Origin of the sequence: Alistipes sp. An116, assembly GCF_002161005.1 — a bacterium.
In the GTDB taxonomy this organism is placed as follows: Bacteria; Bacteroidota; Bacteroidia; order Bacteroidales; family Rikenellaceae; genus Alistipes; species Alistipes megaguti.
In genome coordinates this window covers 1-330,402 of the sequence record NZ_NFLR01000001.1, presented here as the reverse complement: position 1 = coordinate 330,402, position 330,402 = coordinate 1, and the positions used below count along the sequence as shown (strand labels likewise).

253 protein-coding genes, 3 tRNA genes, 2 pseudogenes and 1 riboswitch are annotated in these 330,402 nt (G+C 59.4%); of the genes and pseudogenes, 132 read left to right on the top strand and 126 right to left on the bottom strand.

What is annotated here, in order from left to right; genetic code table 11:
* The 17 genes and pseudogenes from B5E60_RS01310 to B5E60_RS01230 all read right to left on the bottom strand — a co-directional run.
* A pseudogene (locus B5E60_RS01310) lies at positions 1-980 on the bottom strand (hypothetical protein); the annotation flags it as partial.
* A 2-nt stretch (positions 981-982) separates the two neighbouring features.
* Positions 983-1,540 carry a DUF3575 domain-containing protein gene (locus B5E60_RS01305; protein WP_087309096.1) on the bottom strand — a complete coding sequence of 186 codons (558 nt, stop codon included), beginning with the start codon at positions 1,538-1,540 and terminating at the stop codon, positions 983-985.
* Between the two features lie 21 nt (positions 1,541-1,561).
* On the bottom strand, positions 1,562-4,156 hold the full coding sequence (locus tag B5E60_RS01300; RefSeq protein ID WP_087309065.1) for a DUF4906 domain-containing protein: 2,595 nt from the start codon (positions 4,154-4,156) through the stop codon (positions 1,562-1,564).
* A gap of 77 nt (positions 4,157-4,233) precedes the next feature.
* Complete coding sequence (locus tag B5E60_RS01295) at positions 4,234-5,265, bottom strand: fimbrial protein (RefSeq protein ID WP_087309064.1); 1,032 nt, start codon at positions 5,263-5,265, stop codon at positions 4,234-4,236.
* A gap of 33 nt (positions 5,266-5,298) precedes the next feature.
* Positions 5,299-5,775, bottom strand: a complete 477-nt coding sequence (locus B5E60_RS01290) for a DUF1896 family protein (protein WP_087309063.1) — start codon at positions 5,773-5,775, stop codon at positions 5,299-5,301.
* Positions 5,776-5,787: 12 nt separating this feature from the next.
* On the bottom strand, positions 5,788-7,080 hold the full coding sequence (locus B5E60_RS01285; protein WP_087309062.1) for a DUF3945 domain-containing protein: 1,293 nt from the start codon (positions 7,078-7,080) through the stop codon (positions 5,788-5,790).
* Positions 7,081-7,206: 126 nt separating this feature from the next.
* Positions 7,207-9,219, bottom strand: a complete 2,013-nt coding sequence (gene mobC, locus B5E60_RS01280) for a conjugal transfer protein MobC (protein ID WP_087309061.1) — start codon at positions 9,217-9,219, stop codon at positions 7,207-7,209.
* Positions 9,220-9,371: 152 nt separating this feature from the next.
* The gene (locus B5E60_RS13675) at positions 9,372-9,692 is read right to left on the bottom strand and encodes a hypothetical protein (RefSeq protein ID WP_143260617.1); all 321 of its coding nucleotides are present in this window, start codon (positions 9,690-9,692) and stop codon (positions 9,372-9,374) included.
* Between the two features lie 380 nt (positions 9,693-10,072).
* Positions 10,073-10,687 carry a hypothetical protein gene (locus B5E60_RS01270; protein WP_087309059.1) on the bottom strand — a complete coding sequence of 205 codons (615 nt, stop codon included), beginning with the start codon at positions 10,685-10,687 and terminating at the stop codon, positions 10,073-10,075.
* 209 nt (positions 10,688-10,896) lie between these two features.
* Positions 10,897-11,151: a helix-turn-helix domain-containing protein gene (locus tag B5E60_RS01265; protein WP_239403152.1), complete on the bottom strand. Its 255-nt coding sequence runs from the start codon at positions 11,149-11,151 to the stop codon at positions 10,897-10,899.
* A 728-nt stretch (positions 11,152-11,879) separates the two neighbouring features.
* Complete coding sequence (locus B5E60_RS01260) at positions 11,880-12,890, bottom strand: glycosyl hydrolase family 18 protein (RefSeq protein WP_204246422.1); 1,011 nt, start codon at positions 12,888-12,890, stop codon at positions 11,880-11,882.
* A 106-nt stretch (positions 12,891-12,996) separates the two neighbouring features.
* Positions 12,997-14,592 carry a BT_3987 domain-containing protein gene (locus B5E60_RS01255; protein WP_087309058.1) on the bottom strand — a complete coding sequence of 532 codons (1,596 nt, stop codon included), beginning with the start codon at positions 14,590-14,592 and terminating at the stop codon, positions 12,997-12,999.
* 3 nt (positions 14,593-14,595) lie between these two features.
* Positions 14,596-15,954 (bottom strand): DUF1735 and LamG domain-containing protein, encoded by a 1,359-nt coding sequence (locus B5E60_RS01250; RefSeq protein WP_087309057.1) that lies wholly within the window; start codon positions 15,952-15,954, stop codon positions 14,596-14,598.
* A 7-nt stretch (positions 15,955-15,961) separates the two neighbouring features.
* On the bottom strand, positions 15,962-16,873 hold the full coding sequence (locus B5E60_RS01245) for a glycoside hydrolase family 18 (protein ID WP_087309056.1): 912 nt from the start codon (positions 16,871-16,873) through the stop codon (positions 15,962-15,964).
* A gap of 5 nt (positions 16,874-16,878) precedes the next feature.
* On the bottom strand, positions 16,879-18,453 hold the full coding sequence (locus B5E60_RS01240) for a SusD/RagB family nutrient-binding outer membrane lipoprotein (RefSeq protein ID WP_087309055.1): 1,575 nt from the start codon (positions 18,451-18,453) through the stop codon (positions 16,879-16,881).
* A gap of 12 nt (positions 18,454-18,465) precedes the next feature.
* The gene (locus B5E60_RS01235; protein ID WP_087309054.1) at positions 18,466-21,804 is read right to left on the bottom strand and encodes a TonB-dependent receptor; all 3,339 of its coding nucleotides are present in this window, start codon (positions 21,802-21,804) and stop codon (positions 18,466-18,468) included.
* 180 nt (positions 21,805-21,984) lie between these two features.
* Positions 21,985-22,950, bottom strand: a complete 966-nt coding sequence (locus B5E60_RS01230) for a FecR family protein (RefSeq protein WP_087309053.1) — start codon at positions 22,948-22,950, stop codon at positions 21,985-21,987.
* Between the two features lie 236 nt (positions 22,951-23,186).
* On the opposite strand from B5E60_RS01230, the gene B5E60_RS01225 reads away from it, so the two are divergent.
* Positions 23,187-23,768, top strand: coding sequence for an RNA polymerase sigma-70 factor (locus B5E60_RS01225; protein WP_087309052.1), 582 nt, complete (start codon positions 23,187-23,189; stop codon positions 23,766-23,768).
* An 8-nt stretch (positions 23,769-23,776) separates the two neighbouring features.
* On the opposite strand, the gene mobB is transcribed toward B5E60_RS01225, so the two are convergent.
* Positions 23,777-25,012, bottom strand: coding sequence for a conjugal transfer protein MobB (mobB, locus tag B5E60_RS01220; protein ID WP_087309051.1), 1,236 nt, complete (start codon positions 25,010-25,012; stop codon positions 23,777-23,779).
* Positions 24,997-25,407 carry a plasmid mobilization protein gene (locus B5E60_RS01215; RefSeq protein ID WP_087309093.1) on the bottom strand — a complete coding sequence of 137 codons (411 nt, stop codon included), beginning with the start codon at positions 25,405-25,407 and terminating at the stop codon, positions 24,997-24,999. The genes mobB and B5E60_RS01215 overlap by 16 nt, the downstream gene beginning before the upstream one ends.
* Before the next feature lie 685 nt (positions 25,408-26,092).
* Between B5E60_RS01215 and B5E60_RS01205 the strand changes: the two genes are divergently transcribed.
* The 23 genes from B5E60_RS01205 to traN all read left to right on the top strand — a co-directional run bounded on the left by B5E60_RS01205 (position 26,093) and on the right by traN (position 49,841).
* On the top strand, positions 26,093-26,245 hold the full coding sequence (locus B5E60_RS01205; RefSeq protein ID WP_087309049.1) for a helix-turn-helix domain-containing protein: 153 nt from the start codon (positions 26,093-26,095) through the stop codon (positions 26,243-26,245).
* 341 nt (positions 26,246-26,586) lie between these two features.
* Positions 26,587-27,693 (top strand): DUF3575 domain-containing protein, encoded by a 1,107-nt coding sequence (locus B5E60_RS01200; RefSeq protein ID WP_087309048.1) that lies wholly within the window; start codon positions 26,587-26,589, stop codon positions 27,691-27,693.
* A gap of 16 nt (positions 27,694-27,709) precedes the next feature.
* Entirely contained in the window at positions 27,710-28,597 is an 888-nt protein-coding gene (locus tag B5E60_RS01195; RefSeq protein ID WP_087309047.1) for a FimB/Mfa2 family fimbrial subunit, read from the top strand.
* Positions 28,598-28,617: 20 nt separating this feature from the next.
* A complete protein-coding gene (locus B5E60_RS01190; protein WP_087309046.1) occupies positions 28,618-29,508 on the top strand; it encodes a fimbrillin family protein in 891 nt (296 codons plus the stop codon).
* A 28-nt stretch (positions 29,509-29,536) separates the two neighbouring features.
* On the top strand, positions 29,537-31,129 hold the full coding sequence (locus tag B5E60_RS01185; RefSeq protein WP_087309045.1) for a fimbrillin family protein: 1,593 nt from the start codon (positions 29,537-29,539) through the stop codon (positions 31,127-31,129).
* 22 nt (positions 31,130-31,151) lie between these two features.
* Positions 31,152-32,939: a fimbrillin family protein gene (locus B5E60_RS01180; protein WP_087309044.1), complete on the top strand. Its 1,788-nt coding sequence runs from the start codon at positions 31,152-31,154 to the stop codon at positions 32,937-32,939.
* 733 nt (positions 32,940-33,672) lie between these two features.
* Positions 33,673-34,434, top strand: coding sequence for a ParA family protein (locus B5E60_RS01170; protein WP_087309042.1), 762 nt, complete (start codon positions 33,673-33,675; stop codon positions 34,432-34,434).
* A gap of 2 nt (positions 34,435-34,436) precedes the next feature.
* Positions 34,437-34,862 carry a DUF3408 domain-containing protein gene (locus tag B5E60_RS01165; RefSeq protein WP_087309041.1) on the top strand — a complete coding sequence of 142 codons (426 nt, stop codon included), beginning with the start codon at positions 34,437-34,439 and terminating at the stop codon, positions 34,860-34,862.
* Between the two features lie 2 nt (positions 34,863-34,864).
* A complete protein-coding gene (locus tag B5E60_RS01160) occupies positions 34,865-35,395 on the top strand; it encodes a DUF3408 domain-containing protein (RefSeq protein WP_087309040.1) in 531 nt (176 codons plus the stop codon).
* Positions 35,396-35,685: 290 nt separating this feature from the next.
* Positions 35,686-35,928: a hypothetical protein gene (locus B5E60_RS01155; protein ID WP_087309039.1), complete on the top strand. Its 243-nt coding sequence runs from the start codon at positions 35,686-35,688 to the stop codon at positions 35,926-35,928.
* Positions 35,929-36,088: 160 nt separating this feature from the next.
* Complete coding sequence (locus tag B5E60_RS01150; RefSeq protein WP_087309038.1) at positions 36,089-36,385, top strand: DUF4134 domain-containing protein; 297 nt, start codon at positions 36,089-36,091, stop codon at positions 36,383-36,385.
* 1 nt (position 36,386) lies between these two features.
* Positions 36,387-36,716 carry a DUF4133 domain-containing protein gene (locus B5E60_RS01145; RefSeq protein ID WP_087309037.1) on the top strand — a complete coding sequence of 110 codons (330 nt, stop codon included), beginning with the start codon at positions 36,387-36,389 and terminating at the stop codon, positions 36,714-36,716.
* A 4-nt stretch (positions 36,717-36,720) separates the two neighbouring features.
* Positions 36,721-39,120, top strand: a complete 2,400-nt coding sequence (locus B5E60_RS01140) for a TraG family conjugative transposon ATPase (protein ID WP_087309036.1) — start codon at positions 36,721-36,723, stop codon at positions 39,118-39,120.
* Between the two features lie 547 nt (positions 39,121-39,667).
* Entirely contained in the window at positions 39,668-41,491 is a 1,824-nt protein-coding gene (locus B5E60_RS01130) for a reverse transcriptase domain-containing protein (RefSeq protein ID WP_087309035.1), read from the top strand.
* 237 nt (positions 41,492-41,728) lie between these two features.
* A complete protein-coding gene (locus B5E60_RS01125; RefSeq protein ID WP_087309034.1) occupies positions 41,729-42,109 on the top strand; it encodes a hypothetical protein in 381 nt (126 codons plus the stop codon).
* The gene (locus B5E60_RS01120) at positions 42,106-42,558 is read left to right on the top strand and encodes a hypothetical protein (RefSeq protein WP_087309033.1); all 453 of its coding nucleotides are present in this window, start codon (positions 42,106-42,108) and stop codon (positions 42,556-42,558) included. Before B5E60_RS01125 ends, B5E60_RS01120 begins: the two co-directional genes overlap by 4 nt.
* Positions 42,555-43,616, top strand: a complete 1,062-nt coding sequence (locus tag B5E60_RS01115; protein ID WP_143260613.1) for a hypothetical protein — start codon at positions 42,555-42,557, stop codon at positions 43,614-43,616. The genes B5E60_RS01120 and B5E60_RS01115 overlap by 4 nt, the downstream gene beginning before the upstream one ends.
* Before the next feature lie 23 nt (positions 43,617-43,639).
* Positions 43,640-44,269, top strand: a complete 630-nt coding sequence (locus tag B5E60_RS01110) for a DUF4141 domain-containing protein (protein ID WP_087309031.1) — start codon at positions 43,640-43,642, stop codon at positions 44,267-44,269.
* Positions 44,270-44,271: 2 nt separating this feature from the next.
* The gene (traJ, locus tag B5E60_RS01105; RefSeq protein ID WP_087309030.1) at positions 44,272-45,327 is read left to right on the top strand and encodes a conjugative transposon protein TraJ; all 1,056 of its coding nucleotides are present in this window, start codon (positions 44,272-44,274) and stop codon (positions 45,325-45,327) included.
* Positions 45,328-45,442: 115 nt separating this feature from the next.
* Positions 45,443-46,522 (top strand): IS110 family transposase, encoded by a 1,080-nt coding sequence (locus tag B5E60_RS01100; protein ID WP_087309029.1) that lies wholly within the window; start codon positions 45,443-45,445, stop codon positions 46,520-46,522.
* A gap of 380 nt (positions 46,523-46,902) precedes the next feature.
* Positions 46,903-47,526 (top strand): conjugative transposon protein TraK, encoded by a 624-nt coding sequence (traK, locus tag B5E60_RS01095; RefSeq protein ID WP_087309028.1) that lies wholly within the window; start codon positions 46,903-46,905, stop codon positions 47,524-47,526.
* A gap of 210 nt (positions 47,527-47,736) precedes the next feature.
* Entirely contained in the window at positions 47,737-48,939 is a 1,203-nt protein-coding gene (traM, locus tag B5E60_RS01090; RefSeq protein ID WP_087309027.1) for a conjugative transposon protein TraM, read from the top strand.
* A gap of 11 nt (positions 48,940-48,950) precedes the next feature.
* A complete protein-coding gene (traN, locus tag B5E60_RS01085) occupies positions 48,951-49,841 on the top strand; it encodes a conjugative transposon protein TraN (RefSeq protein ID WP_087309026.1) in 891 nt (296 codons plus the stop codon).
* A 59-nt stretch (positions 49,842-49,900) separates the two neighbouring features.
* On the opposite strand, the gene B5E60_RS01080 is transcribed toward traN, so the two are convergent.
* The 9 genes from B5E60_RS01080 to B5E60_RS01040 form a co-directional block, all read right to left on the bottom strand.
* A complete protein-coding gene (locus B5E60_RS01080) occupies positions 49,901-50,218 on the bottom strand; it encodes a type II toxin-antitoxin system RelE/ParE family toxin (RefSeq protein WP_087309025.1) in 318 nt (105 codons plus the stop codon).
* Positions 50,211-50,456, bottom strand: coding sequence for a type II toxin-antitoxin system ParD family antitoxin (locus tag B5E60_RS01075; RefSeq protein WP_087309024.1), 246 nt, complete (start codon positions 50,454-50,456; stop codon positions 50,211-50,213). The genes B5E60_RS01080 and B5E60_RS01075 overlap by 8 nt, the downstream gene beginning before the upstream one ends.
* 69 nt (positions 50,457-50,525) lie before the next feature.
* On the bottom strand, positions 50,526-50,870 hold the full coding sequence (locus B5E60_RS13665; protein ID WP_143256497.1) for a hypothetical protein: 345 nt from the start codon (positions 50,868-50,870) through the stop codon (positions 50,526-50,528).
* A 5-nt stretch (positions 50,871-50,875) separates the two neighbouring features.
* On the bottom strand, positions 50,876-51,166 hold the full coding sequence (locus tag B5E60_RS01065; RefSeq protein ID WP_087309022.1) for a DUF4120 family protein: 291 nt from the start codon (positions 51,164-51,166) through the stop codon (positions 50,876-50,878).
* A gap of 11 nt (positions 51,167-51,177) precedes the next feature.
* Positions 51,178-51,786, bottom strand: coding sequence for a hypothetical protein (locus B5E60_RS01060; protein WP_087309021.1), 609 nt, complete (start codon positions 51,784-51,786; stop codon positions 51,178-51,180).
* A gap of 64 nt (positions 51,787-51,850) precedes the next feature.
* Positions 51,851-52,843, bottom strand: coding sequence for an ArdC family protein (locus tag B5E60_RS01055; protein ID WP_087309020.1), 993 nt, complete (start codon positions 52,841-52,843; stop codon positions 51,851-51,853).
* 20 nt (positions 52,844-52,863) lie between these two features.
* Positions 52,864-53,319 (bottom strand): hypothetical protein, encoded by a 456-nt coding sequence (locus B5E60_RS01050; RefSeq protein ID WP_239403149.1) that lies wholly within the window; start codon positions 53,317-53,319, stop codon positions 52,864-52,866.
* 57 nt (positions 53,320-53,376) lie between these two features.
* Positions 53,377-55,368, bottom strand: a complete 1,992-nt coding sequence (locus B5E60_RS01045) for a ParB/RepB/Spo0J family partition protein (protein WP_087309019.1) — start codon at positions 55,366-55,368, stop codon at positions 53,377-53,379.
* 336 nt (positions 55,369-55,704) lie between these two features.
* On the bottom strand, positions 55,705-57,840 hold the full coding sequence (locus tag B5E60_RS01040) for a hypothetical protein (RefSeq protein ID WP_087309018.1): 2,136 nt from the start codon (positions 57,838-57,840) through the stop codon (positions 55,705-55,707).
* 215 nt (positions 57,841-58,055) lie between these two features.
* Here B5E60_RS01040 and B5E60_RS13660 point away from each other — a divergent pair, with 215 nt between their 5' ends.
* Positions 58,056-58,430, top strand: coding sequence for a hypothetical protein (locus tag B5E60_RS13660; RefSeq protein WP_143260610.1), 375 nt, complete (start codon positions 58,056-58,058; stop codon positions 58,428-58,430).
* A 427-nt stretch (positions 58,431-58,857) separates the two neighbouring features.
* Here the strand turns inward: B5E60_RS13660 and B5E60_RS01035 are convergent, their stop codons facing one another.
* The 3 genes from B5E60_RS01035 to B5E60_RS01025 all read right to left on the bottom strand — a co-directional run bounded on the left by B5E60_RS01035 (position 58,858) and on the right by B5E60_RS01025 (position 59,975).
* Positions 58,858-59,079, bottom strand: a complete 222-nt coding sequence (locus tag B5E60_RS01035) for a hypothetical protein (RefSeq protein WP_087309017.1) — start codon at positions 59,077-59,079, stop codon at positions 58,858-58,860.
* A 224-nt stretch (positions 59,080-59,303) separates the two neighbouring features.
* Entirely contained in the window at positions 59,304-59,585 is a 282-nt protein-coding gene (locus tag B5E60_RS01030; protein WP_143260609.1) for a hypothetical protein, read from the bottom strand.
* Positions 59,586-59,678: 93 nt separating this feature from the next.
* Positions 59,679-59,975 (bottom strand): helix-turn-helix domain-containing protein, encoded by a 297-nt coding sequence (locus tag B5E60_RS01025; RefSeq protein ID WP_087263913.1) that lies wholly within the window; start codon positions 59,973-59,975, stop codon positions 59,679-59,681.
* Between the two features lie 665 nt (positions 59,976-60,640).
* Here B5E60_RS01025 and B5E60_RS01020 point away from each other — a divergent pair.
* Positions 60,641-62,374: a reverse transcriptase domain-containing protein gene (locus tag B5E60_RS01020; protein ID WP_087309015.1), complete on the top strand. Its 1,734-nt coding sequence runs from the start codon at positions 60,641-60,643 to the stop codon at positions 62,372-62,374.
* A 199-nt stretch (positions 62,375-62,573) separates the two neighbouring features.
* On the opposite strand, the gene B5E60_RS01015 is transcribed toward B5E60_RS01020, so the two are convergent.
* The 6 genes from B5E60_RS01015 to B5E60_RS00990 all read right to left on the bottom strand — a co-directional run bounded on the left by B5E60_RS01015 (position 62,574) and on the right by B5E60_RS00990 (position 69,310).
* Positions 62,574-63,344 carry a metallophosphoesterase gene (locus tag B5E60_RS01015; RefSeq protein ID WP_087309014.1) on the bottom strand — a complete coding sequence of 257 codons (771 nt, stop codon included), beginning with the start codon at positions 63,342-63,344 and terminating at the stop codon, positions 62,574-62,576.
* Entirely contained in the window at positions 63,341-64,117 is a 777-nt protein-coding gene (locus B5E60_RS01010) for a hypothetical protein (RefSeq protein ID WP_087309013.1), read from the bottom strand. The genes B5E60_RS01015 and B5E60_RS01010 overlap by 4 nt, the downstream gene beginning before the upstream one ends.
* Entirely contained in the window at positions 64,108-65,061 is a 954-nt protein-coding gene (locus B5E60_RS01005; RefSeq protein WP_143260607.1) for a hypothetical protein, read from the bottom strand. The genes B5E60_RS01010 and B5E60_RS01005 overlap by 10 nt, the downstream gene beginning before the upstream one ends.
* 646 nt (positions 65,062-65,707) lie before the next feature.
* Positions 65,708-66,883 carry a MalY/PatB family protein gene (locus B5E60_RS01000; protein WP_087309011.1) on the bottom strand — a complete coding sequence of 392 codons (1,176 nt, stop codon included), beginning with the start codon at positions 66,881-66,883 and terminating at the stop codon, positions 65,708-65,710.
* Positions 66,880-67,764 carry a DUF3737 family protein gene (locus B5E60_RS00995; RefSeq protein ID WP_087309010.1) on the bottom strand — a complete coding sequence of 295 codons (885 nt, stop codon included), beginning with the start codon at positions 67,762-67,764 and terminating at the stop codon, positions 66,880-66,882. Before B5E60_RS00995 ends, B5E60_RS01000 begins: the two co-directional genes overlap by 4 nt.
* Before the next feature lie 115 nt (positions 67,765-67,879).
* The gene (locus tag B5E60_RS00990; RefSeq protein WP_394336851.1) at positions 67,880-69,310 is read right to left on the bottom strand and encodes an MATE family efflux transporter; all 1,431 of its coding nucleotides are present in this window, start codon (positions 69,308-69,310) and stop codon (positions 67,880-67,882) included.
* A gap of 380 nt (positions 69,311-69,690) precedes the next feature.
* Between B5E60_RS00990 and B5E60_RS00985 the strand changes: the two genes are divergently transcribed.
* The 3 genes from B5E60_RS00985 (at position 69,691) to pncB (ending at position 72,884) form a co-directional block, all read left to right on the top strand.
* Positions 69,691-70,599: a helix-turn-helix domain-containing protein gene (locus B5E60_RS00985; protein WP_087309090.1), complete on the top strand. Its 909-nt coding sequence runs from the start codon at positions 69,691-69,693 to the stop codon at positions 70,597-70,599.
* A gap of 5 nt (positions 70,600-70,604) precedes the next feature.
* Positions 70,605-71,504: a helix-turn-helix domain-containing protein gene (locus B5E60_RS00980; protein ID WP_087309009.1), complete on the top strand. Its 900-nt coding sequence runs from the start codon at positions 70,605-70,607 to the stop codon at positions 71,502-71,504.
* A 174-nt stretch (positions 71,505-71,678) separates the two neighbouring features.
* Positions 71,679-72,884, top strand: a complete 1,206-nt coding sequence (pncB, locus tag B5E60_RS00975) for a nicotinate phosphoribosyltransferase (RefSeq protein ID WP_087309008.1) — start codon at positions 71,679-71,681, stop codon at positions 72,882-72,884.
* Positions 72,885-72,989: 105 nt separating this feature from the next.
* Here the strand turns inward: pncB and B5E60_RS00970 are convergent, their stop codons facing one another.
* The 4 genes from B5E60_RS00970 to B5E60_RS00955 all read right to left on the bottom strand — a co-directional run bounded on the left by B5E60_RS00970 (position 72,990) and on the right by B5E60_RS00955 (position 78,837).
* Positions 72,990-75,533 (bottom strand): FAD-dependent oxidoreductase, encoded by a 2,544-nt coding sequence (locus B5E60_RS00970; protein ID WP_087309007.1) that lies wholly within the window; start codon positions 75,531-75,533, stop codon positions 72,990-72,992.
* Complete coding sequence (locus B5E60_RS00965) at positions 75,530-75,943, bottom strand: MarR family winged helix-turn-helix transcriptional regulator (RefSeq protein WP_087309006.1); 414 nt, start codon at positions 75,941-75,943, stop codon at positions 75,530-75,532. The genes B5E60_RS00970 and B5E60_RS00965 overlap by 4 nt, the downstream gene beginning before the upstream one ends.
* 224 nt (positions 75,944-76,167) lie before the next feature.
* Positions 76,168-77,601 (bottom strand): Ig-like domain-containing protein, encoded by a 1,434-nt coding sequence (locus B5E60_RS00960; protein WP_087309005.1) that lies wholly within the window; start codon positions 77,599-77,601, stop codon positions 76,168-76,170.
* Between the two features lie 186 nt (positions 77,602-77,787).
* Positions 77,788-78,837 (bottom strand): LacI family DNA-binding transcriptional regulator, encoded by a 1,050-nt coding sequence (locus B5E60_RS00955; protein ID WP_087309004.1) that lies wholly within the window; start codon positions 78,835-78,837, stop codon positions 77,788-77,790.
* A 236-nt stretch (positions 78,838-79,073) separates the two neighbouring features.
* On the opposite strand from B5E60_RS00955, the gene B5E60_RS00950 reads away from it, so the two are divergent.
* The 11 genes from B5E60_RS00950 (at position 79,074) to B5E60_RS00900 (ending at position 101,505) form a co-directional block, all read left to right on the top strand.
* Positions 79,074-80,711, top strand: coding sequence for a sodium:solute symporter family protein (locus B5E60_RS00950; protein ID WP_087309003.1), 1,638 nt, complete (start codon positions 79,074-79,076; stop codon positions 80,709-80,711).
* 7 nt (positions 80,712-80,718) lie between these two features.
* The gene (locus tag B5E60_RS00945) at positions 80,719-83,007 is read left to right on the top strand and encodes an FAD-dependent oxidoreductase (protein ID WP_087309002.1); all 2,289 of its coding nucleotides are present in this window, start codon (positions 80,719-80,721) and stop codon (positions 83,005-83,007) included.
* Between the two features lie 32 nt (positions 83,008-83,039).
* Positions 83,040-86,114 (top strand): SusC/RagA family TonB-linked outer membrane protein, encoded by a 3,075-nt coding sequence (locus B5E60_RS00940; RefSeq protein ID WP_162611579.1) that lies wholly within the window; start codon positions 83,040-83,042, stop codon positions 86,112-86,114.
* An 18-nt stretch (positions 86,115-86,132) separates the two neighbouring features.
* Complete coding sequence (locus tag B5E60_RS00935) at positions 86,133-87,752, top strand: RagB/SusD family nutrient uptake outer membrane protein (RefSeq protein ID WP_087309089.1); 1,620 nt, start codon at positions 86,133-86,135, stop codon at positions 87,750-87,752.
* A gap of 150 nt (positions 87,753-87,902) precedes the next feature.
* Positions 87,903-90,749, top strand: coding sequence for a hypothetical protein (locus B5E60_RS00930; RefSeq protein ID WP_239403147.1), 2,847 nt, complete (start codon positions 87,903-87,905; stop codon positions 90,747-90,749).
* A gap of 6 nt (positions 90,750-90,755) precedes the next feature.
* The gene (locus B5E60_RS00925) at positions 90,756-92,177 is read left to right on the top strand and encodes a sialate O-acetylesterase (RefSeq protein WP_087309000.1); all 1,422 of its coding nucleotides are present in this window, start codon (positions 90,756-90,758) and stop codon (positions 92,175-92,177) included.
* Entirely contained in the window at positions 92,174-92,695 is a 522-nt protein-coding gene (locus B5E60_RS00920; protein ID WP_087308999.1) for a fasciclin domain-containing protein, read from the top strand. Before B5E60_RS00925 ends, B5E60_RS00920 begins: the two co-directional genes overlap by 4 nt.
* Positions 92,696-92,699: 4 nt before the next feature.
* Positions 92,700-95,156 (top strand): glycoside hydrolase family 2 TIM barrel-domain containing protein, encoded by a 2,457-nt coding sequence (locus B5E60_RS00915; RefSeq protein WP_087308998.1) that lies wholly within the window; start codon positions 92,700-92,702, stop codon positions 95,154-95,156.
* Positions 95,153-98,002 carry a hypothetical protein gene (locus B5E60_RS00910; protein WP_087308997.1) on the top strand — a complete coding sequence of 950 codons (2,850 nt, stop codon included), beginning with the start codon at positions 95,153-95,155 and terminating at the stop codon, positions 98,000-98,002. The genes B5E60_RS00915 and B5E60_RS00910 overlap by 4 nt, the downstream gene beginning before the upstream one ends.
* Positions 98,003-98,011: 9 nt before the next feature.
* Positions 98,012-99,550 (top strand): glycoside hydrolase family 16 protein, encoded by a 1,539-nt coding sequence (locus tag B5E60_RS00905; RefSeq protein WP_087308996.1) that lies wholly within the window; start codon positions 98,012-98,014, stop codon positions 99,548-99,550.
* 11 nt (positions 99,551-99,561) lie between these two features.
* Positions 99,562-101,505 carry a glycoside hydrolase family 97 protein gene (locus tag B5E60_RS00900; protein WP_087308995.1) on the top strand — a complete coding sequence of 648 codons (1,944 nt, stop codon included), beginning with the start codon at positions 99,562-99,564 and terminating at the stop codon, positions 101,503-101,505.
* Positions 101,506-101,565: 60 nt separating this feature from the next.
* On the opposite strand, the gene B5E60_RS00895 is transcribed toward B5E60_RS00900, so the two are convergent.
* From B5E60_RS00895 to B5E60_RS13655, 11 genes are all read right to left on the bottom strand, one after another.
* Positions 101,566-103,158 carry a beta-N-acetylhexosaminidase gene (locus B5E60_RS00895; RefSeq protein ID WP_239403145.1) on the bottom strand — a complete coding sequence of 531 codons (1,593 nt, stop codon included), beginning with the start codon at positions 103,156-103,158 and terminating at the stop codon, positions 101,566-101,568.
* Positions 103,159-103,161: 3 nt separating this feature from the next.
* Positions 103,162-105,123: an SGNH/GDSL hydrolase family protein gene (locus B5E60_RS00890; RefSeq protein WP_087308994.1), complete on the bottom strand. Its 1,962-nt coding sequence runs from the start codon at positions 105,121-105,123 to the stop codon at positions 103,162-103,164.
* A gap of 101 nt (positions 105,124-105,224) precedes the next feature.
* Positions 105,225-106,481, bottom strand: a complete 1,257-nt coding sequence (locus B5E60_RS00885) for an IPT/TIG domain-containing protein (protein WP_087308993.1) — start codon at positions 106,479-106,481, stop codon at positions 105,225-105,227.
* Between the two features lie 18 nt (positions 106,482-106,499).
* The gene (locus B5E60_RS00880; RefSeq protein ID WP_087308992.1) at positions 106,500-108,293 is read right to left on the bottom strand and encodes an IPT/TIG domain-containing protein; all 1,794 of its coding nucleotides are present in this window, start codon (positions 108,291-108,293) and stop codon (positions 106,500-106,502) included.
* 26 nt (positions 108,294-108,319) lie between these two features.
* A complete protein-coding gene (locus tag B5E60_RS00875; RefSeq protein WP_087308991.1) occupies positions 108,320-109,258 on the bottom strand; it encodes a phosphodiester glycosidase family protein in 939 nt (312 codons plus the stop codon).
* Between the two features lie 18 nt (positions 109,259-109,276).
* Positions 109,277-110,608, bottom strand: a complete 1,332-nt coding sequence (locus B5E60_RS00870) for a RagB/SusD family nutrient uptake outer membrane protein (protein ID WP_239403144.1) — start codon at positions 110,606-110,608, stop codon at positions 109,277-109,279.
* 5 nt (positions 110,609-110,613) lie between these two features.
* A complete protein-coding gene (locus tag B5E60_RS00865) occupies positions 110,614-113,916 on the bottom strand; it encodes a TonB-dependent receptor (RefSeq protein WP_239403143.1) in 3,303 nt (1,100 codons plus the stop codon).
* Between the two features lie 151 nt (positions 113,917-114,067).
* Entirely contained in the window at positions 114,068-115,057 is a 990-nt protein-coding gene (locus B5E60_RS00860) for a FecR family protein (RefSeq protein WP_162611577.1), read from the bottom strand.
* A gap of 131 nt (positions 115,058-115,188) precedes the next feature.
* Entirely contained in the window at positions 115,189-115,737 is a 549-nt protein-coding gene (locus B5E60_RS00855) for an RNA polymerase sigma-70 factor (RefSeq protein ID WP_087308989.1), read from the bottom strand.
* Between the two features lie 30 nt (positions 115,738-115,767).
* Positions 115,768-116,655 carry an endonuclease/exonuclease/phosphatase family protein gene (locus B5E60_RS00850; protein ID WP_087308988.1) on the bottom strand — a complete coding sequence of 296 codons (888 nt, stop codon included), beginning with the start codon at positions 116,653-116,655 and terminating at the stop codon, positions 115,768-115,770.
* Between the two features lie 11 nt (positions 116,656-116,666).
* Positions 116,667-116,900: a hypothetical protein gene (locus B5E60_RS13655; protein WP_143260604.1), complete on the bottom strand. Its 234-nt coding sequence runs from the start codon at positions 116,898-116,900 to the stop codon at positions 116,667-116,669.
* Positions 116,901-116,980: 80 nt separating this feature from the next.
* Between B5E60_RS13655 and B5E60_RS00845 the strand changes: the two genes are divergently transcribed.
* A complete protein-coding gene (locus B5E60_RS00845; protein WP_087308987.1) occupies positions 116,981-118,255 on the top strand; it encodes a porin in 1,275 nt (424 codons plus the stop codon).
* On the opposite strand, the gene B5E60_RS00840 is transcribed toward B5E60_RS00845, so the two are convergent.
* The 6 genes from B5E60_RS00840 to guaB form a co-directional block, all read right to left on the bottom strand.
* Entirely contained in the window at positions 118,250-118,744 is a 495-nt protein-coding gene (locus B5E60_RS00840) for a 3'-5' exonuclease (RefSeq protein WP_087308986.1), read from the bottom strand. The two genes, B5E60_RS00845 and B5E60_RS00840, sit on opposite strands and share 6 nt — an antisense overlap.
* A gap of 164 nt (positions 118,745-118,908) precedes the next feature.
* Positions 118,909-120,366, bottom strand: coding sequence for a hypothetical protein (locus B5E60_RS00835; RefSeq protein ID WP_087309084.1), 1,458 nt, complete (start codon positions 120,364-120,366; stop codon positions 118,909-118,911).
* 37 nt (positions 120,367-120,403) lie between these two features.
* Entirely contained in the window at positions 120,404-123,223 is a 2,820-nt protein-coding gene (locus tag B5E60_RS00830; protein WP_087308985.1) for a TonB-dependent receptor, read from the bottom strand.
* Positions 123,224-123,848: 625 nt separating this feature from the next.
* Positions 123,849-125,378: a glutamine-hydrolyzing GMP synthase gene (gene guaA / locus B5E60_RS00825; protein ID WP_087308984.1), complete on the bottom strand. Its 1,530-nt coding sequence runs from the start codon at positions 125,376-125,378 to the stop codon at positions 123,849-123,851.
* Positions 125,379-125,395: 17 nt separating this feature from the next.
* Complete coding sequence (locus tag B5E60_RS00820; RefSeq protein WP_087308983.1) at positions 125,396-125,728, bottom strand: DUF3795 domain-containing protein; 333 nt, start codon at positions 125,726-125,728, stop codon at positions 125,396-125,398.
* Positions 125,729-125,741: 13 nt separating this feature from the next.
* Positions 125,742-127,220, bottom strand: a complete 1,479-nt coding sequence (gene guaB, locus B5E60_RS00815) for an IMP dehydrogenase (RefSeq protein ID WP_087308982.1) — start codon at positions 127,218-127,220, stop codon at positions 125,742-125,744.
* 161 nt (positions 127,221-127,381) lie between these two features.
* Between guaB and B5E60_RS13650 the strand changes: the two genes are divergently transcribed.
* The gene (locus tag B5E60_RS13650; RefSeq protein WP_143260602.1) at positions 127,382-127,828 is read left to right on the top strand and encodes a hypothetical protein; all 447 of its coding nucleotides are present in this window, start codon (positions 127,382-127,384) and stop codon (positions 127,826-127,828) included.
* Here B5E60_RS13650 and panB read toward each other — a convergent pair.
* Positions 127,788-128,603 (bottom strand): 3-methyl-2-oxobutanoate hydroxymethyltransferase, encoded by an 816-nt coding sequence (gene panB, locus B5E60_RS00805; protein ID WP_087308980.1) that lies wholly within the window; start codon positions 128,601-128,603, stop codon positions 127,788-127,790. The two genes, B5E60_RS13650 and panB, sit on opposite strands and share 41 nt — an antisense overlap.
* Before the next feature lie 5 nt (positions 128,604-128,608).
* Complete coding sequence (locus tag B5E60_RS00800; RefSeq protein WP_087308979.1) at positions 128,609-129,175, bottom strand: RNA methyltransferase; 567 nt, start codon at positions 129,173-129,175, stop codon at positions 128,609-128,611.
* 87 nt (positions 129,176-129,262) lie between these two features.
* On the opposite strand from B5E60_RS00800, the gene B5E60_RS00795 reads away from it, so the two are divergent.
* Positions 129,263-130,411: a hypothetical protein gene (locus tag B5E60_RS00795; protein WP_087308978.1), complete on the top strand. Its 1,149-nt coding sequence runs from the start codon at positions 129,263-129,265 to the stop codon at positions 130,409-130,411.
* 55 nt (positions 130,412-130,466) lie between these two features.
* Positions 130,467-132,143 carry a glutamine--tRNA ligase/YqeY domain fusion protein gene (locus B5E60_RS00790; RefSeq protein ID WP_087308977.1) on the top strand — a complete coding sequence of 559 codons (1,677 nt, stop codon included), beginning with the start codon at positions 130,467-130,469 and terminating at the stop codon, positions 132,141-132,143.
* An 82-nt stretch (positions 132,144-132,225) separates the two neighbouring features.
* Here the strand turns inward: B5E60_RS00790 and B5E60_RS00785 are convergent, their stop codons facing one another.
* From B5E60_RS00785 to B5E60_RS13895, 6 genes are all read right to left on the bottom strand, one after another.
* Entirely contained in the window at positions 132,226-133,047 is an 822-nt protein-coding gene (locus tag B5E60_RS00785) for a hypothetical protein (protein WP_087308976.1), read from the bottom strand.
* A gap of 146 nt (positions 133,048-133,193) precedes the next feature.
* Positions 133,194-134,204 carry a glycosyltransferase family 2 protein gene (locus B5E60_RS00780; RefSeq protein ID WP_087308975.1) on the bottom strand — a complete coding sequence of 337 codons (1,011 nt, stop codon included), beginning with the start codon at positions 134,202-134,204 and terminating at the stop codon, positions 133,194-133,196.
* On the bottom strand, positions 134,191-135,108 hold the full coding sequence (locus B5E60_RS00775; RefSeq protein WP_087308974.1) for a lysophospholipid acyltransferase family protein: 918 nt from the start codon (positions 135,106-135,108) through the stop codon (positions 134,191-134,193). Before B5E60_RS00775 ends, B5E60_RS00780 begins: the two co-directional genes overlap by 14 nt.
* Before the next feature lie 16 nt (positions 135,109-135,124).
* Entirely contained in the window at positions 135,125-136,507 is a 1,383-nt protein-coding gene (locus B5E60_RS00770; RefSeq protein WP_087308973.1) for a TIGR00341 family protein, read from the bottom strand.
* A complete protein-coding gene (gene rsmI / locus B5E60_RS00765) occupies positions 136,500-137,267 on the bottom strand; it encodes a 16S rRNA (cytidine(1402)-2'-O)-methyltransferase (protein ID WP_087308972.1) in 768 nt (255 codons plus the stop codon). Before rsmI ends, B5E60_RS00770 begins: the two co-directional genes overlap by 8 nt.
* 4 nt (positions 137,268-137,271) lie before the next feature.
* A complete protein-coding gene (locus B5E60_RS13895; protein ID WP_087308971.1) occupies positions 137,272-139,167 on the bottom strand; it encodes a hypothetical protein in 1,896 nt (631 codons plus the stop codon).
* A 252-nt stretch (positions 139,168-139,419) separates the two neighbouring features.
* Between B5E60_RS13895 and ychF the strand changes: the two genes are divergently transcribed.
* From ychF to B5E60_RS00740, 4 genes are all read left to right on the top strand, one after another.
* On the top strand, positions 139,420-140,520 hold the full coding sequence (gene ychF / locus B5E60_RS00755; protein WP_087309083.1) for a redox-regulated ATPase YchF: 1,101 nt from the start codon (positions 139,420-139,422) through the stop codon (positions 140,518-140,520).
* Between the two features lie 234 nt (positions 140,521-140,754).
* Entirely contained in the window at positions 140,755-141,483 is a 729-nt protein-coding gene (locus B5E60_RS00750) for an SIMPL domain-containing protein (RefSeq protein WP_087309082.1), read from the top strand.
* 100 nt (positions 141,484-141,583) lie between these two features.
* Positions 141,584-143,119 (top strand): glutamate--tRNA ligase, encoded by a 1,536-nt coding sequence (gltX, locus tag B5E60_RS00745; RefSeq protein ID WP_087309081.1) that lies wholly within the window; start codon positions 141,584-141,586, stop codon positions 143,117-143,119.
* Positions 143,120-143,221: 102 nt separating this feature from the next.
* Positions 143,222-144,277, top strand: a complete 1,056-nt coding sequence (locus B5E60_RS00740; protein ID WP_087308970.1) for an aldose epimerase family protein — start codon at positions 143,222-143,224, stop codon at positions 144,275-144,277.
* A gap of 517 nt (positions 144,278-144,794) precedes the next feature.
* Here B5E60_RS00740 and B5E60_RS00730 read toward each other — a convergent pair.
* Complete coding sequence (locus B5E60_RS00730; RefSeq protein ID WP_087308969.1) at positions 144,795-145,511, bottom strand: SDR family NAD(P)-dependent oxidoreductase; 717 nt, start codon at positions 145,509-145,511, stop codon at positions 144,795-144,797.
* Between the two features lie 62 nt (positions 145,512-145,573).
* Positions 145,574-146,134 carry a Crp/Fnr family transcriptional regulator gene (locus B5E60_RS00725; protein ID WP_087308968.1) on the bottom strand — a complete coding sequence of 187 codons (561 nt, stop codon included), beginning with the start codon at positions 146,132-146,134 and terminating at the stop codon, positions 145,574-145,576.
* Positions 146,135-146,220: 86 nt separating this feature from the next.
* Between B5E60_RS00725 and B5E60_RS00720 the strand changes: the two genes are divergently transcribed.
* The gene (locus B5E60_RS00720) at positions 146,221-146,871 is read left to right on the top strand and encodes a hypothetical protein (protein ID WP_087308967.1); all 651 of its coding nucleotides are present in this window, start codon (positions 146,221-146,223) and stop codon (positions 146,869-146,871) included.
* Positions 146,872-146,943: 72 nt separating this feature from the next.
* On the opposite strand, the gene uxuA is transcribed toward B5E60_RS00720, so the two are convergent.
* The 8 genes from uxuA to B5E60_RS00680 form a co-directional block, all read right to left on the bottom strand.
* Positions 146,944-148,122, bottom strand: coding sequence for a mannonate dehydratase (gene uxuA / locus B5E60_RS00715; RefSeq protein WP_087308966.1), 1,179 nt, complete (start codon positions 148,120-148,122; stop codon positions 146,944-146,946).
* Between the two features lie 81 nt (positions 148,123-148,203).
* Positions 148,204-149,016: an SDR family oxidoreductase gene (locus B5E60_RS00710; RefSeq protein ID WP_087308965.1), complete on the bottom strand. Its 813-nt coding sequence runs from the start codon at positions 149,014-149,016 to the stop codon at positions 148,204-148,206.
* Between the two features lie 7 nt (positions 149,017-149,023).
* Positions 149,024-150,109, bottom strand: coding sequence for a LacI family DNA-binding transcriptional regulator (locus B5E60_RS00705; protein WP_087309080.1), 1,086 nt, complete (start codon positions 150,107-150,109; stop codon positions 149,024-149,026).
* 350 nt (positions 150,110-150,459) lie between these two features.
* On the bottom strand, positions 150,460-151,425 hold the full coding sequence (locus tag B5E60_RS00700; protein ID WP_087308964.1) for a diacylglycerol/lipid kinase family protein: 966 nt from the start codon (positions 151,423-151,425) through the stop codon (positions 150,460-150,462).
* Positions 151,426-151,432: 7 nt separating this feature from the next.
* A complete protein-coding gene (locus tag B5E60_RS00695; RefSeq protein ID WP_087308963.1) occupies positions 151,433-152,890 on the bottom strand; it encodes an aminoacyl-histidine dipeptidase in 1,458 nt (485 codons plus the stop codon).
* A gap of 12 nt (positions 152,891-152,902) precedes the next feature.
* Complete coding sequence (locus B5E60_RS00690) at positions 152,903-153,904, bottom strand: PhoH family protein (protein ID WP_087308962.1); 1,002 nt, start codon at positions 153,902-153,904, stop codon at positions 152,903-152,905.
* Positions 153,905-153,910: 6 nt separating this feature from the next.
* A complete protein-coding gene (locus B5E60_RS00685) occupies positions 153,911-154,513 on the bottom strand; it encodes an outer membrane beta-barrel protein (RefSeq protein WP_087308961.1) in 603 nt (200 codons plus the stop codon).
* Positions 154,514-154,515: 2 nt separating this feature from the next.
* On the bottom strand, positions 154,516-155,679 hold the full coding sequence (locus tag B5E60_RS00680; protein WP_087308960.1) for an MFS transporter: 1,164 nt from the start codon (positions 155,677-155,679) through the stop codon (positions 154,516-154,518).
* A gap of 322 nt (positions 155,680-156,001) precedes the next feature.
* Between B5E60_RS00680 and B5E60_RS00675 the strand changes: the two genes are divergently transcribed.
* Positions 156,002-158,116: a cation:proton antiporter gene (locus tag B5E60_RS00675; RefSeq protein ID WP_087308959.1), complete on the top strand. Its 2,115-nt coding sequence runs from the start codon at positions 156,002-156,004 to the stop codon at positions 158,114-158,116.
* 66 nt (positions 158,117-158,182) lie between these two features.
* Positions 158,183-159,487: a ribosome biogenesis GTPase Der gene (gene der, locus B5E60_RS00670; protein WP_087308958.1), complete on the top strand. Its 1,305-nt coding sequence runs from the start codon at positions 158,183-158,185 to the stop codon at positions 159,485-159,487.
* Positions 159,488-159,638: 151 nt separating this feature from the next.
* Here der and B5E60_RS00665 read toward each other — a convergent pair whose 3' ends face one another.
* The 5 genes from B5E60_RS00665 to B5E60_RS00645 form a co-directional block, all read right to left on the bottom strand.
* Positions 159,639-162,203, bottom strand: a complete 2,565-nt coding sequence (locus B5E60_RS00665) for a beta-N-acetylglucosaminidase domain-containing protein (RefSeq protein ID WP_087308957.1) — start codon at positions 162,201-162,203, stop codon at positions 159,639-159,641.
* A gap of 19 nt (positions 162,204-162,222) precedes the next feature.
* On the bottom strand, positions 162,223-163,377 hold the full coding sequence (locus B5E60_RS00660) for an acyltransferase family protein (RefSeq protein ID WP_087308956.1): 1,155 nt from the start codon (positions 163,375-163,377) through the stop codon (positions 162,223-162,225).
* 42 nt (positions 163,378-163,419) lie between these two features.
* Positions 163,420-164,907 (bottom strand): DEAD/DEAH box helicase, encoded by a 1,488-nt coding sequence (locus tag B5E60_RS00655; protein WP_087308955.1) that lies wholly within the window; start codon positions 164,905-164,907, stop codon positions 163,420-163,422.
* Between the two features lie 125 nt (positions 164,908-165,032).
* Entirely contained in the window at positions 165,033-166,382 is a 1,350-nt protein-coding gene (gene miaB, locus B5E60_RS00650; RefSeq protein WP_087309079.1) for a tRNA (N6-isopentenyl adenosine(37)-C2)-methylthiotransferase MiaB, read from the bottom strand.
* Between the two features lie 177 nt (positions 166,383-166,559).
* Positions 166,560-167,549 carry a YitT family protein gene (locus B5E60_RS00645; protein WP_087308954.1) on the bottom strand — a complete coding sequence of 330 codons (990 nt, stop codon included), beginning with the start codon at positions 167,547-167,549 and terminating at the stop codon, positions 166,560-166,562.
* Positions 167,550-167,682: 133 nt separating this feature from the next.
* Between B5E60_RS00645 and plsY the strand changes: the two genes are divergently transcribed.
* The 4 genes from plsY to B5E60_RS00625 all read left to right on the top strand — a co-directional run bounded on the left by plsY (position 167,683) and on the right by B5E60_RS00625 (position 172,117).
* The gene (plsY, locus tag B5E60_RS00640; RefSeq protein ID WP_239403140.1) at positions 167,683-168,414 is read left to right on the top strand and encodes a glycerol-3-phosphate 1-O-acyltransferase PlsY; all 732 of its coding nucleotides are present in this window, start codon (positions 167,683-167,685) and stop codon (positions 168,412-168,414) included.
* A 131-nt stretch (positions 168,415-168,545) separates the two neighbouring features.
* Positions 168,546-170,246 carry an AMP-binding protein gene (locus B5E60_RS00635; protein WP_087308953.1) on the top strand — a complete coding sequence of 567 codons (1,701 nt, stop codon included), beginning with the start codon at positions 168,546-168,548 and terminating at the stop codon, positions 170,244-170,246.
* Between the two features lie 67 nt (positions 170,247-170,313).
* The gene (locus B5E60_RS00630) at positions 170,314-171,384 is read left to right on the top strand and encodes a sensor histidine kinase (protein WP_087308952.1); all 1,071 of its coding nucleotides are present in this window, start codon (positions 170,314-170,316) and stop codon (positions 171,382-171,384) included.
* Positions 171,377-172,117 (top strand): LytR/AlgR family response regulator transcription factor, encoded by a 741-nt coding sequence (locus B5E60_RS00625; protein ID WP_087308951.1) that lies wholly within the window; start codon positions 171,377-171,379, stop codon positions 172,115-172,117. Before B5E60_RS00630 ends, B5E60_RS00625 begins: the two co-directional genes overlap by 8 nt.
* A gap of 108 nt (positions 172,118-172,225) precedes the next feature.
* Here the strand turns inward: B5E60_RS00625 and B5E60_RS00620 are convergent, their stop codons facing one another.
* Positions 172,226-172,675, bottom strand: coding sequence for a type I restriction enzyme HsdR N-terminal domain-containing protein (locus B5E60_RS00620; protein WP_087308950.1), 450 nt, complete (start codon positions 172,673-172,675; stop codon positions 172,226-172,228).
* 52 nt (positions 172,676-172,727) lie between these two features.
* Here B5E60_RS00620 and B5E60_RS00615 point away from each other — a divergent pair, with 52 nt between their 5' ends.
* From B5E60_RS00615 to B5E60_RS00575, 9 genes are all read left to right on the top strand, one after another.
* Positions 172,728-174,038: a glycoside hydrolase family 2 TIM barrel-domain containing protein gene (locus B5E60_RS00615; RefSeq protein WP_087308949.1), complete on the top strand. Its 1,311-nt coding sequence runs from the start codon at positions 172,728-172,730 to the stop codon at positions 174,036-174,038.
* A gap of 514 nt (positions 174,039-174,552) precedes the next feature.
* A tRNA-Lys gene (locus tag B5E60_RS00610) sits at positions 174,553-174,625 on the top strand.
* A 103-nt stretch (positions 174,626-174,728) separates the two neighbouring features.
* Positions 174,729-174,804: transfer RNA gene (locus B5E60_RS00605), tRNA-Lys, on the top strand.
* 174 nt (positions 174,805-174,978) lie between these two features.
* Positions 174,979-175,551 (top strand): RNA polymerase sigma-70 factor, encoded by a 573-nt coding sequence (locus tag B5E60_RS00600; protein ID WP_087308948.1) that lies wholly within the window; start codon positions 174,979-174,981, stop codon positions 175,549-175,551.
* Between the two features lie 40 nt (positions 175,552-175,591).
* On the top strand, positions 175,592-176,581 hold the full coding sequence (locus B5E60_RS00595) for a FecR family protein (RefSeq protein ID WP_087308947.1): 990 nt from the start codon (positions 175,592-175,594) through the stop codon (positions 176,579-176,581).
* A 213-nt stretch (positions 176,582-176,794) separates the two neighbouring features.
* On the top strand, positions 176,795-180,337 hold the full coding sequence (locus tag B5E60_RS00590; protein WP_087308946.1) for a TonB-dependent receptor: 3,543 nt from the start codon (positions 176,795-176,797) through the stop codon (positions 180,335-180,337).
* A 12-nt stretch (positions 180,338-180,349) separates the two neighbouring features.
* Entirely contained in the window at positions 180,350-182,212 is a 1,863-nt protein-coding gene (locus tag B5E60_RS00585; RefSeq protein ID WP_087308945.1) for a RagB/SusD family nutrient uptake outer membrane protein, read from the top strand.
* A 19-nt stretch (positions 182,213-182,231) separates the two neighbouring features.
* The gene (locus tag B5E60_RS00580; protein ID WP_087308944.1) at positions 182,232-183,227 is read left to right on the top strand and encodes an endonuclease/exonuclease/phosphatase family protein; all 996 of its coding nucleotides are present in this window, start codon (positions 182,232-182,234) and stop codon (positions 183,225-183,227) included.
* A gap of 2 nt (positions 183,228-183,229) precedes the next feature.
* The gene (locus B5E60_RS00575; protein ID WP_162611576.1) at positions 183,230-185,155 is read left to right on the top strand and encodes an outer membrane protein assembly factor BamB family protein; all 1,926 of its coding nucleotides are present in this window, start codon (positions 183,230-183,232) and stop codon (positions 185,153-185,155) included.
* Between the two features lie 67 nt (positions 185,156-185,222).
* Here B5E60_RS00575 and thrC read toward each other — a convergent pair whose 3' ends face one another.
* Entirely contained in the window at positions 185,223-186,515 is a 1,293-nt protein-coding gene (gene thrC, locus B5E60_RS00570) for a threonine synthase (protein WP_087308942.1), read from the bottom strand.
* Between the two features lie 13 nt (positions 186,516-186,528).
* Positions 186,529-187,458 carry a homoserine kinase gene (locus B5E60_RS00565; protein WP_087308941.1) on the bottom strand — a complete coding sequence of 310 codons (930 nt, stop codon included), beginning with the start codon at positions 187,456-187,458 and terminating at the stop codon, positions 186,529-186,531.
* Positions 187,459-188,447: 989 nt separating this feature from the next.
* Between B5E60_RS00565 and ilvD the strand changes: the two genes are divergently transcribed.
* The 7 genes from ilvD to B5E60_RS00525 all read left to right on the top strand — a co-directional run bounded on the left by ilvD (position 188,448) and on the right by B5E60_RS00525 (position 197,705).
* Positions 188,448-190,274, top strand: coding sequence for a dihydroxy-acid dehydratase (gene ilvD / locus B5E60_RS00555; protein ID WP_087309078.1), 1,827 nt, complete (start codon positions 188,448-188,450; stop codon positions 190,272-190,274).
* A 40-nt stretch (positions 190,275-190,314) separates the two neighbouring features.
* The gene (gene ilvB / locus B5E60_RS00550; protein WP_087308939.1) at positions 190,315-192,042 is read left to right on the top strand and encodes a biosynthetic-type acetolactate synthase large subunit; all 1,728 of its coding nucleotides are present in this window, start codon (positions 190,315-190,317) and stop codon (positions 192,040-192,042) included.
* Positions 192,043-192,055: 13 nt separating this feature from the next.
* The gene (gene ilvN, locus B5E60_RS00545; RefSeq protein WP_087308938.1) at positions 192,056-192,607 is read left to right on the top strand and encodes an acetolactate synthase small subunit; all 552 of its coding nucleotides are present in this window, start codon (positions 192,056-192,058) and stop codon (positions 192,605-192,607) included.
* A gap of 80 nt (positions 192,608-192,687) precedes the next feature.
* Positions 192,688-193,734, top strand: coding sequence for a ketol-acid reductoisomerase (ilvC, locus tag B5E60_RS00540; protein WP_087308937.1), 1,047 nt, complete (start codon positions 192,688-192,690; stop codon positions 193,732-193,734).
* 36 nt (positions 193,735-193,770) lie between these two features.
* Positions 193,771-195,447 carry an asparagine synthase B gene (asnB, locus tag B5E60_RS00535; protein ID WP_087308936.1) on the top strand — a complete coding sequence of 559 codons (1,677 nt, stop codon included), beginning with the start codon at positions 193,771-193,773 and terminating at the stop codon, positions 195,445-195,447.
* Between the two features lie 181 nt (positions 195,448-195,628).
* Positions 195,629-196,735: an ROK family protein gene (locus B5E60_RS00530; protein ID WP_087308935.1), complete on the top strand. Its 1,107-nt coding sequence runs from the start codon at positions 195,629-195,631 to the stop codon at positions 196,733-196,735.
* 4 nt (positions 196,736-196,739) lie between these two features.
* Entirely contained in the window at positions 196,740-197,705 is a 966-nt protein-coding gene (locus B5E60_RS00525; protein WP_087309077.1) for a type I phosphomannose isomerase catalytic subunit, read from the top strand.
* A gap of 261 nt (positions 197,706-197,966) precedes the next feature.
* Here B5E60_RS00525 and B5E60_RS00520 read toward each other — a convergent pair whose 3' ends face one another.
* The 5 genes from B5E60_RS00520 to B5E60_RS00500 are packed head-to-tail and all read right to left on the bottom strand — an operon-like array spanning position 197,967 to position 208,762.
* Positions 197,967-200,300: a PL29 family lyase N-terminal domain-containing protein gene (locus tag B5E60_RS00520; RefSeq protein ID WP_087308934.1), complete on the bottom strand. Its 2,334-nt coding sequence runs from the start codon at positions 200,298-200,300 to the stop codon at positions 197,967-197,969.
* Between the two features lie 20 nt (positions 200,301-200,320).
* Entirely contained in the window at positions 200,321-202,933 is a 2,613-nt protein-coding gene (locus tag B5E60_RS00515) for a DUF4955 domain-containing protein (protein ID WP_162611575.1), read from the bottom strand.
* A 13-nt stretch (positions 202,934-202,946) separates the two neighbouring features.
* Positions 202,947-204,485: a sulfatase family protein gene (locus tag B5E60_RS00510; RefSeq protein WP_162611574.1), complete on the bottom strand. Its 1,539-nt coding sequence runs from the start codon at positions 204,483-204,485 to the stop codon at positions 202,947-202,949.
* A 10-nt stretch (positions 204,486-204,495) separates the two neighbouring features.
* Positions 204,496-207,528: a chondroitinase family polysaccharide lyase gene (locus tag B5E60_RS00505; RefSeq protein ID WP_087308931.1), complete on the bottom strand. Its 3,033-nt coding sequence runs from the start codon at positions 207,526-207,528 to the stop codon at positions 204,496-204,498.
* A 19-nt stretch (positions 207,529-207,547) separates the two neighbouring features.
* Positions 207,548-208,762 carry a glycoside hydrolase family 88 protein gene (locus B5E60_RS00500; protein ID WP_087308930.1) on the bottom strand — a complete coding sequence of 405 codons (1,215 nt, stop codon included), beginning with the start codon at positions 208,760-208,762 and terminating at the stop codon, positions 207,548-207,550.
* A 242-nt stretch (positions 208,763-209,004) separates the two neighbouring features.
* Here B5E60_RS00500 and B5E60_RS00490 point away from each other — a divergent pair, with 242 nt between their 5' ends.
* The 8 genes from B5E60_RS00490 (at position 209,005) to nagB (ending at position 222,806) form a co-directional block, all read left to right on the top strand.
* Positions 209,005-211,956 (top strand): chondroitinase family polysaccharide lyase, encoded by a 2,952-nt coding sequence (locus B5E60_RS00490; protein ID WP_143260598.1) that lies wholly within the window; start codon positions 209,005-209,007, stop codon positions 211,954-211,956.
* 33 nt (positions 211,957-211,989) lie between these two features.
* Positions 211,990-215,145, top strand: a complete 3,156-nt coding sequence (locus tag B5E60_RS00485; protein ID WP_087308927.1) for a SusC/RagA family TonB-linked outer membrane protein — start codon at positions 211,990-211,992, stop codon at positions 215,143-215,145.
* A gap of 22 nt (positions 215,146-215,167) precedes the next feature.
* Positions 215,168-217,036, top strand: a complete 1,869-nt coding sequence (locus B5E60_RS00480) for a RagB/SusD family nutrient uptake outer membrane protein (RefSeq protein ID WP_087308926.1) — start codon at positions 215,168-215,170, stop codon at positions 217,034-217,036.
* Positions 217,037-217,059: 23 nt separating this feature from the next.
* On the top strand, positions 217,060-218,076 hold the full coding sequence (locus B5E60_RS00475; RefSeq protein ID WP_162611573.1) for a DUF5017 domain-containing protein: 1,017 nt from the start codon (positions 217,060-217,062) through the stop codon (positions 218,074-218,076).
* A gap of 161 nt (positions 218,077-218,237) precedes the next feature.
* Positions 218,238-219,335 carry a phosphotransferase enzyme family protein gene (locus B5E60_RS00470; RefSeq protein ID WP_087308924.1) on the top strand — a complete coding sequence of 366 codons (1,098 nt, stop codon included), beginning with the start codon at positions 218,238-218,240 and terminating at the stop codon, positions 219,333-219,335.
* Positions 219,336-219,354: 19 nt separating this feature from the next.
* Positions 219,355-220,002, top strand: a complete 648-nt coding sequence (locus B5E60_RS00465) for a carbohydrate-binding family 9-like protein (RefSeq protein ID WP_087309076.1) — start codon at positions 219,355-219,357, stop codon at positions 220,000-220,002.
* A gap of 29 nt (positions 220,003-220,031) precedes the next feature.
* On the top strand, positions 220,032-221,981 hold the full coding sequence (locus B5E60_RS00460) for a 6-phosphogluconolactonase (RefSeq protein WP_087308923.1): 1,950 nt from the start codon (positions 220,032-220,034) through the stop codon (positions 221,979-221,981).
* 24 nt (positions 221,982-222,005) lie between these two features.
* Positions 222,006-222,806: a glucosamine-6-phosphate deaminase gene (gene nagB, locus B5E60_RS00455; protein ID WP_087308922.1), complete on the top strand. Its 801-nt coding sequence runs from the start codon at positions 222,006-222,008 to the stop codon at positions 222,804-222,806.
* Between the two features lie 139 nt (positions 222,807-222,945).
* On the opposite strand, the gene B5E60_RS00450 is transcribed toward nagB, so the two are convergent.
* On the bottom strand, positions 222,946-224,052 hold the full coding sequence (locus B5E60_RS00450) for a DUF4465 domain-containing protein (RefSeq protein ID WP_162611572.1): 1,107 nt from the start codon (positions 224,050-224,052) through the stop codon (positions 222,946-222,948).
* Between the two features lie 165 nt (positions 224,053-224,217).
* A riboswitch (cobalamin riboswitch) is annotated at positions 224,218-224,418 on the bottom strand.
* Positions 224,419-224,465: 47 nt separating this feature from the next.
* Here B5E60_RS00450 and fabD point away from each other — a divergent pair.
* From fabD to B5E60_RS00435, 3 genes are all read left to right on the top strand, one after another.
* The gene (gene fabD, locus B5E60_RS00445) at positions 224,466-225,347 is read left to right on the top strand and encodes an ACP S-malonyltransferase (RefSeq protein ID WP_087308920.1); all 882 of its coding nucleotides are present in this window, start codon (positions 224,466-224,468) and stop codon (positions 225,345-225,347) included.
* A 171-nt stretch (positions 225,348-225,518) separates the two neighbouring features.
* Positions 225,519-226,751 carry an ROK family transcriptional regulator gene (locus B5E60_RS00440; protein ID WP_087308919.1) on the top strand — a complete coding sequence of 411 codons (1,233 nt, stop codon included), beginning with the start codon at positions 225,519-225,521 and terminating at the stop codon, positions 226,749-226,751.
* Positions 226,748-227,278: a GNAT family N-acetyltransferase gene (locus B5E60_RS00435; protein ID WP_087308918.1), complete on the top strand. Its 531-nt coding sequence runs from the start codon at positions 226,748-226,750 to the stop codon at positions 227,276-227,278. The genes B5E60_RS00440 and B5E60_RS00435 overlap by 4 nt, the downstream gene beginning before the upstream one ends.
* Before the next feature lie 189 nt (positions 227,279-227,467).
* Here B5E60_RS00435 and galK read toward each other — a convergent pair whose 3' ends face one another.
* Positions 227,468-228,598, bottom strand: a complete 1,131-nt coding sequence (galK, locus tag B5E60_RS00430; RefSeq protein WP_087309075.1) for a galactokinase — start codon at positions 228,596-228,598, stop codon at positions 227,468-227,470.
* Positions 228,599-228,849: 251 nt separating this feature from the next.
* On the opposite strand from galK, the gene B5E60_RS00425 reads away from it, so the two are divergent.
* Positions 228,850-229,614 carry a glycerophosphodiester phosphodiesterase family protein gene (locus B5E60_RS00425; RefSeq protein WP_087308917.1) on the top strand — a complete coding sequence of 255 codons (765 nt, stop codon included), beginning with the start codon at positions 228,850-228,852 and terminating at the stop codon, positions 229,612-229,614.
* 160 nt (positions 229,615-229,774) lie between these two features.
* On the opposite strand, the gene B5E60_RS00420 is transcribed toward B5E60_RS00425, so the two are convergent.
* Positions 229,775-230,569, bottom strand: coding sequence for a DeoR/GlpR family DNA-binding transcription regulator (locus B5E60_RS00420; protein ID WP_087308916.1), 795 nt, complete (start codon positions 230,567-230,569; stop codon positions 229,775-229,777).
* Between the two features lie 226 nt (positions 230,570-230,795).
* Between B5E60_RS00420 and pgtP the strand changes: the two genes are divergently transcribed.
* The 10 genes from pgtP (at position 230,796) to B5E60_RS00370 (ending at position 245,463) form a co-directional block, all read left to right on the top strand.
* Positions 230,796-232,184: a phosphoglycerate transporter protein PgtP gene (pgtP, locus tag B5E60_RS00415; RefSeq protein WP_087308915.1), complete on the top strand. Its 1,389-nt coding sequence runs from the start codon at positions 230,796-230,798 to the stop codon at positions 232,182-232,184.
* A gap of 255 nt (positions 232,185-232,439) precedes the next feature.
* Complete coding sequence (locus tag B5E60_RS00410; RefSeq protein WP_087308914.1) at positions 232,440-232,997, top strand: RNA polymerase sigma-70 factor; 558 nt, start codon at positions 232,440-232,442, stop codon at positions 232,995-232,997.
* 58 nt (positions 232,998-233,055) lie between these two features.
* Entirely contained in the window at positions 233,056-234,129 is a 1,074-nt protein-coding gene (locus tag B5E60_RS00405) for a FecR family protein (protein WP_087308913.1), read from the top strand.
* Between the two features lie 71 nt (positions 234,130-234,200).
* Positions 234,201-237,563, top strand: coding sequence for a SusC/RagA family TonB-linked outer membrane protein (locus B5E60_RS00400; RefSeq protein WP_239403136.1), 3,363 nt, complete (start codon positions 234,201-234,203; stop codon positions 237,561-237,563).
* A 26-nt stretch (positions 237,564-237,589) separates the two neighbouring features.
* Positions 237,590-239,041: a RagB/SusD family nutrient uptake outer membrane protein gene (locus B5E60_RS00395; protein WP_087308912.1), complete on the top strand. Its 1,452-nt coding sequence runs from the start codon at positions 237,590-237,592 to the stop codon at positions 239,039-239,041.
* Between the two features lie 9 nt (positions 239,042-239,050).
* Positions 239,051-239,809, top strand: a complete 759-nt coding sequence (locus tag B5E60_RS00390) for a DUF4843 domain-containing protein (protein ID WP_087308911.1) — start codon at positions 239,051-239,053, stop codon at positions 239,807-239,809.
* Between the two features lie 20 nt (positions 239,810-239,829).
* Positions 239,830-241,398: a PKD-like family lipoprotein gene (locus B5E60_RS00385; RefSeq protein WP_162611571.1), complete on the top strand. Its 1,569-nt coding sequence runs from the start codon at positions 239,830-239,832 to the stop codon at positions 241,396-241,398.
* Positions 241,399-241,415: 17 nt separating this feature from the next.
* Positions 241,416-242,570, top strand: coding sequence for a TlpA disulfide reductase family protein (locus B5E60_RS00380; protein ID WP_087308909.1), 1,155 nt, complete (start codon positions 241,416-241,418; stop codon positions 242,568-242,570).
* 6 nt (positions 242,571-242,576) lie between these two features.
* Entirely contained in the window at positions 242,577-243,935 is a 1,359-nt protein-coding gene (locus B5E60_RS00375) for a TlpA family protein disulfide reductase (protein WP_087308908.1), read from the top strand.
* Between the two features lie 52 nt (positions 243,936-243,987).
* Positions 243,988-245,463 (top strand): hypothetical protein, encoded by a 1,476-nt coding sequence (locus B5E60_RS00370; protein WP_087308907.1) that lies wholly within the window; start codon positions 243,988-243,990, stop codon positions 245,461-245,463.
* 69 nt (positions 245,464-245,532) lie between these two features.
* On the opposite strand, the gene B5E60_RS00365 is transcribed toward B5E60_RS00370, so the two are convergent.
* The 5 genes from B5E60_RS00365 to rpe all read right to left on the bottom strand — a co-directional run bounded on the left by B5E60_RS00365 (position 245,533) and on the right by rpe (position 251,810).
* Positions 245,533-246,162: a M48 family metallopeptidase gene (locus B5E60_RS00365; RefSeq protein WP_239403153.1), complete on the bottom strand. Its 630-nt coding sequence runs from the start codon at positions 246,160-246,162 to the stop codon at positions 245,533-245,535.
* Positions 246,159-247,886 (bottom strand): DUF4153 domain-containing protein, encoded by a 1,728-nt coding sequence (locus B5E60_RS00360; RefSeq protein ID WP_087308906.1) that lies wholly within the window; start codon positions 247,884-247,886, stop codon positions 246,159-246,161. The genes B5E60_RS00365 and B5E60_RS00360 overlap by 4 nt, the downstream gene beginning before the upstream one ends.
* A gap of 114 nt (positions 247,887-248,000) precedes the next feature.
* On the bottom strand, positions 248,001-248,732 hold the full coding sequence (rlmB, locus tag B5E60_RS00355; RefSeq protein ID WP_087308905.1) for a 23S rRNA (guanosine(2251)-2'-O)-methyltransferase RlmB: 732 nt from the start codon (positions 248,730-248,732) through the stop codon (positions 248,001-248,003).
* Positions 248,725-250,761, bottom strand: a complete 2,037-nt coding sequence (locus B5E60_RS00350; RefSeq protein ID WP_087308904.1) for an ABC-F family ATP-binding cassette domain-containing protein — start codon at positions 250,759-250,761, stop codon at positions 248,725-248,727. The genes rlmB and B5E60_RS00350 overlap by 8 nt, the downstream gene beginning before the upstream one ends.
* A 398-nt stretch (positions 250,762-251,159) precedes the next feature.
* A complete protein-coding gene (gene rpe, locus B5E60_RS00345; RefSeq protein WP_087308903.1) occupies positions 251,160-251,810 on the bottom strand; it encodes a ribulose-phosphate 3-epimerase in 651 nt (216 codons plus the stop codon).
* 110 nt (positions 251,811-251,920) lie between these two features.
* Between rpe and rmuC the strand changes: the two genes are divergently transcribed.
* Both rmuC and B5E60_RS00335 read left to right on the top strand, forming a co-directional pair.
* Entirely contained in the window at positions 251,921-253,390 is a 1,470-nt protein-coding gene (rmuC, locus tag B5E60_RS00340; protein ID WP_087308902.1) for a DNA recombination protein RmuC, read from the top strand.
* 141 nt (positions 253,391-253,531) lie between these two features.
* On the top strand, positions 253,532-256,156 hold the full coding sequence (locus B5E60_RS00335) for a glycoside hydrolase family 31 protein (protein ID WP_087308901.1): 2,625 nt from the start codon (positions 253,532-253,534) through the stop codon (positions 256,154-256,156).
* An 85-nt stretch (positions 256,157-256,241) separates the two neighbouring features.
* Here B5E60_RS00335 and B5E60_RS00330 read toward each other — a convergent pair whose 3' ends face one another.
* The 5 genes from B5E60_RS00330 to dnaG form a co-directional block, all read right to left on the bottom strand.
* Positions 256,242-256,808: a hypothetical protein gene (locus tag B5E60_RS00330; protein WP_087308900.1), complete on the bottom strand. Its 567-nt coding sequence runs from the start codon at positions 256,806-256,808 to the stop codon at positions 256,242-256,244.
* Positions 256,809-256,830: 22 nt separating this feature from the next.
* Positions 256,831-257,538 carry a tRNA (adenosine(37)-N6)-threonylcarbamoyltransferase complex dimerization subunit type 1 TsaB gene (tsaB, locus tag B5E60_RS00325; protein WP_087308899.1) on the bottom strand — a complete coding sequence of 236 codons (708 nt, stop codon included), beginning with the start codon at positions 257,536-257,538 and terminating at the stop codon, positions 256,831-256,833.
* A 151-nt stretch (positions 257,539-257,689) separates the two neighbouring features.
* Positions 257,690-258,484 carry a Cof-type HAD-IIB family hydrolase gene (locus tag B5E60_RS00320; protein WP_087308898.1) on the bottom strand — a complete coding sequence of 265 codons (795 nt, stop codon included), beginning with the start codon at positions 258,482-258,484 and terminating at the stop codon, positions 257,690-257,692.
* Complete coding sequence (gene smpB, locus B5E60_RS00315) at positions 258,481-258,945, bottom strand: SsrA-binding protein SmpB (protein WP_087308897.1); 465 nt, start codon at positions 258,943-258,945, stop codon at positions 258,481-258,483. Before smpB ends, B5E60_RS00320 begins: the two co-directional genes overlap by 4 nt.
* Before the next feature lie 170 nt (positions 258,946-259,115).
* Complete coding sequence (gene dnaG / locus B5E60_RS00310; RefSeq protein ID WP_087308896.1) at positions 259,116-261,098, bottom strand: DNA primase; 1,983 nt, start codon at positions 261,096-261,098, stop codon at positions 259,116-259,118.
* A gap of 179 nt (positions 261,099-261,277) precedes the next feature.
* Here dnaG and uvrB point away from each other — a divergent pair, with 179 nt between their 5' ends.
* Together uvrB and B5E60_RS00300 are read left to right on the top strand one after the other, a co-directional pair.
* Positions 261,278-263,341 (top strand): excinuclease ABC subunit UvrB, encoded by a 2,064-nt coding sequence (gene uvrB / locus B5E60_RS00305; protein ID WP_087308895.1) that lies wholly within the window; start codon positions 261,278-261,280, stop codon positions 263,339-263,341.
* 82 nt (positions 263,342-263,423) lie between these two features.
* Positions 263,424-263,762, top strand: coding sequence for a TIGR04076 family protein (locus B5E60_RS00300; protein WP_087308894.1), 339 nt, complete (start codon positions 263,424-263,426; stop codon positions 263,760-263,762).
* A gap of 18 nt (positions 263,763-263,780) precedes the next feature.
* Here the strand turns inward: B5E60_RS00300 and B5E60_RS00295 are convergent, their stop codons facing one another.
* The 6 genes from B5E60_RS00295 to B5E60_RS00270 form a co-directional block, all read right to left on the bottom strand.
* Entirely contained in the window at positions 263,781-264,272 is a 492-nt protein-coding gene (locus B5E60_RS00295) for a GtrA family protein (RefSeq protein WP_087308893.1), read from the bottom strand.
* Positions 264,272-265,327 carry a hypothetical protein gene (locus B5E60_RS00290; protein WP_239403134.1) on the bottom strand — a complete coding sequence of 352 codons (1,056 nt, stop codon included), beginning with the start codon at positions 265,325-265,327 and terminating at the stop codon, positions 264,272-264,274. Before B5E60_RS00290 ends, B5E60_RS00295 begins: the two co-directional genes overlap by 1 nt.
* Positions 265,324-266,286, bottom strand: coding sequence for a prolipoprotein diacylglyceryl transferase (lgt, locus tag B5E60_RS00285; protein ID WP_087308892.1), 963 nt, complete (start codon positions 266,284-266,286; stop codon positions 265,324-265,326). The genes B5E60_RS00290 and lgt overlap by 4 nt, the downstream gene beginning before the upstream one ends.
* A 94-nt stretch (positions 266,287-266,380) precedes the next feature.
* Positions 266,381-267,430, bottom strand: a complete 1,050-nt coding sequence (locus tag B5E60_RS00280) for a sensor histidine kinase (protein WP_087308891.1) — start codon at positions 267,428-267,430, stop codon at positions 266,381-266,383.
* A gap of 4 nt (positions 267,431-267,434) precedes the next feature.
* Positions 267,435-268,031, bottom strand: a complete 597-nt coding sequence (locus B5E60_RS00275; protein ID WP_087308890.1) for a riboflavin synthase — start codon at positions 268,029-268,031, stop codon at positions 267,435-267,437.
* Between the two features lie 4 nt (positions 268,032-268,035).
* A complete protein-coding gene (locus B5E60_RS00270; RefSeq protein ID WP_087308889.1) occupies positions 268,036-268,665 on the bottom strand; it encodes a hypothetical protein in 630 nt (209 codons plus the stop codon).
* A gap of 42 nt (positions 268,666-268,707) precedes the next feature.
* Here B5E60_RS00270 and B5E60_RS00265 point away from each other — a divergent pair.
* Positions 268,708-268,782: transfer RNA gene (locus B5E60_RS00265), tRNA-Arg, on the top strand.
* A gap of 346 nt (positions 268,783-269,128) precedes the next feature.
* Here B5E60_RS00265 and B5E60_RS00260 read toward each other — a convergent pair.
* Positions 269,129-270,790: a hypothetical protein gene (locus tag B5E60_RS00260; RefSeq protein WP_087308888.1), complete on the bottom strand. Its 1,662-nt coding sequence runs from the start codon at positions 270,788-270,790 to the stop codon at positions 269,129-269,131.
* Positions 270,790-271,341, bottom strand: coding sequence for an RNA polymerase sigma factor (locus B5E60_RS00255; RefSeq protein ID WP_087309071.1), 552 nt, complete (start codon positions 271,339-271,341; stop codon positions 270,790-270,792). Before B5E60_RS00255 ends, B5E60_RS00260 begins: the two co-directional genes overlap by 1 nt.
* A 137-nt stretch (positions 271,342-271,478) precedes the next feature.
* On the opposite strand from B5E60_RS00255, the gene B5E60_RS00250 reads away from it, so the two are divergent.
* The 4 genes from B5E60_RS00250 to B5E60_RS00235 all read left to right on the top strand — a co-directional run bounded on the left by B5E60_RS00250 (position 271,479) and on the right by B5E60_RS00235 (position 275,568).
* Positions 271,479-272,189, top strand: a complete 711-nt coding sequence (locus B5E60_RS00250; protein ID WP_087308887.1) for a NigD1/NigD2 family lipoprotein — start codon at positions 271,479-271,481, stop codon at positions 272,187-272,189.
* Positions 272,190-272,298: 109 nt separating this feature from the next.
* A complete protein-coding gene (ruvB, locus tag B5E60_RS00245) occupies positions 272,299-273,306 on the top strand; it encodes a Holliday junction branch migration DNA helicase RuvB (protein ID WP_087308886.1) in 1,008 nt (335 codons plus the stop codon).
* Positions 273,307-273,414: 108 nt separating this feature from the next.
* Positions 273,415-274,188 (top strand): hypothetical protein, encoded by a 774-nt coding sequence (locus B5E60_RS00240; RefSeq protein ID WP_087308885.1) that lies wholly within the window; start codon positions 273,415-273,417, stop codon positions 274,186-274,188.
* A gap of 99 nt (positions 274,189-274,287) precedes the next feature.
* Complete coding sequence (locus B5E60_RS00235; RefSeq protein WP_087309070.1) at positions 274,288-275,568, top strand: malic enzyme-like NAD(P)-binding protein; 1,281 nt, start codon at positions 274,288-274,290, stop codon at positions 275,566-275,568.
* 90 nt (positions 275,569-275,658) lie between these two features.
* Here B5E60_RS00235 and B5E60_RS00230 read toward each other — a convergent pair whose 3' ends face one another.
* Positions 275,659-277,179 carry a cytidylate kinase family protein gene (locus tag B5E60_RS00230; RefSeq protein WP_204246421.1) on the bottom strand — a complete coding sequence of 507 codons (1,521 nt, stop codon included), beginning with the start codon at positions 277,177-277,179 and terminating at the stop codon, positions 275,659-275,661.
* 129 nt (positions 277,180-277,308) lie between these two features.
* Between B5E60_RS00230 and B5E60_RS00225 the strand changes: the two genes are divergently transcribed.
* Positions 277,309-278,304 carry an AraC family transcriptional regulator gene (locus B5E60_RS00225; RefSeq protein WP_087308884.1) on the top strand — a complete coding sequence of 332 codons (996 nt, stop codon included), beginning with the start codon at positions 277,309-277,311 and terminating at the stop codon, positions 278,302-278,304.
* Positions 278,305-278,343: 39 nt separating this feature from the next.
* Here B5E60_RS00225 and aroB read toward each other — a convergent pair whose 3' ends face one another.
* A complete protein-coding gene (aroB, locus tag B5E60_RS00220; RefSeq protein WP_087308883.1) occupies positions 278,344-279,357 on the bottom strand; it encodes a 3-dehydroquinate synthase in 1,014 nt (337 codons plus the stop codon).
* Between the two features lie 81 nt (positions 279,358-279,438).
* Between aroB and typA the strand changes: the two genes are divergently transcribed.
* From typA to B5E60_RS00205, 3 genes are all read left to right on the top strand, one after another.
* Complete coding sequence (gene typA / locus B5E60_RS00215) at positions 279,439-281,238, top strand: translational GTPase TypA (protein ID WP_087308882.1); 1,800 nt, start codon at positions 279,439-279,441, stop codon at positions 281,236-281,238.
* Between the two features lie 58 nt (positions 281,239-281,296).
* Entirely contained in the window at positions 281,297-281,614 is a 318-nt protein-coding gene (locus B5E60_RS00210; RefSeq protein WP_087308881.1) for a hypothetical protein, read from the top strand.
* A gap of 206 nt (positions 281,615-281,820) precedes the next feature.
* Entirely contained in the window at positions 281,821-282,462 is a 642-nt protein-coding gene (locus B5E60_RS00205) for a DUF4377 domain-containing protein (protein ID WP_087308880.1), read from the top strand.
* Between the two features lie 70 nt (positions 282,463-282,532).
* Here B5E60_RS00205 and B5E60_RS00200 read toward each other — a convergent pair whose 3' ends face one another.
* Positions 282,533-282,898 carry a YbaN family protein gene (locus B5E60_RS00200; RefSeq protein WP_087308879.1) on the bottom strand — a complete coding sequence of 122 codons (366 nt, stop codon included), beginning with the start codon at positions 282,896-282,898 and terminating at the stop codon, positions 282,533-282,535.
* Between the two features lie 115 nt (positions 282,899-283,013).
* Between B5E60_RS00200 and rpiB the strand changes: the two genes are divergently transcribed.
* Entirely contained in the window at positions 283,014-283,475 is a 462-nt protein-coding gene (gene rpiB / locus B5E60_RS00195) for a ribose 5-phosphate isomerase B (RefSeq protein WP_087309069.1), read from the top strand.
* Positions 283,476-283,590: 115 nt separating this feature from the next.
* On the opposite strand, the gene ispE is transcribed toward rpiB, so the two are convergent.
* Positions 283,591-284,403, bottom strand: a complete 813-nt coding sequence (gene ispE / locus B5E60_RS00190; RefSeq protein ID WP_087308878.1) for a 4-(cytidine 5'-diphospho)-2-C-methyl-D-erythritol kinase — start codon at positions 284,401-284,403, stop codon at positions 283,591-283,593.
* Positions 284,404-284,508: 105 nt separating this feature from the next.
* Here ispE and B5E60_RS00185 point away from each other — a divergent pair, with 105 nt between their 5' ends.
* The 14 genes from B5E60_RS00185 (at position 284,509) to B5E60_RS00120 (ending at position 305,165) form a co-directional block, all read left to right on the top strand.
* Positions 284,509-285,474: a GSCFA domain-containing protein gene (locus B5E60_RS00185; RefSeq protein WP_087308877.1), complete on the top strand. Its 966-nt coding sequence runs from the start codon at positions 284,509-284,511 to the stop codon at positions 285,472-285,474.
* A gap of 25 nt (positions 285,475-285,499) precedes the next feature.
* Complete coding sequence (locus B5E60_RS00180; RefSeq protein WP_087308876.1) at positions 285,500-287,062, top strand: alkaline phosphatase family protein; 1,563 nt, start codon at positions 285,500-285,502, stop codon at positions 287,060-287,062.
* A gap of 49 nt (positions 287,063-287,111) precedes the next feature.
* Positions 287,112-287,591 carry a SufE family protein gene (locus B5E60_RS00175; RefSeq protein ID WP_087308875.1) on the top strand — a complete coding sequence of 160 codons (480 nt, stop codon included), beginning with the start codon at positions 287,112-287,114 and terminating at the stop codon, positions 287,589-287,591.
* A 103-nt stretch (positions 287,592-287,694) separates the two neighbouring features.
* Positions 287,695-288,015 (top strand): metal-sulfur cluster assembly factor, encoded by a 321-nt coding sequence (locus tag B5E60_RS00170; protein WP_087309068.1) that lies wholly within the window; start codon positions 287,695-287,697, stop codon positions 288,013-288,015.
* Between the two features lie 2 nt (positions 288,016-288,017).
* The gene (locus B5E60_RS00165; protein WP_087308874.1) at positions 288,018-288,992 is read left to right on the top strand and encodes a DUF2851 family protein; all 975 of its coding nucleotides are present in this window, start codon (positions 288,018-288,020) and stop codon (positions 288,990-288,992) included.
* A 65-nt stretch (positions 288,993-289,057) separates the two neighbouring features.
* Positions 289,058-290,041 (top strand): glycosyltransferase family 2 protein, encoded by a 984-nt coding sequence (locus B5E60_RS00160; protein ID WP_087308873.1) that lies wholly within the window; start codon positions 289,058-289,060, stop codon positions 290,039-290,041.
* 187 nt (positions 290,042-290,228) lie between these two features.
* On the top strand, positions 290,229-293,531 hold the full coding sequence (gene secA, locus B5E60_RS00155; RefSeq protein ID WP_087308872.1) for a preprotein translocase subunit SecA: 3,303 nt from the start codon (positions 290,229-290,231) through the stop codon (positions 293,529-293,531).
* 308 nt (positions 293,532-293,839) lie between these two features.
* Positions 293,840-294,289, top strand: a complete 450-nt coding sequence (locus tag B5E60_RS00150) for a deoxycytidylate deaminase (RefSeq protein ID WP_087308871.1) — start codon at positions 293,840-293,842, stop codon at positions 294,287-294,289.
* Positions 294,290-294,357: 68 nt separating this feature from the next.
* On the top strand, positions 294,358-295,098 hold the full coding sequence (locus B5E60_RS00145) for an SDR family NAD(P)-dependent oxidoreductase (RefSeq protein WP_087308870.1): 741 nt from the start codon (positions 294,358-294,360) through the stop codon (positions 295,096-295,098).
* Complete coding sequence (locus B5E60_RS00140) at positions 295,099-296,652, top strand: histidine kinase (protein ID WP_087308869.1); 1,554 nt, start codon at positions 295,099-295,101, stop codon at positions 296,650-296,652.
* A gap of 127 nt (positions 296,653-296,779) precedes the next feature.
* Positions 296,780-299,413 (top strand): zinc-dependent metalloprotease, encoded by a 2,634-nt coding sequence (locus B5E60_RS00135; RefSeq protein ID WP_087308868.1) that lies wholly within the window; start codon positions 296,780-296,782, stop codon positions 299,411-299,413.
* Positions 299,414-299,567: 154 nt separating this feature from the next.
* A complete protein-coding gene (locus tag B5E60_RS00130; RefSeq protein WP_087308867.1) occupies positions 299,568-302,957 on the top strand; it encodes a SusC/RagA family TonB-linked outer membrane protein in 3,390 nt (1,129 codons plus the stop codon).
* A 13-nt stretch (positions 302,958-302,970) separates the two neighbouring features.
* Positions 302,971-304,338 carry a RagB/SusD family nutrient uptake outer membrane protein gene (locus B5E60_RS00125; RefSeq protein ID WP_087308866.1) on the top strand — a complete coding sequence of 456 codons (1,368 nt, stop codon included), beginning with the start codon at positions 302,971-302,973 and terminating at the stop codon, positions 304,336-304,338.
* A 71-nt stretch (positions 304,339-304,409) separates the two neighbouring features.
* Entirely contained in the window at positions 304,410-305,165 is a 756-nt protein-coding gene (locus tag B5E60_RS00120) for a LytR/AlgR family response regulator transcription factor (RefSeq protein ID WP_087308865.1), read from the top strand.
* A 337-nt stretch (positions 305,166-305,502) separates the two neighbouring features.
* Here the strand turns inward: B5E60_RS00120 and B5E60_RS00115 are convergent, their stop codons facing one another.
* The 3 genes from B5E60_RS00115 to lpxK are packed head-to-tail and all read right to left on the bottom strand — an operon-like array spanning position 305,503 to position 307,886.
* On the bottom strand, positions 305,503-306,045 hold the full coding sequence (locus B5E60_RS00115; RefSeq protein WP_087308864.1) for a single-stranded DNA-binding protein: 543 nt from the start codon (positions 306,043-306,045) through the stop codon (positions 305,503-305,505).
* Positions 306,046-306,049: 4 nt separating this feature from the next.
* A complete protein-coding gene (locus B5E60_RS00110; protein WP_087309067.1) occupies positions 306,050-306,859 on the bottom strand; it encodes a purine-nucleoside phosphorylase in 810 nt (269 codons plus the stop codon).
* Positions 306,843-307,886: a tetraacyldisaccharide 4'-kinase gene (lpxK, locus tag B5E60_RS00105; protein WP_087308863.1), complete on the bottom strand. Its 1,044-nt coding sequence runs from the start codon at positions 307,884-307,886 to the stop codon at positions 306,843-306,845. Before lpxK ends, B5E60_RS00110 begins: the two co-directional genes overlap by 17 nt.
* A 241-nt stretch (positions 307,887-308,127) precedes the next feature.
* On the opposite strand from lpxK, the gene B5E60_RS00100 reads away from it, so the two are divergent.
* The 4 genes and pseudogenes from B5E60_RS00100 (at position 308,128) to rd (ending at position 311,527) form a co-directional block, all read left to right on the top strand.
* The gene (locus tag B5E60_RS00100) at positions 308,128-309,450 is read left to right on the top strand and encodes a peptidoglycan DD-metalloendopeptidase family protein (protein ID WP_087308862.1); all 1,323 of its coding nucleotides are present in this window, start codon (positions 308,128-308,130) and stop codon (positions 309,448-309,450) included.
* A 105-nt stretch (positions 309,451-309,555) separates the two neighbouring features.
* Positions 309,556-310,293 (top strand): annotated as a pseudogene (locus B5E60_RS00095) (IspD/TarI family cytidylyltransferase); the annotation flags it as partial.
* 334 nt (positions 310,294-310,627) lie between these two features.
* Entirely contained in the window at positions 310,628-311,302 is a 675-nt protein-coding gene (locus B5E60_RS00090) for a PH domain-containing protein (RefSeq protein WP_087308861.1), read from the top strand.
* Between the two features lie 60 nt (positions 311,303-311,362).
* Positions 311,363-311,527, top strand: coding sequence for a rubredoxin (gene rd, locus B5E60_RS00085; RefSeq protein WP_087308860.1), 165 nt, complete (start codon positions 311,363-311,365; stop codon positions 311,525-311,527).
* A 221-nt stretch (positions 311,528-311,748) separates the two neighbouring features.
* Here the strand turns inward: rd and B5E60_RS00080 are convergent, their stop codons facing one another.
* A complete protein-coding gene (locus tag B5E60_RS00080; protein WP_204246419.1) occupies positions 311,749-313,776 on the bottom strand; it encodes a dipeptidyl-peptidase 3 family protein in 2,028 nt (675 codons plus the stop codon).
* 148 nt (positions 313,777-313,924) lie between these two features.
* On the opposite strand from B5E60_RS00080, the gene panC reads away from it, so the two are divergent.
* From panC to B5E60_RS00060, 4 genes are all read left to right on the top strand, one after another.
* A complete protein-coding gene (panC, locus tag B5E60_RS00075) occupies positions 313,925-314,761 on the top strand; it encodes a pantoate--beta-alanine ligase (RefSeq protein ID WP_087308858.1) in 837 nt (278 codons plus the stop codon).
* Positions 314,761-315,120, top strand: coding sequence for an aspartate 1-decarboxylase (gene panD / locus B5E60_RS00070; protein WP_087308857.1), 360 nt, complete (start codon positions 314,761-314,763; stop codon positions 315,118-315,120). Before panC ends, panD begins: the two co-directional genes overlap by 1 nt.
* 118 nt (positions 315,121-315,238) lie before the next feature.
* The gene (locus B5E60_RS00065) at positions 315,239-315,751 is read left to right on the top strand and encodes a DUF456 domain-containing protein (protein ID WP_087308856.1); all 513 of its coding nucleotides are present in this window, start codon (positions 315,239-315,241) and stop codon (positions 315,749-315,751) included.
* Between the two features lie 10 nt (positions 315,752-315,761).
* Complete coding sequence (locus B5E60_RS00060; protein ID WP_204246418.1) at positions 315,762-318,662, top strand: M16 family metallopeptidase; 2,901 nt, start codon at positions 315,762-315,764, stop codon at positions 318,660-318,662.
* Between the two features lie 177 nt (positions 318,663-318,839).
* On the opposite strand, the gene ahcY is transcribed toward B5E60_RS00060, so the two are convergent.
* From ahcY to rsfS, 7 genes are all read right to left on the bottom strand, one after another.
* On the bottom strand, positions 318,840-320,249 hold the full coding sequence (gene ahcY / locus B5E60_RS00055) for an adenosylhomocysteinase (protein WP_087308855.1): 1,410 nt from the start codon (positions 320,247-320,249) through the stop codon (positions 318,840-318,842).
* A 152-nt stretch (positions 320,250-320,401) separates the two neighbouring features.
* Positions 320,402-320,818 (bottom strand): riboflavin kinase, encoded by a 417-nt coding sequence (locus B5E60_RS00050; RefSeq protein ID WP_087308854.1) that lies wholly within the window; start codon positions 320,816-320,818, stop codon positions 320,402-320,404.
* Complete coding sequence (locus B5E60_RS00045) at positions 320,818-321,924, bottom strand: AI-2E family transporter (RefSeq protein ID WP_087308853.1); 1,107 nt, start codon at positions 321,922-321,924, stop codon at positions 320,818-320,820. The genes B5E60_RS00050 and B5E60_RS00045 overlap by 1 nt, the downstream gene beginning before the upstream one ends.
* A gap of 4 nt (positions 321,925-321,928) precedes the next feature.
* Complete coding sequence (locus B5E60_RS00040) at positions 321,929-322,606, bottom strand: phosphatidylserine decarboxylase family protein (RefSeq protein ID WP_087308852.1); 678 nt, start codon at positions 322,604-322,606, stop codon at positions 321,929-321,931.
* Between the two features lie 19 nt (positions 322,607-322,625).
* Positions 322,626-323,474, bottom strand: a complete 849-nt coding sequence (locus tag B5E60_RS00035) for a phosphatidate cytidylyltransferase (protein WP_087308851.1) — start codon at positions 323,472-323,474, stop codon at positions 322,626-322,628.
* A gap of 36 nt (positions 323,475-323,510) precedes the next feature.
* Positions 323,511-325,664: an ATP-dependent zinc metalloprotease FtsH gene (ftsH, locus tag B5E60_RS00030; protein WP_087308850.1), complete on the bottom strand. Its 2,154-nt coding sequence runs from the start codon at positions 325,662-325,664 to the stop codon at positions 323,511-323,513.
* Between the two features lies 1 nt (position 325,665).
* Positions 325,666-326,016 carry a ribosome silencing factor gene (rsfS, locus tag B5E60_RS00025; RefSeq protein WP_087308849.1) on the bottom strand — a complete coding sequence of 117 codons (351 nt, stop codon included), beginning with the start codon at positions 326,014-326,016 and terminating at the stop codon, positions 325,666-325,668.
* Positions 326,017-326,192: 176 nt separating this feature from the next.
* On the opposite strand from rsfS, the gene B5E60_RS00020 reads away from it, so the two are divergent.
* A complete protein-coding gene (locus B5E60_RS00020) occupies positions 326,193-326,726 on the top strand; it encodes a hypothetical protein (protein ID WP_087308848.1) in 534 nt (177 codons plus the stop codon).
* 176 nt (positions 326,727-326,902) lie between these two features.
* Here B5E60_RS00020 and B5E60_RS00015 read toward each other — a convergent pair whose 3' ends face one another.
* Positions 326,903-327,805: a hydrogen peroxide-inducible genes activator gene (locus B5E60_RS00015; RefSeq protein WP_087308847.1), complete on the bottom strand. Its 903-nt coding sequence runs from the start codon at positions 327,803-327,805 to the stop codon at positions 326,903-326,905.
* Between the two features lie 146 nt (positions 327,806-327,951).
* On the opposite strand from B5E60_RS00015, the gene trpS reads away from it, so the two are divergent.
* On the top strand, positions 327,952-329,082 hold the full coding sequence (trpS, locus tag B5E60_RS00010; RefSeq protein ID WP_087308846.1) for a tryptophan--tRNA ligase: 1,131 nt from the start codon (positions 327,952-327,954) through the stop codon (positions 329,080-329,082).
* A 16-nt stretch (positions 329,083-329,098) separates the two neighbouring features.
* Positions 329,099-330,402, top strand: a 1,304-nt coding sequence (locus tag B5E60_RS00005; RefSeq protein WP_087308845.1) for a chloride channel protein, incomplete at its 3' end; no start/stop codon positions are given.

Here is a 330,402-nt window from a genome sequence, read left to right as displayed (position 1 = left end):
CCCTCCGGAGAGGAGGAGGCCGTGAGGGTGATCGTATCGACGTAGAACTCCTCCTGCTCGATGATCCGGCGCATCAGGCCAGAGATCTTCTCCAGCTCGCGGCCGTTGTCGCCCAGCGTATCCACCACCCGGGTGTCGCCCACAAAGAAGCGGATGTAGTTGCGGTCGCGGACCGTGACATACTTGTCGATCACGCGGATGCGGTAGCGCGGCATCGTATCGACAAAGGAGAGCATCGACGAGACCAGATAGGTCAGCGTATCCGAGGACGGTAGCCGGTAGGCGCTGTCATCCACGGCCTGCACCTTCCCCGTGAGCGTGATGAGCATCTTCTTCGAGGTCTCGTCCGTCGGGACCTCCTGCGAGTAGTAGCAAATGATCGTGCTGCGGTTCTCGACCAGCGAATCGAGCCGCGCATCCTCCGGGTAGGGAAACTTCACGAAGCGCTGGAAGGCCGCCTCCCGCCCCAGCGTATCCGGCCGGAAGCGCCGCACATAGGTCTCATACTGCCAATAGTCGCGCTCCTGCAACAGCGAGAAGCGGCCCCCGCGGATCACGAGATCCTCCAACGGAACGGTTCCGTCGGGTTTGTGCAGCAGGGGCGTGATGACCACGCTGCGGCTGCTGCCCAGCAGCTGCTTCGGAAGCGTAACCACAAAGTCGAGGTGCACACGCCCGTTGCGTTCGGGAACCGCGCGGACCTTCGCCACGACCGTCACCTGCTCGATATGCAGCGACATGACCCGTTCACCGTCGGGCAGCGTATCGACCGGAGCCAGAAAGAAGGGGTTACTGTCGCGCTGGAGCCGCACGACCTGCGGCCGGTAGTCTTGCTGCTGTGCCTGACGCTCCGCGCGGGTCAGTTGCGAGAGGTGCGCCGCGGCACGCTGACGCTCCAGGCGTGTGGCCACCGAGCAGCCCGTCGCGGCACACATCGCGGCGGCAAGCATGCCGCCCAGAATCATTCGTTGTGCTTTCATGGCTAAAACAGATAGGCGAACGACACCTCCAGGCGGGAAGGGGCCAGCGTCCAGCGTCGCGAGTGGTAGATATATTCGTCGTCCCAGTCCGAGACCGTAGGGTCACGTCGGGTGTCCTTCGTATGAAAGAGCCCGAGGCCACCTTCTACGGCCACACTCCACCGTTTGGAGAGCATCCACGAATAGCCGCAGGAGAGACCCGCGCCCCACGCACGTCCGTCGTAGCGCCGCGTGCGGCGGCCGACGAGGTAATTGACATGCGAGAGCTGCGCACCCACAAAGGGGCCGACCTGCGTCTCGTAGAACCAGTAGCGGGCGCCGAGCTGTGCCGCACGAAACGAGGTAGCAAGATTCTCCGTGCGCAGGGGGTTCCAGAACAACGCTCCCTCCAGCGACCAGCGGTCCGTCAGGGCCACCTCGGCGCCGAGGTTCAGCGTTGCCGTACAGGCCGCCAGCGCATTGGCACGCACGGCGAAGATCTGTGCCGCAGCCTTGTGGGGCGAACCCCACAAGGCCATAAGCAGCACCATTAGAATCGGTATGATACGTTTGGTTTTCATGAATTCGTCCATTTTATCCGTTTACTCCTTGACACAGCGGACTCCATGACCGTGTGTTTGAGAGTTTCCGGTGGCTATCTGTACGACACCGCTGTCAAGAACATCTACAGACTTGGCTGTTTGCGCTCCCGATGAGCTCGGGTCACTGGTCCACATCCGGGTCCATGAAGCCGGCACATAATACTGGAGAGTTCCCGACGAGTCCTCCAAATAGCCATTGAAGGGATAGAATGAGGTTGCCGTACCGTTATAATACATATACCATCCCCAGGAGGTAATACCCGACGCCTTCTTGAACACGGTCTTGTCCCATGCACTGGACGCAGGGACTTTCCACCCCGGAGGACAGGGATCGTAAATGGTCTTTTTTCCGGAAGGATAACCCCACAGATAGGGGCTGTAATCAACCAGCCAGGTAGAGAAATAAACCGGATTGCTGCCGGCAGGGTTCGGAGCAGAACCGATAAACGATGTCGGATGTTCCAGACTCCAGGCAATCGAATAGTCGCTCAGCGGATAATTCCCCGTATAGTGACTGTGGACCTCAAATTCATATCCCTGAAGATTCCATGTCGTGGCGGGTGTTTTATTATCGGACTTCCGGTTTTCTTTGGGGTAGATGAAAGGGTCTTTGCGTCCCCACTGGAAATAGAGGCCCTTGCTTACGACATCGGATGTCGCGGTAGACTCCGCACCGAGGTTGCGGTCCATGAAGACGGCTCCCGTCGAGTAGGTCTGGGCCGTATGGAACGGTTCATAATCCACAGCCCAGATATGCCACGACCAGATGCACCGATCCCGGTCGTCAAAGAGGCCGATGACGGCATTGCCATGAGTCGTACCGGTCGAAAAATAGATCCACCCATGATCATATATCGCATAGCGGACAACGCTCCCGAATCCTGTGCCGCTCTCCCAAATCACCCGGGCGGTCGTACCGTTAAGCGCAGAGGCGGTAATTCCCGTTGTAGATTTGCCATTGCCCTTTACACGGGCATTGAATGAATATCCCGTATTGAGTGCTCGCGCAATGTAGCAGTTGGCAGTCCCATTACCATCCAAAGGTGTGTGGCCATCTATTTGGAATCGGGCAAAAATAGAACCCCTATGGGTCGTCGGAACATAATGGTACTCGGCAGCTGACGAGAGGCGTTTCGTAAAAGCCGGATCGGAATACCAGCCAGCGAATTTGTATCCTGCCACAGCCGTAGCCCGAAGCATACACCCATCTCCGTCGCAAAGGACCAACAGGTTTTCCGAAGCACCCGTAAAAGGTTGTGAATACAACTCCCCGTCGGCCGTGACCAATCCTTTGCCGTTGCCATCGGGCATAGTCGTCGTACTGGTATAGACTCCAAGCATGTTGGCATAACGGTGCGTAAAGCGAAATATCTGCTGAAAATCATACTCGTCACGCACCGTAACGGTATAGGTCAGCCGATTGTTCGAAGCATCGTAAACTTGCGGAGCATAGTCGATTCCATAGTTATTGCTGCCATTGGGACGATACAATTGCAGCGTTTGAGAATCCCCAACCTGCTCCCGGTCGACGTAAAGTGCATCGGCATCACCCTCCTCTACCGCAACTTCGCATTCGAGAAGCAGATCGTTATTTGCTCCGTCCACCGTCACAATCAACTCTCTCTGGGAGTCCTGACAGCAATATCCGCCAAAACCCTCCTCTTCGATATCGTCGTGAACCGATACCGTATAGCTGTTCACCCTGGTATCCACCTCATTGTCCCCGAGTATCGTAATATGCAACGTATGGAATGTATTGGGGCGAACATCGAAATTCGTCGTATTGTTCTCGCCCAGATAGACGCGATAGGCCAATACCTTGCCGTTGCGCGTTGCGCGAATCATCAGGAACGTGGCGTATCGCGGCGCATGATCCGGATTTTTCTCCCGTTGATCGGAAATAGAGGGGACCTCGCCCTGCCGATTTTCAAGCATGTAACCGGTCAGCGTGCAGGTCGCAGCCTCCGCTTCGGAGAGTTCCGTCAACGGTCCTTTGGCATAATTCTCCGCTCGATCCGATGGAGAGCCGTCACTAAAGGGATGGGCCTGCTGCGGGAGGTTGCAAAATTGGACCGATTCAAGGTGAATATCCCGGACGGCAGACGCCACGGCTATATTGCAGGCAACCTTGGCCACCTGGCGTGTTACTTCAATCGACAAGCTCTGCGTTGTACCGGAACCTGTCGTGATGGAAAGTTCCTGGCATGTCGTCATCGGAAGCTCTTCGTATGAGCCTTGCCAGTGAATCGCATAATCTTCAAGCTGCGTTTCATCCAGCTCGCCCAGATCTTCACGGGCATTCGCAATAAGATATAGCATATAATCTCCGGGCGGACATTCGAAGCTAAACTGCCGGGAGACAAAATAGCGATGCAAAACCATAGCGCCCTTCTTGGCATACAGATAGAGATTGACATCGCGGATTGCCATCTCGTCCGTCGAACGGGTTAAACCGATCATCGCATCGGGGCGTACGGCTATTTCTACCGTAACGCTGCGAGGCGCAAAGTACTCTTCCGTCGAATCCTTGTGGCAACTGGTTAAAGTCACAAGGGTTGCTGTCAAAAAGAACAGCAGCTGCTGGATTCGTTTCATAACAGTCTGTGTTTGAAAAGTTAGAAAAAGGGTCCCGTCCGACCCCTCGGGGCAAGGCGGGACCCGCAACACTTGGATTAGGCGCCCAGATCAACCGACTGCGTGACGGGAGTCTCCCAGTCGGCAACCGTTACCGACACCTGGCAATCCTGCCCCACAAGGCCCGTTATATTGGCGGCAACCCGGTAGTAGCCGTTGCGGAGGATCTGACCCGCGGCCTTGCCCGTCAGCTCGACCGAATAGGTCACCTCCGAACGGTCATCGCTCGTCGAGCTGCTGCCGTCGCCATCGTAGGTCGCGTTGATCTCCAGCAGCACGCGGCTTCCGGCATCGAGCGTTCCCGTTTCATAGAGGTAGAAGAGGTTGTTGTACTTCGACGAGGCTGTCCCCGGGGTCTGGGTATGCGTGTAGGTCATGGCTCCCGTCGAGGGCTCGCCGGCCACGACAAGCGACTGCGAAGCGGCACGCGAGAGCTTCACCGAATTGATCGTGATCGAGCCGGGATACTTCTCCGAAAACTCCGGGGCGATCGTGGTCTGCAGTGCAATCTTTGCCACCGTGCGTTTCAGCGAGATGCCCACTTGCGTCGAGGTGTTCACCGCACCGACGGTTTTGGTCGTCGAGCCCGACATCACGAAGCCACCCGAGCGCAGCGCCTTGGTCGAGACATCCGCGAAGGTGCCGTTATAGTCTCCGGCCGACTTCTCCACGAGGGCCGTGAGTGCCGACCGAGTCTTGGCCGACGAAGCGTCGTAGTTCGCAACGGCATAGAACGAGCATTCGGTTCCGGCAGCCGACTTCGGGAGCGAGAAGGTCGCCGATTTCGAGGCGAGTTCCGAGACCGTGAAATCGCGGCGCAGGATCAGATCGCCCGAGGTGTTGAACGTAAAGACCGAGAGCGACGAGAGAGTCTTCTCCCACGCCTCGGCCGTGGCCGTGGCATCGAAGAAGGCGCGGGTCTGTGCATCATCCCCCGAAGAGAGAGTGATCGTTACCGAGGCGCCATCGGGGCGAGCCTCCGGAGCGGGGTTAATTATCTCGGTTTCCTTGTTGCACGAAGCAAACAGCGCAGCGGCGAGAGCCGCCATCGCAAAAATTCGGATTTTCATGGTTGTAAGATTTGGAAGGTGATTGAAAGATGGTTATTTGAAGTGTTTCGCAAGAGGTGCCGGGCGTTCAGGGCTCTGGTAGCCCGGCACACCGTTTTCGTCGATCCACCGGCGGATGTCCCGTCGAAGCCGCTCCTTGAGCAGCCGGAATTCGGGACGCTGGGCAAAGTCATCCCCCAGCGGCGTGCGCTCGAAGATCGGAGAACAGATCCTGGTCAGTTTCAGCGCCACCGCCTGACGCTGGCTTTGGGGAATAGCCGGGTAGTCGGTTTCGAGGATCAGATGGACCGTATCGTAGGGCGAGAAGAGTAGCCCGCGGAACAGGATCCGATCGGCAACACGGATCGCCTGGTCGACCGGAACACCGGCTTCAAGGCTTTGGCTGTAACCCTCGAATGCCAATCGGCTGCGCCGCTCGATCATCCGTCGGTAACGGGGCTGCGAAGGGTGCCGCTCCTCGAGAAACTGCCGGAGGCGCTCGCTGAACCACGTTTGATCGGGTCGTTCCATCGTCGTGCGACATTAGCGTTTCCGGCCCCGGCTCGGCGCTTCGGGCGTCGGTTCCTGTTTTTGGGGTTGCTTTTGTTCCTGTCCCTGCTGTTTTGACTGGGAGGCCTGCTGCTCCTGGCGGCGCAGGTTCGTGAAGTCGTAGTCCACACCGTTGGTCCGGGGATTGAGTCGGATAATACATGAGAGCGGCTTGCCGTTGCGCCCGAGAATCGGGCGGGCCTTCTCCTTCGAGCAGTCGAGACCTTCGGGACTCTTCACGGCGGCGAGCTGTCGCTCGTCAAGCTGCTTTGAAAGCGATTCGGGAATGTAGGGTTTGCTGTAACGGTAGTCCGTCATCCGGTATTCGCGCGTCAGGGCATCGAAGCCGACCTTCCCCGAATAGGTGATGTCGCCGTTGCGCATCGTGCACCCCTCGACCTGCACACGGCTTCCCGAGGCGAGGTTCTCCTGCTGGGCATCGGTCAGCCTCACTCCGTTGAAGAAGCGCAATTCGGGGACTTCGCGCCGGGGAACCGTCACGAAGCGGTTGGTCGCCGGGTTCAGCGTCACGTAGCACCACTCCTTTTCGCCCGTATGCGGGTTGGGCATCTCGTAGAGGCGGTCCGGAGTCTTCCCCGACAGCATCTGCTCCTTGTCGCTGGCCGTGAACATCATCCGGAACTCCTCGCGTTCAAACTCCGGGCGGGCCAGGGCGCTTTCGAGCCCGACCTGCACGTCACCGTTCTGGTCGCGGAAGGGACGCAAGGCAAACTCTCCGGCAACGGACAAGTCGCCGACCTTCAGACTGATGTTGTGGAGCTCCGTCGTGGGAAGGCCCAGCTTCATCGCCTCCAGCTCCTTCGGCGTAACGACGACGCCCATCTCCTTCAGCTCCTGCAGGTGCAGATCCTGCGTGTCGAACTTGACCCGTTCGAGCTGGTACGAGGTGACGCGGTGGTCGTTCAAGGCCTTCAATCCCTCCGGGTCCTTCGGGTTGTCGGCCAACCGCAGCAGCGACTGTGCTACCTCGCTGGCCTTGTCAGCCGCGACTTTCAGGAAATGGAACGGCTTGGCATTCTCCTGCGAGAGGAACCCCTTGATGAAGGCGCCCACGGCCGAGCTGTTCCGCAGGTCGAAGAAGGCCGGCTTGTTGGCCGTCAGTGGCGAGGTGGTGATGGCCTTGTACTGGCGGCCCTCCTGCTTGAGCTCCGAGACGGCCTCCACGGCGCCGTTCTGTTCGTTGTAGAGCAGCAGCGTCTCCTTGTAGGTAGGATCGGCCTGCTCCGGGGCCTGGTTGATCGGTTGATTCAGATTCTCTTCGGGCATAATGCAACTGTTTTAAGTGAAACAAAAGGTTGATGCCGCGAATATAAAGAGCTGAATGTCCGTCGCTTCCAATCGTCCTGCACAGGCCGTGCATGGCCGTCAGCCGTGGGTTTTCCGCACGGCGGTTTACTTCTTTTTCTTCGGCAGGAGCCCCGCAAGGTCGGGGTCATTCTCGATGCGGCGGATCTCCCGCTCGACGATTTGAACCACCTCCTCCTTGATGCGGTAGTAGTTCTCGCGGATGATCTCTTCCATGCGGTCCGTGCCCTCCTCGTCGAGGAACGAGGAGATCTGCGGGATGGGAACGAAGCGCCGCTCCTCGGCCTGGATTGCCGCACTGTCCAGCTCGATGCGGGCATGGAAAATCTTCTGAGGCAGGGGCTGGTCGACGTTGTCTGCCACCGAACCGACGAACATCCCCTGCGTGAGGTTCGAAATCTTCGACGGCGGAATCAGCGCGTCGAGCTGCGTGTTGGTCGAATGGGTGATGTTCTCGTTCGAGACGGACTGCGACTCGCGCAGCTGGACGATCTTGCCGAAGCGGTCGGAGAGCGTGCGGGCCGTGTCGCCCACCACCTGTCCCGAGAAGATGTTGCCCACGGTGTTGAAGATCACCTTCGCCTCCTTGTCGCCATAGTCCCGCTCCAACTGCGAGAAGTCCTGAAAGCCCAGGCAAACGGCCACGCGGTTCGAGCGGGCCGTGGCGATGAGGTTGTCCAGCCCCCGGAAGTAGATCGTCGGGAGCTCGTCGATGATGATTGAGGATTTCAGCCGCCCCTTCTTGTTGATTAACCGCACGATGCGCGAATTGTAGAGCCCCAGGGCCGCCGAATAGATATTCTGCCGGTCGGGATTGTTCCCCACGCAGAGGATCTTGGGCGAAGCCGGATTGTTGATGTCCAGCGAGAAGTCGTTGCCCGTCATCACCCAGTAGAGCTGCGGCGAGATCATCCGCGAGAGGGGAATCTTTGCCGAGGCAATCTGCCCCTGCAACTGGTCCTGCGCATTGCCCCGCCAGGCGTCCATGAAGGGCGAGAGGTAGTTTTCGAGTTCGGGATAGGAGGTCAGCACCGGGAAGATCTTCTCATAGGGCTGGTTCAGAAACTCCACGGCGTGTGGGAAGGTGCAGCAGCGGCCTCCGTCGTAGATCTTCAGGTACCAGATGATTGCCGCCAGCAGGATGATTGGCGAATCGACGAAGAAGTCGCCCTGCTTCTGGATCCATGTCTTGTTCAGGTTCAGCATGATGGTATAGGCCGACTCGTAGGCGTCCGAGATGTCGGTCATGAACTCCGGGGCGATCGGATTACAGCGATTCGAACGGCGGGGGTCGTCGAAGTTGATGACGCAGAAGTGCGGCCGCGTCGGGTAGGCATCCAGATGGCGCAGCAGGTGGTTGTAGGCCAGCAGCGACAGGTCGTCGAACTTGAAGTCGTAGATATACATCGCGAACCCCTTCTCGATCTGCTGGCGGATGTAGCTGTTCACCACGGCATAGGACTTGCCCGAGCCGGGGGTTCCCAGCACCATCGTCGCCCGGAAGGGGTTGATGACGTTAATCATCCCCGGCCGCCACTCGCCCCGGTAGTAGTAGCGGGTCGGAAGGTTGACCGAGTATTCGTTTTCGAGCAGACGCGCCTCCTGCTCGAAGCTCTCGTTGTCGTCGTTGAAGGGGTCGCGGGCGAGGGTTGTATGCAGCAGGCGGCGGACCCACACCCCGGCGGTCAGCAACGCAAGGTAGCCGCCCAGCAGGGTCAGCACATAACTCCAGAAGCGGACCTCCAGCCCCGCGGGAAGGCTCCGCAGCGGATCGTTGCCGAAGAGCAGGAAGAAACCGGTCAGCGCCAGGAGAAGGATTTGCCGCTTCGAGGGTTTCCCGTCCCGCACGCTGCGTGTGCCGTAGCACCCCAGCACCAGAAAGAAAAGGGCGCAGAATTTCGTGATGGATGACCAGGTGAAGATCCCGGTCGACTGTTGAAGGTTCCAGAAGATTCGGTCCACGACGGGAGCGGTCAGCGCGTGGTGTGCGAACCAGTCGTAACAGAACCAGTAACTGTTCAGACCCAGAAACACGATTCCAAGGGCCCGGGCAAACTGGACGATCTTCTCCAATGCCCGCAAATCATCCTCCTGCTGCATACTTGTCGGTTTAAGGGCGACAAGATAACGGAGGGAAAGACATACTGTTCATGCGGACCGCCTGGGGCCGCGGATGGCCGACTAGGAGGGTGCTTACTACCCTCTCCTACAAAAATCCCGGACGGTCGAACGACCACCCGGGAAGAAAAGGTTTACTTTTGGCTTAACTCAACCAGCGTGCCCCGCAGCGTATCAAGGAAGTGGGTCAAGCGGTTCTTGCGATTCAGGACGGCCCAGCGGCAGTTGTCCGGATTCTTGAAACTCGTATTGCAAAGCGCCTCAAACTCGCGCGTAATCTGCATGAAGGTGGCCGGAGAGTCGTCCTGCTGGCAGAAGAAGCCTACGGCCGACAAGGCGGCAATCACCTCCATCAAGTCGGAATTGGTGAAGCGTTTCGAGATTTTCAGCGGCGAGTGACGCCGTTGCGTGGCAATCTCCCGGATTCCCGGGTATTTCAGTTGGAGGTATATCATCTGCTTCTCGAAGTCCACCAAAGTGAGTGATGAACGGATTAACATGTATTGCAGAGAGGCCGAATCGTTGTAGTTTTCCAGCAGTTGAACCAAAGTCTCGCGAATCCGGGCCAACAGCTGCAACGAGTCCAGCCTTGAACACCCATCCTGTTTGGATATTTGTTGGATGCGTTCTGCAAAACAATTGTACGTGTGCTGAATATTTTGACGGGAATGGCACATCTCCTCAATCAGCATAATCAACTCGGGCCCACGGTCTTTTACCTCTTGTACCGGCATAACTACTTTGGTTTAGTTCTGAGGCAAAATTCAGTATTTCCAAAATAAAAAAGAATACATATGGACAGACATATGTATTCTTTTTATTTCTATCTTGCTGATTATGAACGATTATTTTCTTCATAATTCCGCAAGGCAAATCGAAGGGCGTCTGTAAATCGGGTTATGTGAATTTTTCGGTTCAAAACCCTTCGCTTAATATCTTGCGGATCACCCAATTTAACATTTAACATCTTCTCAAAAACAATAACGATTTGATTAAACGATGCCTCCGAGCCGTCCGCTAACACAATGGGATTGGGGCCCAAAAGATTGATTCCGCATAATAACTCGGCAAGACAGATTGCCGGATACTTTTTCGACCAATAGAGAGGTGAAGAAATGACGTCGTCACAGGAGACAAATTGTTCGGGATATTTGAAATTCCAGTATAAAATCTTGTTTTCTGCCTTAATTAACTGTTCTGCTTTAATAGCATAGGTCATCATATATTCGGGCATACCTGTTGCTTTCATCTGTTTACAGATAGCTTGCACCTCTATTTGTGTATAATTCAATATGCGAAGTGCATTTTTTTTATCTGCCCTATCGCATACCGACGCAACAACAAGCGCAAAATCCTGAAATATGTTTTCCAGTTGATCCCGTTCGGGAACGTTGTGCCGGGTTGTTTTCAATAATGTCTGAATAAATGGGGTTTTGATTAAAATATCCATATATGTTTCTTGACAGCATGTACATATGGCAATAACACAAACTACACCTGCTCATTTTTTCCTAATGAGCACATGTACACAAAGAGTTTACGACAGATTACGCCTGCCGAGTCAGAATACTTGCTGGAAATTTATACTAACCGAATGCGACAAAGGTAGCGATTATTTACTTACAGCCAAATCGCCGCGAAACTTTTTTGAATAGACTGTCACTTGGAATCTTGCGGGAAAGTTATTGGAGCAAAGAAATCACTGAGAGACAGGGCATAGAAGGTACAGAAACGTGCAATGGATTCCAGAGACGGAGATTTCTGCATACTTTCATAATCCCAAATTTTCAGATGCGTATTGTGAGCCAGAAATTCCTGGGTATGTCCATTTTGCTCACGAATTTCGCGCATCCGACGAGCAATGGCCTCTACCAGTATGGGATTTGTGCGTTTCAGACCTCTATTTTTTTGCAAAAGAAAAATTTTTTCAATCTTTTTAGTTCCCCTATAAAGGGGAAATCCAAGGATTTTATATCTTTGCAAAAAGGAATATGAAAATAAATGTTATCTTTGCATAAAAGAAAGTCGGCTTGTCCGATTAGATAATGGCATAATAGAGTAAACAACTCTATACCTTAATACAAACTTTGGGAGCCTCGCAAGAGGTTGTTTAATCTGGGTATAATAGTTGTCAGTCTCGGTTATGTCCTGCTCGTTATGAGCAGGGCTGGCTGGGGCGTAGGACGACTTCCAGATTAAGGTTCCCAAGGCCTGTATTAAGGAGTTGACACCGCGCCTCTTTTTTATAGATACCTTATCATAAAAAATAGCGCAAAGAAAAACGACCTGTTTGACAGCAACAGGTCGTTGGCGGCACCTACAGGTTATAGTTAACAATGAATAAATTACGCTTACATTGCGCAATGATCTGAAGGTGTCGCCATTTTAGAACACAATATGGGTCTAAATAAGAATAGGCCATGGTGTGATAAAATATTTTTTATTTTTACAACGTTCTTTCACCATAAGAAAAGTTGTCAGCAAAACCCATTAGCCGATACAATTTCCCGATTTCGGACAACAGAAGCTGACAACTTTTCTTTTTGATACAAAAACGGGTACTCTCCACAAGGAAGAATACCCGCGCCGAATTACTTGATTTCCCGATTTCGGACAACAGGAACAGATTCCCTCAAAAGAAATTATTGGGCATTCACTTCATCCATGGTGATCTCGTATCCGGTCGACACGAAAGTCCAATCCTGCGGACGGTTACCGTTCTCGCAAGTAACGGTCTCACCCCAGGCTGCATCGGCAATCGCATTGAATAACGGTAATTGATTCCTCTCGGAAAGCGTACGCAGATTGAAGTGCATGATCGCACCGTAACCGGCATTGGTCAGATTCGTGGTTTGTGACTTATAAGAAAGAATCAGAAGAGAATTAATCATATTACCCAAATTGATCGACAGCGGTGCATAACGCTCCTTGGTTACGCCGGAAATACCGATCGAAGTGTTGTAGCCGAAATCGGTATAGGCATAGTCGATTTGGGCACCGTCCGTCGCATCGATCTGCGAAGAGCCTACATTGCCATACTGGAATACGGTGATGAGCTTCCCGGGGATCAAAGCGCGCAGTTTGGTGATGATGTCGCCGAACGAACCGCTGATGAGCGGCGTCGAGTAGTTGGCATATTCGTCATCGAACCCGATACCGTCCAGACCGTATTTCTCCACGGCATGGGCCAGAATCTTGGCGAACTGCGTGGTCTGGGTATCGTTCATGTTGGCGACACCGATGCCCTGCCAGTCGCCCAGCACGGTCAGCACCACCTTGATGCCTTTGGCCTGCAACCCCTGAACATACGTTGCGGCGCCTCCGTTTTCGAGCAGGTTGGTCATCTTGTCGTTCAGGTAGAGCGTAGGCTCTTCTACACCATTCACCGTCCGTTTGTGAATGTTCGAAGCGAAAAATTCCACAATATCGGCATAAGCCGAACCGTCGGAAAGTACATAATCCCCGGCATTAAGCGGGTTCACATCGTTGGTTTCGACATAAATAGCGACCTTCGGGGTTTTGTCGCCATAGGCACGGGTTTTGGCCGCGGCTTGCTGCGCGTCATCCATTGCCGGTTCATCCGCCTGTTGGCAGGAGAACATCATACCGGCACCCACCACGAGGGCTGCCATCAGTTTCAAAGTCTTTTTCATAATGTAATTACGGTTAGTTTGTTAAAAAATAGGATTGATTGTGGCTCCGGTTAAAGAGCCGAAAGAGAGTGACGGAAGTCTTATCTGTTGTCCGGAAATTCGTTTATTACCAATCCTTTTTCCATTTTCCATAATTAAAAACGCCTCCTCCCAAGTTAGACAATTGGGTTTTGTCGAACGTATACATACACCCGTTCATCATATCATATAACATGCTTGTCGGGTCAAGCGCCAAAAGTGCCGCTGCCAAATTTATATCCCAAGACGTTTCATAGCCGTCTTGGAGGTTGGTTCTCAAATCCTCGAAAACCATAATATTGTTCGGCCGATATGAATTCATAATCCAAGGCATGAAGTTCATTAGTGCGTCACCATACGCCATGCCGTCTTCTGCTAAAACCCAAGCCAGATTAAGGCAGCCGAATTGGGACGGATCGAGTCCGGCAATCGGCTTTTGTGTATAGTCCGATACATAACTCTCGTCCGGATGCCACGGATCAAGCAATTGTGGGTCAGCGCCATTGCTATTGTAGCCCGACCAAGCATAGTCGATATAGTCACCGACGGCGATACCACCCGTCGCTTCCGTATCCCAGAATGTTTCGGTCGGCTCCTCGTAAACGGTCAGCGTCAACAACTTGTCCGAGCCGAGCGCTTCGCGCAGGGCCTTGATGAGTTTCGGGTAAGAAGTCGTGTTCACGGCCGGCATTCCCTCCTTGCCGTAACCGGCATTGCGGTCCCAAAGATTCACGCCATCCAGTTCAAACTGTTCGATAACGGTTTTCACCTGTGCCGTGAAGTCGGCGATTTGCCCGTCGGACATATTGCAGAATCCGAGCCCCGTCCCACCGCCTTCGATCGAGATGCAGACCTTGCGGCCGACCTCCTGCAACGGACGGATGTATTTCACGGCATGATCGAGTACGTAGGTCATGTCCGAGCCCAGATCGAGTTTCGCACGGCCTGTCACAGCGTCATACGTTACCGTCACAATTCGCAGATTGATGATATTGCCGATGGTTTTGTACCAAATGGGATTCATCATCATATCCGTCTTGGAAAGCAAATAGTCCTGAGCGATCAGCGGCTGGTATTCGCTCGTATTGACATAGAACACGAAGAAAAAGTCGCTGCCGTCGTGCAGTTCGTTGTCGCCGGGCTGGGGCTGGCGGATCGTAATGTCATAGTATAGGGTCTTGTTTTCATCCGGGGTATCCTGCGCTGCAACCGTAAGAGGCAAAAGATATTTGCCGGCCTCCAGTCCATCGGACGAGATACGGACCCGTTTGACGGCCGAGCGTTGGCCTTCGGCCGTCAAATCGAGAGTTTTGCCATCGGGAAAATCGTAATTCGTTTCCGGAAGCAGGGTGCGTTCAACCTCTTCGGCAGCATTGTAATCGTTAAGCAAAGAGGGATCAATCCAAACATCGAGCGAAAATCCTGTGGATGTCGGCTGTGTCTGCTGGAAATAGAAATCCCGCGTAACGAATCCACCGCCTTGGGTCAGCAGAATGTCCACTGTATTATCGGCAGAGGCATTGCTCCGCAACATGCCGTAGGTCGATTCGATAGCCTCCTTATCGGGCAGTTTACCGCCATTTTGCTCTACGGTATCCGTCTCGCAGGCCGTGAAGCCTGCAAGAACGGTCGCCGCAAGGAGCATCGCTCCTATCGTTCTGAATAGCTTGTAATTCGTTTTCATGGTTTACTCCTCCGTTTCGTTGATTTTCGGAATTTCGATGCCCGAAGGCCATACAATATCGGTTTCGGCCACGCCGTCGTTGCCATACATCGAGTAGTCCTTGACGGTGTTGCCTGCCCCCTCGTTGAACTTCCAGTAGCCCAGCAGTGTCGGGTTGTCGGCCGGGTTCTCGACATTGTACATGTTCTCCCAGATCTGCTCGGGCGTCCGTGCCACGGACCAGACGCGCGCCTCGGCAATCTTGCCGTTCAGCGGACGTTTCTCGTCGTAGGACTTACCGATAAAGAACTGGTAGGCGTCACCCAATTTGTTATAACCTGTGTCTTCAGTCTCATATTGCGGTTTTTCAGTCTCCGAAGCAGAGTTCCACAAGTCATACAAGGCACGCATTGCCAGATTGATCTGATTCTTCTTGCTCGGTGACGAGATACCGACACCGGTCTCCTCGCTCTGGATTTGGCCGTCGACATAGACGCGCACGGTCCGGGTCGTCTGGTCGTAGGTGCAGGCTACATGATACCAACGACCGGCTTCGAGGTTCTTCGTGGCGTCCTTGCCCGGGAACTTGCCGAACTGCGAGCCGCTGCCCGAGCCGTCGAACTGCAGCTGCTGCCGCTCGAAGTTCGTGTCGCCGATGCGCAGTAGCAGGTACTGCTCGACGCCCATCACCGAGGAGATGTTTACCGGCAGATCCTCCGAATCCTTCGTGGCAAACTCGTCGATATAGATCAGCGCCTCGTAGGTCATGGCCGTGAGGCCGTTCCACGCGCTGCTGTTGGCGCCGTACTTGTCCAAGGTCGGGAAGTTGATCCAGTTGCCCTCGCCGAGCTGTGCCGCCACGGTGATGGCCGAGGAGCGTTTTACCACGTACCAGGCCACGTCCGAGCCGCCCAATACGTCAATCGAGGCGCCGCTGATGCGCACCGGAACCAAATACGTCGCGTCGATCGGAAGGGCCCCGGTCTGCTCCTCGCCCTCGCCCATGAGCTCGTGGAGTTGCAGGGTGATGGCTTCGGAGGTCGTGCGCCCCGCGGGGATGGTCGCGGTTTCGGTCGAAAGCGTGTAGTATTTTGCGTCGAGCATCGGCCACTGCGTGCCGTAGCGGGCGTTGTAGTCCGCCACAAGCGACGGGTCGACCGCGAGCGAGACCTGCACGTCGCCATCGGCCGGATAGGCCAGCGCCGCCTGCAGCGTACAGTCGTAGGTCGCGCGATTGTTGCTGAACGTCGCAAGCTGCACGGGGCTCGTCTGCGAGACATTGAGGTAGACCACATTGTCGAACTTGTGGTCGTCGGCATCGTACCGCTCGCAGGCCGTCAGCGCCCCGAGCAGCACAAAAAGCGTTATGATAGATCGTTTCATGGCTCTCTTATTTGGAAGGGTTCAACGTCTGGATGGCCTCGCGGATCGTGCTGTAGTTCCGGTCGGCGTGGTAGTAGTCTCCGGCGATGTTGTAGGCCGCAAAGCCCGCCAGCGGGCCGTACTCCACCACGCAGCGTGCCATCAGCGCCACGGCGGCATACTCCGTGCGGTCGGCGTCCTGCAGCGGCGCGTCAATCTCGGCGGCCAGCAGCAGCCTATCGGCCGCAATGCCCGCATAGCCCGTGGCATTGAGCACCTGCAGCCGTACGTCGGTGGTGTTTTCGGCCTTTTCGGTATCGAGGACCACATAGTCGAGCTTCGCGCGGTCGGCGGCAGCCACCGACAGGGGGTTGCCCTCGAAGACGAGCAGCTGGCCCTCCGTCTTCGCGGCCGAGAGCGTCGCGACGAGCGTGGCCGTGGCTGCAGCGTCGAGCGGATCCGCGGTGAACGAATAGCCGTCCAGACCGTTCGCCGCGACGGAGGCAATCACGCCGTCGAGGTAGGCTTTGAGGGCCGCCTCGGTGGAAAATTCCGCCTTGCGCGCGGCGTAGTCCACCTGGTAGAGGACCCGCGTCCCCTTTTCGCGCATCACGGCCATGTCTTCGGCGTCATAGGCCGAGAAGTTGTCGGCGTTGGTGAGCGTCACGATGTCGAGCGAATCGGGCAGGCAGCGCATGAAGTCCTGCTCGCTCGCGGCCGGCGAGGGCGAATTGTGGAGCCGGGCATACGAAAGGTAGTGTTCCGATGCCTTGTAGGCCCGCAGCGCCGCCATGTAGTCGGCCCACAACGCCGGGTCCTGCTCCCACGGTTTGAGAACCGTGTTGTCGATGTTCTCCGTCTCGGTCCAGTCGCTGCACGAGGCCCCGAGCAGCAACACAACGACCGGAAGGATCAGTCGGTATATGCTTGTCTGTTTCATATCGGTCAGTTGTTATAGGGTTTGCAGTCCCACCATACGCGCGTACCCATCTGGTCGCCCGTGCGGTTGCCGTTCTTCTGTTCGGCATTGAGCGTCTGGATCGCCGCCTGCAGGTTCGTGTTGTTCTGCTGGTACTCCTCCACCGGGTAGGGAAGCCGCCGCGCACCCTGCGCCACGTCGACCCCGCCACCCGACTTGTCGGCCACCACAGGCAGCAGCCGCGGATAGCCCGTGCGGCGGTGTTCGGACCACGCCTCGACGCCCAGCGGGAAGATGGCGATCCACTTCTGCGTGATGATGCGCTCGAGGTTCGCCTCGAAGTTGTCAGCTCCCGGGGTCCAGGCAATTGTCACGGTGCTCTGCGCCGCGGTGCTGTACGAGCCCAGCGGGTCGGTGTAGGCCGCCGGGCGGCTCGTGGCATCGGCCACATAGGCGTCGGCACCGCTCGCGCCCCGCTCCTCGAACGAAAGGCGGATGGCCTGCTCGTAGAGCTCGCGGGCCGTCTCCTCCGAGCCCCAGCGCAGTTCGTATTCGGCGCGCAGGAACGTCGCCTCCGCGGCGTTGAACCACAGGTAGGGGGTCGTCGACTCGACAATCAGGTTCGAATACTTCGTCATGGCCGTCGACTTGCCCGCCACGTCGATGCCGATGCGGATGCCGACGTAGTTGCCCGCGTCGTTCGGCAGGAACATCTTCTCCACACGCGGGTCGTTGTAGCCCGTCATGTAGCAGAGGATGTCGGCACCCACGCGGTGGTCGCCCCAGTCGTTGTAGATGAGCGTCGTGCGGTTCTCCGCGGCATGCATCGCCGCGTTGTCGGCATTCGACGTGATGACGCCCCCGGCAATCGCTTCGGCGGCCTTCGTCTTTGCCAGCTCGGGCTTCACCTCCGTCAGGCGCATCGCCATGCGAAGCTTCAGCGAGTTGGCATACTTCAACCATTGCGCGATGTTGCCGGAGTAGACCCCGTCGTAGCGGCTCCACGCATCGGACGAGAGGGTTGTGTTGCGGCCCAGCGTCGCGATGGCCTCGTCCAGCTCCTCGAACATCTTCGTATAGACCGCCTCCTGCGAGTCATACTCCACGTAGACCGATTCGTTGCTTTCGAGCTTCGAGTAGGGAATCGGACCGTAGGAGTCCGTCACCCGCTGCATGATTGCCACGCGCAGCAGCCGCGCAAAGGCGATGGCCACCTCATCGTCCGTACCGCCGACAATCCCCTTGTAGGGGGTGTAGGTTTCGGTGATGACATTGGCGAAGGGCCACTTGCGCCAGTCGGCCGAGGGGTTGTAGGTCTCGAACTTCGTCTGCCACGTATCGACCGTGGCGCCGATATAGCCCGCGAACGGCCCGCCCGTCAGCGACTCGTTGAACTGGTACATGTGCTCCTCGACGGGAATCACCAGGCCCTGCAGCGTGCGGACCTTCGTACCCGTCTTGTAGTTCAGGGCCTCCATCTGCTCCTCGGTCACCTGGTTCGGGTTGCGGTTGATATCCTCGAAATCACCCGTACAGGAGGCCAGTGCCAGCAGTGCGGCCGCCAGAAGCAGCCGGCCCGTTGTTGTCGTTATCTTTTTCATGCCCGTAGTCGTTTAGAATTGGAATTTGACACTGAAGCCGAGGCTCCTGAGCGACGGCATCATGAAGTAGTCGATGCCCTGGTAGTTCAGCCCCGTCGAGGCCACGGCCTCGGGGTCGAACGGCGCCTTGCAGTAGATCATCCAGAGGTTGCGCCCCACGAACGAGACGGTCATCCGCATCCGGTCGCGGAACCACTTCGACGGCAGCGTGTAGCCCAGCGAGAGCTCCTGCAGCCGGAAGTTCGTCGCCGAATAGGTGTAGTACTGCGGCAGGCCCGACTGCGAACCGATGGCCTGGTACCACTTTTGCGCGTCGACCAGCTCGCGGCCGTTGATCAGAACGCCTCCGGCGTCGCGCGCCGCGGCCGAAGCCTCCGAAACGCCGTACAGGTCGAGGTTGGCCTGTGTGGCCGAGTAGCAGATGCCGCCGATGCGGGCCGTGAAGAGCAGGCCGAGATTCACGCCCTTCCACGAAAAGTCGTTGCGCCACGCCAGCGTATGGTCCGGGAAGACCGAACCCAGGTAGATGTCGTCCCCCTCGTCCGTCAGCAGCAGGTTGCCGCTCTTGTCCACCTCGATGTAGCCGTTGTCGTTGAAGCGCAGGTTCGACGTCGTATAGAGGTCGCCCAGCGTGCCGCCCTCCTTGAGGATGTACTTCGCCTTGCCAAGCCCCTTGATGTCGAGCTTCTCAAGATTCAGCGGTTCCCCCGTGATGGGGTTCACGGCATTGGCCGCCAGTTCGATAATCTCGTTGCGGTTCCACGAATAGGTGAAGTTCGTCGCCCAGCGGAAATCCCGCCACGTGTTGTCATACCCCGCCGAGAGCTCGACACCCGTATTGCGGACGTGGCCCGTCTGCAGGTAAATCGTCGTATAGGAGGACGAAGGCGGCAGCGAGGGGTCGAAGGTCTGGTTCTTCGTATCGGCCCGGTACCACGATGCCGAGAGGCTCAGGTGGCGCCACAGCCGCGCGTCCACGCCCACCTCGTAGGTGGTCGTGCGCTCGGGCTTCAGATCCCCGATCGGATAGTGCGTCTTGTCCTTCCAGACCCGGTTCGTGGCGTCGTACTCGTAGGTCGGGATCGTCAGGTAGCGAGGAAAGGGCATACCCACCGAGGCGATCGAGCCGCGGAGCTTCAGGTAGCTCAACGCTCCGCCCAGGTCCCAGAGCGAGGTGGGCACCCACGACAATCCGATCGACGGGTAGAAGAACGACGAGGAGGAGGAGCCGGCGATCTGCGAGGCCCAGTCGTTGCGCCCCGTGACGGTCAAATAGAGCATCTGCTTCCACCCCACCTCCACCGAGGCGAACAGGGACTGCGTCTGGTCGTGCCAGCCGGTCTTCTCGGCCCGCTTCTTCGTGTCGTCCAGATCGAAGACGTTGAAGACGTTCGGAAGGCCGTTCTCCTGGATCGGACCGCGGTACGAGAGCTCGTCGCTCTTGACGTTGTTGATCGAGGCGCCGATGTTGGCCTGCAGCGACCAGTCGTCGCCGAACGTCTTGTTGATGTTGGCCATCACGTCGGCATAGGTCTGCGAATCGTAGGTCCGCGCCTCGGTGTAGTGGCCGTTCCGGCCGCCGTCCGTAATGGTCGTGTTCGACGAGGCATAGAGCTTCTGCGTGTAGAGCGAGTTCATGTTGTCGATCCTTACGCGCCCCGTGACATTCAGCCACGGCAGGATGTCATACGAGGCCGAGAGCGAGAGCATGTAGCGCTTCTTGTCCGTATTGCGCAGGTTGCGGTAGGCGATCCAGTAAGGGTTCTGCATGCGCAGATCACCACCCTCCATGTCCGACGACCAGAACTGCTCCATGAGCTTCGTACCCTCGTTGTAGCGCTCGAAGCGGCGGTAGAGGTCGAAGTTCTCGCCCCGCGGGAAGAGGTAGGCCGAGACCAGCGGGTTCGAGTAGACACCCTGGTTGGTCATGTTCTGGTCCTGCTGGTAGATGTAGCTCGCCGAGGCGTCGATCCGCAGCTTGTCCTTCAGAAAAAAGCTGGTGTTGCGGAAGGTGAAGTTGTAGCGGTCGTATTCGTTGTTGGGAATGATCCCGTCGGAATTGACCGCCGCGGCCGAAAAGTAGGTCTGGTTGCGGTCCGTGCCGCCCGAGAGGGTGAAGGCGTTCGTGTAGACGTGTCCCGTCTCGAAAAAGTCATTGGGCGTGTAGCCGTAGCGGGCCGACGGGGCGAGTCGCTCGCCCCAGCTGTAGATGTTCGACCCGCTGCGCACGCCGTTCAGCCCCGTGCCGTAGCGGTTCTGGAATTCCGGCAGCACAAAGGGATTCAGGAACTCCGTGTTGCTCGTAAGGGTCACCTTCAGCGCTCCGGCCTCGCCCTTCTTCGTCGTGATCATCACGGCGCCGTTCGCCGCCTCCGAACCGTAGAGGGCCGCGGCCGCAGCACCCGTCAGCACCGAGATCGACTCGATGTCCTCAGGGTTGATGTCGGCAATGGCCTCCGTCGCGCCGCGCGAATCGAACTCCGTGCCGCCTCCGCCGCCGAAATTGTACATCGGGATACCGTCAATGACGTACAGCGCGTTCGACGACTGCGAGATGGACTTGTTACCGCGCAGGACGACCTTCGTGGCGCCGCCCACGCCCGACGACGAGGCATTGATCGTCACGCCAGCCACCTTGCCCGAGAGCGAATTCATGAAGTTGGCATCCTTGACCAGCGTGATGTCCGAGGCCGCAACCTGCTGCACGTTGTACGAAAGGGCCTTCTCCTGGCGCTTGATTCCGAGGGCCGTCACAACCACCTGCTCGATTTCGGACGAGGACTCCTGCAGGGTCACCTCGAACGACGTGCGCGAGCCGACCGGCACGGCGGCCGTCTCATAGCCCAGGTAGCTCACCTCGAGTGTCTGCGAGGCGGCCGGGGAGGGCACCTCCAGCGCAAAGCGCCCTTCCGTATCGGTCGAGACACCCACGGTCGTGCCCCGCACGATGACCGAGGCGCCGACGATAGGCTGCCCCGAGGCGTCGGTCACACGTCCCGTGACCGACACCGCACGGCTCTGCGGAGCGGCCGGACGGCGTGTCAGCAGGATATTGGTCCCTTCGACCGTGTAGACGATGTCCGTCCCGCGGAACATCTCGTCAAGGACTTTTTTCAGGGGTTCGTTTTCGGCATGCACCGTAACCAGAAGGCCGGTATTCACATCATCGTCAATGCCGAAAAGATAACGAGTCTGTCGTTCGATGGCGCTGATCACCTGTTCCATCTTCACCTTGTTTCCCCGAATTGTCACCCGCGCATTCTGTGCATGAACAGCGGATAGAGGGAATAGCAAGGCCGGAACGAACAAAAGAATAGACAGACGGATTTGCTGAATAATCTTTTTATTCATACATTTGTGAGTTAAGGTTCAAATAAAAATCGGTTAGTATTTTGATTGAACTGCGGCCTGCGGGTGGTGCAACACCTGCAGGCTTTTTTATGTCAATCAAAAAAGGCAGATCAGGTTCTATATAAATTTCATAGGCAGTTCGGTTTTGGCATTTGACATAAATGAATAAATTACGCTGTCTTATTTAATAATGATCTTATTTTCGAGATCGTTGTATTCATAGGTAAAATCCGACGAGCGCTGCAGGATGCGAAGGATGTGGTCTAAACCTTCCGATGTGCGGATTTTCAGCCGTTTGTATCTAACATCAGGCAATCTGGTTCTTTGAATTTCGATATCAACGTCGAAATACCTCCTTAATTTGTCAACGATCTGCTCAAAATTGTCGCCGCTGAACGAGATGATGCCGTCGGTCCAGAGATAATTGTCGCGACTCTCCAATTCGCTCAAATGAAGATGTCCGTTTTTCAGATTTACAATCGTATTGGGCTCCATCAGAATTTCCTCATCGTTTATTTTGTTCCGAACAGCGACACTGCCTTCAAACAATGCAGTCGAAAATTCCTGCGTATTCTTGTCTGCAATCACGTTGAAGTGCGTACCGAGTACCTCGACATCGCAGGCATAGGTTTCAACAATGAAAGGTTGCGATGCGTCGTGCGCGACCTCAAACATAGCTTCACCCTCCAGGCGGACGCGACGCTCTTTCCCGATGAAAAGCGCAGGATAGGAAATTTTACTTTTTGAGTTAAGTTCAACGGTAGTGCCATCATGCAACGTCAAACGGACATGTTGTCCGGCCGGAGATTCAATTGTGGTTGGATTCCCGACCATTTGTGTCAATTGGGACGTAAAGAATAGATAACATCCTCCAATAACAAGCAGCAGAGAAGCCGCAATTCCCACGGTTTGGCGAATCGTTCTTGAGTGGGTGATTCGGTACCAAAGATTGGTATCTGCTTCGGGAACGGAGTCCGGTTCAGTCATAATACTGATGATGAACTTTTCATGGACCTCATCCATGTATTTTTGGTGTTCCTCGGGATTGGCATCCAGCCAGGCTGCAATCCGGTCGGTCTCGTCGTTCGTGGTCTCACCGAGAAAAAACTTGAACAACAAAGTGTCTGATATTTCAATTTTATTCATAATACCGATTCTTTTGTATACTATTTTTGAGGCTCAAATTTATCCCCCCCCTCTATTATTAAATATCCACGAGCAGGGTAAATTCGTACCCTATCGCGCAAATAAATATTTTTATTAAATTATAGATTTTTCTTAATTTTATAATACACTGATTATTATATAAATATACAAAATTTTCACATGGTCGTTTTTTAATATTTTTTTCCTATCTTTGCTTTACAAGCAGAAGGTGGAGTATGCAGGATGTTGTATCGGAAAAATTGACGCAAGAATCATTCGAACAATCTTTTCATCGGTATGAAAAGAAATTGTGTCGAATCGCATACTCTTACCTGCGCGATCAAGATGCAGCACGAGACGCTGTGAACGAAATTTTTACAGCAGCGTGGCGCCATCGGGAGTATATCGAAATCAAAACATTCGAAGCATATTTATACCAGTCGGTAAAAAACGAGTGCTTGAAATATCGACGGAACAAGGAACTTAAAAAGGCAGTTTACGATAAGATTCTGACCAAGGAGCGTTGCGTGATGGACTACTATACGCGCACCATCGAATGTTGCAACCCGAACGAATTGTTTTGTGAGGAAATCATGGAGATATGCCGCAAACAAATTGCCCGTATGCCTGAGCTTCGGCGTCAAATCCTTACGGCAAACAAGTTCGAGGGAATGAGTTACAAGGAAATAGCGGATAGGAACGGAATCACGACAACACGCGTCGACAATGAATTGCGCAAGGCATTAAATACTTTACGGCTCTCTTTGAAAGATTACCTGACGATTCTTGCCATTTTATTTCTAAACATAAAGCATTAAAAAGAGCGTTACTTTCGTAACGCTCTTTTCTTTTTTCTTCTGTTAAGTTGCTGCTGCTGTTCTTCGTAGGCTTGCACATCCGCCAATTCCAGAATCGCGTCCAACGGATGGATAGACGGCCCCGGCCGGAAAGATTCTTTTGAGGATGGCCTCTCCTGCTCCGAGGATTCCTGGGAGACTCCCCTACCCTTTGCTTCAGCATGGAACAACTGTTCAAAGACGTTGGCCGAGAAATTCCGCCCCAGCAGGGAGCCGTTGGCTACGATTCCCTGCTCATGGTCGATAAAGGTCACGCCGTAGATTCGTCCCGCAGCATTGAGGCGGAACACCGCATCAACTCCCGTGTCGTGCAGCCGCTCGCAGAACTCCGCCCGGCTGGAACTCCGCGCCATGCTATCCGCAATCTTACCCCGCAACTCATCAAGTGTTCCGGGCTCCTTCAAGGCCGTTTTCGACCGCTCGTAGTAGCGTTGCAGAGCCTCATATCCGACATCTTTCCCAATCCGGCTCGACTTGAACGGCGTCCCGATGCCATAGCCGTCGTCGGTCAGCGCCCCGTAAATCATCCCGGCGTAATCACGTCCTTCGATGGTCCCGGTTCGCTCCTCGGCCGAGACATTGAAGGCTTCGAGCAGCGTCCGCCACTCGCCAAAAGAGGCGCAGCGGTAATGCCGCAGGCACGACCTTACGGTGGAGGAGACCTGCTGCTTGACATCGCCCTTCTGATAATCCACCTTGCGCAATTCCTCCCGGTCTTGCAGTTCCTGGCCTTTGATGCTCGGGTGTAGCCCGTATTTTCGCTCAAGGTCCCGCAGGATCGACATCGAACGATCATACTCGTGTGAGTCGGAAATCTTCCGGCCCGTCGAATCAACTCGTAATGAGACAATGTGCAGGTGTTCGCGTGCAATATCCCGATGTTTGAATACGATGTAGGGCTGCTCGCCGTAGCCCATCCGCTCCATGTATTCACGGGCGATCTCGCCCAGTTGCTCATCGGTCAGACGGTCCTCGGGCGAGGGGTTCAACGAGACATGGAAAACCGTGTTGGTCGTTCGCCGGTTGGCCTGCAGAAAGGGTTCGAAGCTGGCCATACACCGCTCGTGGCTCATGCGGCCTGCGCTATCGAACGGATCAAGCATCCGATTCCAGAAGAGCACCTCGGCCTGCCCGCGGTTAACCTTCTCCTCATTGTAGCGAATGGCTCCGCCGACGGTTGCTCCCGTTCTTATATTCGCAACCATCCTTCGGCTTGTTTGGTAAGATTCAAAATCTCTATACTCAACGCCTTCAGTTCGCGGGTATGCTGTTCCAACGCAGTGATCTGGCGGGGAATCGAGACATTGGAGAAGTGGCTGTTGATGGCCCGAACCACCTGATTATAGTTATTTCCGACGCGCTGAAACTGGAAGTATAGGTCATTGAGGCGTGTCAGAAACTCCACCTTTGAAGGATCGCGACGGAGGACTTCGAAACGCTCCGCAAAGAGTCGTTTGACGATGAACTGGCTGCGGTTGTGCTCCAATCCGGCGGCTGCAAGCATCTGCCGGAAGCGGATCTCCTGCTCCTCGTTGAGACGGAACGAGTATTTGTAACTCGGAGTTCGAGATTCGGGGTTGTGTTTTCGCTGACGGGTCATTCGATGGAAGATTTGGGGTTCGACTTGGGAGAACCTCACCCGCCTCGCAGAGCGAGCGTTTTTGTCGGACAAACCGCCGGTTGTCGGACAAAAACACAGCTCGCTCCCGTCAGGCGACGGGTACAGTTCCGGCATTCGCAGAGGACAATTCCTCTCTCGAAAAGGCATCTCCGAAACAAAAAAACACGGGCGGATTCTCCGCTGCAATATTACGAGGATCTTCAGGGATTAAAAAACGCTCTTGCCGGCCATGCGAGGCCTCCGAAGGACACCAGGAACCAACCTCCAAAAACTGCATTACCTTGCGGGCAAACGTCCAACAATCCATCCATGAAACTGCTATTGTATTTGTTCATTGATCCTGCTTTTCAGGATTTCGGGAACAGCTTCCGTCATTTGTTCCTTCACGATGAAATGCTTCCCTTTGTTCGTGCCGGACCTTATTCCTGAATTCACGAACTCGGGAGTTCGTGCGTGAACGCACTCTTGAACATACTTGTTAAATCGCGCCTTCCTGAAGAAACAAACTATGGAAAACACACCTGTAAGCATTGCCGTATGCAATCAAAAAGGCGGCGTCGGAAAGAACATTATGTTTTGAAAATCATATCAATACCTTGCATATTCTCACCGTTTGGGAGGAATCCTTCGTTTGTATGATCTTTTTCGGGAATCTTCTACTGTGATGCTCCGGCACCCCGGGCAGAACATCTCCGAAATCGCTGAGGCCGCGGGCTTCGTCTCGCCCAGCCATTTCACACGGATCTTCAAGGCTCGGGAGGGCGTTTCACCCTCCAACTGGCGCAAGACGCAGGGCGGAGAGAGCTCCCTTTCGTAACTCCGACCGGCCTCTGACGGCCTCGAATTTTTGCCTAAACAACAATTTTTCTTGCCTAAACAACAAAATCCGCGGCCGAGATTTTCCAGTTTCGTTTTTTCTGTTAATTTTGTTCTCGAACTCTTCGGTCCGAAGCCATGTTTCCCTTCAAGCAAAATCCCCTTGCTGTACGTTCGCCCTTCGGAAGCGAAAGGGTGACGTGCGTCCGGATCCGAATCTCCCCCCCCCACAAAAAAATCATAACTGACGCCTCCGCGTCAACTCCGCCATGCCCGAATCCCCTCGATCCGGGCCGGGGGTGTTTTGTCCCTGCAGCAACCCGAACAAATCTTTTGAAAACCATGAATAGATTGCTGACCCTATTGTTTGCGTTGGGCCTCCTCGCGGGTCCGACCTTCGGCCAGACGGCAGACAACCCCTCCGACCCTGCCCCGGCCGAGTATACCTTCCGCTTCGTGGCGGGCGACGACATGTTCTACATCCCGTGGAGCGGCAACGGCGAAGAGCTCGACCGCCTGTTGGCCTGCATCGCGCAGAACAAGGCCGCCATCACGGAGGGCTCGGTTCCCGTTCTGGTCGACGGCTACTGCACCTCGCAGCCCTCGGAGGCCGAAAACCTCGCCTTGGCCAAGACGCGTTCGAACCGCGTGAAGACGGAGATGATCCTGCGTGGCGGGCTCACCGAGGCCTGCTTCCGGACGCAGAACCATGCCGACAAAGGCAACTTCGTCACCGTGCGCCTCGTCATCCCCGCCACTCCGTCGGAGGCCGAGTTGGAGGCGCAGCGCCGGGCTGCCGAGCAGGCCGAAGCAGAGCGTCTGGAGGCTGCGAAGCGCGCCGAAGAAGAGCGCCTTGCTGCCGAACGAGCCGCCGAAGAGGCACACCGGGCCGCCAACCAAACCGAGACGGTCCCGCCCGTGTTGGAGGAGGCCCGAGCCGAAGAGCCCGAGAAGACCGAGTGCTGCGCCATGGGCCTCTCCCTGCGTGCCAACCTGCTGCGCTGGGCCACCCTGACACCCGATTTAGGACTTGAATGGCGCATCTGCCCGTCGTGGGGCATTGCCGTAAACGGCTCATGGACTTCTTGGACGTGGAGCGACAAGGACCGCCGCTATGCACTCTGGGAAGTGGCTCCGGAAGTGCGTTACTATATGGGCGAGAAGAAAGCCTGGTATCTGGGTGCTATGTTCAAGGCCGGACAGTTCAACTACAAGCTCTCCGAAACAGGCAAGCAGGGCGACCTGATGGGTGGCGGCATCACTGCCGGCTACCAGCTGCGGCTGAACAAGGCATTAGATCTTGATTTCAACCTCGGCTTGGGCTACCTGAATGCCGACTATGAGAAATATGAAGTCATCGACGGTGTGCGCGTGCGCCGTGGCAACGAGACAAAGGACTGGTGGGGCCCCATCAATGCCGGTGTGACATTGGTATGGAAGTTATTCTAACTCGGAGGAATCGAATATGAAAGCAAGACAATATATAAATATGATGGGAATGGCAGCCGCCGTGCTGCTCTCTTCCTGCGTGAAGGACACGCTTTATGACACGCCGCATCCCGACTACGGGAAGATTGCGGTGACAGCCGACTGGTCGGCCCGCGGTGAGGGCATCGACATACCTGCCACATGGACGGTCACCATGGGCGACTATACGGGTACGGAGACTTCCGCCACCCATACACCCGACCATCTGTTTGCTCCGGGCAACTACACCCTTGCGGTGTGGAACCCAGCTGAAGGAATCACGGTAAGCGGCACCACCGCCACCGTTGCCGCAGCCACGGGAAACCGGGCAGGCACGGATGCCTTTGTAAACAATACTCCGGGATGGTTCTTCACCTATACGGAACAGTTGAGCATCGAGAAAGACAAGGACTATCCGCTGACCGCCGCAATGAAGCAGCAGGTACGCGAGCTGACGCTTGTCGTCGAACCGACGGGTGATGCCGCCGGACGCATCACGGAGATTATTGCCCATCTGACGGGTGCAGCCGGAACACTCGACTTCGCAACCGATACCTACGGAGCCGCTTCGAGCGTCGTACTGCCCTTCACCAAGATAACCGAAGGTGATGATGCCGGCAAGTGGAAAGCCACGGTGCGGCTGCTGGGTGTGACCGGCACGGAACAGTTGCTGACGGGCGAAATCCGCTATGCTGACGGCAACCCGACCCCCACCACGTTGAAAAGCGACCTTACGGAAGCTCTCAAGGAGTTCAACACCGGAAAGGGCGAATCGCTGACCCTCGGCGGAACGCTGGTTGAGACTCCCGAAGGCATGGAAGTGGACGGAGCCGGAATTACCGGCTGGGAAGAAGTGAAAGGTGATGATGTAAATGCCGATTTGTAACTAATAAAATGACAGATATAATGAAGACAAGATTTTTTGCACTTGCGGCGCTCGCCCTCGCACTGGCAGCCTGCAATAACGACAACGAGATTCTGAACAATGACGGTCCCGTGGCCGCCCGGTTTATCGCCGACATCGCCCCTGCCACCCGTGCCAGCGGAACCACATGGACTGGCGGAGACCGCATCGGCGTCACCGACATCGGCAACGATACCCGGTACGGCAACGTGCCTTTCATCCTGAAGAACGGAACATTTGAGGCAGAAGAAAAGGTCATCTATATCGAAGATGTAAAGACCCATACTTTCCGCGCCTACTATCCGTACAACGCAGCGGGAGGCACCCTCGCAGCCACGACCGATGCCACGGCGCAGCAGAACCAGCCTGCCATCGACTTCCTCTTTGCTTCAGGAGCCACGGGAGACAAAAACAGCCCGGTGGTGAGCTTCACCGACAAAACCGACAAAGGCGGTGCAGACAACTCCTTCCACCACCGCATGAGCCAGATAACCCTTACCTTCGAGGCGGGCGACGGCGTGGATTTCAGTATGATCAAGCCTGAACGTTACACGCTGGACGGATTGATACTCACCGGTACGTTCAACACGGCCGACGGTATTGCCACCGCAGACGACGGGGCACAGGCCGAAACGCTGGCCATGGAGCTGGCAGACGGCAACCTCACGTCATCGGTCATCCTCTTCCCGCAGACAGCTGCATCTCTGCCATTGACTGTGAATTACAGAAGTCAGAATTATCGTGCCACGCTCACCGTGCCCGAAGGCGCACTGCAGGCGGGCAACAACTATACCTATACCGTCAAGGTACGCAACAAAAACCTTGAAGTCAGCGAAGCCACCATTGCAAAGTGGAACGATATAGACGGCGGAGAAGTGGGCGCTGACCTGTAAGACAATGAAGAATTAAGAATGAAGAATTATGAGACATAGATTATTTATCCCCGCAGCCACCGCGCTGCTGATAGCCCTCACCGCCTGCACACAGGACGAACTGGCGGAAGGCACGCTGCCCGAAGGTGAATATCCCGTAGTCATCCGTGCCACCGGACTGTCCGTAGAGGCAACGCCGCTGGCAACCCCATCAACCCGTGCCACCGTGGACGGCGACTGGCAGGGCGTACAGACCGTGGCACTCAAGATGGGCGACGCGGTAAAGGAATACACCGTGACGGCCACGGATGCCGACGGATACAAGAGTGCCACGCTCTCACGCGAGAACGACCCGCACTACTGGACCAGCCGCGACCCGATTACCGTATCGGCATGGTGGCCCCTCGACAAGGCAGACATCACACAGATGCCTGCCGTGAAGGTGGCGGCTGACCAAAGCAAGTTGGCAGACTTCCAGAACAGCGACTTTATCTCTGCTGAAAACCAGACGGTAAAATTTGACGACCCGACTCTTGAATTTACCCACCGCACGGCACGCGTGGCAATCGAACTGAAACCCGGTACGGGATTCACGAGCGTGGACGGTGCCACGGTGAGCCTCGTGAGCCTGTCCGCCGATAACGGCAACCCGACCGCCATCCAGACCTACCACGCAAGCGGCAACAGCTACGAGGCACTGACCGCCCCGCAGACCGTTGCGAAAGGCGAGCCGTTCATCCGCGTGGAACTTGGCGGCGGCAACTTCTACTTCCGCCCGCAGAACGACGTCGTGCTGGAGGCGGGCAGCCGCTATACCTACACCGTCAAGGTGAACGCCACCGGCCTGACGCTGGCAGGCTGTGAAATCGGCAAATGGGACGACGGCGGCGGCGAGAGCGGCGCAGCCGAGGATTTGGGCTACAACTACGACACCACCACCAAGACCTACACGGTCTATAACGCAGACGGCCTGCTGGCATGGGCGGAAGCCGCAAAGAGTGATCTCAGCTTCAACTGCACCCTGACTGCCGACATCGACCTGACGGGCAAGAAGTGGACACCGATAGGTAAAGGCACCACTTCTGAATCCGGTTACCAAGGCACCTTCGACGGACAGGGACACCGCATCACGGGGCTGGCCATCACTACGGACAATCCGCAGGGTGAGAGTGCTGCGTTGTTCGGCGGTATCGGCGGCAACGGCGAGGTGAAGAACCTGCAACTGGTGGATGTGGACTACGATGTGCGGCAAAACGGTGTGGCCGGTGGCATAGCGTGGAGCAACTTCGGCACCCTCACCGCCTGCTCCGTAACGGGAGATATTTCTGCAACAGGAGGATATGTCGGCGGCATTGCGTCTTCCAACTTCGGTAGCATTATTGGCTGTTGGTTCGATGGAAATTTAACGTCAGGCATTGGTAATGGCGGAATCGCTGCTCTCAACTATAGCACCATCACCGCCTGCTATTATGGTCAGAATGGGTATCCCGGAGTAGCAATTAACGATGGCACCGATGATACGCATCGAATAGACTCCGGCGACTCCTGGCAGCCAGCCGTCGATGGCATGAACGCCGCCCTCACCGGCAACGACTGGGCACTCGGTACCGACGGTCTGCCCGTACTGCAAAAGAAACAATAACAACCCCTAAACAACACGCATCATGAAACGAACAACCATTCATATATCCGCAGCCCTCGCCCTGCTGCTCGGCTTTGCCGCCTGCACGCAGGACGAAGCGGGCTTCCTGCCGGAAGGGGCGGAAGGCACACCCGTCGTCTTCACCGCCACGGGGCTGAACCCCGCCGCGACAGCCACCGCCGGTACCCGTGCCCCGGTGGACGGGAACTGGGAGGGCGTGCAGAGCGTGGCAGTCCTGATGGACGGCACGGTGAAGGCGTACGACGTGACGCCCTCCACCTCCGACAACACCGGCGCCACGCTGACCTCCACCGACCCGCACTACTGGACCAACCACGATAACATCACCGTCACGGCGTGGTGGCCCTACACCGCTGGCGAGACAACCCCGCCTGCCGTGAAGGTAGCTGCCGACCAAAGTGCCCGGAAAGACTTCGAGGGCAGCGACCTCATCGTAGCCGAGGAACAGACGGTGAGCTACGGCAACCCCACACTCCGCTTCACCCACGGCACGGCACGGGTCACCGTCGTTCTGACGGACTATACCGAGGAGCAGATGTTCGTGCGGCTGACAGGCCTCTCCACCGAGAATGGAAACCCGGCTGTAATCGCCCCGTATGACAAGGGCGGTGACACCTACACCGCCCTCGTCGCCCCGCAGACGGTGGCAACGGGCACAGCCTTCATCACCTGCAAATTCACCAATGGCAAGGTCTTCGTCTATAAGATGAAGAACGATACCGACTGGCAGGCGGGCAAGGAATATACCTACACCGTCTCCCTCGCCGCGGCATACCCCGGCTATACAGACGACGGCAACGGCAACTACACCGTGACCTCCGCCGAGGGTCTGAAGAACATCGCCGAATTAGTGAACGGAGGTAAGACCGACATTAACATTACCCTCGACAAAAACATTGACCTCACAGGCAAAGAGTGGACGCCGATAGGCACTGAAAGCCAATCTTACACCGGCACCTTCGACGGCGGCAACCATACCATCACGGGGCTGACCATCAATCAGTCGGCAACGAGTAACGTAGGGCTGTTCGCCTCCATCGCCGAAGGCGGCACGGTGAAGAACCTGACGCTGAAGGATGTGAATATAACAGCCGATTCCAATGCAGGTGCCATAGCGGGAGAGAATAGGGGTACCATTGAGAATTGCTCGGTATCGGGCAGCGTGACAAGTTCGTCAAATAATAGCTATGTAGGCGGCATAACAGGATGGAATTACAGAGGAACCATCACTGACTGCCACTCTTCCGCCACGGTGGAAGGCAAGGCCTATGTCGGCGGTATAGCAGGACAAAGCGATGCCACTATCACCGCCTGCTACTCCACGGGCAGCGTCACCGCGACAAAGAACAATACTACGGGTTATTCCTTTGCCGGAGGCGTGGTGGGATACAATAACGGAGCTGTCCTTATCGCCTGCTATGCTACAGGCTCTGTCTCCGGAGGAGGCGACTTTGTAGGCGGCGTGGTGGGAAGCAATGAGAATGGCACCCTCACCGCCTGCTATCACGCTACGGGCAAGGTCTCCGGAGCATCAGGAAGCACAGGCGGCGTGGTGGGGCGAAATCTCCAGAACATCGGTTTTACCACTATCGTCACCGCCTGCTACTGGGGAGACAACGGCCAGGAACAAGGCATCGGTTACAATCAGGCAGGTACCGGCGAAACCACGATGGTTACGGACGGCGACTGGCAGAATGCCGTTACACAGATGAACGCCGCCCTGCAAAGTGCAGGCTCAGAGTGGCAGTACGAACTCACCGGAGCATTGCCAACATTGAAGAAACAGTAAACTGTCGGGCGGGAAAAGTTCCGCCCGTAACGGAAGATAACTGAAGTATAACCCCAAAAGAAAAGAACTCCCATTCCGGGCGGGAGTATTGTGCCCGGTAACATCATACAGACACCGCAGCCCGCTACCGTAAGGTCAGTGGGCTGCATTTCTTACACCTGCGCACCCCAATAGCGGCAGTTGCTTTTTTCTGAAAAAACGATTACTTTTAGGTCGTAAAAGAGCACAAGGCAAGCAAGATGTAATTCGATGCGATTGTGAAGACGCCTAATCGGTGGACAACGTTTTGCAATCGCGTATCCTGCTGATAATCTTTCCGGTGTGGGCGAATGTTCATTTCCCCTACGGACAATTCCTCTTCTGAAAAAGCATCTCCGAAACGAAAAATCACGGGTGGATTCTCCGCTGCAATATTACGAGGATCTTCAGGGATTAAAAAGTGCGGTTGTCGGCCATGAGAGGCCTCCGGAGGACATCGGGAATCAACCCCCGAAAACTGCATTACCTTGCAGGCAAACGTCCAACAATCCATCCATGAAACTGCTATTGTATTTGTTCATTGATCCTGTTTTTCAGGATTGCGGGAACAGCTTCCGTCATCTGTTCCTTCGCGATGAGATGCTTCCCTTTGTTCGTGCCGGACCTTATTCCTGAATTCACGAACTCGGGAGTTCGTGCGTGAACGCACTCTTGAACAAACTTGTTAAATCGCGCCTTCCTGAAGAAACAAACTATGGAAAACACACCTGTAAGCATTGCCGTATGCAATCAAAAAGGCGGAGTCGGAAAATCAACCTTCACCGTTCTGCTTGCCAGTCATCTCCACTATACCTTGCAGCGGGACGTGCTGGTGGTCGACTGCGACTATCCCCAATGGTCGATCTACAATCAACGCTCCCGCGAGTTGGAGATCCTCAATTTGAGCGATTATTACAAACTGATGGTCGCCCGTCAGTTCAAGGGAACCGATCGGAAATTCTGGCCTATCGTCAGCAGCACGCCTTCCGATGCCCTTGAGAAGACGGCGCGACAACTGCAAAGCGATTATCATCCGCAGATTATCCTCTACGATTTGCCCGGAACAGTCAATACCGAAGGGGTGCTGCAGATCCTCTCCTCGCTGGAAGCCCTTTTCATCCCGATCAAGGCAGACAAGGTCGTGCTGGAGAGTTCGCTCTCCTTTGCCCGTAGTCTTTATAACGGCATGGTTTGTAATGACCATCTCCGTCTGCGCAGCCTTCACCTCTTTTGGACGATGGTCGATCGCCGCGAGCGAACCCCGCTCTATGAACGCTATGAGGCGATCATCCGTCAGCTTCATCTGCCTGTTCTGAAGACACAGATTCCCTACCGGTCAAAATTCAACAAGGAACTTTTGGCTGACGGCACGGGAATCGGACGTTCGACGCTGCTAGCTCCGGAACGGACCTTTGCCCGCGAAGCGCAGATCGAGAACCTTGCGGTCGAGATTCTTTCGATTCTTCAAATTTCATGAATATGGCCCGCAAGAACAAAGTGGAAGTCGACGAAGAGGCCATGCGCCGAATGATCGCGGGGTTGGTTCCGCAAACCGTGGATGTAGTGCAACCGGAGCAACCCCCGGATGAACCGCCTGCGGAAACCTCGCCACCCACCTCCGAAGAGCGCACTACGGGGCATTCAACCGAATCGCGCCGACGGAGGACCGCGGTCGTTCCCGAATTCGAGCCGACCTTCATGTCGCTGTTGGATATACATATTCGGGGAGCCCTCTATGTCAGTCTCGAGACGAAGCGCAAGATTCTCGAGGTCGTCAAAAAGATCGGAGGCGAGCGTATGACCGCCACCTCCTATGTTGAACAAATTCTGCGGCAGCATCTCGACCTCTACAAGGAGGAGATCAACCGCATCTACAAGGAACGAAGTACAAAAGATCTTTTATAGCCATGAACACATTTCATTTTTCAACCGATTGGGCAGCATCTCTGCTCATCCTTGCAAGTATCCTTCTTCTTATCCTGTGTTTCATTCTCTTCTTCGTTAGACGAAAACGGGAGAAGACCCAGCCGAAGGAAAATCCCGCGTCGGAATCAGTCGTTAGGGATCAGGAAGAAGACCAGGATCCCATCGAACAGAGCGAGAAGATTCCGGACGAGAAACCTGCTCAAAACATTCTCACCGAGAAGGTCGCCCAAGTGGAGGAGATAATACCTTTGCCTCCTGTCTCCATAAAACGAGGCGCTGTCAAACCCGATTTCCGGAAAACCTTTCTGCATCCTACACCCTTCCAACGACGAGGCAGTGTCTATCTCAGTATGGAGACCAAGCGACGGATTCACAGTGTCGTCCAACGGATTGGCGAAGGGAATCTGACCGTTACGGATTATGTCGAGAACATCATGAGACATCATCTTGATCTCTATCGGGACGAAATCAACCGCATCAATCGGACCCGGAATTTCAAGGATCTGGTGTAAGGATGGGCTTCCCGAGTTCCCTTTTCGAGCGAATTGCACGATGGCATTGGCCGTGGCTTCCGCAGCGGTGGCGAAAGTCCGCAGAATCCCGGGCCGACGGGCCGGGCAGCAAAGCCAATTCGGAGCTGACCGCCGAGCCCCGCCGTGGAGAAACACCGTTGCTGATAATCCCGAAACACTATGCGGTTACCGGCCATCTGCGGCCTCGGAAGGCCATCCCGGCACCTGCGGAATCAAAGCCCGAAGATGCTGCTACATTTGTTCCGCCCCCGGCCGAAAAGCCGGCTTCGATGCAGGGCTGGGGCGAGCTGGTTCTCCAGGGTCCGATCCGCGAGAACGGCGAGACGGAAGAGCCGCGGGAGCCGCGGCCGCCGCTGCGGCTCCCGTCCCTACAGAACAACGGCGAACTGCACGATCCGGAAGTTCAGGCGCTGCTCCGGAGCGCCGAAGCGGGCGAGCGCATCCTTGCGCCGGATGTTACAGAGAAGGAACGCCGCGAGATTGAGAATTTTGACCTGCGAAACTATGTCTGACCCTCAAAAAAACAGATGCACAATGAATTGGAATCGAAATTACGGCTAACACCCGGATGATTGGCTGCGGGAAGCAACTATTTGCTTCCGTCCCGGTCGCAGACTGCCTCAAAAGGCGGGCTGCGGCCTTTTTCACACCTATTACCAAACTGCAAAACCGATGAAAAAAAGCGCAATCTTCTTGATTCTGATGCTCCCCGCATCGCTTGCCTCCTTCGCACAGGGCAACGGCATGGCCGGAATCAGCGAGGCGACCAACATGGTCACCTCCTATTTCGACCCGCTCACCAAACTGATCTTCGCCGTGGCTGCCGTGCTGGGGCTGGTGGGCGGCGTCCGCGTCTACTCGAAGTTCAACAGCGGCGATCCCGACGCCTCGAAGTCCGCCACGGCGCTCTTCCTCTCGTGCGTCTTTCTGGTTATCGTCGGCACCGTCTTACGCTCCTTCTTCCTCTGATATGGCACAGTACACCATCCACAAGGGCGTCGATCGTCAGGTCGAGTTCCAGGGGCTGACCTCGCACTATCTGATCCTCTTTGTTGCCGGGCTGCTGGGCATCTTCCTGCTCTTTGTCATCCTCTACGCCGGAGGGGTTCCGCAGGGCATCTGCATCCTCTTCGCCGTCGCGGGCGGCAGTGGCCTCACCTGGGCGACCTTCTATCTGAACCGCCGCTTCGGACCCCACGGTCTGATGAAACTCCTCGCCCTGCGGCAGCATCCGCGCCGCATCATCCACCGCCGGAGTGTGCGCCGCCTGCTCGAACGTCGAACCTTACCCAAACGCTGATGCCATGCGAGGAACCCTGAAAACTTCGACCCTCGAGTCGAAATTCCCACTGCTGGCCGTCGAGGGCAACTGCATTCTCTCGAAGTTTGCCGACGTAACGGCCGCCTTCCGCGTGATGCTCCCGGAGCTCTTCACCCTGACGGCCGAGGAATACGAGGCGCTGCACGCCACCTGGGTCAAGGCGCTGAAGGTCCTCCCGGACCACACCGTCGTCCACAAGCAGGACCTCTTCATCGAGGAGCGTTACGAAACACCCGATCCCGAGGCCGAGCGCACGTTTCTCTCCCGGGCCTATGAACGCCACTTCAACGAACGTCCCTTTCTGCGCCACACCTGCCACCTCTTCATCACGAAAAGCACCCCCGAACGGCTGCGGCAGACGAGTGCCGCCTCCGTTCTGTGCCGGGGCTTTATCATCCCGCAGGAGATCCGCGACGGGGAGGCCGTGACCCGTTTTCTGGAGAGTGTCGCCCAGATGGAGCGCATCCTGAACGATTCGGGGCTGCTGCGGGTCGACCGCCTCACGGAGGCAGAGATCGTCGGCACGGATTCCGATACGGGGCTGCTGGCCCGTTACTTTGCACTCTCGGACGAGCGGCAGCCCGCGGTCAACGAGGACATCCGCCTCGATCCGGGCATGATGCGCATCGGCGACAAGTTGCTCTCGATGCATACGCTCTCCGATCTGGATCTCCTGCCGCAGAGCGTCGCGACGGACTTCCGCTACGAGCGTCTCTCGACCGACCGCTCGGAGTGCCGGCTCTCGTTCGCGGCCCCCGCGGGGCTGCTGCTCGGATGCTCGCACATCTACAACCAGTATCTCTTTCTGGACAACCACGACGAGACCCTCAAACGGCTCGAAGCCCGGGCCCGCAACATGAACTCGCTGGCGAACTATTCGCGCGGCAATGCCCTGAACAAGGAGTGGATCGACCTCTACCTGAACGAAGCCCATTCGCAGGGGCTACGCTCCGTAAGGTGCCACTGCAACGTCGTGGTCTGGGCCGAGAGCGAGGCGGAGCTCAAGCGGCTACGCAACGACGTAGGATCGCAGCTCGCCACGATGGGCTGCACGCCCCACCACAATACGGTGGACGTGCCGGTGCTCTTCTGGGCCGCCATCCCCGGCAACGAGGCCGACTTCCCCGCCGAGGAGAGTTTTCTGACCTTTCTCGAACAGGGGGCCTGCCTCTTCAACGGCGAAACGAACTACCGCTCGTCGCTCTCGCCCTTCGGCATCAAGATGGCCGACCGGCTCACGGGGATGCCGCTCCATCTGGACATCTCGGATCTTCCGATGAAGCGCGGCATCACCACCAACCGCAACAAGTTCATCCTGGGGCCCTCGGGAAGTGGGAAGTCCTTCTTCACGAACCACATGGTCCGCCAGTATTACGAACAGGGGGCGCATATCCTGCTCGTCGATACGGGAAACTCCTACGAGGGGCTCTGCTCGCTGATCCACCGCACGACGCGGGGAGGCGACGGCATCTACTTCACCTACACTGAACAGGAGCCCATCGCCTTCAACCCCTTCTACGTCGAGGACGGGGTCTACGACATCGAGAAGCGCGAGTCGATCAAGACCCTGCTGCTGACGCTCTGGAAGCGCGAATCCGAGGAGCCGACACGCGCGGAGGAGGTGGCCCTGTCGAACGCCGTGAACCTCTACCTCTCGAAGCTCAAGACGGACGATTCGATCCAGCCCTCGTTCAACACCTTCTACGAGTTTCTCACCTCAGACTACCGTCGGCTGCTGGAGCAGAAGCACGTCCGCGAGAAGGATTTCGACCTGGCGAATCTGCTCAACGTGCTGGAACCTTACTACCGGGGCGGCGAGTACGACTACCTGCTCAACTCCGACCGGCAGCTGGACCTGCTCTCGAAGCGCTTCATCGTCTTCGAGTTGGACAACATCTCCTCGAACCGCACGCTGCTTCCCGTGGTGACAATCATCATCATGGAGGTCTTCATCAACAAGATGCGGCGGCTGAAGGGCATCCGCAAGATGATCCTTATCGAAGAGTGCTGGAAGGCCCTCACCTCGGCCAACATGTCGACCTACATCCGCTACCTCTACAAGACGGTGCGCAAGTATTTCGGCGAGGCGGTCGTCGTTACGCAGGAGGTCGACGACATCATCTCCTCGCCGATCGTCAAGGAGTCGATCATCAACAATGCCGACTGCAAGATCCTCCTCGATCAGCGCAAGTACATGAACAAGTTCGACCAGATCCAGACGCTGCTCGGCCTTTCGGAGAAGGAGCGGGCGCAGATCCTCTCGATCAACCAGGCGAACGATCCCCGCCGCACCTACAAGGAGGTTTGGATCGGACTCGGAGGCGTGCAGTCGGCGGTCTACGCCACGGAGGTCTCGACCGAGGAGTATCTCGTGCGCCCGTAAGGGGATTTGACAAATGTCACTGTGGCAAGTGGCTGGGAGTGAGTTTATAAGCCCATTAACAACCGACTTATCTGAACGGGAAACCGGACAGGGAGTTGAGCATGTCGGTAAAGCCATAAGTCAGCCAACTATCAGGCTGCGACTGAATGGCAAGTTAAAAAGATAGATATAAGGATAAAGCCTGCATTGGTTGAACGATAGTCCGAGCAGTCGTATCCTTGGGCGGTGACGGAAGATAGTTATATACGTCACACTGCGGTACTACACCGATGACAGATAGCGGATGTAGCATAAACTGACCGCAGGGCAACTGCCATAAGCAGTAAAGGACGAAAGTCGTATCCGACAATCTATCGCGCCAAACAGTTGTCAAGTTCCTAAACGGGGATTGCCTAAACCGGAACGCCGCAAGGCTATTAGGTGTAGACCTATGAATATCCGGCATGGCAACGGAGCTTCCATAGTAGTCTGAGCAGGGTAACGCCCTGTACATGGCAAAGGGAAGCAGCTAATTAAGTTTAACAATTTAACGGAAAATGTGTGAGACATGAGAAATCCAGAGAATGTGTTAAACAGTCTGTCTAAACACAGCAAGGACTCAAGCTACAAGTTTGAGCGGCTGTACAGAGTGCTGTTTAATAAAGAAATGTTCTATGCTGCCTACCAGCGTATTTACAGCAAGGCGGGCAACATGACGGCAGGAGCCGATGGGCAAACCATCGAAGGAATGAGCATCGACCGCATTAAGCAACTGGTTGATAGCCTTAAAAATGAGACTTATCAGCCAGCTCCGTCCAAAAGGGCGTACATTCCGAAGAAAAACGGGAAAAAACGTCCGCTTGGCATCCCCTCATTCAACGACAAATTGGTGCAGGAAGTGGTTAGAATGATACTGGAAGCTATCTACGAGGGCAGTTTTGAGCATACCTCGCACGGGTTTCGGCCCGGGCGTAGTTGCCATACCGCACTTATCAGCATACAGAAGTCATTCACGGCCGTGAAATGGTTCATTGAGGGCGACATCAAAGGGTTCTACGACAACATCGACCATGATGTGTTGATAGGCATCCTGCGGGAACGCATCGCCGACGAGAGATTTCTACGGCTTATCCGCAAATTCCTGAACGCCGGTTACGTCGAAGATTGGGTATTTCACAGAACGTACAGCGGCATGCCGCAGGGCGGTATTGTCAGTCCAATACTGGCGAATATCTACCTCGACAAACTCGACAAGTACATCCGTGAGTATATCAACCGGTTCAACAAGGGGGAGATACGGAAAGGCAACGCTCAGTACAAGCTCTACGAGCAGCGGAGATACCGGCTGGCTAAGAAGCTGAAAAATGAGAAAGATGAAAAGGTAAGAGAACAGATGACCGCTGAAATCAAGCGGCTACGGGAAGAAAGGAACAAGTTTCCCGCGCGTAATGAAATGGACAGCAGTATCAAACGCATAAAATACGTTCGGTACGCAGATGACTTTCTGATTGGAATAATCGGTAGTCTGGAAGACTGCAAAACGGTAAAAGAGGACATTAAAAACTATTTGAAAGAGGCTCTTAAACTGGAACTGTCAGATGAAAAGACACTGATAACCAACGCACAGAAACCCGCCAAGTTCCTCGGATTCGACATTTTTATCCGTAGGAGCAATGATTTACGCAAGGATAAAAACGGCAGAACGGTCAGGGCGTTCGGACACGTTCCGGTCTTGTATCTGAATTTTGAAACGATGCGAAAGAAACTCTTTGACTACAAGGCCGCAAGAATAGCGGTCGTGAACGGCAAAGAGGTATGGAAATCCATCGTCAGAACGTACATGATCGATTTGGACGACCTGGAAATAGTCAGTCAGTTCAACGCCGAAATCCGGGGATTCTACAACTACTACTCGATAGCCAATAACAGCCCGGCCATCAACTCTTTCTATCACATCATGTCATACAGTATGTACAAGACTTTCGCAAGAAAGTACAAGTCGTCTGTTAAGCAAATCCTGACCAAGTATAAAAAGGGAGGGACGTTCAAAGTGGCATATGAGAACAAGAAGGGTAAAATGCTCTACCAAACATTCTATCACGAAGGCTTCCAACGCAAAAAAAATGCAGGGGCTACCTCATGCGACACTATCCCGCGGACAGTTACAATAACTGGTGGTCGTAACAGCCTGATGGAAAGGCTGAAACTCCAAGTCTGCGAATTATGCGGTGCTACGGATAAACTCGAAATGCACCACGTCCGCAAACTTAAAGATCTGACAGGTAAGTCCGATTGGGAGAAGAGAATGATCGCCCGGCGCCGGAAGACGCTGGCGGTCTGCTCAAAGTGTCATGCAAAGATAGACCCTGACCGAAGAATCAGACTGAATTAATTAGTGGAGAGCCGGATACAGGGAAACTTGTAAGTCCGGTTCGGGGGCGAGTGCCCGGAACCCTATCATAGAAATATGACAAGGCGCTGGGTACTTAGCCTACTGCTACACCACCGAGGAGCGGGAGAAGATGGAGGTGATGGCCCGGGCCGAGAAACTCGGCGGCGACATCCAGGCAGCCATCCGCGCACTGGCCCGCGAGCGGGAAGGCCAAAATCTCATTAAAAATTCCCAGCCATGAAACAGATCCTTTGGAGCTGCGTCGGGCTGCTGCTGGCGTTGCTGGCCCTGCTCGGCGGATTCCGGCTCTTCTACGATTTCGAATACCACAAGATCCGTCCTCTGTGCGGCGAATGGCGTTCGACACGGAATGACACCCGGCTCGAGATTGACCATCGGGACGATGGCTTCTGGATTCGCATCCATCACTACGACCCGCGGACCGGGCGTGAATCCTTTGAGATGCACCCGATGAAGTATGCCTCGTGCATCCATTACACAACCTATGGCGGTGCGCGTGTCGATCTCTTCCACACCCCTGGCTCCGACCTGTTGCTGGTCATTCCGGGAGATATTTTCAAACGCGATTTGTCTAACCTTCAAAACGACTTACCATGAGTAGTACCCCAAACATCACCCCCGCGGAGGCGCTCGCGACGCTGCGGGCCGAAATCCGACAGCGCACCCAGCTTGTGCGGCTCATTACCTCATTGCAGGAGGAGATTGCCTACGACCGCATCTGCGGATCGTGGCTCTCGACGGAGAACAACCTCTCGGCCTCGATCCGCCGCATCTGCACCCGGACCTACCGGATGCTGATCTTTGACAACACGCTCTGCTACCGGCGGCTGGTGCAGGATACCGTCATCACGGCCGAGCGACGCACGCTGCTCTTCGGCAGCCGCGACGATCCCCGCGACATGCACCCCATCGAACTCGACCCCGAGAGCGACACGCTGCTGCTGGGCTGCTACGGACGCTTTGTCGCGGAGGAGCGGGCCTGCCGGCGTGCGGAGCAGGAGAGCATTTCCGAGGAGTGTTTCACGGATCATGAACCCGAGGCATGAAGTGGCGTGAAGTATTCGAGGGGCTCTTTCGCCCCGCAGCCGGGGAGGAGTTCCAACAATGGGAGCCGACCCTTCAACGAACAAGGCAATTATTGGAGGCCCAGGACTTCCGGACACTGACCGATATGGTCCAGGAACATCGTCACTCGGAGCTGCTGACGCGGGGGATCGGGCTGGAGATGATGGCGCATCTTCCGCAAATTCTCACCTCGCCCGACGAGGCGGCCCGCCACGAGGTGCTGCAACTGATGGATACCCTGCGCAAGACACCCGCCATGAGGCACACGGGGCGGAAGCTGGCCAACCTGCCCGGGAACAGTTCCCATCCGATTCACGGCGTGCTGGCCCTGCACACGCTTCTCATGGATGCCTATCCCGAACGGCACCCCGAGAGCCGGATGCGGCAGCCGACAACCGGGGAGGTGCAGGCGGCCATGCGTCTTGTCGACCGCCTCTTCCGCACGGGGATTTTCCACGAACTATGCCGCATGACGGAGGCCCCGACCCAGATGCAGCCGCCCTTTTATGTGGCCCGGCTCTACGGCTGGGATGTCGACTGCGAGATTCTGCAGGCCATGCGGCACGAGCGGGATACGGCGACGCCCGGAGCCGATCCGCGGCGGATGCAGCAGCTCCGGGAGGAGATCTTCCGCACGGAGAACCACTTGGTCCGCGGTGCCGAGCGCACCATCGAGGGGATGACTGAGATGTCCGTTCCGCGGAGTTATGTCGAGCGCCTCGAAAGCGAACTGAATACGCTGGGCTGGCTGGCCCGCGCTCCGGAGCGCATCGACGATCTGCATACGAACCGGCAGTTTCTCGACAAATACGAGATCCATCCGGGTCTGCCCCCGGAGGCACAGCGTGCCGAGGCGGAGGCGGCATTCCGGGAGCTCGACGCACGGCTTGTCCGACTGACGGGCCGCGAAGCCCGGACGCACGAACTCGACCTCCGCGTCGCACAACCGGAGCGGGAGCCGGGGCGCACCTCCTTTCGCCGGGAGTACCCCGCAGTAATGCAGCCCGCCGAAGCGGCATCCCGCAAATTGAGACATTGAACCACCCTCAAAACGACCGAACCATGAAACCACGCATCATCCTGCTCTGCCTCGGGCTGCTCCTGACAGCCCGGGCCGCGCAGGCACAATGGGTCGTCACGGACCCTACGAATCTCGCACAGGGAATCATCAACTCCACCAAACAGATCGTTGAAGCAGCCCGCAACGGATCGACCCTCCTGCAAAGTTTTCAAGAGACCGTAAAGATTTACGAGCAAGGGAAGCGATATTACGACGCACTGAAGGCGGTCAACAACCTCGTCCGCTCGGCCCGCAAGGTCCAGCAGTGCATGCTGCTCGTCGGGGAGATCTCCGACATCTACGTCAACGGCTATCAGCGCATGGTGGTCGATGACAACTTCTCGACCGCGGAACTGGCGGCCATCGCCACGGGATATGCCCGGATCATCGAGGAGTCGGCCGGGGAGCTCAAGGAGCTGCAGGATATTGTCAACCCCACGGACATGTCGCTGACGGACAAGGACCGCATCGACGTGGTAGAACGGGTCTATGGCGTGCTGCGCCACCATCGGGATCTGGCCCGCTACTACACGCGCAAGAACATCTCCATCTCGCTGCTGCGCGGCGCCCGACGCAACGACCTCGACCGCGTGATGGCTCTTTACGGAACCGACGAACAACGATACTGGTAGCGATGGTACAGGCACTCTCCATTTCGGAGAACATCCACACGATTCTCCGCGTTCTCTACGACGACATGATGGTTCTCTGCTATCCGATGGCCAAAGTCGCCACGGCCATAGCCGGAATCGGGGCCCTGATCTACATTGCCTACCGCATCTGGCAGGCGATGGCCCGGGCCGAGCCCATTGACCTCTTTCCGCTGTTGCGACCTATGGCGATCGGCATCTGTATCATGTTTTTTCCGACCCTTGTGCTCGGGTCGCTCAACGGTATCCTCTCCCCGCTGGTGCAGGCCACCCACTCGCTGATGGTCGGCCAGACCTTCGATATGCAGGAGTGGCGGCAGGAGTGCGCACGCCTCGAACAGGAGAGCCGCGAACGGCTTCCGGCAGAGAGCTACTACACCGAGGATGAGGAGAAGGAGCGCGAGCTACAGGCTCTGGGCATCGACGAGCAGTCGCAGCAGGCCCTCGACCGGATGCAGAGCGAGCGGAAGTCGTGGAGCTTCAAGGGGATGATTCTGAAGGCCCTCACCGCGATCATGGAACTCTTCTTCGCCGCCGCGGGCGTGATCCTCGACGTGCTGCGGACCTTCTACCTGATTGTCCTCTCGCTGCTCGGGCCCATCGCCTTTGCCATCTCGATCTTCGACGGATTTCAAAACACCCTGGTGCAATGGTTTTCCAAGTACATCTCCATCTACCTGTGGCTCCCTATCTCGGACCTCTTCTCAGCCATCATCGCCCGGCTGCAAACCCTCTCACTGCAGCACGATGCCGAGATGATGGCGCAGGACTACAACTGGTATTTCGACATGTCGAACAGCGTCAACCTGATCTTCATCCTCGTGGCCATCTGCGGCTATCTCTGTATCCCCTCGATCGCCTCGTGGGTCGTGCAGGCCAACGGCTTCTCCTCCTACAACCGGACCATCTCGCGCGCCACGTCGCTCGTGAGCGGCGGTGCCGGCTGGATTACCGGGAAGGTCTGGGCCGGGACCAAAAGCACGGTAGGTAGCGTTGGAAAGGGGCTGGCAACCGCAGCTCGCCTGATCCTCAAAAAATAGTTCCTATGTTTACGATCCGAGTAGACCGCACCGATAGCGGATAGAAGAAAAAAGCTATCGAGATTTTGGTTAGATTAAAGCAGCCAAACCTTAACTAACTAAAATAGCGATAGCCATGAGAGGACAAAGAAACGAAATTAGTTTCAGAGGACAAAAGATTTATATAGGGATCGATGTCCATTTGAAGAGTTGGTCGGTTACGGTCTTGTCGGAGACCTCCGTGCTGAAGAAGTTTAGTCAGCATCCGAGTCCGGAAGCATTGCACGGATTTCTGGCGCGGAGTTATCCGGGAGCCGAATATCATTCGGTATACGAAGCCGGCTTCTGCGGGTTCTGGATACACGAACGGCTGACGGCATTAGGGATTGACAACATCGTGGTCAATCCGGGGGATGTTCCGACCAAGAGCAGTGAAAAGCTTCGTAAGAGTGACGCCGTGGATAGCAGCAAGCTGGCGCGGAGTTTACGAGCCAACGAACTGAAAGGCATTTACACGCCGGACAGCGCATCGTTGGAGATGCGTTCCTTGATAAGATTGAAGAACTCGATAACAAAAGACACGACGCGTCAGAAGAACCGGATCAAGTCCCAATTGCGGTATCTGGGCATTGGGATTCCACAAGAGTTCCTCGAACCGTTCTCCAACTGGTCAAAACGTTTTATTGCCTGGTTGAAGGAGGTTGAAACCCTCACACCGAGCGGGCGTCAGGCCCTCGACATTCAAATCCGGCATCTGGAGGAGCTACGCCGCCAGAAGTTGGAGATGACACGGGCTTTGCGGACATTGGCCAAGACGGACCGGTTTCGCGAACCGCTGCGGTTGATTATGACCGTTCCGGGGTTCGGACAGGCTACGGGAATGGCATTTCTTTCGGAGATATGCGACATTGCCCGTTTCCGCAATGCCGAACAACTGGCCGCCTATATCGGGATGATCCCGATGTGCCATTCCAGTGGAGAGAAAGATGGGACAGGAGACATTACCGTGCGAAGAAACGCCGTCATGCGCTGTAACCTGATAGAGGCCGCATGGGTGGCGGTACGTCAAGACCCTGCGATGAACCTGTTTTTTACTGAACAGTGCAAGCGAATGCCAAAGAGCAAGGCCATCGTAAAGGTCGCCCGCAAACTGGTCAACAGATTATACTTCGTACTCAAGCACCAGACTGATTATGTCAATAGTGTCATGTCATAGAGAAACCCTTCCGGTAAACGGATTTTCCCAGAGAGAATACTACATGATGTTTGCGGCGTTAACGTCCGCTTAAAATAGTTTGCTCCTCTGGCCTTTGTAAACTAATACAGGAACATGCGGCAGCGTGCTGACCGCTGTGGAAAGTCTGTTTACCGAAGGTTTTTTACGGGTTCTGAAATCTCGGCTTTCGAAAGGGCCAAAGGTGTTAAGCACGAAGTGTCTCCGCACCGGCTCGATCAGAGGCCGGCGGAGTCACTTGTGCCTTGACCTTTGGCCGGGAAGATCTTCAAGAAACGCAATATGTTGTTAATGAAATAAAAACAAATCTAACCAAAAACTTTGATCCAAATTTATTTGGATTGTAACTGGAAAATCGTATCATGGAATTCAAATCATTGCTGAACATCGAAACCTCCTTCCGGCAGCTGCGCCTCTACGCGCTCGTCTTCGCCGGAATTTGCGCCGTGGTGACCATCACGGCCGTCAGCCTCTCGTATGCCTTTGCCGAGCGGCAGCGCGAAAAGATCTACGTCCTCGACAACGGGCGCTCGCTCATGGTCGCCCTCTCACAGGACCTTGCCCAGAACCGTCCCGTCGAGGCCCGCGAGCATGTGCGGCGCTTCCACGAACTCTTCTTCTCGCTCTCGCCCGACAAGGCAGCCATCGAGTCGAACATGGAGCGGGCCCTGCAGATGGCCGACAAGAGTGCGCTCTCCTACTACAAGCTCCTGCAGGAGAAAGGTTTCTTCAACCGGCTGATTGCCGCCAACGTCTCGCAGATGGTCCATGTGGACAGCATCCGCTGCAACTTCGACCGCTATCCCTACGAAGCCACGACCTACGCCCGGCAGCGCATCATGCGCGAGAACACGATCACCGAGCGGTCGCTCATCACGACCTGTCGGCTGGTCAACGTCTCCCGCTCGGACAACAATCCGCAGGGGTTTCTGGTCGAGGATCTGATGATCGTTGAAAATAAGGACCTGCAGACCTATGACCGTTAAAGCACTTATCCAAAGCCATGTGCGCTGGCTGCGTCGGCGCATCCGGCGCTGGCACGACCGACTCTCGCCCCGAACCCGGCGGTGCATCCTCCTGGGGATGTTTCTGCTGCTGGTCGGGCTCTACGGGCTGCTGCTCTTCGGCCCTACACCGCGATTTGACTTCGGGAGGATGGCACCTCCCTCTTTGGAAAATCTGAAATTTCGATAACCATGGAAGAGAGACAAAAAAACACACCGACGCCCGACTCCACCGCGGCATTCGAGCGTCAGCGAAAAAGAAAAGTCATCCTGGTGGCCGCAGTCGGGAGTTGTCTGGTCATCGCGTTCATCTGGTTCCTCTTCAAACCCGCGCCCACGATCGGCGAAGGGCAGGCAGGGATCAACACCACGCTGCCCGACGACAAGGCCCCGAAGATCGAGGGCGACAAGCGCAAGGCCGCGGAGCGCGTGGCCAGCGAGGAGCAGTTCCGCAACCGGATGATGACCCTCGGGGACAACTCCTTCTCATTGCTCGATGAAGAGCTTCGCAACACGGAGCCGCGGTCTCCGGCCGAGGATCCCGTGCGCCGGGCAGCCGAGGCAAACCGCGCCATGCAGCAGCAGGCCCGGCAATTCTACGCCGTGCCGCCGCGCAATGCCGAGGTCGAAGAGCTCCGCGAGCAGGTGGCCTCCCTGCAGCAGCAACTCGACATCGAGCGGCAGCAGCCTGACCCGATGGAGGTGGCCGAGGAGCAGTACCGCCTCGCACAGCGCTACCTCGGAGGCGGGGCAGGGGTTTCAAGCGAGGCCGACGGCATGAAGTCCTCGGGACGTTTCAGCGTCATGCGTCCCACCCGCGAGGGCGACGTCCGGGCTTCGACCCTCAATCCGCGGATTGACTCCGCGCGGGAGCGCAACATCGGGTTTCTGACGGCTGCGGGCGTTCTGCCGGTAGATACAGCTCCGACTATCCGAGCCTGCGTCGCGCAGACACAGGTTGTGCGTGTGGGCTCGACAATCGCTCTCCGGCTGCTCGAACCGGTACGCATCAACGGCGAGGTGATCCCCCGCAATACGCCACTCTACGGCGCCGTCTCCGTAACGACCGACCGGCTGCGGGTGACGGTAACCTCCATCGAATACCGGGGACGCATCTTCCAGGTGCAGGCCGAGGCGTATGATCTCGACGGACAGCCGGGAATCAATGTTCCCAACTCCCGCGAACGGACAGCCCTGAAGGAGGCGCTGGCATCCGTGGGGCAGACGGCCGGGACGAGCGTGAACATTACCCACTCGGCAGGGCAGCAGGCCCTCGCCGAGTTGGCTCGGGGCGGGATTCAGGCATCTTCCCGTTACCTCTCCGAGAAGCTCCGTGAGGTGCGTATCACTCTCAAGGCCAACCACCAGATTCTGTTAATCTCCAAAGAAAACTAAACGACAGCACCATGAAACGAGACCTCATTTATCTGACCCTTCTGGCGGCTCTTTTTGCCGCAGCCAAAGTTATGGCCCAAAGCGACGGGACCCCGTCCCGGCAGGGGCTCACACCCCGCACCATCGAAGTGGGATTCACGAAGACCGTGCATATCCTCTTCCCGGCGCCCGTAACCTACATCGACATCGGCTCGATGGCCATCATCGCCGGGAAGGCCGACGGCGCGGAGAATGTCGTGCGGGTGAAGGCCGCCGTGCGCGACTTTGCGGAGGAGACCAACCTCACGGTAATTACCGAGGACGGCGGATTCTACACCTTCGATGCCCGGTATGCCGAGAACCCCTCCACGTCGACCATCGAGATTGTGGCCGCGGAGAGTCCGGCGGCACAGCCTGCATCAGCCTCGGAGCCGGCCCGTGCGGACGAGGGGCGCGTGTTGCTCCATAAGGTGGGGCGGGAACGTCCTGCCACGGTGAAGCGCGTGTTGAGCGACATATACCGCCAGAACCGCGCGGACGTAAAGGGAATCCACACCCGGAAATACGGCGTGGAGGTCGAGGTGCGGGGTATCTACGTCCATAACGACGTGATCTACCTCCATGTGCAGATCGCCAACAACACGAACATCTCCTTCGAGGTGGACTATCGCCGCTTTGTCATCGCGGACCGCAAGACGGCCAAACGCACGGCTCAACAGCAGCGCATCATCGAACCGCTGCGGGTCTGCAACGACCCTTCGATCGTGCGTGGGCACCAGCGCCAGCGCATCGTCTTCGCCCTTCCGAAACTGACACTCGAGGAGGACAAGATTCTCCTGCTGGAGATCGCCGAGAAGGACGGGGCCCGCCACCAATATCTCGAAATTTCGAGCAAAGAGCTGCTCGGAGCAAAGGCATTGTAAGGAATGAATTATGCCATAGACAGGAAAAAGCCACTTCTTTCGGAAGTGGCTTTTCTCAATTATTCGACAGCGGGTTCAATCAGTCGATTGTTTATATCCATTCGTTCGTGAAGGATTCGGACAATGAAAATGGATTGTTCGTCAATCACGCGATAAAAGAGGATATGTTTATGGATTTTGAATCCGCATAAACCGGCCTCAATATGATCGTACTTTTTACTTCCGGGCAGAAACGGCTCGTTAGCAATGCGGCGGCTCGCGGCAATCAGTTGCTCATAGTAGCTGTCGGCCTGCTGTTCGGACCACTTTTCCTCTGTATAGTTCCATATAGCGGTCAAATCCTCGACTGCCATATTGGAAAAGCGCACTTTACCCATTGCGACGTTTGGATTTCAGGGTTTTCAAGTGTTGCTCCGGATCAAAGTCCACGGCCTCCCCGCTTTTTTCTCCGGCACGAATGGCGGCTTTAAGCTCTACCAGGCGGCTTTCGTTCTCTTCCAATAAACGGAGCCCCGCCCGAATGACTTCACTGGCATTGTTATACCTTCCTTCCGCAATCTTGGCCCGGATAAACTCTTCGAAATATCCACCCAATGCTACCGATGTTGTCTTCATAATAGGGTTCTTTTCTGCAAAGTTACCAATATTTGGTAATATTACAAATTTTATCCGCCGATGCGAAACTCAATCCGGCTTCCAGCCCAGCGCCTTGAACGCTGCGACATAGGTCAGAGGCAGCTTCTCCCGGCGTTCCAGACGCTCCCGCACGCGCTGACGCAGGTGTGTGGCTTCATCTTTCACAGCACCGAGAAATTCGGGTGTAAGAGCATTTCGGCTGCTGAAACAAGCCAGAAAGACAACATCTCCGACCCGTTCTACAACTCCCATATTGTCCAGTCTCCGGCGTCCGTTTGGATCCGGATTCGCTACGAACCAACCGACATGTTCGTTTTCAAACACTACACTCTCTTCGGTCTGGACGACACAATCGTCCCGATCCGGAGCATAATTCCATACTTTTGTTTTCATGGTTTTCAAGTGTGAATGGACCACCCGTTTATCTTTTCCAGCGTATAGCAGCAGGAACGATCCGGCGAGCCATGATAGACCAGTCCGCCGACAACTCCGAGTGAGCCATCTGCATAGCGCTGCTTGAACAAGAACGAGTAGGGAGCAAAATCCCGATAGAGCTCTATTTCACTCGCCTGCCGAGCGTTTTGGCCCCACCGCTCAAGCCTGTCGAGGCACTCCTGCAAGGTGCAATCGCCAATACTCTCGGCATACCGGACGACCGCATCAAAATACTCCTGACACATGATTTTCATAGCGTGATCTGTTATCTGGTTCGACAATAAGTCATGGTTCCATAAGGTTTCCGTCGCTGGATCTCGACCAGCAGACCTCGTTGGACCAGCGAGGCGTAGATCTCCCGAACGAAGTGCACACACGGCGAATCGAACGAACAGCCCAGCGGTGCGCGAACAGTGTGCACCATCAGTTGCCGCACCAGCTCCTCGAGAACCTCATCCCGAAGGTGGTATTTCGAAGGATCCGAGGTACGGAAAGCCTCAAGAAATAGCCGCTCGGAATAGTGCTGCCGGTAGTAGGCCAACTCCTCCTCGACGGTAAAGTCATAGAGTCGGTCGTAACGGTCCGTCGTCTGATATTGAAACGAGGCTCCCTGTCGCAGAACTCTTTCGACAAGGGCGATATGCGGCTCCTCGACCGGGCCGGAGAGTTCCGTCGGGTGGCAGTAGAGGCAGGTCGTTCCCAATTGGAAGGAGGGACATCCCGGCGGATTCTCCCGGATCGTAAAGCCGGCACGCGAGAAGAGCGCGCGGATCTCCGTGTAGAACCGGTCATGCTGTTCGTGCGACATACGGCCGTCGTTATAGCCCGCCTCGATGCGGAAGTAGACATCATAGATTGGATGGATGGTTTTCATGGTTTGAAAAAGTTAAGCCGCAGCCCGAAGACTGCGGCATGGTTCAACAATCGGCAATAAAGATCTATGCAGCCGGAGCTTCGGTCTCCTCATCCGCGATTTCATCAGTCCCGGCCTCCAAATGGTCGAAGATCATCCGGGCGGCCCGATTGACATCGACCAGGATATCGAACAGATAGGCAGGTTCCCGGCGCAATTGCGTAAGCCACCCTTTGAGATAGGCGGCATTCTCCTCGCGGGGCGTCGTGGCAAAGCCAGCCATGGCGCCGCACAGCGCCGAGGTCAGCTCCGCAACCAGCTCTTCGCGGGCATACTGTTCGTCGCCAAAGCAGGTTCCCATCGTGCGGTTCAGACGCTCGGCATGGCCCGTGCTGTGAGCAATCTCGTGCAACAGGGTCCCGTAGAAGGCCTCGCCCTTCGGGAACTGCTCCTTGAGCGGGCAGACAACCCGATCGTGCAGGCGCGTGTAGTAGGCACGGTCGCCGTAACGGAGTTCGATCGGGCAGAGCCACGACTGCTGCTCGACCATCCGGTCAATCGGCTCGCAGACCATTCCGTCGGAGTAATCCTTCCGCTCGGCGCGGGCCGTCAGCGCCGCATAGCGGTCCGGTTGCTTCTCTTGCATATCTGTCTGGTCGAGGTTGAAGACCGAATAGTAGCGGATGATGGGAATGACCTCATACTGTTTGCGGGCCTCCTTCGAAAGCTGGCGATACTCCTCGAGGTCGATCTTGCGGCGGATCTCCTTGTGGCGGATACAGATTTTCCAGAAGTAGACCGGGAACGACAGGGAGCCCTTGAGGATATTCAGCCCCTCCTCCTTGGCCTGCCGGAAGGTCATGAAGATCGGTGTTTGGTAGCCGGCTATCCCCGAGAGGAAGAGCAGCATCAGGATATTCCCGGCCCGGTAGGGCGTGCCGCGCAAGTTGCGGGGAAGACCGTGCGCGAGGTCCGTGATCCACGGTTTCTGCCAGTCGGTTTCGAGGTGTTCGATACGCCGGATCATCAGCTCCGTCAGTCGGGGTGCTATGGCATCTATCAGATTATGGTTTTTCATGGCTGAAAGTTTTGAAAGGGTTATGATTCGGATCGGGTAGCGAGCCGCCATACTTCGATCTTTTCTTCGTTTGTCTTGGCATTCCACCAACGGCCGCAGGCTTCCCGGAATGCACGGTAGTCCTCTTTGGGATCGAAATCCTTTTGAGCAAGACCGGTCATTTTCTCCCGATCTTCTATCGTGGTTTCATTATCCCACCAGGGATTGATTGTCTCTTTCATCAGTTCGCTTTCTCGAATCTGATAGGTATGATCCTCACAGCCATCACACCACAGGTCGTCCCGGTCGTCATCAATCGAGCAAACCTGATCGGTATTGCCATCGACCCATGCTCGATAATAAACATGACGTGATCCGCACAACTCACATCGCCATGGATCAGAACTGTTTCCTGAAGTGACAGGCTGTATCATTACAGGATTCTGCTGTAAAATGCTGCGGTATCGTTTCCGCAATTTTTTGAGTATTCTGTTCATAGTTGCAGATATGAAAGACGGAGCAATCGTATGATTGCTCCGTCGGTTTAACTTGGATCAGGCGGCCAGCGATTCTGCCGTCTCGTTCGGGCCGAGCTCCGGATCGGCCGGTATAATCAGCGGCTCGGCAGGCGGTGCCGGAATCTCCGTGTCGGGCGTCGCCTCCGGCTCCTCGGGGAGTTCTTCGGGAATGGATTCTGCATCCAATTCCCGGGATTCGGCCAAAGCCCGGGCCTCCTCCTGCGCCTTCAGGTCGTCGATCTGCTCCTGCAGCTTCGTCCGGCGTCTCTCATAGGTGGCCAGGTACTTCTCCTGCAGGATCCGGCTTTGGGCCTCAAAATTCAAATCGGCAAACCGGCACATCAGGCGCGTGTCCACCTCCTCGTCCGTACAGTTGTAATCCCGGGCCGTCGTGCGGAAGAAGTCGAGCAGGAAGAGGCGGATCATTGCCGCCCGCTGCTCGGGTGTCAGTTGTCCGGCAGCCGCAAAGCGCTCCTCCTCGGTAACGCGCCACTGATTTTTGTGCTCGATGCCGCACTGTCGGAGCCGGTCGTCCGCCATGTGTCGGATCACGGCGTAGTAGAACATCTGGTGCTCCTCTTCGGTCAGCGGGCTACCCGAGACTTTCGATTCGCGGAACAGCGCTTTCATGTCGGCGGTGATATGCTCGTAGCAAAGCTGCCGGTTTCGGTGGTCCTGACGCAGCAGACTCTCCATCGGAGAGGCAGGAACCATCGTGACGTAAACCGTCCGTTCCCCTGCGGCATCCTCGACCGCAACTTCACGCTCCTCCTCCGGGACATCCTCATAACGAATCTCCACATCAAACATGCCGATGACGGCATATTTGCGGACACGCCCCTCCGTAACGTCAAATTCAAGTTGCCGGGTCTGCTCCGTAAATCGGGCCAACGCTGCTTCGTAGCGCTTCACCGCTTCCGCGTAGTTTTCTTCCGACGAGTAGCACTCCGCCTGCGGAGCTTCGGGCATCTCGGGGGCCGTATCGTAGTAATCGAGGTAGTAATCCAGCTCCTGAATCCGATAGCCCTCCTCTTCGAGATGTTCGATCACTGAATCGGGCGTATCGCCCACCGTGGCAAGGACCGTCCGCGGGTCCGCCTTCAGCAGTTGCAGGGCCTGCTGCACGAGGTATTCGTCGTTCTTGCGCATCATGCAGCTACGGTTCTGGCAGCCTGCACATCCGTCCGCACATTCATCCTTGAAAAGGATTTGGTTGGCCGTATTATGGTGACAGGAGTGACATTCGGTCTTGTCGAAGCGATAAGTATCCAGGCGGGTCATGTAGCGGTCGTAGAGCCGCCGGGCAATCTCCCGGATCCGGGCATTCTTCCACGACAGGCGGCAGCCGTCCGAGAAATGCTCCTCGTAGACCTCCTGCTGGACCGCCGCATCGTATTTCGCAATCTCGGTGGCGACGCCAACCGAAATCTCCTCCCGGTCGAGCTGCTCGGCGAGGGCGTCGATCAGATCACAGAGTTTCAAACGGGAGCGGATGTAGGCCTCGGATTTTCCGAACTTCCCGACCAGGCTCTCGATCGTATGACGGCCCGATTCCAGCGCCCGTTTGTAGGCTGCAGCCTCCTCACGGGGTGTCACGTCCTCACGCTGGAGGTTCTCCGTAATGGCGGCATCCTCGGCTTCGGCATCCGACAACTTCCTAACAAGGGCCGGAATGAATTTCAGCCCCGCCATCGCTGCGGCCCAATAGCGACGTTCGCCATAGACAATCTCGAAACCTTCATCTTTGGGCCGGACGCAGATCGGTTGCAGAACCCCAACCTGGCGGATGCTGTCGGCGAGTTCCTGCAAGGTCTCCGGCCGGAAATCCTTGCGGGGGTTGTAGGTACTGCTGACAATCTTGTTCAGATCCAACAACTCGACGGCCGGAGTCGGTTGCTGTTCCGCTGTCCCGGAATTGGAGGCAGCCTGCGGCAATTCCTGCACGTCGGGGTTCTGTTTTGAAGTGGCGGCTTTCGATACTTTGGCCCGGCTCTTCTTCGTTTTCGATTCTTCCTTGGAAGTCTGCATAACATCAAACAGTTTTTACCGTGTGTCTCACGTTTCTGGGACCATGCTATCCAAACGGACTGCATAGTCAATGAAATAATTATGTTATGAGGACTTATTCCCGACGCGGTCGGTTGCCTCGGGAAGAGACACAGTCATGCGGCGACGTCGGAGCGGCGAAAAATACCGCAGCCCCGGCGAGGATGATTTTTCGTCCGAGGACGGCGGGCCGCTCGCAGCCTTCCGCATGACTATCTTCCCCGACGGCAACCGGGAAGAAAGAAGTATATTATCTCAATTGATGAATTTCGTATTAACAATTTATATCATCTATCTTGATAAATATTAAGGCTCAACCTATTTAATCATATTTAGTTTTTCGAGAAAAATTCTATTCCTCTGACGTGCCCGCTCAAGTAAAGTTGAATATTTAATAACTTCTGTATATATACTGCCATTGGGACGACCGGAAAAACTTCGAACAATATCTGCTGGCTTAAACATATAATCCATCTGATATGCATTTTCAAAATGTCCATCTGCGAGTTGCACATCCATTGGTTCTATACTTTCACCAATCAAATAGCCATAAAATATAGACATATTAAACTTTTCTTTAGCATAATTCAGAATCAAACCAGCATATCTATTAATCTGATTTAAATATTTCGAAACATTGATACTCGGATCTTTGAACTCAATGATAATACACTTCCCTTCAGATGGGAATAATAAAATATCAGGGCGCAATGCTGTTCGATCTTCACCCAACGATGTCAAAAATTCGTCCTCTTTTCTTGTGAAATCATCTTCAAAAAAATTTTCACCATTGACTTGTACTTTTGACAGCACGCCTTCAGATATTCCATCAAAATAAATAAAATCTTCGTTTAATATCCATAGATCACTATCTATTGTGTCTTCAGAATGTCTAGGCATAAATAAATTATGAAACAAGTCTTCTCGATGTTTAGTAGGATTAGCTTGCTGAACATCAGTCTGTTTACTTAAAATTTTCTCGAATAAACTTAGGACCAACCCTCTACGTGCAATATATTGAGTCAGAACATTCTTATTACGTAATGGAATTATCTTAACCAGTTCTGTCGCTTTTTCTTTTAAGATGTCTTGATAATTAGATTTTGAGGGGTCTAATGTTTTTAGACTATCATACGATTTCTTTATCGAGATGTCAAGTAAAGCCCCCTTTCTAGATTCTACTTCATGTATTTTCTCTATAATTCGATCTTCACTATCATTTATATTTATTCCCGCGGCCTCTATCGTTTCATTCGTATAATGAAAAAGTTGCTTTATCTCCTCTAATTGACTTTCGGCTTCATTTTTCTTTGTTTGTATTTCGGGATACATTGAATCTATTTTTTTTGTAACAGATTCTTGAATATCATCGACAGTGATAAACTCCGGCTCAAACAAATCACTCTTGGCAGCATTAGCACGCGTTGGTATTTTTAACTCTCCTCTAACATTAGAATCTTGTTTGTCAATATATTCACTCGAAACAAGAAATAAATATTTACTTCCATTTAGAGTAGTATTGCTTGCCAAATTCTGCAAGGTTATGGGAGACTCATTAACTATTTCTCCTTTTGAGGTGAGTTTTAATGAATTTTGAGATAGAAATGCACCGGATATGCGAAATGACTCTATTGTAAATGTTTCAGTTCTATCCAGGCTTTCAAAAGACTTACCATCTGGAGATATTCTTTGATAATGCAATACTGCTGTATCTGTTTTATCTATTGGAGGTATGTCTGTTTTAGTAATAATCTCATTCTCTTTTTCCTGTCCATTGATTCTATACAATATTTGAATACGAGGGAAAGAATCTCTATGTCGACACAAATAGCTCAAATATTTTTTTATGATATTGTTTTTTAAGGATCTTGCTGTTAATACGTTATAGACATTACTATTTTCTAATAAACCGATGAAAGTCAACAAGGTTCCAATATCAGTTATATCTTCTGGAGATATTACTGTACATGATTTGTGATAAACCAATGCATTGTGCTTTTGCACATACTCTGGACTTTTCGATACAAAGAAATCACGCTGATAAAAGTCCCCATTTTCTTTATAACGACTTACAATATGGGTTTTATCAAAATAATGAACATATTGAATACGGCCAGATCCTAAATTGGAGAATCCTTTAGTAAAATCTTTGTATGTATTAAAACGTTTAAAATCCACATCATTAAATCCAATACCGTTATCTTGAATAGAAAGACTGCTAAATTCGGGAGAATTACTATCAATCGTTGCCTGTGCATCAATGATAATATTGATAAAACCATTAGCAAACTGAAATGTTCCATCCTTATCAACTCGACATTTTATAGCTTCAAAAGCATTCGTTAAAGCTTCATATATCGGCTGTAATGCTTCTCTGGATTTTCGAATATCCCGTAATACACCTTCAAACAGCAAATCAGATGTCGTAATATACGTATTATTCTGATATTTCATAATCTTAAGGTTCTTTTCTTTCGTATAAGACAAAGATATGAAATTATACCATTATTGCAATTACAATATTTTAGACATTTATCACATTTAATTAGGCGTAAGCGATAGATGAGAATTATAGTCTTAGCTGATTATTAATAAAAAACACACACCGTATTTAGCAGAGATATATTGACAATATATCTTATTTTTATATATTATAAAAAATAAATAATATGAAAAATATAAAAATAGGAAATTATTATGGATTTTTTAAGGGCTGTTCAGACAAATTAATATTAGGAAAGGTAGATGATTATGGGACCTTTGTCTTCTTTGACAATTATCCAGAACCTATTGATTACAACAATATTAAAAGGATAGAAGTTAATCAACTTAATTGTGAAAGTTTGGGATGGAGAAAGAATCCCACATCACCATTTTCATATATTATTGATGATAAATCACACCTAATTTTTAATCAAGGGAAAGCGATATTAGTATATACAGAAGAAGACAATATAAGATTAATAAATATCAAATATTTGGACGAGTTACAAGACATGTATCGATTAAAGTTGAATAGCGAATTACCCATCAAGCGAGAATAGAGCAGGGACTTCTGCTTTCAAAATAACAATATTCGAGAATTTAATACAAGATAGAAACAAAAGATATATTTAATTACATACCAAATCCGTTATAAGAGGGGATGTGGTTAAAACCTATTTAGACCAAATGGTTTTTCCACTTCCCATAGACGTAGATATTCCGCTCAAGATAAGGGGTCCGAATATCATACGAGATGACCCACAGACATAATGAGCGATCGCCCCGAAGACTGAATGTCAAATCACGGAAAGCTGCTTTCGGGAAACGGATGTCCTGCGTGTAGAATCGACCCTTGTAACCCGCAGGCGTCGCTTCACACAAATAGACACTAAAAGTACAAAACAACCAGCGGAGAATCCTCCGCCGGTTCTCAGGATACAGGCTCTCGACGTAAAAGCGATGGTAGTAAATCATCTCCTGCTGCTATCAACGTAAACGATACCTCCGGGCAAAATAGGCAACAACTCCCGGAATGTGCTTTTTGTAGTAGGGCTGATTCTCCCGGCACCACGTGGCGAGTTCCTGCTTTGTGGTAAAGGGACGATGCCAGCTGCGTCCCGACATAATACGATCCAACTCGGGAGCCAAGCGCTCGACAAAGTCTCCGACGGTCCAGCCTTCCCAGATGTGTTTCTGAAGGTCAATCATACCAAATCCATTTTAAGGTTTAACATATGGTTCATGGACCGGCTCCATTCAGAAAAGGAGGTGCCGGCCACGGGCCGATACACAGCGGCGGGACCAACCGGAGGCCCTTTTCGGACGATACAACCCCAACGGGTGGAGATCGTGCGAAAAGGGACTTCAAGGTGCAGGCACGCCGCTATCTTGGTCCGAGGTCGGCACTTGTGGATTTTTCTTCAGTTCCTCCGTCATCCGTTATGCTCGTTCCTTTCGATCACAATCCGGGGAGTACGCCGCAGCGCATTTTGCAGATTGCGCTGGTTGATCCGGTAACCGAGCATCAGCAGATCATAGGCGCTGTACAGGAATTGCCGCCGATAGATCTTGGGGCGGATCAGCCGTTTCTGGCGGTAACGGGTCAGCGTTTCGGGGCGAATGTCGAGGACTTCGCATGCCGCATCGGCCGTCAGGAATAACGGCTCGTCGCTTTGGCTGCATAGATATTCAAACAGCAGCAAACTTTTGCTCAAAAGAAAATTCGTTTTGATGAGACGTTCGAGCTGTTCGGAGGGGACAAGCCGATAGATCCGGGGACTTTGTTTGGTTTCCATGGGTAACAAGATTTATTGATTCAACGATTCGAGTTTTCCGCGGCGGCGCATCTTACGGATGAACTCCTGCACTTCGGAGAGCAGGTACATGCGCCGGGCCCCGATGTTGAAGCCGACGAGCAGCCCCTGTTCGCGGAAGCGGCGCACCTGGCGTTCGCTCTGGCGGAGCAACTGGCAGACCTCCGCAAAATCGAGGATCGGATCACCTTCGAGCTGACTCCGGTGATCCTTCATGAAGTGTACGATCTCGAGGATCTCTTCGACCGTCCGCAGAATGCGGGACAGGTCATCCGTGTGTTGATTTTCCATCTATGTCGGGTTTGGTTTCCACGGCAAAAATGGGACAATCCCTGAACTCGTTTATCAGTGTTTGAATCAATTATATGTTTTCTCAGATCCGAAATCCGGAGATTTCTTGTTCCCGGCAGACCATCAGATAGCAGGGGCAAAACCTCCATAACATGCCGGTATCGGCAAAAATCATCATTCTGGGATTGGAAATCACCACTTAACTTGCCGATAAAACAATAGCTTTTCAGGTTCGGTTTTTACTGCAAAGTTCGGCAAGGACACCATCTGAAGGCTCATGTTATTCAAAGAAAGTATGATGATCGGCATTGCTTCCAACATCATCGACAGTCACAAAATGCTTTGAGATACCAACTTGACACACATGGCCTTGACTAGGAACGATACCGCGAGTCGGACGCAGCCTGCGTCCTAGAGCAAAATAATAGAGAAGGAGGAGGAGATGACCCGATTCTATAACATCACACACTCTGCACGTAACGAAAGATTTGTAAAATGGAGATAAATTTCCTATTTTTGATATGCATCTGCTGAATGATTGATTTTTCGCTGTATTCTTACGGCGATTATGACAATGTCAGAACATTGTTCGTTCCCGGTTTTCGACTGTGTGCTTTCGATGTCGTTTGACACTTTAAGTAGAATATTCAGCAGATGCTGTTTTTATGCAAACAGAAATGCCAGACATCCAATCCACATTCCAAGCGGTTACAACTAAAAGAGAACTCGCCGAACGCTTGGGGAGTTCCCTCAAGATGCTCGCTTATTATTTATACAAGCTACCACCCGAACAACAATACAAAAAATACGACATTCCCAAGCGAGCCGGAGGGACGCGCGAGATATATGCTCCAATCTCCGGCATTAAACAAATTCAGAAACGTTTATCGCATATTTTGCAGAACTATCAGCCTGCCAAATTTTGTGTGCATGGTTATGTCAAAGAGAGGAGTATCAAAACCAATGCTTATATCCATCGAAGAAAGCGAATTGTCATCAATCTGGATTTAAAAGATTTCTTTCCCTCCATCAACTTCGGACGAGTCCGAGGTCTATTTAAAAGTGCTCCGTTCGGATTCAATGACGAGGTAGCCACGACTTTGGCGCAAATCTGCTGTCATGACGGGAAATTGCCGCAAGGAGCACCAACCTCGCCTGTCATCTCGAACTACATTTGCCGCAGACTGGATAATGAGCTGATTGCCTTTGCCCGCAAACACAAAATAAATTACAGCCGATATGCGGATGATATTACCTTCTCAACCAATCTACAGTTTCTTCCGACGGCCGTAGGTCATATCAAAGAGCATAAAATCGTCTTGTCCAACACATTGCAAAAGATCTTTCAGGACAATGGATTCACCATCAACGAGGAAAAGACAAGATATGCTCTGCGAACAAACAGACAGGAGGTTACCGGTCTGATTGTCAATGCCGGAATCAACGTTCCTCGAAAATATATCATGCGCATCCGGGCCATGTTGCATGCCTGGGAAAAGTATGGTCTTGAAGCGGCAGCGAAAGAGCACTTTGAGAAGTTCAACTACAAGCACAAACATCCCGATTACCCAGAAATAGCATTCAAGAACGAATTGACCGGCATGTTAAATTACGTCGGGCAAATGAAGGGAATAGGCAATCGGGTGTATATCGCACTCTACTACCGAATCAAGAGACTTGACTCGAATATCAAGCTATCGATTCCTGAATATATTCCCGCCCCGGAAGGTACTACTGTCGTGTTTTGTGAAGGCAAGACAGACCCTCTTCACCTGGAAACTGCACTATCCTGGTTCCATCAACAGGGAGAATTTTCCGATCTGGATCTACATTTCTTTAAATGGAGATCCGATTTGGATATCAACAATGACACCTTGCTGCAGATGTGCCAGACACGGCCACAAGCCAAAAGGGACAATCGAATCGAGATCTATCTGTTCGACAGAGATGTTCCTAGATATATTCAGAAAGCAGCTGAAAAAGATAAATCTTACAAACATTGGGAAGCAAATGTCTATTCAGCGCTCCTTCCTGTTCCGGAACACCGTGATTTCAACGAAATATGCATAGAACATTTTTATCCGGACGAAGATTTGTTGAAAGAAGACAAGGATGGACGCAGGTTATATACGACCAGAGAGTTTGATCCGGAATCGGGGTGTCATCTCAAACTTAAAGAGGTATATTATGCAGGCACGCGAGCTCAGTTAAGGTGCAAATACCCAAAGATTCTGGATAGCAATGTGAGAAAAACCGGATCCGATGAAAATATTGCCTTATCCAAAAATAATTTTGCAAAAAATATTTTCCACAAAACCGGATCTTTCAAAGAGGTCTCTTTCTCCTACTTCAAAGTCATTTTTGAGCTATTCGAGGAGATCATGGCGCAAGCAAAATAAAGGGACCTATAATCTCTTATGCAGATAACGAACAAGTTTTATCTCCATACGCCCTATTGACCACAGCCCTTCAAACGCAGGATGATATTACGCCACACGCTCCCCCGTGACACCGCCCACATCTCGTTAAACACGGTATTATGCGACACTAAACCGCAACGCATCCGAGGCATTACTCATTCTCTGTTCTGTCTGGTTTTCAACCAGTGATTTCAATATAGGCGCTTGTATTGAACGACGAATGCTCATTACCAAAAACATATCCCAATTGATTGCTGACACATCGTGTATTCCCTATTACTTTGTCTATGTTACGGTGAGAGTGTCCATAAATCCAGTACTCGATTGGGCTTGCGGCAATATAGTATCCCAATTCTACCGCAAATGCACCATTTAACGGACTACCCTTGAATTCCGGAGCCACCAATTCGAACGATGGGACATGATGGGTAGCGACAACAATGTGCTTTGCCTTACTTCGATTCACTTGCTGCTCCAGAAAACGGAAACACCGATCATGCTCTTCATTGAATCTGACCCAATCCAAAGGCTCACAAGCCCAACGTATCCGGCGAAAATCGCTAATGACGGATTCTGTTCGGAAGGCATCCTGCAATCCGATACGCCCCCACAACGTCGTTGCGATTAACTCCGTTTCATCGTTTAACGGGATTACGGAATTGTAACAACACAATATGTTCTCTCGTATTTGCAAAGACCATCCATCATAGAGTTTGCTAATATCAAACTGCTTGTAAAATTCATGATTCCCTGGGATAACGATTACTTGTCTGTAGTTTTCCGATGCCCAGTCCCAAAAAGGATGCCTCGAATAATTATCATCCCCAATATACCCGATGTCTCCGGCAAGCACAAGAATCTCTGCGGAAACAATCAATGGATGATGCTTGAGGAAATTGCTGTTTTCCTTGAATTCCAAATGGAGGTCGGAAGCGTATTGTATTTTCATGATAAAGCGAATATGCGTCTCATTTCCAGCAATACTTGCTCGATGAAGGCAGCATCTCTTTGTATGCTGGCCTGTAACGGTTGATTAGGCATCAATGATTCCATCTTCGTCACAAAGGCAACTGCGTCTCTCTTCATCTTTTCGGACAATTCTATCGGCTCTGCAATATAACCGCTTGCCATTAGCTTGAAAACATCGGACATATGTTTTCGGATATCACTGCCATGTGCAGGTGGTTCCTGTTCGGAAAGATTCAGGTATGCCTTCATCTTCAGACATATCAGACCTACCGTATCAACAACATGCAGTTCCTCTTCCATCGTACTGTGGGCCAATGCAAACTGATAAAACTCTTCATCCATCAGGATTGCAGACAGACTCGACACATCTTCACCGACAGGAATCGGGGTCAGATGACAACCAGCGGGAACAGTCAGCACTTCCGGCTGTTTGGACAGCAGTTCTATCTGATAAGGGAACTCTTCGTTCCGAGGTCTATAAAACCGAAACAATTCAGGCTCGGGCTCTTTCCCCTCACCTCGTTTTTTCTCTCTCTGTTCATAATCCCCATCATGGATAAAACTCCAAAATCGACGGCCAAATTCAGGTGTCATCCGTTCCACAACAAGAATCATGTCTATATCTTTCGTGGCTCGAGGTTTCATATCTGCATGACGCAGCATAATACTGCATGCCGTACCTCCTATAATCACATAGTTCTCCTGGAAATCTCCAAAATACTCCTTAAACTTATCCAGACCCCTTACTGCCATATTTCACGAATTATATTTTCCAATTCTTTTTCTACCCGCGGATCCTTGTCTTCGCGCAAAGACAAATACAACGACAATCTGTCGACATATCCCTGTTGCCCAATTTTCATTTCAGGGGAATATTTCCAGATTTCAATCTTATACTTGAAATCCGACGATTCCCACTCCGAGTAAGAATAATTTCCCGAAACATAATCCCGTTCCCAAATAGCTAATGTGGTCTGGTCGTCAGCATTCAGAAATGAGTAGTGTGACAAGGCGCTGACACCTCCGATGTAAAAAGAATCACCTCCTACCTCGTCCGAATAAACGATCTTTTTAACTGGCGACACAAAATAGGGCATAGCCTTATTCCATAGGTCCTTTCGCAACATGGAGGAATAGATCAATTTTGTCTTCCTGTCTTTTCGAGCCTGCAGCAATTGCTTTCTTTCCAATTCACCAACAGCTCGAGATACAGCCAAATAGTTATACGGAATACGAGATTGCAGCTCTTGCAAGGTAAATTCGCTCAGATCAGGATGAAGCAAATAATTTAACAAGACATATTGAGCTACGGGGGATAGTTGATGCTCCAGATCTTCTTTTTTCCGAATCCGTTCATTAATTAGCATACCGGGGAGAAACACATAACGGTCCGATACGACAAAATAAACCCCTTGCTCAATCAGTCGCTGTCTGATATAAAATGGCGCAGACTGCAAGATGAATACAACTGGAATGTCCAGAATCCGCTCAATCTGATTAGCAATGCGAGCATACCGCATCGGCGTGTATGTACGGGTCAAATCAGCATTTTCAACAAGGCACAACGGATGCTTATTGAATTCCGCACAATAAAACCGGAAACTCAATATTAGATCAAGACTTAACCCTTTCAGTTTATCCCGACCAATTTTATCAAGATTGACAGGAACACCTGCAATAGATATTGTTTTCAGCATTTCTCATCATTTTCCATAATATGCATCATTATCAACATAAGTAATAACGATGCAAATATAATGATAATAATCTAGTTTACAATTTATATATCAATATTTATTACTTGCATTATAAAGATTATTATTACAGATAACGACACAAACATCATTACCCAAAACTTGATGAGTAATACGATCTTTTAATGCTCGCCAACACAAAATAACCGTTAAGCCACGCTCGACTACTTCCGAATCCCCTACTGAACCGACAGAACAATCTCCAGGCAAATTACACAATCAGAGGTATCCGGGTGGACACAAACGACTACTCGTCGAACTAAATCTTTGATTTATTTATATTTACACGCAGTATACTACTTACAAAATTCGGCAAAAAAATCCGCAGGTTCGTTTCCAATTCGGTTGCAAAATCCGGGAATTTTTCGTAACTTTGTAACAACCAAGTGAATACAAGGGAAAACAGCGAAAATAGGTTGTGGCCTATTCGGTGTATCTAAAAATTTTTACAATCTTAACACGTTGACATATTGGCGATTACGATATGGGTTCAGTTATCGTTCTCTCCGCCAGGTCCGCGGATCGACCAGACAAAAAACGCTGCAAATCAGGTGATTTGCAGCGTTTTTTTCATATCTTCCGCCCCGGTTCACCGTCTACGACCGGTCGAACGGACAAACGCCGCGAAACGCTTCAGACCCTCGTCGAGTCGCGTCCGCGGGCAGGCGATGTTCCAGCGCATGAAACCCTCCCCTTCGGCTCCGTACATCGTTCCGGCATTCAGCCACAGCCCGGCCTCGTCGACCAACCGCCGTTCGAGCTCCTCCGATGCAAGTCCCAGCACCCGGCAATCCATCCAGACCAGATAGGTCCCTTCGAGCTCCGCAATCGGGAAGTCGGACAGCTGCTCCCGGCAGAAAGCCCGCATGTGCCGGTAATTCGCATGGAGATAGCCGACCAGTTCGTCGAGCCACTCCCCACCCTCGTTGTAGGCCGCACGCGTGGCAATGACCCCGAACGGATTGACGTCGCAAACCTCGTTGTCGTTGATGGCCCGGTCGATCCGTGCCCGCAGCCGGTCATCCGCACAGACGATGTTCGCAATCTGCAGCCCGGCGATATTGAACCCCTTGCTCGGAGAGACACACGTCACGCTGTGGCGCAGGAACTCCTCCGACATCGAGGCAAAAGGCGTATAGCGATGCCCCTCATAGACCAGTTCGCAATGGATCTCATCGGCGACGACCAGCACTCCGTGACGGATGCAGATCTCGCCCAGGCGCTGCAGTTCGTCGCGCCGCCAGACCCGCCCGACCGGATTGTGCGGATTGCACAACAGCATCACCTTCACCTGCGGATCGGCCGTCCTGCGCTCCAGATCCCCGAAATCCATCTCATAGGTATCGCCAACGGGCCGCAGCGGCGACGTGACCGTCTCGCAGCCGTTGTTGCGGATCGACGAGAAGAAGCAGTTGTAGACCGGCGTCTGCACCAGCACCTTGTCGCCCGGACGCGTCGCGGCCTTGATGATCGCCGAGAGGGCCGGCACCACCCCCGACGTGTAGATCATCCACCGGCGGTCGAACGTCCAGCCGTGACGCCGGGCGAACCACCCCGTAACGGCCTCGTAATAACTCTCCGGAACCCGCGTATAGCCGAAAATCCCGTGTTCGACCCGTCGCCGCAGCGCCTCGACAATCGCCGGAGCCGTCCGGAAATCCATATCGGCCACCCACATGGGCAGCACGTCGTCTCGGTCGGCACTGTCCCATTTATAGGAGTCGGTGCCGCGTCGCAAGACCGGCGTATCGAAATCGTATTTCATCGAAGGAGGGTTTTATCGGTGATCTCATACGTACCGCCGTTGCGCAGGCGGATCTCACAGTCGGCCGGAGGCAGGATGTTCCGGTCGATCGTCACCGAACCGATCGCGTCGGCCACGATCCGCCCCGACGTCGGGTTCTTGATGTTGGTGATCGCGCCGCGGATATCGGCCTGCAGCGTGCTGTACTCGAAGGCCCGGTCGCAATCCTCGCCGAACGTGCAGCTCTCCAGCACCAGATTCTCCGCATAGCAGAGCGGCTGCTCGCCCGTGATGTGGCAGTTCACCAGCCGCAGGTTCCGCGAGTGCCAGCCCAGGTACTCGCCGTTGAGCTCCGAGTCGTAGATCGTCACGTTCTCCACCTCCCAGAAGGCATCCTTGGTCGTGATCCGCGCGTGGTGGATCTCGGCGTCCTTCACATACTGGAAGACATACCGGCTGTCGCTCTCCAGCCCGTCGACGTAGATATCCCGGCTGAACATGAAGGGATAGGTCCCCTCGTGCAGCTTCAGGTTGCGGGCGCGGATGCCCCGGCAGCACCAGAAGACCTCGTCGGCATCGTTCATCGTGACGTTCTCAAGGTCGATCTCCTGCATTTCGCGGAACATCTTCGGGGCGTCGATCACCGTATCGGTCATCTTCAGATGGTCGGAATACCACAGCGCCGAACGCCCTCCGACGTCGAAATAGCAACGGTCGATCCGGAAGCCGTGCACGTGCCAGAAGGGGTAGTTGCCCTCGAAACGGCAATCGACCGCCTCGATGTTGCGGCACTCCTTGATGGCCGACTCCCCGGCCCGGACAATCACCTGCTCCAAGCGCAGGTCATGGGAACCGAACAGGGGTCGCTCGCCCCCGAACTCCCGATTTTTAATCACTTCCATATCTCTTGATTTGAATTTGTCGGTTTTTCGTCCTTGCTCCCGCAAAGTTACGGGAGATTGCGCCGAATCGCTGTAGACGAATTACGGATAATATAACCACGATTACTGAAGCCGCTCATCGCCGCTTGAGCCACCGTTTGCCCGCCAGCCGGACCAGGAAGATCACCCCCCGGAAACACAACTCGACACACATGGCGATCCACACGCCCTTGAGTCCCAGCGTCGGGGCCAGCCACGCCGCCAGCGAAAGCCGCACGGCCCAGATGCTGAAGAAGTTCATCAGACACGGCACCATCGTGTCGGCCGCCCCGACAAAGACGCCGTAGGCGACGATCGAGGCCGCAAACATCGGTTCGGCAAAGGCCTCGATGCGCAGGGCCATGACGCCCAGCTGGCGGATCTCCTCCACGGGCGTCATCAGACCGATGATCTGCGGGGCGAACAGATACATCAGCACACCCATCACCCCCATGATCCCCATGCCCGTCAGAACGGTGATCCGGGCAAAGCTGCGCGTGAGTTTCAGCCGTCCGGCCCCGATGCTCTGCCCGACGAGCGTGGTAGCCGCCTCGGCAATGCCGTAACCGGGCATGTAGCAGAGGCTCTCGGCCGTCACGGCAAACGAGTTGGCCGCAATGGAGAAGACCCCCAGCGGCGCCACGATGACCGTGGTCATGATCTGCGCGCCACAGATGACCGCATGCTCCATGCACATCGGGAAACCGATGCGGAAGGCCCGCTTCAACGTTTCGGGCCGCGGGCGGAAACTGCCCCGCTCGCCGCTCAGCCGCAGCGTCTCGGAGCGGGTCCACAGATAGCGGAGCAGCGCAGCCGCAGCCACCACCTCGGCGGCCGCCGTTCCCAATGCGGCGCCGCATACGCCCAGTCCGGCTCCCGGCACGGTCAGCGTCAGCCCCGCCAGGTCCCATTCGCGCGTGGGGAAGATCAGGAAGAAGTTGAAGACGACGTCCAGCGCACACATCGCCACCCCCATGATGCTCGGGATGTGCATGTTGCCGCTGCAACGCAGCATGCCGCCCGCCAGAAAGTTCATCTGCAGGGCCGGCAGGAAGAGCGAAAAGATGCAGAAATAGAGCGAGGCATCCCGCCGGATCGAGGGGTCGCCACCCAGCCACGCGGGCAGCGGCCCGCTGATGGCCGCACCGACGGCCGCCAGCAGCAGACTGAAGAGCAGCGTGGCCGTCATCGACTGCCGCACCACGGCACGGGCCCCCGCCAGATCGCCGGCCCCGATCCGATGGGCCACCTGCACGGAAAATCCCGACGTGACGGCCGCACACAACCCCCAGAACAACCATGTCGTGGTCGAGACCAGTCCGATCGAGGCCGAGGCCTCGGCCCCGAGATGCCCCACCATCGAGGCGTCGATATACTGCATGAAGATGGACGACAGCTGCGCAATGATGGCCGGGATGCTGAGCCGCACGGTCAACTGCAGGCGCTCCCTTAAGGTCATGGCCCGCCCCGTGCGAATCAGAATCAGCAGTTCATTGGTCCGTTTGGCCAGTCTCATCGTTCGTTCCATTTTCGATCCCTTATCATTGCGGCACCCCGGCAGGAACCGGCAGATCCCTGCCATCCTCCGGGCACTCCTCGGTAAACGGTTCGCCGGACGTTTTATTGCATCGCCGATCCGGTTCCCCGTGCAGGAGTCCGTTTGCGCGGGGCAAAGATCGCAATTTTTCGCCGGATCCGGTGTAGACGGATTACGGATTTATCACCCCTTTATGACCCCGATTACAGAACCGGCCGCCGGCCGGCCTCGCCGGAGAGTCGGCCCCCGGAAAGGGCAAATCCGTAACTCGGGTTATAAACCGCCGGCATGTTCCGTAAGAAAGGTTATCGGAATCCAGCCATTCCTGCGTATCTTTGCAGCAGTAAACAACAAGCAGGATGGAAACAACGATGGATTCCCGAACCGTCAATCTGGATACGGTCGATCAGTACAACCGCCTCTACGGGCTCGAAACCCTCAACCCGCTGGTCAGCGTCGTCGACCTGAACAAGGCCACCCGACGCGTCGAATACACCCGCTGGAACTACGGCATCTACGCCCTGTTCCTCAAACTGGAGAAGGCCTGCGACATCTGGTACGGCCGCCAGCCCTACGACTATCAGGAGGGTACCGTCGTCTGCTTTGCGCCGGGACAGTCGACCGAAATCATCACCACATCCCCCAAAACGCAGATCAACGCCTACGGCATCCTCTTCCATCCGGACCTGCTGGCCGGCACCGCACTCGGAAAGAACATCAAACGCTACTCGTTCTTCGACTACGAGGCCAACGAGGCGCTGCACCTCTCCGAAGAGGAGCGCAACGTCATTCTCGACTGCCTGAAGATCATCGGCACGGAGCTGCGCCACGACGTCGACCGCTACAGCCGCAGGCTGCTCGTCAACTACATCGAACTGCTGCTGAACTACTGCACGCGCTTCTACGAGCGGCAGTTCACCATGCGCACGAAGGCCAACAGCGACATTCAGATCCGCTTCGAGCGGCTGCTGGACGACTACTTCGAGGGCCACACGGCCGAACGCGAAGGGCTTCCGTCGGTGCGATTCTTTGCCGACAAGCTCTGCCTGTCGGCCAACTACTTCGGAGACATGCTCAAAAAGGAGACCGGACACACCCCCCAGGAGTACATCCAGGAGAAGATCATCGAGGTGGCCAAGGAGCGCATCGACAACACGCAGCAGACCGTGAGCCAGATCGCCTACTCGATCGGTTTCCAGTATCCGCAACACCTCTGCCGGCTCTTCAAGAAGCGCGTCGGATGCACGCCCAACGAGTACCGCACGCGAAAGACCGACTGAGCGCCATGAAGCCCTCGACGCTGGATATCAAAACCGTATGCGAATGCAACCGCAGTTTCAACTGCCAAACGCTGCATCCGCAGATCAGCGTGATCAACCTGCAGCACCCCGACCTGCAAGAGGATGCCGTGAAATTCGAATTCTACGCCATCCTCTTCATCGAAAAGTGCAACGACGGCTGCTGCGGCTGCGGCCGCCGGTCGGACGACTACACCTGCGCCACGATGGTCTTCCTCCAACCGGGCGAGATCTTCCGCATGAGCGAAGCCGGGGCGCTGCCCGACAAGGGGTGGCTGCTGGCCTTCGCTCCCGACCTGCTCCACCGCACCACCCTGAAGAATCACATCCGCAACTACACCTTCTTCTCCTACCGCAAGCAGGAGGCCCTGCACCTCTCGCAGCGGGAGGCAGCCACCGTCACCGATTGCATGGAACACGTCGTCGAGGAGCTGCGGCACGCCGTCGACACCCACAGCGCCACCATCCTCTCGCGGCTCATCGAACTGATGCTCGACTACTGCACGCGCTTCTACGAACGACAGTTCATCACGCGCGAAGCGAAGAACAAGGCCCTGATCGACCAACTCGAGGCGCTGATCGACCGATACCTCCTTTCCGGCGTTCGGTGCGGCTCCGAGGGGATCTCCCCGCAATACTGCGCCTCGAAACTGGGGCTTTCGGTCCCCTACCTCCAGGATCTGCTGAAATTCGAGACCGGCAAGAGCCTCGACGAATATTTCCAGTTGAAGCGGCTCGATGCGGCCAAAAGCCTGCTGCTCAGGGCCGAAAACTCCCCGGCCGCCGTCGCGCATCATCTGGGATACGCCAACGTACAGTATTTCAGTCTGTTGTTCAAGAAGATAACCGGTTTTTCGCCCAACGAATACCGCTTCTCGAGAAATTAGGAATTGCGGCAAGGCCGGCACGTCGGGCGGCCGGAAGAAGGGGATCGGAGCCGGCCGGGACCTCGGGATACGCCGAATTGTTCCGAAAAGCCGATTTCGGACGCTTTTGCTTGCAAACATCCCACTCTCTGATGTATTTTTGCCTACGCAACAAGACCAAACCCGACAACCAACATGGAGCGAATCATTTCTCACTTTACGGACGACGACCTCTACAAGTTCACGATGTGCTGTGCCGTCATCGACAACTTCCCCAGGGCACGCGTCCGCTACTCGTTCACCGACCGCGACGGCACGCGCTATCCCGCAGGCTTCGCCGAAGCGCTGCTCGAACAGATCGCCCTGCTCGAAACGCTGGTCATCACCGACGAGGAGATCGCCTTCATGAAGCGGAGCTGCCCCTATATCCCCCACTGGTTCTACAACTACCTGAAGGGCTATCGGTTCAACCGCCGCTGGGTCACCGCCAGCCAGGACGAGGAGGGACACCTCACGGTGGATTTCGAGGGGAGCTGGGCCGACACGATTCTGCTCGAGGTCAAGGTGCTGGCCATCATCTCGGAGCTCTACTACCGGATGACGGGGCAGACCGGGCATCTCGACTACGGGGACTTCTACCGCCGCAGCCGTCTCAAGGCCCGGCGGCTGCTCGAGGCGGGATGCATCTTCAGCGACCTCGGCACGCGCCGCCGGGCCTCGTTCGAGGCCGAGGATACGGCCGTGCGGGCGCTGAAGGACGAGGCGGCCGCGGAGAGCCATACGGGACGCTTCGTGGGAACGAGCAACGTCTACCTGGCCATGAAATACGGTCTGACCCCCATCGGAACGATGGCCCACGAATTCGTCTCGGCCATCGGCGGCATGTACGGCCCCCAGATGGCCAACCACATTGCCATGAACTCCTGGCGGCAGACCTTCCGCGGTGCGCTGGGAACCTATCTCTACGATACGTTCGGGTGGGAGATCTTCAGCCTCAACTTCTCGGAGGATTTCGCCAACCTCTTCAAGGGACTGCGCATCGACAGCGGCGACAACCGCGAGCAGCTGCAGAAAATCGTCGACAAATACCGCTCGCTGGGGATCGACCCGCGCACCAAACAGGTCATCTTCAGCAATGCGCTCGATACGGACCGCGCCATCGAGATACAGAGTTACGCCCGGGAGTGGTGTCAGCCGTCGTTCGGCATCGGCACGCACTTCACGAACGATTTCGAAGGCATCCGGCCGTTGAACATCGTCATCAAGCTCACGGCCGCCAGGATCACCGAGGCGTGGCCCTTCTACAACGACACCTGCAAGCTGAGCGAGGACGACGGCAAGCACACGGGAAAACCCGAGGTCATAGCCCGTTTCCAGGCAGCGCTGAACCGGAAGGCCTGAGCGGCACACCCCGCAGGCAGAAACGACAGGGGGCGGAATCGTCACCCGCAACGGAGTGGACGATTCCGCCCCCGGCCTTCCGGTCCGGGACTCGGACGCCCAGACTCAGATGAAGAGATTCAGGTTGGCCTCCCCGGTGCGATCGAGGTAAGAGGCGACGCCGCCCAACGTGACCTCGTCCAGCAGCTCTTCACGCCGTACGCCCATGACGTCCATCGACATCGTGCAGGCGATCATCTCCACGCCGCTGTCCAGCGCCTGACGCATCAGCTCCTCAAGGCTGGAGATCTTCTTGCGGCGCATGATGCCGCGCATCATCCGGCTACCAAGCCCCCACATATTGAGTTTCGAAAGGTGCAGCCGTCCGCTGTGCGACGGGAGCATCCAGCCGAACATGCGCCCCATCAGATCCTTCCGCACGGCCGGCTTGCGACGCTTCTTGATGACGTTGAGCCCCCAGAAGGTGAAGAACATCGTCACCCGCTTTCCCGTCGCCGCCGCTCCGTTGGCGATGACGAACGAGGCCAGCGCCCGGTCCAGATCATCGCTGAAGACGACGATCGTCTTGTTGTCGGCCGACGCTGCCTGCCGGGAGACCGATTCGGGCCGTGCACCGCAGCACGACGCTGCAGCCGGCACCGGCTTGCGGATCTGCGCCCGCACCTTGCCGCCGCAGGTGTCGAGTGAGAGCAGTTCGGCTCCGGTCATGCGGCACCACGAGGCCACGTCGCGTCCGAAGGCCTGGTCCGTGGCCGTAATGCGCAGCTGTCCGCCCGGCTTCAGGGCCTCGAAACTCCTCTTCAGCTGCAGGACCGGCCCCGGGCACATCAGCCCGCAGGCATCGACCTCCACCACGGCACTCTCCCCCTCCGGCGACACGGCCGCCGAATCGCCACAGCCCGCCGAGGCATCCGCACAGCCCGGCTGCGCCACACTCCGGCAATCGTGCACCGGGGCGCAGTCGCAACGACACTCCTCCCCGTCGCGGGGTTCGGGAACCGGGGCCGTCGCCGCACGCCACGTCGTGTAGCCGCCCGAAAGGTTGCGCACGTCGCGGAATCCGTGCTGGGTGAGGATGCGGCTGGCCAGGTAGCCCCGCAGTCCGACGGCACAGCTCACCACAACGGGACGCTCGCGCGGCAACTCGCCGAGGTGTTCGCGCAGTTCGTCGAGCGGGATGTTCACGAAGCCCGGGATCGAACCCATGGCAAACTCGTCGTGCGTGCGTACGTCGATGCGCAGCGTCTCGTCGCCCAGCGCGGCGACATCCCGCCACTGGATCACCCGCACACGCCCCGTGAGGATGTTTTCGGCCACATAGCCGGCCATGTTCACCGGATCCTTGGCCGAGGAGTAAGGCGGTGCATAGGCATGTTCGAGTTCCGTGAGGTCATGGATGGTACCCCCCGTGCGGATGATCTGCTCGAACATCTCGATGCGTTTGTCGGCGCCGTCGCAGCCGACAACCTGCGCCCCGAGCAGGCGCCCCGTCCCGGGGGCGAAGAGAATCTTGATCGACAGCGGCAGCGCATCGGGATAGTAGCCCGCATGCGAGGCGCCGTGGGTGAACGACTCGATGTACTCGATGCCGCAGGCCTTCAGCAGTTTGGCATTGGCGCCGGCCGCAGCCACCGTCAGGTCGAAGACCTTGGCCACCGACGTACCGATCGAACCCCCGTAGATGTGCGTGTTGCCCAGCACGATGTTGTCGGCCACGATACGGCCCTGCTTGTTGGCCGGTCCGGCCAGCGGGATGAGCGCCGGACGTCCCGTCACCAGATGCCGCACCTCGACGGCATCCCCCAGGGCGTAGATCGCCGGATCGGAGGTCTGCATGTACTCGTTGACCGCAATGCCGCGCCGCTCGCCGATCTCCAGCCCGGCCTCCCGGGCCAGTTGGGTTTCGGGGCGCACGCCGATGCTCAGAATCACCAGATCCGCCGTGATCTGCCGCCCGCTCTGCAGATGGACCGTCACCCGTTCATCGCCCCGCTCCTCGAAGCGCACCACCCCATCCTTCAGATAGAGACCGACCCCGCGGTCCGTCAGGTGGCGGTGGACCAGTGCGGCCATCGAGAAGTCGAGCGGCGCCATCACCTGATCGGCCATCTCCACCACGTCGACCCGAAGCCCCAGGTGGTGCAGGTTCTCGGCCATCTCCAGACCGATGAATCCGCCGCCCACGACCACGGCACGCCGCGGGTGCCGTGTGTCGACATACTGTTTGATGGCATCCGTGTCGGGAACGCTGCGCAGCGTGAAGATCCGCGGGCTGTCGATCCCCTCGATCGGCGGTCGCAACGGCTCGGCTCCGGGCGAGAGGACCAACCGGTCGTAGGTCTCCATGTAGGTTTCGCCCGTGGCCACACGGCGCACCGTCACCTCCCTGCGCGCACGGTCGATCGCCGTCACCTCCTGTTCGGTGCGGATATCGATGCGGAAGCGGTCGGTGAAACCCTTGACCGTCTGCACGAAGAGTTTCGACCGCTGGGCAATCGACCCGCCGATGTAATACGGCAGTCCGCAGTTGGCATACGAGACATATTTCCCCCGCTCGAAAAGGATCACCTCGGCCTGCTCGTCCAAGCGGCGCAGGCGGGCCGCCACGGTGGCCCCTCCGGCCACCCCTCCGACAATAAGAATCTTCATGGGTTCGTATGGTTGTGTGATTGATTTTCCGATTCGGGATCCTGCTCCGTCACCACGAAGGCCTTCAACTGCGCGAAGAGTTTGTCAAAACCCAGGAGGGTCTCGTGCTGCATCTGACGGATCTTCTCCGCCCCGAGCTCCGTGAGCGAGAAAAGCATCTGGCGACGATCCTGCGGACTGATCGTGCGGTGGAGATACCCCTTCCGTTCGACCGTCGTGATGACCTTCGAGACTCGCGGCCCCGAAAGCCCGACAAAATCACACAACGTTCCGGCCGTACGGGCCCCACCCTGCTTCAGGCAGCAGAGCAGCATCGCCTCGTTGATCGTAATGCCATGACGCTCGGCAAACGCCTTTTCAAATTGGTACAGCGCCTTGTAAATCTCCTTGATACGGCAAATTGGTTCCATCTTTTCGATCTTTTCGTCACAAAGATAAAATTATTTTCCATTAAAAACTATTTTTATTGGAAAATTATTATCGGACACGCGCCCCTCCGGAAAATAGAACAGGCGCTGATACCCTCCGTCCCCTTCAGGAGATAACGCTTCCGGAGCCGGCCGACATGATCCACAAAAAAGAGATTCCGAAACCTGATGGTCCCGGAATCTCTTTTTTCTTCCAGCAATTCAGATCAATCCTCCAACGAGGTCGTTTCCAAAGGCACATCCCGAATACAACGAACGCTGTATGCATTGCTCCGCTGATAGGGATTCACGATAACCTGACCGCTCATAAAGAGCATGCGGTTCGAATTATTGTAATTGTCACCCGCCTTGGCAGCCGAGGAATTCGCCCAATAAACACCCCGGGCATTCCCGTCCTTGGTGTCTGCTGTCGCCGTATTGTAAACCACATGACCTGACGACGGCAGATGCAGCACCGACTCCGCAAAGATCGTATTGGGATCATCCAAATTGTATTTGGTGTTGTATTTCATCGTCATGTTCAATATGGCTCCACCCATGGCAAGGAACTCATTCACCGTCGGGATCCGGTATCCTTCCGGACACGGATTGCTTGACTGCGTCTCATCGGCCAGCGAAGCATGCCACTCATAGTCAATGTATTTTCCGCCCCAAAGTCCCGTCTCCTGGGTTGATGTCTGCACGGCCCAGTCATTCGGAGCCGCATTGGTCGGAATAAATTGGTTGTGACCCGCATCGGCACGGTTGGGAACCCGTTCATTCATCCCGGCAATCCCATTCACCAAGACACCCGCCGTAGCACTCGTCCAGGCCGTCTTTTCGTGCCCGTCGGCCTTGCGCGACCACTGGAACAACGACCCGTAGGCCTCATAATCGTCCTTGGATTCGGCGACCTTGCGAGCTCCCAGATTACGATCCAGCCAGGTCTGCGTGGCTTTCGTCCCGTCCTCTAGGGTCACCTCGATATTCACCGGATAATAGATCAGTTTGTAATATTCATCCGCGCCGTCATAGTTGCGGTCCTTGACTCCGGCAACCGTTACCTGACACTCAGCCATCTGCTTGCTGCCGTCGTTGGCCTTGGCCGTAATCACGGCCCGCCCGTGACTTACCGGAGTAATAAGACCCTCCTGCGACACCCGAGCCACGGCTTCATCCGACGAAACCCATTCCAACGTCGGAATGGTCGCATCGGACGGCGTAATCGTTGCCGTAACGGCGAACGGTTCGTCCGTGACCAGAAAATCGTGCGACGTGGCACTCAGGACAATCGACGTGATCGGATTGTCGGCCAGGAACGGTGTAACGGTCACCTCAACCTCGGCCGTACGACGCATGTCACTCGTCTCGATACCGATCCGGGTAACACCTTCCGCCTTGGCCGTGATGAGACCCTCCGCACTCACCGTCGCCACCTCCGGCTCCGTATTGTACCACGTCACCTTCTTGTTGCCGCAGTCTTCGGGGGTAAAGAGAATCTGAAGCCGATAGGTTTTGGTCTCGGGCAGCGAGAGTTTCTCAATTCCGAAACTTACGCTCTCCACGTGGACGAAATAGGGCGGCGTATCCTCCTTTTCCATACAGGAGGAAAGGCCCAATGCCACCACCAATGCAGCAAAATAGCAGAGAATTCGTTTCATATCAGTAGGTTTAGGTTTGATTCCGCACGAAACAGCAGAGAAGATCTTGCTGAAACAAATATATTCGGAATAAACCTTTTTTGCCGATGGACAGGATCAATAAATTTTCGGGAACGGTTTCGGGAACGGTTTTATCGTCCGGAAACGTTCCCGAAAAAAGTCCCCTTCGATCAGAACTTCTTCCAGTCACTCAGACTCGAGCATCCGGGGATCACTCGATCCCCGCACATGAAGCAAACCCTCGAGGACGACAGTACGGTCTGCGGCCGAAGGATTTTCGATCTTTTCCAGCAGCATCCGCGCCGCCGTCTCGCCCATCTTGTCCAACGGCTGTGCCACGGAACTCAGCATCGGTTCGATCACCAGAGCCGACTGCGATTCCGTAAAGCCCATCACCGAAACCTGTTGCGGAATCTGAATGCCGCCATGCTTGAGAGCCTTCATGGCTCCGATGGCCAACGGATCGTTGAATCCGAACAAGGCGTCGGGGATCAAACCCTGCTCGATGCAACGGTTCATCACCCGAAGTCCTTCGTCTCGGGTAATCGATTCGCAGCGGATCACCAGCGAAGAATCTACCGGTAATCCGTGTTTGCGAAGGGCATCCGCATAACCCCGATAGCGCAGGGCCGAAAGATCAATCTCCGAGGGACCCTGAAAATGCATGATCCGCGGCATCGGCTGACCCATCTCCCGCCGGACATTCACCAGATGTTCCACCGCAAAGAACGACCACTTGTAATCGTCGATCACCACCTTCCCGGCCGAAACATCGGCGCTGGCCCGATTGAAAAAGACCAACGGGGTGCCATTGTCAATGAGTTCCTGATAATAGGCCGTATTCCGCCCCTTTTCCGTCACGGAGATCAGAATGCCTTCGACCATGCTCTCCTCGAGCAGTTGGAGATTCCGACGCTCGACCTCGGCCGATTCGTTGCACTGCGTGATAAGAACATGAAAGCCCTCCTGCTCAAAAACCTTCTGAATCTGAATGATAATCCGCGAAAAAAAGGAATTGACAAATTCCGGAACCACGACTCCTATGATTTTCGTACGGCGTTTGATCAGATTCTGCGCAAAGGGATTGGGGCGGTAATGCATCTTCTCGGCCATCTCCAGAACCGCCCGCTTCGTCTCGGGTTTGACATCGAAACGATCGGCCAACGCCCTCGATACGGTGGATTTGGAGATTCCCAGAGCCCGGGCTATATCCTTGATCGTGGTATTTTGCGCCATAATGAAAAATTTTAAGCAAGATACGCATTTTTACGCCAAAAATCAAATTCCGACCCCTTCCCTCCAGGGCTTTCCCCCCGAAAACAGTCCATGGGAGCGGTTGCATAAAATGGGAGCGTTCCCGAAAACGTTCCCGACGATTTTATTGCTCACGTACGACTTGCAATCCGTCCGAATGGAATATATTTGTTTAAGGATTGATCCGGAATCCCGCTCAAACAGAAACTATAACTTCTATGGGAACCTTAGACTATATAACCATTCTCCTCTTTGCCGCCGGAGTAATGCTGGCCGGCATATCGTTTTCTTCAACCGGCAAAAACATGAAGAGCTTCTTCGCCGGCGGCGGCAATGTCCCCTGGTGGATCAGCGGACTCTCGCTCTTCATGGGCTTCTTCTCGGCCGGCACGTTCGTCGTCTGGGGATCAATTGCCTATTCGCTCGGATGGGTCTCGGTAACCATTCAACTGACCATGGCCGTAGCCGGACTGGCCGTCGGGTATTTCATCGCCCCGCGATGGAACCGTACCGGCTGCCTGACCGCCGCCGAATACATCACCCGCCGCTTCGGTGTGACCACCCAGAAGATGTACACCTATCTGTTCCTCTTCATCTCACTCTTTACGACCGGGGCCTTTCTCTACCCCATCGCCAAAATCATCGAGGTGACGGCCGACATCCCGCTCAACACCAGCATTCTCCTTCTGGGAGCCTTCAGTATCCTCTACGTCGCAATCGGAGGCTTGAGAGCCGTCGTAGTCACCGATGTCCTGCAGTTTCTGATCCTCTTTGCGGCGGTCATCATCGTCATCCCGCTCTCCTTTCTCAAAATCGGCGGTGTCGAGCAGTTCTTTGACCGCCTGCCCGAAGGTTTCTTTCAGGTCGTCTCGGGTGAATATACCTGGGTATTCATCGTCGCCTTCATGTTCTACAACCTCTTCTTCCTCGGAGGAAACTGGGCCTACGTACAGCGATATACCAGCGTAAGTTCGCCCCGCAACGCCCGGAAAGTGGGCTATCTGTTCGGTGCGCTCTATCTGATCAGCCCCATCCTCTGGATGCTGCCGCCGATGATCTATCGCGTCTACAACCCTTCACTCGAAGGTCTCGAGGCCGAAAACGCCTATCTGCTCATGTGCAGGGAGGCTATGCCGTCGGGGCTGCTCGGATTGATGCTCGGAGGCATGATCTTCGCCACGGCCAGTTCGCTCAACGCCACGCTCAACATCTCGGCCGGAGTATTCACCAACGACATCTTCAGGCGGATCTACCCCTCAACCTCGGAAAAGGGACTGATGCGCGTGGCCCGCTGGTCGACCATCGGATTCGGACTGCTGGCCATTGTCGTGGCCCTGCTCATCCCGCTCATGGGCGGAATCGTCAACGTCGTGATCAGCGTCGCCGCACTCACGGGCGTACCGCTCTATCTGCCGCTTATCTGGACGCTCTTCTCCCGCAATCTCAATGGAAAGGTCATCCTGACGGTCACCATCTGGAGCCTCTGCATCAACGCCCTCTTCAAGTTCGTCACGCCGCTGGCCGGATTCTCGCTCGACCGCGCACAGGAGATGCTCGTCGGAGTGCTTGTCCCGGCTCTGATGCTCGCCGTCTACGAGATCTATCACCGCATGCGACGTCCCGGTGACCAAATCCCCATGATCGAGAAAAATCCCGACAACACGCTCCAGAATGCCGCTGAAACGGACAACCGATTCAGCGTCATGATCATCGGAATCGGAGCCTCTCTCTCCGGACTCTTCGTTACCGTACTCGGAGCTCTGGCCGACGAACATAAGATGATTCCCCTGGGAATGGGAATACTGCTGCTCGCCATCGGAATCGCAGCCTACGCATACAGCAAAAAGAAATCCTGACAACGATATGATCATCTCCAAATTCGAAAATTATCGGACCTTCCGCCAGGTCGCACTCCGCGCCGACTATGTCATCGCCGGAGGCGGCATGACCGGCGTATGCAGCGCCATCACAGCGGCGCGTGCCGGCGTGCGCGTCATCCTGGTCCAGGACCGTCCGGTCCTCGGCGGAAACGCATCGAGCGAGGTGCGCCTCTGGGTGCTGGGCGCCACCTCCCACATGGGCAACAACAATCGCTGGTCGCGTGAAGGAGGTGTTCTGGACGAAATCCTCGTCGAAAACACGTTCCGAAACAAGGAGGGGAATCCCGTCCTCTTCGACATGGTCCTCATGGACAAGGTCCTCGCCGAACCGAACATCACGCTGCTGCTCAATACGGTGGTCTATCGCGTCGAGAAAAGCGACCCTCGCACCGTAAGCCGGCTCATGGCCGTGAATCCGCAAAACGGCACCGAATACACGATCGAAGGGCGCCTGTTCGCCGACTGCACGGGCGACGGCACGCTGGGCTATCTGGCCGGCGCCTCGTTCCGCATGGGTGCCGAGGAGCGCGAAGAGTTCGGCGAAGGCTTCGCCCCCGACCGCAAGGAGTACGGCGAACTGCTCGGACACAGCATCCTCTTCTACATGAAGGACACGGGACATCCCGTCCGGTATACGGCTCCGGACGTCGCCATCAAGGACGCCGAGAAGCGAATCCCGAAGCTGCAAAACCCCAACTATTTCAACGTCGGACAGCAAGGATGCAAGTACTGGTGGCTGGAGTACGGCGGGCGGTTGGATACGGTCACCGACACCGAACAGATCAAATTCGAATTGTGGAGTGTTGTTTATGGAGTCTGGGACTACATCAAGAACTCGGGCAAATTCCCGCAGGCCGAGACTCTTACCCTCGAATGGGCCGGGCTCTTCCCGGGCAAGCGCGAAAGCCGCCGCTTCACGGGACTCTACACCATCACCCAGCGCGACATCATCGAACAGCATACGCATTACGACGCCGTGGCGTATGGCGGCTGGTCGATCGACCTGCACCCCTCGGACGGAGTCTACAGCTCCAGCAATGCCTGCAACCAATGGCACAGCAAGGGAGTCTACCAGATTCCCTATCGCTGCTACGTGACCCCGGATCTGGACAATCTCTTCATCGGCGGCCGGATCATGTCCTCGAGCCATGTGGCCAACGGTTCGACCCGCGTCATGTGCACGGCGGCACTCGGAGGCCAGGCCATCGGCATGGCCGCCGCTCTCTGCCTTGAAGAGCATTGCACGCCCACGGATCTGGCCCGTCCCGAGAAAATCGTCCGGCTGCAGACCGAACTGATCAAACGGGGACAGTTCATTCCCGGGCTCGATCTTTCGGACGGGCGGAATCTGCTCGACCGCGCCTCGCTTCATCCGTCGAGTGAGCTCCATCTGACCGAACTGCCTCACGACGGAAGCTGGTTCCGACTCGAATACCCCGCAGCAGAGCTTATTCCGGTCAACGGCTCCGTCCCGCGAATCAACCTCACCGTCAGGGCCGACGAAGCTACCGACCTGAGGATCGAACTGCGCAGCTCGCAGCGATGTGAGAACTATACGCCGGACCGGATCGATGCCGTCGTGACGCGAAGACTCTCAAAAGGGGAAAATATCCTCGACATCGACTTCGGCGTCACCTACGATTCGCCCCGATACGTCTTTGTCTGCTTCATGACCAACAAGCAGGTATCCCTTCCGCTGAGCGGACGTTACGTGTCGGGGTTGACCTCGGTCTTCAACCACATGAATCCGGCCGTTTCGAATTTCGGCCGGCAGACCCCGCCCGAAGGGATCGGTGTCGAAACGTTTGAATTCTGGTGCCCGAAACGGCGCCCCGAAGGAAAAAACCTTGCTCTGCGGTTCTCTCCGGCAATCGACGCATTCGGCGCCGAATTCCTGCGCAACAACTATTTCCGTCCCTACCTGGCCCCCAACGGATGGATAGCCGAATGCGAAGATCCGAATCCGGAATTACGGATCGACTGGAGCAGTCCCGTCACGATTTCGCGTATGCGGCTCTTCTTCGACACGGACGCCGATCACGCCATGGAGAATGTACAGATGGGTCACTACGACTCCGTCATGCCGGGCTGCATCCGCGACTACCGGCTGTCGGACGACCGGGGGAATGAACTGGCATTCGCGACCGGGAACCATCAGACAATCAATACGCTGACATTTAGCCCTGCAGTTGCGGTCCGCGGACTGAATCTCCGGATCTCTCGCCCGGACGGCAACATATGCCCCGCTCTGATGGGAATCATCATCGAATAAACCAAATTACCAACAAACCAACCTATGAACCTATGAAAAAAATCTACTCAACCCTGGTGATGCTCTTCCTGATCGTAGCATCCATGGCTCAAATCAGGGAGATCAAAGGTGTGGTACACGACGAAAACGACAAGCCCATGTCAGGAGTCACCGTGTACGTTCCTGAAACAGGCGCCGGAACGATCACTGGCAGCCAAGGTAACTACTCGATCAAGGTTCCCGGTCCCAAGGCAGAGATATCCTTCTCGTTCATGGGATATAAGACCCTGAAGCTCAAGGCTGGGGATCCGAAGGCCAAATTCGACATCATCAAACTATCGCCCGACAACCTGCTGTTCGACGAAGTGGTGGTCGTAGGTTACGGCACCCAGAAAAAGGTCAACCTGTTGGGATCGGCCGAAAATGTCTCGGTCAAGGACCTCGAAAACCGCCCGCTCACCTCGGCTTCGATGGCCCTGCAGGGAACCATTGCCGGTATCGATGTGGTGCAGAATTCGGGCCAACCCGGCGAAGACCAGGGCTCGATCCGCATCCGCGGCGTATCCTCGATCGAGAACGTCAACGAACCGCTCGTGCTGATCGACGGCGTCGAGGGCGACATCAACCTGGTCAATCCCAAGGATATCGAGTCCATGTCGGTGCTAAAAGACGCCTCGTCGGCTGCCATCTACGGCAACCGGGCCGCTGCCGGCGTCGTGCTGATCACCACCAAGTCGGGGCAGGGATCCGGAAAACTCAAGGTAACCTACAACGGCAGCTTCTCCCTGCAGGAGGCTACGGCTCTGCCCGAACCCGTCAAGGTACTCGAATATCTCGACCTGAAAGAGGAGATGTTTCTCTATAACGGCGAGATCAAGAATTTCGACAGCGACCGCGAAAAATACATCTCCGGAGAACGGGTCTCGGTCAACTACTACCTCCGGCATTTCCGAATCGCGCCAATGCACGATCACTATCTGAACATGTCGATGGGCGGCAAAAACTACAACGGCAGCATCTCGATCGGATACGGCAAACAGGACGGTGTCCTCAAGGGTACGGACAACGAAAAAATTTCCTTCCGGTCGAATACGAGCATGTACTCCAACAACCGGAAATTCTTCGCGACACTCAACCTTTCGGGATATCGCAAAGACATGACCTCGACAGCCATGGGCACCAATCAGACCATTCAGGATATTCACCGCGCCGGTCCGACCAGCATCTTCAAGGCCTACAACGGTCTCTACGGCTTTTACGGCCGCCACATGGGACAACTCGAAGCCGGTGGCCGCACGAAAAACATCTCGAACCAGTTGACGGCCAAAATCTCCGTCGGAATCGAGCCCGTCAAGGACCTCAAGATCCAGGGATCGTTCGCCACGGTCTACTTCAATTCGCGCAACGACCAGTTCGTGGCGCCGATCTACACCGTCGGGGATCTCTACGGCGATGTACAGAACAAGGTCGCCAGCTTCATCGAGATCAAGAACTCGACGACCCTCTCCACAACCACCGAACTCACGGCAACCTACAAAAAGCGGATCAAGCGCCATGACATCTCGGCCCTGATCGGTGCCTCGCAATACTGGTGGCGCAACGAATGGGAGATGGCCCGCCGCGACAACATGTCGTCGTTCACCCCCTCGTTGAACATGGGTGATCCGGCCACGCAGGTCAACGACAATGCTATCAACGAACGGGCCACCCGCTCGCTCTTCGCACGCATCGGATACTCCTTCGATGACCGATATCTCTTCGAAGTCAACGCCCGATATGACGGGTCCTCGCGCTTCTACAACAAGAAATGGGGCCTCTTCCCGTCGGTAGCCGCCGGATGGCGCATCTCCGAGGAGACCTTCTTCAAGGACACTGGTATCTCCAACTACATCGACAACCTGAAACTTCGGGTTTCGTGGGGTCGCCTCGGAAACGAATACATCTCGTCCAACTACACGGGATACCCCACGCTCTCGACCGACAGCTATTACGATTTCAACGGCACCCAGGTGGCCGGAGCCGCCATCACCTCGCTGTCGAACAAAGACACCTCGTGGGAGACCTCCGAACAGACCAACATCGGTATCGATATCGGGATCTGGAACCGCTTCTCGCTTACGGCCGACATCTTCTACAAGAAGACCACCGACATGCTGATGAAACTGCCCATCCCGCCTTCGCTGATCGGCAACGTCAACGGCGGCCCTTACCAGAATGCCGGAAGCATGGAGAACAAGGGTCTCGAACTGACGCTCAATTACCGCCAGACCTATCGCAACAAGATGTATTTCGACGCCACGTTCACGACCTCGTTCCTGCGCAACAAGGTGCTTGATCTGAGCGGGGTGAGTCCCGTCATCAATGCATCGCTCCCGATCGTGCACATGGAAGGTGCTCCCGTGGGATCCTTCTACGGCTATCGCATGGCCGGAGTCTACCAGTTCGACGACTTTTCGTGGCAGAACAACAGCGATCCCTCCGTTCCGCTCGAGGAGCGCGTCTACAAGCTCAAGGAGGATCGTCCCGTTCCGAGCGAAGGCAGCCCGCGCCCGGGCGATCTGAAATTCGCCGACCTCTCGGGTCCCGACGGTGTACCCGACGGCAAGATCGATCTCGATTACGACCGCGAGATCATCGGCGATCCATTCCCGGATGTCTCCATGTCGCTCAACCTGAACTGGGGCTGGAAAGGTATCGACTTCAACATGTTCTGGCAAACGGTTTTGGGACGAGACATGTACAATCAGGGGCCGATGGTCGTCCCGTTCTACAACGACAACGGAAACGTCTGGAAGGAGATGGTCGACAAACGCTGGACGGCCGACAACCCCACCAACAGCAACCCCCGTCTGAACTACGATTCGAAAACGGCGAACACCCGTTCGAGCTACTACATCTTCGACGCTTCGTTCCTTCGTCTGAAGAACATCGAACTGGGATACTCGCTGCCCGAACGATGGACGGCCAAACTCCACATGTCGAAAATCCGTATCTATGCCGGCATCCAGAACGCCTGGACGCTGACCAACTTCCCCGGATGGGATCCCGAACGTCCTTCGACCAACATCGCCTCGGAGGTCTACCCGCAGGTCCGCATCTACAATTTCGGTCTCAACATCGGTTTCTAACTCTAAATTCGGATCATGATGAAAACTTATCATAAAATAGCCATATTGATCGGTTCGGCACTGATGCTGGGCTCTTGTGCCGATTACCTGGTCCGCGAGCCTCAGGATGCGCTCGACCCGGCCACCTTCTTCTCCTCCCAGGAGAATGCCATCATTGCCGTGAACGGCATCTACAACGCCGCCCTCGAGCCGGTCAAGGGCCGTACCTATGCCATCGATTTCGATTGCATGACCGACAACATGTACAACTATTCGCGCAATCAGAATACCCAGGAGTTCGGCCAGGGAACCCAAGGTGCGTCAAGCACCTACGCCCTGAACATGTGGAGCCGCGGATATCGGGGCATCTCCCGGGCCAATACCCTGCTGGCCTGGCTCGACAACTGTTACGAACTGACCCAGCCGACCAACAACATCAAGGACCGGCTGCGTTGCGAAGCGCTCTTCCTGCGGGCCTATTTCTACGCCGAACTGATCGATCTGTTCGGCGACGTCCCGATGTACCTCGATCAGGTTGACCTGGCCGACAGCAAACCCCGAACACCCAAGGCTCAGGTCATCAAGCAGATTCTCGGCGATCTGGATGAGGCGGCCAAATACCTGCCCGTCACCTACCCCGCCGAGGACACGGGACGTGCAACCAAAGGCGCGGCTCTGGCGCTGAAAGGGAAAATCGAGCTCTACAACGGCATGTACAGCCAGGCTGCCAAGACGCTCAAGCAGGTGATCGAACTGAAAGACGAAAACGGGGCTCTCCGCTATGATCTTTATCCGCTCTATCGGGAGATGTTCCTGCCCGAATACGAGGACAACTGCGAGGTGATCTTCGACATTCAGTACATGAAAAACGCCTATTCGCAGGGATTGACCCATCAGATGTACACCTTTACCTACGAATGGAACTCCTACTGCCCGACCGTCTCGCTGGCAGAGAGCTACTATACCAAAAACGGATATCCCGTCACGTGGGACGAAGCAACGCAGCTCTACAAGAGCGACGACCCGGAATTCAACCCCACCTATCCCTACAACAACCGCGACCCGCGACTCGACCAGTCGATCATCATGCCCGGCACGGACAATGGCCGCGGTACGATTTTCAAACCCAACTCGGCAAACCATACGGGCATGAAGATCCGCAAATGGAACGACTACACCGAATCCGAAAAGAACAATTCGGAGCACAATATCATCCTGATCCGGTTTGCCGACGTGCTGCTCATGCGGGCCGAAGCCCTTGTGGAATCGGGATCGTTCGACGAGGCGGAGGTCCGCGCGCTGATCGACCGAGTCCGCCAGCGTCCTTCGGTGATGATGCCCAAGGTCGAGGATGCCGAAGGAACGGGACTCGATGCGGCGGCATTGCGTGAGATCATCCGGCATGAGCGTCGGGTGGAGTTCGCCTTCGAAGGAACGCGTCTGTCGGATATTCATCGCTGGAAAATCGGGCCCGAGGTGATGACCGACGCTTATGGATACACAGTCTCGAAGGCGGCTCTTGCCGTTCCGGAATACATTCCCTACAAAGTGGACACACGTTCGTTCAATCCCGATCGGGACTACCTGTGGCCCATTCCGCAGAACGAGATCAACACCAATCCCTACATCAACGCTGCGGACCAGAACCCCGGATATTAATCCCGCCCACAGCGACACCGAATGCGGGCAGGCTGCCGTCGATCCGACGACTGCCTGCCGCAATTCCGGAACGGCTCCGATCCGAAGAAAAATCCCGGAACCGGGACAAGTTGAGACTTTCGGTTGAATTTTTAACCTCAGAACTGCATGATGAAATCTTTCAAAGTCCAATACGGATCCTTCCTCGTTCTGTTTGCGTCGATATGCTGCCTGACGGGATGCAACTCCCCGATGCGGCTGTCCACGCCGACGGGCGAGGTTGAGATTACCCGCAAAGGTGTGATCGTCTTTCGCTCGGAAGGGGTGCGAAGTCTTTATACGCCGTCGTTCACCGTCATTCGGACCGATACGGATCCGGGACTGAAGATGCGTCCGGCCGGCATTCCGAACGTGCTCTACAATGCAGCCTCCTGGCATTCGGAGCAGGGCGATGCCCGGCAGGTCGTTCGGACCGACGACCAGATTGGAGACGGATTCGATGCCGAAATCCTCAACGGAGATGTCCAGGCCAGAACCTTTTCCATCTTCAACGTCGGAGAGCAGTGCATCCTCAAGCCCTCGGAAATAACGTCTGACGGCTCCCGGATTCGATTCTCCTATCCCGCTCAAAAGGATTTCGAACTCTCCGCCGAACTGAGCATCGACTCCGCTTCGGGCTATCCCCGTCTGCGCGGCTCGCTGCGGCCCGCCATCGACGGATACTATTCCGTCGGATTCACCGGGTATGAACCGCTCGATACGGCCCGGGTCGAGGAGCTCTGGCAACCGATGATCTGGCAGGAGCGCCGTTTCCCCGACCGCAGTTATGCCACACTGGCCTACCGTTGTCCGGTGCCGTCGGCTTTTGTCATGTCCGACGGCGCGAGCCGCGGTGTGGTAGCCGCTCCAACGGAATTTCCCTTTGATCCGCTGCCCGTCATGGAGAACAGCCGCTTCTGTGTCGCATTGCGCACGGCTGAAGGCAAAGCCTCGCCGATGCTCTTCGCTCCGGTCCCGGGCGGTGCGGAATCCCGCATGCAGGCCGGAGAAGAGTGGCATTTCGACGTCCTGCTCTTCGCCTCGCCGGGCAACACGACCGATGCGTTGCAGCACGTGGCCGAGAAAATCTACGGATTCCGCGATCTGCGCCACAACGACATCTCGACACTCAATGCCACCATAGACCGTATCATCGACTACACGACGAGCCGTTACAGCTGGTTCATCGACGAACAGAAGGGCTGCGCCTATTCGACCGATGTGCCGGGAGCCGTGAAGAACGTATCGGCGCTCAACCCGCTCGAAATCGCTCTGCTGAACGACAACCGCACCATCTACGAACGCCGTGCCCGCCCGATTCTGGAGTACATGCTCTCCCGGGAGAAATTCCTCTTCTCGGCCGACTCCACACAGCGGATTCAGTATCCGTCGCGACGGCTCAACGGACCTTGTGCTCCGATCTCGGAGTTGACGACCCTCTACGAGGTCTTTCAAGAGAAGGATCCGTTCCTCGTGCGGCTCGCCCGGCAGGAGTATGAAACGTCTCGCGTGCGAAATCTCGACGTGCGCGAAGAGGGGCGGACCTGGAAAAATGCCCTGCACCTCTTCCGGGCAACGCAGGACTCGACCTTCCTGCGGGAAGCCATGCGCGGAGCCGACGCCTACATTGCCGCCCGGATCGATTCACCGGCCACGGACTTCTCGGACCCCGCAGCCGGCGGGTTCTTCTTCTGGACGGGATTCGCGCCCAAATGGATCGACCTGCTGGAGTTGTACGAAACAACCGGAGAGGAGCGTTACCTGAAGGCAGCCCATCGCGGAGCCAGGCTCTATACTCAATATCTGTGGTTCTGTCCGCAGGTGCCCGACTCCTCGATTGTCGTCAACCCCGACGGCAAAGCCCCCTACTACTTCTACCTGAAACAAAAAGGGCATACTCAAATGGATGCCGCACGCGAAGAGGTTCCGGCCTGGCGGCTCTCCGAAATCGGTCTCTCGCCCGAATCGTCGGGCACCTGCACCGGACACCGGGCCATCTTCATGGCCAATCATGCCGCCTGGTTCCTCCGACTGGCCTGCTACACGGGAGACGACTTTCTGGCCACAATTGCCAAAAATGCCATTATCGGCCGCTATCGCAACTTCCCGGGATACCACATCAACACCGCCCGCACGACTGTCTACGAAAAGGAGGACTACCCGCTACAGGGGCACAAGGAGCTGAGTGTAAATTCGTTCCACTACAACCATATCATGCCGCACGTGACGCTGCTCTACGACTATCTGATCACCGACGCATGCTATCGGAGCCATGGTGCCATCCGTTTCCCCGACGAGTTCATCGAGACCTACGCCTATCTCCAAAGCAAATTCTACGGCCATCGTCCCGGAACCTTCTATGGTGAAAAAGCCTGGCTCTGGATGCCGTCGGGATTGGTTCAATGCTCCGACGTGGAACTCAATTACGTGGCGGCCCGCAGCGAAAAAGGGCTCTGTCTGGCCTTTTCGAACCAATGCGGCCGATCGGTCAGGGCCAGCGTCCGACTGAATCCCGCACGTCTGGAGTTCGATCGCCAAACCGAATGCAGGGTCCGGCTTCTGAGCCCCGACGGAGCGTGCGGGGAGTGGTCCGACGGGCAATTCACCGTCGAGGTGGCCCCCAATTCGTTGACTGCCGTTTGCATCGAGGGCGTACGTCCTCGTCCCGACATTCAGCTGCATCTGCTGTCGATTCCCGATGCCTGGCAGAAAGATTATGCGGTCTCCGACGACGGGCGCGTGCGTTGCATGCTGCTCAATACGGATGATCTCCAGTCCCGGGTCTATCTCTATTTCGATATCAGCGACACGCAATATGCAGCGGTCTCGGCCGAGGTAAACGGATCGAAAAAGCAGTCGACTCACTATCCCTATGAATTCACCTTCCCGACCGACGACCGGCGGATTGAGATCCGTGCCTCAGCCCGAAAAAAGGATGGATCCGTCATGCAGTGGGAGCCCCTCGTTCTTGAAAAATAGCAATTCATGAAAACCACGTTCCATATCCTGCTGTGTCTTTTGCTCCTCGGACCGAGTCCATTCCAGGCGCAAAACCTGACCACAGCCCCGTACCTGTGCGACAGCATGGTGCTGCAACGCGACATGCCGCTGCCGATCGAAGGCACGGCCCGCCCCGGAAGCCGGATCGAGATCACCTTCGCCGACCACCAGGTATCGACCGAAGCCGATACGTCGGGCCGATGGGTCGTGATGTTTCCGGCACTGAAAGCCTCGGCTCAGAACCGCACGATGGAGATTCGCTGCGACGATGAACAATTGGAGATCCGAAATGTCCTGGTCGGAGAGGTCTGGCTGGCCGGCGGGCAGTCGAACATGGCCTTCAAGGTCCGGGGCATGGAGTTCGACGAACGTCTCGATCTGATTCGCGACGCCGATTATCCGGAGATTCGATGCTACTACCGCGCCAATGTCGTCAGCGGCGGCAAGCGCCTCCACACGGCAGACCGCCTCTGGTCTGCCGCCCGCGGACGACGGATCTACGACTGGAGCGCCATTGCCTATCTCTTTGCCCGGGAACTGCACCGCCGCTTGGGAGTCCCGATCGGCATTGTCAACTGTTCGCACGGAGGCTCCACGGCCGAAGCCTGGATCAGCCCCGAGGCCTTTGCCGCAGATTCCGCTCTGAGGGCGGCAATCGGCAAGAACTACTCGGGAATCGGAGCTCTTTACAAGAATCCGTCGACGCTCTACGAAAAAATGCTGTGCTCGCTCCACGGACTCTCCCTGCGCGGCGTCATCTGGTATCAGGGAGAAAGCAACGGCTATTTCCCCGAACGTTACGCCAGACTCTTTTCGGGGCTCATCGCCGACTGGAGGCGTTTCTTCGACCGGGATGAACTGCCTTTCATCTTTGCCCAGCTTCCGGCCTATCGGCCCGCCTGGGACAAAAGCGGGGAACGCTGGGCTCAACTGCGGCAGGCCCAACTGGAGGTGGCACGAACAACCGCTCACACGGCTCTGGTCGTCACTTCCGACTGCGGCGATCCGGACAACATCCATCCCAAGAACAAGCGTCCCGTGGGCGATCGGTTCACGGCGGCGGCCCTGCACCTCGTTTACGGCGACAAGCGCCCCGGATGGTTGATGCCCGGAGACCCGGTCGTTGACGGCAACAGGATCCGGATTCCCGTCGAAGGAATACGCGGGGGACTCTCCCTGCGCGGAAGAGAGTCCCGGATCGAGGTCCGCACCGGAGGCGGGATCTGGTATCCGGCCGATCTGCGGATCCGCGGGAATTCACTGGAGATCGTCTCCGACAGGGCACCGACGCCGACCGCCGTGCGTTATGCCTGGGGCAATCTCAACTCGCTCGGCATCTATCATCGCAGTGGGCTTCCATTGCCTCCGTTCATCTTCCATCTGCAACCCAAAAACCTACAACCATGAGAATCTGCCTATTAATTCTGCTTGCCCTGCTGGGAGCCGTTCCTGCAACACAAGCCCAACAGAGCGGAGAACTGGGAGGCGAAGTTCTTCGTCAAATCTCCCAGGCCGACAACGGCAAATATGAACGATATGCCACGGAATACAAACGCATATATGCCATGTATGTCGGAGACGGAACCTTCGCCGATTACCTCACCGACCGTAAAAAATATACGGTCATTGTCCCCGACAACGTGGCCATCGAGGTCTACTATCGCTCCGAAGGATCCGTCAACGGAAATCCGCCCCGGCTGCGCAACACGATCAAATACAACATCCTCAAAGGACGGTTCCCGCTCGATTCATTCCGTGACGGACAAACACTCTACACGCTTTTTCCGAGCAATCCGGTAACCGCATCGGTCCGAAAGGGGAAAGTCTGGCTCGTCGACAAACAGGGAAACCGGGTCCGGCTCGACCAATCGTTCGAAGTCGGGAACATCATCGTCTACCCCGTCAAAACCATGCTCCGATACTGACACCATGAAACGACTGTTCGTCACACTGGCTCTCGGATCGTATCTGATCTCTCCGGCCTCCGAAATCCCGCTCGATCCGACCTGGGACTTTCGGACCGACCCTCTCAACCTCGGAGTCCGGGAGAGATGGTACGATCCGGACCAGAACCTCTGCGGATGGGACTCGATGGAAGTCCCCGGATGTTGGAATACCCGCCTCGAATATGCCGATTATACCGGCGCGGCCTGGTATGCCACGGAATTCATCCCGGACAAGATCCCAGCAAACCACGAAGCTCAGCTCGTTTTCGAGGGGGTCTACTCCGACACGGAGGTCTATTTGAACGGAGAACGTCTCGGCTGCCACGATTTCGGATTCACAACCTTCGGATTCGACATCACCCGGAGACTCGTCCCGGGAGCCAAAAACCGGATTACACTTCGGGTGGACAACAGTTTCAAACTCGGCGCTACCTGGAACTGGGGCGGCATCCGTCGTCCGGTACGTCTACGGGTCCTACCCCGCGAACGGGTCGACAGCATCCGGATCTCCGCTCTGCCCGATCTCTCCAGCGGATCGGCCGATGTGAAAATCAAGCTCCTGCTTTGCGGCGGGGACCCGCAACGGGTACGGATCTCCGTATCCGATCCGCAGGGCAAAATCGTGGCCCGACGAAACGTCCTCACTGCGGGACAACGTGAAGAACTCGTCGAATTCCGGCTCCGACACGCCCAACTGTGGAATTTCGACCATCCAAATCTCTACACCGTTACGGTCACCGACAAAAACGGTCGGATACTCAGCGAACGCTTCGGCATCCGCAAGATCGAAGTCGACGGATACCGGCTGTTGCTCAACGGTGAAAGTGTCCGCCTGAACGGAGCAAACTGGGTCCCCTACGATCCGTTCCACGGCAATGTTCTGCCGCCGGAGATCTACCGCCGCGACATTGACCGTATGAAGAGCTGCGGATGCAACATGGCAAGACTGAGCCACCTGGCCCTGCCCGAAGACGTGCTGGACTATCTCGATGAAAAGGGTATGCTGATCTTCGAGGAGATCCCGCTCTGGAACCGCAACCAGTACATCCGCACGGGACATCCCGTACCCATGCACTGGCTTTCGGAGCTCATCTCGCAACGCTACAACCATCCCTGCATCATCGGTTGGAGTGCCGGCAACGAGATCGGTCGGTTGAGCGACAATCCCGATATCGGAGGCTACCTTACGTCGGCCTTCCGCCACATCCGCTCGCTGGACTCGACGCGTCTGGCCGTCTACGTCACCCACACGGCGGCCAAGCAGTACGATGAACCGGTTCTGCTGTCGGATCTGATTCTCTTCAACCAATACGGAGCACACGGCGATCGCGCCGACGAGGTACACCGCCGCTATCCGGGCAAACCGATCTTCTACTCCGAATACGGAATCCATGCCAACAGTGAGGATCCCAACAACCGGATCGTCGACTATGCGGCACTAGTCGGCTCGATGCGGGGGCGCGAATACCTGATCGGGGCCTCGGTGTGGACCTTCAACGACTACAGGACCAACTATCGCGACAGCGGAACGGCAGCCACCGGCAACCGTCCCTGGGGTGTGGTCGATGTCTACGGCACGATAAAACGAGGGTATCGAGAGCTTCAACAACAGAACTCCCCGCTTGCCGGATTTTCGCTGGCGGATTCCGGCGTGAAGATCCAACCGCGCGGGAGACTCGATCTACCAGCCTTCCGGATGGAGGGGTATGCCGTGCGCATCTGTGCCCTGGGAGCTGACGGAGACACCTTGCGGCAGATTCAAAGACCGCTGCCCGTCATCTGCCCCGGTGACAAGCCATTCGAAATAAGACTGTCCCTCGAAACGGCGGATGCCTGCCGACTGATCGCTGAACTTCTCTCCCCGACGGGCTACGTCGTACACGACGACATCCGCAGTCTCACACCGCCTTCCGCACCGGTTATCAGTCGGGTGGAGAGCGGACAGGAGATCATCCGCGTGTGGTTCGACCGGAGCCCCTCGGCCCGCGAATGGTATGTACGTTATGGAACGGATTCACTGAGCGAACGAAGCCCGATGACCATCAACTCCTATGTCGAACTCCCCCAACTCGTCTACGGACAGGAGTATCGCATCCGCTTGTATGCCGTCAACAATGCAGGCGAGACACCCTCGGCCGAAGCGGTCCGTACACGCACCCGCGCCGCCGAAATCCCTCCCGTCCTGCGGCATTTGTCCCAGGATGGAGCATACATTCAGGTAGGATATGCCTGTGATTTCGGCGACTTCTGCTACGAATTCGAATACGGGCTCTCCCCCGAACGGCTCGATCGTCGGATCCTTACGACGGTGACCGGCGCCTGCCGCCTGCCGGTCGTCGAACCCGGAGCACAACACTTCCTGCGAATCCGCAAACGACTCCGTTATGGCTATGCCAGCGACTGGAGTCCCGTCTATTCCGTAAAAGAGATCCATCCATGAAAAAACTCCTTCACATTCTGTTAACCCCCGCACTGATACTCTGCGTCTCGAACGTTAACGGCTCGCCCCGACAGCCGCAGCAGATGACCATTGACCTGAACAAGACGGAAATCACGGTCTCGAACGGCAAGGCCAGCTTTCCGTTCCGTGGCGACTTCCGCCTGTTCCGCGCCGAGAAAGATCCCCGGATGGAGCTCCGGACACTGCCCGACTGCCGTTACTTCGCCCCCTCGTGGGTTGCCGAGAATCTTCCGCCCGAGAAGACGATCGCACGGATCAAACACAATCAAAGCATGGGCGGTGACGGTATCGACGATTCGGCAAACGGATCCGTGCAGGGGCGTACGTTCGACCTCTTCGCCGCAGCCCCCTCGATCGACCTCACCCCGTCGGAGGTCGTTCAACAGGGAGATACCATCCGTTTCATCTACCCGGAATCAATCTGGGGACGATTCGAATGCCGGCTCTTCGCGGTCGAGGGGTCAGCACCCTGCATGGAGTTTCGCTTCGCCCCCTCCCAAGCGGGCTACTATTCGGTGGGATATCTCGGGGCTCCGGCCTATGATCTTTCCCGGGTCGCCGCACTGTGGCAGCCGATGGTCTGGCAACGGCGCATCTTTCCGTCCCAGTCCTATATGACGCTGGCCTATACCTGTCCGATTCCCGCCACGCTTGTCCATGTCGGGAAGGCTACGGTCGGCGTTGCCGCCGATACCTCCGAAATGCCGTTCGAGCCGCTGCCCACTCGCGACAACAACCGCTTTGGAGTGGCTCTGCACAATCCGGACGGAAAAGCGCAGTCGATGCTCTTCGCTCCGGTTCTCGGGCACTGCGGTTCCAGAATGGAACCTGGAACAGTCTTCGATTTCCGAATGCGGCTCTGGGTCGAAGAGAACCCCCTGAACATCGCCTTCCAGACCATGGCCCGCAACCTCTACGACTTTCACGACTACCGCAGCAATACCATCTCGACGCTCAACAACACCATCGACAACATCATCGACTATACCCTAAGCCCGTACAGCAACTTCATCGACAGTCTGAAAGGTTGTTCCTATTCGACCGACGTACCGGGATCGACCAAAAACGTTAGTTCGCTCAACCCCTTGTCGGTAGCGTTGGTGGCTGACGACGAAGAGGTCTACCGCCGGAGAGCCTATCCGATTCTGGAATACATGCTCTCCCGCAAAAACACCCTCTTCTGCCTCGACACCACACAGAAGGTGCAGTCGCCGTCTCGCGAACTGAACGGTCCGTGCGCTCCGGTAAGCGAGCTGGCGGAACTTTTCCGGCTTTCGGGCGGGAAAAGTCCGTTCCTGCGCTATCTGGCCGAAGAGAAATACTACAAGCACAAGCCCGTCGAAAAACGCACTCCCGGAGCCGGCGGAAACTGGTATGATGCTCTGGAGATGTATCGCGCCACGGGCGAAAGCGCCTACCTCGATCATGCGAAAAGGCAGGCCGACAGCTACATTGAAAAGGTCATTCGCACGCAACCCGAAAAGTTCCAGAATGCCTTCTTCTGGAATCGCTATGCCCCGTATTACGTCAATCTGCTGGAACTCTACGAAGAGACCGGGGAACAGCGCTATCTCGATGCCGCACACGAGGGAGCCCGCGAATATGCCATGTTTGTATGGATGGTTCCAACCATCCCGCAGGATTCGATAACGGTGAACCGCGGCGGTCTGGCCCCCTGGTACTGGTATCTGAAGAGTCGCGGAATTCCGCAGCAACACTGTCCCGAAGAGCAGGTTCCGGCCTGGAGACTCTCCGAAATAGGCCTCGTCCCCGAGAGTTCGACCACCTGCATCGGCCACCGTGCCGTCTTCATGGCCCACCACGCCCCGTACATGTTGCGCATCGCCCGTTTGACCGGCGATTCGTTCCTGCATGACATTGCCCGCAGTGCCATTGTGGGCCGCTACGCCAACTTCCCGGGCTACCACATGAACACGGCTCGTACGACGGTCTATGAAAAGCCCGATTTCCCGCTGCACCCGCACGACAGCATGAGCGTCACGTCGTTCCATTACAACCACCCCTTCCCGCTGCTCTCCGTGCTGTACGACTATCTGGTCACCGATGCCGCCTATCGTTCGCGGGGAGCCATCAATTTCCCGGGCGACTACATTGAGGGATACGGCTATCTTCAGGCCAAATTCTACGGCAACCGTCCGGGGCGCTTCTACGACCGGGAAGAGGTCTGGCTCTGGATGCCGCGCCGTCTGCTCCGCACGTCCGATATCGAGCTGAACTACCTGGCAGCCCGCGCAGACGGTGAACTGATGATCGCCTTCACGAACCAATCCAAACGTCGGGTCGATTCGCAGATCCTTTTCAACAAAGAGCTGCTGCCGATGCTCTCCGGAAAAAAGATTCAGGCTGAGATCTGGTCCGAAAACCGAAAAAGCGGAGAAATGGCCGTCGTTGACGGGCAGGTCCGCATATCGGTCGCTCCGGAGGGCATCACGGCTCTCATCCTGCGCAATGTGCCGATCAAACCCCGCTTCCAGCAACTGTTCACCGAGCACGACCGGCAAGGTTGGCGACATGACTACGGCGAGGTGGACTTCGGTCGGGCCCGGGCCCAGATTCTCAACATGGGGCGCAATCTGAAAAGCTGCTACATCTATCTCCGGGACGACGACAGTTGCTTCCGCCACGTCTCGATGACCTACAGCATCGACGGTACCGCTCCGCAGGCACTGAACGACACCTCGTATCCCTACGAGTTTACCGTACCGCTGCCGGCCGATGCGCAACAGATCGTCGTCGAGCTTTCGGGCATCACTCCCGACGGCCGGCTTGTCCGCAGCCAACCCTTCAAACTCTCGAAAAACTGACATACGACCATGAAACTGAAAGTTCTGTTCCTGATTGCTACCCTGCATTTTACCGTATTGGCCTCCTGCGCCAGAGAGGCCTCCGATACGACGGCCGGGCCGGCTCCCGACAACCGCTCCGACGAGGGCACGACTATCGACCTGAGCGGTTACCGTCTGATCTTCGCCGATGAATTCGACGGCAAACGGATGAACTGGGATCTCTGGGCAGCCGACGATCCGAACAACATCAAACACGAAACCAGCCGGGGACCTGAAGCCGTGGAGGTCCGCGACGGTGAGTTGCGTCTGAACGTACGCAAGGTCAACCGCAGCGAAAAGGTCAAATGGATTGCCGGATACGTCTACCTGAAAGAACCGCTGGAGCATAACGTCTACATCGAATGCCGTTTTCGCTCGGGGCAATGCTCGGGCGTGAACAACGCCTTCTGGCTGGCCTGCAAAACACCGCCCAACACCACCTGGTGCAACAAGTATGAGGTCGATATCGTGGAGGCCCGCAAGGATGTCCGTTCGGGTCTCGGAAACGGCCATCTGGCCTATCACGACTGGAAGACCTATCCCTATGCTCTGGACAAGAACGGCAACAAGTGCGATATCGCCGCCGGAATCACCGTGAAACACAGTTTCGAGGATTATCACATCTGGGGACTCTGGTACGGCGAAAACGAAATGATCTATTACCTCGACGGTCAGGAGATGTGGCGCCGCCAGACCAGTTCGAGCTATCCCGACCAATATTATACGGGGGTCGGGAAGGCCCCGGTCTGGAATCCGCTTGAGGAACAGCGGGCCTACGGCAAGTATGGACAGGACGACTGGAACTACATGGCCGGATACAACGGGGATCTGATGCACATCATTCTGGCCAATATCCCCTGGGGATCGTCCTGGTCACCGCTCGTAGACGAAGAGGCCGACGGCACGTGGATGGCCGTGGACTACGTACGTATCTACAAGCCCGAAATGCTGCTTGATTCCACGCCGGACACCGATCTTGCGCAACCGACGGCCGAGGTGACGCTGGACCGAACCTACAGCCTGGCCGATGAGGACCGTATCTATTTCAGCACGGAGATTACCCGCAAGGCCGGAGAGGAGTTGACCCTCACGTTCGTTCAGGCGGACGGATCGCCCGTCGGAAAGGTTATCGTCGATACGGAAGGCTCCCTGCTGACCGGAATCACCAAACTCACCTCAAGCAAGGTGGCGGCATCGTTGGTTCAGGGCAAACAGCTCGTTCCCGAGAATGAAAAGATGCTGCTCGTATGCCGTATTACGGCCAAATCCGGACATGGAAAATTCGACAAGGATGCCATCAGTGTCTGGTGTACACCAATCGCTGAAGCCGATACGGCCCGTGAACCCTACTTTTATCCCAACTTCGACGAAAACGGCAGTACGTCGGCTACACAGGGTTGGTATATCAACCAAAAGGGATTTTCGGACGAAATCATCAGCCGGGTGCTCTTCTCCTCGACCCGTGGAGAGTTGTCCTCCTTCGGTAGATTTCGTTCCGGGCACAACTTCATTTGCGTAACACACTGATTTGCAAAAATATGAAATTCCGATTCCTGATCCCAGTTCTGCTGGTGCTTTTCCCGACCGCCTGTAGCCGGTCCCATTCGATGGTGTCCCCAAACGGCAGGATCGCTGCCGAAATCTTCACAACAAAAGAGGGATCCCTGGCCTATACCGTCTCCCGGGACGGACGGATACTTTGCGACACCTCGGCTCTGGGTGTTACCATCGACGGCAGACAGATCTTTTGCGACGTACGCCTCCGACTCACCGACAGCCGCGAACGCAACGAAACCTACCCAGTACGGGGTGCGCACGCCAAGGCCCGCGACCATGCCCGGGAGTATCGCTGGGAGGTAACCCACCATCCGACCGGCTACCGCTATACGCTTGAAACCAGGCTCTATGACGACGGCTTTGCCTATCGGTTCATTCTGCCGGGTCAGGGAGAGCGTCGTGTGGCGGGCGAAGCGGCCCAATGGAGACTGCCGCTCGACAGCCGGGTCTGGTTTGCGGAACGCAATTCAAACTGGAAACTGCTCACCTATGCCGGCGAATGGATCCAGGCGCCGGCCTCCGAACTGGCCACCATCTCCGAACAAGGCCCCGTACAGACCATGCCGCTGCTCTACCAGACCCGAGACAGTCTCTACCTGATGGTGACCGAGGCAGCACTCTACGAATACAGCGGAATGCGTCTGCAGGCCGACCCGGACGGGAGTCTCCATGCCGACTTCACGGAAAAAGGGGGATTCCTGCTCCACGATACCGTCATGACACCCTGGCGGGTTCTGATCGTTGCCGAGAACCTCAACCAGCTCGTCAACACGGACCTGATTACCAATCTCAATCCGGCCCCGAATCCGGACCTCTTTGCCGATACGTCGTGGATCCGTCCGGGGCGTTCGCTGTGGAGCTGGTGGAGCGGCATCGACGGACGTTACATGACGCTCGAAGGAGAGCGGGAGGTCATTAACCTCGCCGCCTCGATGGGATACGAATATTCCACGCTGGACGAAGGATGGGAAGAGCTGCCCGACAAATGGAATACACTCCGAAAGCTGGCCGACCATGCCGCCGAAAAAGGGGTGGGGCTCTTCATATGGCGGCACTGGAAACGACTCAACGATCCGGCGGACAATTATGCGGAACTGCAGCATTTTCTGGACAGTGTCGCCGGGTGCGGCATCCGGGGCGTGAAGATTGACTTCATGAATGGAGAAAGGCTACAACAGATCCGTTTCACGACGGCGGTACTCGAACAGGCGGCCCAAAGGCATCTGCTGGTCAACTTCCACGGTTGTCAGAAGCCCTCGGGAGAAAGCCGCACCTATCCCAACGAACTTACCCGGGAAGGCGTTCGCGGTCTGGAGCTCAATCGAATTACGGCAAACTATCTGGAACGCATGCGGGCTGCCGGGATTTCCGTCTCCGACAGAAAGACCCTTCCGGGCGATGAAAACCGCAACATCCCGGCCTCCCACAATGCAACACTCCCCTTCACACGGTGCGTAACGGGTCCGGCCGACTATACTCCGGTCGCCTTCTCCATGCCGGGAGACGTCCTCCCTGCCCAACAACTCGCATGTGCCTATCTGATCGGCTCTCCATTGATTACATTGGCCGAAAACCCATTCTATCTGTTGAAGGAGAAGCGGTTGCAGCCAGCGGTCGAGTTTCTGCGGGAGTTGCCGACATGCTGGGACGAAACCGTCGTACTGCCTCAGAGCCGCATCGGAGAGTTGGCCCTGATGGCCCGCCGTTCGGGGGCAACCTGGTATCTGGCAGCCGCTGCCGCCATAAATTTTCAAGGCAAGATCTCGCTTGATTTTCTGGGCCCGGGGCTCTGGAGAGCGACAATCCTCGAAGACGACGGCAAAAACGGATTCCTCCGTTCCGAGTGTACGCTAAAGGCCGACACACCCATTCCGGTCGCCCTTAAGTCCAATGCCGGATGTGTCATCCGTTTCGTCCGCCAATGACTTTCCGGGCTGCCGGTCTTTCGGGGCCGGCAGCCCAGTCATACGCGGCTCTTCGCCGGCCTACTCGATTCCCCGAAAAACATAATCCGCATACCGATATCCCAATTTCTCGTACAGAGCAATCAATACCGGCATCCGAGTCATAAAATCGGAATAGCATTTCCGTTCACAGGCCCACCCCACCTCGGCCAAAGCGGCCAAACGAGGCAGAATCATAAACTCCAAACACTCCATGTCGGGCATATATTCCGTCCAGACATTTCCCTGCACTCCAAGGACCTGCGACCGCTCTTCGGGGCGCAGGCGATCGAAAGGCTCCAGACGGTAGACCTGGCGCAACGGCACGTATCGCGTGTCATGGCACGGAGGTTCGTAACGAACGGGATCTGCCGTCTGACTGTAATCCAGATAACAATACTGTTTGGGAGAGAGGATGACGCGGCAGCCCCGTCGGATGGCTTCGTAGGCATGAGCCGGATCCCGCCATACCATAAGGGTCACCTCGGAGGAGAGTTCCCCTTCGAGCAATTCGTCCCAGCCGATGATCTCCCGTCCACGGGCCTGCAGCCACTGCTGGATGCGTCGTACGAAATAGCTTCGCAAAGCCGTCTCGTCGGCCAACCGTTCCGTCTGCATCCGACGCCGGCACTGCGGACAATCCTGCCATCGCGTAACCGGACATTCGTCGCCGCCGATATGAATCTGCCGGGATGGAAAAAGTGCCAGGATCTCACTCAGAACATGCTCGATAAAGGTGAAGGTCGTCTCCCGGCCCGCGCAATAAAGATCCTCGCTGACACCCCATCGGGTCCAGACCTCGTAGGGACCGCCCGTACACCCCAGCCACGGATAGGCTGCCAAAGCCCCCATTCCATGCCCCGGCATGTCAATTTCGGGAATCACCTCAATATGCCGCGCAGCCGCATAGGAGACAATCTCCCGCACTTCGTCCTGCGTATAGTAACCTCCATAGGGGATGTGGTCGAAACGCATCGTTTCCCCCTCCCGCATAACCCCCACAAGCGTTTCACGGCGCTGCGACCCGATCTCCGTCAGACGGGGATACCGGCGGATCTCGATACGCCACCCCTGATCATCGGTCAGATGCCAGTGGAAGCGGTTGAGTTTGTGCAGCGCCAGCAGATCAATGAACCGTTTGACCTCCTCAACCGGAAAGAAATGACGCGAAACATCCAACATGGCCCCCCGGTAGACCATATCGGGTTTATCGTGAATCTCCAGAGCAGGGATCGAGGCTCCGTGTTCGGCAATCAACTGCCGCAGACTTTGCAGCGCATAGAAAACTCCGCACGGCGTACCCCCGCTCAGCGTCATCCGGCCGGGAGCTATCTGCAAAAGGTACTCCTCGGCCTCGAGCGCCGAATCGAGTCTCAACACGATATCCGCCCCCCGCAGCTGCTCCGACCGTGCAATTCCATGGTCCAGCAGCGGAACGATATCGGCCATAAAAAGCCGAGCCTCGGATTCCAGGCCCTCCGCCGCATAGAGCCGGGTATGCGGCGTGATTCGGAAGGTTCCCCGCCGCTCGATGACCGACAAGGGTTTGGGAACGATTCCCGCCTCACACCAGACCGACGGAAACCACATGAAAAAAAGCAGCAACCCGACGGTTTTCAACATCTTACCATCCATCATTCAATCGCATTGGGCGGCATCGGCCAACCGGTCGATGTGGCAACATAGGGAATCAGCTGCAGGGCAATCTTGCGTTGGCCCGAACGGTTGGGATGGTCGTCCGACCTGGCGAATCTGCGCCAGAAGACGCTCACACCCACGCCGGAACTGACGGTCGGTGGGATGCGGACCTCGCGAAAAGTCGTTCGTCCCCAGATTGAACACCACGGCATCCGGATGCCACGGACTGCGCGAAAAATCCCAAAGCAGCGAATCAACCTCATCGTAAAGATGCATCATACGCCCCGTCATGGTACCCGCAACCGGCGAAAGACGACGTTTCTCTCCGTAGTTCCGAACCACACCACGCCCCGAACGGGTAACAAGCGTATAGTCCGCATCAAAAGAGCGGGCCGTCAGACAGGCGTAAGTCCGATCGCTGTTCCGGGTCTCGGCCCGGAAATGCTCATGGCGGTTCCGTCCTTCAACGCCGTAACCACAGGTGTACGAATCCCCGATGAACTCGATATGCCGGTTGCGGCGCAACGTATCAGGAAGCAGGGAATCCCCGGCTTCGGTGGCGAATTCGTGAATCGTGGTCCGACCTTCACGCCCCTCGGTGCGTTTTTGCAGCCAGAGACGGTGGATGCCCGGTCCAAGCCCCGAGGCCAGCAGAATCGACGAATCGCGGCCAAAGGTCGACAACACCCGCGATGAATCGTTGTCAATCCGCAGGTTGTAGTAGTTGCGACCGGTATCGGAGACCCGCATCCGAAGGCTGCTGCCCGTGAAACACAACGTCAGGTAGCTTCCCGTCCAGTCGAACGAAACACTCCCGTTGCCGCTACGCACCACCCTCCCCACATAGCGCACGGAAGGATCAGTCGCCGGCCATCTCCTCAATTCCCCGCCCGGACAATCCCCCGTTGGGGAGTTTACGGCCGCAGTTCCGATCCCGCAACGCGAAAGAATGGCTGTCAGCTGCGGAAGAAGTCTGTCGACGATCCGCTCGATTCCCAGATCGTTGGGGTGGGTTCCGTCGATGGTTCCCTCCCGGTCGACGCCCGTATCCAGCCCCGGATCGAGCAGCCAGATATTCCGATATCCCAGGGCCTGCAACCCGGCAAAGGCCTCACGGGCCGCACGCCGCTTGGCCGACTCGGCCGCATCGAGCGATGGATTGAACGGACGGTGTGTCCGGTAGAGCGTCTGCAGGAAGATGAGCGGAGCGTTCGGATGCGCACGTCGCAACGTATCGACGAAGGGGCGCAGCCGATGCCGGATCACCTCCGCCGACGGATTCGAAAAGCAGTCCAGCAGGAAGGCGTCGGCTCGGGTTTCGGCCAGGATTCGGGCATGGGTCGGGGTCATTGTCCCGTTGCCGCTGAGTCCCAGATTGCACAGATCAAGCCCCATGGCACGTGACAGACGGGCTACATAGGCCATTCCGGGACGGCTCGCGGCGATGCCATGCGTGATGCTCGAACCGTAGACCACTATCCGGTTGCCCGGCCATCCGTCGGCCGCCGATAGCCGCGAGCCACGGTCGACTCCGATCTGCAGCGACACGACCTCGCGAAACAACGGAAGATAGAGCAGGCATTCCAACGGTTCGGTGCCGGTCCGACGAACCAGGACCGACTCCGAAAGGGTCTCCGCAGCCGACGGTACGGCCGATCCGGCATAGACCCAGCGTCCCGAATCACGCACATAGAGGTCCAGACCGCTCTGCGCAATATCACTGGCATTGTGCAGCGGCTTGCGCGGCCGGCATTGCCAGCGCACGCCGATCGTCCGGCTGTCGGTCGTGAAGCCGACGGCCAGTCCCGCACCCTGGCTCAACAACTCCTTTTGTGCGGAAGTCAGGGTCGGATAGCGGCTCGTATCGACGCGATGGTAGGGTTGCTCCGTCGAGCAGCACTTGTGCAAAATACCCAGCGTCGAGGCCTCGACATAGTGCAGTTGGGCCCGGACCGTACCCATACAGCATAGGAAAAACAGAAGAGACAAATATTTCATGGCGCAGGAGAAAAAGTCGGGACCGGCTCCGATACGTTGGAGACCGGCCCCGACCGGATGAAATCCTATTTGACGGTGATCATGCGGATCAGACAGTTCGTCGCATCGGCCACATAAATCGTCTTGCCGTCAGCCGACGGAAGAATGCCGTACGGATTGTTGAAAGCGGCCTTCAGTCCCTCGCCGTCGAGGCAATCGGCCGAACCCGTGCCGGCAATGGTCTCGAGCGTACCCTTCGTGTAGTCGCCCGAAGCGTCGGGGGTCAGCATACGGATCGTATGATACGTACAGTCGGCCATATAGAGCACGCCGTTGGCATCGAGCCCCAGCGCAAAGATATTGCCGATATGAGCAGTCAGCGGATTGCCCGGCTCTCCGTCGTCGATTCCGCTGCCCGGATCCCCGTCCCCGGCAATGATCCGCTGTTCACCCTGCGGAGTCACCATCATGATCCGGCCGAAGTCCGTTCCGCCGACAAAGAAATTGCCTGCAGCATCCCGGCACATGCAGTTCGGCTTCAACTCGTCGAAGAGAATGAAATCCGAAGCCGCACCGTCGGGCGTGTAACGAATGATCTTCTGATGGTCGCGCGATGCCACGTAGACGTTTCCAGCCTCGTCACAAAGGCAGGCCATCGGGTTGTTGATACCCGAAGCAAAGGTCGTCAGTTTCAGATCGGGCGTAATCCGGATCACCCGGCCGTTGGCCTTGCTGGCCACGTAGTAATTGCCGTCGGCGTCGAATCCGCCGTGCCAGGGATTATCCAGTTCGGTGCTCGAGACCAGCGTCTCGACACTCATGCCCGGCGACAGACGGCGGATGGCCCGGTTACCGCGTTCGGTGAACCAGATGCTGCCGTCCGGAGCATAGGCCAGGCCGGTCGGGAACCAGGTCGTGGCACTGGTCCCGATACCGTCCACCGTACTCTTGTTACCCGTCATGCCCACGATCGTACTCACCAGGAAGGTTCTCGACGAGGCCTTCAGATAGGTGAATTTCAACCCTTCGATCTGCCGGTCGCCGACCTCCACCTTCACCGGATAGGCGCCCGGTGCATTCTCGGGCAGGATGATGCGCAACTCCCCGCTCGAGGCGTTCAGGATCCGGGCCTCAACCCCGTTGATCGTAACGCGGTTCTGCGAGATCTCGGCCCCGAAATTGGTTCCCTGAATGACGGCAACCTCACCGCTCATGCCGGTCGTCGGCTTGATGTTGATCAATCGGAGCTCTTCGATATGATGGGTCGGATCCTCCTGCCGGCAGGCCGAGCCCAATGCGGCCATACAGAGTACGGCACACGTAATTATGCTTTTTCGTATCATGGTTTCTCTCTTTTCGCATTATTCGACCGTTGCCCTCCGGACCAGGAAATTCCCCCAGTCGGAGATCCAAAGCATCTTGCCGTCCGATGCCACCAGCACGTCGTATGGCGTCTTGAGCAGGGCTTCGTTGCCGATTCCGTCCGTTGCTCCGCTCTTGCCGGCCGTACCGATGACCGTCTCGACCGTACCCCTGGCCACATCTCCCTCCGCATCGGGCGCAAGCCGTCGGATGGTATGGCTCTTCGAGTCGAGGATATAGACATTGCCCGTATCATCGACCGAAATACCCCACAACTCGGCCTGGAACCGGGCCGTCGTCGGCTCTCCGGGAGTACCGTCATCCGTTCCGGCCGTTCCGTTGCCGGCCACAACCTGCTGGCTGCCGTCCGGAGCTACGCGGACAATCGTACAGTCATTGAGCGCGACCAGCAGATTGCCTGCCGGATCGAAATCCGCGGCCAACGGACCTCCCGTAAAGGTCGCGAAGGTGCTCGACTGCGTATAGTCCGGCGCCGCATACTTCAGGACGGACTTCACGCCGCGATCCACCACATAGAGGTTGTCTCCGGCATCAAAACGAACGTCCAGGGGATCGCTCAACCCCGATATGGCGACCGAAACCGTATAGTCGGGCGTCACGCGGAGGATATTCCGCGCAGCCTTGTTGGCACAATAGAAGTCTCCGCGGGAGTTGAAGCTGCCCCGCCACGGCGCATTGACCGTCACGCCGTTCTGTCCCGAACGGACGATCGTCGTGGTCATCTCCGTCTGCAGATCGGTCCGACGAATGGCATTGTTGCCGCGGTCGATAATCCAGAGCGAGGTGCCGTCGGGCGAAAGCGCCAGTCCGTGAGGCATGTTGAAGCGGACCTCATCCGGAGCTCCGTCAACCAACGCCTTGTCAATATCCCGACCGGCCGTACCGAGCCACGTCGAAAGCGTATACTTGCCGAACAGGTAGGTAAACATCAGCCCTTCGACCGTCTTGCCGTCCACCGTCACGCGAATCGGATAGCTTCCCGCCGGATTCTCCGGAGCCTCCACCGTGAGGGTCGTCGTCGTAGCCCCCGTCACCACAGCCACCCGGCCGTTGATCTCCACGAGATTCTCCGAAAGCGTCTCCGAGAAGCATTCGCCAGTGATCGTCAGGACACTACCGGCATATCCGCGCTGCGGCGCAACCGACGCAAGCGACAGGGTCGGCTTGTGCACGTAGGTGAAGAGAAGCCCCTCGGTGCGTTTGTCTCCGAGGCTCACCGTAAACGGATAGGTGCCGGCGGGATTCTCCGGAAGAACCACCTGCAAGGTAGTCTCCGTAGCCTCGACCACCTCGGCCCGCGCACCGTTGATTTCGACGAGTATCTGCTCCGGATCGCTGCTGAAGCCCGTCCCGCGGATCAGCACCCGATCCCCGGCATAGGCCTTCGTCGGAAGCACCGATACCAGCGCCAACTCGGCAGGATCCGGTGCCGGCGCATAGGTGAACGACAGACCTTCGGCACTCAACCCATTCACCGTCACCCGCACGGAATAACTGCCCAGAGTGTTCTCGGGAAGCAGCACGGTCAAACGGGTCGACGTCGCCGCGGTGACCTCGGCCCGGGTCTGACCGATCATCACCGTGTTCCGATCGGCCTCCGGGCTGAAATGACTGCCCGAAATAATCGCCACATTACCCGCATACCCCGCTTTCGGAATAATCGACAACAACTCCGGCGCGGAGACTCCTCCGCTCACGTCCGAGTCGTCGCTGCAGCCGCCCGCCAGAAACAGTCCGGCAGCGCATATCAATATGTGAATCAGATTTTTCATGGTTTCAACAACTTTTAGTCGATTGATCAGGGTTCATCCACAACGGCCATCCAGGCATTGACCACCGCCCGTTCACTGCCGTCCGAGGGGCGGTTGTGAACCTCGAAAAGATCGGCATTGGGATGCCGGATCACCAGCTGCGACGAGCCGCCGCCGTCGAAATTCACCGCCCACCGGCAGCCCAGGCTCTGCATGAACTGCCCCAACTCTTCGTAGGTCATGCCGTAATAGCTCCACAACTGCTGACGGCCGTCGACCACCATCATGTAGACGACGTTCTGCTCCGTGTAGCCGATAACCGTCCGCGGATCGGTGCCCTCATAGTTCTGACCCGAAAGCACACCGTTGCGCAGCACGATCACTCCGCTGCCCGTCGCCTCCTTGAGCGTCGGGGCCAGGCTCCGGTATTCGACCGAATCGCGGATCAGCGCCTTGCCGTCGTTGGTCACGGCAAAGAAGCTCAGCGCCTGCTGCGGAAGCCGGTCCGTGTAGATGAACGTATCCTTGAGGATCTTGCCGTTGTGATGGATCGGACCGCGGATCTCCAACGTCGAGATATCCCAGAAATCGGCGTTGACCAAAGCGGCAATGCGATGTCCCGGCCGGTCGCAGTAGGAGGCGATCCCGCTCAACGTCTGTTTTTGGAAATTGCTCGTCACGTCGGCGTCGTAGGGCATGCCCACCTCGAGCGAGACGCCCGGCTGGTTCAGATCCACCCGCGTCAGATAGACGCGCATCACCTCGCCGTTCATCTTTTGAAGATGCAGATCGGTCTGCTCGACCCCCAGCCCCAACAGGAAGGTCGTATCCGCATAGATACGCGCCACAGCCGGACAATCCGACGCCAGACGACGCCCGATCTCCGTTACGGGACGATAATCCGTATCCTCGATCTCGTACTCTTTCGTACAGCTCCAGCCCGCCGCCAGCAGCAGCACACAGAGCGAATATTTCAGAAGATTCATGTTGCTACGTTTTTGAGGTTAATTCTGCCCGGCAGGCGCACTCGTCCAATAACTGTTCTGCGTCAGCAATCCGTTGAGCGAAATCTCCCGCGAGGGTATCGGAAAACGATTGTACTTGCGCTCGAGCGACAGCGTTGACTCGAAACGTCCCGTACGCACCAGATCGAACCAACGCTGGTTTTCGCCCAGAAACTCCAGCCGCCGCTCATTCAGCAGCGCCGTCAGATAAGACGAATCGTCGGCAGGCATCGCCAGAGCCGTCAAACCCCGCTTCTCACGCAGGTCATTCAAACGGTCAAGCCCCGCCTGACTCCGCCCGCTGGCCTCGGCACTGATCAGATACATCTCGCCCAGACGGACGATCGGCAGCGGATCGCTGTTCAATTCGCCCCCCGGATACTTGTTGATCACATTGTTGCTGCCCTGCTGAGCCACGGAGATCTCCCGACGCAGATCCTCCGGAAGATACATGTCAATGGCCTCCGTCGTCGGCATGTAGACGTAACTGCCCCCGTTCTCCGAAGAGCGCGAATAGTAGAACGCCCCGCTCAGATTGACCGAGGTCTCCTCGGTGAGGTTGCTGAACGTGAAGATCTCCTCCGTGTTGTCCATCCGACGGAAGATCTTGTCGAAACCGTCCAACGAAAAGTATCCGCTCGTAATGACCGATTCGGCCAGAATCCCCGCCTCGTCATTCTTGCCCTGAGCCAGCTTTACCCGGGCCATCAACGCCTGGGCCGCCTGACGCGACACCTCGTACCGCGAGGTAAAATCGGGCGCCAGATCAATGGCCGTCTGCAGATTCCGCTCGACAAAGGCCCAGCCGTCGGCTTCGCTCGAGGCCGCCACGTCTCCTGTCGCCGGAACCTCCAGAATCGGAATCTCGCCCCATCGGCTCACCAGATCAAAATAGAGCAGTCCCCGGAAAAACGACGCGATACCCAGCATCTCGTCACGACGATCCCCCTCGGGCATCTCGTTCAAGGCCAGGAGAAACTTGTTGACCTGATACAATGCCGTATAGTATCCGTCCCACTGACCGCTGATGAACCCGCTGTCGGGCGTCACCAGATCACGAATCAACTGCTGGGCCGATCCCGTACTTGAGGCTCCGGCCCGGATCAGATCGCCACCGCAGATATCAAAGGCCGCATACCCGTTGTTGGTCGGTTTGTACTGAACGATGTTGTAGAGCCCGACCAGCAACAATTCGCAATCCTTTTCGGTCAGATTGTCGCTCGAAACGGCGTTGTGCGGAAACTCGTCGAGCGTACAGCCCGTCAGCAGCACTCCGCTGCCGGCAAGCAGCACACTGCCGGCAAGGCCGATGATGATATGTTTGATTGTCATGGTTTTCAGAATTTAAGGTTTAATCCGACCGTAAAGGTCCGCGGTTGCGAGGGATAGAGGAAGTCATAGCCCAGCGTCGTGGCCGAAAGGCTGACGTTCACCTCGGGATCGAGCAACGGATAGGGCGTCAGGATGAAGAGGTTGTCCGCCTGCACGTAGAGCCGCAGGCTCTCCACGCCGATCCGGCTCATCCAACGCTTGGGCAGCGTATAACCGAGCGAAAGATTGCGGCAGCGAAGATAGGAGGCATCGTACAGAAAACGCGTATTGACGAACTTCGTGGAGTTCCACGTCTGGTTGTAGATCGCACGCGGAATGGTGTAGCTCGTCCCGGGACCCGTCCAACGCCCCTTAGCCTGCGATTCAAGCATCGTCCACTTGCCGTTGCCCATCCGGTAGCCTCCCGTCCAGAGTTCGTAGAGCTGGCTGCCGTAGGAGAAGGTGAAGAAGATGTTCAGGTCGAAGCCCTTCCAGGTGAAGGTATTGCTGAATCCGCCGGTGAATTTCGGATTGGGCGATCCGACAAACTGACGGTCGTTCGTCGTGTCGATCTCTCCGTCGCCGTTCACATCCTCGTAGATCACGTCTCCGGCCCGCACGCCCTGTGCATAGAGCTTCTCGGGCACTTCGTCATCGGACTGATAGATGCCCAATGCCTTGATCATGTAGAAGGCGCCCACCTCCTCGCCCACCTTCAGGGCGTGCATGCTGCTGGTGGTGATCACCTCGCTGTCATCGAGCAGCCGGGTCAGTTTGTTCCGGATGAATGACATGTTGAAATCCGAACGCCACACGAATCCGCCCTGCGAAGCCAGTGTCCCGCTGATGGCAAACTCCAGACCCTTGTTGCGCATCGATCCGATGTTGCAGGTATAGCTCGTAAAACCGGAAATAGCGGCTGTCGGTTTCGAATAGAGCAGGTTCTTCGTATCCTTGATGAAGGCATCAGCCGTGAATGTCAGCGCACCGTTGAAGAACGACACATCGACACCAACATCCGTCTGGTTGGCCTTCTCCCACTGCAGGTCGGGATTTCCCATGGCCGTCAGTGCCAAACCGTTGGACCCGTTGTAGTTGAACCCGCCACTGGCCAGCGCCTGATAGGCATAGGATCCGATACCCGCCTGGTTACCGGTCGATCCCCAGCTTGCTCGAAACTTCAGCCCGATATCGGAGGCCTTCCAGAACTTCTCTTCCGAAAGGTTCCACCCCACCGATACGGAGGGGAAATATCCGTACCGGTTGCCGGGTGCGAATTTCGACGATCCGTCGGCTCGCAAAGCCAGCGTAAGCAGATAGCGGTCGCCGTAATTCAGATTGGCTCGGGCGAAATACGATTGAAGCGCATAGGCGCTCATGCCCGTGGAGATACCCGAGAATTCGGCCGCCACGGAGTTCACGTCGAACGACGGCGACGGAAAACCGTTTCCGGTCTGCGAAGCCGTGGAGGTCTGATAGAGCTGATAGGAGTATCCGGCCATGGCATTCAGCTTCAGACGATCGGCAAACGTATGCGTATAGTTGACTACGCTCTCGGTAAGCAGATTGGTAAGCGTCCGCCGGCCGTCGGTCAACTGCCCGACGTTGCTCCCGTAGACATGTTTGTCCGTATAGTAGATGTGCTCCTCGGTGTAGGAGAAATCACCGCCGAACGAGGTCTTCCACGTAAGTCCCCTGGCAATGTTGAACTGCAGGTAGGCGTTGCCCAGCACCCGATAGTTGCGCACGTAGACATTCTCCTCCTTGATCGCCTGCAGCGGATTGTGGTTCAGCAGCGGATCGCCGTTGATGTTGTACTCGCCGTCGGGGCTGTAGGGCCCGTCCCACGGATACTGCTCCAGCGCACGCGGAATCAGACTCGTTCCGATGTTATAGCCCGTCGGCACGCGGTTGTTGTCGGTATAGCCCAGCGTGATGTTGGTCCCCAGATCGAGCCATTTGCGGACGTGGCCGTTGAGATTGGCCTTGAGATTGTACTTGGTCAGCTCGTTTTCTATGAAGACGCCTTCGTTCTGCTTGAAGTTGCCCGATACGTAATAGTTCAGCGCATCCGTACCGCCCGAAACCGAAGCCCCGACATCGTAGGTTTTGGCCGTGCGCAGAATCAGATCAAGCCACTTGACCTGCTGCTTGCCCGGAAAGGGATCGGTCATGCGGGCCACCGATTCGCCCGACTGCAGATTCCAGTTGTCGATGGCCTCGTTCATCACCTCCAGATAGAGATCCGCATCCGCCATGTCCAGCCGGTCCAGTCGCGGCAGATAGGAGAATGCCGTTGAGGCATTGACCGACACCCGGGCCTTGCCCTTATGGCCGCTCTTGGTCGTGATCAGGATGACGCCGTTGGTGGCACGCGAGCCATAGATGGCCGCCGAAGCCGCATCCTTGAGCACCTCGATCGACTCGATGTCGTTCGGGTTGAAGTCGGCCAGACCGTTCATCGACTGGGCGCCCCAGGCTCCCGTATCGCCCGACGAGTTGCTGATCGGAACCCCGTCGATCACGTAGAGCGGTTCGTTGCCCGCCGTCAACGATCCGATACCGCGGATGCTGACACGGTTCTGACTGCCCGGAACTCCCGATGACGAGGTGACCGTCACACCCGGAATCCGCCCCTGCAGCATCTCGTCAACACTCAGCACCTTGCGGGCACTGATCTCCTGCGGCTTGTAGGTCCCGATCGACGAAGAGACGTCGCGGCGCTGCAGCGTGCCGTATCCCACAACCACCACCTCGTCGACCATCTTGCTGTCCTCCGCAAGACGAACCTGAAGCTGCAGCCGCTTTCCGAGTTTGAACTCCTGGGATTCGTAGCCCAGGAATGAAATCTCCAATACGGAGCCTTCGGTGGCCGTCAGCCGGAACGATCCGTCCTGAGAGGTCGAGGTTCCGTTGGTCGTCCCCTTGATCAGCACCGTGGCTCCGATGATCGGGGTGCCCCGTTCGTCGGTGACCACCCCCTGGTAACGATAACTTCTGGCTGCGGGCCGCTTGACAATCAAAATCTGGGAACCGACGATCCGGTACGAAACGTCGAAACCCTTGAGAATGTAATCCAACGCTTCGGAGACCGACACCGGACCGATATCGGTCGGCACGATCCGGGTCAGATCCAGATGCGCCTCGTTATACGCCACTCCGAGTCCGCTCTGTTCCTCGATCTGGGCAAAGGCCTCTCTCAATGGCATGCTCTTCTCCGCAAATCGGATCCTGCCCCGTTCCTGAGCCAGCACTCCCTGGCCTAACAGACAGAGCGGCAGAATGATCCCGCACAGCAGGAGCATTTGCAGATTGCAAATTTTTTTCATACTTTCGTAATAAGGTTCGATAGAATTAGTTAATCGTGTTTATAGCTACGGTTGGTTCTGTCGTTCGGATCGGGATGTCGAGTTTGCGGCCGCATTCCGATCTTTTTGTTTCATAGGCGATTGAAGTTTGGGTGTTCGGTATACGGGGTTGTCAGTCCAGATATACGTTTTTCTTGTCGAAGCGGAAATGCAGACCCGGAATCAGTTGGGCAATGAGCCGGATCGCTTCGTCGGCCGTACACTCGGCCGGAATGCGCAGCGTCAGCAGATCCCGGTCGTAACGCTCCGACGAGAGGTAGATCGTGATGCCGTAACGCCGTTCGAGGGCGCGAATGATGGCATGAATTCCATCGCGCTGAAAGACCAGAGCGCCCTTCTCCCACGAAACGATCTCGTCGGCCGACACTTCGCGGCGCGAATAGACCCGGCTCTGCCGATCGTAACACAACTGTTCGCCCGGACGCAGCGTAAACTCCTCCGAACTACGGCCGCCGACCCGTACACACCCTTCACACAGAGTCACCTCCGTAAAGGAATCGTCGGCATAGGCGCTCACGTTGAAGACCGTACCCAGTACCTCGGTCCGCAAATCGGCCGTCCGGACAATGAACGGATGACGGGCATCGGAACGGACCCGGAAACTGGCCTCGCCACTGAGATGAACCTCGCGGGTCTGACCGCAAAACCGTTCGGGATAGATCAACACCGATCCCGCATTGAGCATCACCACCGTCGAATCGGGCAGCACGACCCGTTCTGTCCGACCGTAAGGAGTCACGCGCTCGACGAACTGCGGCATCTCGAACCGTTCCTCGAAACGGCTTCGATCATGTACCCGGACATAGACCGCAAGCAGGATCGCCAACGGCACCACGACGGCTGCAACAACCGCCACACGACGCCGCCAAAGAACCTTCTTCCGCGAAACTCCGGCATGGATGCGCCGCTCGACCACCTGCCACGACCGCTCACGGGCCTCAGGATCCGCATCAAGGGGCATCGAGTCCCATTGAGCCCGCAGCAACGACTCTTTCCGGTCGCGATCGATCGGATGCTCCAACCACTCGGCAAAACGACGGGTCACTTCGGGACGCTGACGTCGTTGAAAAAAGGCTTGAATGATCTGTTTGGCTCGGCTCATATTTCGGCTTCTTCTGACTATATGACACATCGGAACCCCGTTGCACCCAACAGATTTCCGACCTTTTTTCCTATTTTTCGGGATAGAGAAGGAGAAGCGGGGGGGGGCGACCGCCCGACTCATGCTTCGGTTCAACAAAGCAGGGCGTTGAAATTCCGAAGCATGATTCGAATCCGTTTCAGCGCCGCATTGAGATGGTTCTCAACCGTCTTTCCGGAGATCGACAGACGACGAGCGATCTCCTCGTTGCTGAGTCCTTCGACCCTGCTCATCCGATAAATCTGGCGGGGACGGTCGGGCAACTGATCGACCGTCAGGTCCACCAGCAACTGCTTTTCAAGAGCATAGTAGAGATCATCGGGAAGAACCGATCCGCTCAAATCGGCAGCCTGAGTCAACGAAACAAGGCGTCCCTGCCCCCGCAACGCATTGAGCGCCGCATTGCGCGCCGACCGATAGATATAGCCGTTCAACGACTGCACGTCGGGCAGTACGTCCCGATGGCACCACAACTTCACGAAGAGCTCCTGCGCCAGATCTTCTGCCGCCTCCCGATCGTGCAGAAATCCGTTCAGAAACTGCATCACCCGATCGAAATAGGTGTCGAACAGATGCCGGAAAGCCTCCTCGTCACCGTCGGCAATGCGCCGTTGCAGGTTATACGTCGATTCGTTTCTCATGGTGCGGAAAACGGGTCCCCGAAACGGAGACTAGTTGTTGAAAAGCACAAGGGTCGGTTTATGGTCGGAGGCTTCGCGGGTGAAGTCGTCGTCGAGGGTCTCGGCACCGATCAACCGGCGGGACATGGCCTCCGAACAATAGACATAGTCGATTCGTTTGCGGTTGCGGTTCTCGCTCGGGACAAACGCTCCGGGATGGAAATGCGCAACTGCATCGCACGGATAATAACGGCGGACAAGGCGGTGAACCCCATAGTCGGGCTGCGGACTGTAGCGGGTGCTGTCGACAGGCGACAACGAGTTGAAATCGCCCAGCATGACCCAATACGTTTCATCGGCAAAGCGCGGATTGAGCAGCGTTTCGTGCAGAATATGACGGATTTCGCGGACCCGCGTCGTATCGCCCAGATTGTCCGAGCGGCGCTTGTCCTTGTCCTGCAGCGAATAGCGCTGCGGCCAGAGATGGACCACCACGTAGTTGATGCCGCGGATCTTCACGTGAAGCGCTCCGTGCGAGAGCGAATCGCCGCCCAGCGGACGGATCAGCTCCGGTTCGAAACGCGAGGTCACCGCCACCGGATAGTTGTCCTGGAAGGCGCCGAGAGCCACATAGGGATGGCCCCACCGTGAAGAGAGTTCCTGAAGATGAGCGGGCAGGTACCGGGTGGAATCGTCGGTCGGCAACGACTGTTGTTCGGCATTCCAATGAGTGGCCGTCTCGCAAAAGGCCGCGACATCCACCTGCTGACGCTGCATCCACCCGACAAAACGATCATAATTGTCAAACTGATCATACCACATGCCGTCGGCGATGTTGTATTGCAACAGACGGCAGGGGGACTTCGGCGATTCGGAACATCCTCCGATCGAAAGACCCGTCAGAATCGCAGCTACGGCTGCACGGACAAGATACTTCATAAAGTTCGGTTTTACTGGTTTTTCACTTGCAGACTGACGATCCACCCCATAAGCCGAACCTTTTCGACAAAAATAGTGATTTTTTTCGCAGATGCAATCCTTTCCCCGCTATTTTTACACCATTGTAATCCGTTTCCGACGGAGATGTCGCCCCGGGATGACTCATCGCGAGGGGGGGGGCGAAAATCCAGTCTCCATGCGGAATTGTCGCGATATTTCAAATTCATTTCAGAATCCCGTTTCATCTTTGCAACAGGATTCCGGGACTCCGAAGAGCCAATCTCCCCTCCTCGGGCCCTCCCTGACAAACAGAAAAAACCGTCCGATGAAAAAACATTGCCTCCTGATCCTGCTGACCCTGCTGATCGCCGGATCCGCATTCGCCCGTGAATCCGGGAAACGACCCCTCAAAAATACCATCGAGATCCTGGCCGACTCCACCGGCGAACTCCTCGCCCGGCTGCGGAACATGCCCAATATCGAGGTGGGAAAGGGAATCACCTTCCGCCCCAAAAACGACCGCTTCGAAATGACGATGCGTTTCCGCATGCAAAACCTGCTGGCCCTCTCGTTCGACGACAACCTCTCGCTCTCCGAGACCGACGCCCGTGTCAAGCGGCTGCGGCTGCGTTTCGACGGTTTCATCTACTCGCCCAAACTCGTCTACTCCGTTCAGTTGGGATTCACCGCCTACGACGCCGAGGTGCTCCCGAACGGCAACATGAACATCGTCCGCGACGCCATCGTCTACTACGTTCCGAGCCCCAAATGGAACATCGGATTCGGGCAGACCAAGATCAAGGCCAACCGCGCCCGCATCAACTCGTCGAGCGCCCTGCAGTTCGTCGACCGCAGCATCGTCAACAGCCAGTTCCATCTCGACCGCGACTTCGGCCTCTTCGGCGAGTACAACCTCGACCGGCAGGAAGGGTTCGACCTGGGATTCAAGGGCTCGGTAACGCTCGGCGAGGGCCGCAACTGGGGCTCGACCGACAACGGAGGCCTGGCCTATACGGGGCGACTGGAGCTCTATCCGCTGGGCCACTTTGCCGCAAAGGGGGATGTCATGGAGGGTGATTTCGCCGGGGAGGAGCGGCCCCGTCTGCTCGTGGCCGGAGCCTGGTCGTTCAACCACAAGGCTTCGCGGCTGAGCGGACAGCGCGGCGGCTTCATGCCCGCGGGCCAGACCCGCAACATCGGTTCCTATTTCGTCGATCTGATCCTCAAGTACCGCGGATGGGCCTTCTACACCGACTTCATGGGCCGCACCTGCCCGCAGCCGACCTTCGGAACGACGGACCCCGCGGCATTCGTCTATACGGGGCAGGGCCTCAACGTCCAGACCAGCTACCTCTTCAACAAACGCTGGGAGATCGCCCTGCGCAACTCGACGCTCTTCCCCGACGGGGAGATTCACGCCTGGACCGGCTACCGCACCCACAACCAGACGACCTTCGGCGTCACGCGATACATCATCGGCCATTCGCTCAAGGTGCAGGCCGACCTCTCGTACAACTCCTACGACCGACTCGGGAATACGGTCGGTGCAGGGTTGCGCAACGGTTGGGAGCTGCGCTTCCAGGTCGAACTCGGCTTATAGGATCTTCAGAGCGATACGCGCACAGGCCTCGGCATCGGCCAGCGCATGGTGGTGGTGTTCGAGATCGAAGCCGCAGGCCGCCGAGACGGTGTGCAGCTGGTGGTTGGGAAGCTGCCGTCCGAAGACGCGCCGCGAAGCCCGGCACGTGCAGTAGAACCGATAGCCGGGATAGGGCATCCCGTAGAGATCAAAGACCGCCCGCAGGCACCCCTCGTCGAAGGGCGAATTGTGCGCCACGAGCGGAAGACCCTCGATACGCGGGGCGATGTCGCGCCACACCTCGTCGAAATCCGGCGCCGAATCGGTATCCGCACGCGTCAGCCCGTGGATGGCCGTCGTGAAGCGGCTGTAGTAGTTCGGGCGCGGATGGATCAGCCGATAGATGGTATCGGTGATCTCGCCGCCCCGCACGACGACCACACCCACCGAGCAGACACTCGTCCGCTGGCCGTTGGCCGTCTCGAAATCGATGGCTGCAAAATCCTGCATGGTCAGTTTGTTTCGTCCGGGCCCTCCCTCCGGAGGGTCTTTTGCTGTTTTTCGTCTGCAAAGATAGAAATTTCGGGGATTCGGCGGTCCGCACCCCGAAACAAAAAAGCCCCACCCTCGCGGGTGGGACCGGTGAAGTCAGAAGGTTCAGGTATAACGGAGAATCAATACTGCGCATTCTGCGGATCGAACTCGGTCCAGCCTTCGGTCCAGTTGTCCGTGGCGGAGAAGGCGCCGATGTAGCTGACCTTCTCGAAGCCCTCGCTGACCAGGGCGTCGGCGAACGAGGCCCCCGTCAGGAGCGGGCTGTCCAAGGCCGGACGGCAGTCGAAGCCCGAAGCGAGGCTGTTGGGCTGCGTGAGCTTCAGATCGGCGATGTTGTCGAAGGTGCGGTTGTTGAGCCCCTCGGTCCGGAAATAGGCGGCCGAGAAGGTGCCCTGATCCTCCGCAAACTTCTTGTTCGCATCGCTGGCCAGCTGTGTCATGGCGGCGAAGACGACGTTCGAAATCTTGAACTTGCCCTTGGTGGCGTCACCCTGCGTGTCGGAGCCCTTGTCGTTCTCGACGATCAGACCTACGGGGAAGCCCATCGCCACGGAGTTGAAGCACGAGAGATTCGAGTTGCGGCGAATCTGCATGGCGGCCTGGAACTGCCCCAGCTTCGAGCCGTTGTTGGGGTTCAGATTGCCGCCGTTGATGTAGTCGGAGGTGTTCGTGAAGGAGGCGTCCTGACCGATCGGGCCGACGAACGTCACATTCGAGAAGACGCACGACGTACGCGGCGTGGCGGAAGAACCGTCGGCGTTGTTGTCGCTCTCGAAGCCGTTCGACACCGAAGTGTCGGCCAGACGCGGATTGCGTACCCCGAGGCAGAACTGGACCTTGCCCGAGAAGCCGTTGTCCGTATCGAAATCGTCGTCCCAGCCGTGGTAGGCCACCAGGTGGTCGCAGTTGACCGCTCCGCCGAACCACTCGTAGGAGTCATCGTTCGAATAGGAGACCTGCACGTGGCTGACCTTCGTGCCCGAGCCGACCGATCCGAAGGTGATGCCGTTGATCTCCTCATCCTCGCGGTAGGGGTAACCGGCAAACTCGACTCGCACGTAGCACAGTTCACCCGAGCTGTCCGCGTTGTCCTGACCGCCGTGGTTGGCGCGCGGACCGCCCTCGATGGTCATCTCACCCATGTTGTTGACGGCCTTGCCCAGCAGGATCAGTCCGCCCCAGTCGCCCGGACGGCGCGATCCGGCCGGCTTGTCCGACGTGAAGACGATCGGCGACGACGCCGTACCCACGGCGTGCAGTTTGCCGCCGCGCTCGACGATCAGCGACGCCTTCGTGCCCGAAACGCCCTTGATCACCGTACCCGGCTCGATGGTCAGTTCGGCTCCCGACGGGATGTAGACCCATCCGCAGAGTTCGTAGGTACCCTTGGGAAGCGTATACTTGCCGACCGGAATGGTGAACTCCTGGTCGCCGTTGCCGATCTGCGTGCCGTCCTCGAAGAGGATGTCGCTCAACGTGCCGCCCGCCTGCGGGTCTGCGTTGCCGCCGTTGTCGTCGTTGCAACCCGCCGCTGCGAGTGCCAGGGCAGCCGTGGCTGCCAGAATTGCATGTTTCATCATACTTTTTGACTATGAAGTGTGAATTGATTTGTTGTCAGAAGCGGGCCGAAACACCCAGCATGAAGCCGCGCCCCGGACGATAGCGTTTGGTGGTCTGCTCGCGCGTCTGCGTGCGGCCCGACGCGTCGGTGAACTCCGGGAACTGGCAGAAGCGGATCTCCTCGTTCAAGAGGTCCCGGGCGCTGAACTTCAGCTCCCAGATCCGGCCCAGCCGTTTGCTGACGACCAGATCCAGCGCGTTGCGCGGCATCTCGTACATGTCGGGGATGTCGTTGTCGATCGAACCGCCCGACGAAAGGTCCGAACGTCCGATCCCGACGATGCGCTTGCCGATGCGGTTGTAGAGCACCCCGACCGAGAGCCCCAACCGTTCGGGCTGGTAGAAGAGGCCGCCGTTGACCAGGTAGGGCGACTGCCCCTGCATCGGGCGGTCGTGCTCCATCGAACCCTCGGCGAAGTTCACCTCGCTCTCGATGAGCGATGCGTTGAACGAGAGCGAAAAGTTCTTCAGCCCCAGGAAGGCCAGATCCTTGCGAATGTCGAGCTCCACGCCGTAGACGTTGGCCCGGTCGGCATTCTCGAAGGTATAGGTGTAGCTGCCGCCGGCATCGAGGATCGCCGTCTCGATCGGATTGCGGAAGTGCTTGTAGAAGAGCGACAGGGAGATCGTCTCGCCCGACGTCGGGTACCACTCGTAGCGCAGGTCGGCATTCTGCACGTAGGCCGCCGTCAGGTCGGGGTTGCCCATCACGCTGCTGAAGAGGTCGAAGTCGTAGTAGACCGACGACGACACCTCGCGGAATTCGGGCCGGTTGGTCGACATGCCGTAGGCGGCCCGCAGCTGGTGGCGGTCGGAGATGCGCCACGTGAGGTTGACCGACGGGAAGAGGTCGTCGTACGTGTAGGAGGTCACCTTCGTGCGCCACTCCGAAACGCGCGTATAGCTGGTCAGGTCCATGTCGCTGTGTTCGAAGCGGACCCCGGCGTAGAGGCTCACCGGCCCCAGCGGCAGTTGAAGAGCCGCATAGGCCGCCGTCAGCAGGTTCTCGCCCTTGTAGCTGTTGCGGTTGTCCGTATCGTCGTAGACATAGAGCCGGTCGAAGCCGTAGTTGCCATCCTGCAGGATCTCGTCGACCACGTCCCCGTAGGGGAAGTCCGCCGGGAGGTTCTGCACGTTGTAGCGGTAGTAGAAGGCCCGGGTGCGGTAGTTGCGCGTGCGGTACTCGCCGTAGAGACCCGCCCGGAGCATCGGAGCAAAGCGTTCTCCCTCCCGGAAGGTGTGTTCGTAGTTGACCGATGCCGAGGCGATGTGCTCGACCAGGGAGGTGAAGTCTCGCTGGATCTCGTTCTGGTCCAGACGCATCTCGCCGTAGTGTTCGTCGCCGTAGATGTCGTTCTGCAGCAGGTTGATGATGCGGCGGTCGGGAAGGTGGCGGTCGGCGTAGGAGTAGCCCACGTTCCAGTCAATGCGGTGGCCGTCGGGCGTATGGACACCGGCAATCTGGCCGTTGTAGGTCGTGCGGCTCGAGTGGTAGTACTCGGCCTTCTGCTGGTCGTAGTGCGAGGAGATGTTCTGCCAGCCGTCGCGGAACGTATACTTGTCCTGCCCGATCTGGTTGAAGAGGTTGCGCAGCGAATAGCGGCTGTGCGGACGCAGGTACGAGAGGTTGAACATCGCTCCGAGGTGCACGTCCGTACGGTACTGGTCGTCGGTGTATTTGTAGAGGTATTCGGGCGTATCCTCACGCTTGTTGTAGACGCCGTAGCGCGAGTTCTCCATGTCGTTGATCGTGCGCTGCACGTAGCTGTAGTTCACCGCGCCGTTCATCGCCAGGCGGCGCCCCCCGGAGAGGTCCCACGACCGCCCGAACGAGAACGAGAGCTTCTGATCGGGAACCGGCCGCCGCGTGCGCACCTGCCAGTCGTTGTTGAAGCCGTTGCGCGTCATGCGCGTCACAAAGTCGGCGTCCGAATTGTCGTAACGGCCGTCGATGCCCCCGGCGACCATGCGCCGCGAGCTGCCGAAGCCGAACAGCTCCGAAGCGAACCCCTTGTTATAGAGGAAGTCACGGAAGTGGGTCGCCGTATTGAGACCGATCGAATACTGAACCGCAAAGGCGTTGTCGTCGGGCTGGTCCTTGGTCTGGATCTTGATGAAGCCGCCCGTGAAATCGGCCGGAACCTCCGGCGAGGGGGATTTCAGAATCAGGATGTTCTCGATCTGCCCGGCGGGGATCACGTCGAACGAGAAGGCCCGCGAATCGGCCTCCGAACTCGGAACGGCCGCGTTGTTGACCCACACGTTGTTGTAGCGCTGCGAAAGCCCCCGGGCGATGATAAATTTGTCGTCGATGAGCGAGATGCCCGGAATGCGCCGCACGACCTCGCCAGCATCACTGTCCTGCGTGCGGGCAATCGTCTGGCTCGAAACGCCGCTGACAACCTGCAGCGAGTTCCGTACGTCGATATTGACGGCCGATTCGGTGTTCGACCGTCGCACGGCCGTGACGACCACCTCGCCGACCTGCTCCGAGGTCTCCGTAAGTTTCACTTCGAGGCGCGTATCCGCGCCGTCGCGCACCTCGACTCCCGTCAGGCGCGCCGTGGCGTAGGTCAGCATGCTTACCTCAATGGTATGGGTGCCGGCTTCGATGTTCCCCAGATGGAACGTACCGTCGACATCGGTGGCCGTGCCGCGCGTCGTCCCCGCCAGCAGCACCGTGGCACCCAGCACCGGCTCGCCGGTGGACGCGTCGGTCACCACGCCCGAGATGGAGCCCTGGGCAAGGATCGTCTCAATCGAAAGTAGAAGCAGCGCTGCCGTGGCAGCAAGGTTTCGTCGGATTCTGTTCATGCAGTCGTTTTCTCTCATTATCACGCTGCAAAACTACCCCACGGCTGTTTCAACACCGATACGCCCCTGTGACAACCCCGCGAACGATCCGTTGCAAAAACGTTACACCCCTGCCGACAGCGGCCCCGGCACAAAAAGAGAGCCGGACCCCCAACGGTTCCGGCTCCGGATTCTCGGATGAAGCCTCCGCACGATCAACGACAGAGGACGATGTAATTGCGCAGGCGGTTGATCAGAACGACAGTCCACATGAAGAGGGCCGCGAGACCGGCCGGCAGCGGGAGGCTCCAGGAGGCCGCGGGAGGCTGCGGAAGGCTGCGGAAGGCACACTGAAACTGTCCGGCGGAACCGGAACGGTAACCCCGAAAAGTTCCGGCCGCCCCTAAAACCCGGCTCTTAGCCGGGCTCTTAGTCGGGAGCGCAGAATCGGACTGGAAACCTGGGGAGTTCCGGCCGCCCCTAAAACCCGACTCTTAGTCGGGCTCTTAGTCAGGAGCGCAGAACCGGAACGGTAACCCCGAAAAGTTCCGGCCGCCCCTAAAACCCGGCTCTTAGCCGGGAGCGCAGAACCGGACCGGAAACCTGGGGAGTTCTGGCCGCCCCTAAAACCCGACTCTTAGTCGGGTTACTCCCACTCGATCGTTGCGGGCGGTTTCGAGGAGATGTCGTAGACTACGCGGTTGACCCCCTTGACCTTGTTGATGATCTCGTTCGAGACATCGGCCAGGAATTCGTAGGGAAGGTGAACCCAGTCGGCCGTCATGCCGTCGGTCGAGGTCACGGCCCGCAGCGCCACACAACTCTCATAGGTGCGCTCGTCGCCCATCACGCCAACGCTCTTCACCGGAAGCAGGATGGCTCCCGCCTGCCAAACCTTGTCGTAAAGTCCGGCAGCGCGCAGGGCGTCGATATAAATTTTGTCCACGTTCTGAAGAATCTCGACCTTCTCGGGGGTGATGTCACCCAGAATGCGGATGGCAAGGCCCGGTCCCGGGAAGGGATGGCGGCCGATCAGATGCTCGGAGATGCCCAGCGAACGGCCTACGCGGCGCACCTCGTCCTTGAACAACAGCCGCAGCGGCTCGACAATCCGCAGATTCATCTTCTCGGGCAGTCCGCCCACGTTGTGGTGCGACTTGATCGTGGCCGAAGGCCCGTTCACGGAGCACGACTCGATCACGTCGGGATAGATCGTCCCCTGAGCCAGCCAGCGGACATCCTTGATCTGCATGGCCTCCTCGTTGAAGACCTCCACGAAATCACGGCCGATGATCTTGCGCTTCTTCTCGGGATCGGTGACCCCGGCCAGATCGCCCAGGAACTTCGCTCCGGCCTTCACCCCCTTGACATTGAGCCCCATGTTCTCGTACGAGGCCAGCACCTCGTCGAACTCGTTCTTGCGCAGTAGCCCCGAATCGACGAAGATGCAGTAGAGGTTCTTCCCGATGGCCTTGTGCAGCAGCACGGCAGCCACCGACGAATCCACACCGCCCGACAGACCGAGCACGACCTTGTCGTTGCCCAGCTTCTCGCGCAGATCCCGAACGGTCGACTCGACGAAACTCTCCGAGGTCCACGACTGCGAGCAGCCGCAGATCCCCACGACGAAGTTCTTCAGGAGGTGCGTACCGTCGGTCGAGTGGTAAACCTCCGGGTGGAACTGGATGCCCCACGTCTGCTCGCCCTCGATGTGGAAGGCGGCTACGCGGACATCCTCCGTACTGGCGACGATCCTGTAGTTGTCGGGGACGCGCGTGATGGTATCGCCGTGCGACATCCACACCTGCGTCGGCGAGGGAAGACCCTGCATGAGGGCATCCGCCGGATCGCCCACCGTGAGCATCGCCCGGCCGTATTCGCGGCTCGGCGCCGGCTTGACCTCACCCCCGAAGGCGTGAGCCAGGAACTGCGCGCCGTAGCAGACGCCCAGCAGCGGCAGACGCCCCTTGATGGCCGAAAGATCGGGCGTCGGGGCCTGGGCATCGCGCACCGAATAGGGGCTGCCCGAGAGAATCACACCCCGCACCGATTCGTCCAGCGCCGGAATCTTGTTGAAGGGGTGAATCTCGCAATAGACGTTCAGCTCGCGCACACGCCGCGCAATGAGCTGCGTGTACTGCGATCCGAAGTCGAGAATCAATATTTTTTCCTGCATGATAGTAGGTTTATGCTCTATTTTTTCACCGGACGATTGAAGGAGCCTGCCAGACGCATCTCTTCGGCAAATGCCGAACTGCCCGCTTCTCGAATGCGTTCAATGCAGCCGCGACGGTCGGAACGAAAGAGGAAGCCGAAAACCTTGCCGATAAAAGCGTTGAATTTGCGGCACTCGTCCAAAGGCATCAACGTACAATCGGCGCAACTCTGCCATCCGTGTTCGAGGCAACAGGACCGAATCTCACACCACGCTGCCTTCTCATTGGCATGGCATCCCGGACAAACTCCCTTACCGAACTTGCGGCATCCTCCGCAAAAAAGACCGCAAGCCGCAACCTCTGGATTCATGGTCGTCCCGGATTTAGTGTTCGCTCGAGTAGTTGGGGGCCTCGCTCGTGATCGTCACGTCGTGCGGGTGGCTCTCGTGCATGCCCGAAGCCGTGATGCGGATGAACTGCGCCTTCTGCAGCGTCTGAATGTCCTTCGCACCGCAGTAGCCCATACCCGAACGCAGACCGCCGATCAGCTGATAGACCGTCTCGCTCAGCGAACCCTTGAACGGCACGCGGGCCACGATACCCTCCGGAACGAGTTTGCTGATGTTGCCCTCGCAACCCTTCTGGAAGTAGCGGTCGGCCGATCCGGCACGCATGGCGTCGATCGAACCCATGCCGCGGTAGGCCTTGAACTTACGGCCGTTGTAGATGATCGTGTCGCCCGGAGCCTCCTCCGTACCGGCGAACATCGAACCGATCATCACGCAGTCGCCGCCCGCAGCCAGCGCCTTGACGATGTCGCCCGAGTAGCGCAGACCGCCGTCGGCGATCACCGGAACGCCCGAACCCTTGGCGGCCGAGGCGGCGGCGTAGATGGCCGACAGCTGCGGAACACCCACGCCGGCGATGATACGCGTCGTGCAGATCGAACCCGGACCGATACCGACCTTGATACCGTCGGCACCGGCGTCGATCAGGAACCTGGCGGCCTCACCCGTGGCGATGTTGCCCACCACGACGTCCAGCGTCGGATAGGCCGCCTTGATCTCCTGGAGCGTGCGCACGATGTTGCGCGAGTGTCCGTGTGCGGAGTCGAGCACCACGGCATCGACATCCTCGGCCACGAGGGCTGCCACACGATCCATGGCGTCGTTGGTGATCCCCACGCCGGCAGCTACACGCAGACGTCCCTTCTCGTCCTTGCAGGCATTCGGGTGATCCTGCACCTTGGTGATATCCTTATACGTAATAAGCCCCACCAGATGGCCTTCGTTGTCGACCACGGGGAGCTTTTCGATCTTGTTATTCAGAAGCACCTCCGAGGCGTGGGCCAGATCGGTGCGGTGGGTGGTGATCAGGCGGTCGCCCGGGGTCATCACCTCCTCGATGCGGCGCGACATGTCGGGCTGGAAGCGAAGGTCCCGGTTGGTGACGATGCCGATCAGGCGGAACTCGCCGTCCACGACCGGAATACCGCCGATCTTGTTCTCCTTCATCAGATTCAGGGCGTCGCCCACGGTGTTGTCCTTCGAGATGGTGATCGGGTCGTAGATCATGCCGTTTTCGGCTCGCTTCACACGACGCACCTGAGCTGCCTGCTCGGCAATCGTCATGTTCTTGTGGATCACGCCGATACCACCTTCACGCGCCAGTGCAATGGCCAACGGAGCCTCGGTCACGGTATCCATCGCCGCAGAAACGATGGGGATGTTGAGCTTGATATTTCGCGAGAAACGGGTCTGGACATTGACCTCTCGCGGCAACACTTCCGAATAGGCGGGTACGAGCAGCACATCGTCGAACGTAAGTCCTTCGGGCTGAACCCTTTCATTGATAAAAGACATAATGAACGTGGATTTTTGTTGCTCGCAAAAGTAATCATTTTTTTCGAAACGGCCTAAAATCAGCCTCCCGAACGTCGACTTTTTATCAACATTTTATCAAGAAAGTTGGCCGGTACGCTTTTTTCCCCATTTTTGCCCCATAGCCGACAAACCCCGCAAGGATGAAAACACGCCATCTCTATCCGGCCCTCGCCCGGCTGCTTCTGGCCGCAGGCTGCGGAACCCGACCGTCGGGAAAGCCGGCCGACGCCTCCGGTCAATCCGCCACCGCCGTCTTCGAAGCATCGCCCGACCGCCGGCCCGCCCCCGGTCTCAAACTCGCCGACAGGCAGGAGTGCTCCGACGCGGCCTTGCGCATCGACTCCCTCACGACGCTCCGCTACAAGGGACCTTCGGACGAGGGCTTTGCCGCCGAATATGCCGGCGTCTTCGAGGTCGTGCGCATCCTCGCCATGGAGCGGGAGCATCCTGCCCGAGACCTGCCCCAACAAGAGAAAACGGGTGTCGTCGTTGGACGACACCCGTTTTCTCTTGCGGCCTCAGGCTCCAGGCCCCCGGCTCCCGGGATCAGTACTGCTCCTTCTCGTTGGGGAAGTCGCACGACTTGACGTCCTGCACATACCGCCCGACCGCCTCGGTCATCACCGTATGCAGATCGGCGTAGCGGCGCAGAAAACGCGGCGAGAAGCCCTTGTTGATGCCCAGCATGTCGTGAATCACCAGCACCTGGCCGTCGCAGCCCGGGCCGGCTCCGATCCCGATCGTCGGCGTCGGGATCTCGCGGGTGACCCGCGCGGCCAGCGCTGCCGGGATCTTCTCGAGCACGATGCCGAAGCAGCCCGCCTCGCTCAGCAGATGGGCGTCATGGAGCAGCTTCTCGGCCTCGGCCTCCTCCCTGGCCCGCACGGCGTAGGTGCCGAACTTGTGGATCGACTGCGGCGTCAGCCCCAGGTGCCCCATCACCGGAATGCCGGCCGAGAGGATGCGCTGCACCGACTCGAGGATCTCCTCGCCGCCCTCCATCTTCACGGCATCGGCCTCGGTCTCCTTCATGATGCGGATGGCCGAATCGAGCGCCACCTTCGAGTTGCCCTGGTAGGTGCCGAACGGAAGGTCGACCACCACCAGCGCCCGGTTGACGGCACGCACCACCGAACGGGCGTGATAGATCATCATATCGAGCGTAATGGGCACCGTCGTCTCGTAACCGGCCATCACGTTGGCCGCCGAGTCGCCCACCAGAATCACGTCGACACCCGCGGCATCAACGATCTTGGCCATCGAATAGTCATACGAGGTCAGCATGGCAATCTTCTCGCCGCGCTGTTTCATCTCCGTAAGGCGGTAGGTCGTTACCACCCGAACTGTACTTTCTACGGACATTTCTTTCAGTTTTTAGGATTTTCAGCGCGGCAAAGATAACGCTTTGCATAGATTTGGCAAAAAAATTGCCACAGAACAACCCCTCCCGACACCGCGACGTTGATCGAATGTTTCGTCCCGGCCTGCGGGATCTCCAGCGCACCGTCGCAGAGGTCCACCACCTGCTGGTCGACCCCGTCAACCTCGTTGCCGAAAACCAGCGCATACTTCGCATCGGACTCCGGTGCAAAGTCATCGAGCATCACCGCCCCCTCGACCTGCTCGACGGCCAGCACCCGGTAGCCTTCGCCGTGCAGCGCCTCGACGCATGCCGCGGTCGACTCCCAATGGCCCCACGACACCGTCTGGTCGGCACCGAGCGCCGTCTTGTGGATCTCGCGCGAAGGGGGCACGGCCGTGATGCCGCACAGCTCGATGCGCTCCACGGCAAAGGCGTCGCCCGTACGGAAAAAAGCACCGACGTTCTGCGCCGAACGCACGTTGTCCAGCACCACCCGCACCGCCATCTTCCGGCTGCGGGCAAACTCCTCGGGCGTCGGACGCCCCAACTCTTCGTTCGTAATTTTACGCATATCGGGTCGAAATGAGTGATTTCGGCGGCAAAAGTAAGCAAATAAAAAATATTTTATCTAATTTTGAGGCCTCAATTCAACAGTACCATGTCTCTGAAAAAAGTCTTCGCTCTGGCCGCCGCTCTCGCCATTTCGGGAGGCAGTCTGTTCGCCCAGAAAATCCTCGTCGGCGCCGACTTCGAAACCCGATTCGACAACCGCGAATACGCCAACAACGACTTCAACGAATCGCAGACACTCTTCAGCGCCCGCCTCACCCCGCGCATCGGGATCGAATGGCAGGAGAAGAACCAGTTGGTCGTCGGCGTCGAGATGATGCAGAACTTCGGCCAGTACAACCCCCAGGGCGACCGTTTCCTGAGCGACGTCAAGCCGCTGATGTACTACCGCTTCAAGACCGCGAACGTCCAGGCCAATGCCGGTATCTTCAACCGCAAGGAGCTCATGGGCGACTACTCGACGGCCTTCTTCAGCGACTCGACCCGCTTCTACCACAACCGCCTCTCGGGATTCCTCGGACGCTACGTCTCGTCGCAGCGCGAGAAGACCTACGTCGAGATGGCCATCGACTGGGAGGGGATGTACTCCGAGGCTTCGCGCGAGATGTTCCGCATCCTTTCGGCCGGCCGCTACACCACCCGCCCCGGATTCTACGTCGGATACGCCTTCTCGATGTTCCACTTCGCCGGTTCGAAGCTCAACGAGAACGTCTCGGACAACCTGCTCATAAACCCCTACATCGGCTGGGAGTTCAACGCCTTTTTCGACTTCGACATCCAGGGAGGTCTGCTCTTCGCCCCGCAGCGCGGCCGCAGCGTCGACCACACCTGGCGCAAACCCTACGGCGGTCAGTTGGACGTCACCATCTCGCGCTGGGGCCTCAAGATCGAGAACAACCTCTATCTGGGCAAGAACCTCCAGCCGCTGCGCAACTACGTGGCCAATCCCCTGACGGGGGGGGGCCTTACCTACGGCCAGGACGGCCTCTATGCCGGAGAGTCGTTCTACGCGACCACCAAGCACATCTACAACCGCACGTGGGTCGGCTACGATCGCAAATTCTTCCACGACACGATGCACGTCGAGGCCGGCATGGTCTTCCACTACGACGGAACGGGACTCGGCACGCAGCAGGTCGTCCAGCTGTCGGTCGACATCCAGCGGCTCTTTGACATCGGCCCCCGAAAGCCGGCGCCCCACCGTCCGGGGCCCGCACCGCGCCCCTGCTGCTACTGATCCGCAGCCCGTTTGACCGACCATTCATTCACGCACAAGCAAATTCACGAAAAATATGGCAAGCGAAATCAACGAAACCCGAGAGAAGCCGCGCAACTTCCTCGAAGAGATCATCGAAGAGTCCATCGCCAACGGCGTCACCGAAATACAGACTCGTTTCCCGCCCGAACCCAACGGATACCTCCATATCGGCCACGCCAAGAGCATCTGTATCAACTTCGGACTGGCCAAGAAATACGGCGGCAAGTGCAACCTGCGCTTCGACGACACGAACCCCGTCAAGGAGGATGTCGAGTATGTCGACTCGATCAAGCGCGACATCCACTGGCTGGGCTTCGACTGGGCGCTGGAGCGCTACGCCTCGGACTACTTCGACCAGCTCTACGAATGGGCCATCGTCCTGATCAGGAAGGGGCTGGCCTACGTCGACGACCAGACCCAGGAGCAGATCCGCGAAAACCGCGGTACGGTCTCCGAACCCGGAAAGCCCTCGCCCTGGCGCGACCGTTCGGTCGAGGAGAACCTCGATCTGTTCCAGCGCATGAAGGCCGGCGAATTCCCCGACGGTTCGAAGGTCCTGCGCGCCAAGATCGACATGGCCCATCCGAACATGCTCTTCCGCGACCCGATCATGTACCGCATCATCCACGCCGAACACCACCGCACGGGCAACAAGTGGTGCATCTACCCGATGTACGACTACGCCCACGGCCAGAGCGACTCGATCGAGCACGTCACCCACTCGATCTGCACGCTGGAGTTCGACGTCCACCGTCCGCTCTACGACTGGTTCATCCAGGCGCTGGGCATCTTCCCGTCGCACCAGTACGAATTCGCGCGGCTGAACCTCACCTATACGCTCATGTCGAAACGCCGCCTGCTGAAGCTCGTGCAGGAGGGGGTCGTCATGGGCTGGGACGACCCGCGCATGCCGACGATCTGCGCCCTGCGCCGCAAGGGTTACACCCCGGCATCGGTGCGCAACTTCGCCGAGATGGTCGGCGTGGCCAAGCGCGACAACGTCATCGATCTGGCCAAACTCGAATACTGCGTCCGCGAGGATCTGAACAAGGTCGCCGAGCGCCGCATGGCCGTGCTCAACCCCCTGAAGGTGACCGTCACCAACTACCCCGAGGGCAAGACCGAACTGTTCACCGCCGTGAACAACCCCGAGGACGAGGCCGCCGGCACGCGTCAGGTTCCCTTCTCGCGCGTGATCTACATCGAGCGCGACGACTTCATGGAGAATCCCCCGAAGAAGTTCTTCCGCCTGCAGCCCGGCGGCGAGGTACGCCTGCGCTACTCGTACCTGATCAAGTGCGAGGAGGTGGTCAAGGATGCCCAGGGCAACATCACCGAGCTGCGCTGCACGTATGACCCGATGTCCGGAAACGGCTCGTCGAGCGACGGCCGCCGCGTGAAGGGCGTCATCCACTGGGTATCGGCCCAGGATGCGCTGGAGGCCGAGATCCGGCTCTTCAACCCGCTCTTCACGAAGGAGAACCCCGACGACGTCGAGGAGGGCCAGACCTGGGAGGACAACCTCAACCCCGAGTCGATGGTCAAGATCAAGGGTTACCTCGAGCCCTCGCTGCGCGACATCCCCGTGGGACAGGCCGTACAGTTCGAACGCGTGGGCTACTTCTGCCCCGATACGGACTCGACGCCCGACCATCTGGTCTTCAACCGCACCGTGACGCTCAAGGACTCCTGGGCCAAGATCAACAAATAGGATCGGCCGGACGGCCATTCAATCGTAAAGAGGCGGAGATTTTCAGAAAATCTCCGCCTCTTTACGTCATACCGGGAATCGGTCAGCGCGTATTTTCCCGAGACTTCCAGGGAGCTCCGTTCCGCCGCAACGGAAGAGCATAGCAGAACACCTGCCACGCTTCGTGGATCCGGCAGGCATTCCAGCGTGTAGACTCCATGAATGCCCTCCGGGCCCGTTGCACCAGCGGGTCGGAGGGATCCGTAAGAATGGTATCTCCCGACAGGAAAAGCGTAGATCTCAGAATCCGGACCGGGTATCCCGTGGAATCCGCGGCAAAATGCACGGAAAAGGCCAAAAACGGCGGCAGCGAATCCGTCGGTCCGAGCTGGTCGAACGCCTCGGACAATCGGCGTTGATTCTCCTGCAAATCGACGCCTCGCTTATACGCCCGGTTGCGGAAATGGCGGGCCGGGCCGATCTTACCCGCTTCAACGGAGGCTGTCCACTCCTCTTCAAAAATGGCTCGACGCTCGTAACAGATCACCTCGCCCCGGCCGTAACAGATCTCACCGCTGAACCACGACGCACGAACCCGTCCCCCTTCGGCCCATTCCGGAAAGAGTTCCTCGGCCGTAAAAAGGGGTTTATCCGTACAGGTATACACCCGTTCGAGCCACAGCTGTCCCTCCTCCAGCCGCCAACAACCCACATAGCCGCGCCAGCAGGCCGTACTGATGGGAACATCGGCCTCTTCCAGACGCGCGTCAAGACGCATCCGCATCGTACTGTCGGCATACTCAAGCGGGTAGGCAAACATCGACAGCGTATCGCGTCCCACAATCAGGCGTTCAGACATCTGTATCGTGGCAAACGACGGCACCGTGATCCACAATGCCGCCAGCAGGAAAAGGATCCGTTTCATGACTCTTCTGGTTGGTTCGGTCGGAATAAAGTTATGCTTTTTTCGCCGGACAGTCAATCCCCTCCACAAAAAAGTGCGGGTGGAAGCCCCTCCGAGATCTTCACCCGCACATCTGTCTATAAAATCCGCTGTTTCGGCCCGTAACCCTACATCATCCGCCCGAACGTGCGGCCGCCCAGCATGTAGCGCACCACGATCGAACCGCGATAGATGTGCCGGGCCTCGGCCTTGCGCGAGGAACGGATCGCCCGCCGCTTTTCGGCCAGCGCGCCGTGCCAGCGCAGGAAGTCCCGCCAGGCACGGAAGACGGCCCGGAAATTGTCGGCACGCCCCTGCACCAGATACGACAGGGCCGCCAGCAGGTCCAGCACCGGACGCACCACGGCAACCAGTATCCGCTGTCCGGGCGAGGAGCATTTGTAGAGCATGGCCAGGTTGTTGCGGTGGTTGTAGAAGACCTTCGACGGCGAGTCGGTCTGCAGCGTCCCGCCCCCCAGGTGGTAGACCCGGCTCTCGGGAACCACCCGCACGCGGTAGCCCGCCAGCTGCATCCGCCAGCAGAGGTCGATCTCCTCCATGTGGGCGAAGAAGTCGTCGTCGAAGCCCCCCAACCGGTGGAAAAGCTCCGCCCGGCAGCAGAAGGCCGCCCCGCTCACCCAGAACAGGTCGCGAGCATCGTCGTACTGACCCCGATCCTCCTCCACCGTGCGCAGGATCCGACCCCGGCAGAAGGGATAACCCAGCCAATCGACATATCCGCCCGAAGCTCCGGCATACTCGAACATCCGCCGATCCTCCGAGGAGATCAGCTTCGGGGAGACAACCCCCACGTCAGGATTCCGATCCAGCGCCTCCACCAACGGGGCGAGCCACCCCCGGGGCGTCTCCACGTCGGAGTTCAGCAGCACGTAGTAGTCCGCCTCGATGCGCTGCAGCGCCCGGTTGTAGCCGCCGGCAAAACCGTAGTTGCGGTCCATGCGGAGCACCGTCACCGAGGGGAACTCGCTCCGCAAGACCTCCACGGAGTCGTCCGTCGAGCCGTTGTCGGCCACGACAACCTCCACACCGGCCGGCGCCGCAGCCACCACCGAAGGCAAAAAACGACGCAGGTGAGCTACGCCGTTCCAATTCAGTATGACGATCTTAACAATTGACATCCCGTTTGTGTTTCCAGCGTTTGTGCGACCAGATCCACAGTTCGGGACGACGGCGGATCTCCGCCTCGAGCAGTCGCACGTAACGCTCCGTAATTTCATTCTCCGCCACCGGCTCCACACCGTCGTAGATCGGTGCGAACGACATCTCGTAACGGCCCCTCGACAGGCGGTCCATCTTCACGAAATAGACCGGAAGATGACAGCGGAGGGCCAGTTTCTCACCGCCGTCGAAGAAGATCGTATCCTGGTTCAGGAAACGGAACCAATGGCTGTCGGGACGCCGCGGCGGATTCTGATCGGCGATCAGCCCCATCACAAGATTCCTGCCATGAAGCCCCTTGCCGCGGTTGCGCAGGAAGAAGCGCAGGCTTTCGTTCATCGAGACCGTCGTGGCATGGTCGCCGTTGCGCAGCCGCTGGTAGAAGGCCTCCATGATCTTGCTGCGCAGCGGGTGGTAGACCGCCACGATGATCTGCGACGGCACGTAGAGCCCCCAGAAAGAGCTGTACTCCCAACATCCGAAGTGGGCCGTCATGGCGATCCAGTCGCGTCCCTCGACCCGCTGGCGATGCTCCTCCAGTCCGCGGATGGTCAGCGAACGGTGCCATTTGTGCGTGGTGAGATGGGCCAGATCGAGCGTATCGACGAAGATCTCGGCCAGCGTCCGGTAGAAGCGGCGCCCGATCTCCGCACGCTCCCCGTCGCTCTTCTCCGGGAACGAATTGCGCAGATTCGCGGCCACAACACCCCGCCGGTAGCGGATACCATAGTATAAGAGCAGATAGAGCAGATTCTCGACAATGTGATACTTGAACCAGCGGGGCATCACCGCAAAGAGACGTGCCCCGACCCAGAGTGCCTCCAGACCGATCCGCTGCCAAATATTCATCTTCGGATATTTCATTACGGCCTACAGATCGTCAGGGTTCCACGAAAATTTTCACGTCCGCGACCTTCGTCCGCAGCCGCAGCCAGTTGCGAAGCGTCGTCTCATCGAGCGGTCGCAGGCTGTCCCGACGCGTCACCACGCAGATCAGCGCCGTATCCTGCGGCACACCCTCCACATCGAACGTAATGCCCTTGGTCAGCGACACCGCCCGCACGTTCTCCATCAGCGCACCGATCTCACGCGAAACGTCGTTCACCCCGACATCCTCCGTAACACGGTAACGCTTCAACTGCGACGACATCTCCTCGATGCGGCGGTTCTTCTCGGCCAGCAGCTCCTGATAGCTCTGCTGCAGCGACACCACATCGACGCGATCCTCCGTATTGGCCTGCCGCACGACCAGTTCCGTACGGTCGAGGCCGTAGCCGTCCAGCTGCGCCCGGGCACTCTCGATCACCTCGTCGCCCAGCGCCTCGCCCACCAGCAGCAGTTCGATCCGCGACCCCTTGTGGGCGTAGTGCTTGTTGCACTCGATGACGCGCGTCTGCGGGAAGTTGAAGACCTGCGCCACGTATTTGTCCGCCGCCGCCTCGAAGAGCGAAACCTGCACCATGTGGAAGCCGATCACCACACTCGGAATGAAGGTCACCAGCGTGATGACCATCATCAGCCGTTTGACCTTGCGTTCGCGCGCCTTGTCGATGAAGACCTTCTTTTCGTAGCCCAGGAAACGGACCATCACGTAGGTGGCCAGGGCGATGAAGACCGAGTTGATGAAGAAAAGGTAAAACGCCCCGAAAAAGAAGCGGAACTGTCCCGAGGCCAGTCCGAAACCGGCCGTGCAGAGGGGCGGGATCAGCGCCGTGGCGATGGCCACACCCGGAATGACGGTCGAGGTGCGGTCCTGCCGCGTCTGGGCCACGATGCCCGCCAGACCGCCAAACAGCGCAATCAGCACGTCGTAGGTCGTCGGGGTTGTCCGGGCCAGCAGTTCGCTGCTGTTCGACGACAGGGGCGAGATGAGGAAGTAGACCGTCGAGGTGACGATGGCCACGATGAACATCAGCGCCAGATTGCGCAGCGAACGCTTCAGCAGTTCAAAGTCGTTGATCCCCAGCGAGAGGCCGACACCCATGATCGGCCCCATGATCGGCGAGATGAGCATCGCGCCGATGATCACCGCGGCCGAATTGACGTTCAGCCCCAGCGAGGCGATCATCGTGGCGAAGATCAGCACCCAGAGGTTCACCCCGCGGAATTCGACCCCCTTGGAGATGTTGGCCACCACTTCGTCGCGCTGCGCCTTGTCGTCCTCCAGGTTGAACCGCCCCCGGAGGAATTCGCGCATCTCGCCCAGCCAGGCGGCAAACGAACGTTGCCGGTCGGTATGCGTGGTGTCGTTCCGGTTATTCATGGTCGTTTTCATTCGGATGGGTTTCGCCGCGATCGTCGGCATCGTTCTCCGCCCCGCTCTCCGCTCCATCCGCCTCCGACGGGCGGCGGCGCGACTTGCCGCGCACGACCAGGACAAATTCGCCCTTGGGTTCGTGGGTGCGGAAATGGTCGAGCACCTCGGCCAGCGTGCCGCGCACGGTCTGCTCGAACTTCTTGGTCAGTTCGCGCGAGACCGAGACTTCGCGATCCGCCCCGAAGCACTCGACAAACTGCTCCAGGCAGCGGACCACGCGGTAGGGCGATTCGTAGAAGATCATCGTGCGCTCCTCGTCGCGCAGGCTCTGCAGGTGTTTCATGCGGCCCTTCTTCTGCGGGAGGAACCCCTCGAAGCAGAAGCGGTCACACGGGAATCCGCTCTGCACCAGCGCCGGGATCAGCGCCGTGGCGCCGGGCAGCGTCTCGACTTCGATGCCCGCCTCGACACACGTGCGCACGAGCAGGAAACCCGGGTCGGAGATGCCCGGCGTGCCGGCATCCGAGACCAGGGCTGCGTCGTATCCCGCAGCGATCGTCTCGGCGACCATCTGCACGGTGGCGTGTTCGTTGAACTTGTGGTGCGAGCGGAGTTTCTGCTCGATGCCGAGGTGTTTGAGCAGAAACGACGTCGTGCGCGTATCCTCGGCCAGGACGAAATCCACCTCGCGCAGCACCTTCACCGCGCGCAGCGTGATGTCATCCAGATTGCCGATCGGCGTAGGTACGATATAGAGTTTGGCCATGCCGTCAAGCGAATTTGCGTTCGAGAAGCTCCATCAGGAGTTTGGCGCCGTCGGAATTGGGGTTCCAGGCGTAATGCTCGGCAATGAAGATCATGCAGTCGTCGAGGTCGTCGAAGCCGTTGAGCGTCTCGATCGCACGCTCGAAGGCCGCACCGTCACCGCCGAACAGGTCGCGGATCAACAGGAACTTGTCGTTCAGACCAATGGCCTGACGAAGATCCGTGATCGGTTCGTTGTGAAGGATCTCCGATGCCATGTCACGCGGCGGCACAATCGTATCGGCCAGCGTCTGCACGCGGGGGTTGATCACCTCGCCCAGTACCGCACCGGCCGACGCAATCGGCATTCCGCCCTCCGTCCGGCGATCGGTGTCGTCGAAGGCGGGATCAAAGGCCGATGTCCTCGGCTTCGATTCGGGTTCCGGTGCGGGGGTCGGTGCGGTCGGAACTGATTCGGATTCGAGTTCTGATTCGGGTTCAGGTTCGAGCTCGGGTTCGGCTTCGAATTCGGGTTCAGGTTCGGATTCGGGTTCGGCCGATGCCGTCCGGGCAGTCGACACCGTAGCCGATTCAACCGGGGCCGGAGCTGACGTCTTCTCCGACACTTCTTCGGAAGGCTGGTCGGCCCGGGCAGGTGCAGCGTGCGGCTCGGCGGTTGTCGGGCCTTCATCCGTCTGTTTCGACGCTGTTTTTTCGGTAAAGGCTTCGGAGCCGCGCTCAACCTCGATGATCTCGAAGGGTTGCGAGACGTCGGTCGACGTGGATGAGGCCGGAGAGAACGCACCCGGCGTCGGCGACGGGCGACGACCCGATACGGCAGGCCGTTCCGGTTCGGGCGAAGGCCCGTAGAGCGACATGATGACCCGCTGTTTGTGACGGTGGCGGACCGTCTCCTCATCCTCCATCCCGAAAAGCGTAGGTGAAGCGGCATGGTGCGATTTCGCGGCGGCAGGTTCGGCACTCCGGGACGAATCCAGCGTAACGGACGCCTCCGGAGCATCCGGTTCGAGTGTCACCGATTCGGGGGTCTCCGGCTCGGCCGTTTCCGGTTCGGCTGGCTGTGTCTCAGCAGGCTCCACCGACTGCTCTTCTACAGTCTCAGCCATTTCCGGCTCGGCCGTTTCCGATTCGGCTGACTGTGTCTCAACAGACTCCGCCGGCTGTTCTTCAACAGACTCGGTCGGTGCCGATGCGGAAGATTCGGCAGGCTGCAGTTCAACGGATTCAACCGGAGTCGATGCAACGGGTTCAGTGAGTTCGGCGGTCTGCGGTTCGGCCGGCTCTGCCGGTTCGGCCGGCTCTGCCGTTTCCGGTTCGGCTGGCTGTGTCTCAGCAGGCTCCACCGGCTGTTCTTCAACAGACTCGGTCGGTGTCGATGCGGAGGATTCGGCTGGCTGCAGTTCAACGGATTCAACCGGAGTCGATGCAGCGGGTTCAGTGAGTTCGGCGGTCTGCGGTTCGGTCGGCTCGGTCGTTTCCGGTTCGGCAAGCTGTGTCTCAGCAGGCTCCACCGACTGCTCTTCTACAGTCTCGGCAGGCCCCGGTTCGGCCTTTTCCGGTTCGGCAGGCCCCGGCCCAACTTCAGCGTCGAACGGTGCCGAGGGTTCCGCATAGATGGGTCCTTCGGGCTCCCCCAGATCGGGAAAGCCGTCCAGGGAAAGAACCGCCCCCAAATCAAGCGATTCGGGAAGCTCCTCTTCCGGCACTTCGGGCACCGCCTCGGCGGAGACCTCCTTCGCCTGCACGGCTCCGGGCCCGGCAAAACGGATCGCTTCGTAGAGGTCGCGCAACTTCTGCAGAGCCAGATCCCGCTCCACATCCGGTATCTGATCCGTCTGCGACCACCCGTCGATCAATGCGGCGAGTCGCTGCAGATCGGTTTGCATTGTTTTCCAATCCATCGTCCGTTTATTTTAGACCTTCAAAGATACGCATAAACCGCCGTTCGGCAAAAAATCACGGCGATAATTTTCCACAAAGCCCGCCCGGAGGCCTCTCGCATGCACAGGAGGAGCCTTGCCGACCATTTTCCGGTCCGCAGCGCAAACCCGCAGCGGAAAATAGACCGCACGGGGTAAAAATTGCCGGCAAAGTTGTCTTTTTGCCCCCGACTTTTCGTATCTTTGCGCTGCGAACAAAAAAATTCGAAATACATGGCATTACAATGCGGCATCGTCGGTCTGCCGAACGTGGGCAAATCGACGCTTTTCAACTGCCTGTCCAACGCAAAGGCTCAGGCTGCCAACTTCCCCTTCTGCACCATCGAACCCAACGTCGGCGTCATCACCGTGCCCGATCAGCGGCTGATCCGCCTGGCCGAAATAGACCACCCCAAACGGGTCATCCCCACCACCATCGAGATCGTCGACATCGCCGGTCTGGTCAAGGGCGCCTCGAAGGGCGAAGGCCTGGGCAACAAGTTCCTCGGAAATATCCGCAACACGAACGCAATCATCCACGTGCTGCGCTGCTTCGACAACGGAAACATCACCCACGTCGACGGTTCGATCGACCCGGTGCGCGACAAGGACATCATCGACACGGAGCTCCAGCTGAAGGACCTCGAGACGGTCGAGAACCGGCTGGCCAAGACCCAGAAGCAGGCCACCTCGGGCGGCGACAAGAACGCCAAACGCGCCGTCGAACTGCTGCTGCAGTACAAGTCGGTGCTCGAGCAGGGCAAGAGCGCCCGCACCGTGGAGCTCGACAAGGAGGACCGCAAGCTCGTTGCCGACCTCAACCTGCTGACTGACAAACCCGTGCTCTACGTCTGCAACGTCGACGAAAAGAGCGCCGCAACGGGCAACGCCTACACCGAGGCCGTACGGAAGGCCATTGCCGACGAAAAGGCCGGGATGCTCATCATCGCCGCCGCCACCGAGGCCGACATCGCCGAACTCGAGAGCTACGACGAACGGCAGATGTTCCTCGAGGATCTGGGGCTGGAGGAGTCGGGTGTGGCCCGGCTGATCAAAGCGGCCTACAAATTGCTCAATCTCGAAACGTTCTTCACCACCGGAGCCGACGAAACCCGCGCCTGGACCTACTCCCGCGGCATGAAGGCCCCCCAGACGGCCGGTATCATCCACACCGACTTCGAGAAGGGATTCATCCGTGCCGAGGTCATCAAGTACGACGACTACGTCACGCTCGGGTCGGAGAAGGCCTGCCGCGACGCCGGCAAGATCGGCATCGAGGGCAAGGACTACGTCGTGCAGGACGGCGACATCATGCACTTCCTCTTCAACGTCTGACCGAGCGGGGGGGGGTGGTGATGGGGCCGAAGGCCCGCTGAGACGAGGCAGGCATCCGCAGTGATGGGGCCGAAGTCCCGCTGAGAAGCAATTAACGACCCGCGCAGACAAGCCGGCTCCAGACCACACAGCAAGAAGAGACCACCCCGCCAAGGCACCAAAAGCAAACCCGGCGCACGTCGAAAATTCGGGATGCGCCCCAAAGACAACGGAAAACCTAAAAAACTGTTGACCATGAAAAACGCAAAGTACCTCCTTCTGGGCATCGCGGCCATCATTTGCGCCGCCGTGCTCGCCCGCGCCTACACCTACAAGTATCGCTCGCAGGACACGATCGTCGTGACGGGCCTCGGCGAAACGGAGTTCACGTCGGACCTGATCGTCTGGTCGGCCACCCTCACGGCCGAAGCCCAGCAGGTCGCCGCCGGATACGCCCAGATCGAACAGAGCAAGGCCAAAGTGCAGAAATACCTCGAAGAGAAGGGGCTGCCGGTCGATGCCGTGGTCTTCGAGTTCGTCAACGTCGACAAGCAGTTCGAACCGGTCTACAACGCCAACGGGAACTGGGCCGGGCAGCGCTTCAAATGCTACCAGCTGCGGCAGCGCTTCACCGTCGAGTCGCGTGACGTGGAGCGCGTCGAGACCATTTCGCGCGAGATCTCCTCGCTCATCGCCCAGGGCGTCTCGATCGAAGCCTACGCCCCGGACTACTACTACACGAAGCTCGACGACGTGAAGATGGGGCTGATCGAGACCGCTTCGGCCGACGCCCGGATGCGCGCCGAAAAGATCGCCGTCAACGCCGGCACGAAGATCGGCCGCGTGGCCTCGGCCCGCATGGGCGTCTTCCAGATCACCGGCGCCAATACCAACGAGGAGTTCTCGGCCGGCGGTTCGTTCAACACCGCAAGCCGCCAGAAGAAGGCCCGCATCACCATGCGCATCGAATACCGCGTGAAATAACCGGGGCCCTCAAGAGGAGGGGGGGCGCTGCCGGAAGAACAAACCGGCCAGCCACAAACCTCCGCGAAAAGAGATAAAACGACAAAAAACATAAATGTCCATGGAAAGACCTGTTCGGGTGCGCTTCGCACCCAGCCCCACCGGGCCGCTCCACATCGGAGGCGTCCGCACGGCTCTGTACAACTACCTCTTCGCCCGTCAGCACAAGGGCACGATGATCCTCCGCATCGAGGATACCGATTCGCAACGCTTCGTTCCCGGTGCCGAGGAGTATATCCTGGAGTCGCTCAAATGGTGCGGCATCCAGATTGACGAGGGTGTCGGCGTCGGCGGCCCCCACGCCCCCTACCGCCAGAGCGAACGCCGCGAAATCTACCTCAAATACGCCCTGCAGCTCGTCGAGTCGGGCTGGGCCTACTACGCCTTCGATACGGCCGAGGAGCTCGACCGCCTGCGCCATGAGGCCGAGGCCCGCGGCGAGGCTTTCGCCTACAACTATCAGGTCCGCGAAAAACTGGCCACCTCGCTGGCCCTCCCGGCCGAGGAGGTTCGGGCCCGCATCGACCGCGGCGACCAGTGGGTCATCCGCTTCAAGATGCCCGAAAACCAACTGGTCGAGATGGACGACCTGATCCGCGGCCATGTCGAAGTCAACACCTCGACGTTGGACGACAAGGTACTCTACAAGTCGGCCGATGCGCTGCCCACCTACCACCTGGCCAACATCGTCGACGACCACCTGATGGAGGTTTCGCACGTCATCCGCGGCGAAGAGTGGCTTCCCTCGCTGCCGCTGCACTACCTGCTCTACAAGGCCTTCGGCTGGGAGGCCACGCAGCCCGCCTTCGCCCACCTGCCGCTGCTGCTCAAGCCCACGGGCGGCGGCAAGCTCTCGAAGCGCGACGGCGACAAGATGGGATTCCCCGTCTTCCCGCTCTTCTGGAAGTCGCCCACAACGGGCGAAACCGCCCGCGGATACCGCGAGGACGGCTACTTCCCCGAGGCCTTCATCAACATGCTGGCGCTGCTCGGTTGGAACCCCGGCACCGAGCAGGAGATCTTCTCGATGCAGGAGCTGATCGACAGCTTCTCGCTCGAACGCGTCTCGAAATCCGGAGCCCGCTTCCAGCCCGACAAGGCCAAGTGGTTCAACGCCCAGTACATGCACCACAAGACGGACGCCGAACTGGCCGTTCTCTATCAGCCCATCCTGCGCGAGCACGGCATTGAAGTCTCGGACGAGGTGGCCGGACGTGCCGCCGGCATCATGAAGGAGCGCGCCACGTTCATCACCGATCTGTGGGACCTGACGTCGTTCTTCTTCGTGGCGCCGACCCAGTACGAGGAGAAGCAGACCCGCAAGTACTGGAAAGGACAGAACCCGGCCATCCTGCGCGAGGTGCGCGAGGTGCTGGCCTCGATCGACGACTTCTCGCTCGAAAACACCGAGCGCATCGTCCACGCCTGGATCGAAGAGAAGGGATACGCCATGGGCCAGGTGATGAACACGCTGCGTCTGGCACTGGTGGGCGCCGGCAAAGGCCCCGGCATGTACGACGTCACGTCGTTCATCGGCAAGGAGGAGTGTCTGCGCCGCATCGACCGCATCCTCGAGGTGCTGCCCCCGGTCGAGTAGCAATCCGAGGGGGGGGGCAGGGCAGACCGGACGGAACAAAGCCATGCTGAATGGAACCGGCCGGCCAAATGAAACTGAAACCGCTTAAAACTGCATGAAAAGATGGTCAATATTGAACAGAACGTATGGGGCATGACCCCCGAGGGTGAGGCGATCATCCTCTATACGCTGCGCAACGACCGCGGGGCCGAGGTGCAGCTCTCGAACTTCGGAGCGGCCATCGTCTCCGTGAAGATGCCCGACCGCGAAGGCCGCATGGCCGACGTCGTGCTGGGGTACAAACACCCCGAAGGCTACTTCTTCGACGGTGCGGCCGCCGGCAAGAGTGTCGGCCGCTGCGCCAACCGCATCGCCTACGGCCGCATGACGGTCGAGGGCAAGGAGTACCACCTGGAGATCAACAACGGCGTGAACCACCTCCACGGCGGGACGAAGAACTTCGCCAACCGCGTCTGGGAGAGCCGCGTGGAGACCAACCGCGTGGTGATGGCACTCACGTCGGAGGACGGCGACCAGGGCTACCCCGGCGAGCTGTATGTCGAGGCGGTCTTCGACTTCGACGACGACAACGCCCTGGAGATCACCTACAAGGCCAAGACGACGCAGACGACCGTCGTCAATCTGACGAACCACGTCTACTTCAATCTGGCGGGCGAGTCGAGCGGCTCGGTGCTGGACCACGAGCTGCGTCTGAACTGCTCGAAGGTGCTGGAGATGAACGAGCGCCAGATCCCGACGGGCCGGCTGCTCGACGTCGAGGGGACGCCGCAGGATTTCCGCGAGTTCCGCTCGTTCCGCCCGGGCATCGACTCGGAGTTCAACCACATCCGCGACTTCCGCGGCTACGACCACCCGTTCGTCATCGACGGCTGGAAGCCCGATATCCTGGGTGAGGTCGGAACGCTGCGCGAACCGAAATCGGGACGCACGGTGACGGTGCTCACTTCACAGCCCAGCGTGATGATCTATACGGGCAACTGGCTCTCGGGCGGCTGCCCCGAGACCAAGTCAGGAGGCCGTTACGAGGATTATGCCGGTGTGGCGATGGAGTGCCAGAACTACCCCGATGCGGTGAACCATCCGGAGTTCCCCTCGCCGCTGCTTCACCCGGGCGAGCTCTACTGCCAGAAGATCGTCTTCCGCTTCGGCACCTGCTGACGCGGGGCCGACAAGGGGGGGGGAAAAAAACCCTGAAAAAGATGTCCCAAGTAAAGGGAACCGAATAAGAAGAGGGACGGAATGCAAATTCCGCCCCTCTTCGCATGGAAAGAGTGCAGATCAGCGGAAAAGTCCAATTCCGATCAAAGCGGCAACCGCGAGAAAAAGCATCCATTGACACAATCGCAGATAGTGACGCGCCGACGACCTCTCGATAACCAGTGACAGAAGCCACCCCAGCGTCCACCCGCCATAAATCAATGCGAGAAACAACTCCAGAGCCCTGAAACGAGGAAGCACTCCACTTCCTGACGCCAACAGAAAACCGGATGCCATCAACAGATCCACTCCGATCATCTGCATACCGCAACGCCCCATCAGCCACGCATCGCAGGCCCGGATGCTGTCCCGATCGGGACGGGCCGAGAATAGAACCGGTTGCCGGCAAACGAATGCACGAAAAAAGCAACGAGAAGCAGCCCTCCGGCTGCCTGCATCCATCCGTTCATGTTCCCGTCTACAATTTGAGATACAACGACTCGGGCAACCACCGCAGCAGCCAGGCCACCAGTCGCCAGCGACGGGTCACAACCGCCACTCGCCGCCCGCGGAACAGGGCCCGCAGCATCTGATCCACCACCCGATCGACGGGCATCACCCAAAAGAGCCCCTCGCCGCGAGCCATCGCCGTATCGACCAGTCCCGGACGGAGGTCCACCACCCGAACGCCCGAAGCGGTCTTTGCCGCCCGTTGGCGCAACCCCTCGGCATAGTTGATCTGATAGGCCTTCGAAGCGTTATAGGCCGGAGCCGCGCCGTTTCCGCGCAATCCGCCCACCGACGTGACAACCGCAAGGCACCCCTTACCGCAGCTTTCGAACCGGCGGTAGGCCCAGTCGACCACAGCCGTCCAACCGCGCACGTTGGTCTCGATGGCCGGCTTCTCGAGGGCGAAATCCAGCGACGGATTCAATTCGCCCGTCCCCGAGCAGACGACACAAAGATCCATCCCGCCCAGTCGTTCGACCAACTCCGACAACGCCTGTAGACACTCCGCCGGATGCGTGACATCGGCCTCGGCATACAAGATATTCGCGGGAGCACCCTCAGCCAGTTCACGAAGCAAGGCCCCGCGACGCCCGACGGCCCCGACCCGCCATCCGGCGGCCGCAAGCCGTTCGGCAAGGCCCCGTCCGATCCCGGACGTGGCCCCGATAATGACAACCTGTTTCATGCGGGCAAAGATAGAAAAGGCTGCCGGAGAGGGAGCTGATCGAAATCAAGAAATGCGGGCGGTCACCGGATGCGGCGACGGATACGGCTCAGGGTCTCGGGACGAACCCGCAGATAGGAGGCCAGTTCCTTGAGGGAGACAAGATTCAACAGATCGGGACAGCGGCGCAGCAGAGCCTCATAGCGCTCCTGCGGCGAGGTGACGTAACATTGCAACAGCCGTTCGTAGACCTCGGCCAGCAGATGTTCGGCCAGTCGGCGCCCCAACCGCTCGTGGGCCGCATCCGCCGCGTAAAAGGAGGCCAGACGCCCGTAGTCAAGACACCACACCCGGCTTTCGCACATGGCCTCGATCCCGACCCACGACCGCTGACCATTGCTCATCGAAATATAGTCGCCGACAAACTCCTCCGAAAAGGAATACCCTACCACCGGGGCATCCCCTTCGGCTGTCAGATGCACGTAACGGAAGGCACCGCTCTCGACCAGCCCGCAACAAGGGTTGTGTTCGTCCTGCCGGGCCAGAAGCTCTCCCGGAAGAAAGAGTCGGCTGTGGCCCTCCGTCCGGAAGAGTTCGGCCAGCGGTGCAAATTCCGCAACCGTTATGTAATGATTGAAATCCATCGGAGGGCAAGATACGATTTTTTTGGCACACGGATTGCTCTTACGGCCGGTAAATCGAAACAATCAAACCTTTAATCGGAACAAACATGAAAAGACTGCTCCTCTCTCTGACTCTGCTGGCCCTCGTGGCCGCAGGATTCTCCGGGTGCTCCAAACAGCGCCAATGGAACCACGAACAGCGAAAGGCCATGCGCGAAGCCCTGCGCTCGTATCGCCAGATGGTCTACCTCGACGACCTGACCGATGCCGAATTCGGGCTCTTCTCCGACGCGGTCGCCGGAACGCTCGAAAATGCCTACCCCGTCTACGTGGAGTTTATCCAGATGGAGGGCGTCGACGATACGGTCGACATGGTCGTCGTGACCGAAATCGTCGACGAACTCAACGCCGATGCCCGCAACATGCGCCACATCTTCCCCTACAACGTCCTCGTGGCTCAGGGAATTCTGCCCCAGGGGCTCGACCACGACCAGCTCAAGGCCTTCTACAACTGTCTGGCCACAAAGGTCAACAACACCTACTCCTCGATAGGGCAGTTCTTCAACGCCATTCTGGCCGACACGACCGACCTCTCGCAGATCAGTCAGTTGGAGAGCCTGTGCGCCAACGATCTCTTCAACTGGGAGGTGACCGAGATCGACATCACCGAGACCGTTACGCCCGTCACGCCCGCCGCCGGGGCATCCGCAACCTCGGCTCAGCCCGTCGCAACAACCTCGTCCGACAACGCCCGGTAACGGCTCCGCTCATACAAAAAGGGGCTTCCGAGGCATCTCGGAAGCCCCCTTTTGCAGGTATCCCGCCCGTGGCTACCGGTCGGCGAAGAGCGATCGGGCAATGCCCATCTCCAGTCCGCGCAACTCGGCCAGTCCGCGCAGGCGGCCCAGGCACGAATAACCCGGATTGGTCCGCTTGTGCAGGTCGTCGATCATCTGGTGGCCGTGGTCCGGACGCATCGGGATCGAGATCCGGCGGCGCTGTTCGACCTCGAGCAGCGCCTTCATCACCTCGTACATCGGCACGTCGCCTTCGAGGTGGTTCGCCTCGTAGAAGTTGCCCTCGGCATCACGCTGCGTCGAACGCAGGTGGACAAAGTTCACGCGGTCGCCCCAGCGGCGCATCATCCCCGGCAGGTCGTTCTTCGGCGAGACGCCCAGCGAACCCGTGCAGAGGCACAGTCCGTTCGAGGCGTTCGGAACGGCCTCGACCAACTTCCGAAAATCCTCCTCCGTGGAGAGGATGCGCGGAAGGCCGAGAATCGGGAACGGCGGATCGTCCGGATGGATGGCCAGCACCGATTCCACCTCGTCGGCCACGGGCGTCACCTCGCGCAGGAAGGCGATCAGATGCTCGCGCAGCACCTCGGCCGTCACCCCCCTGTAGCGGTCGAGTTCATGCTGGAACTGCTCCAGCGTGAAGCTCTCCTCCGAACCCGGCAGTCCGGCAATCATGTTGCGCGTCAGGAGTTCGATCTCGGCGGCATCCATCCGTTCGTAACGCGCCCGGGCCGCGGCACACTCCTCCTCGGTGTACTCCTTTTCGGCTCCGGGACGCTTCAGGATGAAGAGGTCGAAGGCCACGTAGGCCGCCCGCTCGAAGCGCAGGGCACGCGATCCGTCGGGCAGTTCGTAGGCCAGGTTCGTGCGCGTCCAGTCCAACACCGGCATGAAGTTGTAGGTGATGACGTGGATGCCGCACGCAGCCAGGTTGCGGATCGACTGCTTGTAGTTCTCGATATAGGGCTGGAAGTTGCCCGTGCGGGTCTTGATGTGCTCGTGGACCGGGATGCTCTCCACGACGGACCACGTGAGACCGGCATCGGCAATCAGCTGCTGACGGCGGCGGATCTCCTCGACGGGCCACACCTCGCCGTTGGGAATGTGATGCAGGGCATGGACGATATCGGTAGCTCCGGCCTGACGGATATCGGCGAGGCTGACGGGATCATTCGGCCCGTACCAACGCCACGACTGTTTGCAAAGATACATGTTTTCTGGATTTGGGGAGGGCCCGCCTGTCGCGGCTTCCGGACCGATACGGCCGGCAAGGGCTCCTCCGGGATTCGTGTTTCAGATCGAGAAGGCGTCGAAGCCGCCGTCGACAACGGCCAGCGCGCCGGTCACAAACGACGATGCGTCGCTGATCAGGTAGTGGATCGTGCCGAGCAGCTCCTCGGGTTCGGCAAAGCGGCCCGCCGGCGTATGGGCGATGATCGTCCGCGCGCGGTCGGTATACGAGCCGTCGGGGTTGGTCAGCAGCGTGCGGTTCTGGTTCGTCAGCAGGAAGCCCGGAACGATGGCGTTCACGCGCATCTCGGGGCTGAACTTCATGGCCAGTTCGGCGGCCATGTACTTCGTATAGTTGGCAATGGCGGCCTTGGCGGCGCCGTAGCCCACCACGCGCGTCAGCGGACGAAGCGCCGACTCGGAGCAGAAGTTGACGATGACACCCTTCCGGCGGGCCGTCATCGCCTCGCCGAAGACCGTCGTCGGAAGCACCGTGCCGAAGAGGTTCAGATCCACCACCTTCCTGAAGGCGTCGACCTCCAGGTCGAGGAACGACTTGTCGGGAGCGATCGTGGCTCCGCCCATGTTGCCGCCGGCGGCGTTCAGCAACACGTCAATGTGGTCGTAGGCCTTCAGAATGGCGTCGCGATTGGCCTCGAGCGCCTCGCGGTTCAGCACGTCGGTGGTCAGAAACAGCGCCTCACCGCCCTTCCCGCGGATCGACGACACCAGCTCCGAGCCGGCCTTCTCGTCGCGGTCCAGCACGACGACTTTCGCCCCTTGCCCGGCCAGGTAGGCACAGATCGAACGGCCCAGAATACCGGCTCCGCCCGTCACGACAACCACACGGTCGCGAATGTCAAAAAGATTTTTCATGATCGGTTCAATTGATATTGTTGGCATAGTACGAAATATTCTCGCGCAGCAGAATGTCGATCGGCAGGTTGTTGACCGCCGCCGGACGACGCCCCTCGACCAGCCATCCGCACAACGCCATCACCCCGCAATAACCCTGCATCCCGGGGCGTTGGGCCACCAGGGCGGTGACCACCCCCTCCTCGAGCATCCGCCGGTTGCGGGCGATCACATCGTAGCCCACCAGCCGCACGTCGGTACGCTGCCGGGCTGCCAGGTAGCCGCCCAGAATGTAGCAGGTCGAATTGAAGGTCACGGCGCCGGCAATCGATCGGTGGCAGTCAAACAGTTCGTCGAGCATGCGGGCATTGTGCGCCCCGTCGTCCAGACGCAGCGACACATGGTGCAGGGTTCCGCGAAAATCGTGGCGCGCAAGATAGTCCCGAAAACCACGCTCACGCTCGCGGCACTGGTTCGAGCCGCCGTCTCCGTGATGGAGAATCCGTCCCACGACAATGTCGGCCCCGGGATCCAGCCGCTCGAAAAGCAGACGCGCCGCCACCACCCCGGCATCGAACGACGAGGTGCCGTAGTAAGCCAGCCGGTGGCACTCCGGCAGATCGGAATCGACAAAGACATAGGGAATCTCCCGCCGGTCGAGCTCCCCGGCAAAGGGAATGACCCGCTCGGCAAAGAGCGTGGCCAGAAGCACACCGTCGAAGGACTCCGCCCGCAGCCGTTCGAGCAGCGCATCGAACGACGTCCGGTCGTACTGATCGAAATAAAAGCGGTGCACCTCAACGTTGTAACGCCGCGCCTCGGCCTCGGCCCGGGCGATGCCCGCCTCGAAGTCGGCCCAGTAATCGCCCTCGGCAAAACGGGGCATCACCACGGCCACCGCGTACCGACGTCCCGAAGCCAGCGAACGCGCAATCAGATTCGGACGGTAGTCGACCCGTTCGAGCACCTCCCGGATCCGGGCCAGATTCCCGGCCGAGACCTTGCCGCGGTTGTGGATCACGCGGTCGACCGTTGCCGTCGATACGCCCGCCATCCGGGCGATGTCGACGATCCGCACCGTCGCCACGGCTCCGCCATCCCCGGCCGGCTTCATCGTTGCGTCCGACGTCCTCGCCCCGGAGCGGTCCCGTTCCGAAGGGGTCGGGGCGGCCGGCCGCGTCTTCGTCGGCGACGCGTCTCTCTCCGAGGGGATATCTTCGTGTTCTCGCTGCATGATCGTGTGCTTCGGATCTTGGGATCCGCGGTCCGACAAAAGTAGGTACTTTTTTCGAAAATCGCAAGTGTGTGCGCACACACTTATGATTTTGAGCAAAAAAATCCGACCCGCAGGTCGGATTTCATGGACGGAGCCAAAAGGGTCGATGCCGCCTCAGGTGCCAGGCATCCCGATGGTCCCACCCTCCGGAAGGCCGGTCGCGAGCCGCACCGAAGCCTTGGATGAAGCTACGCCGGATGCTTCAACCCCGGGAAGTCGGGCGACACGACGATGCGGATGGCCCGGTGGAGGATCGAGAACTCGAGCGGCGTATGGCCCAGCGGTTCGCCGTCGATCTCGACCGAGACCTCGGGCGACGACTCGATGCGGATGTGGCTGCCCCGCTCCTGAAGGATGTGGCGGATGCGGTAGATCCCGCCGTTGAAGAGGTAGTGGAAGCGGAAGAGCACATGCCAGAAGTGGATCGGGCGGATGAGCGAAAGGTCCAGAATGCCGTCGTCGGCAATGGCCGCCGGAAGGGGCTGCATGCCGCCGCCGTTGAACTTGCAGATGCCCACGGCCGCCGACAGCAGCAGGTTGTTGTAAACCAGACGGTCGTCGACCCACACCTTGATGCCCGTCGACTTGTAGCGGAAGAAGTTCTTCACCACGCACCACGTATAGCGCCAGCGGCTCTTGTGGCCCTTCTTCTTCAGGTGGGAGAGCTTGCGCACGACGTGGGCGTCGAATCCTACGCCGGCCACATTGGCCATGTAGCGGCTCTGGCGGTAGTGGGCCTCCTCGTACGAAACCACCCCGACGTCCTGCAGGAACGAACACCCGGCGCTGATCGCCCGCACGGCATCCTGATAGCGGTTCGAGATGCCGAACGTACGCACCCAGTCGTTGCCCGTACCGACGGCAACGACGGCCAGCAGCACCTCGTCCGGACACACCGTCTGCTGGATGAAGAGGCCGTTGACCACCTCATGCAGCGTACCGTCGCCACCGACGGCGATGATCCGCCGGTAGCCCTCGCGCACGGCCGTCACGGTCAGCTCCGTGGCGTGGAACTTGTGCTCCGTGAAGACCGGTTCGCAGACGATATGCGCATCGCGCAGCAGCTTCGAGATCTGCGGAAAGTGATCGAGCCCGCGGCCGCCGCCGGCCACGGGATTGACGATCACGAACCACTTGTCGGACTGTACGGCCACCTCGACGCTACTTTTCGGGGATGTGACGCAGCGTGTCGGTCAGGAAGTCGTAGAACTTCACGACCGAGGCGATCTCCACCTTCTCGTCCGGCGAGTGGGGATAGCAGATCGTCGGACCGAACGAGATCATGTCCAGACCCGGATAGTTGCTGCCGATGATGCCGCACTCCAGTCCGGCGTGGATGGCCGTCACGTGGGGTTTCCGACCGAAGAGACGCTCGTAGGAGGCGGTCATCGCCTTCAGGATCGGCGACGACATGTCGGGATTCCAGCCGTCGTACTCGCCCGTCAGCTCGGTCTGTGCGCCGGCCAGGGCAAACAGCGCCTCGATGGCCTCGCCCAGGGCGCGCTTCTCGCTGCGCACCGAACTGCGCAGCAGGCACTGCAGCTTCACCGTGCGGCCGTCCGAAACCACGCGGGCCAGGTTCGTCGAAGTCTGAACCAGCCCCTCCATCGCCTTCGACATCTTCTGCACGCCGTCCGGACAGGCCACCACGGCACGTACCAGCGCATCGGCCGTCTTCGCAGGCATCATGCCGGCCGGACGTCCGCACTCCTCGGCTAACATCTCGATCGAATCCTCGATGCCGGCATATTCGGCCACAATGACCTCCCGGTAGGCGGCCAGCGCCTCGGTGAAGGTCCCCAGCTCCTCGGCCGGGACGAGCACCGTCGCCTCGGCCTCACGCGGAATGGCGTTGCGCAGCCCGCCGCCGTCGACCGACGCCAGCAGCACCTCGCACGGAGCCTCGTTCAGGAAGCGGAACAGCACCTTGTTGGCATTCGCCCGCTGGCAGACGATCTGGATGCCCGAGTGGCCGCCCTTGAGCCCCTTGACCGTCACCTTCACGGCCGAGTAGCCCTCCGCCGGGGTCGGCACCTCGGCGTAGTCGAAGAGCATGTTGGCGTCCAGTCCGCCGGCGCACCCCACGTAGAGTTCGCCCTCGGTCTCCGAATCGAGGTTGAGCAGGATGTCGCCCTGCAGCAGTCCGCCCTTCAGTCCGAAGGCACCGTCCATGCCGGTCTCCTCCGTGGCCGTAAAAAGCGCCTCGAGCGGTCCGTGCTGCAGCGTATCGTCCTCGAGCACGGCCAGAATCGCGGCCACGCCGATGCCGTCGTCGGCCCCGAGCGTCGTGCCGTCAGCCGTCACCCACTCACCGTCGATATAGGCGTCGATCGGATCCTTCGTGAAGTCGAAGACCTTGTCGTTGTTCTTCTGCGGAACCATGTCCAGATGGGCCTGCAGAACGACCCCCTTGCGGTTCTCCCAGCCCGGCGTGGCCGCCTTGCGCACGTAGACGTTGTGCGCCTCGTCCTCGTGAGCCTCCAGGCCCAGTTTGTGCGCCGTGTCAAGCACGTAGCGGCGGATCTGCTCCTCGTGCGACGAGGGGCGCGGGATGCGGACGATCTCCGCGAAATGTTTCCAGACCAGTGTCGGCTTCAGTGCCGTCAGATTGCGATCCATAGTTTTCGGGATTTATTCGTTTTTGGTTTTTGAATGATTATTCGTTTCGTGTTCGTCGGACTCGGCGGCCGCCTTGCGGTCGAAGGCCTCGACGATGTACTTGACCAGCGGGTGGCGCACGATGTCGCGTTTGTCAAACTCCACGATGCCGATTCCATCGACACCGCGCAGGATCTCCATCGCACGCACCAGTCCGCTGTCCGACTTCTTCGGAAGGTCGACCTGCGTCACGTCGCCCGTGACAATGAAGCGCGCGTTGCGCCCCATGCGTGTCAGAAACATCTTGATCTGCGACAGGGTGGTGTTCTGCGCCTCGTCCAGAATGACGAAGGCGTTATCCAGCGTACGGCCACGCATGTAGGCCAGCGGCGCGATCTGAACGGTCCCCTCCTCGAGGTACTTCTGCAGTTTGGCGGGCGGGATCATGTCGTTCAGCGCATCGTACAGCGGCTGCAGATAGGGGTCCAGCTTCTCCTTCATGTCGCCCGGCAGGAAGCCCAGCTTCTCGCCCGCCTCGACGGCCGGACGCGTCAGGATGATGCGCCGCACCTGCCGCTCCTTCAGGGCCCGCACGGCCAGCGCTATGGCCGTATAGGTCTTGCCCGAACCCGCAGGCCCCACGGCAAACAGCAGATCGTCCTTATCATAGAGCTTGACCAGCCGCTGCTGGTTCACGGTCCGCGCCCGGACAATGTTGCCGTTGTTGCCGTAGACGATCACATCCTTGTCCACGGGCCCCTCCTCCTGGAGCGAGGCCCCCGAGAAGCACTGGTCGATGACCTGCGACGAGATATGACCGTACTTGAGGTAATAGGCCACCAGCGCGTCGATGCGTTTGGCAAAGCGGCGCGTCTCGGCCTCCGGGCCCAGCACCTTGAGCGACGACCCCCGCGCCACGATCTTCAGCGCCGGATGCAGCGACTTGATCTGATCCAGATAGGCGTCCTGCGGGCCGTAGAGCTCCCGCGGATCGACCCCTTCGATGAGTATCTCCTTACCGACTGTCTCCGTCATAGGCCATCAGAAGATATAACCGACGCTGAGCGCCACGTTGTAGGTACGGAGTTTGTCCAGCTGGCGGCCGTCCGGAAGCACCACGTCGTGCTTGCTGCGGAACTGGCCGTTGTAGCGCACGTCGACCAGCAGGTGGCGCAGCAGCACCACCCCGGCACCGACCGTGTACGACACCGACGGACGGATCCGCCCGAAATCGAGCAGATCGCCGCCCGACTTCTGCTTGCAGTCGTTCATCACCGTGAAGACCGGTCCGGCGTAGATGCGCAGCGGACTGAGCAGGCGGAACGACGCCAGCACCGGCACGTCGATCGAATTCGACTTCAGGTTCAGCTCGCCGCCCCCTTCGGGACGGATGCGCAGCCCCTGCCGCACGTAGAGGATCTGCGGCTCGACGGCGAAGGCGCCCAGCTTGACGGCCGTGACGATACCGGCCTGCCAGCCCATTTTGTTGCGGATGTCCGTGGCATCCATGTTCGTCGTATAGTCGGGGATGTTGATACCCCCGATCACGCCCCACTCCACCAACGTGCGGGGGCGTTGTGCCGCAGCACTCCCGGCCGAGCCGGCCAGCAGCAGCGTCAAGAGGATTTTCAGCAGTTTGTTCATAGTCATTTTCCGTTTTTGTCCCGTCCGAGGCGGATTGCCGCCCAAAGCATGTAGGCCAGGCAGACCGCCACAAAGATCATTCCCGCATGAGGGTTCCCCGTCACACGGATCACCGCCCCGCACACCGGCCCCGAGACGGCTCCGGCCGCAATGGCGAGGATCATCAGTCCGGCCACCTCGTTGGCCCGCTCCGGCACGGCCTTCGTCGCCACGGCGTAGAACGTGGCGAAGACGCACGCCATCACGAAGCCCAGCACCCCGACGGCCGCATAGATCGCCGCCTCGTTGCGCACGAAGATCAGCGCCACGGCCAACACCAGGCCCACGGCCATGTTCCAGGCCAGGTACTTCACGTCGGAGAAGCGCACGAGCACCCACGCCCCGACGAGCGTTCCGACAATGCGGCAGGCGTAGAAGCCCGTCGTCGTAAGGATCGACGAGGGGTTGTCAATCAGCCGCACGGAGAGGTATCCGATGGCCACGTCGCCGGCAATGAAGCAGGCCATGCCCAGCGCCGAGAGCAAGACACGGCGGTTCTTCAGCAGGCGGAAGCACTCCGCCAGTCCGGCGGTCCGTTCGCTGCACGGCGGTTCGGGGATCGCCGTCAGCTGCAGCCACACGCCTCCGACGACGGTCAGTCCGGCGTAGATCGGCAGCAGCAGCCGCCACGAGCCCGTCCACGCCACAAGCGCGGTCACCAGCGGCGCCAGCAGCAACAGCGACGTGTTGCGGAAGATCTGCCCGACGGTCAGGTAGCTGGTCATCCGCTCGCCGGGGACGATCGTCGCCAGCAGCGGGTTGACGGCCACCTGCACGAACGTATTGCCGATGCCCAGCAGGCCGAATCCGACGAAATACCACCTCAGCAGACACGCGGCACCCGCCGCCCAGGGGATCATCAGCCCCGCAAAGGTGAGGGCATAACCCGCCAGCGCCGTCGCCTTGCGCCCCCAGCGGTTCATCAGTGCCGCAACGGGGGTCGAGAGCACCAGAAACCACAGGAAGACCATCGTCGGGAGAAAGCTCACGGCCGTCTGCTCCTCGGCGGGAAAATCCGCGGCGATACGCCCCGTAATGGGGGCCACCAGGTCGCAGAATCCCATGATGAAGAAGCCCGCCAGAACGGGGCACAACAACCGGGCGGAGATCGGGGTACGGTTCGTCATGCGTTGTTGTTTACGTTGTTCGATTCTTCAAAGTTACGTTTTTTTCCGGAAAAACGCACTCCGCCGTGCGATTATTTCTCCCCGGGGATCCTCCGTACGGGCGTTTTTCGGCACGAAAGGCTGTCCCGGCACCGATTTTCCCCCGGCGGCCAAGGCTTCTCCATCGAACGAAAGTCGCTGTCCGTCACCTGGAAAAGCCCCGCATCCGCCACCGGCAGCCGACTCCCCGGTGTCGGTCCGGCGACAAATCCCGCTCGGGAGCTTGTTTTTCCGCGCATTTTTTCCTATATTTGTTCTAAACTTGCAGTCGACTCATCCGATCATGTATCTGTTCGCCCACATAGACTTCTCGCTGCCGCTCGAAGACCCGATCCTCAAGTTCCTGCTGATTCTGGTCATCATCCTGGCAGCCCCGCTGCTGCTCAACAAGCTCAAGATCCCCTATCTGCTGGGGCTCATCATCGCCGGCGCGGTGATCGGCCCCCACGGCCTGAACCTCGTGCTGCGCGACAGCAGCATCATCCTCTCAGGAACGGCCGGCCTGCTCTACATCATGTTCCTCTCGGGGCTGGACATGGACATGTCCGACTTCCGCCACAACAGCTGGCGAAGCCTCGTCTTCGGTCTCTACACCTTCTGCGTCCCGCTCCTGCTGGGCATCCTGGCCGGATACTACGTCCTCGGATTCTCGATCTACTCGTCGATCCTGCTCGCCGGACTCTTCGCCTCGCAGACCCTGATCGCCTACCCCATCGTCAGCAAACTCGGCATCGCCCGCGACAAGGCCGTCACCATCGCCGTCGGCGGCACGGTCATCACCGACACGCTCGCCCTGCTGCTGCTCACGGTCATCGTCGGCATGGCCACGGGAAACGTCAACGAGATGTTCTGGTGGCAGCTGGCCGGTTCGGTGGCCCTCTGCATCGCCATCATCGTCTTCGTATTCCCGATCATCGCCCACTGGTTCTTCAAGCAGGTCAGCGACAACATCTCGCAGTACATCTTCGTCCTGGCGATGGTCTTCCTCGGGTCGTTCCTCGCCCAGCTGGCCGGCCTCGAACCCATCATCGGCGCCTTCCTCTCGGGAATCGCCCTCAACCGGCTGATCCCCCGCACCTCGCCGCTGATGAACCGCATCGAATTCGTCGGCAACGCCATCTTCATCCCCTTCTTCCTGATCGGCGTCGGCATGCTGATCGACTACCGCGCCTTCTTCCGCGACTGGGAGAGCCTCGAGGTGGCCGCCGTGATGATCGTGCTGATCACCGCCGCCAAGTTCATCGCCGCCTGGCTCACGCAGAAGAGCTTCCGCCTCTCGCGCGACCAGCGTACGGTGATCTTCGGACTGAGTTCGGCCCACGTCGCCGCCACGCTCGCCGCCGTGATGGTGGGCTACAACGTCATCCTCGGCCATACGCCCGACGGCGAGCCGATCCGCCTGCTCAACGAGAGCGTCCTGAACGGCACGATCCTGATGATCCTGGCCACGTGCACCGTCTCGACCTTCGCCACGCAGCGCGGCGCCCACAACATCGCCGTGCGCCAGACCCATCCCGATACGGACGAAAAGAGCGCCAAGGTCGAGGAGCACCTGCTGATCCCCGTGGCCAACGAACAGACGGTCGAGGAACTCGTCGCGCTGAGCGTCATGCTCAAGCGCGCCAAGGAGCCCGGCGGACGCCTCTACGCCCTGCACGCCATCGACAACCAGGTCGAGGACCCCTCGGCCGAAAAACGGGCCGAGAAGCTCCTCGAAACCGCCGCCACGACGGCCGCCGCCAGCGATATCTATCTCCAGGAGCTGATGCGCTACGACGTCAACATCTCGAATGCCATCGTCAGCGTGAGCCGCGAGCGCAACATCACCGACATCATTATGGGTATGCACCAGATGCCTCCCTCGATGCCGGGACTGCCGGTTCTGCCGGGCATCTCCGGAGCTTCGGGCCCCGGCATCGGCAAGATGACCGCAGACGTACTGATGCAGAGCAACCTGACCACCTTCATCTACCATCCCGTACAGCCGCTGGCCACCATCAAGCGCCACCTGATCGTCGTTCCCGAGAAGGCCGAACAGGAGGCCGGCTTCAAGTTATGGCTGCGCCGGATCCGGCTGCTGGCCGAGAACTCCGGAGCGAAAGTCTCGCTGCTGGCCCCCGAATCGACGCTGGCCTACCTCCGCCCGCGGGAACGCAGACGCCCGGACAACATCGACTACGTCCCCTTCACGCAGTGGGACGACCTGCCCTCGCTTGGACACGACATGCGCGACGACGACTGTCTGTGGTTCGTCATGAGCCGCCGCGACCGCGTCTCCTACCACCCCTCGATGAGCCGCATCCCGGCCTATCTGGAGCACCACTTCGCCGGCTACAGCTCCGTGCTGCTCTACCCCGTGCAGGCCGGCGACACCGAGAGCCGCTACATCCGGGTATAGTTTTGCAATTCCCGAGATTTGCGCTATCTTTGTACCCCAAAATAAGCATAAAGAACATCGCAGAACATGAGCCTCGTAGCAATCGTCGGACGTCCGAACGTCGGAAAAAGCACCCTCTTCAACCGCCTGGTCGGTGAGCGTAAGGCCATCGTCGACTCCACGGCCGGAACCACCCGCGACCGCCATTACGGCAAAACCGACTGGAACGGCCGCGAATTCTCGGTCATCGACACCGGCGGCTACACCGTCAACTCGGAGGATATCTTCGAAGACGAGATCCGCCGACAGGTCCTGCTGGCCATCGACGAAGCCGACGTGATCCTCTTCCTTGTGGAGGTCCGCACCGGCATCACCGACCTCGACATGCTCATGGCCGACATCCTGCGCCGCACCTCGAAGAAGGTGATTCTGGTCTGCAACAAGGTCGACACCAACGATCTGATATTCAGCTCGAACGAATTCTATGCCCTCGGTCTGGGCGACCCCTACTGCATCAGTTCGATGTCCGGAAGCGGTACGGGAGACCTGATGGATGCCATCCTCGCAGCGCTGCCCGCCGACGCTACCTCCGACGAGGAGGACGATCTGCCCCACATCACCATCGTCGGGCGCCCCAACGTCGGGAAATCCTCGCTGACGAATGCCCTGCTCGGCCAGGAGCGCAACATCGTCACCTCGATCGCCGGCACCACACGCGACTCGATCCGCACCCGTTACAACAAGTACGGCATGGACTTCTACCTCGTCGACACGGCCGGCATGCGCAAGAAGGGCAAGACGATGGAGGATCTGGAGTTCTACTCCGTGATGCGGTCGATCCGCGCCATCGAGAGCTCCGACGTCTGCATCCTGATGCTCGATGCCCAGCAGGGATTGGAATCGCAGGACCTGAACATCCACAACCTGATCGTCCGCAACCGTAAGGGGTGCGTCATCGTGGTCAACAAGTGGGACCTGATCGAAAAGGACAACAACACGATGAAGGAGTGGACCGAGTTCCTCAAGAAGAAGCTCGCGCCGTTCAACGACATTCCGATCATCTTCACCTCGGTCATCAACAAGCAGCGGATCCTCGAGGTGCTGCAGACGGCCATCCGCGTCTACCAGTCGCGCAAACGCCGCATCGCCACCTCCGAGCTGAACGACTTCCTGCTGCCGCTCATCGAGAACTATCCGCCTCCCGCAACCAAAGGCAAATATATCAAGATCAAGTACGTGACGCAGCTTCCGACGCCGACGCCGCAGTTCGCCTTTTTCGTCAACCTGCCGCAGTACATCAAGGAGCCCTATCGTCGTTTCCTGGAGAACAACATCCGCGACCACTGGGATTTTTCGGGCGTCCCGATGCAAATCTATTTCAGGCAAAAGTAAACGCAACTCCGGGCAAACGGAAGCTCGGCAACCGTCTCCGCTCCATCCTCACCCGTTGACCGCCGTCTGTGCCCCTCAAAGAGCGCAAAAGCAAGACGGGAACCGGGTATCAACATCCCGGCTCCCGCCTCACTCGATCAACTAACGCCCGCTATCGGGCGATCACCTCGAAAATCTCAACATCTCCCGTCACGCGGAGAGTCGCAGTCCCCTTCGCAACGGCAAACCGGAAGAAAGAGTTCCCGGTCTCGTCCCGTTCCAACACTTCGCCGTCGGCCGACAACTGTTCGATCCGCACGGGGGCATCCAATCCTCCCATCAGCAGCGTATATTGTTCCGTACCGGGCCGAACGGACAACTCCAGCGTCCCGGAGAGGGGCAGCGACGTATCCAAACGTTCGTCGAATGCATACGGAAGCCGGGACTCATCCCCGGCGTCGGGGCCCGACAGCCGGGCAGGAAGCCGATCCGCATGCAGCGGATTGATCTCGAACGAGCGGATGGCCACATGGTTCGTCCGTTTCGAATCCAGACCCCGCAGCCGTACATACCGAGCCTCGACCGGGCTGCCCGTCCAACGGACCACATATTGTTTGTCGAGTTCATCGAGCAGCGGAGACCACTGCCGCCCGTCAACCGAGTACTCCAGCACGGCATGGTCGAAATAGTCGACATCCCTCGTCGAGTTGCGTCCTTGCAGGACCAGGACCTCGCCGACGCCATGCACGCCTCCCAGATCAACGCCTATCCAATCGCCCGGTTTCTGGGAGATGCCCGACGTGTAGTAGGTCGTCGAGTCGTTGTCGAACATCGGACGGGTCTGCAGCGTATGCGCACTGGCAAACGAACCGATCCCACGCAACGTCATCGGCTTCCGGCCCAGCATGCGTTCCATCCAACCATATCCCATGTCGTCCATCGCCTGCTGATAGAAGGGCTGCAGCTTCATCGTTCCCGAACGGTGTGCCCCGTAGCTGCGACGTTCGGCCGCGCTCATCAGGTTGGCCTCATACTGCAGCCAGAACGCGGCATCATCCGCTCCGGCTCGGAAGGCCTCCATCAGATCCAGTGCCCGAAGTCCGCGGGCTCCCAGCCGGGCAAACTCATCAAGCCACGGACGCAACTCCCCGAGCAGGGCCCGATTCGTGCACCGGGCCTCGAGGATTGCCGGAGCCTGCTCCACCCGCTCGAACTCCGCACGAAGGGCCGCGGCAGCCGGGGCCGTCCATTCATCGAGCCGGAACGTGCAGGTCTCCCACGATTCATCGCGGCGGTAGCCGCTCTCCGTATCGGCCGAGTGGATAGCAAAGGTGCGGTAGGCCTCGCGGGCCTCGGGAATCAGTTCGCCCAGACCCCGCTCCCAGTTGTCCAGGGCATTGTACGCTTCGACGTTCCACGCATAGTCCGCCACGCCGTACAGCGCCAGTTTCGAAGCCTCGCCGTGCTCCATCGGGTTGCTCGCAATGCCGCACACCTGCTGTGCCGTCAGCGTCGTGTCGAGCCCGTAGACCGGGCTCTGCAGCATGATATGCCGCGCGTAATCCGTCACGGGATAGTTCCACCAGAAGTAGGCAGGGCGGCAAATACGGCTGTCAACCCACTCGAGCGTCTCGGGCGTCAGATCGCTGCAGACCACGTCGCCCGTCCAGAAGACCCGGACCGACGGATCGAGCTTCCGTCCGTAGATCGACAGACTCCCCTGCGGCGTAGGGTTGGCCCACAGCCGCGAATAGTCCGTCGGGCAGACCACCAGCGGAGCCACATCGCCCTTCGCCCGGACGAACTCCTCCGTCAGGCGGTTGAGCAGCGCAACCTGCCGCTCCGGATCGGTTCCCTCGCCCGAGATGTCGTCGAAGAAGATGGCAAACGATCGGACTCCCAGTTCATACATCCGCTCGAACTTGCCGACCAGATTCCGGTAATCCTCCTCGTTCCAGCGGATATCCTGTCCCGGATGGATCGCCCAGACGAAATCGACCCGATTGCGGCGGCAGGCATCGACCAGTTCGCGGATCTGCATCGCCTCCTGTTCGGGATAGGGCTTCCGCCAGTTGGGGCAGCTGTGGTAGGGGTCGTCCTTCGGACCATAGACATAGGTATTCAGCTTGAAGCGTCCGTAGAAGTCGATCAGCGACATCCGCACCTCGTGCGACCAGGGCGTGCCGTAGAAGCCCTCGACCACGCCGCGGCTCGGAAGATCGGGATAGTCGTTCACCGTCACATGGGGAATGCGCCCGCCCGCCGAGGCGGGGCTGGCAATCAGTTGCCGAAGCGTCTGCAAACCGTAGAAGGCGCCGCACTCGTCGTAGCCCGTGATCGTAACGCCGCGGGCATCCACCGTCAGCCGATAGGCCCCCGATACGGGTTTGACCCCCTGACGTGCGGCCCGTTTGGCCCCGAAAAGGATCTCCAGACGGGGTCCCTTGTCCGCAAACTTTACGAAATCGACATCCTCCGCAAAGCAACCTGCGGGATCCTTCAGGCAGAGGCCCCGCGAGATGTCGAGCCGTTGCGTGGAATCAATCCCCATCTGTTGCGGCGTGGGGTTGATGACGATGCCGCCGTGATCCAGCCGGCAACCCGGAACGGGCGCAACAGTCTGGATTTCGGATCGTTGTGCCGAAAGGTCAAAGTCGGGTTCCTGGGCCGAAAGGGTTCCGCCCAGCAGCAGGACCGAAAAGGCGGCTGTGGAAAAACATTTGTTTAAGGTATTCATAAGTCGGGCTGGAAAGGTTTTACAGGGTATGATGCGTCACGAAGCGGCGTGTCAACCACCTCCGGACAGGTTCGTCGTAGAGTTTCAGCGCCGCCCAGGCCAGCAGGATCACGCCCGCATAGAGGCCGGCCGCCACGGGCCATGCCTCGGCAAAGGGGATCTTCTCCCCTTCCCAAAGCCACGCATAGAAGAGATACATGAAGGGATAGTGGATCACATAGACCGGATAGGAGATGTCGCCCAGGAAGCGGCAAATGCGCGAGGTCGCCGGATCGGTCGCCCGGCCCGAGGCCCCGAGCCACACCAGCAGCGGGAAGGCCACCACCACGCACAGCGCATCGTAAAGGCCGTTCCAGGTCGGATTCGAGCCGTCGCCGACATACGGAACGACAAGCAGCAGAATCACGATCAGACTGCAGAGCCAGAAGGCCCCGCGGACGGCCACGGGACGAAAGATCCGCGACAGCAGCAGCCCCATCGGAAAGGCAAACAACAGACGCAGCAGGCCGCCCGGCAGGTTGTTGCCCGCCAGCGACCACCCCACGCCCAGATGGCCGAATCCCGAACCGTTGCCCAAGGCAAAAGCGGCCAGTCCGGCCCCCGCCAGAGCGACGAAACCCGCCAGCCAACGGGTCGGCAGTCGGCGCAGAAAGAGCGCATAGAGCAGATTGCCGATGTATTCGAAGAAGAGTGACCACGTAGGACCGTTGAGCGGATACATCTCCGCGTTGCCCCGCACCTCGGGCGTCGAGCCCGGAAGCGCCGGGATCAGAAAGAGGTGCAGCAACAGCGCGAGCATCACCGCCGAGAGGGCCACCTGCGTGCCGTCCCACATGACGCGCCCCTGCAGGCAGAAGGTCACGGCACCCAACACCGCCCCCAGCACCACCATCGGATGCAGGCGGATCAGTCGCCGCTTGATGAAACTGCCGAGCGTAAGGCTCCGGCGCCGCCAGCGGTCGTCGTAGGCGTAACCCACCACAAACCCCGAAAGAATGAAGAAAAAGTCGACGGCCAGATAACCGTGGTTGAAACACTGGTCGACGGGACTCGTCGCAAAACCCTCGAAGACGTGATACCAGATGACGACCAACGCCGCCACGCCGCGCAATCCGTCGAGCAGTTCGTAGTGAGGTTTAGAATCCGCAAAGGTCGCAGAGGTCCGGTTTTGCATGGGTAGGAGGTTCAAGGTTCATCAATCAATTTCGGTGGAGGCTTATTCGCCGCTCGGCGTGCTGCCGCTTGCCGGTGTCGGAGTTCCTTCGCCCGAGGCATTGCCCCGGCGGTGGCGGCGTCCGCCGCGGTGACGCCGCTTGCGCGGCTTGTCGCCCGTTGCTGCAGGCGCAGCAACGGCCGCAGGGGCCGGACTCTTCGAAGCCGCCCCCTCCGTCGGGCGGGGAGTCTCGGCGGCCGGCTGTGCGTCGCGCGGCGCCGAATTCGTGCCGCGGGGTTTGTCGCGCAGACGGTCACGCCGTCCGCGGCCGTGTCCCCGACCGTCGCCGCCCTTGCTGCGGCTGCGGCCTCCGCGGCCGCCCCGCTTGCGGGCCTCCTCGGGCTCGTATTTCGGTCCCTCGCCCACGCTGGCCGGAAGCTCCGCCTTGCGGATATCCCGCTCGATGAACTTCTCGATCTGGTGGAACTTGCCCTGCTCCTCCTCGTTGACGAACGTAATGGCGCTGCCCGTCGCCGCGGCACGCGCCGTACGGCCGATGCGGTGGATGTAGTCCTCCGGATCGTGCGGCACGTCGTAGTTGATCACCAGTCCGATATCCTCGATGTCGATACCGCGCGCCACGATGTCCGTGGCCACCAGAATCTTCACCTTGTTGTTCTTGAAGTTGAGCATCACCTCCTCGCGCTGCGACTGGTCCAGATCCGAGTGCATCGCCGCCACGTCGAGCTTCATCCGCTTGAGCGTGTGGGCCAGCTCCTTGACCTTGAGTTTCGACGACGAGAAGATGATCGTCTTCGACTCCGAAGGCTGTGCAAAAAGTTCGCGGATCAGCCCCAGTTTCTGGCTCTCGTAGCAGATGTAGGCCGACTGGTCGATCGCCTCGTTGGGTTTCGAGATGGCGATGCTCACCTCCACGGGATCGTGCAGGATCGTCTTGGCCAGCTGGCGGATCTTCGGAGGAAGCGTCGCCGAGAACATGATCGTCTGCCGCTTCTCGGGCAGGTAGGAGATGATCTTCATGATGTCGTCGCTGAAGCCCATGTCCAGCATGCGGTCCGCCTCGTCGAGGATCAGGTACTCGACGTGCGAAAGGTCCACGTGGCTGTTCTGCAGGTGGGAGATCATGCGCCCCGGCGTGGCGATCACCACGTCCGATCCGTTCAGCATGCCGTTCTTCTGCAGGTCCCAGCCCTTGCCGTCACCACCGCCGTAGACAACCGTCGTCGAGATCGGCGCATAATACGAAAAACCCTGGAACTGCTGGTCGATCTGCAACGCCAACTCGCGCGTCGGCACGATGATCAGCGACTTCACCACATTCTCCTCGTTGCCCTCGAGCAGCAGCCGGTTCAGCAGCGGAAGCGTATAGGCCGCCGTCTTGCCCGTGCCGGTCTGGGCGCAGCCGATCAGGTCGTGACCCTCGAGGATCACCGGAATGGTCTGCTCCTGAACGGGAGTCATCTCCTGAAAATTCATATCGTCAAGACCGTCGAGAATCTCATCCTCCAGGTCCAATTCGTCAAATCGCATAATTTCGTATCTCTCTTAAATTCATCTATATCTGCGCGCCGGCGTATAGGTCCATCTCTTCTGCGGCGCTCTGTTTTCCTGTTTCATGGCATGGCAGCCCTTCGACCGCCGTGCGGCCCGGTCGGCTACAGCGCCTCGCCGAAGAGCGTGGCGGCCGTACAGCCCGTGATGCGCACCCGCACGTATTCGCCCACACGGTGGTCGCCCCGATCGAAGACCACCACCTTGTTCTGCGACGTACGGCCCGACAACTGGTTCGGGTTGCGCTTCGACTCGCCCTCGACCAGCACCTCGAACTCGCGGCCCACGTCGCGGCGGTAGCTCTCAAGCCCCAGTTCGTTCTGCAGCGCGATGATCTCCTGCAGGCGCCGCGACTTCACCTCCTCGGGCACGTCGTCGCCCAGGTGTTTCTGGGCAAAGGTCCCCGGACGCTCCGAATATTTGAACATGTAGGCAAAGTCGTAACCCACTTCGCGCATGAGCGAGAGCGTCTGCCGGTGCTCCTCCTCGGTTTCGCCCGAGAAGCCGGCAATCAGGTCCGTCGTAATCGAGCAGTCGGGCATATAGCGCCGGATGGCCGCAATGCGGTCGAGGTACCACTCGCGCGTATACTTGCGGTTCATGCGTTCGAGCATAGAGGTGGCGCCCGACTGCGCCGGCAGGTGGATCGAGCGGCAGATGTTGGGCATCGAAGCCATGGTTTCGAGCAGGTGGTCGCTCATGTCCTTGGGGTGCGACGTGGCAAAGCGCACGCGCAACAGCGGCGAGATCAAGGCCACACGCCGCAGCAGTTCCGGAAAATCGACATCGCCTGCGCGGTACGAATTGACGTTCTGGCCCAGAAGGGTCACCTCGCGGTAGCCGTTCTCGAAGAGGCTCCGGGCCTCGGCCACGATCGTCTCGGCGTCACGGCTCCGCTCGCGTCCCCGCGTATAGGGGACCACGCAGTAGGAGCAGAAGTTGTTGCAGCCGCGCATGATCGCCACGAAGGCGCTCACGCCGTTGCGGTCCAACCGCACGGGGGCAATTTCGGCGTAGGTCTCCTCCGTGGAGAGGAGCACGTTGACCCCCTTGCCGCCCGACTCGGCCGTATGGACCAGACGCGGCAGATCGCGGTAGGCGTCCGGTCCGGCCACGACATCGACGCCCGAGGGGCCTTCGAGCAGCTTTTCGCGCAGGCGTTCGGCCATGCAGCCGATAATTCCTATGATGAGGCCCGGATGCTGGCGCCGCAGGCGTTTCATCTCGGCCAGACGGCCCCAGATGCGTTGTTCGGCATTATCGCGGATCGAGCATGTATTGATCAGGATCACATCCGCTTCGTCGATCCGGTCCGTATAGACATATCCTTCGTTCTGCATCAGCGAGACCACAATTTCCGTATCGCCGACATTCATCTGGCATCCGTAGGTCTCGACAAAGAGTTTCCGCCCCTCGCCCCGGAGGGGTCGCAATGTATTCGTATTCAATTCCATCGTTTTCGTTTTTTCGGGAGCCGCGGCAACGGGGCGTTTCGTCTCCTGCCCTCGCATCGGCTCCAGCTCGCGCAGCAGTTCCGATTCGCTCCGGCCTCGTCTCTCGAGCCTCGTCTCCGGCCCCTCTCTGTTCGCTCCGGCTCTCGCCCCTTCTCCGGCCCCTTCTCTCGCCCCGGGCTATTCGGCCTGGATCTGGTTCTTGTCTGGGAACTGCTTGAAGCCCTCGCCGAAGGTCTCGTAGGCATCGGTCACCACCACGAAGGCCCGCGGGTCGATCTCCCGGATGCGGTTCTGAACCAGATGCACCTCCTTGCGGCTGATGACCAGGAAGATCACGTCGCGCGACTTGTCCGTGAACATGCCCTTGCCCTTGAGGTAGGTGGCACCGCGCTCCATATCGTTGATGATGAACCGCTTGATCTCTTCGTGATGATCGCTGATGATGAAGAGCAGCTTGTCATAGGAGGCTCCGTCGAGCAGGTAGGCCACCACACGCGACGAGATGTAGATCGTCAGCAGCGAATAGAGCGTCAGCATCCATCCGTTCGAGGCCGCATCGCCCGTTCCAAGTCCGAAACCGATCACGAGCAGTCCCGACAGCACGACAAATCCGTCGGCCAGGAAAATGCCCGTCGAGAACTTGATCCCGGCAAACTTCTGCAACAGCATGCCCACGATGTCGGTTCCGCCGGTGGTAGCCTGCTGCCGCACGACAATTCCCTGGCCCACCCCGACGGCCACGGCCCCCATGATGCAGGTCAGCAGCAGATCGTCCGACAGATCGAGCCGTCCGCCCAGCATCAGCGCCGGATCCAACGATTCGACCGCCTCGGGGGTCGGGTAGATCAGCCGCGTGAGGATGTTCATGAAGCCCGGCGTGTAGAGCGCCGCCAGCACCGTCCGCGTACCGAAACCTCCGCCGAAAACCATCATCGCCGTCAGCATCAGCGGAATGTCGAACATATAGCCGAAGGTTCCGACCTGAATCGAGGGGAAAATATTGTGGAGCACAATACCCATACCGTAGACTCCGCCCGGCACAAAATTATAGGGGTTGATGAAAAGCACGAACCCTGTGCCCATGATCGAGCAGCCGAGGAAAATCAGAAACCACGAGCGCCACCAGGCCCACGATCCCATCGGTTCAAGTAAGGTCTTCGTATTCATACGTTTTTTATTGGATGGACAAAGATACGAAAATCTTCCGATTTATCCCCTTCCTGCCGCTTTTTTCCTCTTCCCCTTTCCGATCCGGATTTTTTTGTTATATTTGCATAAGGAACCAAACTCCCGAACAACCATGATTCTGACCATTTATACCGCTACCACCATGATTATCATTGCCTATCTGCTGGGCTCGATTCCGAGCGCCGTGTGGATCGGCAAGAAATATTACGGCATCGACATCCGCGAATACGGATCCAAGAATGCCGGTACCACAAACATGCTCCGCGTCCTCGGAAAACGGGCCGCAGCTCCGGTTTTCGTCCTCGACTTCCTAAAGGGTTTCGTCGCCGTGACGATCATCGAACTCATGCAGTATGACGACCTGATCGGAGCCAACGACCTTATAAACCTCAAGATCGGAGCCGTATTCGCCGCCGTCCTGGGCCACATCTTCCCCATCTTCGCCGGCTTCCGCGGCGGTAAGGGCGTCGCCACGCTCGTCGGCGCCGTGACGGGAATCTACCCGCCCGTGGCCATGCTCTGCTTCGGCGTCTGGCTCATCGTGCTGATGATCTTCCACTACGTGTCGCTGGCCTCGATGGTCGCCGGCTGCTGCTTCCCCGTCTTCACGCTCATCTCCCCGAAGGTCAACGGCTCGATTCCCTTCGTCGTCTTCTCGTTCGTCATCGCCATCCTGCTCATCTACACCCACCGCAAGAATATCGAACGACTCAAGGCCGGAACCGAATCGAAGATCTACATCTGGAAACCCCGCAACGTGAAGATCAAGTCCGAAGCGGGAGGTGCGTCCGACAAGCCGGCCACCGGACCCAAGCCGGAAGACAACGCCCCCAAATCCGAATAACCCGGGGGGGGGTCTGCGAAAAGAAGCAGCGAAAGAGCCCGGCGAAAAGGAGCGGGCAACATACCGGCCAAACGAGGTCAGACGGGGACAAGCCACCTACAAGAGATAAAACCGAAAACAAATCCCTGCCTATGTTACAGGAGAACCTACTGAAAATATACGAAAAGAGTTTCCGTGAAAACCGCGAAATGTCGGCTCTGACCGACTATTTCAAGGACGAGACCTTCTCCTATTACGAAATGGCCAAGGAGATCGCCAAACTCCACCTGCTCTTCAAAAAGGCCGGCATCAAACAGGGCGACAAAATCGCCCTGATCGGACGTAACAACCCCCGATGGTGCATCACCTATCTGGCCACGATCACCTACGGCGCCGTCATCGTCCCCATCCTGCAGGACTTCACCCCCGCGGACGTCATCCACATCATCAACCACTCGGAAAGCCGCCTCTTGTTCCTGGGCGACAACTTCTGGGACGTCATCGAAGAGGATCAGATCCGCCAGATCGAGGCTGTCTTCTCGCTCACGGACTTCCACGTCATCTACGAACGCGACGGAAAGTCGCTCACCAAGTTCCAGCGCGACATCCTCAAGAACTACCGCACGAAATACCCCCGCGGATTCAGCATCAACGACATCAAATATCCCGACGTCCCCAACGACCGCGTCATCCTCCTGAACTACACCTCCGGAACCACCGGATACTCCAAAGGGGTGATGCTCACGGTGAACAACCTCACCGGAAACGTCGTCTTCGCCATGTCGGCCCTCAACACCCAGACCGGCCAGCTCTACTTCCAGCGCGGAGGCCGCACGCTGTCGTTCCTGCCGCTGGCCCACGCCTACGGCTGCGCCTTCGACTTCCTGGCCCCGATGGCCGTCGGCGGTCACATCACCCTGCTGGGCCGCATTCCCTCGCCCAAGATCCTCATCGAGGCCATGGCCGTCGTCAAACCCACGATCATCTGCTGCGTGCCGATGATCCTCGAAAAGGTCTACCGCAAACAGGTCCTCCCGCTGCTCGAAAAGGGCCCGATGTCCATCGCCATGAAGATTCCGCTGCTCAACACGGCCATCTACTCGGTCATCCGCAAGAAACTCATGGACGCCTTCGGCGGCAACGTCTCGCTCTTCATCGTCGGCGGCGCCCCCATGAACCAGGAGACCGAATCCTTCCTGCGAAAGATCCACTTCCCGATCACGATCGGCTACGGCATGACCGAGTGTGCGCCGCTGATCAGTTTCGCCCCCGACAACGAATTCAAGCAGTCGTCGTGCGGCCGCTACCTCAAGGGGCTGCTCGAGGTGAAGATCGACTCGCCGGATCCCGAACACGTCGCCGGCGAGATCATCGTCCGCGGCGAACACGTCATGAAGGGCTACTACAAGAATGAAAAGGACACCGAAAAGGTGCTCGACCCCGACGGCTGGCTCCATACGGGCGACATGGGAACGATGGATCCCGACGGCACGCTCTACATCCGCGGCCGCTCGAAGACGATGATCCTCTCCGGAAACGGACAGAACATCTACCCCGAGGAGATCGAGGACAAGCTGAACAACATGTATCTGGTGCTGGAGTCGCTGGTACTCGACACCGGAAACGGACGTCTCAAGGCGCTGGTGGTCCCCGACTACGAACAGGCCGATGCCGAAGGCGTGGACAAGGCCGACCTGCCGCAGATCATGCAGAAGAATCTGCAGGAACTCAACTCGCAGCTGGCCGCCTACGAGCGTGTGGCCGACATCGTGATCTACCCCACCGAGTTCGAGAAGACCCCCAAGCGCAGCATCAAGCGCTATCTCTACGAGCCGTCGCTGCTCAACAAATAGCGCAGAGGTCTGCATCCGTCACAAGGCCCGGTTTTTGAAAACCGGGCTTTTTCCGTATCTTTGGGTCATGAAATTCACCCGCAAGCAAGCCATTGGCGAAAATCTGCTCTACGTGATGGTCTGGGCGGCCATCATCCTGGTGCCGGTGCTCAACTCCCAGATGATGTCCGAAATGCACATCAATCTGGAAAACGTCCTCATCGCCTGGAGGCAGATCGCTCCCTATCTGATCATCTTCGTCATCCACAATACGTTCCTCGCCCCGAGATACATGCTCCGTCACAAGTACGGAAAGTATCTGCTGAGCGATCTGGTCCTGATCATCGGCGTCTTCTGGCTGGTGCAGATCTACGAAAAACACCTGGCCGACAACCTCATCGAACAGACCAGCATCAATGTCTCGGAAGCCTACCGACAGGCTTCGTTCTCCAACCTGGAGATCTACTGGAACATCATCCTCGGATTCTTCATGACCGGTGCAAACACCGGCATCAAGCTCATCTACCAGTCCATGCGCGACGAACAGCAGATGGAGGCCCTCAAACGCCAGAATCTCCAGGCCGAAATGGATTATCTGAAGTATCAGATCAATCCTCACTTCTTCATGAACACGCTCAACAACATCCACGCCCTGATCGACATCGACGCGGAATCGGCCAAAAGCGCCGTCATCGAACTCTCGAAGATGATGCGATACGTCCTCTACGAATCGGGCCACGAACTGATCTCGCTCAACCGCGACATCCAGTTCCTGAAGAACTACATCGAACTGATGCGCATCCGCTATACGGACGATGTGGACATTCGCGTGGAGTATCCCCGCGACCTGCCCGAACAGGTGCAGATTCCGCCGCTGCTGCTGATCGTCTTCGTCGAGAATGCCTTCAAACACGGAATCAGCTACAACCACCCCTCGTTCATCCGCATCCACGTCGAATATGCCGACGGAAAGGTCTATGCCACAATCCGCAACAGCCGCCACGCCGCACCCGAAAGGCGCCATTCCGTCGGCATCGGACTGGAAAACGTCCGCAAACGACTCGCACTCATCTACGGCGACAAGGGTTATGCGCTCGATATCCGCGAAACCGACGACACCTACACCGTAAAACTCGAAATACCCACGCTCCATGCTTAAATGTATCGCCATCGACGACGAACCGCTGGCGCTGCGTCAGATCGCCGCCTATATCGCCAAAGTCCCCTATCTCGAACTCGTGGCGCGCTTCAACAACGCCCTCGAGGCCCAGCAGCGTCTCGCCGAGGAGAAGATCGACCTGATCTTCGTGGATGTCAACATGCCCGATCTGAACGGTGTGGATTTCGTCAGGGGGCTGGTCGAACGACCCATGATCATCTTCACGACCGCCTACTCGGAGTATGCCGTCGAGGGTTTCAAACTCGACGCGGTGGATTATCTGCTCAAGCCCTTCAGTTTCGCCGACTTCAGCCGTGCGGCAGCCAAGGCCAATTCACTCTACGAACTGCGCCACAACCAACGCCCCGCCCAGGAGCCCGAAACGGAGGCCCTGCCCCGGGATCGGGAATACCTCACGGTGAAGGCCGACTACAAGGTCTCGCTCGTCCGAATCGCCGATATCCTCTACATCGAAAGCGAGGGCGAATACGTCCGACTGCATCTGGCCAACGGAACGGCCATCACCACGCTTTTCCGCCTCAAGAACATGGAGACGGCCCTGCCTTCCGACTCGTTCATGCGCGTGCACCGCTCCTACATCGTCAATCTGCGGGCCATCCACTCCTATATCAAGGGGCGCATCTACCTCAACGACTCGGAGTACGTACCGATCGGCGAAAACTACAAGGAGGCTTTCCTGAACTACATCCGGCAGAATTTCCGGAATCTCTGACAAGAGAGGAGGGACCCTCGAAACGTTCGGTCGCGTGAGCCGCAGGAAAGGCGGCAGGCCGCAGGGCGGCGACTGGGTGCGGATGAAAGGAGCAGCGCCCGGGGAGGGTCACCGCCGCAGGTCGGGGAAACGGTCGAGACGGCGGTACTGCCCGTCACAGAACTCACAACAGTAGTGCTGCAGACCGTTGGTCAGCACCACATACCGGGCCCCGAGCACCGAATTGTAACGGACGGCCTGTGCAAAGGTCCGTCCGTCGATCTTCACGTGCGGCGCCTTGCACTCGGCCACCAGCAGCGGCCGCGCCGCATCGTCGACCACCACCACATCGGCCCGCTGAGGCTGGCCGTTGAGCTGCACGGCATACTCCTGCACGATGCGCGTGGGCTGCGCCCCGCACTGCGCAATCAGGCAGGCAATCAGATGCTGGCGCACCCACTCCTCGGGGGTCAGCACCAGATAGATGCCGCGCAGCGAATCCCACACCTCAACCGCCTCGCCCCGCTGACGGGCCCGCAGCCGAATGGGCGGAAAATGGAGTTTGGGGAGGTCGTTCATCGCAGTCTCGAAAAAATTGTCTATCTTTACCGAGCACAAATATACGAATCTTATGCGGACGATCCTCGCATCCATCGCGCTTTTTTCCCTCTGCGGGCTTCAGGCCCAGGAGGCTTACCAGCCCTCGTTCGGCCGTGAGCTCCCGCGCGGAGAACTCATCGCCTACCCCTCGGCCGAGGCCGCTTCGGCAGCCGACGGAGGCGACAACCGCTATTTCACCCGGCTGACCCAGTGGACGTTCGATGAAACGGCCACCCGTTTCACCACGAACTTCACCGTACCCTTCGCTTGGGCCAACCGCCAGGTGCTGCTCCACGTCGGGCAGTCGTCGGGCGACTACGAGGTCTGGATCAACGACCGCCAGGCCGCCTACGTGGCCGACGGGAATTCGCCCGCCGAATTCAACATCACCAAACTGACCCACGAGGGGCGCAATCAGGTCGAGATCCGGGTCATCACCCCCTCGCCCACCGCGCCGCTCGAAAGCTGGCGGGAGAATCCCGAACCCACGCTCGGCGGCATCTGGCTGCAAAGCCAGCCCACGATGCGCATCCGCGACGTCGAAACCCGCACGCGTCGTGTCGGCGAAAACGGATATGCCACGGCCGAGGTGGCCGTCGTCGTCAAGAGCGAGGCGCTCAACCCCCGCACGTCGCGCATCCACTATCAGTTGATCGCCCCCTCGGGTGAAGATGCCGCCGCCGGATTCAAGGACCTGACCCTAAGGATGCGCGGCGAGGATACGATCCGCTTTCTGGCCCGCATCCCGGCCAACATGCTCTGGTCGCCCGAACTCCCGACCCAATACATCCTGCGCCTTAAGACGCAGTACGAGGGGCGTTATGTCGAGTATGAGGAGCTGCGGCTCGGATTCCGGCAGGTTGAGGTCCGCGAGGGGCAGCTGCAGCTGAACGGTACGCCAATGACGCTGCGCGTGCGCGAGGTGCCGGCCACGATCTCCGAAAACGAGATCGCCGAGCTGCGCGAACAGGGGTACAACACCTTCAAACTGCTGCCCGGCCCCGTCTCCGAGGACTTTCTGAATGCCTGCGACGGCCAGGGGATCTGCGTCATCGCCCAGGCGCCGATCGACACGCAGCGCAGCGGCGATTCGCGACGCGTGGGCGGCAATCCGTCGAACGATCCGGCCTGGAAAGAGGCCTACCTCGAACGCGCTTGGAACAGCTATCACACCACCAAGCGTCATCCGTCGGTCATTGCCTTCTCGCTGGCCACCCGTTCGGCCAACGGCATCAACCTCTACGAGACCTATCTGAAGATGAAGCGCATCGACGAACAGCGACCCTTCATCTATCCCGAGGCCGGCGGCGAATGGAACAGCGACCGGCTTCTTCTGGAGTAAAATAAGGTGGCAGCCCGTCCCGACGGTCGCCGGGGAGTTGCCGCAGTCCAGAAATGCAATCGAGCGGAGGGGTGGGTAGCGGACGGCCGGGCCCATCGGCAAAGCCGGTTGGATGCCTCGGAATACTCGAAATCGTCACACTGAACGTTTCGGCAAGACCGGGCAATACCTCTCGGAAACATCCGGCCGCCAACGCCGAGCCTGCCGGAGGAGGCGGGCCGAACGTTTCAGAGGAGCCGGAGTGAGCTTCTCAGAAGAACCGGGCCGAGCTTCTCAGGGAAACCGGGCAAAGCTTCTCAGAAGAACCGGGCCGAGCTTCTCAGGGAAACCGGGCAAAACTTCTCAGGGAAACCGGGCAAAACTTCTCAGGGAAACCGGGCAAAGTTTGGCTGAGGAGCCGGACAGAAGGCGCCGGCAGAGCCTCGGAAAAAGAATTTTGTAATTTTTTTCGTTTTTTCTTGGGAGAGAAGAAAATTATACTTATCTTTGCACTCGCAATCAGGAATTGATTGATGCCTCTTTAGCTCAGTTGGTAGAGCACGACACTCTTAATGTTGGGGTCCAGGGTTCGAGCCCCTGAGGGGGTACGAAAGCGGAAATCGAAAGGTTTCCGCTTTTTTCTTTTCAATTTGTCTTGCGAAATAGAAATTTTCTCCCTATCTTTGCATCTGCAATCAGTGAATGATTGATGCCTCTTTAGCTCAGTTGGTAGAGCACGACACTCTTAATGTTGGGGTCCAGGGTTCGAGCCCCTGAGGGGGTACCAGAAAGACCGACAATCGAAAGATTGCCGGTTTTTTTATTCCACCCCGGCTTTATCTGCCCCATCCCCGGCAGCCCCCACGGTCCGATATGACGATTCGATTACTTTTCAGACAAAAAAGTCCGGACGAATCATTATTTTCGTATCTTTGAACCACAAAACCGACCGTCCTAACCCGTGAACACCGATTCCGATCTTCTCAAACGCCTCTCCCGAGGCGAGAAAAACGCCTATGAGGAGGTGTTCATGCGCTACCATGCCAAGGTCTTCCGCTTCATCCGGACCATCCTGCACGGAAGCGACTCGGCGGCCGATCTCACGCAGAATGTCTTCCTCAAGATCTGGAACAACCGCCAGTCGCTCGTCCGCATCCAGTCGCTCGACGCCTATCTGTTCACCATCGCCCGCAACGAAACCTGCGACTACCTCCGGCGCAAGCAGTCCAGTCTGAAATACCTCCTGGCCCAACAGGAGTGTCAGGAACCCTCCTGCGACCTCCCCTACTGCTACGACTCGGAACGAATGGCCCGGCTCGTCGACAACGCCATCGCCCGAATGCCCGCCCAACGGCAGCTGATCTATCGCCTCAGCCGCGAAGAGCACCTCTCCAACGCCGAGATCGCCGAACGCCTCAGCCTCTCGAAGCGCACCGTCGAACACCATCTGTCGCTGGCACTGAATGACATACGCCATGCACTCGGGCCGCTGGTCTCCGGATTGTTCTTTTTTTTCATTTCGCGTTGGGTATGATCGCCCGCTTGTGCGTCTATTCTAAAAACGCACAGGCAAAATGGACAATTCCAAGCACAACAAGATATTCGACTGGATCCACGGAAAAGGCTCGGCACAGAGCAATCTGGAGGCGCTCGACCAACTTTGCAAAACGCCGCTCTCGCCCGAAACCGAACAGACGCTCCACGACTATTGGAAGACGATTCCCGAAAACGGAGACGCGCTCCGCAGTCGGGCCGCTTTCGACGGCTTCTGCCGCCGGGTCGGTCTCTCGGACTCCATCGGACGACGGATCGTCTGGGGCCGTCGCGTGCGCAATCTGGCCGCCGCACTGTTCCTGCCCGTGGCCCTGTTCAGCCTGCTGCTGTGGCTCAATCCCCGTCAGGCCGACGTCGAATGGTGCGAATTCGCCGTGGCTCAGGGCCATACCGATTCGCTCGTGCTGCCCGACAACAGCCGGGTCTGGCTCAATGCCGGATCTCACCTGATCTATCCCCGCCGGTTCAACAACAAAACCCGCAAGGTGTTCCTCTCCGGCGAGGCCTTCTTCGAGGTGGCCAAGGATGCCGAACACCCCTTCATCGTCAACGCCGATCAGGTACAGGTGCGCGTGCTGGGAACCCGCTTCAACGTTACCTCCTACGAGGAGATGAACTCCGTGGCGATCAGTCTGATCGAAGGATCGGTGAGCATGGGCGTCACCCGCGAGAACTTCAAACGCGACATACTGCTCGTCCCGGGCGATGTCGTCCGCTACGACAAAGTCTCCGGAGCCGTCGAACAGCGCCACCAGCCCGCCGAGGCCTATCTCTCGTGGCGTCACGGCGACTTCTACTTCAACAACCAGCCGCTGGACGAAATCGCCGCCCAGTTCGAACGTGTCTTCAAGGTCAAGATCTTCATCGTCGACCGCAGCGTCGGGGAGACCCGCTACTCGCTGGCCTTCGTCAACGGCGAGAGCCTCGATCAGATGCTCAGGGCCATCGCCGGCAACGACCTGCGCATCGACCGCGACAAGGAGATGATCATCATCCGTAAAAAAAGATAACAACCCTGCTGCCTATGAGTAAAACGAATTGACCCCAACCGACCCTGCAACAAAAAAGAATCGGAGAGTCGCTACCTCCCCGATTCACGTTCCCAGTCATTAAAACTCGCATCTTAACAACCTAAACTTCACAAAAGTATGAAAAGTGATCCTATTTCAAAATTTATCAGACGATTTTTTGAAGGATCAACCGTCTTGCTGCTCGCTTTGGTGATGCCGTCGCTGCCGGCCGCAGCCCAGCAGCCGTCCCAGCCCGGCGACGAGCATATCACCCTCTCGATGAATAACGTCACGATCGAACAGGTGCTCGAACGGCTTCGAAGCCAATACGGTTATTCGTTCGTATACAAACCCCAGGAGATCAACGTCCAGCGCAAGGTCTCGATCGACGTCCGCCAACAGACGATCGGTCAGGTGCTCGATCGGGTCTTCGCCGCCCAGCAGGTGCGCTACGACGTCGAGCAGAAGATCATCCACCTCTCCAAACAGACGGCTCCGGCCAAACCGACTCCCGGCAAACGATCCGTGGAGGGCTCGGTGGTCGATGCATCGGGACTTCCGGTCGTCGGGGCCGCCGTGATCATCAAGGGCACCACGCGCGGCATCAGTACCGACATCGACGGCGGATTCCATCTGGAGGAGCTCCCCGAAAACGCCATCCTGCACATCTCCGCACTGGGCTACGCCGAGGCCGATGTTCAGGTCGGAACCCGCACCTCGCTGCACGTCGTCCTGAAGGAGGACAGCCAGACGCTCGACGACGTGGTGATCGTCGGCTACGGCTCGCAGAAGAAGGTCAACCTTACGGGTGCCGTCGAGAGCGTCTCGTCGGATGTCTTCGAGAACCGCCCCGTGGCCAACGTCACCCAGATGCTGCAGGGTGCCGTGCCCAACCTCAACATCTCGCTGGCCGACGGCAAGCCCAACCGTTCGGCATCGTACAACATCCGCGGTACCACGTCGATCGGCGCCGGCGGCAGCGCCCTGGTGCTCATCGACGGCGTCGAGGGCGATCCGGCCATGCTCAACCCCAACGACATCGAAAGCGTCTCGGTCCTGAAGGACGCCGCCTCGGCCGCCATCTACGGTTCGCGGGCCCCCTACGGCGTGGTGCTCATCACCACCAAGGACCCCGCCCGGCAGAAGGACTCCTTCACGATCAACTACACGGGCAACTTCTCCATCGAACAGCCCTTTGCCGTGCCCGACGTGGTGAGCGACGGATACGTCTACGCCTATCTGGCCCGCCAGGCCGACATCAGTCACCGCGGCACGGATACCTTCAACAAACTCAACAAGTCGCAGGACTTCACCGCCTATGCCGGAGGCATGCAGGGCTGGCTCGAGGATTTCCGTCAGCGCAATCTCGCCCACAACCCGCTCGACGCCATCGTCGACCGCGACGGCAACTACATCTACTTCGGCAATACGGACTACTACGACGCCCTCTACCGCGACAAGACCTTCGCACAGTCGCACAACATCTCGATCAGCGGCTCGAACGGCAAGATCAGCCACTACCTCTCGGGACGTATCTACGACTACAACGGTCTGTTCAACTACTCGCCCGACACCTATCGCACGATGAACCTCCGTTCGAAGGTAACCGGACAGGTCCTCCCGTGGCTGAAGGTCAGCAACAACTTCGAATACACCTTCGACAAGTACCACATGCCCACCAGCGGCAAGAACTCCGACGGCGGCGGTACGAACGGCGACGGCGTCGTCTGGCGCGGCATCAACGGCGAAGGTCACCCCTCCTCGCCGCTCTTCAACCCCGACGGCACGCTGACTCTCTCGGCCGCCTACTCGATGGGCGGTCTCCTCACCGGAAACAACTGGATCGACCGGACCACCAAGACGCTCAAGAATACCACCACCGTCAACATGTCGTTCCTCAACGACAAACTCCGCCTGACGGGCGACTTCACCTTCCGCACCAAGGACTACATCCAGGACAAGAAGGATACGGCCATCCCCTACAGCACCCGGGAGGGTGAGATCAGCTACCTCGGAACCCCCGAGACGGGCGACTACATCGCCACCACCACCCAAACGACCACCTATCTGGCCACGAACGCCTATGCCGAATACGAAGACACCTTCGAGGAGCGGCACCATTTCAAGGTCCTGGCCGGTTACAACTACGAACAGCAGGACTATCGGGCCATCACCGCCCAGAGCTACGGACTGCTGATGCCCGACCTGAACGACATCGCCTTCGCCCAGTCCGACGAGGGCAAGACGATCTCCAGTTCGGCCAACCGCTGGCGGTATGTCGGCGCCTTCTTCCGCCTCAACTACAACTATGACGACCGCTATCTGCTCGAGATCAACGGCCGCTACGACGGTTCGTCGAAATTCCCCAACAACTCGCAGTGGGGCTTCTTCCCCTCGGCATCGGCCGCCTGGCGCGTCTCCGAGGAGCCCTTCTGGGAGGTCAACCCCCGCGTGGTCTCCAATCTGAAGATCCGCGCCTCGTACGGTGCCCTGGGCAACAGCAACGTCAGCCCCTACACCTACATCGAGAAGTTCTCGCTCAACAACCGCTATGTCAACGGAGTCGGCGGCTCGAACAACCGCTACCTCAACGGTCAGGCCCTCACCTCCTACGTCTCGAGCCCCAACCAGATCCCCGACAACATCGGCTGGGAGACCTCGAAGACCATCGACGGCGGTATCGACGTCGGATTCTGGGAGAACCGCATCCAGCTCACGGCCGACTACTACCTGCGCCGCACGCTGGACATGTACACCGTCGGCCCGACGCTCCCGAACACCTACGGAGCTTCCGCCCCGAAGGGCAACTACGCCGACATGAGCACCTACGGCTACGAAATCTCGCTCTCCTACAACGACACCTATCAGCTGGGCGGCAAACCTTTCCACTTCGGAATCAAGGGTACGCTGGCCGACTACTACTCGATCATCGACCGCTACAACAACCCCACACGCAAACTTTCGGACTACTACGAAGGGCAGCGTATCGGCGAAATCTGGGGATACGTCTGCACGGGACTCTTCCAGTCGACCGAGGAGATCGCCACGGCCTTCGACGGCCAACCCTACAAGAACTCGCTCATGGAGATCCCCAAGGACCACAACGCCCGCCCGGGTGACATGCGCTTTGCCGACCTGAACGGAAACCACGACATCGACAACGGCGGTAACACGGTGGACAACCCCGGCGACCGGAAGATCATCGGAAACTCCGAACCGCGCTACATGTACACCATCTCGCTCTCGGCCGACTGGAACGGCTTCTTCCTATCGGCCCTGTTCGACGGTGTGGGCAAGCAGGACTGGTATCCCAGCGCCGAGAGTACCTTCTGGGGCCAGTACAACCGCCCCTACAACCAGCTCCCGACCTGGCACATCGGCAACTACTGGACCGAAAACCACCGCGATGCCTATCTGCCGCGCTACACCGCCTACTATCCCCCCTTCTACAAGGGACTGGCCAATACGCGCTACCTGCAGGACGTCTCCTACATCCGGCTGAAGAACTTCCAGTTCGGATACAACCTGCCGCAGAAATGGATCTCGAAGATCGGTCTGTCGAAGGTCTCCGTCTACTTCTCGGGCGAGAACCTCTGGTCCTGGTCACCACTCTACCGCCACACGCGCGACTACGACGTGCTGACCGCTTCGAAAGGCTCCGATACCGACCTCTCGGGATCGAACGTCAACAAGGGCGATGCGATGAACTACCCCACGATGCGCATCTTCAGCCTCGGAATCTCGATCACCTACTAACCCGTCTCAACCATGAACAGCAAACACATAATTCTCCGATCGCTGCTTCTGGGCAGCCTCGCGGCGCTCGCCTGCGCATGTGACCTCACGGAGAGCATGCGCACCGAAGCCGACCGTACGATCATCTTCGGCAAGGAGTCCGGACTGGAGCTCTATACCAATTCGTTCTACAAGGATCTGCCGACCCTGAGCAACTGCTACCAGCAGGATGCCATGTGCGACATCGCCGCCGTGCAGGGCGTCAACCAGTTCCTCACGAGCGGCTACACGGCCGAAACCTCCACCAGCTGGAGCTGGGGCACGCTGCGCAACATCAACTACTTCATCGACGGATGCTACTCCGACGACTGTGCCGTCGAGGCCTCGGCCCGCGACAACTACGTCGGAATCGCCCGCTGGTTCCGCGCCTGGTTCTACTACACCAAACTGCGGCAGTACGGCGCCGTGCCCTGGTTCGAACACCAGCTGCAGCCCGACGACATGGACCTCATGTACAAGGACCGCGACTCGAGAGACGTGATCATCCGCAACCTGATCGCCGACCTCGACTTCGCCTACGATCACATCACGACCACCTCGTCGGTCGGTAACTCGCTGATCTCGAAATATGCGGCCGCGGCGCTGAAGTCCCGCGTCTGCCTCTTCGAGGCCTCCTACCGCCGTTACCATGCCGACGAACCCGCGATCGCCGCACTGACGGAGTTCACGCCCGAGGAGCTCTACGCCCAGGCCGTCGATGCCGCCCGCAAGGTCATCGACAGCAAGCTCTATTCGCTCAACAAGGCCGGCGAGACCCCCTATCGCGACCTCTTCACGCGGGAATCGCCCCTGACCAACGAAAACATCCTGGTGCTGTGCGCCAGCGGCGCCAACGGCTATCTGGGAACGACCAACTGGTGGTTCAACGTGGCCACCTACGGCAGAATGTGGAGCCCGGTCCGCTCGTTCGTCAACACCTACCTCAACACCGACGGTTCGCGCTTCACGGATCAGGCCGATTACGCCCGGAAGAGCTTCTCCCAGGAGCTCGTCGGACGTGACAAACGCCTCGAACAGAGCATCCGCGGTCTGAACTACCTCTACGACGGCGAGGTCACCGTCGCGCAGCTCGGCATCGCCAACCTGACGGGCTATCACATGATCAAGTTCTCGCAGGACGGCCAACAGTACGAAAACGGCAAAAACACCAACAGCATTCCGATCATCCGCTATGCCGAGGTGCTGCTCAACTACGCCGAGGCCCAGGCCGAACTCAACGGCGGAAGCCTTTCGGCCTCGGACTGGGAGCTGACGATCGGCGCCCTGCGCGAGCGGGCCGGCGTCTCCCCGACCCAGCCGACCTCCGTCGACACCTATCTGCAGAAGACCTTCTATCCCGATCTGACGAGTGTCGATCTGCTCGAGATCCGTCGCGAACGAGCCATCGAACTGCTCTGCGAAGGATTCCGCTTCGACGACCTGCGGCGCTGGAAATGCGGCGAACTGCTCGTCACGCTGCCCTGGAACGGCATCCACTTCCCGGCACTCAACACCCCCCACGACCTCAACGGCGACGGGGTGACCGACGTCTGCATCCTGACTCCCGGTTCGAACGCCCCGTCGGGTTTTGCGGGAACGACCGTCGAACTGAAGGTCGTCTTCGAAAACGAAAGCGAGGTCTCGACCGAAGCCTTCAAGGAGGACGGCACACTCAAGGCCTCCTACTATGCCGTAGGTTCCGATCAGACGGGATACGACCTCTACTGGTTCCCGGGTGAGGAGCGGATCTGGTATGACGACGACCGGCAGTATCTCTATCCGATCCCGGCCCAGGAGATCCGCAACTACCTCGCGGCCGGATATACGCTGACCCAGAACCCCGGCTGGACCAACTAACCGTAAAAAAAGTACAACCATGAATATCAAGACGTTGTTTTTATTCCTGATCGCGGGAACGCTGCTGACGGCCGGATGCGGAGACAGCGATCCCGACTTTTCGGAATTCTACAAGGGCCCCGAAACCGAGGAGCCCGAAACCCCCGACGAACCCACTGATCCGGATGCCACGCAGATGACCGTCAAGGCCATGTCGTTCAACATCCGCTATGCCAACAGCAACAATCCCGAAATGGACGGCGAAAACCGCTGGGACTATCGCAAAGTGGCCTTCGGACCGATGATCGACGAACAGCAGCCCACGGTGATCGGCGTACAGGAGGCCCGTCCCATCCAGCTGAGCTATCTCGAAACGGCCTGGCCCGACTACAAATGGCTCGGCGTCGGACGCCGCAACAACAATTCGGCCAACGACGAGTTCGTTCCGGTCTTCTACCGCTCCTCGGAGGTCGAGCCCGCCTCGGGCGGACGTCTGAACGTGGACTGGGGCTACTTCTGGCTCTCGGACACCCCCTCCATTCCCGGTTCGGCATACGAAGGGTCCGCCCAACCGCGCATGGCCACCTGGGTCATCCTGCGGCACAAGGAGACGGGAGCCCGGTTCTTCTTCATCAACACCCACATCGACGTCAACGGTACCGACGATCAGGTACCCGTCAAACAGGTGATCGTCCTCAAGGAGCAGATCGACCGCCTCAACGTCGACAACCTGCCTCTGATCCTGACCGGCGACTTCAACAAGACGCTCTACGCCCAGCCCTACATCTTCGGTCCGCTCGAAGAGATGACCAACGTGCGGGACTATCTCAGCCGGATCGACAACGGCCGGAACTCCGACAATTCGCCGACCTACCAGGGCTTCGGATCCTCGTCGGGGCTGATCGTCGACCACATCTTCTGCTCGGTTTTCATCCCGGAAAAATACGCCGTCATCAAAAAGGAGTACGAAGGGGTGAAGTACATCTCCGACCACTATCCCATTCTGGGGACGCTAACCTGTACAATTGACAAATGACCATGAAACGGATTCTTTATGCCATACTGGCTGTCATGACGCTGGCAGCATGCACGCCCGACGAGGAGATCCGGGCGCACGCCGGATTCACCACCGACAAGGAGGAGTACCGGACCGGCGATCTGGTGACGATCACCAACACGGCAAGCGCCGAAAATGCCGAGATTGCCGTCTGCAAATGGGAATACATGGGGCAGACGCTCTATGATCTGGGGGCTCCCGAGCCCTTCTACGTCGATCAGGGTGGCGAATACGTCGTCCGTCAGACGGTGACCACCAACCGCGGTTCGCAGAAGGATGTCTTCGAGAAGGTCATCCGCGTGATCGACGACAACACGCCGCCCGTGGCCGACTTCACCTGGAAGGTGAACGGCGAAGAGGGGGCCACCATTCAGGCCAATCAGGAGGTCGAGTTCATCGACCGCTCGACCGATCCCGACGAAGACGGTTCGATCGTCGCCTGGGAGTGGTCGTTCGGCGGCGAGGTGGTGACAATCTCCGACCCGGAAGAGGCCGCCTCCGTCAAGCACACCTTCGGCTCGCACGGCAAGACCGAGATCAAACTCACCGTCACGGACAACCGCCGCTCGAAGAACACGAAGAGCGTGACGATCACCATCGCCAAGAGTCCGACGAGCATGGGTATCCTCTGGTCGTATCCCTACGACACGGAGGGTACGGTACAGGGATCGTCGCCGGCCGTGAGCCCCGACGGCAGCATGGTCTACGTCCTCTCGTCGGGATACCATCTGACCGGAGTCTCGGCCGGGGCGGACGGCGGTCAGGAGAGTTGCCGGATCGATCTGGATCCCGACCAGTCGACGATCGTCGACCCCTTCACGCTGACCCCCTCGGTCGATGAGGACGGAACGGTCTATGCCGTCGGTTACCAGCGCATCGACGGTGCCGATCACGCCGCACTCTACATCATCCGCGACGGCAGGATCCTCCGTACGGGCGATGCCGGATCCATCAACAAGAACGAACACTTCTTCTTCGGTTCGCCGGCCATCCTCGACTACAATGCCCGCAAGTATGTAATCGTTGCAGCCAAGAACCTCACCAACAACAATCCCAGCATGAACGGCGGAAGCGCCCATGTCCAGATATTCGATCCGACGTCGGGTGCGGGCATCGTGGGTCTGCACGCCAATTCGGGATCGTTCGGAAGTCCCGTGGCGCTGAAAAACGGCATCATTCTGGCCAGCGGCGGCGGAAACTACGGTACGCGCATCTACCTGCCCACGGGCGACTCCTGGGCCTTCAACCGCCCCGACAGCGGCAACGACAACACCGGAAACCTCGGTGCCAACAGCTATCGCATCTCCCAGTACGGAAGTTCGATCGCCGTGGGCAAGGACGGTAAGACGGTCTATATCGTCGGACAGAAACAGGACAACTCGAGCGCCATGCTGCTGAGCTACGACGTATCGGGCATTCTGGCCGCTCCGAACACCATCAAACCGGCTCCGCTGTGGTCGCAGACGCTCAAGGGCAATCTGGTCTCGAAGAAAGCTCCGGGCGGCGTGGCTCTCGGCGAGGACGGCACGATCTACGTCACGACCTGCTCGCCCGGATACGTCACGGCCGTATCGTCCGACGGTTCGCAGATCCTCTGGGAGCATGCCGCCGCCGGCGAGATCACCGGAACCCCGGCCGTGGGCAACGACAACGCCGTCTACTACAACGACACGACCAACGGCAACCTCGTCAAGCTCGACGCCAAAAGCGGCACACAACTCGTTGCGCTCCACCTGGCCGACAAGCTGGACTCCTCGCCGACGATCGCGCCCAACGGCGTCATCTACTGCAACGGCATGCTGAACAACCAGCCGACCCTCTTTGCCGTGGATGCCACGGCCACGGCTCCGGCGGATTCCTGGTCGCAGATGGCCGGCAATCCGAGCAAAACCGCCTGCCGGTATTGATTCAGAAAACAAATCCCCCAACTCCGGAAAACGCCGGCTGCCCGATCGGGCAGTCGGCGTTTCCTCGTCATACGCGGGCCACAAACTCCTCCAGCGCCCCAAGATCCACCTCGAGCGGATCGGCATGCTGCGGGAGGCTAGTCAGCGACTCAAGCCGTTCGGGCAACGGAACCTGCCGTCCGGTCACCGAGGAGATCACCTCGCCGAACTTCGCCGGATGGGCCGTCGAGAGGTAGAAGCCCGGCTTGCCCACGGCCACCGACGCCGCGTAACCGACGGCGCTGTGCGGATCCGACAGGTAGCCGCTACGCTCGTACAACGTGTCGATCGTCCGCCGGATCGTGGCGTTGTCACACCGATAGCCGGTCAGTTCGGCCCGCAGCGCATCGGGGTCACCGCCGCAGAGCCATAGCATCCGCTCGAAATTGCTCGGAGCCCCGACATCCATCGCGCTGGCCGGCGTGCGGACCGAAGGCCGGGGCAGATAAATGCCCGTTTCGAGAAACTCCGGCACCACGTCGTTGAGATTCGAAGCCGCCACGAAGCCCTCGACCGGAAGCCCCATCCTGCGTGCCAGCATGCCGGCCGCCAGATTGCCGCAGTTGCCGCTCGGGACGACGATCACGGGATGGTCGCCCCCCGTCTCCCGCCGCCAGAGGAAATAGCCGTAAAAGTAGTAGAAGGCCTGCGGGATCCAGCGCAGCAGGTTGATCGAGTTGGCCGACGTGACACGGCGCCGGTGCCGGAACGCTTCGTCGGCGAAGAGCTCCTTGACCAGCCGCTGGCAGTCGTCGAACGATCCGTTGACCCGCAGCGGGTGGATGTTGCCGCCCAGGGCCGTCATCTGGCACTCCTGCAGGCGGCTGATCCGCCCCTCGGGGTAGAGCACCACCACATCGACACCCGGAACGTTGTAAAAACCGTGGGCCACGGCACTGCCCGTATCGCCCGACGTGGCCGTCAGGATCACCAGCCGCTCGCCGCCGCGGTCCAGCAGACCCGTCATCCGTCCCATGAACCCCGCCCCGAAATCCTTGAAGGCACAGGTCGGGCCGTGGAAGAGTTCGAGCGTGTAGCGGCGGTCGCCGACCCGTCGCAGCGGCACCGGAAAATCATACAACGAGGCCAGTTGGCGAGCGATCTCCTGCGGGTCGAGATCCCCGTCGAAAAAGAGGCCGGCCAGGTAGCTCGCCAGCGAGGCATACGATTCGTCGGCCCGGCGCTCGGCCTCCGAAAGATCGGCCTGCGGAATCCGTTCCGGCACGAAAAGGCCTCCGTCCGGGGCCAAACCCATCATCACGGCCTCGCGCAGCGACTGACCGTGTTCGCGTTTCTGATCGCGTGTGCTGTACCACTTCATGAGATCTGCTGTTTTACGATTCGACAATCCGCGCTCCGGCATTCGAGACCCGTCCGGCATAGGTGTGGCTGGCAATCCCCCGCCCGGCAAAGTGACGCTCCATGCAGTCGGCGATGCGGCAGGCCACGGCGTAATCCGAAGCCAGCGCAAAGACCGACGGTCCCGATCCGGCGATATTCAGCGCCAGAGCCCCCTGCCCCATTGCCTCTTGCTTGAGCACATCGTAGTCCGGAATGAACCCCTTGCGGTAGGGCTCGACAACGGCATCCTGCATCGAACGGCCGATCAACGCCACGTCGCGCAGGGCAAAGCCCGCCACCAGTCCGCCGACATTGCCCCACTGCTTGACGGCCTTCGAAAGCGGGATCTCGTGCGGCAGCACCTCGCGGGCCATCTTCGTGCTGACGACAATCTGCGGATGGACCACCGCATAGAAGAAGTTGTCGGGAACGGGCAGCCGCACGATATCGAAAGGTTCGTAACCGCGGATCAGCACCACCCCGCCCAACAGGGCCGGTCCCACGTTGTCGGCATGGGCCGTCCCGCCCTGCAGCGCCTCGCCCAGCATGGCGAACTCGACGAGCTGTTTGACCGAGAAGGGGCATCCCAGCAGTTCGTTGATCCCGTAGACGGCGGCGGCCGACGAGGCGGCGCTCGAACCGATACCGCTTCCGGGGACAATCTTCTCGAGCAGGCGGATGATGACCCGCACCGAGCCGCCATAAGCCGCCAGCATGGCCCGTACGGCCGGCGTGATGACATTCTCGTCGAGCGATTCGGGCAGTTCGACGCCGCTTTCGTTGCGGATCTCGAACCCTTCGGCATCGGGCTCGACCATGACCTCCATGCGGTCGCCCACGCCGTCGAGCGTCAGCCCCATGACATCGAATCCGCATCCCAGATTGGCCACCGTTCCCGGGGCAAAGACTTCTATGTGTTTCATTTCGATTCTGCTTTTTGGATGGATAAAACTTCGGAAATGGATGGCTCCGAATGGACGGTTCGTCCGACTGTGAGCCGGTGATCCGCCCCGTGAGGGCTGCCGCACCCGACAAGGGATGCATCAGCGCCGGATTCCTGTCTGGAATCGGTTCGGAGACTTTTTCGTTTGGTGAATATCCGCTCCGGCAACCTGGGCCGGGGAGCATGCGACGATGCGACGGATGATGATTACAGGACCCCCACAGGGGTGGTACCGGTACCGGTAAGGGTACGGAACGTGACAACGGCGGTCGTATGACCGACGGCGAAACCACCATGCGCCCTGCGGCCGGAGATTCCGACCCGGGAAAGAGCGGCTCCCAACCTTTCGAAGCGGGATCCGCACTCCCAAACAGGGGCGATATGGTTTCTCAGAAGTTTCATCAAGGGCAAATATAAAACAAATTTTTTAAAAATCCAAATCCGCATAACAATTCGTAATCATTTTTCAACACAAACAAGAATACCTCATTATATATATGTATAAGACAACACGTTCCACGCACAATCACCTCAAAAAATCGTAATTACCCAGAATATCACCCAATCGGCACCATCCGCCACCGAGACAAAAGGACGACTTGCCATCCCAAAAGATGAATCAGATCATAAGATAACACCCCTCAATTTTTGCAAACAGTAATCAAAATACCCAAATACCACTTTCAAATCGCCATGTTATTAAATTTTTTTAGGAAATTTCTTGCTCTTTCGCTCCGAGTTTGCTATCTTTGCTTCACAACTGAAACAGAAACGAAGGCATGAAAGCCCTGAACCATTCGAATATCGTCGTCATTAACGTCATTAACGTGCTGCTCGTGGTCAACGAATTGATAACGGGAGAAAGGTGACGTACCTGTTCGAAGCATAACGAGAACCTTTCTCCCGGCCGGGAGAAAGGTTCTTTCGTTTCATAGCCCCAAAGTCGAAGCAAACATGGAATCCCAACAGATGAAACACCCCCTCAGAAGCGCCGCCACCCTCTCGGGGCGCCGCATGGCCGGAGCCCGCAGCCTCTGGCGCGCAAACGGCATGCGCGAGGAGCAATTCGGACGTCCGGTCATCGGCATCGCCAACTCCTTCACGCAGTTCGTCCCCGGGCACGTCCACCTGCACGAGGTCGGCCAACTGGTCAAACAACGCATCGAAAGCCTCGGCTGCTTCGCCGCCGAATTCGACACCATCGCCATCGACGACGGTATCGCCATGGGCCACGACGGCATGCTCTACTCGCTGCCCTCGCGCGAGATCATCGCCGACAGCGTCGAGTACATGGCCAACGCCCACAAGATCGACGCCCTGGTCTGCATCTCGAACTGCGACAAGATCACCCCCGGCATGCTGATGGCCGCCATGCGCCTCAACCTGCCGACGATCTTCGTCTCGGGAGGCCCGATGGAGGCCGGACGCCTCGACGACCGGCGGCTCGATCTGATCGACGCCATGGTCATGTCGGCCGACGCCAGATACTCGGACGAGGAGATCGCCCGCGTCGAACGCGCGGCCTGCCCCGGATGCGGCTCCTGCTCGGGGATGTTCACCGCCAACTCAATGAACTGCCTGACCGAGGCGCTGGGGCTCTCGCTGCCCGGCAACGGGACGATCGTCGCCACACACGCCAACCGCCGCCAGCTGTTCGAGGATGCCGCAGCGCTGATCGTCCGCAACGCCGAGCGTTACTACTTCGAGGGCGACGAACGCGTCCTGCCCCGCTCGATCGCCACGAAGGCCGCCTTCGAGAATGCCATGTCGCTCGACATCGCCATGGGAGGTTCGACCAACACGGTGCTCCACCTGCTGGCCGTGGCCCATGAGGCACAGGTCGACTTCACGATGCAGGACATCGACCGTCTCTCGCGGCGGGTGCCCGTCCTCTGCAAGGTGGCCCCCAACTCCCACTACCACATCGAGGATGTCAACCGTGCCGGCGGCATTCTCTCGATTCTGGGCGAACTCGACCGCGGCGGGCTGCTCGACACGTCGGTCTGGCGCGTCGACGGACGCACGCTGGGCGAGGCGATCGCCGCGGGGGACGTACGCCGTCCGACGGCCGCAGATGCCGCACGGCGCCGTTCGCTGAGCGCCCCGGCCGGCCACTACAGCCGCGAAATGGCCTCGCAGCAGTGCTACTACGAGGAGCTCGACACGGACCGCACGGCAGGCTGTATCCGCGATCTGGACCACGCCTACTTCCGCGACGGAGGGCTGGCCGTACTGACGGGCAACATCGCCCGCTCGGGGTGCGTCGTCAAGACGGCCGGCGTCGACGAGCGGCTCTTCGTCTTCCGCGGCCGGGCCCGCGTCTACGAGTCGCAGGAGCAGGCCATGCACGGCATCCTCAACGACGAGGTTCAACCGGGCGAGGTGGTTGTCATCCGCTACGAAGGGCCCAAGGGCGGCCCCGGCATGCAGGAGATGCTCTACCCGACGTCGTACCTCAAGTCGAAGCATCTGGACAAGGTCTGCGCGCTGATCACCGACGGGCGCTTCTCGGGCGGCACGTCGGGACTCTCGATCGGGCACGTCTCTCCCGAGGCGGCCGCCGGAGGCGAGATCGCCGTCGTCCGCACGGGCGACGAGATCGAGATCGACATTCCGAAGCGTTCGATCCGCCTCGTCGTCGACGATCGGGAGCTCTCGGCCCGCATGGCCGCACAGAGGCAATTCCGACCGGCAGCCCGCGACCGGCAGGTTCCACGATCGCTGCAAGCCTACGCCCGGCTCGTAAGTTCGGCCGACCGCGGCGCCGTGCGGATCCTCGACGACGAGGAGGCCTAACATTGAGAATGGATCACCGACCACGAAAAACATTCACGCCATGCATACTTCATCCGACGAAGCGCAACAAACCATCGACGGGGTCCGCATGACCGGATCACGGGCGCTGCTCGAATCGTTTCTGATCGAAGGGGTCGACACGCTGTTCGGCTATCCGGGCGGGGCCATCATCCCGGTCTACGACGCCCTGTACGACTACCGCGACCGGCTGCGCCACATCCTGGTGCGCCACGAGCAGGGTGCCGTCCACGCCGCGCAGGGCTACGCCCGCGTCAGTGGCCGCGTGGGGGTCTGTCTGGTCACCTCGGGCCCCGGCGCCACGAACACCGTCACGGGGCTGGCCGACGCCCTGATGGACTCCACACCGATCGTGCTCATCACCGGACAGGTCGGCTCCTCGCTGCTGGGTACCGACGCCTTTCAGGAGACCAACTTCATCGGCATCACGCAGGCCGTCACCAAGTGGAACTGTCAGGTCAAGCGCGCCGAGGAGATTCCGGCGGCCATCGCCAAGGCCTTTTTCGTCGCCCGTTCGGGGCGTCCAGGGCCCGTGGTGGTCGACATCACGAAGGATGCGCAGTGCGGCGTGGCGCCGTTCCACTACGAACGGGTCACCGCGATCCGCAGCTACGTCCCCGTTTCGGAGCCCGACCCCGCACGGCTGGACGAGGCGGCACGGCTCATCGACGAGGCACAGCGTCCGCTGGTGATGGTCGGACAGGGCGTCCTGCTCGGAAACGCCGAGGCACAGTTGCGCGCCTTCCTCGAAAAGAGCGGCATGCCCGTGGCCTCAACGCTGCTCGGGCTGTCGGCCGTGCCGACCGACGCGCCGCAATACGTCGGCATGCTCGGCATGCACGGCAACTACGGACCCAACATCCGCAACCGCGAGTGTGACCTGATCGTCGCCGTGGGGATGCGTTTCGACGACCGCGTGACGGGTTCGCCCGCCCACTTCGCCGAGAATGCCCGCGTCATCCATCTGGAGATCGACCCCGCGGAGATCGGCAAGATCATCCCGGCCGACGTCCCCGTGGCGGGCGACGTGCGGCAGACGCTGCCGATGCTAACCGAGCGCATCCACAGCCGCGACCACAGCGCGTGGATCGAGGGATTCCGCGCCTGCGACCGCATCGAGCGCGAACGCGTCATCGACAAGGCCCTTCACCCGGCGGGCGGAAGGATCCACATGGGCGAGGCGGTCGATACGGTGGCCCGCGCCTACGCGAACGACGCCGTGGTGGTCACCGACGTCGGACAGCAGCAGATGTTCGCCGCACGCTACTTCGGATTCCGCCACACGCGCAGCCTCGTCACCTCGGGCGGCCTCGGGACGATGGGCTTCGGGTTGCCGGCCGCCATCGGTGCCAAACTCGGCGCCCCGGAGCGCGACGTGGTGCTATTCGTCGGCGACGGCGGGCTGCAGATGACCATTCAGGAGCTGGGAACGATCTTCCAGTCGAAGGTCCCGGTGAAGATCGTCCTGCTGAACAACTCGTTCCTCGGCATGGTCCGCCAGTGGCAGGAGCTCTTCTACGACTCGCGCTACTCGTTCACCGAACTCACGAACCCCGACTTCGGGATGATCGCCCGCGCCAACGGCCTCGGCTACCGCCGCGTCGAGAGCCGCGAAGAGCTCGCCGACGCCGTGGCCGAAATGAAAGCCTCGCAGGAAGCCTATCTGCTGGAGGTCTGCGTCGAAAGCCAGGAAAACGTCTTCCCGATGGTCCCCGCCGGAGCCCCCGCTGCGGAGATCCGTCTCGAATAAACCGTATCGGAACATGGAAACGGAACAGGAATACATCATCACCGTATTTTCGGAAAACAAGGTCGGTCTGCTGAGCCAGATCACCACGGTCTTCACCTGCCGCAACGTCAACATCGAGAGCCTGACCACCTCGGAGTCAGCCCTGCCCGGCATTCACAAGTTCACGATCGTCGTGCGCACGGCGCCCGAAACCGTGGAGAAGGTCGTGCGGCAGATCGAGAAGAAGATCGACGTGCTGAAGGCCTTCGTCTATCGGCCCGAAGAGGTCGTCCAGCAGGAGATCGCCCTCTACAAGGTGACGCGCAGCAACAGCGTCGAACAGCTCGTCCGGCGCCACAACGTCCGCATCCTGGAGGTCGACGCCGACTACATCGTCGTCGAAAAGACCGGCCACAAGGAGGAGACCCAGCAGCTGTTCCGCCTGCTGCAGCCCTACGGCGTCCAGCAGTTCGTACGCAGCGGCACGGTGGCGGTCATCAAGTCGCGGCGCGAACTGCTGAACGAATACCTCGAGGAGCTCGAAAAGATGCGCCGACAGCCACAGTCCGAACCGTGCAATGCCTGAAAAGACGATGAGACGGGCCGGCATGACCCGCAAAACCCAATCTGAAAAAACAGTTCAACAAACCAAAACAATAAAAAACTATGGCAAAGATCAATTTCGGCGGCGTCGAGGAGAACGTCGTAACCCGCGAAGAGTTTCCGCTGAAGAAGGCTCTCGAAACCCTGAAGGACGAAACCATCGCCGTCATCGGCTACGGCGTGCAGGGCCCCGGACAATCGCTCAACCTGCGCGACAACGGCTTCCGCGTGATCGTCGGACAGCGCAAGGGCTCGAAGAGCTGGGACAAGGCCCTGGCCGACGGATGGGTGCCGGGCGAGACGCTCTTCGAGATCGAAGAGGCCGCCCAGCGCGGTACGATCATCCAGTACCTGCTCTCGGATGCCGGGCAGATCGCCGTCTGGCCCACCATCAAGAAGCACCTCACGCCGGGCAAGGCCCTCTACTTCTCGCACGGCTTCGGCATCACCTACAAGGACCGCACGGGAATCATCCCGCCGGCCGACGTCGACGTCATCCTGATCGCCCCCAAGGGTTCGGGCACCTCGCTGCGGCGGATGTTCCTCCAGGGCCGCGGTCTGAACTCGAGCTACGCCGTCTTCCAGGATGCCACGGGGCGCGCCATGGAGCGCGTCATCGCCCTCGGTATCGGCGTCGGTTCGGGCTATCTGTTCGAGACCGATTTCCAGCGCGAGGTCTACTCCGACCTCACGGGCGAACGCGGCACGCTGATGGGTGCCATCCAGGGGATCTTCGCCGCCCAGTATGACACGCTGCGCGCCCACGGTCACACCCCCTCGGAGGCCTTCAACGAGACCGTCGAGGAGCTCACGCAGTCGCTTATGCCGCTGGTGGCCGAAAACGGCATGGACTGGATGTATGCCAACTGCTCGACCACGGCCCAGCGCGGTGCGCTGGATTGGTGGAAGCGTTTCCGCGACGCCACGAAGCCCGTCTTCGAGGAGCTCTACGAGAGCGTCCGCAGCGGCAACGAGGCCCAGATCTCGATCGACGCCAACAGCCAGCCCGACTACCGCACGAAGCTCAACGAAGAGCTGCGCCAGATGCGCGAAAGCGAGATGTGGCAGGCCGGCGCCGTCGTCCGCAAACTCCGCCCCGAAAACAACTGACTGCAATAGACCAAACACCCAAAACGAAGAACTATCATGTGTGGATTCGTAGGATTGTTCGACATCCGGCAGCAGTCGGATGCGCTGCGCACCCAGGTGCTGAAAATGTCGAAGCAGATTCGCCACCGCGGCCCCGACTGGTCGGGGATCTACTGCGGAGAGCGGGCGATTCTGGCGCACGAACGCCTCTCGATCGTCGACCCTCAGTCGGGCCGGCAACCCCTGTACAGCCGCGACGGAAAGCTCGTGCTGGCCGTCAACGGCGAAATCTACAATCACCGCGAAATCCGCGCCGAGCTCGCCTCGGAGTACGACTTCATGACCGGTTCGGACTGCGAGGTGATCCTGCCCCTCTACCGGAAGATGGGACTCGGACTGCTCGAGAAGATCAGCGGCATCTTCGCCTTCGCCCTCTACGACATCGAACACGACGAGTACCTCATCGCCCGCGATCCGATCGGCGTCATTCCGCTCTACATCGGCTGGGACCGCGACGAGCAGTTCTACGTCGCCTCGGAGCTGAAGGCCCTCGAAGGGGTCTGCACAACGATCCAGCCCTTCCTGCCCGGCCACTACTGGTCGTCGCGTGAAGGCAAGATGGTCCGCTGGTACCGCCGCGACTGGTTCGACTACGACGCCGTGAAGGATAATCCGGCCGACATCGGCGAACTCCGCACGGCGCTCGAGGAGGCCGTCCGCCGGCAGCTGATGTCCGACGTGCCGTACGGCGTGCTGCTCTCCGGAGGTCTCGACTCGTCGATCATCTCGGCCGTGGCCAAGAAGTACGCCGACCGCCGCATCGAAAGCGGCGGCCGCGAAGAGGCCTGGTGGCCCCAGCTGCACTCCTTTGCCGTGGGACTCGAGGGTTCGCCCGACCTGGCCGCCGCCCGCAAGGTCGCCGACCACATCGGTACCGTCCACCACGAGATCCACTACACGATCCAGGAGGGGTTGGACGCCATCCGCGACGTGATCTACTACATCGAAACCTACGACGTGACCACGGTCCGCGCCTCGACCCCGATGTATCTGCTGGCCCGCGTCATCAAGTCGATGGGCATCAAGATGGTCCTCTCGGGCGAGGGGGCCGACGAGATCTTCGGCGGATACCTCTACTTCCACAAGGCCCCCGATGCGCGGGCCTTCCACGAGGAGACCGTGCGCAAACTCGGCCGGCTGCATCTCTACGACTGCCTCCGGGCCAACAAGTCGCTGGCGGCGTGGGGCGTCGAGGGGCGCGTGCCGTTCCTCGACAAGGAGTTCCTCGACGTGGCCATGCGCCTCAACCCCGCAGCCAAGATGGCCGGCCAGGGTCGCATCGAAAAGTGGGTGCTGCGCAAGGCCTTCGAGGATATGCTCCCCGCGGAGATCGTCTGGCGCCAGAAGGAGCAGTTCTCCGACGGCGTGGGTTACAGCTGGATCGACACGCTCAAGCGCATCACCTCCGAGGCGGTCTCCGACCGCGAAATGGAGCACGCCGCCGAGCGGTTCCCGATCAACCCGCCGCAGAACAAGGAGGAGTACTTCTACCGCTCGATTTTCGAGGAGCACTTCCCCTCACAAACCGCCGCCGCCACGGTGCCCTCTGTCCCGTCGGTGGCCTGCAGCACGGCCGAAGCGCTGGTCTGGGACCAATCGTTCGCCAACTGCAACGACCCCTCGGGCCGTGCCGTGCTCGGCGTACACAACACCGATCTCACGCACAAGATCTGATTTCCCGATCCGAGACTCAACGAAAGGACCGCCGGCCCGATGGGCGGCGGTCCTCTTTTTACCCGAAACCGAAACCGCGCGCCTCTCTTTTCGACAGATCGGTCGGTTTCCGCTTGGCCGTGCGGGCAAATTTTCCTACCTTTGTCAGACAAAACGCTGCAAAATCTAAACTCTACCTGATATGTACGATCATGACAACCGGGTGGTCATCACCCTCGATGCCGGCGGCACGAACTTCGTCTTCGGAGCCATGCAGGCCAACCACTTCATCGTCGAACCCGTCACCATGCCCTCGCACGCCGACAATCTGGATCAGTGCCTGGCCACGATGATCGACGGATTCCGGCAGATCATCGACCGGCTTGCGGAGAAACCCGTCGCCATCAGCTTCGCTTTCCCCGGCCCGGCCGACTACCCCAACGGCATCATCGGCGGTTATCTGCCCAACTTCCCGTCGTTCCGTGACGGCGTGGCGCTGGGCCCCTTCCTCGAGGCGACGTTCGGCATCCCGGTCTTCATCAACAACGACGGCGACCTGTTCGCCTACGGTGAGGCCCTGGGCGGCGCCCTGCCCCAGATCAACGCCCGTCTCGAGGCACTCAACAGCCCCAAACGCTACAAGAACCTGCTGGGATATACGTTCGGAACGGGTTTCGGCATCGGCATCGTCGTCGACAACCGCCTCAACCGCGGCGACAACTCCTGCGTCGAGACCTTCTGCCTGCGCCACAAGAAATACCCCGACATCATCGTCGAGGACGGCGTCTCGGTCCGCGCCATCAAACGCGTCTACGGCGAACTGAGCGGCAACCCCGACCACGGTTTCGAACCCAAGGAGATCTGCGAAATCGCCGACGGAACCCGCCCGGGCGACATGGAGGCGGCCCGCAAGGCCTTTGCCGAGTTCGGTGAGGTGGCCGGCGACGCCATGGCTACGGCCGTGACGCTGATCGACGGTCTGATCGTCATCGGCGGAGGAATCACCGCCGCCCGCAAGTGGATCATGCCCAGCCTGCTGCACGAACTGCGCTCGAAGATCCACCAGCTCAACGGCAACGAACTCAACCGCGTACAGATGAAGGTCTACGATCTGGACAACGAGGCCGAATTCCTCGAATTCGCCCGCGGCGACCAGCGTACGCTCCAGGTCTACGGCACGGACCGCTACGTGGTTTACGATCCGCAGAAACGCATCGGCGTGATGATCTCCAAACTGGGCGCCAGCCAGGCCATCTCGGTCGGCGCCTACGCCTTCGCACTGAGTCAACTCGATGCACAAAACGCATAACGACATGTACAAGTTTCAACCGATTCTGAAATCCCTGATCTGGGGCGGCGAGAAGATCGCCCCCTACAAACAGATCGAAACCGAACAACACAACATCGGTGAGAGCTGGGAACTCTCAGGGGTCGAAGGCAACGAATCCGTCGTTGCGAACGGTCCCGAGGCCGGCACCAAACTCCCGGATCTGCTGGCCCGTCACGGCGCCGCACTGCTGGGCAAGGCCAACTACGAGCGTTTCGGCAACGAATTCCCGCTGCTGATCAAGTTCATCGATGCCCGGCAGGACCTCTCGATCCAGGTACACCCCAACGACAAGCTGGCCTGGGAACGCCACCACTCGAAGGGCAAGACCGAAATGTGGTATGTCGTGGCCACCGATCCCGGAGCCCATCTGCGTTCGGGCTTCTCGAAGCAGGTGACCCCCGAGGAGTATGAGGCCAGCGTCGGGAACAACACTATCACGGACATCCTGGCCGACTACGCCATTCGTCCGGGCGATGTCTTCTTCCTGCCCGCCGGCCGTGTCCACGCCATCGGTGCCGGATCGTTCATCGCCGAGATCCAGCAGACCTCGAACATCACCTACCGCATCTACGACTACGGCCGTGTAGGGGCCGACGGCAAACCCCGCGAGCTGCACACCGAGCTGGCCAAGGAGGCCATCGACTACACCGTGCTGCCCGATTACCGCACGCACTATACGCCGGCCCGCGATACGCGCGTCGAATTGGTTTCGTGCCCCTACTTCACCACGTCGCTCTTCGATCTGACCCGCGAGCAGACGCTCGACCTCTCGACGCTGGATTCGTTCGTCGTCGTCATGTGTCTCGAAGGTCACGGCACGCTGACCGACGACCGAGGCGAAACGATGACGGTCCATCAGGGCGAAACGGTGCTGTTGCCGGCCACGACATGCACGTTGCGCTTTACGCCCGAGGGTTCGATGAAGCTGCTCACAAGCTGGATCGCCTGACCCGGCGGAGGGAGGGCTCCTTTAAGAAAGGGGCTTTGTGGGCGGAGGAATCCACAAAGGGATTCCGATCCGGTTCCGCGCCTCGACAGTCGTATGCGGGTAAAGGCTGCGGAAACCGCTAAAGGTTCAGCAGCACATCCCCCCCCTCTTAAAGGGATCATTTCCGCGAAAGCAGGAATCCAGGATCGCCAAAACACGCCTCCGAAACAAACAATAAAGGCTGCCCATTTGGGCAGCCTTTATTCGTATCAACGTGTTTCGTTATTCGAGCGAGGAGCCGTAAGCAGCATGGTCCGCAGTAGGTTTAATAGTTCCCGTCGAAAGATCGACCTTGTCAATGAGATTATCAGTTCTATAGATTACCACATTAGACATCCCGCCAGGTAGAGCCTCTGCTGTAATACTTCCGGTAGCAGTACTGAACAACTTATACGCATATGAACTTGTAGTATTCGTATTGTAATACCTATTGTCATTAGCCGCAGAATTCACGGTTGTCGGATAGCTGCCACCTGCCAGAATGATTATTGCATTCGGATTCTGCTTCTGCGTGCTGTATATCAGATTCTTGCTGAATGTAACCTCTGCACATCCTCCGAGAATAAACAACGCATGGCCCGGTTGTCCTGAGGTATACCCCAATATATCGCCCGTCGAGTTGTTTACAAACTCAATCGACAGGTTTGAGGTATATGATCCCGATACCCACTTATGATAGAACAGCGATACGGGTTTGACAGTCCCAGCCTTAGCATAAATCACATTGTTCTCAAATACAATTTTTCGGAATTCAGTAAGACCAGTAGACAGATGTCCTTCTCCCACTTGGAAAAATGCATACGTACTACTTGCCTGAGTAAAATCGATTCCGATCTTGCAGTTCCGGAATATAATCTGCTCGATATATCCGTCGGTCGGGGAATTGCTAAATGTTCTTAACAAATTCTTATTGGCCCCGATGGTGATATCGCAGTCCTCAAATACAAGTATTTTTGCACCTCCAACTCCTGCTTCACCAGTAAGACCCATATAACAGTTGTCATCCATGCCTTGTGTCATATCAATTTCCAGATTCTTAAATCCGAAAATTGCATTCCGGTTTTGCATATCAAAACGCCCACTCATCTGTAGTTTCGTCTTCTTCTGTTTATTACGACCTATGAAAATTGATTGGTCTGACAGATAAATCGTTGCCGGATTCATAAAGGTATTATCAGCCTCGGTACCATCCAAGAAGTAGACCTTTGTTTCTTTATCGCCGGAAAGCGAACTAACAGACTCCGACGCCGTGTACAACTTGGCGCCCTCGCTATTTTTGTCATAAGATATGCCATTAACCTCGACACCCGAAGCATAATAGTCGTTCGGGTCGGGCGGGGTCTCCATCGTCGAAGTCGTAGCCGTGGCAATCTCACTGTATTGCTCACCCATGTAGGCCACTACATAGATCGTATACTCAGTCTCGGCCTTAAGCCCCTCGACCGTCACACTCGTTCCCAAAACAGCCGTACCCTCAGCAAAAACCTTTGCTGCTTCCGGAGCCTCGGATTTAGATTCCAAACATATATATTTCCAGCCGTCGGCATTGGCAACCTGCACATCAAACGTCAAAGCAACATCCGTCGGCAGAACCGTAGCAGACGGTGTCACCGAAGTTACCGTAGGTGGTTCGGCTGCGACACCCGTGCTCTGAACCTGAATCTTCGAAATGCACGAATACCGGCCGAACATGGCCAGAATAGCCACATCCTGCGACGAGTTGGCCGTAGCACGCGTAGCAGTCGTCCCGGCCGAAGCCAATGCTCCGGGGGCCTTTACGTAGAGTTTGGCCACATCCTCAACCGGATCGGTCAGACGCGCCGTCCAACCCTCGGGAGCCACCACGATTGTCTGGTCTATTCCCTTCATCTTTACATCGAAAGTCCGCTCGACGCCCGAATCGAACATCTGAATACCCTCCGTCGTCGTGACAATCTCGCAAAGCACATCGGCAACAATCGGGATCTGCAGCTCCTCGCCGCCGAGCAGTTTGATATAAAGAACGTTACCCTCGGTACGCACGCTGTCGAAGAACTTGTCGGTCACCGTGCCGCCGATGGCGCTGACATCCTCACCGGCCGTATTCTTGACATTCGTCCACCCGGACTCCTCGCCCGTCGTGTTGATCTGCCAGACACCCGTCTTCTCGTCGACGCGGAACTGCGGCGTCACACCGTCTTCGGCCACCGCATTCACATTCAAGGAGATGAAGTTCTTCCCGCTGTCGACCGAATACTGCCAGTTGCCCTGGGCATCGATCGATACCACCGGAATCACCGCCTCGGCCTCACTGCCCTGCGTCAGCGTGAGTGTCGTTCCGTTAGTCAGCTTCAGAGTGTAGGTACCGCCGGTTTCACTCACCTCGGAGATCGTCGCACCTCCGTTATAGAGTGCTTTCATCGCCTCGACGTTGTTGTTCAAGGCGTCGACCTGCGTCTCGAGGGCCTGAACCCGGCCCTTCAGATCGTCGATCGCATCCCACAGGTCGTCGTTGTTGTCGCACGACTGAAAGACCGCAGCCGCCGCAACGAATAACAAAATCAGATACTTTTTCATAATTTATCGTGTATTGTTTTTTATTTCAGGGAGTTCAACCAGCCGGGAACATACCCCAGACGCTTGTGCAACTGCGCCTCGTAGAGCGACTGCGGCTCGACGGCCTGTCCGTTGCTCTCGAGGTATTCGAGCTGTTTTTCGTCGTTTTCGTCCGTCAGTGCGAAGTTCACCTCTCCGCCGTGGAACCCCACGATGATCGGAGGCATGATCTTCCACCAGTCGTTGGCTGTCAGCCACCATTTGAAGACGCTGGAGCCGAAATCATGCTTGACTTTCGTCGCATTGAAATTCCAGATCGTCAGATCGCGCAGGTGGTTCGGGACATTCGACACGTCGCCGCCGAAGCGCCACTGCACGAAACCTCCCGTACAACGGTCAACCAGCGTGGCGCGCGGCTGTTTGGAGTGGGACTCAAACAGAGCGTCGTCGCCCCACGTATTGTTCCACAACACGGTGCCCATCGACTGGTTCGACACACCCGTGGCATGATATTGACCGGCCGTCTCCAGAAACGAACTGCCCGGCAGACCGCTCGACGTCGTGCATTCATAACCGCTCGTACGGTCGATGACCTTGCCGATGAAGACGCGCGACGAACCCTGCGACCGCACGGACGAATGGCCGCGGTTCCCCGAGATGACAATGTCGTAGGCCGAACAGTTGGCCGTCGACGAGAAGGTCAGCGCCTCGCTCACATTCGCGAAGTCCACGCGCCGCACCCACGAATTGGTCAAACGCATCATGTTGAGCGGTTTGAAGGCTCCGTCGTCCTCCCACGACACGTGATGACCGAAATTCTCCTTGGCATCGCCCACGAACGTCAGGTCCTCGATGCCGACATTCTCATAGTGCGGGAATTCGCGGATCTCCCAGCCGTACCGAGCCTCAACCTCGTGCATGATCGGCTCGCAGAACGTGACCGTATTTCCGCTGACCGACTTCACCTGATGGTAGTCATAGACGCAGATCGTCTGGATATCGGTCATGGCCGGTTTGTCCACGGTCTTCGGAGCCAGCTCCTTGGCCACCAGCTCCGCATTCTTGCTCTGCAGATAGAGCATCACCCAGTCGCCGGACGAGATGCCGGCCGTCGAGCCGACCTCCACCGAGAAGGCGCCCTTCGCCGCATCCCCCGTGACCGAGGTCAGCGCCGAATAGCTGTCGCCGATGCGCGAACTGTTGTTCTTGATGTTGAGCATCACGGGCGACGACCACATGTCCGTGGTAGCCGGATAGTTCTTCGTCTTCATGATCAGGCGCGTCTTGTCACGCCCCGCTCCCTTGATGATGAAGTTGCCGCCCAGGATGATGATGTCCGAACTCGAATATTCCGCCACGACTTTGCCCGAATCGTCATAAAGCGGCGTGTCTCGTTTTTCATCGTCCGATTCGTCGTGCAACACATAGTCGCCCTCGGGGAAGTAGATGATCGCATTGGCTGACGCATTGGCCAGATTGCTGCCCGTATTGCTCTGACCCGTCAGTTTGAGCGATTTCAACAGGGCGATGAAGGCCTCCCGCGACGAGGTTTGCCCCGTGGGGTCCAGCCCGTATTTGGTCACGTCGTAGACCGTGTAGCCCAGTCCCCAGACATCGGGAGGAGCCACTTCGCCGTGTTTGTAACCGGCATACGAGAAATCGAGCAGTACGTTCTTCGCAGTTCCGGCCTCAAAATTTCGCCACGCCTCGCAGGCGTTGGCATAGAGTTCGTCGGTTAGAAGCTTCAGTTTCAGCGTCGCAATCTTCAGATACCCCTCCTTCGACGTGGCAACCACCGAGAGGGTGAGCGGTTCGCCGGAGGCCGAAGCCGTGGGCGGTGCCGTGACCGTCAGCGTCGTCTCCTCCAGCGTGGCCTTCCACCCCGCAGGGACCTGAAGCATCGCCTCGGCGACGTTCGTCTGCTCGACCTCGAACTGGCGCGTCTCGCCGAGGTGGAAGTTCTCCTCCTCGTTGTCCGTGACGATCGTCAGACCGAAGTTGTCGTAGACGGCAAACGTCCGCGTCTCGCCCGAGACGAGTTCGACGGTCAGAAGGCCCGAGGCCTCGTCGTAGTCGACCCTCTTGAAGACCGAGCTGTAACCGATCGTGACATTTTCTCCGACGGCATTAACGGCCTCACCGTTCTGCCGCAGCGGGTTCCACGAACTTCCGCCGTCGAGGCTTACCTCCCACGTGCCGTCAGCCGAAACGCGCAGTTGCGGCGTACGGCCCACGGCCTCAGTCTGGTGTTCGCCGTCGACCACGGGCCGTGCCGAAACCGGATTGCCGTCGACCTCGATCCGCGAGGGAGTCGAACCTTCGCCCACCGAGACGGTCCAGTAACCCTCGTCGTCGATCCCCAGCACGGGGACCACCGCATCGAGTTTCTCGCCCTCGATGACCGGATAGCTCGAACCGTCGCTCATCTGGATCACATAGCCCTTGTCGTTCGCCTGGACGCCGACCAGAACCTTCGTTCCGGTCACCAGCTGGTGGTAGGCCACGATGCTCGCATTCACATCGCCGACCTTCGTCTCCAGAGCCGCCACACGGTCCCGCAGCGAGTCGATCTCCTCGCGGATCCCGTCGTCCTTCTGACACGACTGCAGCGCAAAGGCCGAAAGCGCTGCAATCCATAAAAAAAGTTTATTCATAGACATCTTCAATTTAGTTTTCCTTATCATAAGGGATCCACTCCGCCAACACGCGCTCTCGATACCAGACATCGTCGTTCTCGCGAAGCAGCACGGCCAGTTCGCCGCACAGCGAGGCGAAGAGCTCGGGGCACGCCTTGGGATCGAGCGGCTGCATCTGGTAGGGATCCCGCACGTCATCGTACAACAGCACCCGCTTCAGCGTCCCGTCGCGGCCGATCGCCAGTTCCATCGTATGTGTGGCAGTCTTCAGCCCCCGGGCCTCGGGGAAGAAGCCGCGGACCATCCCCGCGGAATCGCGCTCGCCGTCGAGGTTGCGCAGATAGAGCGCCGCACGCGGACGTTCGGGCTGCACGGCATCCTGACGCAGCAGGGCCGAAAAGTCGCGTCCCTCGACACTCGCCGGGATGCGGTCGGCAAGCCCCGCCAGACCGAGCAGCGTCGGCATGATGTCGGGCGTCGAGAGCAGCAGATCATCCACCCGGTGGGGGACATGCCCCGGATAGCGCACCAGGAAGGGGATGTTCAGCGACTCGCGCCAGATCGAGTTCTTCGGATCGCTGGTCGAGTGGCTGGTCATCGTCTCGCCGTGGTCCGAGGCAAAGACGACGATCGTATGGTCGGTCAGACCGGCATCGTCCAAAGCCCGGAGCAGCCGTCCGAATTCGCGGTCGATGCCGCTCACGTTGGCAAAGTAGTAGCGGGCCGCGGCAGCCTTGGCCATCGTCGTGTCGGCATTCGGCCGCACAAGCAGCTCCGTCAGCGACTTGTCCTTGTAGAGTTCATAGCCCTCCAGGTCGCAGTCCTCCGTCGAGGCGTAGGGCGAATGGGGCGGATTGATCCCCAGCATCAGAAAGAAGGGCTTTCGGGAATCACGCCGGGAATCCCGGTTTTCAATATACTCGATCGCCTTCGTCACCTCGTGTTGCGGCGACCACTCGTCGACATCGTGCCGGCGTCCCTCCGTATCCCAGTAATGGGGATGCTTGTGGACGTCGTAGGTGCCGTACGAATACCAGTAGTTGAAACCGTGGCGCCGCTCGGGAGGCGTATAGGCATCCCACTCCGGCACGGCGTCGCTCACGTAGGTCCCCGGACGCTGGGGGTTGTTGCGTGTCGGAAAGTCGACGTGCAGTTTGCCGATGTAGGCGCAGTCGTAGCCCGCCGCCGAGAAGACATCGCCGATACACTCGGCATCCTCGCGCAGCGAACTCTCCGGCCGCTCCGACATGCAGTTCAGCACCACGCCGCTCCGCTCGGGATACATCCCCGAAAGGAGCATGCCGCGGTGTGGGCTGCTCAGCGGGCAGTTGCTCACCGCCTCGCTCAGCACCGTGGCCTCGCGCGCAAAGCGGTCGAGGTTGGGCGTCGAGACCGGATCGCCGCACCAGTTCACCTGCGCGGCAAATTCCGGATCGGACCAGAACCCCAGCGAGGAGTTGCGGTACTGATCCGGGAAAACATAGATCACATTGGGGCGCTCGGTCTCCGGCGTCCCCGTACAGGCCGTCAGGGCTAACCCCGCAAACGGAAGTATTCTTCGGACTTGCATCATTTTTCAACTAATTCATGGATTTGAGCGTCACCTCACGCGTCGCCCCCTCGCGGCACGCAAAGGTCACTACCGTACGATCGCCGTCGATCTCGGCCCGGCATCCGTTGTCCGCCTCCTTCAGCGCCCAACACCCCCGGAGCGTCACCTCCAGAAGGGATTCGCCCGAGGGGTTGTCGATCCACTCGCGCGAATAGATGCTCCGCTCGACGCGCTTGCCGTCGGCATCGAACACCTCGTCGCTCGGCCCCTCGTAGAAGCGCAGGTCGGGATCGGACACACTGACCGTCAGCGACTCCTCCCCGCCGCCGATCATCACCAGCGACGGCATCGAAACCCGTTCCAACAACCCTTCGCCGACCTCGCCGCCCCGGAAGAGCGCATAGGCGACGATATCCGTCGGCCGGTCGTGCACGATATGGGCCGTCGAATCGCACCGCAGCACCTCGTAGGGAAGTTCCCCGGCATAACGGACCGCCTCGTCATCCGACGCATGGACCACCATCAGGTATTCGTATCCACAGCCGTCGACCGCACCGCGTCCGTGGTCGATCCACGCCGTGGCGAAGTCGTTCTCGGTCGGGGCGTCGGTCTCCTCGTGCAGCGAATGCTGGTGGCGTTTCCCGACGCAGACCCGCCCCTGCGGAACGATATAGAGGTTGCGCAGATTGTCGCGCAGAACGGCCCCCTCGGAGAGGGTTGTCTCGTAAGGGAAGTCCGTGATCCGTTCGCCGTTGACCTCGATCGCCCCGGCCGGATCCGCCAGCCAGTTCTGGAACAGCGTCGTGTGGACGCCTCCGTCGGCGCGGTTCCCGATGTCGGACCCCAGGCAGACGATGCGGTTGTCGAAGAGGAAGAACGACTTGAGGGCCCGCAGCGAACCGTTGTACTTGTCGTGGTCGTGGAGTTTCATGGCAAAGAGGCCGTCGCGTCCCCCGTGGCTCACGCCGCCGACAAACGCCTCGTCCGACAGGAGCATCTCCTCGTAGCCCGAGAAGGTGTCGACGTTGCGGATATCGGCCTTCATCTGCTCCATCGGAATCTCGAGGGCCGTCGTTCCGGGGATGTGGCACCAGTCCCACCCCTCCTGGCGGAAACCGCTGCCGAAGGCACTCACCGGATCGCCGTCGCCCAACAGCTGCAGGCTTCCGTACGTCAGGTAACGTCCGTAGTGGTTGGCCCCCTGGTAGATCTCCGCCGCCCACAGGTAACGGCTGTGGCCGGCCACCGTGACGAGCCAGTCACCACGCCGGTGCGACAGCGATGCATTGTAGCCGTAGACGTGCGTCCCTTCGGGCGACGGTTCGGCCGTAAAGCCCTGCTCCACGAAAAGACGGGCGTAGGAGTCCGCCGCCGGATTCAGACGCAGATAGGCCGCAGCCAGGTCCGAGTCGATCGGCTCCCGGCCGTCGGGCGAGCCGGCCACGGCCAGCCGCGCGTAGTGCCACGGAACCAGCGCCCCCTTCCCGTCGGGATGACGCCCCGACAGGGCCAGCGGGAACGACCGCAGGTTGCAGTAGAAGCGCATCTCCAGCAGCGCCCGTTTCAGAATCTCGTGGCTCTCCCGACTCACCGCAAAGCGCGTCTTCGACAACAGCCACACGGCATTGACCGCCCCGCCGCTGAAGCCGTCGACGGCATAGGCCGGATAGTGGTGGCGGTGGTGGAAGACCGTGCCGTCGCTCTTGAAGCAGGGGCTCGTCCCCTCGGTAATCTTGTAGCCGTTGTCGACCCAGCGCGAGAAGGCCTCCAGATAGGCCGCCTTCCGCGGTGTGTCGGGCAGCATCACGATGCTCGCCAGACGGCCGATCAGCGACGTATTGAAGGCGTCGATATCCATGCCCGGCGTCGCGGGAGGGAGTTTCACCTCTCCGACCCCCGAGAACCACTCCATGGCCTGCTGCACGTCGTCCGCCAGCCCGGCGCCGCGCAGTACGTCACGCATGAGGACCGGCGCCGTATAGAAGTTGCGCATGCTGTAGCCCAGGTGGTGGAGCGTGCCCTGGGCACTTCCCGCCGCAAAGCCCTGATCCAGCAGATGGCGCGTCAACAGCAGATACATCCGCTCCAGTTCGGCCCGTTCGGCCGGATCGGCGGATGTTTCATGCGCCACGGCAATCTGCAGCAGGAAGTCGTTGCAGCCGCGCAGCAGCTGGTCGTTCGCCGCGTAGAGTTTCGCCACGTCCGGGTGACCCAGATTGATATAGGTCTCGGCATAGCGCACGAACCAGATCGGTTTGCCGCACAGCGTACCGTCCGCATTCTCGCGGATACCGTATTGTTCGAAGTGCCGGCGCAGGGTCTCCAGCGGCAGAGGTTTCTTTCCCTCGAGAAGCAGTTCGCGCAGACGCTCCCCGACCGTCGCCATGTCGCGGACGGTCGCCTCGTCGATTGACTCCGGAACCTCCGGCATCGGATGGCGCCACGACTCCAGCAGCACCAGCCAGTGGTTCGTCGTACCGGCATTGATGAACGGCGCCTGGAAGTCGGCCGTATGGTGCCGTACGTCCTGGAACGAGGAGAGGATCCAGTGGTCGAGAAAGAGTTTGCCCCGCCGGGCCCCCTCGACCGTCACGACCAGTTGATCCATTCCCTCTTCGGGCCGGCCCTGCATGTCGCGGTCGAAAGCTACCCAGGCCCCGCGCCAGCCCGTAAATCCCAGTCCGTAGTCGAACCACGCGCAGGTACGTCCCTGCTTGCGGAACTCGAAGCGCAGACTCCCCTCGACAGCCTCCGGGGCGTAGACCCAGAAGACGAAGGTCGAGACGGAGGTTTCGCGCGGATTGGGATTCTCGGACAGATAACCGATCGGTGCGTCGATGCGCAGCTGCGCACCGCGCTGCGACCACTGCCAGCAGGCCGAATGGCTGCCCAGCTTGTAGTGCTCCGCGGAGAGGGAGAGCGTCGAACCGCGTCCGGCCACCAGCGGCGCCGCAGACTCCTCGAACGAGAGAATCCGCGCGTCAGCCACCTCCCCGGCCGATTGGGCCGAGAGGGTCAGCGACCAGACAACGGCCGCGGCAAGAAGAATCACCCTGCGCATGCGCCCACCTCCTTTCGCATCAGAACAGCGGTTCGCCCGCCTCGACGTGACCCTTGCGGATCAGCGCCTCGAGGAAGTAGTAGTCGGCGTAGTTCAGCGGCACGTCGATGTTGCTGCCGTGCGGGATGCTGCCCACCGAGTGCATCAGCAGGAAGCCGCCGTTCTCTCCCACCGGAGCCCGGTAGGCCGGCGACGAGAGCGACTCGATCATCCGGTCGGCCTTCTCCTTGTAGAGGGCGTTGTTCGTATAGGTATACATCTCGTAGAAGGCCGAAGCCAGAATGGCGGCCGTCGAGGCATCGCGCGGCTCGTTCGGGATGTTCGGCGCGTCGTAGTCCCAGTAGGGAACCAGATCCTCGGGCATGTTCTTGTCGTTGAGCACGAACGAGGCCACCTTCTCCGCGTGGTCCAGATAGCGCTTGTCGCCCGTATAGCGGTAGCAGGTCGTATAACCGTAGACGGCCCACGCCTGTCCGCGCGCCCAGGCCGACTCATCGGCATAGCCCTGCGCCGTGCAGCGTCCCCGGACGTGACCGTCCGTCAGATCGTAGTCCACCACGTGGTAGCAGCTGTAGTCGTCGCGGAAGTGCTCCTTCATCGTGCGGTCGGCATGGCTCACCGCTATATTATAAAAGGTACTGTCACCCGAGAACTCCGTGGCCTTGAACATCAGTTCGAGGTTCATCATGTTGTCGATGATCACCGGGCACTGCCAGCCCCGCTCGCCCTGCCAGCCGCGGTCGGCATCCCACGACTGGATGACGCCCGGCACCTCGCGGAAACGCGTCGCCAGCGACCGGGCCGTCTGCACGATCACCTCCTTGTATCCGGGGATATTCTTCAGCCGAAGGCCGTTTCCGTAGCTGTCGTAGATCATGAAGCCCACGTCGTGGTGCCACTGCAGATACTGGATCGAGTCGAGGATCTCGGTATGCCTGCGTGCCCGGTCGGCCCACGCCTCGTCGCCCGTGAGTTCGTACATGTACCAGAGCGAACCGGCAAAGAAGCCGCTCACCCAGTCATCCGTCGGCACATAGTCGATGCGTCCGTTCTTGTAGGTCGAGGGGATGCGGATCACGCCGCCCGTTTCGCTCGAATCGGCCAGCATGGCGAGCTGTTGTTTGGCTACGGCCACGTTGTCGTCGATGATCGAGGTTGTCTTCGGGGCCTGCGTGCAGGCGATGACTCCTCCGGCAAGCAGCGCGGCAGCCGCGCATCTTGAAATAACAGTCATAAATTCGAATTTACCGATTATATAAAGTTACACATTTGTATGGAAGACAGATTTATCAACCCGCTCCATTCCATTATTTTTTCACTAACCCAACCGCACTTTGTGCACAAAGATAAAATAATTTCCAGACTTACCCTATTTTTTAACATTTTTTTCCAATACTACGTAATTTTTTGTCATTTTCTCTGCCTCAAATTTGGGCAGAACGGATTCTTTCGTTATTTTTGAACAAATTGAATCGCATGAAAAAGACCTTATTATACGGATTATCAGCCGTTTTGACGCTTACAACCATCCTCGGGAGCCTCCCCGTCCACGCCGCCATTGATGCAAAAATCAATTTCGAAACGGGAATCCCCAAGGCCTTCGTCGCCGGAGACAACAGCACCCTCACCCCCAGCACGAAGCACTTCAAGGACGGACAGCAGTCGATGCTCTGGAGCTGGACCGCCCCCTCGACGCTCCAGTACAACGATTTCGGACAGCTCATGCGCTCGTTCCGCGTCAAGAAAGCCGGCATCATGCTCTGGATCTACAACCCCCGGGCCGTCGATGCCGATCTGCACTTCGCCTTCGAAACCCCGACGGGCGAAACCCCCTATTACTTTGATTTTCACCTCGATTTCACCGGATGGCGCGCCTGCTGGATCAAGTACGGCGACATGCCCGGCGACCACTCCTCGCAGCAGATCTCGCGCATGGTGATCTCCACCCCCGAGGGCGTCACGAGCGGCGAACTCTTCCTCGACCGCCTGACCTTCGCCGAGACCAAACTCCACGACCAGATCACCCCCGACCAACAGATCCCCAACAACAACTGCAACCTCAAGCGTTCGCTCTGGCACTGGGCCCGTCTCTGGGAGTGGGAGCAGTACACGTACGACGAGCCGCTGCACGAACTCACCCCCGAAGAGAAGCAGGAGCTCGATCTGGTCAAGTCGCGCATCACCTCGATCGTCGAGGCCAACATGTCGAGCGCCAACTACATCAACGGCACGATCATCCCGCGTGCGCTGAAGACCTTTGCGGCCGCCGGAATCCACCGCACCGACGACGGCGGGATCATCGGCGCCCCGCTGCTCTCGAACGACGAGTGCAACCGCTCGAAGGGCGAACTGCGGCTGGACGACATCGAGAACATGCTCAACGCCTTCGCCCTGAACAGCTACATCAACAACGATCCGAAATACGAGGACGACTTCTTCCTGGTCATGGACCACGCCATCGACCAGGGCTTCGCCTTCGGCCACGGCAACGGCACGAACCACCACTACGGCTACAACGTGCGCAAGATCTACGACGCCATGTGGCTCATGCGCGACCGCATCGCCCAGCGCGGCAAAACCGACGAGTATGTCCGCGTGCTGGCCTACTGGAGCGGACTCTCCGAGACGCGCAAACCCTACGTCTACGGACGTGACGAGCTGCTCGACTCGTGGCACACGCTGCTCATGCCCAAGCTCATCAGCGCCCTGATGCTCCCCACCGAAGCCGAACAGCTGCGCGCCATGAAGGGGCTCTCGCGCTGGCTGTCCGGGAGTCTGGACTTCACCCCGGGCACCATCGGCGGCATCAAGGTCGACGGCACCACCTTCCACCACGGCGGCCTCTACCCCGCCTACTCGACCGGCGCCTTCGCCGCCATCGGGTACTACTGCAAGGCGGTCCGCGGCACCGAATTCAACCTCACGGAACAGGGCCGCAAGTGCTTCAAGCTGGCGCTGATGACCATGGCCAACTACACCAACCTGCGCGACTGGGGTATCGGTATCGCCGGCCGTCACCCGCTGAACAAGAACGGCCGCATCCCCGATGCCGATGTCAACGCCTTCGGCTATCTGGCCGCCCTGGGCGACCTGACCGGCAGCGGCAAGACCGTCGATCCGGAACTGGCCGGCGCCTACCTGCGTCTGAAAGGCACCGACAAGGAGCTCAACAGCCTCTTCAAGAAGGAGGGGATCGAGACCGGGCCCACCCCTTCGGGCTTCTTCGTCTACAACTACGGCGCCCTGGGCATCCACCGCCGCGCCGACTGGATGGTCACCCTCAAGGCCTTCAACACGGATGTCTGGGGCTCGGAGATCTACACCCGCGACAACCGCTACGGCCGCTATCAGAGCTACGGCACGGCGCCGATCATCGGCTCGGGCAACCCCGTGACGGCCTTCGACAGCGGATTCAAACAGGAGGGCTGGGACTGGAACCGCGTGCCCGGCGCCACCACCATCCACCTGCCGTGGGCCGAACTGAACAGCCCGCTCCCCGGCACGCTCATGGAGCGCAACCCCAACCGGTTCTCGGGCGCCTCGTCGCTCGAGGGGCAAAACGGCATTCTGGTACTGCATCTCACGGAGGGCAACCGCAAGAACTTCACCCCCGGCGCCACGGCCTACAAGACGGTCTTCTGCTTCGACAACCGGATGGTCTTCCTCGGCAGCGGCATCGACAACAACAATACGTCGTACCCCACCGAAACCACCCTCTTCCAGCTCAACATGGAGGATCGCGGCGAAGCGCTGGAGGTCGACGGCCAGATCTACGACACCTTCCCGCTCCAACTCTCGAAGAGCGGTGAACGCGTGGTGATCTCCGACACGAAGGGCAACTTCTACGTGGTGAAGGACGTCGCCGTGCTGAACATCGCCAAGCAGGAGCAGTCCTCGCCCAACGACAAGACCCACGCCATGCAGACCGGCGACTTCGCCTCGGCATGGATCGACCACGGCCGCGCCCCGAAACAGGCCGGATACGAATACGTCGTCTACATCCAGCCCTCGAACAAGGAGATCAACCGCCTGCTCAAGAAGGACGAATACGAGGTGCTGCGAAAAGACAATGCGGCCCACGTGGTGAAGGACCTGCAGACGGGAATCACCGGATATGTCTGCTTCGAGGAGTACCGGGGCGACGGTCTGCTCCGCGAGGTGACCGACCAGACGATCGTCATGGAGCGCACGACGCCCGAAGGCGAGGTCGTCATGAGCGTCTGCACGCCCGATCTGGGAATCACCGAAAAGAGCTACACCACGCGTCAGGAGAGCCAGCCCATCGAAAAGCAGCTGCTGCTGAGCGGGACCTGGGAACTCACGGCTCCGGCCGCCGGCGTCGAATTGACCCCCGAGGCCGACGCCACCCGGCTCAAGGTCACCTGCCGGCACGGGCAGCCCGTGGAGTTCCACCTGAAGAAGAAATAACCCCATTTACCCCACAACCTACCAGAATCATTTATGAAAAAAGCACTCAAACGAACGGCCGCAGCGTGTCTGCTGACCCTGTCGATCCTGCTGAGCGGTGAGGCTTTCGCACAGAACAACGTGGTCGGACGAGTGGTCGACTCGAACAACGTCCCGTTGATCGGTGTCAACGTCGTGGTCAAAGGGACCACCACCGGCACCACCACCGGCGTCGACGGAAACTACGCGATCAAGGTCGCCGAAAACCAGACGCTGGTCTTTTCCTACCTCGGATATACGACCGTCGAGGAGATGGTCGGCAAACGAACGGCCATCAACGTCAAGATGACGGAAGAGGCCACACAGCTGGGGGCCGTCGAGATCGTCAACATCGGTTACGGCACCACCACGCGCCGTGACCTGACGGGTTCGGTGGCCAAGGCCGACCTGGGTACCATGATGAAGGCCAACGTCACGAGCTTCGACCAGGCCCTGGGCGGACGCATCGCCGGCGTGGTCGTCACCACGGACGACGGTTCGCTGGGCGCCGAGGCCAACATCACCATCCGCGGAAACAACTCCCTCACGCAGAGCAACGCCCCGCTCTACATCATCGACGGATTCCCCTCCGAAGGGTCGTTCGCCACGTCGATCAACCCCGCCGACATCGAGTCGATCGACGTGCTGAAGGATGCCTCCGCAACGGCCATCTACGGTGCGCGCGGCGCCAACGGCGTCATCGTCATCAACACCAAACGCGGCAAGGAGGGCAAACCCACCGTCAACTTCAGCGCCTCGTTCTCGATGAGCCACATCGCCAACAAGATCGACCTGATGGACGGCTACGAGTTCGTCCGCCTGCAGGACGAGCTGGTCAGCCCCACCTCGATGGAGAGCTCCTACTACAGCTACAGCGAGGAGCTGGGCCGCAACCTCACCCTCGACGACTACCGCAACATCCCCGGCATCGACTGGCAGGACGAACTCTACCGCACGGCCTTCCAGCAGAACTACAACGTCTCGCTCTCGGGCGGAACCAAGGAGGGTCTGCGCTACAATGTCGGATTCTCGGCCCTGGACCAGGACGGTATCATCATCCGCTCGAACTTCCAGCGCTATCAGGGCAAGGCCAACTTCACGCTCCCGATCACCAAGAAACTCTCGCTGAACGCCAACGTCAACTACTCGCGCACGGCCACCAACGGCGTGAACCCCACCACGGCCGAAACCACCTCCTCGTCGTCGGGCTGGCTGATGTATTCGGTCTGGGGCTACCGTCCCGTAGGCAAGCCCGGGCAGGATCTGCTCAACACGATCATCGACGAGTCGGTCGACGGGTCGAACGACTACCGCTTCAACCCGGTCAAGACCGCCCAGAACGAGTACCGCAAGACGCTGGTCGACTACCTCAACTCGAACATCGCCCTGACGTGGAAGATCACCCCCGAGCTGACCTTCAAGACCACGGGCGGCTATGTGCTCAACAAGCGCCGCCGCGAAGAGTTCAACGGCACGGAGACCTACACGGGATACCCCGGCTCGCCGAGCGGAAAAGGGGTCAACGGAGCCATCTACTGGACCGACCAGACCAGCTGGACGAATGAAAACACGCTCAACTACAAGCGCCGCTTCGGCCGCAACCACAACGTCGACATGATGGTCGGACTCTCGCTGCAGGGCCAGAACAATACCTACGAGGGAATCTCCTCGACGCAGATCACCTCCGAGGAGCTCGGCATCGCCGGCATCTACACCGGAAGCTATCAGAGCGTGCCGAGCAACTACTACGACTGGCGGATGATGTCGATGTTCCTGCGCGCGAACTACAACTTCCGCTACAAGTACTATCTGACCTTCTCGTTCCGCGCCGACGGATCGTCGAAATTCCCCGCCGGCAACCGCTGGGGCTACTTCCCCTCGGTGGGCGCCTCGTGGAACTTCAACCGCGAGAACCTCTTCAAGAAATCCGACTGGCTCACGAACGGAAAACTCCGCTTCTCGTGGGGTCTGACGGGTAACAACCGCACCCAGACCCCCTACGACTTCTATTCGCAGATCACCGTCACGCCGGGTTCGGGCGATTCGTTCGACTACGTCTTCGACGGCAAGCGCGTCCCGGGCTACTACTTCTCGAACATGGCCAACGACCGCCTCAAGTGGGAGACCACCGAGCAGTGGAACGTCGGCATCGACCTGGGATTCTTCGACGACCGCCTCAAGGTGACGGCCGACTGGTATGACAAGGTGACGCGCGACCTGCTGCTCTACGCCCTGCTGCCCGCCACGAGCGGCTACGAACAGGGCATGCTCAACATCGGCAAGATCCGCAACCGCGGATTCGAGTTCACGCTCGAAACGGTCAACATCAAGACGCGTCAGTTCCAGTGGTCGACCTCTTTCAACATCGCCTTCAACCGCAACCGCATCCTGGCGCTGGTCGACAACCAGAACACGCTGCAGACCTCCGTCACCTGGGAGACCCACTTCAACTCGCAGTTCCCCTACATCTCGCAGGTGAACAAACCCACGGGCATGATGTACGGCTTCATCTACGACGGAACCTACAAGCCCGAGGATTTCGACGCCGCCGGCAATCTGAAGAGCGGTATCCCCGCCTACAAGGGCAACAAGATGCAGCCCGGCGACATGAAATACCGCGACATGAACGGCGACGGAAAGATCGACGACTACGACCGTACGATCATCGGCTGTGGCCAGCCCCTCCATACGGGCGGCTTCAGCAACAACTTCACCTGGAAGAACTTCGACCTGAACATCTTCTTCTCGTGGAGCTACGGCAACGACATTCTCAACGCCAACCGGCTGATCTTCGAGTCGGGCTGGAAATCCCAGACCAACCAGCTGGCCTCGTATGCCAACCGCTGGACCCCGTCGAACCCGACCTCCGACACTCCGCGCGCAGCCGCTACGGGCAGCGAGGAGTATTCGTCGCGCGTGATCGAGGACGGTTCGTTCCTGCGGCTGAAAAACGTCTCGCTCGGATACTCCATCCCGAGCCGCCAGTTGCGCAAGGCCGGCATCAGCTCGCTGCGCCTCTACGTCTCGGCCGACAACATCTGGACCTGGACCAACTACAGCGGTCCCGACCCCGAGGTCTCGACCCGCAACTCGGTGCTTACGCCCGGGTTCGACTGGTCGGCCTATCCCCGTGCCTACGGGTTCACGGCCGGTGTAAACATCACGTTCTAACGTCCAAAAGCACCATCTCGTCATGAAAATGAAAAACATATACCGATTGGGGACCCTGGCGCTCTTCGGCACGGCTCTCTCGGCCTGCTCGTTCCTCGACACTGACCCGCAGATCATCCCCGCAGAGAACTATTACACCTCCGAGACCAAACTCCAGTACGGTCTGGCGGGTGTCTACGGCCCGCTGAGCAGCGAGGAGCTCTACGGAAACTACTATTCGCTGCAGATCAGCAACGCCGACGACCTCTGCTACTTCAACAACTACAACAACATCGACACCCGCCCCGACCGCTACAACCATACGGCCGGAACAGCCGTCATCTACGACGCCTGGCTCAAACTCTATCAGGGCATCAAGAATGCCAACGAGTACATCAAGGGCGTCGAGGCCTCGCAGATCGACCCCGAGGATCTCTCGACACCGAAAAGCCGATACGTGGCCGAAGCCCGGTTCCTGCGGGCCTATTACCACTTCCTGCTGGCCCAGGCCTGGGGCGACGTGCCCCTGCGCGTGGAGGCGGCCACCTCGCCCAACCCCAATGACGTGCAGCTGGCCGCAACACCCCAGGAGCAGGTGCTCAAATGGTGCGTGGACGAGATCGAGGCCGTCGTCGGCGATCTCGATCCGGAGGTCGACCAAACCCCCTCGCGCGTCAGCCAGACCGTGGCCGAAGGCATTCTGGCCCGCATCTACCTCTTCATGGCCGGCGAATCCGTAGCCGAGGTGGAGGGACTCTCCAAAACGGAGATGTACAAGAAGGCCGCCGACTGGGCCTACGAGGTGATCAAATCGGGCAAGCACCACCTCAATACGAATTACGAACAGGTCTTCATCAACATGATCCAGGACAAGTACGACACGGAGTATCACGAGTCGATGTGGGAGGCCGAGTTCCTCGGTGACCGCACCAGTGCGGACAAGTGGACCAACGGCCGCATCGGCGACCTGATCGGTCTGAAATCGCAGTCGACCAACACCAACTACTCGGAGTGGGCCTGCAACTACTCCTACGGCTTCTACAACGGTTCGTACACCCTTTGGCAGCTCTACTCGGAGACCGACCGCGTGGAGAGCGACCTGAGCCCGGAGGACGACGAGAACAACATCGCCGGAAAGATGGTCATCGACCGGCGCCGGATCTGGAACCTCCCGGGATACAACTTCCAGGGCTACAGCGGTTCGGACGCGACCGGCGGCCGCAAAATCGAGTATACGGTCAACAACGATAAGAAGGCGGGAATCCTGCTGCAAACCCGCAGCATGTACCGTACACCGTGGAACTACAACAATATCTTCGCCATGCGTACGATCGAGGGTCTCGAGGAGGTCGAAGGCAAGTTCGACCTGAACGACCTGGTCTACGAACCCGACGTGATGTGCGCCATCCGCAATGCGGGCAAGTGGCGCCGTGAAACCCTCTACGAAAACCAGATGTCGGCCAAGAGCCTCTACACGACGATCAACTTCCCGCTGCTGCGCTACTCGGACGTGCTGCTGATGTATGCCGAGGCGGTCAACGAGTACAACGGCGCCCCCGACGACATCGCCAAGGAGGCCATCCGCGAGATCCGCACCCGGGCCGGCATCCAGACCAACGAAAACCAGCTGAACGACCCGCAGTCGTTCCGCGAACTGGTGCGCAACGAGCGCGGACGTGAACTGGTCTTCGAGGGACTGCGCAAATACGACCTGATCCGCTGGGGCATCTTCGTCGATCGGATGCATCAGGCCGGCACCAACATCCCGGCGGAAAACAAATACCGCAACGTCTCCTACACCGACTATGCGGCCTCGACCTATGCCAACGTCTCCGAACGGCACATCTACCTGCCGATCCCGACCAAGGAACTGGCCGTCAACCACGCCCTCACGCAGAATCCCTTATGGTAAAACGCACAACAGCAGCGCATACGATGAAAACAAAACCGATCACATATCTGGCCGCGGCTCTCGCCCTCGCGGTTGCAGGAAGTTCGTGCGACCACGACGAAATCTACGAACCGCTGGACTTTGCCGTGCGGCTCGCCCCGACGAACACCTACCGCGTCGGCGAACCCGTCGTCTTCAACTTCGAAGGCAACGCCGACTACATCACCTTCTGGAGCGGCGACGTCGGCCACGAATACCGCTACCGCGACCGTACGACCATGCCCAAATCGGAGCTCGAAACCTGTCAACTGACCTTCTCCCTGTCACGCCGTTCGGGCTCAAACACGGGAGACGTCCAGGTCTACGCATCGGACCGCTTCGAGGGACTCGCGGGAGACAATGCCGCAACCGACAAAGCCACAATCGAAGCCATCGAAGCCGGCAACTTCGCCGACTGGACCCGCCTGGAGGTCAATGAAGAGAGCAAAAGCGGCCAGTGGGGCACCACCACCTGCAACCTGCTCGACGTCGACGGCAACGGCACCGCCCTGACCGACAACTTCACACTGCTGATCCGCTGGCACCCCAAGGATGTCACCGCCCAGCGAAACTACTACATCAACACGTCACTGGAGGTCAAGTTCAAAAACCGCGAATCGACGTCGCTGAGCTACACGGATCTGCAGTTCGTCAACTTCAATATGGCCAACGAAATGGCCGGCAAAGAGTACGATACCTACTCGACAGGTTCGAAGATCGGATACCTGCAGTACGGTCAGAATGCCGGCAACATCATCCTGAACGCCATCGAATCGGGAACGATGTGTCCGTATCTGATCGACACGTGGATATTCTCGACGCCAATGTCCCTTAACCTTACCTCTCCCGATACGGGCCTGAGCATCAAGGGCGTCACGGACGACGTGAAGAGCTACTCGTACACCTACGACAAGCCCGGTACCTATACGGTCACCTTCGTCGTCGCCAATGGCAACTACCAGGGCGAATCCGGGATTCAGACCTATGAGGTGACCTTCACCGTTATTGACCCTATCGAATAACGCAACCCATTCGAAATGAAGTCTCAAAGCCTGCTTTTTTCTCCTCGGAAAGCAGGCTTTTTTGCTTTGCCGGGTTGCATATGTGCGTTATTTTGAATATCTTTGGAGTGCTTAGGGAGCAGTTCCCGAATTTTATCTGAAACCGAAACGACCACCGCCTTATGAAAGCCGCATTGCAAGACATAGCATCGCATTTCGCCCTGCAGGGGCCGATCGACTCGATCGACTCGCTGGGCGACGGATTCATCAACGACACCTTCCTCATCCGGACCGCCGGCAATGCCCCGGACTACATCCTCCAACGCAAGAACAAAAGCATCTTCCCCGATGTGCCGGGCATGATGGAGAACATCCGCAAGGTGACGGAACACATCCGCCGCAGGGTCATTGCCGAAGGCGGCGACCCGATGCGCGAGGCGATGACCGTCGTCCCGACCCGCGACGGAAAACTCTACTACGTCGATCCCGAGGGCGAATACTGGGCCGTCACGGTCTATATCGCCGACACGGTGGCCTACAACAAGGCCGACTCTCCGGAACTCGCCCGCAAGGGCGGCGAGGGGATCGGCAAGTTCCAGGCCCAGCTGGCCGACTTTACGGAGCCGCTCGTCGAGACGATCCCCGGCTTCCACAACATCCGCTACCGCTTCGTGCAGTGGGACGAGGCGCTGAAACGCAATGCCGCCGGACGGGTGAAAGACCTTGCGACGGAGATCGGATGGATCGAGTCGCGCCGCGCGGAGATGCTCGATTTCTGGAAGCTGGTCGAGGATGGTACGATTCCCACCCGCGTCACCCACAACGACACGAAGATCAACAACATCCTCTTCGACAAGCAGGGACGCGTCCTGTGCGCCATCGACCTGGATACGGTGATGAACTCCACGTCGCTCAACGACTTCGGCGACGCCATCCGCTCCTACACCAATACGGGCGACGAGGACGACCGCAACCTCTCACGCGTCGGCATGTCGATCGAGATGTTCCGCGCCTACACCGAAGGCTATCTCTCGCAGCGGGCCCGCCAGCTCACCCAGTCGGAGATCGACCACCTGGCCTTCTCGGCCCGGTACATCACCTACGAACAGGTGCTGCGCTTCCTGATGGACTACATCGACGGCGACCTCTACTACAAGATCAAATACCCGGAACACAACCTCGTGCGCACGCACGCCCAATACAAACTCCTGCAAAGCATGGAGGAGCAATACCCCGAGATGTGCCGCATCGTCCGCGAAACGGTCGCCAAATACAACTGACAAACCACTGAAAGTGATGATGGAGATTCGCAAGATCGAGGGCATCGACCCCGAAAACCGGAAAGCCGTCGAAGAGGCTTTCGCACAAATCAGTCCGCGACCGATTGCCTGCTGCAACTGGCCCGACGGCTATCCCTATGCCCCGCAGGTGCGCTTCCGGATGTTCCACACCGGCAAGCTGCTGATGCTGCGCTTCGATGTCGAGGAGAACTACACCGCCGCCCGCGTAGACAGGGACAACGGCCAGGTATGGACCGACTCCTGCGTGGAGTTCTTCATCTCGCCGGGAAACGACTCGGGCTACTACAACTTCGAAACCACCTGCATCGGGCACATGCTGCTCGGATACCAGCATTCGCGCACCGATGCCAACCGCGCCCGGCAGGAGATCATCGACCGGGTCAAACGCACGACCAGCCTCCCCTTCGGCGAACCCTTCGAGGAGCGCGAAGGCGACAACCGCTGGTCGGTAATGCTGGCCATCCCGCCGCAGGCGCTCTTCTGTCACCGGATCGACGACTGGAGCGGCCTGGAGGCCCGTATCAACCTCTACAAATGCGGCGACAACCTCTCCCATCCGCATTTCCTCTCGTGGCGCCCCATTCAAACGGAGAAGCCCGATTTCCATCGCCCCGAATTCTTCGAACGAGTCCTTTTTGAAAAGTAAACCGAAAATACGCAATTCATAATATCAAGATGAACAACAAGTATTCCTTGCCGAAAGACGGCGGACTGATCGCCGAATCGGCTCCGCGCGACATCATCCATCGCTACGAAAAAATCCACACCCGGGTCTACGAAAACGAATACCAGGGTGTACAGTACGTGGCCGACACGATCGTGAAGGCCATCCGCACCTATAACGAAATCCACTCCTCGAACGAGGTCTACGAAGAGGCTCAGCCCTTCGTCCTGGGTCTCACGACGGGCCGCACGCCCCTGGGGCTCTACCGCGAACTGGTCAAACGCCACCAGGAGGGGCAGATCAGCTTCCAGAACGTGGCCGTCTACAGCCTCGACGAGTTCTACCCGATCAAATCCTCCGAACAGCAGAGCCGCAACTTCCGCATCCACGAGGATTTCCTCAACCACATCGACATCCTGCCCGAGAATGTCCACATTCCGGACGGTACGGTGCCCGAAGAGCGCATCTCGGAGTACTGCGCCTCGTATGACCTGGCCGTACGCCACATCGACCTGATGATCATCGGCGTGGGCGAGGACGGTCAGATCGGGTTCAACGAACCGGGCTCCTACTCGCGTTCGCGCACCCGGCTGGTTCAGCTGACCTACAACACGCGCAAGATCCAGTCAAGCTCCTTCTTCGGACTGGAGAACACCCCCAAGATGGCCATCACGATGGGTATCGACACGATCATGCGCGCCGACCGCATCATCCTCATGGCCTGGGGCGAGGAGAAGGCCCGCATCATCCAGAAGGTGGTCGAGGGCGAAATCTCCGAAATGGTCCCCGCCTCCTACCTGCAGGCCCACCCCAACATCGAGGTGGTGATCGACGAAAACGCCGCACAACTGCTCACCCGCGAACAGACCCCGTGGATGGTCGGGCCCTGCGAATGGACCCCGAAATTCGTCCGCAAGGCCGTCGTATGGCTCTGCAGCGTGGTCAAGAAGCCGATTCTGAAACTTACCTACAAGGACTATATCGAAAACTCGCTGGGCGAACTGCTCGAACAGGGCCGCACGTTCGACCAGATCAACATCGACGTCTTCAACGACCTGCAGCACACCATCTCGGGCTGGCCGGGCGGCAAACCCAATGCCGACGACTCAACGCGTCCCGTACCGTCAACGCCCTTCCCCAAACGCGTGGTGATCTTCTCGCCGCACCCCGACGATGACGTCATCTCGATGGGCGGTACGTTCATCCGCCTCGTGCAGCAGGGACACGACGTACACGTCGCCTACGAGACGTCGGGCAACGTGGCCGTACACGACGACGTGGTCGTACAGAACATCGACACGGCCCGCGAACTGGGCTACGCCGACCACTACGAGGAGGTCAAGAAGATCATCGCCAGCAAGAAGAAGGGCGAACCCGAACCGCGTGCACTGCTCGATCTGAAGGGTTCGATCCGCCGCGCCGAGGCCCGTGCCGCCGTCCGCTCGTTCGGTCTGAACCCCGACACGAACGCCCACTTCCTCAACCTGCCGTTCTACGAGACGGGCGGCATCAAGAAGGGCCAGCTCACCGAAAAGGACATCAACATCATCGTCAACCTGCTGCGCGAGATCAAGCCTCACCAGATCTACGCCGCCGGCGACCTGGCCGACCCCCACGGCACGCACCGCACCTGCATGGAGGCCGTGCTGGCCGCGCTGGAGATCGTCAAGGACGACGAGTGGATGAAGGACTGCCACCTGTGGCTCTACCGCGGCGCCTGGATGGAGTGGGATCTCGGCATGGTCGACATGGCGGTGCCCCTGTCGCCCGACGAGCTGATCATGAAGCGTCACGCCATCTACCGCCACCTCTCGCAGAAGGATATCATGCCCTTCCCGGGCGACGACCCGCGCGAGTTCTGGCAGCGCGCCGAGGAGCGTACACAGCACACGGCCAAGCTCTACGACCAGCTGGGCATGGCCGAATATCAGGCCATCGAGGTCTTTGTGAGAATGTTCTAAGGAATCAACAAAAAACGTTACAACATGCGTTTAATCATTGAAAATACCCCGCAGCAGGTAGCCCAGTGGGCCGCCAACTACATCATCCAGCAGATCAAGGCCAAGGAGCAGGTGACGAAATCGCCCTTCGTACTGGGGCTCCCGACCGGCTCGACGCCGCTGGAAACCTACAAGGAGCTGATCCGCCGCCACAAGACGGGCGAAGTATCGTTCAAGAACGTCATCACGTTCAACATGGACGAATACGTCGGTCTGCCGGAGGAGCATCCCGAGAGCTACCACTCGTTCATGTGGAACAACTTCTTCAAGCACATCGACATCAAGCCCGAGAATGTCAACATTCTGGACGGCAATGCCGAGGATCTGGTCAAGGAGTGTGCCGACTATGAGGCGCGCATCGTCGAGGCCGGCGGCATCGACCTCTTCATGGGCGGCGTGGGTGAAGACGGCCACATCGCCTTCAACGAGCCCTTCTCGTCGCTGAACTCCCGCACGCGCGTCAAGACGCTGACGCAGGATACGATCCAGGTCAACTCGCGCTTCTTCGGCGGCGACGTGACGCTGGTTCCGAAGACGGCACTGACGGTAGGTGTCGGCACGGTGCTTTCGGCCAAGAAGGTGCTGATCCTGGCCACGGGCCACAAGAAGGCGCGCGCCGTGCGTCACGGCGTCGAGGGGGCATACAACCACCAGTGGACGATCTCGGCGCTGCAGGTGCACCCGAACGGCATTCTGGTGTGCGACGACCCGGCCGCCGAGGAGCTGCGCGTAGCCACCTACCGCTATTTCAAGGACATCGAGAAGAACAATCTGATCTCGAAGTAGCCGGAGTTAAGGAGGAGGGGGGGGGTCGTCCTCCTTCCGGAAGGGAGCCAAACGCTCCTCTCCAAAGCATCCAGCCACAGAAAAACCCCGCAAGGCATCAAGCCTCGCGGGGTTTTCGTTTGCAATCAAACGGATAACGCTACTCCTTCACCAGTTCGATGTGGTCCAGACAGAAATAGGCGGGATCAAAGTCCCTCAAAGGATCAATGCCCTGCGGAGTAAACGTCAGGTTGTCGACACTGCCCAGCGAGGAGAGATCCACCTTGACCCAACCGGCTTCAACCGTGCCGTTCTTCACCAACGTCACATCCACCGTGCCGGTCGAGGCATTGTCCAACGAGCCGGTGATCCGATAGCTGAACGTACGATCCTTGACCGCCGAGGAATCGTACTTGTAGTAGGTATCCAGCAGCGTCGAGGGCGCCATGTAGAGATATGCCACCTTGCGGGGTGAAATGAATTCGATCGTGGGAGTCGTGTAGAGGTAGCCAGGCATGCTGCTGTAACTGTAATAAGCCACAGCAAACGTCTCTGTCGAGCAGGCTCCCGATTCCGCATAAACTGAGAATTGATTGGCGTAATCGTGCGAGGTCGCCGTCGTATTATAGTTCTGCGACAGTACGAAACCGGCCCAGGTATCCCACTTATAGCTGCCGCCATCCGAATAATAGGATCCGAACCAGACATTTTCATCGGGCGTGCCGAAGAGCGGAAGATCGATGTACGTGGAGCCGTACTGATCCTGCTGGCCGTTGCTCGAAACATACGACTTGCCCCAGAAGACGTTTTTGTGGGTCGCGGCCGCATCGCCTCCGACCACCTCGACATCACCCAGAACGAGCAATTCGCCGTTGATGTCCTTCAACCCTTCGGACGACTCGAACGAAATGACATCATACGCCTGATAGGGGTCGATAACCCGTACGACACACGAAGCCGAAACCGTGCCGCATACCGCCTCGACGGTTGCCGTTCCCGCAGCCACGGCCTTGACCACGCCCGTTTCCGAAACCGTTGCGACCGACTCCTTGTCGGAACGCCAAACCACACGATCCGTCGTATTGACCGGAGCGGGGGTTGCCGTCAACTGAAGCGTCTGGCCGATATCAAGCGTCTGCTCCGTAACATCCAACGATACACCCGTAGCCGGAACCTGCGCAGTTCCCTCCTTGTCGTCATCCGAACAGCCGACAAAGACCATCGAAGCCATCAGTGCGACAGCCGATGCCAATAAAATTCTTTTCATGTTGTTGAGTGAATTAAATATGTGCATAAAATAAAAAATCCGATTCCGGACCTCCCCGAAATCGAATCTCAATCCATACACAGCTTGAAACACACGCCTCCTGCGCCCAAGCCGATCGACACGATGCTCCGTTCTCCGCAGATGCACCCGAGAAAGATTCAATTCCCGACGGGAAGTGCAAGGCAGGTCTTCTGGCTCGTCCCGGTTGCAACGCCTTCCCGGTCCTGCGGGACCAGTGGCCAAAGCGTGTCGCAACCTCCTTACGGGACTTACAGCAGCGGGAACTGCTGCCGATTTTCACGGCATTCCCTTTTCATCACGCCGGGTCTGCCCGACCCTTTGTGAACCTTTGCGGTGCAAAGTTACAAAATAAATTCGTATCTTTGCCCCGCAAACCTAAAAAACATGAAATCATGAAGCACGCTTACGTGTTCCCGGGCCAGGGCGCCCAGGCCGTCGGGATGGGCAAGGACCTCTACGACAACGTTCCCGAAGCAAAGGAACTCTTCGAGAAAGCCAACGAAATACTTGGATTCCGCATCACGGACATCATGTTCGCCGGAACCGACGAGGAGCTCAAACAGACCAAGGTTACCCAACCGGCCGTATTCCTCCACTCGGTGATCATGGCCAAGGCCCTCGGCGTAAAACCCGATGCCGTTGCCGGACACTCGCTCGGCGAGTTCTCGGCACTGGTCGTTGCCGGAGCCCTTTCGTTCGAGGACGGTCTGAAACTCGTCTCGAAACGTGCCATGGCCATGCAGGCCGCCTGCGAGGCTCAGCCCGGTACGATGGCTGCCATCCTCGGTCTGGAGGACAAGGTCGTTGAGGAGATCTGCGCTTCGACCGACGGTGTGGTCGTTGCCGCCAACTACAACTGCCCGGGACAGCTGGTAATCTCGGGAGCCGTCGAGGCTGTCGAGGCCGCCTGCGAGAAGGCCAAGGCTGCCGGCGCCCGCCGCGCCCTGCGTCTGCCCGTCGGCGGTGCGTTCCACTCGCCGCTGATGGAGCCCGCCAAGCAGGAGCTCGAAAAGGCCATCCACGAGGCTCCGTTCCAGACCCCCACGTGCCCGATCTACCAGAACGTGGACGCCAAACCCTATACCGATCCGGCCGCCATCAAGGCCAATCTGATCGCCCAGCTGACCGCTCCCGTGCGCTGGACCTACATCGTCAAGAACATGCTGGCCGACGGCGTGACGGAGTTCACCGAACTCGGCCCCGGCACGGTGCTCCAGGGTCTGATCCGCAAGGTCGACGCCAACGCCACCGTCGAGTCGAAATCGACGCTGTAGTGCCTCCGCGGTTGAGACCCGCGCAAAACAAGAAAATAACGGCCTGTAATTCAGGTCGTTATTTTTTTATTGCCCTTCGAAAGCAAAAACTTTATTAAATTTATTAAAAACTTTGCATTATTTAAATATTCTTATTACATTTGCATAATTACTAAAAAACAGCCTGAAAGGATGACATCACTCACCGAATTTTTCAACAAACACGAAGACGAGGCCCTGAAGGGCATTTCTCACAAAAACAGCATCATCAAGCGCAATATCATCGCGCACATGGCCGTCAACGGCGAATGTACGCTCTCGGAGCTGACCAAGGAGCTGCACATCAGTGTCCCCACGATCACCAAACTGGTACAGGAGCTCGTCGAGGAGAACATCGTCACCGATCTGGGCAAGGTCGAAACCCCCGGAGGCCGCCGTCCCAACATCTTCGGTCTGGCCAATTCGGCCATCTACTTCGCCGGAGTCAACGTCGGCCGCGACAACATGCGCTTCCTGATCACCGACCTGCAGAACAACATCATCAAGGAGGAGAACGACTTCACGTTCGAACTCATCGACCGCCCGCAGTGCATCGACCGCATCTGCTCGAACATCGAGAACTTCATCGCCAACTGCGGCATCGACCGCGGCAAGATCCTCGGACTGGGCGTCTGCATGACCGGACGCGTCAACCCCGCCACGGGCCGCAGCTACAAATACTTCACCTCGAGCGAGCAGTCGCTGCGTGACATCATCGAACAGCGGGTCGGCATCCGCGTGCTGCTCGAAAACGACACCCGCGCCCGCTGCTACGCCGAGTACACCTGCGGCAAGTCGAAGGACGAAAGCAACGTCCTCTACCTCCACATGGGCCGGGGCGTGGCCATCGGCATCGTTGTCGACGGACAACTCTACTACGGAAAGAGCGGATTCGCCGGCGAGTTCGGCCACATCCCCTTCTTCGATAACGAAATCATCTGCTCGTGCGGCAAAAAGGGATGTCTCGAGACCGAGGTCTCGGGTATCGCCATCGAAGACAAAATGTGTCACCTGATCGAACGGGGTGTCAACACCATCCTCAAGGAGAAATACGACAAGCAGAAGAGTATCCACATCGACGATATCATCAATGCCGCAAAAAACGACGACAACCTCTCGATCGAACTCATCGAGGAGGCCGGCGAAAAGGTCGGCAAGGCCGTGGCATTCCTCATCAACACGTTCAACCCCGAGACGGTGATCGTCGGCGGAAACCTCGCCGCGGCTGGCGACTACATCATGCTGCCGCTGAAGTCCGCCACGAACAAATACTCGCTCAACCTGGTCTACAAGGATACGAAGTTCCGCGTCTCGAAGATGAGCGAAAACGCCAATGCCTGGGGTGTGGCCATGCTCATCCGCAACAAGGTCATCGGACTGCGATGACGCTCGAGGGGGAGCTGATCCGGCTGCGGGCCGTCGAACCCGAGGATGCCGAACTGATCCACACGTGGGAGAACGACCCGGACGTCTGGGCCGTCAGCGGTACCACGGAACCCTTCTCGCATGAACAGATCCGGCAGTTCGTTGAGCGGCAGTTGCAGGGCGGAGATCTCTTCCGCACCGGCCAGTTGCGCCTGATGATCGAGGTACCGGAGAGGTCCCGCACGATCGGGACGCTCGACCTGTTCGAATACGACCCGCTGCACGGACGCGCCGGACTGGGAATCCTAATCTACGACGCCGAGCAACGGGGCAGAGGGTATGCAGCCGATGCCGTAGAGACACTCTGCCGTTATGCACGCGAGGGGTTGCGGATGCACCAGTTGTGGTGCAACGTCGGAGCCGACAACACGGCAAGCCTCGGACTCTTCCGCAAACTGGGATTCCGGGAGGTTGGCACCAAACGCGACTGGCTCTGGACGCCCGACGGCTACCGCGACGAGATCCTCTTCCAGAAAATCCTCGACTGACCGGAGGGAGGGGAAGTGGAGCGGCAGGACTCGCGGTCCCGGACGACGGCAGAGCGGATGCGGCCAACAGCATCAGAAACAGACGCGGCCGACAGCGGCACATGGAGTTCCGAAACCGATGACAGATTACAGAGAGACAAAAAATCCCGACCTCACAAGGGTCGGGATTTTTCCTATGCAGACAAGTCGCTACTCCAGGCGGCGCGAACCGTCGGAGATCACCACGTCGTAGATCTTCGGTTCATGACCGTACTTGGCATTGAACTTCTCTTTGGCCGTAGCGATGAAATGGTCGTAGAGCGAGTCCTTCACCAGATTGATCGTGCAACCGCCGAATCCGCCGCCCATGATGCGCGAACCCGTCACGCCGCACTCCTCGGCCACCTCAACCAGGAAGTCCAGCTCTTCGCACGACACTTCGTAATCCTTCGACATGCCCCAGTGGGTCTCGTACATGCGTTTGCCTACGGTCTCGTAGTCGCCCTTCTCCAGCGCGTCGCAGACATCCAGCACACGACGCTCCTCGCCGATCACGTAGCGGGCCCGCTTGTAATCCTCTTCGGAGATCTTCTCCTTGATGGCATCGAGCTGCTCCATCGTGGCGCCGCGCAGGAACTCCTGTCCCAGGGCCTTGGCCACACGCTCGCACGAAGCCCGGCGATCGTTGTAGGGCGACCCCACGAGTTCGTGTTTCACACGCGAATCCACCAGCACGAGGCGGTAATCCTTCGGATCGAACGGGAAATAGGCATACTCAAGCGAACGGCAGTCCAGACGGATCAGATTGCCCTTCTTGCCGAAGACCGAGGCAAACTGGTCCATGATGCCGCAGTTCACACCGCAATAGTTATGCTCGGTAGCCTGGCCGATCTTGGCCAGTTCGAACTTGTCGATGCCGCAGTGGAAAAGGTCGTTCAGCGCAAAGGCGAAGGTCAACTCCAAAGCCGCCGACGACGACATGCCGGCACCCAGAGGCACATCTCCGGCAAACACCGTGTCGAAACCGCCGATTACGCCGCCGCGTTTCTGCACCTCGCGGCAAACGCCGAAGATATAGTGAGCCCAGCTTTCGGCCGGTTTGTCCTCCTCGCGCAGTCCGAATTCGGAGCGCTCGTTCAGGTCAAGGGCAAAGGCGCGTACCTTGTCCGTTCCGTTGAGGCGGATAGCGGCCACGATCCCCTTGTCGACAGCTCCCGGGAAAACGAAACCTCCGTTGTAGTCGGTATGCTCGCCGATGAGGTTGATACGTCCGGGCGAGGTGAAGAGAATGGCTCCGTCGCCGAACAGTTCGCTGAACTTGCTGCTTACTTTTTCTTTCATGCTCATGGTTCTATCGTAGTTTTTAAGTGATTCGAATTGTACGAAGATAGTAAAAAATCTGCAGTTTCGTATATTTCCCCGTGCCAAATAATCATAAACGAGATTCAACCCGAAGACGGAGCGACAGCCGGAGAGAGTGACAAAGGTGTGAAAAAGCGGCGAACAGCAGGTTTCGACTTGTAATCCCGGAAATATTCGTTACCTTTGTATATATTTCATTTCAAAAGCACCAACCTTAACTTTTCTGCGATATGCTCAAACCTCTTGCCTTGACCGCCGCCCTGCTGTTTGCCGGGGGCGTCGCTGCAACCCAACCCAAAGTCATTGCCCACCGGGGCTACTGGACCCTCCCGGGTTCGGCTCAGAATTCGCTGGCTTCGTTCAGCAAAGCCGATTCGGTCGGAGTCTTCGGTTCGGAGATCGACGTCTGGCTCACCTCCGACAACCGTCTGATCGTCAACCACGACCGTGTCTTCAAGGGGACCGACATCGACATGGAGCGCGACAAGGCCAACCTGATCACGCAAATAGTCCTGCCCAACGGCGAACGCATCCCGACGCTGGACGCCTATCTCAAACTGGTCGCCTCGAAGCCCGACACCCGGCTGATTCTCGAGATGAAGTCGCTTTCGGACCTCAACCGCGAGGATCTGGCCGCCCGGAAGATCGCCCAGGCGCTGCGCAAACACAGACTGCTGGAGCGCACCGACATCATTGCCTTCTCGATCAACGCCTGTCTGGCCTTCAAAAAGCTGCTCCCCGATACGAAAATCTACTACCTGAACGGCGATCTGCCGCCCAAGAGCATCAAGGCGCTGGGGCTGGCCGGCATCGACTACTCGACGGGAACACTGCGCCGGAATCCCCAATGGATCAAGCAGGCCCACGACCTCGGGCTGGAGGTCAACGTCTGGACGGTGGACTCGGAAGAGGATCTTAAATACTTCATCGAACAGGGCGTGGACTACATCACGACAAACTACCCCGAACGGCTGCAGGCCCTGCTGAAGGAGTAGAACAACCGGAATTCAAAATAAGAGCGGCTGATGCGGCCGCTCTTTTTCATATCCTGTTTCCTGCACCGGTCAAGAGCAGACGCCCGGCATTCCGACCGTCAAGGCTCCACAACCCGGGATTGCGACCGTCTCAAGGCCCCACAATCCGGAATCCCGACCGTCAAGGCTCCACAACCGTCACCTCCACCCCGCGCTCACGCAACCGGTCCAGATAGAGCGGTTGAATGCCGCTGTCGGTGATGATCCGGTCGACGGCCTCCAGATCGCAGATCTTGCTGAAGCCCCGACGCCCGAACTTCGAACTGTCGGCCAGCACAACGACCTTCTGCGCCGCCTGAATCATGGCGTTGTTGAGCGAAGCCTCGAGCATGTTGGTGGTCGTCAGTCCGAATTCGAGGTCCAGCCCGTCGACCCCGATGAAGAGTTTGCTGCAGTTGAAATTGCGCAGCATCGACTCGGCAAAGGGCCCGACCACCGAAACCGAACTGCTGCGGGTGATGCCGCCCAGCTGGATAACGTCGACATCGGGCTCCTGCGAGAGGATCCGCGTCACGGGCACGGCGGCCGTAATGACCGTCAAATGGCCCTTGGGACGAATCTCCCGGGCCAGGAAGGCCATGGTCGTTCCCGAGGCGATGATGATCGAATCGTCGGGGGAGATCAACGCGGCGGCCGCGGCGCCGATGGCCCGTTTCTCGGCCACGTTCTTCTTCTCCTTCTCATTGACGTGACGATCGCTGATATAGGGGCTGATCAGAATGGCGCTGCCATGCGTTCGATAGAGCTTCTTCTGTTGCTCGAGATAGGAGAGGTCCTTGCGGATGGTCACCTCCGACACGCGGAAGAGTTCGGAGAGCTGGGTCACCGAAATCGATCCGTTCTGCTGCAGAAGGGCCAGAATCCGGCTGTGACGCTCCGGCAGGCTCAACAAGGGTTCTTCACCAGGTTTATTCATGGGTGATGGTCTGTTTTATGAGACAATATACAAAAAATATCCCGAAAAACATGCACAAAATCAAGAAAACAACCAATACAACTGACGTTGAAGACCATCCGGATGATTTCAAAATAAAAGACACTTCGTTTTGATATTGCGAAAAACATTCGTATTTTTGTTGCGAAACGAAATAACCCCGGCGACCGGACAACCCTCTCCCGCCGCCATCCGAACCTTAACTACCATGTGGAAACTGCTGCAACCGCCTGCCTATAAGGCGGAAATGCCTGCCGACCAGATCGACCGCAAATACCACAAGCTGCGTCTGCAGGTCTTCATCGGCATCTTTATCGGTTATGCGGGATTCTATCTCGTCCGTAAAAACTTCTCGATGGCCATTCCCGAGTTGGCCGCCCTGGGCTTCGACACCAGCGAGCTGAGCATCGTCCTGTCGATGAACGCCGTGGCCTACGCCCTGTCGAAATTCCTCATGGGCAGCGTCTCTGACCGCAGCAATGCGCGGGTCTTCCTGCCGCTCGGACTGATTCTCACGGCCCTCTCGATGATGTTCATGATCGTCCCGGTGACGCTGCTCGGTCCCGAGCACAAACAGCTCGCCATCATCATCATGGCCATTCTGAACTTCCTGGTCGGATGGTTCAACGGCATGGGCTGGCCCCCGTGCGGACGGGTCATGACCCACTGGTTCTCGCAGAACGAACGCGGCACGAAGATGTCGGTCTGGAACTGCGCCCACAACGTCGGCGGCGCTCTCGTAGGCCCGATGGCCGTCTACGGAGCGCTGTGGTTCGGGTCGTGGTTCTACGGTGCGCAGTCGGAGCTCTACTTCCTGATCGGCACCTATCTCTTCCCGGCCGTCGTGGCCATCTTCATCGCCCTGCTGGCCTACGTCATGATCCGCGATACGCCGCAGTCGTGCAGCCTGCCCTCGGTCGAAAAGTGGCGGAACGACTACCCGAAGGATTACAGCGCCAAGCAGGAAGAGGTCCTCTCGGCCCGCGAGATCTTCTTCAAATACGTTCTGAACAACCGCCTGCTGTGGTTCATCGCCATCGCCAACGCCTTCGTCTACATGGTCCGCTACGGCTGTCTGGACTGGGCTCCGACCTATCTGCGCGAAGCCCAGGGCTACGACATCAAGCAGGCCGGCTGGGCCTATTTCGCCTATGAGTTCGCGGCCATCCCGGGGACACTGATCTGCGGGTGGATGAGCGACCATCTCTTCCACGGACGCCGCGCCCTGCCCACGATTCTCTTCATGGCCATCGTCGCGGTCTTCATCCTCCTCTACTGGCAGTTCTCGTCGAATTACGTCATCGTCACCATGTCGCTCATCGCCATCGGCTTCTTCATCTACGGCCCGGTGATGCTCATCGGCGTGCAGGCCCTCGACCTGGCACCGAAAAATGCCGCCGGAACCGCAGCCGGATTGACCGGATTCTTCGGATACTTCCTCGGAACGGCCATTCTGGCCAACATCGTGCTGGGAACGGTGGCCGACCGGGCCGGCTGGGACTGGACCTTCGTGCTGCTGATCGGCGCCTGCGTGCTGGCGATCGTCTTCATGGGCTTCACCTACCGGGAAGAGAAGGAGCGTTCGAAGAGGGAATAATCATCGGCTGCGCGATCCGCAGCACAACCTCGGGTCACCCATCGGTTCGGCCGAACCACGCCGCCGCCGACAGAACGGACTCCGAAATTCCCAAAGCCTTCCGGATTGCAGTCCGGGAGGCTTTTGTTTCAGCGACGGGCCTCCTCTCGCACGCTCCGACCATCGGAGAAGCCCCCCGGAACGACAAATAAATGGCCCAAATAGTTGCCTTTTCGTCGGGAATCGCTATATTTGTGGAATAGGCCGGTTTAGAAAATGGGGGATTCTTTCGACATATCGGACAATCGCCGGACCGTACTCGCATTAAAATCCGGAGATGAAGCGGCATTCAAGGCTGTCTATACGGCCTGGAGTACCGCCTTGTGCCGTTATGCCGATACCATCCTCCACAACGAGACCGATGCCCGCGAGCTCGTTCAGGAGCTCTTCGTCTCGCTGTGGCTGCATCGCCGCCGCCTGGACGAAACCAAATCCCTGCGCAACTACCTGCTGCGCGCCATCCACAACAACGCCCTGCGCGAATGCCAGCGCCGCGAAATCCGGCGCCGGCGGGAAGAACTGTTTCAAAACGAACAGAAAAGACAACTCCAGCCGGAGAGCGCCGTCGACGAGAGAAACGCCTGTTCGGAGGAGCTGCTGCTCCCAGCCATCGCCCGACTCCCACGCCAAAGCCGCCGGGTCGTGGAGATGAACTACCTCGAACAGAAAAAACACGCCGTCATCGCCTCCGAACTCTCGATCTCACGACGCACCGTGGAGACGATTCTCTACAAGGCGCTGCGCCGTCTGCGGGGCGAAATCAAAAAAAAATAACATTTCCGGTACGTAGTTTTTCCTCCGATCGTATTTATTCGGTAAAGAAGGTTACCGAATGAACAGGAACGAACCCCAGATTCCGCATCGTGAAATCGATGCCGATGAGGATGAACTGCTCGACCGACTCTGGAAGCAAACCGCCGGAAACGAGTCGTCGCATCCCGCCCCGAGCGGATATGCCGAACTTCAGGAACGGATTCACCGGCGGCTCCGCCTGCGGAGAATCCGCAGACTCGCCTGTACGGGCATGGCCGCCGCCGTGGTGACGGCCGCCGTGCTGCTCGTCGGAGGTCCGGCACCGGAGGCTCCCGATGCATTCGAACAACTGGCCGAGATGGGCGTTGAGATCGACCGCCAAGAGGTCGTAATGACCACCGACGACGGACAGCGCATGAATCTCGATGAGGCCGCCCGCCTCGAACGTCACGAAACGGGAGAAATGGCCCTCAACACCGCCCACGAAAGCATCACCATCCGGCCCGAACGGCGGATGAAAATCGAGGTACCCCGCGGGAAGGAGTTCCACCTGACACTCGCCGACGGGACCGAAGTCTGGCTCAATGCCGGCTCGACGTTCGAGTATCCGGCCTCGTTCGAAGGGGCCGCCGAACGGCTCGTCACCCTCACGGGCGAAGCCTTCTTCGACGTACAACGCGACACGTGCCGGCCGTTCCGCGTAGAGATGCCCGGCGGAGAGAGCATCCGCGTCCTGGGCACACGCTTCAACGTCCACGCCTACACCGAGTCACGCGAACACGTCACCACCCTGGTCGAAGGTCGTATCGCCTATCGTGCCGCCGAGACATCCGACTATCTGGAACTGCAGCCCAACCAGCAGGTACGCCTCGACTGCGACACGGAAAAGGCCCGCATCCGGGAGGTCGACGCCGAAGTCTACGCAGCGTGGACGGAAGGCTGGCTCTGGTTCGAGGCCGAACCGTTGTCCGAACTTGCCAAACGTTTCGAACGTACGTACGGAATCCGGATCGTCGTCGCCGAACCGCTGCGCAACTACACCTTCTCGGGCAAGATCCGCCGTGAACGCGGCATCGATTATATCCTCGACCTGCTGGCCGGGACGACAGGCATCCGCTGCGAAGTGAACGACGGCGTGATGTACCTCCGCTGAGGAAGAGCCAGGAGCGGACGGCCGCTCCGCATACAAAAACGAATCGAATAACCAGTCAAAGAGCGTTCCATATGGACAAAACATGGACTACAGCCCGTTTCGGGGGGGGGAGAAATTCTTACCGTCTTCGTAACATTCTACTGCTCGCGCTGCTTGTGCTGTGGCTGCCCTCGTCGGGGGCCGACATGCCGCGCATCACGCTCCGGCTGGAGGGTGTCACGCTCAGCGAGGCGCTCCGCCGGGTAAGCAGTGCCGCAGGCTACGAATTTTTCTACAATTCGGGGCAACTGCACGACATCGACAAACGCATCGACGCCTCGTACACCAACACGCCGCTGCAGAAGGTCCTCGACGAAATCTTCGCCGGCACCCCCTTTGCAGCCCGGATTCAGGAGCGGACGATCGTCGTCTACAGCCGTCCGGCCTCCAGTCCGCAGAAGGCGCCCGCACAGGAGAAGCAGATCACGCTGGCAGGTACGGTCTGCGATGCCGCGAACCGGCAGCCGATGGTCGGCGTAACGGTCGTCGTCGAGGGTTCGACGGTCGGCACGGCCACGGACGCCTCCGGTCAGTGGTCGCTGACCCTTCCGCCTGGAGTATACAACATCCTCTTCTCGTTCGTAGGCTATGAGCCCCACGTGCGTCACTACAACGGTCGCAACGCCTCGGAATTCCGCGAGGTGAAACTCATGCAGTCGACCGTCGAGGTGGGCGACGTGGTGGTCACGGGCGTCTATCAGCGCAAGAAGGAGAGCTTCACGGGTTCGGCCACGACGTTCAAGAACAAGGAGCTGATGGCCGTCGGCACGCAAAGCGTGCTGCAGAGTCTGGCGACGCTCGACCCCTCGTTCAAGATCACGGAGAGTGTCCAGTTCGGTTCGGACCCCAACCGGATGCCGGATTTCGAGATCCGCGGCAAGAGCAGCGTCGTGGGACTCAAGGAGGAGTACGGCACCGACCCAAACCAGCCGCTGTTTATCCTCGACGGTTTCGAGACGACGCTCGAAACGGTCATGAACCTCAACATGAACCGCGTGGCATCGGTGACCCTGCTCAAGGACGCGGCATCGACGGCCATCTACGGATCGAAGGCCTCGAACGGCGTGGTGGTCATCGAGACCAAAATGCCCGAACGCGGCCGGCTCCAACTCTCCTACAAGGGTGACTTCAGCATCACGACCGCCGACCTGACGGACTACAACCTGATGAATGCCTCCGAGAAGCTGCAGTTCGAAACCCTCGCTGGCGTCTATACCGACACCAACGACATGTCGAACCAACTGCGCCTGGACAATCTGCGCAACGAACGCCTCAAGGGCATTGCCCAGGGCATCGACACCTACTGGCTGAGTGAACCGCTGCGTACGGGCTTCACCCACAAGCACAACATCTACGCCGAAGGCGGCGAGGAGAAGATCCGCTACGGCATCGGCCTGAGTTATGGCGGGGTGCAGGGCGTGATGAAGGGTTCGGACCGCGAGACCATCGGTGGAAACATCGACCTCATCTACCGTACGGGAAAATTCCAGTTCAGCAACAAACTCACGATCGACTACCAGAAGACGAACGACCCGATCGTCTCATTCGCGGAGTATGCCGCCGCCAACCCCTACTACAAGAAGACGAACGAAAACGGAGAGATCGAGAAGTATCTCTATTACTACCAGAATGCAGAGACGGGCGAGACCGAAGCGATCGGGAATCCGCTCTGGAATGCCCACCTGAACAACTACGACAAGGGCGACAAGTTCGGGTTCACGAACAACTTCATCCTCGAATGGTTCGTCATGGATGATTTCCGCGTACGCGGCAAGTTCGGAATCACCCATTCGAGTGCCACCAGCGAAAACCGGCTCTCACCGCTGCACACGGATTTCGACGACAAGGAGGAGACCGAAAAGGGACTCTATTCGCACTCGCAGACCAAAAGCACCAGCTACGAAGGCGACATCACGGCCACTTACGGACGTCTGTTCGGGGGCAAGCATATGGTCAACGCGGTGGCAGGATTCAATTTCAGTTCGAACCAGTCCACGAGCAACGGCTACAAGGCAAGCGGATTCTCCGACGATCAGTTCGGCGCGCCGTCGTTCGCCAACGGGTACCCGGAGGGCGGGAAATCGACCTATACACAGACTCAAACCCGTGCCGCCAGCTTCTATTTCAATGGAGGTTACGCCTACGACAACCGTTATCTGCTCGACGTGAACTACCGCAGCGACGGCGCCTCGATGTTCGGCACGAACAACCGTTTCCGCACAACCTGGTCGGCGGGTATCGGCTGGAATATCCACAACGAGGCATTCATGCGCGAGACGGACTTTTTCCAGCTGCTGAAACTCCGCGCCTCGGCCGGTAATCCGGGTAACCAGAATTTTGCGGCCTACCAGGCATTCTCGACCTATGTCTTCAACAGCAGGATGACCAACGTCTTCGGTACGGGCGTGGTGCTGAACCAACTCGGCAACGAGGATCTAGCCTGGCAGCAGACCATCAATTACGACGCGGGATTCGACGCGACGATGTGGGGCAACCGCATCAATGTGACGTTCGACTACTACGTGAAGATCACCGACCCGCTGCTGGCGATCATCACCACCCCGGGATCGATGGGCATCACCTCGCTGGCCATGAACGCCGGGCAGCAGAAGACCAACGGCGTGGAGCTGACGTTCCGCATCTCTCCGATTTACCGTCCCGAGGAGCGGATCAACTGGAACATCAGCCTCAACGGCACCCACGCCAAGGCTCGTTACGCCAAGATCGGCAACGCCTTCGCCTCGCTCAACGAAGAGGGCCGCAACTCGCTTTCGGGCACGACCCGCTACTACGACGGCGGCAGTCCGACGGCCATCTGGGGTGTTCGCTCGGCCGGCATCGACCCTGCGACCGGAAAGGAACTTTTCATCAAGAAGGACGGCAGTTATTCGTTTACCTACGACACGGCGGACGAGGTGGTGCTGGGCGATACGGAGCCCAAACTCGAAGGCGTTCTCGGCACGACCTTCTACTACAAGGGATTCTCCCTGGGCGCCTACTTCCGCTATGCCCTCGGGGGACAGATCTTCAACACGTCGCTGTTCGAAAAGGTCGAGAATATCTCCACGGCGGATGTCTATCAGAACCAGGACAAACGAGCACTCTACGACCGGTGGTCTCCCGACAATCGGGAGGCCTATTTCAAGGGGATCTCGCTCGTCCAGAAGACCGACAAATCGTCGCGCTTCGTCATGGACGAGAACTACATCGAGGGAGAGTCCTTCTCGATCGGTTATGAATTCACGCAGAAATTCGTCAAACGACTGGGTCTCTCGGCTCTGACCGTACAAGCCTACATGAACGACATGTTCCGACTCTCGACGGTCAAGAACGAACGGGGTATCAACTATCCCTTTGCCCGGACGGTTTCGCTCTCCATCTCGGCCACCTTCTGACCGCTAACCGCCAAACACCGAAGCACATGAAACACATCATAACAACTTGCCTGATTGCCGCTGCGACACTCGGCAGCGGATGCAGCAACTGGCTCAACGTACAGCCCTACGACCAGATCTCCGAGGAGCAGCTTTTCAGTTCGGAGGAGGGATTCCAGAAACTGCTCAACGGCATCTACATCGAACTCAACTCCACGGAACTCTACGGCGGAACGCTCGGTCCCGAGATGATCGAGGTCATGGGCGGCGCCTATGAGATCGGCGACGATGCCGTCAAATGGGGCAACTACCCGGATCTGAAAAGCTACGACTATGCCAGTGATTATTGGCGCGACCGCCTCGACGTGACCTGGAACAAGGCCTACGCGCTGATTCTGAACTGCAACAAGCTGCTCGAAGGCCTCGAAGGGCGAGAATCGCTTTTCGCGGCAGGCCACGCCGCCATCATCCGCGGGGAGGCCCTGGCCCTGCGCGCCATGCTTCATTTCGATCTGCTGCGGCTTTTCGGCCCGGTCTACTCGCAACACCCCGAATCGGCATCGATCCCCTACTACACTTCGCGGACGACGACTCCCGAGCCGAGTCTGGCGGCCAGTGAGGTCATCTCCCGCATTCTGACAGATCTGACCCAGGCCCGCAGGGAGTTGGCCAACGATCCGGTGATCACCGAAGGCACACTCATGAGTGCCGATCCGACCGTAGGCTCCTCGTTCTTACGCTACCGGGCGCTGCGTCTGAACTATTATGCCGTCACGGCGCTCGAAGCGCGAGTGCAGCTCTATGCGGGGAATCGGAGCGAAGCCCTGACCCGGGCTCTCGAAGTGATCCGGGCTGCCGACAAGGGCATCTTCCCCTTCGTGGACCGCACGGCGGTCGTGGGGACGGACGACCCGGACCGGATCTTCTCCACGGAGGTGCTCTTCGCCCTCTCGCACAGCAGCCGCAACCAGATCTTCCTCGACTATTTCAGTCCGTCCCGCACGATGTTCGTCTTCAAGATGGAGTCGGCGCTCATCAGCCAGGTGATCTACGGCGGCGGACAAACCACCGGAGGTTATCAGGACGACTACCGCAACCGGGTTGGCTGGAGCACCTCGGGAACAAACCGCTACTTCTACAAATATGCAGACATGACGGCCAGCGGTTCGATCGAGAATACGATGATTCCGATGCTGCGATTGGGTGAGATGTACCTCATCGCCGCCGAAGCGCAATCGGACGTACTTGCAAACGGCGCCTCGTATATCAATATCCTGCGCCGCGCCCGGGGTATCAGCACCACCCTGCCGACCCTGACGCAAGAGTTGCTCATCTACGAATACATCCGCGAACTCTACGGGGAAGGGCAGCTCTTCTACCTCTACAAACGGCTCTACACGACGATCATCCGCTCGGCAACGGAGAATCAGAACACGCCCCCGAGCAGCAACGTCTTCGTCGTTCCGCTTCCCGATTCCGAAACCGACAACATTCAATAGGCCTCAAACATGAAACTGCGAACGCTAACGATATTTCCGGCACTGCTCCCGCTGCTTCTGCCGGTGGGCTGCCAGGAGCGCTTCCCGCAACACTTCGAGTCCATCGAGGGGATCTACTTCAACAACCAGCAAAACAACGGCACGCTCGTCGACAGCGCCTCGTACACGTTCATCTACGAGGATCTGGACGAGATGGAGGTTACGGTGCGCATTCAGCACCTGGGGCGCGTATCCCAAACGCCGCGGCCGGTCAACCTGCAGGTCACGTCGGCCAATGCCAGCGAAGGGGTGGATTATGCGATGACGGGCGAGGCAGTGCTGCCGGCCAACGCCACGAATTTCGACTTCCCGATCCGGCTCTACCGCACCGAAGCGCTGAAGAGCGAGACCAAGCAACTGGAGATCACCCTCTCGGCCAACGATTTTTTCTGCATCCCGTTCACGAAGCAGATTCTCTCGGGGGGCGATACGGTCTCGACGGTCCGTTACAGGATCTATTTTTCGGATCAGTTCACGGCACCCCCGAAGGGGTGGCAAACGATATTCATCGGAGACTTCTCGCAACAGAAGTTCGAACTGATCTGTGACGTAATGGAGATTTCACGATCGGATTTCAACGAAGAGAGGACGATCTCCTCCGCCAAATGGATGTACATCCAGAGTACGATGATCAATTATGTCGCCGAACAGGAACGGCTGCGCAAGGCCGGACAGGAGTACGACGAACGTGCTTTCGACAAATCGGGCGCACCGTTGACATTCGCATAACCTTCGCAACAGGAAAAAAGATGAAAATCAGAAATTGGATAATTGCCCTGACGGCGGGCTCCCTGCTGGCCTCGTGTGCGGGCGATCTGGGGAATTACGACTACCACACGCTGAAGGAGCCCGTCATCACGGGCATCGAAGCGGATCTTTCGGTCCTGACCCATACACGGCTAAGCCTGCGCCCCGATCTGGGTCTGGAAGCATTTCCCGACAGCGACTACACCTTCGAATGGCGGGCCCTCTCGCTGAGCGACAACACGACCATGACGGTGCTGGGTCAGACGCGCGATCTGGAGTATGACGTGGAGTTGTTTCCGGGGAGTTACCTGCTGCTGTTCCGGGTGATCGAGCGTGCCACGGGGATCTTCTGGCAGGCGGAATACAACCTGCAGGTGAGCGAATCGACCTCCGAAGGGTGGATGGTTCTCTGCGCCGAAGGTCCCGAGAAGCGTGCCCGGCTGGACATGGTCTCGAAGGTTACGGGCGAGACCTACCTCGACGTTCTGTCGGAAAACGGCATGCCCGAACTCCGGAATCCCTATCGCATCCAGTGGTCGCGCTTCGCGGACAGCGAATCCCCCTACTATCTGCTTACGGGAGACGGTGCGACCCGTTTGGGGCGGAGCGGTTTCGAATGGAAGGAGGAGTACCGCCTGCAGTACGAGATGGGGAATTCGGACATCCCGGCCCCGGAAGCCATCACCGACGTAACGGCGGCCAAGATGATGGTCTACGGATCGAAGGTTTACTATGCGGAGTGTCTGATCGGAGTGGGACTTTTCGGTCCGATTTCCGGAGTCTCGTTCCGCGCCGCACCGGTCATCGGTTGCAACATCTCGACACAGAATATCGTAGTCCCGGCAGCCATGTTCTACGATCTGGACAATCGCCGCTTCATGGTCTACGCTCCGAATCTGCGGAGCAACGATGTCGGCGGTTATGAGGCCCTGCACGAAATGAACGACCTGATCACGCTGCTGGGCGAGATGGACAACGGCGGCAAGGTGACCGGCACGGCCTTCGAACGCTTTCCCCAGGGGAAGGAGTTCGTCTGGATGGAGAATACGAAGTACGACCCCAACAACACCTCCGCGGGCATCATCTACACGGTATTGCGGGACGGGGAGGAGTACACGCTCTACGGCACCCAGCTCGGCGAATTGTGGAATGCCGTCAGTCTGGGCGGTCCGGCCTTTGCCGTGGGGCGTGCCGCCTGGGCCGACTTGTCGGCCTGTCCGCAGATCGCTCAGGCAAGCCAGTTTGCCTTCAGTTCGCTGCGGAGCATGATGTACTACGCCGTCGGCGGGAGCGTCTATGCCGTCGACCTGTCCCAGACGCCCGTACAGACCACGCAGCAATTCTCGCTTCCGGACGAGGAGATCGTCTGCATGAAGTTCAACATCTACAGCCAAAGCGAGAACCTCAACCGTTCGTACGACCTGGTCGTCGGGAGTGTGAAAGGCGACGAAGGGACGCTGCGGGTCTATGAAGGGTTCGAATCCGACGGGGATTTCCGCAACGTAACCCCGGAGGTCTATCCGGGCCTTGGGCGAATCGTCGACGTCACCTATCGGGAAATGCTGAAATAACGAAATGGCAAGATACCATGAAACGACCCATGAAGAGATTCTGGATTCTTCCGACGCTGCTGTTTGCAGCCACGGCCTGTGCACCGCAAGGGGGTTATACGCTTCTCGGCGAGGTTCCTGAGGTGTGGGAAGGGAAAAGCGTCGTGCTCTATGCCGTTGACGGCGGGAGTGCCGAGCCCCTCGACAGTACGACCGTTTCCGGCGGACAATTCCGGCTGAAGGGGGTACTCGCCACCCCGCGGCGCTGCCGGGGCGTCATCTACCTGGATCCGAACGACCGCACCTCGCGCGATACACGGATTTCATTCGACGTACTGCTCGACAGCACGCAGGTCACAGCCCGCTATGACGCTCACCAGGGTCAACCAGCATTCACGCTGTCGGGTGGTGCCACCCAGGAGGCCATGCAGGAGTTCCGCCGCGAGCAGGCCGCGCTGAGCGGGGCATACGACCGCCTGTTCGACGAATACATCGCCACGTTCTACCACCGCGCCGACCGTCAAAACGGCATCGCACTGGCACGTCGTCTCACGCAGCTCAACGAGCAGATCCTCAGCCGCAAGATCGACTACATCCGCAGCCATCCGAACTCGGGAGTGAGCCTGCAACTGGCCGATGAAGTGGTGCACAACGCGGCCATCCCGACACGAGACACGCTCACGGCGCTGATCGGAATGCTCGCACCGGATCTCCGCGCCTCGGCCGCGGGGCAACGGCTCGCAACGCTGGCCCGCACCAAACGGATGCTGTGCGGCGGGCAGCTTCCCGATCTGACGGTCATCGACCCGCAAGGCCAGAAGCATTCTCTTTCGGATCTGCTGCTTCCGGGCCACTGTACGCTTGTGGAGATCTGGGCTTCGTGGTGTTCACCGTGCCGCAACGACATTCCCTACTTGCGGGAGGCGTATGCCCGCTACCACGATCGGGGATTCGACATCGTCGGCATTTCGATCGACACCCAATCCGACGCCTGGCAACAGGCCCTCACCTCGGAGAAGATGGCATGGCGTCAATACAACGATCCCGAGCGGGAGAGTTTCGAAGCCTTTGAGACCAGCTCCGTCCCGACCTCGATCCTAGTCGACGAGCAGGGTCGGATTCTGCAGCTGGAAGCCCGCGGCGGCTGGTTGGGCGCCGCACTCGAAACCCGATACGACCAACAAACGAAATAGCCAATCATGAAGAGACTGTTGATTCTTCCGTTGCTGGCGCTGGCCTCGGCCTCCTGCGCCCCGCAACAACCCGAGGAGGCTTGCCTGCGCATCGAAGTGACGAACCCGACGCTTTCGAACGTCGGACTGCTCGTCGACCGCACGACCTCCTACACGGCCGAATTGGACAAACACGGCCGGGCAACGATCACCCTGCCGGGTGTCGAATACCTCTACGCCCAACTCGTCTATGGCGAACAGATGCGTCCGTTATTCATCCAGCGGGGTGACGGCGCAACGGCCCGTTTCGACGGATTGCACTTTGCCGAGAGCCTCGAAGTCGACGGCAAGAACCGGGCAGCCAACGACTATCTGCGTACGACAACGCTGTCCGAAGGACCTTCGTATGACGTCGCGTGGGAAGAGTTTGCGCAGGGGCTCCAGGAGCAATGCGCAGGCATCGCCCGGCTCCTCGAAGTCCGGGGACTCGACAGTTTGTGTCCGGATTTCGCACGCATCGAGCGGATTCGGCTGCGTTACGCCTATGCCCAGCCGATGCTGGTTTACGAGATGGGACATCGGATGATGACCGGAGACACGACCTTCCGGGTCGGGCCGGCGCTGACGGATTCGGTCCGCAAGCTGGCAGTTGTCCGCGAGGAGCTGGCCGACGTTCCGGAGTATCGGGATTTCCTGCGCTTCGGGATACCGTTACTGCTGCAGGACGAAGGGGTTGCGATCGAAAACTCCTACGACCGCACGGTAGCCACGATGCGTTACATCGGCGAACGGTTCCCGGACGGACGGGTCAAGCAGTCGATGCTTCGTTCGCTGGCGCTCGAATACCTCCAGGCCGAGGGAGTCCGCAACACCGGGGAGTTGCAGAATCTGGCCAACAGCTATCTGACCGATCCCCGGATGCTGGCCGACTACCGGGCCGAGATTTCGCGTCACGACCTGACGGCTGCCGGGCGTCCCTCACCGGATTTCACGGCTGTTGACCGTACAGGCCGGCGCCATACGCTGTCCGACTTCCTGGGGAAATACCTCTATATCGATCTGTGGGCATCCTGGTGTGGGCCCTGCAAGCGGGAGCTTCCTCATCTGAAACGCCTTTCCGAGCGTTTTGCGGGCCGGGAGATTCTTTTCCTGGGGCTTTCGGTGGACAGTGAGCGCGACGACTGGGAGAAGGCTCTCGACAGCGAGGAGCTTCCGGGGACTCAATTGTGGCTAGATCCGTCGAGCAGTTTTGCGGCCGACTACGGAGTTGACGGCATTCCCCGCTTCATTCTGTTGGACAAGGAGGGGCACATCGTAGAGTCCAATATGCTGCGTCCGTCCTCCAATGGAATCGATGCCTATCTCGAATCGCTGAAAGACATTTGAACCTCATATCAAGATTCTCTAAATTTCTGTTAAACCTCAAACATTTGCAACCATGAAAAAATTATGGCTTTTGTTGCTGGCGGCAGGCGCGATGACGTTTGCTCCGGCATGTTCCGATGATGACGGCAACGGACCAAGTTGTCCGGTAGCGTGTACGGTTCCGGCCACGGCCGAGATCGGCAGCGAACTGACCATCACGGGTCAAGGGTTCGATGCGGCGGCAGAAATAGCTCTTCGCGACGATTCGGGTGTGGAGAGCAAGCTCGAAAACCCGCAAATCACCGCCACGAGTTATACGGGAACGGTTCCGCTTACGCTGACTCCGGGGTCCTACACGGTAGTACTTTACCAGGAGGGCATCTGGGAGCTTGGCTCTGTACAACTGACGATGGCAGCAGACAAGGATTGTCCCGTGCTGAGCATCACCGTTCCGGAGACCATCCGTTTGAACGAAGAGTTGGAGATTGCCGGAGCGGGTTTTGCGTCGGACATGCAGATTTTGCTGGAGAACACCACCGATCAGTCGCGCACGGAATTAACCGTCTCGCTCTCGGGCGTCGGGGTTACGTGTACGATTCCGGAGGGGGTTTCCGCGGGTCTTTACAACGTGATACTCAAGCAGGGTGCCTACGAGTGGAAGATTGCGGAATCGGTTCCGGCCGCCGTCTACAAACGGCTGAAGAGTGTTACGGCAAACGTCACCTCAGAATACAAAGGAGCTACGGTAGAAGTCCTTGCTCAGTACCTGTTCGAAATGGTTAAGGGTACAGATGATGAAATGACCGAAGAGGAGGCTACAGCTACGGCTAAAATGTATTTTGACTGGGGAGTCTTTGATTCGAGTACAACAACCACCGCATACACCTTCACCTATGATACGCAGGGGAATCCTGCCAGCTCAACAAAGAAAGGCTTATACGACGAAGAAGTCAGCGATTGGCTTGCCTTCACAGTAAACGGCGACCAGCTTTCGGCCACCAACAAAGATTTCGAAGAGGGAACAGATGGCATCCGTTCGTTTGTCTGGACGCTGGACAACGGACGGATCGAAGCGTCGTCCATCTCTTATGCGAAACGGGATGTCAACTATCTCTGGGCCTACGATGCACAGGGACTGTGGAGCGGAGTGAATTACAGAAGCGACAACAGTGCCTATCTGACGTTGACGTATAATGCCGGCAAATTCCTGGGTAATGGTTCCAACACCATGTTCACCTACACCGACACGTCGCAGCAAAATGCCATTTTCGGTGTTGACATGGCCAAACTCTTCTTAGGGATACAAACCATCAACATCATCGAAGACGACCACTTGGCAGCCATCTGCCTGAATTTGGCAGGGACGTCCTCGACAGCCCTTCCGGCAACCGTCATGGAGATGGACGGTTCGACCCCGACCATCACCTACACCTTCGACAACGACGGGTACGTGACCGGAGCCAACTGGCAGATAACGGGTGGCAAGGACATGTATTTCCAACTGTTCGATTCGAACAGCAAGACCTCGTATACCCTCGTATACGAATAGGCCATCACCCTATTGACACGACAAACGCCCGGCATCAGCCGGGCGTTTTTTTGAAAGAGGCGGGGCGAATCAAGCGGTTGTAAAACGCCGCAATTCGCGGTTGAGATCCTTTTCGCGTCCGCCGACCAAACGATCCAGCAACGCATGGAAACGCGGTGAATGGTTGTGGTGAACCGTGTGGCAGAGTTCATGGAGGATGACGAAATCGCGCAGATGCTCGGGCAGCGTCATCAGAAAGAGACTCAACGAGATGTGATTCTGTCCCGAACAACTCCCCCACTTCGTGCGCGAGGCACGGATCGAGAGTTTTTCGTAACGCAGCCCCGTTGCGGCCGAAAGCCGGGCAATACGCTCCGGGAGGTCCTCCCTGGCGGCCCGGCGTAACTCCTCGATGCGGGTTTTCTGCTCCGCGGGCGGGAGTTGCGGCGGCAGGGCGGCACGTCTGCGGGCCAGCCGCTCCCGGGTGGCGAGAATCCAGTCGGCCTTCTCGTCGAGGAACGCCAGCGCCCGCCGCCGCGACACCCCGAAGGGGTAGGCGAGCCGCACGGCTCCCGTGGCCCGCACGCGAATCGAAACCCGCCGGGCCCGGGGTGACTGTGCAAGGGTCACCTCTCCCAGGCACGGATGGTCGATCACCTCGGTTATTTCAACCCGTCCGGCGCGCCCTGCCGCCCCGCCCTTCCGGCCCCAACCGATCATCGCAGCCACAGGGAATGCACCGAGAGCGAGTTAATGACATCAACCGAGTCGCGACGCTCTACCGAAAACTGTTCGAAGAGGATCCGGCACCGTTCGTCGCGGTAATCCAACAGCCGCAGCGTCTGTTCGCGGGTCGGTGCCACACCCGCCGCAGGGTCGAATCCGCTTGCCGACAGCTGCTTTTGCAACAGTTCCGCCAACGGGATCTCCACGACGGGCTGCCGCTCCCCGACCCGGAAGCGCAGCGTATCGTTCTCGATGATGCAGCTCTCGGGATTCCAGACGGACAGATTGACATAACAGCGCGTGTAACGACCGTCGACCTCGAACCGGGCGTTGTGGGGCAGATAAGCCTCCACGGAGGAGGATGGCGAAACGGTCTCCGCAACAGCCTGCGTCCACCCCCATTGCACGTAGTCGCGCATCGTCTCGGGGAGGGTGGCCACCCAGTCGTCCGTGGAGCGAAGGCCGAAGCGGGCAAACGTGGCGCTGTCGCGTTCGACATACTGTAGCGCCTCATACAGCTCGCGGAACTCCTTGCGGCGGGCCGTATCGGCCATCGCGACGGGAGCGAGCGAGAGGTGTCCCCGTTCGTCGAGACGCCCCAGCGCGGAGGCAAGGCGTTCGACACGCCGCGTCTGCGACTGCAGGGCCATGCGTTCGGGCGTCAGAGCCGGAATGTAGGCTACCGCGGCAAAGACCGCCATGGCGAAGAGCACCACCCAGAGGTAACGCCCCGCACGGCGCCAGAGAAAGAGTCCGATGCAGAAGGTCATCACCACGCCGCAGGCCAGGAGATAGATGCGCGGCACGGTCAGTCCGTACTCACCGACACGCCGCACCACCCCGACCCAGAACAGTACGAGAATGGGCAGAGACACGAGGCTGAAACGGTCATAGAACCAGTCGAAGGTGCATTTGGCCAGAGGCAGCCGCAGCGCCTTGACCAACAGGGTCGTTATCGTGAATCCGAAGACCAGATAGGCCACCCCGCCCTCGGGCAGCGACCACGTCACGAGGATCTTCAACAGATAGAGGTAGAGGACGGCGGCATAGATGACGACGGCCGGCGTGATGATTCCGTTCATCAGCACCTCCAGGACGCGCGACGAGCCCATGCGGGCCTCCTCCCAGCGGTCGAGCATCATCAGGAAGAGGGCCGGGACGGCGAAGAACTGCACGACGAAAAAGAGATCCGTCGTCAGGTGCATGACCCAGCGGGCTTCGGCGAATCCGAAGATGTAGGCCGCCGACCAGAGGATCGCCTCGAAGAGCCCGTAGGCGACATAGGCGAAGAGCATGGCCAGCACCGCCGCCCGCAGACAGACCAGCGCGTCGGCTACGAAACGGTCGTTCGCCGCAGCCCGGCGCGAGGCCAGCAGCGCCAACGGCGTGAGGATGAACAGCGTGATGACCGCCTGCGCCGAGTCCAGCCATCCGGCGAGCCCCGACCAGAGGTACAACGGCACCAGCGGAACCCATGCTACCCAGTAGATGCGGCGCCATATGGTCTGCCCGACCAGCCGGTTGACCACCAACAGCAACAGGGCGCCCCATTCCATCACCACCAGACGCGCGACAGGGGGTTCGTGCCTGGTTTCATAGCTGACGATCAGCGTCACGGTGAGTGCCAGCAGCAGAAGCAGCTCCAACGGATGACGGCGCACAACGGTTTGAAGCCCCTCGCGGAGCTCCTTCAATCGGGTACGGAAATTCCATTTCATGGCTATGTTTTTTATGATGGCACGAAATGAGGCCCCCAACGGGGCGACCGGTCCGCAGCCGAACGTCGGCAAATCACGGCTCCCGACACGGCGCGGCTCACGGCGGGCCGTAGTCTACTCGCCGATGCGCTGACGTACGACCTCGAACAACATCACGGCCGCTGCGGCCGAAACGTTCAGCGACTCGATATGACCGATCATCGGGATGGCCAGCTGTTCGTCGCAGAGTTTGAGCACCTCGCGCGAGATGCCCGTATCCTCAGCCCCCATGACCAGCACGGTCGGACGGCGGAAGTCGGCGTCGTAGAGCAGCTTGCGACTCTTTTCGGTGGCGGCGACCACCTGGAAACCCTCCGCCTGCAGCTGTTTGAGCGTATTGCGGACCGACCCCACGCGGCAGACCGGAATCGTCGTCAGCGCCCCGGCCGACGAACGGATCGCCTCGGCATTGACCGGTGCGGAGTTCTTCAGGGGCGTGATGAGGCCGTGGGCCCCGGCACACTCGGCCGAACGAGCGATGGCCCCGAAGTTGCGTACGTCGGTCACCCCGTCGAAGAGGACCACCAGCGGCGTCTCATCCTCGGGAACCCGTTCGAGAATGTCCGACAGTTCGACATACTCGATGGCGGCCGTCTGAGCAACGACCCCCTGATGGTTGCCGCGCGTCAGGCGGTTCAGCTTCTCGACGGGCACCTCCTGCCAGCGGATGCGGTGGCGGATGCACAAGTCGCGGAACTCCTGCATCAACGGCCCCTCGGCCCCCTTGCGGATGTAGAGTTTTTCGATCTGCCGGCCGGCTTCGATCGCCTCGGCCACGGGACGGATCCCGAAAATCAGATTATCCATTGTATTGTTCTTCGGTGATTTCCAATTCATAGGAGGCCTTCTCCCACTCGTGCATCTGGTGGTCGTAGCGGGCCTTCAGATCGTTGTATGCCTTGTAGTCGGCCTCGTTGTAGTCGGTTGCCGCAGCGAATTTCGCATCCCACGCGGCGATCTGCTTCTCCAGATCGCCCAGCTCCGTCTCGATCGTCTCGACCGCCTTGCGCAGTTTGCGCAGCAGCTTCTCCTGCTCCTTCTTCTGTTCGTAGGAGGCCTTGCCGGAGAGGGCCGCCGGTTTCGCATCCGCGGCGCTTGCCCCCTTTGCCGCCTCTGAGGCCGCACCCGTACCGGATGCACCTGCCGGAGCAGCTTTCGGCGTCGTTTTCGGCGTTCCCTTGGCTCCCTTGGCCGGTGTATCGCGCCGCTCGAGCTCCTGCAGCGACTCCAGCTTGCGCTTTTCCAGAAAATAGTAGATACCTCCGAGATACTCCTTCACTCCACCGTCGCGGAACTCGTAGACCTTCTGCACCATGCCATCGAGGAACTCACGGTCGTGCGAAACGACAACCACCGTGCCGTCGTACTTCAGAATGGCATTTTTGAGGATATCCTTCGAGCGCATGTCCATGTGGTTCGTGGGCTCGTCCAGCACCAGCAGGTTGCGCGGCTCGAGCATCATGCGGGCCATGGCCAGACGCGCCCGTTCGCCGCCCGAGAGAACCTTGACCTTCTTGTCGATATCCTCGCCGCGGAAAAGGAAGGCCCCCAGGATGTCGCGCAGCCGCGTGCGGATGTCGCCCACGGCCACCCGGTCCAGCGTGTCGTAGACCGTAAATTCGCCGTCCATCAGGTCGTCCTGATTCTGGGCGTAGTAGCCGATGTTGACGTTGGCGCCGATGCGGACCGACCCCTCGGTCGGGGTCAGCTGCCCAATCAGAATCCGGGCCATCGTGGTTTTACCCTCACCGTTGCGCCCGACAAAGGCGATGCGGTCGCCCTTCTCGATGGTGAAGTTCGCCCCGCTGAAGACGTGTTTCGCGCCGAACGACATGCCGACGTCGTTGATCTCGGCAACGATCTGTCCCGAACGCGGCGCGGGCGGGAACTTGATGTTGAGCGTCGCCAGATCCTCGTCCTCGATCTCGAGCCGCTCGAGACGTTCGAGCTGTTTGATGCGCGACTGCACCTGGTTCGACTTCGTGGGCTTGTAGCGGAACTTCTCGATGAACTCCTCGGTCTTCTCGATCATCCGCTGCTGATTCTCGTAGGCGGCCAGCTGCTGCGCCCGGCGCTCGGCCCGCAGCACGACGTATTTCGAATAGGGCACCTTGTAGTCGGTGATCTTGCCCAGCGAGAGTTCGATCGTACGGTTGGTGACGTTGTCCAGGAAGGCACGGTCGTGCGAGATGAGCAGCACCGCCCCGTTGTAGTTTTTGAGGTACTCTTCGAGCCACTGGATCGACTCGATGTCGAGGTGGTTCGTAGGCTCGTCCAGCAGGAAGATCGACGGCCGCCGCAGCAGCAGTTTGGCCAACTCGATGCGCATGCGCCAGCCGCCTGAGAACTCACTCGTCGCACGGTTGAAATCCTCACGCTTGAATCCCAGTCCGAGCAGCGTCTTCTCGATGTCGGCGTCACGCGTCTCGCCGCCGAGGATATGGTACTGATCCTGTGCGTCGTTCAGACGGTGCAGCAGCTGTTCGTAGGCGGGCGATTCGTAGTCGGTGCGTTCGGTGATCTGGCGCGTGAGATCCTCGATCTCGGCCTCGAGGCGCAGCACCTCCTCGAAGGCCTTGGCCGTCTCCTGGACCAGGGTCGTGGTATCGGCCACACGCATCGTCTGCGGCAGGTAGCCGATCGTGCAGTCGCCGTTGAGGGTCACCGCACCCGACGTGGGCTGCTGCTCACCGGTGATGATGCGCAGCAGCGTGGTCTTGCCCGCACCGTTCTTGCCCACCAGACCGATGCGGTCCTTCGGATTGATCAGAAATGAAATATGGTCGAAGAGGGTCCAGCCCCCGTAACTGACGGTCAGATTGTCGATGGATATCATACGTTACACACTATCTGGGGCGAAGCCGCACGGAGCCGCTCCGCAAATCACCGCAAAGGTAACGATTTTCCGGGAATTCCGGCAACGACAGTTGCAGGGCTCCCCTTTTTCGGGCAAATATTCCGCCAAGCAACGCATGCGTCGTCCCGTCTGACCTCATCGGTTTGCGTCGGCGCCGAACTCCGGAATCCGTCGTCTCCCGGACGCCCGGTGATTCCCTGTTCCCGGGCAATTTTAGCCCCTGCGGGCATCTTTTAGTCTCGACCTGTGATCCGATCAGTGTCGGCCCCCGCTCCCAACCCGCTCCCGGTCAGGCCTTTGCCCCGGTCGGCACCGGTCTGGCGATGGGTTTCCGCTTCCGGTCCCCGCTCCCCAGCCCGCTCCCGGTCAGACTCCGGTCAGGCCCCAAGAATCCGACGGATCTCGGCCTCCGGGTTCCCGGCCTTGAAGACGGCACTCCCGGCCACCAGCACCTCGGCCCCGGCCTCGAAAACCTCGCGGGCATTCGCCGCCGAAATACCGCCGTCGACCTCGATGACGGTATCGAGCCCCAGCTCGCGGACCAGTGCCCGCAGCCGGCGGATCTTCTCAAGCGACCCCTCGATGAAGGACTGCCCGCCGAATCCCGGCTCGACACTCATCACCAGCACCAGATCCACCGCCGGCAGCACCTCGTGCAACGCCTCGACCGGCGTGGCGGGTTTGATCGAGACGCCGACCTTCGCCCCGGCACAGCGGATCAGCGCCGCACAGGCCGCCGGATCCTCCGCCGCCTCCAGGTGGAAAGTGACCAGATCGGCCCCCGCCTCGACAAAACGTTCGACATACCGCTCCGGGGAGACGATCATCAGATGCACGTCGAGGAACTTCGCCGTGGCCTTGCGAATGGCCTTCAGCACGGGGAACCCGAACGAGATGTTGGGGACGAAGACGCCGTCCATCACGTCGATATGAACCCACTCGGCCGCACTGCGGTCGATCATCCGCGTATCGCGGTCCAGATGGCCGAAATCGGCCGAAAGCATCGAAGGTGCTACTATGCGTTGCATGGAATCGTTTTTCGGGGATCGCGGCGGAGGACTCCCCTCCCCGCGGCCGCATTTTCAAACAAAGATAGAAAAATTTCCGCAGTTCCGCAGAAAATCCTACCTTTGTAGATATGAATTCCACCCTGCTTTTTCTCGCCATCCTGCTCGGACTGCTTGCCGCCGTCCTCGGAGTCCTTCTTTCCCGCCAACACCGCCAAAGCACCCGGCTGGCCCGGGAGAAGGCCGCCTCGGACGAGGCGCTGGCCGATGCGCGCCAACGACTGACGGCCGCCGAAACCCTCCGGAATCAACTCACGCAAAGCCGCGACGAGGCTCAGAACGAGTTGCGCACCCTGCGCGAGGAGCACCTCCGCACGCAGACCTCGCTGGCCGCCCTGCGCGCCTCCTCCGAGGCCGAAATCGCCGCCCTGCGGACGAAAAATGCCGAAGAACGCGAAGCCGAACGTACGGAACGCGAGAAACTCGAGGAGCGTTTCCGGCTGGAATTCAAGAATCTGGCCACGGAGATTCTCGGCGAACAGTCGCGCGAGTTCAAACAGGCCAACAAGGAGTCGCTCGACATCCTGCTCAAACCCTTCCGCGACAACATCACCGAATTCCGCGAACGGGTCGAGCGCATCTACTCCCACGAAAACGAACAGCGCGGCGAACTGAAAAACGAACTCAAACGCCTCATGGAGCTCAACCAGCACATCTCGGCCGATGCCCGCAATCTGACCGATGCGCTGAAGGGCAACTCGAAGGTGCAGGGTGACTGGGGCGAGATGCTGCTGGAGACGATTCTCGACAGCTCGTCGCTCTCGAAGGGCATCCACTACGAGACGCAGTACAACCTCAAGGACGAGGAGGGTCGCAACCTGCGTCCCGACGTGGTGCTCCATCTGCCCGAGGGCAAACACATCATCATCGACTCGAAGGTCTCGCTCACGGCCTTCGTCAACTACACCGCAGCCCAGAGCGAGGAGGAGCGCCAGCGATACATGGCGGCCCACGTCGCCTCGGTGCGGCAGCACGTCAAGGAGCTGGGAGCCAAAGAATATCAACTGCATCTGAGCCGCATGTACAATCGACAGACCCTGCCCGATTTCGTCATCCTGTTCATCCCCAACGAGCCGGCCTTTCTGGCCGCCCTGCAGAGCGACCCGAAGATCTGGTCCGACGCCTACGACCGCAAGGTGATCATTTCGTCGCCGACGAACCTCTTCGCGCTGCTCAAACTCGTGGCCGACCTCTGGAAATACAACGATCAGGACAAGAACACACGTGAAATCGCCACCTGCGGGCTGAAGCTCTACGAACAGCTGGTGGCCTTCACCGCTTCGCTCGAAAACGTGGGTGCCTCCCTCGGCAAGGCGCGCGACGCCTACGAGGATGCCTACAAGCGGCTCTGCACGGGCAACGACAACATCATCCGCGTGGGTGAACGGCTGCGCCGGACGGCCCGCCTGCAGACCAAACGCCACCACGCGGCCCGCACGCTCGAACTCGCCGGCAGCGAAGACGTCGAACCGGAAACCGGACAAGACGCCGCTCCGTCGGACAGCGGCGCCCTGCCGCCTAGGGAGGACACGAACGAATAACCGCCCGAGGAGGACGTGAACAAACGCCCCCGAGGAGGACGTAAACAAATAGCCGCCCGCAGAACGGACTCTCCGCCGCCGGGAAGATCCGAAACACACGGCGCGGCCCCTGTAACGAACCCCAACTCAAATCATTTATATATGAAACGTTTTACCACATTCCTGGCGGCCCTGACGCTGATGCTTCCGGCCGCCGCGGCCAATCCGAAGGCCGATCCGCAGGCGGTCGTCACGACCGGAAACGCCCGTTTCACCGTGCTCACTCCGCAACTCATCCGCATGGAGTGGAGCCAGGACGGGCGCTTCGAAGATCGTGCGACCCTGACGTTCATCAACCGGGAACTCCCCGTTCCCGAATTCCGGGTGCGCGACAGCCGCTCGAAACTGACCATCGAGACCTCGGCCCTGACGCTCACCTACCTCAAGCAGGGGCGGTTCACGGAGCAGAACCTGAAGGTGACCTTCCGCCTCAACGGCCGCGACGTAACGTGGACTCCGGGCATGGAGGATCCGCAGAACCTCATGGGTACGACCCGCACGCTGGACGGCTGCGACGGCGACAAACTCGGACGCGAGCCCATGGAACCGGGCCTGCTCTCGCGCTCGGGCTGGGCCGTGGTCGACGACAGCAGCCGCCATCTGTTCGTCGCCGACAACTCTCCGTGGGGAGAGTGGGTTGCCCCGCGCCCCGCAGGCGACCGTCAGGACCTCTACCTGTTCGCCTACGGCCACAACTACAAACAGGCGCTGGCCGATTTCCAGCAGATTGCCGGACGGGCTCCCCTGCCGCCGAAATACACCTTCGGATACTGGTGGAGCCGCTACTGGCAATACTCCGACAATGAATTCCGCGATCTGATTGCGATGCTCCGTTCGATGGACATACCCATCGACGTGCTGATCGTCGACATGGACTGGCACGAGACCTGGAGCCTGCGCAAGAAAAATCCGCCGAAGGACGAGTACGGACAACGCATCGGCTGGACGGGTTACACCTGGCAGAAGGAGCTGTTCCCCTCGCCGGAGAACTTCCTCCGCTGGGCCAAAACCGAGGATCTGAAGGTGGCCCTGAACCTCCACCCGGCATCGGGCATCCAGCCCTACGAGGATGTCTACGAACCCTTCACCCGCGAGTACGGCTGGAAAGAGACGGGCAAAAGCGTCCCCTTCCAGATCGACGAACGCAAATGGGCCGACGCCTATTTCAACACCGTACTCGGACCGATGGAGAAGCAGGGTGTCGACTTCTGGTGGCTCGACTGGCAGCAGTGGCGCGAATCGAAGTTCACCCCCGGGCTTTCGAACACCTTCTGGCTGAACCACACCTTCTTCCGGCATGCCGAGATGATCAGTCCCGACAACCGGCCCTTCATCTACCACCGCTGGGGCGGACTGGGTTCGCACCGCTATCCGCTGGCCTTCTCGGGCGACACCTACGCCACGTGGGCGACGCTGGCCTTCCTGCCCTGGTTCACGTCCACCTCGTCGAACGTCAACTACGGCTATTGGGGTCATGACATCGGCGGCCACATGTTCCACAACGACCAGAAAAAGACCGATCCCGAACTCTACACGCGCTGGCTGCAGTACGGCGTCTTCACCCCGATCTTCAAGACCCACTCCACGAAGGATCCGCGCATCGAACGCTACATCTGGGCCTTCCCCGACCAGATGTTCTACATGCGCGACGCCATCCGCCTGCGCTACACGCTGGCCCCCTACATCTACAACGCCGCCCGCGAGAACTACGACTCGGGAATCGGCATCTGCCGTCCGCTCTACTACGAATATCCCGAGACCGACGAAGCCTACACCAGCAAAGAGGAGTATCTCTTCGGCAACGATATTCTGGCCACGGCCATCACCCAGCCCGTCGATTCGCTGTCGGGGCTTGCCGAGCGGAAGATCTGGTTTCCGCAGGGTCGCTGGTACGACATGGCGACGGGGGCGATGTACGAGGGCGGCACCGTCCGCCGGCTTCACTATACGCTGGCCGAGAATCCCTGGTACGTCCGCGCCGGAGCCATCCTGCCGATGAACCCCGAACAGATCAGCAACCTCCAGCAGGCATGCGACACGCTGGTTCTGACCTTCGTCCCGGGCGGCGACGGAGAGCTCCGCCACTACGAGGACGACGGCACAAGCCAGCGCTACACCACCGAATATGCCACCACGCTGATCACCAAACGGCAGACGGGCAACGTCATCCGGGCCGAAATCGCCGCCCGTCAGGGCAGCTATGCCGGCGCTCCGCAGAGCCGCAGTTACGAACTGCGCTTCCCGGCCACCTTCCCGCCCCGCCGCATCACGATCAACGGCGAGGAGATCCCCTATGCGCGTTTCCCGAAGGCCGGAGAGTGGACCTACGACGCCTACACACTGGCCCCGGTGATCCACACGCGGGCCATGGCATGCGACCGGCCGCTCGTTGTGGAGCTGACGCTCGACGACGAGGCCCTGACGAAACAGGAGCTGCTCTACGGCAAGAGCGGGATTTTCAAGCGCTGCGTGGATCTGACCGTGGAGTTCAAGCTCGAACAGGGCCGCTTCGGCGAAACCTACCTGCTGCTTCCGCGCGAGTATCTCCGCGTATCGCAGTGTCCGAACTTCATCCTCGAGTACCCGGAAACGGCGCTGGAGCGGATCTCGGAGTTCGACGAGGCGCTGCAGCGGATGTTCGAGACCACCGACCGCATGGAGATCATCGGTGCGTCGTTCAAGGAGAAACTCCACCGCCAGCTCGGCAGCGACCGCGACACCGAATAGTCGTCCACACCGGTCGCCGGACCGCCATTAAAAAGCTCCTGACCGAAGAGGTCAGGAGCTTTTCTTGTCTTCTCTGCAATACGGCTCACGCCTCGGCGGAGCGGTCAGCCCGCCAGCTGCGGCGCATCCGGCTCTCGATCCCGGGCGTAGCCCCGGCGGACTGCAGCTCCAGCAGATCGTTCCAAACCTCTTCAACCCATGCCACACGCCCGCGGCAGCGTTTCAACACCTCCACGGCCCAGATCCGCACGGCGATCTTCGCCGACGGATCCGCGACCCATTCGGCCGCTGTTTCGGCAATGCGGTCCAACGTCGGCGCATCGGGACCGGCATGCTCCAGCAGGTCGACCATGATCTTGCCGAAGTGACGCCGGGCACTCGGGTCCGTACACGCCGGGAAGGCCGAGCAGCAAAAATCCTCCGCACAGGGGGCAAAGGCGCTTCGATCGCGGAAATAGGCCCGTTCCAGCACATAGGCGCCCCGGAAGAGCAGCTTGTGCCGGAGGGGTTTCGGAATCTCCGCCCACGGAGAGGTGACCAAGCGGTAGAGATCTCCGACGGCTTCGACGTCCAAAATCAGGGAGGCCGCCTCGTCGGCGAAATGCTCCTGCCAGCGCTCCGACAGCAGCGTAATCAACTCATCCCGGGTCATTGCGACAGGCGGCTGCGATCCGTCAGAAGAGCTTCTTCCGGGAGGTCATGACGACGAAATCCTTCAGATAGAAGGGTTCGAAATAGGCGATATCCTCCGTGCGGCCCTCGTCGAGGGCCTTCTGGGCCAGCCGGGCCAGGCCGCGAGCCGAAGGGGTCACCTCCACGAGCGTTGCGCCCTTGAGCACCCCGGCACACTTGCGGGCCCCGTTTCCGAAAATGACGAACGGACGTCCGTCGTTGCGATACGACGCGAAACTCTCCTCCGTGATCACCTCGGCCGAAACCTCCGTCAGCGGTTCACCCTGCGTATCGAAGAGCTGGGCATAGACCTCCATGCGGCGGGCGTCGACCATCGGACACAGCCGCGCCTCGTTCCACCGGTCGACCGAGATGATGCCGGCCTCGTAATCCTCGCGGGCCACCTCGACCAGCGCATCGAGCGATCCGACGGCCAGCAACGGTTTCTGCAGTCCGTAGCACAACCCCTTGGCAAACGAGACGCCGATACGCAGTCCGGTGTAGGAGCCGGGGCCCTTGCCGACGGCCACGGCATCCAGATCGTCGGGGGCAATGCCCGTTTCGCGCAACAGTTCGTCGACGAAAACACCCACCTTGCGGGCGTGGTCACGCCCCTCGTCGCTCTCGCGCAGCGACAGCAGCACGCCGTCGCGGGCGATTCCTACGGAGCAGATGTCCGTGCCGGTTTCAATACAGAGAATCAAAGACATACTCTTATCGTTTTTAGCTGTTTACAAATTCATTAATCGGGTCGGTCCCGGCCCGTGGATCACCCCCGGCTCCTTTCTTTCCCGTCCGGTCCGCAGATCACACCGCCTCGGACCTCTTTCTCTCCCGTCCGGTCCCGGACGGACCGGCGGATCACTCCGCCCCGGGCCCGGCGATCACGCCGAAATGCTCCAGCGCCCGGCGGATTCCGTCGTCGTCGACCGACGCGGTCACCCAGTCGGCCGCCTCCAGGGCTTCGGCGCAGCCGTTGCCCATCGCCACCCCGATTCCGGCCGCACGCAACATCGGCACGTCATTGCCTCCGTCGCCGAAGGTCATGACCTCCGACAGGGCAATGCCGAAACGCCCGGCCAATTCGGTCACACCGGTCGCCTTGTCGATTCCGCGCAGATTCACATCGGCGAAAATCGGGCACCAGCGGCTGGACGAGAGCGACGGCAACTGCTCCATCACCCGCTTCTCGAGTTCCGGATCGATGTAGAAACACATCTGGCAGCAGTCACCGCGGTCGAACAGCCGCCGCAGGTCGACCGCCTGCGGAACCGGATGGGCAATCAGCCGGGACAACGCCTCGACAACGGGGGTTACGCGGTTGACGAAGATGCCGTCGTTCAACTCCAGCGCCATCGGGAAATTCCACGCCTCGGAGAGCTCCATGGCCCGTTCGAAGGCCTCGCGCGGGATCGGATGGCGCGTCACCACCTCGCCGTCGTTCATCACGCACTCGCAGCCGTTCAGGGCCACCACCCCGTCATACGGAATCGGGGCCAACGGTTCGAGATCGGTCACGGCGCGTCCCGTCGCGATGAAGAGGCGCACCCCGCCATCGTGCGCCCGACGGAGCGCCTCGACGGCCGACGCCGGCACCTCGTGCGTGCGGAAACTGATCAGCGTCCCGTCGACATCCAGAAAGACGGCCCGGATCATCGGCGGAAGTTTTTCATCGCCTTGTCCATCTCGCGGCGGGCGTCGTTCTCCTTCAGATACTCGCGTTTGTCGTACGACTTGCGGCCGCGGGCCAGCCCGACGGCCACCTTCACCAGTCCGCGCTCGTTCAGGAAGAGCCGCAGCCCGACGATCGTCAGTCCGCGGTCCTGTGAGGCGCGCTGAAGTTTCAACAGTTCGCGGCGTGTGAGCAGCAGCTTGCGATCGCGGCGCGGCACGTGGTTGTTGCACGTGCCCCAGGCATACTCGGCGATGTTGACGCCGCGGATCCACAGTTCGCCCTTGTCGAAATAGCAGAACGAGTCCACCATCGAGACCTTGCCCGCACGGATCGACTTGATCTCCGTGCCGACGAGCACGATGCCCGCAACGTACTCTTCGAGAATCTCATAGTCGAACGTTGCGCGCTTGTTCCGGATATTTATCTTCTTCTGTTCGTTCATATACTCAAAAACGGCATACAAATTGCGAAATCTCTCCGCGGGGGTGGGTAACGGTCAAGGTAACCAATTCTTTTATCTTTGATATGCTTTTACACATCTTTCTGTTTATTTTCTGTTTGCACACGGTATGCGCAGTGATGCGTGTACATTCCGCGGCCCGCCCCCTTTTTTCATAAAATCAGTCGGTCCAGTTTTTTGGCCATGGTGGCCTTCACCTGGTTGTAGTTGTTCATCCGCTGGAGGATGTCGTTCATCTCCGCCTCGGGGAGGGTCTCGTCTTTCAATCGGTCCGAGAGCTCCTTGATCAACGCCTGGACGACCTTCGACTTGTAGAGCGTCACGGCCTTCGGGACCCCGACAGCCAGCATCTCGGCTTCGCTCTCGACGTGGATCTCCTTGCGCTTCCACAATTCGCTGGGAACGTAGTTGTCGTCCGAGGTGAGGATGTCCACCGCCGCCGAGCAGACCTGCGGGTCGATGTGGTTCAGGAAGAGGTGCGCCGGCACCTCAACTCCCGGACCCGACAGCTCCCACTGTTCGCGGTAGACGGCCATGATCTTGGCATAGATCGGATTGCGGAAGACGATCTGGTCGTCGCTCAATTCGGAAAAGATCACCTCGGCAACGTTGCACGACACCATCGTGCGCCCCTCCTTGAAATCGAACGAGCAATGGCCGTACTTGAGCAGATACTTGACGATCTCGCGCTCCAGCGCCTCGAAACTGCTCCCCGCCTCAACCTTCTGCGCATACTCCGCCTCGGGGCGCTGGGGCTGAGCCGTTTCACGCTGCCGAGCCGCGGCCTGACGCCGCAGGAAATCGTCCGTCTCGCGGTCGCCCGACGTGGTGAGCCGTTTGCGGGCCACCTCGCCGATGAGGATCTGTTCGTCGATGTCCATGATCCGCGAACACTCCTTGATATAGACCGAACGCTGGATCGAATCGGGAATCTGCGCGATGGACTGCACCATGTCACCGATCAGGGCCGCCTTGCGGATCGGATCGCCCTGCGCATCCTGGAGCAGCAGCCGCGCCTTGAATTCGAGGAAATCCTGTTCGTTGGCGCGAATGTACTCCTGCACCTCGGCGGCCGTATGGCTGCGGGCGAACGAGTCGGGGTCCTCGGGTTCGGGCAGCAGCACCACCCGCACGTTCATCCCCTCCTTGAGAATCATGTCGATACCGCGCAGCGAGGCGTGGATGCCGGCCGAATCACCGTCGTAAATCACCGTGATGTTCTTCGTGAAGCGCCCCAGCAGGCGGATCTGCTCCGTCGTGAGCGACGTGCCCGACGAGGCGACGACATTCTCGATCCCGGCCTGGTGCATCGAGATCACGTCGAGATACCCCTCGACCATGATGGCGAAGTTCTGCTGCTGGATGGCCTTCTTGGCGAAGTAGAGGCCGTAGAGTTCGCGTTTCTTGCTGTAGATCTCGCTCTCGGGCGAGTTCTGGTACTTGGCCACCTGCTTGTCGGTGCGCAGCGTGCGGCCGCCGAAGGCGACGATCCGGCCCGAGATATTGTGCACGGGGAAGATCACCCGGTCGCGGAAGCGGTCGTAGAGCCCGCCGTTTCGCTCGCTCACCAGCGAGAGACCCGTCGAGAGGAGGAACTCCCGCTTGTAACCGGCCGCCAGGGCATCCTGCGACATCCGGTCACCCTTCGAGGGGCAGAATCCGAGACCAAACTTCTTGATCGTGGCATCGGTCAAACCGCGCTTCTGCCGGAAGTAGGCCAGACCGACGTTGATTCCTTCGGAGTCGCGGTGGAGGTAGTTGGCGAAGTATTCCGCGGCCCAGCCGTTGAGCACGAACATCGACTCGCGGTCGTCGTTGCGGCGGAGCTCCTCTTCGGTCATCGCCTCCTCCTTGACCTCGATCCCGTAGCGTTTGGCCACCATCTTCAGCGCCTCGGGGTAGCTCACCCCCTCCTGCTCCATGACGAACGTCACGGCATTGCCGCCCTTCCCGCAACCGAAACACTTGTACACGCCCTTCGAGGGGGAAACGACGAACGACGGGGTCTTCTCGTTGTGGAACGGACAGCAGGCGACATAGTTCACGCCCTTGCGTTTGAGCGTGACGTAGTCGCCGACGATATCAACGATATTGGCGGCGGCGTAGATGCGGTCAACTGTTTCGCGGTCGATCATAGCCCACAAAGGTACGAATAATCGGCCGAAAGCGGAGCGATTGCCGGCTAAAAATTACGCGCGGCACCCGCCCGGGCGTTACCGGAAAGCCGCCGCGACCCGCTCCCAGGAGGCGGATCCTCCCCACAAAAGCACCCCGCAGAGGCGCACTTTCGCCATTTTATCACTACCTTTGCGGCATGGACTTCAAACTCGTATCGGACTACGCCCCGATGGGCGACCAGCCGGAAGCGATCTCGCAGCTTGTCGGTTCGATCCGCCACGGCTCGAAACACAACGTCCTGCTCGGCGTCACGGGCTCGGGCAAGACCTTCACCGTGGCCAACGTCATCGCGCAGCTCAACCGCCCGACGTTGGTCCTGAGCCACAACAAGACCCTCGCGGCGCAGCTCTACGGCGAATTCCGCAACTTCTTTCCCGAGAATGCCGTCGAGTATTTCGTCTCCTACTACGACTACTACCAGCCCGAAGCCTATCTCCCCGCCTCGGACACCTACATCGAAAAGGATCTCTCGATCAACGCCGACATCGAGAAGCTGCGGCTGCAGACCGTGGCCACCCTGCTCTCGGGACGCCGCGACGTGGTGGTCGTCTCGAGCGTCTCGTGCCTCTACGGCGCGGGCAACCCGGCCGATTTCCATGCCACGGCCATCCACATCGAGGTGGGACAGGTCGTCAGCTACAAACAGTTCCTCTACAAGCTGGTCGAGGCACTCTACACCCGCACGGAACGCGATCTGGAGCCCGCGACCTTCCGCGTCAACGGCGACACGGTCGATATCATGGCGGCCTTCGGCGAATTCGGCAACCAGTGCTTCCGGGTGATGTTCTTCGACAACGAGATCGAGGCCATCCAGTCGATCGACCCCGTCACGGGACAGCGCATCCAGACGCTCGACTCGCTGACGCTCTACCCCACGAACCTCTTCGTGACGACCAAGGAGCGCATCAATACGGCCGTACAGCAGATCTACCTCGACCTGGGCAAGCAGATCGAGTTCTTCGAGAGCCAGGGGCGCATGGTCGAGGCGCAGCGCATCAAGCAGCGCGTGGAGTACGACCTGGAGATGATCAAGGAGCTGGGCTACTGCCCCGGCATCGAGAACTATTCGCGCTACTTCGACGGCCGCGCCGCCGGAACACGCCCCTTCTGCCTGCTGGACTACTTCCCGAAGGATTACCTGATGGTCATCGACGAGAGCCACGTCACGCTGCCGCAGGTCCACGCCATGTACGGCGGCGACCGTGCCCGCAAGGAGAATCTCGTGGAGTACGGCTTCCGGCTGCCGGCAGCCAAAGACAACCGCCCGCTGACCTTCGCCGAGTTCGAGCAGCTGCAGGGGACGACGATCTACGTCAGCGCCACGCCGGCCGACTGGGAGCTGATGAAGAGCGAAGGGGTGATTGCCGAACAGCTGATCCGACCCACGGGGCTCGTCGACCCGCCGCTGGAGGTGCGCGTGACGCTCAACCAGATCGACGACCTGATCGAGGAGATCGACAAGCGGGTCAGGAACGACGACAAGGTGCTCGTGACGACCATCACCAAACGCATGGCCGAGGAGCTTTCGAAATATTTCGACCGCGTGGGGGTGCGCAACCGCTACATCCATTCGGACGTCGACACGCTCGAACGCATCCAGATTCTCGAGGATCTGCGCAACGGGCTGTTCGACGTGCTGGTGGGCGTGAACCTGCTGCGCGAGGGACTGGACCTTCCGGAGGTGGCGCTGGTGGCGATTCTCGACGCCGACAAGGAGGGCTTCCTGCGCAACGTGCGGTCGCTGACGCAGATTGCCGGACGTGCCGCACGCCACTCGCAGGGCAACGTGATCCTCTACGCCGACACCTGCACCGAGTCGATGCGCTACGCCATCGAACAGAGCAACCGCCGCCGCGAAAAACAGGTCCGCTTCAACATGGAGCACGAGATGCTGCCGCGGCGTGCCCAGAAGAGCGGCGCGGGGCCGAGCAATCTGCTGGCCGGGCGCGAGACGGCCGAAGGCAACATCCCGACAGCCTACCCCATCATGGAGGAGCACTACGCCGTGGCCTCCGACGTGCAGAAGGGCTACACGGCCGGCTCGCCGACACCCGCTCTGGGCGAGAATCTCGACGAACTGATTGCCCGTGCCCGCGAGGACATGGAACGGGCGGCCAAATCGCTCGACTTCCTGGCCGCCGCGAAGTTCCGCGACCGGATGTACGAACTGCAGAAACTGCGCGAGGAGAACCAGCGATAGACATCGGGATCCAGTTCCGCCTATCCAACCGTCATTCCATACCCCCGCGTCAATCGAGATTCACAACAAACCCGATACATGCATGAAACGTTGCAAAATCACTATTCTGAAACGGACACTCCAGGAGGATCTCGCGCGTGAATATGCCGGGCCGGAATTCACCCGTTGCCCCATGATGCGCGAAGGCCAGGTTTTCTACGCCGACTATGCCAAGCCCGAAGGTTTCTGCGACGAGGCCTGGAAGGCCATCTACCAATATGTTTTCGCCCTTTCGCACGGCGCCGGCACATTCTACTACGGAGACTGGATCACGAAAGAGGGTGTGGCCATCTGCTCCTGCAACGACGGATTGCGTCCGGTCATCATGAAGATCGAGCGGACGGACGAGGAGTCTGAAATCAACTACGAGCCAATCCCCTGATAGCACCCGACGGCACGGTCAACCCTTTTCGGCGTGGCGGAAGGTGAAATACTTGGCCGCCAGAAAGCTGTATACCGTCGTAAGAAGCGTCGTGAGCACCTTGGCCGGGGTGGGCCAGATGCCGCACACCTCGACAAAGAATTTCAAGCCGGCATAGGTCAGCAGGATCGACCCCGCGATCGACAACAGATAGCGGAAGAGTTGCGTCCCCGCCCCTACGGGCGAGCGGCGGAAAGCCACGTAACGGTTAAGCCAGAATCCCACGAAAAAGGTGCAGGGAAAGACAAGGATCATCGCCGCAATGTGGGGCGAAAGGACGACGAAGCCCAGATCGAAATAGCGGTATCCGACCAGAAAGTTGTAGAGCAGCGAATAGCAGACCGGGTCGAAGACCAGGTAGGTGAAGCCTCCGCAAACGGCATAATGGAAGACCTGCCGGGGCAGGATGGCTGCGACGGGACGAATGTAGAAGCGGTCGATGCCGCGAATGATCCACTCCGAGAGACGCATTACCGGGCGGTATAGGTCCACATGCCGGGGAAACGCTCTTCGTGGGCACGGATATAGAGACGACACGCCTCCGCGTCATCCGATTCGAAGGGCGAGACCATGAATTTCGAACCGAAGCGGTAGATGCCGCACGTCACGGCCGGCTCCTTGGCCGAGGCTTCGGCCGCCGCCCGCCGCGCATTCCGTTCCGAACTGAAAACCCCCATCACGACATAGTTCCGGCCCGACACCAGACGGGAGGGCCCCGCCTCCGGCATCGGACGGCTGTCGTTGCGGACGGTCGTCTGCGGAGCTGCCGTCGGCTGTGAAGTTGCCGTCGGGGTTTGCACCGGGTGCACAGCCGTCGCCGGGGCTTGTTCCGCCAGACCCTGCAGCGCGGCCTGCTCCGACCCCGAGGCCGGCACGACGCTCTCCGACGAGGCAATCCCCGTCGTGGAGTCCGTCCCGGCCGAGGCTGCGGCCAACGAATCGGCGTCCGTTCTCACCGCCGCGTCCCGACGCTCTACGGCCCGATCCGCCACGGCACTCCGCATCTCCTGCCGCATCTCCCGTTCACCGAGCCACCACCAGGCCGTGAAACCCGCCACACAGACGATCGCCGCCACGCCGATCCACAGCACGGCATCGAACCGTCGCGGCGCCCGTACACGAACCGCCTCATGCCCCTGGGGGTTGAGCCGGCGGTCGAACGCCTCGTCGAGTTTGAAATTCTTGAACTGCAACACCCCGACGCCGACGATGGTCAACCGATCCTCCTCCCGGACCTGAGCCAGCCAGCGGTCGTAGACCTTCTGCGCCTCGGGACGCGGATCCTCGGGCCGTACGCCGTTGACCCGCAGCACGCGGCCGATCTCCTCGACGAGCGATAGGCCGCACTCCTGCGACGAGAACTGCACCGTCCGACAAGGCGGCACGACATGCCGGCGGTCGATCCGCCGGGCCGGTTGACGCTCGACGCGCAGCGAACCGACGCCGGGCAGGCAGATCGTTTTACCCCCGGCCAGCAGATTGCCCACGAGTCGGGCGACCTGTTCGGTCATCGGATTGGTGTTCATTTTCTGATCTTTTTATGATTCTTGCGGCTTTTCGCAACGGGACTCTCCTGTGCAGCGGGCTCCGCGGCCGAGTGCTGTTTTTCGGCCGGATGCCGTTTTGCGGCGGCAGCCGACGCGGCATGCTGCCCCGGGATGGAGGCCGCCGCAGCCGGGTGCTTCGCGCCCCGCCAGATCATGCAGACACCCAGCACGATGAAGGGAATGCTCAGCCACTGCCCCATGTCGAGGGCCCAGCCGACTTCGAACGACTCCTGCTCGGTCTTGATGAATTCGAGGAAGAAGCGCGTCAGGAAGACGCCGATCAGGCCGATGCCGAACAGTACGCCCGGATGGCGACGGGCCATGTCCTTGCGGTAATAGAGCCAGCAGAGGATGGCGAAGGTCACCACGTAGCAGAGCGCTTCGTAGATCTGCGTGGGATGGACGGCCGCCGGGGCATACTCGGTGACCCACTTGTGCGAGCGGACGAATTCGAAGCCCCAGGGCAGCGTGGTGGCGCGTCCGAAGATCTCCGAATTGAAGAGGTTGCCCATGCGGACGATTGCGCCGCCGATGCCGACCGGGATCATGATGCGGTCGAGCGACCAGACGTACGGAAGCCGGTTCTTGCGCGAGAAGAGCCACAGCCCGATCAGCAGGCCGATGGCGGCGCCGTGGCTGGCCATACCGCCGTCGCGGAAGCCCGTGATGATGGTCCACGGTTTGGAGAGATACTCCACGGGATCGTAAAAGAGGCAGTGGCCGAGACGGGCGCCGAGGATCGTGGCGATCGTGCCGTAGACGAAGATCGACTCCGAAACCTTCGACGGAAGGCCCTCGCGTTTGCAGAAGTTGTCGAAGAATTTGGCGCCGATCAGGATGGCCAGTGCCCACATCAGTCCGTAATAGCGGATATCGAACGTGCCGATCCGGAACAACACCGGATCGAAATCCCATACGACGGTAAGCGGTTGTATCATCAAAGGTATCTGTAACATCTATTCAAGTCATGATTGGTTCTCCGCCGCCCGGAGGTCGAGCCGATCCCGACCGACGGGCGGATGGTCCGGCAGACTATTTGATATCCTGCAGGTTGACCTTCTTGAGCGTGAAGGAGAAGGTGCTGCCCACACCCGGTTCGCTGCGCACGGTGATGCGTTCGCCGTGAGCCTCGATGATGTGTTTGACGATGGCCAGACCGAGTCCCGTACCGCCCTGTTCGCGCGAACGTCCCTTGTCCGTGCGGTAGAAGCGCTCGAAGACGCGCGGCAGATCCTCCTTGCCGATGCCCAGACCGTTGTCTTCGACCTCGACGAGGATCTTGTCCAGCATGTCGCGGAAACGGATGCGCGTCAGACCGCCCTCCTTGCCGTAGCGGATCGAGTTGATAATCAGGTTGACGAAGACCTGGCCGATGTAGTGTTTGTCGGCCATGACCCAGAAGGGCGACGGCAGGTTGTCGGCCCCCTTGACCGAGATCTTGATCCCCTTCTTGTCGGCCTCCATCTCGGCCTGATCGGCAATCTCCTTGGCCAGCGCCACAACGTCGAACTGCTCCATGTCGAGCTTGTTCATGCTGCTCTCGAGTTTCGAGATCGTATCCAGGTCGTTGACGATATTGATCAGCCGGTCGATGCTCTTTTCGGCGCGTTCGAGGTACTTGCGGTTGATGAGTTCATCCTCCAGACCGCCGTCCAGCAGCGTCGAGATGTAGCCCTGCACGTTGAAGATCGGGGTCTTCAGTTCGTGGGCCACGTTGCCCAGATACTGTTTGCGGAACTGCTCGGCCTCCTTCAGGCGGGCGATCTCCCGGTCGTTGGTATCGGCCCAGGCGGTGAGCTCCTCGCCGATGTTCTCGACCTTCTTGTCCTGCAGTTCGGAGAAGATCTCCCGGGTATGGACATCGCGCGAAAGAACGATCGAATAGATGGGTTTGAGCTTGTAGGCCACGTACTTGCGGATGATGAACAGCGCCGCCAGCGCCACGACGACAAAGACGCCGGCCGCCACACAGAGCGTCAGCCACCATACGACGTCGAGCAGAATCATGACCACGGCCACCAGAACCGCAGCCAGCAGGGCGATCCACAACGAGGCGCCCTCCTTAGTCTTGATGGTTACCATAGGCTTACTTCATGTAGTTTTGCATCAGTCGGGCGATGTACTTGCCGATGATGTCGAATTCGAGATTGACGACCGTTCCCACCTCGATGCGGCAGAAATTGGTGTGCTCGAAGGTGTAGGGGATGATGGCCACGCGGAACGAGTCGGGCGTGGGGTCGCAGACCGTCAGGCTCACGCCATTGACCGTCACCGAGCCCTTCTCCACGGTGCAGAGCCCTCCGCCGCGGGGGTCGTAGCGGAAGGTGAAGTACCAGCTGCCGTCGGCATCCTCCTTGGCCGTGCAGAGGGCCGTCTGGTCGACATGTCCCTGGACGATATGGCCGTCGAGCAGTGCGTCGGGTTTCATCGAGCGCTCGACATTGACCAGATCGCCCACCTTGAGCAGTCCGAGGTTGCTCCGGTCGAGGGTCTCCTTCATGGCCGTGACGGTATAGGTATCCCCGGCGATGTCCACTACCGTCAAACATACGCCGTTATGTGCTATGCTCTGGTCGATTTTAAGCTCCTTGCAGAAAGGAACCCGCAGGGTAAAATCCTTGTTCTGACGGTCCGAGCGGATGGCGACTACCTCCGCCGTACCTTCCACGATACCTGAAAACATACGTTCAACTGTTGATTATCAATTTGCCTTTTACCTTGTACACGGAGACTATGTCGCTCGTATCCAGCAGGATATCGTCATAATTCTCCCGATCGCCGGCCACCAGGCGGACTTTTCCCGCCTCATCGGCGGACCGAACTATGCGCAAAGTTACAATTTTTCGGCTGACAATCACATACTCTTCGCCCGGAATAATTGCATCGGGGTCGACGGTCTTGAGCAGCACGACGGTTCCGGGAGGAACGCAGGCCCCCATGGCGCGGCCCGAATAGGACATGGCCAGATCGCACTCCCCGACGGGTGGAACGATCAGATTGCATTGTGCCTCGAGCCGGTCGAGATTAGCAATTCCCTGTTCGACATCGACGCCGTAATAGGGAATCTGAGGGCCCCGCAACCGTTCGTCGGCAAACATTTGCCCTTCGCCGGTCAGCAGCCAGAGTTTGTCGATCTGAGGGAATTTGGCAACGATACGATCCGCCACATCGAGCGAAATGCCGTTGTTGCCGCGCTTGATCTGATAGAGGTTTTCGCCCCGTGCAAGGCCGATATAGCGTGCAAAATAGTTGGTCGACATATTCGCCCACTTGATCACCGCCTCAATCCTGAGCCAATTATTCTGCTTTTCTCGCATTTTTTTTCGTTAATTTAATTTTTTTTGTATCTTTGCAGTCCCGGTCCCGTAGTTCAATGGATAGAATACAAGATTCCGGTTCTTACGATATGGGTTCGATTCCCGTCGGGACTACCAGGCACAGATGTGAAGCAATTCGCATCTGTGCTTTTTTTTGTTGTGAAGTCCGCATGCTTTTGTTTTGGAATTCAGGCATATTCAACATCCATGGCAACCTAACAACAAATTTACAAAATTAATAACAAATTTCTTACCAACAATAAAAAAATAGCACATTTGATCGCGTAAGTAGCACGTTCAAACACGCATTCCGGCAGGAAGTGCACCCTGACTGCCGGTTCCGGAGAGGCTCTCCTATAAAATATAAAATATACGAACAATCGGGGAAGGATTCCACACATCCACATCTGCCGCCTCATCCCGCGACGTTCCGAATGCGCCGGGATGCGGGAGAATTCAGCATCTAAAAGAGCACCCGCACACCCAGACGCAGCGTCAGGGACAACGGGGCATCGGAGCGCGACGTACGCAACTCCGTATCGGTCAGATACCACGAGACCTCCGGTTCGAAATAGAGTCCGACATAGTCGGCCAGACGATACTGGGCGCCGACAGCGGCCAGCAGCGACCATTGCAGGGCAGCCTCATCGACGGTCTGGCTGCCGAATTTTGCCGCGATGCACTTTTCAGCCATTCCGCCGGCTCCGAGATAGGCCGTCAGAGGCCCCCGCTCAACGAACTGCCAGTTCATGCGGAGCGGGATTCCGACGAAGTGCAGCTTCTGGCTCACATCGTCCGACGAATAGGGCAGCCGCACGCCCGAGCGCAACAGCGTGTAGACTACCCCGCTCTCGAGTGAGAAGCGGTGCGGAAGCTCCTTGCGGACGGTCAGTCCGAAACTCAGCGGGAGGTGGTGCCGGAAGGAACTCTTGTCGTAATCGCGGCGCTGCATGGGCTGCAGGTTGTTGCCGTTGCCGACGAGCGACACGGCATCATTGGCCATCATGGAGGAGCTCCGCAGCGGTGAGCCCTGCAATCCGTTTCCACCCGACGTACCGCCCCCGGCAAAGAGCGAGAGTGACGTCCGCGATTCGCGGGGCCGCTCCCCGGCAAAGCTCTCCGCAAAGGCGACGAACGAGCCGGCATCGCGACGCGCCGCCGTCTTGTTCCGCCCCGCTCCCCGGGCTGCGCGGGGCTTCGAGTCGGATGCGGCCGAATTTATGCGGGATTGCACAGCCTCGCCGTTTCGGGCGCCGGCATCGTTTCGGGCGTCGGCACCGTTTCGGGCGCCGGCATCGTTTCGGGCGTCGGCCCCGTTTCGGGCGTCGGCACCGTTTCGGGCCTCAACGCCCCCCTGCGCACCGGTCGGGCTCTGTGCATCGGTCGGGCTCTGTGCTTCGGTCCGGGTCTGCGCTTCGGTCCGGTTCTGCGCTTCGGCCCGGGTCTGTGCAGAAACACGGCCCCGGGAATCCGCTCCGGTGTCCCCGTCCATCCGGGAACTCCCGACGGACGAATCGTCGGTCGTCCCGGCAAGAGACTCCTGCATCGGGGAGTTCGGGTCCGCCGCCGATTCCGACCGGAGCGCCAGCAGCGCTGCTGCAGACTTCTGCCCGACCGTTTGATCCGGTCCCTGCGACCACCCCGTGGCGCGGGCAACCGTCTCCCGCACCGACTCCGACTCATGCGGGCGGTTCTCCGCCACCACATCGGATCCAAACGCCGGTTGCCGGGAGATTCCGTCCTCCCCCGACGCCGGCAACTGTTTCCCGGCCGCCGACCCCGAGGCCGACAACCGGGACCGATCGACCGCAGAGTCACCCGCCACCGTCATCGAGGCCAGAAGCGGATCCTCGAAGTCCCCCAACTCCCTGTTTCCGGAGCGCCACAGGAGCTCTCCCGCGACGACGGCAATCAGTACGACGGCGGCCGCGGCGACAATCCGCGGTCCATGGATCCTCCATCCGTTTTTGCGGGGCAGCGGCATGCCGGGCTCCGGCACGTGCGGTTCACGCCCCTCGAGTTCGCGTTGCAGACGCTCCCAACTCCCTTCCGAAGGGGAGATTTCGGCGTCGCGCAGCGTACTGCGCAGGACATCGGTCCAATCGGTATTTCGTTTCATCTTCATCATTCGTGCGTCTCCAAATAGGTTCTGATCCGGCGGGCCAGCAGACTCCGGGCCCGGAACAGCTGCGACGAGGAGCTCTTCTCGTTGATTCCCAGCAGGCGGGCGATCTCGCGATGCGGCAGTCCCTCGATGCAGTAGAGGTTGAACACCGTGCGGTAGCCGTCCGGGAGCTCCGCGACGAACTCCATCAGCACCTCGCGCGGCACGCGGGCCACCTCTGCGGCCTGCGGTTCGGCCAGCGTATCGGCAACACGCCCCTCGTCGAGGGGGAGTGTCCCGAGGCGGTTGCGCGTACGGAGCCACTCGAGGGCCACGTTGACCGTGATGCGTTCGATCCAAGCCCGCAGCGACCCCTTGCCGCGAAACGTAAAGCGGTCGAACGCGCCGTAGATCTTCAGGAAGGCATCGTGCATGAGATCCTCACCTGTCGCACGGTCGCCGACGTATCGCACGCAGATGGCCAGCAACCGGCCCGCATAGCGATCATACAGTTCTCTGCGAGCCGCATTATCGCCCCGTCTGCACCCTTCGGCCAGTATCTCTTCGTCCATCTGCATCGGTCGTTCCACCTTTTAAATGCGGCGGCGGGGAAAAGACTGCGCCGGAGCATGAAAAAAATATTTCCGACATGCAGTATTCGGCCGTCGCGCCGTTTTAAGAGCGAAAGGTAACACAAAATAGAGAAATTATGAAAAAATTCGGTTTATTCCTGCTGGGAGCGCTGACGATGCTGGGTGTCACCTCCTGCAACGACGATGACGGCGACTACCCGCGCAACACCCCGCTGATCACGACCGTCTGCCCGCTCGAGGGCGGTGACTACTGTTTCGAGCGCGACAACGGCGACCGTCTCTACCCGAGCGACAAGTCGCGCGTGCCGGGCTACAAACCCGACGGGGATCAGAAACAGCGCGCCATCATCTGGTTCTCGCTGCTCGACCAGACCATCCCGGGCTATCGCTACAACATCGCCCTCTACGCCGTGGAGGAGATCTACACGGGCACCTCGGAGGTGGTCAGCGATGCCTCACGCCTGGCCGAACTGGGCGATGCCAAGACGGGTTATACCGTGGGGACGTTCAACCTCTCGGAGTCGTGGCTGACCTTCTACGCCCTCTATTCGTGCCGCTACAACTCGAAGCACACCTTCACGCTGGCCGTGGACAAGAGCGGCACGACGGAGTTCAAGGAGAGCAAGGAGGGTTACCTCGACGTCGTGGTGCTGCACGATGACCAGGACGATCAGGGCGGCCCCGACTGCGGATTCTACATTTCGTTCGACCTCACGCCCCTGGCCGCCGAACTCGAGGGCAAGGAGGGTATCAACCTGCTGATCCCGACGCGCGAAAACGGCAACCAGGAGATCAAGCTGCGATTCGCTGCCCCGCGCGGGGAGTAGCCACTTCGCCGCGGCAGCCGATCCGGTCCGTCAGCCCTCGGGGCCGACGGGCCGGATTTTTTAGCACCCGCACCCTCCCGGATTCGTCGAAAAAGCGTATATTTGCATCATGTCCATCGTACGCAACACCGAAAGCGATCTCGATTTCGAGAACAAGATCCGTCCGCAGGAGCTGGAGAACTTCTCCGGACAGGACAAGATTGTCGACAACCTGCGGGTCTTCATCAAGGCGGCGCTCATGCGCGGCGACTCGCTCGACCACGTCCTGCTGCACGGACCTCCGGGTCTGGGCAAGACCACCCTTGCAAACATCATCGCCAACGAGATGGGGGCGCAGCTGCGCGTGACCTCGGGCCCCGTGCTGGACAAGCCGGGCGACCTGGCCGGCCTGCTGACGAACCTCAATCCGGGCGACGTGCTCTTCATCGACGAGATCCACCGCCTGAGCCCCATCGTCGAGGAGTATCTCTACTCGGCCATGGAGGACTTCAAGATCGACATCGTGCTCGACAAGGGCCCCTCGGCCCGCTCGATCCAGATCGAACTGGCCCCCTTCACGCTCATCGGCGCCACGACGCGCAGCGGCCTGCTGACCTCGCCGCTCCGGGCGCGTTTCGGCATCCAGTGCCATCTGGAGTACTACGACGTCCCTGTTCTGGCCGGCATCGTACGGCGTTCGGCGCGGATTCTCGACGTCTCGATCGACGACGATGCCGCCCGTGAGGTGGCCTTGCGTTCGCGCGGCACGCCGCGTATCGCCAACGCCCTGCTGCGCCGCGTGAGGGACTTCGCCATGGTCAAGGGCGAGGGACACATCGACCTGGAGATCACGCGCATCGCCCTCTCGGCGCTGAACATCGATTCGCGGGGTCTGGACCAGATGGACAACAAGATTCTGGGGACGATCATCGAGAAATTCAACGGCGGGCCGGTCGGACTGAACACCGTGGCAACGGCCGTCGGCGAGGAGGCCGGCACGATCGAGGAGGTCTACGAGCCGTTCCTCATCAAGGAGGGTTTTCTCAAACGCACGCCGCGGGGCCGCGAGGCGACACCGCTGGCCTGGGAGCATCTGGGCTTCACGCCGCCCGGCAGCGGCGACTCCACCCTCTTCTGACCGCCTCCGACCGGACGAAAACAGCCCCGGACACCATGCCGGCCCCGAACTGCCGCGCCGCCGGCTCGACAGACCCCGAACAAGACTGAAAACCGATCTGACCGCAAAATGGACCTTCGACACCTCCACCTGCACCGGATCCACCTCATCGCATCCGTCGGGCTGCTGCTGGGCACTCCCGCCCTGCTGCACGCCGCGCCCGACAATCCGAAATCGGCAACCCCGCCGCCCGCCGCCGAGATCCGGGCCACAACAACGGCCTCCACCGCAGTCTCCGCCGCCACCTCCAACGGACAGCAAATCCTCGCGGAGTCGGTCTCCGAGGCGCCGGTTCAGCGGCCCTGGCTGGTTCCACGCAACCGCCCGCAGCACACCTTTTTTGTCGATGCCAGCTATCTGGCCCTGCTATTTACCCTTCATTTCCAGACCTTTGACTCGGGTTCGCTCAACGAGGGGCTGAGCCTCACGGCCGGCTACAACTGGACCTCGCGCCGGGGTCTGGGCGTGGGCGTGATCTACTCCGGAGGCTTCTTCTCGGCCCGACGCAGCGGCCTCCTCAGCACGGCCCGTCTGCACTACGTCGCTCCGGAATTCGTGGCCCGGCAACGGGCCGGACGCCGCTGGCTTTTCCGCGAGGCGGTCGGCATCGGATATGGACGCTACGCGCGCAGCTACGACGGAAATCGCGCCGGACGCGGCGGCGTCGGGCTGCACGAACGGGCGTCGGTCGAATTCATGGCAACACGCTGGATGGGCCTGTCGCTCGGATTCGGCGGCGAATGGATCCTTACCGGCGCCCCGGATGTGGGCGACGGCGTGGAGTTCAATCTGGTGGGATTGCTCACCTTTCATGTCGGAGGCGGCGTGCGTTTTTATTTCTAAAAAAATTGCCCAAAAATCTAAAAAAATTTACATTCTGCGCGATAATTGTTATATTTGCCGTTAACCGAATTGAAAACAAAGACTCAGAACGGTAAACAGATGGATACCAAATCGAAACTCGACGAAGCGGCGCTGCGCTACCACAGCGAAGGGCAACCCGGCAAGATCGGTGTCGTGCCCACCAAACCCTATCAAACCCCCTACGATCTGTCGCTGGCCTATTCGCCGGGCGTTGCAGCCCCCTCGCGAGCCATTGCGGCCAATCCCGACGACGTCTATACCTACACCGGCAAGGGCAACCTCGTGGCCGTGATCTCGAACGGAACGGCCGTACTCGGACTGGGCAACATCGGCCCGCTGGCCGGAAAGCCCGTCATGGAGGGCAAGTGCATGCTCTTCAAGACCTACGCCGGCATCAACGCCTTCGACATCGAGGTCGATGCCACCGATCCCGACGAGTTCGTGCGTGCGGTGAAGGCCATCGCCCCCACCTTCGGCGGCATCAACCTCGAGGATATCAAGGCCCCGGAGTGCTTCGAGATCGAGACCCGCCTGCGCGAGGAGCTCGACATCCCGCTCATGCACGACGACCAGCACGGTACGGCCATCATCACCTCGGCGGCCCTGATCAACGGCGCCAAGATCGCCGGCAAGGAGATTTCGCAGCTGCGCGTGGTCGTCAACGGCGCAGGAGCCGCCGCCATCGCCTGCGCGAAACTCTTCATCGCCCTGGGCGTCCGTCATCAGAACGTGACGCTCTGCGACAGCCACGGCGTAGTGACGATCTACCGCGAAGACCTCAACCGCATGAAACGCGAATTCGCCACCACACGCCGCATCTCGACGCTGGCCGAAGCGGTCGAAGGGGCCGACGTCTTCCTGGGCGTCTCGAAGGCCGACACGCTGAAGCCCGAAATGCTGCGGACGATGGCCGAGAACCCGATCGTCATGGCGCTGGCCAACCCCGATCCGGAGATCGCCTACGAAACGGCCATGGCCTCGCGTCCGGACATCATCTTCGCCACGGGACGTTCCGACTATCCCAATCAGGTGAACAACGTGCTGGGATTCCCCTACATCTTCCGCGGAGCGCTCGACGTCCGGGCCACGAAGATCAACGAGGCAATGAAGCTGGCCGCCGCCCATGCGCTGGCCGAACTGACCCGCGAACCCGTTCCGGAGTCGGTGCTCAAGGCCTACGGGGTGGAGAGTCTGGAGTTCGGACGCAGCTACCTGATTCCCAAGCCGCTGGATCCGAGGCTGCTGCCGCGCATCTCGACGGCCGTGGCGCGTGCTGCCGTCGAATCGGGCGTCGCACGCCGTCCGATCACCGACTGGGAAGCCTATGCCGAGGAGTTGCGCAAACGGGTCGAAAAATAGTCCGACCGACAAACAGAAAAGGCAGGAATCCGTTGGTTTCCTGCCTTTTTTCATCGCCTCCGCACCGGGAGTCCCTGCACCGGGAGAGGGTCAGTTCTTCGCGTGGACAGACCCGTCCGCCGGCGACTGCTCCGGTGCCTGAGCGGTGGATGGAGCCGGAGCGGTGGATGGAACCGGAGCGGTGGAGGGAGCCGGAGCGGTGGAGGGAGCCTGAACGGTGGAGGGAGCCTGAACGGTGGAGGGAGCCGGAGCGGCCGTTCCCTCCGCGGTGAGCGAATTGCGTCCGGAGGCAACAACCGCCATGCGGTCGCGATAGAGGTCGGCCACGGTCGTGGCGGCATCGTCGATCGAGACGCGGGAGGTGTTCACCGTCAGGTCGTAGCGGTGCGGATCGCCCCAGCGTTCGCCGGTATAGTATTCATAGTGGGTCCTTCGGTTGCGATTCACGCGCCGCACCTCGGCTTCGGCCGCGTCTGGGGCGATTCCATACTCCTCGACGCATCGCCGGCAGGCACTCTCCAGATCGGTGCAGCAGAAAACCCGCACGGCACGAGGTTCGTCGCGCAGCACAAAGTCGGCGCAGCGCCCGACAAGGACGCACGATTCGCGCGCGGCCAGCTCCTGGACGATCCGGCTCTCGGCCACGAACAGCACGTCGTCGGGCGAGAGACTGTGATCCATCCGCGCGCCGTTCGACTGGGCGAAGATGCACTTGAGCCAGAACGACGGAATCGACTGCTCGTTGTGGAGGATATACGCCTCGTCCATACCGCTCTTCTGCGCTGCCAGGCGGATAAACTGATTGTCGTAGAGGGGAATATGCAGCATCGAGGCCAGTTTTTCGCCCAACTGATGTCCGCCGCTGCCATACTCGCGGGCGATCGTGATGACGACCGGCTGCGGGGAGTCGGCCGCCGGGGCTGCGGATTCCCCCTCCGGAGCCGTTCCTTCACCCCCGATCCAACGGTCGAAGATGCGGTAGAAGGGGGTGATGAAGTGGACGATCGGGCCGACGATCAGTGCGGCGGTGACCGTACCCTCGCGCACGCCCGAGATGTTGGAGAGGAAGACGAGCGAAAGGAGACAGGTCAGAATCACGAGCGTGACGTCAAAGGCCAGCTTGACATAGCCGAATTCGCGGCGCAGCCGTCGCGAGATGGCCCGCACGAAGTACTCGCCGGCGGCCATGGCGATGTTGACCTTCACCTCGAGGGCGATGCCGACGGCCAGCACGACGCAGCCGATGAGCAGGCTGACGATCTTGGCCGCATAGGCTTCGGGCGTGAGCCAGAAGAGGGCCGACATCGAACAGTCGATGAACGTACCGAAGAAGAGCGTGACGGGAATCTGCAGCAGGAAGATCCGCCGATCGGTCTTCAGGTCGGCACGCGTCATGAAGGGGAGTTCGAGAAGCATGAACACCAGATTGAGGATAATGGTCCACTGGCCCATGGTCATCGGGGTGAACATGCTCAGAACGTAGGTAACGCTCGTAATGGGGGAGGTTCCCAGCAGGGCTTTGGTGATCAGCGCAATACCGAAGGCGTTGATGAACAATGCCACGACGAAGAGCAGATAGCGCCGAAAAAGCAGTCGGGTTTGGGTTTTCATGTCTGGACTTGAATGATATCAAGGCGCAAAATTCGTCTTTTCTTCCGAAATTCGGATCGGAAAGGAGCGACCGAAACTGGTATAATCCGAAACAAAAGCGTACCTTTGAGGTCGAAAACCGCTTGAACCATGCCACGCCCTGCCACACATACCCATTCAATCGCCGATCCTGCCCGGGAGAGCCGCGAGGAGGTTTTCTACCGCGAAATCCGCCCCGCCGACCTCTCGCACGGAGCGATGCGCCTTGAGCGGGGCTTCCTCTTCGGAATGGTCACAAACGGCACACTCCGCGAGGAGGACTCGTCGGGTGAGCGGACGCTGGAAAAGGGCGATCTGCTCATCCTGACACCGAGCCGCAGCTGTACGCTGCAATCCGCCGGCGGAGATTTCCGGATGGTCGGCATCGGCCTGGATCCCGACTTTTTCGACACGCTGCCCGACGGACAGCCGATGTACAGCCAGCTGGCCCGGTATCCCGATCCGAACGGAGCCATTCGCCTGCGACCGGAGGAGGCGGCGTGGCGCCATCTGCTCCGCACGGCGGAACTGCTGGCCGACCGGCCCTCGCCCTACACCCTCTTCCACCGGGGAATCCTCCGCCACTGGTGCGGGCTCTTCCTGCTCGAGATCACGGACATGCTGCACCGCGACAACGAATCGAACCGCACGCCGGTCTGCATGAAACGGGCCGACCTGCTCTTCCGCCAGTTCAAGAAGCTCTCGGTCGAAAACTACCTCGGCCACCACGACATCGGATTCTACGCCGATGCGCTGCACATCTCGACCACCTACCTCTCGCGGATCGTCAAACGTACCACCGGCCACACGGTCTATGCCCATCTGGCGGGGTTGCTGGCGGCCGAGGCACGGCGCTGTCTGGAGAGTACGGACAAGGATGTCAAGGAGATCGCCTATCGGCTGGGGTTTTCGGATCAGTCCTCGTTCGGGAAATTCTTCAAGGCGCAGAGCGGGCTCTCACCGCACCACTATCGCCAGCGTTTCGGACGGGGAGGCGACGACCGGGACGGCGGCAGCCCGCCGGGAAGCCGAGTCCTCCCCCGCCGAGACCGATCTCACAAAATAAACCCGGGCGAATCCATCACCCGGGAAAGACCAATCTATTAATAAAAGAAAAGAGGAATCCGGCGCCACGGCCGCGAACCGTCAGACAAAGAGTGCCGAGAACTCCGGAAGCGACATCTTCCGCACCTGACAGTCTCCGATTCCGACGGGCAGCACGATGCGCAGCATCCCCTCGGCGTTCTTCTTGTCCTTGCCGACCTCCTTGAGCAGGCGTTTCATCTCGACCGGCGGCGTGAGTTCGAAACCCAGCCGCGAAAGCAGATCGACGATCCGCTGCCGATCCTCCTCGCCGAGCACCCCCAACCGTACGGCGGCCCCGGCAATCAGTGCCGTTCCGACGGCTACGGCCTCACCGTGGTTCATGCGGTTCGAGGACTTCTCGATGGCGTGCGCCAGCGTATGGCCGAGGTTGAGTTTGCGGCGTTCGCCCGCTTCGCGTTCGTCGCGTTCGACGATGTCGGCCTTGACCCGGATGGCCGCCGAGATGATGTCGGAGAGCAGGTCCGTATCCTGACGCAGCGCCTCGAACGAGGTCTGCTCCAGACGGGCAAACAGCTCCGGATCGGCAATGACGGCTGCCTTGACCACTTCGGCCAGTCCGGCGCGGAACTCACGGTCGGGGAGCGAACGCAGCAACGAGGGGTCGCAGATGACGAACTGCGGCTGGGTGAAGGTTCCGGCCATGTTCTTGTAGCCGTCGACATTGACGCCGTTCTTGCCGCCTACCGAGGCGTCGACCTGTCCCAGAAGGGTTGTGGAGACAAATCCGAACTTCACCCCGCGCATGTAGGTCGAGGCGGCAAAACCCGCCACGTCGGTGACAATGCCGCCGCCGATGGCCAGTACGAAGGTCGAACGGTCGACGCCCAGCTCGATGAAGCGGCGGTAGAGGGTCTCGACCGTCTGCAGCGTCTTGATGCTTTCGCCCAAACCGATGAGCACCGCATCGTAAGGGGCCACGAACGAGTGGTAGAGCCGGTCGATCGTGGCATCCGAAACGACGACCACTCGCCCCTCGGGAAGAAGTTCGGGGAGCAACTCGACGGCCGAACCGATATATACCTGACTGCTGCGAAGGTTAAAAGCGGGTTCCATTATTTAACTTTTTTAAGAAGTAAGCAAATGTAGTACATTTTCCGGAGAAATTGTTACCTTTGCACGACAAAATACAGATTTATGCAAAAACTGCGCAATATCGCGATCATAGCCCACGTCGACCACGGCAAGACGACGCTGGTCGACAAGATGATCCTGGCAGGCCACGTGCTGCGTGACAACCAGCAGACGGGCGACCTGATTCTGGACAACAACGACCTGGAGCGCGAACGGGGAATCACGATTCTCTCAAAGAACGTTTCGGTGATCTACAAGGACTACAAGATCAACATCATCGACACCCCGGGCCACGCCGATTTCGGCGGCGAAGTGGAGCGCGTGCTCAACATGTGCGACGGTGTGCTGCTGCTGGTCGACGCCTTCGAAGGGACGATGCCCCAGACGCGGTTCGTGTTGCAGAAGGCCCTGGCGCTGGGCAAGAAGCCCATCGTGGTGATCAACAAGGTGGACAAGCCCAACTGCCGCCCCGAAGTGGTCAACGAACAGGTCTTTGACCTGATGTTCTCGCTCAACGCCACCGAGGAGCAGCTCGACTACAAGACCATCTACGGCTCGGCCAAGCAGGGGTGGATGTCGCACAAGTGGAACGAACGCACCAATTCGATCGTCCCGCTGCTCGATACGATCATCGACGAGATCCCCGAACCGGCCCAGGTCGAGGGTACGCCGCAGCTGCTGATCACCTCGCTCGAGTACTCTTCCTACACGGGGCGTATCGCTGTGGGCAAGCTCACGCGCGGCACGCTGCACGCCGGCGAGAACGTCACGCTGGCCAAGCGCGACGGCGTGACGATGCAGAAGTGCAAGATCAAGGATCTGATGGTCTTCGAGGGGTTGGGCAAGAAGAAGGTCGACGAGGTTCCGTGCGGCGAGATCTGCGCCATCATGGGTATCGACGGCTTCGAGATCGGCGACACGATCTGCGACTACGACAACCCCGAGCCGCTGCCCCCGATCGCCATCGACGAACCGACGATGTCGATGCTCTTCACGATCAACAACTCGCCCTTCTTCGGCAAGGACGGCAAATATGTCACCTCACGCCACATCAAGGAGCGTCTGGACCGCGAGCTGGAGAAGAACCTGGCGCTGCGCGTGACGCCCGGTCCGTCGGCCGATTCGTTCAACGTCTTCGGCCGCGGCGTGCTGCACCTCTCGGTGCTGATCGAGACGATGCGCCGCGAGGGCTACGAACTGCAGGTCGGCCAGCCGCAGGTCATCACCAAGATCATCGACGGCAAGAAGTGCGAACCGGTCGAGGAGCTGACGGTCGACTGTCCCGAGGAGCACTCCGGCACGGTGATCGACATGACGACGCGCCGCAAGGGTACGCTGCGTGACATGTCTTCGGACGGCGAACGCGTGCGGCTGCTGTTCGACATTCCGTCGCGCGGCATCATCGGACTGCGTTCGAACATGCTGACGGCTACGGCCGGCGAGGCGATCATGACCCACCGCTTCAAGGATTTCGAGCCCTGGGCCGGCGACATCGAGATGCGCACCAACGGTTCGATCATCTCGGGCGAGACCGGCACGGCCTACGCCTACTCGATCGACAAGCTGCAGGATCGCGGCCGCTTCTTCATCAGCCCGATGGATCAGGTCTACGAAGGTCAGGTCATCGGCGAGCACACGCGCCAGAACGACATCACGGTCAACGTCACCAAGGCCAAACAGCTGACCAACATGCGTGCTTCGGGGTCGGACGACAAGGCGGTGATCGTTCCGCCGAAGGTCTTCACGCTGGAGGAGGCCCTCGAATACATCAAGGAGGACGAATACGTCGAGGTAACGCCCCACGCCATCCGTCTGCGCAAGATCCTGCTCCACGAAACCGACCGCAAGCGCGCCGCCAAATAACCCGGAGCCGGAGACTGAAAGCTGCAAGCCGAAAACCCGATTGCAAAGATACCTCACGATGAATCACTTCACCCTGTCACTGGCCGCAGGAGCCATTGCCGGAGCCCTGGTCGTCATTCCGATGATCTTCCAGCGATTCTCGGCGCGCAGCTGCATCGCCTCGTTTCTGATCTACCTCTTCGCCGGGGTGATCATTTTCTACGGCAACCTGCCCTACCTGCCCTGGTGGGCCGACGGCATGGGCATAACGGTCATGCTGACCGTGCCGACGCTCTTCACCGCCTCGGGCAAGGAGCAGAAGTCGATTCCGCTGATTCTGTTCAATGCCCTGCTCTTCGGATTTCTCCTGAGCATGGCCGAACACTATCTGGCCTGACCGGGAGCCGAGAGGGGGGGGGCAGCCTGACCCGGGAGGAGAGCATGAGCCGGAAGGAGCGGCGCGAAACGGGAGAAGCGGCGCGAAACCACACCCATACACAAAAAAAACGGACTTCGGTCCGTTTTTTTGTTTGCCATCCGGCGCAGTATTGCAGTCCGACAACCGTTTATAGGATAACTTTACACCTAAACCACCAAACGACTATGAAAAAATGGCTGCTTCTGCTGATGACGCCTCTCGTATTGGGCGCCTGCGACAAGGACGACACATCGCGCACCGAAATCTGGACCATTGCCCCCGAAAAGGGCGTGGCAGGCATCACCATGGGCTTCGGTTACATACCGGCCTACATCGTCCAAAAAGGGGCCAGCGCCTCATGGGAGATCGTTCCCGGTCCCATCGAAGGCTTCTCGTTCGAGGAGGGCTGGCAGACGACCCTGCGCGTACGAATCGACCGGATCGCCAACCCGCCGGCCGACGGCAGCAGTGAACGCTATACGATGGAGGAGCAGCTCGCTCGCACAGAAACCACATCTCCCGTCGATCCGCTGACCTTCAGCCCCGAACTGGAGATCCGCGTCGCCTCGCGGCGGGCCGATGCGCAGATAGCCGCCTACTGGATCCAGGACCTGCGCTACGACACGCCGCAATGGCAGGCCTTTCCGTCGGAGATCGAGGGTTTCGACTTCAAGCCCGGACACGAATACCGCCTGCGCATCCAGCCTGTCGCCGTGTATGACGAAGCGAAAAGCGACCGGATCGACAACGATTCGTGGTCGGTGAAATACCGTTTGCGGGAGCTGCTCTCCGACGAGGTGAAGGAGTCCGAAGGGCTGCCGGAATAGAAGGACCGCAGGAATAGAAGCGCAGAACGAAAAGGGCTCGGAGCGCGGCCGACGGTTCCGGACGCGCCTCCTACCGGCGCAGCGTAGCAAACGAAAGGATGTGCCACGTCACCCCGACGGCCACGGCCAGCAGCAGGAGCTGCGCCCACCACAGCCGGTCGACCACCGCCACGATGCAATAGAGCAGCGTGGCCCAGAGCAGCGCAACGGAGATCACCTTGGCTCGGAGCGGAATGGCGCGGTGCTCGCGGAACTGGCGGATGTAGGGTCCCAGCCGGCGATGCGAGACCAGCCAGCCGTAGAGCCGCGGCGAAGAGCGTACCCAGAGGGCTGCGGCCAACAGCAGAAAGGGGGTCGTCGGAAGCAGCGGAACGAAGATTCCGACCAGTCCCAACACAAGGGCCACGGCACCGAGGAGCATGAAAAGTGTCTTCACGCCGCAAAAATAGGTAAATCCGACGCTTTGAAACAAGGCCGAGACGAATATTTCGTTAACTTTGTCTTCCGAAACGAAGTCGGAGACGACAAAAACCTCAAAAACACAGGATACGATGACGAAAATCGGTATCGCCAGCGACCACGCCGGCTATGAAATGAAAGAATTTCTCGTAGGCTACCTCGACGCCATGGGTTACGAGGTGCTGGATTTCGGAACGGACTCTCCCGAGAGTGTCGACTATCCGGACTTTGCCCACCCGCTGGCCGAGGCTGTCGAGCAGGGAGAAGTGGCCTTCGGCGTGGGTCTCTGCGGCTCGGGCGAAGGGATGGCCATCACGCTCAACAAACACCAGGGAGTCCGTGCCGGGTTGTGCTGGGATCCGGAGATCGCCTCGCTGATCCGCCGTCACAACGACGCCAACATCATCGTCTTTCCGGCGCGCTTCATCACCAACGACGAGGCGGTGCAGATGCTCGACGCCTTCTTTGCGGCCGAGTTCGAGGGAGGCCGCCACGCAAAGCGGGTTGCCAAGATTCCGGTTCCTGCCGCCCAGAGCAACGAGAGCAAAAAATAGCCCAAAGGGGTTGCAGGACATCTGCCGGGAGCCGACGGGGCCGACAAGGCAAGATCGGGGCAAGACCGGGACAAGCGGATTCCCGGAAGGCCGGAGGGTTTCGGCTCCGACCGGATCAGAGTTGGAAGACAAAGGGCGAGAGAGCACGCAGCTCCTCGCCTTTTTCGTGCCCGGCGAAGAGGCCGAAGACGGCCGAACCGCTTCCCGACATCGAAGCGTAGAGCGCCCCCTCTGCAAGAAGCCGCTCCTTGACAGCGCGAATGGCGGGATGGGCGGCAAAGACCGACTCCTCGAAGTCGTTGGTCACCAACCCCTGCCACTCGGTTACCGGGCGCCGCAACCGCTCGGCAAGCGGCACGTCCGGCACCCGCGGCCGCACGCCGGCATAGGCCTCGCGCGTCGAGACCCCCTCGTCGGGCTTCACCACCACGAGCGTCAGCCCCGACAGATCCAGCGGGAAGGGGATCATCACCTCACCGCGGCCCGTGCACAACTGCGGGGTGTTCCGCACGAAGAAGGCCGTATCGCTGCCCAGCTCGGCGGCCCGGTCGATGAGCTCCGCCTCCGAAAGGCCGAGCGCAAAGAGCCGGTCGAGCGCCACAACCACCGCCGTGGCATCAGCCGATCCACCGCCCAGCCCCGCACCGAAGGGCACGTGCTTCGCGAGGCGGATCCGCACGCCGTCCACACCGTAGCGGTCGCGCATCAGACGAAAAGCCTTCAGACAGAGGTTCGCCTCGTCGGGACAATCCACCGCGAGCCCCTCGGAACGAAACACGGCTCCCGGAGCGTCGGTGCGTTCAACCTCCACCTCATCGTAAAGCCCCCGCACGGGAAACATCACCGTCTCCAGATCGTGATAACCGTCGGCCCGGCGGCGGAGGATATCCAGGCCCAGGTTTATTTTGCAGTTTGCGCGCAGAATCATGCACCAAAGATACGAAAAGGCAGACGCAAAACAGCGCATGCGCCCGATATTTTCACCCGATGCATCCGGTTTTCCGAAAAGCAACAAATTTCGTATTTTTACGGCATGAAATTCCGCACCGAAATCGAGCCCCTGCACACCGATCTGACGATCGGCTATCGCAACCACATTCTGAGCCTCGGGTCGTGCTTCGCCACACAGATGGCCGAACGGCTCGAAGCGGCGAAATTCCCCGTCGTGAAGAACCCCTCGGGCATCCTCTTCAACCCGCTGTCGATCGCCGGGGCGATCCGCAGCTATGCCGCACGGCAGCCCGTCACCCGCGAAGAGCTGGGCTTCGACGGCGAACTCTGGTACCACTTCGACTTCCACGGCGACCTCTCGGCCCCGACCCCCGACGAGGCCCTGCAGCGCATGAACCGCGCCCGGCAGCTGGGCGCCGAGGCGCTCCGCCGCTCCGACCGCGTGATCCTGACCTTCGGCACGGCCTGGGTCTACGAACACCGGGGGCGCGTGGTAGCCAACTGCCACCGGCAGCCGGCATCGGAATTCACGAGACGGCGACTAAGCGTCGAGGAGATTGTCGGCACCCTTGCCGAACTCTTCGACGGACCGCTGGCCGGCAAGCGGATCCTGCTGACGGTGAGTCCCGTGCGGCACCTGGGCGACGGGCTTTCGGGGAATGCCGCGAGCAAGGCCACGCTGCGGGTGGCGGTCGAGGAGCTCACCGAACGCTTTCCGCAGGCACTCTACTTCCCCGCCTTCGAGATCCTGACGGACGACCTGCGCGACTACCGTTTCTATGCCGACGATCTGGTCCACCCCGCGCCGAAGGCCGTCGACTACCTCTGGGAACGTTTCACCGAGGCGCTGCTCGACGACGAGGCCCGGCGGCTGCTCCCCGAGGTCGAGTCGATCGTTGCGGCGGCGGCCCACCGCCCCCGCAACCCCCGCGGCGAAGCCCACCGCGCCTTCTGCCGCCGCCAGCTCGAACGGATCGCCGCCCTCCCCGGGCTCGATTTTCGGACCGAAAGCGCGCTTTTCAGACAATGTATCGAAATAAATTCGTAAATTTGCGCTCATACGAACCGCAACCATGAACAAGCGTCTTATTCTGCTCGCCATAGCCGCCCTGACGGCCTTCGCACCCGCCGCCGCACAGCCCCGTCTGATCGTTCAGATCGTCGTCGGATCGATGCGCGCCGGCGATCTGGACCGCTACGCCGTCAATTTCGACGAGGACGGATTCCTCCGTCTTACGGAACGCGGCACGGTCTATTCGGATGCCCGCTACGACTACCTGCAGACCACGACCCCCGTCTCGCTGGCCACGCTCGTCACCGGAGCCATGCCCTCGACCCACGGCGTGATCGGCCCCCGCTGGGTCGACTACACCACCAACCGCACGGTCAGCCTGATCGACGGCCGCCGCGGCCCCGGAGCCTACCACCGCATCGCCCCGACGCTGGCCGAGACGCTCCTCGACCAGTCTCCCGAGAGCCAGGCCGTGACGATTGCCGCCGAAGCCATGTCGGCCGTCGTGATGGCCGGACGCGGCGGCGAAGTCTTCTGGCTCGACTCCACGCGCTGCGACTGGGTCTCGTCGCCCTATTACACCGAGCAGCTTCCCGAATGGATCGAGCGCAGCAACCGCGAACGCTACAACCTCTCCTACATCGGTCTCGAATGGCGGTCGCTGCTCGAAAAGAGCCGCTATCTGAACACCCGTCAGCACGACATCGTCCTCTTGGGCCGCAACAAAAAGGAGGACACCAACGGACAAGGGCGTCTGAAACTGACAAGCGACTACGAACGGCTGCTCTACACGCCGGCCGGGAATACCGCCGTGCTGGGGCTGGCCAAACAGGCTATCGCCCAATACCGTCTGGGCGCCGACCGGACGCCCGACCTGCTGAACATCTGCCTCGACTCGCCGCGCCGCATCGCCGAGGCCTACGGTCCCGAGTCGATCGAGGTCGAGGACATGTACTACCGGCTGGACCGCGATCTGGCCGACTTCCTGACCTTCCTCTTCGCACAGGTCAAGGATGGAAACGTGCTGGTGGTCGTCACCTCCGACCACGGCACAAGCCCCTCGTACGACGCCGGGCAGCAGGAGGCCGAACGCTTCAACAGCCGCCAGTTCGAGGTGATTGTCAACGGCTTTCTGAACGTCCGCTACGGCACGGGCGACTGGGTGGTGGCCTACGGCGACAAGTCGCTCTGGCTGAACCACAACCTCATCTACGAACGCGGACTGAATCTGGCCGAGGTGCAGAACGAGGTGGCCATCTTCGCCATGCAGTTCAGCGGCGTGTCGCACGCTCTGGCCGCCACGGCCATGCGCACGAGCTACTTCGGCAGCGGATACGCCCGCAAGATGCAGAACAGCTTCTACCCGCGCCGTTCGGGCGACGTGATTCTCAACCTGATGCCCGGCTGGATCGAGGAGCAGGAGCGCTGCTGGTCGATGTCGGGCTCGATGTACGGCTACGACACCGAGGTGCCGCTGATCTTCTACGGACAGGGGGCCGGACCGCTGCGCGTCAACCGCCGCGTGGAGATGACCGCCGTGACCCCGACACTGGCCCGCGTGGCCGGTGTGCGCGAACCCGCCGCCGCGGAGGGCACGGCCCTCGAAGAGATCGTCGACCTGTAAGGGCCGGCGTACGGATGGCTGCGAAAATGACGTTAAATACCATACGAACATGGACAAGATACAGGAGGAAATCATCGAGGAGTTCTCGGTTTTCGACGACTGGCTCGACAAATACGACTATCTGATCGGTCTGAGCGAGACGCTCCCCCCGATCGCCCCGGAACACCGCACCGAACAGTACCTCATTCAGGGGTGCCAGTCGCGGGTGTGGGTCGACGCCCGGCTGGAAAACGGCCGCGTCTACTACTCGGCCGACAGCGACGCCATAATAACCAAGGGGATTATCGCGTTACTGATCCGGGTGCTCAACGGCCGGACCCCGAAGGAGATCCTCGATACGGAGCTCTACTTCGTCGACCGCATCGGTCTGAGCGCCAACCTCTCGCCCACACGGGCCAACGGACTGGTGGCGATGATCAAGCAGATGAGACTCTACGCCCTGGCCTTCGAGACCAAGGTCGAGGCCGAAGAGAAAGAAGAGAAAGAAGAGAAAACGAAAACGGAAAACAGCGGCAACGGGGCGAACTGACCGCCCCGGCAGGCTAAATGGCCCGGCCGGCAGGATGTGCAGGTGCGAAGAGGCCGATGCTGCCGCACGACCGGCACGAAACAGGATGGAAACACAGAAAACAATGACTCCCGAAGAGATTCTTGAGGTTGAAAAGGAGATCGTCGCGACGCTCAAGAACATATACGACCCGGAAATCCCGGTCAACATCTACGATCTCGGTCTGGTCTACGAAATCGACTACACGCCCGACGGCGTGGCCACGATCCGCATGACCCTCACCGCCCCCAACTGCCCGATGGCCGACATGCTCGTCGAGGATGTCAACCAGCAGGTCGCCAAGGTCAAGGGCGTCAAGTCGGTGAACGTCATCCTCACGTTCGACCCCGTGTGGGACAAGAGCATGATGTCCGAGGAGGCGCTGCTGGAACTCAACATGCTGTAGGAATGGCGGAGGCTAAGGGTGCAAACACGGAGCAGAGGTCCCGCACGATCGAACGGCTCGAAGCCCGGGCCGGCGAACACGCCTGCGGCGGATTCCTCGCGGCACTCGACGATCTGCAGCGCACGGAGCTCTTCACGACGCTGATCTTCGACCGGCTGCAACGCAAGATGCGCACCGTCGAGGCTCTGCGCCGCGAGGCCGCCGACAACTGGAACCAGACCTTCTACCTGCTCTACTTCCGCACGCTGGGCGACCGCCGCAACCAGGAGGCCTATCTCGAACTGGCGCGGAGGGTCCCCTACCGTGTCGTGTTGCGCGAACGTCGGGTGCCCCACGCCATCGAGGCGATGCTCTTCGGCGCCTCGGGACTGCTCGACCTCTACCGCAACGACGAATATACGCTCAATCTGCGCCGCAACTTCGAACACCTGGCGGCCAAATACGATATCCGCCCGATGAAGGCCGCAGTGTGGGAACTCGCCGAAATCCGTCCGGCCAACCACCCCGTGCTGCGGCTGGCGCAGGCCGCGGAGTTCTTCGCCCAGGACGAATTCGTCATGGACCGCACGATGGCCTGCCGCAGCGAGGAGGATGTCCGCCGTCTGTTCGGTATCGAAGCCGCCGACTACTGGCGCACCCACTTCGTCCCCGCTGCCGAAAGCGACTCGCGGCCCAAGCGCATCGGCGCCTTCAAGGCCAACATCATCGGCATCAATCTGGTCGTCGTGCTGCAGTTCGCCTACGGCAGCTTCATGGCCAACGAACGATTGCGCGACAGCGCCCTCTCGCTGCTCGAAAGACTCCCGGCCGAGGACAACCGCTACATGCGTGACTGGGCGGCAGCCGGCGTGCGCCCACGCAACGCCTTCGAAAGTCAGGCCCTGCTGCAACTCGCGACCGAATACTGTCCGGAGCGGCGCTGCGCGGAGTGTCCCGTCGGACGCCGGATCGCAAAATCGATCCCGGAAATGCAATAGCTCCCCAAAAAGAGTAACTTTGCCGGAAACCGCTCACAGCCCAAGAGCGCACAACCCTTCCCGCCATGGAAAACAGCTCCAAACGCCCCCTGATCAGCGTTGTCATGCCGCTCTACAACGCAGAGCGATTCGTCGGCGAAAGCATCGAAAGCCTGATGGCTCAGACGCTCTCCGATTTCGAACTGATCGTCATCGACGACTGCTCAACCGACGGCTCGGCGGCCGTGGTCGAGCAGCTCCAGCGACGCGACCCGCGGATCGTCCTGCTGCGCAACGAACACAATGCCGGTGCGGCCGAAACCCGGAATCACGGAATGGATGCGGCCCGCGGCGAATTCATCGCCTTCCTCGATGCCGACGACATCTGCGTTCCGAGGCGTTTCGAAAAGCAGATCGCCTTTCTGAAAGCCCACCCCGAAGTGGATGTCTGCGGCAGCTACTATTTGATTTTCAACGACCGTGACGGTCGCAATCACGGCCATTACGGCCATCTTCCGCTCACCCCGGAGGAGATTCGCTGCCAAGTCTTCTTTCTCAATCCGCTGGGCATGTCCACCATCATGCTGCGGGCCGATGCCCTCCGGAAAACCGGAATTCGGTTCCGGAACTGCGTCTGCGAAGACTACAAGCTGTGGGCCGATCTCTCGGACCGGCTCGCCATGGCCAACATCCCCGAGTGTCTGATCCTCTACCGCCAATGGGAGGAGCAGACTTCAGCCCGGCACCAGCAGCGTCAGGTGGAGAGTGCCCTGGAGATTCAACGCGAACTGCTCGCTCGAAGAACGGGCATCGTCCTCTCGGACGACGAAGCCCGAAGGCTGTCCCGCTTCGTCCACCAGCCCGAACTGGTCGAACGCGGCGACCTCCCCTTCTTCCGGCAATTCCTGTTCCGCTTCCACCATGCCTACCGACAACGGGAACCCTACAGGCCGAAACACTTCGAACGGATGCTGCGCAACCGCTTCATCTACTTCTACCGGCGTTTCAACCCTTCGTGGAAGGTCTGGCTGCAAAAGCGCCTCTTCCGGATCGCTCTGCTGTTCCATTGATCCGCCAAGCGGCATTCATCCGCCCGAAAACACCCCTCGGCACCCGTTTCCGAAGGCCCGACACACCCGCCAATCCCCATCCCGTGGAAAAGTTCGCGGGTTTGAGCTCCATTTTTTGCGTAATTCACGGAAAAATGCCTATCTTTGTAGGCTTTACAACCAAAACCCGAAAATCACGACAGACCGTATGGATATAGTTGCCAGCATCATCAAAGCCCTCTTCGGCTCGAAAGCCGACAAGGACCGCAAACTGATCGAGCCCTATCTGCAGAAGATCAAGGCCGTATACCCGTCGATCGAGGCCCTTTCGAACGACGAACTCCGCGCCCGCAGCGAGGATCTCAAAAAACAGATCGCCGACTACATCGCCCAGGACGAGGCCCGCATCGTCGAACTCAAGGCCCAGCTCGAAAAACCCGAAACGTCGCTCGAAGAGAAGGAGAAGATCTCCAAGGAGATCGACTCCACCACCAAGCGTATCGACGACCGCATCGAGGAGATCCTCGACCGCATCCTCCCCGAGGCCTTCGCTATCATGAAGGATACGGCACGACGCTTCGCCCAGAACGACACCGTCGTCGTCACGGCCAACGACTTCGACCGCGAACTCGCCGCTACGAAGGACTTCGTCACCATCGACGGCGACAAGGCCGTCTATGCCACCCACTGGATGGCCGGCGGCAACGACGTCAAGTGGGACATGATCCACTACGACGTCCAGCTCTTCGGCGGCGTGGTGCTCCATCAGGGCAAGATCGCCGAAATGGCAACGGGTGAAGGCAAAACCCTCGTGGCAACGCTCCCCGTATTCCTCAACGCCCTGGCCAAGAAGGGCGTGCACATGGTCACGGTGAACAACTATCTGGCCAAGCGTGACTCCGAATGGATGGGCCCGATGTACGAGTTCCACGGACTGTCGGTCGCCTGCATCGACGACACGCAGCCCAACTCCGAAGCCCGCCGCAAAGCCTACATGGCCGACATCACCTTCGGCACGAACAACGAGTACGGTTTCGACTACCTGCGCGACAACATGGCTTCGTCGCCCAAGGACCTCGTCCAGCGCAAGCACCACTTCGCCATCGTCGACGAGGTCGACTCCGTGCTGATCGACGACGCCCGTACGCCGCTCATCATCTCGGGCCCCGTTCCCAAGGGCGACGACCAGATGTTCGAGCAGTACAACCCCGCCATCGAACACCTCTACAACCTGCAGAAAAACCTCGTCACGCAGCTGCTGGCCGAGGCTCGGCAGCTGATCTCGGCCGGCAAGACCGACGAGGGCGGCATCAAGCTCTACCGCGCGCACAAGGGCCTTCCGAAATACAAGCCACTGATCAAGTACCTCTCCGAGCAGGGCGTCAAGGCGCTGATGCAGAAGACCGAGAACATCTACATGCAGGACAACAACCGCCGCATGCCCGAGATCACGGACGACCTCTTCTTCGTCATCGACGAGAAGCTCAATTCGGTCGAACTCACGGACAAGGGTCATGAGGTGCTCTCGAAATACTTCAACGAGGACGGCTTCTTCGTCCTGCCGGACATCGGCGCCGAGGTGGCCGAACTCGAAAAGAGCCAGCTCGAGCCCGATGAGAAGGCCAAAAAGCGCGACGAGGTGATCAACGACTACGCCATCAAGTCGGAGCGTGTCCACACAGTCAACCAGCTGCTCAAGGCCTATGCCATGTTCGAGAAGGACATCGAGTACGTGGTGATGGACAACAAGGTGAAGATCGTCGACGAGCAGACCGGCCGTATCCTCGAAGGACGCCGCTATTCGGACGGCCTGCACCAGGCCATCGAGGCCAAGGAGCACGTCAAGGTCGAGGCCGCCACGCAGACCTTCGCCACCATCACGCTGCAGAACTACTTCCGCATGTACCACAAGCTGGCCGGTATGACCGGTACGGCCGAAACCGAGGCCTCGGAGTTCTGGAGCATCTACAAACTCGACGTGGTGGTGATCCCGACGAACCGTCCCGTCATCCGCGACGACCGCCAGGACCTCATCTACAAAACCAAGCGCGAAAAGTACAACGCCGTCATCGAAGAGATCGTCCGCCTGGTCGGCGAGGGCCGTCCGGTGCTGGTCGGCACGACGTCGGTCGAGATCTCCGAACTGCTGAGCCGCATGCTCAAGCTGCGCGGAATCAAGCACAACGTCCTCAACGCCAAGCAGCACGCCCTGGAGGCTCAGGTCGTGGCCGAAGCCGGACGTTCGGGTCAGGTGACCATCGCCACCAACATGGCCGGCCGTGGTACCGACATCAAGCTCACGCCCGAAGTGAAGGAGGCCGGCGGTCTGGCCATCATCGGTACGGAGCGCCACGAAAGCCGCCGCGTCGACCGTCAGTTGAGAGGTCGTGCCGGACGTCAGGGCGACCCCGGATCGTCGCAGTTCTTCGTCTCGCTCGAAGATGACCTGATGCGTCTGTTCGGTTCGGGGCGGATCGCCACGATGATGGACCGCATGGGTCTGAAGGACGGCGAGGTGATCCAGTCCAAGATGATGACCAAGGCCATCGAGCGCGCCCAGAAGAAGGTCGAGGAGAACAACTTCGGCATCCGCAAGCGGCTGCTCGAGTACGACGACGTGATGAACTCACAGCGCGAGGTGATCTACACGCGCCGCCGCCACGCCCTCTACGGCGAGCGGATCGAAATCGACCTGAACAACATCATGTACGACTTCGCCGACAACTTCGTCGAGGAGAACCGCGGCATCGAATACGAGGATTTCCGCATGGAGCTGATCCGTCAGGTGGCCGTCGAGCTACCGATGGACGAGGCAACGTACAAGAATGCAAAAACCGCCGAACTGGTCGAGGCCATCGTCAAGGCCCTCAAGGAGGCCTACGCCCGCCGCGCCAAGGCTGTGGCCGACACCGTGCGTCCCGTCATGGAGCGCATCTATGAGGATCGCAAGGACCAGCTCGACTCGAACATCTACTTCCCGATCACGGACGGCCACCTCGGATACAACGTCCCGGTCAACCTGCGCCGGTGCAAGGAGTCGGACGGAGCCGAAATCTACAAGGTCTTCTCGAAGATCGTCATGTTCACGACCATCGACGATGCCTGGCGGGAGCATCTGCGCGAGATGGACGACCTGCGCCAGAGCGTGCAGAACGCTACCTACGAGCAGAAGGACCCGCTGCTGATCTACAAGTTCGAATCCTTCGGGCTCTTCTCGAAGATGCTCATCAAGGTCAACCGCGAGGTGCTCTCGATCCTCGACCGCGCCTACATCCCCGTGCGCGAGCAGAGCGCCGAGGAGGCCCAGCGGCTGCAGCAGGAGCGTGAGCGCCGGGCCAAGGTCGACGTCAACAAACTGCAGGCTTCGCGCATGCAGGCTGCCGCCCAGGCCGGCCAGCAGGAGCGTCAGAAGCCCATGCCGCTGCACGTCGAAAAGAAGGTCGGCCGCAACGATCCCTGCCCCTGCGGTTCGGGCAAGAAGTACAAGAACTGCCACGGCAAAGGACTCTAAGGGTTTTAAGAAAGCCCTCTATGGGGAGGGGGGGGGAAAAAAAAAAAGTGGCTTCGGTGGAGAGGCAACGGCAGCTGCCCTGCAACCCGAGGACTCCGGAAGTTCTCCCTTGGGAGATGGCAGTAGCTCGGGGAGGATCCGACCCGGACGCTGCCCTGCCAAGGAACCTCAAGCCTCCCTATGAAGGACGGCCACTGTGACGGGATTTAGACCCGGCTGCGGCCCTTCAACCCAGGCAAGTACGGTCCGGAATGTCTCGGTAAACGGCACATTCCGGGCCTCTTCATAAAAAAGACAAACCGAACACCATGGGCTATCAGGAAGAAAAACAGCACCAACTCGATCTGCGCTATCTGCGCATGGCACGTATCTGGGCCGAAAATTCCTACTGCGTACGACGCAAGGTCGGGGCACTGATCGTCAAGGACAAGATGATCATTTCGGACGGCTACAACGGAACCCCCTCGGGTTTCGAGAACATCTGCGAGGATGAAAACGGGAAGACCAAGTCCTACGTCCTCCATGCCGAAGCCAATGCCATCACGAAGGTCGCCAAGTCGGCCAACAACTGCGACGGTTCGACCCTCTACATCACGGCGGCCCCCTGCATCGAATGTTCGAAACTCATCATTCAGGCCGGTATCAAACGTGTCGTCTACTCCGAAGATTACCGTTCGGAAGAAGGGCTCGATCTGCTGCGCCGCGTCGGCATCGAATGTGTCCAATACAAAGCCGAGAAGATCGGGGAGATCGGTTAGCCCCGGTGCGCAAACCCGGCAGGAGGTCGTACACTGCCGCCGAAAAACCCTGAAAAACGAAGTGTGAGATGAAACGCATCGTCATCGTCGGAGCCACCTCGGGCATAGGGCTCGCGACCGCCCGAGCCTGCATCCGCGAAGGGTGGCGCTTGGGGGCTGCCGGGCGTCGGCTGGAAGCCCTCGAAGCCCTGCGGGCCGAAGCCCCCAAACAGGTCGAGATCGAACCGCTGGATGTCACACGCGACGATGCCCCGGAACACCTCGACAGACTCATCCAACGTCTCGGAGGCATGGACACCTACCTTCATGTCTCGGGCATCGGAAGCCGCAACTTCGAACTGAGGCCCGACATCGAGGTGGAGACCCTGCGCACCAATGGCGAAGGGTTCGTCCGCATGGTGACCGCGGCCTACGCCTGCTTCCGCAAACAGGGTGGCGGACATCTGGCCGTCATCAGTTCGATTGCCGGCACACGCGGACTCGGCGCCGCACCCGCCTACTCGGCCACCAAACGCATGCAGAACACCTACATCGACGCCCTCGCCCAGCTGGCCCGCATGGAGGGACACGACCGAATCCGCTTCACGGACATCCGCCCGGGATTCGTCGCCACCCCGCTGCTGGCCCGCGAGCCCCGCTATCCGATGCTGATGCAGACCGAAAAGGTAGTGCGCCGCATCATGCAGGTGCTGCGCAAACCCCGCCGAAGGGTCGTCATCGACCGTCGTTACGCCCTGCTGGTGCTCCTCTGGAGGCTGATTCCGCAGGGGATATGGGAACGCCTGAAAATCCGACCCCGCGAAAAATAGATGCAACGCAAGAGACATACCTCGCGCGAACGGCTGTTCGTCACGGGCGGCGTGCTGCTTCTGCTGCTGGCCGCCGGAGTCATTGTCTCCGGACGCATCATCAACCGCCGGGCCGCTCAGATGAGCAACCGCATCGTCACGCAGATCAGCGAATCGCACTGCCTGCTGCTGCAGAACGAACTCGATCGCACCGAGGGGATTCTCACCGCGGCAACTCGCTTCCTGCAGCGGCACGACACCCCCTCCGGACCGGAGCTGCAGACACTGGCAACTACGCTGCTGGATGTCGACTCGAAGGCCCGCGAGATCTGGTTCTCACGGGAGGGGGATGCGAAGAGAAGACGTTGTCTGCGCAACGGCACGCTGCTCATGGAGCCAACAGCGGCCATCTGCCCGGCCAAAGAGGACTCGGTCGTGAGTACGATCGTCTCTGAAGAGGGTACGCCCGTCTGGGTGCTCGCCTGCACGGTCCGCGATCCGGCCGGCAAGCGTTGTCTCTGCGGCATCGACTATCCGCTGCCGGAGCTCTACACCTACATGAGCGAACAGAATCCACACAGCCGCAGTTCGGCCATCCTGCTCAACCCCGAAGGGGTGATCGTCTACCACCCCGACAGTCTGAAACTGGGACAGCGGATCGGGTCGGAACACGGCACAGGCGGCAAGAACGGAGACTTCACTGGCTCCGAGACCGAGGCCTTCCGGCGGGTCCTTGCCACAGGGCAGAGCGTCATCACGGAGACCTTCTCCGACTACCTCGGCATGGAGGAGCAACGCATCTACTATCCGATCCAGCTGGCCGGGCAGCGATGGGTCGCCGGAATCGGAATCCCGCGGCTGGTGATCGAGCAGGAGATCGACGACTTCCACCTCTACACGATTCTGACGGCGGCAGTCTCGGTGCTGCTCTTCGCCACGCTGCTCGTTGCGGCCCAACGACGCTGGCGCCGCGAATACGCCCTGAGGCGTCTCTCCGAACGCGAATCGGCCCAGTTGCAACTGCAGCAGGTGATCGATCAGATCGACCCCCACTTCCTCTTCAATTCGCTCAACTCGCTCTACGCCCTGATCCGCTGCAACCCGGAGCAGGCCCGTGAATTCACACTCACCCTCTCGCGCGTCTACCGCCGTGTGCTCGAACGCCGCAAGCAGATCCTCGCCTCGCTGGCCGAAGAGATCGACTTCACGTGGCAGTACCACACGCTGCAGCAGATCCGCTTCGGCGAGAACCTGACGCTCACCACAACCATCGACACCTCGCTGCGCCGACACCGCATTCCGGCCATGAGTCTGCAGACGCTGGTCGAGAATGCCGTCAAGCACAACCGCGTCTCGACACGCACCCCCCTGCATATCGACATCCGCACCGAGGGCGACTCGCTCGTGATCGAGAACAACCGCACGCCCCACGAAAACGAAAACACCGAGTCGCTGGGCGTCGGACTGGAACGCATCCGTTCGATCTACCGCTTCTACACCGACCGCAACCTCGAAATCACGATCGACCCGATGACTTTCCGCTGCTCGCTACCGCTGCTTCCGCCCGAAAAATAATCCGCCTTTTTCCGCCATTCATACCCCCGATTCGGGCATTCGTTCCCGATGGTTTCCCGGAGTTTTCAAAAAAATTTATTATTGCATCGTGCGGATTCCGTACCCGCACGAAAAAAGGCAATAGAAGATGAGAAATACGAAAGGATTCATCGGGTCGGCACTCCTGGCCGCAGCACTCCTGCTGGCGGCACCATCGGCCGAAGCCCGGAAGCGCCCTTCGCGCAAGGCAAAAGAGGCCGCTGCCGTCGAACAGACGGATTCGACCCGGAACGCGACGAAGGCATACGACAAAATCCTCGACGGTGCATCGGCCGACGAGGGATTCTTCCGCGTCCTGCGCAAGGGAACCGACCTCTGGTTCGAGATCCCCGATTCGCTGCTCGACCGCGACATGCTGGTCGTCAACAAGATATCGGGGGTTCCCTATGCACTCAACGATGCCGGAATCAACAAGGGAATGGGATTCGGCGAGAAACTCATCCGCTTCCACAAGGATACGCTTTATAAAAAGGTGTGGGTCACAACCCGTGATCCGCGCATCTCCGCCCCGGCGACCGACCGGATCGCCCGTTCGGTGAAGGACAACTACCGCGAAACGGTCATCGAACAGTTCCCGATCGAGGCCTACAATGCCGATTCGACCACGGCCGTCATTCGCGTCAACAAGGTCTTCGACGGCAGCGAGAAGAGCTTCAACAACCTCTTCGGCGAACTCCGCTCGGGAAGCGTCAACCGCAGCCTCTCGAAGATCGGGCAGGTGAAGGCCTTCCCGCGCAACATCCTCGTCAAGTCGCTCCTCTCGGGGAGCCTTTCGGGCGAGGAGAGCGGCGCAACACCCCTGACGGTCGAGATCACCTCGAACCTCGTGCTGCTCGACCGGGAACCGATGCGTCCGCGTTTCTCCGACGATCGCGTCGGGTATTTCGAGATCGGCCACCTCTACTTCAACGACACGCAGCAGAAGGCCGAAGAGCGAGGGCTGATCAACCGCTGGCGGCTGGAGCCCCGCCCCGAAGACCGCGAACGCTACCTGCGCGGCGAACTCGTCGTGCCGGCCAAGCCCATCGTGCTGTGGATCGACCCCGCGACGCCGCCCGTCTGGGTCCCCTACATCAAAAAGGGAATCGAGGAGTGGCAGGAGGCCTTCGAGGCCGCCGGGTTCAAGCAGGCGATCGTCGCCCGCGAGGTCGGACCCGACGACGAGGCCGACTTCGACATCGACGACGTCCGCTACTCGGTGGTCACCTACGCCGCCTCGGAGCTGGCCAACGCCATGGGCCCCTCGGTCATCGACCCCCGCAGCGGCGAGATCATCGAGGCCGACATCATCTGGTGGCACAACGTGATGAGCATCCTCCACTCGTGGATCCGGCTGCAGACCGGCGCCGTCGATCCGGCGGCCCGCGCCAACGTCCTGCCCACGGAGCTGATGGGCAACGCCGTGCGCTTCGTCTCGTCGCACGAGCTGGGCCACAGCCTCGGACTGAAGCACAACTTCGCCGCCTCGTACTCCGTACCGGTCGACTCGCTGCGCTCGAAGCACTACACCGACCGCCACGGCACGGCCAGCTCGATCATGGACTACGCCCGCTTCAACTATGTCGCACAACCCGGGGACGGCGTTACGCAGCTCACCCCCAAGATCGGAGCCTACGACCTCCACGCCATCCGCTGGGGCTACCGCTGGCTCGACGTCAAGGATCCCCACGAAGAGCTGCCGACGCTGAATAGCTGGCTGCGCGAACACGAGGACGATCCCGTCTACCGCTACGGCGAGCAGACGCGCGAGGGTGTCGACCCCCGGGCACAGTCGGAGGATCTGGGCGATGACGCCGTGCGCGCCGGCCGCTACGGGTTGGCCAACCTGCGGCGGATCATCCCCCACGTCGAGGAGTGGACCGACCAGGAGGGCGAACTGCAGTACGAAGCCGGACGCTTCCTGATGTCGATCCTCTTCCAGTGGCTGACCTATGCCGACCACGTAAAGACCAACGTCGGCGGTTTCTACCTCAACCAGGTCGTCGCCGGCCACCGGATCGACCGCTACATCCCCGTCCCGGCCGAGATGCAGCGCCGCAGCGTCGACTTCCTGATCGAGGAGGTCTTCCAGCTGCCCGAGTGGCTCTTCGGCGCCGAGGCCTGGAAGCGGAGCTACCCCCACCGCACGTCGCCCGTCGGGCAGATGGAGTACTCGCCCTACAACTTCGCCCGCGAACTCCAGTACAAGGTCTACTACGAACTGCTCGACGACCGCCGCATGGTCCGCATGTACGAGGTCGAGGCCCGGCAGGGACGCGGCGAAGAGACCTTCTCGCCTGAGGAGATGCTCGACCGCATTACGCGTGCCGTGTTCATCCGTCCGGGCAGCCGCACCCTCTCGCTCTACGAGCGGATGAGTCAGAAGAACTACGTCGACGCGCTGATCGTCTCGTCGAACATCACCATGGTCAAGACCACCAAGATGGGCGCAGCGCTGCACGACCACGCGGCGCATCTTGCCGGCGGCTGCAGCTGTCAGCTGATGCACGAGGCCCCGGAGCTCAACCTCGAACCGCTGCCCCGCCCCGAGGATCTGAAGCTGCAGACCCAGCGCAACTACGAACTGATGCAGCGCGTGAGCGAGACGCCGTCGGCCAAGCGCGCCGAGATGAGGCGGCTGCTCACGATCGTCCAGGGCCGCCTCCAAAGCGGCGACACAGCCACCCGGAACCACTACCGGGATCTCGAACTCCGGCTCAGGGAGGCCCTGAGGATGTTGTAGGACAAAAGCCGCAAAGCCGTCTTCCACCCGCTGGAAAGACGGCTTTGCCCGACTTCAGGGGTCGCCCCCGACCGCTTACAATCCGAAACCGAAAACCCGAAATCGATTCCGAATCCAAACCGAATCACAACACATACTTATAGTTTCACAAGCCATGAACAGATTCCTTACGTTACTGCTGCTGATCGCCCCGGCGCTGGTTTTCGCCCAGACGACCCGCAGGATCACGGGCCAGGTGCTCGATCGGGCCACCGGTGAACCGCTCGTCGGCGCCACCGTCTTCATCGCCCCCGAGGAGACCCAGGCCAAAGACTACAATCCGCAGGGAACCATCGCCTACAACGAGGGGCGTTTCGAGTTCACCCTCCCGACCTCGGTCCGTCGTGTGGTCGTCAGCTACCTCGGCTATGAGGCCCAGACCGTCGACATCGAGGGCAAAAGCCTCTTTACGATCCGTCTCGACGCTTCGTCGAACCAGGTCGATGCCGTCGTCGTGACGGGATACCAGCGCATCGAGAAGCGAAAACTCACCTCCTCGATCGCCAGCGTCAAGATGGCCGACATCTCGCGCGACGGTGTGGCCAGCGTCGACGGCATGCTCTCGGGCTCGATCGCCGGTCTGACCTCCACGCCCACCTCCGGAGCCCCGGGCGGCGCCAACAAGATCAAGATCCGAAGCACGGTCACGCTGAACGGAAACACCGATCCGCTGTGGGTGCTCGACGGCATTCCGCTCGAGGGCAACGATATCCCCTCCGACTGGTCGTCGAAGGAGAACATCGACAACCTCTACAACATGTCGATCGCCGGTCTGAACCCCGCCGACATCGAGGATATCACCGTGCTGAAGGATGCCGCCGCCACGGCCATCTACGGCGCACGGGCCGCCAACGGCGTGATCGTCATCACCACCAAGAAGGGGGCCCGCAACCAGCCGACGCGCGTCAACGTCACGGCGTCGCTCTTCGTCACGGACCGTCCCGATCTCGGAAAACTCAATCTGATGAACGCCTCGCAGAAGGTCGACTTCGAGCTGGCGCTGGCCGCAAACGGCCGCCTGAACTACCTCTCGGGGATGGGCGGCGTTGCCCGCATTCTGGACCGGGCCGGCGAGCGCAGTGCGCTGGTCAGCGGCGGGCTGGCGGCCCTCAGCCCCGAAACCCGCACGGCGATCGACGCCCTGCGGCAGGATGCCACCGACTGGGGCCGCGAGATCTACCGCGTAGCCCTCAACCAGCAGTACAGCTTCAGCGTCTCGGGCGGCGGAAACCGCGCCAGCTACTACCTCTCGGGCGGTTACTACAACGAACAGGGCACGACCGTCGGCACCGGGTTCGAGCGTCTGAACCTCACGATGAAGACCGACTACGATCTGCTGAAGAACCTCCGCTTCGGGGCTTCGCTCTTCGTCGGCCAGAACCGCAACGACTCCTACGTTTCGGACACCGACGTCTTTGCCAACCCCTCGCGCTACACACGCACCGTCAACCCCTACTTCGAGGCCCGGAACCCCGACGGCAGCTACGCCTACGACCCCGACATGAACACCTATCAGGGCAACAACGACAACGTCCTCGACTTCAACATCCTCGAGGAGCGCGCCAACACGGATTACATGTTGCGCACGCGGTCGATGAAGACGATCTTCGACCTCGACTACCGTCCCGTCAGGGGGCTGCGCCTCTACACGCAGTTCGGTCTGCAGGTCGACAACTCGGCCACCGAAAAGATGGCCTCCGAAGAGACCTACTTCACCCGCAAGTATGCCCTCTATTCGGTGGTCGACGGCGTGACCTACATGCCCAAGGGCGGCGTGATCCAGAACTGGAACGCCGACATGTCGCAGTACACCTGGAAGGCCCAGGCCGAGTATTCGGGCTCGTTCGCCGAGCGTCACGAGGTCGACCTGATGGCCGGTCTCGAGATGCGCGGGACGACCAACACCTCGATCCACACCAAGGGTTTCGGCTACGACCCCCGCACGATGACCAACGAACCGATGGTCTTCCCGGACGGCGACAGCGGATCGAATCTGGCCAACAGCCCCTACTTCACGCAGTATCAGAAGTCGTTCTACGAGAACCGCTACCTCTCCTACTTCCTCACCGCCTCGTACACCTTCGACAACCGCTACACGCTCTTCGGCTCGATGCGCTACGACGGCACGAACCTCTTCGGCGTCGATCCGAAGTACAAGTTCAACCCCATGTGGTCGATCTCCGGCGCCTGGAACATCAACCGCGAACGGGGGCTGCGTGACCTGCGCTGGCTCGACAACCTGCGCCTGCGCCTCTCCTACGGTGCGCAGGGCAACATCGACCGCACCACCTCGCCCTACATCCTCGGGTCGTGGGTCATCCGCAACCCGGGCGGCGTGAACGAGGACGGCATCAACGTCAGCTCGCCCCCCAACCAGAACCTCCGCTGGGAGACCACCTACACGTGGAACACCGCGCTGGATTTCGCCGCCCTGGACAACCGCATCGGCTTTACGTTCGAGATCTACGGCCGCCGCAGCAAGGACCTCATCACCACGCGCATGATCCCCACGGAGACCGGCTTCAACACCACGTCGAGCAACTACGGCGAGATATCGAGCCGCGGTATCGAGTTCTCGCTCAACACCGTCAACATCCGCACGCGCAACTTCCGCTGGGAGACCCAGTTCAACATCGCTCGAAACACCGACCGCGTCGAGCGCGTGCTGATCGACGAGAACGCCTGGACCCCCTCGCTCGAGGGACACTCCTCGGCCGGCATCTTCGCCCTGCGCACCGCCGGGCTGGACGAAAACGGCATCCCGATGTTCTGGAGCGGCGGCGAACGCGTCTCGCTGCAGCAGCTGGTCAACTTCCGCATCGAACAGACCGACCCCTGGGGACTCGGCATTCCCGAATATTTCGAGTACGGGCCCGTCATGGATCAGTCGCAGAGCGACGTGCGCAACCGCCTCTCCTACATCGGTTCACTCAATCCCGATCTGACGGGCGGGTTCAACAACCGCTTCCTCTTCAAGGGATTCGATCTGACCGTATCGTGCAACTTCGTCATCGGCCAGCTGGTCAAGGAGACCCCCTTCTACACCCCTCACAAGACCAGCCCCGGACAGAACACCACCACGGCCGTGCAGCAGATCTGGTCGCCGGAGAACCCCGCAGGCCTCTATCCCGCGCTGGCCGGAAGCCGTCAGGCCGACGGTTCGGAGTGGGGCGACTGGGATGCCAATCCCGACCCCTACCGCGTCTACTACTGGATCCTCGACCAGAGCGACGCGTGGGGCGCCAGCTCGCTCTTCGAGAACCTCGACATCTGGTACCACAAGATCAGCTACCTGCGCGTGAACAGCATCCGCCTGGGCTACACATTCCCCGAACGCATTGCGCGCAAACTCCGCATGGCGTCGCTGCGCCTGCACTTCGAGGCCCGCAACCCGCTGGTCCTCGCCTCGAACTACGACGGATACTTCGACCCCGAGACCTACGGAAACATCTACGCACAGCCGCTGTCCCGCAGTTACTCCGTCGGTCTGAACATCACCTTCTAACACGTTCCCCACGATGAAAAAACGAGCATATATCCTTCTGGCAGCCCTCGCCGCGAGCGGCTGCAACTACCTCGAGATCGAGCCCGTCGGGCAGGTCATCCCCCACAAGACCTCCGAGTTCCGGGCGCTGCTGACCAGCGGCTACAACGCCTACCCCTTCGGATCGGCCCGTTCGTTCACGGCGCTGCTCTCCGACGAGGTCGGAGCCATCGACGCCAGCGCCTTCTGGAACGCCAGCGAGGTCGTCCCGCTGGGCTACAACTACACGTGGCAGTACGGCGGGCAGATGCAGGAGTATCCCTACCAGTACTTCTACCAGTCGATCTTCTACGCCAACGCCGTCATCGAGAACATCGGCGCTGCCGATGTCGACGACGCCGGCGAACCGAGCGATCAGATTCTCGGCGAGGCCTACGCCCTGCGCGCCTACAACCACTTCGAGCTGGTGAACCTCTACGGCCGCCCCTACAACCCCGCCACGGCGTCGTCGGACCGCGGAATCGTCCTCTCCGACCACATCGACATCGAACAGCAGTACCGGCCCTCGACCGTCGAGGCCGCCTACCGCTCGATTCTCGACGACATCTCCCGTGCCGAAGCGCTGATGAGTGTCGAAAAACAGCCCGATGCCACGCACAACTACCGCTTCTCGCTCAATGCACTGGCCGCCTTCAAGGCCCGCGTCCTGCTCTACACCCGGCAGTGGCAGCAGGCCTACGAGCTGGCCGTCGGGTTGTTGCCGAAGTATGAGCTGCTCGACCTGAACGCCCTCGGCGACGCAACCACGCGCCCCTGGAAGGCCGACTCTTCGGAGGCCATTCTGGCACTCGACCGTCCCTTCTCCTACTCGGGAGGCGATCTGGTGCGCGGAGCGCTCCTCTCCGAGAGCCTCCTTGCGCTCTTCGATCCGACAAACGACTGCCGCCGCACCTACCTCAAGGAGATCAAGTCCGGAGAGGGCGAATCGGCTCTCTCGGGATACGGCGTCGACCGCTCGTCGTCGGACCGCATCTCGATCCGTGTGGCCGAGATGTATCTCATCGCTGCCGAGGCCGGGTCGTACCTCCCCTCGGAACTGGAGCAGGCCCGGAACCTGTTGCTCGAACTGCAGTCCAAACGGATGAAGAACGAGGCCATGGAGGCCCAGCGGGCCCGCGTCGAGGCGATGGATGCCGAGGCGCTGCGCCAGGAGGTGGCCGATGAACGGGCCCGCGAATTCCCGCTCGAAGGGCACCGCTGGTTCGACCTGCGGCGCACGACGCGTCCCGCGATCACCCACCGCTACGAAGGCTCTTCCTACACCCTGCAGGCCGGGGATTCGCGCTACACGCTCCCCTTCCCGCAGTCGGCCGTCAACAGCAACCCCGATCTGAACAACTGATCGGTGCGGTCCCGACACGAAAAAGAGTCCGGTTTTTGCTCCGGACTCTTTTTTTTGTAATTTTACGTCCCATGAAAGCCATCATCATCGAAGACGAGCCCCTGTCGGTTGCCGAACTGCGCAATACGCTCTCCGAAGTTGCCCCGCATATCGAAATTGTCGCTACGGCCTCCTCGGTGGCCGAAGCCGTGGAGTTGCTGCCCCGCATCGACCACGACCTGCTCTTCATGGACATCCATCTGGGCGACGGCAACGGATTCGACATCTTCCGCCGCACGCCGGTCAACGTCCCGGTGATCTTCATCACCGCCTACGACACCTATGCCATGCGAGCCTTCGAAAACAAGGGGATCGACTATCTGCTCAAGCCCTTCGGCCGCGAGGATCTCCGACGCGCCATCGACAAGCTCGGACTGCTGGCACGCATCGGCGCAGGCCCGACGGCCGGCAGCTCCGATCCGGCCTCGGCGCCCGAGGAGGCCTGGCAGGAGCGTTTCCTCGTCCAGATCGGGGCCCGGATGCGCTCGGTAACCACCGCCGAGATCGCCTACTTCATGGCCGACGGAAAGTACCTCCATCTGGTGACACATGACGGCAAGGACTACCTCCTCGACCGTACGCTCACCGAGGTGGGCGAAAAGCTCTCGCCCCGGTATTTCTTCCGCATCAACCGCCGCCTGATCATCTCCTTCGAGTCGATCCGCGAGATGGTCCGCTACTCGGGAAGCCGCATCAAGGTGGTACTTCAGCCTCCGCTGCCCGAAGGGGAGGAGGCGCTGGTCAGCACCGACCGCGTGCAGGAGTTCCGCCAGTGGCTCAACCGCTGACGCGCCCCGCAACCCGATAACACGCCCCCTACAACAGCAGGTCACAAGGCCCCGGGCCCGGCAGCAACGGGCACAGAATCCCGACCCCGGCAACAACGGGCACAAAATCCGGCCCCGGCAACAGCAGATCACAAGGACCCGGGCCCGGCAGCAACGGGCACAAAATCCGACCCCGGCAACAGCAGATCACAAGGACCCCGACCCCGGCATCGGACTCTGCACCGTTTTTATCGCCGTCGACAGCTCCCGTCCTCCCCACGGATCTGCCTCCACACACGAAAGCACCCCCGGACCGAAAGGGTCCGGGGGTGCTGATTTGCGGATCACGGCCGGCCGATCAGAACGGCAGGTCGTCCGGATCATCGGCCGGAGCAGCCGACGTCGAGGCTGCGGCCGGCTGCGGCTGCTGGTAGGAAGCGCCCGAAGAAGCCGGTTGCGAATATCCGCCCGTCGAGGCGCCCGCCTGATGCGAGCCGCCCTGCTGATACCCCCCTTGCTGGTAGCCGCCCTGCTGGTAGCCCGTCTGGGAGTTGTCGGTCGCCGGGTTGTCCGAACGACGCCCCAGCAGATTCATCACGTCGGCCAGAATCTCCGTCGTATAGCGTTTGTTGTTGTCCTTGTCCATCCATTCGCGCGTGCGCAGACGCCCCTCGATATAGATCTGTGAGCCCTTGCGCACGTAGCGGTCCACCACATCAGCCAGACCCCGCCACAGCGTGATCGTATGCCATTCGGTGTGCTCCTTCGTCTCGTTCGACTGGCGGTCATAGAGCCGCTCGGTCGTGGCCAGGCGGATACGGGCCACCTTTGCGCCGCCCTCCAGCGTGCGCACCTCGGGGTCCATGCCCACGTTGCCGATCAGGATTACCTTGTTTACCATCTTCTTATTTCAGATTTTTGATCATGCGTTTAAACAGCAGCTCCATCCTCGCGCCGGCCTTCCGCCCCTGAAGCTGCACATCCTCGTGGTCGCCCACTTCGTCCGAAAGACCGCAGTTCGTAATCACCGAAACCCCGAAGACCGGAATCGACATATGTCGTGCCACGATTACCTCGGGGACGGTCGACATGCCCGCCGCATCGCCCCCGATGGCCTTGTAGAAGCGGTACTCGGCCTGCGTCTCAAACGTCGGGCCCGTACCGCCCACGTAGACGCCGTACTGCAGTTTGATGTGCTCCTCCTCGGCAATGCGCGTCGCCGCGGCCACCAGTTCGCGGTCGTAGCAGTTGTGCATGTCCGGGAAGCGGGGACCCAGTTCGTCCAGATTGCGTCCGATGAGCGGATTGGGCAGCAGGTTGATGTGATCCGTGATGACCATCAGGTCACCGACGCGGAACGTCGGGTTGATGCCCCCCGAGGCGTTCGACACGAAAAGCCAGCGGATACCCAGCTGCTGCATCACCCGGATCGGGAAGGTCACCTGCTGCATCGTGTAGCCCTCGTAGTAGTGGAAGCGGCCCTGCATGGCCACCACCCGGCGACCCTCGACCTCACCGAAGATCAGCCGTCCCTTGTGCCCCTCGACCGTCGAGACCGGGAAGCCCGGGATATCCTTGTATTCGAGCGTCCAGGCCGTGTCGATCGTGTCGGCGAAGCCGCCCAGACCCGTACCCAGGACAATGCCCACTTCGGGAGTGAAACCCTCCGTATGTGCCTTGATGAAGGCTGCGGTTTTCTTAATTTCCTCTAACATCTTGTTCCAGTTTTTGCAGAAAATCCGTTGCCGAATCCTCTATGAATGAAATATTGATCGGTTGGTAGTAGAGCGCCCGGCGAACTTCGGCGGGAACCTTCGCCCGGTTGGTCATCTTCACGGCATCCTTCTCGGTGGTGACGATCACCGCCCCGGGATGCTTCGCAAGCAGCGCCTGCAGCGCGTGCATGTCCCGCACGCGGTAGATGTGGTGGTCGTCGAGCGTCATCTCCTCGACCACTCGGTAGCGTTCGCGCAGCGACCGCACGAAGGGTCCCGGGTTGCCGATCCCCGACAGAGCGATCACCTCGCGGCCATGAGCCAGCGGCTCCGGATCGGCATCCTCCGTGTAGAGCGGCTGGGGCATGAAGCTCTCGAAACGCGTGAAATAGACCCGCTGGTAGGCCACCTGAATCAGCACCTTGCGCAGAATCCGACGGTCGATCGGCGCCATGTGTTCGGGGCACTTCGTGACGATGAAATAGTGGGCGCGGTGCAGCTCCTCCGGAAGGTCGCGCAGCGTCCCCGCGGGCAGCATCCGGTCGTGCTGGACCGGTCGCGTGGCGTCGATCATCACCACGTTGATCTTCGGCTCCACGTAACGGTGCTGGAAACCGTCGTCCATGATGATCAGATCCACCTCGGGGTGTTCGGCCCGGATGCGGCGGATGGCGTCGGCCCGCTTCTCGCACACCACCACCAGCGTATCGGGAAACTTCAGCTTGATCTGCAGGGGTTCGTCCCCCACGTCGCGGTAGTGTGAATCGCACTGCACCTCGAGGTAGCCCCGCGTACGGCGGCCGTAGCCCCGCGACAACAGCGCCACGCGGTGCATCTGCGACATGTAGGCGATCAGCATCTCGGCCATCGGGGTCTTGCCCGTGCCGCCCACGGTGATGTTGCCGATGCAGATGATCGGGATGTCGAACTTCTCGCTCTTGAGGATGCCCCAGTCGAAGAGGCGGTGACGCAGGGTCACCCCCATTTTATAGAGGAAGGCTGCAGGTGCGAGCAGGCTTTTGAGCATCTTTCTACCGGTTTGAACAGACAACCTTCAAAGATAACAATTATTCTCCGGATCGCCAAACCCGGAGCCGCAATTCTGGCTTCACCCACCCAAATACGGGTCGAGCCCGCCGCTCCGGATACCAAAACCCCTCCGCAACCCGTTTGTATGAATCCGGCAAACGGTTTTTCGGCGAAGCGACTCGAAAAGCGGTCGAAACGGCGACTCCCGTACCGTTTTTTTTACTATCTTTGCTTCGATTATGAAGAATCTGAAAACACTCCTCTGTGCCCTGCTCCTGGTCGGGGCCACAGCCTGCGGCCGCCAGTCGGCCAATACCGGGGAGGCGGAGCCCGAAGCCCCCGAAAACCTTCTCTACGGGATCAACGTCGACGACTATCGCACCGAAACCGGTGAGGTCGGCAACGGCGAAACCATGGGCGGCATCCTCAACCGATACGGCATCTCGGCGCTGGTGGTCGACCGCCTGGACAAGGCCTCCAGGGAGGTCTTCCCCCTGCGGAACATCCGCGCCGGACACAAATACACGGCCTTCATCCACGAAGACTCGCTCTACGCCCCGCACCTCGACTGGCTCGTCTACGAGACTTCGGTCACCGACTACGTCGTCTTCGGATTCCACGACAACGACTCCGTCTCGGTGCGCAAGGACTGCAAGCAGTACACCCTGCGCCGTACGAAGAAGAGCGCCGTGATCAACTCCTCGCTCTGGGGTGCCATCATGGAGCAGAACCTCCCCTACGCCCTGGCCGCCGATCTGGAGGATATCTACCAGTGGACGGTCGATTTCTTCGGCATCCAGAAGGGCGACAGCTTCACGGTCATCTACGACGAACGATTCATCGACGATACGGTCTCGGCCGGCATCGGACGTATCTGGGGCGCCAAGTTCACCCAGAGCGGCAAGGAGTTCTATGCCATTCCGTTCCGCCAGGGCGGCAAGATCCAGTACTGGGAGGCCGACGGCGGAAGCCTGCGCAAACAGCTGCTCAAGGCCCCGCTCAAGTATTCGCGCATCAGTTCGCGCTTCACCTACGCCCGCAAGCACCCTATTTATAAGGTCTACCGTCCGCACACCGGCGTCGACTACGCCGCGCCGAAGGGTACGCCCGTACATGCCGTGGCCGACGGCGTGGTGATCTTCAAGGGCTGGGGCGGCGGTGGCGGAAACACCCTCAAGATCAAGCATGCCGGCAACCTGCAGACCGGGTATCTCCACCTGAGCCGCTTTGCCAAGGGCATCTCGAAGGGTTCACGCGTCTCGCAGGGACAGTTGATCGGATACGTCGGTTCGACGGGCGCCTCGACGGGGCCCCACCTCGACTACCGCATCTGGAAAAACGGCACGCCGATCGATCCGCTGAAGATCCCCTCGGAGCCCGCCGAGCCCATCTCGAAGGAGAACCGCGCCCTCTTCGAGTTCGTCCGTGACCGCATCATCGCCGAACTCAACGGCGACGTAAAACCCGAGGAGCGCATCACGCAGCTCGATTCGCTGCAGCTGCCAGCCGCAACGGCAGTCTCCGCCGCTCCCGCCACCGAAGAGAAGAAGAGCGAAAAATAACACCCCGAACCGGAAAATTCCGAACAGTCGGCCCGGCCGCAAGCCATCGCCGGCAGAAAACATCCGCAATCCATAACCATTTCGCAGCCAAAAGAGACACTCCCCATGGAACGCATCGGAGTCATTATCGTAGCCGGAGGAAGCGGCCGCCGCATGGGCGGCTCCATTCCCAAGCAGTTCCGGCTGCTGGGCGGACAGCCCGTACTGGCCCGCACGATCGGCAACTTCGCCGCCGCATGGCCCGGAGCGGAGATCGTCGTCGTCCTCCCCGAGAGCCACATCGCCTTCTGGAAGGATTTCGCAGCCCGCTTCGAAGTGGCCCGCCACCAGGTTGTGGCCGGTGGCGCGGAACGGTTCGACTCGGTGCGCTGCGGACTCTCCGCCCTGCGGAGCGATCCCGACCTGATCGCCGTACAGGATGGCGTACGCCCTCTGGGATCGGTGGAGATGATCCGCCGCGTGGCCCGGACCGCCCTCCGGTACGGTGCCGCCATACCCGTCGTGGAGCCGGCCGATTCGTTCCGGGAGGTAGAAGCCGCCGAAACGGCAACGAATCCGACCAGTCCGGCCAACGCCAACAGCGACTCGGAGGATCCCCGGTCACATCCCCTGGATCGCAGCCGGCTGCGCATCGTCCAGACCCCGCAGATCTTCCGCAGCTGGCTGCTGCGAGAAGCCTACGCGCAACCCTACCGGCGGGAGTTCACCGACGACGCCTCGGTGGTGGAGGCCGCCGGATATCCCGTTTCGCTGGCCCGGGGCGAACGCTCGAATCTCAAGCTCACCACCCCCGAGGATTTCATCATCGCCGAAGCGCTGCTCTCCGCCCGCGAAGAGGAAGAGGCCCAACGCAGGGAGGAGGCGACGCAGCACGAGAAGGAGGCGACGCAGCACAGGGAGGAGGCGACGCAGCACGGGAAGAAGGCGACGCAGCACGGGAAGGAGGCGACACAGCATGAGGAGGAGGCGACGCAGCATGAGGAGGAGGCGGACGATCCGACAAGGGGCAAGGCTCCGACAGGGAAGGTCGACAGGAGCGATCCTCACCTCCGGACATAAACGGCCACACGATAACCCACGCAGACAAACAGCAGCCCCCCAAAAAAGACAATAAACCGACGACGCACTCCGTTCGAAACCCGTTTAGAACCGCAGAATTTAGAGCCGCAGAAAAGCGATGCAAAGCATCTACAAATACCGATTCTCCCGCCATACGATCTACGTTTCGATCGTCTATCTGATCGTATTCGTACTGCTCGGATGGGCCCTCTACCACCTCTACGAGGGCGGATATCTCTCGGCGTGGTTCACTTCGTTCATCGTCGCGCTGATTGCCCTGATGGCCCTCTCGATCCCGCGAAAGATCGTCGTCATGGACGACCGCGTCGAGATCCGCTGTCTGCTCGACATCACCGAGATCCGCCGCGACGAAATCGCCTCGGTGCGCCGCGTCGAAAACCGCCGCATAAAGTGGCTCATCCCAATCTTCGGAGGGTACGGTTTCTTCGGCTACTACGGACACTTCCTCGACCTGCGGCGCCTGGACCGCGTGCGGATCTACGCCTCCGAATGGCGCAACTTCGTCGAGATCACCGACATCTACGAAGATCGGCTCTATGTCTCCTGCTCGGAGGCCGACCGGCTCGTCGCCGAGCTGATGCCCCCCGGTGGGAACCGGCTCGATGAGGAGGAGGAAGAGGAGGAAGAGGAAGGCGCGGCGGCTGCAAACGAGAAGGCCCGCAACGAGACGGTCGGAGACCTGGAGCCGCGGAACGGGGTCGCCGGAGCGGCTGAAACGGCCGGCTGTATCGAAAGAGCCCAAGGTGACACGCAGGACAAACAGCCGGAGTAGTTCCGGCAACCAATTTGCATATCAAACCTTTATTCACCCTAAAAAAAGACAAAGAAAAAGATGAAAAAGTATCGTTGTGAAGTCTGCGACTGGGTATATGACCCCGCAGTCGGCGATCCCGATGGCGGCATCGCCCCCGGAACCCCCTTTGAGGAGATTCCCGAAGATTGGGTTTGCCCCGTCTGTGGCGTCGGCAAGGACCAGTTCGTAGAGGTGGCCGAGTAATTCCCCGTGCCACAAGGCGAAGAGGCGCATCCCCGGTCGGGGTGCGCCTCTTCTGTTTGCCATCCGCAACCGGATTTCTGCAGGGAGGGGCCGCAGCTCCGTCCCGGCTCTATGCCGCAACCCGACAACGCCACAAAAAAAGAGGGCAGACTCAAAGTCCGCCCTCTCGCGATGTGTCCGTTGCCGGATCATGCGCCACGGCCCGGAGTCCGAATCCAAGGTCAGTTGACGTTCGGCAGGAAGGAGTAGTTCTTCGAATAGTTGAGCATCTGCTCCACGTAGTTGGCCGGATAGCTGATCTTCACGTCGACCACCTTGCCCTCCTTCTCGACCAGCTCGTATTCGGGATTGACGAAGCCGCCGTAGGGCTCGATGTGCAGCGCCGCATAGCGCTCCAGCACCTCGTTGTGAAGCGTCGGATCGACCTGCACGCCGTAGCGCTCGACGAGCTCCCTGCCCGCTTCGTAGTCACCCTCCGACTTGATGCGCTGCACCTCGCGGAGCAGTTCGCCGAAGAGCGCGCGCAGCTTCCCGAAGTCGTTGACCACCACGTAGGTCTTGCCGTCCTGCCGGACCAGTTCGATCACGTTGTCGGTCTTGCCGTGCTCGTAGCACCACTCCGAAATCAGCTTGCGGTTGCGCATGTGCGACTCCTCGATGTTCTTGCCCGGCTCGATGCGCGCCAGCTGCGTCATCAGACCGTTCATCACGTAGTTGGCATAACCGGCCTTCGCCACGTCGAACGACGGAACGAGCCCCAGTTCGACGAGCTTCTCATCGCCCAGGTAGTAGAGGCCGAACAGATCGGCACGCGCCTCCTCGAGCGTCGAGCCGTAGCTGCGCAGCTCGGAGCCCGTCACACCCGGTGCCAGCTGGCCCGAACCGTGGCCCAGGCACTCGTGCAGGTCGGTATGCAGGTCGTCGGCCAGTTTGCCGTACTTGTCCATCCGCTCGCGGTCCTCGGCCCGCAGCACGAACTCCTCGTTGAAGCCGTTGCCGTGTGCCGCCTGGTCGTAGGCGTAGGTGATGTTGTCGATCGTTACGGATTTCGAGCCGTACTCCTTGCGGATCCAGTCGGCATTCGGCAGGTTGATGCCGATGGGCGTCGAGGGGTAGCAGTCACCACCCAGCATCGCCACCGTAATGACCTTGGCCGAGACGCCCTTGACCTTTGCCTTGCGGTACTGCGGATCGACGGGCGAGTGGTCCTCGAACCACTGCGCGTTCGACGAGATGGCCTCCGTGCGGTGACAGGCCGCCGAATCGACGAAATTCACGTTGGCCTCCCACGACGCCTTGAAGCCCAGCGGGTCGCCGTAGGTCTCGATGAAGCCGTTGACGAAATCGACGTTCGAAACCGTATCGCGCACCCAGCCGATGTTGTAACGGTCGAACTCCTTCAGGTCACCCGTGCGGTAGTAGGCGATCAGCGCCGCGATGTTCGACTTCTGCGGCTCGCGGGCTACGGACTCGGCCTTCTCCAGCCAGTAGACGATCCGCTCGATAGCCGCCGAATACATGCCGCCGACCATCCACGTCCGCTCGAAGAGTTTCCCCCCGTCGTCCTTCGTCAGCTGGCTGTTCAGACCGTAGGAGACCGGTTCGGGATCCGCGGCATCGGCCGCCGCCATCCCGGCGTAGAAACTCTCGGCCTCGGCCTGCGAAACACCCTTATAATAGTTGCTCGACGAGGTGAGCAGCAGATCGTCGCCCGCACGCTGGTTCAACCGCGTGGGATACATCGACGGATCGAAGATCGCCAGGCAGACATCCCGCCGCAGAGCGTTCAGCTCGCCGAACTTCTCCTCGGGAATCGTCTCGATGACGTCCAGCAGGTAACCCTCCGAGAATTCGGGCGTGAACTTGTCGTTCGAATAGTGATGGTGGATGCCGTTGGCGAACCAGACCTTCTTGAGGTACTTCTCCAGCGCCTTCCACTCGGGCGTCGTACGGTCACCGGCGTAGTTCTCGTAGACCACCTCGAGGGTCCGCCGCACCGGCAGGTTCATCACGCAGTTCTGGTCGAAGAGAATGTCCCGACCGCACTTGGCCGCCTCCGAAAGATAGTAGATCAGCTCCTTCTGCTCGAGCGGAAGCGTCTCGAAGCCCGGAACTTCATAACGAATGACCTTGATGTCGTCGAAACGGTCGACGATCCACGGTGCGGCAGCCTTCTGCGAGGCGTCGCCGCACGAGGTCATGACGGGTAGAACAATTGTCATGGATGCAATGGTAAAAAGCCTTTTCATGCGCTATATGGCGTTAGTTTCCGCCAAAGATAGTGCATTTTTTGAAATTTTCCTTCGTTATGTCTGCGGGAATTTCTACCTTTGCCCCGCAATCCGTTTCGGAGTGAAACGAATTCATTTTCTGAGTGAGACCATTCATTCGAAAGAGATGAAAGTATTTACCAGTGTCAAAGAGCTTCGCGCCGAACTCGATCGCACGGAGCAGTCCGGGATCGGATTCGTTCCCACGATGGGTGCCCTCCACGCAGGTCACCGCTCGCTGGTCGAACGAGCCCGGCGTGAAAACAAGACCGTTGTCGTCAGCGTTTTCGTCAACCCCACGCAGTTCAACGACAAAAACGATCTGAAACACTACCCCCGCACCCCGGAGGCCGACGAGGCGCTGCTGCGCGACGCAGGCGCCGACTTCGTCCTGATGCCCTCGGTCGAGGAGATCTACCCCGAACCCGATACCCGCCAGTTCGATTTCGGTCAGATCGACAAGGTCATGGAGGGCGCCACGCGCCCCGGACACTTCAACGGCGTGGCCCAGGTCGTCAGCCGCCTGTTCGACATCGTACGCCCGGCCCGCGCCTACTTCGGCGAAAAGGACTTCCAGCAGATCGCCGTCATCCGCGCCATGGTCGAGCAGCTCCGTCTGTCCGTTCAGATCGTCGAGTGCCCCATCGTCCGCGGTGAGGACGGACTGGCCCTCTCGTCGCGCAACCAGCTGCTCGATGCCCCCCACCGCGCCGCGGCTCCCCATATCTACGCCACGCTCCGCAAGGCCATCGGGATGTCGAAGACGCTCGACCCCCAGGCCCTCAGGGAGTGGGTCGTGCATGAGGTCGAGAGCAATCCCCTGCTCAAGGTCATCTACTACCAGTCGGTCGACGCCCGCACGATGCAGGAGGTCCACAGCTGGAACGACTGCGACCGCATTCAGGGCTGCATCGCCGTACAGGCCGGTGATATCCGTTTAATCGACAACATCCGTATCCGATAATGAAATTCCAGATCGAAGTCATCAAATCGAAGATCCACCGTGTGACGGTCACGCAGGCCGATCTCAACTACGTGGGCAGTATCACCATCGACGAGGCGCTGCTCGAGGCCGCCAACATGATCGAGGGTGAAAAGGTCCAGATCATGGACAACAACAACGGCGAACGATTCGAAACCTACATCATCAAGGGCCCCCGCAACAGCGGCTGCATCTGCCTGAACGGCGCCGCAGCCCGCCGCGTACAGGTCGGCGACATCATCATCATCGCCTCCTACGCCCTGATGGATTTCGAGGATGCCAAGCAGTTCCGTCCCTGGGTCATCTTCCCCGACACGGCAACCAACCGGCTCGTCGAATAGTCCGACATACGGCAAAACGGACTCCAGCGCCGCCAAAATTCGAAAAATCTCCCTCGAATGGGAGATTTTTCCATTTTTAGTCCTATCTTTGTCTCCATCGGACTACCCGCCTCCTACCATGGATATTACTTTGTCGATAAGCGCCTTCGTACTGGCCATCCTGGGCATCGCCGGATGTATCGTCCCGGCCCTGCCGGGAACCATCCTCTCCTACGCGGGGTTGCTCTGTGCCTACTTCACCTCCTGGTCGCAGATGGGGGCCGCCGCCATCTGGATCTGGCTCGCCGTCTGCGTGGCCGTCAGCGCGGCCGACTACTTCCTCCCCGCCTGGATGACCAAACGTTTCGGCGGTTCGCGCGCCGGATCAATCGGCGCCACGGTCGGCATCTTCGTCGGATTCTTCCTCCTGCCCCCCATCGGGATCATCCTCGGCCCCTTCCTCGGCGCCGTCGTCGGCGAGCTGATCAACGACCGCCGGGACTTCGCCAAGGCACTGGTCGTCGGCTGCGGGTCGTTCCTCTCGTTCATCGTCGGAACCGGACTGAAGCTCATCGCCTCGATCGGCATCTTCATCCATATCCTGGTCGACACGTGGCCCACGCTGCGAAACTGGGTTGCTAACGTTTTCTAAATCAAATATTATGAAAAAACTACTGGCTCTGACCGTCGTCATCCTGACGCTGCTCGCCGCGTCGTGCAGCAAGTACAAGTACGAAACGGTCGAAGGAGATCCGATGAACACCCGGATCTACACCCTCCCCAACGGTCTGAAGGTCTACATGAGCGTCAACAAGGAGACGCCCCGTATCCAGACCTACATCGCCGTGCGCGTCGGCGGCAAGAACGACCCCGCCGAAACCACCGGTCTGGCCCACTACTTCGAACACCTCATGTTCAAGGGCACGCCCAACTTCGGAACCTCGGACTACGCCGCCGAGAAGCCGATGCTCGACGAGATCGAACAGCTCTTCGAGGTCTACCGCCAGACCGAGGACGAAGTCGAACGGGAGACCATCTACCGCCGCATCGACTCGATCAGCTACGAAGCCTCGAAACTCGCCATCCCGAACGAGTACGACAAGCTGATGGCCGCCATCGGCGCCAACGGAACCAACGCCTACACGTCGCAGGATATGACCGTCTACGTCGAGGATATCCCTTCGAACGAGGTCGAAAACTGGGCGAAGATCGAGGCCGACCGCTTCCGCAACCCCGTGATCCGCGGCTTCCACACCGAGCTGGAGACCATCTACGAGGAGAAGAACATGTCCCTGACGAAGGATAACCGCAAGGTCTGGGAGGCGCTCGATGCCGCATTGTTCCCCCACCACCCCTACGGTACGCAGACCGTGCTCGGTACGCAGGAGCACCTGAAGAACCCCTCGATCACCAACGTCAAGAATTACCACAAGACCTACTACGTCCCGAACAACATGGCGATCTGTCTGTCGGGTGATCTGAATCCCGACGAGGTGATCGCCACCATCGACAAGTACTTCGGCGACATGCAGCCCAACGAGAATCTGCCCAAGCTGGAGTTCCAGCCCGAAGAGCCCATTACGGAACCCATCGTGCGCGAGGTCTACGGGCTGGAGGCGGCCAACGTCCTGATGGGTTGGCGGCTGCCGGGCTCGTCGTCCGACCCGAACGACGTGGCCCAGATTGCCAGCGCCATTCTCAACAACGGACAGGCCGGCCTGATCGACCTGGATCTCAACCAGCAGCAGAAGGTCCTCTCCGCTTACGGCGGCTACTCGAGCCAGCCCGACTACAGCACCTTCCTGCTCGGCGGAAGCCCCAAGGCCGGACAGTCGCTCGAAGAGGTCCGCGACCTGCTGCTGGGCGAAGTGGCCAAGCTCCGCTCGGGCGATTTCGACGAGGAGCTCATCCAGGCCTCGATCAACAACTTCAAGCTCTACATGATGCGCGCCCTTGAGAACAACGACTCGCGCGCCGACATGTACGTGCAGTCGTTCATCGCCGGGACCGACTGGGCCGACGAGGTGGCACAACTCGACCGCATGGCCCGAATCACCAAGCAGGACGTCGTCGACTGGGCCAACAAGTACCTCGGCCCCGAAAGCTATGCCATCGTCTACAAGCGTGAGGGCGAGGACAAGAGCGTACAGAAGATCGCCGCCCCGAAGATCACCCCCATCGTCACGAACCGTGACAAGCAGAGCGCCTTCCTGACCGAGATCCAGAATACCCCCGTGAAGCCCATCGAGCCGGTATTCGTCGACTATCAGAAGGAGATGTCGCAGTTCGACCTGCGCGAGGGAATCCACGTTCTCTACAAGAAGAACGAGTTGAACGATATCTTCGAACTGCAGTATGTCTTCAACAAGGGTACCGAGAACGATCCCGCCCTCGGACTGGCCTTCGACTACCTGAGCTACCTCGGAACCGAAGCCATGTCGGCCGAGCAGATCGCCTCAGAGATGTACGACATCGCCTGCTCCTTCAAGATGTACGCCGGCGGCAACCTGAGCACCATCACGATCGCGGGTCTGAGCGAAAACATGCCCAAGGCCATGCAGATCGTCGAGGGGCTGATCGCCGGTGCCGAGGCCGACGAGGCCATCCTCGAGAACCTCAAGCAGGACATGATCAAGTCGCGCGCCGACGCCAAACTCAGCCAGTCGAGGAACTTCGCCGCCCTGCAGCGCTACATGTTCTACGGCAAGGAGTACATCCGCCGCACGACGCTGACCAACGAACAGTTGCAGGCCCTCAGCTCGGAGGAACTCATCGCCAGCGTTCAGGAGCTGTTGAACAAGAGCCACGAGATCTTCTACTACGGCCCGATGACCGAGCCCGACACCAAAAAATGTCTGGCCGACTACCACAAGGCGGCCGACGTTCTCGGGCCCCTCGAGGAGAACCACGCGCAGATGCTGCGTACGGACAAGAGCAGCGTCGTGCTGGCCCAGTACGATGCCAATCAGCTCTACTACCTGCAGTACTCGAACCGCGGCGAGGCCTTCGACGTGAAGACCGATCCCGAGATCACGCTCTACAATGAATATTTCGGCGGCAGCATGAACTCGATCTGCTTCCAGGAGATGCGCGAAGCCCGCGGTCTGGCCTACACGGCCCAGGCTTTCCTCGCGACGCCCGCTTTCGCCGACGCGAGCTACAGCTACATCGCCTTCATCGCCACACAGAACGACAAGATGAAGACCGCCATCGAGGCCTTCGACGAGATCATCAACCAGATGCCCGAATCGCAGGCCGCCTTCCAGATCGCCAAGGACGCCATCCTGACCCGTCTGCGCACCGATCGCACCACGGGGGGCCATGTGCTGAACTCCTACGTTGCCCTGCGCCGTCTGGGACTTACGGAGGACCGCAACCGGCAGATCTTCGAGAAGGTGCAGTCGATGACGCTCGACGACGTGAAAGCCGCCCAGCAGAAATGGGTCAAGGATCGCCCCTACACCTACGGTATTCTGGGCAACATTCAGGATCTCGACCTGAACTTCCTCAAGACGCTCGGCCCCATCACCACCGTTTCGCAGGAGGAGCTCTTCGGATATTGATCCGCAGGGCATCATTCCGACGGCCGGTGCCAAGCCGCCCCGTCACCAACTTACGGAAAATCCCCGAAGGCTGCGGCCTCCGGGGATTTTTCATCTCCTGTCCGGAACAGAAAACGGCGCAAACCCTGTCCGAGGATCTGCGCCGTCCCGTATGCTACGGATCGCTCCGCCGCCGCATCAATAGCGGTAGTGCTCGGCCTTGTAGGGACCCTCGACCGGTACGCCGATGTAGTCGGCCTGTTTCTGCGTCAGGTGGGTCAGCTCGACGCCCAGGTTGTCCAGGTGGAGGCGTGCCACCTCCTCGTCGAGGTGTTTCGGCAGGCGGTAGACATCCACCTTCAGATCCTCCTGCCACAGCTCCATCTGGGCCAGGCACTGGTTCGTGAAGGAGTTCGACATGACGAACGACGGATGCCCCGTGGCGCAGCCCAGGTTGACCAGTCGTCCCTCGGCCAGGATGAAGATCGAGTGGCCGTCGGGGAAGGTGTACTTGTCGACCTGCGGCTTGATGTTCGTCTTCACGGCATCGGACTTCTCCAGTCGCGCCATCTGGATCTCGTTGTCGAAGTGGCCGATGTTGCAGACAATTGCCTGGTCACGCATCCGCTCCATGTGTTCGAGCGTGATGATGTCGCAGTTGCCCGTGCAGGTGACGTAGATGTTGCCCTCGGCCAGGGCGCTCTCGACGGTCTTCACCTCGAAGCCCTCCATGGCGGCCTGCAGTGCGCAGATCGGGTCGATCTCCGTGACGATTACCCGTGCGCCGTACGAGCGCATCGAGCGTGCGCAACCCTTGCCCACGTCGCCGTAGCCACACACGACTACCACCTTGCCGGCGATCATGACGTCCGTGGCGCGCTTGATGCCGTCGGCCAGCGATTCACGGCAGCCATAGAGGTTGTCAAACTTCGACTTGGTGCACGAATCGTTGACGTTGATGGCCGGAACAAGCAGTTCGCCGGCAGCCTGCATCTGGTAGAGGCGGTGTACACCCGTCGTGGTCTCCTCGCTCACGCCCTTCCACTCGGCCACCGTGCGGTGCCATTTCTGCGGATCCTCGGCCAGTACCTGCCGGAGCGTCGAGAGGATCACCTCCTCCTCATAGGACGAGGGGGCACAGTCAAGCGTCGAGGCGTCGTTTTCGGCCTTGAAGCCCTTGTGGATCAGCAGCGTGGCATCGCCTCCGTCGTCGACAACCAGCTGCGGGCCCTTGCCGCCCGGGAACGACATCGCCATGGCCGTGCACCACCAGTACTCGGGCAGGGTCTCGCCCTTCCAGGCGAAGACCGGAATCCCCTCCTTGGCGATGGCCGCCGCGGCGTGGTCCTGCGTCGAGAAGATGTTGCACGAGCACCAGCGTACCTCGGCGCCCAGTTCGACGAGCGTCTCGATCAGCACCGCCGTCTGGATCGTCATGTGTAGCGAGCCCATGATGCGGACCCCTTTCAGCGGTTTCTTGGGGCCATATTTGCGTCGTACGGCCATCAGGCCCGGCATTTCGTGCTCGGAGATCTCGATCTCCTTGCGTCCCCACTCGGCCAGCGACAGGTCGGCTACCTTATAGGGAAGCGTTGTGTCCAAAAACATATCGTTTCAATTTTAAGTGTTGTATCCGTTTCGGTCGCCGTACCGCAGCCTCCGCCGCAGTCGCAACCGCATTATTTCTCCTTCGTCTCCCCCCCCCGCAGCGGCTATTCAACTTCCTCGGTCATCCCCCACGGCAGCCCCCAGGCGGCCATTCAGACCCTTTCGGCGGCCCCCTCGGCGGTCCTCTCGGCGGCCCCCTCGGCGGCGATCAGCTCGAGGATCCGCTCCCGGTCGCGGGCGATCTGTTCGCGGAGCTCCTCCACCGTGGCAAAACGCCGTTCGTCGCGGATCTTCTCCACGAGTTCGACCCGCAGGCGGCGTCCGTAGAGCGACTCCGTCAGGTCGAAGACATGGGTCTCGAGGCGGCGTTCCGATCCCCCCACCGAAGGGTTGCAACCCAGGTTCGACATGGCGTCGTACCAGCGGCCGTCGATCTCGACCCGCGAGCGATAGACCCCATCCGTCAGCGGAAGGTCCGCCGCCACGGCCAGATTGGCCGTCGGAAAGCCCAACTCCCGGCCCAGGCGCCGTCCATGCTCCACCACCCCTTCGATCACCACCCGTTCCATCAGATCTTTTCGGTCAGTTTGCGCACCAGGCTGAACTGCGAGAAGAACTCCTTGGCGAAGACCCGCAGCACCGTATACGAGGGGATGGCCAGCAGCATGCCCAGAATCCCGGCCAGCGATCCGGCAATCAGGATCACCAGAAAGACCTCCAGCGGATGGGCCTTGACCCGCTTCGAGTAGAGCGTCGGCTGGAGGATGAAGTCATCCATTCCCTTGATGACCAGCAGCGTGCAGACGATCACCAGCACCGTATGCCCGACGGGCATCCCCTCGATCGGCGTCACGATACCCACCAGCACCGACAGAATGCCGCCGATCAGCGGTCCGGCGTAGGGCACGACATTCATCGCCCCCATGATCAGCCCGATGAAGGCCGCATCGGCCATCGTCATCCCGAAGGCCATCATCACCAGCGAGACGGCAATCATCAGCAGCAGGCTCTCCGTGAGGATGCCCGTGAAGTAGCGGCCCAGCAGCAGCGTCACCGAATCCAGTGCGCGGGTGATATTTTCGTGGTAGTGTTCGGGGAAGACCGCCGTGACCATGGCGTAGAAGAGCCCCTCCTCCTTGAGGAAGAAGAAGGTGATGAACGAGATCGAGAAGACGGCGATGACCAGCGAGACCACCACGCCGATGACCGACGAGAAGAGACGGTTCAACGAATCGAGGTCGATGATCTGACGCATGGCCGTCGTCAGCTCATCGGAGAGCGAGAAGGTGCTCTCGGGCAGGGCGAAGAGGCGCTGCAGATCATGCTGCGCCCGCGCTACGGGTTCGCTGATGCTCGACATGACGACCGTGAAGTCCACATGGGCAAACTGGTTGATCTTGTTGAAGACCAGCGGCACGAAGAGCGAAAAGCAGGCCGCGAAGATCGCCCAGATCACCACGAGCGTCACCAGCGCCGCCAGCCAGCGCGGAACCCGCCAGCCCCGGATGCGAAGATCCGACAGCCGCTTCACCAGCGGTCGCCCCATGACGGCCAGAACGGCCGATACCAGTATATAGACGACGATCGACGAGAAGTACCACACCAGAAAGAGCACGGCCGTGACGATGACCGCACCCACGATGAACTTCAGAACCGTCTGTGGCGTCGTCTTCATGGCTCTACTCCTCCACCTTGCGCAGACGGGCGATCGGCGTCTGCGAACCGATTGTCGGATCGCCGATCTCCACCAGCAGTTCGCTGTCCTTCGGAACCAGCACGTCGATGCGCGATCCGAACTTGATGAAGCCGCAGACGCTGTTCTGCTCCACCTGATGGCCCACCTTCATGTAGGAGACGATCCGCCGTGCGATGAGCCCCGCAATCTGGCGGAACAGCACCCGCTGGCCCGAGGGCATCCGCACCACCGTGGTCGTCCGTTCGTTCTCGGTCGACGACTTCGGGTGCCACGCCACCAGAAAACGGCCCGGATGGTATTTGAAATACTCCACCTCGCCCCCGACGGGCACCCAGTTCATGTGGACGTTGGTGATCGACATGAAGATCGAGATCTGCATCATCTCCTCCTGGAGGTACTCGTTCTCGCGCACCACCTCGGTCACCACCACACGGCCGTCGCACGGTGCGAAGACCAGATCGTTGTCGTGGATGCGGACCCGACGCGGCTCGCGGAAAAAGGCCACGATGAAGAACCAGAAGAGCAGCAGGAAGATCGTCCCGCCCCACAGCAGAGCCGTGCCCGACTCGTTGACCAGCATCCGGTAGAAGAGCCACCAGATCAGCAGGCACACGGCGCCCGAAACTCCGATGATCTTGTATCCTTCCTTGTTGATTCTCATATTTCGGTACGATTTGGAGTTACATCACATAAAGCATATAGACGAAGACGAACGGCGCCGAAAGCAGTTCGGCATCGAAACGGTCGAGCACACCGCCGTGGCCGGGGATCAGCCGACCGGAATCCTTGACGCCGGCCGCCCGCTTGAACATCGACTCCACCAGATCGCCCAATACGCCGGTGATCGAGGCCACGAAGGCCAGTCCGGCCCATGCCGCATAGTTGCCCTTGAGCGCCCATGCCGCAACCAGTCCCATAGCCATGGCACCGATGACGCCCCCGAAGAAGCCCTCCCACGATTTCTTGGGCGAGAGGCGTTCGCAGAGGCGGTGCCGTCCCAGACTCATCCCCACCAGATAGGCGAAGACGTCGTTGGCCCAGATGATGAAGATGTAGAACATCATCACGCCGGGACTCCACTCCTCGCTGGCGATGATCGGGAAATAGCACATCAGCGAGAAGGGAAGCGCCACGTAAACGACCCCCAGCAATGTGGTGGCGATATTGACCGCGGGATTCTCCCGGCGGCGGAAGAGTTCGCAGATGAACATCACCGGAAGCAGCAACAGCAGAAAGGCCATGCCGAAGGCAAAGGTCCGGTTGGCACTCCCCAGAATCTGGATGTCGTCGCATACGACGGCGAAATTCAGCGCCAGCAGCACCAACCCCGCAACCAGACCGACGATCCGTTGCGGAGCCGCTCCCCGCGCCTCGGTCAGGGTGTAGAATTCACGCATTCCCACGATCAGCAACAGCGCCAGCAACGCGCCGAAACTCCATTGTGACCACGCAATGGCCCCCAGGACAACCACGGCAAGGACCGCTCCGCTCAACGTTCGGACCAGCAGATTCTTCAGTTTTTCGTTCATCGGTTTCAGTAGTCAGGTCGTTACAGGTTGTTCCGCTTATTTCTCTCCCGAGGCCGGATGCTCCGGACCCTTCGTCGCGGCATCCGATGCCGCGGTGTCCGTCGTGGCGGCCGTATCAGCAGCCGTTGCCGGCTTCTCCGCAGCCGCTCCCTGTGCTGCCGTTTCGGACGAAGCCGCTCCGCTTGCAGCCGCGGTCGAATCCGTCGCAGCAGCCGGAGCCGTACCCTCCGCAGCCTTGGCCTTGGCCTCCGCCTCACGGCGTTCGCGCTCGATATCCTTCTTCCGCTTGCCGAAGATCCGCTCCACATCCTCCGTGAAGACCACCTCGCGCTGCAACAGCAGTTCGGCCAGCTCCTTCAACCCCTCCTTGTGCTCCTTGAGCACCTTCTCGGCCATGCGGTAGGCCTCGCTGATCACCCGGCGCGCCTCGGCGTCGATCTGCCGGGCCGTCTCCTCGGAGTAGGGTTTCGTGAAAGACATGTCGCTCTGGCCCGTCGAATCGTAGTAGGAGAGCGTCCCCACCTGGTCGCTCATGCCGTAGTAGGCCACCATGGCGTAGGCCTGTTTGGTCACGCGCTCCAGATCGTTCAGCGCACCGGTCGACACTTCGCCGAAGGTCAGCTGCTCCGAGACGCGGCCGCCCAGCGTGGCGGCCAGTTCGTCCATCATCTGCTCGCGCGTGGTGATCTGACGTTCCTCGGGCAGGTACCACGCCGCTCCGAGCGCCTTGCCGCGCGGGATGATCGTCACCTTGATCAGCGGGCTGGCGTTCTCCAGAATCCAGCTCACCGTGGCGTGGCCCGCCTCGTGGTAGGCGATCACGCGCTTCTCGTCGTCGGTGATGATCTTGTTCTTGCGCTCCAGACCGCCCACGATGCGGTCGATGGCGGCCAGGAAGTCCTCCTTCGAGATGAATTTCTTGTTGTGACGGGCCGCAATCAGCGCCGCCTCGTTGCAGACGTTGGCGATGTCGGCACCCGAGAAGCCCGGGGTCTGGCGCGCCAGGAACGAGCGGTCGAGCTGCGGATCGAGTTTCAGCGGACGCAGGTGCACGTTGAAGATCTCCTCACGCTCCTTCACGTCGGGGAGTCCCACCTCGATCTGACGGTCGAAACGTCCGGCGCGCATCAGCGCCTTGTCCAGAATATCGGCACGGTTCGTCGCCGCCAGCACGATGACGCCCGTATTGGTCTGGAAGCCGTCCATCTCCGTAAGCAGCTGGTTCAGCGTATTTTCGCGTTCGTCGTTGCCCGAGAAGCCGGCATTCTTGCCGCGAGCCCGGCCGATGGCGTCGATCTCGTCGATGAAGACGATGCACGGAGCCTTCTGCTTGGCCTGTTCGAAGAGGTCACGCACGCGCGAGGCGCCCACCCCGACGAACATCTCAACGAAGTCCGAACCCGAGATCGAAAGGAACGGCACGTTGGCCTCGCCGGCCACGGCCTTCGCCAGGAGCGTCTTGCCCGTTCCCGGAGGGCCCACCAGCAGCGCTCCCTTCGGAATCTTGGCGCCCAGCTCCTTGTATTTGTCGGCCTTCTTCAGGAAGTCGACGATCTCCATGATCTCGACCTTGGCCTCCTCCAGTCCGGCCACATCCTTGAATGTCACCCGTTTGGAGTTGTCCTTGTCGAAGACCTGCGCCTTGGCCTTGCCGACATTCATGATGCCGCCTCCGCCCCCGGCGCCCGCACCGCGCGCCATCGAACGCATGACGAAGATCCATACGCCGATGATGAGGATCCACGGCAGCAGGTTGACCAGCAGCGACGTCCAGTCGTTGCGCTCGTTCTGATAGACGACCGGAACATCCTGTCCCGACTGCGCCTCGGCAGCCTGCAGATCCTCGCGGAACGAATCCACCGAGCCGATCGTAAAGGTCAGCTGCGCACCCGATTCGGGCAGTCGGCGGAAGCGTTTATCCACCGAGTCGTTCCGGTAACGGTCGGCGGCCTCCTTCGAAAGGAAGACCTGCGCCTCGTCGCGGTTGATGACCTGGATTTTCGTCACGTCGCCCCGCTCGACCATCTCCCGGACCGTCGACCAGTCGCTCTCGAGCGGCCGGTCGTTCGACGGATTGAACAGGTAATAGCCGACGATCAGCGCCGCAATCACGCCGTAGACCCACAGCAGCGAGGGCCGCGGCATGTTCATTTTCGGATTATTGTTGCGTTTGTTCTGATTCTGTGCCATATTACTCCTCGTATTCGTATTTCACCATCGGGGCGTCGGCCCACAGCTCTTCGAGCCGGTAGAAGCTGCGAAGCTCCGTCTGGAAGATGTGAACCACTACATCCACATAGTCCATGGCAATCCATACGGCGTTCTGTTGACCCTCGATGCGCCAGACCTTTTCACCCAGCGTCTCAAGCACCTTCTCCTCAATACCGTCGGCGATGGCCGCCACCTGCGTCGTGGAATCGGCGTTGCAGACCACGAAGTACGAACAGATTGCACCGTCGAACCCCCGAAGGTCCAACGATACAATATTCTTTCCCTTCTTATCTTCAATCGCGCTGACGATCGTTTCGATCAGTTTGTCCATAATTTCCAATAGATGTCTATAACCTTGCAAAGGTATGAAAAGAGAATGAGATTTGAAAATTACCGGTTAAAAATCGCGTAACGAGGCCCCTTTTCCACCCCGACACCCGATTCTCCGGAATTTTTTCTACCTTTGTCCGGGAGCATCACGAAACCACTCAAAACCCGAAATGAGACATGAGACGAATCATCACACTGACTGCCATTGCAGCCATTCTGTTTGCTGCGACCTCCTGTAAAAAAGACAAGGACAACGACCGGGAAACTCCCGTCGGGACCATCCGGATCAACGACCGGAGCGAAACCGTCCACGGCGTCTATTACCTCGAGGAGCCCGCCGACGCTGAGACCGGAGCCACCCTCGGGATACTGATTCTCGGACCGGAAGGAGCTCCGGGGGCTGTCGAACCCGAATTCTATCTCTCGTTCGAACTCTCCGAATCGCTCTGCGGACAGACGATCGACCTGACCCGCCCGCTCGAATCACAAACCCGCCCGCTGCCCTATCTTTACATAAGTGCACGCGACGGATCGGACCGGTTCACGGTCGATTACGATGAAGACCCCGTCGCCGAAGTGGTCAGCAAAGGATCGTTGACGGTCTCCCGTAACGGTGATCGCTTCGACATCCGGATCTCGCTGAACTGTGCGGACGGAAACAGCCTGCAGGTCGAGTGGGCCGGAACGGCCGTCAGGCAGGCCGCACCCTGAGCCGCCAACCGACAAACACCTCCCTCCTTCGCACCCGGTCGGAGATTATGTCTGCGGCCGAATGCCCCCCTCGGGACCATGCCTGCGGCCGGTCTTCGGGACCATGCCTGCAGCCGGCCCCCGGAACCATACCTGCAGCCGACCCCCGGGACCATGCCTGCAGCCGGCTCCCGGAACTATGCCTGAGGATGCACCCCGACGCTCGCCAGAATCGTGTCGGTCAGTGCCTTGATGATCGAACTCTTCACGTAGGTGCGCCGGACAGCAATGGCGATCTTGCGCGAAGTGGCCCCCTTGCAGAGGGTCTTCAACTGGTCGCGATGTTCGGCCGGAATGTACTCGACAGCCATCTCGGGAATGATCGTCAGACACGGCGTACAGTCGACGATGCGCATCAGCGTATCGAGCGACCCCGACTCGAACGAGTAGTGCGAAGGCATCGACCGCCGAGCCTGGCACAGCTCGATGATCTGGTCGCGCATGCAGTTGCCCGGGCTCAGAATCACCAGATCCTTCAGGTCGATATCCTCGATGCGGATATTCTGCCGTTCGTAGAGCGGATTCTCGGGCGAAACGTAGACGTAGAAGCGGTCGTTGAAGAGCTCCTGCTCGAGGATCCCCTCGCCGCACGTCCCGCTGGCCACCAGCGCCGCATCGATCCGGTCCCGCTTCAAAGCATCGACGATATCCGAGGTGATCATCTCCGAAATCTCCAGCTCCACCTTCGGGTAGTCGTGCACGAACGACGGAATGAACTTGTGCAGCAGATAGGGCGCAATGGTCGGAATCACGCCCAGACGCAGCTTGCCGGCCGTCTCGCCCTTGAGTTCGGCCACCGCCTCGCGGATGCAGTTGTAGGCCTTGATCGTCTCCTGGGCCCGGTCCAAAACCACAGCCCCCGCTTCGGTCGGAATCACCGGCTTCTTCGACCGGTCAAGCAGCACAACCCCCAACTCCTCCTCCAGCGACTTGATCTGCATGCTCAACGACGGCTGCGTGACGAAGCAATGTTCGGCAGCCTGCGAAAAACTGCCGCAGTTGGCCACCGCCAACAGATACTCGAGTTGGATGATTGTCATAACAGGTATTTTTTATAACAGACATTTATTTCTCAGAACGAAGATATAAAATTAATCTATATCCTACAACTTTTTTTTGAAGCCCCGCGCTGTTTTTCGTATGTTTGTCTCCCAAATACCATTCAGATCAGAACAGTTATACCGCTATGGCAAAAATCATCCTCACCGGCGACCGTCCCACGGGCCGCCTCCATCTGGGACACTTCGTGGGCTCGCTGCGCCGCCGCGTGGAGCTGCAGAACTCCGGACTCTTCGACCGCATATTCATCATGATCGCCGACGCCCAGGCCCTGACCGACAACGCCGACAACCCCGAAAAGGTGCGCCAGAATATCATCGAGGTGGCGTTGGACTACCTCTCCGTAGGCCTCGATCCCGAAAAGTCGACCCTCTTCATCCAGTCGCAGGTCCCCGAATTGTGCGAACTGTCGTTCTACTACATGAATCTGGTCACCGTGCAGCGCCTGCAGCGGAACCCCACCGTCAAGGCCGAAATCCAGCTGCGCGGATTCGCCGAAGGGGCCGTCGAGGGCGACACCACCCAGCGGCAGGGCATCCCCGTCGGATTCTTCACCTACCCGATCAGCCAGGCCTCGGACATCACCGCCTTCAAGGCCACGACCGTCCCCGTGGGCGAGGACCAGGAGCCGATGATCGAACAGACGCGCGAAATTGTCCACAAATTCAACTCGGTCTACGGCCAGACGCTCACCATGCCCGAAATCCTGCTGCCGGACAACGCCGCCTGCCTGCGCCTGCCCGGAACGGACGGCAAGGCCAAGATGTCCAAGTCGCTGGGCAACTGCATCTACCTTTCCGATACGGCCGACGAGGTCAAGAAAAAGGTCATGGGCATGTACACCGATCCCGACCACCTGCGCGTCGAGGATCCCGGCAAGGTCGAGGGCAACACGGTCTTCACCTACCTCGACGCCTTCAGCCGCCCGGAACACTTCGCCAAATACCTCCCCGAATACGCCTCGCTCGACGAGTTGAAGGCTCATTACCGCCGCGGCGGTCTGGGCGACGTGAAGGTCAAACGGCTGCTCATCGCGATCCTCAACGAGACGCTCAACCCCATCCGCGAACGTCGCCACTACTACGAGGCCCGCATCGGCGAGGTCTACGACGTGCTGCGCAAAGGTTCGGAAACGGCCCGTGCCGCTGCGGCCGAAACCCTGGCCGAGGTGCGCCGCGCCATGAAGATCAACTACTTCGAGGACCAGCAGCTCATCGACGAACAGGCCCGCCAGTACGCCGAGAAACTCAAACACTGATCCTGCCGTACGCCGCATGGAACTCCGCGCCGACCGTATCTACGCCGCCTTTCTCAAACTGACACGGCGTCTTTCAAACCGCCAGATGATGATGCTGCTGGCGGTGGTGGTCGGTGCGCTCGCCGGACTGGGCACCTATCTCTTCGAGATGCTGCTCTACGCCATCAAAACCGGTCTGACAAACTGGTTCCCGGTCGACAGCGCCCACTTCCTCTTCCTGATCTACCCCGCCGTGGGTATCATCCTGGCCACGCTGTTCGTCCGATACATCGTGCGCGACAACATCTCCGAAGGCGTTACGCGCGTCCTCTACGCCATGTCGAGCCGCAACTCCCGCATCGCCGCCCACAACTGCTGGACCTCGATCGTCGGAGGTGCCACGACCATCGGATTCGGCGGTTCGGTCGGTCCCGAGGCCCCGATCGTGCTGACCGGAGCCGCCATCGGCTCGAACATCAGCCGGCTGGTGCACCTCAACTACAAACACTCCACGCTGCTGCTCTGCTGCGGCGCCGGTGCCGCCCTGGCCGCCATCTTCAAGGCCCCGATCACCGGTGTGGTCTTCGTGCTGGAGATCCTCATGCTCGACATCACCGCCGCATCGGTCATCCCGCTGCTCATCGCCTCGATCACCGCCACGACGATCGCCTTCACGTTCCGCGGGTTTGACCCCATTCTGGCCGTGACGCTGGCGCCCGAGGATGCCTTCGAACTGTGGCAGATCCCGCTCTTCATCCTCCTCGGCGTGCTGTGCGGTCTGATGGCCTGGTACTTCACCTCGATGAACGCCCGCATCGGCGACCTCTTCAAACGCATCGACAGGCAATACAAGAAGTGGATCCTGGGCGGCGCCATCCTCGGCATCCTGATCTTCGTCTTCCCGCCCCTCTACGGCGAAGGCTACGAAGGGTTTACCTCGCTCATGCACGGCAACGAGCAGGAACTGTTCAACAACTCGCTCTTCTACCGCTTCCGCAACATCGACTGGGTCGTCGTCCTCTTCGTCATCGCCACGATGTTCTTCAAGGTCATCGCCATGGCCTCGACCAACGCTGCAGGCGGTGTCGGCGGTACGTTCGCCCCCTCGCTTTTCGTCGGGGCCTTCACCGGAGCCTCGCTGGCGCTCATCTGCAATCTGCTGTTCCACTGGGAGGTCTCGATCGTCTCGTTCACACTCGTGGGCATGGCCGGCGTCATGTCCGGCGTGATGAACGCCCCGCTGACCTCGATCTTCCTGATCGCCGAGCTCTCGAACGGTTACGGCCTCTTCATCCCGCTGATGATCACGGCCTGCATCTCGTTTGCCGTCGACTACTACCT

Bases quoted from the DNA above. Each gene is read 5' to 3' on its own strand.
- B5E60_RS00690 (WP_087308962.1), bottom strand. From the start codon at position 153,904: ATGACGGAGACAGTCGGTAAGGAGATACTCATCGAAGGGGTCGATCCG.
- B5E60_RS00970 (WP_087309007.1), bottom strand. From the start codon at position 75,533: ATGAAGATTCTTATTGTCGGAGGGGTGGCCGGAGGGGCCACCGTGGCG.
- B5E60_RS00425 (WP_087308917.1), top strand. From the start codon at position 228,850: ATGCTCAAACCTCTTGCCTTGACCGCCGCCCTGCTGTTTGCCGGGGGC.
- B5E60_RS00990 (WP_394336851.1), bottom strand. From the start codon at position 69,310: ATGGAACGAACGATGAGACTGGCCAAACGGACCAATGAACTGCTGATT.
- B5E60_RS00655 (WP_087308955.1), bottom strand. From the start codon at position 164,907: ATGCGATTTGACGAATTGGACCTGGAGGATGAGATTCTCGACGGTCTT.
- B5E60_RS00295 (WP_087308893.1), bottom strand. From the start codon at position 264,272: ATGCGTCTCTCGGAGTGGATCATTCGCGGCATCGACCGCTTCTACATT.
- B5E60_RS00165 (WP_087308874.1), top strand. From the start codon at position 288,018: ATGGCGGAGGCTAAGGGTGCAAACACGGAGCAGAGGTCCCGCACGATC.
- B5E60_RS00905 (WP_087308996.1), top strand. From the start codon at position 98,012: ATGAAACTGAAAGTTCTGTTCCTGATTGCTACCCTGCATTTTACCGTA.
- miaB (WP_087309079.1), bottom strand. From the start codon at position 166,382: ATGGAATTGAATACGAATACATTGCGACCCCTCCGGGGCGAGGGGCGG.
- B5E60_RS01055 (WP_087309020.1), bottom strand. From the start codon at position 52,843: ATGAAAAACCATAATCTGATAGATGCCATAGCACCCCGACTGACGGAG.
- B5E60_RS00620 (WP_087308950.1), bottom strand. From the start codon at position 172,675: ATGAACGACCTCCCCAAACTCCATTTTCCGCCCATTCGGCTGCGGGCC.
- B5E60_RS00065 (WP_087308856.1), top strand. From the start codon at position 315,239: ATGGATATTACTTTGTCGATAAGCGCCTTCGTACTGGCCATCCTGGGC.
- B5E60_RS01240 (WP_087309055.1), bottom strand. From the start codon at position 18,453: ATGAAAAAGATAACGACAACAACGGGCCGGCTGCTTCTGGCGGCCGCA.
- B5E60_RS01230 (WP_087309053.1), bottom strand. From the start codon at position 22,950: ATGAATAAAATTGAAATATCAGACACTTTGTTGTTCAAGTTTTTTCTC.
- B5E60_RS00465 (WP_087309076.1), top strand. From the start codon at position 219,355: ATGGAGATTCGCAAGATCGAGGGCATCGACCCCGAAAACCGGAAAGCC.
- B5E60_RS00950 (WP_087309003.1), top strand. From the start codon at position 79,074: ATGGGAACCTTAGACTATATAACCATTCTCCTCTTTGCCGCCGGAGTA.
- B5E60_RS00575 (WP_162611576.1), top strand. From the start codon at position 183,230: ATGAAACGGATTCTTTATGCCATACTGGCTGTCATGACGCTGGCAGCA.
- B5E60_RS00505 (WP_087308931.1), bottom strand. From the start codon at position 207,528: ATGCGCAGGGTGATTCTTCTTGCCGCGGCCGTTGTCTGGTCGCTGACC.
- B5E60_RS00510 (WP_162611574.1), bottom strand. From the start codon at position 204,485: ATGCAAGTCCGAAGAATACTTCCGTTTGCGGGGTTAGCCCTGACGGCC.
- B5E60_RS01145 (WP_087309037.1), top strand. From the start codon at position 36,387: ATGGCACAGTACACCATCCACAAGGGCGTCGATCGTCAGGTCGAGTTC.
- panB (WP_087308980.1), bottom strand. From the start codon at position 128,603: ATGTCCGTAGAAAGTACAGTTCGGGTGGTAACGACCTACCGCCTTACG.
- B5E60_RS00275 (WP_087308890.1), bottom strand. From the start codon at position 268,031: ATGTTTTCAGGTATCGTGGAAGGTACGGCGGAGGTAGTCGCCATCCGC.
- B5E60_RS01185 (WP_087309045.1), top strand. From the start codon at position 29,537: ATGAGACATAGATTATTTATCCCCGCAGCCACCGCGCTGCTGATAGCC.
- B5E60_RS01120 (WP_087309033.1), top strand. From the start codon at position 42,106: ATGAGTAGTACCCCAAACATCACCCCCGCGGAGGCGCTCGCGACGCTG.
- B5E60_RS00955 (WP_087309004.1), bottom strand. From the start codon at position 78,837: ATGGCGCAAAATACCACGATCAAGGATATAGCCCGGGCTCTGGGAATC.
- B5E60_RS00385 (WP_162611571.1), top strand. From the start codon at position 239,830: ATGAAAATCAGAAATTGGATAATTGCCCTGACGGCGGGCTCCCTGCTG.
- B5E60_RS00450 (WP_162611572.1), bottom strand. From the start codon at position 224,052: ATGAAAAGAATTTTATTGGCATCGGCTGTCGCACTGATGGCTTCGATG.
- B5E60_RS01195 (WP_087309047.1), top strand. From the start codon at position 27,710: ATGAAAGCAAGACAATATATAAATATGATGGGAATGGCAGCCGCCGTG.
- trpS (WP_087308846.1), top strand. From the start codon at position 327,952: ATGGCAAAAATCATCCTCACCGGCGACCGTCCCACGGGCCGCCTCCAT.
- B5E60_RS00280 (WP_087308891.1), bottom strand. From the start codon at position 267,430: ATGGTAACCATCAAGACTAAGGAGGGCGCCTCGTTGTGGATCGCCCTG.
- guaA (WP_087308984.1), bottom strand. From the start codon at position 125,378: ATGCAGGAAAAAATATTGATTCTCGACTTCGGATCGCAGTACACGCAG.
- nagB (WP_087308922.1), top strand. From the start codon at position 222,006: ATGCGTTTAATCATTGAAAATACCCCGCAGCAGGTAGCCCAGTGGGCC.
- B5E60_RS01235 (WP_087309054.1), bottom strand. From the start codon at position 21,804: ATGAATAAAAAGATTATTCAGCAAATCCGTCTGTCTATTCTTTTGTTC.
- B5E60_RS00250 (WP_087308887.1), top strand. From the start codon at position 271,479: ATGAAAAAATTCGGTTTATTCCTGCTGGGAGCGCTGACGATGCTGGGT.
- B5E60_RS01150 (WP_087309038.1), top strand. From the start codon at position 36,089: ATGAAAAAAAGCGCAATCTTCTTGATTCTGATGCTCCCCGCATCGCTT.
- B5E60_RS01000 (WP_087309011.1), bottom strand. From the start codon at position 66,883: ATGAAATACGATTTCGATACGCCGGTCTTGCGACGCGGCACCGACTCC.
- B5E60_RS00585 (WP_087308945.1), top strand. From the start codon at position 180,350: ATGAACAGCAAACACATAATTCTCCGATCGCTGCTTCTGGGCAGCCTC.
- B5E60_RS00090 (WP_087308861.1), top strand. From the start codon at position 310,628: ATGCAAAGCATCTACAAATACCGATTCTCCCGCCATACGATCTACGTT.
- B5E60_RS01115 (WP_143260613.1), top strand. From the start codon at position 42,555: ATGAAGTGGCGTGAAGTATTCGAGGGGCTCTTTCGCCCCGCAGCCGGG.
- B5E60_RS00525 (WP_087309077.1), top strand. From the start codon at position 196,740: ATGTACAAGTTTCAACCGATTCTGAAATCCCTGATCTGGGGCGGCGAG.
- B5E60_RS00110 (WP_087309067.1), bottom strand. From the start codon at position 306,859: ATGTTAGAGGAAATTAAGAAAACCGCAGCCTTCATCAAGGCACATACG.
- B5E60_RS01035 (WP_087309017.1), bottom strand. From the start codon at position 59,079: ATGATTGACCTTCAGAAACACATCTGGGAAGGCTGGACCGTCGGAGAC.
- B5E60_RS01285 (WP_087309062.1), bottom strand. From the start codon at position 7,080: ATGCCCGAAGAGAATCTGAATCAACCGATCAACCAGGCCCCGGAGCAG.
- B5E60_RS00150 (WP_087308871.1), top strand. From the start codon at position 293,840: ATGGGCTATCAGGAAGAAAAACAGCACCAACTCGATCTGCGCTATCTG.
- B5E60_RS00400 (WP_239403136.1), top strand. From the start codon at position 234,201: ATGGACAAAACATGGACTACAGCCCGTTTCGGGGGGGGGAGAAATTCT.
- gltX (WP_087309081.1), top strand. From the start codon at position 141,584: ATGGAAAGACCTGTTCGGGTGCGCTTCGCACCCAGCCCCACCGGGCCG.
- B5E60_RS00750 (WP_087309082.1), top strand. From the start codon at position 140,755: ATGAAAAACGCAAAGTACCTCCTTCTGGGCATCGCGGCCATCATTTGC.
- B5E60_RS00490 (WP_143260598.1), top strand. From the start codon at position 209,005: ATGAAAAAGACCTTATTATACGGATTATCAGCCGTTTTGACGCTTACA.
- fabD (WP_087308920.1), top strand. From the start codon at position 224,466: ATGAAGCACGCTTACGTGTTCCCGGGCCAGGGCGCCCAGGCCGTCGGG.
- B5E60_RS00410 (WP_087308914.1), top strand. From the start codon at position 232,440: ATGGGGGATTCTTTCGACATATCGGACAATCGCCGGACCGTACTCGCA.
- B5E60_RS00835 (WP_087309084.1), bottom strand. From the start codon at position 120,366: ATGAAACATGCAATTCTGGCAGCCACGGCTGCCCTGGCACTCGCAGCG.
- B5E60_RS00270 (WP_087308889.1), bottom strand. From the start codon at position 268,665: ATGCGAGAAAAGCAGAATAATTGGCTCAGGATTGAGGCGGTGATCAAG.
- B5E60_RS00330 (WP_087308900.1), bottom strand. From the start codon at position 256,808: ATGACCCGGGATGAGTTGATTACGCTGCTGTCGGAGCGCTGGCAGGAG.
- B5E60_RS00050 (WP_087308854.1), bottom strand. From the start codon at position 320,818: ATGGAACGGGTGGTGATCGAAGGGGTGGTGGAGCATGGACGGCGCCTG.
- B5E60_RS00945 (WP_087309002.1), top strand. From the start codon at position 80,719: ATGATCATCTCCAAATTCGAAAATTATCGGACCTTCCGCCAGGTCGCA.
- B5E60_RS01005 (WP_143260607.1), bottom strand. From the start codon at position 65,061: ATGCTGAAAACAATATCTATTGCAGGTGTTCCTGTCAATCTTGATAAA.
- B5E60_RS00980 (WP_087309009.1), top strand. From the start codon at position 70,605: ATGAAGCCCTCGACGCTGGATATCAAAACCGTATGCGAATGCAACCGC.
- B5E60_RS01110 (WP_087309031.1), top strand. From the start codon at position 43,640: ATGAAACCACGCATCATCCTGCTCTGCCTCGGGCTGCTCCTGACAGCC.
- lgt (WP_087308892.1), bottom strand. From the start codon at position 266,286: ATGATACAACCGCTTACCGTCGTATGGGATTTCGATCCGGTGTTGTTC.
- B5E60_RS00680 (WP_087308960.1), bottom strand. From the start codon at position 155,679: ATGACGAACCGTACCCCGATCTCCGCCCGGTTGTTGTGCCCCGTTCTG.
- B5E60_RS01205 (WP_087309049.1), top strand. From the start codon at position 26,093: ATGCTCCGGCACCCCGGGCAGAACATCTCCGAAATCGCTGAGGCCGCG.
- B5E60_RS00180 (WP_087308876.1), top strand. From the start codon at position 285,500: ATGAACAAGCGTCTTATTCTGCTCGCCATAGCCGCCCTGACGGCCTTC.
- B5E60_RS00870 (WP_239403144.1), bottom strand. From the start codon at position 110,608: ATGACAATCAAACATATCATCATCGGCCTTGCCGGCAGTGTGCTGCTT.
- B5E60_RS00405 (WP_087308913.1), top strand. From the start codon at position 233,056: ATGAACAGGAACGAACCCCAGATTCCGCATCGTGAAATCGATGCCGAT.
- B5E60_RS00910 (WP_087308997.1), top strand. From the start codon at position 95,153: ATGAAAAAACTCCTTCACATTCTGTTAACCCCCGCACTGATACTCTGC.
- B5E60_RS00855 (WP_087308989.1), bottom strand. From the start codon at position 115,737: ATGAGAAACGAATCGACGTATAACCTGCAACGGCGCATTGCCGACGGT.
- B5E60_RS00860 (WP_162611577.1), bottom strand. From the start codon at position 115,057: ATGAGCCGAGCCAAACAGATCATTCAAGCCTTTTTTCAACGACGTCAG.
- B5E60_RS00035 (WP_087308851.1), bottom strand. From the start codon at position 323,474: ATGAACGAAAAACTGAAGAATCTGCTGGTCCGAACGTTGAGCGGAGCG.
- B5E60_RS01200 (WP_087309048.1), top strand. From the start codon at position 26,587: ATGAATAGATTGCTGACCCTATTGTTTGCGTTGGGCCTCCTCGCGGGT.
- B5E60_RS00720 (WP_087308967.1), top strand. From the start codon at position 146,221: ATGAAAAGACTGCTCCTCTCTCTGACTCTGCTGGCCCTCGTGGCCGCA.
- der (WP_087308958.1), top strand. From the start codon at position 158,183: ATGAGCCTCGTAGCAATCGTCGGACGTCCGAACGTCGGAAAAAGCACC.
- B5E60_RS00565 (WP_087308941.1), bottom strand. From the start codon at position 187,458: ATGAAACACATAGAAGTCTTTGCCCCGGGAACGGTGGCCAATCTGGGA.
- ruvB (WP_087308886.1), top strand. From the start codon at position 272,299: ATGTCCATCGTACGCAACACCGAAAGCGATCTCGATTTCGAGAACAAG.
- B5E60_RS00255 (WP_087309071.1), bottom strand. From the start codon at position 271,341: ATGGACGAAGAGATACTGGCCGAAGGGTGCAGACGGGGCGATAATGCG.
- B5E60_RS01290 (WP_087309063.1), bottom strand. From the start codon at position 5,775: ATGGAACGACCCGATCAAACGTGGTTCAGCGAGCGCCTCCGGCAGTTT.
- B5E60_RS00080 (WP_204246419.1), bottom strand. From the start codon at position 313,776: ATGAAAAGGCTTTTTACCATTGCATCCATGACAATTGTTCTACCCGTC.
- B5E60_RS00775 (WP_087308974.1), bottom strand. From the start codon at position 135,108: ATGAAATATCCGAAGATGAATATTTGGCAGCGGATCGGTCTGGAGGCA.
- B5E60_RS00380 (WP_087308909.1), top strand. From the start codon at position 241,416: ATGAAACGACCCATGAAGAGATTCTGGATTCTTCCGACGCTGCTGTTT.
- B5E60_RS01020 (WP_087309015.1), top strand. From the start codon at position 60,641: ATGCAAACAGAAATGCCAGACATCCAATCCACATTCCAAGCGGTTACA.
- B5E60_RS00235 (WP_087309070.1), top strand. From the start codon at position 274,288: ATGGATACCAAATCGAAACTCGACGAAGCGGCGCTGCGCTACCACAGC.
- B5E60_RS00985 (WP_087309090.1), top strand. From the start codon at position 69,691: ATGGATTCCCGAACCGTCAATCTGGATACGGTCGATCAGTACAACCGC.
- B5E60_RS01170 (WP_087309042.1), top strand. From the start codon at position 33,673: ATGGAAAACACACCTGTAAGCATTGCCGTATGCAATCAAAAAGGCGGA.
- B5E60_RS00240 (WP_087308885.1), top strand. From the start codon at position 273,415: ATGGACCTTCGACACCTCCACCTGCACCGGATCCACCTCATCGCATCC.
- B5E60_RS00820 (WP_087308983.1), bottom strand. From the start codon at position 125,728: ATGAATCCAGAGGTTGCGGCTTGCGGTCTTTTTTGCGGAGGATGCCGC.
- B5E60_RS00725 (WP_087308968.1), bottom strand. From the start codon at position 146,134: ATGGATTTCAATCATTACATAACGGTTGCGGAATTTGCACCGCTGGCC.
- B5E60_RS00210 (WP_087308881.1), top strand. From the start codon at position 281,297: ATGAATCACTTCACCCTGTCACTGGCCGCAGGAGCCATTGCCGGAGCC.
- B5E60_RS00920 (WP_087308999.1), top strand. From the start codon at position 92,174: ATGAGAATCTGCCTATTAATTCTGCTTGCCCTGCTGGGAGCCGTTCCT.
- B5E60_RS01165 (WP_087309041.1), top strand. From the start codon at position 34,437: ATGGCCCGCAAGAACAAAGTGGAAGTCGACGAAGAGGCCATGCGCCGA.
- dnaG (WP_087308896.1), bottom strand. From the start codon at position 261,098: ATGATCGACCGCGAAACAGTTGACCGCATCTACGCCGCCGCCAATATC.
- B5E60_RS01295 (WP_087309064.1), bottom strand. From the start codon at position 5,265: ATGAAAATCCGAATTTTTGCGATGGCGGCTCTCGCCGCTGCGCTGTTT.
- B5E60_RS00685 (WP_087308961.1), bottom strand. From the start codon at position 154,513: ATGAACAAACTGCTGAAAATCCTCTTGACGCTGCTGCTGGCCGGCTCG.
- smpB (WP_087308897.1), bottom strand. From the start codon at position 258,945: ATGAACGAACAGAAGAAGATAAATATCCGGAACAAGCGCGCAACGTTC.
- B5E60_RS00390 (WP_087308911.1), top strand. From the start codon at position 239,051: ATGAAACTGCGAACGCTAACGATATTTCCGGCACTGCTCCCGCTGCTT.
- B5E60_RS00895 (WP_239403145.1), bottom strand. From the start codon at position 103,158: ATGGATGGTAAGATGTTGAAAACCGTCGGGTTGCTGCTTTTTTTCATG.
- rpiB (WP_087309069.1), top strand. From the start codon at position 283,014: ATGACGAAAATCGGTATCGCCAGCGACCACGCCGGCTATGAAATGAAA.
- secA (WP_087308872.1), top strand. From the start codon at position 290,229: ATGGATATAGTTGCCAGCATCATCAAAGCCCTCTTCGGCTCGAAAGCC.
- B5E60_RS00125 (WP_087308866.1), top strand. From the start codon at position 302,971: ATGAAAAAACGAGCATATATCCTTCTGGCAGCCCTCGCCGCGAGCGGC.
- B5E60_RS00885 (WP_087308993.1), bottom strand. From the start codon at position 106,481: ATGATACGAAAAAGCATAATTACGTGTGCCGTACTCTGTATGGCCGCA.
- B5E60_RS00205 (WP_087308880.1), top strand. From the start codon at position 281,821: ATGAAAAAATGGCTGCTTCTGCTGATGACGCCTCTCGTATTGGGCGCC.
- typA (WP_087308882.1), top strand. From the start codon at position 279,439: ATGCAAAAACTGCGCAATATCGCGATCATAGCCCACGTCGACCACGGC.
- B5E60_RS00475 (WP_162611573.1), top strand. From the start codon at position 217,060: ATGAAAACAAAACCGATCACATATCTGGCCGCGGCTCTCGCCCTCGCG.
- B5E60_RS00695 (WP_087308963.1), bottom strand. From the start codon at position 152,890: ATGGATCGCAATCTGACGGCACTGAAGCCGACACTGGTCTGGAAACAT.
- B5E60_RS01015 (WP_087309014.1), bottom strand. From the start codon at position 63,344: ATGAAAATACAATACGCTTCCGACCTCCATTTGGAATTCAAGGAAAAC.
- ftsH (WP_087308850.1), bottom strand. From the start codon at position 325,664: ATGGCACAGAATCAGAACAAACGCAACAATAATCCGAAAATGAACATG.
- B5E60_RS00470 (WP_087308924.1), top strand. From the start codon at position 218,238: ATGAAAGCCGCATTGCAAGACATAGCATCGCATTTCGCCCTGCAGGGG.
- B5E60_RS00660 (WP_087308956.1), bottom strand. From the start codon at position 163,377: ATGCAAAACCGGACCTCTGCGACCTTTGCGGATTCTAAACCTCACTAC.
- B5E60_RS00635 (WP_087308953.1), top strand. From the start codon at position 168,546: ATGTTACAGGAGAACCTACTGAAAATATACGAAAAGAGTTTCCGTGAA.
- B5E60_RS00370 (WP_087308907.1), top strand. From the start codon at position 243,988: ATGAAAAAATTATGGCTTTTGTTGCTGGCGGCAGGCGCGATGACGTTT.
- B5E60_RS00175 (WP_087308875.1), top strand. From the start codon at position 287,112: ATGGACAAGATACAGGAGGAAATCATCGAGGAGTTCTCGGTTTTCGAC.
- B5E60_RS00940 (WP_162611579.1), top strand. From the start codon at position 83,040: ATGAAAAAAATCTACTCAACCCTGGTGATGCTCTTCCTGATCGTAGCA.
- B5E60_RS00795 (WP_087308978.1), top strand. From the start codon at position 129,263: ATGTCTCTGAAAAAAGTCTTCGCTCTGGCCGCCGCTCTCGCCATTTCG.
- thrC (WP_087308942.1), bottom strand. From the start codon at position 186,515: ATGAAGTGGTACAGCACACGCGATCAGAAACGCGAACACGGTCAGTCG.
- B5E60_RS00130 (WP_087308867.1), top strand. From the start codon at position 299,568: ATGAACAGATTCCTTACGTTACTGCTGCTGATCGCCCCGGCGCTGGTT.
- B5E60_RS00500 (WP_087308930.1), bottom strand. From the start codon at position 208,762: ATGACTGTTATTTCAAGATGCGCGGCTGCCGCGCTGCTTGCCGGAGGA.
- tsaB (WP_087308899.1), bottom strand. From the start codon at position 257,538: ATGTCTTTGATTCTCTGTATTGAAACCGGCACGGACATCTGCTCCGTA.
- B5E60_RS00320 (WP_087308898.1), bottom strand. From the start codon at position 258,484: ATGATCCGGGCCGTCTTTCTGGATGTCGACGGGACGCTGATCAGTTTC.
- B5E60_RS00880 (WP_087308992.1), bottom strand. From the start codon at position 108,293: ATGAAAAATCTGATTCACATATTGATATGCGCTGCCGGACTGTTTCTG.
- B5E60_RS00045 (WP_087308853.1), bottom strand. From the start codon at position 321,924: ATGAAGACGACGCCACAGACGGTTCTGAAGTTCATCGTGGGTGCGGTC.
- B5E60_RS00900 (WP_087308995.1), top strand. From the start codon at position 99,562: ATGAAATTCCGATTCCTGATCCCAGTTCTGCTGGTGCTTTTCCCGACC.
- B5E60_RS00435 (WP_087308918.1), top strand. From the start codon at position 226,748: ATGACGCTCGAGGGGGAGCTGATCCGGCTGCGGGCCGTCGAACCCGAG.
- B5E60_RS01305 (WP_087309096.1), bottom strand. From the start codon at position 1,540: ATGAAAACCAAACGTATCATACCGATTCTAATGGTGCTGCTTATGGCC.
- B5E60_RS00850 (WP_087308988.1), bottom strand. From the start codon at position 116,655: ATGAAGTATCTTGTCCGTGCAGCCGTAGCTGCGATTCTGACGGGTCTT.
- aroB (WP_087308883.1), bottom strand. From the start codon at position 279,357: ATGGAACCCGCTTTTAACCTTCGCAGCAGTCAGGTATATATCGGTTCG.
- B5E60_RS00625 (WP_087308951.1), top strand. From the start codon at position 171,377: ATGCTTAAATGTATCGCCATCGACGACGAACCGCTGGCGCTGCGTCAG.
- rsmI (WP_087308972.1), bottom strand. From the start codon at position 137,267: ATGGCCAAACTCTATATCGTACCTACGCCGATCGGCAATCTGGATGAC.
- B5E60_RS00800 (WP_087308979.1), bottom strand. From the start codon at position 129,175: ATGCGTAAAATTACGAACGAAGAGTTGGGGCGTCCGACGCCCGAGGAG.
- traM (WP_087309027.1), top strand. From the start codon at position 47,737: ATGGAAGAGAGACAAAAAAACACACCGACGCCCGACTCCACCGCGGCA.
- B5E60_RS01010 (WP_087309013.1), bottom strand. From the start codon at position 64,117: ATGGCAGTAAGGGGTCTGGATAAGTTTAAGGAGTATTTTGGAGATTTC.
- B5E60_RS00485 (WP_087308927.1), top strand. From the start codon at position 211,990: ATGAAAAAAGCACTCAAACGAACGGCCGCAGCGTGTCTGCTGACCCTG.
- B5E60_RS01300 (WP_087309065.1), bottom strand. From the start codon at position 4,156: ATGAAACGAATCCAGCAGCTGCTGTTCTTTTTGACAGCAACCCTTGTG.
- B5E60_RS00875 (WP_087308991.1), bottom strand. From the start codon at position 109,258: ATGAATCTTCTGAAATATTCGCTCTGTGTGCTGCTGCTGGCGGCGGGC.
- ispE (WP_087308878.1), bottom strand. From the start codon at position 284,403: ATGATTCTGCGCGCAAACTGCAAAATAAACCTGGGCCTGGATATCCTC.
- B5E60_RS00830 (WP_087308985.1), bottom strand. From the start codon at position 123,223: ATGAACAGAATCCGACGAAACCTTGCTGCCACGGCAGCGCTGCTTCTA.
- ilvB (WP_087308939.1), top strand. From the start codon at position 190,315: ATGCATACTTCATCCGACGAAGCGCAACAAACCATCGACGGGGTCCGC.
- ilvC (WP_087308937.1), top strand. From the start codon at position 192,688: ATGGCAAAGATCAATTTCGGCGGCGTCGAGGAGAACGTCGTAACCCGC.
- mobC (WP_087309061.1), bottom strand. From the start codon at position 9,219: ATGCAGCAGGAGGATGATTTGCGGGCATTGGAGAAGATCGTCCAGTTT.
- B5E60_RS01065 (WP_087309022.1), bottom strand. From the start codon at position 51,166: ATGAAAATCATGTGTCAGGAGTATTTTGATGCGGTCGTCCGGTATGCC.
- B5E60_RS01130 (WP_087309035.1), top strand. From the start codon at position 39,668: ATGAGAAATCCAGAGAATGTGTTAAACAGTCTGTCTAAACACAGCAAG.
- B5E60_RS00100 (WP_087308862.1), top strand. From the start codon at position 308,128: ATGAAGAATCTGAAAACACTCCTCTGTGCCCTGCTCCTGGTCGGGGCC.
- B5E60_RS00530 (WP_087308935.1), top strand. From the start codon at position 195,629: ATGTACGATCATGACAACCGGGTGGTCATCACCCTCGATGCCGGCGGC.
- rpe (WP_087308903.1), bottom strand. From the start codon at position 251,810: ATGCAACGCATAGTAGCACCTTCGATGCTTTCGGCCGATTTCGGCCAT.
- rsfS (WP_087308849.1), bottom strand. From the start codon at position 326,016: ATGGACAAACTGATCGAAACGATCGTCAGCGCGATTGAAGATAAGAAG.
- B5E60_RS00965 (WP_087309006.1), bottom strand. From the start codon at position 75,943: ATGGAACCAATTTGCCGTATCAAGGAGATTTACAAGGCGCTGTACCAA.
- B5E60_RS01180 (WP_087309044.1), top strand. From the start codon at position 31,152: ATGAAACGAACAACCATTCATATATCCGCAGCCCTCGCCCTGCTGCTC.
- B5E60_RS01075 (WP_087309024.1), bottom strand. From the start codon at position 50,456: ATGAAGACAACATCGGTAGCATTGGGTGGATATTTCGAAGAGTTTATC.
- B5E60_RS00115 (WP_087308864.1), bottom strand. From the start codon at position 306,045: ATGGTAAACAAGGTAATCCTGATCGGCAACGTGGGCATGGACCCCGAG.
- B5E60_RS00630 (WP_087308952.1), top strand. From the start codon at position 170,314: ATGAAATTCACCCGCAAGCAAGCCATTGGCGAAAATCTGCTCTACGTG.
- B5E60_RS00300 (WP_087308894.1), top strand. From the start codon at position 263,424: ATGAAACGTTGCAAAATCACTATTCTGAAACGGACACTCCAGGAGGAT.
- B5E60_RS00780 (WP_087308975.1), bottom strand. From the start codon at position 134,204: ATGTCAATTGTTAAGATCGTCATACTGAATTGGAACGGCGTAGCTCAC.
- B5E60_RS00335 (WP_087308901.1), top strand. From the start codon at position 253,532: ATGAAACGTTTTACCACATTCCTGGCGGCCCTGACGCTGATGCTTCCG.
- B5E60_RS00710 (WP_087308965.1), bottom strand. From the start codon at position 149,016: ATGAAAAATCTTTTTGACATTCGCGACCGTGTGGTTGTCGTGACGGGC.
- uxuA (WP_087308966.1), bottom strand. From the start codon at position 148,122: ATGTATCTTTGCAAACAGTCGTGGCGTTGGTACGGGCCGAATGATCCC.
- B5E60_RS13895 (WP_087308971.1), bottom strand. From the start codon at position 139,167: ATGGATTGGAAAACAATGCAAACCGATCTGCAGCGACTCGCCGCATTG.
- B5E60_RS00675 (WP_087308959.1), top strand. From the start codon at position 156,002: ATGTATCTGTTCGCCCACATAGACTTCTCGCTGCCGCTCGAAGACCCG.
- B5E60_RS00160 (WP_087308873.1), top strand. From the start codon at position 289,058: ATGGAAAACAGCTCCAAACGCCCCCTGATCAGCGTTGTCATGCCGCTC.
- B5E60_RS00595 (WP_087308947.1), top strand. From the start codon at position 175,592: ATGGACAATTCCAAGCACAACAAGATATTCGACTGGATCCACGGAAAA.
- B5E60_RS00590 (WP_087308946.1), top strand. From the start codon at position 176,795: ATGCCGTCGCTGCCGGCCGCAGCCCAGCAGCCGTCCCAGCCCGGCGAC.
- B5E60_RS00230 (WP_204246421.1), bottom strand. From the start codon at position 277,179: ATGAAAACCCAAACCCGACTGCTTTTTCGGCGCTATCTGCTCTTCGTC.
- B5E60_RS00365 (WP_239403153.1), bottom strand. From the start codon at position 246,162: ATGATCGGTTGGGGCCGGAAGGGCGGGGCGGCAGGGCGCGCCGGACGG.
- B5E60_RS01160 (WP_087309040.1), top strand. From the start codon at position 34,865: ATGAACACATTTCATTTTTCAACCGATTGGGCAGCATCTCTGCTCATC.
- B5E60_RS00790 (WP_087308977.1), top strand. From the start codon at position 130,467: ATGGCAAGCGAAATCAACGAAACCCGAGAGAAGCCGCGCAACTTCCTC.
- B5E60_RS00705 (WP_087309080.1), bottom strand. From the start codon at position 150,109: ATGAAGCCGGCCGGGGATGGCGGAGCCGTGGCGACGGTGCGGATCGTC.
- B5E60_RS00420 (WP_087308916.1), bottom strand. From the start codon at position 230,569: ATGAATAAACCTGGTGAAGAACCCTTGTTGAGCCTGCCGGAGCGTCAC.
- B5E60_RS00135 (WP_087308868.1), top strand. From the start codon at position 296,780: ATGAGAAATACGAAAGGATTCATCGGGTCGGCACTCCTGGCCGCAGCA.
- B5E60_RS00170 (WP_087309068.1), top strand. From the start codon at position 287,695: ATGACTCCCGAAGAGATTCTTGAGGTTGAAAAGGAGATCGTCGCGACG.
- ilvD (WP_087309078.1), top strand. From the start codon at position 188,448: ATGAAACACCCCCTCAGAAGCGCCGCCACCCTCTCGGGGCGCCGCATG.
- B5E60_RS00120 (WP_087308865.1), top strand. From the start codon at position 304,410: ATGAAAGCCATCATCATCGAAGACGAGCCCCTGTCGGTTGCCGAACTG.
- B5E60_RS01225 (WP_087309052.1), top strand. From the start codon at position 23,187: ATGCAGGATGTTGTATCGGAAAAATTGACGCAAGAATCATTCGAACAA.
- lpxK (WP_087308863.1), bottom strand. From the start codon at position 307,886: ATGCTCAAAAGCCTGCTCGCACCTGCAGCCTTCCTCTATAAAATGGGG.
- B5E60_RS00845 (WP_087308987.1), top strand. From the start codon at position 116,981: ATGAAAAAACATTGCCTCCTGATCCTGCTGACCCTGCTGATCGCCGGA.
- B5E60_RS00665 (WP_087308957.1), bottom strand. From the start codon at position 162,203: ATGAATACCTTAAACAAATGTTTTTCCACAGCCGCCTTTTCGGTCCTG.
- B5E60_RS00960 (WP_087309005.1), bottom strand. From the start codon at position 77,601: ATGAAACGAATTCTCTGCTATTTTGCTGCATTGGTGGTGGCATTGGGC.
- B5E60_RS00185 (WP_087308877.1), top strand. From the start codon at position 284,509: ATGAAATTCCGCACCGAAATCGAGCCCCTGCACACCGATCTGACGATC.
- B5E60_RS00865 (WP_239403143.1), bottom strand. From the start codon at position 113,916: ATGAAAAAAATTTGCAATCTGCAAATGCTCCTGCTGTGCGGGATCATT.
- B5E60_RS01140 (WP_087309036.1), top strand. From the start codon at position 36,721: ATGCGAGGAACCCTGAAAACTTCGACCCTCGAGTCGAAATTCCCACTG.
- rlmB (WP_087308905.1), bottom strand. From the start codon at position 248,732: ATGGATAATCTGATTTTCGGGATCCGTCCCGTGGCCGAGGCGATCGAA.
- B5E60_RS00260 (WP_087308888.1), bottom strand. From the start codon at position 270,790: ATGAAGATGAAACGAAATACCGATTGGACCGATGTCCTGCGCAGTACG.
- asnB (WP_087308936.1), top strand. From the start codon at position 193,771: ATGTGTGGATTCGTAGGATTGTTCGACATCCGGCAGCAGTCGGATGCG.
- B5E60_RS01125 (WP_087309034.1), top strand. From the start codon at position 41,729: ATGAAACAGATCCTTTGGAGCTGCGTCGGGCTGCTGCTGGCGTTGCTG.
- ychF (WP_087309083.1), top strand. From the start codon at position 139,420: ATGGCATTACAATGCGGCATCGTCGGTCTGCCGAACGTGGGCAAATCG.
- rd (WP_087308860.1), top strand. From the start codon at position 311,363: ATGAAAAAGTATCGTTGTGAAGTCTGCGACTGGGTATATGACCCCGCA.
- B5E60_RS00925 (WP_087309000.1), top strand. From the start codon at position 90,756: ATGAAAACCACGTTCCATATCCTGCTGTGTCTTTTGCTCCTCGGACCG.
- B5E60_RS00350 (WP_087308904.1), bottom strand. From the start codon at position 250,761: ATGATATCCATCGACAATCTGACCGTCAGTTACGGGGGCTGGACCCTC.
- rmuC (WP_087308902.1), top strand. From the start codon at position 251,921: ATGAATTCCACCCTGCTTTTTCTCGCCATCCTGCTCGGACTGCTTGCC.
- B5E60_RS00290 (WP_239403134.1), bottom strand. From the start codon at position 265,327: ATGAACACCAATCCGATGACCGAACAGGTCGCCCGACTCGTGGGCAAT.
- B5E60_RS00375 (WP_087308908.1), top strand. From the start codon at position 242,577: ATGAAGAGACTGTTGATTCTTCCGTTGCTGGCGCTGGCCTCGGCCTCC.
- B5E60_RS00930 (WP_239403147.1), top strand. From the start codon at position 87,903: ATGAAATCTTTCAAAGTCCAATACGGATCCTTCCTCGTTCTGTTTGCG.
- B5E60_RS01215 (WP_087309093.1), bottom strand. From the start codon at position 25,407: ATGACCCGTCAGCGAAAACACAACCCCGAATCTCGAACTCCGAGTTAC.
- B5E60_RS00580 (WP_087308944.1), top strand. From the start codon at position 182,232: ATGAATATCAAGACGTTGTTTTTATTCCTGATCGCGGGAACGCTGCTG.
- B5E60_RS00460 (WP_087308923.1), top strand. From the start codon at position 220,032: ATGAACAACAAGTATTCCTTGCCGAAAGACGGCGGACTGATCGCCGAA.
- B5E60_RS01025 (WP_087263913.1), bottom strand. From the start codon at position 59,975: ATGGAAAATCAACACACGGATGACCTGTCCCGCATTCTGCGGACGGTC.
- ilvN (WP_087308938.1), top strand. From the start codon at position 192,056: ATGGAAACGGAACAGGAATACATCATCACCGTATTTTCGGAAAACAAG.
- B5E60_RS00770 (WP_087308973.1), bottom strand. From the start codon at position 136,507: ATGAATAACCGGAACGACACCACGCATACCGACCGGCAACGTTCGTTT.
- plsY (WP_239403140.1), top strand. From the start codon at position 167,683: ATGATTCTGACCATTTATACCGCTACCACCATGATTATCATTGCCTAT.
- traN (WP_087309026.1), top strand. From the start codon at position 48,951: ATGAAACGAGACCTCATTTATCTGACCCTTCTGGCGGCTCTTTTTGCC.
- B5E60_RS01155 (WP_087309039.1), top strand. From the start codon at position 35,686: ATGCAGGGCTGGGGCGAGCTGGTTCTCCAGGGTCCGATCCGCGAGAAC.
- B5E60_RS00915 (WP_087308998.1), top strand. From the start codon at position 92,700: ATGAAACGACTGTTCGTCACACTGGCTCTCGGATCGTATCTGATCTCT.
- B5E60_RS01260 (WP_204246422.1), bottom strand. From the start codon at position 12,890: ATGAAAAAGACTTTGAAACTGATGGCAGCCCTCGTGGTGGGTGCCGGT.
- B5E60_RS00140 (WP_087308869.1), top strand. From the start codon at position 295,099: ATGCAACGCAAGAGACATACCTCGCGCGAACGGCTGTTCGTCACGGGC.
- B5E60_RS00040 (WP_087308852.1), bottom strand. From the start codon at position 322,606: ATGAGAATCAACAAGGAAGGATACAAGATCATCGGAGTTTCGGGCGCC.
- B5E60_RS13660 (WP_143260610.1), top strand. From the start codon at position 58,056: ATGAAAAATATAAAAATAGGAAATTATTATGGATTTTTTAAGGGCTGT.
- B5E60_RS01060 (WP_087309021.1), bottom strand. From the start codon at position 51,786: ATGAAAACCATCCATCCAATCTATGATGTCTACTTCCGCATCGAGGCG.
- B5E60_RS01040 (WP_087309018.1), bottom strand. From the start codon at position 57,840: ATGAAATATCAGAATAATACGTATATTACGACATCTGATTTGCTGTTT.
- panC (WP_087308858.1), top strand. From the start codon at position 313,925: ATGAAAGTATTTACCAGTGTCAAAGAGCTTCGCGCCGAACTCGATCGC.
- B5E60_RS00785 (WP_087308976.1), bottom strand. From the start codon at position 133,047: ATGAAACGGATCCTTTTCCTGCTGGCGGCATTGTGGATCACGGTGCCG.
- B5E60_RS13675 (WP_143260617.1), bottom strand. From the start codon at position 9,692: ATGATATACCTCCAACTGAAATACCCGGGAATCCGGGAGATTGCCACG.
- pgtP (WP_087308915.1), top strand. From the start codon at position 230,796: ATGTGGAAACTGCTGCAACCGCCTGCCTATAAGGCGGAAATGCCTGCC.
- B5E60_RS00995 (WP_087309010.1), bottom strand. From the start codon at position 67,764: ATGGAAGTGATTAAAAATCGGGAGTTCGGGGGCGAGCGACCCCTGTTC.
- B5E60_RS00645 (WP_087308954.1), bottom strand. From the start codon at position 167,549: ATGAATACGAAGACCTTACTTGAACCGATGGGATCGTGGGCCTGGTGG.
- traJ (WP_087309030.1), top strand. From the start codon at position 44,272: ATGGTACAGGCACTCTCCATTTCGGAGAACATCCACACGATTCTCCGC.
- B5E60_RS00395 (WP_087308912.1), top strand. From the start codon at position 237,590: ATGAAACACATCATAACAACTTGCCTGATTGCCGCTGCGACACTCGGC.
- galK (WP_087309075.1), bottom strand. From the start codon at position 228,598: ATGAAAGAAAAAGTAAGCAGCAAGTTCAGCGAACTGTTCGGCGACGGA.
- B5E60_RS01050 (WP_239403149.1), bottom strand. From the start codon at position 53,319: ATGAACAGAATACTCAAAAAATTGCGGAAACGATACCGCAGCATTTTA.
- B5E60_RS00890 (WP_087308994.1), bottom strand. From the start codon at position 105,123: ATGGGTACGGTCCGGGCCCAACTGCACTATGTCGAGGCCTCGACGCTG.
- B5E60_RS00060 (WP_204246418.1), top strand. From the start codon at position 315,762: ATGAAAAAACTACTGGCTCTGACCGTCGTCATCCTGACGCTGCTCGCC.
- ahcY (WP_087308855.1), bottom strand. From the start codon at position 320,249: ATGTTTTTGGACACAACGCTTCCCTATAAGGTAGCCGACCTGTCGCTG.
- B5E60_RS01245 (WP_087309056.1), bottom strand. From the start codon at position 16,873: ATGAAACAGACAAGCATATACCGACTGATCCTTCCGGTCGTTGTGTTG.
- B5E60_RS01250 (WP_087309057.1), bottom strand. From the start codon at position 15,954: ATGAAACGATCTATCATAACGCTTTTTGTGCTGCTCGGGGCGCTGACG.
- B5E60_RS13655 (WP_143260604.1), bottom strand. From the start codon at position 116,900: ATGAAACGGGATTCTGAAATGAATTTGAAATATCGCGACAATTCCGCA.
- B5E60_RS13665 (WP_143256497.1), bottom strand. From the start codon at position 50,870: ATGAAAACAAAAGTATGGAATTATGCTCCGGATCGGGACGATTGTGTC.
- guaB (WP_087308982.1), bottom strand. From the start codon at position 127,220: ATGTCTTTTATCAATGAAAGGGTTCAGCCCGAAGGACTTACGTTCGAC.
- B5E60_RS01255 (WP_087309058.1), bottom strand. From the start codon at position 14,592: ATGAAAACGAATTACAAGCTATTCAGAACGATAGGAGCGATGCTCCTT.
- B5E60_RS00740 (WP_087308970.1), top strand. From the start codon at position 143,222: ATGGTCAATATTGAACAGAACGTATGGGGCATGACCCCCGAGGGTGAG.
- B5E60_RS13650 (WP_143260602.1), top strand. From the start codon at position 127,382: ATGAAAACACGCCATCTCTATCCGGCCCTCGCCCGGCTGCTTCTGGCC.
- B5E60_RS00515 (WP_162611575.1), bottom strand. From the start codon at position 202,933: ATGAATAAACTTTTTTTATGGATTGCAGCGCTTTCGGCCTTTGCGCTG.
- B5E60_RS01190 (WP_087309046.1), top strand. From the start codon at position 28,618: ATGAAGACAAGATTTTTTGCACTTGCGGCGCTCGCCCTCGCACTGGCA.
- panD (WP_087308857.1), top strand. From the start codon at position 314,761: ATGAAATTCCAGATCGAAGTCATCAAATCGAAGATCCACCGTGTGACG.
- B5E60_RS00480 (WP_087308926.1), top strand. From the start codon at position 215,168: ATGAAAATGAAAAACATATACCGATTGGGGACCCTGGCGCTCTTCGGC.
- B5E60_RS01100 (WP_087309029.1), top strand. From the start codon at position 45,443: ATGAGAGGACAAAGAAACGAAATTAGTTTCAGAGGACAAAAGATTTAT.
- B5E60_RS00935 (WP_087309089.1), top strand. From the start codon at position 86,133: ATGAAAACTTATCATAAAATAGCCATATTGATCGGTTCGGCACTGATG.
- B5E60_RS00020 (WP_087308848.1), top strand. From the start codon at position 326,193: ATGAGACGAATCATCACACTGACTGCCATTGCAGCCATTCTGTTTGCT.
- mobB (WP_087309051.1), bottom strand. From the start codon at position 25,012: ATGGTTGCGAATATAAGAACGGGAGCAACCGTCGGCGGAGCCATTCGC.
- pncB (WP_087309008.1), top strand. From the start codon at position 71,679: ATGGAGCGAATCATTTCTCACTTTACGGACGACGACCTCTACAAGTTC.
- B5E60_RS01045 (WP_087309019.1), bottom strand. From the start codon at position 55,368: ATGCAGACTTCCAAGGAAGAATCGAAAACGAAGAAGAGCCGGGCCAAA.
- B5E60_RS00015 (WP_087308847.1), bottom strand. From the start codon at position 327,805: ATGACAATCATCCAACTCGAGTATCTGTTGGCGGTGGCCAACTGCGGC.
- B5E60_RS01270 (WP_087309059.1), bottom strand. From the start codon at position 10,687: ATGGATATTTTAATCAAAACCCCATTTATTCAGACATTATTGAAAACA.
- B5E60_RS00145 (WP_087308870.1), top strand. From the start codon at position 294,358: ATGAAACGCATCGTCATCGTCGGAGCCACCTCGGGCATAGGGCTCGCG.
- traK (WP_087309028.1), top strand. From the start codon at position 46,903: ATGGAATTCAAATCATTGCTGAACATCGAAACCTCCTTCCGGCAGCTG.
- B5E60_RS00615 (WP_087308949.1), top strand. From the start codon at position 172,728: ATGCGGACGATCCTCGCATCCATCGCGCTTTTTTCCCTCTGCGGGCTT.
- B5E60_RS01080 (WP_087309025.1), bottom strand. From the start codon at position 50,218: ATGGGTAAAGTGCGCTTTTCCAATATGGCAGTCGAGGATTTGACCGCT.
- B5E60_RS00520 (WP_087308934.1), bottom strand. From the start codon at position 200,300: ATGAAAAAGTATCTGATTTTGTTATTCGTTGCGGCGGCTGCGGTCTTT.
- B5E60_RS00840 (WP_087308986.1), bottom strand. From the start codon at position 118,744: ATGCAGGATTTTGCAGCCATCGATTTCGAGACGGCCAACGGCCAGCGG.
- uvrB (WP_087308895.1), top strand. From the start codon at position 261,278: ATGGACTTCAAACTCGTATCGGACTACGCCCCGATGGGCGACCAGCCG.
- B5E60_RS00440 (WP_087308919.1), top strand. From the start codon at position 225,519: ATGACATCACTCACCGAATTTTTCAACAAACACGAAGACGAGGCCCTG.
- B5E60_RS00225 (WP_087308884.1), top strand. From the start codon at position 277,309: ATGCCACGCCCTGCCACACATACCCATTCAATCGCCGATCCTGCCCGG.
- B5E60_RS00730 (WP_087308969.1), bottom strand. From the start codon at position 145,511: ATGAAACAGGTTGTCATTATCGGGGCCACGTCCGGGATCGGACGGGGC.
- B5E60_RS00360 (WP_087308906.1), bottom strand. From the start codon at position 247,886: ATGAAATGGAATTTCCGTACCCGATTGAAGGAGCTCCGCGAGGGGCTT.